The following is a 451,527-nucleotide window of genomic DNA, read 5'->3' on the forward strand; positions in this document are numbered from 1 at the left end:
CGGGCTGCGGGGCTTGGACGCCACCGAGCTCATCGGGGTAGCCGAGCACGAACTCCCCAGCCTTGAGCGGTGCTTCCAGCGGGTTGGATCCGGCGATGCCGCTGCCTTCGACGGCCGGATGACTGATGCCGTCGCGGTAGCCGAAGGGTTCGGTCTCGGTGGGCAGCGCCTGGCAGTCCTGCCGCCAGATCGCGCTCACCCCGGACAGGTGCTGAAAGGCGGGGCGGGCGCGGTCGATGGCCGCCTGAAGGCGGGCGCTGTCGGGCGCCAGAGCGGTCAGCACCACGTGGACGTCGGGTGTGCCGAGCGGTGCCTCCCAGTGCTCGGGACTGCTGTCGCCGACGTCGCCGAGCGCTACGGCCCGGGCGGCCATCCCCTGCCGGAACTCCCAGGCGAAGGTCTCCAGAGCTTGCGGCGGCACGCCCAGGGCCTTGAGGCCGCAGAAGGTGAGCGCGACGCTCACCCAGGTATCGCCCAGCGGGCTCGTGGTGTCGGCGGCCGAGGTCACCACGGCGCGTACGCGCCGCATCAGCTCCCGGCCGTGCGCGCGGTCGTCGATACGAAACAGGATGTAGGTGGCCGCGTACGGGGTCGGGCGGGGGCTGAGGACGCCGCGTTGGATGTCGTCGAGCTCGAGCGCGGCATGTGTTGGTGTACTCACCGATCTCCCTCTCCCGCCGCCTGGGGCGTCACTTCGCCGAGACGATGTTCATCCAGAAGGCGCGCAGGCTCTCATCGCCGCCGAACAGCGAGCTGAAGATCGTGGAGTCGGCCAGTAGCACGTCGCCGGCGCGTTCTCCCGCGGGGGGCATCCACAGGCACATGTTGAACTCGGTGTTGCCGGCCTCGGTGAAGGGGTGCGGCGGCCTGGAGAGGTCGATCGGCTGGCGGCCCAGCACGTGGATGACGTCCGGCTCGTCGGTCGTCACCGCGTAGTGCGGCAGGTGCATGTGGAAGTTGAAGGTGGTCACGCCATCCAGCCATCCCCTGGTATCCAGGTCCCGATTGACCGACAGCGGCGCGATCTTGTTGGCCTGCTGTACCGCGGGCCGCAGCCCGTAGCGGTTTTCCACCGGCACCCCGAGGCCGCGCATCAGGTCGCGGACGTAGCGGCCGAAGCGTTGCCGGCGGGGTACCAGGGCGTCTCCATGGTGGTGGTACTCGGCGTCGCGTACGGCCATATCGTCTGAGGCCCCCACGTCGTGGTGCGGTCCCAGCACCAGGCAGGTGCCCTCCCGGGCCAGGAAATGCCGCAGCGCCTCGATCTCTGCGGGCTCGGCCTCCTGCCCGGTGATCATGTGATCCAGGCCGAAGACGAACAGGGTGTCGGTGTCATCCAGCACCCGCTCGTCCAGCACGGTGCGGAAGCCTGCCTGGTCGATGCGCTGGTACACCGGCACGCTGTGGCCGGTGGCCTCCTCGACGAACTGCTGGAACGGCGCCCACCCCCAGAAGAACAGCTCCAGCGATCCGGCGATGCCCTGCTGGAAGCGCAGCGGATCGGACCAGCGCGGGTCCTCATAGGCCGGCCAGTTCACTCGCCGCACCTCGGTCAGCGTGGAGAACCGGTTGTCGAGCTCGGCCGGGTTCCTGCCCGCCTCGGCCGGATAGCTCCACGAGACGTAGATGCTCACCCGCCGGCGGCCTGGGGTGTAGGGGCGCGGCACGTGGTTCTGGTTGTAGACGCGGGCGGTCCTGGACTCGCTCATCTCGCCTCCGATCACCAGTAGGACGCACCGGGGGCCTGGTCTTACTGCATCTGGTCGAGCATCTCCGACAGGGCGCCTTTGATCCGCAGCGCTTTTTTGATCTCATCGGCGGTGACGTACGGATACTCTCCGTACTCGATGAAGCTCGGGCAGTGGTGCTCGCGGACGAATCTGACGAACGCCTCGGGATTGGTCTTCCAGTCCTCGGGGAAGCCCACGAGGTTCTCGAACGCCGTGTTCACCCCCGCCTTGGTGAACAACGCGATGGCGTCTTCGGTGTACTTGTCGAAGTCAGTGTCGAAGATCCCCTGGTACATGAACCGGGTGTCGTCATCGAACAACACCCAGCGTAGGTAGTGCAGCTTCAGCGGCGCCAGAAGAGACGGATCGGCCTCCAAGGCCTTGGCCAGCGCGTGACCGTAGTTACGGATGGCTTCGGCGCGGCCGGGCTTGACGTCGGCGTTGACGGTGAACCCGTAACACGCCGGGGTCTGCGGAAAGACCGGCCCGTACTTGCCCTGTTCGAGGTGGTCGGTCTCCTTGGGAATCGAGACAGCCTGCGGCGTGATGTCCATGCCGGCTCCTCCCTCGCCCGGTCAGAGGGGGAACAGGCCAACGGCCACCTGACAGGTCAAATCATCCCACAGGCCGGCCTGCGTTCGAAGGGCACGCAACTGCCCACCGAGCTGACGATCTGACAAATCAGGTATAGAGTGTCAGCATGTCCACCTCGATGGAGGCGAAGCGGGAGCAGGTCGTGTCCGCCGCGCTCGGTGTGTTCGGCAGGTACGGCTATCGCCGTACGTCGATGGACCTCGTCGCGCAAGCGGCGCGGATGTCGCGGCCGGCCGTGTACCAGCACTTCAAGAACAAGGAAGAGATCTTCCGCGCGGTCGGGCAGCTGATCGCCGAGCGGGTCACGGCGGCGGCGCGGGAGGCGGGACAGGCCGGGCGGCCGGTCGCGGAGCGGCTGTACGGGACGCTGGTCGTCAAGCTCGACCTGTTCGCGGGCACGATCGACGCCGAGTTCCGGGCGGAGCTGTTCAGCGAGGCGGCGGACATCGCCCAGGACGTCGTCCGGGCCTTCGAGGACGCCTATCGCGACGTGGTCGAGGCCGTTCTTCTCGACTGTGCCGACGAACTCGATCTGCTCGGCCACGCACTGTCCGCCCGCGACGCCGCCACGCTTCTGCTCGACGCCCTGGCCGGGATCACTCAGGCCCGAGAGGAGCCGGAGGTCCTGCACGCCCGGCTTCGGCAGCTCGTCGAGCTGACCGTTCGAGGCCTCACCGGCACCCCCGAGAAGAGATGATCACATGAGCCTGGTCCTGAGCTTCCTCGCCGGCGTCTTCGGCGCGAACGCCACCCCGCACTTCGTCAAAGGCATCACCAAGGAGCGCTTCCCCTGCGTGTTCGGCAGCGGTCCGCTGGTCAACCTGGTCGCGGGCTGGGCGATGTACGTCATCGCCGCGCTGACGGCCGTCGCCGCCGACATGACGGCCCATCCCGTGCCCGCCTTCTCGGCCGCCGCCGTCGGCGTTCTGGCCATGGGCGTGTTCCACGCCACCATCGGCGCCTTCGGCAGGGGGCGGCCGGCCTCGACCCCCAAGCCGTGACCCCGAACGTCCCGGTGCCTCAGTGTGCCGTTGGGCGGCCCAGCGCCCGTCGGGTGGCGGCGGCGAGGGCGGTGAGGGGGTCGGGGGCGGCGTGGGGAGTGCGCCAGGCGATCACGTGGTCGGGGCGGACCAGCAGGGCGCCGTGGTCGCTGATGCCGCAGGCGTCGGCGGGCCGTGTCGGTGCTGAGGCGATCTGGTGGGGCAGGAGCGTCGCGTCGAGGAAGGTGCCGTGCGGATCCAGCCGGTGTGCGGCTTGTACCCAGGGGTGTCCGCCGGGTCCGGCGAGGAGCAGGTAGCGGCCGTCGCGGACCAGGTCGAGCGTGGAGCCGGGCCCGTCCTGGCCGATGAGGGGCAGGTGCGGCAGCCGGGTGCCGGGCTCGCCGCGCCAGTGGTCCGGCTCGTCGGCCGCCGGCAGATCGGTCGGTTCGGCGCCGGGTACGGGGTAGCGGTAGCCGATGGCCACCGCCGCCTCACTGAGCAGCGGACGGTCCTCGATCGGGACCTGGGCGCGGTCGCGGGCGCGCAGGAGCGCCTGCTCGACCGTGATCCGGCCCACGGCGCGGCGCTCGGGCTCGTAGTCCTCCAGCAGCCGCGCGTCCGCGTGGCCGCGCAGGACCGAGACCAGTTTGGCGGTGAGGTTCCAGGCGTCCTGGATGCCGGCGTTGGCGCCGAAGCCGCCGGTCGGCGGGGTGACGTGCACCGCGTCGCCGAGCAGGAAGACCCGGCCGGCGCCGTACGAGTCGGCCACCCAGCCGCCCATCTGCCAGGGGCGGCTCCCGGTGAGCGTGAAACGCGATGCCGGCAGGCCGAGCGCGCGTGAGACGATCCCACGGCACCGCCGGCCATCGAACGTCGCCGGATCGGTGAGCGCGGGATCGTAGGTCACCGACACCGTCCCGCGATCCTGTGCGGTGTTCCAGGACAGGAACGCCTGCTCGGGCGGGCCGGTGAAGGCCAGGGCGAGTCGGCGGCCCTCGAGCAGCCGGCGCAGGTCGGCTTCGAAGCCGATCTCCATGACGTGCGCGATCACCTCGGTGCCGCTGCGGCTGATGCCCAGGCTCTCGCGGACGGTGCTGCCGTTTCCGTCCGCGGCCAGGAGATAGTCGGCCGCCACGGTGTACGTGCTGCCGTCGGTACGGCGTATCAGCGCCACGACGTGGTCGTCGTGCCGGCGTAGTTCGAGAAGGCGGTGGCCGAAGCGCAGGTCGGCGCCGGCGGCGCGGGCGTGCGCGCGGACGACGATCTCCAGGTCGGCCTGTTTGACGAAGGCGCTGGGGCAGGGCGAGACGCTGCTGAAGTCCGCTGCGGCCGGGAGCCGCCAGCGCCGCAGCTCCGGGCCGGCGAGCGAGGCGACCACCGCGGCGTGGTCGGCCGGTGGGAGGCGGTGCTGGACGGCGTAGATGTCCTGGTCGGCGCCGACACAGCGGTACGCCTCCATCGTGCGCGGATAGAACAGCTTGGCGCGAAGCCGGGTCGAGACCGCGGCGTGCTTCTCGACCAGGACGGGGGCGATGCCGCGGGCGCCGAGGAACAGCGCGGCCGAAGCCCCCACGATGCTCCCACCCACGATCAGAACGGGAACGCGTGCGGGCGGAGACTCGCCGCCTGCTCTGGCGGCCGCGGTGCTGGGATCGGGCATGGGAACCTCTCGCAAACGAATCAGAACAGGTCTGTTCCATTATTGCCATACGCCGGAAAGCAAACGCAACAGCTCTGTATCGTTACTGGAGTGAACGCGGAACTCCAAGGCCGTCGCGGCGGGCGGCAGCGCGACCCTGCCACCGACGCGGCCATCATCGACGCGGTCCTCGACATGGTCGCCGCCGGCGCCACCCTCACCGGCCTTTCACTGGTGGCCATCGCCAAGCAGGCCGGAGTCTCCCGCAACAGCGTCTACCGGCGGTGGAAGACCAAGGACGAGCTCTACCTCGACGTGCTGGAGACGATCAACGAGCGACGGCCCTCGGCGCCCGGTGCCGGTACCCGCGACGACCTGGCCGTCCTCCTGCGGGCCCTCGCCGAGCGCGTCGTCGACAAGCGGGCCAGCAGCATGCTGCGAGCCCTCAACGCCGAGGCCGCGGCCTTCCCCCGGCTGCACGGCCGCTACTTCGAGGAGATCGTCGCCCCCCGCCGGGAAGCCATGAACCACGTCCTGCGACGCGGCGTGGAACGAGGAGAGATCCGCCCGGACATCGACCCCGACCTGATCTCCGAACTCCTCGTCTCACCTCTCCTCGCCCGCATGGCATCGGGCAACATCGACCAACTCATCCCGGAACAGGCCAGCCGGCAGATCATCGACCTGGTCCTCGACGGCGCGGCGGCCACACCGGGCTGACGGCAAAGGACGCTCCTGCTCTCGCGGGCCGAGCGCCGCTCGAACTCCGGCGGCCGCAGGGTCAGGCCGTCCTCACCGGGCGGCGCTCGGGGCGCCTGCGTCGGCCGGCGTAGAACATCGTGGCGCCGGTCAGCACGAACAGCCCGGCCGCGATCTGCACGGTGACGCTGAGCGGTGGATGATCGGGCCCGTCCGGGAGCCGCGGGTCGAGCAGCCCCAGCGGGTCCTTGCGGAGCGTGACCCGCTGCAGCGAGGTGAAATGGTCGTCGCAGTTCTCCTGCTCGGAGACCACGTGCTGCTCACCGGTCGGCTCGACCACCGTGCAGTACAGGTCGGCCCCGCGCCGGTTGTGCCGGTCCTCGACCTTGGCGACGGTGGCGGGAGCCGGCGTTCCCAGGGCCTTCATGTACAGCTCGTACAGGCCGGGCCCGGCGAACAGCGTCAGGGCGAGGCCGCTGCAGGAGATGACCACGGCGGCTCCGGCGCGATGCCAGATCCCGCCGGCGAGGATGGCGGCGACGGCCCAGGCCGCGAGGGCGACGATCACGCCGACGACGATGAGGCCGTGCGGATACTGGGCGAGCCACGCCCCGAGGACGAACAGCACGGGGACGGCGCAGGCCCACGCCAGGGAGCTGAGCAGCCGGCGGGCGGGGGAGAGGGGCCGGTCCGCCGTCATGGGCGGAACGGTGCCGGGCGATCCCATCTAAAGACGCTCGACGACGTGGTCGACGCAGGCGGTGAGCGCCTCGATGTCGTCCGGGTCGATCGCCGGGTACATCGCGATGCGCAGCTGGTTGCGGCCCAGGCTCCGGTACGGCTCGGTGTCGACGATGCCGTTGGCGCGCAGGACCTTCGCCACCTGGGAGGCGTCGACGCCCTCGAAGTCGATCGTGCCCACGACGTTCGAGCGCTGGGCGGGGTCGGCGACGAACGGCGTGGTGTAGGAGGTCTTCTCCGCCCAGGTGTAGAGCCGCCGCGCGGACTCGGCGCTGCGCCCGGTCGACCAGGCCAGGCCGCCCCGCTCGAGGAACCATTCGATCTGCTCGGCCATGAGCAGCAGCGTCGCGACCGCCGGGGTGTTGTACGTCTGGTCCTTGCGGGAGTTGGTCACCGCGACGGTCAGGTCGTAGAAGTCGGGGATGTAGCGGCCGGAGGCGGCGATCTCCTCGATCCGGGCCAGCGCGGCCGGGGACATCAGCGCCAGCCACAGCCCGCCGTCGGAGGCGAACCCCTTCTGCGGCGCGAAGTAGTAGACGTCGGTCTCGGCGACGTCGACGGGCAGGCCTGCCGCGCCGCTGGTCGCGTCGACGAGGACGAGCCCGGAGCCCGACGGCCGCTCGATCGGCATGGCGACGCCGGTGGAGGTCTCGTTGTGGGTGAAGGCGTAGACGTCGACGGAGTCGTCGGCCACCGGGGAGGGATGGGAGCCCGGCTCGCTCTCGATCACCGACGGGTCGGCGAGCCACGGGGCCTTCTTCGTGACCTTCGCGAACTTCGAGGAGAACTCCCCGAAGGTCAGATGCTGCGACCGCTCCCGTACGAGCCCGAACGCGGCGGCGTCCCAGAACGCCGTCGTGCCGCCGTTGCTCAGCACGACCTCGTATCCCTCGGGCGGCGAGAACAGCTGTGCCAGCCCTTCGCGGACGCGCGCGACGAGCGACTTGACCGGCCGCTGCCGGTGCGAGGTGCCGAGGTAGGTGGCGCCGGACGCTGCCAGGGCGGCCACCTGCTCGGGACGGACCTTCGACGGCCCGGAGCCGAAGCGGCCGTCGGCGGGCTTGAGGCTGTCGGGGAGCACGATGTCGGTCACGTCCAGCAAGAATAGTTGAGGCGCAGCGCCGCGCAGCGGCCTTTCCACAGCTTGAGACGCCGCCCCCTGTCAAGACCGGCGGCGGAGCGCCCAGATCACCAGGCCGAGCAGCACGAGCGCACAGCCCACGGACACGGTCGCCGGGTAGAGCCACGGGCGGCCCGCGCGGTGGGCGTCCAGCGCCGCACCCCCGGAGTCGTACGACAGCAGCGCGAGGGCCCCGGCCATCACCCAGCCGACGATCTTCCAGGAGAGCGCGTCGCGGCTCTGGACGCGCTCGCGCCGCTCGCGTTCCTGCCGCAGCAGCTCGACGTCACGCTCGTCGGGTTCCTCGTCGCGGGGGCCGGTGTACATGGCCCCATCCTCCCTCCGGCAGAAAGGCGAACGGCCCGTGACGCCGGAGCATCACGGGCCCTACGGGAGGGAACGCCGTCAGCGCTTGTCCAGCACCTCGGACGCGCCGTCGACATCGGCGACCGGGCGGGACGCCGGGCCGACATAGTGGGCGCTCGGACGCACCAGGCGGCCGGTGCGCTTCTGCTCCAGGATGTGCGCGGCCCAGCCCGCCGTACGGGCGCAGGTGAACATGGCCGGCATCATGTGCGGCGGCACCTCGGCGAAGTCGAGGATCACCGCGGCCCAGAACTCCACGTTCGTCTCGATCGGACGGTCGGGACGGCGCTCGCGCAGCTCGGCCAGCGCGGCGTCCTCCAGAGCCTTGGCCGCCTCGAACCGAGAGGCGTTCAGCTCCTTGGCCGTACGGCGGAGCACGCGGGCGCGCGGGTCCTCGGCGCGGTAGACGCGGTGGCCGAAGCCCATGAGCCGCTCGTGGTTGTCCAGGATGTCGGTCACGACCTTGCGGGCGTCACCGAGCTGCTCGACCTTCTCGATCATCGGCAGCACACGAGCCGGGGCACCGCCGTGCAGCGGGCCGGACATCGCACCGATCGCACCCGAGATCGACGCCGCCACGTCCGCGCCGGTGGAGGCGATGACGCGGGCGGTGAAGGTCGAGGCGTTCATGCCGTGCTCGGCGGCCGAGACCCAGTACGCGTCGATGGCCTTGACGTGCTGCGGGTCCGGCTCACCACGCCAGCGGATCATGAACCGCTCGGTGATCGTCGTGCCTTCGCTGACACGGCTCTGGGGGACCATCGGCAGGCCCAGGCCGCGGGCGCTCTGCGCCACGAACGACAGGGCGGTCACCGACGTACGGGCCAGGTCCTCGCGCGCCTGCTCGTCGCTGATGTCCAGCAGCGGGCGCATGCCGTACGCCGGAGCGATGATCGGCAGCGCGCTCTGGACGTCGACGCGGACGTCGCCGGAGTGCACCGGCAGCACGTGCGGCTCGGCCGGAGCCAGCCCGGGGGTGAAGCTGTTGTCGACCAGCAGGCCCCACGCGTCACCGAAGGAGACGCGGCCAACGAGGTCTTCGATGTCGACTCCCCGGTACCGGAGAGCCCCGCCCTCCTTGTCCGGTTCCGCGATCTCAGTCTCGAAGGCGACTACGCCCTCGAGGCCGGGTTTGAAGTCGGACATGTTCTGTCCTGCCTTTCGTCCCCTTGATGTACAGACGCCAATTGGTAATTGAACCGCTTCATCGGGGCTGAGCCGTACCCGGGGGGGTGTGAGATGCGCAATTTTTTCCGTTTGGGCAACTCTCGCGGGAACCTTGTCGCGTCCTGCAGGGCCTCACGCGAGAGGATGTCCTGTCGTGGAGCACCATGATGTCGCAGCCTTCCGAGAGTCCTACATGGGCGGGGGCCTGCACGCCCGAGACCTCGCACCCGACCCGCTGACGCAGTTCGGCACCTGGTTCACCGACGCGGTCGGGGCGGGGCTGACCGAGCCCAACGCCATGGTCCTCAGCACCGTCGACGCTGACGGCCGGCCCAGTGTACGTACCGTGCTGCTCAAGGGGTACGGCCCGGACGGGTTCCGCTTCTTCACCAACCACCGCTCCCGCAAGGCGCAGGCGATCGCGGCCGATCCCCGGGTGGCGCTGCTCTTCCCGTGGCACCCGCTGCGCCGCCAGGTGATCGTCGAGGGGACCGCCGAGCACCTGCCGCGCGAGGAGTCGGCGGCGTACTTCGCGACCCGGCCGTACGGCTCGCAGCTGGGCGCCTGGACGAGCGAGAACCAGTCCGCGGTCATCACCGAGCGCGCCGAGCTGGAGCGCCGCTACGTCGAGCTGGAGGAGCTCTGGCCGCACGAGGTGCCGCTCCCGGACTTCTGGGGCGGCTACCGGGTGATGCCGATGAGGGTGGAGTTCTGGCAGGGACGCCCCGACCGGCTGCACGACCGGCTCCGCTACCGGCGCGCGGCCCCGGGCGAAGAGGGCGAATGGGCCATCGAGAGACTTAGTCCGTGAGCCCCGACCCCGATTCCTCCTCGCCTGACCTGCGTTCCACCTCCGACGATCAGCCGTCCACGGCCCGGCGCGCCGCCCGGTCGAGGCGCCTCGGCGCGCTGGCGCGGCGGGCCGCCATCGACACGCGCCCGCTGCGGCACCCGGCGTTCCGGCGGCTGTGGATCGGCCAAGGAGTCTCGTTCGGCGGCTTCGCGCTCACCTCGGTGGCGATCTCCGTCCAGGTGTACGACCTGACCAAGTCCTCGCTCTGGGTCGGGATGCTGGGCCCGGCCAACCTGATCCCGCTGATCGTCTTCGGCCTGTGGGGCGGCGCGGTCGCCGACGCCATGGACCGCCGGAGGCTGCTCATCATCGCGTCCCTGATCACGTGGACGTCCACCCTCGGCCTGTTGCTCCAGGCGCTGCTCCACGCCGGGAGCGTTCCACTGATCATCGGGCTGGTCGTGGTGCAGGCCATCGGAGTCGCCATCTCCTCGCCGACCCGCGGCGCGGTCATCCCGCGCCTGCTGCCGGTCGAACTGGTCCCCGCGGCCAACACGCTGAACTTCACCGCCTCGCAGGTGGCCACGTTCGCCGGCCCCATGCTGGCCGGCGTCGTGATCGGGCACGGCGGCTACGCGATGGCGTACGGCATCGACGCCGTGCTGTTCACGGTCGGGCTGTACGCCACCGTCCGCCTGCCCTCGATGGCGCCGCTGGGCGACGAGACGGGGCGGCCCGGGCTGCGCTCGGTCATCGAGGGACTGCGCTTCCTCGCCACCCGGCCCGTCCTGATGATGTCGTTCGTCGTCGACATCATCGCGATGGCCGTCGCCTTGCCCAGGGCGCTGTTCCCGGAGGTCGCCGAGATTCGCTTCGGCGGCGAGGAGGCCGTGGGCTGGCTCATCGCGGCGATCGGCGTCGGCGGCGTCATCGGCGGCCTGTTGTCCGGCTGGATCGGCCGGATCCGCCGCCAGGGCATCGCGCTGATCGTCGCCATCGTGGCGTGGGGCCTGGCCGTGGCGGCGTCGGGACTCGCGCACTCGCTGTGGCTCGCCGTCCTGTTCCTCGCGCTCGGCGGCGCGGCCGATCTCGTGTCGGGGGTGTTCCGGCAGACGATCCTGCAGACGTACGCCCCAGACGAGATGCGAGGACGCCTGCAGGGGGTCTTCACGGTCGTCGTCGCGGGCGGTCCCCGGCTGGGAGATCTCCGCGCCGGGGCGCTCGCCGCGGGGGTCGGCGCGACCGCGTCCTGGGTCGGCGGCGGAATCGCCTGCGCGGTCCTCGTCGTCCTCGTCGGCCTGGCCGTGCCGTCCTTCCGCCGCTACACCGCGGACCGCTAGCCCGAACGGCGTAGCAGAGCCGGAACTCGCCGGGGCAGGGCATTGCCCCGGAGCGACCGGCGCACTACCGTTCGCAACGCCCACATGATCATCCGTACCCGCCCGGAGATTTCATGCAGCGACGCCTGCGAGCGGCGATGACGCTCGCCCTGATCGGCCTGCCCGCGACCCTGAGTGCGGCCCCTGCCCACGCCGCCTCCCGCACACCGTGGGCTGTCGGCCGGACGCCGGGCGCCGCGACCCGCGTGGCGGAGGCCGCCGTTCGTGCGCCGGGGGCTGCGACCCGTACGGCGGAGGCCACTGCTCGTACGCCGTGGGCCGCAGCCCGTACGGCGGAGGCCGCCGCCCGCACGCCCGGGGTCGCCGACGTCGACGGTGACGGGTACGGCGATCTGGCGATCGGTGCGCCGGGCGCGGCCGGCGGCGGCAGGGTGGCCGTCGTGTACGGCTCGCGCGGCGGCGCGAACGTCAAGCGCCATCAGGTCCTCGCGCCGCTCAAGGCGGGAGGCGCGTTCGGCACGGCGGTCGCGACCGCGGACTTCGACGGCGACGGGCATGCCGACCTGGCGGTGGGCGCACCCGGACACGGCACGATCGAGATCTTCACTGGGAGCCGGTCGGGGCTGACCCGGCACGCGGTCCTGACCCCCGGCGACGGGGCGGGGCGGGCCCTCGCGGTCGGCGACGTCGATCACGACGGGCACCCCGATCTCCTCGCGGCGACGAAGTCCGCCCTCCTGGTGATCGGGTTCGCCACCGGCGACGCGAAGGTCGTGGCCACGATCAAGGGCAGGACCGCGGCGCACGTCGCCCTGGCCGCAGGTGACGTGAACGGCGACGGGTACGCCGACGCGGCGTGGAACGCCGACGGCCGCCTGCGTCTCCTCCACGGATCGAAGACCGGGCTGCGGGCGGTGTCCGGCACGGCGAGCGTCGGGTCCACCGGCGGCCTGGCGATCGCCGACGTCAACGGGGACCACCACGGGGACGTCGTCGCGGGCGACCCCGCGGGATCCCACGGCGGGCTCGTGAAGATCTACCCCGGCGGCGACCTCGGGCACCCGCGGACGTTCTCGCAGGACTCCAGCGGCGTGCCCGGCACCGGGGAGAAGGGCGACGAGTTCGGCGCCGCGGTCGCCGCGCGCGACGTCGACGGCGACGGGCGCTCCGAGGTGGTGGTCGGCGCTCCGGGTGAGGACATCGGCAAGCGCCGGAACGCCGGGGCCGTGACCGTCCTGCGCGGGAACGCGCACTGGAAGCTGGGCTCCGGCTCCTCGGCGTTCAGCCAGAACACCGAGGGCGTGCCGGGCGTCGCGGAGACCGGCGACCGGTACGGCGGTGCGCTCTCCCTCGCCGATCTCGACGGCGACACGAGGCTCGACCTGGCCGTCGGCACCCCCGGCGAGAACGGCGGCGACGGCGGCGTCTCGATCTACCCGGGCCAGGGCATCGCGGGCATGATCGTCTTCGGCGGCAAGTCCGCCGGCGTGTCCGCCGCCAAGGCCGCCTTCGGCGCGTCCGTCGCGGGCTGACCGCCGGGGGAGCACCGCCCGAGGCCGGTACGGGGAAGGGCAGGGCCCGGCCCAGAGCGGCTGTGGGGACCCCGGCCTTATGGCCCGGCTCAGAGCGGCTCCGGGATCCCGGCCGTACGGCCCCGGCTAGAGCGGTTGCGGGACCCCGGCCGTACGGCCCGGCGCTAGTGCAGGACCTCGGCGGCGACCTTCAGGTCCGAGACCAGGCCGGCGTACGCCGCGTCGCGGTCGTCGGCGCGCAGCACGGCCGACGGGTGGATGGTCGCGACGTAGAAGCCGTTCTGCGTGGCCGACTCGTCGTCCAGCGGCGGGCGCGTGATCAGCTGGCCGCGCTGCTTCGTCACGCGGAAGGACGGGCCGAGGAGTGCCTTGCCCGCCGTCGCGCCGAGCACCACGATCACCTCGGGATCGATGATCCGCAGCTCGGCGGTGAGCCAGGGCTTGCACGCCGAGATGTGCGTCACGTCCGGCGTCTGGTGGATGCGGCGTTTGCCCGGCCCGGACTGGCTGAACCGGAAGTGCTTGACGGAGTTGGTGACGTAGGCGTCGCCCCGCTCGATCCCCGCCTCGGAGAGGGCCTTGTCCAGTAGCCGGCCCGCCGGGCCCACGAACGGCGCGCCCTGGCGATCCTCCTGGTCACCGGGCTGCTCGCCGACCAGCACCACCCGCGCGGCCGGGCCGCCGGATCCGAGGACGGCCTGGGTGGCGTGCTCGTACAGGTCGCAGCCGTGGCAGTCCTGCACGGCACGGCGCAGCCCGTCGAGATCCGCCCCGGCCGGGACGTAGTGTTCGGCACCTTCGAAACGTGTCATCGCGCGCTCAATCTACCCAGGGCGGGCCGCCCGAAGCTGCCGGGAAGAGCAGGTCCGCCCGGGACGTTCAAAGAATGAGGACACAAGGATCGCCCCCTGCCCTTTTCGGTTCCCCAACCGTCGCTGATCCGCCGTAGCATGGGGCGAGACTGGAGGAAGCCTTGACCGCACACGGCTTGATCGACACCACGGAGATGTATCTCCGTACGATCTTCGAGCTCGAAGAAGAGGGCATCGTCCCCCTTCGTGCGCGCATTGCCGAGCGGTTGTCGCAGAGCGGTCCCACGGTCAGCCAGACGGTCGCGCGGATGGAGCGCGACGGCCTGGTTCGCGTCGAGGGCGACCGTCACCTGGAGCTCACCGACAACGGCCGGTCCCTGGCCGTGCGGGTCATGCGCAAGCACCGGCTCGCCGAATGCCTGCTCGTCAACGTCATCGGCCTGCCGTGGGAGGACGTCCACGTCGAGGCCTGCCGTTGGGAGCACGTGATGTCGGAGGAGGTCGAGCGGCGCATCGTCGCGCTGCTCGGCGGCCCGTCTGCGTGCCCGCACGGCAACCCGATCCCCGGACTGGCCGAGCTCGGCGCTACTGCCGAGGCGCCGGAGGCGGAGCCGCTGGCGCTCATGACCGATGTCGCGACCGAGAGCGGGGTCCCCGTGGTCGTGCAGCGGATCAGTGAGCAGGTCCAGGGCGATCGCGCGCTGATGGTCCAACTCAAGCAGATCGGGATTCAACCGGGACGAGAGGTGACGCTTGCGGCCGGCGACGACGGTATCCGAGTGACGCGTGACGACGAAGCCGACAGTCCGTCCGCCGAGATTCCACGCCGTGTGGCGTCTCACGTCTTCGTGTCGAAGCGCTGAGTTGCCGCCCGTTCGGCGTATCCCGGCGCGGCGTTCGTCGTTCAATAAGTACGGGGGGACGATGTCCGGGGGGCCGAGTGAGTGATCGCAAGGTGACAGGCCCATGACGCGCCGACGTGATTCACGCGTCGACGCGCTTCTGCCGCCGAAGACCGTGCTGGACGCCATGGAGATGGCGGTCATCGTCTGCGACCGGTACGGCAACCTCATCTATACCAACCCCTTCACCGAGACCCTCCTCGGATTCGGTGGCCCGGAGTACATCGGCCGGTCGTGGCTGTCCCTCGGCGTCGCCGAGGAGGACCACGAGCAGGCCAAGGAGCTGGCCCGGCGCGTCCTGCGCGGCGCGGTGTGGGAGGGGACCTTCTGCAACGTCCGGGCCGACGGCAGCACCGTCTACACCCGGGCGTACGCCGTTCCCCTGCGTCACCCCTCCGGCAGCGTCGAGGGGCTGGTCATCTTCGGCCGGGAGGCGCTGCGCAGCAACCAGCGCGACCAGGACCGCTACGGCCTGCTCGAGCGGATCGGCGAGCGGCTGGCCGGCTCGCTGGAGCTGCAGCAGACCTTGCGGCGGGTCGCCGACACGCTCGTTCCCCAGTTCGCCGATCACTGCTTCATCGACCTGTTCAGCGGCGACCAGCTCATCCGGCGGGTGGGTCGGCACGCCGGTGCCTGGACCCCGCCGCCGGGCACCTGGCGGGAGATCGGCGAGACGGTCGAGTACCCGCCCGGTCACTTCTGCGCGAAGGCGATGACGCGCCGCGACGCGGTCCTGGTCGACGACGTCGTCGCCGATCGGATGAAGGCGCCGACCCCGGCGAGCAGGCGGCTCGGCGAGGAGGTCGGCGTGACCTCGATCATCGCGGCGCCCTTGCTGGCGCGCGGGGAGCTGCTCGGCGTGATGAGCCTGGCCCTGTCCGGCCTCACCGTGCGGCCCGACCCGCACTTCGACGGATTCGACCGTGACCTCATCGGCGCCATCGCGAGCCGGGTGGCGCTGGCGATCGACAACGCCATGCTCTTCGAGGAGGAGCGCGAGACCGCCCTGGCGTTCCAGAAGCAGCTCCTGCCCGGCGACCGGCCGCCGCCCCTGGACGGGCTGGAGATCGCCTGGCGGTACGAACCGGCCCGCCCGCTGGAGTCGCATGGCCAGGGCATCCAGACGCAGGTCGGCGGCGACTGGTACGACGTGATCCCGCTGTCGGCGGGCCGGGTCGGCCTGGTCATCGGCGACGTCGAGGGCCGGGGAGCCCGCGCCGCCGCCGTCATGGGGCAACTGCGGGCGGCGCTGCGCGCGTTCGCGCAGGACGACAAGCCGCCGGCCGACATCCTTCTCAAGCTGGACGAGTGGGTGCGCACGATGAGCACCCCGGTCCGGTACGCCAACGGTGCCACACCCGGCGGCCAGGAGACGCCGCTCGTCTCCGTCACGTACTTCGTGTACGACGCCTGGTCCCGCCACCTCTCCTTCGCCAACGCGGGGCACCAGCCGCCGCTGCTCGTCCTCGACGGCGAGGTGGGCGAGCTGGAGGCCAGCGGCCGGGGCGCCATGCTCGGCGTCCGCCAGCCGGGCGTGGGCGGCGACATCCGGTACGAAGAGGAGACCCGCGAGCTGCCGCCCGGCAGCACGCTGGTCCTCTACACCGACGGGCTGATCGAGCGCCGGCCCAAGGAGGACGGCGATCACCACAGCCGGGAGCAGGCGCGCGAGCTGCTGTACCAGGCGGTTCGCAAGGCGGCCCGCGGCGACGTCGAGTCGATCGCCAACGCGGCGTTCGAGGCCGTCCCCGGCGACATCGACGACGATGTGGCCATCGTCGTGGTCCGCACCGCACCGACCCGGCTGCAGGTCCAGGAGCGCACCTTCCCCGCCGAGCCGATCATGGTGTCGGAGGCGCGCCGGCTGGCCGCCGAGACGTTCGCCGACTGGGGCATGCTGGACGAACAGTCCGACATGGCCTGCCTGCTGGTCTCCGAGGTGGTCACCAACGTCGTACTGCACGCGGCCAACGCCCCGGCCCCGCGCCGCGAGCTGGTGCTGGAGGGCGCGCTGGGCCTCGACGGCCCAGGCGGTTTCGACGACCCGTGGGAACTGCCCGACCTGACCCGCCGCGAGCCCGTCACCAAGGAGTTCACGCTCCGGCTGCGGCGAGGCGGGAAGGCCGTCTGGGTCGAGGTCCTGGACAAGGACATGCGCCTGCCCCGCATCCGGAGCGCCGGTGAGACCGACGAAGGCGGCCGTGGCCTCTACCTGGTCGACCAGCTAGCCGCCAGGTGGGGCTCCCGCCCGACGAGCGACGGCAAGGCCGTGTGGTTCGAGATCCCCTTGAAGTCCTGAGTGAGCACCTCCTTGCCGTCGGCGTTGACGCGCAAAGCCGGGCAATTCCGGCGGCGAGGCGTCCACATCGGCGGCAAGGTGTCGATGGCGGCGGCAAGGTCAGGTGGCGCCGCCGATCAGCTTTCGGCTGATGACCCCGTTTCGGTTCCGAAGCCGTTCAGGGACCGGCGTTCATCCTCCGTTAGCGTCTCCTGGAACACCGTGATGTGCAGGCCGGCCGGGGCGTCGAGGCGTGCGTTCAGCGACTGCCAGGGGGTCAGCGTGGGCGGGGCCACCTGTTCGGCGCCGGCGGCCACCAGCCGGCCGGTGGTGGACTGGGCGTCGTCGACCTCGAACGCGACACGGATCTTGGGCGCGACCTGACGACCCACCTCGACCTCGTCGATGTACCGCTTGTGCGCCGGGTTCGCGATCTCCAGGGTGGCCCGGCCGACGTCCAGGATCACGACGCGGGCGTCCCCTTCGTTGGAGAAGGCCGCCTGCTCGGGCAGGCCCAGCGCGTCGCGATAGAAGGCGAGCGCGGCCTCGTAGTCCTCGGCCTCGACGACCAGGCGAAGCTGGCGGACGGGTACGGACTCACGATCATCTGACATGCGAAGGCTCCGATTCGGGTGGACACGATTTTCTTGGTGAATGAGCTGATCATCAGGGTGCGTCGGCCGCGGCCCCATTCGCACCGGGATCTTCCTCGAGGAGTCCCCGATCATTTTCCATGTCCGCGGCCGCGTTCGCCCGGTCGATCTCCGGCATGTGCCGTTCCGCCCACTCGCGCACCACGGCCAGCGGGACCTCCAGGGACAGCCCGAGCTCGGTGAGTCGGTAGTGCACCTGGGGCGGCACGGTCGGTTCCACCCGGCGGGCGACCAGGCCGTCCCGAACCAGGCTGTGCAGGGTCGTGGACAGCATCTTCTGGGACACCCCGGGCATCCGCCGGCGCAGTTCGGCGAACCGGACCTCTGCCGGGTCGGCCTCGGCCAGCACCTTGACCAGCATGGACGTCCACTTGGTACCGATCCGGTCCAGCAGCTTACGGGTTGGGCAGGCCGGATCGAACACGTCGCCGCGCCTGGTCACCTGGACCTCACCACCTGTCGGGAAAGTGCCTTCTTGGCAGCTCAATCTTGGTCACTTATCGTTCTTTGGTAACAAATAGTAACCATAAACGGAGTCGGCCGTGAATCACTTCGTAATCACAGGCGCGCGCGTCTTCGATGGTGAGGACCTCCTTGGGGTCGTTGATGTCGAAGTCGCAGACGGCAAGATCGTGAGCGTCGCGGGTAGACGCCCCGAGGGAGTCGAACTGATCGATGGCACTGGTGCCACGTTGTTGCCCGGCCTGTTCGACGCTCACACGCATACCGATGCGGAGTCACTCCGCCAGTCCCTGACGTTCGGAATTACCACCGAGCTCGACATGCTCTCGATCCCGGAACGAATGATCCCGCTGCGCCGCCAGGTCGCCGAGTCGAGTGACCTCGCCGACGTGCGCTCCCCATCCATCGGGCTCACTCCTGCGGACGGGCACCCGCATCAGCTCCGGAAAGGGGAAGGCGACCCACCGTGGCCGACGGCCACGCGCGTGGACGAGATCCCAGCATTCGTTGAGGCCAGGATCGCCGAGGGCGCCGACTACCTCAAGGTGCTGGTGGAGGACGGCCACGTGTTCGGCTCGTCCCTGCCCAGCCTCGCTTCCGAGTTGGTCGCGGCGACCGTTCGTGAGGGCCACGCCCGCAACAAGATGGTCCTCGCACACGCGATGACCATCGAGACGGCCGATCAGGTTGTCGACGCCGGCGTCGACGGATTCACTCACCTCTTCTTCGATCGGCCTTATACCGACGAGCTGATCGAGAAGATCGCTGCTGCCGGCATCTTCGTGGTTCCTACGCTGACGGTGATCGCGTCGATCACCGGCGAGCCCGCCGGTGACGAGCTCGCCAAGGATCCGCGGGTTCCCCCAAAGCTGACGCCGGTATGGCTCGACAATCTGTCCGGCGCGATGGCGACAAGTCCACCCGAAAACTTCGGCTACGCGCTTGAGGCGCTCCCAGCGCTGCAGCGAGCCGGCGTCGACATTCTCGCGGGCACGGATGCCGCACACCTCGGCGCACCGGGAATGGCCCACGGCGCCAGCCTTCACGACGAACTGCGGCTCCTCGTGATGGCAGGCTTCACGCCGATGGAGGCACTGCGGGCAGCGACCTCCGTTCCGGCGCGTCGGTTCGGCCTTGATGACCGTGGTCGAATCAAACCCGGGCTCCGAGCCGACCTCACGCTGGTCGCCGGCGACCCGACTGTCACCATCGGCGACACCCTCTCTGTCCAGCGCGTATGGCGCGGAGGGATACCGGCATCCCTGGCGCCGACGTCCGCCACGATCTGAAGCGAAACGACGTCTTAGGGTGGAGGGGTGCTGGCGTGGGAGGTCCGGCAGCCCGGGCCGATCAAGACCGAGCCCCTGCGGGCGGTGGACCGACCCGTTCCCGAGCCGGGGCCTGGAGAGGTGCTCGTGCGCGTGCGCGCCTGCGGGGTGTGCCGCACCGACCTCCACGTCGCCGAGGGAGACCTGCCGCCGCACCTGCCCGGCGTGACGCCGGGCCACGAGATCGTCGGCGAGGTCGTGACCCCCGGCGAGCGGTTCGCGGCGGGTGACCGGGTCGGGGTGGCGTGGCTGCGCGGCACCTGCGGGATGTGCAAGTACTGCCGGCGCGGCGACGAGAACCTCTGCCCCCGCTCGGTCTACACCGGCTGGGACGCGCACGGCGGATACGCCGAGTTCGCGGTCGCCCCGGAGGCGTACATCTATCCGCTGCCCGGCGACCGGGCCGACGTCGAGCTCGCACCGCTGCTGTGCGCCGGGATCATCGGTTACCGCGCGCTGCGCAGCGCCGCCCTGCCGCCCGCCGGACGGCTCGGCATCTGGGGCTTCGGCGGGTCGGCGCACCTCGCGGCGCAGGTCGCCATCGCCGAGGGCGCCGAGGTCCACGTGTTCACCCGGGCGGCGGCGGCCCGCACCCTGGCGCTCGAGCTCGGGGCGGCATCCGCGCAGGACTCGTTCGATCCGAGCCCGGAGCCGCTCGACTCGGCGATCATCTTCGCCCCCGCCGGCGAGCTCGTCCCGGCTGCCCTCGAGCGCCTCGACCGCGGTGGCACGCTCGCCATCGCCGGCATCCACCTCACCGACATCCCGGCCCTGAACTACCAGGCCGATCTCTTCCAGGAGCGCCGGCTCCGCAGCGTGACCGCCAACACGCGCGCGGACGGCGAGGAGTTCCTCCGGCTGGCCGATCGGCTGCGGCTCAAGGTCACGGTCACGCCCTACTCCCTGACCGAGGCGGACCGCGCGCTGGCGGACCTGGCCGCCGACCGGGTCAACGGCGCGGCGGTGCTGCTTCCACCAGGCCCCCGCTGACCGGCTAGTGGGCTCGGTCGGCGCCGGCGGGGGCGGCGGCGACGTAGGCCCACGACTGGGTGAACCACAGCTCCCGGCCGATCAGGCGGGGGCGCGCTCCGGTCTTCGGGCCGCCGTCGAGCTCGGCGGTCAGCTCCTTCCGGATGCGGTCGCCGTTCCCGACGGCGGCGAGCCACGGTTCGACCGGGCGCTCGATGGTGAACACCTCGAGCCGGCGCGTCTCACCTCCGGCCTCGTGGACCAGGTCCATCAGGTCGCCGAACGTGCGCGTCGTCGTGCGGGCCGGGTCGCGGAGGCGTTCGATGCGGCCGCTGTCGCCGGCGCGGGTCCGTACGAGGTCGGTGATGATGAGCCGTCCGGAGCAGACGCCGAGGAGCCGCCGGACCAGGGTCACCGGGTCCGTGTCGGGCGTCGGCGTCAGGCGGGCGGTGATCAGCGTGAACGGCCCCTCGGGTGGCGCGGTGGCGTCCGCGCTGGTCAGGCGCTGAACCCGCGGGCCGAGGAGCGGCGCGACGTCGGAGGCGCCGCAGGTGACGTCGAGACAAGTGTCGTCCGGCCGAGGCTCGGCGAAATCCACAAGTCTGCGCACGTGACAGGCGGTTTCGGTCGCGGGCGCGCTGGCTTGTGGCATAGGGCCCTCCCGGGCAGGACGGTGCTTCGTAAGCGATAAGACGCCGCACCAGCACCGTCGGTTCGGTGACGGCGCTATTTTCCGGCGTGGTGCTGTCCCCACATCATGAGCGCCACGATCACGAAGACGACCATCAGCCCGATGACGCGATCACGGGACATGCCGAGCCCGATGCGTTTCGCGACACGGCTGACGATGAACGCCACGAGGATCGCCAGTAGTGCAAGCGTTACGACCCCACTCACGCTTCTCTCCTCCGGTCCGACCCGGAACCCAGACTAACCCGGCGGAGCCCCGCGTTGCATGACGCCGCTCATCCGCGGGTACGGCGAGGAACATTACAGATAGTAGTGTGGCAATTACCGACAGGGGGAGACATGCAGCGTCATCCGTACCTGCGCGCGCTTCCGGCGGCGGCTGCGATCGTCACGACGGCCGTCACCGTCACGGCGGCTCCGGCATCCGGCGCCGGCGCCGCGCGGCCGACGTCGGTGACGGTCGCGCCGACATCCCGGGCCCCGGTGTCCGCCCAGGACCGCGCCTGGCTGCGAGAGGCTCACCAGGCCAACCTCGCGGAGATCGACGTCGGCGGGCTGGCCCGGAAGAAGGGCACGACCCCGGAGGTGCGCTCGGTCGGCCGGATGCTCGTGACCGACCACACCGCCTTCGACGGCAAGGTGACCCGCTTGGCCGAGCGTCTGGGGGTGTCCCTGCCCAAGACGCCCACGCCGGACGACGCGGCCGTCGCCGACCGGCTGCAGAAGGCGTCGGGAAAGGCCTTCGACCAGGAGTTCCTCAGCGCCATGGCGGGCGGGCACGAGAAGGTCATCACCGACACCCGGACCCAGATCTCCCAGGGATCGTCCGCCCGGGTGATCGCCCTGGCCAAGAAGGCCCTCCCCGAGCTGCGCAAGCACCTGGCGATGGTGCGGAAGGCCCAGACCTCCGGCTGATCGTCCTCACGCGCTCACCTTCGCGAGGGCGGAGGCCGACCGACCGCCACGCGACTGGGTACTGAGGCCACGGCCTGCTACGAGGTCGGCTGCTCCATGGGACGGGGCGTACGTGGCAGGGCCAGGATGAGGGCGAGACCGACGAGGACGAGGACCAGGGCGAACGCACACCCGGCCGCGAACGCGTGGTCCCAGCCGCGGTTGACCGCCCGGAACACCACCACACCGACCAGCGCGACGCCCACCGAGCCGCCGATCTGCTGGGCCGTGGCCAGCACACCCGAGGCGGTGCCGACGTGCTCCTCCCGTACGCCCTTCAGGGCCACGTTGAGCAGCGGCGTCTGCACGAGGCCCATGCCCGCGCCGAGGACGACCGTCGCCGTCATGATCGAGACCGTGGTGTACGACTCCAGGAGCAGCACGGTGAGCCCGGCCGCCGCGACCACCGCACCCGCGACGAGCAGCCGTCGTCCGAGCAGCGGGGCCAGCCGGCCGGCGGCCAGCGACCCCGCCAGGAAGGCCAGCGCGAACGGCGCGAACGCCAGCCCGGCGCGCAGTGCGGTCAGCCGCAGACCCTCCTGCAACTCCATGGCCATCACGAAATTGAAGCCGTTCACCATCACGTACCAGGCCAGGACGATCACGGCGCCGAGGGTGAACCGGCGGTCCCGGAACAGCCGCAGGTCGACGAGCGGGTCGGCGACCCGGCGTTCCGCAGTGGCGAAGGCGGCCAGCGCGAGAGGCGCGGCGGCCAGGCAGAGCCACGTCCACACCGGCCAGCCCAGCTGACGGCCCTCGATCAGAGGCAGGACGAGGAGGGCCAGCGCACCGCTGAGCAGCGCCATGCCGGGCCGGTCGATCCGGCCGGCGGCGGCGGCACGCGACTCCGGGATCAGGACCCGGGCGGCCAGGAAGATCACCGCTCCGAGGGGCAGGTTCACGAAGAACACCGCCCGCCAGGGCAACGCCTGGAGCATGACCCCGCCGAGCACCTGCCCGACCACCGAGGCCATGCCGAGGACCGCGCCCATGACCGCGAACGGCCGGTCCCGGCGCTCCGGCGGGAAGAGCACCTGGACGAGGGAGAACGCCTGGGGCAGGGCGAGCGCGGAGCCGACCCCCTGCACGAGCCGGGCGGCGACCAGGAGGCCGGCGTCCGGCGCGAGACCGCTCGCCGCCGACGCCACGGTGAACAGTGCGACCCCCGTGCAGAACATCCGCCGTCGGCCGTACCGGTCGCCGAGCCGCCCACCGGTCACGAGCGTGACGGCGTAGGTGAGCTGGAATCCGGCGAGCACGAGCTGTCCGACGGCCGGCGACGCGTGCAGGGCGCGTTCGATGGCCGGGACGGCCACCAGCACCTTGAACAGGTCGCTGATCGTGAGGAAGACACCCGCGTACGCCGCGATCAGCGCGGGCCACGGCCGGATCCGCGTCCGCTCGGGGGCTTGCGTGAGAGCTGTCATGCCTCCCACGATGGGAGGAACAGTAAACGGGTACCAGATGTGCTTCATCCTGGTATAAGGAGTACCGCCCAATGTCCAGCCGTGACGAGCTCGCCGCCTTCCTCCGGTTCCGCCGCGAACGCCTCACCCCCGAAGATGTCGGCCTGCCCGGCGGCGGGCGGCGCCGTACGCCCGGGCTGCGCCGCGAGGAGGTCGCCACGCTCGCGGGCGTCAGCACGACCTGGTACACGTGGCTCGAGCAGGCCCGGGACGTGACGCCCAGCCGGCAGGTGCTCGACGCGCTCGCCCGCACACTGCAGCTGTCCCCGGCCGAGCACGACTACCTGTTCACCCTGGCCGGTCAGCCGGCCACCCCGGCGGCCGAGAAGGTCGACGTGCATCCGACGATGCGGGCGTTCGTCGACTCCCTCGACCCGCAACCCGCCTACATCGCCAACGAGACCTGGGACGTCCTCGCCTACAACCGGGCGCAGGCGGCACTGATCGCCGAGTACGACGAGCTGCCGCCGGAGCAGCGCAACGTGATCTGGCTGATGTTCAACAGTCCCGAGATCCGCGCGCGCATCGTCGACTGGGAGACCGACGCCCGCTCGATGGTGGCCAAGTTCCGGGCGGCGGCCGCCGAGCAGGCGGGCAACCCGCGCATGCGCGCGCTCACCGACGACCTGGTGAAGAGCAGCCCGGAGTTCCGCGACCTGTGGGCCGGCCACGACGTCCGTGGCCACGACCCGGCCCGCAAACGCATCGACCACCCGGCCGTCGGCCTGATCGAGCTCGACTACGTGAAGCTGGAGTGCGTCGGCCGCCCCGGGCAGATCCTCACCGCCCACCTCCCCGCCGACCCCGAATCCGCCGCCAAACTGAGGAAGCTGGTCGAGCAGGGGGCGGGGACGAGCTCGTCGCGGCCGTGAGTGAAATGCACATGCCGGGATATGTCGGCTAATATCTTTTGTACGGGAGTCGATATGGCCGATCGCTTCGTCGGCCGATAACCCGCCCGCCGTCGGCCCGCAATCCCCAGCTTTCGGGATAACGCATTTTCGCCGCCGTTCCTATCTTGGAACTCGTCGAGATTCTTCGACCTCCAAGAGAGGAAATCTCATGCGAAACATCGGAATCCCCATGCGGACCGGATTCAGGACCGCCGTGGCCGCGGCCGTCCTGGGCGGCGGTCTGCTCGCGTCCATCCCTCCGGCCAGCGCCGACTCGGCCCGCAGCGTCGAGGTGTTCCTGAACAACCTCACCCGCTGTGACCTGACCCTCGTCACCACCCGGCTCGACCACGGCAAGTTCGAGGTCCGGCCGCCCCAGCTCATCCTGCTGGGCGACCAGGGACGGTGGGAGTCGGTGTCCGACGGAATCGCCACCGGGACCGAGGGAGAAGCGGATTACTTCACCCAGTCCTGCCGGAATCCGGCCAACAACAACAAGCGCATCCATTTCCACTGGGACAATCCGTTCATCGGATCGAACTCCTATGACAGCGCCGGTACCGACGGCGCCTTCCGCTCGAACATCGTCGGCGGCTCCGGAAACCACGCGGGCGTGTCCGTGAGTTTCATGCCCGCCTGACGGATCCGGCGGGAGATGCCGCATGCGGCATCTCCCGCCACCAGGGCCGCGATCTTCGGTGGATCGGCCGTCGGCGGGTCCACGCACGCTTGCGACCCGCGTGAGTCGACTGATCAGTGATCAGCCGGGTGAGCAGAGTCCGCGCGGGTGTTACTTCGCTGTTCGTGGCGACGAGCTGTGAGCTAGATCATCGTTGAGGTTGACCTTGGGTCAGGGTGGAAGCTCCTCGCAGCGGGACGACGTCGACCGGACGTCACCGATGCGAAGGAGCGAACCGCGATGTCCATCACCCTTTCCGACCAGGACAAGAGCACCCTGCGGACCGCCGCGTACGGCGCCTTGTCGTTGATGGTCGCCGCCACCGGCTCGCCCCGCAAGGCCGCCGCGAATGCCTCCATCGCCCTGACGGCGGCGACCGGTCTGGTCGGGCACGTGCTCGCCGCGAAGGCCAAGGACATCGAACTGAAGGGCAAGACCGTCGCCGAACTCGCCGACCGGGTACTGCCGGCCCTGACCGCGGCCATGAAGCTGCTCGGCGAGCAGGCTCCGGCAGAAGCCGACAACTTCCGCTGCACCATCCTCCTCGCCATCGAAGCCGCCCACGTCCACCCGGACGAGCCCAGCACCATTACGGCCGAGATGGCTCGCAAGATCACCGCCGCCCTCGACGCCGGGGTGGCCACCGCCGACAATGGGGCTGTTGCCGGGCAGGATCGCCCGGAGTTGCGGAAGGCGATCGAGGAGATCGTCGATTCCGGTTTCGTCGGGGTGTCGCTGCGTGTGCACGACGAGCGGGGCGAGTGGGTCGGCGGCGCCGGGGCGGCCGAGCTGGGTGGGGCCGCGAAGCCGCCGCCGAACGGGCATGTCCGGATCGGCAGCAACACCAAGACCTTCACCGCCACCCTGGTACTGCAGCTGGTGGCCGAGGGCAAGATCGCGCTGGACGCGCCGGCGGCCGGCTACCTGCCCGAGTTTGGGCTGGACGAGCGGATCACGGTGCGGATGCTGGTGCAGCACACCAGCGGGGTGTTCAACTTCAGCGGCGAGATCTACGACGACGGGACGGTCGTGCCGGGGATCCCCAACCCCTACGGCATCACGGGCAAAGAGTGGGTGGACAACCGGTTCAAGGCCTACCGGCCGGAGGAGCTGGTACGGCTGGCGTTGTCCAAGCCGGCGCGGTTCGAGCCGGGGACGAGCTGGAGCTACTCCAACACCAACTACGTGCTGGCCCGGCTGCTGATCGAGAAGGTCACCGGCCGCTCGCTCGCCGAGGAGATGCAGCGGCTGATCCTGGGGCCGCTCGGCCTGGCGGGCACGGTGGTGCCGGACGCCTCGGCGGAGATCCCCGCGCCGCACGCCCACGCCTACTACCGGTACGAGGACGCCGGCCAGACCAAGACGATCGACATCACCCGCCACAACCCCTCATGGGTCTCCACCGGCGGCGACATGATCTCGACCACCGAGGATCTGGCCACATTCATCTCCGCGCTGATGAGTGGCAAGCTCCTGCCGGCCGAGCTACTGGCCGAGATGTGCACGCCGCATCCGACGGGCATCCCGAAGATGGGCTACGGCCTGGGGGTGTTCGTGCTGGACACGGACTGCGGTGGAACCGTCATCACCCACAACGGCGGCATGGCCGGCTACGCGACGCTGATGTACAGCACCCCCGACGGCAGTAAGACCCTGACCGCCGCGCTGAACTGTGTGGACGACGCCGACCTGTCCATCGCGACGGCTTTCCTGGGCGCCCAGCAACGGCTCGTCAACGAGGTGTTCTGCGGCGGACAGGCCGATCCGGCTCAGCCGGCGGACTGACACCTCGTACGCCTTGAGGGGCGATCCCCTCCGGTCGTGCGTCAGGTGGAGCGCGAACCGGGCCACGCCGAGCCGGGCGAGCTCGGCGTGGCCCGTCCACATGCTCTGCGTAGCCGCCGAGCTCGAACACAAGGCAGGCTGAGCGAATGAGGAACGGAGTGACGATCGGGCAGGCGGCGGCATTCGTCGGCGTCACGGTGAAGACGGTGCGGCACTACCACAAGCTCGGTGTGGTCGATGAGCCCGAACGCGACAGCTCCGGTTACCGGCGGTACGGATCGGCCGCGTTGTTGCGACTGGTGCAGGTCCGGACGCTGGCCGCCGCCGGAGTGCCGCTGGCCGAGATCGGGCCCCTGCTCGACGCCGACGCCGCGCGGTTCGCCGCCGCACTCGCCGACGTCGAGCGGCAGCTCACCGAACGGATCGAGGAGTTGATCGCGCGGCGTGACACGCTGCACCGGCTCGCCGATGGCGATCGGGCGCTGCTGCCCGACCGTGCTGTGGCGCTGCTGGAGCGGATGCCCGGCCTCGGCTTCCCCACGGACGAGGTGGCGGCCACCAGGGAGGGCTGGGTGCTGGCCAAGGCCCTGGTCCCCGAAGGCTTCGACGACTACCTCACCGATGTCGAGCACGCCCTCGACGACCCACGGTTCGTCGCCTTGTTCAAGCGCGGCGTCGAAGCCGCGGCCTGGGAACCGGACGACCCGCGCATCGACGAGCTCGCCACCGCCTTCGCCGACCACTGCCTCGCCAACCCCGCACAGCTGAAGATCGTGACCGGCCTGCAAGCCGGCACCGAGGCCGCGACCCGATACCAGCTGATCGCCCACCACGGCGAAGAGCAGGGATCGGCCACGGCCCGGCTGGTCGCGCTTCTCGAGACCAAGCTCCGCTCCGCCGGCATCCGTATCCCCGGGCCGGCCTCCCGCTGACCACGCCATCGCCACCGCGGCCGGCGTCGGCGACCAGAGCGTGCGGTCACTTCGGCGATGAGCAGCGGCTTCACGAGACCACCGCTCGCTGCAGATCGCCCGAGTCGGAGTCGGGACCGTGCGCGGAGGGCTCCGGCTCGCGCGCGCGACGGGACCCCAGGGCGATGGCGGGGAGGGCGGCGGCGAGAAGGCTGATGGCCGCGAGTGTCGCGAAGCCGTACCGGGTGTCCGAGTGGTCGGTGATCGTCGCCACGACGAGCATGACGACGACGGTGCCGGCGAGGGCGCAGGCGTTGGCGACGCCGAAGACCCGTCCGATCCGGTGCTCGGGCGCCGAGGCGAGCAGCAGTGCCCGTGACGCGATGCGCGCCTGCCCGAACCCGCACGCGCCGACGAGCACCAACGGCATCAGCCCGGCGACGCCGTACCGCGGCTGCAGGATCAGCATGCCGTTGCACAGCAGGAACCCGGTCAGGGCGATGCGCAGGTCGCCGAACCTGCGACCGACCAGGCGGTACGCCGCCGCCGCGAGCAGGAAACCGAGGCCGCCCAGGGCGTCGACCAGGCCGAGGACCGCGCTGCCGCGATGAAGCTCGCCGACGACGAGGACGGGCAGGAGCGCGTTGAAGACCGTCACGACGACACTGCCCTGGGCGTACAGGAGGATGAGCCAGCCGGTGGCCACGCGCCGACCGGCCCCGGCGGGGGCGTCGTGCGGGCCGGTCACCGGCTCGGCGGCCGGGTGCGCGGGCCGGCGGCCGACCGCGAACACGCACACCGCCGAGGCGACGAACGTCCCGGCGTTGAACGCGAAGAGCGGCACGGCCCCGAACCACTGGACCGCGAAGCCGCCGACCGACGCCGACAGCAGCATCCCGGCCTGCATCGCGATCTCGTAGTTCGCGTTGAACCGGCGCAGTTCGGTGGGCCGGACCCGCTCCTTGATCAGGCCCGCGCTGACCGGCACGAACATTGTGGCGACCACCGCCAGCGCCAGGTTGGCGGCGTAGACGACGACGTTCGTCGGCGCACCGGCCGCCAGCCCGACCGGCAGGGCCAGCGCGGCGAGCGCGCCGGCCAGGTCGCAGCAGACCCAGAGCGTACGACGGTCGAACCGGTCGGCGAGGCGGCCGAAGAAGGGGGACAGCACCGCCTGGGGAGCGGCGACCGCGATGAACAGCCAGCCGACCGCCAGCATCGTCCGCTCGGCCCGGACGAGCAGCAGTGCCGCGGCGATCAGCTGGATGTTGTTGCCCAGCGAGGTGATGAAGGTGGCGGGGATCAGCAGGCGCTCGGCCCGCCGGATCCGCGCGTCGTTGTGGGGGTGCACGGCGTCCTCGGCGAGTGTGGTCGATCGGCCGCGGTCGGCGGCCGTACCGATGATCGCCGGTCCCGGCTGACATCTCCTGTCAGGATTCCGCCGGGACGATCCGTGCCACGTACTTGCCGGTGCCGCGCCCGTCGGCGAGCAGCTGGTGGGCGGCGGGGACCTCGGACAGCGACTCGATCTCGGTGACCGGGACGTACAGCCGCCCCTCGGCGATGAGGTCGAGGACGCGGCGCAGCGCCACCGCCACGCGTTCGGGCGCCGTGACCGCCAGCGCGCTGATGCTGAACCCGCTGATGGCGATGTTCCCCGCGCGCAGCCGGTCGAGGCCGGGGAGCGCGGCGGCCTGTCCGCCGCCCGCGTTGCCGAACAGCACGACGCGTCCGCTTGGGCTGATCACCTCCACGTCGGCGTCCAGCAGGGCGGTGCCGAGCGGGTCCAGGATGACGTCGACGCCGCCGTCGGCGGCCGCGCGCACCGCCTCGGCCAGGTCGCCCTCGCGGGGGACGACGGCGTCGTAGCCGCTCTTCAGGGCCGCGGGGATCTTGTCGGCGCGGCCCACGGTGCCGACGAGCCGTCCGCCGCCCAACGCCGGGACGAGCTGCGCCACCGCGCCGCCGACGCCTCCGCTGGCCGAGTGCACCAGCACGGTCTCGCCCGGACTGAACCGGGCGGCGTCCGTGAGCAGCAGCAGCGCGGTCGCGAGCATCAGCGGGGCCGCCGCCGCGACGGCCGACGGCACCTCGTCGGGGACCGGGACGGTGAGCTCAGCCGGTGCGAGGGCGACCTCCGCCAGCCCGCCGGCTCCCGGCAGGAACGCGGCCACCCGCTGCCCGGCGGCCAGGCCGGTGACGCCCGCGCCGACCTCGCGTACGGTCCCGGCGACCTCCTTGCCCGGCGCGAAGGGCCAGGACGCGTAGCCGGCGTCGCCGCGGCGGGCCATGACGTCGATGAAGTTGATCCCCGCGTGGGTGACGTCGATGGTCACCTCCCCGGTGCCGGGGCGCGGCGCCTCCACGTGCCGGACCTCCGTACGGTCGGAGCGCTGGGACGGCGCGGTCATGACGAGAGCACGCATGACGTCTCCTCGTTCGAATTTCGATGTTCGTCGTACGACGAATGTCGTACCACAGTTGTACGATGGTTGTCGAAAGAGAGGTCGTCTCGATGCCCCGATCGCAACGCCGTACGCTGACCCACCCGGAGGCCGACGAACTGGACGTGCTGGACGTCCTGCACGCGCTGTCGGACCCCACACGGATGACGATCGTCCAGACGCTGCGTGCCGACCCGGAGCGAGCCTGCGGCACGTTCCCCGTGGACGTCGCGCCCTCGACGCTCACGCACCACTTCCGGGTGCTCCGCGAGGCGGGCGTCATCCGTCAGCGGGAGGACGGCAACCGCCGCTGGACGACACTGCGGCGAGACGACCTCGAGGCCCGCTTCCCGGGGCTGGTCGAGGCCGTCGTCACGGCGTACGAGCGGCAGGCGCCGCCACCCGGCTCAGGGGCGGGTCAGCCGCACTGATCGCCGTCGCAGGCGTCCGTGCCTGAGGAGGCCGCCGCCGGCTCCCCGGAACGCCCGGCAGGGGCCTTCTTGCCGAGCAGGCGCCGGGGGCCGGAGCCCTCCTCGCCGAGCTGGTCGTACGGGTTGGACAGGCGGCACCGGCTCAGCGACAGGCAGCCGCAGCCGATGCAGTCGGTCAGGTCGTCGCGCAGGCGCTGCAGCTGCTCGATGCGGGCGTCGAGCTCGGTGCGCCACGTGGCGGACAGCAGCTCCCAGTCCTTGCGGGTGGGGGTGCGTTCCTCCGGAAGTCGGCCGAGGGCCTCCCGGATCTGGCTCAGCGGGATGCCGACGCGTTGGGAGACCCGGATGAACGCCACGCGCCGCAGGACGTCCCGGGCGTAGCGGCGCTGGTTACCCGCCGTGCGGCGGCTGCGGATCAGGCCCTTGGCCTCGTAGAAGTGCAGTGCCGAGACGGCGACGCCGCTGCGGGCGGCCACCTGTCCCACGGTCAGCTCGCAGGCGTCCCATCGGGGGTGTTCCATGCTCCCAACCCTAGATTCCTGAGAGCTGCGTCATATGGACGAGTCGCCGGAGCGAGGTAACCTCGTACTGACCGAATTGTGTTCGGTTCTGATTGGGACGGAACCCCCAGAAGAGACTTGGAGGCGTCGTGGCCGAGGCGTACATCGTCGGAGCGGTCCGTACCCCCGTAGGCACCAAGAAGGGCGCGCTGGCCGCCGTGCACCCGGCCGACCTGGGCGCACACGTGCTCAAGGAACTGGTCGAGCGCACAGGCGTCGACCCTGAAGCGGTCGACGACGTCATCATGGGCTGCGTCATGCAGGTCGGCCCACAGTCGCTCGACATCGCCCGTACGGCGTGGCTGTCCGCCGGGCTGCCCGAGCGGGTGCCCGGCGTCACCATCGACCGCCAGTGCGGGTCGTCCCAGCAGGGGATCCACTTCGCCGCGCAGGGCGTCCTGTCCGGCACGCAGGACCTCGTCGTCGCCTCCGGCGTGGAGAACATGGGCATGGTCCCCATGGGCTCCAGCGTCGCCATGGCCCTCGAGAAGGGCATGCCGTTCCCGTACGGCGAGGGCTGGTCCGCGCGGTACGGCGACCAGGAGATCTCCCAGTTCCGCGGCGCGCAGCTGATGTGCGAGAAGTGGGGTTTCAAGCGTGGTGACCTCGAGGCGTTCGCCCTGGAGAGCCACCGGCGCGCGGTCCACGCCATCGAGAACGGTCACTTCGACCGGGAGACCGCGCCCATCGCCGGCGTGACCAAGGACGAGGGCGCCCGCCCGGACACCTCGCTGGAGAAGATGGCGGGTCTGCAGCCGCTGCGCGAGGGCTGGGAGCTGACCGCGGCCATCGCCTCGCAGATCTCCGTCGGCGCCGGCGCGCTGCTGATCGCCTCGGAGGAGGCCGTCCGCGAGCACGGCCTGACCCCGCGGGCGCGCATCCACACGCTCGTCGTCGAGGGCTCCGACCCGGTGTACATGCTGACCGGGCCGATCCCGGCCACCGAGAAGGCACTCCGGAAGGGCGGGCTGTCGATCGACGACATCGACGTGTTCGAGGTCAACGAGGCGTTCGCGCCGGTCCCGCTCGCCTGGGCCCGCGAGACGGGCGCCTCGCTGGAGAAGACCAACCCGAACGGCGGCGCGATCGCCCTCGGCCACCCGCTCGGCGCGACGGGCAGCATCCTGATGACCAAGCTCCTGCACGAGCTGGAGCGCACCGGCGGACGCTACGGCCTGCAGACGATGTGTGAGGGCGGCGGCCAGGCCAACGCCACCATCATCGAGCGCCTCTGACCTGATCGCGGGGGGCGGGGCCCGCTGGGCCCCGCCCTTCGTAAAGAAGCCCACAACCCACGCGTGTGGCGTCCGTGCGGGGCGTACGGCGTGCCCCACGATGGCACGCGTCATGGTCCTCACTGAAGAAGAACACCGGCCGCTGTACTCCGTCGGGCAGGCCGCCGCGATGCTGGAGACGCGCCGGAGGTTCCTGCATCGTCTCGATCGGTACGGCGTCGTGTGCCCTCGACGCACCCCCGGCGGCCATCGCCGTTATTCGGCGTACGAGATCGGCCGGATTCGGCGCGTCATCGAACTCGCCGACGAGGGCGTCACGCTGATCGGCATCCGGCACGTCATCGGCCTGGAGAAGCGCATCCGGGAGCTGGAGGCGCAGCTCGACGCGGCCTGGGACCGCGTCTTCCAGTTGGAGAAACGCCCAGTGGTCCCGCGGATGCGGCGCGAGCGGATCCCGCCGATCTGACGGCTCACTGGACCGGCCAGGGCCTGACCTCCACGTCGCCGAGCCGGGTCAGGTCCACCCGGTCCTCCTCGGCGAGGACGCCGATCAGCTCCTCCGCCTCGGACGGCGTCACGTGGCGGCCCCGCGAGCACCGCGCGGTGGAGTCCGGGCTCTCCAGCCACAGCCGGGGCCCGTCCTCCCACATCATCTGCACGATCGCGCCGGACCGGCCCTCGAACGTGGCGAAGTTGCCCTTGCGGGGCCTCAGATCGAGCAGGACGCCGCGGGACTCCGCGAGCGACATCGGGACCGCGTCGTCCTGCGCCCGCCCTCGTGCGTAGTCGCAGTAGGTCACCTTGAGGGGGCCGGTGGTCTCCGGCTCGGGACCTCCGGGCCAGGTCGCGAGCTCGCCGAACCGCCGACGTCGCCAGGTGAGCTGGACGTCGATCCGCTTGGCGTGATCGCCGTTCCACTGGGAGGCCAGGCCGTGCCGGCCCAGCGCCGCGACGACCTCCTCGCCGATCCGCGTCGCGGTGGCGACGTCTCCGTCGAAGCCGCCGTACGACAGGTAGAGCCCGTGTCCCTCGATGGCGCCCTCGATGTCCTGGTGGTGGCAGAAGGCGTAGCCGCGCATCTCGGCGCCCTCGGGCACCTCGTCGCCGATCTCGGAGACACCGCAGTTCTGACAGCAGGTGAAGTCCGCCCGTGCCACGATGCCGGCGGCCTCGAGGTCCTGGAACGCCCGGAGCAGCCGGTCGGAGTCGAGGACGTCCGGCCAGGTCTCCTGATCGGCGAGGTAGGCCGCGAACTCCTCCTTGGCGATCTCGGTGGCCGCCTCGGCGACCGCGTCGGAGTCGGGCGCGGTGTCGAGGTAGTCGACGGACTCCTCGACGATGGTGTCGAAATCGTCGTCGCCGGTGGCCAGGGCTCCACGGATGAAGCTCCGCAGCAGGTCACGGTCCTCGCTGTCGATCATCCTGCGATTATGGCGGTCGGCGGTGACACTCCGTCGCGGATCCGTGCGATCTCAGGCCCGGGTGCGATCGTAGTGCCGTCGTGCCTTGGTGCGGTTGCCGCACCGGCGCATCGAGCACCACTGCCGGTTGCGGGCCGGAGAGCGGTCGACGAAGCGGATCCCGCAGTCGTGCGCGGCGCATACCCGCAGCAGGTCGTCGCCGGTGAGCAGTTCGACGGCGTCGACGGCCAGCACGGCGAGTGCCGCTGCCGTCGACTCGTCGCGCGGCGCGGCGACGGGACGTCCCGCGGCGTCCAGCGCCAGGCGGGGGAGCGGCGGCGCCGCCGCGACCGCCGCGTTGATCACGTCCGTCGCCTCCCCGGCGGTGCGGGGAAGGCCGTCGCCGGCCTCCGCGACGGCGCCGCGGTCCGCGGGGCTCGCGGCGGGGAACGCCAGGAGGTCGATCGCCTCGCGCAGGCGCCGGGCGGCCCGCAGGTCGTCCTCGCCGGGAACGCCGGGCAGGTCCGCCGTACGCAGCCACGCCTCGAGGTCGGCCGGGGCGCGCAAGGTCTCACGGCCGCCGAGCTTGCGGTCGCGGACCGTGTTGATCAGGTCGACGCTCGGCCGTCCGCCGTACCAGAGCCAATCCCCCATAACCCCATCATATGGTTAGAATCGGCCTTAACCGCATAAGGGGGTTAGAGATGGCGATCGCAACGGTGAACGGCATCCGCCTGCACTACCGGCGGACGGGTGACGGGCCGCTTCTCGTCCTGCTGCACGGCTGGCCGCAGACCGGGCACTGCTGGCGGCACCTCGTCGGGCCGCTCAGCGAGGCGTACACGGTCGTGGTTCCCGACCTGCGCGGCTACGGGCGCAGCGACCTGCCGACGGACGGCCATGACAAGCGCACCCGCGCCGAGGACCTGCATCGGCTCATCCGCGACCTCGGGCACGAGTCGGCCACGGTCATCGGCCACGACCGGGGCGCCCGCGTGGCGCACCGCTGGGCGCTCGACCATCCCGGGGACATCGAGCGGCTCGTCGTGATGGACATCATCCCGACACGCGAGATGTGGCGGCGGATGGACGCCGACCTGGCCCGCCGTACCTGGCACTGGCTCTTCCACCTGCAGCCCGACCTGCCCGAACTGCTAGCCGGGGCGGACCCCGGGGCGTACGTGCGATACCTCATCGACAGCTGGTCGCACGTGCCGCTCCCGGAGGAGGACATCGCGGAGTACGTCCGGGCGTTCTCGCGGCCGGGCGCGCTGCGCGCCGGGTTCGACGACTACCGCGCCTCGGACGAGGACGCCGAGCACGACGAGGCCGACGCCGGCCGGCGGATCCCGATGCCGCTGCTGGCCCTGTGGGGCGAGCACAGTTTCCTGCAGACGATCGACGCCGTCGCGGTCTGGCGCGACTACGCCGAGAACGTCACCGGCCGGATGATCGAGGACTGCGGCCACTTCCTCGCCGAGGAACGCCCCGAGGCCGTCCTCGAAGAGCTGACGGGCTTCTTGCAGCTCTCGAAGGGCTGACGGGCTCCTGCGGCCCTCGAAGGGCTGACGGGCTCCTAGAGCCATCGAGGAGCGGACGGGGTTCATGACGGGCTGATCCCCGGCGGTCGCGAGGGTCGCGGTGGCGACCGCCGGGGGTCGAGGTTCGGTCAGCGGGGGGCAGTGTCCGCCCAGCCCATCTCCAGGAACAGCTCGTGCGTGAAGACCGTCCCCGGCTTCATCCCCTCGACCATGAGGCCCTGCCCGGACACCAGCACGGTCTCGGTACCGAGCACCTGATAGGTGCCGGGCCGCAGCAGCAGTTCGACGTCGAACGTTCCGCTCCCGTCCGAGCGCGTCACCGCCAGCGTGGTGGCGACCCGTCCGTAGACGTCCTTGGTCAGGCCCTTGTTGCGGATGCCCGGCGTGCCGGCGAGCGCCCGGAAGACGGCGGCGCGCAGTTTCGGCGAGCCGGGTTGCGCCAGGAAGTGCGCGGCGTTGGTGAGCGCGACACTCGGGCCCCCGCCGGGTTTGAGCAGGTACGCCCGCAGCGCCGGCAGGTCGTCCGCGAGCGCCTCGCGCTCGGCCTGGGGCAGATCCGGGTTCGGCGGGCATATCCGCGGCTTGGTGGCGCACTTCTTCCTTGCCTGGGCCAGCATCTTCTCGAAGCCCTTCCGCTCCGTCGGCGTCGTCCGTACGAGATCCCACTTGCCCGGGGCCGCGGTCTGCGTGATGGCGTCTCCGTTGGAGATCACGCGCCAGGTCGTCGGCGAGCCGGCGCGCTGCCAGGCGGCCCGGTCGGCGGGCGTCTGCGGGATCGCCCCGGCGAACCGGCTGCGGAAGACGTCGTCGTCCTTGTCCGTCCGGGCGATCCACTGGTCGATCTCGTGCCGGGCGCCGGTGATCACATAGTCGCCCTTCGCGACGCGGTACGCCTGACCGTCGATCTCGTGGGAGTGCCAGTAGCGCCCGACCGGTTCGGACGCGGCCTTCTGCGCGGCGGCGAGCAGCACCTGCTGCGCGGTGAGCTCCGTCGTCGGCGTGCTCCGGGGGACGGAGGAGCCGCCGCTCACCATGAGGGTGATGGCGGTCGCGATGGCCACCGCCGCCACGCCGAGCCCGCCCAGCCCCAGCCGGAAGGCCGTGTCCCGCGGCCGCGGCCGGAGCTTCGCCTGGGCGAGGACGCGCCGCCGCCCCTCGGCGATCACCTCTGCCGATGGTGGAGCCTCCGCCAGGAAGGTCCGGATCATGCGCTCGTCATCCATCGTTGTCCTCCCCGAGCACGGAGCGCACCTTCTTGCGGGCCCGGCTCAGCCGCGAGCCGACCGTTCCGTACGAGATTTCGAGCGCCTCGGAGATCTCCTCGTGGGAGAGCCCGGAGACGGCGCTGAGCAGCAGGACGTCGCGCTGGCCCCGCGGCAGCGCGGCGAGCGCCTTGGCGAGGCGCGGCTGTAGGCCCTCGGCGCGGACCCAGTTGATGACGCGGTTCTCGTGGCTGTCGGCGACCTCTTCCGGGCCGAGCTTGGCCAGGGCGCGGTACCGGCGCATCTCCTGCCGCCGATGCTGCGCGACGAGCCGCGTCGCGATGCCGAACAACCAGGGCCGTACGGCGCCCTTCGCCGGGTCGTACCCGCCGCGTTTGCGCAGGGCGATGAGGAATGTGTCGGCGGCGATGTCGTCGGCGACGTCCCGGCCCAGGCGGCTCGCGACGTAGTTGTGGATGGCGGGGAAATGCTCGTCGTAGAGCGCGGCGAAGGCGTCGGGCGTGTGTGCGGTCGGCTCGGCGATCCGCGCGCCCTTCACGTTCTGACGTCCATCGTGGGCACCTTCCGGTGAGCGGGAGCTGTCACCGGTACTCCGACGAAGGCCCTGAGGCCTTTCCCGACGCCCGACATGATCGATCCCCGGTGGCCGCCGCACTCTACGGCCCCCGGGGATCTCGTCGTTCGTCAGGCGACGGTGCGGTGGACGTTCTCGCGCTCGGTCGGGCCGGGCTCGGCCTCGGCGATCCACGGGCCGGGGATCGACGGGTCGAGCACGCCCTCCTCCAGCCAGGTGTGGCGGCCGTCCAGCACCTGCCTGGCGACCTTCCCGTCGAGGGCGTCGGTGTTGTGCCAGAGCCGGTCGAACAGCTCGCCGATCCGCACCCGCGCCTGTTCGCAGAACGCGTCCGCCAGCTCGTACGCCTCCGGCCGGTCGTCGGCCCTGGCTCGGACGCAGACGGCGCTGATCGCGAAGAGTTCGGCGCCGATGTCGACCATGCGGCCGAGGAAGCCCTGCTTGCGCTCGAGGGCGCCCTGCCAGCGCCCCGCGGCGTAGAACACCGAGCGGGCCAGCTTGCGCGCGGAGCGTTCGGCGTAGCGCAGGTGCCGGGCCAGCGGGCCGAACTCGCCGTACGACCCGGGGCGCTGCCCCGCCCCGGCGAGAAGCGTCGGGAACCAGGTGGAGTAGAAGCCGCCCGCGCGGCCGACCGCCTTGGCCTTCGCCTTCAAGTCGGCGTCGGGGTCGATGATGTCGCCGGCCACCGACAGGTGCGTGTCGACCGCCTCACGGGCGATGAGGAGCCGCATGATCTCCGAGGAGCCCTCGAAGATGCGGTTGATGCGCAGGTCGCGCAGGAGCTGCTCGGCGGGCACGCCCCGCTCGCCGCGCGCCGCCAGCGATTCGGCGGTCTCGTAGCCGCGCCCGCCGCGGATCTGCACGAGCTCGTCGGCGACGCGGCAGGCCATCTCCGAGGCCCACAGCTTGGCCAGCGCCGCCTCGATGCGGATGTCATTGCGCTCGTTGTCGGCGAGGACGCTGGACAGGTCGACCATCGCCTCCAGCGCGTACGCCGTCGCGGCGATGAACGAGATCTTGGTGGCGACGGCCTCGTGCTCGCCGATCGGGCGGCCCCACTGGACGCGCTCCTTCGACCACTCACGGGCGATCTTCGTGCACCACTTGGCCGAACCCGCGCACATGGCCGGCAGCGACAGGCGCCCGGTGTTGAGCGTGGTCAGCGCGATCTTCAGGCCCTGGCCCTCCTCGCCGACGCGGTTCGCGGCGGGAACCCGGACCTGGTGGAAGCGGGTGACGCCGTTCTCGATGCCGCGCAGGCCCATGAAGGCGTTGCGGTTCTCGACGGTGATCCCCTCGGCGTTCGCGTCGACGACGAACGCCGTGATGCCGCCCCGGTGGCCCTCGGACTTCGGCACCCGCGCCATGACGACGAGCAGGTCCGCGACGACGCCGTTGGTGGTCCACAGCTTGACGCCGTCGACGACGTAGTCGTCGCCGTCCGGGACGGCGGCGGTGCGCAGCCGGGCCGGGTCGGAGCCGACGTCGGGCTCGGTGAGCAGGAAGGCGCTGATCTCGTTGACGCAGCGTGGCAGGAACGTCCGCTTCTGCTGGTCGGTGCCGAAGAGCTTGACCGGCTGGGGAACGCCGATGGACTGGTGGGCCGACAGCATCGCGCCGATCGCGGAGTGCGCGGACCCGGCGAGCATGAGCGCCTTGTTGTAGTAGACCTGGCTCAGGCCCAGGCCGCCGTACTGCTCGGGGATCTTCATGCCGAAGGCGCCGAGGGCCTTCAGCCCCTTGATCACGTCATCGGGGATGCGGGCCTCGCGCTCGATGATCCGGGCGTCCACCTTCGTCTCGCAGAACTCCCGGAGCCGCGCCAGGAACTCCTCGCCCTTGCCTCGCTCCTCCTCGTCCACCCGGGGGTGGGGGTGGATGAGGTCGAGCCGGAAGTCGCCGAGAAAGAGCTGCTTGCCGAAGCTCGGCAGGCGCCACGCCGTTTCGCGTGCCTCTTCGGCGACGCGGCGGGCGGTGCGTTCGTCCACGTGCGCCATGAGGATTCACCTCCGTAGGAAGTTACTCCTTGGTTTTACCCGCCAGTAGCCCCGCTATTCGGGGCGACGCGTGGGAGTTCGACGCGGACGACCGTGCCCGCGCCCGGCATCGAACGCAGCGCGGCCTGCCCGCCGTGCGCCGCCGCGATCGCCGCGACGATCGCCAGCCCCAGGCCGCTGCCGCCGCTGCCCTGGGCGTGGTGGAACCGGTCGAAGGCCCGCGCGGCCTCCTCCGGGGTCATCCCCGGCCCTTCGTCGGCGACCTCGAGGACGACCGCGGAGTGCGTCCGCGCCAGCCGTACGGTCGCCGGGGTGCGGGGCGGGGTGTGCGCCCGCACGTTGGCCAGCAGGTTCGCCAGGATCTGCCGGATCCGCGCCTCGTCGGCCATGGTGACCAGCGAGTCCGGCACCTCCAGGCGTACCGGCCGGTCCGGCTCCACCGCCGTCGCGTCGGCCGCGGCCTCCCGTGCCAGCGACGCCAGGTCGACCGGCTCCGGGGACAGCGCCGAGCCCTTGTCCAGGCGTGCGAGCTCCAGCAGTTCGTCAACGAGACGGCCCATGCGCCCCGCCTCCCCGGAGATCCGCCGCATCGCCTCCTCGGCGCTCACCGCACCCTGCTCGTACAGGTCGGAGTAGCCCCGGATGGTCGTCAGCGGCGTGCGCAGCTCGTGCGAGGCCTCGGCGGCGAACTCCCGCACCTTCGCCTCCGAGCGCAGCCGCGCGAGGAACGCCTGCTCGATCCGGCCGAGCATGACGTTGATCGCGCCGGCCAGCCGGCCCACCTCCGACGGCGACTCCTCCATCCGGGCGCTCAGATTGCCGCCGCCCGCGATCCCGTGAGCCGTGGCCGCCATCCGGGACAACGGCGAGAGCCCCCGGCGGACCAGCCCGCGGCCGAGCAGCGCGACCAGACCGAGGACGACCAGCCCCGTGGCCGACTCGGCGACGACGAGGCCCGCCACGGTCGCGTGGACGTCGGTGAGCGGGTCCACGATGACGGTGGCGTTCCCGCGCGGCCCCGCGCGGGCGATCGCGCGCATCCCCCCGAACCGGAACGGCTTCCCCCGCCGCCCCTCGGCGAGCAGCCGGCTCTGGCCCAGCAGCCGGGCGCGCTCCAGCGCACGGTTCGGGTCGGGATAGCCGTTCCCCGCCGCCCAGACCCGGCCCGCCGGGGTCACGTGGAGCACGACGTAGCGGCCGGAGACGCCGTTGTCCACGGTCACGGCCAGCCTGGGGTTCCGCCGTACCGCCTCCAGCTGGTTGTTCACGCGGTGCAGCAGGTAGGTCCGCAGCGCGAGCGCGCTGGCCAGGCCCATGAGCGTCAGCCCCACCGCCGTGACGGCGAGCAGCCCGGCGACGAGCCGGGAGTTGAGCGATCTCATGCCGGGGGCCGCAGGGCGTAGCCGACGCCCCGCTGCGTATGGATCAGGTCGGGCCCGAGCTTGCGGCGCAGGTAGCTGATGTAGGTCTCCACGACCGGCGAGCCCGCCGAGTGGTCCCAGCCCCAGACGTTCTCCAGCAGCTGCGCCCGGGTCAGCACCCGGCCCGGATTTCGCATGAAGAACGTGAGCAGCCGGAACTCCGTCGGTGACAGCTCGATCTCGGCACCGGCCCGGCGTACCGTCCAGTGGGAGATGTCGACCTCGAGGTCGCCCACGCGGAGCACCTCGTCGGCGGAGCCGCGCGGCCGGGTGCGGCGCAGCACCGCGCGTACGCGGGCGACGAGCGCGTCCACCGCGAACGGCTTGGTCACGTAGTCGTCGCCGCCGAGCGTCAGCCCCGTCACCGTGTCCGAGGGCGTGTCGCGGGCCGTCAGGAAGATGATCGGCGTCTCGTCGCCGTCGCCGCGCAGGCGACGGCAGACCTCGAAGCCGTCCAGGTCGGGCAGCATGATGTCGAGCACGATGAGTCCCGGGCGGTCGTCGTGCACGCGACGCAGCGCCTCGGCTCCCGTGGCCGCCGTCACGACGGCGAACCCGTGGAAGCGCAGGGCGACCTCCACCAGATCCCGGATGTTCGGCTCGTCGTCGACGACGAGCACTCGTGGGTTGTCCATCGGCTCCATCATGACGCCGTTCCCCGGCCCCGGGGCGGCGGGGCTCCGGGGCCGGGGCGGGCCGGTCAGCTGTGGGAGGGAGCCGGCGACGCGGTCTCCTGGGCCGGCACCTTGTTCGGGACGACGACGCGTTTCGCCGTACGGGCGCCGCCGGCGTCCAGGCCCGCGACGAAGACGAAGTCTCCCGTGGCCAGCTGCGACACGGTGGACTTGGCCTTGTCCTTGCGGACCCGGGTCTTGTCGTCGGTCTTCCACTGCCAGGTCACGCCGTCGGCGCTGCGGACGCTGAGCGTCCCGCCGCTCGTCGCGGTCAGCCGCCCCCGCTGCCACTCGACCTGAGTGAACCCCTTCTTCGTACGGACGGTCGCCTGCCCGTGGATGCCACGGGCGCCGCGCACGCCGCGCAGCGGATGCCGCTTCGCGCCGGCGGCCGCCTTGGCGCCGGGGTGTCCGGACGCGCCCGCCGACGCGGGAACGGCCAGGTAGACGCCCGTACCCACGACCGCGATGGCGAACGCGGAGACACCGCCAATGATCTTCTTGTCCAACTTCGGCCTCCTCTCTGGTTGCCCTCATCCAGTGAAGGAGAAGGTCTTGAAGAACCCGGTGGAGGAATCTGGGAGAACCGTGGGAGATGGCCGGGAGCGGTCCAAGACGGGCAGATTGCACAAAGCGCTTGACCCTGCAACGCGCGGGGGGTTCGCTGTCCGTGATGAATGAGACACGGAGGCCAACCCTCATCGTCTCGGTGCAGCGCGCGCTGCATCTCCTGGAGGCGGTGGCGTCGCACCCCGGCGGCGCACCGGCGAAACAGCTCGCCCGTCAGGCCGGCCTGCCGCTGGCCACGACGTATCACCTGCTGCGCACACTCGTCCATGAGGGATACGTCGTACGGACGAGCGACGGGTCGTACCTCCTCGGCGACCGGGTCGACTCGCTCCAGGACGACCGGCGCACCCAGGACCGGCTCGTACGGATCCGGGACGCGTTGACCTCCCTCCGTGACGAGCTCGGTGTGGCGGCGTACCTCAGCCTCTACGAGGAGGGGGAGTTCCGCGTCATCGACATCGCGGACGGCCCGCGGACGCCCCGGGTCGACCTGTCGATCGGCCTGGCCCAGACGGCGCACGCCACCGCGATCGGCAAGTGCGTGCTGGCCCAGCTCGACACGCGGGCCCGGCGGGACCATCTCGCCCGGCATCCGCTGATCGACCTGACGCCCCACACGATCACCCATCGCGGCGAGCTCGAACGCCGGCTCGGCTCCCCGCTCGCCGTCGACCGAGAGGAGTACCTCCTCGGCACCGGGTGCGCCGCCGTCCCGGTGACCGACGCGTCCGGAAAGACGGTCGGGGCCCTCGCGGTCTCCTGCAGCCCGGCGAGACTGGCGAAGGTCGAGGCCCGCGCCCCGCGTCTCCAGGCCGCCGCCGCACAGATCGATCGAGCACTCACCATCTGAAAACAGCCATCTTGCGGTCGATCCGGATTATCGTGAACCTATGTGGCATGGGCGGCGGCCCCCCACAGATTCCCGCCCCGGGCCATGGTCCGACCTCGATGTGCTCATGGCCACGGCTGTCGTAGGGTTTGGCCTTCCGGCCACCACGGTCCCGGGGCGGGGCATTCCACCCACGCGCGTCGTTCACGGTGGCAGCATGAGCACCGGCTGTGGATAGACTTCTCACCCACCTGGGCCTGTCGTCGACTTTCAGCGAGTGATCGCATGCCAGCAGAGCAGAAGAATTCCATCGCACGCTCCCTCCTCGGCCTGCTCGGCAGCGGCAAGCCGGCGACCGAGACCTTCGAAGGTGATGATCAGCCCGCCGCCGGAGAGGGGCAGCTGGAGAACCACCTCGGCGGCGATGAGGCGAAGAACTACCGCCAGTACGAGTACGACACGGTGGCCCCGCACGTCGGCAAGTCACTGCTGGAGGTCGGCTCCGGCCTCGGCCACTTCTCCGAGCAGTTCGCGGGCCGCCTCGACTACCTCGTCGTGAGTGACAACGACCCCTACTGTGTCGAGCAGCTGAACAAGCGCTACCAGGGCAACGACGACGTCGAGGTGCTCGACCTCGCGCTGCCCGCCGAGATCAAGATCAAGCGCAAGGTCGACACCGTCGTCATGATGAACGTCCTGGAGCACATCAAGGACGACGTGCAGGCGCTGAAAGACCTGGCCGCGGTGGTCGAGCCCGGCGGCCGCATCGTCATCTGGGTGCCCGGCTACATGCAGCTGTACGGCGACTTCGACCGCAAGGTCGGCCACGTGACCCGCTACACGCCGAAGACCCTGGCCGCGACGGTCACGGGCGCCGGGCTCGGCATCGACATGCTCAAGCCGATCAACTTCCTCGGCGGCATCGCCTGGTGGGCCGCGGTCCGCCGGGGCGGCGCCGGCTACCCCGACCCGAAGCTCGTCAAGATCTACGACCGTACGGTCGTGCCGACCACCCGCCTCATCGAGCGGTTCGTCCGCCCGCCGTTCGGCCAGACCGTCTTCTGCGTCGCCCGCGTCCCGGAGTGACCCGACACCGTACGGCGGAGACCTGATCCCGTCCTGCGCCGTCCCCGCTCCTCAGGGCTCTGAGGAGCGGGGACGGCGCGCTAATCGAGGACTTTGAGCACTTCCTGTGCCAGCGGCCCGGCGGACGCGGGGTTCTGGCCGGTGTACAGGTTGCGGTCCACGACCGTGTACGGCTTCCAGATCTCGCCGCGGGTGAAGTCGACGCCCAGCTTGACCAATTCGTCCTCGAGCAGCCACCTGGCTTTGGAAGCCAGTCCGACGCCCTCCTCTTCGTCGTTGGTGAAGCCGGTGACCTGGTAGCCGGCGAAAGGTGAGACTCCCTTCCGCCGAGTGGCCAGCATCGCGACCGGGGCATGGCAGACGATGGCCAGGGGCTTGCCTGAGGCGAGGGCCGCGGTCAGCAGCCGACCCGAGTCGGCGTCTTCCCACAGGTCTTCCATGGGGCCGTGGCCCCCGGGGTAGTAGACCGCGTCGAAGTCTTCCAGGCGGACGTCCGCCAGCTCGATCGGCCGCCGCAGCTCTTCGGCTGATCGCAGGATCTCCTCTTCCTCCAGAGCGATCTGCTCACTGCCGGCCATCGAGGGCCGCAGGCTCATGACGTCCACGTGCGGCACCACACCACCGGGGGTGGCGACCACGATCTCGTGGCCTGCCTCGGTGAGCGCGCTGTACGGGGCGGTGAACTCCTCCGCCCAGTAACCGGTCGGATGCCGGGTGCCGTCCTTGAGCGTCCAGTAACTCGCTCCGGTCACCACGAACAGAATCTTGGCCATATGCGAACCCCCCGTCGCCGCATGAGCGGTATGGCCGCGAATGTGACGTCTGTCACCCTATACGCCATTCATGACCCCTAAGACTCCGGGGCCACGTACGGCGCATCGGCGATCACGGCAGTGGCAGCGGGCAGCACGGTTCGCCGGCGCAGGTGATCAGGTCGTCGCACCCGGCGGCGAGCGCCGTCCGTAGGGTGTCGGCGATGACGGTGAGGTCGGCGATCCTGGCCTCCACCTCGGCGAGCTTGACGCGTGCCCGTTCGGACAGCCCGGCGGCGTGGCGGCGGTGGCCACGGGCCTGGAGCAGTTCGGCGACCTCCTCCAGGGTGAATCCCAGTCGCTGCGCCGCCTTGATCACATGCAGCAGCGTGACCGCCTGCGGCGGGTACAGCCGGTGCCCGCCGGTCGTGCGCCGCGGCTCGGGCAGCAGCCCACGCCGCTCGTAGTACCGCAACGTCTGCGGGTTGACTCCGGCGGCCGCCGCGAGCTGCCCGCTGCGCATCCCCATCGCGTCGGTCATGCCTCGTCCCCGGCTCGTGCACGGGCGGCCAGCGCCCGCAGCACCCCGGCATGCTCGTCGCCGACGGTGATGTCCAGGGCGAGATCGCCGCCGGTGGCGGTCAGCGTGAAGGTGAAGAACGAGCAGCACGCGGTCTCCCGTACCGCGAGCTCGGCGGTGCGGGCGGCGACCGACTTCTCGGGGCGCAAGCGCATCCGGATCCGGGTCGGCTCGACCTCCTCCAGCCCGGTCACCGCCTCGGCGAACAGCTCATCGAACTCGGCCACCCGCAGCGGCCGCTCGGCCGTCGGCAGCGTGCAGGCCTGCGGCACCCAGTCCGCATCGGTCCGCGTCTCCTGGTTCGGCTTCATGCGACGACGGTAAGCCTGTACCCAGGTACCGGATGCAAGCTCGCCGTCGAGGACACTGGCGTCATGGATGAGCGAGCGGAGCTCGTGCGCAGACTGGACTCCGCGGTGCAGGTTCTGCGACATGGCCGTTTCGGGCTGTACGGCCCGGTGATCCGGGACCGGTTCCTGGGCGGCCTGCCCGATGACGTGTCGCCGACCGGGTACCGCGTGCTGCGGTTCATCGAGGTCAGTTCTCCGCCGCCGCCCAGTGTGTCCGATGTCGCCGCCATGCTCCTGGTCGACCGCGCACGCGCCGTGCGCGTCGTCGACCGGCTGGCGGCGGACGGCCTGGTGGCCCGGGTCCGCGACGACCTGGATCGGCGGATCCGCCGGGTCGCGCTGACCGAGGACGGACACCGCCATCTACGGTTGGCCGGCGCGCGGCGAGCGGAGCTCCTCGGTGAAGCCCTGTCGGACTGGTCGGGAGGGGACCTGGAGCACCTGGCGGCCTACCTCGAGCAGCTGAACGACTCCGTCGTACGCCATCTGCCCTGGCCCGAGGAGACGTGAGCCGACCGCCGAAAATGGTTGTCCGGGTTAACCGCCAGGTCGTCGCGTCAGTGGCGGTCAGTGGCGCAGTGTTCGCCGTCCGCCGGTACCGGGCGGACCGTGCCGATCTGAAGAGTTGTCCCCATGACGACGACATCGACGGGCGGCGGGCACGCCGCGGACAACGGCGAGCAGAGCACGGCTAGGGGTCTCCCGGGCGGGGTGAGCCGACGTGGCCTCCTGGGAGCGGCGGGTACCGGCGCGGCGGCGGGTCTCGTCGCCGTCACGGGCGTCCGGCCGGCGGCCGCCTCACCGATGCTGTGGAGCCGGCCTGCGGGGTCGGGCATGCCGCCTGTCAGCGGCCTGCACCTGCAGTTCGGCGAGGACGCCGCCAGAGAGGTCGTCGTGTCCTGGCAGACCTCGGTGCCCGTACGGCGGCCGAAGGTTCTGCTCGGCACACCGGCCGACGGCTTCGGCCGCGAGGTGGCGGCCGAGACGTCGTTCTACAAGGACGGCCAGTCCGGGCAGACCATCTACTCGCACCACGCGAGCCTGAGCCGGCTGCGTCCCGACACCGACTACGTGTACGCCGCGGTTCACGACGGGGCGACCCCGGAGCCCGGGTCGTTCCGGACCGGTCCGCGCGGCAGGGCGCCGTTCACCTTCACCAGCTTCGGCGACCAGGGCACCCCCACCGTCGGGAAACTGAACGGCCCGAAGCCACCGAAGATCACCGAGAAGCAGATCTATCTCAACGACAACCTCGGCTCGCCGTACGCGGGCGACGTGACCACCGCCGTCGAACGCGTCGCGCCGCTCTTCCACCTCATGAACGGTGACCTCTGCTACGCGAACCTGGCCGCGGACCGCCTCCGTACCTGGTCGGACTGGTTCGACATGACGACCCGGTCCGCGCGGTTCCGGCCCTGGATGCCCGCCGCCGGCAATCACGAGAACGAACTCGGCAACGGACCGATCGGCTTCGCCGCCTACCAGACCTACTTCGCGCTACCCGGCAACGGCGGCGACGCCGAGACCAGGGGCCTGTGGTACGCGTTCACCGTCGGGTCCGTCCGTGTGGTGAGCCTGGCCAACGACGACATCGTGTACCAGGACGCCGGCAACTCCTACGTCCGCGGCTACTCCGGTGGCGCCCAGCGGCGCTGGCTGGAGGCCGAACTCGCGCGCACCCGCGCGAACAAGAACATCGACTGGATCGTCGTCGTGATGCACCAGGTCGCCATCTCCACCGCCGACCATCCCGGCAACGGCGCCGACCTCGGCATCCGCCAGGAATGGCTACCGCTGTTCGACAAGTACGGCGTCGACGTCGTCGTCTGCGGTCACGAACATCACTACGAGCGGTCCCACCCGATCCGCGGCCACGATTCCAACGACACCATGACGCCCGACCCGGCGCAGACCCGCACCGACGTCGTCGACACCGGCAAGGGAACCGTCCACATGATCATCGGTGGCGGCGGCACCTCGATCCCGTCGACGGACGTGCTCTTCGACAAACCCCAGTGCAACGTGATCACCGGTGTCGGCCCGGCCGGCGCCAACGGCAAGAAGACCCCGATCTACGTGACGGAACCGGCACCGTGGTCGGCGGTCCGCGACCGCGTGAACCCGTACGGCTTCGTCGCCTTCTCCGTCGACCCGGGCACCCGGCCCGGCGGCCGCACGACGATGGCCGTGACCTACTACGCCGTCACTGGCCTGTACGGCCAGACCACCCCGGTCGACACCTTCACCCTCCAACGAACCCGCCAAGACGGCTGACGGGCCCCGAGAACTCTCGGTGGGCAGGGTGCTAGGTTGCGGCGGCGTGGCGACATCCTCCCGGCAGAAGCCGCCGTTCCTTTATGTGATCGATGATGATTTCGTGCCGCCCGATCGGGGTGACGAGCAGGAAGGGCCTGAGTCTGCGGTTCCCGCTGGTGATCCGGACGAGGCGGTGCGGCTCTTCCACCACTACCGGCGGCTGATGGCGCAGATCCTCGGGTACGAGGAGGAACTCCCCGAGCCCGCGAGCGAGGAGGACCTCTCCGCGGTGGAGGAGGAACTCGGCGTCGCACTGCCTCCGGATCTCCGCGCGCTGTATGGCATCGCCGACGGTGACGGTGGCCTCGTCAACCCGCTGTTCGACCGGCAGGAGTGGCTCCCCCTTGCCGAGATCGGCGACCTGGATGACGAGTGGCTCGAAATCGCGCAGGAATGGCAGCGCGAACCCTGGCGCCGGACGGTGTTCGATACCCAGCCCCCGAACACCGTCCGGAGGTCGCCGCTGCGTCCGGGCTGGATCCGGTTCGCGTTCGACACCGGCGGCAACTGGCTCGCCGTGGACATGGATCCCGGGCCGAACGGTCGTCCCGGGCAGGTCATCGCGGTCGGAGTCGACTACACGGAGGGTCCGACCTACGTCACCGATTCGGTGACCACGTTCCTGCGCCGTCTGGTGGAAGCGCTGGAACGCGGTGACCACCGCCGTCACGACAAGAGCCTGTGGATCGACGCGGACCTGCCGGATCTGCCCGGCGAACACACCGGGTACAGCGACGGCCGGCCCTCCCTCACGCGGGCCGGGCAGGCCGGTCCGCGTGTGCAGGAGGTCCGGGTGTCCGCCGTGGAGGATTGCGCGTTCCTCGCCGCGGTGCCCGACGTGTGTTCGCTGGTGCTGTCGAGCAAGGGTTCGCCCGACCTGACCCCGCTCGGTGACCGTCCGGTGGAGTATCTGGAACTCGATGTGGAGTCGGCTGACCTGACGGCGCCGGCCCGAAACCGGGAGTTGCGTTCGCTGTCGGTCACCTGCGCGCGGCCCGTCGAGTTGGCGCCGCTCCGTGCGGTGCCCAACCTGTGGGCGCTGGACATCGCGGCGGCATCCGTCGCCGACATCGCCACGGTGACCGAGCTGAACGGATTGCGGTACCTGGAGGTGACCCAGGAGCAATGGCGGGAACTGTCGGAACTGGGCGGCCTGCCGCCGCTGGCCGTCGTCGGCGTCCACCCCCACCGACCCGAACGCGACCGGCCGGTCCCAACGAGCTGGGTCACCACCGACGGCAAGCCACCATCGTCAACAGCCTGAACCAGTGCCTGGGCGAGGGGACTCGCACGCAGCGGCCGATCCACCGGTGCGGTCGACGAGCGCCGCCGCTCAAGGGTTGAGGCGGAGGCGGTGGGCGGTGGCGGCGGCCTCGGTGCGGCTTGAGACGTTCAGTTTTGTGAGGATGTTGGAGACGTGGACGCTGGCGGTCTTGGCGGAGATGAACAGCTTCGCGGCGATCTCCCGGTTGCTGAGGCCCTCGGCCAGCAGGCGCAGCACCTCCTGCTCGCGAGGCGTCAGCCCGAGCGGTGTCTGACCGCCGGGCCCGCGGTCCAGGCGGAGCCGGGCGCGCCGGGCGACCTGGTCGATGTCCGCGCGTAGCGGTCGTGCCTTGAGCCGGTCGGCGATGTCGGCGGCGTTGCAGAGCAGCCGGGTCGCGGCGTCGCGGTCTCCGTCGGCGATGGCGGCCTCGGCGGTCCGGAGCAGCGCGTGGGCCTGGGGGTACGGGGAGCCGAGTTCGCCCCACGCGGTTGCCGCCGCCTCCCACGCCGTACGGTCCGCGGTGCCGTCGGCCAGGGCGGACTCCGCGTCGAACGTCGTGCGCCAGGCCGCCATCACCGGGCCGTACGCCGGCTTCGCCGCGGCGATCGCCCGGAGCCGGTCGGCGAGCGCCCGGTCACCTTCCATGACGCAGGCCCGCATGCCCGCGACCAGGATCGGCCAGATGTACCGGGCCTCCCGGCCCATGTCGTGGTCTGTGACGGCGCGTACGGTCGCCGCGACGGCGCCGGGGCCGTCGCCCTCGGCGAGACGCAACTCGATGCTCAGCCGCGCGAGGGGGAGGAGCTGTTGCGGATAGGGGTCGTCCGCGGCGGAGAGCGCGGTGAGCCTCTCCACCATGGCCGCCGCGTCGCCGTCACCACGGGCGATGGCGATCGCGGCGCGGCAGAGGAGCAGCTGAGAGAGCCGCCCCAGGCTGGGGGACACCTTCTCGGCGACCTCGATGGTCTCCAGCGCCTCGTCCCAGCGGCCGAGCGCGACTTGCGCGTCGGATGTGTTGTGGGCCGCGATGATCCCCTTCGTACGGGCCTGGCCGAGCGATTCGGCCAGCGTCAGCGTCCGCCGTCCTGCGGCGATGGCCGCCTCGTACTCTCCCTTGATGAAGAGGACGTCGAGGGTGTTGACGTGCGAGCGGAGCCGGGCGTCGTCGTCGTGCGCGTGAGCCGCCCGCGCGGCGGCCTGCTCCAGCGCGGCCAGCGCCTCGGCGAAGCGGCCGTGGATCGCCTCCGCGATCGCGAGGTTGTTGAGCGCTTCGGCCGCGGCACAGTCGTCACCGACGCGGTCGGCGAGCGTGAGGGACTCCTCGATGACCGGCCGTGCCTCGTCCTCATCGCCCAACAGGACCAGGATGCGGCTCAGAGGTTCCAGCACCGCCGCCCGCTCCGGGGAGTCCTCCGGCAGCAGGCGCTGGGCTCGTCGCAGGTCGTCGAGGGCGCCCGCCTGCCCTCGGTCGAACTTCAGCCGTGCCCGTCGCCGGAGGATCAACGCGACCTGCTCGGGGTCGTGCTCCTCATCGACCTCGGCGAGGGCGGCGCGGACGAACGCGAGGCCGCGGTCGGGTTCGCCGGAGGCGCCGGCCGCCTGGGCGGCGCGCCGGAGCACGCCGACATGGTCCACGCCGATCCGGGTCGCCGCGTCCGGCACCCGCTCCCACAGCTCGAGTACCCGCTCGAGCATCTGCAGCTGCTCCGCGTACGCGAACGCGGCCTCCGACACGCGGGCGGCCTGCCAGGCGGCCTGCAGGGCGCGCTCGTGATCGTGTGCGCCGTGCCAGTGCATGGCCACCTCGACGGCGAAGCGCCCGCCGGCGCTCAGCGAGGGGTCGGCCTCCAGCGCCTCGGCGAACCGCTGGTGAAAGCGCGAGTGCTCGCCGGGAAGCAGCTCGTCGTGGATCGCCTCCCAGATGAGCGCGTGCCGGAAGGCGTACGCCTGGTCGTCGATGACCAGGATGTTCCCGTCCACGGCGGGTCGTAGCAGGGACGACATCGCCGCGTCGTCGAGCCCGGAGACGGCGGCGAGCAGCGCGTGCCCGAACCGTACGCCGGCGACGGCGGCCAGGTGCAGCAGGTCCTGTGTCTCCTCGGACAGCAGACGCACGCCCGCGAGGACGAGGTCGCGGAGCGACTCCGGCATCCCGCAGTCGGGACAGTCGGCGGTCGCCTCGACGAGCAGCGGGATGCCGGAGCTGCGCTCGTACACCGCGTCGACGACTCTCGAGTCGGGTTCGCCGCCGAGGATGCCGGCGAGCTGGCCGGCGGTCTCCGCGCGCGTCAACCGGGGGAGGTCGATCCGGACCACGCCCTCGACGCGCTCCAGCTCCGCGATCACGGGACGCATGGGATGGGACCGGTGCAGTTCGTCGGAGCGGAAGGTGATGATCAGTAGGACGGCGGCGTGCCGCAGGCTGCGCAGCAGGAAGATCAGCAGGTCGCGGGTGGACCGGTCGGCCCAGTGGGCGTCCTCGATGATCAGCGCCAGCGGGCGGCGTTCGGCGAGCCGTTCCAAGAGGACGAGCATCTGCTCGAACAGCCGTACCCGGGCGCTGTCCGGATCGGGGTCGGCCGCCGGTTCGCCGAACTCGGGAAGCAGCCGGGCCAGGTCGCGTGCGCCATCGTGTGGCATCAGCGCGGCGATCTCCGCCGCGCCTACCTCGCGGACGAGCTGGCGGAGCGCGGCGGTGAACGGGGCGTACGGGAAGCCGACGGTGCTGAGCTGCAGGCAGGCGCCGGTGAGGATCAGTGCCTCACCGGCGATCCGGTCGGCGAACTCCCCGACCAGCCGGGTCTTGCCGCCGCCCGCCTCGCCGCCGATCAGTACGGCGCCGGGCGTCCCGGCCGTCGCCCGTCGCAGGGCGTCGGCCAGGACGGAGAGCTCTGGCTGTCGGCCCACGAACGCGGGGCTCACCTCACGTGCGCGCACGCCGTCCAGAATGCCACGCATGTCGGGATCTCAGGCCGAAGTGCCGCGCGGCCGCGGTGTCCGAAGGGACAGGCGCCGCCCGCGGGGGAGGTGAAGGAGCCGACGTTCCCGCGCCGTCTCCCGCAACTCCCGCGTACGCTCGGTGATCAGCGCGTACGAGATGTCGGGGTGCATGGTGTCCTCCTGTGTGAGTGGCTGACACCATTAAGACTCGGTCTAAGACGGGATCCGGCACATCGGGTGAATGTCCTATCCGAGGCTTACCGGCCCGCCTACCAGGCGCTTCCCGAGACTAAGCCCTGTATGGGGACTTAGACGAGGCCGAGTCGGTGGGCGGCGGCCGCGGCCTCGCCACGGCTGCCGACCTGCAGCTTCGCCAGGATGTTGGACACGTGGACGCTGGCCGTCTTCGCGGAGATGAACAGCCGGCCGGCGATCTCCCGGTTGCTGCGCCCCTCCGCGACGAGCCGGAGCACCTCCAGCTCGCGCGGGGTCAGTCCGAGTGTGGACGTGCCGGTCCGCCCGCCGAGGGCGATCCTGGACCGCCGGGCGTGCGCCTCGATCCGCTCGAGGAGCGGCCGGGCGCCGAGGCCCTCGGCGATCTCGGCGGCCTGCCGCAGCCGCGCGGTCGTGTCCTCCCGGGCCCCGGCGTCGTGCGGGTCGTTCGCCTCGGCGGTCCGCAGCAGCGCGTACGCCAGGGGATAGGGCTGCTTGAGGGCTTCGAACGCGTCCGCGGCGGCCGCCCACGTCTCCCGGTCGAGCACGCCTTCGGCGCGGGCCGCCTCGGCCTCGAAGAGCAGCGCGTACGCCTGCTGGACCCGGCCGCCCCCGGAGGTCTTCTCGGCGGCCGCCCGGATCCGGGTCAGCAGTCCGGCGGCGCGCTCGCCGCCCGCCTCCACGCACGCCCGAGCGGCGGAGCACAGCAACGGCAGGCCGTAGCGTGCGTTGACCGACGGCTGCAGCTCCAGCACCTGCTCGACGGCGTCGAGCGCTCCGGACAGGTCGCCCTCGGCGACCCGCAGGTCGATCCGCAGTCCCTCGGAGGGGAACAGCTCCTGCGTGCGGGAGAAGGTCGGGGCGAGCACCGCGTCCAGGGTGCTCACGGCGCGGGCGGCGGCGTCGAGGTCGCCGCGCGCCACCGCGATCACGCCGATGATGTACTGCAGCGAAACTCGGGTCAGGGGCGGTGGGGACAACTCCAGTGCGTGCTCGGTGACTTCGAGGGCCTCGTCCCAGCGGCCCAGCGACACCAGCGGCTCGGCCAGGTTGATGCTCAGGAACGCCCCGGAGGTGCGCGCCACGCCGCTCTTGCCGGCGAGTGCGACGCCGCGCCGCGCGACCTCGATGGCCCGCTCGTGCTCACCGAGGCCCTCGAGCACGTGGGACTCGTTCGTGGCGATGCGCAGCATCGCCGAGTCGTCCGAACCGCCCCGCAGGTACACCGCCTCGGCCTTGGCCAGCTCGGCGAGATGGCGTTCGCCGTCGTCCTCGGAGAAGTCACAGCCGGCGATCGTCGTCAGCGCGTGCGCCTCGACCGTCGCGTCGCCGACCGCGCGGGCCGTGGTGAGGGCGTCGACGGCGAGCGCCCGCCCCTCCTCCAGTCCGGTCGGCAGCAGATACAGCTGCTGGGCGAGGGTCGACAGCACGCGAGCCCGCGCCACGCTGGGCGGGTCGGCGGGCACCAGCCGCGCCGCCTCCCGCAGGTCGTCGAGCGCCTTCGGATGGCCGAGGCGGATCCTGAGCCGGCCGCGGTACTCCAGGACGCCGGCGGCCCGGATCGGATCGTCGACCTCCTTCAGCGCCGCCTTGGCGAAGGCGACGCCGCGTTCGGTCTCGCCCGCCAGGTCGGAGGCGTCGATCGCCATCTCCAGGACCCCGATGTGATCGACCCCGAGCCGCTCCGCCGCGTCCGGCACCTTGTCCCACAGCTCGAGGACGCGGTCGAGCATGCGCAGGCACTCGGTGTACGCGGTCGCCTCCTTGGCGACCTGCGCGGCCTTCCAGGCGCTGACCAGCGCCCAGGTGGCGTCGTGCGCGGAGTACCAGTGGTGGGCGAGCTCGGCCGCCGCGCGGCCCATCGGGACCAGCGACGGATTCTTCTCCAGCGCCTCGGCGAACCGCGTGTGGGTGCGGGTGTGCTCGCCGGGCAGCAGGTCGCCGTGGACGGCCTCGCGCATCAGCGCGTGCCGGAAACCGTACGCCTCGCCGTCCACGACCAGGACGTTCGCGGCCACGGCGGGCCGCAGCACCCGGGACAGCGCGCCGTCGTCCAGGCCCGTCACCGAGGCGAGCAGCGCGTGCTCGACGCGGTCGCCGCCCGCGCTGGTGACGCGCAGGATGTCCTGGGTCTCCTCCGGCAGCTTCCGTACGCTGCCGAGGATGAGGTCGCGCAGCGACTCGGGCAGTTCGCCGTTGATCCGGTCGTTGCAGTCCAGCAGGGCCTCGACGAACAGCGGGTTGCCCTCGCTCCGCTCGTACACGGCGTCGAGGGTCCGCTGGTCGAGGTCGCGGCCGAGGATGTCGCGGGCCTGCTCGGCGACGGCACGGCGGGGCAGGCGGTCCAGGTCGAGCCGCCGGACCCAGTCGGCGCGGTTCAGCTCGGCGAGCAGCGGGCGGAGCGGATGATCGCGGTGCAGTTCGTCGGACCGGTAGGTAACGATCACCAGCAGCCCGGACGGGATGTTGCGGATCAGGTAGCTGAGCAGGTCGCGGGTGGATCGTTCCGCCCAGTGCACGTCCTCGATGACCAGGACGGCCGGCTCGTCCGCGGTCAGCCGTTCGAAGAGCAGCAGGATGTGGTCGAACAGGCGGATGCGCGCCTCCGCCGTACCGGTCTCGGTGTCCGGCTCGCCGAACTCCGGCAGCAGCCGGGCCAGCCCGGCCGGTGTCCCGCCGGGCAGCAGCGCGGCGATGCCCTCCACGCCGATCTCCCGGACCATCCGGCGCAGCACGGCGCTGAACGGAGCGAACGGCAGGCCCTCGGCGCTGATCTGGAGGCAGCCGCCGACGAACGTCCGTACGCCGGGGTGCGCGTCCAGGAACTCCCGGATGAGCCGGCTCTTGCCGACGCCCGCCTCGCCGCCGACGAGCAGGGCGGTCGGCACTTCACGCAGGGCTCTGTCGAGGAAGGCGAGCTCATCGGCCCGCCCGGCCAGAACGGCGCTGACCCCCTGCTGATTCTGCACGCACCAAGGATGCCATCCAGCCGGGACAAAACGGACTGTTTATTCGTCCGGCGAACGCTCGTACGGGCGGTCGGGCGCGTGCCGGCCCGGATCCGTACCCGACCAGCCGTCGGCGTCGTCGAGGTCCGGTGCCCGGCCGGGCGGCAGCGGCGGATCGTGCAGCGTCCGTACGGGACTGCCGTCGAGGACGCCGCGCTGCTGAAAGTGGTCGACGGTCCGCATCTCGGCGGGCGACAGGACGGGCGCGACCGGCGCGCCGGCGGCCGTCAGCCGGGTGACCGCGGTGTCCCGGGGCAGCGCGGCGATCCGCTCGGCGACGTCCCGGTCGAGCTCCTCCGCCCGGGCCAGTCGCTCGGGGAAGCTCAGGCCGGCGTGGTGGTCGAGCCCAAGGGCCTGGCAGGTGGCCGCCCACAGCCGGTCCTCCGACACGACTCCGAGGCCGATCCTCCCGCCGTCCCGTGCCGGGTAGGCGCCGTATCCCGGCACGGGCCTGCCGGACTTGGAGGTGCCGGGCACCGGGAGGGTGCCCATCCAGTTCGCCAGAACGTCGGCCATGCCGAGATCGATGCGCTCGCCCCGGCCCTTGTGACACGCGGCCAGGATCGCGAAGGCGGCCATCGTCGCCGCGGCCATGTCCGCGACGGGAAACTCGTGCCCGCCGTCGTTCGGCGGGGCGGTGCCCGCGTACGCGCGGTAGTTGACGTCATGCCCCGGCAGCGAGGCGAGCGGGCCGCTCGCGCCGTACCCGGAGATCGAGCAGTAGACGATGCGCGGGTTCACCGCGCGAACCGCCTCGTAGCCCACGCCGAGCCGGTCGGCGACGCCGGGCCGATAGCCCTCGACGAAGACGTCCGCCTCCGCGGCCAGCTCCAGGCACCGCGCGGCGTCGGCCTTGAGATCGATCATGACGCTGCGCTTGTGCCGGTTGAGCAGGTCGAAGTGGCCGCGGAACGCCCGCATCGGCTCGCCGCCCGGCGGTTCGACCTTCAGCACCTCCGCGCCGAGCTGGGCCAGCAGCTGCGTGGCGTACGGCCCGGGCCGCCACATCGTCAGATCCAGCACCCGAAGCCCGTCCAGCAGTCCCATGATCTAGTTATACCAAGCACTTGCTTGGCACTCTGTGCGCAAACCCGGTTAGTGACCTGCCGAAAATGGCGAAATCTCCTGTTCGCGTGGTTTGTGTGCTTGGTTATCTGGGCCACGCCGAATGCCGCGTGGCCCTATGGCTCATTCGCGGAGCCTGATCTGACTCTCCCCCCGCATCGGAAGGTGTAATGCGACGCTCTCTTGCCGTGGTCGGTACGACCACGGCACTCACGGCCGCCTTCGCCTCGTCGGCGACCGCCGCGACCGGCTGGCGGATCGCGGGCACCCACGCGAACGCCACACTCCGCGCCGTCGCGGCCATCAACGCCAAGGACGTCTGGGCCGTCGGCTCCGACGAATCCGGGAACAAGAACCGCGCGCTCGTCCGCCACTGGAACGGCAAGAAGTGGAAGACGCTGGCGGTCCCCTCCGCGGTCAAGGGGATCTACCTCGACCACGTGGCCGCCTCGTCGAGCACGAACGTCTGGGTCACCGGTACGGACGCCCACGAGAAGGCCTACGCACTGCACTGGGACGGTAAGAAGTGGCACACCGCCCCCGGCCATCGGACCTTCGAGCCGGGGGGTGACGCGATCGCGGCACTCGGCAAGAAGGACGTCTGGCTGCTGGGCATGGGCTCGTACGGCTTCGGGGCGGGCCATGCGCTGCACTTCGACGGCAAGCGCTGGAAGTCCGTCTCCGTGCCCGGATGGGTGACGGGCGTCAGCGCGGTTTCGAGCCGCGACGTCTGGGCGATCGGCTACGTTTCAGCGAAGACGCAGACCGAACCGGCCGTGATGCACTGGAACGGCAAGAAGTGGAAGACGGTGCTGACCCGCACCGATGACGCCGGCTTCAGCAGCCTCCGACCTCTCGGTGCCAAGGACGTCTGGGTGTCCGGATCGGTGTCGGAGCGTGGCGTGACCCTGCACTGGAACGGCAAGAAGTGGACGACCGCGACGCCCGTAGCCGGGGTCGGGCGCATCGGCGCTCTCGTCTCGGACGGCTCGAAGGGTCTGTGGGCGGTCGCGGACGACACCCGGCTCCTGCGCTACCACGCCGGCCGCTGGAGCCCGGTCGCGCTGCCGCAGCGCGCCGGGTACACGACGCGGCTCGGCGCGCTCGCTCAGGTGAAGGGGTCGACCTCCGTGTGGGGCGTCGGTACCCTTAGCGTCCCCGCCAGTGGCGATTACGCCGACAAGGCCGACGTGATCGTTAAGTACGGTCGCTGATCGGTGGGAGGCGTCTGCCGGTATGGCGGACGCCTCCCGACTTTCCGTGGCTGTCCACATTTGGGGAAACAAAGGCCGTCCGGTGTCCAGGCGGTGTGTAGATCGTCGTCAATTGTGGAATGCATCCCTCCGAAACTGATCAACACGGGGGGATGGATCAGTGCCCACGAAGACCACGACGCGGTCGACCGCCCGCCGTTCCACGGCGAGCTCGAGCCGCACAGCGAAGACCGGCGCGAAGAAGACCACCGCCGCCAAGAAGCCGTCCGCCAAGAGCGCGATGGCGAAGAAGACCACGTCCAAGAGTTCGATCACTCCGGCCGCCGCCGCGACGAAGGTGTCGTCCGCGGCCACCAAGGTCTCGTCGGCGGCGTCGAAGATGACGGCGGCGGCGGGCAAGGCCACCAGCTCGGCTCAGGCGATGAACACCGCCCTGAAGGCGATGAACACCGCCACCAAGGCCATGATGACCGCCGCCGAGTCGCTCACCACGGCCGCGAAGTCGATGTCGGCGATGAAGATGCCGGCCGCGGCGCAGCCTCGGACCACGGCCAGGAGGGCGACGACCGCCACCAAGACCACCGCGGCGAAGAAACCGGCGGCCAAGAGCACGGCGGCGAAGAAGGCCACCGCGAAGAAGACGACGACCGCGAAGGCCAGGACGGCGAAGGCGAAACCGAAGAGCACCGCGAAGGCCGCCGCCAAGGCACCGGCACCGCCACCGGAGACCGCTGCCGTCGGCGGACCGGCGTCCGAGCGGGCGGGCGGGTTCCTCAACGGGCTCGTCGGGAACCGCAATCCGCTGTGACGGCTGGGGCGTGCTCTGGGCACCGCGCAGCCGGACGTAGATCCACCGGACGCGCCCTAAGCCGGAGCCCTCGCCGAGGCGGTGATGGCTCCGGCGCGTGCCCGTCCGGACGCCGCCCCGCCCGACGTGAGGGACCCATGGACAATCGACGATCATCGCTGCCGGGCGGGACCGAGCCCGGCGTGCCCAGGCCGAATGCCGCTCGCGACGCGGAACTGACAAACTGTCGTCGAGAGGTGATCCAGGGATGCAGGACAACGAGATTCTCGGTCATATCAACGAGCTTGTGGACGAGGAGCACACGCTCCGCGAACGGCTGCAGAAGGGGGACCTGACCGCGACGGAGGAGCACCAGCGGCTGCGCTCACTCGAAGTGCAGCTCGACCAGTGCTGGGACCTCCTGCGCCAGCGTCGGGCGCGGCGCGACGCCGGGGAGGACCCCGAGGCCGCCGAGTCCAGGCCGGAGGGCGAGGTCGAGGGCTACCTTCAGTAGGCTCCCACAGGCCAGGTGTGCACCGGGGCGTTGGTGTGCATGCGGTCGATGTAGCGGCACGTCATGAGCCGCAGCGCCTCCTCGCGGTCGGCGTCGGCCGCGCGGACGGTCTCCGTCTGCCACGTCGCGCCGTTCCGGCCGGTCTTGCATCGCCGTTCGACGATGCCGAGAAGCCGGTCGCGGACGATCGTGTCGACGCCCCACCGGTCGAGGCCGGTGACGGCCTGCGGGAGCAGGTGCCGCAGGACGAGTTCGGTGACCGGCACCTCGCCGACCCCGGGCCAGAAGACTCGGGCGGCGAGGCCGTGCCGCGCGCCCCGGCGGGCGTTGTCGGCCGCTGCGGCGAACGGCATCCGCTCCCAGACCGGATGCTCCTCCTCCGCCAGGGCCCGTACGAGGCCGTAGTAGAAGGCCGCGTTGGCCATGGTGTCGGCGACGGTCGGGCCGGCGGGCAGGATGCGGTTCTCCACGCGCAGGTGCGGGCGGCCGTCGACGGCGGCGTACACCGGGCGGTTCCAGCGGTAGATCGTGCCGTTGTGCAGTGAGAGCTCGGCCAGCTCGGGGATCTCGCCGCGGGCCAGCGCCGCCTGCGGATCCTCGTCCTCGCATATCGGCAGCAGCGCGGAGAAGTAGCGCGCGTTCTCCTCGAACAGGTCGAAGGCCGAGTCGATCCAGCGTTCGCCGAACCAGACGCGGGGCCGTACGCCCTGGACCTTGAGCTCCTCGGACCGCGTGTCGGTCGCCTGCTCGAACAGCGGGAGGCGGGTCTCCCGCCACAGCTCCCGGCCGAACAGGAACGGTGAGTTCGCGCCGAGCGCCACCTGGACCCCGGCGATGGCCTGGGCGGCGTTCCAGGACGCCGCGAAGTCGTCCGGTCCGACCTGCAGGTGGAACTGGACGCTCGTGCAGGCCGCCTCGGGCACGATGCAGTCGGCGGACGCGCTGAGCTGCTCGACCCCGTCGATCTCCAGGTGGAGGCTTTCGCCGCGGGCCGCGAGGACCTGCTCGTTGAGGAGCCTGTACCGCGGGTTCGCCGACAGGGCTGCCTCGCCGACGTCGGACTCCCGCAGCGTCGGGAGGATGCCGATCATCGCCAGCCGGGCGCCCACCTCGCGCGCCCGCCCGTCGGCGTGGTTGAGATTGTCGCGGATGCTCTGCTCGAGCATCGCGAGCGACTTGCCGGCCAGCGAGGTGGGCGGCATGTTGATCTCGATGTTGAACTGCGCGAGCTCGGTCGCCCAGGCGCCGGGATCGGCGATGGACTCGAGCACGGCCGCGTTGCGCATCGCGGGCCGGCCGGTTTCGTCGACGAGATTGAGCTCGACCTCCATGCCGATGGAGGCCCGGTCGTCCTCGAACCGCGAGTCGCGCAGCATCGTCGACAGGGCTTCCAGACAGCGTCGGACCTTCTCCCGGTAACGCCGCCGGTCCTCCTTGGTGATGGCGATCGCCGCCACGTCCCTGCCCATGCAAAGCCTCCGGGGGTGTTCGTCCCACCTTCCTCGGAGGAAGGCATACCCCTAGTCCACGATGGTAAGAACCGCGTCCCGGTCTTTCGCGGCGGACGTGGCGAGAGTCTCATACCGGGAGCGATGTTCCCGGATCGCCTCGGTGATCTGTCCGGCCTCGCGGATGATCCGGGCCTTCTCCCGGACCGCGGCCTGGGCGGCCACCCGGCGGGCGTGCCGCTGCACCAGCCAGAGGACCGCCCCGCCGACGGTCACCACCCCGGGCAGGACCGGGAGGGCGCCGAGCCCGAGGGGGATCGTGACGGCCAGGAGAACGACGCCGGCACCGGCCAGGATCAGACCGGCCCGCTCGGCGAGGGGGTTGGTGGCGTACTGGGCGTCGACCCCGGCCTCCATCTCCGCCGTCGAGTCCGGCCCGTCGGGGCCGATCGACAGGTAATAGCCGCCGACCCGGACCCGAAGGCGCTCCGGGGCCTGACGGGACGCCTTCTCCGCCAGATCCTCGGCTGCCGCGGCGATCCAGCGGCGCCCGGCCCGCAGGGCGAGCAGGCGCCGGGCCGGCGTGCTCTTCTCGAACATGTCGCCGCGCAGCAGCTCGAGGGTCTCCCCTCCCGGGGCGTCCCACGCCTTCGGCGTTGTCGCCGCGCCGTTCTCGATGATCTGCCGCAGCTCGCGGGCCCGGGCGAGCAGGGGCGCCTCGTCGGGGCTGCCCTCGTCGACGAGCCCGGTCAGCAGCGCGCCGAGCTCCTCCGGGACGGCGTCCGCCGTCTCGGCGGGGGGCTCGGCCGCGGGAAGGGCCTCTTCGAGGCGGGTCCGCAGGCGGGCGAGGCGGGCGGCGTACGCGGGCGGCTCGGTCAGCGCCGCCTCGGACTGCAGGACCCGCGGCAGCCAGGAGGTCTCCGCCCGGCCGCTCCCCTCGGAGGCGATCTTCTCGCGCCAGCGCGCACCCTCCGCGTCGGCCGCCTTGGCCGGGAGACCGTCGACGAACTCGGCCAGCCGCTGCTCGATGTGGGACCGTCCCGTCTCGCCGAAGACGCCCTCGGCACAGGCCGTCCACAGCAGCCGCCGCACCCGGGTGACCGTCGTTTCGAGGGCCGGCAGGGCCCGTGCCAGCCAGGGCGTGACCAGCGAGTTTCGGCCCGCCACCGCGAGGGCCAGCGTCAGGAACAGCGCCGTCCGCTCCTCGTCGCGGCGGGTCGCCTCGGCGGCGTGCGACTCGGCGGCCACCTCGTCGCCGCGGAGCAGGGCGTGCAGTGCCTCGGCGGCCGGTCCGAGCCAGTAGCCGGGGCAGTCCGCCAGGTCCAGGCCGGACGGGTCGGTGATCTCCCGCAGCAGCCGCCGGGTGTCGGCGCGGATGGCGGACTCCCGGTCGAAAGTCGCGAGCTCCATACGAAGGTCCGACAGCTCGACGAAGGCGTCGAACGACCGGGCGAGCCGGTCGATCCGCCGCTCGAGCGTGCCCTGGACCTGCGACAGCTTCGACTGCAGCGTCCGCGACCTGTGGTCCGCGTACTGGTAGGCGGCGTTGACCTCTTCTTGCAGGCCGCGGATCTGACGGTCCTGCCGATAGTCGGCCCAGTCGCTCACGCCGCCTCCTTGATCAGACCCCCGGCACTGTATCCGCCGGATATGCGACGTACGGGGGCCTCTGCGCGTTCCGCAGAAAACGCGCGGGAGCGGGCGCGTTCGGCACCCGCTCCCGCGCTGAAAGCGTGATCGAACAGGGCTACATGCGCTCCGGCGTGGCCACGCCGAGCAGCTCCAGGCCCTTGACCAGCGTGCGCAGGGTCAGCGCGCACAGGGCCAGCCGGGACGCCTTCGTGGCCTCGTCGGGGGCCTTCAGCACCGGGCAGTTCTCGTAGAACGTGGTGTAGGCCGAGGCCAGCTCGAAGAGGTAGGCGCAGAGCCGGTGCGGCTCGGCGGTCTCGCCGGTCTGGTGGACGGCGGCGCCGAAGCCCAGCAGGTGCAGGGCGAGCGCCCGCTCGGCCTCATGGCCGAGCGCGATCGGCCCGGTCGCCTCCTCGGGGGCCACGCCGCCCTTGCGGAAGATCGACCGGATCCGCGCCGTGGCGTACTGGAGGTACGGGCCGGTGTTGCCCCGGAAGGAGATCATCCGATCGAAGTCGAAGACGTACTCGCTGCCGCGCGCCGTCGACAGGTCGGCGTACTTCACCGCGCCCATGCCGACCGCCTCGACGACCTGCCGCCGGGTCTCCTCGTCGAACGGCTCGTCGTGCGGGACCTCGTCGAACGCAACGCCCGCCCGCTCGACGGCCTCGTCCAGCAGCTCGGTCAGCTTGACCGACTTGCCGCTCCGAGTCCGGAAGATCTTCCCGTCCGGGCCCAGCACGCTGCCGATCTGGGCGTGCTCGGCGCTCACCTCGTCCGGCAGCCAGCCCGCCATCCGGGCCACCGCGAACACCATCTGGAAGTGCAGCGCCTGCTGGCTGCCGACCACGTAGATCATCCGGTCGACGTTGATCTTGTCGACGCGGTACCGGATCGTGGCCAGGTCGGAGGTGGAGTAGTTGTAGCCGCCGTCGCTCTTGCGAATGATCACCGGCAGCGGGTCGCCGTCCCGGCCGGTGAACCCGGGCGGGAACACGCACAGCGCACCGTCGCTGATCACTCCCAGGCCCTTGGCCTTCAGCTCCTCGGCGATGTCACCGAGCATGTCGTCGTAGAAGCTCTCGCCCCGGATGTCGTCGTCGGTCAGCGTGACGCCGAGCCGACCGTAGACCTTGTGGAGGTAGATCTTCGACAGCTCGACCAGCCGCTCCCAGTGCCGGATGGTGTCCGGATCGTGGGCCTGGAGCTTCACGACCCGCTCCCGCGACCGCTGGGCGAACTCCGGCTCGGAGCCGAACCGCTCCCGGGCCGCCTGGTAGAAGGCGTTCGGGTCCGTCTCGAGGAGCTTGGCCTCCGCTGAGCCCTCACCGACGTCGAGCAGGAGCTCGATCAGCATGCCGTACGGCGTGCCCCAGTCACCGACGTGGTTGTCCCGGATCACCTGGTGCCCGGCGAACTCCAGCACCCGCGCGATCGCGTCGCCGACGATCGTGGTCCGCAGGTGGCCGACGTGCATCTCCTTGGCGATGTTCGGAGAGGAGTACTCCACGATCGTCGTCTGCGGCGCGCCGGTCTTCTCGACGGCCAGCCGCTCGTCGCCGTACATCGCCTGGGCCTGCCCGGCGATCCAGCCGGCGCCGAGCGTGAGGTTGATGAACCCCGGCCCGCTGATCTCGACCTTCTCGCAGACGTCGGACACGTCGAGGTGCGCCACGATCTCGGTCGCGATGTCGCGCGGCTTTCGGCCCAGCTTCTTGGCGAGCGGGAGCGCGACGTTCGCCTGGAAGTCGGCGAACTGCGACGGGCGGATCACCGGGTCGGCGTCGGGCTCTCCGAACGCCGCTCCGAGAGCGGCCTGGACGCGGGCGGCGAGAACGTGCTGCGGGTCGGACATCAAGATCCTCGGTGAGTACGGCTTCGGCAGCTCAGGCTGCACGGTCCACTCAGCCTATCGGCGACCGGCCCCAGCCCCATCCGAATTACCTTCGCGTCACCCGGTCGAGCCGACCACCGTGAACTCCAGGCCGGCCTTCTGGAGCCGGGCGAGGAGCGCGTCGCCCATCGCCTGGGCCGTGGTGACCTGGCCCGCCGTCTCGGGCAGGTCGTCGAAGGCCAGGCACAGCGCCGACTCGGCGAGCATCTTCGCGGTCTCCTCATAGCCGGGATCCCCGCCGGACACCTTCGTGACGACCTTCCGGCCGCCGCCCTCGCCGGCGAAGTGCACGCTGAACCAGCTCTTGGCGCGCCTCTCGGGGGAGGGGCCGTCCCCGGGCGTGAACCGATCGAGCAGCCGGTCGCGTACGGGCCCGACCTGGGCGACCGTCGCGACGCCCGCCGCCCCGGCGGCCAGGCCGACGGCGGACGCCAGGTGCCGCACCGCACCGAAGTGGCCGTAGGCGAAGTCGGGACCGTAGCGGTCCAGGGCCGCCGCCGAGCGCCGTACGACATCGGGGTCGATGGTCGGCAACGGCAGCGCCCAGGCGCCGAGCCCGCCGTTGCGGTGCGGCCGGCCCTGAACGGCGCGGACCCGGCGATCCGCCAGGGGAGGCTCCGCCTGCCGCCGTTCCCGGTGGATCTTCGCCGCCGTACGGAAGTGCGCCGCCGCGGTGATCGCGGAGTGGATCGTGCCGCTGGAGGGCACGCCGCTCGCCTGGACGTATCCGCGCACCCGCAACGGGACGCCCTCGGGCAGCCGCTGGACGGTGAAGTAGACGCCGAGGTCGTGCGGCACCGAGTCGAACCCGCAGGCGTGCACGATCCGCGCCCCGGTCTCGGCGGCCCGCGCGTGGTACCGGAGGTACATCAGGTCGACGAACTCCGGCTCCCCGGTGAGGTCGACATAGTCCGTGCCGGCCTCGGCGCAGGCGGCCACGAGCGGCTCACCGTACGTGACGTACGGGCCGACCGTGCTGATCACCACCCGGGCGGACGAGGCGATCTCCCGCAGGGAGGAGGCGTCGGACACGTCGGCACGCAGCAGCGGCACGTCGAGCCCGAGCCGGTCGCTCAGCGCCCGGAGCTTCGCGGGGTTCCGCCCGGCGATGGCCCACGTCCCGGTCGCGTGCGCGGCGAGGTATTCGGCGGTGAGCGCCCCGGTGAACCCGGTGGCGCCGAACAGCACGATGTCAAAGGGGCGATCCATGGGTCCTGCTTACCCTCTAGAACCCCATTCTAGGAAGGGGGCCCACCCCCGGCCTCTCGCTCGCTCGTCGCCTCGTCGCTCCGGTCAGGGCTCCTCGGCGTCGGGCTCGCCGTGGCCGCGGCGGGGGAACCGGTGCGGGCGGGCGGCGGCCAGGCCCTCGCCGATCTGCTCGACGATCCGGCCGGCCGCCAGGTCGCGGGCGAGGACGCACGCGGCCGCGACGCCGGTGGCCCGCGAGGCGCCGTGCGCGATGACGACGGTGCCGTTCAGGCCGAGGAGCACGCCGCCGCCGTGCGTCTCGGGGTCCAGGCGGTCGCGCAGCCCGCGCAGTTGCCGGCGCTGCAGCAGCGCGGCCACGCGCGAGAGCCGGGCGGAGCCGATCGCCGTGCGCATCTCCGTGACCGCCAGCCGTACGGCGCCCTCGACGGTCTTGAGCGCGATGTTCCCGGTGAACCCGTCGGTGACCACGACGTCCACCGCGCCGGTCAGCAGGTCGGTGCCTTCGACGTTGCCGACGAACTGGACGCCCGGCACGTCCCCGGACAGCAGTTCGTGCGCGCGGCGGGTCAGCTTGTTGCCCTTGCCCGCCTCCTCGCCGATCGTCAGCAGTCCCACGCGTGGAGATTCGACGCCGAGCCTGATCCGCGCGTACGCGGTGCCGAGCGTGGCGAACTGGACGAGCATCTCCGGCTTGGCGTCGGCCGTGGCGCCGGCGTCCAGGAGCACCGTGGGGCGCGGGCGGGTGGGCAGCACCACCGCGAGCGCCGGGCGCATGACGCCGGGCTGTCCGCGCAGGCGCAGCCGGGAGGTCGCGACGACCCCGCCGGTGGACCCGGCCGACACGAGCGCGGCGGCGTGGCCCCGGCGGATCAGGTGGCAGGCGACCGCCACGGAGGAGCGGGGCCGCCGCCACCCGGCCAGCGCTCCCTCGTCCATGGCCAGGGCGTCCTCGGCGTGCGCGATCGGGACCTCACCGAGCGCGTCGTGCTCGCGCAGCAGATCCCGGACGCGGCGGGCCTGCCCGACGAGCACGAGCCGGACGCCGTGTTCGCGAACAGCGGCGACGGCACCGGCCACGATCTCCTCCGGTCCGTGGTCGCCGCCCATCGCGTCCACCGCGATCCGCGGCCCCTCGGCGCGGGCGTCCGCCCGTCCCTCGGCCACCTTCGTGGTCTTCCTCCCGGCCGCTCCGTCGGCCCGCCTCTCGACCACCTCCGTGATCTTCCTTCCGGTCGCTCCCTCGGCCGGTCTCCCGGTCGGCCCGTCCGTCTGCCTCCCCGGTTGTCCGTCGGACTTCCTCCCGGCCGACCCGTTGAGCCGGGTCGCGATCCGCCGCTCAGCGCGCCCGCCGTCGCGTCCCTCGGCCCGGCCCGTCATTCGGGGTCCAGACAGCCCTGGCCGAGGCACGGCCGGCGGACGACCTCACGGCCGCTCACGGTGATCACATAATCCTGGCGCGGGTGGGCGGAGCCGGCCTCGTAGGCGACGGCGTCCACCCGGACCGGCTCGCCGCGGACCGTACGGCCGACGCATCGCACCCGGACGACCGACAGCGTGTCCGCCGACAGGGTCCGGCAGTTCATGCGCGAGCGGACGGCGTACCCGATGCCGCGCAGTTCGTCGGCCGTGCCCTTGGCGGTGGCGTTGAGCAGCGAGCTCTCCGACACCTTGCGCACCGGATCGCCGCACGAGCCCGCGAACAGCGCGAGCAACGCGATCAGGACGAGCACGAGCGGTTTCACAGGTCGCGCACCGCCTGGGCGACGACGTCGGGCCGGTCGACCTGCACCAGGTGCCCGACGTCGGGGAGGACGACCTGCCGCCCTCGCGGGCTGAGCGCGGCCAGGACGGCATGCGTCCGCCGCCACTTCTCGCCGGTGCCGCGCACGTCGCCGAGCGCGGTGATCACGCACAGGGGGATGTCGGGGAACGCCCGGTGCCGCCGCAGGGTGAGCAGGTCGGCGGCCATTCGCCGATAGGTGGTGTCCTCGGCGAGGAGGGCCCCCAGGACGTGCCCACGGGTGCAGACGGCGCGGACGAACTCCGGTGGCGCGACGTTTCCACGCGCGCTCATCATCCGCATCGCCACACCGTGGACGGTGGGCCCGGCCAGCCGGGCGAAGCCGCTCACGTCAGCGACCGTACCGGCGAGGCGGGCGAGGGGTGCGAGGCGGGTCAGCGGGCCGGCGAACCTCGGTGTCCCGGGCTCCGCGCTCGGGTCGACCAGGACCATGCCGGCGACCAGGTCCGGGTGGAGCCGCGCGAACGCCTCGGCGTGGAACCCGGCGAACGAGTGCGCGACTACGGTCACGGGCGCGCCCGCCCACCGGGCCAGCGCCGCGAGCCGGTCGGCCTCCGCGCGGAGGGTGCCGGTGTGCCGTACGGGAGGGCTGCCACCGAGGCCCGGGCGGTCGAAGGCGATCGTGCGGCGCTCGTCGCGGAGCAGCCGGACGACAGGGATCCAGTCGAACCAGGCGCCGCCGAGCCCGGCGCTCAGCAGCAGGGGAGGGGATCCGGTTCCGTCCGAGACGACGTGCAGGCGGTCTCCGCCGACGGTGACGATCTCGCCGGGCAGGCGGTCGTTCACGGGTAGCTGGCCTTCTCCCGTACGGCCGGGTCCCCGGTCCGCCGGATCGGGCGGGTGACGATCCGCCCGGGGGCGCGGGCGCGGCGCCGCCCGGTGTAGAGCTCGACGGCGATGACGAACAGCCACACCGAGATCACGGTCACCTGGATTCGCTCCATGACGCCGAGCGCCAGGCCGAAGTACATCAGGGGCAGTGTGGCCAGCGCGGTCGTGGTCTCCACGACCATGACGGGCCAGCTCCAGCGGGCGAGCACCGGCCAGCGGCCGTACCGGCGGGCGGCGATGGTGAGGGCGATGAGGCTGACGATGCCGCTGGTGACGACCAGCGTGCTGGTCACCGAGTGGAACTCATGGGCGAAGGAGACCTTCTCGGCCCGCTCGCGCAGCGCGCAGGTCGCGTCGGAGTTGGGCGCGCAGTCCATCGCGAACAGGGAGTCGCCGATCGAGAAGATCCCGAACAGCAGGAGGGCGAGCCACCCGGCGAGCGCCCAGCCGCGCGGCCGGAGCCGGCGCAGCACGACGGCCGCGACCGTGATCGACAAGGCGCCCGCGAGGAAGTCACAGCCGGAGAAGAGCCCGTGGTAGGGCTGGTCGGTGGCGGACAGCTCGCTGACGTACCCGTTGACGGCGTCCAGGTGCGGGTTGAGGAGGAACTGCAGGATCCAGGAGCTGTAGACGACGCCCGCGACGGCAGCGAGGGGCGGCACGAACGCCGGCACCCTCCCCTGGTCACGTGCACGCTCGGACGAGCTCACTCTCACTTCCTTCGGGTCCCCCGCTCGATTCCCAGCATAGGTATGCGGCACCGGCTGTGGGGGAGTGCCCTGCGACGGACTTAAGCCGCGAAGTGCGTGTTCTTACGATCCCTGGAAGATTCTGGAGAACACGCCGGCATCCTCGTCCAGCCCGCTGCAGGTGTCGTTCTTGGCCGTGGTGTCCAGGGTGCAGGGGATGTCCCGGGTGATCGACCACATCGACAGGCGGCCCAGCCCGCGGGCGGCCGCCCAGGCGCGGACCTGCCGGGCGTCGGCGGACTGGAACCCGGCGCCGGTGTCCGCCACGCCGATGACGGGCGCGATGCCCATCCGCCGCCACGTCGTGGTGGCGTCCTGGCGGTAGAGCCGCTGCAACTGGCCGTGGGCGGCGGTCGCGGCGGAGATCAGGGCGGGTCCGGTGCCGCCGGCCGGGAGGAGGTCGACGATCGAGACGTCGGCCCCGGCCGCGGCGGCGCCGCGCAGCGCGGCCAGCGCGGTGTCCGTGAGGCCGGAGCGGTGCAGCGGGAGCGTGAAGGACACGCGGAGGCCCGGGTCGTCGTGCTGGAGCCGGGCGAGCGCCTGGGCGCGGCGACCGGCCGACGCGGCGTCGGCCAGGGCCGCGTCGGTCAGGAAGAAATCGATCTGTCGCGTGTCCGTGGCGGCCAGCACGGAGCGGTACCGCGCGGTCAGGTCGTCGACGTCGGGGCAGCCGTGGGCGAGATCGATGGCGTGCGGGCCGCCGAAGGAGACGATGGTCTCACCGGGGATCTTCGAGAGTCGCCGGTGGACGACCGGGTCGGCGATCGGCGTGGTGCCGCCCCAGGTCGCGGTGCATCCGTCGCCGGCCGCGACGAAGCCGACGGTGTAGTCCCGTACGCCGGTCCGCGCCGCGGTCCTGGCGAAGTCCAGCGGCGGCCAGCTGAGCACGTCGGCGTACGGGGCGAACGTGAGCCGGGCGGCGGGTGCGGGCGAGGCGGTCGCCTCCGGCGACGCGGTGGCCGACGGCGCGGCGGGCGCGGGCCGGGCGGCGGTGGCCTGGGTGCGCGGGCCGGGGAGCTCCGTCATCGCCGCGCCGGACCGGGAGTCGGGACGGGAGCGGGCCGAAGGAGCGGCGCGCTGGTCGAGGTGGCCGGTCGCGGCGAGCACCGCGCCGCCCGTGCCGGGGATGAGCAGACCGGCCGAGAGCAGCGCGATCCTGCGGCTCAGCCGGGGTGATGCGCGGCGCTTACGGTGTCTGCCCACGACCTCTCCTCGTGGGGCGGCAGGGACACCGCTGACCATGGTGACCGCTGTCGCAGGTGGGATCCGTCCCCGGCAGTATGGCGCAGCGCTCGGTCAAGATCACGAACTGGCCTCCGCGTGTCGCCTTGGCACTTCTGTTGCTGTTCAGACGTTGATCGTTCAGCGGAGGCCGCTGTTGAGTATCGAAAAGCCCAAGTGCGGGTACCGAATAGGTAAGAAACGGGGCTTAACGGTTCAATAGGGGTGGGGAGCGTGGCGAGCTGCGGCGTGATGGCGTCGCGGCCTGACCGTGAAGGAGGGCGAACCCCGACAGCGGACGCCTGCGGCGGGTCCCGATGAGACCCGATGCGACAGGCGTCGCGCGCGCGTTTCCCGTCGACTCGGAGGAGTAACGTCAACGTGACCTTGGTCAACGACGCGGCGCCGGCCGCGGTGAACACCACCGGCCGCAGGTTCCGCGCCTTTACGGCAAAGCACCTCGGCGAGCTCACCGCTCGTGCAGGGTTGACCGCCGAGCAACGCCTGGCGATCCAGGCGGTCGCGACGGTCCTGCCGTTCCGTACCAACAGCTACGTCGTCGACGAGCTGATCGACTGGTCCGCCGCTCCGGAGGACCCGATGTACCGGCTCGTCTTCCCGCAGGAGGACATGCTCCCCGCGGAGGACGTCGCCCGCATCTCCGACCTGCTGCGCAGGGGAGCACCTAAGGCCGAGGTGAACGCCGCCGCCCACGAGGTGCGCATGAAGCTCAACCCGCACCCGGCGGGTCAGCTGCAGCTCAACATCCCGACTCTCAAAGAGGAGCCGGTGCCCGGGGTACAGCACAAGTACCCCGAGACGGTGCTGTTCTTCCCTAAACAGGGGCAGACGTGCCACGCGTACTGCACCTACTGCTTCCGGTGGGCACAGTTCGTCGGCGAACCCGACCTGAAGATGGCGGGCGACGACGTCGAGCAGCTCAAGCGCTACCTGCTCGCCCACCCGGAGGTCACCAGCGTCCTGTTCACGGGCGGCGACCCGATGATCATGGGTGAGACCGTGCTCCGCCGCTACATCGAGCCGCTGCTGGACCTGGAGCAGCTCGAGTCGATCCGGATCGGCAGCAAGGCCATGGCGTACTGGCCGCAGCGTTGGGTCACCGACCCCGACGCGGACGACACGCTCCGCCTGTTCGAGAAGGTCGTCGACGCGGGCAAGAACCTCGCGTTCATGGCGCACTTCACCCACCCGCGCGAGCTCGAGTCCGACCTCGTGTCGGAGGCGAGCCGGCGCATCCTCAGCACCGGCGCCGTCATCCGTACGCAGGCGCCGCTCATCCGCACGATCAACGACATGCCCCTGACGTGGGAGGCCATGTGGCGGCGACAGCTGCAGATGGGCATGGTCCCCTACTACATGTTCGTGGAACGTGACACCGGACCACAGGACTACTTCGCCGTACCGCTCGCCCGGGCATACGAGATCTTCCGCGACGCCTACAAGAACGTCTCGGGGCTCTGCCGCACCGTGCGCGGCCCGTCGATGTCCGCGACGCCGGGCAAGGTGTGCGTCGACGGCGTCGTCGAGATCGGCGGGGAGAAGCTGTTCGTCCTGCACTTCATCCAGTGCCGTGACCCGGAGTTCGTCAACCGGCCGTTCTTCGCCAAGTACGACCCGGAGGCCGTCTGGCTGACCGACCTCCGGCCGGCCTTCGGCGACCGGTTCCCCTTCGAGGGCATCGTCACGGGCGGGGACGTCAGCGCACACGACGTCGTCGCCGCCGGCCCGTCCCTGTGACCGGCCGGATGCCCTAGCCCACGCCCGGCGAAACGGTTGTGGGGCCGTACCTGTGGTGCGGCCCCACGAACGCGTCCCGCCCGGGAGGTCAGTACGCCGAGACCTCGATGAGGTTGCCGTCGGGGTCGCGGAAGCACACGTCCAGAACGGTCCCGGCGGGCCGGCACCGCTCCGTACGAGCGGGGCCGGCCCACTGCGATCAGTGGCCGTATTCGGGGGCGACCTGGGCGCGGGCCAGGGTGTGGGCGGTGATGTTGAAGCCGACGACGGCGGGCGACGCGTCGTCCGGTACGCCCAGCTCATCGACGTCGAGCGCGTGCACGGTGAAGACGTACCGGTGCGGCGTGCCCGGCGGCGGGGCGGCCCCGCCGAACTCCTTGTTCCCGTAGTCGTTGCGGCCGTGCTTGGCGCCCTCGGGCAGTCCCTTGAAGTCACCGCCGCCCGCCCCGGTCGGCAGCTCGGTCACCGACGCGGGCAGGTCGTACAGGACCCAGTGCCAGAAGCCGCTGCCGGTCGGGGCGTCGGGGTCATAGCAGGTGACGGCGAAGCTCTTGGTCTCCGGGGGGAAACCATCCCAGCTCAGGTGCGGAGAGAGGTTCTCGCCGGTGAATCCCCAGTCGTTGAAGACGTGGGCGTTCGGCATCTGCTTGCCGTGCGCCACGTCATCGCTGGTGACGGTGAAGGACGGGACCTCGGGCAGGAACTCATGGGGCAGTGGTGGCCGACCCGCCATGGCAATCTCCTCGCTCGGTTCGACGGTTACGCCTCAGTCCTACCAGCCGTGCCCGCCGCGGCGGCGATGATCCTCCCCAGGACGAGGTCGACGGCGGCCGCCAAGGGGACCGCCACCAGGACGACACCGGTCTGCGTCACCGCCCACGGCTCGCCGGAACCGAGTCGGGCGGGAATCCCGGTGGCCACCGTCGGGTCCACCGGGGCCAGCGCCCGCGCGTAGACGAAGTCCCCGGCCGACAGCGTGAACGCCAGGACCGCGACCGCGGCGATCGCGGGTGCGAGCTGGGGAAGCACGACCCGCAGGAACGCGGCGACGCGGCCGTGCCCGTCCACGAGCGCCTGGTCCTCGATATCGGCGGGGACCGCCCGGAGGAAACCGCCGAACAGCAGCACCGCCACCGGGATGGTGAGCGTCGGCTGGACGAGCACGAGCGTCCCGAGGGAGGGCCCGAGGCCGAGTTCGCGCGCGGCCCAGGAGAACGGCAGGACGAGGGCCACGGCCGGCGCCACCACCAGGACGGCGATCGCCCGCCCGACCGCGCCGCCCCACCGCGGACGGGTCAGCGCGTACGCGGCCGGGAGCGCGACCAGCAGCGTGGCCACCGTGACGAGCACGCCGACGACCAGCGTGTTCCCCACGAACGCCGGGAAGGGGGTGGAGCGCAGCAGGAGGCGTACACGCGCCACGACACCCGCGTCATCCGGAGACGACCGCCGGACGCCGGTGACCGCGCTCCACAGGAACGGCACCGCGCACAGGAGCGCGGCGCCGGCCGCCGTCGCGTAGAGCGCCGACCGCGCCAGCACATGGCGCACGGTGTACCGCCGCCGCTGCCGCGCCAACTCCCGCGCCGCCGTCCGCGCGGCCAGTCCCTCGGTGACGCTCACCGATCCGCCTCCCAGCGTCGTACGACGCGGGCGGCCGATCCGCAGGTGGCGCTCATCGGCCCGTCCCCCGATCTCGTACGACCGGTCCACTGGTGGCGCTCATCGGTCAGCTCCCCGGCGTCGTACGACATGGGCCGCGATCCGCCGACGACGCCTCACCGGTCCGCGCTCCGGTGTCGTACGACGCGGAGCAGACCCGCCGCTCCGGCGAGCGGCAGCGGCAGGAGCAGGACGGCGATCGCCGCTCCCTGCCCGAGCGCGCCGCCTTCGACCCCGCGGGCGTAGGACAGGGTGGCGAGCGTCTGACTCGCGTGGCCCGGGCCGCCATGTGTCAGCACGTTCACGACGGTGACGTCGGCGCTGGCCAGCGTGGCGGTGAGGAGCGCGGCGACCGCGATGGACGGCAGGGTGAGGGGGATCGTCACGTCGAACGCCCGCCGCACGGCGCCCGCCCCGTCGACGCGCGCGGCGTCCCGGACGTCGCGGGGGATCGCCGCCAGCCCGGCCGCCATGACGACCGCGGCGAGCGGCGTCAGCCGCCAGGCCTGCACCGCGACGATCGCGCCCATCGTCACGACGGGCCGTCCGTGCCAGGAGGCGCCGGGCGGGATCCCGACCGCGCGCAGGAGCCACCCGGCCGGGGAACCGGCCGAGTCGAGCAGCCACCGCCAGGAGGTCGCCGACAGCGCCGCCGGCGTCGTCCACGGCAGCAGCACGAGCAGCCGGACGAGCCATCGGCCGCGGAACCGGGCCAGCAGGACGTGGGCCAGGACCTGACCGCCCAGCACGACCAGGACCGTCGAGGCGCCGGTGATCAGCAGCGTGTCGCCCAGCGCCCGCCAGAACACGCCCTCGGACAGCACGGTCGTGAACTGCCGCACGCCGGTGAAGCGGTACGCGGGGCGGCCGGCGGTCGCCGCGGAGAACGCCAGCACCACCGCGAGGACGAGCGGCACGACGACGAGCGCCGCCAGGTAGATGACCGACGGCAGCAGGAACACCCAGGTCATCAGGCCCGGCCGGTCCGCCAGGCCGCCCCGGCGAGCTCCCGGCGCGGCTTCGGCGGCCACGCCCCTCACCCGCCGATCCGTACGGGCGCCGTCCGGTTCCCGTACTCGGCGTCGAAGAAGCGCATTCGGTCACCCGGCACGGCGAACTCCCGGGTCTGCCCGTCGGTGAGGGGCGTGGTGACGGTGGCGGGCAGCCGCGCGATCACCCGGGTCTCCGGGCCGATTCGTGTCACCGTGCCGTACACGTGGCGGTCGCCCGACAGGTACTCGATCCGGTCGACGCGCAGCGGCATGGTGACCCGCCGGTCCGCGGGGACCTCCTCGGCGGGCAGCAGGTGCTCGGGCCGGAAGCCGATGAGCCGGTCGCCGCGCGGCACCAGGTTCATCGGCGGCGTGCCGATGAGCGTCGCGACGAATGTGTCGACCGGCTCGTCGTACAGGTCCTGGGGCGTGCCGACCTGGCGGAACCGCCCGGCGTCCAGCACGGCGACGCGGTCGCCGAGGCCCATCGCCTCGGCCTGGTCGTGCGTCACGCAGATCATCGTGGTGCCGAGACGCCGCTGCAGCGCCCGCAGTTCGTCGCGGGCGGCGGTGTGCGACCGCGCGTCGACCCCGGACAGCGGCTCGTCGAGCAACAGTACGGCCGGTTCCCGGGCCACGGCGCGGGCCAGGGCCACCCGGCGGCGTTCGTCCCCGGACAGCCGGCCGGGACGGCGGTCCAGCAGGTGCGCGATGCCGAGCAGGTCGGCGGCCCAGCGGGCCTTGCGCTCGCGGGTGCCGCGCGGCACGCGCTCGGCCTTGAGCGGGAACTCGATGTTGCCGCGCACGGTCTTGTGCGGGTACAGGGCGTGCGAGGCCGCCACCAGGCCGACCCGGCGGATCCGCGGCGGCAGGCCGTTCATGAGGTGACCGCCGAGGTGGACCTCGCCCGCGGTCGGGGCCTCGAGACCGGCGATGGCGCGCAACAGGGTCGTCTTACCGGAGCCGGGAGGGCCGAGCAGGACGACGCACTCGCCCCGTCCGGTCGTCAGGTCGACGCCGTCGAGCGCGCGCACGTGCCGCTTGCCGGGGCCTTCGTACACCTTCACCAGGCCCCGTACCTCGACGACCTTCACCGCCGGGCGAGCGGTTCGGCGGCGTCGCGCGCACCGGCGGGACGGGAGGAGAACGGAGTGACGGAACGAGAGGGATGGAGGAAGTCGTGTCGGGACAGAGGACGCCGATCCGGCATTGGACCTTCCCCGTGCAGAGGTTCCTCCCTCGAAAGTAGATCGATCTTGGCCGTGCGGCCAGCGGCAGTTGACGCACAGGACCGCATCCGTGGCTTTTCTTCGGTAACCCGTGTGTTCTGTGTGACCAAAGCGCTACAGTGCGTGATCGTAAATCGGACGAGATCTGGGCGTGTGCCGGAAGTCAGGTGGTCGGCCGCCCAGCGACGAAGAGAGAACCGAACATGCGTGGACTCCCCATCGCCACCATGGCCGCCGTCGGTGCGGCCGTTATCGGAAGCGTCTCCCCGCCGTACCGGGCCGTACCGGGGCGATCCGGTACGCACGGGGCCGCTCCGATGGCCGCGGTGTCCGGCGTTCCGGCGGGGACCGCTCCGATGGCCGCGATGCGGCCGTCCGCGGTGTTCAACGTCCCCTCCGGATCGGCGGCGGAGCAGAACGCCATCGCGCACCAGGTCAACCAGCTGACCGCCGGTGCTCCGCGCGGGGCGCTGATCCAGATCGCGGTGTTCATGTTCACGTCCAAAGCGTTCGCCCAGACCCTGATCGACGCCAAGAAGCGCGGGGCGCGCGTGCAGCTCGTCGTCGACGCGAGCACCCGCGACAACGACGCCTACCGGAGCGTCGAACGCGCCCTGGGCACCAGCCGCAAGAGCTCATCGTGGGTGGTGGCCTGCCGCAGCGGGTGCATCGGTGACGCGATCATGCACAACAAGTTCTTCCTGTTCTCCCGCACCGGCCGGGCGCGCGACGTCGTGGTGCAGTCCTCGGCCAACCTGACGACGCGCAACCGCGTGAACGCCTGGAACAACGCCTTCACGATCAGCGATGCACGGCTCTACCGGGCGTACGGGCGCTACTTCGCCGCGCTGGCGGTCCGGCGTCACGAGCGGGACCACTATCGGGTCGCCCACAGCGGGCGCGTCACGGCGTACACCTTCCCGCGTGCGGGCGACTCGCCGAAGACCGACACCCTGTACGAGCTCCTGGGGCACGTCGGCTGCGCCCGGGGCACCGCGGTGCGCGTCACGACCTTCAACCTCAGCCGTACGGCCGTCGCCGAGCGGCTGTGGTCGCTCTCCCACCAGGGCTGCGACGTCCGCGTCATCTACACGAACCTCAGCGCGCGGGCCCACGACATCCTCGCGCAGGACGGCGGACCGCAGCTGCTGAACAGCCACTACCTGTACTTCAACGAGGACGGCGACGAGGTCGACGCCTTCGCCCATTCCAAGTACGTGCTGATCGACGGCACTTACGCCGGGCACACCCGCAAGGTCGTGATCACCGGCAGCCCGAACTACACCGAGCCGGCCCTGCGGCACAACGACGAGACGATGATCACCATTGAGGGTGCGGACATCTACCGGGCCTACCAGGGCAACTTCGCGCGGCTCTGGCAGGCCGCCCAGACCCACTACCAGCTGAACGGCGACGTGCCGGACCCCGACGATCCGGCGGCGCCGATCGATGACTGACATGCCGACGGGGCCGGCCCATCGCTGGGCCGGCCCCGTCGGCGTACGTACGAGCCTGCTCTAGAAGCCGTTCCCCGGAACTTCCCGGCTTCTCGCGGCAGGACCTACTTGCTGGTGGCCTCGGTATAGGCGTCGACGACCGCGTCGGTTTCGCCGTCCATGACCAGCCGGCCCTCGTCGACCCAGAGCACCCGGTTGCACATCTCCTTGATCGAGTCGAGCTGGTGGGCGACGAGGAAGACCGCGCCGGCCTCCTCGCGCAGCTCGTCGATCTTGGCCGCGCTCTTGCGCCGGAACTTCGCGTCACCCGTGGCCAGCGCCTCGTCGATCAGCAGCACGTCGTGGGACTTGGACGCGGCGATCGCGAACCGCAGCCGCGAGCCCATGCCGGAGGAGTAGGCGTTCATCGGCAGCTGGATGAAGCCCTCCTTGAGACCGGCGAACTTCACGATCTCGTCGTACTTCTGCTTGACCTCGTCCGGCCGCATGCCCATCGCCAGGCAGCCGAGCACGATGTTGCGCTCGCCGGTCAGGTCGTTCATCAGGGCGGCGTTGACGCCGAGCAGCGACGGCTGGCCCTCGGTGTAGACGCCGCCGCGCTGCGGCGGCAGCAGCCCGGCGATGGCCTTCAGCAGCGTCGACTTGCCCGAACCGTTGGTGCCGATGACGCCGATCGCGTCGCCCTTGTAGGCGATGAAGGACATCCCGCGGATCGCGTGGACCTCCTTCATGGACGGGCGGTGCTCCCGGCGCATGATGCGTTTGAGCGCGTTGTTGGCGTTGCCCTTGCCGCCCGCGCCGTACACCCGGTAGATGATGTGCAGGTCGTCGACCACCACGATGGGCTCGCGGTTCGGGTCGATCACCACGGGCGGAGCCGACCCGTCGGGTGCTCCGGACACCTTGACCTTCTCCTTGACGGCGTCAGCCACGGCCGTACCTCTCCTCCGCGCGGTGGAAGAACCAGAAGCCCACCACGAACGCGACCACGGCCCAGCCTGCGGCGTAGTACCAGATCATGTGGTTCGTCGTGGCGAGCGAGGCGTGTTCCTTACAGGCACTGGCGGCCTTGGCGACCTGCTTCGGCGTGAACGCCTGAGCGTGGCACTGTTTCTCGAAGGTGCCCTGCATCTTGTGCAGGTCCTTGCGATAGGAGCCCATCAGCGCGCGGCGGGCCAGCTCGACGTAGACCGATCCGGGATTGGCCGCCATGAGCTTGAGGACCCAGCCGGGGACCTTCCCCGCCAGGGCGTACATCGAGAACATGATGCCGGAGAAGTACAGCCAGGTGCGCAGGATGAAGGGCAGCAGCTGGCTGAGGTCGGGAACGAAGGCGCCGATGCGGGCGACCACCAGGCTGACGCCGATGTTGAACATCAGCTGCAGCAGCAGCACCGGAATGATCAGAACCCACTCCCACGTGGGCCACTCCTGGAAGCCGAACATGATGGCGACCAGCACGGCCATCGCCGCGAACAGCTGCTGCAACTCGACGATCGTGTACGAGAACGGCAGCGTCGCCCGCGGGAAGTGCAGGGCGCGGATCAGCGACATGCTGGTCTGAACCGACTTGGCGCCCGAGGTCACCGACCGCTGAGTGAAGTGGAAGAAGAAGATCCCGATCACCAGGAACGGGATGTAATGCGTCACGTCACTCTTGCGGCCGAGCAGCAGACCGAAGATCAGGTAGTAGACCAGCGCGTTGAGCAGGGGGGTGAGCACCTGCCACAGCTGGCCGAGACGCGACTCGGTGTACATGGCCACGCTCTTGGCGGAGGCGAACGCCCAAATGAAGTGACGTCGCTGCCAGAGTTGGCGGATGTACGGACCGATGGGGGGACGAGCGGCGCTCTGCTTGAGCCCGTTACGCGTGGCGAACTCGGCCAGCGATTGGTTCCCATTCATGTGAGGGGGCTCCGCGATCGCGCTGACCTGCCCGCCACCCGAGGCTCCGAGCCGTTCCGGGTGACTCATGCGGAGCAGCCTATTGCAGTCCGGGGCGCGGGAACGACCAACCGGCAGATGCAGTGCCAAGAATGTGATCTTTGGCGTGATCCGGTGAGCAACGGGGATACACCGGTTCATGTCCCTGTTGAATCGAGCGAGAGAGCTGGATAAGCGCGCTTTCGGCGCGGTCGCGGCGGCCGAGCTGCCCGGGCTCGAGTACATCCTCCCCCGGCTCTCCAGAATCGCGAACCATTCGGTGCTGTGGGGCGGCGTCGCCGGAGGTCTCGCGCTCACCCGGCAGCCGCGGCTGCGCCGGGCGGCGCTACGCGGGGTCATCGCGATCGGCCTGGCCAGCCCGCTCGCGAATCTGGTGGGCAAGCAGGCGTTCCGCCGCCCCCGCCCGCTGATCGAGCTGTTCACCCCGTCGGCGCGCCCGGTCGTCACCCGGGTCGGGGTCACCCTCATCCCCTCGATCCGCTCGCCGTGGCGGCTGCCGACGTCCCCGTCGTTCCCGTCGGGCCATTCGGCGTCGGCGGCGGCGTTCGCCACGGGGATCTCGCTGGAGGCGCCGGCGGCCGTGGCCGTGCCGGTGGGGATCACGGCCGCGGCGGTGGCCTTCTCCCGTATCTACACCGGCGCGCACTACCCGGGCGACGTGCTGGCCGGGGTCGCGCTGGGCACCGCCGCCGGCCTCGGCACCCGGCTGCTGTGGCCCACCATGCCCCGATCGGCGAGCGCGCGGTGGGTGGTGCCGGCCGAGGCGGTCCCCGGCGTGGCCCTCGACCACGACCTGCCCCTCCTGGTCGTCCCCGGAGGGACCCTCAACCACTTCGCGCGGGCGCTGGGGATCCACACCGTCGCCGACGCGGTCGCGGCCTACCGCTCCGGGCGCGTCGCGCGCGTGGACGTCGGCCGGGCCGGCACCGTGACCGTCACCAAGCAGGCCGCCGCACTTGCCGTGTTCGTACCCTCCAGGACGGCCACCGGATGATGATCACGCTGGTACCGGCCAGGATTCGTGACTGCTCTGGTCGGGTAGGGCGGCTTGAGGGGGGTGGTCACGCAGAGCGACCGCCCGGCTTCAAGTCGATGATCTCGGGCGTTCCCCATCCGGGGGGTCGGACCGGAACGTCAGCGTGCCGGGGGAGCGCCTGAGAGGGGGCTATGGCGAAAGGTGAGGTCATCCATGCAGCGCGAGAGCGACAAGCAGGGTACGGCCCAAGACGAGCGCCTCCGGAAGGAGACGAAGAACCTGATCGGGGGAAGCGGATCGGCGCAGGCGGAGCACGGCGGCACGGACGCGGACGCCGCGGCACGTCCGCCGAGACCGTCGCCCGCCGAGGTCGCCCGCAGGGCGGAGCTCAGCCGGCACCTGCCGCCGAGCGAGTTCCCCGCCGACCGACGGCGGCTGCTCGCTCACCTGCGGAGCAAAGGCGCGCCCGGCTCGGTGGTCGAGACGATCTCCAGGCTGCCCGAGGGTAAGGAGTTCCGGACCATCGGCGAGATCGTCCGTGAGATCGGCCTGACCGCCCCGCACTGAGACGTGGACCGTTGAACCAGAGAATCTCGGACCGGAGGCGCCCGTCCGGGCGCCTCCCCGTGACGGCGGACCCGGCGGGTCCCGGACGTACGCTGGTGTCATGGCGTTGACCGCGGGCACCTACACGCTCGGGCCGCAGACCGGACGGCTCCTGCTCCGTACCTCGCGTAGCGGAGTCGGCCGCAAGGTGGGCCACGATCTGACGATCGAGGTCACCCGCTGGTCCGGTGAGGCCGTCGTCGACCCGGCGGACCCCGCGAGCCTGTCGGTGACCGTGTCGGCGGAGGTCGACTCGCTCAAGGTGCGCGAGGGCACCGGCGGCGTGAAACCGCTGACCGACTCCGACCGCGCCGAGATCGAGAAGACCGCGCGCGAGAAGATCCTCCGGGCCGCGCAGCACCCGGAGATCACCTTCCGGTCGACCGGCGCGGAGGGCGCCCCCGAGGCGTTCACGCTCACCGGCGAGCTGACGATCATGGGACGGACGCACCCGATCGCGGTCCGCGGAGCCGTGGCCGACGACCGGGTCCACGGTGGGGCGGCCGTCGTCCAGACGCAGTGGGGCATCAAGCCGTACTCCGCCCTGCTCGGCGCGCTCAAGCTCGCCGACGAGGTCGACGTGGAGTTCGACCTGACCCTCCCCGCCACCGGCTGACGCGCGCCGGTCAGCCGAGGTCGGCGCAGCCGGCCTCGGCGGGAAGCAGAGGGCGAAAGGACAGCTGGTACTTCCCATCGTCGCCGGCCCAGAGCGTGTTCGGGGAGGCGGACGCGGCCAGGTCCCGCACCTTGCGCAACTCCTCGCCGGTGACGATCATGCACCGACCGTGGTCGGCCGATGCCGAGCTCCTGCTGAGCGGGCTGAAAGGCCAGGCACGCTCGGGCGCGCCGAGATTTCCGCCGGTGACGACGGCAAGGCGGGTGTAGCGGTAGGTGTCCGGTGGCCGGACCTGGTCCTTGCGCGCGAGCGTACGAGGGTCGAAGGAACCGAGCCGGGCGATCGCACCTCTGCGGCCATGGTCGGAGCGGTCCGGGAGTACGACACGGGTCACCGCTCGCCGGGTGTTCGACACGAGGGTGACGATGAGGACACCTGCGTCAGGTGCCTGCCGGTCATAGTGCCGCGGGGTCGCCAGTCCGGCGTCGAGGGCGCGTTCGTACAGCCGATCCGCGGCCGAACGGGTGAGATGGAAGGCGCGGATCGTGGGTAGCGCGCCGACCGTCCCGCCGGGGAACAAGAGGGTGCCGTCCCCGTACAGCGCGAAGGCCGGCAGCGGTGTCCGGCCGGGCGGCGCGGGCGATCCCTCGATCCACAGTCCGCTGAGGACCAACGTGCCAGGGGAGTGGGGCCGGTCGGCCCGCGCTCTGCCGCCTCCGGTGCAGGCCGCTGCCGCGGCCGTCGTGGCCAGGATCGCCACGGCCGCGAGTGTGGTTCTGGTCAGGCCCACGACGATCGGACGAGGCCGACTCCCGGTTGGTTCCATCCGGGAGTCGGCCCCGTCCATGCCGTAATCGGCCATCTACTTCGGCCGCTCGATCACGGGCGCGTCGCAAGGGCCGGTGCATGGCGGCCCTTGCGACCCGCCAGCCGGTGCATGGCGGCCCGCCGCCGCCTTGCCGTTCACCGGGCGTTTCGCCGGTCGAGGAGGGCGCACGCGGCGACCGCGCAGACGAAGAACGCCGCGCCGCCCTGCAACACGCGCATCTCGGTGTGACCGCCGGGTAGGAGCAGGCCCGCGGCTCCGCCGCACACGCCGGCGGCGACGGCCACCGCCATCTGCCGGACCCACGCCCCGGCATCGCCGGGCGTCACGGCGAAGGTGTCGCGTACGCCGTACCAGGCGGCCGCCACGACGATGAGCGCCCCGGCGCCCGCCGACAGGTAGGCGGTGCCGAAGTTGAGGCCGTACCGCACCGGGAGGGCGGGCACGAAGAACAGCACGAGAAACCACCCGAAGGACCTGGCGATGGAGTCGACGCCACGGCCCGGCGGGCGCTTCGGCACGACGCGCGCCGCGGCGCGGGCCGCGGCCACCACCGTCCCGGCGGCCACGGCGATCGGCAGCCGCGCCACCAGGTGGCCGAGGTTGTAGAGCAGCGCGGTGTCGTACACGACGAGGATGAGCAGGCCCAGCCCCAGGGTGGAGGCGGCGAAGACGAGGAGCCCGGGCAGCCCCCGGGCGTCATCGGCGGCGTCACGGGACAGGCGGGCGGTCCACAGCGGCACGATCAGCCCGGCGGCGGCCCGGATGGCGAGATCGTCCCAGGTGTACGGGTTGCGCAGCGACCACTCGATCAGGCCGAACGTCACCGTGTACGACGCCGCCACCCAGGGCACGAGCCGGAGCGCGCGCCGGTACACGGACCCGGAGAACCACCGGCACACCGTCAGGTACGCGAGGACCACGAAGGGGAGCTCGAGGAACGCCTGCACCCTCAGCACGCTGGGCGCGAGCACCGTGGGGGCGGGGAACCACCGGGCCGCCGCCTCGACCCACGGCGCGTCGGCGAGCGCGAACCAGCCCGTCGGCAGGTAGCGCGCGATGAACGCGGGGCTGCCGTGATGGACCCGGACGACGTAGACGGTGAACAGGACCTGATTCAGGTAGATCAGCGCGGTGACGGCCGCCAGGGAGACGAGCGGCTGCCCCTTCCCCCCGCCACGCCTCGGCCGGCCCCGGGGCTCTGGGCGCGCCGTCGGCCCCTCCGGGTCCGCACCCGCGAGCCGATCCCCCGAACGCCGCTCTGTCGGATCTTCCGGGCCCGCACCTGCGAGCCGGTCTCCCGAGCGCCGCACCGTCGGATCCTTCGGGCCCGCACCGTGATCTTCCGAATGCCGTACGGGCGGCTGCGGCGAGGGCGCGTCATCGCCGCGCCGTGACAGCGCCAGGGCGACCACTACGGCGGCGATGATGATCGCCGCCAGTGTTACGGACACGGGCGCGTCTCCTCAGGCTCGGCAGGCGTTCTCGGCCAGGGCGCGCCCGGCTCAGCGGGGGCGCGCCACTCTGGCCTCGTCCCACACCGGCTCGGCCGACTCGTAGACCGTCCCGTCCGCGCCGAAGACCGCGAAGCGGTCGAACGATCGGGCGAACCACCGGTCGTGGGTGACGGCCAGCACGGTGCCCTCGTAGGCCTCCAGGCCCTCCTGCAGAGCCTCGGCACTGGCCAGGTCGAGGTTGTCGGTGGGCTCGTCGAGCAGCAGCAGCGTACAGCCGCTCAGCTCCAGCAGCAGGATCTGCAAGCGGGCCTGCTGGCCCCCGGACAGCGTCTCGAACGGCTGATCGCCGCAGTACTGGAGCTCGTACCGGGCCAGCGCGGCCATCGCCTCGTCGCGCAGCCGGGCGTGCTCCGTCATGAGGATCTCGGCCGGGGTACGGCCCTGCAGGTCCGGGCGGGTGTGGGTCTGTGCGAAGAGCCCCGGGACGACCCGCGCGCCGAGCCGGGCGGTGCCCGTGTGCGCGACGTCCTCCCCGGCCAGCAGCCGCAGGAAGTGGCTCTTGCCGGAGCCGTTGGAACCGAGGACCGCCACGCGCTCGCCGTACCAGACCTCGAGGTCGAACGGGTGCATCAGGCCGGTGAGCTCCAGCCCTTCGCAGCCGACGGCGCGCTTGCCGGTCCGGCCGCCGCGCAGGCGGACCTTGATGTTCTGGTCGCGCGGCGGGATCTCCGGCGGCCCGGCCTCCTCGAACCGCCGCAGCCGTGTCTTCGCCGCCTGGTAGCGCGACGCCATGTCGGAGTTGTTCGCCGCCTTCTCCTTGAACATGCGGACGAGCGCCTTCAGCTTGGCGTGCTCCTCGTCCCAGCGGCGGCGCAGCTCCTCCAGCCGCTCGTTGCGGGCACGGCGGGCCCGCGCGTAGGTCGTGAAGCCGCCGCCGTGCACCCAGACCGTCCCGGCCTCCACGGTGACGATCTGCCGGGCGGCATGGGCCAGCAGCTCGCGGTCGTGCGAGACGAGCAGCACGGTCTTCGCCGTCTCGCGCAGCCGCTCCTCCAGCCAGCGCTTGCCGGGCACGTCCAGGTAGTTGTCGGGCTCGTCGAGCAGCAGCACCTCGTCGGGGCCGCGGAAGAGCGTCTCCAGGACGAGGCGTTTCTGCTCCCCGCCGGACAGCGTCTTCACGTCGCGCCATCGGGCCCGGTCGTACGGCGTGCCGAGCGCGGCGACGCAGCAGGCGTCCCAGAGCACCTCGGCGTCGTAGCCGCCCGCGTCGCCCCACTCGGTGAGCGCCCGGGCGTAGCGCATCTGGGTGGGCTCGTCGTCGCGCTCCATCATGGCCAGCTCGGCCCGCTCCAAGGCCGTGGCGGCCTCGCGCACGCGCGGCGGAGCGGTGGACACGAGCAGGTCGTGGACGGTCGTCTCGTCGCGGATGCTGCCGATGAACTGCCGCATCACGCCCAGCCCGCCGCTGCGGGAGATCGTGCCGTCCTGGGGCTCGAGGTCGCCCGCGACGAGCCGGAGCAGCGTGGTCTTGCCCGCGCCGTTCGGCCCGACCAGGGCGGCCACCGCCCCGTCGGCCACCCGGAACGACGCGTCGGCCAGCAGCACCCGGCTGTCGGGGAGGACATGGCTCAGATGCGCGACTTCGACGTGGCCCACGGTCGCCCAGTCTCCGGCATCGCAGCGGACGAGCCAACGGATTTTCCGCCCGCATCCCGTACGCCCGCTCCCCGTACGCCCGCTCCCCGTACGGCCTCCGCCCGCCCGTACAGGCGCCCGCCCCCACGGCGGCCCGCCCGTGCGGCCTCACTCCCGTGCGGCCTCCGCCTGGGTACGGTCTCCGTCCGCGTACAGCGGCCACGCCTGGGCGGCCGCCGCGGCCGTACGGTCAGCCCCCCTTGCCCAGGGTGTTCCAGCGGGACGGCGGCCAGACGATCACGAAGGCCCGGCCGATCACGGCCTTCACCGGGACCGTGCCCTGGTAGCCGTCCTCCATGTGGAACCGCGAGTCGGCGGAGTCCGACCGGTGGTCTCCCATCACCCAGAGACGGCCGGCCGGGACCTTCACCGGGCCGAACGGCTTGTGGTCGTCCTCGAAGATGTACGGCTCGTTGAGCGGCTTTCCGTCGACGAGCACCCGGCCCTGTTTGTCGCAGCACTGGACGGTCTGGCCGCCCACCGCGATCACCCGCTTCACGAGGTCCTTCTCGTTGGCCTGCGGCAGGCCGAACAGCCCGCCGACCCAGCCGAACGCGCGCCGCAGCGGGTTGGTCGACTGGGCGATCCGCGTCTCCGGCTCCCACGACCCGGGAGCGCGGAACACCACGATGTCCCCGGGGTTCGGGTCGTGGAACCGGTAGCCGGCCTTGTAGACGAGGATCCGGTCCCCGGTGCAGCCGGCACAGCCGTGCAGGGTCCGCTCCATCGACTCCGACGGGATGAAGAACGCCTGGACCAGGAAGGTCTTGATGAGCAGAGACAGCACGAGGGCGATTCCGAGAAGAATCGGAAGTTCGCGCCAAAATGACCGCTTTTTGGCGGGCTTTTTCTGCTCTGCCTCGCCTGGGGACTCGTCTGACACGAGTTGTACGGTAGACCGAGTCAGGATGTGATCGGTGTAAAGGGTCCGTCATCACGGGGCTGTCCTCCCGGGTTGTCCACGTGACCGTCCCAGGGCCGGTACCCTCGGCTGCGTGAGTCGGGAAGGTGTCACTCCTCAGTCTGAAGACTTCTCCGCCTGGTACAACGAGGTCGTCGTCCAGGCCGAGCTGGTCGATCGCGGCCCGGTGCGGGGCACGATGGTCATCCGGCCGTACGGCTATCGCATGTGGGAGCTGCTGCAGGCCGACCTCGACGGCCGCATCAAGGAGGCCGGGCACGGCAACGCCTGCTTCCCGATGTTCATCCCGGAGTCGTACTTCAAGCGCGAGGCCGAGCACGTCGAGGGGTTCTCGCCCGAGCTGGCCGTCGTGACGGTCGCCGGCGGCAAGGAGCTGGAGGAGCCGCTGGTCGTGCGGCCCACCTCCGAGACCGTCATCGGCGAGTACATGGCCAAGTGGATCGACTCGCACCGCGACCTGCCGCTCCTGCTCAACCAGTGGGCCAACGTCGTGCGCTGGGAGCTGCGGCCCCGCATGTTCCTGCGCACCACCGAGTTCCTCTGGCAGGAGGGGCACACCGCGCACGCGGACGAGGACGACGCGATGCGCGAGACGATGTGGGCGCTGGACGCCTACGCGGGCGTCGCCCGCGAGCTGGCCGCGATGCCGGTGATCGAGGGTGAGAAGACGCCGAGCGAGCGGTTCGCCGGGGCGGTGCGCACCTACTCGATCGAGGGCATGATGCGTGACGGCCGGGCCCTGCAGGCCGGCACCTCGCACTACCTCGGCACCAACTTCGCCAAGGTCTTCGACATCCAGTACCAGGACGCCCAGGGCGATCTGGTGTACGCCCACACCACGTCCTGGGGCATGAGCACCCGCATGATCGGCGGCGTGATCATGACGCACGGCGACGACAAGGGCCTCGTGCTCCCGCCGCGCATCGCGACGTACCAGGTCGTGATCGTGCCGATCGGCCGTGACGAGGTCGCCGAGCGCACGGTCGCCGCGGCGCGCGAGCTGGCGGACCGGCTGAAGAAGGCCGGCGTCCGCGTGCACGTCGACGAGCGCACCCAGCTCCGCCCCGGGTTCAAGTACAACGACTGGGAGATGCGCGGCGTCCCGATCCGGCTGGAGATCGGCGCCCGCGACCTCGACGCCGGCGTCGTGACACTGGCCCGCCGCCTCGGCGACCAGGGCAAGGAGCAGATCCCGCTCGACCAGGTCCCGGAGGTGCTGCCCGGCGTCCTCGAGGACTTCCAGGCGTTCCTCTACACCCGAGCAGAGCAGTACCGCGACGAGCACACCGCCGACATCGACGACTGGGACTCCTTCCGCACCCAGGTCGCCGAGGGCTGGGCGCGCGTCCTGCACTGCGGCCGTACGGACTGCGAGGACGAGATCAAGGCCGACACGGCGGCCACGCCGCGCGTGGTCCCGCTCGAGGCACCCGAGGAGACCGGGTCCTGCTTCCGCTGCGGGCAGCCGTCCGCGTACGGCAAGCGGGTCATCTTCGGCCGCTCGTACTGACCTCGACCGGCCGCTCGTATCGGCCTCGACCAGTCGCGAAACCGCCCTCCTGCCGCACACGGGGGCGGTTTCGTCGTCGCGTCAGTCGATCATGGGGGCCGGGCAGGGTCGTCGCCCGGCGCGTCCTTCTCCTCGCAGTCGGCCTCCTCTTCGACCCGGGTGGGGACGCGGTGCCGGGTGAGCATCGGCTGCACGAACCACGCCCACGCGACGACCGCCACGATCGCCGCGGCCGTCACGGCCGCCAGCGTGGAGGAGAAGAACCCCCTTGCGGCGACGGCCACGGCACTGGACATCGACACGGTGAGGGCCAGCGTGCCCGCGATGCCGTATCGGTTCGACCGGGTGATCAGCAGGTCCTTCCGGCCGGAGCGGAACAGCATCCGGTGCTGGGCGGCGGGGGCCATCAGGCAGATGGACGCGCACGCCGCCGTGATCAGCGACAGGTAGAACACCCACTGCCCGGCGTGACCGACCCGCTTGAACCCGTTGGAGAACGGCAGCGTCAGCAGGAACGCGAACAGGAACTGCACCCCGGCCACGATGACGCGCAGCTCTTGGAGCATCTCGACGAGTTCGCGGTCGATGCGTTCCCGGGGCGTCTCGTCCCGTGCTGAAGATCCGGATGCCGGTGTGGAGCCCATCGAACCTCTGTCAGGTTTCCTCGTCTTCATCCCCGGCGCAGGGGATGACGCCCGCGAGGACGGGCTCCGGCACGGGCTGCAGGGACTCGTAGACCTTGACGGTCTCGTACGCGACCCGCTCCCAGGCGAACCGGGACCGGATCCGGTCGACGGCGCCGATGCTGAGGGCGGTCCGCTGCGTCTGGTCGGCGAGCAGGGCCCGAACCCGGCGGGCGATCTCCATGGGGCGGTCGGCCGGGACGTGGATGCCCGTGACGTTCTCGACCACCGAGTCGAGGTGGCCGCCGACGGGGGATGCGACGACGGGCGTCCCGCAGGCCATCGACTCCAGCGGCACCCGGCCGACCGTCTCGTACGCCGGAACGCTGATCGTCAGGTCGGCGGAGCGCAGGAGCTTCGGGGCGTCATTGGCCGACACCCGGCCGATGAAGGTCACCCGGTCGGCGACGCCGGCCTCCTTGGCCTTGATCCGCAGCTGGTGGACGGTCTCGTCGGTCTCGAGATCCTCTCGGGCCGGGCCGCCGGCCACGACGAGTTCGGCATCCGGGATCCGGGCCAGCGCCTGGATGACCGAGGTCACGCCCTGGTGCCGGCCGAGCCGCATGAGCGTGACCAGGCGCGCCGCCTCGCCGCGGGGCAGGGCCGGGCCGTTCGGCGAGAACTTGTCCACGTCGACGCCGGAGGGCACCAGCGTGACCTGGCGGCGCTGAACGCCCAGCCGTACGAGTTCGGTCTGCTCGCTCTCGGTCGTGGCGACGACCAGGCGCACGCTGCGGCCGATGGCCTTCTCCAGGCGGACCCGGGTCGGCGAGACCGGCTGCCCGGTCCGGGCCAGAGTCGTCCCCAGGGTGTGGAAGGACTGGACGACGGGGATGTCGAGGCCGTTCGCCCCGGCGATCGCGGCCAGGCCACTCACCCAGTGGTGGGCGTGGACCACCTCGGGGCGCCGGCCGTGCCAGCGTCGCGCGAGCCGCGCGCCGAAGTCGGCGAGGTACGGCAGCAGCTCGTCATCGGCGAGCGGGCGGACGGGGCCGACCGCCAGCTGCTCCACGGTGACCCCGGGAGCGAACCGCACCCGCTCCCGCGGGTCGCGGCCGTCCTGCCGGGTGTAGACGGTGACCCGGTGCCCTTGCCGACCGAGTTCGCGGGCGAGTTCGGCCAGGTGCGACCCGAGGCTGTCGCCGAGTTCATCGGCGGTTCCGAGGGGGCTGTCCTGGACCGAGACCATGGCGATGTTCATCATCGAGCAACCTCCGGGAAGTTCAGGCGGCCGGGCGCGTCGGTGTCCGCGACGATCTCGGCCCGTCCGGCTCCCGAAACGACGGAACGGGAACGGCGGGGGCGATCGGGGATGGGGAAGGCACGCGCGCGCTCACGGCCGGAGCAGGGGTCCGGCTGCGCGGGGGAAAGTGAGGGAACCGCGGACGTCAGGCCGTTGACCAGGCCCGAATCGAATTTACGCATGCACACCCTCCGGAGATCGAGGGCGAATATGCCGCCCTCCCGTGGTGTGCCTGCGTCTTAGGCACGAGTTCCTGGACCCAATTATTACCTGATGGCCCGGCCCTTAAACAGTCGCCCGCCGGTGTGGGCTCAGACGGCCGACCCGGACACCGCGACCCGGCCGGGAACGCCGCTGGTATCCCCGGTGACGCGCAGGGCCAGCATCGACACGTCGTCGCGCAGCTCGCCGCGGCAGAACTCGGTGAGCTCGTGCTCGACCGCCAGCGGCATGTCGGCGACCGGGCGGTCGGCGTGGGCGGCGAGGACCTCGACGAGGCGCTCGTGGCCGAAGCGGTTCCGCAGCGCGTCGGAGCTCTCCACAAGGCCGTCGGAGTAGAGGAACAGGGTGTCGCCGGTCTCGAGCTCGAGCGACTCGACGCCGACCTCGAAGTCGTCCGCGAACAGGCCCAGCGGGATGCCGCCGCCGCTCAGGGTGCGGATCAGCCCGTCGCGCCGGATCAGCACGGCGGGCGGGTGCCCGGCGCTGCCGATCATGACGGCCAGACCCTCGTCGCGCGGCTCGACGCAGGCCATCACGGCCGTGACGAAACGCTCCTGATCGAGCAGCGTCTCGTTGACCATCGACAGGACCTCGTCGGGCTTGGCGTTCCACCGGGCGAGGATCCGGATGCCGTGCCGGGCGCCGGCGTTCACGGCCGTCGCGTCGTCGCCCTTACCGCACACGTCGCCCAGGGCGAGACCCCAGCCCGACGCGGTGGGGAAGACGTCGTAGAAGTCGCCGCCGAATCCGCTGTCCCGCGTGGCCACGACGTACCGCGCGGAGATCTCGGCGCCCGGGATGGCCGGCAGCTCGCTGGGCAGCAGACCGGCGCGAAGCCGCTCGGTGACCTCCATACGGCGGCGGTACCGCCGCCCGGTGCGGATCACCAGCGCGAGGTTGCGGGCCAGTCGCTCGACCAGCCCGAGATCCATCAGGTCGAACGGTCCCTGCTCGCCCGAGACGGTCAGCGTCAGCGTGCCCAGCCGGTGCTCGCCGTCGTCCAGCGGCACACAGATCAGCGACGACGCCTCGATCAGCCCGCACACCGGCAGATCGCCCTCGGTGGTGCCGAGCGTCCTCAGGTCGTCGATGTGGGCCTGCAGCACCTCCTGGCCGCTGTCGCACACGGAGACGGGCAGCGAACCGGGGCCCGGATGGACGTTCTCCAGCATCCGGGCGATCTCCGTGGACCGCTCGTCCTCCGGTCCGATCACGACCTGCCGCCGGAGTGTGCCGTTCTGCTCGAGGTCGACGATGACCCAGTCGGCGAGCTCCGCGGCGAGCAGCCGGGCCGACCGGCGCACCGCGATCGACTCGGTCAGGGAGTCGTCCTCCAGCAGCATCCCGGTCGCGGTGGCGAGGACGTCCATCCGGTGCACGACCGTGGCCACGGCGTCGGGGGCCGTCGGCTCGTACGGCGCCTCCTCCGCCGCCGGCTCGCGCGTCGCCGGGGCGGTCGCCGCGACCACGAGCGGGTCGGGCTCCCCGCTCACCCAGATCCGGGCGAGGGTCACGTCGGCGTTCACCGGGCCGTGCTTGGACAGGAAGCGCACCCGCGTACGGCGTCGCTGCCCCGAGTGGAACACCCCGGCGATGTGCGAGCCGACCGCCGCCCGCGTCGCCATGTCGCAGAAGACCGGGAACGGCTTGCCGGTGAGGTAACCCGCCGACGAGCCCAGCAGAGCGCCGGCCTGGCGGTTCACCCGGCGGACCGTGCCATCGCGCTCCAGCAGGAACAGCGGCACCGGAGCGTCCTGGAACACCGTGCGCAGCATCCGGCGCTCGCTCTCCGCGGCCTCCGATCTGGCCTCCGCGGAGGCGCGGTCCTCGCCCGTGGCGCCGAGCGCCGCCACGGCCAGCTCCAACTCGACGAGGGCCGCCTCCAGGAGCGGGCCGGAGTCGGCCTCGGGCAGGGAGGCGGCACTGCGCAGCTCGCTCACGCGGGTCCGGAGCTTGGCCGTCTCCTGAAGGAGTGACTCCGTCTCCTGCTGGTCGGACATGGCGCCTCCCAGCCTGGTGTGATCGCGGTCTGCGACCAAATCGGACGGCTGTTCGTACTCTAACGGCCGTCCGCTGCCCCGGCGAGACCAGACCGCCCGGAGCCGCCGCCGCCCGGCCCGCTGCCCTCGACGATCCGCCGGGCCAGCGCCGTCAGCTTGACGTGGCGGTTCTGGGAGATGCGCTTGAGCTCGTCGAACGCGGTATCGGCGTCACAGCCCATCGCGTGCATGAGCACGCCCTTCGCCTGGTCGACGATGGCCCGCGCCTCCACGGCCTGCCGCAACTGCACCGCCGTACGGTGGGCGTCCTCATAGTGCCGGGTGTTCGACACGGCCGCGCCGCCCTGTGCGGCGAGCAGGGCCCCGAGCCCGAGCCCCTGCTGATCGAGCGCGCCGGGCACCACGCCGTACATCGTGAGCGTCACGATGATCGGTCCGGTGCGGTGCACCGTCGTCGCGAAGCACCGCACTCCGCGCTGCAGCGCGATGGCGGTGAACCCGGGCCACCGGGTCTCGACCAGCGTGTCGCCGCAGAACACCGGGGTCTCGCTGCGCGCCACCTCGAAGATCGGGCCGTCCCGGCGGGCGCACTGGATCTCGCTCAGGTACGACAGGTCCGGGTGGGTGTCGGCCTCGTCCAGCGGCTCGGGATCGTCCCCGGCGGTCCACCGGATCCCGGTCGCGCCCGCGCAGCCCCCCACCGTACGGACCGCCAGCTCGGTCACGCGCCGGAGCGCCGCGGTCTCCGACGCCTCGTGGATCAGACTCAACCGGGCGATCTCAACGGCCAGCTCGCTGCTGATGTGCGGTCCGTAACCCACGCCGTCCACGGTAACCCGTCCTCAGTCGCCGGTGCGCTCGCCGCCGATGACGACGGCGGACGCGTCGTCCTCGGGGACCACGTCCCGGAGCGAGACGATGCCCACCGCGCGGCCGTTCTCCACGACCGGTAGCCGCCGTACGCCTCGTTCGCGCATGAGCCGCACGGCGGCGTCGGTCTCGTCGTCGGGCCCGATCGTCACCACACCGGCGCTGCAGACCTGATCGAGCCGCGTGCCGCGCAGGTCGCGCCCTTCCGCCACGGCACGGACGACGATGTCGCGATCGGTGAGCACCCCGCACAGCCGGCCGGCCTGAGTGACGAGCACCCCGCCGACTCCTTGGTCACGCATCAATCGAGCCGCCTCGGTGAGCGGTGCGTCGAGAGGGAGGGCGACCGGCTCGGGCGTCATCACGTCGCGTATCTTCTGCGCCATTGCGAACACTCCCTTCGCCCGTCATGCGCCGACTACCCCCGAAGGCGGGTCTTATTCCGGCCGCGCGGGCGTACGGAGCTCGGCCGCGACCGGGACGTCCGCCGACGTTCGCTCTTCAGAAATCGAAGATCGAACCGGTCTGGGTGCGCATCATGCAGGTGTTCGGGAACTTCGCGGTGTACTTGACCGCCTCGCCGCGCAGCTGCCCTTCCGCGCTGGTCGTGACCGGTGAGTAGATCATGAAGCACGCGCGTGGATTCTTCTCGTCCGAGGCGAGCTTGAAGTCGCCGTGCGTCTTGGCGACGTCGGCGCAGGCCTGCTCGGCCTTCGGGTGGGTGCCGCCGGCCGGGTCGCACTGCAGCGTCACGGTCTTCGGCGCGGCCGAGCCTACGGTCGTCGTGAGCGTGAGCTGGGTCGGCCCGTGCACGGTCTGGCCGCCCGCGGCGATCGACTGCGCCGGTGAGGCGGCGACGCTCGCCTGCGGCGACGCGGCGGACGGCGTGGTGGCGACGTCGCCCGGAAGCGACGGCGCGCCCGGTGAGGCCCCCGGCGCCGTCCCGGCGCCCGGCGCCGACATGTTGTGGACGACGGTGCCCCGCGGCACCGGCCGGACATGCCGCAGGAGGCGCTGGGAGGCGGCCGTCCTGCCGTGGGCGCCCGTCGCCGGTGGCGCGGGTCTGCTCTGGGCTCCGGCCGGAGCCGCGGAGAACGTCGCTGGGATGGCTGCGGCGATGGAAAACGCCAGGAAACGTCGCATGTGATTTCCCCCCGGAAGGTCCCGCCTGATCAGCGGAACTCAATCGCTCACTGTAGCGCACCGCTCTCGCTCGGTAATCGGCTCCAGTGGTGGTACGGGACGCCGGGAACAGGCGCACGCAGATAGGATCAGGAGCGTTTCCGCCCCCAAACGCCCGGTGTGCGCCGAGAGGAGACCGGTGTCCGAGCAGGACTGGCAGGTCACCGTGCTCACCGAGCTCGGTATCCCGCTATCCGGGCTCGTCACCGCCGACCCGAGTCGTCGTCCCATGCCCTCGTCCGGAGGCCTGGAGGCGCAGAGTCACGAGCCGACCGGCGGCATTCCCGAGCCTCCGTCGCCGGCCGACGGGCCGGAGGAGCCACGCCCGGCCGAGGTCGGGTCCGTGATCGGGGGACCGGCCGCCGAGCCGGCCGAACGCACCACGGCCGACCCGTCCGCCGACCGGCCCGTCACCGGCGCTCCTGGCGACGACCGGGCCACCCCGTTCGGTGGCGTCGCCCCCGAGCCGGCCGGTGACGCGGCCCACGTGCCCCAGGACGCTCCGGCGGCGCAGGAGCCGTCCGCGTGGTCGGCTTCCGCCGTCGAGCCGTCGATCGCGCCGGACCCGGCTGCCGCGTGGACGGAGCAGCCGCCGGCGGCGGAGCGGACCACGGCCGAACCCGCCGACGCACCGTCGCGGCCCTCGCCGTCCTGGGACCAGAGCCCGCAGCAGAGCGAGCCGGCGCAGCCGGACCAGGAGGCACCGCCCCGTCCCCAGCAGCCCCCGGCCGCCGCGTGGGAACAGAACGTCCCGCCGCAGGCGGAGCAGGCCCCGCCCGCCGGGTGGGATCAGAACGTGCCGCCGCAGGCGGACCCGATGTCGCCGCAGGCGGAGCAGGCCCCGGCCGCCGCGTGGGCGCAGAACGCTCCGCCGCAGGCGGAGCAGGGCCCACCTGCCGCGTGGGATCAGAACGTGCCGCCGCAGGTGGGGCAGGGCCCGCCCGCCGCGTGGGAACAGAGCGCTCCGCCGCAGGCGGAGCAGGGGCAGCCGACGTCGTGGGATCCGAGCCCAGGGCAGTGGGATCAAGGGGCGCCGCCCCGCCCGGAGCAGGCGCCGCCTCCCGCATGGGAGCAGGGCGTCCCGCAGCAGGCGGAACAGGCACCGCCGCCGCAGGCGGAACAGGCACCGCCGCCGCAGGCGGAACACGCGTCGCCGTCGCCGATGGATGCGGGTCCGCCGGTGTCGTGGGACCAGGGGGCGCAGTCCCGTCCCGAGCAGCCCTCGCCTCCTCAGCGGGAGCAGGGGGTGCCGTCCCGTCCCGAGCAGGCGCCGCCTCCCGTGTGGGATCAGGGGGCGTCGCCCCGTGCTGAGGGGGCCCCGCCTCCCGCGTGGGAGCAGAACGTTCCGCCCCGTCCCGAGCAGGCCCCGCCTCCCGTGTGGGATCAGGGGGCGTCGCCCCGTGCTGAGGGGGCCCCGCCTCCCGCGTGGGAGCAGAACGTTCCGCCCCGCCCCGAGCAGGCCCCGCCTCCCCAGTGGGACCAGGGGGTGCCGTCCAGTCCTGAGCAGGCCCCGCCTCCCGCATGGGAGCAGAGCGCTTCGCCGCAGGCGGAGCAGGTGCCGCCTCCTCCCCAGTGGGAGCTGAGTGTCCCACCGCAGGGGGAGCAGGAGCCGCCCCCGGCGTCGTGGGATCCGGAGCCCCAGATGCAGTGGGACCAGGCCGCCCAGCCGGCGTGGGGTGCCGAGGCGGAGCAGCAGGGTGCCCCTGCCGCGCCCGGGCGCGAGGCCTGGGACCAGTCGGGCTCCCAGGCGTGGCAGCTGGAGCCCGAAGACCCGGCATCGCAGCCTCCGCGGAATCCGCGCGCGCCCGGCCCGCAGCAGGGAGGCCCCCAGCAGGGCGGCCCCCAGCACGGCGGGCCGCCGCAGACCGGGCCGCCGGTCACCGGCGGGCCGATGGCCGCCCACGACCTCGTGCGCCGGTCCGCGTACGGCGACCCTCTCATGCGCCGGATGTCCCGGGGGATGCTCCGCGCGGTGGGGGCGGCCGCCGCGAACAATGTGCGCAAGGCCGCCGACGTGGAGGCCGTGCTGAGCCGGCCGGTCCCGTCCTGTCGGCAGATCGCGGTCACCAGCATCCGGGGTGGCGCCGGCAAGACCACGGTCGCGGGGCTGACCGCGACGGTGATCGCCCAGTACCGGCAGGACCGCGTCCTGGCCGTGGACGCCGACTCGGGGCTCGGCTCGCTGCCGCTGCGGATGGGCGTGGGCAACCAGCGTTCGCTGCACGACCTGACGTCGGCGCACCCGCGGTCCTTCGAGGAGGCGTCCCAGTACCTCGCGCAGACGACCGACGGGCTGTGGGTGCTGTCCGGTACGGCCGGAGGGCGGATCACCGGCGAGCTGGACCTGGCCACGTTCCGTGCCGCCGCGGGCGCGATGAGCCGCTACTTCGCCGCGACGGTCGTCGACTGCGGGGCCGGGCTGCTGCCGGAGCTGCAGCGCGGCATCCTCGCCGACTCCCACGCCCAGGTCATGGTGACGCCGGGCACGGTCGACGGGGCGCTCAGCGCGCACGGGGCCTTGGAGTGGCAGGCACGGAACGGCTACGAATATCTCCTGCCCCGTACGGTGATCGCGTTCGTGACGCACACGCCGCACGTCGACGCGGATCTGGGGCGTGCGGCGCAGATGCTGAGCTCAGGCGGGCTGCCGGTGGTGCACATCCCGTACGACCGGCACCTGGCCGCGGGAACGGCGGTAGAGTCCGCGCGGATCGGCCATGAGACCCGGGCGGCGGTCATCCGCATCGCGGTCGAGGCGTTCGCCCGGGCGGTCGTCGCGTGAGACCGACGCCGACAGGCCGCGTGGGGACAACGCCGACAGGCCGCGTGAGAACGGCTCTCGACGGGTTCCGTGAGGACGACCCCGATAGGAGGTGAGGCTCTTGACCAGCGACATCGTCGCGTTGGTGCGGCACCAGCCCGATATCTCGACCGTCATAGAAGGCATGATCGCCTTCGGCGAGTCGCTGGAGCCGTACGACGCGGGGGACGGAGCCGTCCACCTCTGCGACAGTGGGGGACGGCTGGCCGTCTCCATCGAGACGCCGCAGCTCGTCCAGGTGCGCGGTGAGTTGGAGCGGCTGCTCGGCCCGGAACTGGCCGACCGCGTACGGGTGCCGATCTGGTGGGTCGAGGTGCGCGCTGCGGCGGGCGTGCCGGACGCCGCCCGGATCGCCCGCCGGTTCGCGGACGACATGGTGCACTGGCAGGGCGGCACGGTCTGGGCCGGACCCCCGGGCGTCGAGGAAGGCCCGTGAGCGGGCCGGCGGCGGACGCGCTGACGCCGAAGGCCATGGTGGTCCTGCAGGATCGGCCGGTCGTCGCGTTCACGAAGTGGCTCGCGGACGGGCTGCGCTTCTGCAGTGAGACGCGGCGCGGGCTCCAGATCGTCACGGGGCCGGACTCGCGGATCACGGTGCCGCTGCGGCTGGTCCTCACCGGCCCGAACACCCATTGGGTCGTCCGTGCGGACGGCGGTTACTACGACGGGCTGTCCGGCGTCCCGCTCGTGTGGGACGGCGGCACGTTCGTCACCGACCCGAATGCCCGGACGTACGCGCCCGCCTACACGGCGCCTCCGACCGAGCCGGTGGGGGCGCAGCTGACGGTGACGTTCCGGGTGCGCCACACGTCGGACACGGAGATCGGCGCGGCGGCCGAGCAGGTCTGCACGGCGCTGACGGGCGCGCCGCCCGGAGGCTGGGGGATCGCCGAACCCGCCACCGACGTGTGGCGGCGGGAGCAGTTGAGCGAGCTGTTCTGGTCGCGGGGGGCCGGTGCCACGTGGCTGACGATGGTGGGGGCCGGGAGTCGGCCCGCCGTCGGCACGCTGCTCGTGTCGAAGGCGGGCGAGGCGGTCGAGGAGGCGGTGACGCTCGTCGTCGGGTACGCCGACCCGCGGGAGGTGCCGGTCGGCACGCTGTCGGCGCAGCTCGGCGGGATCGCCGCCGGGCGGCATTTGATCTCGCTGTTCGCCCAGCTCAGCAACGGTCGCGCCGATCTTACGGCCGTCCCGCGCTGGCTGGGGCCGCCCGCTCCCATCGGCATGGCCGTGGGCGGTTCGGCCCCGGGACCACCGGGCATTCCCGCGCAGCAGATCGGGGACGCTCAGTCACCGGCGGTCTGGTACGTGCTCGGCGACGGCCGGCAGCAGGAGGGCTGGCAGCGCTACGAGCAACTGACCCGGCACCTACAAGGGGGAGTCTCCTGATCGGCCGAAGCCGACCTGGTGGTGTTGACAACGCGGCGAGGCGCCGCCTGGGCGCCGCGCGGTAGGACAGCGGGACTTCGAGACAGTCCCTATGCGGCGCGGACGACGGCGACGCGCGGCGCGTACTCCTTGAGCTGCTCGCGCAGCTGACGGCGGCCGCGGTGCAGCCGGGACATCACCGTGCCGATGGGCGTGCCCATCATCTCGGCGATCTCCTTGTAGGGGTAGCCCTCGACGTCGGCGAGGTATACCGCGGTGCGGAACTCCACGGGCAGGCCGCGCAGCGCCTTGATCACGTCGGAGTCGGGCATGCGGTCCAGCGCCTCGTGCTCGGCCGAGCGCAGGCCGGTGGAGGAGTGCGACTCGGCGCGGGCGAGCTGCCAGTCCTCGATCTCGTCGGTGGCGGCGCGCTGGGGCTCGCGCTGCTTCTTGCGGTAGGTGTTGATGAAGTTGTTGGTCAGGATGCGGTGCATCCAGGCCTTGAGGTTCGTGCCCTCTTCGAACTGGTGGAAGTTGACGTAGGCCTTGGCGAGGGTCTCCTGGAGGAGGTCCTCGGCGTCGGCGGAGTTACGCGTCATCCGCACCGCGCTGGCGTACAGCGGGTCGATGAGCGGCGTGACGTCGCGCTGATATCGCTCGACGTCCTGGCGGCGTGCATCGCTCGCCACAGTCGTCATTTTGCTGCTCCGTAGGGGTGTTGACCTGGACGAATCCGTCCGCGGTCGGGGGCGCTCCCCGCTGTGCGAGGCCGGGTCGAGACGCCGGACACGGAGGGTCTCCGTGCAGCTGTCGGCTATGGTGTGCCCGCCAGGGGCCATGAAATCGCATCGCCGATAGGCTGCCGACGACTGCGTCGACTGACCGGCGAGGAGGCTGGACGCCTCTCACGCGGGGCGCCTACCGGAAGCGTCATTCTAACGCAAGCTCGGCGGACCGGGAAATGAGCTTCGTCACACTCCGTGGTCCCATCGCCGTCTCCTCTGCTCTCTCCGGCGGGGCGGGGCGGGGCGAAGGGGTGGTTACCCGGTTTTGGTAAGAGACAACGTGAATGATGCGCGTTTGCCGTGGCTGGCAGCTGAGGCCAGTGGTCCACAGCTTCCGCTCCCGTCGGCGAGAACACGGAGAGCGTGGTCACGCGATCATCACGCCGCGTGACCACGCTCTCGGTGGCCGCCTCGCCGATCAGCCGATCAGCTGCTTCATCGCCGCGCCGATGATCTTGTTGCGCTCGGCGGTGGACGGCACCTGCTCCAGCCCGAACCCGAAGAGCAGGGTGTCGGGGGTGGCGACGGCCGCGACGCCGAATCCCTGGGCCCGGTGGAAGTCCTTCACGTCCGGCGGGCTGCCCGCCGGCGCTCCGGGGGTGGACCAGGGGCCGAGACCGCTCTCGAAGCCCTCGGCGTCGAGGGTGCCGGTCGTGGTCGTGACCTTGGTGTCGTCGACGAACGCGCCGGTCCCGCCGGTGGCCGGGTCCGTCACGTAGCTGATCGAGATCTCGACCTTCTTGCCGGCGTACGCCGACAGGTCGAACGACACCGGCTGCCAGCCGTCCGAGCTACCGGTGAAGGAGTTCCAGGCGCCGCTGGTGCCCGTCGCCGTGCACGGGCTGCCCGGCGTCAGGTAGTGCTTCAGCCAGGGGTGCAGGGCGAGCAGGAAGCCCTGGTCGCAGTCGGACGGCACCGTGGCCTTCGTGCGCCCGCCCAGGTCGGGCAGGGTCGTCCAGTCGTCCGCGCCCGCGGTGTGCGCCTCGACGATCACGTGGTCGTAGCCCTGCTCGGTGTCGTAGGAGAACTTCGCCGCCAGCCTGGGTTGCTCGCCGGCCGTGACGCCGGTCAGGTCGACGGTGCGGGTCAGGCGCATGTACGAGCTGTCCGCGTGCGGCCCGGCGGCGTACCAGGACCCCTCGACCGGGTCGAACGGCCCGCCCTTGCTGCTGTACTCCCCGGCCGCCCAGCTCTTGAACTGCGGGAACCTCTCAACCGGCAGGTTGTCGCTCGTCACGTCGAAGTTCCCCGCCTCGTTCAGCGGGTTGTCCGTGCTGGCGAGCGCGGCGGTGAGCCCGGTGAGCGGGGCACCGGTGCCGCGGAAGCCGGTCGGGTTCTGCCGGGTCACCCGGCTGTACCCGCCGAGGTAGTACTGCACGAAGTCGTCGGCCAGCAGCTCGCAGTCGTCGCGCAGGTCGGCGGTGACGACGCACGGCTTCTCCGGGTGTCCCTTGAGGCCGTAGTAGATGCCGCCACCGTTCGCCCCGGCGAGCGGGCCGAAGTAGCCGGCCGTCTCACCGGTGTAGAGCAGCTTGCCGCCCTCGTTGAGATAGTCCCGTACGAACAGAGTCGTGTGGACCTCGCGGTCGGCGATCTCCGAGTCGGGGAACTTCTGGCTCCCGACCGGGACGTACTCGTCGGCCGCGTCCTGCGTGAGGCGGTTGTCGCCGAGGTACCAGACGACGCCCTTGAAATGGCCGAGCACGCCGAGGTCGTGCGGGACGCCGTCCCGGTCGATGTCCCACACCACGGCCTTGATCTTGTTGGCCTTGAGCGCGTCGACGTACGCCTGGGCGTACTTCGGCTTGTTCGTGCCCGGCGGGTAGGTCGGGTTGACGCCCGTGTAGTCCTCGTCGGCGAGCACCAGCACCGAGGCGCCCTTCTGGTCCCGTACGGCGAAGGTGAACGACGTGCTGACCTTCCCGCCCGCGATGAACCAGGCCTGGACCTTGTCGCCGGGCCGCAGGCCGCGGATCGTGCCCCGGTATTCGGCGAAGTAGTTCCTGCTGTCCTGGCCGTACCGCTCGCCGCCCTGCCACTCGTGGACCGATGCCGTACGCGCGGGGCCGCCGTTGATCTTGTAGCGCAGCCGCTTGCCGGGCAGGGACCGGCGGATCACGGACGCCACCGTCTGTGTGGATCCGTACGACGTGCCGAACGAGTCGACCGCGAAGTCCGGCACCGTACGGCCGACGGGGGAGATCGGGTGGGCCGGGTCGTGGGCGGAGGCGGAGAGGTCGAGGGAGAGCGGGAGGTTCTTCTCGAACTCCTTTTGGATCAGCTTCTCGCTGTCGGGGAACTGGAAGACCTGGGCGGTGCTGCCGCCGCAGTCGGCGGGCGTCCAGTCGTCGTTCGGGTCGCTGTTCACCGCCGTGAGGCAGGTGCTCTGCTCGGGGGTGTACGTCAGCGTGCCGAGCACCGACTCGGTGTACCCGTCGGTCTCGCCGTTGGTGGTGTACAGCTGGGCGCCCAGCTCCGGCGTGTAGCCGGGGACGGCCGAGTGGTCGAGGTCGCCGAGGACCGCGTCGTGGATCACGTCGTCCGGGCTGCGGGTGAGCGACTGCCAGCCCACGCCGTGCAACAGCAGTTGCGCCGCTGAGTGCCAGTTCAGCAGGAACTTCGGGCGGATCCTCTTGTAGAGGGCGATCTGCGCCTTCGTCTCCGGCTCCGACGCAGGCCCGCTGCCGCGGTAGGTCTCGTCGGCCTGGGCCGCCGACGAACCCTCGTTGTCGTAGCCCCACTTGTAGGGGAAGTTGCGGTTCGGGTCGACGCCGTCGTTCGAGGTGATCTTGCCGTCGCCGTCGTTGTCCCGGAGGTTCTTGCGCCAGAACCGGTTGCCCGGTGTGAACGTGTAGTCGTACCCGTCGACGTTCACGACGGGGATGAACCACAGCTCGTCGGTGTTGACGGCCTTGGTCACCTGGGGGTTCTTGCCGTAGTTGTCGAGGACGTAGTGGAGCAGCCGGCGTACGGTCTCGGTCGCGATCCACTCCCGGGCGTGCTGGGTGCCCTGGTAGACGACCGCGGGGCGGCGGCCCGGCCGCAGCGAGCGGGCGTTCCGTGTCACCTTGATGGCGGTGATCGGCTTGCCCTGCACGGTGGTGCCGATGTCGACGGCCTGGGCGATGTCGGCGTGCGCCGCCGCCGCGTTCAGGATCTCCTCGCGGAGGTTGCCGGGCCCGGTGTACGGGCGGAAGACGTGGTCGCCCTTGGCGGCCAGGGCGGCGCGCTGGGCGGCGGTCTTACCGTTCACGACGCTGAGCTTCAGGTCGAGGCCCTGGGCGCGCAGGCGCTGGGCCTGCCGGCCGCCCATGAAGATCTCGACGTGCACCTTGCCACCGGTGACCTTTCCGGTGTGGATGTCCTCGTCGTCGAGCCCGGCGCCGTGCAGGGCCCGGGCCTGGGCGAGGGGGATGTCGCCCGTGTACAGGTCGACATGGTCGCTGACGGCACCGGGTTTCGGTGGCGACGCGTTCGTCGGCGTGGATTGCAGGCCGACGACCAAGGCCGAGGCGGCCAGGACGGAAAGGAACACGCGCTTCACGGCGACTCCACGTTGTCTGGAGGTCCCATGTGGGGTGGCGCAATGTTCCCTCAGGGTCGAGAGCGGTTGAAGACGCCTAGCCGAAGCCGGACGGCCTCATGTGGTCACCGTGGCGTGCGGATCAAACCGCCCGGTTACGTAATCGCATCGAAACGCAGCGAGTTGGCCTGCGCGGATGTAACGTCGGTCACATCGCGGGTCGGGGGGCCGTGCGTTGGATGCTCGCCTGAGAGGGGGATCCTCGGTGGTCACTCGACAACGCCCCGCCGCCCGGCTCACCGCGGCCGGCGCGTCGCCCCGGCTGCTCGATCAGCACCTGCTCGGGATCAGCCCGCTCGCCGTGATCCTCCTCGACGAGCTCGGCCGGGTCACCCACTGGAACCCTGTCGCCGAGGACCTGTTCGGCGCCCCGTACGACGCGGTGGCCGGTCGCCCGCTGCGCTCGCTGCTGCGACTGCCGCAGGAGCACCGGTCGGCGTTCGAGTCCGGCGGGCGCCACGTGCGGCACGTCTGGACCGGCGTGTTCCTGGTCCCGCGCCTCGACGACGGCCGGTTGCGGGAGATCGCCTGGTGGGTCTACCCGCTGCCCGGCCCGGACGGCGCCCGGGGGCTCGCCGTGGCCGCCGACGCCCAGCGGATCCGGGAGAACGGCCCCGGACTGGCGCTCGGCGACGTCCTCATGGCGCCCCCGCCGCGCACTCCGCTCAGCGCCAACGGCGGCGTCCGCTTCCTGCGCGTCGAGCCCACGCTCGTCCAGTCGTCCACCGACGCACCGCTGTTCCGGCGACGGCTCACCGAGATGCTGCCGCCCGACGCCGACCCGGAGGCGATCGCCGATCACGTCCTGGCCCGTGGCTACCCGGCCGTCAACATCAGCGTCACCGTACGCCTGCCGTTCGCGGACCACCGGGCCGTGTCACCGCGGATGACGCGCGTCCGGCCCACCGTCCCGCCCCCGCACGAACCGCCGGTCCTCGACTCGATGGAGCAGGCGGCCGCCCAGGAGCGCCTCGACTTCCTCAACCACGTCGGCGCCCGGCTCGCCGACACCCTCGACCCGGTGCAGACCGCCGGGGCCCTGTGCGACGCGCTCGTGCCCTCGTTCGCCGACTTCGCCGGCGTCCAGCTGCTCGAGTCGATCGTCTCGGACCAGGAGCTGCCGCCCGCGGAGGCGGACGCGTCCCCCAACATCGTCCGCGTGGCCATGCGGTACGACGAGGAGGACGGCCGCTGGGACGACCTGGTCCCGCTGGGCGAGGTGATCCGGCTGCCGTCGGGGCTGCCGCTCATCCGTGACCTCACGACGGGGCACAGCCTCAGCTACTCCCGGATCAGCGACCGCATCAGCCGGCGCATCTCCGCCTACCTCGGCGGCCGCGACCTGCGGGCCCTGCTGCGCGGCCGGGCGCTGCTCATCACGCCGCTCATCGCCCGCGGCAAGGTCTTAGGCACGATCGTCCTGATGCGCCGAGGTGACCGGCCGCCGTTCGGCGAGGCCGACGTGGCGCTGGTCGAGGAGATGGGCCGCCGCGCCGCGGTCTGCGTCGACAACGGACGCCTCTACCGCCGGGAGGCGCGCGTCGCGGCCCAGCTGCAGCACAGCATGCTGCCCGACGCCCCGCCCGTCGTCGCCGGCGCGCAGATCTGCTACCGCTACGTCCCGGCCGACGAGGCCGTCCGGGTCGGCGGCGACTGGTTCGACGCGATCCCCCTGCCCGGCAGCAGGCTCGCCCTCGTCGTCGGCGACGTCATGGGCCACGGACTCACCTCCGCCGCGATCATGGGCCAGCTCCGCACCGCCGTGCGCACGCTCGCCCCCCAGGACCTCCCGCCCGACCAGTTGCTCCGCCAGCTCGACGACCTCGCCCGGCGACTCGGCGACGACTGCCTCGCCACCTGCATCTACGCCGTGTACGACCCGGTGGCGCGGCGCTGCGAGATCGCCAACGCCGGGCACCTGCCGCCGGTCCTGGTCTCCCCGTCCGGCGAGTCCTGGCTACTGGAGGTCCCGCCCGGCGCGCCGATCGGCGTGGGCGGCGTCGCCTTCGAGACGGTCGGCTTCGACGTGGAGGACGGCAGCCAGTTCGTCCTGTGCACCGACGGCCTCGTCGAACGCCGCGGCCAGCCCCTCGACGCCGGGCTCACCGCGATGCGGGAGTTCCTCAGCGGCCCGCTCCGCCCGCTCGAGACCGTCTGCGAGACCCTCATCGAGGGCTTCTGCACGGCCGGCCGGCACGACGACGACATCGCCCTGCTGGCCGTACGCCTCGAGGGCATTCCCAAGGAGGACGTCTTCTCCTGGTCCCTCACGGCGACGCCGAGCGTCGTGCGCGAGACCCGCCGTCTCGCCCACCAGGCCCTGGAGACCTGGGGCCTGACGGCCCTGGCGCCCAACGTTGAGCTCCTGGTCAGCGAGCTGGTCACCAACGCCGTCGTGCACGGCGCCGGCGACGTCGGGCTTCGCCTCATCCGGGCGAACTCCCTGCTGTGCGAGGTCCGCGACGACGGGCACGACCTGCCGCACCTGTGCCGCGCCGAGGCCACCGACGAGAACGGCCGCGGCCTGCAGCTCGTCAGCGCGCTCGCCGAGCGCTGGGGCACCCAGCGGACCCCGACCGGCAAGGTCGTCTGGTTCGAACACTCCCTGTAGGGATCCGGAGGTCAGGGCTGGATCTGCTTGGACCGCTCGTTGTAGACGCCGGTGTACTCCTGGCGCGACAGCTTCTGGATCTCCTTCATGATCTCGTCCACCATCGCGCGCCGGGCCTTCGCCGGCGGCATGTCCGCGAACGCCGTGTAGTCGATCGGCTTGCCGAACTTCACGCCCGGCCGGTGCAGGCGGGGGATCGGGATCTTCGAGCCGACAGGCATGATCTTCTCGGTGCCCTTCACCGCGACCGGGACGACGCTGGCCTGGGCGTTCAGCGCCAGCCACCCCACGCCCGTGTGGCCGCGGTAGAGCCGGCCGTCCTCCGAGCGGGTGCCCTCCGGGTAGATCGCGAAGGCGTTGCCGTTGTTCAGGACACCCAGCGCGATGTCCAGCGCGGCGACCGCGGCGCGCTGCTCCGCGCGCGGGACCGGGACGTGGCCCATCGCGTCCAGGAACGCCCCGAGGATCCGCGCCGCGCCCTTGCCCTCGAAGTACTCCGCCTTGGCGATGAACGTCACCCGGCGCGGCACCACGAGCGGGATCAGGACGCTGTCCACGAACGACAGGTGGTTGCTGGCGAGGACGACCGCGCCATCCTCGGGGACGTTCTCCAGCCCCACGACGACCGGCCGGAACACGATCCGGAGCAGCGGCCGGACCACCCGGTACATGAACCAGTACAGCAACTGTGCCTCCTACGACTCTCCGTCACTGTAGACCCGGCGAGAGCGGGAGGCTCACACCCGAAGCTAGTGGATCATCGTTGGGTCGCACTGGTACTGCCTGGTCTGACGCAGCGGGCGGAACCCCAGCCGCTCGTTCACCGCGAGCATGTGGGTGTTGTCCTCGGCGTTGTCGGTCTCGATCTCCAGCACGGCGGGCCACTCGGCGCGCAGCCATTCCAGCATGGCCGCCTTGACCCACAGCCCGAGTCCCTTCCCACGATGCGCGGACACGACCGCCGTGTCGTACTGGATCGCCCGCGTGCCGTCCCCGACCGGGATCACCAGCTCCGTGAAGCCCGCGATCGTGTCGTCGTGCAGGGCGGCCACCGTCAGCAGCGTGTCCCCGCGCTTCTCGACGACCTCGGCCATGTCCCGTACGCGGTCGATGTCCCAGGTGGTCGTGCCGTAGTCCATCTTCCCCGTCGGCATGTCGCCCATGGCGCTCTTGGCCGCGGCGAACGCCTCTGCCAGGTCGCCCGGCACCACCCCGAGCCATCGGGTCAGGTGGTACCCCGGGTGCTCGGTCCGTACGAGGTCCTCGACGCCGCGCGCCTCGGGGACGTTCAGCAGCAGGAGGCTGAGGGAGAGCGCGCAGGTGAAGCCGTTCGCCTCGAGGAAGGCCGCGCCGGAGGCCTGGGCGGACGCCTCCACGACCAGGCTCCGGCGGTTCTCGTCCCGTGCCGCCCGCGCGACCGTCCGCAGCAGGCGGGTCCCGGCGCCCCGTCGGCGGTGCTCGGGATGGATGTGCAGGGTGAACTCCCCGAGGTGACGCCGGCCCTGCCCCTCGAACAGGCGGAGCCGCGCCACCCCCGTCACCGTGTCGTCCGTGGTGGCGACCCACATCAGGTGACGGCTGCCGACCCCGGGCGTGGTGAGCCGGCCGTGCACCTGGTCGAGGGTCGGCGCCGGCTCGCCGGGGAAATCGTGTGCGACCGACGCCGCGACGACCTCGTGCCACGCGGCGACGTCGGTGTCGGAAACATCGCGCAGTCGCTGAACCCTGTCCACGGACGCTCCTCGATCGTTGGTCCACGCTTTCCTATGGACCGTACGCGCCACAGCCCGACCACGTCTTTGATTCCGAAGAGCACCCGGGCCGGTATTCGCGCCGGATTTCTCCGCCTGCCCGGACGGCGTCTCAAGGCCGCCCGCGACGACGCTTATGCCCTACATGTCGCGTACGCTTCCGAGCACGTGCGGGCAGGTCGCGGAGGCGACCGCCGAGGCACGGAACAGACGTCATTGGATGCGAAGGGTGGACAGCGTGGGCGACGACCTCCAACGGGTTCTGGTGGTCATCCCGACGTACAACGAGCGGGAGAACCTGGAGATCATCGTCGACCGGGTCCGGGCCGCCGCCCCCGCGGCCGACATCCTGATCGCCGACGACGCCAGTCCGGACGGCACCGGGAGGATCGCCGACGAGATCGCCGCCCGCGACGAGCAGGTCCACGTCCTGCACCGCGCGGGCAAGGAGGGTCTCGGCGCGGCGTACGTCGCCGGGTTCGGCTGGGGCCTGGAGCGGGACTACGACGCGCTCGTGGAGATGGACGCGGACGGCTCCCACCGGCCCGAGGAACTCCCGAGGCTCCTGAAAGCCCTGGAAGACAACGACCTGGCCATCGGATCCCGGTGGGTGCGCGGCGGCAAGGTCGAGAACTGGCCGAAGAACCGCGAGGTCCTCTCCCGCGGCGCGAACACCTACGCGCGGCTGCTGCTGGGCATCCCCGTGCACGACTCGACCGGCGGGTTCCGCGCCTACCGCGCCAGCACGCTGCGCAAGATCGGCATCGACGACGTCGTCTCCCAGGGGTACTGCTTCCAGGTCGACCTGACCCTGCGCACGATCCGCCACGGCCTCCGGGTGGCCGAGGTTCCGATCACCTTCGTCGAGCGGGAGCGCGGCGATTCGAAGATGAGCCGCGACATCATCGTCGAGGCCTTCCGGCGCGTCACCGAGTGGGGCGTGCAGTACCGCGTGGCCCGCCTGACCCGCCGTACGTGACGCGGCGTGCCGGGACGCCTCCGTTCAGGCGTTGCGGCGGGGACTACGACGCGGATTTAGCGGCGCAGTGATCATTTCTGACCATTCCGGCTTTCGGTAAATGCATCCACATGTGTGGCGTAACATTAGCGTGCGCTTTTTTGGGCGCTTCCTCCCCCGCATGAGAAAACACACGTGCACCACGGCCTACCCCTGCCCGGATCCGACCAGGTAAGCGAGAGACCACCCCTCGAAGCCCCTCGGTCGTCCGGCGATCGAACCCTGGTCCGGGACCGGTGGTGGCGCGACCCGTACCTGGTCGTCGCGATCCCCGTCGGACTCTGGGCGATCCTCGTCACACTCCGGCACACCTGGACCAGCGACTTCCTGCTGCACCTGGCGACCGTCGACTCCCTGGCACGCGACCTCTGGGACCCGGTCGACCCGCTGGTCGGCCAGGCCTCCGGCAGCCCGTACTACTCCCCGTACGCTCTCCTGCTGGGCGCGACCAAGGCGGCGACGGGACTGTCCGCCCGGACGGTGCTCGAATTCGCCGGGATGGTCAACGTCGCACTGCTGCTCTTCGCCCTGCGCCGCTTCTGCCGCCACCTGGGCGGCGGACGCCTCGCGGCGGCACTGGCCCTGGTCTTCACCCTCCTCCTGTGGGGCATCGCCCCCGTCGCGTGGAGCGGCTTCCTCGGGCTGTACTCCCTCTCCTGGATCATGTGCTACCCCAGCGTCATCGGCACGGCGCTCATGCTCCTGGTCTGGGACGCGTTCCTGCGCCACCGTTCACGGCCCGAGGGCATGGGCGCGCTGGCCACCGTCGCGCTGCTCGGCGCCCTGGTCGTCCTGATCCACCCGTTCACCGCCGTGAGCATGACGATCGGCCTTGTCGCCTTCGTCCTGGCCGACCCGAAGGCCGCGCTCCGCGCGCGGCCGTTGGGTCTCGCCGCGGGCGCGGCGGCGGCCTTCCTCCTCGTCATGGCGTGGCCCTGGTCGGACGTCTCCACCCTGTTCGGGGCGGCGGGCAGCTTCAACACCATCCACAAGGTCCTCATCACGAACGTCGTCAAGGACGGCGGATTCGCCGCGTACGGCCTCGCCCTCGTCGGCCTGCCCGCACTCGCCACCGGCGGCCGCCGTCCACTCGGCCGCGAACTGCAGATCCTCTTCCTCCTCGCCGTCACGGTGATCTCCGTCGGCGCGGCCACCGGCTCGTACGGCCTGGCACGCGCGATACCGGTCGCCATGCTGCCGCTCCACCTGGCACTCGCGTCCTACCTCGCCGAGCGTGCCAAGGGCTGGCGGCCGTACGCGGCGGTCGCCCTCATCGCCTGCTGCGTCGGCCTGTACGGCGAGTCGGCCGGCCTGATCCGCGCCTACTGGCGCAACGTCTCCCCGGCCACCCTCCGCGCCTGGGGAGCCCCACCACCCGCCCCCTCGTACGACCACGTCCTCGAGGGCATCGAGCCCGGCGAGGTGGTCATCACGGACGACTGGGCCCTCGGCCGCCTCGTCAACGCCCGGGGCGCCTACACGGTCGTACCCGCCTGGCCGTACCCGTTCGTGGACGAGGCCGCCCGCACCCGCGACACGACGGCCTTCTTCGCACCGGACACCGCCCCCCGCGACCGCCTGGCCATCGCCGAGCGCTACGGCGTCACCTGCGCGCTGGTCACCCGCGACCGCGCCATCCTGAAACGGGACGCCCTCCCCGGCTTCACCGTCACCGCCCGAATGACCTTTCCCCGAGCCGTCCGCCTTTGCCGCTCCTGACCGGGTTGGAGGGGCCGGGTCGCCGTGATCGGCCGGTCAAGGGGGCGCTCAGGCGGTGACCGGTTCGGTGTCTCTCCGGAAGCGGTCGATGAGCCGGCCACCGTAGGTCGCGGCCGCGGGCGCGAGCAGCCACGCGAACGGAATGGCGGGTACGGCCCAGGGGAGCGCGGCGGTCACCGCGAAGAACCCCGCGACCGCCCAGGAACTGCTCGCCCCCCGCCGTACCTCCGCCATGTCGGCGTCCGGCGACAGGACGGACGGGCTGCGGTGAGCGACCTCCTTCAACGCCGCCTCAGAGAACAGCAGCGCCGCCTCCGACCCCGCGAACACGCACAGCGCGAGAGGGTTGTCGATGGCGTGCCCGAGCAACGCGGTCGGGAAGGGAAGGAGGGCCACGAAGAGCAGCAAGGGCGCATGCCACGCCGTGAACGCCCGGTTCAGCCGATCGACCTGGTCCATGAGCACGTGATGCCTGCGCCATACGGTCCAGAGCAGGGCGAAGGCCAGGAAGAAGGCGAAGAACGCCTCCCACTCGTGCGTCAGGAACCGCCACAGACTGGCGGAACTCTTCAGAGCATCGCCCTCGGGCCGCTTGATCTCGATCACGAGAAGCGTCATGGCGATCGCGAAGATGGCGTCGGTGAACATCGCCATCCGCTCGGGAGTGTCCCCCGGGGCGGCCTCCGCCCGCTCGGGAGTGTCCGTCAGGCCGGGCTTCGCCCGCTCACGGTCCACGTCGCCGACTGTCATGCACAATCTCCTCGCCATGCGATGGGACGATCACATGGCGGGCGGACCTACGGTGACCGCGAGGGCCACCACCGCCGGATGCCGCAGGTGATCACTGAACGAGAAAATACCGCCGTACAGGCACAGACCGCACCATATGCCCCTAGAGGGAGAGGTCCGGGCCTGAGTCCGCAGCTCGCCTTGCCGCCGTTCTTGCCCCGCCATCTCGGGCAAAGCGCCCGCTGCGCCGTCCATACCGGCGGCAACGAGTCAACGACGGTTACAAGGTGCGGCTCGCCATAACGCCAGCCTCACGGCCGACTGGGCTCGTGGCGACAGTCAAGACCGTTGACCGCGGTCCCACGGTGACGATGCGCGTGTCGACGTCGGCGAAGCCGGTGTCCGAGGCGAGCGACGCCGCGTCCCCGGCTGTCCGGGGCAGTGGCAGGTCCGCGGCGACGAGGTCGGCGAAACGCCCGGAGGGCCAGAACTGTGACGCCAACGGCAGCGTGAAGCCCACCCGTCCACCGGGCCGAAGCGCGCGCCGCCAGTCGGCCAACGCCCGCATACCGAGAAAGTGAAGGGACGAGGCGCACAGGATCAAGTCGAGCCCGCCGTCCGCCACGGGCAACGGCACCGCCGCCTCGACGTGCCAATCGATCGCCCGCTCCAGACCGAGCCGCTCGGCACGGGCCCGGCCCGCCCGGATCATTCCCGCCGAAAGGTCGACGGCGAGGATCGGCGTGCCCGTACGGGATCGTGCCCGTGCGACCGCCAGCGCCACCGCCCCGCTCCCACACGCCACGTCGGCGACCCTGTCTTCGTCGACAGGCCCCAAGAGGGCGAGCAGAGCCCGGGCGACCTCATCGTGATGATCGTTGTCATAGCCGTCGGCCAGCTCGTCGAACGCCCGCGCCATCTGCTCCGAACCCGTCACGGGCACACCGTAGGCGACATTCGGCGATGCCGGCAGTGCCGTGTAGGCGGCCGCGCCTTCGCTGGTTGACCCAGGTCGAGTAAGGCGGAAGGGGCTCCGCGCAAGGCGGAACCCCTTTGCGGAGTAGGAGCCCGGGTGAATCAGGGGAAGATCCGCTCGAAGCGGAACGACGTGCGACCGTTCGGGTCGGAGAGGATGTCGGCGGCGGAGGTCGCACCGGCGGCGTTGACGCGGGTCGCCTGCAACCTGATGGCCGTCGGCCCGCCGACCCTGATGCGCTCACTGATCGGCGCGGTCGTGTTCACCCCGTACGGGGCCGCGCCGGGGTTACCGTCGATGATCTGAGTGATGAGCCGTTCGCTGTTCGGCAGGACGGCGGCCGTGGTGACGTTGAAGAGCCGGGCGACGATGTACGCGTTGACCGGAGGCGTGCCGCTGAGCCGCCCGCGGACATCCAGGTCGAGCGTGTATATGCCGGCGGTGGGGAGCGTGACCTGCAGGCTGGAGTTCGCCCAGGTGCCGGACGGGGTCGGCTGGAGGTTGAGGCCGGCCGGCAGGTAGGCGATGCCGGACGGTCCGAGCTGAGCGTTGTACGCCTCGGCGGCCGTGCCGAAGGCCGGGGCGATGCCGTGCCGGCTCGTCGTGGCGGTGAAGGTGCCGGCGTGAGCGGAGACGGCGTGAGCGGAGCCGGCGAAGATCCCGAGGAATATGGTGGTTCCGAGGGCGGCGGTTAGTCGACGCATGACGTCCTTCCTGGTCAGGGGCCCTGACGTTCAGCCGACCTCTACCCGCGCCATACTCAGTCTATGCACAGAGAGTAATTGATAATTGACGGAACGTGTGGCCGAGACTGGTGGCATGAACATGAAGGTGATCGTGCGTTCGACGACGGCCCAAGACCCGGCGTTCGATGAGATCGGCGACCTGTTCAACGACTATCGGGCGCACTACGGCCATCCTGGTTCGAGCGAGGCCACGCGCCGATGGCTGCGTGACCAACTCACCGAGCGACGACTGCAACTCGCCGTTGCCGTGGTCGGCGGCCGTGGGGCGGGCTTCATCACCACGACCGTGATGCCGGCGTCCCAGACACTACGTACCTTCTGGCTGATCCGAGACCTCTACGTCAGCCCGGAACACCGACGAAGCGGCGTCGCCCGGGCTCTACTCCAGCACGTCATCGAGGCGGCTCGCGCCGGCGGCGCGCATCGCTTGTCGCTGCAGACCGAGACTGCGAATACTGCGGCGCTTCGCCTGTACGCGTCCGCTGGATTCGAATCCGTCACCGGGCTACAGCTGCTCAACCTCAAGCTCACCTAAGGTAATCCTGATGGTGATGTCTGGAGCTCAGGGCACTCTTGCGTGCCCTGAGCTGATGCTGTGGTGTGGAAACGCCGTCGACTGGCACTCAGGGCATCGGGTGGTCTCGAAGGATCTTCACCTTCTTGGGGTGCTCACGATCGGCCAGGCACGCATAGCCGGTCCGACCCGCACCGATGCCTCCGGCGGTCATGGCACCAATTCTCCGGTGTTGTACCAGTACCACCGGCCTCCACCATAAGTGCACTCCCAAATATATCCGTCGACTCCCGCAATCCGCTGCCCGTCGTTGAAACCGTTGCAGGGTTGGCTGGGGTAGTAGTCCGGTACGACGTGCGAGGGATTTGTGGCTGTGGCCACGCGAGCGCCAGCGCTATGTGTTGGCGATGCCGATGCGGACGCAGATCCGGTGGCGGTCACAGCGAGTGCGAATGCTGCGATGGCCACGATCCGCCGTCCTGCCAGTCTGGGCTTACTCCTCATTTATCTACCTCCATCTGATGAAGATCAGCAACGCCACGTCTCCGCACTGATCAACAGCTCCTGGGCCAACTCGGTCACTGGCCTCTCACTCGCCCGCCGCAGCACCAGGATCTCCCGGCGATGCGGCTCGGCGATCGCGTTGAAGACGTCCGACGTCGTCGCTGCTCGTGCCATAGGCTTGGGGCGCAAGGGTGAACGCCACCGCAGAGGAGAGCATCCCCCGGGGCCCCGCTTGGACTATCCGGCCGGCAATTCTCGATAAGCCCCGCTATCGACCCTGATCAGCGGTTCTTCAACACTCACTTAGGCCACGAACAGGTCGTACCAGGGCCCGTGGCTCGGGTCGCTGGTGTCTAGCGCGCAGTAGTAGTCACTCCACCGGCCCGAAGCGACGAGCGATTGGCCCGCCGCACTGCAGTCGGCGAAGGACAAGTAGTGGTTGAAGTACTTGTAGCTACAGCCGCTCGGTCCGCCGCAGCTCGGCTGGGCGACGCCGTTCGACCGGACGGTGTCGGCGGACGCAGTGGTGGCCGCGCCTGCGAAGGCGACGGTCGCCAGGGCGGTCGTCGCGAGGGCGCGTCTCATCATGGTCTTCATGCAAACCTCCTGGTAGATGCGGGCCTTGCTGGATGTAGCACTGCTCACGACTGGGAGGATTCAATGCCATGTCGGGCGATGCGGTGGATCCTTGCCTGGCCGCCAGTTGTTGTGTGCTTCTTCTTGCCTGACAGTGACTTTATTACTCGCAGTTTTTCTCGAGTGATATGTGTAGCCATTATGCGCAGCGGCCAAGGGAGGTGCGATCGTTTAAGCCCACGAGTTAAACGATCGCCTGCGGTCCAGGGCCTCGTCATCGGAATCATGTGAACCACACCGCCCACCCCAACAGCAGATCCCCACCAGCCCACAGCGCCTGCCGCCTCACCAAGCGGCGTGCGTCAGCGCATCGAAGCGATCATCTGGACGTTGACGAACCAACTGGGCCTGGAACGCCACAACGTCCGCACCGCCGAAGGGCTCTGGGCCCGCATCAGCCAGCGCATCCTGGCCCTCAACGCCGCCATCTGGCACAACTGGCAAACCGGAGCACCCACCAAACGATCACTTACCGCCTCTGCCCACTGACGAGCTTTCCCATCAATGATCAAGGCGGCGGCACAAGCGCCGCCGCAGGCCGCCCGCTCCGGCCCACCCTACGGGCGTGCGGCGTGGGCGCCGGTCCCTCCGGCCGTGCCGATCGGGCGGCCCAACACAGCCTTCGATCGCCACCGCGTCCTACGCGTGCTCGCTGATCGAGGCAGCGGATCTCGTCGCGATGCAGAACGGATGCCCAGCCGGATCGAGCAGCACCCGGAACCTCTCGCCCCCCGGTTGGAAGTCGGCCAACATAGCGCCAATGCCGAGGAGTTGCTTCTCGGCCTGATCGAGGTCGTCGACCGCGAAATCCAGATGGAGCCGTCGCGCGGCGTCGGGGTCAGGCCACCGGGCCGGCGCAGGGTTCGCGACCCGCTGGAAATCGAGGCGAACACTGCCGTCGATGACGAGCGCGGCGAAGTCCTCGTTGGACGAGAAGGACAGCTCGCCGCCCAAGAACGCCTGGTAGAACCGTACGAGTCCGGCCGGGTCCGGGCAGTCAATGGTGACGGCGAACAGGCGCGGCGTAGCGATCACGGGGCTCCTCGGCTGTGAAGGGCACGTCAAGTGCCACATTAGGCGGCAGACATCCGGTCCACGTGTCGGCTAAACCGTTCGACGAAGCCTCCGGCGGGGGACTCAGGCTCGGGGATGGAGTTGGCCCGCACGATGCGCACGGTGGTCAGTGGCTGGGGTGGAAGCCGGGTGAACTGCGGCGAGTGTCGCCGAGGCGTGCCCGTTGCGTGCCCGTTAGAGCCGACGATCACGGTCGCCTGCGGTCGCTTACGGGGAGAGCGCCGGGAAGGCACAGGTCAGCAGCTTCGCAGGTGATCAAATCACCGGCACCGACTTCCCAAGCCGGCAGCATCGCTAAGACAATTGAGCGGTGTTTATCAACATCAGACGTCCGCCGCGAGGCTGGCCATATCCGTGCCCATGCTGCGGGTATCACACGCTCGATGAGCGGGGCATGTACGAGATCTGCCCTGTCTGCTTCTGGGAAGACGACGGCCAGGACGAGCATGACGCCGATGAGGTTCGCGGCGGTCCCAACCGTGGGTTGAGTCTGACTCAGGCCAGGCGAAACTTCGCGACCTTTGGAGCCAGCGAGCGGCGTCGACTCCCGAATGTGCGTGACCCTCTTCCGGAAGAGCGTTCGCAGGCGGCGAGGGCCGACCGTCCTAGCCACTAGCGGGCCATTAGCTCCGGTGAGTGGGGGCCAACAGCGGTCACTCGCGGCCAAGCCAACGCCTAGCTCAGCCCCCGTGACGGCCCGGAATTAGAGGAGGGTGGTCGAGCTGTTGCTGTTCAGAAGGCTGATCACGCCGTCTGTGGGTCCTTCGATTCCGTCGATTAGGTAGTCGGGCAGGGGGATGTGGGCGAGCTCCCGGCCGGTGCCTGCGTCCAGGACGGTCAGTTGCTGGACGTCTCTTTCCTTTCCGGTGCCTGTGCAGGTCATCGGTGCGTATATGCGGCGGCCGTCGACGGCGATGCCCCTGTCCCCCACCAAGGGTGGGAGGTCGCCTGCATGTCTGGATACTTGCTCTCGGAGGTTGGACATGAGCAGTGGTCGATGGACGTTCACATACGAGGAGCCTTGGTGGATTGCACGACGGACTCCGGAAGCGGATGCCAATACGGTGCGAGCGGTCGAAACCTTTTTTGACCCCGTGGCTAACGACCCGGAGACGATAGAGGAACTCCTGAACGTTTGGCGGGACGGCTGCGAGTGCTTTGGGATCGGCTTCCGGACGGGGACGGAAGGCGGCGCAGTGGAGAGAATCAGTGATGAAGAGGTCGAATTGCAAGATAGGTACCGGCAGTTCGACAACGTTGTGATCAGCGTTGACGAGTTCGAGGACATGCTCCTGACGCTTAAACGGGCATCAAGCGAACATGGCCCGAAGAACCCTGTGGTCTCCCCGGACGAATCAACCTGATGCACCGCACAGTGCCCTGGGCAGGGCATCGAGAACGGCTGCCCCTGATCTAGGGGAGCGGGGCCGCCGGCAGACTCGCATTCGCTCGCCCTACGGGTGGCCTACGGCCATCAGACGGCAGCCCCGCTCACCACATCACGGGGACTGTAGAAGATGCCTCCGGCGGGGGCGCTTCCGGCTCCGGGATGGGAGCCACACCGGGCACCGGTTGGTCAGTGGTTGAGGTGGAAGCCTGCTCATCCCGCCTGCCGACGCCCCAGGACAAGCCGAGCAGACCACGCCCCAGGGGTCAAGGTCGTTCGTCCAGCGGGGCGCTCCACCTCGACCCCTGGGGCATGGCCCGCTCCCCGGAGGGTGGGACGACGGCAGACGGGATGACCAGGCCGGGGGAGCTGTGGCGTAGCGCCACGGATGTAGGGCAGGTCGAGCGGCGTCGTCACCGTCCCACGGGGTGCTAGCTTCCTCGTGCACGATCTTGTCGGTGGCGGGAACCTCGACCACCGCCGAATACACCAAGCGGACGTCGTACTCCGTCCAGCAATCGGAGATCTCAACACCGACCTCGGCTCCGCACCGGGCGCATAGCAAGTTGAGTCCGCTGAGTCCATCCAGCCTGCAGCAACCGGAAAGGCGCTCCGAACTCACGTGGTGCCGCATCAGCACACCATCCAGAGGGTTGATTACGCGCGTAGCGGTTGAATGATCCGGTCCGATGCGGAACGGCTTCGGGTCCGCCGAGAAGAGCCCCTTCGCCACAGTGGACGGTCCATAGCTGTAGTGCTCCCTTCCCTGCACTCGGGGCAGCCGGGTCCACTCTGTCTGCTGAACGGGATTCGACAACGGGGCACTGCACTGACGACACCTGAAGACGATCAGCACTCTCGTCCATCACCTCACACCAGGCGGACTGCGCTCCTAGAGCCCAACCGTACGGGTAACGCCTCCGGAGCCGGTAGCGCAAGGCATCTCGGGCCATTAAGCCGGGGGAGCTGACGGCAGTGACGGCAACGGTGACGGCAACAGAGGCAGCCGCCGCCGGATGATCACGGCTTCGTGCAGACGACGGACGTTGGGCCCGAGGCTTGATCGCCTGGACCATGATCGAGCTGATAGGGATGCGGTCAGGTGGTAAGCCCAGCTCCGTACTCTCCACCAGTTCCGGACCGAGGCCGCAGCGTCCGAGTACGGGCTAGGCTTGACCCGACGCTGGCAAGGTAGGCCGACACCAAGATCCGGAACATGCGCGGAACGGGCACCATCCGGACGCGCGCAGCGGTCAGGCTCCGCTAGGCTCTACCAGCGACAAGCCCTCGTAGCTCAGGGGATAGAGCAACGGTTTCCTAAACCGTGTGCCGCAGGTTCGAATCCTGCCGGGGGCACCCACCTGATCAAGGAAAACTCCGGTTGACCAGCATGAACATCGGTCGCCGGGGTTTCGCGTGTGTGCAGCAGTATGCCACCGGAAGCAGATCCCGGCCGTTGGTCGCGGGATATACGCGGGATGAGCGTCCGGGCGTCGGCCCAGGTCAGCGCCCGAAAAAGCGAAGGGCTCCGGGATGAACCGGAGCCCTGTCACCGAAGCGCGCGTCACGCCGCAAGTGCCTTCTCAATCATGCGGTTGATCCGTTCCTCGTCGCCGTCGAGACAACCTGCATAGACCTTCCACAGCACCTCGACACTGTGGCCCAGCCGCCGGGCGACCTCCTTGGGCGGGACACCGGCGTTGAGGAGCAGCGTCGCGCAGGCGTGCCGAAGGTCGTACGGCCGACCGGCGAGCGGTGTGACCTGCTGTTCGGGGGAGAGGCCGATGGTTCGGGCGTCCTGCCAGATACGCCATACGGCCGACGCGGAGACGGTTCCGCCGGTCGAGGTACGGAACAGCCGGCCATCCTCGGCCGCCCCGAACGCACCGTGGTGTTCGCGGAGAATCCGCACCAGCTCCGGTGGGATCGGGACCACTCGCTTCTCACCAACCGGCCGCCGTTTCAAGCCCTTGTCGTCATGCGTCTTGCCGCTGTCGGTGTAGAGCCGACCAGGGCCAGGCCGTGACCTGGCGAGCACCAGCCGGCCCCATCCAGCCTCGGGGAGGTTGCAGGAGCATTCCCCGTCACAGACACACAGCTCCGGAAGCTCACAGTCCTGACGCCGAAGGCCAGCCGCCTCGGACGGGCGGAGACCGCCGTAGTACATGCAGGCATACAGCGCCCGGAGACGACGACCACGGCCGTTGAACCGGCCCACGTAGGTCACCGCCGCAAGGAGTTGTCGCGCCTGGACGGGATTGGCGACAACGCTGCGGTCAACCTGCTCGACCTTGTCGGGTGCCTTCCAGTCGACCTGGTCGATCGGATTGGCGTCGAGCAGCTTCCGCTCTTTGACCGCGTACTTGAGCACGTTGTAGAGAACCGCGCGCTTCCGGGCGATGGTCGTGGCAGCCGCTGGGCGACCGTCCATGGTGACCGCGATGGCGTTCAGCGCGGAGCGAGTTACGTCAGCCTCGGCCAGGGCCGCCACGGGGAGCGATCGGCTTTGCAGCCACTTGAGAGCCGCAGCCTCCTCGTCCGGTACAGGCAGTTCCCAGCGCGGAGGATTCAGCGCATGGTGGAGCAGAGCCCGCCGGAGAAGCTTCGCGGCCGGTGCTCCCTTCTTGTCCGTGACGAGCGCGGGCGTCACCGTCGCCAGGGCGTCGAGAGTGCTCTTGCGGGTCTCACCGGCCGCAGGCGACCACTTGGCCTTGATGTACGACCTCACGAGCTCATACCAGGTGACGGCCGATTCCTTGGGGAGCATCGACTCGGGCAGGCCTGTCTCTACGTCGAACGCTTCGCCGGCCTTTGCCGCCTGCCGCAGGTCGGACAGGAAACTGTCGGCCAGGGCCTTGGTCCGGCGCGTCCGAGAGCGCTGCTTGCCAGCGACGACCCAGCGGATCTCATACGAGGCGGTCTTGCTGGACTTGTTTCGGCGGACGTCCCAGAACTTCACATCGGTCGACTTCACGCCGCCTCCCGCAGGGTCTCCAGCCAGGAGGCGAACTCACTGCGCCAAATGCGGATCTCGCCGTTCGGCAGCTTGAGACCGGCGGGAGCGTTGCCCAGTTCGCGCCACCGGTAGAACGTCCGGCGGGAGACCCCACCGAGTTCGGCGAGGACTTCGGGAACTGTCATCAGCTCATCTCGTCTGCTCACAGGACCTCCATGAGTTCCGGCAGGCTTCCGCCCGCTCCGGTGGAGTCGAATGGGGGCAAGGGCTTGCCGCTGAGCGCGGCGGTCAGGAACGCTTCGCCGGGTGTGTGGCCTTGTCCGACGTAGTCCCAGTGCGCGACGACGAGCACCTGGTCCTCGTCGAAGAGGGGCAGCCGGCCGGTCGTGATCTCGTGTTCGCGCTGGTTGAAGGCCATACGCGCTTGGCGGAGCGCGCCGAGAGTGGTCGAGTACCGGCGCGACTTGGTCGAGAAGTGGCCCCGGAAGCCGAGCATGTGCGCCCAGTCGGCAAGCCGAAGATGGGCCATCTCGACCAGCGCCCCGAGACGCCGACACTCAGCGATCAACCGGCGGGCATGGTCGCGGACGTTGAGCCGGTCGAGGTCATCGGTCGGACGGATACGCCGGTCCAGGGTGCCGACACACTCAGCCGCTTTCGTGGCGTACTTGGCGATGTAACCCGCCACGGCTTGGTCGCTCAGATCGCCGGTCGTGGTGATCGGCCGCACGTCGACCTGTGAACCCCACGCCAGCGCGCGGGCGGGAAGGTTCTCGGCCTCCGGTGTGGTCACCGTGACCGCGCGGGCAGCATGACGTACGGCGTCGTCGAGGAGGTCACCGGTTGCCCAAGCAGGCGGGGACATGGTCGGCCCGTCCGGTCCATCGAGGCGGATGACGGCGTGGAAGTGGACCACGCCCCGGCGTTGGTATTCGGCGACCTTGGCGAAGGAGACGGCCAGCACAGCCCGTAGTTCGGCCACGGTCAGGCCCGCCGACTTGGCCAGCCGTCGACGCAGGGCGAGCGTGAAGCGCCGCCACAGCTCAGGGGCGAGCGCGTTGAACAGGACTGAGCCGGTGTAGTCGTAGCAGTCTGGGCAGAGCGGTTCACCCAACCGCCGATCGTCGGCCCCATGCCGCTCGGTGCAGGACTGAGGCCGGCCGTGCGGGCAGTCACCCAAGTCTCGGCGAGGGCGGCACGGCCGGACGGTGCTGTTCTTCTCTCGCCGGGCGTGGACCGGCCCGAACGAGGGAGCGGTCAGGGTGACGAACGCGGCCGGATGCTCGGTGACGGTGTCGGGGACGCCTTTGCCGCCGACCAGGCCCGCCCGGACGAGTTGGTAGGTGTCGGCCCGGTAGACCTCCGCACACGAGGGACACCGCGAGGCACGGCGGGTTTTGCACGCCACGCGCAGCACCCCGTCCGGCTCGTGGAGCGTGGAGTAGCGGTGGAGAAGGGCGCCGGTGAGCGGGTCGCGGTAGTCGACACGCCCGCGTAGGTGGATGGGTTGGGCGCAGCCGCCGGTCTTGCGGATCTGGGCGGTCCAGCGGTGGTAGTCGGGGGAGGTGGCGCGGCGGGCGATGTCGCGGAGGGTCAGCGGCGATGGGGCGGTAGCAGGCAAGATGGAGGGGTCTCCTGTCGTTTGAACGCGGTTGGGGATGGCCCCCGACGTGGCGCGGAACTTGGCGGTTGTTGGGCCACGCCGGGGGCGCAGAGCCTCAGCAGAGTCCGAGGCCCTGGCAGTGCTGGCAGGTCTGGCCGTCGGAGGTCAGGCCGCCGGTGCAGTGGCAGCACTGCCAGTGCTCCACAGGCGGCACGAGCGCCGGACGGTCCTCGTCCAGGCCGTTCACGCGGCTTCCTCGGTCGTGGTGTTGAAGGCCGGGGCGTAGGTCATCAGCGCGTTGTGGGCGGCCATGCGGCGGGCGGGGATGTGCACGATCCGATAGGTGATGCGGCCGAAGGTCCTGGACGCGGTGTAGTGGCCGCCGGGGCTACGGACCGGGGTCACGTCGAGGAGAGCGGCGATCCGCTCGACCTCGGCCGTCTCCTGCTCGTCGGTGCCCTCGGTGTGGACGCTGACTTCCCAGCCGTACTCATAGACGGGGATGGCGGGATTGGCCTCCAAGAAGTCAGCGAGTGCCCGGAGGCCGGCGATGGTCTGGGTACGGGCGAACAGGTCACCGGGCACGATCGGCTGCGTGGTCATGGCGGTTTCCTCTCAGGCGGTGCGGATCTGGCGGAGCAGGTCAGAGGCGAGCTGGTTGGACACGCCCAGCCGGGCGCGCAGCACATCGCGGGTGATCGGCCGCCCGTGCCGTTCCTCGTGTTCAGTGGCCACGCGACGGGCGAAGGTGAGCAGTTCGGCCGCCGGACCGATCGCTGAAGGAGGTTCGTCCCGGCGCTCGTCCTGGCTCTGGGCGTCGTCTTGGTCGTCCCGGACGAGGACGAGGTCAGAGGACAGCGGTCCGAACGACGGCGGGACCGGGGACGACTCGGCGGGGACCGTCGCGGACGGGCACATGTCGGCCGGTCGCCGACCGGTGGAGCGCCGTTCGAGCATGGAGACGGCGACCAGGAATGCGCCTGCCGGGGTGGCGGCGGTCAGCCAGCCCCAGGGTGTGGGTTCGGCTTGGGCGAGGTTGGCGGCCAACGAGAGCACCACCCCGCCGGCCAGCACCAGCGACGGCCAGGAGACCGGTCCGGTACGGCGTCCGGTGCGCCGGTCCCGCTGACGTTCGCGGGCGGCCATGACACAGGTCAGGTCGATGCAGACGGCAATCGCCCAGGCCATCCAGCCGTGTTGTCCGTGCTGGCGGGCGGTGTCACGGATGTGGGTGAACGACCCCGCCGCAGCAATCGCCGCCAGGACGACGACCGGCCCGGAGTCGGCCACCAGGCCACCGAGGCGGGGCATCACGCCGCCCCCAGCTCGCACGCGCCCAGCAGCGCGGCCAGTTCAGGGTCACAGTGGTGGGTGTCGGCCCAGTCGAGGAGCCAGCCCAGCGCGTCCGGGTAGGCCGACTCCGTCTCGGCGCACCGGGCGCAGGCCGCGACGTGGACACCGCGCGTGTCGTCGAAGGCCAGCCGGACGGGGCCGAGGACGGGTCGGCGGGATGCGGACGGACGGCCGTCCCGGCGGCGGGGACGAGCGGACGAGGAGCGGACGGCGGGACGGCGCAGGGGAATCACGTTCGTCATGGGAAGCTCCGGGAGGTCGAGACAGGGTGGTTAGGCGGCCTGGTCGTCCGGCAGCGCACACGGGCCGGTTCGGACGAGTTGCGCCCAGGGGGTGGCGAGGTAGCGGTGTCCGTGGGCGGCGGCTTCCGCATCGGCCTCAGTGGTCAAAGCCGACCGCGCCCGATCCCAGGACCCGTCACTGCCAGCCACGATCGCCACGCCGGGCGTCTCGGCCGGGATGGCACGGGCCGCTTCGAGTGCGGCCGGGTCCATGTCGCCGAGCGTCATCGTGGCCGTCTCGGGGTCGTTGACCCGGTGGCAGACGCGGCCGGACAGTTGGGAGCGCAGGGCGGTGACGCCGGGGCCGAGGTCGGAGCCGATGCGCTGGCCGCAGACGATCAGGTAGACCCCGAACGCCCGCCCGAGTTGAGCGATGCGCAGCAACGCGACCGAGGTCTTGGCGACCTCGTCTTTCTCGGCCTTGTCCGCGATCAAGAACAGCTCAGCGACCTCGTCGACCACGACGACGATCGGCATGGGCCGCAGTTCCTCAGGCAGCCGCCACACGTTGCGGACGCCGTGTTCGCGGCAGTCGGCCATCCGATGCGTCAGCTCCGAGACCAGTCCATCAAGGAGGCGCACACACCCTGCCCGCGTCGTGGCCAGCGCGGACATGCGGGACGCGTAGGGGGTCAGCTCGACTCCGCCCTTGAGGTCGAAGCCGACGAGGGCGACCGGTTGCGGGGCGAGGCCGGCGATGATGGCGTTGAGCAGTGTGGACTTGCCCGATTGGGTGGCGCCGGCGAACAGCCAGTGCGGGACGGTCTTGAAGTCGATCACCCAGGTCCGACCGTTCTCCAGCACGCCAGGCCGGACCCTCAGCAGGTCCCCTGGCTCAGGGGGCAGTGGCGGGACCGTGATGAGGGGGTCTTTGCGGGTGGCGATCAGCACGACCTTGCCCGGCTTGGATTCCAGCACCCGCACCGCGTGCGCCCGCCAGGCGTGCGCCAGCCGTTCGGCGACCTTGGCGAAGTCGTCGGGGATCTGCCCGTCGTTCAGCGTGATCCGGAGTCGCCAGCCCAGCCGGGAGGGGCGGATCAGCCCGAGGCGGGGAGCCTTTTCGATCTCCACCCGCCGCAGGTGCCGACGCTCCACGATCGCCGTCGCCTCACGGGAAGCGGCCCCTAGGACGGGGACGGAGTCCAGGGTGATGCGCCAGCGCCGCCGCTTGTGAGTCAGTTTGCAGGCTGAGGCGACGTGCTGCCAGGTGGCGTACAGCCACACCGCGCGGGCCGGGAACCCGACGCACAGCCAGAACGACAGCGGATGAAACCGCCGCCACACCAGGCCCCCGGCGACCACGGCGACAAGACCCGCAACCACCTCGAACAGCGTTGCCTTGTCGAACATCACGGCCCCGCTCAGGCAGCCCGGACGACGGACACGGGCACGACGGCCGAGGCCCCGAAGGAGACGCCGTGCCGCTGCTGGCCGTTCATGACCTGCTCCCATGGACGGGCGATCAGGTCGGAGACAGTGACGATCTGACCTACCTGAACCTCAGGATCACCGGGGACGTTCACCGTGACCAGGTCGATCCGGCCGGCCTCGTTCGCGACCGACAGACCCACCTGGAAGACGGTGCGGCCCTGGTTGTCGACCTTGATCTCACCGGTCTCGCGGTTGACCAGCTTCGGCGCCGGCGGCGCGACGCACACGAAGGTCAGGGCGCGGGTGTCGACGGGGATACCGATGTTCTGCATACCACTCCTCGATGAAGTGCTTCCTGCTTTCCTAGGAAGCTTTGATCCATAGGTTACTTAGGAAAGCAGGAAGCGCAAGGAGTTCTGCCCAACTTTCTTGGGAAACCTAGAAACCTGGGCTACGTCAGCTACTCTGATCGCATGCCAAGCGCGCATCCCGACCGCCGCAAGTTGTACGTCCGTATCGCTGATGAGCTGCGAGAAGACCTTGCAGCCGGGCGGTTCCCGGTGGGGGAGCCGTTCCCTCCGATAGGGGAGTTGGCCGAGCGGTTCAGGTCTGCGAAGGCGACCATCGAGCGGGCCGTCGAGGTGCTGCGTGGCGAAGGGCTGCTTGAGAGCAGGCAGGGAAGTCGAACCGTGGTGATCGCGGTACCGGATTCATCGACCGGAACGCATGACGGCTCGGAGGAGCGGAGCGAAGAGTTTCAGATCATCTTCGGCCAGCTCCAGGAGATGCGCAGCGCCATCGGCCACCTGCGGGCCAAGATCGAGGAACTCGACGAGCGCACCAAAGGGCTGTGAACCGCTCGACCGGTCGGCCCGTGTTTCGCGACGCTATGCCTGTGATGGTCGGCGGTCAGCGCTGTTGGCCGACGCCGAGCGTCCAGCGTGCGCCCTGACGCGGGGAGGGCCAGGGCCACGCTTGTGATTTGAGGACCGCGTGAGTCAACTGCTCAGGATCAGCGGCCTCGACTAGCCGCCATCCCGCCGGCGGTGGGACCAGCGCCCACCAGGACCCCGTACATGCTCCGAACCAGAACACCAAGCCCGGAAACCGCCGACGCAGCAGCGCGGCGGCATCGGTGGTCATGACCGCTCGCCCGGCCCCGCATTGCGCTGCTTCAGGTACTCGGCGAGGCGGGCCGCAGCACCGGCCGGATCGTCGACCGCGTGGCGCTCGTGGTCATCGCGCCGCCACACGAACGACCCACGCGACGTGTCGACCTCCACCCAGATCTTCCGGTGGCTCAGATCGCTCCGCAGCGACACGGCCGGACGCGCGTCGCTCAGCCCAGCGTTGACGCCGAGCCGGACTAGGTGACGGCACAACTCGACCAGCGTTTCAAGCTCTTGCTCACGGGTGAACCCGTCCACGCTCTTGCTCCCCTCAGTGAAAGCGAGGCCGGCGACGGGAAACCCAGGTCATCCCTCACCCCAACCGCGCGGAGCAAGGCAGGCCACAAATGACCCTCGTTTCGACGTCACCGGCCCCGCGGCTCATCACGCCGCTACGGCCGGCGGGTGCTCAGGCGGTGCGTTCGGTCTGTGTTTGTGAAGGAGCCGTGATCCGGCGCGCGATGTCAGCGGCCCGAACCTGCAGCTCACTCAGTTCCGCAGAGATCTGCGCGATCTCTTCCAGCAGTAGCCGGCGTTCGGCGTCCGTCATGCGCGCCGTTCTCCTTTTCGCTGCCTGCTTGCGTGCCTGCTCGATAGAGGTGACCCGTCCGGAGTCCTTGTCGGTACTCATTCCTCACCGCCGAGAAGATGCAGACCCTGGACGTGTTCGGCGATCCGCCGGGCCGCCCCGGCGATGTCGTTGACCGGGTGCTGGTGATTGGCTCCGGCCCAGGAGAAGTAGCGGCTGCTGAAGCTGACGAAGACCCACAGAGGCACACCGGGGGTCTTGGTCGTGACGGCCAGCCCTGCGACGTCCTCAGAGATCTCCGATCTGACGTCGTGCTGCGTCAGCGCCGCTCGCAACTCGGCGAGAAGGTCCAGCTCCAGTTGCCTGCTCGTTTCCAACGTTCCCCCTCGGTGGGAGCGGGACCGGTGACATGGGGCCACGGCTGTCAACCTCGCCATGTCACCGGTCCCGCTTTCGATCACACCTAGGAGCCTCGCGGCGAGACGCGTTGCGCTGCGATACCGCGCCTACTGCATCCCGGACGTCTTGGTCTCTGTTCGCCTCGTCTATGTCTCACTTCGTGTTACGTTCGCGGTGATGGAAAGCCAGGCGATGACGACTCCCCCCATGCGGTTGAAAGTCCTACTCCGCGAACGCCATTGGCAGACCTATCGGACATTTAGGTCTGAATACGACAAAGCCGCCCGCAAGGTTGACCTGTCCCTTGTTGGTGCAGCACCGAGTCGCGCGCAGCTTCACCGGTGGACCTCTGGCGAGGTCAAGGGCCTTCCGTACTCCGACCACTGCCGGGTGCTGGAGAAGATGTTCCCCGGGTGGACGGCTGAGCAGTTGTTCGAGCGGGTCACCGAAGACCAGGCCGAGCGCCCGTCGCCCGCCGAAGAACCCGCCAGCACGGACAAGGCTGCGGAACTGCTGAAGGCCATCGACCAGAACCTTCACGCGCCTCAGGGCGACGTCGAGTGGGGACCTCCTGCGGAGCCGGCCCCGTCAGTCTCCCCGGCCCTGGTGCACACGGTGGAAGGAGCCAGCGACACCGCTCGCAGACTCGGACGTCAACTGCTTGAGCTGCAACGCGTCCTCCGCCTCAGCGACGACGAGGCCGCCCAGTTGGCCCAGTTGTCGGGGAACATCGTTGAGCTGTCGATGAGCATCGACATCGATATCGATCCCGACGGGTGGTCCCGGGTGACCTATCGCCATCAGATGCTCAACCTGAGCGACAAGCCCATGGCTCGCCTGTCGCGGGAGGTGTGGTTCGAGAACACACGGGACCGGCTCAGTATCGACCCGGTCAGCGACCCGGACCGTCGCGTCATGATCCAGCGCATTCACGACACCGCGAACCTGTCCACGTTCGCCTGCCAGATCTCCCCGCCGATCCAGCCGGGGGAGACGGCCACCGTTGGCTGTGTCTGCGAAGGCGGGCAGTTCCTTAACGATCACTACTGGCGGCAGTCGATCCCTCGGTACACGCGGCACTACACCCTCCGTGTCCGGCACCAGGGCGCCCGCCAGTTGTTGCGGTGCTGGGCGACCGAGGAGGAGCCCAACGGTTCGGAGAACTCTGCTGAGGATGCTTTGGTGTGGGACTACGACGGGGATGACGTCGTGATGACCCTGACCCGCGACCACCTGCGCCCGAACCAGGCCCTCACACTGCGATGGGATGTCCCGCATGAGTCTGCGTGATGCGATCGAGACGACTCTTCGCGCCTGGAACGCCTACGAGATCGAGCGGGGCGATTCGCCGACCATCGATTTCGACTGCTTCCCCGACGGCCCGGAAGTCGAACCGGCATCTGACCGCCTCACCGTCTATCGCCAACTCGCGCAGCTCCGCACGTCGGCCGAAGGTCCATTGGCCAGCCGGCTGGACGCCGATCTTGCCTATCTCGGTGCCCTTCTCGGCGAACGGCCACCGCTGAGCGACTACATCCGTGCCACCCAAGGCTGCGGGTCCGCCGGATGGCCCGACGACTACGTCGCCGAACGCGCTGAGCTGGCCCGCCGCGCGCTTGCTGATCTAGGCATTGGATGGGGGCCGAACACCAACGCCGACCTCCGCCAGGCCGAAGGCTTGCTGGACGTGAACGAGGCCCCCGACGCCATCCGTCAGGCCGCGCAAGACCTTGAGCCGGCCGTACGGGAGGCGACCGGCAGCACCGCCCCCTACACGCTGACGATCGAGACGACCGAGGTCGACGCGTACTGGGCGTACTGGCTCGATGGCGCCGGCGACCACGTCCGGCTGCGGCTCAACCTTCCGAACGTCGAGTTCACCCAGGCCGGTGCCCGGCAGTTCGCCCTCCACGAAGTCCTCGGCCACGGCCTGCAAAGCGCCAGCCTCGCGGCCAGAGCGGCCGTCGAAGACGTTCCGTGGGTCCGCTTGCTGTCGATCCACGCCCCGCAGCAGGTCATGCTCGAAGGACTCGCCCAGGCGTGGCCGCTGTTCATCCTGCCCGATGACAAGGTGCTCATCGCCCGCCTGCGGCTCAGCCACTACACCCAGCTCGTCCTCGCTCAGGTCCACCGAGCCATCAACGCAGGGACCCCGGTGATCGAGTGCGCCGACCACCTACGCGCATGCCTGCCCTGGGAGAGCGACAAGACGATCGCCGGTGATCTGGCCGACCGGGGAGCCGATCCCACCCACCGGTCCTACATGTGGGCATACCCGGCAGGGTTCGACTGGTTCACCGCCCTCGCCGAGGCCGACGTTAAGGTGTCCCGGGAGGTGCTCAATGCCGCATACCGGGACCCACTCACCCCAGCCGACCTCACCGAACTCTGGCCCGAAGGACCGCCTATCGGTGGACCCGGAGGCCCTGTTCGTCTACGGAAGCCTCCAATTCCCTGACGTCCTGTTCGCCCTCATCGACCGCGTCCCCGACCACGAACCCGTGGCCGCCGAAGGATGGCGCGTTGCCGCGCTCCCCGAACGGGTCTACCCCGGACTTGTCATCGGCGACGGCACCGCCCGCGGCTTCCTCCTGACCGGACTCACCGCCGAAGAATGGCGCGTACTCGACGCGTTCGAAGACCCCGTCTACGACCTCACACGCATCGCCCTCATCGACGGCCGCCACGGGTGGGGATACGTCTGCAACCCAGAAGCCGAAGTCGAGGCGCACGACTGGTCCGCCGAAGACTTCCAGGCGCAACACCTTCCGACCTACGTCGAACGCTGCGCGGCATGGCGTCAACGCTACGAACAGCGGGAACAAGCCGGCTGATAAGCATCAACCGGGACAGGACAACGCAGGCAGTCCGCCCGGATGAGGACTTTCTCCACGTCTTCAAGGGCGGCCCGCTGCGCGGGCCGCCGGGCGGCCGACCGGCCCTCGGGCCGGGCGTGCGGCCTCTGCGGGCCGACCCGTCCCGAGACCGGTCGGCCGCCCCCGCCCAATACGGAACACCACCGAAGCCGCAGAGGCGTCTACTGGCAGACTGCCCGTTCCCCCACGCTGCGTCAGTCTCGCAGCCGCGATCGATGCGTCAAGGCCAAGCCGCCACGCGGTCGAACAGGCCGAGCCTTGACCCACCGGCCACGTCTGGAGCGGATGGCAGCTACGAGGAGAACGTGGAAGGAGTGGGAGCGACGGCGAAGGCCGTGACGATCGCAGTGGGTGGTTGCGCACTCCACGGGGTTGGGCGATCGGCTGACGCGCCGCTTCCGGTCCTCGGGCCGTGGCCGGCCCTGCGGTCCGGGTCGGCTTGTCCTCGAATTTATTGGTTGCTGAGGTCTGAATTGGAAAAGATCAACTTGTTGAGGGTGATATCCGGTGCGATCGGCAACGCTGATCAGTACAAGAGTGCACATATCAGTGAGTTAGTAGCCTTTACGCCTCCACTCCGGCATGATGGCTGTGTGGACTATGATCTGACGCGGCTCGGCTCCCGAGAGTTCGAGCATTTGACGCAAGCTCTCGCTGTCAAGATTTTCGGCCACGATGTCAGTGTCTTTGGGGATGGGCCGGACGGCGGTCGCGAAGCTTCGTTTTATGGCGAGACAAAACTCCCTGGCCCTAACAGTCAAGTGCAATGGAATGGCTACGTTGTTCTTCAGGCCAAGTTTCGAGTTCGGCCACTAGGTGTCGCGCAGAACGCCGCTTGGTTCCTGTCGGAAGTTCGAAAAGAGCTATCCGCGTGGGGAGAATCGAGATCTTCTCGCGTCCGTAGCGAGAGGCTTCCGGAGTATCTAATAATTGCTACTAACGTAGTCCTTTCTCCTGTGGCTGATTCTGGAGGCATTGATCGCGCTAATGCGGCGATTGAGAATGCGAAGAATGAGTTTGGCCTCCCTCTCAAGGGGTGGGCGATATGGCATTATGACCAAATCTGTACTTTCTTGGATATTTACCCTGAGATACGCCAAACATACGGCGCGATGGTGACGCCTGGTGACGTTCTCGCGCAGATGCGCTCTACGCTTCTGCAATTGGAAGAGAATAATGGCGCTTCCATGCTGCCTCGCGTTAAGTTCTATCCTGGAAAGACTTCTGACGTTGTGGATGCACGGTTCGCTGACGAAATGAAAAAGCGTGTGGCCATGCATCATGCACTCACAGGAAGGGGCTTCGATGCGATTGACTTCTGGCGCTCTTTTGATGCGTGCCTAAGAAGGCAGGGGCATGACAATCTTGAGGTAGTTGCCATGCGCCCCTATCATTTGATTATCAATGGCGAGCGATGGCATCTTGGTACTCAATGGGCAGATGACCACCGAGGTGTTGAGGTTGGACTGTCGGAGCTTAGTTGGCCGGAGGAGGACAGTCCGTCGAGCTGGATTGAAGACGCGTACACTGCCGAACTCTGCGCCGCGGGTGTCAGTACCCATATGGCTGCCTATGCGGAGGCAAGCGATAGAATCTTCGTTTTTCGTTGGGAAAGAGATGGAAGCGAGTTCGTTCATCAATTGTATGAACTCCCGCGCAAGGCTCTAATCGGTGGCCTCCGCGAAGCAAGGGCGGAGATGTTTAGATCCAACAAGTACGGTTGTTTTGAGGCTTCTATATCGTATTCGACATCAGGTCTAATCTTCACAGTCGCGCTCGACCCGAATCTGTGGGCGACGGCTACCCTTCAGAAGAGGGACTGTGTAAATCATGGTTCTTGGGTAATCGTCGAATAGTGCGCCGTATAGCACGTGTCTGGGTCGGACGACATCGGATCGGAGTTCGCATCGGGGGTAACGCAACGGCAGCATAGTGCTAACGCTGCTGCTAACAGCGTCCTGGACGATCTTGGACAGGCCTGGGCCACTCTGCGGCCAGACGGCAGGCCACGGGCTAGCGCTGGATCCCTGTGGACAGGTCTAGCCTGATTCGTAATGATTAGCCCTGACGATCGTTGGCGCATCACCGGCGCTCGCGGCCTGGGAAGGATGGCGCGCCGCCACTGTGGTTCCTCTGCTCTTGGTCGGCTTCTCCGAGAGCCGCAGGGATGACGCTATTCGTCTTCACTCTTGTAGGCGGATGTTGTCAAAGCGCGCAGTTCCCTTTCGGTGATTCGAGTGTTGGGGTGGTCGGGGCCTAGCACTCGTTTCTCGGTCTGGAGGAGGTCGCGATATAGGCGGTCGGCTTCGGCGGGGTTGCCTTGTTCGGCGACCATTCGGGCGATCTCGTACCGGGTGGTCAGGGTGACTGGGTGGTCGGGGTCCAGAACTCGTTCTAGGGTCTGGATGAGGTCGCGGAATAGGCGTTCGGCTTCGGCAGGGTTGCCCCGCACAGCGACCATCCGGGCGATGTGACTCCGGGCGGTCAGGGTGACTGGGTGGTCGGGGTCCAGCACCCGTTCTAGAGCTGGGAGGAGGTCGCGGAATAGGCGTTCGGCTTCGGCAGGGTCGCCTTTTTCGGCGACCATCCGGGCGATCTGACCTCGGGTGTTCAAGGTGACAGGGTGGTCGGGGCCTAGCACTCGTTTCTCGGTCTGGAGGAGGTCGCGATATAGGCGTTCGGCTTCGGCAGGGTTGCCTCTTTCGACGACCATCCAGGCGATCTGACTTCGGGCGTTCAAGGTGTTGGGGTGGTCGGGGTCCAGAACTCGTTCTAGGGTCTGAAGGAGGTCGCGATATAGGCGTTCGGCTTCGGCGGGGTTGCCTTGTTCGGCGACCATTCGGGCGATCTCGTACCGGGTGGTCAGGGTGACTGGGTGGTCGGGGTCCAGAACTCGTTCTAGGGTCTGAAGGAGGTCGCGGAATAGGCGTTCGGCTTTGGCGGGGTCGCCGGAGAAGCTGTACGCTCCTGCCTGTTGTTTGCGCAGCTGGATCGTGGCCCGGTGGTCCGTGCCCAGCCGCTGGGTGTGTTGCAGGGCGGTCTCCGCCACCGTTCGTGACGCGGTGTAGGAGCCGGCCCATAGCAGTGTCATGGCGGCGTTCGCGGCGGCGCTGGCCAAGGTCGCCAGTGAGGGTTCCTCGAGCTGCGTGGATGTGGTGGTGAGGAGTTCCTCCAGATGTGGCAGCCACGTAGACCAGACCGGCCAGTCACGAGGATCCTGTGAGTTCAGCTCGTCGGTTGCGGCCGCCAGTAGTTCCACCGCCACGATCGTCGCCATACGGCCCGCGATTCCTGAACCTAGCTGATGCCGTACGGTCTCCGTGACCAAAGGATGCAGCGTCACCGTGTTAGCGCTAGACGCCTGCACCGGGACCGCGCCAGGGGAGGCGTTCATTTGGATCAGCCCAACCGACAACAACGCCTCCAACCCCACCGCCACCGTGGCAGAACCAGCGTTCTCGCAGACTCGGCCCAGTACCTGGTGATCCAACCCGCCCGTCGGGATCGGCACCGCCCCGGCGAATCGCGCCAGGACTCCTAACAACCCGCGGGCCTGTGGCACGCCCGCCCGCGCGAGCTGTTCGAGCGACACCTCCCAGGTACGCGTCACCACTTCCCGGTCACCATCTGGCTCATCGGCCGCTTCCGGCGGCTCCCATACGGCCGGGCCCTCGGCCTCCAACGCCGCGTGGTAGCCGGCGAACGTCCGTGTGGCTGAGAACGGGGAACCCAACTGCGAACCCGCGTGGTGCAATGCCAGCGCCAGCCCACCCAGCCGCTCCGACAACGCCTCAGCGTCCGCCCGATCGCCGGCCTGGGGAGCCAGGTCCAGTAGCACCCGACCGCCGTCCTCGTCCGACAGCCATCCGACCGGATGCAACTCAACCGCCCGGCCCCATCTGCGCATATCGCCGTTTCGGCTGGTCACGATGACCAATCCCGCCCGCGACCCCCGTACCCACCCGTTCCCATCCCGGACCCGCCGACCGGCAACCCCCAACACGCGAAGGTCATCGGCGTTATCGATCACCAACACCCAACCCGGACGCGCCTCCAACTGCTCCCACAACACATCACAGGCATCGGCCCGGCCGGCCCGCGCCGCCTCCACCGCAGCTGCATCGGCCCCCAGCGCCTGCGCCAATCCCAACAATGTGGAGGTCAACGACGCTGCATCAACACCCGGAACCCACCACACCGGCCGATCTTCCGCCAAGGCGGCCTCGGCCACCTGCAACGCGACCGTCGACTTGCCGGTTCCGCCCATCCCGGCCAGCGCATGCGCCCGCCCATCGGGGGCGGTCACCAACTCGCACAACCGGCCCACCAGCACGTCCCGGCCCCGCACATGCGCAGGCAGCCGACCTAGTGGAGGCCACAACAACCCCCGACCACCGGCCCGCCTATCCGCAGGCATCGGCGGATGCCCGTTGATGGTCATCGGGCCCACAGAGGCAAAGATGTCCCGGTGGGCGCTCATGTCCTGGCGAACCGCCGGCTCGTCCAGCCCGCCGACATTCGGTGAGATCGTCATTGGGCTACTCCGCCGAGTCGGGCCGCTGATTCACGGTCATATCCCGCCCCGCCGTGTAGGCGTCCCGGCCCGCTCGTACGTTCTGAACCACCGCGCCAGCCCCGCCGTACTCACGCGCCCAGCCAACCAACTCGCCCGCGAACTCCTCATCACGCCGCGCGTACCACGCCAACGCCGACGCCAACTCACCCACCCGCCCCTCATCGCCAGGGTCCTCTACCGCCCGCTCCAACGTATCCACCGAACGCGCATCGGATCCGAAAACCTCACGCACCCGATCCCGGATCCGCTTCACCACTCCCAGCGCCGCGCTTTCCCCTAGCCCCGAAACCGCACCCGTGGCCGCCATCAACGCCACCGCCTCCGACACCGACGCGACATCCACCACGAACCCTCCGCGTCCACCGAACCGAGCCCTTGACGGGCCAAGAAAGAACGATCACTACCGATCAAACGGCGTACACAATGCAACCATTCGACGCCCACACCCGCCAACCGGTTCACCACCGGCCGTTATAGGCGCAACACGGGCACTGGCCGACAGCCGAAATCGCTAGTTCGTTCGAACCATGCCGGGTTAGTGCGAATGCTTCGCCCAGATCGTCAGCATCAAGTGCGACCGGTCCGCGGTGACTGTGCGCTGGAGAGCCCGGATCGCCGCTGGAGCTATACGCGTTCCATGATCACATCGGACGGTAGGCAACCCAGCGGGCCGAGAGCCGGTAGCGCGGGACATACGCCGGATGACCTCAGCTTGGGTTGGCTGGCTGCCCGGTGCGAGCCTAGGTCAACGGGGGAGCGAAGTCGCGATCGCTGACCTTCTGTAAATCCGCCGGCGCTAGCTGGGGCTGTTGCTGTACAGCACGGAAGTACAGCAACACCGCCGTACAGCGCCTGTCGTGATCGCACGGCATCACACGTCCGAGCAGGGCGAGCCAGCACCGACCATGATCGCGCCGGTAGTTCGGGACGATGGGCAGCGGTATTTGAGTTGATTGCTGCTTTCGTCCAAATCGATCATGGAGGCGTGATCGACAGAGACGGTGCCGTGCGGTTGGTCGAAGACCTGCTTCGGGCCGAAGAACGCCAGTTCGCGGAGCGTGGCCAGCCGGTCACTCTCGCGATCAGTAAGGTCACCGAGCACCGCCTCGGCTGGATTATCAGCTCGCAGTCCGAGGCATACCTTCGCAGCGGCAACGTCAGCGACATGCTCGTCGGCGGTGGTCCCTATCTGGTCGACCGCCACGATAGAAGCATCCACCACATTCCGATCACCGACTACGTCGGCGGGCTCTGGGAAGAGGACTACGAGCAGCGCATCAAGCCAACGGAAGCCGCTGATGCCGACCCTCACCGCGGTATCCCGTTCGCGACCGAAGTCCGTGAAGCGCTGGCGCAAGAAGGCCGGGTCACGGCCATCCGGCTCCTCAGGCGATGTGCCCCTTCTTTGAACATGACGCAGGCCAGCGTCTACGTGACGGTGGTAGGGAATGGCGAGTGCCCACCAACTGAGTTGATCGAACTGGCTCGGCCACCTCAACCGTTCTCGCCCCGGCTGGGAATCCGGACGATCGCCGGCCCATGCGAGTCGTGACCCGGATCGCCCAAGAGTCACCGCCGTTCCGGGTTACCGCGTCTCAGCCGGGCTCCCACGGTGGCTTGCTAACGCTGCTGCTAACAACCGCCCTGGACGGCTGGGGACGGATGTGGACGATGTGGCCGTCTGATAGCAGGTCGGCAGACGGCCGTGGACAGCGACGGACGTCCAAAGTCTGACTCGTAATGAATAGGTCCCTGGTCGTGTCCGAGCATGGCGGGGGCGAGGTTAGATGTCGGTGCGGTTCCTAGCCGGCGTCGAGGTGCTGCAGGAGTTCCTTTGCGGCTGGGCGGTGGTGGCCGCCCGCGGAGGGGTCCTGTGCCGCTCTTCGCAGCATGTCTGCCGCCATCCGTACTCTTTCCGCGATGCCTTCGCACGGGTCTACAGGGCCGCGCTCGGAATCGTCGTAGGTTGCGCACCCTGGATCGGCCACGAAGCGACCCCACCGTCCAACAGTGTGTGGAGAGCTCCCCTGCGTGCCGGGCCTGGTTGGTCGGCGATCACTTCCAAAAACAGGGCCGTTGCCGGTACCGCAGCCGGATACAGCGTCCCCGCGTGATCGTGCTGACCGCGTTCCGCAGATCCCGTCATAGGAACGTCGTCCGATAGCGGCGAGGCCATGCGCCGAGCAACGGCCTTGGCGACAGCACAGGGGCGGAGAGATACCCCTATATATGTCAGTCCAGGATGAAGAGCCCTGAGACGTCCGGTTCGCAACGCGACCACGTCCCAATCCGTCGCTGAGGCTGAATCGGCTTCGCTAGGCCGGCATCGCGCTGAAAGCGATCACGCGGTTCGATCACATGTTCGCGGTATAGATCGTGGGAGAGAAGAGCATCGTCCAGGACGTTGGCTAGGCCGTTCCCACCGCTGAGACGGCCGGTCTGCCTTGCACAATGGGCGGCTTGGGCAGCCCAGTTCGTCATAACTCGTCGCGCGACAGATCTCAAGGCGACCAGATCTGATTCCCGGTCTTTGTCCCCGTGGGCATAGGCGGAACGAGCCGAGTACCCGTTGCCGACTACATCCCGCACCCTGAGGCGGTCGTCATCGTCCTCGCCGACCAGCACTGCAGCGCGCTGCTGTACCTTCCTGCTCAGGTCAGTTCTTCCACCATCTCCGCCGGCAAGTAGGCATTCCAGGGCGGCTGTAAGCCTGAACGCGGCCTCACTTGCATGCAATGTGGAGACTTGCGCCTCTCCTTTGAGACCGCCAAGAACGTGGCACTTTACGAAGAGGAAATGATCCGCCGCGCGAGCAAGTTGGCCGCGCCGACGTTCATCAAGCAGATCAACGATCCCCTGGAAAGTCCGGCAGAAAAGTGAGAGATTGGGCAGATCGGCTGATGAAATCGAAAAAGGCCCGTATGTCGATGATTCAAACGGCTTGATCGAATAACCCCATCGAGAGACCTCGGAAGGCGACGGCCACGGCGAGTTTTCTCGAATGACGCGTCGTCCTTGTTCCACCCGATAGTAGGCTCCGGCGATTACAGGAGAATCAAGAGCTAGATTGAGTGCCAGCAGCGGCCATACCAGAACTCTGGGCCCGTCATCATCGACCGGAACAGGTCGACTACTCAAAAGGCGACGGAGAGCGCCATGCCCGGCCCCGTGGCACGTGCGCGGCGAATAGGGATCACCTGCAACGCCGGGAGCTCCTTTTACTGGCAGTGTCGGATCATTGGCGTAATCGAAATTGGCGAGCTGCCATCCGCCGAGGTCAATTGGTTCGGAAGCCTCTGATGTCAGGTTGATGCAGACGTATTCCCAGTGCGCAACCTCTGGTCCGCACGCATAGCCGACTGCCCTCTCCACGGCATCAGAAAGACTCGTATTCTCGCAGCTCGATAGCACGCTAAGGGCGATTGACGCGATCCTGATCGCATAGCCTTTGCTTCCTCGCCTAGAATTGGCGAAGTGACGTCGGAGAGGGGTCTGCCTCTCATAGCCCGTCTCGACGATTGCTGCGGCTGCGGCTGCATCAGCGTCGGGCAGCTCGGATTCAATGAGATGCTCCAAGACGCGGCGACTTACACCCTCTAGAAGGCCGCTGGATCTCCCGCTTATTGGCCCCTCGATCGCCCGATATAGGCTCCGGATTTCATTTTTCGTCATTCGCCTGTACTGGCGGACGGCGCGGGTTAGCGCGTCCACCAGGTCATGCCGCGCCGTTGTAGTCATCGCGCGCAACGATATACGAGAGGCAAGAAACCTGCCTGCCGTTTTCTCGGGGGACTGTGGAGGTCCCCCAAGGCGCCGTCCATCCGGTCGGCCGCCTTGCGCGGCACGTCGAGACGGACATAGGTGCCGGTCAGGCCGCTTGTTCGTCGCTGTCTGACGATGGCGTACGGAGCGCTCGCCGGACGGCGCGCCAGGCCTGGATCACCTCGATGACCTTGAGCAAGATCTCCCGGAGCATAATTAGGAGCAACGTCACCATGCCGGTGGCGCTGAGGACAGCGAGTGTGGCCTCATTCCAGCTCACGGCCTGAACCCCTGAAGTGTCAGCCGTGCCCTTTCCAGGCGTACGTCAGTGCTCGCGGCTGCGCGAACCTGGGTGGCTCCCGCCAAGCCAATCGGTGGTTCGGAAAGTGCTGCTGCGACGTCTTTTTCGAACGGAAAACGATGCCACTCAAGCAGCCACTGGTTCCCAGATCCCCAGAGGTGTCGCTCTTCAAATCCCCGTCCTCGCTCTGTGCGGCTCCCAGGACGGTCCAGCGGATCGTAGAACCAGTTGCCCAAGGCCCAGTCGCGACGGGAGCGCGCCGCAATCCGGCAGACAAGGCCCGCCATGAGGCGCTCGGCTGCTTCGTTGATCTCCGGGAGTTCGTCGAGCAAATCTTGTTCCTGCGCGCTCAGTGGCTGGCTAAGCGGCTGGAAGTCGGTTGACGATCTGCGGTTAGTGACTCGCGGCCATCGTCCGTCACGCTCCCCGGTGACGATGAGTTCAGCACCCGTCGGGACGTGTCGTGTTATGTAGGTACCCGGCCCACGGCGGTCTTCCAGCCTTAGCCCAGGTAGGCAGGCATGACGTGCGTCCCGCGGAAGGAGGTAAGACACGACGTTGTGTGGAACGTCAGAAATAAGGACCAGGCGGTCGTAGCGCGGCGAGACAACGATGTTGTATGCGACGAGCGATGAAATTCCCCAGCGCGCGGGTGGGTAGGTCGTACTGGTGCCGTAAGTGTTGAAGATCCCTAGCGCGAGGAGAGCGCGAAGCCGTCGCTGTTCCGGGGTGCAATGATCGATCCCATGGGAGCCGTCTCGCGCCAGCCCGGCTCGGGCAGACTTTGGATGCTCGCCAAGGCTCTCGACTCTGACTTGGACACTGTTGCGTTTGACTTCAGGCATGCTCACACCTCAGCGCCTCCCGGCAAGCGCTCAGCTGATGACATACCAACGTCCAACATGGAACAGCCGCGGAGCTGAGTGCACCACACCCATTCAGCAGCACTTCGGGTACCGGGCCTGAAGCTCATTGCTGCCCACCGACTCTCCGCGAGCCAGCGTGCGGCAAATATACCCGACAGGCGCGAGCCTTGGGGCGATCGCTGCAATACGGCTTCCGGGGGTCGGGCCGTGGCCAGCCCTGCGCTCCCAGGTCCGTTTGCCCTCGGAATGTGAGGGTGCTGTCGCAGGTCATCGAGGCTGTCGTACAGCACCGGAGTACAGCGACAGCCCCTCACTACCGCTTATACGATCGTCCAGCTCCAGACGTCGCAACGTAGGCGAGGCGATGAAGGGCCAGGAGTGCCGGTAGTCCGGGACGAAGAGGCATTGCTGAACGGAACCGCAGTTGCTCTATGTCTTCAGTGTCCGCGTGGTCGCCATGTCCGCGAGACTTGCCCCAGACCACACACTGACGCTGGCGAGGTCGGAGCGGACCACCATGCCGCCGGCCTGGCCGCGGAGGTTGCTAACGCTTCTGCTAACAACGGCCCTGGAACGCCGTGGACCCATCTGGACGACTCGGCGGCTTAAAGCAAGGTCAGGGCACGAACTGGATGGCTATGGACACGCTCGATCTTGCTACGGATCTGTGAGTGTGTTTCCTGGCGGTTCTGGGTGGATTGCCGCCAGGATCGGTGTCGGCGATACCGGGTGACTCGCTACGGATCTGGCCGCCAGTGGGCGTGCCCTTCATCTGACCTGTCCCCGGGTCGTCGGCCCCGGCCTGGCTCACCGTGTTGTCCTGATCAGAAGCCTGTCCGCCTGATGGCGTGACCCCTCACAGATATGCCACCCGGTGACTCCTCCCAGGCCGGTGCCGATGTCGGCCCCTGACCCCTGGAAGGAGACGCGAGGCCGGATGAGCATGCTGGCAGAGCTGGTGGATGTCGTCATTGGGATCGACACCCACCGCGACAGTCATGAGGTGGAGATCGCCGATGCGGCCGGCAGGCCGATCGAGAGGATACGGATCGGCAACGACAGCGCCGGGTTCACGCAGTTGCTGGAAGCCATCGCAGACCTGGGAACCGGGTCGCGGGTGGTGGCCTCGGTGGAGGGCAGCCGAAGCTATGGGGTCGGGCTGGCGCGGACGCTGACCGCAGCCGGCGTGCGGGTGATCGAGTGTGAGCAGCCCAGCCGTGCCCAGCGCCGCGGGAAGGGCAAATCCGATGCCATCGACGCCCACCTGGCGGTGCTGGCCGCGCTGCGGCTGGACGCAGACCGGCTTGCGGCGCCACGTGCCGATGGAGACCGGGAGGCGCTGCGTATCCTGCTGGTCGCGCGCGAGGAGATCACCGTGATGCGCACCGCGCAGACCAACCGGCTACGCGCCTTGCTGCTCGCCGGAGACGACACCGACCGCCAGGCCGCCCGCGGCTCCTTGACCCAGACCGCGCTTGCCGCTCTGGCCGGACGCGAACCTTCCGCTCACGCTGGTCGCGATCAGATCGTGCGGCAGGCCGAAATCCGCCGACTCGCCCTCGCGCTGGCTCAGGCCTGGCGCGAGCTGAAGGAAAACCGCGCGCAGCTGCTGGCCATCGTCGATGACATCGCTCCTGGTCTGACCAGCCGGTACGGCATCGGGCCGGTCAGCGCCGCCCAGGCCATCGTGAGCTTCTCCCACCCCGGCAGATGCCGCAACGAGGCCGCGTTCGCCGCACTCAGTGGCACCAACCCGATCCCGGCCAGCAGCGGCAAGACCATCCGGCACCGGCTCAACCATGGTGGCGACCGCGCACTGAACCGAGCCATTCACGCCATCGCACTCACCCGGATACGCCACTGCCCCCGCACCCGCGCCTACATCAACCGGCGCACCGCTGAAGGCAAGACCCCGCGAGAGATCCGCCGCTGCCTCAAGCGATACATCGCCCGCGAGCTCTACCGGCAACTCAATCACGCGATGACCCAGCCCCAGGCCTCTTGACAAACATAGAAGCGTCAGATGGCGAGACTCGCGAACGTTTCCGACGGGCCTCTTGCCGGGGTGCCCTGCTGCGGTTATTGGCTGATCAGGGTCAGGCCTTCGTGTTCGGCGAAGTCTTCGTAGTCCTTGACGTTCAGGGTGGCCAACGGCAGGTCGTAGGTGAGGGCGCAGGCCGCAATCCACGAGTCGTTGGCGGGACGGGGACGACCACGGCGGATGGCGTACGCGGATATCTGGCCCCAGGTGCGGGCGACGTCATCGGTGTACGGCAGCACGATCACGCCGTCGAGCCAGTGGCCGAGGGCGTCGCGGTTGCGGCGGCCCCACTGCCGGAGTTCTGCCCACTGGATCAGCTCGCCGAGGGTGACGAACGTGATGCACGGCTGCTTGCCGATCAGCCGTGTCATGACAGGGGAGGGGAGCCGGCGCTTGAGGCTGAGGGACGAGACGTCCGTGTCGAGGACTACGCGATCCACGGCGGCTCAGGCGAGGTCGGCGTGACGGGAGGCGTGGACGTGCGCCAGGAAGGCGTCAAGCTCCTCGTCGGTGTCGAAGACGTCGTCCTGGGCGAGGTCGTCGGCAGACTCGATCGGCCGGACGTGCTTGTGCCGCGCCAACTCGTCGAGCGAGACTGAGCCGCGCTCGGGTGGCTCGGCCGTGTACTCCGCGCTGCTGGTGGTCACCGTCACCTCCTGTCGTCGACACTACGAGTGTCGCACGGCCGCCGGCCGCACGGAGAGCGAAGCGGACACCCCGAAGCACGAGCCACCGCACGCGGGATATACGCGGGATGGCGCCCGTCTACGCTTCACCCCGAAGGTAGCCCTCCGCAGGTCAGGCCCGCTACGGCCGTCGGATCGCCTGTGGATTCCTAAACCGTGTGCCGCAGGTTCGAATCCTGCCGGGGGCACCTTTGTGATGTCTCAGGACATCGGAAACCCTCCGAACCTACGGGGTCGGGGGGTTTTTGCTTTGTGGTTGGTAGTCGCGGCTGGGGTCGAGGATCAGGTCGCGGAGGAGTTCGCCGGTGGCGGCGTTAACGACGCGGATGTGCAGGTCCTCGATGAGCATGATCACGTGGGTTCGGGCGTGGGTTCGTCCGATGCCGATGTGGTGGAGCCGGCCGCCTGAGCGGAGGGTGACGACGCCGCTGTCATCGATGCGGTCGTGGCGGACTCTGGTGTGGGTGTCGGCGGTTCGGCTGCCGGCCGGTAGTGCTTTGGGCCGGGCGGTGTAGACCGTGGCGGGCGTGGCCCGGTGCGGCAGGGATCGGTGTGGGCGGGTGTGGTTGTAGGCGTGGGTGAAGCGGTCGATCAGGGTTTGCAACTGGGCGAGGGTGGTGGGCTGGTCGGGCTGGGCACGCAGCCATTTCTTCATGGTCTGCTGGAAGCGTTCCACTTTTCCGCAGGTGGTGGGGTGGTTCGGGGTGGAGTTCTTCTGGGTGATGTGCAGGCGGCGGAGTTCGTGTTCGAACGCGTTGCGTCCCCCTCGGCCGCCCGATAGGCGGGTGGTGAAGACCATCCCGTTGTCGGTCAGGGTCGAGGCGGGGACGCCGTGCAGGCGGACGGCCCGGCGGAAGGTGTCGCGCACGATGGGGTCGGTGACGCGGGTCCAGGCACTGACGTGCAGGGCGTAGCGGGAGTGGTCGTCCAGCCAGGTGAGGATCTCGGTGTCGGTGCCGTCGGCCAGGCGGTAGTGGGTGAAGTCGGCCTGCCAGGTCTCATTCGGCAGCTCGGCCTCAAAGCGCAGGTAGGACGAGCGCGGTCGCTTCTTCGGCGCCGGAGTGACCAGGCCGTGGCGGGTCAGGTAGCGGCTGATCGTGGCGCGGGAGACCCGGATCTGATGGTGGTGGGCCAGGTGCCAGGCGATCGTGTCCGCTCCGGCGTCCAGGCCCTGATCGGACAGTTCCTTACGCAGCCGGGTGATCAGCTCGACCGTGTCCGCCTCGATTGCGTTCGGTGAGATCTTCGGCCGCCGGGACCGTGGCTCGAACGCTGCCTCGCCTTCGGCCCGGTAGCGGGCGATGAGCTTGGACACCCACCCTTTGGACACTCCGTAGGCCCGGGCGACCTCGGCCTGTGAGCGGCCCTCGACGATGACCGCGGTGATCACGAGTCTGGCTTTGGACACCGCCAGACTCTGGCCGCCGAGGGTTTCCTATGTCTTGAGACATGCGTTTCCTATGTCCTGAGACTGAACACTGCCGGGGGCACCCCGTCTGACCACGAAAAAAAGCCCCGCTGACCAGCGCGAACGCCGGTCGCCGGGGTCTCGTATGTGTGCAGCCATCTGCCATCCGAAGCAGCCCCGGCCGTTGGTCGCGGGATATACGCGGGGTGAGAGTCCAGGCGTCGACCCAGGTCAGCCCCTGAAAAGCGAAGGGCTCCGGGATGAACCGGAGCCCTGTCCGTCGGCTGTGTCTGGGAAGGCGGGCAGTTTCTGAACGATCACTACTGGCGGCAGTCGATCCCCCGGTACACGCGGCACTACACCCTCCGGATCCGCCACGAGGGCGCCCGCCGGCTGCTGCGATGCTGGGCCACCAAGGAAGAGCCGAACGGCTCGGAGAACTCTGCTGAGGATGCTTTGGTGTGGGACTACGACGGGGACGACGTGAAGGTTCCCCATCACCCTGGCAACTCTAGGTAGCGCCCTTGACGCCCGTGCCGGCAGTGATCAGGTGGCCTTGCCGCGGGCGATGTAGACGTTCATGTTCGTGAAGTCGAGGGTGACGTTGTAGGGCTTCCAGAAGCAGTGGGCGAACCATCCCGTCGTGTCGAACCCTGTCCCATAGGGGAAGGGCACGTTGACACGCCCGTTTGGGTCTGCTTCGCAGTAGACCTCGTTGGCGACGGCGTCGCCGATGCGGATCTCTTTCGGGTAGCAGGGGTAGGCGGTGGTTGCGTGGCTGTGGGCGAACGTCTCGATCGGGCGGTCGGAGTCGGTGCGGACCCCCAACTGCTTGGCCACCTCCCCGGGCATGCCGGCGACCATTTCGCCTTCTCCGCCGAGGTTCACGCCCATCACCCGTGGGCCGGAGCCGGCGATGCTGCCGATGCTGTGCACATAGTGATCAAGGGCCAGCCACATCGGCAGGGGCTTTGCGCCCGCCCGGGTGGCGGCGGCGCGTATCTTCTGGGCCGCGCCGGGGGTCGGGCGGCGCAGGATCAGCGACCGGCCCGCGTAGTCGAAGGTGGTCAGCAGGTGGTAGAAGACCCACGTGCCGATCATGCCGTCGTGGTCAGTGCTGACATCCTCGCCCGACTCCGTCGCCGACCAGCCCACGGGGACGTTGCGCAGTTCTATGTCGCCCAGCTTGAAGGAGTCCAGAACCCCGTAGTACACCCATATGGTCTCGCCTTCGAAGTCGGTCTTTTCCTTGTACACGGCGGTCAGCCCGGCTTCCTTGGCTACCGACAAGGTTACGCTCAGATTCGAGGCGCCGGTGTAGAATGTGAAGCTCTTCGGGGGGCCGCCGTTTACCGAGGCCTGTACCGCCGGAGACGGGTCCAGCTGCTGAAATGGCACCCGCGCGATGTCGCCGTTGATCTGATACGGCTCGCCGCTGAATGCCGCGAACCATGTGGCGTAGTCTTCGTCGCCGCCCGCTCGCCAGCGTGGTACGGCGAGGGAGAATTTGTCCTGCCGGATATAGCAGTCGCCCAGGAGCTCGTTGGTCTCCTTGTCGTCGGGTGCCAACTTGAGGGCCATCGTGAGATACTTCTCGGCGTCGGGGAACTTGTTGCTCAGTAGCCCTACATAGCCGCGCTGGCGGGCCGCGTGCAGGTTCGTGGGGTCTTTTTTCAGGATCGCCTCATACGCGCGGCCGGCCTCCTCGAACTTTCCCGCCTTGAACAACGCATCCGCGTCATCGCCGCCGGCTTTCGCCGTGGCCGCCTTGCCGAGCAGTGGCGTGGTCGCGGCGGCACCGGCCACCACGGCGGCGCCCCGCAACAGCGAACGCCGGTCCCATTCTCCGCCATCAGCCACGGCCTTCTCCTCTTCCGTGATCACCTTCCGCCCGGGCGCCATGCCCCGGCACGAACCGCTGTGGTCCGTGCCCCCACTGAAGACGGAGGAGTGTTGCGGTGGCGTATGCGTTTTTCGATACGCCCGCGATACACCCAATCCCCGGCATCAAGGAACCGGCGCAAGCCGGCAGTGCGATGTAGGCGGCGGCGCTCCGCGGCGCCGCAGGCCGCCCGCTCTGGCACGCCCTACGGGCGTGCGGCGTGGGCGCCGGTCCCTCCGGCCGTGCCGATCGGGTGGCCCGCCGACATCCCGCTCCCGACTCTGACAACGCCGGCTATAGGGCTGCCCTCCGGACGATCCGGTGGCTCACCGGGATCGACCCCACAGCTTCTCGCGCAACTCGGTGGCCGCCTCGCCGAGAAGGACCGAGCGAATCAGCAGTTCGAGCATCACACCGTCGAACTCATCAGAGCGAGAACGATAGCGGTCCCTATCGGACTCAACGACACCCGCAGAGATGCGGACACCACCCTCGGCCCCGACGAATGACACCTCATAGATGCCATATCCGGTCCAGCTTCGGTGCATGAACAGCCTGTCGCCCTCGGCGAAGATGTCCCACTTCTCGTCCATGTCACGCGCTCGATAACCGATACAGATGCGCTCCCACTCCTCATCCATCCAGATCCGATCGGGCACAGCCGACAACGGCCGCGGAGCGACGATCGGAAAGACTCGCCCCAGAGTCGACCTGGTAACAGGCTCGGCGGAGAACATGGGCGAATCGTACTAATCGGGCAAATCTTCATGCCTCCGGCGGGGGCGTCAGGTTCCGGGATGGCCGTGCCGACGGGCGGAGGGCTCTGCCCGTCGGAACGGCCACTTCAGCCTCGCTTTGCGCCTTCGATGGCGCCACGACGAGATCAGCGATGCCCTGGCGAAGGTCGACCAGTTCGGGCTGCGCCGAGCGGATCGCGGACAGGCCTGATCGACGATTTCGCCGACAGCGGTGAGGCGGAGCTGATGCAGCAGTACGCTTATTCGATGCCGGTGCTGACCGTCACGGGAATCCTTGGCCTTTGCCTGGGGAAAGAGCGAGGCCGTCGCCCGGGGTCTGGTCACGGTGGTCGACAGCGTGAAGGCGTCCGCCGAGGTCTACGGGCCGGTCGTCGCCGCGATGCACCGCCTCGTACCGGAAAAGCGCACGGATCCAGGTGCGGACGTCGCCTCGCGCATGGTGACGCACGCGTTCGCCCTCACCGACGAGGCACTCGTCGCCGACATGGTCGTCCTGGGGCTCGCAGGCCAGGAGCCGACGGCCAACTGGATCGGCGACACCCCGCGGTCGATGCTCACCGACGACTGGCTCTCTCCGGAGGGAGCGTCGGCCAGGCGTTCAACGAGGTGCCGTGGGAGGACGAGCCGGTGCGGAACAACCTCGCGGGCCGGCCCACCCGGCTCGGGGGGCCGGCACATCAAGGTCGGCGACAGCCTGATCATGTGCCCGGCCGGGGCGAACGCCGATCCGTACGTGCGGCCCACCGGTTCCACCGGCAGCACCGCGAATTACGCGCACCTGTCGTTCGCCCATGGCAGCCATGGATGCCCGCACCCCGCCCATGAATCCTCCCCGGCGCCGAGCGCCGGGTGAGCCTGATCGCAGTCTCCTGGAAAGCAGGCCATGTCTCCACTGGACCCGACCGCTGACGCGACGATCCGGCCCCTGGGCCCTCCGTCCCCGCCTCACCCGGACGCCGTTCCCCTGTACGGATCGAATTACGAGAGGGAAGACCCCGCCCGGATGTACGGGGAGCTGAGGAAGGATCACGGGGCGGTCGTGCCCGTACTGCTCGTGGGTGACATCCCCGCCTGGCTGGTGATCGGGTACCGCGAGCTCCACCACGTCGTCGGCGACCCGACGCTGTTCGCCCGTGACTCCCGCCACTGGAACCAGTGGGATCGGGTCCCGCCCGACTGGCCGCTGATGGCGTTCGTCGGCTACCAGCCCTCCATCCTGTTCACCGCGGGGGCCGAGCATCGGCGGCGCAGCGGGGCGATCAGCGACGCCCTGGCGGAGGTCGACCAGTTCGCGTTGCGGGCCCAGTGCGAGCGGTTCGCCGACGGGCTGATCGACGATTTCGCCGGCAACGGCACGGCGGAACTGCTGACGCAGTACGCGTACGCGATGCCGGTGCTGGCCGTCGGGGGGGTGATGGGCATACCCCCGGACCAGGTCGAGGCCGTCGCCCGGGACGTCGTCACGGCGCTGGACGGCGGGGAGGACTCCCTCGAGGCCTTCGGGCGGGTCGCTGCCGTGATGTCCCAGCTCGTGCAGACCAAACGCGTCGAGCCCGGCTCCGACGTCGTCTCCCGCATGGTGACCCACCCGGCGGGCCTCACCGATGAGGAACTCGCTCAGGACCTGATCATCTTGATGACGGCGGGACAGGAGACCACGTCCAACTGGATCGGCAACACCCTCCGGCTGATGCTGATCGACGACCGGTTCTCTCTGACCCTGGCGGGCGGCCGCCAGAGTGTGGGTCAGGCGATGAACGAGGTGCTGTGGGATGAATCGCCCGCGCAGGGCACCGTGGGTCGCTGGGCCACCCGTGACACCCTCCTGGGCGGACGGCACATCAAGGCCGGTGACCTGCTCGTCGTCGGGCTGGCCGGAGGAAACGCCGATCCGCAGGTACGGTCCGGACTCGACGTCGGCGCAGGGGGCAACCACGCCCACCTGTCCTTCTCCCACGGCGACCACGGGTGCCCCTACCCGGCTCCGGAGATCGCCGAGATCATCGCCGAGACCGCCGTCGAGGTGTTGCTGGACCGCCTTCCGGACGTGAGGTTGGCGCTCCCGCCGAGCGAACTCCAATGGCGGTCGTCCTTCCAGATCCGTGGCCTCACCGCGCTGCCGGTGGAGTTCTCCCCGACGCCCCCGGTCGGCGCTTCCCGATAGATCACTCCCGTACAGCTCACTGCGGAGACCGATGCACCGGGGAATGCGGTCGACGAGTACGAAGCCGGGTGCTGTCGCAGCGATGAGTCTGCCGGCGCCCACAGGTCTACCTCCCGACCGAGAGAACTCGAGACGACCAACTCATCGGGAGTAAGGCATGGGTCTCATCCACATCGAGCTGTTCGCAACCCTCGACCTCGTCGGGCAGGCGCCTGGCAGCCCCGACGAGGACCCGATGGGGTTCCCGTTCGGCGGCTGGCAGGCGCCCCTGATGGACGAGGTCGCCGGGGCGCAGGTCGGTGCCGCGTACGAGGGCACGGACGCCCTCCTGCTCGGCCGGCGAACGTACGACATCTTCGCCGCCTACTGGCCGTACCAGGAGGGCGGCCAGGACAACGAGATCGCCACGCTCTTCAACAGCGTCCCGAAGTACGTGGCCTCCCGTGGCAGGCCCGACCTCTCGTGGGCCGGGTCCACGCAGCTCGGCCCGGATCTGGCCGCCGCGGTGCGCGAGATCCGTGACCGGCACGAGCACGTGAAGGTCGTCGGGAGCCTGAACCTGGTGCAGACCCTCCTGCGCGAGAGGCTCTTCGACCGTCTCGACCTCTGGGTGCACCCGATCATGCTCGGCGTCGGGAAGAAGGTGTTCGACGGTGGCGCGGTGCCCACGAACGTCACACTCCTCGAACCGCCGGTGGCCGGTCCGAGGGGCACCGTGTACCTGCGGTACGGGCTCGCCGATGGCGCGCCCGGGTCGGGGGACATGACCGCACCCGATCGCGGTGTCGAGCGCGACGACTGAAGCCCGTCCCACGGGGTCCGCGTCGTCGGCACTGAATCCGCCAGGTCGGCGTCCTCCACGCCGGGCGTGCCGCCTGTTCCGGCCGACCCGCCGCAGCCGTAGCGGTGGCGCTGGTGATCGGCGATCGATGGTGCCGCTACTCGCTCATCGGGACTACTCGGAGTCGATGCGCGTTGCGGCTTGGCGGGCGCGGTGGTTGGCGACGTTGATCCGGTTGCCGCACAGGCCGGGCATGCAGTAGCGGCGGCGACCGGGTCGGGTGGTGTCGATGAAGGCTCCCCGGCAGGTGGGTGCGCCGCATGGGCGGAATCGCTGCTCGCCGAGGGTGTGTACGACTCCGAGGATGCCGATGCCGCAGATCAATGAGAGGGCATCGGCGATGGTCGCCCCGTCGCGGAGTGGGGCGGCCCAGCGTGTGCGGTTCTCGTGTCCGGGATCGGGGATCAGGGTGGTGCCCTGGGCGGGCGAGGTGAGCGTGGTGGCGCCGGTGATGAGGTGGTCGCGGTCGGGGTGATCGATCAGGTCGCGCACGGTCGTGCGAAGTGCGTGAACCGCATGGAGGCCACGTGCGCGGCGGGCGAGTTCGGACAGTGCGCCGGCCCCGTCTCCGTGCAGGTCGGTGAACGCGACGAGGGCGGCCAGGTCGGGCAGGTGGTCGTCGCCGCGCCAGACCTCGGTGGTGGTGTTGACCAGTTCGGTCGCGACGCCCGCCGCCCAGACGTAATCGTCAAAAGCAACTTGCATCCCTTACGAACCTCCCGCTAACGTCGATTAAAGGCCACTTTATCCCTTACATGTGACGCGGAGTGGCGACCGCCGCCCACGCCCCCGTTCAGGAGATCTCGCCCATGTCAGAGCTGGAGATCGATGCCGTCGTGTTCGACGTGCTCGGCACGCTCGTCGACGAACCCGCCGGTATCCGCGCCGGCATCCGGGAACTCGACCCCTCGTTCGACGATCCCAGGATCGAGCGGCTCTTGTCGCTCTGGCAGCGGCACATCGACCGCGAACAGCGTCGCGTCCTCGACGGCGGCCGGCCCTACGTCACCAGCGACGCCCTCGACCGGGAGGCCGCCCGGCTCGTCGCCGACGCCGCCGGGGTCGACGACCCGGCCGCCGTGGCGGCGCTGGCCCTGTCGGCTCGCCGGCTCCCGCCGTGGCCCGACACCGTGGCAGGGCTCGCCCGGCTCGCCGACCGGTTCCCGCTGATCGGACTCTCCAACGCGAGCCGGACGGCGCTGCTGGGGCTCAACGCGCATGCCGGACTGCGCTGGCACCAGGCTTTGTCCGCCGAAGACGCCCGGACGTACAAGCCGGACCCGGCGGTCTACCGGCTGGCCGTCGCCGTCTCCGGACGACCGCCGGAGCGGCTGCTGATGGTCGCCGCCCACGCCTGGGACCTGCGCGGCGCGCAGGGCCTCGGCCTGCGCACCGCCTACGTCGCCCGCCCCGTCGGCGACCCGCCCACCTCCTCGGACCGGTTCGACTTGCACGTCGACGGCCTGGCCGGCCTGGCCGACCGACTCGGCAAGACCTGATCACGCTGCCTCCGGCGTGAACAGGCACCTGTTCGACCAGCCGCTCGTCGGCCGGTTTCCGATGCGCCGGCACGTACTGCGCATCGACGGCGCCGACGGCCAGTTGATCATCGCCTACCGGCCCGAACCTGGCGGGCCGGCCGCCGCCGCGCTGGCCGGGCTCGCCGAGCTCCAGGCGTCCTGACCAGCGGTGGCACGAGGTTTCAGATTTTTTGCCCGCGATGTCGATTCGGCGGTTCCGCCGTTCGACTCAGGGGTGAGAGGGTCCGAAAGGGGCCCGGGACTCTGCGGGAGAAGACCGTGAAGTACATGCTGATCATGCGCGCGACCGACGAGGCGTACGCCTCCTTCATGGACGTCGACTTCAACGAGATCGTCGAGGCGATGGGCCGGTTCAACAACGAGATGATCTCGGCGGGCGTGCTGGTCGCCGCCGAGGGTCTCGACGACGCGTCGCAGGGCGTCGTCGTCGACTACTCCTCCGACCCTCCGGTCGTCACCGACGGGCCGTACGGTGAGACCAAGGAGCTGTTCGGCGGCTTCTGGATCCTCGATGTCGCCTCGAAGGAAGAGGCCGTCGCGTGGGCCAAGCGGGCGCCGATGAGCGGTCCCGGGATGAAGGCCGAGATCCGTCGCGTCACCAGCATCGACGAGCTCCCGCAGGACAACGAGTGGATTCAGAAGGAGCGGGCGTGGCGGGTGGCGACCGGCCAGCTGTGACCCCGCCGGACGGCGGCCGGCAGGCCGTCGTGGCGGTGTGGCGGATCGAGTCCGCGCGCATCGTCAGCACGCTCGCGCGGTTCACCGGCGATTTCGCGCTGGCCGAGGACCTGGCCCAGGAGGCGCTGGCCGAGGCGCTCGTCGCCTGGCCGCGCGACGGCGTGCCGCGTAATCCCGCGGGGTGGTTGCTCACCGTGGCGCGGCGTCGTGCCATCGACTCCTTCCGCCGCCGCTCGGCTCTCGACGAGAGGTACGCCGCCCTCGCCCGGCATCTGGACGAGGGCGGTGTCGCCTCTGGCGACCCGGCGACGCCCGCACCGGACGGCGACCTGCTGTGGGATCCGGACCGCATCGACGACGACGTGTTGGCGCTGATGTTCATCGCCTGCCACCCGGTGCTGTCGCGGGAGGCGCAGATCGCGCTGACGCTCCGCGTCCTCGGCGGTCTCACGAGCGACGAGATCGCCCGGGCCTTCCTCGAACCGACCGCCACGGTGCAGGCTCGGATCACGCGGGCCAAGAAGACGCTCGCGGCCGCGCGGGTGGCGTTCGAGGTGCCGCCGCCCGATGAGTGTCGCAAGCGGCTCGGCTCGGTGCTGAGTGTGCTCTACCTGATCTTCACGGAGGGCTCGACCGCCACCTCCGGAAGCGAGTGGATCCGCCCCGACCTGGCTCGCGAGGCGATCCGGATGACCCGGATCCTGGCGCGGCTGGTTCCGGACGAGGCGGAGGTGCACGGCCTGCTCGCGCTCCTCGAGCTCACCGCCGCACGGTTCCCGGCGCGCCTGGACGCCGACGGCGAACCGGTCCTGCTGGAGGAGCAGGACCGTCGGCGCTGGGACCGGGCGGCGATCCGGCGCGGCCGGGCGGCCTTGGCCCAGGCCGGGCGGGTCGGCCGTGGGCTCGGCGCCTATGGCGTGCAGGCGGCGATCGCCGAGTGTCATGCGGTCGCGACCTCCGTCGAGCAGACGGATTGGGAACGGATCGTGCTGCTCTACGAGGCGCTCGGCCGGCTGGCGCCGTCACCCGTCGTCGAGCTCAACCGGGCGGTCGCGGTCTCGATGGCCCAGGGCCCGGCGGCCGCGCTGCCCATCGTCGACGACCTGGTCGCGGCGGGCGGCCTCTCCGGCTCTCACCTGCTGCCGAGCGTACGCGGTGAGCTGCTCAGACGCCTCGGGAAGCGCGACGACGCGCGCCATGAGATCGAGCTCGCCGTACGGCTCTGCGGGAACGAGCGTGAGCGCCGCCTGCTCCAGCGCAAACTCACCGACCTGGCCTGAGCGCGCGTCACCGGCGGGGGCGGCGTGCCGACTCCGTGTGCCGCCACCGCCGTCCGAGTTCCTCGTCGCTCGGTGGGGAGGCGGGCAGTGGCGTGGCCGACGTGTCGGCGCGCAGCGCGTCCAGGACGAGCGTCAGGTAGCGGCGGCGCAGGGCGGCGGTGCGAGCGGCGTCGCCGAGACGGATCGCGGTGATCTGATCGAAGATCATCGGGATGTCGCGGGCGTCCACGTCCGGCCGCAGCGCGCCGGCCGTCTTCGCGCGCTCGAGGATCCGCGCGGCGAGTGAGGACGCGTCCGCGGCCAGGCGGTGCATCTCCGGGGTCGGGGTGAACGTGCCGGCCAGGTGAACCGTCAGGGAGTGCACGTCCGAGTCGATGACCTCGCCCACGAAGGCCGCGAAGGCGTCCCAGGGATCGCTGTGCCGGGCCGGCGCCGACTCCGCGATCGCCATGAACCGGCGCAGGCCGTCCTCGCAGAGTGTGCGCAGCAGCTCTTCCTTGCCGGCGTAGCGCCGGTAGAGGGCGCCGACGCCCACGCCCGCCTCCTCCGCCACCGCCGAGATCGGCGCCGCAGGGTCGCGGATGAACACGGCTCGGGCGGCGTCGAGGATCACCCGGTCGTTGCGGGCGGCTTCGGCCTGGCGGCCTCGCAGGCCAGGGGTCTTGGTCTCCATGGTCCCGATTCTAGCTTGAACGGAAGGTTCTGTTCCGATAATCTTTGAACAGAACGATCCGTTCCGATTAACCCGGAGGTTCGCATGACCGCCACGTCCTGGTCGCTGCTCGAGCAGTCCCACAACGCGCTGCGCGCATCCGTCGCCGAGGTCGCCGACGCCGACTGGGCCGCGAAGACGCCGTGCGACCAGTGGAACGTCGCCCAGGTGCTGCGGCACGCCGCCGGCGACCAGTGTGCCTACGCCGCCACGATCACCGGTGCCGGCGGGCCGGAGGAGAACCCGTTCGACCCCGCGACGGACGCTCCCGGCGACCCGAAAGACCTCCTCGAGACCGCCCTGGACACCTCGGCGCGGGCCTTCGCCACCGTGACGCCGGACGCGCAGGCCGTCCCGACGCCGCTGCCGCAGGGGCCACTGCCGGCCGAGATCGCCGTCGGCGCCGCCGCGCTGGACGCCGCCGTGCACGCCTGGGACATCGCGGTCGCCACCGGTCGCCCGTCGCCGCTGAGCACCGACCTGTCCGAGCGCCTCCTGCCGGTGGCCGAGGCCCTCGCCGAGCCGCTCCGCGGCTTCGCCTACGCGCCCGCCCTCGACCCGCACCCGGCCGACGACGCCACCGCCGCGCTGCTGCGCTATCTCGGCCGCGACCCGGAATGGGCCCGCTGAGCCGTACGGCGGGGGGCCGCCACGGAATGACCTCCGCTGCTCGGCGGCAGAGTCGATCGGTGCCGTGCCGCAGCTGAGGGGGTATCCGCTGGGTCTTGCTCCGGATGCCGCGCGGCCGGACGGACACCCCTCCTAGGCGGCCGCCGGGTGGCCCTTGAACACCTGCCGGGTGTGCCAGGCGACGTGGTCGGCGGCGAGGGTGGGCCGACCCGGCTGCGGAGCGGTGAGACGGCGCCCGGAGAGTGCGTGGACGGCCTGGCCGGCATCGCTGCGCGCGACGTACAGCTCCGACACGCGGATGCGAAGCTCGCTCGTCAGCCCGAGGACTCCCAGGTCGAACAGGGCGTGATGCAGGGCGCACAGGGCGAGCGCGTTGTCGATCTCGTCCGGCCCCTCCTGGCTGTGCCATCGGACGTGCGCGGCCTGGAGACCGACGGGGTTGCGGCCGAGCGCTCCGTCGAAGCCGCACATCGCGCACGCGTAGGCGTACGCGCGCAGCACCTGCTCGGCGAATCCCGCCTTGCGGCCGCGTCCCCCGGACGTCGGGTCGAGAGCGGCGAGGTCCAGGCCGACCGCCGTGCAGATCAGCTCGGCCAGGGCGGGCGTGAAGTGACGGTCGAGGAGCACCCGTACGGCCGCCGCCATGGTGGACGGCGTGGCCAGCAGCCGTTCCACCGGAGGCCGGAGGCGTCCGGTCGCCGCGCGGTCGAGGAGCCATCCGCGACGTTCCGGCGCATCCGGGCCGATCTCTGCGCCGGTACCGTCCCGCAGTTCCCAGAGCTCCCGCTCGAGGTGGACGAACGGCATCGCGGCGCGCTGCCGAGCCGCCGACGGACTCGCGACGGGCGGGCCGAACTCATTGATGAGGAGGCTGACCGGCTCCTCGGCGTCTTCATAGGTGACGGCGCTGCTCCCCGTGGCCGTCAGCCGCCCGAACAGCCACAGCAGGAGCAACGGCTTGTGCGGGGCGCGGACACCGCCGACGTTCGCCCGGCGCAGGCCGGCCAGCCGCTCCAGCAGATCTTCCCTGAGCACCCACGCCACTGTGCCACGCCGCCCGGACGAATCAGTCCTATGTCGGGTGATAGCGGGGAGTTCTCGGCGAGCCGGGCTTTCCGCTCGGGATGCGCCGGTCATCGCCCCAGGACCACCTGAGTGGTCACCGGTACGCCGTTGCGCTGGTAGGTGAGGAAGACGCGATCGCCGGGCGCGTAGCGCTGGAGCAGCGCCACCAGGATCGTGGTGTTGTTGACGGGGGAGCCGCCGAAGACCGTGATGATGTCACCCGGCTGCAGGCCGACCAGGGCGGCCGGACCTCCCGGGAAGACGGCGGGCCTGCCGTTCGTTCCGGCGGTGGCGATGCGTGCGCCGGGGCCGGGATAGGTCGTGTCGAGCAACACGCCCAAGGTCGCTTTTCCGGCGCTCGGACCGGTCGTGGAGGCGGGCGAGGTGGCGTCCGGTCCTGTCGCCGTGGTCGAGGAGCCGGTCGTCGATCCGCCCGCGACGTTGGCGTGGCCGGAGTGAAGGCGGTCCGCCCACAGCGCCACGGTGCCCACCGTCACGACCGCCAGCAGGCAGAGCGCGCCGAGCAGCGCGACCGTGGCCGTGCTCGTACGGCGCCGGGGGCCCAGTGGGGCAGGTGGAACGGGTGGCTCATTCAGGCGCTTCGTGGCGCGGTTCTCGTAACGGGGTTCGGTGGCCTGGTGCCCGGAGATCACGGCGTCCAGGAACGTCGCCGCGTCGGCCGCGGTGGCCCGCGCGTTGGGATCCTTCGTCAGCAGTGCGCGCAGCAGCGGGGTCAGCGGTCCGGCACGCAGCGGAGCTGGTGGATCGGCGGTGAGCACCGCCGCCAGGACGGCCCAGCCGCCGGAGCCCTCGAACGGCCGCCTGCCCTCCACGCAGGTGTACAGGGTCGCGCCGAGCGACCACAGGTCGGACGCCGGTGTGGCCTCCATGCCGTTCGCCTGCTCCGGCGCCATGAACGCGGGAGTGCCGAGGCGCTCGCCGGCCGCGGTCAGCGACGAGTCGCCTGTCATGCTGGCGATCCCGAAGTCGGTGATGATCACGCGGCGGTCGGTGACCAGGACGTTGGCGGGCTTCAGATCGCGATGGACGATGCCCGCGGCGTGCGCCGTGCGCAGGGCGTCGAGCATCTGGGCGCCGATCGAGGCGACCTGGGAGGGCGGCAACGGCCCCTCGGCGGCGACGATCTGCTGGAGGGACCGTCCGCGGACGAACTCCATGACGATCACAGGTGTGCGTTCGTGCTCGATCATGTCGAAGACCGTGACGATGCCCGGATGGTCGAGCCCGGCGGCCGAGCGCGCCTCCCGTATCGCCCGCTGCATGCGGACCGCCCGCTCGTCTCCGGGAAGGTCAGCGGGGAGGATCAGTTCCTTCACCGCGACCTCGCGGTCGAGCACGGTGTCCCACGCCCGCCAGACGGTGCCCATCCCGCCTTTGCCGACCTGAGCGGAAAGCCGGTAACGCCCGCCGATCAACTTGTTAGCCCCGCCTTCCATAGAACGGACATTAACTCGTCCGGCGCGAGAGAAATGCGGAGATCGCCGCACTCACGGCGTCTGCCGGACACATCGCTCGCGAGCCGCAGGCGACCGCCACCCGAACCGGTCCGGCTCAACTGTTACTCGGGGACGGCCGGCCGGAAGGCGACGGAGAATTCGCCGCGGATGCCCCGACCAGCGCCAGGATCTGCGGGTTCAACAGGTCCGAGAGGCGGGCGTAGGGCACTTTGACCATCGTGAACAAGCCCATGCAGTTCTCGCCCGGATACCAGTTGAACTCGAGGTGGTCGGACGCCAGGCCGATCGACATTCCGGAGATCGATCCGCGGTACAGCGTCATGGGCATGTAGTCGCAGGCACCGTTCGCCTTCGGCTGCGGGACCCGGTCGGCCAGCGCCCTGAATCCCGCCTGGGTGAGCACGCCGGTACGGAAGATGTCCGCCTGCGTGAGAACCCGGCCGGTCGTCAGGTCGATGTTGACCGCCCGCGACGCGATCGAACTGCCGCCGGCGACGCACACCGGAACGTCGACGATGGAGAGGACCGAGAGGACTCGCGGGCCGCGCAGCACGATCCGCGCGGAGACGTGGATCGGCCGCGGCGTGCGAGGGGACGGCTGCTGGTTCCGCTTGCAGAAATCGCCCCACATGGCGCGGGCTTCGGCGACCCCGGTGTCGATCGGTTCGTGCAAGGCCTGGTCGACCTTCTGCTGGATCGCCGGATCCCGATACCCCGAGACCGTGATGTACTGCGCACGGTCCAGGTCGAACGGCATGCCCGGGAAATTCCGGCTCTCGGTCCGTACGTCGAAGGACACGGGCCGTACGAGGGGCGTCGGCGTCGCCGTGCGCGTCGGCCTGTGGTGCGGGCGGGAGACGTAGACGCCCGCCGCGCCGGCGGCGACGACCGCACCGACGCCGAGCCCGACCGCGACTTTGGCGCCCAGTTTCGTTCCGGCCACCCGCGTAAGGTGTGCGGTCCCGTGCGCCGTCGAACCGCCGCTCGTACCGGTGCCACTCGTTCCGGTTCCGCCCGCCGCTCCGGCACCGGTGGTCGTACCGCCCGATCCGGCGAGGAGGCCGGCGAGCGGGAACAACGCCGCGAGTGCCGTGCCGAGCATCGCGAGACGTCGTGCGCCGCGCGTCTCCCATTCGGGGCCGTACGCGTGGGTCGCGGCCTCCTCGAGTTCGTCGACGAACCGGGCCGCGCTCGCGAAACGAGCCGTCGCGTCCTTGGCCATGCCGTGTTCGATCAGCGGGCGCAGCGGCTCGGGAACGTCCTCCACCGGGATCGGCGCGCCGACGTGCTGCGCCCTCCAGGTGGCGACGCCGTCGGCCTCGTACGGTCTGCGGCCGGTCACGCATTCGAAGAACACGCAGGTCGCCGCGTAGACGTCGGTGGCGGGCGTCGCGGGCTCGTCCCGCCACTGCTCCGGCGCCATGTACGCGGGGGTGCCCGCTCGGGGTCCACGCCCGCCGGACAGCGCCGCGATGCCGAAGTCGATCAGTTTGCTGACGCCGTCGCCTCGTACGACGACGTTGTTCGGCTTGTAGTCGCGGTGCACGACGCTCACCGCGTGGGCGGCGGCGAGTCCCAGCAATGAGCCCTTGAGCACCACGAGGGAGGCGAGCGGGTCCAGGGACCCGTGCTCGGCGATGACCTCCCGCAGGGAGATCCCGTCGATGGCCTCCATGAGGATCGCCGAGCCCGAGGGGTCGTCGAAGTAGTCGTACCAGCGGGCGACGTACGGGCTGACGACCCCTTTCATCAGCGCCGACTCCCGGCGGAACCACTCCCGCGTCTCCGGGTCGGCCGCCGCGAACACGTACTTCAACACCATGAGCCGGCCCGAGCCGTCCTCCCGGACCAGCACCGCGCGTCCCTGGCCGCCCGCACCGAGCTCCCGTACCTCGGTGAATCCCGGTACCCGCCAGCCGCTCATGGGCCCTCCCGCCGACCGTGGCCCCGCTTCCCGGCGCGTCATCCGCGGGGTGCCGTCATCAGGACATCGTTCTTAAGACGGGAGATTTCGCTTCCGGGTGCCGCCCGGGTCGGCCACCTCCGGCCACCCCGCTCTCATCCGGAAGGCTCCTCGCCGAGGACGTACGGCGATGGCGTACGAGCGCGCGTGCCCGGTGTCCGTGGTCAGTGCGGTCGTGCGGTCGCCGGGCGGGACCGGTCCTCTCTCTTGCGGGCGCGGTAGGCGGCGGCGTTCACCATGTGGCGGCACTTGGTGGAACACCACTCTCGGCGTGACCCGCGTGAACGATCGATGTAGACCTGCGTGCACTCGGGCCGGCCGCACTCGCTGAGCAGCGACGCGTCCGACCCGGCGAGGATGTCGATCGCGGTCCGCGCGATGGACGACAGGGCCTGGTCCGGGGTGGCCTCGATCCGCCGCCCGGCGGGGCCGAGCTGCGGGATCGTACAGGGGGTGCGCGCCGTGGCGTTCACGAGCGAGACCGCGCTCTCGTCGAAGCCCTCCTTCGCCAGTTTCGCGGCGATGAGCGAGTAGACCGCCTCCCGGAGTGCCACCGCCTTCGAGACGTCGGACGGACGGGAGTCCGTGTCGCCGTCGACGATCCCCGACTCCCGGAACCACGCGTCCAGGCTTCCCGGCGACGTGAGCATCTCCCGTGGGGCGGCGTTGCGCCGGGCGCGCAGCGTTCCGACGAAGTCGAGCGCCGGGTTGCCGCAGGGGAAGACGTGTTCCATGTTATCAGTTTGACCGATGACGATCTGGCGTGCAAAGGGCCTGGCACCAGGCCGGTCAGGCCCGCGGACAGAGCGCGCGGTCGCACGGGTGTCGGAGCCGATTCCGGATCGTCTACGGGCACGTCGACGACGCGGAGGCCGAGCCGGACGTCCGCGCCGCGCTGCTCGAATCGCGGGCCCCGCCGACGCGAGATGTTCCGATCTGTTCTGCTGCGGTGACCGGGGCGAGGGCACAGGGTCGTGAGGGCGACCGGGCCGAGACCCGGTCATCCACGGTGACCTCTAACGCTTGTAGGGGTCGCCGTCGGGCAGCCAGGCGTCCGGCTCGTGCATGCCGAGGTCGCCGACGCCGTCGGTGAGAGCGTCCGCGGCGGCGAGCACGGCAGAGCGGACCTCGGCGTGGCGCCAGACGAGTGACCACGTCCAGTAGACCTTCGGGGCGATCACCGGCCGCTGGACGAGGTCGGGCGGCAGCGGGGTGGTCTGCCCTTTGGGGCAGTTGACGATCGGGCGCCGGCTGCGGCGGACGTGGTCGAAGAAGGCGGGGCCCGTGACTCCACCGTCGGAGATGCGCATCACCTGGGCGCCGGTGTCGCGGGCGAGCTGCTCGGCGAAGAGGTTCCAGGACTCCCAGGACGTGGTGTCGTCGTCGAGGAGGACGGTGGTGTCGCGGGCCTCGACATCGCCGGTGTCCTCGCCGGTGGAGACGGCGTAGAGCCGGTCGGCGCCGAGCAGCCGGGCCTGCAGGCCGTGTCGAGCGAGATCCGCCGCCCGTACCCAGCACACCGCGAGGTCGAGGCTGCCGTCGGCGACCCGGGCGGCCTGGGCGTGCGACGGAGCGATCCAGGCGTCGACGTGGAGCCGGGCGACCGCGGACGTTCGGGCGGTCAGGTCCGCGGGCACCCAGTTGACGTAACCGAGCCGTACCGGTTCGGAACCGGAGATCCGGGCCGCACGCCGCTGGAGGTCGTCGGCGCGTTCCAGCAGGGCACGGGTGTGCGGCAGGAGGGCCGCGCCGGCCGGCGTGAGGGTGACCGAGCGGCGGTCGCGATCGAACAGCCGCACCCCGAGGTCGCGTTCGAGCGCTTTGATCTGCTGCGACAGCGAAGGCCCGGCGATCATCAGCCGCTCAGCGGCCCGTCCGAAGTTCAGCTCCTCGGCGACCGTGAGGAAGTACCGCAACTGGCGCAGCTCCACTCCCGCATGTTAAGCGCCTGGGAGTCTGTGCCTACCAGCAGGGAGGAAACCGGTCGTGGCGTCGGCCCGAGCGGCACCGCACGCTTGGAATCAGGGGAGCGCCGGAGCGCATCCGGTGCCCCGGATGTCCGCCGACGAGCATCGAGGAATCGCGATGAAGGAGTTTCTGGTAGAGATCACCACGACCGTCCCCGAGGGCACCGACCCGGCCGAGGTCGAGCGCCGCCGCACCGCCGAAGCCGCACGAGCCAAGGAACTGGCAGCCACCGGCCACCTGGCCCGGCTGTGGCGCCCGGTCGGGGAGCTCCGCAGCATCGGCCTGTGGCGCGCGGACGACGAGGCCGACCTGCACGAGAAGGTCCTCGGAACCCTGCCGCTCCGCCCGTGGATGACGCTCGCGGTCACCCCCGTGGAGCCCCATCCCAACGACCCGGGCACGCGCGACACCGCCTGACCGGCACGCCCCTTCGCCCTACGCCCGCGCCGACGGGCATGCGGCGGAGCACGGGCAGCGGCGCCGCCGTCCGACCGACGGCACGCTCCTCGCGCGAAGCACCGCACGGCCAGGAGCCGCCTGGCATTCCGTATGGCGGGGAGCGGCTTGGCATCCCGTACGGCGGGGAGCCGTCCGGCATCTCGTATGGCGGGGAGCCGCCTGGCATCTCGTACGGCGGGGAGCCGTCCGGCATCTCGTATGGCGGGGAGCCGCCTGGCATCTCGTATGGCGGGGAGCGGCTCGAGATCCCGTACGGCGGGGAGCCGTCCGGCATCCCTCATGGCGGGGAGCCGCCTGGCATTCCGTACGGCCGGGAGCCATCCGACAACCTGTACAGCGGCGAGCCGCCCGGCACCCCGTTACGGACTCGCCCTCTCGAGGAACATTGTGATCCCATCGTCCCTGCAGGACCGCACCACGCACGGCGCCGTGCCCCGATCGGCTTGGATCCACGTCATCCAGGCCGCCGCCGCTCTGGCGGCCGGAATGGGCGTCGGCCGCTTCGTCTACACCCCGATCCTTCCTCTGATGCACGCCCAGGCCGGCCTGTCGGCCGGGAGCGGCGCGGATCTCGCCACCGCCAACTACGTCGGATATCTGGTCGGGGCCCTCGCCGGCATCTTCCTGCCGCGGCTGACGCGTTCTTCGGTCGTCCTGCGCGGCTCCCTGCTGGTACTGGCGGTGACCCTCGCCGCGATGCCGTTGACGCACACCGCGGCGCTGTGGCTGGCGCTTCGGCTGTGCGCGGGCGTGACCAGCGCGCTGATCTTCGTCATCGCCGTCGGCTCACTGCTGGGCCGGTTGCGCGACCACCCCGCTCATCTGCCCGGCTGGGCCTTCGGCGGCGTCGGTGCCGGCATCGCCCTGTCCGGGCTGCTGGTCCTGCTCCTGCGCTCGGTCGCCGACTGGCGCGCCGCCTGGTGGGCGTCCGCCGTGCTGGCCATGGTGTTCGCCGCGGCCTCGTGGAACCTCCGGATGGAACCGGCACCTCAGCCCGTGACCACGGCGTCCCCGGTACGAGAACGGGCGACGGAGCCGCGCACCCATCGCTGGTTCACCGCCCTGTTCGCGTCGTACACCCTCGAAGGCATCGGCTACATCATCGCCGGAACGTTCCTGGTCGCCGCGATCGAGCAGGGTTCCCCGGGGTGGATCGGCGGCGGTGCCTGGGTGCTGGTCGGAGCGGCGGCCGTCCCCTCCTCCGCGCTGTGGGCGTGGTCGGGCCGGCGCTGGTCTCGCCCAGGTCTCCTGCTGACCGCATTGGTCGTGCAGGCCATCGGCATCGCCCTGCCCGCCCTGATCGGCGGGGTGGCCGCGGCACTGATCTCGGCGCTCCTCTTCGGCGCCACGTTCCTCGGAGTCAGCACCATCGCGCTCGCCACCGGCGCCCACCTGCGGTTCCCCCGCTCGGTCGCGCTGCTGACCGCCGGGTACTCCGTCGGCCAGATCCTCGGACCGCTGGTCGTCAGCCCGTTGCTCCACCACGGCTATCGCCAGGCCTTGATCCTCGCGGCCGTCGTGGTCCTGGCCGCCGCGATCGCCGCCGCCGTCCTTCGGGTCGGCTTCCCGCACCGCATGCCCGCGCCGAGCGATCCGGCCGTGCAGCCCTGATCGTTGCCAAGGTCGTCGCCGCCGGCGCGTCGCGTCATCGGCTTGACAGATGACGCTCGCCAATGCGAATCTCGTCATCAGTTAAACCGATGACGCGCTCGAGGGTTCTCGGGCACGTTCCTTCGCGAAGGGCATCGCCATGGCTTCCAGCTACACCGCCGTAGTCACCGCGACCCGAGAGGGCCGTATCGGAGAGGCCGCGCGGCGGCCTCCTCGGACCACAGAGGCGCTTGGCGCGGATGCCCACCGGCGCTGCCCCTTCTCCAAGGCCACCCGCGACAACATCCCGGTGGCCATCGAGGCGACCGTCGTCGCCTGACCCCGACCCTCAAAGAGACGCCCGGCGGGCGGCTCGTCCGTGAAGGAGGAACACGATGCGGATTTCCAGAGCGCTCATGACGTTGTCGGTGGTCCTGACCATGGTGGCCGTCACTCTCGGCTGTTTCGCCGACGTCTTCTGAACGCGCGCCCCGGCGGTGCGGCCGCTGGGGAGGGGTGCTGAGCACGTGGTTCAGGAGGAGACGGCCACCACGGTGCGGTGGGTGCGGGGGTCGTCGATCAGGTCGAGGATGACCGCGGCCAGGTCGGCGCGGGAGGTCTGGGTGCCGACCCGGCCGGTGGCGCCGATGGAGGTGCGGGGGCGTCCGCCGGCGGGCCGGTCGGTCAGCCGGGTGGGGCGTACGGCGGTCCAGGTCAGGTCGCTGTCGGCAAGGAGTTCTTCCATTCGGGTCATGTCGGCGTAGGTGTGGCGCATGAGGCGGTGCAGGCCGCGGGCCAGCAGCCGGGTGGCGGCTCCGGCGTCGGCCGGCGTGCCGAGCCCGGCCGAGGAGATGACGATGAGGCGTCCGCTGGGCTTCATGGCCGCGACGATCTCGCCGGTGCCGGCCGAGTAGACGGTGGTCGGTCCGCGTCCGGTGGCGCCGAGCGCGGAGACGACCAGGTCGTGGTCGTCGAGCATTCCGTGCAGCGAACCGGGCGTCTGGACGTCGGTGCCGACCGGCGTGAGGCGAGGATGAACGCCGGAGAGGGCGCCGGGCCTCCGGGCGATCGCGGTGACCCGGTGTCCGAGGGCCAGGGCCTGGTCGACGATGATCCGCCCGGTGCGGCCGGTCGCGCCGATGACGGCGATGGAGGCCATGGGACTCGTGCTCCTCAGCCGGCGGCGGGCTTGGTGGCGGGCTGGAACCTGAAGGAGATGGCCTCCATCAGCCCCTTGCGCTGGGTCTTCTGGACGGCGGCGATCCGCCAGCGGCCGCTCTCCCGGACGAGCGTGTAGGTGGCGAGCTTGCCGAGCTTCTTCGGCTTGCCCTTGTGGACGTCGCCGCGGGTGACGACGACGGCCGTGTCGGCGCCGAAGAAGCGGATGTCGACGATCTCGATGGCGAGCCGGCTGCCCTTCAGGAAGCTGTCGAACAGGGCCTGGTGGGCGCGGCCGATCTCAGGTCCGCCGCGGTAGACGGTCCCGACGTAGGTGACGTCCGTCGCGTCGTCGGTGAACAGCTCGCCGTACGCGGTGCCGTCGCCGCGGTTCCAGGCGTCCTGGCTCTGCTCGAGCAGGGCGTGGACGGCGACGAGATCGGCTGGGGCGGCGGTGCCGGCGCTGATGGCGGTGGTGTGTTCTACGCCCCGGTCAGCTCGATGGGAGTGGACGGGTCGTCGTGATCCCGCTGGGTGGTCTCCACCTCGTCGCCTTCGGGCGGCGGCACGAGCTCTGCCTTCACCCAGCCCTGGCGGTCCAGGGCGGTGAGGAAGGCGTCGACGAGCACCGGGTCGAACTGCGTACCGGCACCGCGCCGGAGCTCGTCGATCGCGGTCTGGATCGGCAGGCCCGGACGGTACGAGCGGGACGAGGTCATCGCGTCGAAGGTGTCGGCGACCGCGATGATGCGCGCGAACTCGGGGATCTCCTCGCCGACCAGGCCCATGGGATATCCGGTGCCGTCGAGCCGCTCGTGGTGGTGCATGATGCCGCCCAGCGCCTCGTCGAGGAAGTCGATGCCCCGCACGATCTCCTCGCCGCGCATGGGGTGCAGCTGGACGGCGGCGAACTCCTCCTCGGTGAGTTGGCCGGGCTTCTGCAGCACCTTGGTCGGCACGCCCAGCTTGCCCACGTCGTGCAGCATCCCCGCGTAGCGGATCCGGTCGATCCGGTCCGTCCGCATGCCGATCTGCCGGGCGATCATCACCGACCCGTAGGCGACGCGCTCGCTGTGGCCGCGGGTGTAGTAGTCCTTGGTCTCGACCGCCTGGCAGAGCGCGGCGACGGTGGCCGCCTGCGCCCGCTGCTGGGCGGCGATCTGCGTGAACGCCCACCGGGCGGTGAACAGCGGCATCAGCACCAGGACGGCGGACAGGCCGCCGGCGGTCGGCCAGATGCCCGCGATCAGCAGCCCGATCATGCCGAACGCGAGGCACCAGGGGGCGACCAGGCGCCCGGTCGCCAGCACCTCCCGCCAGGTCGCCTGGCGGCTGATGAGCAGGACGGCGGCCATCAGCGCGAGGTTCACCGTGACGAACGTGATGAGGGCGCCGACGAACGGGCCGAGGACGTGCCGCGTCCAGTCGGCCTCGCCCCAGCGGTAGGTGTGGCCGCCGAGGCACAGGAAGACCGCGCCCGCGGCGTAACCGCTCAGGGCGTACTGGGCGGCGTTGAAGAGTCGTTTGATCAGGCCGAGGTCGCGCCGGCCGGTGAGCATCGCCGTGACGCCGATCAGCGTCGCGCCGACCGGGCCGGCCAGCACCACGGCGGCCAGGCCCGTCGAGAAGCTCATCGAAACGCGGGCGCGTTTGATCGTCAGCGTCGCCGCCGACGACTCGGTGACCAGGAACAGCGCGGCGAGGATGGCGAGCCTCGGCCAGCACAGGCCCGTTAACGAGGACGTGGCGATGACGCCGAACGCCAAGGCGATGACACCGCCGGCATAGGCCCGTGCGGCAAGAGGCAGTCCGCGCATCGCGACCTCCCAGGGGACGACTGTAGTCACAGTGTCACAGATCGTGATCGTCCGCGATAGGCCGCGCGGGCATGCTCCTGTAACGCGTCGCGCCCGGCCGGTCTCCCCGGCCGGGCGCGGCTCCTTCTCGGCGGCGGGTCAGCCGCCCGCGCAGTGGGGGATGCCCGGCGAGTAGCCGTCGGCGCCCACCACCGGCGTGTTCATGTACCAGTCGTAGACGTACGTTCCGTCGGTGAGCCGGTCCCAGGTGGTGAAGGGCCGGCCGTTCTTGACCCGGCCGTCGACCTGGTCGCCGTGGACGGTCTGGCAGGACACCGAGAGCGTGGCGCCCTCCGGCGCGTAGCGGACCACGTGGCCGACGTGGGGCCGGCTCTGCACCGCGAGCCCCTGGGCGTCGACGCCGGTCACCTGGTACGGCAGGCCGTCCGCCTTGCCGGGGGCGAACTTGCGCAGCCGGTCCATCGAACCACCGAAGAGATCCAGATCGACGTCGCCGGACACCCCGGGCGCCGGGCCCACGCCGGTCTGCCAGAAGGTGTAGTACGGCCAGCCGCCCGGCATGGCCGGTTGGCTCACTCCCCAGTGCGCCACCCAGAGCGGGTTGGTGTGGGCGAACGCCGTGCTCCCGCCGACGCAGTCCTGCCAGAAGGCGGGCGAAACGTAGATCACCGCGTCGGCCCCCGTACGGCGCTTGACCTCGGCGGTGAAGTCGCGGATGTACGCCTGCCAGGTGCCCGCGCTCACCCCGTCACAGCGAGGCTGGCTCGTGTTGTGCTCGACGTCCAGGGCCGGAGGCAGCGTCCGGCCGTCGGGCGTGTAGTGGATCTGGTCCAGGAACCAGTCCGCGTGGGTGGTCCCCGTCTCGAACACCGGCTCGGCGAAGAAGTACGCGCCGGCCAGCAGCCCGGCCGCCTTCGCCCCGTTCGTCTGCGCGGCGTACGACGCGTTCTTGGCCGTGCCGTCCGCCGCGCTGACGTAGGCGAACCGCCGCCCCGACGCGTACACCTGCGACCAGTTGATGTTCGGCTGCCCGCTCGAGACGTCGAGGCCGGGGACGGTCGCGCCGCCCGCCGCCCTGGCGACGGGCGCGCGCAGCGGACCGGGCGTCGGTGTCGCGGCGGACGCCGCGCCGCTCCCCAGGCCGAGCGCCGCCATCGCAGCGGCGCCCACGACGACCTTGCGCGCCACCGAGCCCCCGCTCAGCACCAGACGCTCCAGCCGTAACGGGATCCGTCGCCCCAGCCGATGGCGTGCGCCGTCGTGCCGTTGTTGTCCTGGAACTGGATGTCGTAGACCTGGGCGGCGTCGAAGACGTGGGTCCAGCCCTCATGGGCGTTCTCGTCGAGCTTGACGGAGAATTTGGTGCTCCAGGGGCGGATCCAGTACCCGATGTACACCGGGGCGGTCGCATGGCCGGCGGGCACGTAGAACCAGAACTGGCAACGCTTGGTCGTCCTGGCGGAGACGTCGTACGAGTAGTCGACCCGGACGCAGGACGTGTTGCCGCCCGAGTACGTCCAATGCATCGGCACGCCGTACCCGTCGGTCGCCGCGAAAGACTGGTCGCCCGGGCACTGATTTCCCGTGGTGACCCGTGGTCCGACGCAGTAATGGTTCGGGCTCGCCACGCACGGGTCGTGGTCGACCGCGGCGGACGCGGATGACATGCCGGGGATAAGGGCCGCCACGGCGAATGCCGCGGCGGCCAAGGCCGTCGGGAGGAGTCTTTTGGAGGGCATTCAGTGCCGCCTTTCTCGCGGGGCGCCGTTGACCGGACGCGCCGATTCTCACCGGCGCCCGCGGCACCGGTCATGCCAGGTGAATGCACGTCCCCGCCGTCCGGTAGAAGAATGACGCCGCCCTGTGGTGCGAACGCACCACACGCGAAGAGCCGGCAATGCCGTGGTTCGTGGCGAGAGAAAGGGTCAGACGCTCGGGCGGCCGCGCCGTCGGAGGGCCGCGCGGGTGAGTTCCGCCTTGTTCCCGACCTGCAGCTTGCGGCGGATCCGCTCGACGTACGTGTCGACCGTCGCCTTGGTCACGCCCATCCGCCGGGCGGTCTGCGCGTGGGTGAAGCCGCGGGCGATCCAGCCGAGCGCCTCTTCCTCGCGGGGTGACAGCTCCGGTTCGGTGGTCCGGCCCGCCAGGACCGCGCCGACCATGTCGGCGAGCTGCGAAGAGAGGAAGAAACCACCGCTCGCGACCGTGGTGATGGCCGCCGCGAACTGGTCGGCCGCGCTGTCCTTCGTGAGGTATCCCGAGGCACCGGCGCGGATGGCGGCGACGACGTCGTGCCGGTGCCGCGACGCGGACATGACCAGGACCGGTACGCGGGGCGCGAGCTCCTGGACCACGTCCAGGGAGGGCACGTCGGTGGCGAGGTAGAGGTCCACCAGGACGACGTCGAGTCCGTCGAGGTCGCGCCCGACCTCCGGGGACGCGAGGAGGGCGGCCGGGGTGTCCGCGGTGGTCACGACGTGGATCTCGGGGAACTCGGCGAGCAGGAGCTCGATCCCGCGCAGCGTCACCGGATGGTCGTCGATGGCCCCGACTCGGATGCCGTGCGTCGCCACCACGTCCTATCTCCCGCCCTTCGTTCCTGACCACCCTCGTGGGGGTGCGCGGGTGCCGTCAACCGCCGGGGGTGAGGTGTATTCGCACCACGGCGAGGTGCTCCCCAACGCCTGACATGACGCGCGCCGGTGCCCGCCCGAGACTCGTCGTCGACCCCACCCCGCCTTCAGATGGAGGAGAGTCATGGTGCGAAACCTGGCACGCCTGGCCGTGGCCGCGCTGTTGTCCGCGCCGGTGCTCGGCGTCGTCGGCGTCGTCGGCGCCGCGACGCCGGCGAGCGCGTGCGCGGCCGCCGACCCGTACAGCGGCACGTGCGTGACCCCGGTCAACTACAAGATCAGCGGGACCGACGGCACGCTCGCCGTCCAGGCGGACCCGAAGGTCGGCAACGTCAAGACCACCCTCAAGGAGGGCGCCACCGTCGGCGTGATCTGCCAGATCAACGACGGAGGCACCGACACGTACGACAACCTCCTGAGCCGTACGTGGGACTACACGACGGCGGGCGGCTGGGTCTACGACCACTTCGTGACCACGCCGGCCCAGGACAAGAACGGCTGGTCGCCCGGCGTCCGCCACTGCGACGCTCCGCCGAGCTCGCCGCTGAACCCGAACGCCTACCCGTGGCCCGCCCAGGACGCCTGGGTCGCCGACGGGCACGGCTACTACGAGGGCGAGTGCACGTCCTTCGCCGCCTGGGCGGTGCGCTCCGACGGGCTGCACCACACCAAGTCGCCCGACTGGCTCGGCAACGCCGACATGTGGCACGGGGCCTCGGTCGACGCGAGCCCGCACGTCGGTGACGTCGCGCAGTGGGACGACAACCACAACCAGGCGGGCGACAAAGGCCACGTCGCCTATGTCGCGGCCGTCTACAACAATGGCACCATCAAGGTCGAGGAATACAACTGGGGCAACTTCCACCGGCTGAACATCCGCACCATCTCCGCCTCCGCCCCGAGCCGTTACCTTCGTTTCTGACCCGGCCATCGCCGTCGTCGCGGCAGAAGCCGATGATCTGTGCTTGCCAAACGACGGTGTGAGCCATGGATCACCTTTCGATCAGGCGCATTCCCGCCGTACGGGCGGCCGAATACGGATGCGGCCGACGGGGCGATCACCGGGATATTCCGTGGTAACTTCTGGGCGCTGATCCCCGCCGGGGACGGCTGTGACCCGGACGGTGACCAATGGATGCCCGCCCGTCGGCCGGCGCCGTCGCTCAGAATGAGGCGACACTCGCCCGCGCGGCGGTGCTGTTCCGATGCGGCGGCCTCGCCGAGATCGCACTCGTCGTGGGATTCGACGCTCCCAATTACGGAAACCGAGTCTGGGCGGCCGTCGCTCTCGCGGTCGCCGTCTTCGTCGAAGGCACGGTGCTGTGCGCGGCGTGCCTGCGGGCCAGGCGGATCCGGCCCGAGTGGGCCCTGGCGGACGTGTGGTTCATCGTCGCCGTGCTCCTGATCGGCGCGGTGATCACCGCCCAGCCGCACGCGCGGCTGTACTTCGCCTACCCCTACTCGATCATCAGCTCCGTGGCGTTCGGCGTGGCCCTGCGCCGCCTGCGCACGGTCATCGGCGCCACCGCTCTGCTCGCCGTCGCCGACGCGTTCGCCTCGGCGTACTGGCACGGCGATCCGGCGATCAGCGTGACGCTCAACGCCCTCACCTACGCCCCGAACACGCTGGTGGCCTTCCTCGTCTCCCGGCGGATGCGGACGACCGCCCGGGAGCTCGACGAGAGCCGGATCCGGGAGGCCGAACTGGCACGGGACCGCGAGCGCGCCCGGCACGCCCGCATCCTGCACGACCGGATCCTGCAGACCATGGAGGCGCTCGCCCGCGGCCCCTGGATCGCCGACCGGGAGTTCCGGATGCGGGTCGCGGAGGAGACCGCGTGGCTCCGGGCGCTCGTCGAAGGCGGCCCCGACGCGGACGGCGACCTCGTCGGCCTGTTGCAGGGCGTCGTCGCGCGCAAGGCCCGGGACGGCCTGCGCGTCGAGTTCAACGGGACCATGCTCACGGAGTCGCCGGGATGGCGCTCCCTCGATGCCTCGGTCTGCGCGGCGCTGGCCGGGGCCGCCGAGGAGGCACTGACCAATGTGGCCAAGCACGCGGGCGTGTCGACCGCCGTGCTGCGCGTCGGCGCGGAGCCGGACGTCCTCACGCTCAGCGTGGTCGACCAGGGCTGCGGCTTCGACCCGTCGGCCGAGCACCGGGGGATCGGCCTGGACCAGTCGATCCGGGGCCGGATCGCCGAGATCGGCGGCACGGTGCTGATCGACTCGGCGCCGGGAGCCGGCACCTACATCGAGATCACGCTGCCGCTTCCCGCGGCCGACCCGGGCCGAGAGCACGTCGCCCCGGCTCGGGAAAGCGTCGACCCGCAGGTCCAACAGGGGTGCTGAGCGGGCCACGGTGAGAGCGCTCTCAGGCATCGTGACCAGCCGTTTCTCCGAGGCGAAGTACGCGCGGGCAGCGGTGGCCGCGACCCCGGCGCGGTGCGGCACGTTGCGTAAGGCGCCCCGGGATGGTGCGAAATTCTGCCGTTGATGCAAATGAGGCCATTTGGCTCCGCTATGGTCTGCCTGATACGGGGGGCTGCAGATACGGAGGAAATGTGCGCCGTTACCTTGTGGTCACCGGCTTGACGCTGCTCGCGATCACCGCTTCGGCCTGTGGCAGCGGTTCCAAGGGCGACAAGAAGGACGCTGCGGCGGTCGCGCCCCGCGACGCGGCGGTGAGTCCCACGGTCACCCCGCACAAGGTGGTCGTCTTCGTCGATCGCAAGAAGCAGGCCGAGACCATGACGACGGCGGGTACGGTCCGGGAGGTGCTCGCCCAGCTGAAAATCCAGCTCGGCAAGTACGACCTGGTCACGCCCGCCGCAGAGGAACCTCCCACGGCCACGATCAAGGTGCTGCGGCTCCTGTCCGCGCCGAAGACCAAGAAGGTCGCGATCCCGGCGTCGACGGTCGAGAAGAAGGACGGCAAGCTTCCGCCCTTCAGCCGCAAGGTGACCCGGGAGGGCCGCTCCGGCCTCAAGCTCGTGACGACCGCGTACGTACGGCGGCACGGCAAGAAGGTCGAGGCCGTCATCGACCAGAAGATCAAGCGCAAGCCCGTGTCGCAGATCGTCTCGCTCGGCCCCCAGGGGGTCGGCACCGGCTCGGCGGCCCGGCTCAACTGGGCGGCGCTGGCCAAGTGCGAGTCGGGCGGCAACCCCAGGGCGGTGAACCCGGCCGGTTACTACGGGCTCTACCAGTTCAACCGGCAGTCCTGGGCGACGGTCGGCGGCTCGGGACTGCCCAGCGGGGCGTCCGCGGCCGAGCAGACCTACCGGGCCCAGCTCCTCTACAACCGCGTGAACGGCCGCTGGCAGGGTCAGTGGCCGAACTGCGGTCACTTCCTGTTCAGCTGAGACGCGTCACGGGCGGGGTGCGGGGGGAGCACCCCGCCCGTAAGCAGGGGGAAGGGGCAAGCCTGCGGCGATCGCGGGGAAAGGCTCGCGGACGGGGTGCCGGGGACGCACCCCGCCCGAAAACCGGGGGGAAGGGGCGATCAGGGATTCGGCCGCCGGGGGGCGTCGAGGGCGGCCGACGATCTTCTGTTCTCGGAGGCTCCGGGATCCGGGGACCCGTTCTCCAGCAGGCGTTCCAGTGACGTTAAGAGACGTGTTCGGGCACGTCAACGGCCCGCTGTCGACAATGTCGAACAGCGGGCCGCGACATCCGAGCCGCACCGGTATTCAGGCGCGATTGGGTGCTTCCGGGTAAACCTCCGGTGGATGTGATGTCGGTCACATAAGGTGGTCGAGGTGGACGATCCGCAGTAGCCGGCGGAGCCGGTGGTCCGGATCGGCCAGCGTGAGCCGCCCGCCCGATCGGCCGGCCTCGTTGGCGCACCGCACCAGGGCGCCGAGTCCGCGCGCGTCACAGAACGACAGACCGGACGCATCGATGACGACATCGGGCCCGTGCCGGATGATCACCTCGAGCACGAGGTCTTCGAAGGCACCTGCGCAGGCGATGTCCAGTTCGCCGTGGACCGAGACCACGGGAGCCGCGCCCGGACGTACCCGCACGATCGTTCTGAGCGCCGGTGCGAGGCGCTGCCAGCCTTCCGGTATGGCCATGTCCCAACCTGCAGAAGGCGGATAGGCCAGCGGCTTTCCTGCCATGAATGTCCCCGGATCAGAAGGACGGAGCGCGCCACGCCCCCCCGGCGCGGCGCTGACCGGCCGTATCGGCTCGATCTCCGCCTGGTAAGAGAATGGTCGCTGGACGGCAACGGGCGGCACTAGGGCCGAAAGTCCCATAGACGGCAAACACCCGGATCATCCCCTACGCTGGCCGCCGTGCCGGAGATCATCGATTACGGACGGTTCAGCGAGCGACTGCGGCGGGTGATGCCGCGGTGGGACGACCGCAGGCGCATGACCCCCGACGAGTTCGCCGCGCACCTGGCGGACACCGGCCCGCGCTGGGAACTGCTGCGGGCGTTCCAGGAGGAATGGGGGTACGAGCCGCCCGGTGGCGAACCTCGCTGGCCGCGCTGGTCGGAGTCCGAACACGAGGCGTACGTCCGCCGCCTCAAGACCGAGTGGACGGGCGAGGAGGACGACGAGTTCGCCCGCGTCGACCTGGCACTGCCGATCCCCGCGGCGCTGGACGAGTGGTGGGACCTGCCGTTCAACTCCTTCACCTACCAGCCGCGCCTGTACTGGACGAACCCGGAGTGGCCGCCGACGGTACGTCCCGACCCCACCGGCTACGGCGTCTCGGACGGGCTGCCGCCGGGCAACCCCTTCGTCGGGCCGGGCGACGACCACCGGGTCTGCGTGTTCAAGGCGGAGTATGAGTACTGCAACGAATGGGGGTACCTCGCCGCCGACGCCGCCCTCGCCGATCCGAAGGTGCTGGTCAGTGACGAGGACGGCTGGGTCATGCAGTCCCGGTCGATCTCGGAGTTCTTCCTGCAGCTGGCCGTGATGCGGTTGCCCTACCACTTCGGCTGGAGCGTGCGCCTTGGCGAGGTGGAGCCCGAGCTTGAGGACCGGATCCGGCGGACCTTCCCGGAACTGGGCCTGCTGCCCTGGCGTGAACTCAGCACCCGGATCGTCGCCTACGGCGCACCCGACGCGATCATCTACCTCGACGGAGGGGGAGAGGCCGACTACCTCTTCATGGTGTTCGCCCGGACCCGTACGGCCCTCGAGGACCTCGCCCGTACGCTCGGCGTCGACTGGAGCGACGACATCAAGTCCCCTCCAGCCGACGCACCGGATCCCCAGGACAGCGCGGGACCACCGGCCCCCGAATCGCTGTCGCTCCGCCCGGGACAGTCCGACCCCGACGGGTGGTGGACCGTGGAGGCCGTCTCCGACCAGCCGCTGCCGTCCGCCGAGCCTGAGCTCCCGGCACCGCTGCGCGGCGCCGACCGACCGGCGGGCCTCACCACCTGGACCGCGGATCCGGACGCCGGCGTAGCGGCGGGGGACCAGGCAGGCGGCCTGCACGTCTGGCTGGCCACCCGTCCGGACGCCCCTGGCGCGGACGATCCGGCCCCCGGCGGCGCGGCTTCGGGCGAACGGAGTCCGGACGATGCGGCGTCGGGCGACGAGGCATTTCGCGATCCTGCTTCGGGTGCCTCTGGAACGGTCGACGCGGCTGTGGAGAACGCGGCACCGGGCGACTCTGCGCCGGACACCGGTGCGGAAGGCACGCCTTCGGAGGCGGTCCCGGTGCCTCCGCTTGTCCGTACGGCGCACAAGGCGGGGGTGACGGCGATCGCCTGCCGGCGGTTCGACGGCTTCGGGGTCACGGTGGTGAGCGGGGACGAGACCGGGCTCGTGAAGGTGTGGCTGCCCGAGGAGGGTGGCTGGGGGCCGAAAGGGCTGGACCGTCAGGGCGGGCCGGTGGTCGCGGTCAGCGCCGAGCACCTGCCGACCGGACCCGCCTTCGCGGTGGCATGGCGCACCGGGATGGTACGCCTGTGGGACATGCGCACCGCCCGCGTCGCGACCTTGGGCCTCGGGTTCGGCATCAAGACGCTGAGACTGGATCCGGGAGGGACCCTCACCGTCAGTGGTTCGACGGAGAGCGCCATCCTGCGCCTCGACGCCGATCTCCTGTGGCCGCAGCGGGAGCTGATTGAGCTGCTGGACCGGTTCGCCTGGGACCAGCTGGAGGGCGCGCGGGGGCCGGCCACCGAGTTCCCGGGCTGGATCCTCGCCGCGGCGTCCGCCGACGCCGAGGCCGCCGAGGCGGCACTGCCCGACCTGCGCGCCACTCTGTACGAGGAAGGGGCGGTCTTCCCGGTGACCGTCGCGGCCGGCTCGTACCTCGTGAAGCTCGCGGCGGATCCGAACAACCACGTCCGGCGTCCCCTGCTGGTCCTGCTGACCGAGATCGCGCGGGCCGCCGCCGTACCGGCCGATGAGGACTGGGCCGAGCACGTCCGCTCGACGATCGAGGAGTGCCTCCCTCTGGTGGCCGAACTGCTGGAGGACGCGGACCCGGGCGTTCGTGAGGCGGCGGAAGGGCTACTGGCGGAGTTCCCCGAAGAGGCGACGGGTCCATCTCGATAGAGCCGAAATCCCGGAAAGTGACGATCGCGTGAACCAGACGATCATGTCCGGCGTCTCCTTAGTGAAGGGATGTTTACGGTAAGCGCGAGCGCTCCGCCTCGGACCCACTTGGTGATCTCACGACATTCGCCCGAGATGGGTCGGCGGCGCGCTGGAGTGAGCGCCGGGCGTCCCTTACCGAATCTCACTGAGCGGTTCACCGAAAGGGTGAAGATGCGACGAATGCTCATGGGGGCCGGCGCGGCGGCGCTGGCCTTCGGAATCGGCGCCGGTACGGCGCATGCGGCCACTCCGGCCTGGCGGATCACCCAGGCCACGAAGCACGAGGGCATCAACGACCTGACCGTCGCGTCCACCGGCAGCAGTTGGGCGGTGGGCGAGCAGGACGTCAACGGGAAGAGCCGGCCGCTCATCCAGCACCTGTCCGGGACGACCTGGAAGGACGTGAAGCTGCCCGCGAGCTGGTCGATGTCGCTCAAGGTCATCGACGCGTCGTCGAGCAAGAACGTCTGGGCGTTCGGCGAAGATGGCTCGATCGTGCGCTGGAACGGCAAGAAGTGGACGCTGTCGAAGTTCACCGGCGGCTTCCACCCGACCGACGCCGAGGCGATCAGTGCCTCCGATGTGTGGGCGGTCAACGGCGGCACGACGGCCCGGCACTGGAACGGCAAGAAGTGGGCGAGTGTGAAACTGCCCGCCCAGGTCGGCTCCATTCACGCGGTGTCCGCCAAGAACATCTGGGCGGCCGGGGCCATCGGCGCCACCAAAGGCGCGGTGATCCACTGGACCGGTAAGTCGTGGAAGGTCGCCAAGACCGTCACCCTGCCCAAGCCGAGTGCCGACGCGACCACGACCTTCATGGACGTCACCGTGTCGGGTAAGAGCGTCTGGGCGGTCGGCTCGCAGTCGTGGGAGTGCGGCGTGGACGGCGACGACACCTGCTACAAGCCGCTGGCGCTCCGGCTGACCGGCACGAAGGCCAAGACCTTCGTCGCCACGAAGGGCGTCGGCTACACCAAGGTGGCCGCCGACGGATCGGGCGGCGCGTGGATCCTGCAGGGCGGGTGGGACCCGACGTTCGTCCACGTCACGGGCGACAAGCTCACCTCCGCGGCCGCGCCGCGCCCGACCAACTACGACGTCAACCTGACCACGCTGGAGAACCGTCCGGGCACGAAGACCGTCTGGTCGGGCGGCGGATCGTACCCGGAGGGCGACCCCGACGACCCGACCGGCTACGGCCTCTACCTCAGCGCCGGCTGAGCGCCCGCTGAACGGCCGCGCGGGACGGTCATCACCTCGCAGGCCGATCGTTCACTGACCGGTCGCCTCGGCTGATCGTTCGGCCAGGTTCGGTCGATCGTTCACCGGTCGATCGGGCCGGCCGGTCATCCGCCGGCCGATTCTTCGTACGGGCCTGGGACCCACGTCCCGGGCCCGTACGTCGTCCAGCCCCGTTCAGTGGTCCGCGAGCCGACCCAGGAGCGGGATCGCGCCGGCCAGGGCGCGCTGTTCTTCGGGGCTGAGCTCACTGCCGATCGCCTCGGCCAGCCAGCCGGCCCTCCTGGTCCGCTGGCTCTGCAGCGCGGCGCGTCCCGCGTCGGTGATGCCGAGCAGATTCTTGCGGCGGTCGTGCGGGTGCGGCCCGGAGGAGATCAGCTCGAGGGAGATGAGCTGCCCGACGGTACGCGCCATCGACTGGTGCCGTACGTGCTGCCGGTCGGCCAGTTCGCTGGTGCTCATGGGGCCTTCCCGGTCGAGGTTGCCGAGGACGGCCGCCTGCCCGGCGGGCAGGTCCGTCCGGTCGCGGGCCCGCCGCACCAACCGTCCGATGACCAGCCGTAGTTCGCGGGCGATTTCGTCGACGTCCACCTCGCTCACACGGGGACTCTACAGCCTTGCTGTATATTCGGCGGAGATATACAGCCAAACTGTACAAATTCGGAGTGAGGGGACGTCGGGCATGAAGCTGACGAAGCTGGGACACGCCTGCATCAGGCTGGAGAAGGACGGCACGACGCTGGTGGTGGACCCCGGCGGCCTGACCGGGCCGGGAGCGTTGGAGGGCGCCGACGCGGTGCTCGTCACCCACGAGCACTTCGATCACTTCGACGAGGGCGCGCTCCGCGCCGCGCTCGACGCGTCGCCGGGACTCCGCGTCTGGACCAACAGCGCCACCGCCGCCAAGCTCGAAGGACTGGGCGGCCGGGTCACGGCCGTCGGTCACGGTGACGCCTTCGACATCGACGGCATCGGCGTGGAGGTGTACGGGGAGTGGCACGCGGTCATCCATCCGGACATCCCGCGTATCGGCAACGTCGGGTTCCTCGTCGACGGGAAGATCTTCCACCCGGGTGACGCCTTCACCGTGCCGGAGCGGACGGTCGACACCCTCATGGTGCCGATCAGCGGCCCTTGGCAGAAGCCCGCCGAGGCCATCGACTACGTCCGCGCCGTCAAGCCGGCCCGCGCCTTCTCCGTGCACGACGAGATCCTCAGCGAGGTCGGCAAGACGCTCGTGAACGGCCTCCTCGGTGAGAACGGTCCGGGCACCGGCGCCGCGTACGACCGGCTCTCACCGGACGACGTCGTCGAACTCTGATGCGGGCGGCGGGGACGCCTCGGGGGCGTCCCCGCTGTCACCATGGGGCAACATTGCCGATGCCGAACGCGACTGTTGCGATCGGTTCACTCTTTGTTAAGCGCACCAAAATAGGATTTTGGGGGTAAACGCCGCCGCTCAGATTGCGGGATCAATGGGCAACTGGTCGTTTCTGGTCGTGGCCGTCGTGATCACGGCCCTGGCGTTCGACTTCACCAACGGCTTCCACGACACCGCGAACGCGATGGCGACGTCCATCGCGACCGGTGCACTACCTCCCCGAATCGCGGTGGCGATCTCGGGGGCGCTCAACCTGGTCGGCGCGTTCCTGTCCACGGAGGTCGCGAAGACCATCTCCGGCGGGATCGTCGACGACTCCCTCGTCAAACCATCGATGATCTTCGCGGGCCTGGTCGGCGCCATCGTGTGGAACCTCGTGACCTGGCTGCTCGGCCTGCCGTCGAGCTCGTCCCACGCGCTGTTCGGCGGCCTCATCGGCGCGACGTGGGTGGGCGCCGGGGTCAAGGGCGTGCACTTCAGCACGGTGATGGAGAAGATCGTCATCCCCGCGCTCGCCTCGCCGCTGATCGCGGGCGTGGTCGCGATGACGGCAACCTACCTGGCGTACGTGATCACCTCCCGTGGGGACCGGGACAAGGTCGGCCGAGGGTTCAAGGGCGGGCAGATCGCCTCGGCCTCACTCGTGTCACTGGCGCACGGGACCAACGACGCGCAGAAGACCATGGGCGTCATCACCCTCACGCTGATCTCCGCGGGCATCCTGGCGCACGGTTCCGGCCCGCCGTGGTGGGTCGTCTTGATGGCCGGCCTGGCGATCGCGTTCGGGACGTACATCGGCGGCTGGCGGATCATCCGGACGATGGGCAAGGGACTCACCGACATCGAGTCGCCGCAGGGCTTCGCGGCCGAGACCTCGGCCACCACCGTCATCCTGGCCTCGTCCCACCTCGGGTTCGCGCTGTCCACGACGCAGGTCTGCTCCGGCGCGATCCTCGGCGCGGGGGTCGGCCGCCGGCTCGCGGAGGTGCGCTGGAGCGTCGCGGGCCGGATGGTGCTGGCGTGGGTGTTCACGCTGCCCGCGGCGGCGGCGGTCGGAGGGGTCGCCGCGGCAGTGGCCGAGCAGGGCACCGTGGGGATCTCCGTGGTCTTCATAGCGGCGGTCGCCGTGGCGGTCGCGATCTACGCGATCTCCCGGCGGAACCCGGTGCACGCCGCCAACGTGAACGACCAACCGACGACGACGGTCCTGCCGCCTCCGCAGGCCTCCGCCGCGTGAGAGGGAGTACGTCGATGGACATCAAGTGGAACGCCCTCGGCGAGGTGGCCGCGGTCGCCTTCGCCGTCGGAGTGGCGATCGTAGTGATCTTCGCGGTCGGCATCCTCGCGTGGTCGTCACGCTCGCCCGAGGGTGCCCACCACGGCCGGGGGGAAAGCACGACGTTGGCGACAGTGGGGGCGGGCCTGTGCTTCCTCGCCTGCGCGGTGATCGTCGGCTACGGCATCTATCTGATCGTCCCGCAGTTCCACTGATCCGGCCTCGTCAGCGGCGCGGCGGCCCGGTCAGGTCCCGCGCCGCCCCGCAGGCCGGCGGTCCGGGGCGTCGGCGTCCTGGAGGAGGTGCTCGTCGGCGAGGTCGAGGACATCGCCGGGCGTACGTGTTCCTCATGACGAAGCCGTTCGCCACCGGAACCGTCCTCACCGTCGACGGCGGGAGCGTCCTCGTCTGAGCCGGACCACCGTGGCGACGGCGCCCGCCAGGCCGATCACGCCCACGACGACGGCCAGGTGGACGCCGTACGCCTGGGGGAGCCGCGAGGGATTACCGGCCTGGCGGCCGAGCCCGAGGACCATCGGCAGCGCCACGGCCGAGACCGAGCCCGCGAGGATCAACGAGACCCGGACCGGTCCGCGGTACGGCCCGGGGATCCGCCCCGTCAGCGCCGCCGCCGCGAGCAGCAGCGGGGCCAGCAGCAGGTCGTGGGCGAGGGCCGCGCCCACGAACCAGACGAACCAGCCCGCCGGGTGCGTATCGGCGGCGTCCGCGAGCAGCCCGACGCCGCCGACGCCGATCAGCGCCGCGCCGAGGCCGTAGACGACGAGCCGGCCCTTCACGACCGGCTCACCACCAGCCGGGCGATCCACTTGGTCTGCAGCACGCCGGGACGGTCGGGCGCGATCAGGCGGCACGGGTACCCGTGATCGAGCGACAGCGGCTCGCCGTTCAGATCCAGGGCGAGGAGCGTGAGCTCGTCGTGCCAGTGCGGAGGGTCCACCTCCGAGGTCCGGTATCGCCCGCGCGCCTCCAGCGACTCCACCCGTACGCGGGCGTCCGCGTCGACGCCCGCCGCGTGGAGGACGTCACGGAGCCGGACGCCCGCCCAGGTCGCCTCCGCGCTCCAGCCCTCGACACAGGCGATCGGCAGGCGTACGACATGGCGGGGCATGGCCCGCAGATCGGCGAGGGAGAGGGACAGTTCGCGCGTCACGTCACCGGTGACGGCGAGCCGCCAGGCCGGATCCCGGGTGACGCCGGCGGCCGCCGCGGTCTTGTTCACCGGCAGGCGTTGCGGTCCCACCCCCGGCCGGCGCGGGGCCAGCAGCGCCAGCCCGCCGAGCGGCGTGAACGTCTCCCCGACGGTCACCAGCCCGACCAGGCCACACGCCCCCGCGACGGTCGCGAGCACGCCCCGGCGGGACGGCCCCACCGGACGGGCGGCCGGCGCCTTGGTGCCCCACAGGCCGCGCACCTTGGCCCACTGGTTCGCGACGTGGATGAGGAGCGCACCGTAGACGATGTAGGCCGTCCAGTAGTGCGCCGCCGGGAAGAAGAACGGGAACGGATAGAAGTACGCGATATTGAACAGCCCGGTCACCAGCTGGAACAGCGCGCCGGCGACCAACGGGAAGACCAGCGCCCGTTCGACCGCGTGTCCCGCCGAGCGCACCGGCGGCCACTGCCACAGCTTCGGATAGACCGTCCACAGCTTGGCGAGCAGCAGCGGGATCGTGGCCAGGCCGCCGATCACGTGCAGGCCCTGTGTAAGGCGGTAGAGGCCGACCGGCCGGGACGGCCAGACCGCCCATCCCGGCGGGTGCTGCATGAAGTGACTGATCAGCCCGGTGACGAATGCCACGGTGAAACTCACACCTAGCCCGATACCGAGCCACGCGGCCGTACGCTCGTCGCCGGCCCTCCCACCGAGCCGCCGGAATGCGCCGAGTCGCTGGAATGCGCCGAGTCGCTGGAATGCGCGGAGCCGTGGGAACGCGCCCAACCGTCGGAGCCTGCCGAACCGGCGGAACGCGGCGATCAGCCGGTCGGGGCGAGGTCCGCGAACCATCGCTCGGCCTCCGTCCAGACCTCGGCGACGCGCAGCCCGGCCTGCTCCGCGTACCCGCCGATCGCGTCCCGCCCGACGTGCGCCCAGCGGAACCAGCCGCTCGCCCGCCGCCCGTCGCGCAGCCGTATCCATTCGGTGCGCGTCACCGAATGCAACTCGACAACGGCCCGGCCGCCCCGGTGCAGCAGCGCCTCGACACGGTGCAGCAGCACCACCGGGTCGCCGCCGATGCCGATGTTGCCGTCGGCCAGCAGCACCGTCTCCCAGCGTCCGGCACCCGGGACGTGGTCGAACACGTCGCGGACCAGGGCCAGCCCGCCCGCCGCACGCGTCATCTCCACGGCGTACGGAGTGACGTCGATGCCCAGTGCCGGCAGGCCACGCTCGGCGAGCGCGACGGTGAGCCGCCCGGGACCGGACCCCACGTCGAGGGTCGGCCCGGCGCAGCGGTCAAGCAGCGCGTCGTCGCCCGGCCGCCCGTCGCACCACTGGTCCACGGGCAGTCGCTCACGCCGCCCGTCGGCGTGCTCGATCTCCACCGCCCCGAGCCCGGCGAGCGAACCCTCGTACAAGCCGCCGATCACCGCGCGGCCTCCTCCGTCGGACGGGCTGCTGGGCCTACGGAAGCCAGGCTGTATTCGTTCGTGCGGGGACTCGGTACGGCCAGGGCGGTAAGCGTGGCCGCGAAGCGTGTTCCGGGGGCCTGTGCCGCCACTCGTACGGCGTCGGCGGCGGTGTCCACGTCGGTCAGCGTGTCGAGCGTGGTGACGCGCATGCCGCGCAGGCGGGCGCGCTGGTGCGCCCCCGTGTCCGGGCGGGACATCGGCACGCCGAGGAACAGCCGGGGATCGGGCTCGCGCAGGCCGATCAGCCAGAAGCCGCCGTCGGCGGCCGGTCCGAAGACCGCGTCCCCGTCCTCCAGACACCGTGCCGCCCGGGTGAGCGCGGCGGGAGTGACCTGGGGCGTGTCCATGCCGACCAGGACCGCGGCGCCGTCGGCGTCGGCGAAGGCGTTCGCGAGCCTCTCGTCGAGGCCCTCGCCCCGCTGCGGGATCACCTCGAACCCTTCCGGCAGCCACGGCCCCGGATGCCCGGCGAGGACCAGCACGCGCCGCGCCGCCGGGGTCGCGGCGACGGCGGCGAGAGTGTCGGCCAGCGCGGCCTCCGCCAGCGAGGCCGCCTGTTCCGGCGTGTACGGCGGTGTGAGCCGCGTCTTGACCCGGCCGGGCACCGGTTCCTTGGCGATGACCAGCAGCGTCGTCGACCCGCCTGCGGCCAGGTCGTCTTCCACTTCAAGGGCCGTCATACCGTCTCCAGCACGTGTCGCATGTCCTGGATCGCCCGCAGCGTTCCCCGTACGGTGCCGGTGACCTTGGAACGGCCGGTCCGCGGGTGGTAGGCGACGTCCGTCTCGGCGATGCGCCACCCTGCGGCGCGGGCTCGCAGCACCATCTCCAGCGGGTATCCGGACCGCCGGTCGGTCAGGCCCAGGTCGAGCAGGCGAGCCCGCCGCGCCGCCCGCATCGGTCCGAGGTCGCGCAGACCGGCGCGACGCGCGACGACGGCGTTGCCGAGCCGGGCATGCGGCGGCCAGGCGCGGAGCGACACCGGTCGCCGTCGGCCGAGCGCGAGATCGACCCCGGATGCGCCGTCGGGAGCCTTCGTGCTCAAGGTCGCCCTGTCCCACGGCCCGCTGTCGGGAGCGTTCGCGCCCATGGTGGCCCTGTCCCACGGCCGGCCGTCGGGAGCGTTCGCGCCTATAGCGGCCTCTTCCCATGACCCGCGGTCGGGACCGTTCGTGCCCATGGGGGCCCTATCCCACGACCTCCTATCGGGAGCGTCCGTGCGCACGGTGGTGCCGTCCGGCGGCTCGCCGTCGTCATCGGCGAGGAGGCCGACGACCTTGGGCAGGTCGGTGGGGTCGAGGGACGCGTCCGCGTCCATGAAGCAGACGATCTCGGCGCTCGCGGCCAGCAGCCCGGCGTGGCAGGCGGCGCCGAACCCACGACGTGGCTCGGGGACGACGAGTGCACCGTGCTCCGCGGCGATCTCAGCCGAGCCGTCGGTGGACCCGTTGTCGACCACGATCGGGCGATAACCCTCGGGCATCCTCGTCAGCACCCACGGCAGTGCGGCGGCCTCGTCGAGGCAGGGCAGTACGACGTCGATCATGTCGGCGACGCTACGCCCGGACCTCGGTGATCGACCCTTACGGAGTGATGACGGGGATCCGTGGCGGATCCGCTCGTGATCAACCTCGGCGTCCTGGTGTGCTCAGGTGGACGCCGAGCCGGAACATCCGTGGCCAACCCTTACGGAGTGATGACGTGTAGGGCGCATCCCCACTGGTCAGCCCTACTGTGAAGATGTGATCAGCTTCAGCGGGCCGGTGACCTCGCCCGGCAGCGAAGAGCATTCCTACGGTCCCTTGGGTGAGCCGGGCCGGGCGGCCGGACGGTTCACCGGCCGTACGGTCGCGCGCCGCCGCACGGCGCTCGCGGTGTGGGGCGCGATCATCGTGGTCGGGTTCGGAGCCGGCGCGATCCTCCGGTCCACCGGGCATCTCCCGGTGGACCGGTTCCCGCCGTTGCACGCGGAGCCCCGGCTGTTGATCGGGCCGCTGCTGCCCGCGATGGTCGTGGGGCTGGTCGGGATCACGGTCCTGCCGGTCGCGGCCCGACGGCTGCCGTGGGGGGCGGTGCTGCTGACCGCGTGGCTCGGATCGGCGCTGTGGGCCGTCGCCCTCCAGCTGCCGGACGGACTCGCCCGCCCGCTGACCGCCCCGACCGAGTACCTCGCGGGCCTGCCCGCGATCGGCGATCATCCGCTCCGCTGGCTCCGCGGGTTCGCGGCGGCGATGCAGGCGTACCCGACGCACGTGAAGGGCCATCCGCCCCTGCCGACCCTGATCCTGTGGGCGCTCCAGCGGGCGGGGCTGCGCGACGCGGGCTGGGCGGCGGCCTTGGTGATCACCGCCGGGAGCTCCGCCTCGGCCGCGATCGCGGTCACCGTGCGGAGGCTGGCCGGCGCCGACGCGGCCCGCCGGGCGGTGCCGTTCGTCGTCCTCGCGCCCACGGCCCTCTGGATCGCCACCAGCATGGACGCCTTCTTCCTCGGCGTCGCCGCCTGGGCGGTGGCCCTGGTCACGGTCGCCGCCACGCGGCCCGCTCCGGACGGGTTCGAAGGGGGAGTTCGACTGCTCCGGTCCACGTCGGGGGACCGCGGGCCGGGAGCGCGAGGATGGGCGGTGCTCGGGTGCGCGTTCGCGGGTGGGCTGCTGCTCGGCTCCCTGCCGTACCTGAGCTACGGGCTGCTGCCGATGTTCGCGCTGCCGCTCGCCGTCCTCGTCCTGACGCGACCGTCCCGAGGGGTTCTCGGCGCGCTGGCCGCAGGGTGCGTGGTCGTGCCCGCAGCCTTCACGCTCGCCGGGTTCTCCTGGTTCGCGGGCGTCGCCGGAACGCACACGGCCTGGGCGGCCGGCGGCGGAGCGCGCGCCCGGCCGTACGCGTACTTCCTCGTCGGCGACCTGTCCGTGCTGGCGCTGCTGATCGGCCCCGCGACCGCCGTGGCCCTCCCCACCGTGCTCGGACACGCGGCCGCCCTCGCCAGGGGCCGGTGGCGCAGCGCGGGTCGCGGGGCCGTTGCCGTCGAGAGGCCTGGCGTTCCCGCGTGGACCGGGCGGCTGGGGTGGGCGGTCGCCGCCGCGTTCGTCGGGATGATCGCCCTCGATCTGTCCGGGGTCACGCGTGGCGAGGTGGAGCGGATCTGGATCCCGTACGCCGCGTGGGCGACGATCGCGCCCGCCGTCGTCCGTCCGCCGGCCCGTACGCTGCTCCTCGCGCAGGTGGCCACCGCCCTCGTGATCCAGGCCCTGGTGAGGTCGCCGTGGTGAGATCCGAGACCGGCCGTGTCCTCGTGGTCGACGACGATCCGACCGTCGCCGACGTCGTCTCCCGCTACCTCGTCCGCGACGGGCACGAGGTCGTCTGTGTCGCCGACGGGCACGCCGCGCTGCGCGCCGCCGAGGAGCAGCCTCCGGACCTGGTCGTGCTCGACCTCATGCTGCCCGGCATCGACGGCCTGGAGGTGTGTCGCCGGCTCCGCGAGCGCTGGCCGGTGCCGATCGTCATGCTGACCGCGCTGGGCGAGGAGACCGACCGCCTCATCGGCCTGGAGACGGGTGCGGACGACTATGTGACCAAGCCGTTCAGCCCGCGTGAGCTGGCCCTGCGCGTGAGGTCCGTCCTGCGCAGGGCGCGCGGCGCGCTCGCCCCGACCGGTGAGACGATCACCGACGGCGACCTGACCGTGGACGCCGCCGCCCACGAGGTACGGCTCGGCGGGGAGGAGATCTCCCTCACCGCCCGTGAGTTCGACCTGCTGGCGTTCCTGATGCGCCATCCGCGGCAGGCGTTCACCCGCATGGACCTGCTCCAGAAGGTCTGGGGCTGGGAGTTCGGCGACTCGTCGACGGTCACCGTCCACGTTCGCCGGCTCCGAGAGAAGATCGAAGAAGACCCCACCGCGCCCCGGCGGATCCTCACCGTCTGGGGTGTCGGCTACCGATACGAGCCGCTCACATGATTCCTTTCACCGCGTTCGCCGAGGTGGTGGCGTACGCCGCCGGGGCCGCGCTGCTCGTCGGCGCCGCCGGCGTCTCGGCGCTGTACGCCCTGCGCGGGCGTTCCATCGCCGCCCTGCTGGCCGTCGTCTCGGCCGCCACCGTCCTGGCCACCGTCGCCGGCATCGTGGCGATCACACTGAAGATGCTGATCAGCGACCATGACCGGTCCGTCGCTCTGACGGTCACCGTGATCGGCGGGCTGGTCGGGCTCGGCGTGTCCCTGCTGCTCGGCCACCGGCTGATCGGCGGCACGCGCTCGCTGCTGGTGTCCGTACGGCGGGCGGGGGAGAGCGGACGGTTCCGCCCGCCGGAGCGGCGGCTGCCCGCCGAACTCGCCGAGCTCGGCACCGAACTGTCCACCGCCTACGACAACCTCGACGCCGCCCGTGCCCGCGAACGCGCGCTGGAGAGCAGCCGCCGCGAGCTCGTCGCCTGGGTGAGCCACGACCTGCGTACGCCGCTGGCCGGGCTGCGGGCCATGGCGGAGGCCCTCGAGGACGAGGTGGTGGCCGACCGGGCGACGGTGCGCCAGTACCACGCGCAGATCCGAGCGGAGACCGACCGGCTCACCGCGATGGTGGACGACCTGTTCGAGCTGTCCCGGATCCACGCCGGGGCGCTGCGTCTCTCGCGGCAGCGGGTCGGGCTCGGCGACCTGGTGTCGGAGACGGTCGCCGGGACGGAGCCGCTGGCCCGGGCCAAGGGCGTCCGGCTGCGCGGACAGGCGCAGGGAGCCCTGCCCGTGGAGGTGGACGCCGCCGAGCTCGGCCGCGCGCTGCGTAACCTGGTGGTGAACGCGATCCGGCACACGCCGGAGGACGGCGGCGTGGAGATCGTGGCGGGCGCGGAGGAGGGCATGGCGTACGTCGCGGTGTCCGACGCCTGCGGCGGGATCCCGGACGAGGACCTCCCGCGCCTGTTCGACGTTGCCTTCCGGGGCGAGGCCGCCCGCACGCCGGGCGGCGGGGCCGGCCTCGGCCTGGCCATCGCCCGCGGCATCGTCGAGGCCCACGCCGGCCAGATCGGCGTCTCGAACGCGGGCCCCGGCTGCCGCTTCATCGTCCGCCTCCCTCTAGGCGCCTGATTCGCGGGAGCCGCCCGCTCCGCAGTCGGCCTTCCTCTGGGTGCCTGGTTCCCAGGGGCGCCTCCCGCGTCGTTCGCCTCCACTGCGGCGCCTGATCCCCGGGGGGCTGCCGCTTCATTGTCCGCCTTCCTCAAGGCGCCTGATTCCCGGGGCGGGCTGGCGCTTGGTCGTCGGTCTTGCTCTGGGCGGCTGATTCCCGGGGCCGCCTCCGGCCCGGCGCTTGGCATCGAAAGGTGTCGCCGCGCCGGGCATGGCCCGTCGACGTCGACGCGTCCTGCGGGCAGACCGTTTCCGGTCGGCCCGCGCCGGTCGGTCGGAGGCCGCTTGCCCGCGTCGGCCCCGTCGACGTCGACGCGGCCTGCGGCGAGACCGTCTCAGGCGGGCCCGCGCCGGTCGGAGCCCGCTCGCCCGTGTCGGCCCGTCGGCGTCGACGGGAACTCAGGGCCGGGTGGCGAACTCGGCCATGCCCTCATCGAACGGAACGGCGGCCCGGTAGCCGAGCTCCGTACGGGCGCGGTCGGGCGAGGCGACGATGTGGCGGACGTCGCCCAGCCGGTAGTCGCCGGTCACCACGGGATCGGGCCCGCCGTACACCTTGGCGAGGGCGACCGCCATGTCGCCGACCGTGCGCGGCTCGCCGCTCGCGATGTTGTACGACCGCAGCGCGCCGGCCGGCGACCCCGGCGACTCCAGGGCCAGGACGTTGGCGCGGGCGACGTCCCGTACGTGGACGAAGTCGCGGCGCTGCCCGCCGTCCTCGAAGACGCGGGGCGGCTCGCCGCGTTCGAGGCTGGAGCGGAAGATCGCGGCGACGCCCGCGTACGGGGTGTCGCGCGGCATCCGCGGCCCGTACACGTTGTGGTAGCGCAGCGCCACGACGCTCCCGCCGATCGCGCGGGCCCAGGACGCGGCGAGGTGCTCCTGGGCGAGCTTGGAATCGGCGTACGCGTTGCGAGGGTCGACGGGTGCGTCCTCGCCGACGGTGCCCGGCATCAGCGCCGCGCCGCACAGCGGGCAGCGGGGCTCGAACCGGCCCGCAGCGAGGTCGGCCTCCTCCCGGGGGCCGGGCCGTACCCGCCCGTGCCCGGCGCAGTCGTACGCGCCCTCGCCGTAGACCACCATCGACGACGCCAGTACGAGCCGCCGTACGCCCGCCCCGGCCATGCCGGCGAGGAGGACGGCCGTGCCGAGTACGTTCGTCGAGGCGTAGGCGGGCAGGTCGGAGACGTCGACGCCCAGCCCGACCTTGGCCGCCTGATGGCAGACCGCGTCGGCGCCGATGAGGCACCGTGCGACGGTCGCGGCGTCCCGTACGTCCTCGCCCGACCGCAGGTCGAGCGGACGCACCTCATGGCCGTGCTCCTGGAGGGTCTCGACGATGTGGGATCCGATGAACCCGGCGGAGCCGGTCACGAGCACGCGCATGCTCGCACGGTAACCACGCCGAGACGGCCGGAACGGGGACGGCGGCGAGCCGTCCGCATTCCGTAAGAATCACCGCGTATGCGATCAGGCGGCGACTTCGGCGTCGAGGTTGCCGGCGATCCGCTCCAGGAGGCTCATCAGGGTGTCGTAGTCGTCGTTCGACAGGCCGTCGACCACGCGGGCGCGGGCGGCGTGCATGCGCTCTGCCACGCGGGCGTACGCGGCCCGGCCTGTGTCGGTGAGCGTGAGGTCGCTCTCGTCGGTCCGGGTGACCCAGCCGCGGTCGGCGAGTTCGTCGACGTACGGCCGCATCGTGGGCTCGTCGTCGGTGATGAACGGCGCCATGGCCTGGTCCAGTCGCTCCGGGCCGATCGGCCCGGAGGCGATCGTGTTGAGCACCTGCCAGAACCGCCGGTTCAGCCCTTCCTCGGCGAGTACGCGGCGGCCCATCTCCTCGATGCGCTGGTCGATGTGCTTCACCCAGTAGCCGAACGGGCGGGTCTGTCGTACGTCGGGGCGCTGCTGCATCGATGCCTCAACTTTCATGTAAAAGTGCATGCATTTGTAAGCTAGCATCCATGGATCCGATACGGCAACAAGAGGCCCTAACCGCGGTGGAGCGCGCCATGGTCGCCATCCGCCGCAGCCAGACGCGCCGCGCGATGAGCAGGCTCGGGCGGGATCTCGAGGGCGGCACCTTCGACCCGACCGTCTTCGGCGTCCTCGACGCGATCGAGGGGATGGGACGGCCTTGCACGGTCACCGAGGTGGCCGCGGCGCTCGACGTCGACCAGCCGAGGGCGAGCCGTCTGGTGGCGCGCGCCGTCGACGCCGGCCTGCTCGTCCGCCAGGCCGACCAGCGCGACGGCCGCCGTACGCCCGTCGCGCTCACCGACCGCGCCCGGGAGCAGCTCGATCGGATGCATCGGTTCCGGCAGGAGACGTTCGGGCGGGCGATGGCCGACTGGCCGGACGACGACCGGGCGACGTTCGCCCGGCTGCTGACCTCGTTCGTCGAGTCCTTCACCGCGCTGACCGCGGCACCCGGCGCCGGTGAAACTTTCAGCGGGGATCGGCCGCCTCCCGGCCGGTCGGCGGACCGGTGACCAGCAGGGGCGCGCACCGCGGCCGACACCGCCGGGCCGGCCCGTGCCCACGGCTTTGACGCGTGATCCGCCCCGGCGGAACCTGCTCCTGATCGGGAGACCCTTCAGGAGGTGCGATGTCCGGCGAACGACGAGTCGGTTCGGCCGTCGCGGTGTCACTGGCGTCGATGACGCTCGTCGCGCTCGGCGGCCCGGCGTCGGCGGCCACGGTCGTCACCGTGGCCCAGGACGGCAGCGGGAACTACACCACCGTCCAGGCCGCCGTGAACGCCGCGCCGTCCAACGGCTCCGGCTTTGAGATCGACATCAAGCCGGGGACGTACCGGGGCACCGTCTCGGTCCCGTCCGCCAAGACCCACGTCACCCTCAAGGGCCTCGGGTCGAGCAGGGACCAGGTCGTCATCGTCGAGAACCACGCGGCGAGCCAGTACGGGACGCAGGGCAGCGCGACGGTGTCCGTGTCCGCGAACGACTTCAAAGCCACGAACCTGACGTTCTCCAACGACTACGACGAGGCGAAGAACGGCAGCTCGCAGGCGGTGGCACTGGACCTGGGCGCCGACCGGGCCGTCCTGGACAACGTGCGCGTCCTCGCGAACCAGGACACGCTGCTGCTGTGGACGGCGAGCACGGGCACGGTCGGCCGCTCGTACATCCGCGCGTCCTACATCGAGGGTGACGTCGACTTCATCTTCGGCCGGGGGACCGCGGTGTTCGACCGGTCGGAGATCCACTCGCTGAGCCGCGGCTCGTCGAGCAACAACGGGTACGTCACCGCGGCTGCCACGAACAAGGCCAATCCCTACGGCTTCCTGTTCTACAAGTCGACGCTGACGAGCAACGCGCCGGCCAAGTCGGTCTACCTCGGCCGCCCCTGGCACCCGTCCAACGACGCCAACGCGGTGGGCCAGGTCCTGTTCCGCGAGTGCACGCTCGGCGCGCACATCCGCAACGACCCCTGGACGGACATGTCCGGGTTCTCGTGGAAGGACGCGCGCTTCTCCGAGTACGCGAACACGGGCGCCGGTGCGGCGGTCAACTCCAACCGGCCGCAGCTGAGCGCCTCCCAGGCGTCCTCCTACACGCCGGCCCGCTACCTGGCCGGCTCCGACGGCTGGAACCCGGTCTACTGACGGAGGCTGAGATGCCCAGACCTCGTCCGCGCAGGTGGCTGCCCGCCCTGAGCGCGCTGCTGCTCGCCTGCGCCTCCCCGGTGGCGGCCGGATCGCCTGCCGGCGCAGCCCGTCCGGCGGCGATGCCGTCCGCGTCCTCGCCGGTGACCGGCAACGCGACCTGGTTCACCGGGCTCGGCTCCCCGTACGGCGGGTGCGGGCTGCCGCAGGCGAACCTCGACAGCCAGGACTTCGTCGCGCTCAACGTCTTCAACACCCCGCACGACTACAACGGCTATCCCCGTCCGATCGCGGCGTCGGACGCGGCCCGCATGGGGATCTTCGCCAACGGCCAGAACTGCGGCCGGTACGTCCAGGTCACGATCGGCGACTACTGCACGGGCGTCAACGACGGAGCGCCGAACCAGGCGTTCTGCCGGAACGGCTCCTGGGTCGCCGACGCCTACAACGGCGCGACGCTGACGATGCTGGTGGGAGACAGCTGCGCCGACGGCAACGCCTGGTGCCGCGACGACCCGTACCACCTCGACCTCGCGCAGGCGTCGCTGAACCGGTTCGCCAAGAACGGCACACCGGTCGGCGACATGTACCCGAACCACTGGAACAACCGGCACATCAGCTGGCAGTTCGTGTCCGCGCCCGGGTACAGCGGCGACATCAAGATCGGGTTCCTGCAGGGCGCGCAGGTCTGGTGGCCGGTCATCGCCGTCTCCCACCTGCCGAACGGGATCCACGGTGTGCAGTACTACGACGGGAGCACCTGGAAGAACGCGACGATGGACAGCGACATGGGCCAGGCGTACGTCATCGGCGCGACCGCGACCGCCGGCCGCGACTTCCGGATCCGCGTGACCGACGCCAACGATACGCTGATCAACGGCGGCCGCATCTATTCGTTCTCCCTCCCGAGTTCGTGCGGAAACTCCTGCAGCCCGGCCTACACAGGGGTGACCTACACAACGAGCTGACCAGGGCCTCATTGCCGCCGTCGTTGACCGCAGAAGGTGGAGATAACGGCCATCTGCGGTCCACGGCGGCGGCGGTGAGACACCATCGGCGGCGAAGTGGCTTCGGTTTCTCGGCACGCAGTGGCGCTTACCCGTCTCCCGCGCGCTCCCGTACCGTCGCCGTGTGATCGTCTTCGCGCACCTCAGCGACACCCACCTCGACGGCTCGCCGCGCGCCGCCGCGCGTACGGAGGCCGTCATGGCCTACCTCGACCGGCTGCCGTACGACCTCGACGCCGTGCTGGTCACCGGGGACATCGCCGACCATGGCCTGGCCACCGAGTACGAGGAGGCGCGCACGGTCCTGGCGTCGCGGCACCCGGTGCTGACCTGCCCGGGCAACCATGACGTCCGCGGCCCGTACCGGCAGGTGCTACTCGACGCACCGGCCACCGACGGCCCCGTCAACCAGAAGCATCGCGTCGCGGGGGCGGTGTTCGCGATGTGCGACTCCTCGATCCCGGGGCGGGACGACGGCCGTCTCGACGACGAGACCCTGACCTGGCTGGAGGGGGTGCTCGCCGATACGCCGTCCGGAACGCCGGTGTTCATCGTCTTCCATCACCCGCCCGTCGTCCTGCATGCCCCGTACGTCGACGCGATCCGGCAGTTCGGCGAGGACCGGCTCGCCGGGCTCATCGCCCGTCACCCGAACGTCGTCGCCGTCCTCTGCGGCCACGCCCACACTCCGGCGGCGACGACGTTCGCGGGCCGGCCGCTGCTGGTCGCGCCCGGGGTCGTCTCCACCGTCCGCCTGCCGTGGGAGACCGGCACGTGGGGTACGGGCACGGACGGCCTCGTCGACCACGACCTCCCTCCCGCGCTCGCCTTCCACGTCCTGGACGACGAGGGGCGGCTGACCACCCACTATCGGGTGGTCGTCGTCTGAGGGTCATGGGCCGGTGACTTCGTACGGGGCGAGGGCGCCGAGCCTCCCGCGCTTGCCTTCCACGTCCTGGACGACGAGGGGCGGCTGACCACCCACTATCGGGTGGTCGTCACCTGACCGTCACGGGCCGGTGACCTGCCAGGTGACGTCGTACGGGGCGAGGAAGCCGAGGAAGTCCGCCGGGTCGAACGCCTGAGCCGGGGTCAGCGCCCCCGCCCGCCTCTCACCGGAGACCCGGCCCTCGTCGGCGGCGAGCCGCCGCGCCCCTTCCACAGCGATCACCGCGGTGAGCCCGTACGGGTCGGGGCCGGTGACCCAGCCACGTGCCCGGCCGCCCCGGCCGTCGTCGGCCTGGGCGACCATGAGCCACCGGGCGGCCCGGCGGGCGTCCTCGTCCGGCGTCTCGGGGATGCTCTCCACGACGTCCGGCGTCAGCGCCAGGAACATCGCGGCCACCTCGGCCGCCACGACACTCCGGACGCGGCGCGCCGACACGTGGCGCGGCACGGTGACGACCCCCGGCAGCGCGAACGGCGTGACCGGCACCTCTTCGTCCGCGCCGGGTACGACGAGCGACGCGGGCGCGTCATCACCGGCCGGGACCCAGGCGCCGTCGACGTAGTCGACCGCCCCTTCGGCGAACACTTCCGCCATCGTTCGCGCGGTCCCGCGCGAGGCCCCACCGGGACGCCGCATGTCCGCGATGAGCAGCTCCTCGACCGGCGAGACCCGCTCGGCCGTCAGGTGCGCGATCAGGTCGCCGGGGCCACCGTCGTCGGCGAGTGCCGGAACGACCGCGACTCCGGCGCGTTCCGCGTCGGCGTCGTACGCCGACAGGATCCGGTCGATGTACCGCTGCTCACCGGTGGTGTCGACATAGTGCCGGCCCGCCGCGATGGCGGCGCGCACCACGGGTTCGCCCCGTGACGTGAACGGCCCCGCGCAGTTGACCACCGCGTCGCAGTCGCCGAACGCGTCGGCCAGGGCCGCGGGGTCATCCAGGCCCGCGACACGGACGTCCCCACCTCCGGCCTCCACGGCGGCCTTGCGCAGGCGTTCCTCGCTCCGGCCGACCAGGACCGGGGTCATGCCCCGACGGCGTACCTCGGCGACCGCGAGCCGGCCCGTGAATCCACTGGCCCCGTAGACGGCGATCCTCATCTCGTTCTCCCTGAAGGTCTCGGGCGGATCGCGGCACGTCCGCGACCTCGCCCGGGAATCACCGTAGGAATCGCGAGCGGCCGATCCCATGCCCGTACGTCCGCGTTCCATGTCCGATCGTCTTGCTCGTGTGTTGTGGGCCGTACGGTTGGTGCATGGACGTGCTGAGCGACGCGATCGCGGTGATGCGCACGGGCCGGCCGCACTCGTCACGGACCCGGCTGTGCGCCCCGTGGGGGATCCGGTTCCAGCCGCAGGAGGGCGCCGGGTTCCACGTGATCCTGCAGGGTTCCTGCTGGCTGATCCCGGCCCGCGGCGAGCCCGTCGCGCTGAACGTCGGCGACGTCGTCTTCCTGCCGCGCGAACTCGGCCACGGGATCGCCGACACCCCGTCACGGCGCCTGGCCGACGTCCGCCTCACGTACGACGACCTGCCGCTCGGCGGCGAGGGCCTCTACCTTGGCGCGGACGCGGACGACGGTTCCGGCACGCGGACCGCAGGCGACGGGCCAGGCGTCCGGACCGCGGGTGACGGGTCGGGCGTCCGGACCGCAGGCGGCGGGTCGGGCGTCCGGACTGCGGGCGGCGGGTCGGGCGTCTGGGGCGGGCGTGACGGGTCGGGTGTCCGGACCGAGATGCTGTGCGGCGCGTACCGCCTCGACCACTCGCGGGCCCATCCGCTGCTGACGGAGTTGCCCGACGTCGTTCACCTGCCCGCCCGCGTCGGCCGGCATCCCGCGCTGCGGGCCGCGATCGACCTGCTCGGCCACGAGCTCGGCGCCCGTCCCCGCCCCGGCGGGGACGCCGCACTGTCCGGACTGCTGGACCTGCTCCTGCTGTACATCCTTCGCGCGTACTACGAGGACCAGCCCGATGAGGTGACGGCCGGCTGGGGCGCCGCGCTGCGCGACCCGGCCGTCGCGGGCGCGTTGCGCGCCGTCCACGAGGACCCCGCCCGGCCGTGGACGGTCGAGTCGCTCGCCGCCCAAGCCGGGCTGTCGCGAGCGGCCTTCGCCCGGCGCTTCACGGCCATGGTCGGCTCGCCACCGCTGGGCTACCTCACGTGGTGGCGGATGACGATCGCGGCGCGGCTCCTCCGCGACACCGACCTGCCACTGCGCTCAGTGGCCGAACGCACCGGCTACACCTCGGAGTTCGCCTTCGCCAGGGCGTTCAAGCGAGAGTTCACGACCGCCCCCGGCCGGTACCGCGCGGGTTCACCGGCCGCGCAGTCATCGCTTACAGGCTGACGAGGCGCTGCGGCGTTTCGGGTGCCTCGGGTTCACTGGGCGCCCCGTCATGGCTCACGGGCTGGTGACGCGCTGCGGCGTTTCGGGCGCCGCGGGTTCGTCGGGCGGGGGCTGACGACGTGTGGGGGCGCCTCGGGTGCCTCGGGTTCACCGGGCGCCCCATCATCGCTTACGGGCTGGTGACGCGCTGCGGCGCTTCGGCGCTGCGGGTTCGCCGGGCGGGGGCTGATGAGGCGTGGCGGCACTTCGGGTACCGCGCGTCCATCGGGCACCTCGTGAGCGCTACCGGGTCGATGACGCGTGGCGGCGCTTCGGGCATGCGGTCATCGCTCACGGGCAGCCAGCGCGCTGCGGCGCTTCCGGGTGACCTCCTGGCCGATCGCGAACAGCAGCCACGCGAACGCCGTGCCGTCGTCGATGATGCCGACGGGCAGGAACACGTCCGGGATCAGGTCGACGGGGGAGAGGATGTAGATGACGACGGCGATCATCGCGATGATCTTGCCTTTGCTCGTCCGGTACATCTGCTCCTGGACCCGCGCCTGCACGCCGCCCCGGATCACCCCGGAGGAAGACCGTGCTCCGGTCGGCCGGGGGGTACGGCGCAGCCGGACGATACCGACGACGAGCAGGACGCCGCCGACGGCCATCCCGACGATGCCGACCGTGCGAACGTCGAGGGTCCCGACGTCACCGCCGACGGCGAATGTCAGGATCGCGCCGACGAAGAGGACGAGAGCGCCCAGCCAGGCCATTGCTCCTCCGAAGGGTCGCGGACACCGCGAGTATCTCCCGCTTTCGCCCACATATTCGCAGCGCACGCCGACGACCACCGTACGGGCGTCGGCGCCGCACGCCGTCACTGAGACGCCGCACGGGGACTATCGGTGCCACGGGACGGTCAGCAGCCGCGGCACGGGGGAGTACCGGTGTCACGGGGTGGTCAGCAGCCGCCGTACGGGCGTCGGCGCCGTCCGCGAGACGCCGCACGGGGGGTATCGGTGCCACGCCGCTGTCGCCGGGCGCCGGGCGCCGTGCGGGTGTCGGTTGCGACCTGCTGCGCCTGCGGCGGCCGCTTTGACCGCGCCGAGGAACTCTGCGGCCGGCTCGCCGCCGGCCGACCGCGCCGCTACCGCCAGGCACTGTTCGGGCGTCGATACCCGCGCAGCCGCGCTGCCCCGCTGCCGCCGAGCGCTGTTCGGGCGCAGACGCCGCGCCGCCGCGCGGGCATCGGCGCTGCCCCGCCGGGTGCCGGGGCAGGTGTCGGTGCCACGCCGCTGTCGCCGGGCGGATGTCGGCGCTGCCCCGCTGCCGCTGGGCCTCAGTGCTGTGCCGCAGCCACCAGGCGTCGTACGGGCGCTGCCGGGCCGGGCCGGCCGTCAGCGGACGCCTCGCGGGCGGAACTGGATGCTGATGCGTGGCCCGCAGGGCCGGGCGGTCTTCGGGACGGCGTGCTCCCAGGTGCGCTGGCAGCTGCCGCCCATGACGATGAGGTCACCGTGACCGAGGTCGTACCGCAGGGTCGTGCCGCCCCCGCGCGGGCGGAGCGTGAGCGCGCGGGGCGCACCGACCGAGATGATCGCCACCATGGTGTCGTGTGTGCTGCCGCGCCCGATCGTGTCGCCGTGCCAGGCGACGCTGTCGCGGCCGTCGCGGTAGAAGCACAGCCCGGCGGTGCGGAACGGCTCGCCGAGTTCGGCGGCGTAGTGCGCGTCCAGCGTGCGCTTCGCCTCGTCGAGGGCCGGGTCGGGCAGCGGCTCGCCCTCTTCGTAGAACTTCAGCAGGCGGGGTACGTCGACGACCCGGTCGTACATGTGTCGCCGTTCGGCGTGCCATGGGACGGTGTCGCGGAGCCGCTCGAAGAGCGTGTCCGCCCCGGTCACCCAGCCCCGGCGTACGTCGATCCAGGCCCCGCGGTCGAGGACGGTGCGGTGCACCGACGAGCCGAGCGGGCCGAGGCCGATCTCGTCGTCGAAGTCGAGCAGCGACGCCTGGAAAGCCTCTGTCATACGACGAGTCTACGCACCTGTTCAAACGCGTGTTCGATCATCCGGCTCGAAGGTCCAGGCGCCAGTCGTTGCAGCGCATCGGGTGCCCCGGCGGGTACTCGAAGTCGCAGGGGCCGAGCAGGGTGAAGCCGAGCTTCCGGCAGATCGCGTTGGACGCGGGATGGTCGACGGACGGGTACGCGTGCAGGAACCGGTGCCGCCGCTCGGCGCGGGCACGCTCGACGACGAGACGGCCCGCGGCGGTCGCCAGCCCCCGGCCGCCGAACTCCGGCAGGATGCCCCAGCCCGTCTCGTAGACGGTCTCGCCCCGCCACTCGCGCTCCCAGTATCCGATGCTGCCGACGGCCGTGCCTTCCGGGAGGACGACGACGCGGAACATCCCGCCGGACCCTTCGTCTCCCGGCTCCAGGTAGCGCTGGTGTCGGCGGAGGACCTGCTCCTCGGTCTCCGGGCCACCGAGATGCTCCGTCATCTCCGGAGCGTTGATGCGCCGGAGCAGCTCGAGGTCGCCCTCGGCCCACGGCTCGATCCGGACGGCGGTGGTCTGTGGTGTCATGTCATCTTCCTTTCGCGATGTGTTCGAGGTCGACCGGCCTGCGCGGGAGGTCGCGCATCCGGGGCAGCGGGGACGGCAGTAGCGGCAGGACGCTCGCGACGCCGCCGATCACGGCGATCCAGAGGGTCGGACGCAGCCCGATCCGGTCGCCCAGCAGACCTCCGGCGAGCGCGCCGAGGGGCCTCGCCCCCGCGTTGAACGCCAGGTACGCGCCCTGGACGCGAGAGCGCAGGCGGCCCGGCGTCAGCGCCTGCTGGATCGCGTTGCCGCTGATGTCGCAGAGCATGAGGCCGAGCCCGCCCCCGAACTGGGCGAGCGTCATGAGCGCGACGGCGCCCCATCCGCCGTCCGGGGCGAGGGGGACCAGAGCCAGTGCCGCGGGGTACAGGAGCGAGCCGAGGACGTACGCGCGTCCCAGCCCGATGCGTCCGCTCGTCCTGCCGGTCACCGCGGAGCCGAGCAGGGCCCCGCAGGCGCCCACGCCGAGGGTGAGCCCGATCATCCCGGCCGACAGGCCGAGAGTGCGCGCGGCGAAGAGGATGACCAGGGCGAAGTACACGGAGTGGAAGAAGCTCAGGCTGGTCTCGGCGGCGAACTTCGCGCGGAGGGCCGGTGTCCGCCGTACGAAGGCGAGCCCTTCCCGGACGCCGTGGCCGGAGACGGCCCGATTCACCGGCTCGGGCGGCCGGATCGACCGGAGCAGCAGCGCCGATCCGAGGAAGGAGGCGACGTCGATGATCAGGGCTATGGGCGCGGACATCATCTGGACGAGCACACCGGCGGCGCTCGGTCCGGCGACCCAGGAGAAGGAGTAGCTGCCGCGGATCAGGGAGTTGCCCTGGACGTACGACTCGCGTGGCACGACGGCGGTGAACAGCCCGACGGCGCTCACGTTGAACAGGACGGCCAACGTGCCCGTCAGGAACGCGACGAGGTAGAGCTGGCCGAGGGTGAGCACGCCGAGCCAGTACGCCAGCGGCACCGACGCCAGGAGCACGGCCCGGCCCAGATCGGCGCTGACCATGGTCGCGCGGTGCTTGCCGTACCGGTCGGCGAACGCCCCCGCGTGCAGCGAGAACACCAGATTCGCCGCCGTGCCGGCGGCCGCGAGGAGTCCCGTCTCGGAGGCGGACGCGCCAAGAGTCAGGACCGCCGTCATCGGCAGGGCCACCACCGTCACCTGGTCGCCCAGATAGGAGATCGTCTGAGCGGCCCAGAGACGCCGGAACGCCCTCAGGCGCGACAGGTCGGGGAGCCGTTTGGCGATCCGGTCACGCCATGCCGGTTCGCGCCGGCCGCGAAGGCGCGGCGGCGGTGTCGTCTGCGAGAGCATGGGATCTCCGAACCGAGCGGTGAACCGTCCGAAAAGTATGCTCTAGCTAAACTAAGTTTGCCAATACCGAAGAGGGGTTCGATGGCCACCGACGCGTCCGAGCCGCGCGACGACCGTGACTCCGGGCCGGGCTCCGGCTCTCGGCCGCGGATCGGAGACCGGCTGCGGCGGGCGCGACGGCAGCGGGAGCTGACGATCGAACAGCTCGCCCAGGCCACCGGGCTGACCAAGGGATTCCTCTCCCAGGTCGAGCGGGACCGGGCCAACGTGTCGGTCGCCTCGCTCCTGCGGATCTGCGAGGTGCTCGGCGTCCGGGTGGGAGAGCTGTTCGACGACGGGGAGTCCGGGCTGGTGCCGGGCGACCGCCGGCCCGCGCTGCACTTCGGCGGCAGCGGGGTCCAGGACTTCCTGCTCACCCCCCGCGCGAACCGGACCATCCAGGTCATCCAGTCGACGGTGGCGCCGGGCGGGAACAGTGAAGGGGACGGGGATCCGCCCTATCGCACCCGCTCCGACGCCCAGTTCATCCACGTCACGAAGGGAGAGTTCGAGATCACCCTCGACGGCGAGGTGCTCCGACTCAAAGCAGGGGACTCCCTGACCTTCACCGGCCGAGAGAAGCGAAGCTGGCGCAACCCGTCGGCGGACGAGGACGCCGAGCTGCTGTGGATGCTCACGCCCTCCCTGTTCTGACCTGGCTTGATCACCGAGATGGATCTCGAGCGGGTAGAGGACCCCGGCGCCGGGGTCCTCTACCGCCGTGCCCAGGGCTGTTCTTATTTGATCTTTTGGGTGTAGACGACGCGGTCGACGAGGCGTTCGTGCTGGCCGGGTGGGGTGAAGTAGAGGTCGAAGGTGTGGTGGCCGTGTCGGCCGATGGTGATGACGGTGCGCATGGGGATGGTCTTGCCGAGGTATTCGGGGCCGAGTACGCCGGGGTCGGTGAACTCGCCGGGGATGGACAGTACGGAGGAGGTCGCGGTGACGGGGTTGCCGCGGTAGGTCATGGCGGTGGGGGTGACGCTGTCGAAGGTGGTCCATTCGTAGCGGTGGTCGATGTTGGAGAAGCCGAGGATGCCGAGGCGGTAGTAGTGGTTTCCGCCGAGGGTTCCTTGGGTCTGTTCTTCCAGGAAGCGGCCGCCGGTCTTGGTGATCCAGTGGGTGGTGACGGTGATGTCGTGGGAGACGATGGGTGTGCCGCCGCCGAGGATGTAGTTGGTCTTGACGGCCTTCCAGGTGCCGACCAGCGGGTCCAGTGCGCGTTGGTACGGGCCGGGGTTGAGGTTGTCGGCCGGGGTGGTGGAGGCAGAGGCGGGCCGGTGCTGAACGGACGCACCCGCCACACCGGTCAGACCGACGACGAGGAGGGACGCCGCGATCGTGAGCGAGAACTTCTTGATCATGGTTCAACTCCGTTGGTCGATAGGTGATCGGTTACGCGGACCGGGCGAGTGCGGGCAGCCGGTCCTTATGCCGTCCCGCTCGCAGCGAGCCTCACGTCCGCCCGCCCCGCGGCAGCGTCAGCGTCGCCCCCGCCGTCAGTACGAGCCCGGCCGCCGCGGCCAGCATGCTCCACCGCATGCCGGCCAGGAACGTGTCCGCGCCCGCCAGTAGCGCCCCGAAGACCGCCACCGCGATCGCTCCGCCGACCTGGCGGCCGGTGTTGAGCACGGCGCCCGCGGTGCCGGCCCGGTCTGCGGGCACCGCGTCGAGCAGCATCGCGGTCAGCGCCGGCACCGCGAGCGCGCCGCCCAGGCCGACCGGCACCATCAGCAGTGCCACCGTCCACACATCGGTGTGCGCGCCGACCGTGGTCAACGCCACCAGCCCGGCCGTCCCGAGTAGCTGTCCCGCGACCATCGGCACCCGCGGGCCGAACCGCCCGGCCAGCTTCGCCGAGGCCAGGTTCACCACCGCGACCAGTGCCGTCATCGGAATGAACATCAGGCCCGTGCGCAGCGCGGACTGCCCGCGCTCCTGCTGCAGGTACAGACTGAAGATGAACACCCCGCCGTAGTAGGCGGCATTGAGCATGAAACCGACCACCAGCGACACCGCCACCACCCGCGAGCGGAACAGCGGCAGCGGGAGCATCGGGTGCGCGCCCCTGGCCTGCGCCACGATGAAGGCGGCTGCCGCGGCCACGGCCACCAGCAGCGACACCACCACGGGTGGCCGGCCGAAACCCTCGGCGCCGCCCTCGATCACGCCGTACGTCAGCGCGCCCATCGCGACCACCGCCGTCACCTGCCCGACCGCGTCCAGCCGCGAGGGCAGCCGCGGGGAGGCCGGCACGCGGGCGAGCAGGGCGAGCGCCAGCAGGCCCGCCGGGAGATTGACGAAGAAGATCCACCGCCACCCTACGGAAGCGGTGAGTGCCCCGCCGAGCACCGGCCCGGCCGCCACCGCGACGGCGCCGCCCACGGTCCAGATGGCGATCGCCCGCGCCCGCTTCGCCTGATCGGGAAAGCCCTGCCGGACCAGGGCGAGGGACGCCGGCATCATCACCGCCGCCGCGGCCCCCTGCACCAGTCGCGCGATCACCAGCACGCCGAGCCCGGGCGCGAACCCGCACGCCGCGGAGGCCAGCGCGAAGAGCACCAGCCCGCCGCCGAACGCCCGCCGGGCCCCGATGCGATCGGAGAGGGCGCCCGCGGAGAGCATCAGGGCGGCGAACATCAGCGTGTATCCGTCCACCACCCATTGCAGGCCGGACATGCCACCGCCGAGGCTGCGGCCGATGTGGGGCAGTGCGACGGTGACGATCAACGCGTCCAGCGAGATGAGGAAGAAGCCCAGCATGGCGGCGCCGAGCACCACCGGAGATCCGCCCCGGACCGCCTCCGGCGCCGCGACCGCGGTGCGGGCGGCAGCGGAGGGCGTGGGCAGGGATTTCATCAGGACGCTCCTGAGACGTTCAGATAGGCGATGGTCGACGGTGCGGTTCAGGCGTCGTCGAAGTCGGTGCCGCGCGAGACCGGCTCCCACTCCCGCAGCTCCTCGCGGATCGCGTCCGCGTGCACGACGAGGGCGTCGACGGCGTCGTTGCCGAGCGGCAGGCGCAGCGGCGTCTTCTCCGCGTCGAGCGCGGTGAGGATGGCGGCGGCGGCCTTCGCCGGGTCGCCGGGCTGCTGACCGTGGGCGCCGCCTGCCATCGTCCGGGTGGGGCCGACCGTTTCGGCGTAGGCGTCCATGGCCGCCGACTGGTAGAGCGCGCCGCCGAACAGGCTCGTACGGAAGGCGCCCGGCTCGACGATCAGCACCCTGATCCCGTACGGGGCGACCTCCTGCGCGAGTGCCTCGGACATCCCCTCGAGGGCGAACTTGGTCGCCGAGTACGCCCCGAACCCGGCGAACGACAGTTGCCCGCCCATGCTGCTGATCTGCACGATGGCCCCGGATCGCCGGTCGCGCATGTGCGGCAGCACCGCCCGGGTGAGCGCGGCGGGGCCGAAGAAGTGCACGTCCATCAGGTCGCGGAACTCCCGGTCGGTCGTCTCCTCGACCGCGCCGATCTGGCTGTGGCCGGCGTTGTTGACGAGGACGTCGATCCGGCCGTACCAGAGCATGACCTCGGCGACGACGGCGGCGACACGGGCGGTGTCGGTGACGTCGAGCTGGACGGTGTTCACGCGGTCGGGGTGGGCGGCGACCAGGTCGTCAAGGGCCTCCGGCTTGCGGGCGGTGGCCACCACGGTGTCACCGGCGGCCAGTGCCGCCTCGGCGATCGACCGGCCGAAACCGGAGGACGCACCGGTGATCAACCAGACCCGGCCGCTCGCCTCACGCGTGTTCTCAATGCTCATGTCGCTGACTCCAATCGAAGATGTCTCCGTTATGTCAGCGGATGGAGCGGGGCGTCCAAGACAGAAGATCGTTTGAGCGATAAAGAGCGTTTATCATCGCAGCGTGGAGCTTCGTCAGTTGCGCTACCTGATCGCGATCGACGACGAGGGGAACGTCGGCCGTGCCGCCGAGCGGCTGTTCGTCAGTCAGCCCGCCCTCTCGTACGCCCTCAAGAACCTCGAGGCGGAGTTCGGCGTACGGCTGTTCGACCGGCACGCCGGCGGTGTGACCGCCACCCCGGCGGGGCGTGACGTGATCACCGAGGCCCGCCGTACGCTCCGCCAGGCCGAACGCGTCACCGCCGCCGCCGAACGCCACCGCAGGGGCGCGACCGGCGTGCTACGGGTGGGGTTCGAGGCGAGCGGCGCGGGGGAGTTGACGACACGCGCCCGCGCGGAGTTCGCCCGCCGCCATCCGGGCGTACGGGTCGAGCCCAAGCGGTTCGACTGGGGCGAGGAGGCGTCGGCGCTGCGGGACGGCCGCGTCGACGTCGCCTTCGTCTGGCTGCCCGCCGACCTGACCGGAATGCGCAGCGAGATCGTCCATACCGAGGCGAGAGTGGTCGGCCTGCCCGCCGGGCACCCGCTCGCCGGCCGTACGGAGATGTCGATCCTCGACGTCAAGGACGAGCCCCTCATGTGGACCGAACGCGCGCCGCGCGCGTGGGTCGACTGGTGGGCGGTCAACCCACGGCCGGACGGATCGGCCCCGCGCTGGGGGCCGACCAACGACAACGTCGAGGAGATGCTGGAGCAGGTCGCGGAGGGCGTCGCGATCTGCTTCGCGCCCATGAGCATGGCCCGCTACTACGCCCGGCCCGACCTCGCCTGGGTTCCGCTCACCGACGTCGAGCCGCTTCGCGTCGCACTCGCCTGGCCCGCCACCACGGACAACCCGCTGGTCCACGGCTTCGCCCACGTCGTGGGAGAACTCGCCGCCGACCGCAGGTAGAGCCGGTGCTCACCGGGCCGCGCGGTGGACCCGCTCGACGGTGCTCACCAGATCGGAGAGGTCGGGCAGGACAGCGTCCGTGATCGACGGATCGTCCTGCTCGCCCAGCCGATTGATCCACACCCGTGGAATGTTCAGCGCGTGGGCCGGCCGCATGTCGTGGAAGTAGCTCTGCGCGATGTGAACCCAGGTGTCCCGGGTGGCGCCGAAGGATTCCGCGAACCGGTGGAAGTGGTTGTGGTCGGGCTTGTAGCTGCCGACATCCTCTGCCGTCACGACCGCGTCGATCGGGACCACGAGCCGACGCTGGGTCTCTCCGATCACGTCACGGTCGCAGTTGGTCAGCAGCGCGATCCGCCAACCGGCGTCGCGCAGCCGCGCCAGGGCAAGCCGCGTATCGGGGAAGACCGGCCAGTAGGGAATCCCCGTGGCCAGCACCGACGCGTCGTCCGGGAGCAGATCGAGCCCCGCCTCCCCGGCCGCCCGGCGTAGCGACTCCGTGAGGACGTCTCGGTAGCGCATCGCCGGGAAGTCGCGCTGCACCTCGGGCTCGTGGCGGTTGTAGATCTCCAGCAACTCGGCGCCGCGACCGGGGAACAGCAGCTCAGCGCCGGTGGCGATCCCGTGCCGCCAGTCGACCAGGGTGCCGAAGCAGTCGAACGTCGCCCAGCGGATCTCACTCATCGTCGCCTCCTGGGTGAAAGAACCAGACACGGTCAGTCTGCTATACAGTTATACAGGCGTGGTGAACCTCGGCGCGAAGCGGATCGCCGGCTTCCGCAGCGAGTTCCTGTTGCTCGGCGGACAGGGCCAGGACGGAGTCGTGCACCTGCTCGCGCCCGATCAGGGGACGCCTGGGGACGTCATCTGCTGACGGATTGTCATGCTGTCTGACTGATAGTCTGAGAGCGTTCAGGACCGGGAGGGGTGCACCAGGTGGCCACGGCCTTGCAGACCACGAGCACACGCGACGCGCTCGTGGCCGAGGTTCGCCGCCGGATTCTCAGTGGTGACCTCAAGCCCGGCGAGCCGCTGACCGAGAACGGACTGGCGACGGAGTTCGGCGTGGCCAGGCCGACGGTGCGCTCGGCTCTGCAGGAGCTGGCCGCCAGGCACCTGGCACAGCGATCCGGCCGGTCGCTGCAGGTGCCCACGTTCACCCCGGACGACGTACGTGACCTGTTCTTCGTACGCACCCCGCTGGAGTTGGAGGCCGTGCGGCGGATCATCGCCGAGGGCCGATCACTGACGCCGGCCGAGGAGGCCCTCGCGGCGATGCAGGGTCTTCCGGAGACGGCGAGCTGGGGCGAGCGGGTCGAGGCGCACACGGCGTTCCACATCGCCCTCATCCACTGCGCGGGCAGCGAACGACTGGACCGGATCTATCCGGCCATGCAGGAAGAGATGCAGCTGTGCCTGGCCCAGCTCGGTGATTCCTACCCCGGGCCGCACGATCTGGCGGCCGAGCACTGGGCACTGCTGGAGGCCGTACGGTCCGGTGACCAGAAACGAGCCGTCACACAGATGCGAGAGCACCTGGAAGGGGCCATGCACGGCCTGATCGGGTAGCCGGTCCTCCGCGTCGAGTTCGTTGGTCCCCGGCTTCGCGCGCGTCGTAGGAGAACTCGCCGTCGGCACGCCGGCCGAGCGTCAGTAGACGATGGGGACGGCGTTGTAGAAGGCGAGGCCCTTTCCCGCCCAGCGGGCTTCGACCTCGAGCGTCCCGTGCCCACCGGCCGGTACCGCCCTCGTCGAGAGGACCGCGCGGGTGGCGGCCTCGCGATAATTCTCACCGAGCTTCGAATGCTCGGTGGCCTCCGTGGCGTACGTCGCGATCCAGACGCTCGTCGGGTACGCCCGCTTGTCGTACTTCCCGTCCTTCTTCACCTGGGCCCACGCGGTTCCGCAGACGGTGGACCGCATGACGATGACGGTGCCGCCCCGCCTGCCCTTCGCCGTGCCCATCTCACCCATGACGGGAACCGTCCGTACGACCGTGCCCTGGTACTTGCCGTGCGCGGCGGCGCACATCTTTATGTCACGGCCGGTGTTCGCCGGGGCCGCGGTCGATACGACGAGGGACACCTTCGGGTCGCCGGACGCGGACCTGCCGGGCGCGCCGGCGGTCACCTTGGCCGCCGCGGCGGCGGTGGCGCTGGACGCGGACGTGGACGGCGCGACGGAGTTCACCGTGACGGCGACGCCGGCGACGACGACCGCCGCGATCAGCACGGGCTTGCGCCGCCGGTTCTTGGTGTCCATCGGTATCTCCCCGAGCTCGCATGAGCGCGGTGCCGCACTCATGATCATGGGTCTCATAAAGGAAGATGTCCTTTAGGCCCCCAAAGTTGCTCGGGTTCGCCGGGAAATTTCGGCGTCCTGCGCACCGGAACGTTTAGCCGCAGGTCACGCCGTCGCCGCCATGCGAGGTCGTCGGCAGGTGCCCGGGTCGACCGCCGCTTCGTGCAAGATCTGGCCAAGATGTGCCGGCCCCTGAGAAGATGCCTATTAAGGAGACGTGGGTGTTCTTCTGACGGGGGTGATCAACTTGCTGGGACCGTTGCGGCCTGGCGATGCCTCCGAGATCGGTCCATACCGGCTGACCGGCCGCCTGGGTGCCGGCGGAATGGGGCAGGTCTTCCTGGGGCGATCGCACGCCGGTCGGCTCGTTGCGGTGAAACTGATGCGCAGCGAGTTGGGAGAAGATCCAGGGTTTCGTCGCCGCTTCGTCCAGGAAGTGGAAGCGGCGCGACGGGTCGGGGGCTTCTACACCGCACCTGTCGTGGCCGCGGATCCTGAGGCCGATCCGCCATGGTTGGCCACCGCCTTCGTGCCCGGCCCTTCGCTGCAGGAAGCGGTTGACACGAACGGGCCGCTGCCGCTCAACGCCGTTCGCGCGCTTGGCGCCGGGGTGGCTGAGGGCCTGATCGCGATTCACGACTGCGGCCTTGTCCACCGTGACCTCAAGCCGGGCAATGTGATCCTCGCTGCCGACGGTCCGAGGGTGATCGACTTTGGGATCGCCCGTGCCCTGGACGACGCCACCCACCACACATCCGCGGTGATCGGCACCCCTGGTTTCATGTCGCCGGAGCAGGCCCGAGGTGGTCCCGTCGGCCCGGCCGCCGACGTGTTCTCGCTCGGCGCGCTTATGGTGTTCGCAGCCACCGGTCGTAGTCCCTTCGGCGGCGGCGCAATCGAAGCGGTCATCTACCGCGTAGTCCACGAGTCCGCCGACCTCAGCGATGTTCCTGCGTCACTCACTGAGGCGGCCAGCGCGTGCTTGGCCAAGAACCCGGCTGACCGACCCACCCTCGCCGACCTCTTGGGCCGGCTCACGACACCCGCGGCTTCCCAGGCGGCCGCGACCCGGCAGCTCGCTGCCGCTGCCCATACGTTCACGGAACCGCTTCCACCGTCGCGACCCGCGGTCACGGGCGCCGGGACGAAGACGGGTTTCCCGGCTTCACCCGAGACCCCCGTGGCAGCACGCCGGCCACGCTCGAGATCCCGGTACCGGCGTGGGCCACTATGGGGGGCCGCCCTGCTCGCTACGGCCGCAGTCGTCGGCTCGACGGCATTGCTGTCGCATCAGGCGTCGTCCAAACGCCCGGCGTCATCTTCGCAGCACACACGATCCACCGAGCCGGTCACCACCCCGAGCAGTGCTGGGCGGCCACCTGTCAACCTGGCCCTGAACAAGCCGGTCATCGTCTCCAGCAAGGCCGACGTCCCGGGGTGGGCGCCAGATGATGCCACAGACGGCGACACCACGCCGTCGACCGATGGTGCGAACTCGGGCTGGGCCAGCCAGCCCAACACGAGCACCAACGCGACCGAGTGGATTCAGGTGGACCTGGGCTCCGTGGAGCCGATCGACGAAGTCGATCTATACCCGCGAAACGATCCGGACGTTCCCGGGGGCTGCTTTCCGAGGGACTTCGCGATCTTGGTGAGTAGCGACGGGAACGCGTGGACACGAATGGCGTCGGAGACGAACTACCCGGCTCCCGGAACGCGGCCGCAGCGCTTCACATTCTCCAGGACCATCGCGCGCTATGTGAAAGTGACCGGGACTCAGCTGACGCAGGACGAGTTCGGCCAATATTATTTCGAACTTAAAGAGGTCGAGGTTTTCAACCGCTGAGCGAACAACGCCTTGGGCAAGCGTCAACGCAGCCGACCGACCATCCGCCGGGCAGCGGCCCGGCGGGGCGGTCATCCGTGATGTCGCCGGTCAGCGCGTGACGGCGGCAGCCGACAGCACCGCGACCTCGACGCAGCGGACCAGGCCCTGCTGCCCGTCCCAGGGCCGCACGGAGCTCACCACTTCCACTTTCAGTTCCGCTGGGCGGACGTCGAGGAACCATCGAGGACCACGGCACCGGTCGAACGTGTCGGCGTTCAGGTCTTTCTGCCGGCGTGGATGTTGGTGTTCCGGGTTAGTTGTCGGAAGTTGCTCCGCCGTCGGCCGAGAGGGCGGAGAATGTCCCCCACGACGAGGCTGCGCGCCGTACCTGGGGGAGCTGGGGGAGCCTCTTGCGGCGGATGAGTTCGAGGTCCGGTCAGCGGAGGTAATGATGAAGATCGCGTTCTTCGGCGATGTCCACGGTTGTGTGCTGCACGCGTTGGGAGCAGCCGTCATGCTCGCCCGCCATCGGGCTGTCGAACTCGACGCCGTGATCCAGGTCGGAGATCTGGGCGCGTTCCCGGCGCCTGAGCGGTGGGACGAGTCCAGCCACCGTTTCGGAGCTGACAATCCAGCTCAGGGTGACTTCTTCCGCCTCCTGGACCCCCAACCACGCCTGGCCGGGGGCGTCCGCCTCGCCCTTCAGCAGATTCCCCCGTTTCTGTTCCTCAGCGGCAATCATGAGGATCATCAATGGCTGGCCGGCCTGCACAATGCCAGCGCCGCCGCCGTGACACCGGTGGATCCCCTCGGCGCCTATCACCATGTCACTTGCGGACATATCACTGACGTCGCGGGACAACGCATAGCGTTCCTCGGGAAGATCGAATGTCCGGACTCGATGGACTTCGACCATGACGCCTACACCCGCCTCCTGACCATTGAACCCGGCAGTGTGGACATCCTGGTCACGCACGACGGCCCCTACGGCATGTCGTCCTGGCGCGGCATCACCCAAGGGTCCAGGAAACTGAGCAAACTCATCGAACGCCTACAGCCGCGCCTGCACATCAGCGGCCACTACCACCATGAGAACGGCCCACGCCACTATGGCGCGACAACGTCCTATGCGCTCGGCCAGCTAGTCCGCCCCAAGGTCGACATTAGAGACTCCCAGCCGGTCAATCCTCGGCAGCAGATCACGCCGGGCAGCATCGGCCTACTCGACACCCGGACCTACGCCTTCGAATACATCCACGACCCGTGGCTCGCCGACATCCACGGCGACCAGATCGACCTGCCCGCACTGGTCACTGTCTCTTCTCCCTAGCCAGGCCGGCCACCGCTTTGCGCCCGCAGAATCCGCCAGGTTGTCGACCGCAGTTCAGCGAGCGCCGTTGCCGATAGGTCCATCCGAAACGGACAAGCTGTGTAGAGAGCGGACACCGTGGACATGGTGCCCGATAGCGGTCGCCTGAGTTGGATGCATGCGTGGAGTGATCTACGTCACATGCACGCCGTGGGGAGTCACATTCGGAATGGCTGAAATGTCTTAACTCTCGGACGAGTTCGATGAGCAGAAGGCAGGTCATGATGAACAAGCGGCTAGCTCTGTCGGCAATCATCGTTCCGGTGGCGTTGGGGGTGCCGGCGCTGTCCGCCACGGCGGCCCACGCGGGTCAGATCGGCGCGCTGGCGCACGGAACCAGCGGGACCGTCAACACCAGGGACTCCGGGCCGAAGGGTGGCACGGGCTTCTTCTGGTACGACGGCAACGGCGCGCAGCCCAGGAACAAGTCCGTCATCGCCGCCCGCGACAATCAGGGCGGCGACCACAAATGGGTGTACGTGGAACTCGACCTGATTCGCAAGGGTCCCGACCTGGTCCTCGCCACCATGGAGAATAAGAGCGGCAAGAGCCGCAACATCCAGTACAAGGTCGTCAACGTCAAGGACGGCAGCCCGGTGCGGCTCACGGTCTGCCTGAGTGACCGTAACGGCTTGATCGAGCCCTACTGCAACTCGAAGAACTTCATCGCCTGACAGCCGATCCGACCGTGCCCCGTGCGCGTTCGGCCGGGGCACGGCCCGATCGGGCCGTGCCCCGGCCGAACGCGAGCGGCTCGCCGCGACCTGGACGCAGTTCCCCACCGTTGTCGGCGCTGTAGGTGGACGTACGCCATTCGGGGGTGGGAGTCAGCTCCATCGTTCGCCGTCCTCGTGTGATGAGTTCGACGGGCCGGTCAGCCGACAGCGGCCGCGACCGGTAGTACCGCGACCTCGACGCAGTCGCCGCCGTTGTCGCTGCTGTGGCTGGCCTTGCGCCAGACCGCGATCTGGACGCAGTTCCCGCCGTGGTCGCCGCTGTGGGTGGATGTGCGCCATTCAGGGGTGGGGGTCAGTTCCATCGTTCTTTCGCCGTCCTCTTGATCAGATCGAGGGACTGATCGACCGGCAGCGCCCGTGACCGGATCGACTCGAACCGCTGGGTTAGTCGTCTTACGACGCTTGGCTCGCCTGTCGTGATTCCGCGCACCGCCGTCTCCTCGAACGCTACCTCTCTCTGATCGTCAAGTGTGGCAAGCGCGAACGATCCGTTGACGCCGCCGTGCAATCCGAACGGAAGCACCTGCACGCTTATCCGATCGGAGACGACCGCGACCAGGTGCTGGAGTTGTTCGCGCATCACCTCCGGGTTGCCGACCTCTCTCCAGAGCACGCTCTCATCGAGCACACAGACGAGGTAGGGCGGCTCTGGCTCGCTCCGTCGCAGGATCTCCTGACGTTCCATCCGTGCGCGCACTGCCTGGTCATCGCCGTGCAGCAGCGCCCGCGCGTACGCCTCGGTCTGCAGTAGGCCGTACACCAGCGCGAGCTCGAAACTGCGCAGCAGGTCGGCGGCGGACTCGTGGATGGGCCAGTCGAACCATGGTGGGTGGACGCTGCGTTTGAGGAGGCCGTCCCAGAGGCGGGGGAGGATGCCGTCGCCGCGGAGGACCTGGTCCATCTTCACGGCGAAGGCTCGCAGCGGCATGTCCTCCGCTCGCTCGACGGAGCCGATGTGCGAGCCGCTGTAGTTGGCCTTCGTCCCGGCCTGGTCCTGCGACAGACCGGCGCGCTCACGGAGGAAGCGCAGCTCGGAGCCGAAGAGGGCGAGGGGAGAGGACGACGGGTCGAGGGGGTTGGGTCGGCGCGGCATGGGCCACCTCCGTTGGCAGGCGTTGGCAACCGACGGGGGCCGATTGACCAGTTGTTAACGGAGTGTAGAGATAGCAGTTACTCCATGTGAGGCCGTCAGGGAGGCTGTGGAAAACAAATTCCGGCACACGAGCGGCGGGGTGAGTGTGGTGACGGTGATCGGGGGAGTCGATCCGCGGGTCGTACCGGCTGGCGGGTGCGCGGCCTGGATCCTGCCCGCGGGCCCGACGGGGGCGGGGTTCGCGCGGAGCGTGCTCAAGGCGGTGTTCGCGGAGCTGCGGATGCCCGCCGTCACCACGTACGACGCGGCCGTCGCGCTCTCCGAGTTGGCGACCAACGTTCACCTGCACGCGTACGGCGGCGAGGCACCGACCCGGCCGCCGCTGGCAGGCCTGCCGGAGCTGTGGGCGTACGTGCGGTGGCGTGCGCGGCCGGAGGTCGTGTTCGCCGTGTACGACTCGGCGCCCTGGCAGGGGCCTCTGCCGGACGGGCGGCTGCGGCCGTCGCCGTACGCCGAGGGCGGGCGCGGGTTCGAGGTGGTGGACGCGCTGACCGCAGAGTACGGCGGCGAGTGGGGCGTGCACCGGACCCGGTCGCGGCTCGGCGCCGGGCCCGTTCCGGGGAAGGCCGTGTACTTCACCGTGCCCGTGCCGCCCGGGCTCGTCGCCCCGAGGCCGAGCCCGGCGCGCCGGACGGCGGAGGAGATCCACGCCCTGCTCGCCGCCCGGGGCCTCGGACCCCTGCAACTCGCCATCGGCTACGGCATGGCCGTCATCTGCGTCCGCGCCGGGGTGCACGTCTGGGTGCGAGAGGCGTCGATCAGCTACCGAGCGCCGGGCCGAGGCACGGTACGCCACCCGCCGTACGACCGGTTGGAAGTGGTAGAGCGCATTGTGGGCCACTGCACGGATCTCGATGCCGCCAACGCGCCTGACCGTCGTCGTCGTTGACTCCTTGCCGCCGCCGTGGCCGGTCGAATGCCCGAATCGCGGGGGTTTCGCACGTCAACGACGGCGGCAATGTCCCGCGCGCCGTACGGCGCGTTGCGCACGGCCGCCGCAACCACGCCGCAACCTGCTCGACGCCGTCCGCATCCGGGGAGGCCCTCCTGGCCCCCACCGTGACCCGGCGACTCATCGCCGAGTTCATCCGCCGGCCGCCCGCCACGCCGTGAACGCCGGGAGCGCGGCCACTGTCGGCCGGATCCCGGATACGGAGAAACCGATTGATCATCGCCATCGTCCAAGGGGCCGTCCGCGATGCCTGGAGGAGAGTGCGATGGGTCGATTCCCCCGAAGAGCGCCGCGAGGCGTGGTCCGGCTGATGACGGTGCCCATGTTCGCCGCGGCGCTGCTCTTCGGCGGTCCCGCGTCGGCCGCGACGCCGGAACCGTCGGTGAGTCCCTCGGAGACGTCCTCCGCCACGGTGAAGATCACCGACGACTCTCATGTGCTGTCCAAGGCCGATCGTTCGTCGCTGCGGGATGCGCCTTCCATCTTCGGCTCGTCCGACCCGAACCCGGACCCGGTCTGGATCTACACCACGACCGACCTGGCGCGCGACAAGGCCGCCTTCGACCAGCGGTACGAGACCATGCGCGGATCGGCGCCGGCCAACGTCGTCATCATGGCCGTGAACACCAAGTCCCGGCACATCGTCATCACCAGCGGGACCAGTTCCGGGCTGTCGGACGCCATGGCCGACACGGCACGCGAGGACTTCACGAGCAGCTTCCAGATGGAGCCGAATTACGGCAAGGCGCTGAACTCCGCACTGACCTACATCGAGACCGCGTTGCATCTGCAGGCGACGTTCTCGCCGTCCGCATCCGTCGGCGCCGGATCGAAACATCACGGTGGTTCCGGAGGGCTCCTCGCCGCGGTGCTGGTCATCGCGTTCATCATCTTGGTCGGCGTCGTCGCCAAAAGTGCGGGAGCGCGGAGCACCAGCGGCGGATCGGGCGGCCGGCGGTACCGGAGCTACGAGGATCAGTCTTCGTACGTGGACTCCGGCGCCGCCTTCAGCGCCTTCGACTCGGGATCGTCCAGTGACTTCTCCAGCGGGAGCGGCGATTCCGGCGGGTACACGTCGGGTGGCGATTCGGGCGGCGGCACCTCGAGCGGCGACTTCTGAACGACCGCCACCGCCGCCTTCCGGCATCGCCGGGCAGGGAGGCCCGCTCCTATGAACGGCCCAGACCGCGGAGTGCGGCCCGGAGGGACTCCTCCGTGGTGCCGTGCCAGGCCACGAAGCCGTCCGGTCGTACGAGCGCGGCGTCGTCCATCGTGCCGAACTCGTGGACGCGCACGTCCATCCCCGGTGAAGCGGCTCGCCACCGCCGGACGTCGGCGCCGGCGAACAGTGTCCACCGCGAGCCGGCCAGGTCCAGGGTGGAGACGCGGCCGGTCCCGGCGGAGTCCACCCAGCGATGCGGGAACCGGTGGCCGGGGCGGACGGCGTCGTCCAGAGGGTCGGATTCGGCGGTGTCGTACGGCGGGTAGGCGTAGCACATCATGCCGCGCAGGTAGTCGACGGCGACCTTCTCGTACAGCTGGTTCGGGTCGCCATCCAGCGACAGGTAGCCCTGATGCATCCGGCGCGAGACGGCCAGGGACGCCTGGGCGGCGGCCCGGCGTTCGGGCTCGTAGGTGTCGAGCAGCACCGGGGTGAACTCCCCGCGCAGGACGGCGGCGATCTTCCAGGCGAGGTTGTGGCCGTCCTGGATCCCGGTGTTCATGCCGAGCCCGCCCGCCGAACTCTGCACGTGGGCGGCGTCCCCGGCCAGGAAGACCCGGCCCGCCCGGAAGGAGGAGGCCATGCCGATGGCGGCCTCCCAGGCGTTGACGGCGTGCAGTTCGATCGGGATCGTCTCGTCGCCGATCACGGCTCGCAGCAGCGCGATGGTCTCGGCTTCGGTCAGGTCGGCGAGGCCTTCGGGCTTGCCGGGATGGTCCATGATGTGCGAGGACCACTGGTCCCGCCCGTTCTTCGACATCAACGTGGCGTACACCGCGTCGTTGCGGACGATGCACATGTGCGTGCCCCACTCCTCGAGGAAGGGCCCGAGATCGGCGCGGAAGAAGGCGGTGTTGGGACGCGAGATGACCTCGCGGTCCGGCACCGTGATGCCCAGCCGCGCGCGTACGCCGCTGTTCGCGCCGTCCGCGCCGATCAGATACTCGGCCCTGACCTCCCAGTGCTCGCCCGTGGCGGCGTCCGCGATCCGCGCGCGTACGTGGTCGGCCTCGGGGGCGAGGTCGACCAGCCGTGCGCCGAACCGGACCTCGCCGCCGCGCCGGCGTAGTTCGTCCAGCGCGAGGCGCTGCACCTGGTCGTGTGTCAGGACGAGGCGGGGATTCACCGGGCTGCAGGTCTCGAGCATCCTGGAGTACCGCTCCGGCAGCCCGCCCTCGTGCAGGGTGACGCCGAGCCCGCGGTCCTTGAAGATCGTCCGCATCGGAGCGCCGCCCTCCCAGCCGACGTCCGTCAGCGCCGGTTCCAGCCCGATCGAGCGGAACACCTCCAGCGTGCGCAGGCTCGTGCTCGCGCGCGGCACCGCCGATATCGAATCCCGCTTCTCGACGACGAGGGGCCGGACGCCCCAGTGGGCGAGGAACAGGCCCGTCGACAGGCCGACCGGCCCGCCGCCCACCACCAGCACCGGCACATCCTGAGTACGCATCGAACGCTCCCTCTCGCGGTTGCCCAGGTGATTCACCCTGCACGCTCAAGCCGACTTGAGCGCAAGATGGCGGCATGGGAGACGAGCGCTACTCGATCAGTCAGGTCGCCCGCTGCTTCGGCATGCCGGTATCGACGCTGCGTTACTACGACGACCTGGGCCTCCTGCCGGCCGCCGAACGCCGGGGGAACGTCCGCCACTACGGCCAGGCGGAGCTGCGCCGGCTCGCCCTCATCCGGCGTCTGCACCAGCACGGCCTGGTCAGCCTGGCCGACACCGCCACCCTGATCGGCGACGACCCGGATCGGCCCTCGGGGCGCGACGTGCTGACCGGTTCGATCACGGCGATCGAGCAGCAGATCGATCACCTGCGGAGCGCTCAGAAGCTCCTCGAGCACCTGCTGACCTGCCCGAAGGCCGACCCGGTCCGCGAATGCAGCCAGCTGCGCGCCGAACTCGGCCAAGCCGTCGACGAAGCACTCGCCTCATTGATCATCTAGCCATTGATCATCAGCCATCCCAGGATGCGGGATTCAGGGTGCGGGGGCCGGAGCGTCGAGGCGGTCGAGCACCGTGTTGCGGACCTGCTGGAAGATCACCGAGGTGCGGAAGCCGGCGACCTCCCGGCGCGTGCTGAGCCGGTCGACCAGGACGGCGTGCAGGTGCTCGAGGTCCTGCACCGCGACGTGCAGGAGGAAGTCGTCGTCGCCGGAGATGACGAACACGCTCAGCACCTCCGGAAGCCGGGACGCGAAGTCCTTGAACGCGTCGATGATCGGTCGGCTGGGCACCCGCAGCTTCACCGAGACGAAGGCCTGCACGCCCCGGTTCAGGGCGGGGAGGCTGATGTCGGCGTGGTAGCCGCGGATCACGCCGCGGCGGGTGAGCGTGCGCACGCGTTCCAGGCAGGTCGACGGCGCGATGCCGAGCCGGCGGGCCAGCTCGCGGTTGGACTGCCGTGCATCCGATTGGAGAAGGCGCACGATTTCAACGTCGAGTTCGTCCATGGCCGGATTATGCACTCCAATTCCGGCCGAACGTTCGGTGGAAGGCCGGATCCGGCGATCGTATGGCTACCGTCGAGGCGAATCACCCATCAGCGAGGAGGACGACGTGACGCTGCCGACGCGGAGCCGGACGGCGAGGCCGGTCGCCGACGTCCCCGAGCACCGCCTGGGCCTGGCGCAGGGCACCGCGCTGTTCGTCGGGGCCGTCCTGGGCCCTGGAGTGCTGGCCCTGCCGCAGCTGGCCGCCGTCGCGGCCGGGCCCGCCTCGATCCTCGCGTGGGCGGCGCTCCTGGCGCTGAGCGCGCCGGTCGCATTGACCTTCGCGGCGCTGGGGGCGCGGTTCCCCGACGGGGGCGGGGTCGCGTCCTTCACCGCGCGGGCGTTCGGGCCCCGGACGGCGGCGGTCGTCGGATGGTGGTTCTACGGCATCGTCCCGGTGGGCACGCTGGCCGGTGCGCTGATCGGCGGCGACTACGTCGTCGCGGCCGTCGGCCTGGACCGCTCGTGGGCCGTGGTGGTGGCGATCGCCCTGCTGGCGGCCGCGTTCGTCACGAACCACGGCGGCCTGCGCATGTCCGGCCGGGTGCAGCTCGTGCTGGTGTGCGGGCTGGCCGCGCTGCTGGCCACCGCGATCGTCGCGGCGGGCCCGCGGTCGTCGTGGGGGAACTTCACGCCGTTCGCGCCGCACGGCGTGCTCGGCGTGGTGCACGCGGCCGGGGTGCTGTTCTTCGCCTTCGCGGGGTGGGAGGCGGCGAGCCACCTGTCAGGGGAGTTCGCCGACCCGCGACGCTCGATGCCCCGCGCCACCGCGCTGACCCTCCTCATCGTCGGCGTCCTCTATCTCGGGCTGGTCGTCACGGTGATCGGCGTGCTCGGCGGCCGGGCCGCCACCTCACCGGTGCCGCTCGCACTGCTCCTGCAGGAGGGACTCGGGGACGGGGCCCGCGTCGCCACCGGAGTCGTGGCGGTGATCCTCAGCTTCATCGCGATCAACACGTACGTCGCCGGCGGGGCCAGGCTCGGGGCAGCGCTGGCCCGCGACGGCGCCCTGCCCGCGCCGCTGGCCCGCGGATCGGCGGCCGGGCAGGTGCCGCACCGCAGCCTCGGACTGCTGGCGGCTCTCACGGCCCTGGTCACCGCCGTCGCCGTTCCGTACGGGCTCGGCCTGGACACCCTCATGCGGGCCACGGCGGCCTGCCTGGCCGCCGTCACGGTGGTCGGGACGGCCGCCGCCGTCCGGCTCCTCACCGGCCGCGGCCGTACGGTGGCCGCGGCGGCGACCGTCTTCACCGGCCTGGTGCTGCTGTCCTGCGCGGCCTACCTCCTCGTGCCCGCCGCCCTGGCCGTGGGCGGCGCCCTGGCCGGTCACCGGTCCGGTCGTGCCGAGGAACGCGCCGGCGGATGACCTCCGGTCATGGCGTGCCGGTGAGGTTTTGCAGCACCTCGTAGACCTGCTGCGTGGTGGGGGGACCGACGGGGAGCGGCCGGGTGGCGGCCTCGGTGCGCAGGCCGTCGAGGAGGAAGGCGACACTGCGCCGCCAGGCGTCCGGGGCCGCGTCGGCGGTGGCGCGGGCCAGCAGGGCGTTGGCGCCGAAGGTGAACGCGAGGTCCGCCCCGGTGAAGTCGGGGCGTAGGGAACCTGCGCGGTGGGCCCGCTCGATGATCCGCTCGGCGGTGTCCTTCGCCCGGCCGCAGACGGTCATGAGGCCCTCGGCGCCCGGGTAGCGGCCACTGACCACATCGGCGACCGCGGGATCGACGGCCTGCAGTTCGCAGAGCTTCTCGATGTAGTACGCGAACCCCTCCCAGGCGTCCTCGAAGGACAGGGCCTTCTGGGCGACCTCGTCGAGGCGGTCCGCCGCCAGGTCGGTCACCACCTCGTCGATGAGCGCCTCGCGGCTGCCGAAGAGGTTGTAGAGAGTGCCGTGGCTCACGCCGGCCCGCCGGGCGATCTCCTTCAGGGGCACGTGGAGGCCGCGTTCTTGGAAGAGCTCGGCAGCGGCTGCTCGCAGCTTCTCCGCGTTTCGTTGCGCGTCGGCCCGCATCCGGTGGTTCCTCCTGGTCCTGGCGTGGCGTTCCCCATGATCGCACCTCCCCGCCGAGCGAAATTTGACCCGGGGGTCAACTTCCATGCTAGCGTTGGGACTCAAGTTGACCGCTGGGTCAAGATAACTGAGGCAAGGAGCAGCCCCATGTCCAAAGTGATCGCCATCTTCGGCGCCGGCACCGGTCTCGGTGTGTCCGTGGCCCGCCGCTTCGGGCGCGAAGGCTTCCGGGTCGCCCTGGTGGCACGCCGCAAGGACCGGCTGGACGCGCTCGTCGAGCAGCTCGCCGGCGAAGGCATTGAGGCGGCCGCCTTCTCCGCCGACCTGTCCAAGCCCGACGAGGTGCCCGTTCTGGCCGCGGCCATTCGCGACCGCTTCGGCCGGATCGACGTCGTCGAGTACGGGCCGATCGGCGGCGAGCAGGGCTTCACCCCGGCCGCCGAGCTGGACGCGGCCACCCTGGAGGGGCTGATCCCGCTGTTGCTGCTCACCCCGGTGGAGGTGGTCCGCGCCGTGCTGCCAGAGTGGACCGAGCGCGGCGACGGCGCCTTCCTGCTGACCCAGGGCTACTCGGCGGTGCAGCCGATGCCCCACCTCAGCGGTGTCGGCCCGGTCATGTCCGCCGCCCGCAACTACCTGTACTCCCTCAACGCCGAGCTGGCCGACACCGGCGTCTACGCCGGCACTCTCTCCATCGGGGCCATGATCGCCCGCAGCGAGATAGCCGAGGTGGCCGTGGCCGCCTCCGAGGAGCTCGCGGCGTTCCCGGTCGTCGACCCGGACGACCTCGCCGCGTACTACTGGGACATGTACACCAAGCGCGACCGCGTCGAGCAGCTCCACCCCGAGCAGCCCACCGCCGGATAACCCGGCAAACGCCCCCCGGGGCTCATCGGGCATCAGGCCCGGGCCTCCGGGCCGAACCAGCGGGCCAAGGCCTCGCGGAGGCCGGTCTCGTCGTCGCCCGCCCAGGCGACGTAGCCGTCCGGCCGCACGAGGAGCGCCGTCGCGGGCGGCGTGCCGGTCGGGGCGGCCGTGACGACGTCGACGCGGCCGGTCCAGCCCCGGGCCGCCTCCCGTACGGCCGTGCCGTCGGTGAGGTCGAGCAGGACGGGTCGGCCGGCGTGGAACAGGTCCCCGGCCGGCCGCTCGCCGTCCGCGGTCTTGACGGTCAGGTCGGGAAGGAATCCGCCGGTGAGGGGATGGGGCCCGGCCAGGTCGTAGCGGACCTCCAGCGCGCTGACCATGTTGCCCAGGTGGCGGTTGACGGGCTCGAGCTCCATCAGCTCGGTGAACATCTCCCGCAGCGGCGTCAGCCGCGGGTCCGGGTTCATGAGCGCGACCTGGGCGCGGGTGTTGTGCAGGACGCGTGCGGCGACGGGACGTCGTTCGGACTCGTAGGTGTCCAGCAGACCCTCGGGCGCCCGGCCGGTGACGGTCGCCGCCAGCTTCCAGCCGAGGTTCACCGCGTCCTGGACGCCGAGGTTGAGGCCCTGGCCGCCGAACGGCGAGTGCACGTGGGCGGCGTCGCCCGCGAGCAGGACCCGGCCGCGGCGGTAACGGTCGGCCAGGCGGGTGTTGTCGGTGAACCGGGACAGCCACTGAGGCGTTGCGGGGAGCTCGACCTCGCGGCCGACGACGCGCCGGATCGAGTCGGTCATCTCCCGCTCGGTCATCGGGGCCGCGCGGTCGGCGGGCGGTCCGTCGAACTCCACGGTCAGCACCCGGAACGGCGTGATCTGGACGACCCCGCCGGCGGTGCGGTGCCATCCCATCCCCGGGTCCTCCAGCAGCGCGGGCACGTGGACGTCGGCCAGCCGGCCGGTGATCGTCGGGTCGGTGCCAGGGAAGGCGAACCCCGCGAGCCTGCGGACGGCACTGCGCCCGCCGTCGCAGCCGACCAGGTACGCCGCGCGAAACACCCGCTGCCCGTCCGGGCCGTCGGTCTCGACCGTGACCCCGTCCTCGTCCTGGGTCACCCCGGCGACCGCCGCCCCGCGACGGATCTTGGCGCCCAGCTCGACGGCGCGCTCGGCGAGCACCGCCTCGATCGCGGCCTGTCCTGACGCGAGGAGCCTCGGGTACCGGGTCCGCAGGCGATCGAGCCGGATCGTGCGGATTCCCGCGAAGTGCGCGAGCGCGATCGGCGATCGGCCGGCCGTGCCGCCGGTCCTGCCGGAGCCGGGAAAGCCGCCTCGCTCCTCGAAGCGCTCCACGAGGCCGCGCAGCTGCACCGTCTCGATGCTGCGGGGGTGCAGTCCGAACGCCTTCGAGTACGGGACCGGCTCGAGAAGCGGGTCGACGACGAGCACGTCGATGCCGCGCAGCCGCAGCTCGGCGGCCAGCATCAGCCCGACGGGCCCGGCGCCGGCGATGAGGACCTGAGTGTCCACGGGGGGCTCCTTAACTTGTTAAGTGACGGGCATCAGATTCCCCTTAACGCGTTAAGCTGTCAACTCGGACAAGGAGGGAACTCATGGCGATCGACCGGGACCACGCCGTCCGTACGGCCCTGCGCCTCCTCGACGCCGAGGGCCTCGACAAGCTGTCCCTGCGCCGGATCGCCGCCGAGCTGGACGTCCGCGCGCCGGCGCTGTACTGGCATTTCGCGAACAAGCGCGCCCTGCTCGACCACATGGCCGACGTGATCCTCGCACCCGCCGTGCCCGCGCTCGCCGGGCCCGCCCACCCGGACGAATGGCCGCAGTGGCTGCTGCGGACCGCCGAGCTCCTGCGCTCGACGCTGCTCGCGCACACCGACGGCGCCCGGGTCGCCCTCGGGGCGAACCTCATCCGAGCGGTCGCCCTCGGGATGTTCGTCGAACGCACCGCCGAGGTCCTGCACGGCGCCGGCTTCACCCTCCGCGACGCCTCCCGCGCGGCGGGCTCCTTCTCCTGGTTCGTCGTCGGCCGCACCGTCGAGGAGCAGTCGCTTCCGGAGCTCGACGCCGCCGAGACCGAACAGGCTCGGACGCTCTTCCCGACCATCGCCCGTGCCTCGGCCGAATGTGCCACCAGCGACACCCGGGACGAGGCCTTCCGGTACAGCGTCCAGATCATGATCGCCGGGTTGCGCACCCTCCGGAGAGAGGCGGCGGACAACGCGGCCGAACCCGGCCGGGAGGCGCCCAGGAGCCGCACCCCGTGATCACGTGACGTTTCGCGCCGGTGCTCGCCGACCGAAACGGATGACTCAGTCGGCGACGCGCGCGCCCAGGCGCTCCGGCGCGTTCTCCTCGACGAAGCGTTCGAGATCGGGAAGAGGCAGGCCCGGCGGCGGTGTCACCACGAGCCGGTCCACGCCGAGCTCGGCGTACGCGCGAACGGTCTCCGGGTCGAGGCGGCGTGCGGGGGTGACCGACACGTGGAGCCGCCGGCCGGTCTCCTGTTCCGCCGCCCGCAGGGAGTCGAGCTGAGCGGCGGTGGCACGCAGGCCCAGCATCCAGCCGTACCAGCCGTCGGCGAGGCGGGCCGCGCGCCGGTGCGCCGCCGCGCTGTTCCCGCCCACGACCACCGGCACCGGGCGCTGCAGCGGGCGAGGATGCGCGTCGACCTTCGCGAAGTCGACGAACCGCCCGTGGAAGGCCGGTTCCGGGGACTCCCACAGGGCTCGCATCGCCGCGAGATACTCCTCCGCGCGCTGTCCGCGCCCGGTCGGCGGCACGCCCAGGGCGCGCAGCTCCGGTTCGAGGTAGCCGATCCCCAACCCGAAGATCAGCCGCCCGCCGCTGAGCACGTCCACGCTCGCGAGCTGCTTGGCCAGGATCAGTGGATCGCGCTGGGGGAGGATGACCACCCCGGTGGCCAGCCGGATGCGGGTGGTGTGCGCCGCCGCGAAGGCGAGCGCGACCAGCGGATCGAGCAGGGGCGCATCGGGATCGAGCGGTGACGACTCGGTTCGCGGAGACGGAAGCACCACATGGTCGGCGGCCCAGAGCGAGTCGTAGCCGAGGCGCTCCGCGAGGGCGGCGACGCGCGCGGCGCCGTCCCGGCCCGCGGCGGAGTGGCCGTTCGGGGCGTGCAGCCCGATCGTCGGATCCATGGCGACTCACGCTAGGACGGGAGCGCGGCGGACGACCAGCGACGATCTCGCATGCCCGCCATCCCGTCGGCGCATGGGCGGCCTCGGCGCCGGAGGCGTCCGCGGAGAAGACCGACGGCCCTACCGGGAATCCCGGCAGGGCCGTCGACGTATGTGTACCGATGTGTGGGTCGCCTCTCGGCGAAAGGCACAACGCGGCTCCAGCCGAACGGTATTCCGCGAAGGCAGAAGGTGAGGCCCGGGGACACCAGGCACATCGGCCACGTGAAATGTAACGGGGCGAGTAGCGGCATTGTTCCCGAACGGCCAGATTTCTCCGCGATGAGTCCACGACCCGCCGGTCCGGGCGGCTCATCGCCGCCGAACGCGGGGGAGGACTCCGGCGGGAAGCGCCGACCTACCACCGGCGGCCCGCCCGCGAGGCCCTGGACGGGCATCCGCACCGCGGCGACCACCGGTCCGCCCCGCAGGGCCGACCCCCGGGGCCGCTCACTCCCGCTGGATGTTGGCGTCGTCGCCGGAGACGACGAGCATGCCGTCGATCTCCGCCAAGGTCGTGGCCAGCTCGTTGACCGACCCGGTGCCCTGCACGGACAGCCAGACCGAGACGATCCGGGGATCGTGCCCCTCGTCGCGTTGGTCGATCGACAGCTCGCTGACCGTGAAACCCCGGTTGGTGCAGTGGGCCATGGCCTCCCGCAGCGTGCCACGTCCGCCGAGGTAGGCGAGCCGCAGCCGGGAGGGCGCGTACTTCGACCGGGGCAGCCGCGCGGCCAGCGGCGTCAGGCCGAATATCACCAGGAAGTGCCCGGCGGTCACCAGCACCGCGAGCAGCCAGAGACCGGCGCCCGCGGCCATCCCCACGGCGCTGGTCAGCCACACGATGGCCGCGGTGGTGAGTCCGCGCACCACGTCGCGGCGGACGAAGATCAGCCCGCCGCCGATGAACCCGATGCCGGAGACGATCTGGGCGGCGACCCGGGACGGATCCAGGGCGACGTGCGCGCCCAGGACATCGGTGAATCCGTACTTCGACACCAGCATGATCAAGGCCGAGGCGAAGCCGACGAGGGTGTGCGTGCGCAGGCCGGCGCTCTTCTGCCGGATCTCGCGTTCGAGCCCGATCGCGGCCGACAGCACGAGCGCCAGCACGAGCTCGCCGACCTGCACCCATCCTTGCCCGGTCGGCTGCCCGAAAAGCGCCGGCGTCATCACCTCAGGCTATTCCGGTGCCTCAGAGCGGTGGTCGGTCACCCTTGAGGCTCCGGGTGCCGTCACCTCATGGGCTGCGGCTGCTCGGCCGTCGGGATGATCACGGCGGTGCACTCGGGGCAGCGTCGCGCCGCCAGGGGGATCTTCATCGTGCACTCGGGGCAGTCGCGCTCGGTCTCCGCCTGCTTCCGATCGAACAGCTGCAGCAGGCGCGCGACCGGCAGCACGATCATGAAGTAGACGACCGCCGCGGAGATGAGGAAGGACAGGGCCTGGGTGAGGAATGCGCCGTAGGTGAACTGGGTCTTGCCGGCGTGGAGCACGAGGTCGTTGAAGTTGGGCGTCCCGCCCACGAGGGACAGCAGCGGGTTGATGAAGGAGTCGACGACGCTCTTGACGAGGTTGCTGAACTGGGTACCGATGACCACCGCCACGGCGAGGTCGATCAGGTTGCCGCGCAGAATGAATTTACGAAAGCCGCTCATCACGGCACGCACGTTACCGATACTTGACGATCCCGCCGAATGTGATCGTTCCACTGTGGAACGTACCGCCCGTACGGACCTGCGGCGGGCCCGTACGGGACGGCGGGAGGGTCAGCGGTCGGCGGCGACGGTCTCGGCGGCGGTGGGTTCGGCCGCGCCGGCCCGGCCGTGGCGGACGAATGCGGCGATGAGCACGACGGCGGCGACCACGACCGACCACAGGACCTGTGGCCGCCCGCTGTCGTCGAACAGCATCGTGATGAGGATCGCGGCGATCCCGGCGACCGTGGCGATGGTCAGGTACGGGAACAGCCACATGCGGACGAGCAGCCGGTCGGGCGCCTCTCGTTCCAGGCGGCGGCGCATCCGCAGCTGCGACACGGCGATCACCGCCCACACGAAGAGGGCTACGGCGCCGGAGCCGTTCAGCAGGAAGAGGAAGACCGTGTCCGGGCTGGTGTAGTTGAAGATCACCGCGAGGAACCCGAACGCCACCGACACCCAGATCGCGACGTGCGGGACGCCGCGTGCGGTGGTGGCCTTGAAGACCTTCGGCGCGTCGCCGCGCTCGGCCAGCGAGAAGGCCATGCGTGACGCCGTGTAGAGGCCGGAGTTCAGGCAGGACAGGACGGCGGTGAGGACGATGACGTCCATGATGGTGCCCGCCCCGGAGATGCCGATGTTGTCGAGCACCGCGACGTACGGGCTCTGCTTGACGCTGCTCGCGTTCCAGGGCAGCAGGGTGATGACGACGGCGATGGACCCGAGGTAGAAGACCAGGATCCGCCAGATCACGCTGTTGACGGCGCGGGTGACCGCGCGGCCCGGGTCCTTCGACTCGCCCGCCGCGATCGTGACGATCTCACTGCCCATGAACGCGAAGACCACGGTCAGCAGGCCGGTGATGACCGCGCCGTACCCGTGCGGGAAGAAGCCGCCGTGCCCGGTGAGGTTGGTCATGCCGACGGTGTGGGTGCCGGGCAGCAGCCCGAAGATGGCGAGCACGCCGAGCACGATGAACACGCCGATCGCGATGACCTTGATCAAGCTGAACCAGAACTCGAATTCCCCGTACGAGCCGACGGAGAACAGGTTCGTCGCGGTCAGCAGGGTCATCAGGAGCAGCGCCAGGAGCCACTGCGGCAGCTCGGGGATCCAGCCGTGCACGATCTTCGCGCCGGCGGTCGCCTCGACGGCGAGGACCACGGCCCAGAACCACCAGTACAGCCAGCCGATCGTGAAGCCCGCCCAGCGGCCGATCGCGCGGTCGGCGTACGCCGAGAAGGAGCCGGTGTCCGGCGACGCGGCGGACATCTCGCCGAGCATTCGCATCACGAGGACGACGAGCAGGCCGGCGATGCCGTACGAGACGAGGATCGCCGGACCGGTCGTGTGGATCCCGGCGCCGGAGCCGACGAACAGTCCCGCCCCGATGACGCCGCCGATGGCGATCATGCCGACGTGGCGGTTCTTCAACCCCTTCTGGAGGCTTTGATCGGCCATGTACCCCTCCTGTCGCTATGCGTGTTTGAAGCGTTACACCGCGAGCTCAGAGGAGCTTAAGTGGTGACTGGGGGACAATGTCCGGCTCAGGCACGATTAAAACCCGCCAGGCGCGATCTTCGAGCCTGGCGGGAGCGATCCTGGAGGTCGTCAGGTCTCGGGCTGCTCCGTCAGCGGCAGGAGCACCTGGAAGCGGGTGTCGCCCGGCTCCGACGTGACCCGCAGGTCGCCGTGGTGGCGGTTCACCACGATCCGCCAGGAGATGTCCAGCCCGAGGCCGGTGCCCTCGCCGACCGGTTTCGTCGTGAAGAACGGCTCGAAGATCCGCTCCCGCTGGTCTTCCGGAATGCCCGGACCGGTGTCGCAGATCTCGACGAGCGCCTGGTCGTTCTTCCGGCTCGTGCGGATCGTGAGCGTCCCCTCGCCCTTCATCGCGCCGAGCGCGTTGTCCACGAGGTTGGTCCAGACCTGGTTGAGCTCGCCGGCGTACGCCGGGATGTGCGGCAGCGACCGGTCGAACTCCTTCACGACCCGGACGTTCTTCCCGATCTTCCCCGACATCATGATCAGGGTGGACACCAGGCCGTCGTGCACGTCCACCCACTGGAACGGGGCCCGGTCCATCTGGGAGTACTGCTTGGCCGCGCCGACGAGCGTGGAGATCCGGGTGGTGGCGTCCTCGATCTCGCCCATCAGCGTCTCGGTCTCGACCGCGTAGCCGAGCCAGCGCAGGGCCGTGCCCAGATGCTCGGTGCCGACCGCCTCGCGCACCTCGTTCAGGCGATCGACCGTGATGCCGGCCGGCGCGAAGACGGCGGCGAGGTCCCAGCCGTCGGTGACGCCGTGCTCGTCGAACCAGTCGGTGAGCTCGTCCTCCCGGTCGGCGGTCTGCATCGCGGTCAGCTCCGGCGCGTCGGCGATCTGCTTGACCATGACCTCCTGGACGTCGATGAGGCGTTCGAGCAGGTCGGGGTCGATGGCGTTGCGGGCGAGCAGCGCCAACTTGTGCCGCATCCCCGCCACGCGCTCCCGCAGTGAGGAGGTGGCCCGGACGGCCGCGGCGGCCGGGTTGTTCAGCTCATGGGTCAGCCCGGCCGACAGCGCGCCGAGCGCGAGCAGCCGCTCCCGCCGGCCGACGGTGGCGTCGATGTTGCGCCGCCCGAGGAACATCCCCTCCAGCAGGTGCGCCGCCATCGGGAACCACGCGATGAAGCGTTCGCCGAACTCCGCGGTCGGCAGCGTGAGGGCCGTCATGTCGGTGACGGCGTACACCGAGGCGCCATAGCCCTGCTCGCGCCGATCGGTCATGTAGAACTGGGTCGCGCCGAAGTACGATCCCCGCTGCTCGCTCCGGACGACCTCCACCTCGTCGCCGTGGACCATCCGGCACATGCGCAGCGTGCCGGACAACAGTACGTAGAAGCAGGTCGCGGGCTCGCCCTCGGCGATGACCTGAGCTCCCGCCTGGTAGTGCTCGATGGCCGCGTGCTCCGCGATCCACGCCACCTGCTCATCGGTGAGCGCCTCGAACAGGAAGAGGGTCCGCAGCTCGGCAGGGGAGAGGGATGCAGTGGTCAACGTTCCTCCAGGTACCGATGCACGAGCGCGACCGCCATCGCGCCCTCGCCGACGGCCGAGGCGACACGCTTCACCGATTGCGAGCGTACGTCACCGGCGACGAAGACCCCGGGTACGGACGACTCCAGGTAGAGCGGATCGCGGTCGAGGGTCCAGCCCTGGGGGCGGTGGCCCTCGCGCAGCAGGTCCGGCCCGGTGCACACGAAGCCGTGGGAGTCCCGGAAGATCGAGTCGCCGAGCCATTCCGTACGGGGCGCCGCGCCGATGAACACGAACAGGTGGTTCGTCGGCAGGGTCTCGGTGGCGCCGGTGCTCGCGTCGCGCAGCGTCACCCGCTCCAGATGCTCCTCACCCTCCACGGCCTCGACCGTGGTGCACACCCGGACCCGGACGTTGTCGATGGCCCGGAGCTGCTCGATCAGGTAGTACGACATCGAGCGTTCCAGGGCCGGGCCCCGTACGAGGAGGTTGACCGTCCGGGCGTAGCGGGAGAAGAACACCGCGGCCTGGCCGGCGGAGTTCGCCCCGCCGACGATGTAGACGTCCTCGCCGCTGCAGGACTGGGCCTCGGTCGACGCGGAGCCGTAGTACACGCCCCGGCCGGTGAGGCGCTCGATGCCCTCCGCCTGCAGGGCCCGGTAGGACACGCCCGTCGCCAGTACCACGGCGTGCGTGGCGATCTCCGAGCCGTCGCCGAACGTGATCACCCGGGCCGAGCCGCGGACGGTCAGCCCGACGACGTCGCGGGCGGTGAGCACCTCGGCGCCGAACTTCAGCGCCTGCCGCCGCGCGCGGCCGGTGAGCTGCGCGCCGGAGACGCCGTCGGGGAAGCCGAGGTAGTTCTCGATCCGGGAGCTCTGCCCGGCCTGGCCGCCGGTGGCCTTCTTCTCGACCAGGACGGTCCGCAGGCCCTCGGACGCGCCGTACAGGGCGGCCCCCAGCCCGGCGGGACCGCCGCCGATCACGACGAGGTCGTAGAACTCCGCGGCCGGTTCGGTCGACAGCCCGACGGCGGCGGCGATCTCCGAGCCGGTCGGGGCGCGCAGCGCCTTGCCGTCCGGCGTGATGACCACCGGGATCTCTTCCTGGGTGGCGCCGGCCGCGTCCAGCAGCCGGCAGGCCTCGGGCTCGTCGACGGAGTACCACCGGTAGGGGACCGAGTTGCGGGCCAGGAACTGGCGCACCTCATACGACGGCCGCGACCAGCGGTGCCCGATGAGCTTGGTCTCCTCGACCGGGCGGTCGCCGACGGCGTGCCAGGTCTCCACCAGCGCGTCCACCACCGGGTACAGCTTCTCCTCCGGGGGGTCCCAGGGCTTGAGCAGGTAGTGGTCGACGTCCACGACGTTGATCGCCTGGATCGCGGCGTCGGTGTCGGCGTAAGCGGTGAGCAGGGCGCGCCGGGCGTGCGGGAACAGGTCCATCGCCTGCTCCAGGAAGGCGATGCCGTTCATGTTCGGCATTCGGTAGTCGGCGAGGATCGCGGCGACCGCGTCGCCGCGCAGCTTGATCTCGCGCAGGGCGTCCAGGGCGTCGGCACCTGAGTCTGCCCGGACGACGCGGTAGTCGGTTCCGTAACGTCGCCGCAGGTCACGGGCGACGGCACGGGAGACCGAGGGATCATCGTCGACCGTCATCAGGATGGGCATGCTCATAGCCCGAATCATTCCAGCTCATCGCTTTCCGGACGAGGCTTCCGCTGGCCGGGCCGGGCCGGTCCCACCTCGGTCCGCGGCCGGACATGCGATACGTGATGGGCCCGCCGCGCTGGGCGACGGGTTACGGACACGCCGCCCGAGGTGAGGTCTTTATCACCGTACGGTGATGGTGCCGATATCCAGCGTCATCTCTCCACGTCGACTCATGTCGGCATCTGTTGCCAACTGATTATCCAGAGTCACCCACGTACCCATCGTTACCTGTGGTAGTTATTTGGCTTCCCTCCGAGATAACGGTCTCGCGAGATCCCCCGCTCGCCTCCCCCCTGAATCACGATCTCCTGGAGTATTCGTGACCGATCGTTCCAACCGCGCCCGTCGCGGCCGTGCGGCAGTGCCGTACGCGGCGATGGACGCGCGCAGTCTGACGACGGCCGCCGTGGTCATCGCGGCCGTCGCGATGGCGGCGACGGGCTGTGGCAAGAGCCACTCGTCGCCGCAGGCCGGCGACAAGGCGGCACCATCCATCGGGAAGCTTCCGCAGACGACGACCTACACGACCGTGAAAGGCCTCGGCCAGGACACCGCCGCCGCCGCGACCGACGGCGCGGTGGTGCACCCGAAGGCGGCCGTGCCGGTCTCGGCCACGGCCGGGGGGCCGCCGGTCGCCGCGCTGCCCAGCACCCAGCTCGGCAGCCCCACCTGGGTCCCGGTCGTCGCGACGAAGCCGGGCTGGGACCAGGTGCTGCTGCCCAGCCGGCCGAACCGCTCCACCGGCTGGATCCCCACCGGGAAGGTCGGCCTGGACACCGCCCGCAGCCCGTACCTCATCAAGGTCGACACCTCGGCGCGCACGCTCACGCTCACCAAGTCCGGCCACAAGCTCGGCAACTGGACCGTCGCGGTGGGCGCCGCCAAGACGCCGACTCCCGTCGGGCGGACGTTCCTGCTGGCCTCACTCGCGCCCGCCAAGAAGACCTTCAGCCCGCTGATCCTGCCGGTCGGGGCGCACTCCGAGACGCTCGACACCTTCGGCGGCGGCCCCGGCACGGTGGCCTTCCACGGCTGGCCGAGCGCGTCGGTGTTCGGCAAGGCGGTCACGCACGGCTGCGTCCGCGTACCCGCGGACGCCCTGACGAAGCTGTCCGAGGTACCCCTCGGCACGCCGGTCGTCGTCACGGCCTGATCTCACCGCCGGAGCGGATCAGTCTCTCCGCCCGGCCGGAGCGGTCGGCGGCGGTCCGATATCCGGCCCGCCGGCCATCTAATCCCGGGCATCGCGCCCGGTCCTCGCCACGGCCCGTCCGGGCACTGTGGCATGCCTTTTCCGCATCGAAGGAGTTTCACTCGTGCGTTCGACACGTCTGGCCGCCACTACCGCGGTCATCGCCGGTGCGCTGGCCGCGCCTCTGGCCCTGACCGGCACCGCCTCGGCCACCGCCGGGACGGGCTCGGCCTATGGCCTGGCCGCCACCGGTCTGGTCAACATCCCGCAGACCCCCGCGGTCACCGCCACCGCCGACAAGAGCCTGGTGAGCCTGCCGGCCAACCCCCTCATCGACGTCAAGGTCCTGCACGTCACCGCCAAGCCCGCCTCCGCCCGCGCCAGCGTGGTCGACCTGAGCATCGCCAAGGCCGCCCTGACCGCCCACCTCGTCACCGCCACCTGCAAGGGCGGCACCGGCACCTCCACCCTGGCCGACGCACGCATCGGCAACCACCGGCTCGCCGCCTACGCCGCGCCCAACAGCGCCCTGAACGTCCCCGTCCAAGGACTGGGCACCGTCGGAGTCACGCTCAACAAGCAGGTCCGCAACCCCGACGGCAGCCTCACCGTCACCGCCATCGAGGTCCGCCTCACCGACGCCCAGACCATCAGCATCTCCTCCGCCACCTGCGCGCGTACCGGCGGCACGCCCACGACCCCGCCCGGCGGCCCGACCGAGACCCCGGTCCCCACCCCGACCGCTCCCGGTAGCCCCACCACCCCGCCGAGCCAGGCGCCCAAGCCCACCCCCGTCCCCAGCAACCTTCCCGTCACCGGCTGACGCCGGCCTGACCGCCGACGGTCTCCGCAGGGACTCGGGGTCCCCGCGGAGACCGTTCGCGCGTGCCGGAGCCGCAAAGCAGGGTAATGCCAGTAAAAGTGACAAAACGTCCCGCCAGAACTACAGAACCACTACTATTTCCCTCCCATGCGCGACCTGGCTCCTGCCCGAACCAGGACGAACATCGCGGCTGAGGCGAGGGGATCGAGATAGAGACGTACGAATGCGTGAGTCGGCAAAAGCGAATCGGTTTCACTTCTTGCCGCTCTAGTCGCCTCTTCGTGCGCCGCTCCGCCGAGGACGTCGCCGCCTTCCGCGCCGAACGGCGCGCTCACGCCGATTTACCGACTATTTGGTGAGTGCGGTCGGACGTCCCCGTTCGTTGCGGGTGGACCGGCCCATGGCTCCCGGATGACCCCGTTCCGATCCAACCGCCGACGAGGACCTGATTCATGTCAGCAAACGTTCCAACCCACGAGCGGGCCGAGCGCCCGCCGATGGACCGGGCCCTGCTCGTCCTGCTGGCCGCGGTGATCGTCACCGGGGGCGGCTGCCTGGTGGCGACGGCCTCGGTCCCCGCCGCCGACCGCGCGGTCGTGGCCGCCTACACCGGGGTCGCCGCGCTCGTCATCTGCGTCGCGCTCACGCTCGCCGCCTACGGACTCCAGACCGCCCGCCTGCTCCGCGACCGGATGGGCGTGATGGAGTCGGACCTCGGCCGGCTCTCCGACCAGACGCTGCCCGCCGTGGTGAAGCGGCTGCGCGACGGCGCGTCCACCGACACGGCCATGTCCGCGGTCGAACAGCCCGGCGACGCCACCCACCGGCGCATCCTCCGCACCCTCGTCGACGAGGTCGGGCGGGGAGAGCGCATGCGCGCGGCCGCGATGACGGCCTGTGCGAACGCCGCCGGCCGCGTCCAGGCGCTGGCCACGAGCATGCTCGCCGACCTGCGCGAGATGGAGAACCGTCACGATGAGGAGGTCCTCGGCGACCTGCTCAAGGTCGACCACGCGACCGCGCAGGCCAGCCGCCTCGCCGACAGCATCGCCGTGCTGACCGGCGCCCGCTCGGGCCGCCGCTGGACCAAGCCGATCGTGATGGAGAGCATCCTGCGCGGCGCCGTTGGCCGAATCAGCGCCTACCAGCGGGTGCGGACGCACTCCACCAGCAGCGTCGCCGTCGCCGGATACGCCGCCGAAGGCGTCATGCACGCACTGGCCGAGCTGATGGACAACGCGACGAGCTTCTCGCCGCCCTCCGAAGAGGTCCACGTGTACGTCGAAGAGGTGTACGCGGGCATCGTGGTCACGATCGAGGACGGTGGCCTCGGCATGAGCGCCGCGGCGCTGGAGCGCGCGGAGCGGGCCGTCTCCTCCGAGTCCCTCGACCTGACGACGCTGTCCGGTACACGTCTCGGCCTCGCGGTGGTGGGCTGCCTCGCCCGCAAGCACGGCCTGACCGTCTCCTTCCGCCCGTCCTCCCGTGGCGGCACCGGCGTGGTCGTCATGATCCCGCGGCAGCTGATCACGCAGGCGCTGGTGACCGTCGAGGGCGCGCCGCGCACCGTCGGCACGGGTATCCGTCAGGGCGTCGCCGAGCGGACCGGTCTGGACGCCGTCCCGGGCGATCTGGCCATTCCCGAGCCGGTCGGCGCCGTCGCCACGCGGGTGGACGTTCCCGTCGAGGCCGCGGCGCCCGTCGGCGCGGACGAGGACATCGCGGTGACGACCGGGCCGCTCAACATCGTCGAGGCCGAAAGCGAGAGCACCACGACCAGTGACGAGATGATCGCCGGACTGCCGAAGCGCCGCAGGGGACAGACGCTCGCGGCGGCGTCCTCCGAGCCGGCCGAGGAACCGAAGCCTCGATCCGCGAAGCCCGCGTCCGACCCCGCAGCCAGGTTCAGCGCCTTCCGCGAGGCCGGACGCCGCCAGCGTACGAGCGATGACGCGCCCGCCTCCGACACGGATGAGGCCTGAACGCCGGGCTCGCCCTGCCAGGCCGGAATGACACGACAAGAGATTGGAGGCAGGGGACGAGTCTCCGGCGCCCGCGCCAGGACCACCGCCCCGAACAACCTATGAAGACCACAGACCGCGATCTCGACTGGCTGTTGGAGAACCTCCTTGAGAGGACGCCCGAGAGCCGGCACGCCATCGTGCTGTCCAAGGACGGGCTGAAGCTCTGCCACACGTACGGCCTTTCCGTCGACCAGGCCGACCAGCTGGCCGCCATCGCCTCGGGCATCCAGGCCCTGTCGTACGGTGCCTCCGCCGAGTTCGGCGACGGCAGCGGCGGGCTCCGCCAGTCGATGACCGAGTTCCACGGCGGGCTGCTGTTCATCGTCGAGGCGGGCGAAGGGGCCCACCTCGCCGTCATCGCGAGCGATGAGGCCGACGTCGGCGTGATCGGGCACAACATGCACGAGCTGGTCGAGCAGCTCGGCGAGTACCTGGTCGCCGCTCCCCGGCAGCCGCAGCAGGGCAGCGCCGCGCGATGACGTCACGGCCAGTCGACAGAGAGGACCCGGACCGGCTCTACATCGTCACGGGCGGGCGTAGCCAGGTCGATGAGAGCTCCATCGACCTGGTCTCTCTGATCGTCAGCGAGTGCGATCCCGCTCCGGGCATGCAGTCCGAGCACGTGAGGATCCTCCGAATGTGCACCAACCCGATGGCGGTCGTGGAGATCGCCGCGGATCTCGGACTGCCGGTCAGCGTGGTGAAGATCCTCCTGTGCGACCTGCTCGACACCGGCCGGATCACCGCTCGCCACCCGACCGCGGCCCCCGCCAAGACCAAACTCCCCGACCCCGCCATCCTGAAGCAGGTGCTCCTTGGACTTGAAAAGCTCTGATCGGGTCACTAGTACGCCGCTGCGGAGCACCGCCAGCAACGGACTGAAGATCGTGATCGTCGGTGGCTTCGGCGTGGGCAAGACGACGATGGTCCGATCGGTCAGTGAGATCCGGCCCCTGAGCACCGAAGAGGTCATGACCCGCGCCGGCGTCGGCATCGACGACGCCGGCGGCGTGCAGGACAAGACCACGACCACGGTCGCGTTCGACTTCGGCCGGATCAGCCTGAACGACCAGATGGTGCTCTACCTGTTCGGGGCTCCGGGGCAGCAGCGGTTCTGGTTCCTGTGGGACCGGTTGTTCTCCGGCACCCTCGGAGCGGTCGTGCTCGTCGACACCCGGCGGGTCCAGGACTCCTGGTACGCCATCGACCGGCTCGAGCACCACGGGATGCCGTTCATCGTCGCGCGCAACGACTTCGGCGGACCGGCGCACAACCTGGAGGACATCCGGCAGGCGCTCGACCTGTCCCCGGACGTCCCGCTGATCGACTGCGACGCCCGCGAGCGCGAGTCGAGCAAGAAGGTCCTGATCACTCTCGTGAACCACCTGTACGCCCTCTCCACCGCGGCAGAAGGCGCCCCATGACCCAGCCGCCGCCGGAGCCTGGGCAGGTGCTCGCCGAGCATCCGGACGCGGTCCCGCTGTACGGGCCGCGCTACCAGGAGGACCCGGCCGAGCTGTTCCGTGAGCTGCGGCGGACGCACGGGCCCGTCGTTCCGGTGCTGCTCGAAGGCGACGTCTTCGCGTGGCTGGTGATCGGATACCGGGAGCTGCACCAGCTCCTGAGCGATCCGCAACTGTTCGCCCGCGACTCGCGCATCTGGAACCAATGGCCGAACGTCCCGCCGGACTGGCCGCTCATGGCGTTCATCGCCTACCAGCCGTCGGTGCTGTTCGGTGAGGGGCCGGACCACCAGCGCCGGGTCGACGCCATCGGCGACGCCGCCGGCGGCGTGGACCAGTTCGAGCTGCGGGCCCGGTGTGAGGAGATCGCCGACGCGCTGATCGACGGCTTCGCCGGCAGCGGCCAGGCCGAGCTCATGACCCAGTACGCCCGCTCCATGCCGGTGATCGCCGTCGCCAGAATGGTCGGCATCCCGACCGGCGAGATCGAGGTCGTCGCCCGGGACGCCATCGCCGTGCTCGACGGCGGCGACGGCGCCGTGGAGGCCTACGGCCGGCTCGTCGCCGCGATGCAGCGCCTCCTGGAGGCCAAGCGTGCGGAGCCGGGCCCGGACGTCGCCTCCCGGATGCTGGCCCACCCGGCGGCCCTCACCGACGAGGAACTCGCCTCCGACCTGATGATCGTCGCGACCGCGGGCCTGGAAGCGACGGCGAACTGGATCGGCAACACCCTCCAGCTGATGCTGACCGACGACCGGTTCTCCCTCACCCTCTCCGGCGGCCGCCAGAGCGTCGGCCAGGCCCTCAACGAGGTGCTGTGGGAGGACGCGCCGGTGCAGAACAGCCTCGGGCGGTGGGCGACCCGCGACACGCAGCTGGGCGGGCGGCACATCCAGGCCGGTGACGGGCTCATCCTCGGCCTCGCCGGCGCCAACGCCGACCCGTACGTGCGGGCCGCCTCGCCGGGAGCCACGCCGGCCAACAACGCGCACCTGTCCTTCTCGCACGGCAGCCACGGGTGCCCGCACCCGGCGCCGGAACTCGCGGAGGTCATCGCCCGTACGGCGGTCGAGGTGCTCCTCGACCGCATCCCGGACGTGATCCTCGCGGTGCCCGCCGAAGAACTGACCTGGCGGCCGTCCTTCCAGTTGCGCGGATTGCTCTCTCTGCCGGTGAAGTTCTCTCCGGTGCCCGCCACGAGGTCGTGATCCGTGGCATCTTCTCTCCCCGGCGCCGGGTCTTGATCCACTAAGCCACGCCCAGCCGCCCGCACTGGACGACCTTCACCACCCCGGAAGGCACCCCATGACCGAGCTCGACCCGACGTACCACCTCCCGGGCCCGCCGTCCCCGATCCCGCCGGACGCCGTCCCGCTGTACGGCCCGCGATACCAGGAGAGCCCGGCCGAGCTGTTCAGCGAGTTGCGGCGGACGCACGGGCCGGTCGTGCCAGTGCTGCTCGAAGGCGACGTGTTCGCGTGGCTGGTGATCGGATACCGGGAGCTGCACCAGCTCATGGGCGATCCGCAGTTGTTCGCCCGGGACTCGCGCATCTGGAACCAATGGCCGAACATCCCGCCCGACTGGCCGCTCATGACGTTCGTCGCCTACCAGCCGTCGATCCTGTTCGGTGAGGGGCCCGACCATCAGCGCCGGGTCGACGCGATGAGCGGTGCCCTCTCTGAAGTGGACCAGTTCGAGTTGCGCGCCCGGTGTGAGGAGGTCGCCGACGCGCTGATCGACGGCTTCGCCGGCAGCGGCGCGGCCGAGCTCATGACGCAGTACGTCTACTCGATTCCGGTGATGACCGTCGCCTGGATGATGGGCATCTCGACGACCGAGATCGATGGCGTCGCCCGGGACGCCGTCGCCGCGCTCGATGGCGGAGAGGATGCCGCGGCGGCCTACGGGCGGCTCGTCGCCGCGATGCAGACTCTGCTGGAGGCCAAGCGTGCCGAGCCGGGCCCGGACGTCGCCTCCCGGATGCTGGCCCACCCGGCGGCCCTCACCGACGAGGAACTCGCCGCGGACCTGCTCCTCGTGGCGATGGGCGGACAGGAACCGACGGCGCTCTGGATCGGCAACACGCTGCACCTGATGCTGACCGACGACCGGTTCTCCCTGACCCTCTCCGGCGGTCGCAGCAGTGTCGGGCAGGCGCTCAACGAGGTGCTGTGGGAGAACGCGCCGGTGCAGGCCGGCCTCGGGCGGTGGGCGACCCGGGACACGCAGCTGGGCGGGCGGCAGATCCAGGCCGGTGACGCGCTTCTCCTCGGCCTCGCCGGCGCGAACGCCGACCCGTACATCCGGGCCGCCTCGCAGGGAGCCGCGCCGGTCAACAACGCGCACCTGTCCTTCGCGCACGGCAGCCACGGGTGCCCGCACCCGGCGCCGGAGATCGCGGAGGTCATCGCCCGTACCGCCGTCGAGGTGCTCCTCGACCGCATTCCGGACGTGATCCTCGCGGTGCCCGCCGAAGACCTGACCTGGCGGCCGTCCTTCCAGATGCGCGGATTGCTCTCTCTGCCAGTGAAGTTCTCCCCGGTGCCCGCCACGAGGTCGTGATCCGTGGCATCCTCTCTCCCCGGCGCCGGGTCTTGATCCACTAAGCCACGCCCAGCCGCCCGCACTGGACGACCCTCAGCCCCGGAAGGCAAGCCCCATGATCGAGCTCGATCCGAACGACCCGACGAACCGTCCCCTGGGCCCGCCGTCCCCGGTCCCGCCCGACGCCGTCCCGCTGTACGGGCCGCGTTACCAGGAGGACCCGGCCGCGCTGTTCCGGGAGCTCAGGCGGGAGTACGGGCCCGTCGTGCCGGCGCTGCTCCAGGGCGACATCTTCGCGTGGCTGGTGATGGGATACCGGGAGCTGCACCAGCTGTTCAGCGACCCCCAGCTGTTCGCGCGCGACCCGCGCATCTGGAACCAGTGGCCGAACGTCCCGCCGGACTGGCCGCTCATCCAGTACACCGCCTACCAGTCGTCGGTGCTGTTCGGCGAGGGGCCGGCCCACCAGCGCCGGGTCGACGCCATCAGCGACGCCCTCTCCGGAGTGGACCAGTTCGAGCTGCGCGCCCGGTGTGAGGAGATCGCCGACGCGCTGATCGACGAGTTCGCCGGCAGCGGCAAGGCCGAGCTCATGACGCAGTACGCCTACTCGATGCCGGTCATGGCCATCGCCGGGCTCATCGGCCTCTCCGTCGGCGAGGTCGGGGACGTCGCACGGGACCTCGTCACCTCGCTCGACGGCGGCGAGGCGGCCATCCCGGCTTACGAGAGGGTCGCCGGCACGATGCAGCGCCTCGTCGGGGCGAAGCGCGCGGAGCCGGGCCCGGACGTCACCTCCCGGATGCTGGCCCACCCGGCGGGCCTCACCGACGAGGAGCTCTTCTTCGACGTGCTCCTCCTCACGCTCGCGGCCCAGGAACCGACGGCGAACTGGATCGGCAACACCCTCCAGCTGATGCTGACCGACGACCGGTTCTCCCTCACCCTCTCCGGTGGCCGTCAGAGCGTCGGCCAGGCGCTCAACGAGGTGATGTGGGAGAACACCCCGGTGCAGAACAGCCTCGGGCGCTGGGCCACCCGTGACACGCAGCTGGGCGGGCGGCACATCCGGGCCGGTGACGGGCTCATCCTCGGCATCGCCGGCGCCAACGCCGACCCGTACGTCCGGCCCGCCTCGGTGGCCGGCGTGCCCGCCAACAACGCGCACCTGACCTTCGCGCACGGCAGCCACGGGTGCCCGCACCCGGCGCCGGAACTCGCCGAGGTCATCGCCCGTACCGCCGTCGAGGTGCTCCTCGACCGGATCCCGGACGTGACCCTGGCGGTGCCCGCCGAGCAGCTGACCTGGCGGCCGTCGTTCCAGATCCGCGGCATGCTCTCGCTGCCCGTCACGTTCGCCCCGGCCTCGGTCGCCACCGGGCCCTGACCCACCACCCGTGAAAGTCCCCGGCGCCGGTCACCGCCGGGCTCTAATCATGCTGTATTTCTCCCGACCAACCGACCCCGACCGACCTCGTATCTCTCCCGACCAACCAACCCCGACCGACCTCCCGGGCTGGAAAGGCCATCAATGACCGAGGCCGAGCCGACCGCCGACGCGACGATCCGGCCCCTGGGGCCGCCGTCCCCGGTTCCGCCGGGCGCCGTGCGGCTGTACGGGTCGCAGTACGACATGGAGAACCCCGCTCGGCTCTACGGCGAGCTGCGGGAGGAGCACGGACCGGTCGTGCCGGTTCTGCTCGAGGGGGACGTGCCGGCGTGGCTCGTGGTCGGCTACCGGGAGGTCCACCAGGCGCTGAACGATTCGGTGATGTTCGCCCGCGACTCGCGCCGCTGGAACCAGTGGCCGAACGTCCCGTCGGACTGGCCCCTCATGGTCCTCGTCGGCTACCAGCCGGGATCGATCCTGTTCAGCGAAGGGGCCGCCCACCAGCGGCGGGCCGAGGTGATGACCGACGCCATGGCGGAGGTCGACCAGTTCGAGCTGCGGTCCCGGTGCGAGCGGATCGCCGACGGGCTCATCGATGAGTTCTGCCTCGCCGACGAGGCCGAGCTCCTGGCCCGGTTCGCGAACCGGATGCCGATCCTGGCGCTCGCCGGGATGTTCGGCCTGCCCGAGTCCGAGGTGCCCAGTGCCGCCGAGGACGTGATCGCCATCATCGACGGCGGGGAGGGCTCGCTCGAGGCGTACCAGCGGTTCGCGGCGACTCTGGGCGGGCTCGTCCAGCTGAAGCGCGCCGAGCCCGGGCCGGACGTCGCCTCCCGGATGGTCCACCACCCGGCCGGCCTGTCCGATGACGAACTCGCCCAGGACCTCCTCATCATGACGATCGCCGGCCAGGACCCCACGGCCAACTGGATCGGCAACACGCTGCGGCTCATGCTGGTCGACGACCGGTTCTCCCTGACCCTCGCGGGCGGGCGCCGCAGCGTGGGTCAGGCGATGAACGAGGTCATGTGGGAGGAGTCGCCCGCCCAGAACACCTTCCGCTGGGTGACCCGCGACACCATGCTGGGCGGCCGGCAGCTCCGCGCCGGCGACGCCCTCGTCGTCTGCTTCGCCGGCGGGAACTCCGACCCCCTGGTACACCCGGACCTCGGCACCGGCGCGGAGAGCAACCACGCCCACTTCTCCTTCGGCCACGGCGACCACAGCTGCCCCTACCCGGCGCCGGAACTCGGTCAGGTCATCGCCCAGACCTCCGTGGAGGTCCTCCTGGACCGCCTTCCGGACGTACGCCTGGCGGTGCCGCCGAGCGAGCTCGAATGGCGGCCGTCCTTCCGGGTCCGCGGCCTGACCTCGCTGCCGGTGAGGTTCTCCCCGACGATTCCCGTCGGCGCCTGACGGGGAGCCTGAGGCCGGTCAGTCCAGCGGGATCCGCAGGGCGACGCTGCCGCGCAGGTCGAGCCAGGCCGCCGTCGGCGTGCGGACCATGCGCAGGACCACCTCCTCGCAGCCGGGGCAGCGGGCGACGAGCCCCGGCGCGTGGGTGTAAACCCGCAGGTCCGCGACCGGGCCCGTACGGCCGCAGCTCGCGCACCGGGTGTCCGCCGTGGTGACGTCGAAGGTGAAGATCTCGCTCAGCGGGCCGGCGAGCGCGTTGCCGTCCTCGTAGTCGTCGATCACGTCAGCCTCCAGTCGGGCCGAATCGCTCGGTCTTGATCTTGTGTGCGTCGTGGCCGAGGGACAGGAGGATGTCGGCGGCGGTCTCGACGAACCCGGTGGGCCCGCAGACGAAGCAGTCCGGCGCGAAGTCGGCGGGCCATCCGCCGGAGTTCAGGTCGGCGACGGTGAGCCGCCCGGGTGGTCGGGACCAGCCCTCCGGCACCTCCCGGGTGTAGACGTACGTGACGTCGAGGCCGGGGTCGGGGCGGCGCAGCTCGGCCGCGTAGTACCGGTCGGCGGGCGTCCGTACCGAGTAGACGAGCCGGAAGGGCGTACGGCTGCCCGCCTGGCGGCGCGCCCGGAGCATCGCCATCAGCGGCACGATGCCCGAGCCGCCCGCCACGAGCAGCACCGGCGCGACGTCGGCGGGCCGCCAGACGAACCACCCGCCGACGGGCCCGCGGATCTCCACCGGGTCGCCGACGGACAGGCCCTCGGTGAGGTAGGCGGAGACCTCACCGTCGGGGACGTCCTGGACGGTCAGCTCGACGCGGTCGCCGTCGGCGGGCGCGGCGAGGGAGTAGCTGCGCTGGGCCGTGTAGCCGTCGTCGGCGGTGAGCCGCACGTCGACGTGCTGACCGGCCAGGTGACCCGGCCATCCGGGCGTGTCGAAGACCAGCGTGCGGGCCGTCGCCGTCTCCGCCCGCGCCTCGGCGAGCCGGGCGACCCGCCAGCTCAGTCGCCCTGGTACCGCTGCTCGCGCCATGGGTCCCCATAGTCGTGGTAGCCGGCGGTCTCCCAGAAGCCCGGCTCGTCCTCGTCCATCAGCGTGATGCCGCGCACCCACTTGGCGGACTTCCAGAAGTACAGGTGCGGCACCACCAGCCGGGCCGGGCCGCCGTGCTCGGGCGCCAGGTCCTCGCCGTCGTAGCGGTACGCGATCCACGCCTGGCCGTCGAGGAGGTCCTCCAGCGGCAGGTTCGTGGTGTAGCCGCCGTACGAGTGGACGAGGGCGTAGTCGGCGGCGGTGTCGACGTCCTCCAGCACGGTGTCGAGGGACACGCCCTCCCAGGTGGTGCGGAGCTTCGACCACTTGGTGACGCAGTGGATGTCCACCGTGGGTGTCTCGCTGGGCAGCGCCATGAGCTCCTGCCAGGTCCAGCGGTGCTCCTGGCCCGTCTCGGTGGTGACCGTGAACTCCCAGTCCTCGGTCCGGATCCGCGGGGTGGGACCGGCCGACAGAACGGGGAAGTCCTCGGTGAGGTACTGGCCGGGGGGCAGCTTCACGCCCACTCCCCGCCGCCGGCCGTGGAACCCGGGCGACACGATCCCCATCACCCGCCTCCCTTCGTTCGTTCGCTTTCAAGGTGCCGTACCCGTTTTGTTCGGCGGTTTGTACGGTGACCGCCGCCTCGCTCGCCCAAAACCGATCATCCTCGCCCTAGTGACCGTATGAGTGATTAAACACCGCTAATCTGCTCGCGTGAGTGGGCGACATCGGGACAAAAGGGGCGAAATGCGCACAGTCGTCGTCCGGCGACTGAGCGCGCTGACGGCGGGTGCCCCGCGCCGGCGAATGGTGCTCGTCGGCGGGATCATCGCCGCGTTCGTCCTGGTCATCGGTGGAATGATCACCCTCTTTGCCGGAAGCGGCGGGTCGAACAGAGAGGCGGCCAGGGTGACGCCGCCCGCGACGTCCGCGACCAGCGTCTCGCCGCGGGTGGGGTCGTCTTTGCGCGAGCGGACTCCGGCCCCTGCCGTCCGGACCGTGTCGACGCGGCCCTCGGCGAGTGGGCAGCCGTCCCCGGCGCGCACGACACCGACCACCGCCCCTGCGTCGCCCGACTGCCCGCCCGGGCTGCGCAAATCGCCGCGGAAGTGCAAGACGCGCACGCATCAAGACGGGCAGGACTGAGCGCGGACGACGGGGAGACGGCTCGAGTCGGCCACGGACGGGGACGTCGAGACAGGACCTAAGCGGTCAGCGCGACGGCAGCCTCGCCGGTGTGGGCGAGGAAGGTGAAGGTCTCCTGGAAGTACAGCTGCACGGTGTCCGCGTCGTGGCTCAGGTAACCGATCGAGAGGTCCTGGCCGAGACACAGCTCGAAGTCGCCGCCGCGCGTGGACAGCAGGAACGCGCCGTCGATCGCCGGCGCCCAGACGATCTCGCCGTCCAGCACCCGGGCGATGTGCTCGTGGATCGGGTAGCCGTGGTCGGTGGTCTCGTTGACGGCGGTGTACGCGTCGGCGCTCAGCACCAGCGCATTCCGGCCGCCGACACCCGCGAGCCGCAGCGCGCTCACGGCCCGGCTGACCGCCTCGGGGTACTCGCGCACGTCGGACGGCAGGGACAACACAGGGTTCGAGGCGCTCGCGCGGATGCCCGCGATGCCGCCCTCGGCGTACCCCTCGAAGATCGCGCGGTCCTCGGCGAACGCGATTCGCCGGGCCGCGTCCTTCACCGGCTGCCAGTCGGCGTCCTTGGCCCCACGCTCGACGTCGTCGACCTGGCGCCGGTCGATGGTGAACGGCACACGGAGCTCGACGATCGGCTGGGCCCGGCGCGTGTGCGCGACGATGCCGTCACCCGGGGCGGCGACCGGGTCCAGGTGCCCGGTCGCGACCGCGGACAGCTCGACGCCGCCCGGTTCCGGGACGTCGACGACGCGGCGGCCGGCCACGTGGCGCTCGAACGTCCGCCGGGCCTCGGCCTCCAGATCGGCCCAGGCGACGGCGGAGATGGGTGCGAGTTCACGATGCAGATTGTTCAACGGGTCGCGCTCCTGTTCAGGCCGCCGATCCCCAGGGAACCGTCGGGCGTGATCTTCGGCTTGCCGGGGGTCGTGTCGGACGCCGCCCCCGTCGCGCCGGTGTCCGTCCCGAGGACGTCCGTCGTGGCGGCGGCTTCGGCGGGAGGCGGGTCATCGAGGAGGTCGGCGCTCGGCACGAAGAACAGCGTTCCGGTCACCGGCGTCGAGAAGTCGAGGATCCGGTCGTGGTTGCCCGGAGGGTCGCCGATGAACATGTTCTCGAGCATCTTCTCGGTCACGGCCGGCGTGCGGGCGTAGCCGATGAAGTAGGTGCCGAACTCCCCGCGGCCGACGTTGCCGAAGGGCATGTTGTCGCGCAGGATCTGGCGCTCGGTGCCGTCCGGGTCGGTGATCGTGGTCAGCGCGACGTGGGAGTTCGACGGCTTGACCGCGTCGTCCAGTTCGACGTTCTCCAGCTTCGTGCGGCCGATGATCCGTTCCTGGACGTCCACCGGCAGGGCGTTCCACGCGTCCATGTCGTGCAGGTACTTCTGCACGATCACGTAGCTTCCGCCGGCGAACTCCGGATCCTCGTCTCCGATCAGGACCGCCTCGCTCGCCGCCGGGCCCACCGGGTTCTCGGTGCCGTCGACGAAGCCGAGCAGGTCGCGCACGTCGAAGAACATGAACCCCTGCACCTCGTCCTCCACCGTCACGGCCCCGCGCAGGCGGTTCATGACCAGGGAGGCCAGCTCGAAGCACAGGTCGGGCCGGGCGGCGCGGATGTGGAAGAGCAGGTCGCCGGGTGTGGCCACGGCGTGGTGCACGGCTCCGGGCATCTCGCGGAAGGGATGCAGCTCGGCCGGGCGCGGCCCGCCGAAGAGCCGGTCCCAGGCGTCCGACCCGATGCCGGCGACGCAGCTCAACCTGCCGTCCGGCACCCGGAAGCCGACCGACCGCGTCAGCCCGGAAAGGTCGGCCAGCAGCTCGCGGGCGATGGGCTCGCCGCCGGGGTCGATCGTGACCACGAGAAAGGCCGCCGCGGTGGTCAGCGGGCTCAGCACCGGCTGCGGGGTCTGTCCCTGCGTCGTCTCGGCCATCGCACGACCCTTCTTCGCGGGAATCCGAGGAAAGCCTGTCATGCCGGAACGCCTCCCGGTGCGCGCGGGGTGCGTGTTCGCCGATTCGATCTTCGCAGGCAACCCAAGATCGCTACTCTGCTCGCGTGAGTGGGAGACACCGGGATGAAGCACGCAAAGAGCGCACGGACGGCGCGCGGGGAGCGCCGGCATCGGCGTTGCGCTGGATCGCCTTCGGCGGCGGGTCCATCGCCGCTCTGGGCCTGGTCATCGTAGGTGCGACCGTTCTCTTCCACCATGGTCGCGAAGCGAAGGGCGATACGGCGGACACGATGCCGTCCGCCATGGCGTCCATGCTGACCGCGCCGTCCAACCCGTTCGAGCCGTCCGTGTCGGCCGCGCCGTTGGCGTCGGAATCGCCACGGGCCACACCGGCCGCGAAGCGCACGCACCGGGCACCGGTCGTCCGGAGGACGTCGACACGGCCCGAGGTCCCGCCGACACGGCCGCCTGAGACGCGCCCCCCTGGCAAGCCCGTCGCCACGCCGACGCCGACGCACTGCGTCCTGCCATCAGGGGTGACGTGCACCTTCCCCTAGACTCCGCGGGCGTGCCAGTTCATCGGCACGTCGCCGGTCTCCGGGTCGGCCGGCGAGTTGGGACCGAACTCCAGGGCGGCGTCGGCGGCGATCCGAATGATGATCGGCCGCAGCTCGACGCCGGACTGCCAGTGGCCGGGCAGCGCGGCCGTGCCGTACCGCGCGCCCAGTAGATTGCCGCAGATCGACCCGGTCGAGTCGCTGTCGCCGGAGTGGTTCACCGCGCACCGCAAAGCCCGGCGTACGACGTCGACGGGCTCGCCGTCGCGTACGGCCAGCGCGGCGCACACCCCGATGGCCAGAGCCTCCTCGCCGGTCCACCCGCCGCCGAGCGTCTCCAGCCGCTCCGGCGTGAGCGCGTCACCCTCCCGGGCCAGCGCGATCGCCGCGTCCAGCGACGCCGAGGTCTCCTCGTGTCCCTGGTAGGTCTCCAGCTCCGTACGGGCGGCGTCGAGCGCGTCCGCGAGGTCGGCGCCGCGCAGCAGGCCCCACACGGCCGCGGCCAGCACGCCGGCCGGCAGGTACCCGCTGGGATGGCCGTGGGTCAGGGCCGCCGACCTGACGCCCATCGCGAACGCGGCCCGGCGGCATTCGGCGGCGCCCGCCGGTACGCGCGGAGAGAAGGGGAAGCCCGCCGGCGCCGCCCGCATGACCCCGCCGCAGCCCTTCGAGTCGTTGATCGGCTCCTCGACGCTCCCCACGGGGACGTAGGGGCGCTGCCGGGCGGCGACCGTGTGCAGGGCGGCCTGGCAGGTCCGGCCCGGTCCGCGCCGCTGGTGCATCTCCGGCTGGGCGAACAGCCAGCTTCCGGCGTACACGTCCTGCTCGGGGATCTCCTCGCCCTGGGTGCGGAACCAGCGCAGGTACGCCGCCTGCAGCAGACCGGGCGCGGCGCCGCCGATGCCCTTGGCACGCTCCCGGATCGACGCCTGGATGAGCGCTTCGGCGGTGAACAGCGTCATCTGCGTGTCGTCCGTGATGGCGCCCGCCCGAACCCGGGCGTCGCTGTACTCGGCCAGCCCCGCATCGCCGTACGTCGCCCGGATCTCCGCGATCGGCCGGCCCTCGATCGGCGCGCCGAGCGCGTCGCCGATGGCACCTCCCAGCAGGCATCCCAGCATGCGGTCCGGATCCGGAAATGTCATGCGATCGCCCACTTCGGTAAGTCTGCCAGGAAGTGACCCTGAATCGGGCGGTGCGAGTCTTCGGATACGACTACTCGGCGGGCTCTTTCTCGCTACCCTGACTCCCCGTGGATGGCGTATACGAGGACGCAACGGACACTCCGCGAACGACCATCATCAGCCGTCTGTGGGGACGGTTCGAGTTGCTGCCGTTTCGCCGCGGCGTGACGCTGATCGCCGTCCTCATCGCCGTGCCGGCCCTTCTCATCGGCGGCCTCGTGGTCCTCCACGGAGGTGGGAAGGGCGACCGGCCCCCGTCTCGTACGGCCGCCGCGGCGCCGTCGGCGCGGCAGAGCGACCCGAGCGCGATCGACCGGGCGCAGCGCACGTGGGGCGAGTTCGTGGCCTCCCGCAGCGAACGGCCCGCGTCCAAGTCCGCCTCGGGGGCCCCACGCGCGCCGCAGAGCCCGCATTCGCGGCCGGCCCCCACCGCGGGCCAGCCCTCCTCCGGCACCCGATGCCCGCCGGAGCTGAAGAAATGGCCCTGGATGTGGGAGCTGTGCAAACATCGGCGCGGCGGCGGCCACGGACGCCCCTGAGGTCTCCGGCAAAGCATGGAGCACCCCGTCACCTGTAGTACCGTCGTCCCGCCGCACTAGTTCCCCAGTCCCCCGGAGGATCTCCGCGTGCCAAGCACTCGGTCAGCGGCGCTGATGGCGGCGATCACGGCGGTCGTGCTCTTGCTGATAACGGGCGCTGCGGATCAGTCGTCGGCGGCCCAATCGCCATCGGCCGACAGCGTCAAAACCCTGCGCCAGCAGGCCGAACAGGCCAAGAACGAGCTGTCCAAGGCCACCAAGGCCTGGCAGGAGCGTAAGAACGCGCTGAACGCCTCGGAGGCGAAGCTCAAGACGACGCTCGCCGACCTCGGCACCGCAGGCGCCGAGCTGAACAAGATCCGTGAGCCGCTGGCCCAGCTGGCCGCCAGCGCGTACAAGCAGCCGGGCGTCATCGGGGTGCCGGGGCTGATCGGGGGCAGCGACCCTGACGGCGCGCTGGCCGCGGCGACCGACCTGACGATGCTCACCAACGACCAGAAGTCCCTCATCGACAAGGCGGGCCGCCTGCAGAAGCAACGCGAGCAACTGGCCGCGTCGGCGCAGGAACTGCAGTCGAACAACGCGGTCGAGGAGGCGAAGCTCGCGCAGGAGATGAACGGGCTCAAGGACCGCTCCTCCCGCATCACCGCGCAGCTGACCGCCGCGCTCAAGAAGCTCGATCCCAACACCCGGCTGCAGCTCACCTGCCAGAAGAGCCTCGTCCCCGAGGCGAAGAAGTTCCCCAACGGCCTGATCCCCTCGCGCTACCTCTGCACGCTGCCGCAGCCCGGCCGGTCGCTCCGCGCGGACGCCGCGTTGGCCTTCTACAAGCTGAACTCCGCCTACAAGGCGCATTTCGGCACGCAGATGTGCCTCACCGACTCCTACCGGCCGCTGGCCGAGCAGCAGCGGATCTACGCCAACCGGCCCGGCATGGCGGCCGTGCCGGGGCACAGCAACCACGGTTGGGGCACCGCCGTCGACCTGTGCGGCGGCGTGCAGAGCCAGGGCTCCGCGCAGTTCAACTGGCTCCAGGCCAATTCGAAGACGTACGACTTCTTCCACCCGGCGTGGGCCTACAGCAGCCCCTTCGAGCCGTGGCACTGGGAGTACACCAAGGAGGACACTCCCGACTCCAGCGACTGAGGCGGCATGACCGTCGTACTAGCCGACGATCGAGACCGACAGGCGGGAGTCGACGGCGGCGCGGGCGATGGCGGCCGCCTGGGCGCGACCGGTGCGCAGCACGATGAGGGCTCCCTCGTCGGGGTCCGGGCCGGGCCGGGGCACGGCGACCACCGGGACTCCGGCCGCGACCGTGCGCGCCGGCAGCGGGCCTTCGGCGCGGGCGGCCAGGAGGTCGACGCGGTCGCCGGCGTGCAGCAGCCGTACGACGGCGGCGTCGGCGAGCCGTACCGGAATGGCGACCGTGCCGGGGTCGGCGCCGTCCAGGAGAGTGCCGCCGCGTAGCCGTACGTCGGTCAGCGGCTCACCCCGGCGGATCGGCCCGGTGAGGGTGCGCCCGGCCGCCTGGCGGACCGCGCCGTCGGGCACCGCGCGGGCGGGCAGGGCGCGCACGCCGACGTCGGCGGCACCCAGCGTCGCGCCGGCCGGCAGGTCGCGGGCGGCCACGAGGACCGGGACGCCGCGCGGGTGCGGGCGGGCGGCGGCCAGGCCGAACGCCGCCGCACCGGCCGCGAGCCCCGCGGCGATGAGGCGCCGATGCCGGCTCAGCAGCGTTCTCATCGCCGGCCGCCGCCCGCACGCCGCCGCGCCTGTTGGAGCGCGGCGTGCCGTCCCCGCGTGCCCGCCTCGGCTGAGGGAGTGAAGATCTCGGCCGCGCGATGCCCGCCGGCTCGGGTGCCACCGTCGGCTCGGCCGCACCCCCTGGTCATGGCAGGTCGAGGGGGAGCTTGAGACCGTCGAGAGCGTTCGGGCAGGGGCAGTCGCGCTCGGCGGACAGCGCGCCGACGATGTCGATGACGAGGTCGCGCAGGCGGTCGACGTTCTGCGCGAAGACGCGGAGCACCTCCTCGTGGGTCACGCCCGCGCCCTCTTCGACGCCGGCGTCGAGGTCGGTGACCAGGCAGGCCGGGATGTAGCAGAGGGCCAGCTCGCGGGCGAGGACGGCCTCGGGATGGCCGGTCATGCCGACGAGGGTCCAGCCCTGCGCGGCGAACCACCGGGACTCGGCCCGCGTCGAGAAGCGCGGCCCCTCGATGATGACGAGCGTGCCGTCGTCGACCGGCTGCCAGCCCGCACCCTGGGCGGCCTCCACCACCGTGCGGCGTCCGCGCGGGCAGTAGGGGTCGGCGAACGCGACGTGCACGGCGCCGTCGTCGTAGTAGGTCTGCGCGCGGCCGCTGGTGCGGTCGACGAGCTGGTCGGGGACGGCGAGCGTGCCGGGGCCGTACTCCGGGACGAGGGAGCCCACCGCGCTCGGGGCCACGACCTGGCGGACGCCGAGGGAGCGCAGGGCCCAGAGGTTGGCCCGGTAGGGGATCTTGTGCGGCGGGAAGCGGTGGTCGCGGCCATGCCGCGGCAGGAACGCCACCCGGCGGCCGGCCACCGTGGCCAGGGCGATGGAGTCGCTGGGCGGGCCGTACGGGGTGTCGACCTGGATCTCCTCGACGTCGTCGAGGAAGGAGTAGAAGCCGGACCCGCCGATCACGCCGATCTCTGCATGCATGAGCGGGACCCTAGCCGCCCGCCGCACCGCCCCGCGAGAGCGCCCCCACAGCCTGTGGACAACTCCCGGCGACCGGGTCCTGCCGCCACTCATATCGAACTCGCGATATGTCTTGTCTGATCGACAGACGCGTAATATCTTCTCTCAAACAGAGACGACATGTCGCGTTTCAGGGAAGGTGAACCATGCCCAGTCGACTGGCCGGACTCCCCGCCGGCCGCCGTACCAAGTGGGTCGTCCTCGCCGTCTGGCTCGTCCTCCTGATGGTCGGCGGCGCCCTCGGAGGCAGGCTGCAGGGTGCTACGAAGAACAGCGCCGACGCCTACCTGCCCGGGGGCGCCGAGGCCACCCAGGTCATCAAGCTGCAGAAGAAGCTGCACCACGAGGACGGGATGCTCACCATCGTGGCGTACGAGCGGCGCGGCGGCGTCACCGCGCAGGACGTGGCGTCCGCGCGGTCGGCGGCCGAGCGGTTGAAGGGCGTGCCGCACATCGGGCCGGTGACCGGCCCGATCACGGCACGGGACGGCGAGGCGATGCAACTGCTCGTCCCGATCCAGGGGGACGGGGACGCCGTCCTCACCGCCATCGACGAGGTCCGGAAGGTCGTCGAGCGCGGCCCGCCCGCGGGTCTCGACGTCCGGGTGACCGGCCCGGGCGGCACGATGTCGGACCTGATCGGGGTCTTCAAGGAGATCGACGGCACGCTGCTGTTCGTCACGCTGGGCGTGGTGATCGTCATGCTGCTGCTGACGTACCGCAGCCCGTTCCTGTGGATCGTCCCGCTGTTCGCGGTCGGCTCGGCGTACATGCTGTCGCAGGGGCTCGTGTACCTGCTGGCCGAGGCGGGGCTCACCGTCAACAGCCAGAGCACCGGGATCCTGGCGGTGCTGGTCTTCGGCGTGGGCACGGACTACGCGCTCCTGCTCATCGCCCGCTACCGGGAGGAACTGCACCGGCACGAGGACCGGCACGAGGCGATGCGGCTCGCGTTGCGCCGCGCGGGGCCCGCCGTCCTCGCCAGCGCCGCCACGGTCACGCTCGCCACGCTGTGCCTGCTGGTCGCCGAGCTCAACTCCACCAGCGGCCTCGGCCCGGTCGCGGCGGTCGGCGTCGTCTGCGCGCTCGTCGCCATGACCACACTGCTGCCCGCCCTGCTCACGGCCCTGCCGCGCCGCGTGTTCTGGCCGGCGGTACCCCGGTACGACGTCCGGTACGTCGCCGAGCCCGACGCGCTGGAGAAGGAGCACGGCGTCTGGGCCCGCGTCGCGGGCTTCGTCAGCGCCCGGCCGCGCGTGATCACGGTCGGCGGCGTGCTGGTGCTCGCGGCGCTGGCGTTCGGCATGCTGTCGCTGAAGACCGGCCCGGTGTCCAACGCCGGCCAGTTCGTCGGGACGCCCGACTCGGTGGTGGGCGAGCGGGTGATGGCGCGGCACTTCCCGGCCGGTGCCGGCAGCCCGGCGGTCGTGATCGGCCCGCGCGATCCCGGCCTCAGGGCCGCGATCACCCGCACGCCCGGGGTGTCCGACGTGAGCGCGCCGGCCGCCCTCGGAGGCTACGAGCAGTACGAGGCGACGCTGTCCAGCGCGGCGGACACCCAGGCGGCGCGGGACACGGTCGACCGGCTACGCGCCGCCGTACGGCCCCTGGGCGCCAAGGTCGGCGGCAACACCGCCGTCAACCTCGACACCCAGCGTGCCGCCGCGCACGACAACAAGGTGATCATCCCGATCATCCTCGCCGTCGTGTTCGTGATCCTCGCCCTGCTGCTGCGGGCCGTCGTCGCGCCGGTGCTGCTGATGGCGACCGTGGTGCTGTCGTTCGCCGCGTCGCTCGGGGTCTGCGGGCTGGTGTTCACGCACGTGTTCGGCTTCGAGGGCGCCGACTCGGGGTTCCCGCTGCAGATCTTCCTCTTCCTGGTCGCCCTCGGCGTCGACTACAACATCTTCCTCATGACGCGGGTGCGTGAGGAGTCCCAGCGGCTGGGCACGCGGCGCGGCGTGCTGCGCGGGCTCACCGTGACCGGCGGTGTGATCACGTCGGCCGGGGTGGTGCTGGCCGCGACGTTCGCGGCACTGGCGACCCTGCCGGTGACCGGAACGGTGGAGATGGCCTTCGCGGTGGCCTTCGGGGTGCTGCTCGACAGCCTGCTGATCCGGTCCCTGGTGGTGCCGGCGCTGGCGTACCAGATGGGCCGGCGCGTCTGGTGGCCGGGCCGCGCGGCGGGGGACCGGCCGCTCGCAGCGGGCGAACGGCCGCTGCCGCAGGCCGTTCGCTGATCACGCCGGACGGGCCCTCCGCGGGTTGGCGAAAGTGGCCGAAGGTCACCGAGCGGCACGACCCGCGGGGCCCGTCGTCGGGGCGTCGTCCGGTGCCGGGGTCAGGCGACCTTCTCGCCGGACGACGAGCCCGACGAACCAGATGAACTCGAAGAGCTTGAAGAACTCGAGGAGCTCGAAGACTCAGAGGAGGACGTCGACTCCTTCTTCGCCTCGGCCTTGGCGGGCTCGTTCTTCTTCGCCGAACCGCTGGACGAGGTGGTCGCACCGCTGCGGCTGTCGGTGCGGTAGAAGCCCGAACCCTTGAACACGATCGCGGCCGCGGAGAACACCTTGCGCAGACGCCCGCCGCATGCGGGGCACTCGGTCAGCGCGTCGTCGCTGAACTTCTGCACGACCTCCAGAGGCTCACCGCATTCGGTGCACGCGTACTGATACGTCGGCACGAGTTCCTCCTAGCTGTACACAGCCCTCAGGACTGGCACTCTCACTCAATGACTGCTAATGCTACCGGGCGTCGAATCATTCCCGGCGCCCATGCTCACTCTTCGCCCCGCTCGCCGTACCAGCCAGCCAGCTTCCCGCGCCTGCTGACGGCCCGCAACCGGCGTTCGGCCGCCGGGCGGGCGGCGCTCGTGGCCACGACCAGCAACTCGTCGCCCGCCTGCAGGGCCGTGTCGGGGCCCGGCACGAAGCTCTGGCCCTCCCGTACGACGAGGGTGATCACCGCTCCCTCGGGCAGGCGCAGCTCGAAGATCTCCACGCCGTTGAGGTGAGAGTCCGGCGGGATCCGGATCTCCAGCAGGTCGGCGTGCAGCTCCTCCAGGGGAGCGGCCTCGATGTCGATCTCCCGGGCGCGGTCGGGGATGGTCACCTTCAGGACCCGCGCCAGCGACGCGAGCGTCGGCCCCTGCAGCAGGGTGAAGACCACCACGATGATGAACACCTGCGCGAACAGCGCATGCGCCCCGGGCAGCCCGGCCGACGCCGGGATGGTGGCCAGCACGATCGGCACCGCGCCGCGCAGCCCCGCCCACGACAGGAACGCCTTCTCCCGCCAGCCGATCCCGAAGAACGGCGTGGAGACCAGCACCGACAGCGGCCGGGCCACCAGCACCAGCGCGAAGCCGCAGATCAGGGCCGCGCCGATCTGCGCGGGCAGCTCCTGCGGCGAGTCGAGAATGCCGAGCATGATGAAGAGCCCGATCTGGGCCAGCCACGCGAGCCCCTCGGCGAACCCCCGGGTGGCCGGGCGGTGCGGCAGCGGGCTGTTGCCGAGCACCAGGGCCGAGATGTACGTCGCGAGGAACCCGCTGGCGTGCGCCATCGACGCCGCGCCGTACGCACCGACGGTCAGCGACAGCACCGCGATCGGGTACAGGCCCGACGCGGGCAGCGCCGCCCGGCGCAGGGCGAACGCGCCGAACCGGCCGACCACCAGGCCGATCACCGCGCCGACGGCCAGCTCGTAGACCAGTTCGGCCACCATGAGCAGCGGCGTCGGCGCGTGGTGGGAGCTCAGGGCGACGACGAGGATGACGACCGGCGCGTCGTTGAAGCCCGACTCGGCCTCGAGCACCCCGGTCAGGCGTTCGGGCAGCGGCAGCCGCCGCAGCACGGAGAAGACCGCCGCGGCGTCGGTCGGGGCGAGCACCGCCCCCAGCAGCATCGCCAGCCGCCACTCGATGCCCACGAGCCAGTGCGCCGCCGCCGCGACGACCACGATGCTGACCGCCGTGCCGGCGATCGACAGCGAGAGCGCGGCCGGCACTCCCGGCCGTACGGCCGACCAGCGGGTGGTGAGCCCGCCTTCGGCCAGGATCAGGACCAGGGCCGCCAGGCCCAGGTTCTCGGCGACGATCATGTTGTCGAAGCGGATGCCGAACCCCGCCTCGCCGAGCAGCAGGCCGAGCGCCAGGTACAGGAGCAGACTCGGCAGCCCGCTCCGGTGCGCCAGGCGCACCGCCACGATCGCTGCGATGACCACGACCGAGCCGAGCAGCAGCCACAGGTCGAGTTCCACCGACACCCCCTTGATCAGGACTTTCTCACAACCGGTCACAGGTGGTGGACAGGGCGTCTCCCGGTGCGGAGACCGGGGGACGTTCCGGGAACGCGGTCGCGCTGCACTGCGCGACCACGGATGTGTGTTCGCGTGTTCGCCGTCGGCTCGAGGCCAGGGCCCTACGGGCCCGGGACGCGAGTCCTAACGGTGGTGGATGAGTGAGTCGAGGCCGTTGACGATGTTCGCCACCGGGCGGCCCTCTACCGCCGCCCGGATGTTGTCGATCACGGCCGTGATGATGTTCAGCTGCGACTGTCTGGTCGAACCCGCGGCGTGCGGGGACAGCAGGACGTTCTCGTGCCGCCGGAGCGGGTGATCGGCGGGCAGGGGTTCGTCGTCGAAGACGTCGAGTGCCGCCCCGGCCAGCCGGCCGCTCTCGAGCGCGGCGAGCACGTCCGCGTCCGGCGCGATGCCGCCCCGCGCGACGTTGACCAGGAAGGCGCCCGCCGGCAGCAGCGCGAGCCGACGGGAGTCGAGCAACCCGACGGTCTCCGGAGTGCGCGGCAGGCAGACGACGAGGATGTCGGAGCCGGCCAGCAGGTCGTCGATCTCCTGGTAGACGCCGGTGTCCCGGCGCCGCCGCGACCAGTACGCGACCTGGCAGCCGAGCGCCTCGAACAGCCGCGCCGCCTCCGCGCCGATCGCGCCCATGCCGAGCACGCCGACCCGGCGGTTCGCCAACTCGTCCGAGCCGCGCGCGGCGGCCTCCAACTGCGGCCAGCCGCCCTCGCGCATGCGCCGGTCCGCCCACGAGAGCTGCCGGGACAGGTCCAGCGCGGCGCTCAGGGCCCATTCGGCCACCGACCGGGCGTTCGCCCCGGCGGTGTTGGCCACGGGCACCCCGGCGGCGGTCAGCGCGTCGACGTCGAGCGAGTCCACCCCGACGGACGGCATCTGCACGAACGCCAGGTGCGGTGCGGCCGCCACGGCGGCGGCGTCGATCGCGAGCTCGCCGGTGAAGTCGCCGACGACCAGCTCCGCGTCGGCCAGCGATGAGTGCAGGGCCTCGCGGCTCCGCTCGACGGGCACGGTGACGTCGGCGCCGAGCGGGTCGAAGACATGGTGGATCAGGTCGGCGCCGAGAGGCGGGAGCGCGAGCAGCTTCCAGCTCATGGTCGGACCCCCGTCCCGGCGAACCGGACGAGGCCGCCCGACGGCGTGACCGCCGCCCGTACCGGCCGATCGTGCGGCTCGGCGGGAAGGGTGTCGACCAGCTCGGTGTCGTACACCGGCGCGATCGTGAGGATGCTCTCGGCGACGCGGGCCAGCGCCCGGTCGTACGAGCCGCCGCCGCGCCCGAGGCGCACACCTGTCGACGACACCGCCAGCGCGGGGACGATCACCAGGTCGGCGCTGCGGATCGCCTCCGGTCCCCGTGCGGGCTCGGTGGGCTCCAGCAGGCCGAACCGCCCCGGCTCCAGGGACTCGGGGCCCTCGTAGGAGGCCCAGTCGAGGTCACCGTCGGGCAGCAGCCGGGGGACGAGGACGTACGTCCCGCGCTTCCACAGCGCGAACAGCAGGCTCTGCGTGGCCGGCTCGGTGCCGACCGAGATGTACGCGGCGACGGTGCCGGCCATCTCCGCCTCCGGCAGCGTCAGCACGGTGTCGCGCAACAGCCGCCCGGCGGCGGTGCGTTCGTCGGGTGTGAGGCGGGCGCGGGCCGCCAGCAGATCCGAACGCAGGGCCGTCTTGTCCTCGGTCATGTCGCGCACGTCTCCATTGTCCCGTGAAATCAGAGTGAGATCTCCGTGAAGATGAGCGCCGCACGGGGGGACCGTCCGCTGAACCGGCCCGATCGACGGTTAGGGTCTTGTCATGGCCGACCACGTATCCGTCACCAAGGCGGTCGTTCCCGCTGCCGGCCTTGGCACGCGGTTCCTGCCCGCCACCAAGGCGACGCCCAAGGAGATGCTCCCGATCGTCGACAAGCCGGCGATCCAGTACGTCGTCGAGGAGGCCGTCGCCGCCGGGCTCGACGACATCCTGTTGGTCACCGGCCGTGGGAAGCGGCCGATCGAGGACCACTTCGACCGCGCGTACGAGCTGGAGGAGGCGCTGCGCGCCAAGGACGACCCCGAGCGGCTCGCCTCCGTGCGGGAGTCCAGCGAGCTCGGCGACGTGCACTACGTGCGCCAGGGCGAGCCCAAGGGTCTCGGGCACGCCGTCCACTGCGCCCAGCGGCACGTCGGGAACGAACCCTTCGCCGTGCTGCTCGGCGACGACCTCATCGACGAGCGCGACCAGCTCCTGCAGCGCATGCTGGAGGTGCGGGAGAGGCACGGCGGCAGCGTGGTGGCGCTGATGGAGGTCGAGCCCGAGCAGGTGTCGCTGTACGGCTGCGCCGCGATCCAGCCGACCGACGAGGACGACGTCGTCCGCGTGACCGACCTCGTCGAGAAGCCGGTGCCGGGGGAGGCCCCCAGCCGGTGGATCATCATCGGCCGCTACGTCTGCGACCCCGCGATCTTCGACGTGCTGGAGAAGACCCCGCCCGGCCGGGGCGGCGAGATCCAGCTCACCGACGCGCTGCTGACGCTCGCCCGGCGGGACCGCTCCGAGGGCGGCCCGGTGCACGGCGTGCTGTTCCGCGGCCGCCGCTACGACACCGGCAACAAACTCGACTACCTGCGCACCGTGGTGCAGTTCGCGGCCGACCGGCCCGAGCTGGCCGACGAGTTCCTGCCGTGGCTGCGCGAGTTCGTGGCGAAGCACGATGAAACAGGTAGATGAACATCTGGCGGACATCCTGGGGGCGATACGGGAGCTTCCGCCCCTGGAGTTGGCCCTGCCGGAGTCATACGGAGGCGTCCTCGCCGAGCCCGTCACCGCACCCGTCGACCTGCCGCCGTTCGACAACTCCGCCATGGACGGCTACGCGGTGCTGGCCTCGGACGTCGCGTCCGCGGCCGAGACATCACCCGTGACCCTGTCGGTCGTCGGCGACATCGCCGCCGGCGACCAGGGCGCGTACGGCATCGGCCCGGGCCTGTGCGCCCGGATCATGACCGGCGCGCCCCTTCCCGGGGGCGCGGACGCCATCGTCCCGGTCGAGTGGACCGACGGCGGCACCGCCAAGGTGACGATCCGGCGGTCCGCCACGCCCGGCCACTACATCCGGCGCGCCGGCGAGGACGTCACCGCCGGGCAGACCGTCCTCCCGGAGGGCACCCGGCTCGGACCCGCGCAGATCGGCATGCTCGCCGCCGTCGGCCGGGCCCGCGTCCTCGTACGCCCCCGGCCCCGCGTCGCCGTGCTGTCCACCGGCAGCGAGCTGATCGAGCCCGGCCGCCCGGTCGGGCCCGGCCAGATCTGGGACTCCAACAGCTTCGCGCTCACCGCCGCCGTCACCGCGGCGGGCGGCGTCGGCTTCCGGCAGGGCACGGTCGGCGACGACCCGCGCGAGGTGCTCGCCACGATCGAGGAGCAGCTCGCCTACGCCGACCTGATCATCACCTCGGGCGGGGTCAGCATGGGCGCCCGCGACGTCGTCAAGGAGGTGCTGTCCGGGCTGGGGACCATGCGGTTCGAGAAGGTCGCGATGCGGCCCGGCAAGCCGCAGGGCTTCGGCCTGCTCGACGACCGCGTCCCCGTCTTCACCCTGCCCGGCAACCCGGTCAGCGCGTACGTCTCCTTCCAGGTGTTCGTCCGACCGGCGCTGCGCGCGCTACAGGGCCTCCCGCCCACGCCGCCGCGGACCGTACGGGCCTACCTCGCCGTGCCGATCACCTACTCGCCAGAGGGACTGCGGCAGTACCTGCGCGCGGAGCTCTCCGTCGACGAGGACGGGAATCACCGGGTGGTCCCGGCGGAGGGGCAGGGCTCCCACCAGGTGTTCTCGCTGGCGTCCTCGAACGCGCTGATCGTCGTGCCTGAGGACGTCACCGACCTCCAGGCGGGGGACAACGTCGACGTGCTGGAGCTGCCGTGACCGGATTCTCCCATCTCGACGACTCTGGGGCCGCCCGCATGGTCGACGTCTCCGGCAAGGAGGTCTCGGCGCGTACGGCCACGGCCACCGGATTCGTCCGGCTGTCCGCGGAGTGCGTCGCCGCCCTGCGCGCCGGGAACGTCCCCAAGGGCGACGCCCTCGCGGTCGCCCGCATCGCGGGCATCCAGGCGGCCAAGCGCACCCCCGACCTCGTCCCGCTCTGCCACCCGATCGCCATCCACGGCGTCACCGTCGACCTGACCGTCCAAGACGACGGCGTGGCGATCTCCGCGCAGGTGCGCACCGCCGACCGTACGGGCGTGGAGATGGAGGCGCTGACCTGCGTGTCCGTCGCCGGCCTCGCCCTCATCGACATGGTCAAGGCGGTCGACCCCGCAGCGGTGATCACCGACGTACGCGTCGAGGAGAAGACCGGCGGCAAGACCGGCCTCTGGCGGCGGCCATGACGGTGATCAGGGCGCTCGCGGTGACCGTGTCGAACCGCGCGTCCGCCGGCGTCTACGAGGACCGCTCCGGGCCCGTCCTCGCCGGGCTCCTGCGGGACCTGGGCTGCGAGGTCGACGGACCCGTCGTCGTCCCCGACGGCGAGCCGGTGGAGAAGGTCCTGCGCGACGCCGTCGCCCAGGGCTACGACGCCGTCGTCACCAGCGGCGGCACCGGCCTCACCCCGACCGACCGTACGCCTGAGATGACCCGGCGCGTCATCGAGCGCGAGATCCCCGGCATCGCGGAGGCCATCCGGCTCACAGGCCGCGAGAAGGTCCCGTCCGCGATCCTCTCCCGTGGCCTCGCCGGCGTCGCCGGACGTACCCTGATCGTCAACCTGCCCGGTTCGACGGGCGGGGTGCGCGACGGCATGGCCGTGCTCGGCGAGGTGCTGAGACACGCCGTCGACCAGATCGGCGGCGGCGACCATCCACGCACACCCTGAACGAGGATGGCGTCAGGCCCTTCCTCGGGGAATCATGGGAGTGTGGAACGCATGCGGGGTTGGCCGGCCAACCTGAACGAGGGGCCGGTCGGGCTACGGCCCTTGCGGCTACGCGACGCGTCGACCTGGCGAGAGGTGCGGATCCGCAACGCCGAATGGCTGCGGCCCTGGGAGCCCACCAACCCCGAGACCCCGCTGTTCCGCAGCGGCCTCGGCCCCTACCTCAGCATGGTGCAGACCATGCGGCGCGAGGCGCGGCACGGCCTCGCCCTGCCCTGGGTCGTCACCTACGAAGGGGCGTTCGCCGGGCAGCTCACCATCGGCGCCATCGTCTGGGGGTCCGCCCGCTCGGCACAGATCGGCTACTGGGTCGACAAGGCCGTCGCCGGCCGCGGCGTCATGCCGACCGCCGTCGCCCTCGCCGTCGATCACGCCTTCTTCAACGTCGGCCTGCACCGCGTCGAGGCCAACATCCGTCCCGAGAACACCGCCAGCCGTCGCGTCGTCGAAAAACTCGGCTTCCGCGAAGAGGGCGTGCGCCGGCGTCACCTGCACATCGACGGGGCCTGGCGCGACCACATCTGCTACGCGCTGACTTCCGAGGACATCCCCGGCGGCCTCATGGCCCGCTGGCGCGCCAGCACCCGCCAGGCCTTTCCGCGCTGACACCGTGATCGCGCGGCGCCGCTGCGGATATCGGAATGTGATGTTCACGGAGCCGTACTCCGGAGACCATTGAGGCGGGCACCGCACCGCGTGATCATGTCGCCCGGAAACTTTCGGTCAGGAAAGCTTCAGGAACGATCCGATCTCGCGACACACCGCCCCTAATGCTCGTCAACCACTGACGGTGGGTCTTAGCGTGCGGGACGTGAGCGTGCGCGTCTGCGAGGTCAGCCTGCGGCCTGGACGCGTCTATGAGGAGGGCTGATGAGCAGCGCACTCCTCTATCTCGCGATCGTAGCCGTCTGGGGCATCGTTCTGGTCCCCATGTGGCTCCGTCGTGACGGTTCCCGGACCCGGCAGCGCCGCTTCGACGAGGACATCGACACCCTGACGGAGTCGCCCGCCGAGGTCGCCGACAACGTCGACGAGGCCCCGCCCGAGGACCACCCCGTCCCGGCCCCGCAGGCCCGCCAGGCCGCCCGCAGGCGCGCGAGCCGCGCCGCCGTTATCGCCCGCCGCCGACGCCGCACCGTCGGTCTCCTCCTGCTGGTGCTCACCGCCGTCGCCACCGTCGTCGCCGGCGTAACGCCATGGTGGTTCATCGCGCCCCCGTCAGTCCTCCTCGTCGGCCACCTGACGCTGCTGCGCATCGCCTTCAAGGTGGACGCCGAACGCCGCCGCGCCCGCCACCACGCCCGCCTCCGCGCGATGGAGGCCGAACGCCGCCGCGCGGAGGAGCAGGCCCGCCTCGCCCGCGAGGCCCAGCGCACCGCCGAGGTCATCACCATGCCCGAGCGGCCACAGGAAGAGGTCTACGACCAGTACACCGACCAGCGCGCCGTCGGCGACTGAGCCCGCTCCCCGGCGACCTGCCGCCTGAGCCCGCCACGCGGTCGAGCTCTCCACGGGGGAAGCGGAGACTTACTCACGGTCGCCGATCCGGTGTGATCGGCAACACCAGGTAACCGATGCGCGAGCAGTGCCCAATGTTTGCTAGCCTTACCTCGTCCTTGGGGCTGTAGCGCAGTCCGGTAGCGCACCTCGTTCGCATCGAGGGGGTCAGGGGTTCAAATCCCCTCAGCTCCACTTCGGACCTGGGACCAGTGTGGTCGCGGCGTGCCGCTTCCCCATTGGTCCTTCGTCATTTCTGTCCAGGGGGCGACCCCCTGGAACCCCCGATGTGGGGGCTCCGCCCCCACGCCCCCCCTGCGCGGGCTGGTGTCGCCTTGATGTGTCGGCTTCGCCACGCCCCCTGCGCGGGCTGGTGTCGCCTTGATGTGTCGGCTTCGCGACGGCCCCTGCGCGGGCTGGGGTTTCCTTGGTGTGCGGGCTGGGGTTTCTCCGCCCCTATGCCCCGTGTGGGGGCTGGCGTCGCCTTGATGTGCGGGCTTCGCCACGGGCCCCTGCGTCGTAGTTCGTCGGCTGCTCCGTAGCGAGGCGGGACGTTTCTGGATGCGTCTGGGCTCGTGGATGTCGATTCGGTGGTCGTCCGTTCGTGTAGACGGTGACGGGCCACCAATGCGGCCCGCAGGAGGGAAGGACAGAGGACCCATGATCGAGTACCTGCCCCCACCCCGGACGCTGCTGACAGGCCTGGCCATGGTCGAGTCCGCCCGGTGGCACGACGGCCGGCTGTGGTTCGCCCACTGGGGGGCGGGCGAGGTCGTCGCCGTCGACATGGACGGCACAGCCGAGGTGATGGCCGAGGGGCCGCCCCAGATGGGCTGGGCGATCGACTGGCTGCCCGACGGGCGCCTCGTGACGACCGGCCCGGCCGTCACCCGCCAGGAGCCGGACGGAGCCCTGGTGACGCACTGCGAGCGGGGTGGCAACGAGATCGTGATCGATCCGCGCGGCCACATGTACGTCAACGGTTTCGACTTCGACTTCATCGGTGGTGGCACGCCGAAGCCGGGCTGGATCAACCTCGTCGCGTCCGACGGGACCTACCGTCAAGTGGCCGGCGACATCGAGTTCCCCAACGGCATGGTGGTGACGCCGGACGGCTCCACTCTGGTCGTTGCCGAGTCGTTCGCCGGCCGGCTCAGTGCGTTCGACATCCAGGATGACGGCGCACTCACCGACCGCAGAGTGTGGGCCGAGGGGCAGGGCCCGGACGGCATCTGCGTGGACGCCGAATCGGCGATCTGGACGCAGACCGCCGACACGGCCGCACACACAGGTGATCCGAACGCTCCGGCAGGCGCGTGTGTCCGGGTGCTCGACGGCGGCGAGATCACCCACCGTGTCGAGACCGAACTGCCATGCTTCGCCGCCACTCTCGGCGGTCCCGATGGCCGCCACCTGTTCCTGCTCTGCAACGAGTTCGAGGGAGTCGACCGAATGCAGGCGGTGCAGGCCCGCCGATCCGCCACGATCTTCGTGACCGAAGCCCCGGTCCCTAGAGCGAGTCACCGGCCAACGTGAGCAGAACCCGGCGCGAGCGCACCGTGGGGTCCCCGGGGTCGGCCCACCAAAGCACGTTTTTCACGTGCCGTCGGTGAGGGCGTAGGTGAGGGCTTGGTCGATGGGGAGTCCGACGCCTTCGTCGAAGAGCTTGGCGTACGTGTCCTCGCCCAGCGCCGCCCGGGTGCGTTGCTCACAGAGCCGGTGGTCGGCGGCCAGGTGTCGCTGGGTCAGGGGCGCCGCGGTGAAGCGCCAGATCGCGTGGGCGCAACCGAGCAGCCGGGCCGAGCCTTCGAAGGCGCGGTGAGCGGCGGCGTCCCAGGCGAGGACCTCCAGGCAGTGGGCGATGCCCCAGCCGTCGATGTGGGGGGAGACCCGGAGCCTTTCCCGGGCCAGCGAGGTCGCCCGCTCGCGGTCACCGATCAACCAGTTGGCGACACCGCACAACCCCAGGGACCGGGCGTACGTCATCGGGGCGCCGGCCCGATCCGCTATCTCCAGGCACTGCTCGCCGAAGACCCGGGAGCGGTCGGCCTCGCCGAGGAGCGCGGTGCCGTACGTCAGGAAACGCAGGGTCATCCACACGCCCACGTGGTCATCGAGCGTCTGCAGGCGGGTGAGGGCGTCCTCCAGGAAGGCCACGGCGCGGTGCAGATCGCCGCAGAAGAACGCGTGCATGCCGCGGAGCATCGTGGCATGGGCCCAGGCCGACTCGTCGCCCAGGCGTTCGGCCAGGGCGAGGCACTGGTCGATCAGCGACTGTGCCGTCTCCCATTCGGCCACCAGGAGAGCCAGCCATCCGTTCACCCAGAGGGCCTTGGCCCGTGTCGGGCTCGGCTCGGGGGTGAGGGACAGGGCCCGGTCGAGCCAGTACCGTCCCTCCTGATGGCGGACCGCCGTGGTCCAGTAAGGCCACAGGGAGCAGGCGATCCGCAGCCCGTCGCCTGCCTGACCGGGCTCGCTGACGCAGAACTCCAATGCGGATCGTACGTTGGAGTAGTCGACCCCCAACCGGTCGAATCCCTCCACTTCCTCGGCGCTGAGGAACCGGCGTTCCGACTGCCGGGCGACCTCCGCGAAGTGATCCCGGTGGTGCGTCCGTACCGTCCTGGCCTGACCGGAACGAGTCAGGCGCTGGGTGCCGTACTCACGGATAGGCTCCAGCATCCGGTACCGGGCGACCTGCCCGGCCGGTGAGGAGACCAGCACGGACTTGTCGACCAGGCCGGCCAGGAGCGTGAGCACGTCCACGTCTTCGATCCCGTCACCGGAACAGACCTGCTCGGCGGCGCCGATGTCGAAGCCGCCGCTGAACACCGATGCCCGCATCCACAACTGTTGCTCCGCCTTCGAACAGAGGTGGAAGCTCCAGTCGATCGCCGCCTGCATGGTCTGGAGCCGTGGCGTCGCCATCTGCGCCCCCGCGCCCAGGGCCTGCAACGAGTGTTCGCCGAGCCGAGCCAGGATCGCCTCGACGGGCATGGCCCGCACGCGTACGGCGGCCAGTTCGATCGCCAGGGGGATGCCGTCCAGCCGCCGGCAGATCTCGGCGACGTCCGCACGGCTCGCCGCGGTGACGGCGAAGCCCGGGAGCGCGGCGGCCGCACGCTCGGCGAACAGCCGCACCGCGTCGCTGCGCCCTGGCGCGCCCTGCTCGTCCGGCGGGACCGGCAACGGCGGCAACTCCACGAGCCACTCCCCGGCCGCGTGCAGCGCCTGCCGACTGGTCGCCAGGATCCGCAATCCGGGGGCGGCCTGCAGCAACTCGGTCACCAGGACCGCACAGGAGTCCACCAGGTGCTCGCAGTTGTCCAGCACCAGCAGAAGATCCTTCTCCGCAAGGAACCGCGCCAGGACCTCCCGAACGGCGCAACCCGACTCACCGGGCACGCCGACCGCGTCCCCGACCGTCTGGGCCAAGAATCGCGCGTCCTTCAGCGCGGCCAGCTCCACGAGCCGTACACCGTCGGCGAACGAGCTCGCCGACTGCCGCGCCACCCGCTGCGCCAGCCGGGTCTTGCCGACCCCTGGTCCACCGGTCACGGTCACCAGCCGATGCCGCCGGATGAGCCGCTTCACCGAGCTGATCTCGCGCCCGCGGCCCACGAAACTGGTCAGGTCAACGGGAAGGTTCCCTGCCGGGTACGCCGAATGGGAACCTGCCATGGCAGCCCCCTCCCCCCAGCAGTCAATCTAATCCCCATCTCCGGGAGTACGACAGGTCGCCCATCGTCACCCCTCTTTGACCAGCCGGTACACCGGCTGCTCCACGGTGTCCTGGACCTGTTGGAACCGGCTCTGGGGGTCCACGCGGGCGAGGTGGCGATCAGTGCGCGGATCCGGAGGTCATCCGCATGGGAAGCGCGGTGCCGCCGATGTTCACCCTGCGAGACCCCGATGGGAACACCCTCGTCGTCATCGGCTCGGCCTGAACCGCCACCCGGTCGGTCATCGGCAAAGAGGCCGGAGACGTCGTGACGATCCGCCTCGAGGAGCGGATCAAGAGCTGAGACCGGACCCGCGCCTCCGTACGGGGCGCTTCGCGCGAAGGCGGGTCCGGCCGTAACGTGACCGCTGCCGATACCGAAGGCGTACGGCTCACAGGAGGTGCTCAGGGTGGCGGACGACGAGGTCGCACAGACCTTCAAGGAGATCGATTACGACGGCGACGGCTACATCACCGCGATGGAGTTCAAGCTCGCCATGACCAGGCGCCACGAGGCGGTCAGTGGTGACGAGATCAACTCGATCTTCGCCCACGCCGACGGCGACGGGGACGGACGCATCAACCTCGCGGAGTTCACCAAGGCATGGAATGCCTGATACCGCGTACTGACCGTTGGCGATCGCAGCACCTCTCTGGAGCCGGCGATCGCCAACGGTCAGTGGGGTCATCGGCGCTGGGGTTTAACGCCCGGTAAGACCGCCCGTCCTTCGCCGTCAAGATCGTTACCATGCCGCGTATCAAGGACGATCTTGAAGGAGGTCGGATGAACGTACGCGTCAAGGCCGCTCTGGTCGCGGCGACCGCAGCCACCGTCGTCGGCGGGCTCGCCCTTCCCGCGAACGCGGGCACGTACCAGGCGGAGGCGGTTCACGGGAGCTTCTCGTGCGGCGGGGGTTCAAAGCAGACGCTCAACTACTCCTACGCGCGCGGTAACGTCACGGTGACCGTGTACTACAACAACCACTGCTCGCACGCGATGCACATCGCCGGTGACAAGCAGACCAGTCGCGGGACGATCGAGCAGTTCGGCTGCTTCACGGCGCCGGCGTACAAGAAGAGCAATCACGTCTTCCGGGTGAACGGCCCCGACTTCTCCGACGTCAACCTGGTCAAGTCCTGCTGAGCGGCATGACCTGACGGTGATCCTGCGCACCGGACGGCGCAGGATCGACCCGCCCCGCTCGAGCGTCGGGGCGCCGACGGCCTGATTCCCGCATTGCGGGGTCGGCCGGTCATCGTCATGGACCGCGACGCCGCGTCGTTCCGCCAGGCGTCCCCGCCCTCGACCTCCCGGCTCGGCCGTACGTTCCTTTTCCGGATTTTCGCCGACACGCCCGGGGCCGAACTCTTGGCGCGACACTGACCCCGCCGCCATCCCACGACGCTCGCCGGGGGCCTTGGGCCTGGGATCCTTGGGCTTTCGTCGCAACAACCCGCAACCCCCCGACGAGGTCCTTAGTGGCTTTATTCGGGATATTTCGGGCATTAAGGGATTCTTTAGCGGTGCTGTTCGTTGCCGAAACGGCGACCGCGCCACACCGCGATCGTGCGGCCGTTCGTGTTCCTCCGGCCGTACGGCAAACCGAGCGGGTGCCCAGCGGGTCTCCCTTGGTAAAGGATCTAGGCTGTCAAGCTGGGACACAGGAGTGCATATGGGACAACGTGCGGTCGATGCCGTCTCCGACGGCGGGGAGGACACCGCCACCGGTGACACCGAGGACGACGCCACGGCCGAGGACGCCGAGGGCGACGCCACGGGCCGGGACGAGGAGGACGGCTCCACCGCAGGTGGCTCCGGTGGCGGAGCCGCTACCGGAGGAGGCGAGGCCGACGCCACGGCAGGGGCCGCCCCCGTAAAGACGAGGGCGACGGCGAAACGCGAGCCGGTCGCCGCCGACGGCCGACGCGGAGCGCTCGCCGGCGGCGGCATCTCCGTCGTGATGGCCGCGGCGGCGCCGAAGCGCCCCGCGAACGCCGGTAACGGCGCGCGGGTCGCGACCCCGGCCGATGAGAGCCTCGACACGGTCGCCGACGACGGCGCGGGCGCCTCCGATGCGACCGAGGAGAAGGCCGCCCCGGCCCCCGGCGGCGGTGAGCCGGCCGGGAGCGCGACCGACAGCGGCGACGCGGCCGGTGAAGGCGCGGTCGATGACGACGCGGTCGCGAACCGCGGTGGTGCTCCTGTGGCCGACGACGCGGTCGTGACGGGCGGTGGTGCTCCTGCGGCGGATGACGACGTGGTCGTGAACGGCAGTGGCGCTCCTGCGGCCGACGACGCGGTTGCGGACGGTGGTGACGTTCCTGCGCCGGATGACAACGTGGTCACGGGCGGCGGCGCTTCTGTGGCCGATGACGACGCCGTGACGGACGGCGGGGACGCCCTGGCGGCCGATGGCGGTCCGGACGCCGCCGTCCTCGACGGTGGTGACGCTCTCGCGGGCGATGAAGACGCGTCCTCGGCCGAGGACGGTCCGGATGCCGCCGTGGCAGGGCCGGGTTCGGAGGCCGCCGCCGACGGTGGTGGCGCTCCTGCGGCCGGTGAGGACGCGGCTTCGGCGGAGGACGGTCCGGATGCCGCCGTGGCGGAGCCGGGTTCGGAGGCCGTCGCTGATGACGGCGCCGAGGCGGCGTTCCAGGACGCCGGCCCGGCGGACGGGGACGCGGCCGTCGGCGGGAGGTCCCGCCGGGGGCTCGGGTCCGCGCTGGGGCTGACGGTCGCCTCGGCCGTGGTCTGGGGCGTGGCGCACGTCTGGGCCGGGCGCCGTGTCGCCGGATTCCTCCTCATGGGGCTGTTCGCGATCATCGTCGGCGGGGGAGTCGCCGCCGGCCTGCTCTACCAGCGGGATCTCAAGCAGATCGCGGTCCAGCGGGACTGGCTGGCCGGCATCACCGGCGGCATCCTGGCGCTCGCGCTCGTCTGGGCCGTCATCGTCGTCCGCTCGTACCAGGTCGTACGGCCGCGAGGCATGGCCCGTACGGCGCGGGTCCTCGCCGGCGCGCTGGTCGTCGTGCTCGCCGTCGGCGTGTGCACGCCGCTCGTCTGGGCCGCGCGCAGCACGTACACCCTGCGGGACACGATCGGCACGATCTTCCACGGCGACGAGGCGCGGCCGCAGCCGCCCGTCAACATGGACGACCCGTGGAAGGACAAGCCGCGGGTCAACATCCTGCTCCTCGGCGGCGACGGGGCCGGCGACCGCGTCGGCGTCCGGACGGACAGCATGACGGTCGCGAGCGTCGACACCAAGACCGGGAACACGGTGCTGTTCAGCCTGCCCCGGAACCTCCAGCACTTCCCGATGATCCCGCGGCTGCGCTCCCGCTGGCCCGACGGGTTCACCGGGGTCGGCGCGCCGGGTGACGAAGGGCTGCTGAACGAGCTGTTCCAGGACGCCGAGGACGACCCCTCGCTCGTACCCGGCTTCGACAAGGGACGCCGGGGACCGGAGCTGGTCCGGGAGGAGATCTCCTACCTCATCGGCCAGCCGATCGACTACTACATCCTCGTGAACCTGTTCGGCTTCGCCGACATCGTCGACGCGATCGGCGGGGTCAAGGTGCACATCGCGCAGGACATCCCGTTCGGCGGCCCGGAGGACGGCAGCGCGCCGACCGGGGTCCTCAAGGCCGGCGACCGCGAGCTGAGCGGCAAGGAGGCGCTCTGGTACGGGCGCTCGCGCACCGCCAGCAGCGACTTCGTCCGCATGGGCCGGCAGAAGTGCCTGATGAAGGCGATCGCCGAGCAGGCCGATCCGCAGCGGGTGCTGACGCGGTTCCAGCAGCTCGCCGCCGCCGCGAAGAAGACGATCTCGGCGAACATCCCGGCCGAGCTGCTGCCCGCCCTCATCAAGCTGTCGAGCACGGTGAAGCACGGCGCGCAGATCAGGAGCCTGATGTTCGTGCCGCCGGAGTTCCATGTCGTCCGGCCGGACGTCGGTGTCATGCGGCGCGCGGTCACGAACGCGATCGCGGCCAGCGAGGAGGGGTCGGCCACGGCCTCGCCGAATCCCGAGGCGTCCGCCTCGGCCCAGCCTTCCGGCGTCTCCGCGGCGCCCGGTGCGTCCAGTGGTCCGTCGTCGGCGCCGACCGCGGAGGCGTCTCCGGCAGGCTCGGGTAGTGCGGCGTCGCCCGCGGGGTCTCCGGGCGACTCGGCGACTCCGAGCGCTGGTGACCAGCCGTCCGCGGGCGCGTCGCCCAGTGCCCATGCCAAGGACAAAGCGGTCTCGCTGACGGCCGCCTGCGGAGGTTAGAGGCCACGCATATAGCGGCCATTCAACCGGTCTTCGTGAACTTTTACCGATTGCCCCGATAAGCAGGGCCGTGTGCCTTACCTTGCTATCGGGGCAGGTGGGGGTCATGCGTCGGGTAGGATCCACCAGTCAACGCCAATGGTCACTTACCGCGTATATTCAATCACTTTGCAAACCGATCGGTGGGGCCGCACGTCCCGGATGGAGACGTGGCCGCAGTGAGCTGCGCTCGCGAGCAGAGGATCAGGAGACTTCATGGCACGACGTCAGGGTTGGGGGCGTGAGCCGGATCCGGTCGCCGGTCTGTGGCGAGCATTGGGGCTGACGCTCGCCTCTGCGGTCGTGTGGGGTGTGGCCCACGTCTCGGCGGGCCGCCGGGCCGCGGGCTTCACCTTGATGGGTGTGCTGGCGCTCCTGGTGGGCGGGGGTGCGACGGCGGCGCTGGCGTTCCAGGAGAAGCTCAAGCAGATCGCCGTGCAGGGCGTCTGGCTGAACGTCATCACCGTGGGGATCCTGGCGCTGGCGCTGGCATGGGCGTCCGTCATCATCCGGTCGTACCAGGTGGTGCGCCCGCCGGGGCTGCCGACGGCGATGCGCATCGCGTCGACGACGCTGGTCGTGGTGATGTCGGTGTTGATCTGCACGCCTTTCGTGTACGCGGCGAACACCACCTATGTGCTGCGGGACACCCTTTCGAAGATCTTCCCTGGTGACGACAACTCGGGTCAGAAGGTCGACGCGGCCAACCCGTGGAAGAACATGCCGCGGGTCAACGTCCTGCTGCTGGGCGGTGACGGCGGCAAGGACCGCAAGGGCATCCGCACCGACAGCATGACGGTCGCCAGCATCGACACCAAGACCGGGAACACGGTCCTGCTGAGCCTGCCCCGCAGCCTGCAGAAGTTCCAGCTGCCGCCCCGGCTGCGGTCCAAGTGGCCGTACGGCTACACCGGGGACGCGCCGAACCCGCAGCACCCGGGCAGCGAGGGTCTGCTCAACGAGCTGTACATCCAAGGCGAGCAGAACTCCCAGCTCGAGCCCGGATACAAGAAGGGGCAGCGCGGTCCGCACCTGACCGAAGAGGTGATCAGTTACCTCACCGGGCTGAAGATTCACTACTACGTGCTGGTCAACCTGGGCGGATTCAAGGACATCGTGGACGCCATCGGTGGTGTAACGGTCCACATCGAAAAGCCGCTTCCGATCGGCGGTGAGATCGTCAATGGCCGCCAGACCAAGCCGCCGACGGGCTACCTCCCCAAGGGCACCCACCACCTGAACGGCGAGAAGGCCCTGTGGTACGGCCGGTCCCGTGACGCCGACGACGACTTCCACCGGATGGACCGGCAGAAGTGCCTGCTGAAGGACATCGGCCAGCAGGCTGACGCCCAGAAGGTCGTCACGCACTTCCAGCAGCTGGCCAAGGCCGCGACCAACACGATCTCCACCAACATCCCGTCCGCGCTGCTGCCGGCGCTTGTGAAGCTGTCCGGAAAGGTCAAGAACGGCGCCGACATCCACAGCCTCCCGTACAACCCGGACAAGATTCCCGGCTTCCACGTCTACGAGCCGAACGTCCAGATCATGCGGGCCGCGGCGGCCAAGGCGATCGCCGAAAGCGACAACCCGCAGAAGACGACGGCCACTCCGGCGGTCAGCCCGACAGTTAAGAAGAAGAACAAAAAGAAGTCGGCGAGCGTCTCACCCAGTGGGTCGGCGACCGCCTCTCCGGGCTCGGGTGGCGCGGTCTCGCTGAAGAACGTCTGCGGCTGAGCCGCTCCTCACCGCGGACGTCCGGCCGACCGGCATCGCATGCCGGTCCGCCGGGCGGAACACGCGGAGCGGGCGCCGCGATCAGCGGCGTCCGCGACCTGAGGATCAGGAGTGTGCATGGCAGGTGGTCAGGCGGCGGGGCGTAGGCCCATACCGATCGCCGGTCTGTGGCGGGCACTGGGGCTGACGCTCGCGTCCGCGGTCGTGTGGGGTGTCGCTCACGTGGCGGCGGGTCGCAGGGCCGTCGGGTTCACTCTGATGGGCCTGCTCGCGATACTCGTGGCCGGTTCGGCGACGCTGGTGCTGGCGTTCCAGGACACGATGAAACAACTCGTGGTCCAGGATCTGTGGCTGAACGTCATCACCGCGGCGATCATCGCGCTGGCGCTGGTGTGGGCTTTGATCGTGATCCGGTCGTACCAGGTGGTGCGGCCGCCGGGGTTGCCGACGGCGATGCGCATCGCGTCGACGACGTTGGTCGTGGTGCTGTCGGTGTTGATCTGCACCCCGTTCGTGTACGCCGCCAACGCGACGTACGTGCTGCGGGACACCCTGTCGAAGATCTTTCCGGGTGACGACCATTCCGGTCAGGCGGTGGACGCTGACAATCCGTGGAAGAACATGCCGCGGGTCAACGTGGCGCTGCTGGGCGGCGACGGCGGCAACGACCGCAAAGGCATCCGCACCGACAGCATGACGGTCGCCAGCATCGACACCAAGACCGGCAACACCGTCATGTTGAGCCTTCCGCGAGGGCTGTACAAGTTCGACATGCCGCCCCGGTTGCGGTCGCGGTTCCCGAACGGCTTCACGGGTGAGCCCGGGGACCAGGGTCTGCTCAACGAGCTCTACCTCTATGGTGAGCACCACGCCGAGCTGGAGCCGGGTTACAAGAAGGGCCAGCGTGGCCCCCACCTCCTCGAAGACGTGATCGGGTACCTCCTTGGCTTGAAGATCAACTACTACGTGCTGGTCAACCTGGACGGGTTCAAGGACATCGTCAACGCCATGGGCGGCGTCGACGTGCACGTCGAGAAACCGCCGGCGAACAGTGGAATGCCCGGTCTGCCGATCGGCGGCGATCCGGACAAGCACCTCCCGCCGACCGGCTATCTCTATCCCGGCAAGCAGCACCTCAACGGTGAGAAGGCGCTGTGGTACGGCCGTAACCGCCACGCCGACGACGACTTCCACCGGATGGACCGGCAGAAGTGCCTGCTCAAGGACATCGCGGAACAGGCCAACCCGCAGAAGGTCGTCACTCACTTCGAGAAGCTGGCCAAGGCCGCGACCAACACGATCTCCACGAACATCCCGTCGGCGCTGCTGCCAGCCCTGGTGAAGCTGTCCGGCACCGTCAAGCACGGCGCCGACATCACCAGCCTGACGTACAGCCCCTACAAGATCCCCGGCTTCCACACCGACCGGCGGGCGGACGCGACCATCATCCAGGTGATGCGCCGGGTGGCGGCCAAGGCCATCGCCGACAGCGCCAACCCGCAAAAGCCCGGCCCGAGCCCGACCACGACCGTCAAGAAACACAAGAAGAAGAAGGTGAACACCGGCGCGACGGCGAGCCCCAGCGCGTCCAGCGGATCCAGTGGATCGGTCTCGCTGAAGAACGCCTGCGGCTGAGCCGCTCCTCGCAGCGGAGCCCCGGCCGCCCCGCGGCGGCTCGGGGCCCGGGGGCCACTACGGTGGTCCGGGGGCATCACGACGGTCCGGGGCATGGCGGTCTGGGAGGCACAATGTGCTGATGACCCGTATCCCTCCGCTGCGCTCGCGCGTGCTCGTGGCGATCGTCGGCGTGGCCGCCCTCGCGGTCGTGCTCTTCGCGATCCCGCTGGCCATCGCGCTGCAGCGGTTGTACCGGGACGAGGCGATCGTGTCGCTCGAACGCGACGCGACCCGGATATCCGCGGCGGTGCCCGACACCATCGCGAAGCATCCGAAGCCGGTGCCGCTGCCCACTGGCATGTCGTCGCGGCACCTGAGCGTGGGCATCTACGACCTCAACGGCAACCGGATCGCGCTCCACGGGCCGCGGAACTCGCCGGTCGCGGGCGCCGCGGGAGACGGGCGCGTGCACGAGGCCGTGGAGAACGGCCTGCTGGCCGTCTCCGCCCCCGTCCCCTCCGACGAGACCATCGTGGCGGTGGTCCGGGTCGCGACACCGTACAAGCACGTCACCGGGCGCGCCGAGAAGGCGTGGCTGCTGATGGTCGCGCTCGCGACCCTCGTCGTCGGGCTGGCCGCCGTCGTGGCACGGAGGCAGGCGGGCCGGCTCGCCGCGCCGCTCGAACGGCTGACGTGGGACGCGCAGGCGCTCGGCAGCGGTGACTTCAGCATCCGCGCGCGGTCCGTCGGCGTCCGCGAGGCGGACGCCGCGAGCCTCGCCCTGGAGGCGACCGCCCGGCGCCTCGGCGAGCTGCTCGAGCGCGAGCGCGCGTTCAGCGCGCACGTGTCCCACCAGCTGCGCACCCCGCTGACGGGGCTCCTCCTGGGCCTGGAGTCCGGCCTGAACGGGGGCGACCCGCGCGCGGTCATCCGCACCGCCCTGGAGCGCGGCGAGCACCTGCAGGAGATCATCGACGACCTCGTCCGCCTGTCGCGAGGCAGTTCGACCGACCGGGGAGTGCTCGACGTCCAGGCGCTGCTCGAAGAGGTCCGCGTCCGGACGGCGGTCACGGTGCGGATCGAGGACGGCCTCCCCGAAGTTCGGGCGTCGCTGTCGGCCGTGCGTCAGATCTTGAACGTCCTCGTCGAGAACGCCGTCAACCACGGCAAGCCGCCCATCACCGTGGCCGCCGTCGACGTCGGCCAGGGCCTCGCGATCGAGGTCAGCGACGAGGGCCCGGGGGTCCCCGACGGCTACGACGTCTTCCGCGGTCCGTCGGACGGGCACGGCATCGGGCTCGCCCTGGCGCGTTCGCTCGCCGAGGCCGAGGGCGGGCGCCTGGTCCTGCGGCGCCCGTCACCTCCGACCTTTAGCCTGCTCTTGCCCACGAGCGACTATCGTGGCGCCGGTTGATCCTCATGCCTCGCCACTCACACTCCCGCCACCGCGTCGCGCTCGTACCGGTACCCGCGCCCGCGCAGCGTCGTGATCTGCCCGAACGGGCCCAGCTTGCGGCGCAGCGTCGACACGTGCACGTCCAAGGTCTTGGTCGGGCCGAACCAGTTCTCGTCCCAGACCTCGTCCATGAGCTGCTCGCGGCTCACGACCTCACCGGCCCGGGTCACGAGCGCGGCCAGCAGGTCGAACTCCTTCGGGCGCAGCGGCACCTCGGTGTCGTCGATCTGCACCCGGCGCGCCGGCAGGTCCAGGCGCAGCCGGCCCACCGTGATCACCCGGTCGCCCGGTTCGGCGGCCCGGCGGCGCAGGTGGGCGCGGATCCGCGCCACGAGCTCGGTCAGGCGGAACGGCTTCGTCAGGTAGTCGTCGGCCCCGGCGTCCAAGGCGACGACCACCTCGAACTCCTCGGTCCGCGCCGTCAGCACGACGATGACGGCGAGAGGAAGCTCCGCCCGGAGCCGTCGGCACAGCTCCACGCCCTCGATGTCCGGCAGGCCGAGATCGAGCAAGATAAGATCCGGCGGATGCGCGCGCACGTCCGCCAACGCCACCGCGCCCGACGTGGCAAGACCCGCCTCATACCCACTGGCGGACAAGGCCTTCAACAATTCAGATCCGATGATGGCGTCGTCCTCCACCACCAGGATTCGTTCCCGCGTCACACCACTGATCCTAAGGAACCCTCCAAGATGATCGAGGGTTGACGCAAAGAACTGTTCGTTTCACCCGAAAGCAGCCAAGGGGTTCTGCAGCATGACAGACGTCAGCGTGATCGTGATCGTCTACAACGACGCCGATCGCCTGCCTACCGCTGTGCGGTCCGTGCTCGACCAATCGCATCGCGACGTCGAGTGTGTGATCGTCAACGACGCCAGCACCGATGCGACCGCGCAGGTCGCCGATTCGCTGGTGGCGGAGAACCCGCACCGGATCCGGGTCGTGCATCGGAAGGACAACTCCGGAGGCTGCGGGCAGCCGCGCAACGACGGCATCGAGGTGGCGCGCGGCACGTACCTGATGTTCCTCGACAGCGACGACACCCTCGACCCGCACGCCTGCCGCAACATGGTCGCCACGGCGGAGCAGACCGGCGCGGAGCTGGTGTCGGGATGCTGCTGGCGGGTGTTCCCCGACAAGGGCGAGGAGCGCGCCTGGTACCGCGGTGTGTACCGCGACCGGGCTGTCTACGCCTCGGTGCGGGAGCGGCCGGAGCTGCTGTACGACACGCTGTCCACGAACAAGCTGTACCGGCGGGACTTCCTCGACCGCGAGGGGCTGCGCTTCGTCGAGCGGCTGCACTACGAGGACCTGCTGTTCAGCACGCAGGCGTACCTCGCCGCGCGGATGATCGCGATCATCCCGCACCGGGTCTACAACTGGATGACCTACGAGAACGCCGTCACGCTCTCGATCACCAACCAGCGCGCGGAGGTCCGCAACTTCGCCGACCGGCTGGAGATCTTCCGGCGCATCGACGCGGTGTACGCGCGGTACGGCGCCGACGACCTGAAGCTCCGCAAGGACATCAAGTTCCTCAACCACGACCTGCTGCTGTACATCCGCGGCCTGCGCAGTCGCAGCGCGGAGTACCGCGAGGCGTTCGTCGACCTGGCCCGCGACTACATGAGCACCCTCGACCCCCGTGCGTTCGAGGAGGCCCACGAGCTGCAGGCCATCATCGGCTTCATGATCATAAACGGGGACATCGAGGGCGCCGTCTCGGCGGCCGACTACGTGCCCCGCAAGGGCGCCAAGCCCCGGCTGACCGCCCCGCTCGTCGAGCACGACGGCCGCATCTACTGGTCGGCGGACCACCTCGACACCGAGGACGGCCGTCAGGTCCTCGACGTCACCGACCTCGGCATCCACTCCCTGCCGCTCAAGAGCCTCAACCCCGGCGGCTCCCTCACCGGCATCGAGCGCACCGGCGCGACGTACCGGCTGACCGGCGACATCGTGAACCCGCTCGGCCGGATCGCCGCCGACGCGAAGCTCAAGGCGCGCCTGGAGATCCGCGACCGCAGCCGCAAGGGCCGGTTCTTCTCCGTGCCCGCGACGGTCACCCACACCGGCGGCCGCATCCACTGGGACGCCGACGTCTGGCCCCAGCGCGACATCCGGCCGCTCGGCTTCGTCGACCAGAGCTGGGGCCTGCGGCTGCGGCTGACGGTCGGCGACGAGGAGCTCATCATCCGGCTCTTCGCCGACCACGCCATGGACGACATCGCCCTTCCCGTACGGCCGCGCCTGACGCGGCTGGCCGGCGACCACCTGGAGGCGTACGTCCCGGAGTCCGGTGAGCTGTCGTTCCGGCTCGTCGCCCACGGACGCATCGCCCGCGCGTTCCTCACCGCCCTGCGCGGGTTCACCTCCAGCGGGCGCGGGCGGCGCTGGTGGGTCGGCCTGCTGCGGAGCGAGAAGTCGCTGCGCGACGTCTTCACCCGCCGCAGCACCAAGATGTCGGTCTACAACAGGTTCCTCATCCGCCTGCCGATCCGCCGGGACACCATCGTCTTCGAGAGCCACCTCGGCAAGCAGTACTCCGACAGCCCGAAGTACATCTACGAGGAGCTGCGCAAGTCCGGCGCGAAGTACACCGCGATCTGGTCGTACGCCGGTAGCCCGAGCGGCTACCCGAAGGACGCCAAGCTCGTGCGCCGGGGCTCCTGGTCGTACTACCTCGCCCTGGCCCGGGCCCGCTACTGGGTCGATAACCAAGGCTTCCCGCGCGAGGCCGTCAAACGCCCGCAGACCACCTACATCCAGACCTGGCACGGCTCGGCGTACAAGCTCATGGGCGTCGACGCGCCGGAGACCAAGCGCGGCACCCGCGCGCAGCGGGCCCGCCTGCAGGAGATGGTCGACCGCTTCGACCACTTCCTGATCCGCACCGAGCAGGACGCCCAGACCCTCGTCAAGGGCCTCGGGGTCCGCGCCGAGCTCATCCGCAGCGGCTACCCCCGCAACGACGCCCTCATCAATGGCGAGGACCCCACCGCGCTGCGCAAGAAGCTCAAGCTCACCGACGGGCGCAAGGTCGTGCTGTACGCCCCGACCTTCCGCACCGACGAGAAGGGCCGGCCCGAGAAGCGCCTGGAGATGCCGTTCGACCTCGAGCGCTTCGCCCACGAGCTCGGCGAGACCCACATCCTCCTCGTCCGGCCGCACTACCTCAACACCGTCGTCGTGCCGCCCAGCCTGAGCGGTACCGTCCGCAACGTCATGGACGTCGACGACGTCAGCTCGCTGCTGCTGCTCACGGACACACTGATCACGGACTACTCGTCGATCATGTTCGACTACGCGCTGCTCGACCGGCCGATGGTGTTCTTCGCGCCGGACCTCGACGACTACACCCACTCCCGCGGCTCGTACTTCGACCTCAAGGAGCACGCGCCCGGCCCCGTGGTCGCCGAGCCCGACGAGCTCTTCGCGGCGCTGCGCGACCTCGACCGCGACACGTACGCCAAGCAGCGCCACGCCTTCGTCGAGAAGTTCGGCGAATACGACCAGGGAACGGCCGCCAAGCAGGTCGTCGCACGCTTCTTCACGGGAAACGGCAATGGCTGAATCGCGCGACATCTTCATCGTCTGCAACAACCACGAGGAGCTCGGCGGCCTCCAGCGCTGGGCCCACCACGTCGGCCGGCTGTTCACCGAACGCGGCCACCGGGTGCACATCATCGGCGTCACGCACGCCGAGGAGGTCCACGACTACGGTCGCGACCTGCCGTACGAGCTGCACACCCTGCACGAGACCCCGCCACCGCCCCGCAAGGGCGGCCGCATCCGCGAGCTGCGGCGCGTCGCCGCCCAGCGCCAGGGCGCCGCGAAGCTCACCGCCCTGTTCCGCGCCGCCCGGCCCGGCGGGATCGTCATCGCCGCACAGGTCTGGGCCATGGAGTGGGTCGCCCTCGCCGACACCGCCGGGATGCCGGTCATCGGCATGAGCCACGAGTCGTACGCCGCGACGAAGGGCTCCTCCCGCTTCCCCCGGGTGCAGCGCTACTTCGCCGACGTCGACCGGCTCTGCGTGCTCACCACCGAGGACGCCGACTCCTGGGCCCGCGCCGGGATGTCCAACGCCGACGTGATGCCCAACCCGCTGCACGTCACGCCCACGGCCTTCCCGGACCTCACCGTGCCCGTCATCGTGGGCCTCGGCCGGCTGTCCTTCGAGAAGGGCCAGGACATGCTCCTGGAGTCCTGGGCCAAGATCACCGAACGCGCGCGGACCAGTCCCTCGCCGAACCGCCCGCCGACGTGGCGGCTGCGGCTGTACGGCTCCGGACCGGAGGAGGAGGCGCTGCGCGCCAAGGCCGGCGAACTCGGCGTCACCATCGAGATGCCCGGCACGACCTCCGACATCCAGGGCGCCCTGACCAACGCCTCGATCTACGCGCTGCCGTCGCGGAGCGAGGGCTTCCCGATGGGCATCCTGGAGGCCATGGCGTACGGCCTGCCCGTCGTCGCCTTCGACAGCGCACCCGGCGTCCGCGAGCTCATCACGCACGAGGTCGACGGCATCCTCGTCACACCGGGCAACGTCGCGGAGTTCGCCGAGGCGCTCGAACGCCTCATGGACGACCCGGACCTGCGCGCCAAGATGGGCGAGGCGGGCCGGCAGTCGGTGCAGCGGTTCTCGGCCGACGTGGTCGTCGACCGCTGGGAGCGCCTGTTCTCCCTCGTCTACCGCTGACGGAGCGGACGCAGCCGACGCAGCGGCCGGGGCAGGGAGCGTTCCCGTGTACCGGCCGCTAAGGTCCGCTCGGCGCTTTTCGGCCGCTCCCAGGTGCAGGGGCGGGCAGGGGACGCCCGCTCCTCCACGGCCTGGATCGCCAGGCTGATCAGGGTGATCAGCAGCGAGCCCGCGGTGTCGGTGTCGAGGCGCACGGTCACCCAGTCGTCGCCCGGCCGGAGAACGATCTGACCGGACTCGGCGAGCACCTGGTCGAGCCGGTCGATGAACGGCCGGGTGAGCCGCAGATCGGCCTCGTCACCGGTGTGCAGATGAAGAACCTGGGTGCCGTGGAACGCGAATCCTCGGCCGACGCCGCACGATGGACGACCGGTGTCCAACCCGGGCCACGCCGTCAGTTGTGCGGCCACTCGTTCGGCTGTACTCCGGCTTTTCGGAGGGCCTGTCACGGTCCCAGGATCCCGTGCCACCCCTGTTCCCATAAGGGCTCGCGCCTCAATCGTTATCAAGCGGTTTACCGTTCTCTTCACCTTCCCGCCGCCGTCGTGACGCTCGGCGGCCCTCTTCCGGGGTAATGGAGGATCGCCTGCCTCGATCTTCCAGGGGGGTCGTACGGTGGACGGGTGATCTCTCGCAGCGACGTCGAAGCGGCCAGGGCCCGGATCGGCTCCCGGGTACGCACGACACCGGTCTTCGCGGACGGCGACCGATGGCTGAAGCTGGAGCAGCTCCAGCACACCGGCTCGTTCAAGGCGCGCGGGGCGTTCAACCGCATCGTCGCCGCCGCCGAGCAGGGCGGCCTGCCGGGCGTGGGCGTGGTCGCGGCCTCCGGCGGCAACGCCGGGCTGGCCGTCGCGTACGCCGCCCGTGAGCTCGGCGTCCCCGCCGAGGTCTACGTCCCCGAGACCGCACCCGCCGTCAAGGTGGCCGGGCTCAGGGCGCTCGGCGCCGCCGTCGTCCAGGTGGGCCGCGAGTACGCGGAGGCGTACGACGCCGCCACCAAGCGGGTCGCCGATACCGGCGCGCTGTTCTGCCACGCGTACGACCAGCCGGAGATCTGCGCCGGCCAGGGCACCCTCGCGCTAGAACTGGAGGAGCAGACCGGCGGTGTCGACACGGTCCTCGTCGCGGTCGGAGGCGGCGGGCTCATGGCCGGGATCGCCGCCGCGCTGGAGGGTCGATCCCGCGTCATCGCCGTCGAGCCGCACGGCTGCGCCTCCCTGAACGCCGCACTGGCGGCCGGCGAGCCGGTCGACGTCGAGGTCTCGGGCGTGGCGGCCGACTCCCTGGGCGCCCGCCGCATCGGCGAGATCGCCTTCGCCGTCGCCCGCCGCACCGACGTGACGTCCCTCCTGGTCGGCGACGAGGACGTGATCGCGGCCCGCCGTGACCTGTGGCGCCGCTACCACCTCGTCCTGGAACACGGCACCGCCGCGGCCTACGCCGCCCTCTTGACCGGCGCCTACCGTCCGAGCCCGGGAGAGCGCCTCGCCGTCATCTGCTGCGGTGCCAACACCGACCCGTCCGACCTGACGGAACGTGGAACTCTGACCGCCACAGAGTGAATCCTGGTCGCGAGACCGAAGCTCGATTATTTCTCTATATTAGAGAGTATTGACAGGCGGTCGGTCCTGGATCTTTACTGGGGTCGAATGATGAACGGGGGTACCCGGCCCCGTGGATGACCTAGGAGAGCCCCCCGTGACCAGCAGCATCTCGTACAAGACCGACCACGTGATCTCCGCCGACGGCACGCGGATCGGGTTCCGTACCCTCGGCAACGGGCCTGGCCTGGTGCTGCTGCACGGCTCCATGCAGTGGTCGGGCAGCCACCTGGGGCTGGCCGCGTTGCTGGCCGACCGGTTCACCCTGTATCTCCCCGATCGGCGCGGACGCGGGCAGAGCGGTCCCTATCCCGCGGCTGACGATTTCGGCATCCGTACCGAACTGGACGACGTGGCCGCGGTCCTGGAGGTGACCGGCGCCCGTGACCTGTTCGGCGTCAGCGCCAGCGGCCTGATCGCGCTCGAGGCCGCTCGTACCCTGCCCGGCATCCGCAGGGTGGCCGTGTACGAGCCCGCGCTGGTCGTGGGCGGCGAGGACCTGTCGTCCTGGCTGGCGCGGTACGACCAGGAGATCGCCGCCGGCAAGGTCGCCGCGGCCCTGGTCACGGCGATGATGGGTCTGCGGCTGGGCCCTCCGGCGTTCTTCCCACACGGCCTGATGACCCTGCTGACCAAGGCCGTCCTGAAGAGCCAGGACAAGAAGGCCGCGGCCGGCGAGCCGACCATGCGCAGCCTCGCTTCCACGCTCGGGTACGAGGGCCGCCTGGTCCGGGAGATGGCCGGCACCCTGGACCACTACGCCGACCTCACCACCGAGGTCCTGCTGCTGGGCGGCAGCAAGGGGCTGTCGTGGATCAAGCCCGCTCTCGACGCGCTCGACGCGACGATCCCCAACAGCACCCGCGTCGAGTTGCCCGGCCTCGACCACGGCGGCACCGCCGACGCCGGACCCGACGGCCCGGCCGGGAAGCCGGCCGCCGTCGCCCCCGAACTCCGCCGCTTCTTCGCGGCCTGACCTCGCTCAGATCCAGTCGCGTTTGCGGAAGACGATGTAGAGGGCGATTCCGGTGACGACGAGGATCACGATGCTCGATGCGAAGCCCCACTGCTTCCCGAAGCCCGGGTACGGGACGTTCTCGCCGTAGAAGCCGGTGATGGCGGTGGGGACGGCGATGACGGCCGCCCAGCCGGTGAGCTTCTTCATCACGAGGTTCAGGTAGTTGCCCTGCATGGCGATGCGGGTCTCCTGCAGGCTCGTCACGACGTCGCGCAGGCTGTCGGTCCAGTCGGTGGCGCGCAGGACGTGGTCGTAGACGTCCTGGTAGTACGGCGTCATCGGCGCGGGGACGATCTCCAGGTCGCGCCGGAGCAGGCTGTTGACGACCTCCCGCATCGGCAGGACGACCCGGCGCATCAGGGCGAGGCTCTTGCGCAGCTGGTAGCTCCGCTGCTGTGTGCCGGTGTCGGGCATGTGCCCGGCGAAGAGGTCCTCCTCGAGGCCGTCGATCTGGTCGTCGAGCGCCTGCACCGCCTCGAAGTGCCCGTCGACGATCAGGTCGAGCAGCCCGTGCAGGAGGTAGGCCACGCCGTACTGGGCGAGGTCCGGCGAGCCGTCCCAGCGCTGAAGGAGCCCGTCGAGGTCGAAGCTCTCGTCGCCGCGTACGGTCACCAGCGCCCGCTTCGTGATGAACGCGGAGATCTCCTGCTTGTCCAGCTTCGTGCCGTCGGCGGAGAGGTGGACGGAGTAGGCGTTCAGGAACAGGTGGCCGTCGTACCGGTCGAGCTTGGGCCGCTCGTGGTGGCTGACCGCGTCCTCGACGGCGAGCGGGGACAGGCCGAGCTCCTCGGTGATGAGGCCGAGGCCCTCGGTGTCCGGCGCGCACAGGTCCAGCCAGACGACGGTGTCCGGCTCTTCGAGGTAGTCGCTGATCAGGTCGGCCGGAAAGTCCTCCGCCTCCAGCCGTCCCTTACGCCAGACCCTGGTCCGCGGTTTCAGATCCATGAGGAGAACCACATGCGGGCGTGCCAGGAGTCATAGCTCACGATCTGGCCCGCCAGCACGGGATAGAGGTAGTAGAAGTTGGCCAGCACCGTGAGGACGTACGCGCCGGTGATCGCGGAGCCGAACACCCGGCGTGCCGGGAGTGCGGTGGCCGGGCCGATGATCAGTCCGATCACCAGCACGATGGACAGCACCATGAACGGCAGCATCGGCGTGGCGTAGAACAGGAACATCGTGCGGTGGTTCAGGCCGTAGTAGAACCACGGCACCCAGCCGGCCAGGAATCCGAGGAGCGTGACGCCGGCCCGCCAGTCGCGGTGCACCAGCCACCAGGCGGCCAGTACGAGCATCGTGATGATGGACACCCACCAGATGGCCGGGGTGCCGATGTCGAGCACTTCGCGCGAGCAGGTGGGGGCGCCGCAGCCGGACGGCTGGGTGTAGTAGAAGGCCACCGGTCGTTTGAGGACCAGCCAGTTCCACGGCCAGGACTGGTAGTCGTGCTTGACCGTGAGCGTGGTGTGGAAGTGCCACATCTGCTTGTGGTAGTCCCACAGCCGGGGCATCGCCTGGAAGAACGCGGTCACCGGGTTGGACGCGACGTTGCCGCGGCCCCAGCCGCCGGCGTTGAAGATCCAGCCGCTCCACCAGGCGACATAGGTGATGACGCTCAGTACGACCATGGACAGGAACGCGGGAATGGCCTCCAGGGCGAGCGCTCCGGCGTACGGGCGCTGCACCCCCGCGGCCCGGCGGGCGCCGATCGACCAGACGAACGTCAGGGCGCCGAACGCCGCGATGTAGTACAGGCCGGTCCATTTCGTCGCGGTGGCCGTGCCGAGGCAGAGCCCCGCCGGGATCAGCCACCAGTGCATGACGAACGGGCCGAAGCCGTCGTCGTCACCGCGTTCGGCGATCTTTCGGGCGAGCCGGGCCCGGGAGACGTCCCGGTCGATGACGATGCACGCGAACCCGGCCAGGATCCAGAACATCACGAAGACGTCGAGGATCGCCGTGCGGCTCGTGACCAGGTGCATGCCGTCCAGCGCGAGCAGCAGCCCGGCGGCCATGCCGAGCAGCGTCGACCGCGTCATCCGCCGGGCGACCCGCGCGAGGATCAGCACCGACAGGGTGCCGATCAGCGCGGCCGAGAAGCGCCAGCCGAACGGCGTCATGCCGAACAGCCACTCACCGATGGCGATGATCCACTTGCCGGCGGGCGGGTGCGCGATGAAGCTGCCGCCCGGGGAGAAGATGTGGAGGTTCTGTGGGTCCTGGAGCAGGAACTTGTCGGCGTCCTTGACCGTGTTGTGCTCGTACCCGAACTTCAACAGCGCGTACGCGTCCTTCGCGTAGTACGTCTCGTCGAAGATCACGGCTCTGGGTTTGCCGAGATTCCAGAATCGCAGCACGCCCGCGAATATGGTCACGGCCAGCGGGCCCAGCCACCCCATCAGCTTGTTGCCGGGCATGCCGGGCGTGAGCCACTGGCGCAGTGAGGGTGGTCTCCTGCGCTGCTCGGGCCGGGCTTCGGGTTCGATTCCTGTCATCGCCACCACCCCGACATCGTACGGGCGACAGCCGTAGTATTCGCGCACTTCACGGTCATGGAGCGTTCTGGAGCCGACCGAGGACCGCCTCACGGCCGCCTGTGCTCGAAGATGGAGACGTGGAGAACTCAGGGACGCTGACGCTGGCCGCCGCACCGATCGGACGAGCGGAGGACGCGTCGGCGCGGTTGCGCACGGCCCTCGCGGACGCCGACATCATCGCCGCGGAGGACACCCGGCGGCTCCGCCGGCTGGCCGCCGATCTGGACGTCTCCCCGACCGGCCGCGTCGTGTCGTACTACGACGTCAACGAGCGGGCCCGCGCCGTCGAGCTCCTCGACGAGCTGCGGGCCGGGCACGACGTGCTCGTCGTCACCGACGCGGGGCTGCCGGGGGTCTCCGACCCCGGCTACCGCCTCGTCACGGCGGCGGTGGAGGCGGAGGTGCCGGTCACCGTCCTTCCCGGACCGTCCGCGGTCACGACGGCGCTGGTCATCTCGGGGCTGCCCAGTGACCGGTTCTGCTTCGAGGGGTTCCTGCCCCGCAAGGCGGGGGAGCGGGCCGCGCGGCTGCGGGCCCTCGCCGGCGAGGCGCGCACGATGGTGTTCTTCGAGGCGCCGCACCGGCTCGCCGCGACGCTGGCGGCGATGGCCACCGCCCTCGGGTCCGACCGGCGCGGCGCGGTGTGCCGGGAGCTGACGAAGACGTACGAGGAGGTGCGCCGGGGACCGCTGGGCGAGCTGGCGGAATGGGCGGCCGACGGCGTGCGTGGGGAGATCACGCTGGTCGTCGCGGGAGCGCCCGAGCGGGTGGGTGAGGTCGACCTCGCCGAGCTCGCGGCGGAGGTGGAGCGCCGGGTGGGCGACGGGGTGCAGCGTAAGCAGGCGATCGGTGATGTGGCGCGGGAGCACGGGGTCCCGAAGCGGGAGCTCTATGACGCCGTCGTCGCCCGTAAAGCGGATCATTGACCGTTATTTGACGTTCTTTTTGGGTGTGCGGCCGTACGCAAAGCGTCACTTGGTGGGGAAAGATAACTTGGGTGCGCATTTCACGCGCGTACGCCGATTCCCCCGGGGGTGACGCACATGCACGAATCCATGATCTCACCCGAGACGTGGACCTATGAGTGCCTGGCGTGTTTGCACGAATGGCACGAGGAATTCGAGGTCGGGCACTGCGCCGACGGGCATGGCGGCGAGGTCGTCTACTACCGACGCAACGGTCACCGCTGCACGTCCCCGTGGGCGGAGCTGTTCTGCCCGTCCTGCGGGACGTACGACGTCAAGATCCTCCCTCCGGGCCGGCCGCGGAGCCAGGCCGTCCCGCCGCAGCGCCACGGTGAGCTGGAGATGATCTTCAAGCTCCGCCGGCTCCACGCCTACTGATCGACCGGGGCGTGTCCCCGTCCGACGCGCGGCGGCCCTGCGCCGCCGCGCGTCGCACCGCCGCCGGGTACGCGGCAGGGGCACGGGACACACGCCCCAGGGCCTGCCTCAAAGCCCCCGTCCGCAGCGCGGACGGGGGCTTTGAGATGAGCCCTACGCCGGCACCGCCTCGCCGGATGAGGAGGAATCCGTGTCCGCCGCGTCGGACCCGTCCGACGAGCCGCCGCGGCGGCGGGCCACCCGGGCCAGCTTCCGGCGAGGCTCGGCGGAGAAGGTGATCGCCGCCGCGATGCAGGCCAGCGGCACGGTCGGCAGGACGTACCGGTAGTCGAACTCGGCGGTGGCCGGCGGCACGAGCAGCAGGCCGGTCGCCGTGATCCAGGGCAGGAGCGCGGCGCCGCCCCACCGCCGCCACAGCGGGATCAGCCCGGCCAGGCCGACGATGAGGATGCCGCCCACGAGCGTGCCGGGCAGGTGGACGTGCCGCTGGTAGGTCCGGATGATCCTGGCGTACGGGTCGACGATGTCGGTGCGGGCGTCGCCCTGCTCGTAGGTGCGCGCCTCCGAGGCGGCCGTGCGGTCCCTGCTCATCCGCCACGTCGGCAGGGCGGCAGACTTCGTACCGAACTGATACATCTCGTAGGTCGCGCGGTCCGGGAAGACGGTCCGTTTCCAGTGGAACGTGAAAAGAAAGTCCTTTCCGACGACCTTCAGATAGTCCAAGGGTTGCGCCATGATCGCGCGCTTGGCGAAGTCGCTGGCGAGCTGGTTCTGATAATCGGTGAACCGCGCCGCCGGAATGCGGTGGAACGGCGAGTTGCGGTCCCAGATGGCGTCTTGGGAGAAGACCAGCGGCGTGTGCGAGGTCTTGTTGTTCTTGCACAGGGCGTACTCGGTCACCGGCGGTTTGATCTTGTTGCAGTCCGCGAACGCCGAGACCCGCGCGTAGAGGAACACGCCGCTGCTCATGGTCATGCCCGGCTTGCCGTAGTACGACCAGAACCATCCGGCGTAGGCGGCCAGCGGCAGCGCGCAGACCACGACGGTGGCCGCGATCACCCGCCACTTGACCCGCCGGACCACGAAGTAGACCACCACGGCGGCCAGCACGGGCGTGCCGACCGTACGCGTCAGCGTGGCGAGCCCCAGCAGCAGCCCCGCGAGAGCGCCGACCTTCCACGTCAGCTCCCGGCCGTGCCACAGCAGCAGTGTGACGATCGACACGAGCAGGAAGCCGAACAGCGTGTCGGAAAGGATCAGGTGCTCGAGCTGGATCTGGTACCCGTCGAACAGCAACGGCACCGTCGCCAGGCTCGCCCCCCACCCCGGCAGCCCGAACCTCTTGCGCAGCACGGCGTAGATCATGACCGCGGAGGCCAGACCCATGAGGTGCTGGATCGTCGCGACGAGCATGAAGCTGTGGAACGGCTTCAAGATCCACAGCATGCCCGAGTAGCCGTCCGGCCGGATCGCATGTGGATACGGGCTGATCGCAACATGAAGATAATCGAAAGAATCGTTGAACCAGGACGCCGGCCGGTATCCCAGCGTGGCGATCATCCGGAGCAGCGCGCCCGCCGCGAGCACCACTGTAAAAATCTTGTGCCGGCGCATGAGCGCCCACAGCCCCGATCCGCGAACGACCGGCGCCTCTTCTGCCACCTGCTCATCAACCGTTGTGACCTGCGATTCCTCATCGGATCGCCCACCGGTCACCACGGAAGCCCCGCCCCGCTCTCCGGCGTTCGTCAAGTCCGGACCGACCTTCCTGGACCCCACAGCCCCTATCCTGATATCCCCAGCCTGCCGTCGCACCAGCTCTCCATGTGGAGTTAAAGGTTGCGACTTTGCAACACGAGGTCGCTCGTCTGCAGGCATCATGGATAACACGCGCCACTTGTCGGAACACGACGAGGTTAGTCGAAAAACCCCCAAGCCAGTGCTGCGGGGTGATGGAGGACACGACGTGGAACTCTCCGTAGTGATGCCGTGCTTGAACGAGGCGGAGACCGTCGAGACCTGTGTTCGTAAGGCCCTCGGCTTCTTCGAAGAGCATGGTGTCGACGGCGAGGTCATCATCGCCGACAACGGCAGTACTGATGGCAGCCGGCAACTGGCCCGTGACGCGGGTGCCCGTGTCGTGCCCGTTTCCAGCAAGGGGTACGGCAACGCCCTGATGGGCGGCATCCGGGCCGCGCGCGGCACCTATGTCGTGATGGGTGACGCCGACGACTCCTACGACTTCACCAGCTTGATGCCGTTCCTGGAGCAGCTGCGGGACGGCGCGGACCTCGTCATGGGCAACCGGTTCAAGGGCGGCATCGCCCCCGGCGCCATGCCCCCGCTGCACAAGTACCTGGGCAACCCGGTGCTGAGCTTCATCGGCCGGCTGTTCTTCCGCAGCAAGATCGGTGACTTCCACTGCGGGCTGCGCGGGTTCCGCCGCGACTCGATCCTGCGGCTGGAGCTGCAGACCGGCGGCATGGAGTTCGCCAGCGAGATGGTGGTCCGCTCCACTCTCGCCAAGTACGACATCCGCGAGGTCCCGACCACGCTGTCGCCCGACGGCCGGTCGCGGCCGCCGCACCTCAGCACCTGGCGTGACGGCTGGCGCCACCTGCGCTTCCTGGCGCTCTACAGCCCGCGCTGGCTGTTCCTGATCCCCGGCCTGATCATGATGGTGCTCGGTCTCGTGGCGGGGGTCGCCCTGTCCGCCGGGCCGATCCGGTTCGGCGAGGTCGCCTTCGACGTCGACACCCTCGTCGGCGCCTCGGCGGCGCTGGTGATCGGCTTCCAAGCGGTGATCTTCGCGCTGCTGACCAAGGTCTATGCCATGGAGGAAGGCTTCCTTCCCCATGACAAACGGGTGCAGCGCATCATCGACTCCTGGAGCCTGGAACGCGGTCTCGTCGTCGGTGGGCTGCTCGCGCTCGCCGGTCTCGTCGGGCTGGTCGCCTCGCTGTTCCACTGGCAGGTGCACAGCTTCGGGCAGCTCGATCCCCGGCACTCGCTGCGCATCGTCGTGCCCGCCGCCACCGCGCTCATCATGAGCTTCCAGATGATCTTCGCGTCGCTGTTCGTCAGCATCCTCGACATCCGCCGCCGGTCGCACCCGCCGGTGACCGACCCGGCGGACGAGGCCGCCGACGTCGTCGACGCCGCGGCGCACAAGGTCCGGAGCGAGAGCAAGGACGCCGAGCCCGCGACGGAGCAGGGCGACGCGAGCACCGCCGCCCCGGAAGCAGCCGGCGACGCCGAGCCCGTGACCGCCGACGTCTCCGCGACCACCGAGGCCGACGCGAGCGACGAGGACAAGGCTGACAAGTCCGCCTGACCAGCGTCTTAAAAGGGAGCCCCGGCGATCCGCCGGGGCTTTCTTCGTGGTGAAAATGAAGGCTCGCGCGGCATCCGGCGTTCACCCGACTTTTGGGGAATGTTCAGCGTCTAAGTTGCCCGATATCCCCGGGGGCCTGCCACCGCGTGCGCTCGCCGGCGTGTGATCCGCCGATCGGCTCACCCGGCGTGTAATCCGCCGTCCGCCGTACGGGACTACTTCGCGACCGACCGGAACCGACGCGAAGGACGGCAGGAGTGAACGACCCCGCCGAGAGATTCACCGCCCTGTACGACCGGTACTACCGGAACGTGCTGGGCTACGCGCTGCTGCGCGCCGAACAGAGCGCTGCCGAGGACGTCGTCAGCGAGGTGTTCCTGATCGCGTGGAGGCGGCTCGACGACCTACCCGAGTCACCGCTGCCCTGGCTGCTCGGAGTGGCGCGCAACCTGCTCTTCAAACAGTACGACGCCGTACGCCGGCGGCAGGTGCTCACCGACCGGCTCGCGGACGCGGCCGGCGACCAGGACCTGACCGGCCTGGACGTGGCCGAGCAGGTCGTGGAGCGCGACGCCGCGAAGGCGCTGCTGGCCGAGCTGGGGGAGAAGGACGTCGAGGCCCTCGTGCTGGCGACCTGGTACGGCCTCACTCCCCGGCAGGCCGCCCGGGTCCTCGGCTGCACGGCGGCGACGTTCACGGTGCGGCTGCATCGCGCCCGCAAGCGGCTGGCCAAGGTGACCTCCGCCGCGTCCTCCCGCAGCCGCCCGGCCGCCCACGGCCGGATGGCGCTGATCAACGAGGAGGCCCGATGAGCCGTTCGCACGAGACCGCAGGAGCCGAAATGAACCGCACCGTCGACCCGATGAACACGCTCCGCACCCGGCTCGAGGGACTGGCCGAGGACGGCTACCGGCGGCGCCGCGACACGGACCTGCCCCGGGTGCTCGAGACCGCACGGCGCCCGGCCCGGACCGACCGCCGGGCACTCCCCGCACGGAACCGGCGGCCGGTGCTCCTCCTCGCCGGTGCGACGGCCGCGGTCGTGGCGCTCGGCGCCGCGGTCGTACCGGGCGCGGTGTCCGGGTCGAAGCCCGGCACGGCGCCGCCCCAGAGGCTCGACGTGAAGACCGTGCTGCTGACCGCCGCCGAGACCGTCGCCAAGGAACCGGCGGCGACCCACGGCCGCTTCTGGTACACCCGGACCCAGGTGATCGACCAGGCCAGGCAGCCCGGCAACGGGCTGAGGCCGAAGGGCGTCAGCGCGAACGGAGGCCCGAGGACGGGCCCCTACTACCCGTACACGGCCTACGTGAGCATCACGTGGGAGAACTGGGACCCGTACCGGCAGGGGGACACCAGCCGCACGGTGGACAGGGACATCACGACGAGCTTCGCCTCACCGGCCGACAAGACGGCGTGGAAGCGGGCCGGCTCGCCCTCCCTCACGGACTTCAAGCCCTTCTCGGCGGACTCACGCGAGGGGCAGGACCCGTTCCTGGAGATCGGGCTGCCGAAGGGCACGCTGGCGAAGGACCTGCCGAAACTGCCGACCACGCCGGACGGGCTCAAGACACTGATCCGGCAGGACTGGAACAAGGCGCCGGCGACCCAGCGGAACGCGCTGACCGCCTACATCTGTGAGATGGCGGAGAACGTCATCAGCGCCCCGGTCACGCCCGCCACCCGCGCGGCCGCGTACCGGCTGCTCGCCGCCCAGCCGGGCATCCGCATGGTCGGCAAGGTCCGCGACCGGCTCGGTCGCCCCGGGGTCGCCCTGGCCATGCGGCGCGTGAACCTCGGCTCGGATCGCAAGCCCCACCAGGTGGAGGTCCACACGATCTTCGACCCGAAGACGGCGAAGATCCTGGGGTCGGAGACGTACGACATCAGCGGAGGAAAGGTCGCGGGCCGGCCGTCGAGCATCAGCCTTCTGGTCGGCTCCGGCTGGACCGACCGGCTCGGCGCGCCGGCCCGCGGCTGACGCGCGGAGGAGGGGCGTGCGGCGCCGATCGAGGGCCGGCGTCGCACGCTCTCGGCCCGCAGGTGAGAAAGTCGGTATCGGAATGAGTCATCGGCGAGTGCCCCGTAGGCTTAGCACATGTCCAGCCGTCACATCCTGACCGCGCCCGCTTGGCCGTACGCCAACGGGCCCCGCCACATCGGGCACGTCTCCGGTTTCGCGCTGCCCGCCGACATGTTCAGCCGCTACCAGCGGATGGCGGGCAACAAGGTCCTGATGGTCAGCGGCACCGACGAGCACGGCACGCCGATTCAGGTGCAGGCCGACAAGGAGGGCGTGTCAGCCCGTGAGCTGGCCGACCGCTACAACCGGGTGATCGCCCAGGATCTCCACGGCCTCGGCATGTCGTACGACCTGTTCACCCGGACGACGACGCGCAACCACTACGCCGTCGCCCAGGAGATCTTCAAGGGCCTCTACGACAACGGCTACGTCTTCAAGAAGACGACGATGGGCGCGATCTCCCCGTCCACGGGCCGCACCCTGCCCGACCGCTACATCGAGGGCACCTGCCCGATCTGCGGGTACGACGGGGCGCGCGGCGACCAGTGCGACAACTGCGGCAACCAGCTCGACCCGATCGACCTGATCAACCCGCGGAGCCGCATCAACGGCGAGACGCCGAAGTTCGTCGAGACCGAGCACTTCTTCCTCGACCTGCCCGCGTTCTCCGAGACCCTCGGATCGTGGCTGCAGGGCAAGGAGGGGCTCTGGCGGCCGAACGTCTACAAGTTCACCCGCAACCTCCTCGACGACATGCAGCCCCGGCCGATCAGCCGGGACCTCGACTGGGGCGTGCCCGTGCCGCTGCCGGGCTGGGTCGACCGGCCGGACAAGCGGCTGTACGTCTGGTTCGACGCGGTCATCGGCTACCTGTCGGCGTCCGTGGAGTGGGCCCGGCGCAGCGGCGACCCGGACGCCTGGCGCGCCTGGTGGCAGAGCCCGGACGCCGAGGCGTACTACTTCATGGGCAAGGACAACATCGTCTTCCACTCCGAGATCTGGCCGGCCATGCTGCTCGGCTACAACGGAGAGGGCGACAAGGGCGGCACAGCCGGCTCCCTCGGCAAGCTCAACCTGCCCACCGAGGTGGTGTCCTCGGAGTTCCTGACCATGGAGGGCAAGAAGTTCTCCTCCTCGCGCCAGGTCGTGATCTACGTCCGTGACTTCCTGGAGCGGTACGACGTCGACGCGCTGCGCTACTACATCGCGGTCGCCGGCCCGGAGAACCAGGACACCGACTTCACCTGGTCGGAGTTCGTCCGCCGCAACAACGACGAGCTGGTCGCCACCTGGGGCAACCTGGTGAACCGCTCGCTCTCGTTCGCGGCCAAGAACATCGGCGAGATTCCCGCCGCCGGCGAGCTCACCGACCTCGACCGGGACCTCATGGAGCGGTCACGCAAGGCGTTCGACGCCGTCGGCGCGGAGCTGGCGCGCTCGCGGTTCAAGAACGCCGCGAACGAGGCGATGCGCACCGTCGCGGAGGCGAACAAGTACCTGTCCGAGCAGGCGCCGTGGAAGCTGAAGAACGACGACCCGGAGCGGATGAAGACGATCCTGCACGTCGCGCTGCAGCTCGTCGACGACGCCAAGTCGCTGCTCACGCCGTTCCTGCCGGCGTCCTCGGAGAAGGTCCACCGGATGCTCGGCGGGCAGGGCGAGTGGAGCGGCGCCCCGGAGATCCGCGAGGTCTCCGAGGACGGCGGCCCGGACTACCCGGTCCTGACCGGGTCGTACGACACCGAGGCCCGCTGGGAGTCGCGCCCGATCACGGCCGGCACGCCGCTGGCGCCGCCGAAGCCGCTGTTCGCCAAGCTCGACCCCTCGGTCGTGGACGAGGAGCTCGCGCGGCTCGAGCAGGCCTGACACACCGCTCATACGACGTCGCGTCACAGGGCAGGGTGCTCACTATGGGGGCGGAGATGGAGACGTCCAACGGGTTCCGGGGAGCGGCATTCCCGCCGCTGCCCGAGCCGTTGCCGGTCGAGGTGTTCGACAGCCACTGTCACCTCGACATCCTCGAGGTGCCGATCACGGAGGTGCTCGCCGCCGCCCACTCGGTCGGCATCCGGCGGGCAGTGACCGTGGGCTACGACCTGGCCTCGTCACAGCACGCCGCCGACGCGGCCGCGACGTACGACGACGTGTACGCGGCGGTGGCGATCCACCCGAACGACGCGGGTGACGCCACCGCCGACGTCCTCGCCGACATCGCCAAGCTCGCCGCCCTGCCGTACGTCCGCGCCGTCGGCGAGACCGGGCTCGACTACTACCGCGACTGGGCCGCGGTCGAGGACCAGCAGCGGTCCTTCCGCGCCCACATCGACATCGCCAAGCGCAGCGGCAAGGCCCTCGTCATCCACGACCGCGACGCGCACGACGACGTCCTGCGCATCCTGGCGGAGGAGGGCCCGCCGGAGAAGGTCGTCTTCCACTGCTACTCCGGCGACCGGGAGATGGCCAAGGTCTGCGCCGACCACGGCTACTACATGAGCTTCGCCGGCAACATCACGTTCAAGAACGCCGCCGACCTGCGCGAGGCCGCGGCCGTGGCACCACTGGACCTGCTCCTCGTGGAGACCGACGCGCCGTACCTCACACCGGTGCCGCACCGGGGCAAGCCGAACGCCCCGTACCTCGTCCCGCTCACCGTCCGCTGCCTCGCCGAGACCAAGAACGTCGACCTCGCCGACCTGTGCACCGCCATCGCCACCAACGGCGAACGCGTCTTCGGCCCCTGGTGAGTGCGGTAAGTAGCTGAACGATCACGATCGACGTCATACATTCGATTGCGTGGGAAGTATGACAGTGAGCGAACGGGAGATGTCGGACGCCGAGGCGGCCGATTTCTACAACGAGCACCGAGACGACCCGGAGATGTGGGGCGAGCAGGTGGACGTCAAGATCTCCCGGAAGCTGGACAACGTCGTCTCGGTCCGCTTCAACGCGGTCGAGATCGAGCGGATCCAGCAGGCTGCTGACGCGGCGGGCCTGAGTCTGTCGTCGTTCATCCGCCGCGCCGCCCTGACGGCACCTGGTGCTGAAGTGCTCGACATCGACCGAGCACGCAAGGACATGGCCCAGTAACTCCCGGCAGACCTCAGCGGCGTGGTGGTTCGGACGGGGAGCGCATCGCCAACCCCCGCCACCTGGAGCGCAAGGCCCGCAACCTGGCCCGGTATCAGCGGCGCATGGCCCGCTGCCAGCGCGGGAGCATGAACCGCCGGCCGAGCTGAGTCTTTCCACCCGGCACTGGACGTGTCCGGGCTGCCGCACCCGGCACGACCGGGACATCAACGCGGCCAAGAACATCCTTGCGGCTGGTCGAGCCGTAACCGGGCAAACCCCCGGTGATGCCTGTGGAGCTGGTGTCAGACGGCAAGGGTCCTCCCTTCCGCAGCCGGCGCTGAAACAGGAAACCCGCGCCGCGAGGCGCCCGGCATAGACCGGGTTCGGCCGCAAGGCCGATGGGAACCCCCTCCCTCGGGAGGGGAGCAGTCAAAAGCCCTCCTCGCCCCCGCCCGTCCCTGAGGGGAACGGCCGGCGCATCCAGACTGTCGCGCGTACGGAAGACTGTGCGTGTGGGTGAACGACTTCTCGGGGCGGCCGACGTACGCGAACTGGCCGGCGGGCTGGGGCTGCGTCCGACCAAGACCCTCGGCCAGAACTTCGTGATCGACGCGAACACCGTGCGCCGCATCGTCCGCGATGCCGAGGTCGCACCGGAGGACGTGGTCCTGGAGGTCGGGCCGGGCCTCGGCTCCCTGACCCTGGCCCTGCTGCCGGCCGCGAGCCGCGTCGTGGCCGTCGAGGTCGACCCGGCGCTGGCCCAGCGACTACCCGCGACCGTCGCCGAACGCGCCCCGGACCTCGCCGACCGCCTCGAGGTCGTCCCCGCCGACGCCCTGCGCATCGCCGAACTGCCCGGCCCACCGCCCACCGCGCTCGTCGCCAACCTCCCGTACAACGTCGCGGTGCCCGTCGTCCTGCACCTGCTCGGGACGTTCCCGTCGATCCGGCACGGGCTCGTCATGGTGCAGGCCGAGGTCGCCGACCGGCTCACCGCGGGGCCGGGCGGCAAGGTGTACGGCGTGCCGTCGGTGAAGATGGCCTGGTACGCGCACGCCCGCCGCGCCGGGAACGTCGGCCGCGCGGTCTTCTGGCCGGCACCGAACGTCGACTCCGGACTCGTCGCCTTCACCCGTCGCGAGCCGCCGTCCACCTCGGCCTCACGCAAGGAGGTCTTCGCCGCGATCGACGCCGCGTTCGCGCAGCGCCGCAAGACCCTCCGCGCGGCCCTGGCCGGCTGGGCGGGTTCGGCCGCGGCGGCGGAGGAGGCCCTGCGCGCCGCCGATGTCGACCCGGCCACCCGCGGCGAGGCCCTCGACGTCGAAGCCTTCACCCGCATCGCCGAACACCGGCCCTCGTCACCTACGATCGGTTGACCGTGACCACTGTGACCGTGCGCGTGCCCGCCAAGGTGAACCTCCAGCTGAGCGTCGGCCCCGTCCGCGACGACGGCTACCACGACCTCGTCAACGTCTTCCACGCCGTCTCACTGTTCGACGAGGTGACCGCCTCCCCGGCCGACGCGCTCAGCGTTGCGGTCGAGGGTCCGGCGGGCGTGCCCACCGGCCCCGACAACCTGGCCGCCCGCGCCGCGACCCTGCTGGCCGAGCACCTCGGCCGGCGGCCGGACGTCGCCCTGCACATCCGCAAGGACATCCCGGTCGCCGGAGGCATGGCCGGCGGCAGCGCCGACGCGGCGGCGGCCCTCCTGGCCTGCGACGTGCTGTGGAAGGCGAGACTGGACCGCGAGACGCTCCTCGAACTCGCCGCCCGTCTCGGCAGTGACGTCCCGTTCGCGCTGCTCGGCGGCACCGCCGTCGGTCTCGGCAGGGGAGAGCGGCTCACGCCTGTCGAGGTGGTGGGAGAGTTCCATTGGGTGTTCGGATACGCGGATGGCGGCCTGTCCACGCCCGCGGTGTACGCCGAGTGCGACCGGCTGCGCGCGGCGGGGGAGCAGGACAGCGTGTGGCCACAGGTGTCGGATGATCTGATGGCGGCCCTGAAGACCGGCGACGCCGAGGCGCTCGGTCGGGCGCTGCACAACGACCTGCAACCAGCGGCGTTGAGCCTGCGCCCGTCGTTGGGTGAGGCGCTCGCGGCGGGCCGTGACGCGGGAGCCCTTGGCTCCCTCGCGTCGGGCTCCGGCCCCACGTGTGCCTTCCTGGCCGCCTCTTTGGACCACTCGGCCGAACTGGCCGCTGCCCTGAACGAGTCGGGCCGGTTCGCCGCCGTACGCCCGGCCGTCGGCCCGGTACCGGGTGTCACTTTGGCGTGACTCAGCGTATCGGTGGGGGCGCAAGCCGCGAAACGGTCAGTCCCCCACCGGAAGGGTCACGGCTTGGCAACGCACACGGTAAGTAGCCTGGACGTCACCTGTCAGACTCCGTAAAGTCTAGGACGTTTTTGGGATCTGACGGGGTGTGCAGGGGCCGGTGAGATGACGCATCATTGCGAGCGTCGGCGTTCCTGCTGAGACAGTGCGGTGCACGGGGGTGCTCGCACGAGGAGGCGATGGCTGTTGCCACCGGTGAACGCGAATTCCGTACCGCTCCCGATGTACAACAATTGGCCGGGCATCGACGACCCGGGCAAGCTGAGGGTGAACACCGGTCAGATCAGGGTGGCGGCCAAGCGACTTGAGGGTCACCTTGAAGATCTCCTCGCGGCGACGGAGAACCTGAACCGCCCCGAACCGGTGGCGTTCGGCCAGTGGGACGCCGCACTGTCGTTCCAGCCAAGTGTCGAGGCCGGCCACCAGTCCCTCGCCGACCAGCACAGCCGTGTCCTGCACGCCCTGATGAGCACGATCAAGAAGCTGCATCGTGCGGCGAAGGTGTACGACGCGAACGAGGTGGACCTCGAGCGGCGGATCGCCGCGGTGGACAAGCGCCTGAACGTCCAGACCACGTCCGACCTGGGCGGCCACGCCGCCTCCTCGGCGCCGTCCAAGCAGGCGCCGACAGTGCCTAATTCGTTGAACCCGGACGGGAGAAACTGACATGGCCGACTCTTACTCGTCGCCCATGCGCGCCAGCGCTCCTTCCGGAACGCCGGGCGAATACAACGATCCAGCAGACATCGACAAACTCCTGAGGCAGACGGCTCCCGGCCACGTCAAGAAGGCTGGAAAGGATTACCAGACGTTCGCTTCGGCGCACGGGAAGTTCGCTGGTGACATGGTCACTGTCCGCGACATCCTTCATGAAGCTTGGGGAGGAAAAGACGCCGCCGCCGCGCAGTCGGCGCTGCGGGAGATCTGGGCTTCCTCAGCGGCTCTCGACCAGGCCGCCAATGAATTCGGAACGGCGCTCATGGACCACGGTCAGAACCTCACCTGGTACCAGAAGAGGTCGTTTACGTCGCCATCCAAGAACCTGGCCGAAGCCCGAAGCTGGATGGCTGGCGCGAATGAGCGCATCTCTCAGGCGTGGTTGGCGATGCCCTCGGAAGTCAGCACCACGCTTCCGCCGAGTCCGAACGAGGGAGGCCTTGGCCCGACGCAAGGCCACGGTCCTTCCTCAGGACCGATCTCAGGCGGTGGTATAGCGGGGAGAAACAGCGGGCATTCACCGTATGCTGGTGGGCTCGGGCCGAACTTGTCAGGTCGGCCTCCCGGAGGGAAACATCTCCCTCCTGCAGCAGGTGGGAAAAACACGGACCTTGCGGGGTGGCCCCCATCCACACCGTCCGGCAGCGGTCCGGGTGGCGGAACGGGCCTGCCCATCAACGGGCCTGGAGGAATGCCCGGGGGCTCTACATTCCCTGGCTCGGGCGGCGGACCGCCAACGGGATCGGTCGTTCCCGGGCTGACTGGCCCACCTCGCGTAGGCGGCGTGGGGACGAACGGCCTCGAGACCGGACGAGGCGCATTGCGCGCTGGCCTATCGAGTGCAGCAGCGGAAGAAGCCCAGGCCGCCGAGGCAGGTGCCGCGAGAGCCGGAATGGTGAGCCCTCTGGCTGGTCCTGGAGCGAATCGCGACGAGCGGGAACGTACGCGACAGACGTGGCTCGCAGAGGAGCATGATGTTTGGACGGGCGAGATTGAGTCCGCTCCGCCGCTTATCGGGGCGATGCCCGAGAGGACAGAAGATCCCGAGCAGGTTGTACAGATCGATCTTTCAGCTGATTCCGACGATCTAGCCGCACTCCTAGAAGAACTGGATATCGATCAAGCTGACGCTGATCCAGCGGATGAAGTCGCCGAGCTGCGTGCGAAACTCGAGCGGCTGGAGCGAGAGGCGAGTGCGGAGCAGGGACTGGCGAGCGGAGGCGCAACTGAGCCTGACGTCGCGAATTGGATCACTGAGGAAAACACGTGACGATTGTTCGCCGTATCCTCCTAGGGCTGGCCGGGTCGAGCGTCCTTGCCTTGGCGGCGGTTCCCGCGAATGCGATGCCGCGACCGCAGGCCGATGAATGGTGGTTCGCGGCATGGGGGGTCCGAAGCGATGTTTGGCCTGTAACGAAGGGGCAGGGCGTCACCGTTGCCGTCTTGGACACAGGAGTCAACGCATCGTTGCCGGAACTCTCAGGGGCGGTACTTAAAGGAGACGACACAACAGGAAATCGCGGCGACGGGCGGCACGACTCTGATGAGAAGGATGGCGGCCATGGCACTGCTATGGCTGCTCTAATAGCGGGACAGGGCGGCGGCAGCACCGACTTTCAGGGAATTGCCCCAAAAGCGAAGATCTTGCCAGTCCATGTGACGTCTAAACTGGGTGATCCTGCTGGTTTGTTGCAAGCTTACTCCGCTGGAATCCGCCTAGCAGTTGATCGCGGTGCGAAAGTGGTGAATCTTTCGCAAGGTGTAAACTCGGAGACGATGCCGAATCACTGCGATCCGCGAGTTCAGCAAGCGATCGCATACGCTATTCAACACGACGTTGTCGTGGTAGCCAGCGCGGGCAACGAAGGTACTGGAGCAAACTGGCCGAATCTGCCCGCCTCCTGTGCTGGTGTACTGGCTGTCGGAGCCATTGATAAGAGCCTAGGCCCGTGGGCGGCAACCCAGCAGCAATCCTATGTCGCGGTATCTGCTCCTGGAGTGGGGCCAATGATCGACAAGGATGGCCGATACCACCCGAACGGTTGGGGAACGAGCATGTCGGCAGCACTTACCTCGGGTGCCGTCGCCCTTATTCGCTCTCATAATCCCGAGATGCCGGCGCGGACCGTCGTGCAGCGACTAATTACGACCGCCCACCCGCTGGGGCCTTCCAAGTGGAATAACCGGACGGGCTACGGTGCCATCCAGATAACCGCCGCCATGAACCCGGAGCGTTATCCCGTTCCGGCCAACGCGCCGAACCCTGTCTACGAAGCGCTCGAGAAATGGAAGGCATCCCAGCCGGTCGCTAAAGAGCCTTCCACGGCAAGGCAGGGCCATTCGTCGAACTTGCCTGGTGAGCGAGCGCACAAAGGCGGTCGAGTCAGCGTAACTTCGATTGCAGTCGCTGGAGCCCTTGTCGTCATACTACTAGTAGGCGCGATAGTTGCTATTCGGAAGCGTCCACGTGGCGCCCTAAGCGTATCAGGCACTATGCCATGGGGCCCGGGTAATGATCGTCGTGAGTGATAATCGGTGAAGGATGCGAATGAGCTTCCAGGACATGATTCTCCTGTAGCCGCTTCCGGAGCTCCGACTGATCCATCGATGAGCGACCCCTCGGTGCGCACAGCCTACGAAGCGCGGAAGAAGGTAACCGAGCGAGTCGCTTTAGTGTACGTGCCCACTGCACCGAGTGCACGTGCTCAAGGGGATGGGCCTCGGCAGGGAGTTTGAGTTGCGCCAACTTGCCGACGGTACCGGTGCCCTACCGGTTTTCACCGATCCGGACTTGGTCGTTGCGCAGCTCGGAGAGCTCCAACTGTTTGAAAAAACGCCGGTGCTCGCACCACCAGTGTCGTTCGGCCCCGTGCGGTCGTTGTAAGCCTGCGCGGTATGTCGGGTCTTTGGGCTCGAAACATATCCGTTCCGTATACATTTATCGTCACATCCTCTTGACTTTGTGTATCGAGCTTGTTAAATTCGCAGACGTTCGGGAAAAGTTACGGACACATTCGGCCGGAGGCTCACGTCCCGGTCGTTCCGTCGTTCACATGCGACGTTCTCTTAATAAGCATGGGGGCTCACGTGGGTGAGATGCTGGATATCATGCGCCGGACAAGGATTCGCGCATCATCGCCGGACAAATCACTCGCCATCATCGTGTCCGGAATGCCCGCCAATATCACGGTGGAAATCGCTTCCGGCGCACATGCCCGGCACACCGAACGTTCCTTCGAGCAGCAGGTGAACGCCGCCATCAGGGTAGCCATGGTCGGCTACCAGCAGGTGGCGATGAAGGCCTGGCGCAAGGCGGCCAAGGTTCCCGAACCGGAGTCGGCGGCCGGATCATCGGTGGAGCGTCGGCGTCGGGGCGGCGACGCGGGTGAACGCCGACGCCTGTTTATCGAGGAATAGGCTTCGGGATATGGTGATTCCCGCTCTCCGGCTCGTTGCCGGTTTCGCGCTGCTGGGGGCCGGGTTGGCAGGCTGCGGCGGATCCGGCTCGCCGGACCTACCAAAGCCCTCTCCAAAGACAAGCCAGCGGGCCGCATTGCCGACGTGCGTTGACGTCGTTCGGCATATTCCGCACACTGCCTTCGTCGTACAGGACATCAAGCGGTACCCGACAGAGCAGCCATCTGGTGCGTCCGACCGTCAACCGCGTTTCGACCTTAACTGTCCCACCGCGTTCGGCCATCTTTCGGACGGCGGCAACGGAACCGCGGAAGTCCTGCTCACTCGCATGAGCGTGCCCTCACTCGACGGCACGCCGCGGGCGAAATACCTCGGAAATCTCATTAAGAGCAAGTTGTACAACAATATATGCCTCGGCGATCGGGTGGACGTCCGAGGCGATCCTCCGGTCGCCGCAAGCTGCTACGACCCGACCATGCCGCTCGCCGGCCGGGCGGTCGTACAGGGCGACCTGGCGATCGCCGTGGGAGTCAGCGCGGAGCGGTCGGCGAATAGGGATGCCGGGCAGGAGCGCCGACTGCTCGAAAGCGCCGCGCAGGCGGTGGTGGACGCGGTCGCCCGCATGTCCTGATCGACAGGGGGATGAAATATGGATTCAATGCGTGACAGGTATGAGCAGGCCCTTGACGAACTTTCGCTCACTGTCAGGTCGCCAGGGCGATGGGTGACGCTGCGCAGGAGTCGTACCGGCGCGGTCACTGTGGAATTGAAACGCGATACGCTTCGCCAGCTCGACGAGCAGCAACTCGCAGCGGAACTCCAGGCCGTTTTGAACGGGGCATACCGCGCCTATCGAGACCAGGGACGGAAACTCCGTCAGCAGATCTTCGGTCCTGACTATGACGACATTCAGAATGCCAGCAGCGTGTAGGCGCGGAGGGACTCAAACGTGGTAACGCTTTCGGCCGAGGTGCAGGCTCTCGTCGGCCACGCGTCGTATCGTTATGACGACAGCCTGATCTGCGACGGCCTCCGGCACTTCGCCAGGTTTGCCGCGGACGTTCCGGATTCCGCTTGGGGGCAGATGCAGTGGTCTCGGCGGTGGGCGCAGGACTGGGAAAGCGCCACGTCCGCACGTGTACGGGAAGCTCAGACGGCGCGCGACCTTCAGAGTGAAACGGGATCGAAACTGTCCAAGGTGGCGGCAAACTATTCTCATACGGAAATCAGCACCAAGCTTTCCGCCGAGAGGCTGCTGTCCAAGGAGAACAGCTTCCTTCTCCCGTGGATCCAGGCGTCCGAGAAAGGCCAAGGACCCATATCGACGGCACCCGGACACACCCCACATGGGCCGAATTACGCGAACACCCCTGATCTGCCCTATGCGATACCCTCAGGCGACCCGGGTCAGAATGTGGACCCCAACGATCCAAAAAACCGGATCATGTTCGCCAGTGCGGACCACGACTTCGATCATCCATTCGCCAAGAAACAGGGACACATTGTGCTGGCGGACCGGGCATTGATGGTGCTCGGTAACACGGCCGGACGGGCAGCCCTTGACACATTCCTGAATGCCAACGAGCACTACATCCAGGACGCCCAGAATATTGTCAGGTCCAACGGCGCCGCGACGAGTAAGATGCCGCTGGACGACTTCATCCAAGATGTACGCTTTGCTCTCCCAGGTGCCATCCAAAATCGCGCGGAGCTGTTCAACGCGCTCAGCAACGAGTACGGCGAACTCAGTGCGGAGATGACAACTCAAACGAACGGGTTGAAGAGCTACTGGCAGGGGCCGGGCGCCGAGGCATACGGCCTCCACGCTGACCGATGCATCAAGTACTTCGACACGCTGAAGGAGCAGGCGGCGTGGGTGGGTAGCGAGGGTACCAAGGCGGCCAACGCGGTCAACAGCCTACAGAACGCCTACGCCCAGGCCGGTAACGCGAAGGTCGGCAACCTCATCACGGCGCTCAAGGCCTACAAGGACGCCGCCGCCGGTTTCACCAAGGGCTCGACCCAAGAGCCGCTCGCGGCCCTCGTTGACGCACTAAGCGCGATGGCGAGCGCCTTCTTTGCGAAATGGCAGCAGGCGAACGCGGACGCCGGCGAGATCCTGAAGATCGACCAGAAGGCGAGCGACACGGCCCCCAACCTCGGCGACGGCACGCATCGGCCGCAGTCGTTCCCGAGCGAGGCTGGCGCGGCACCGTACGACGACTCGAGCCGTTGGAAACAATCCTGACGAGAAATCGGCCACTTCCGGAAATCGTCCCGGCCCGTACACGGCAGTGCCGATCAGCAGCGTGTGCGACGCCATAACTCGCCCACGGCATCTGATCTGAGCCTACCGGCGCATTGACGTCGACAGTGGGTCGCAGAGGCTGTCGCCGTACGCTGCCACTTAATTAAGTGCAGCCACTAACCGCACCGCTCGTGGCAAGCGGCTGGCTGGTCGCCTTTTCGCAGGGGGGCACCCTGGTAGCCGTGTCGAGCGGTCCGCAAGTACTGCTGTATCGGCTGCGCCGAAGGCGCTGAGGTGAGCGGGTGCGAACGTCCTAGAAGAACACAAGTCTGCCCGGCAGCCTAGTGTGACGGCGGTGGAGGCACAGGGTCTGGGACATGTTCACTACCTTGCGGCTGACTGCGGCTGAACTCATTCCATCCCACGTTCAGCTCCACACAATTTCCGTTGGCGTCGCTGTGGGAGCTCTTCCGCCAGGCGGGGAAGTCGGCTTGCGGGCTCATCCAGCGCCTCCTACAGGAGATCTCAGCTACAGGTCCTTTGCCGCCGAGGCGATCAGAGCCGCCGATTCAGTTGGAGACAGCGCCATCGCCTGCAACGTCCCGTATGTCCGACTGTACCGGCGGACCTCGCGTTCGCTTTGGAGCACGAGGCCAGTTGTTGCTGTCTCCAGATACACCATGCCGAGGTCGTCGCTTGCCCGGAACACGAGCAGGACGAAGTCGCCGGTGAGGGCGGGGTGGGCGCCTGCCGCGTACGGCAGCACCTGGATCTTGACGTTCGGCAGCCTGCTCAGTTCACCGAGATGTTCAAGTTGGTTGCGCATCGTCTCTGGTCCGCCGACATGGTGGCGGAGCACCGCCTCGTCGAGGATGACCTGAAGCGCGAGAGGATCCTCCTGCCGGATGATGAGCTCTTGCCTGGTCCGTCGGATCTCGATCCTTTCGTCGGCGTCCACGATCCCCTCGACGTCCGTCGCGTCGATCACGGCCCGTGCGTAGGCGTCCGTTTGGAGGATTCCCGGAACGATCTGGCAATGCCAGCCATTGACCACGCGAGCCCCGGACTCGGCCGCGATCAGTAGGTCGAACTTAGGCTTCAATCCTTTGTCGGCGAGCTTCCGCCACCAGTCCGGTTTGCCCGAGAAGCCGGCGCGGGCGAGGGACAGAGGTTCCTCCTGCTGGCCGTCTTCGATCGCCGTGTGCCGGCTTTAGAGGTCGAGGAGGCTGCGGACGTCTTTGGCCTTCATGCCCCGCTCGCCGTGCTCGACCCTCGACATCCATGACTGGTCGTAGTCCAGCTCCTGCTCGATGTCCTTGAGACTGAGCCCGGTTCGCGGTCATCACCGCCCGCACCCTGGTCGCCACCGTCCTGACCGGCTGGGACACCGACCTCATCGAAGACACCATCCTGGTCACCAGCGAACTGGTCACCAACGCCCTCACCCACGGGACCGCACCGGTCACCCTCACCATCACCGTACGGACCGAACCCGAACCCACCGTCATCCTCGACATCGCCGACACCTCACCCGACCTACCCGTCCAAGACCTCCCCGGCGAGGTCGGCCACTTCGGCCTGTGGATCGCCGAAGAACTCGCCCGCCTCACCGTCCACCCCACCCCGACCGGCAAGACCGTACGCGCCGAATTCGTCCTCTTCGACCAACCGGCCATCGGCTGATCGGGCTAGGACCCGCACGCACACAAACTCTCGCCTCTGGCTCGCGTTTCCGCAGGTGAACGAAGATCGTGCAGCCAATTTGTGTGCGAACGGGGCCGGTATCGGTGGCAGCGCGCGTCATACCCGGCGTCGGCCAGGACACTGCAAGGGCAGACTGCGGGCAGGAATCGGGACGCGGAGGTGGGGCCGATGGGTGACGGGGCTTCGATCGGGACGGTGACGATCACTGTCTGCCGGGAGCGGGATGTCGAGCTACTCGAGCGGTACATGCCCTCGCCGGGGCGGAACCGGTTCCACGCGCGGCGGTTCGCGCGGCAGGAGCAAGGCCTGAGCACCTACCTGGTGGCCTGGCTGGACGAACGGCCGGTGGGTTCGGGGGCGATCTTGTGGGGCGGGTGTGGGGCGGTTGAGGTCCGGCGGCGCTATGCGGACTGTCCGGAGCTCGGTGGGCTCGGTGTGTGGCCGCCGGAGCTGCGGTCGCGGGGGATCGGGACGGCTTTGATACGCGCGGCCGAGGCCCGCGTTCGCGAGCGCGGTCACGGCATGATCGGGCTCGGCGTGAACGACGATAACCATGCCGCGGCCGCGTTGTACCTGCGGCTGGGCTATCAGGAGACTGGCTGCCACTACCTCGATCGGTACGACTACGTCGAGACGGACGGCGTCATCCGTCAGGCTGCCGATCCCACCCGCTTCCTGGTGAAGCCGCTGGATGAGACATCGTGATGAGCCGGCACCCTCGCCGCTGATCGTGATGACGCGTCGATCACACTCATCCCGTACGCGAGCGGCGGGTGCGCGCTTCGTACGCGGGGCGGTCGGTGGGCGGATGCCACTACCCTTGGTGGCGTCGTGAATCTGATCAATGTTGAAGGCCTGAGCAAGGCGTACGGGCCGGTCCCCCTGCTCGACGATGTCTCCCTCGGCGTGTTCGCCGGCGACCGGATCGGTGTCGTCGGGCGTAACGGCGACGGGAAGAGCACGCTCGTCTCTCTGTTGGCCGGCCGCATCGAGCCCGACAGCGGGCGGGTCACGCATGCACGGGGCGTGCGGCTGGGGTTCCTGACCCAGCGCGATGAGTTCCCCGACGGTGCGACCGTTCGCTCGGTGGTGTTCGGCGATCAGGCCGAGCACGAGTGGGCGAGTGACGCCCGTGCGCGGGACATCCTCGCCGGGTTGCTGCCGGGGGTCTCGCTGGACGCCCCGATGGCCGGTATGTCCGGTGGGGAACGTCGGCGGGTGGCGCTGGCCCGGCTGCTCGTGCCCGAGACCGATCTGCTGGTCCTGGACGAGCCCACCAACCATCTTGACATCGAGGCGATCGCCTGGCTCGCCGGGCACCTGAAGGATCGCACGCTGATCGTCGTCACGCACGACCGGTGGTTCCTGGACGCGGTGACCGACCGTACGTGGGAGGTGGCCGACGGGCAGGTGCACCGGTACGAGGGCGGCTATTCCGCGTACGTCCTGGCCAAGGCCGAGCGGGCCCGCATCGCCGCGTCGACCGAGGAGAAGCGGCAGAACCTCCTCCGCAAGGAGCTGGCGTGGCTTCGCCGGGGGCCGCAGGCCCGTACGTCGAAGCCGAAGTTCCGCGTCGATGCGGCTAACGCGCTGATCGCGAACGAGCCGCCGGCCCGCGACACCGTGGAGCTCGTCCGGTTCGCGACGGCGCGGCTCGGCAAGACCGTGTACGACGTCGAGGACGTGACCGTGCGCGTCGGCGATCGTGCGATCTTCGAGCACCTGACGTGGCAGCTCGGACCAGGAGACCGGGTCGGGATCGTCGGCGTCAACGGCAGCGGGAAGACCACGCTGCTGCGGCTGCTGGAGGGTACGGTCGCGCCGGCCGCCGGGCGGGTCATCCGCGGGAAGACCGTGCAGCTCGCGCACCTGTCGCAGGAGCTGGGCGAGCTCGACCCGGGCCGTCGCGTCCTGGAGTCGGTCGAGGAGATCAAGCGCCGGATCACGCTGGGGAAGAAGGAGTTCTCCGCCGGTCAGATGCTCGAGCGTTTCGGGTTCCGCGGCGACGCGCAGTGGACCCCGGTGGGCGACCTGTCCGGTGGGGAGCGGCGGCGCCTGCAACTGCTGCGGCTGCTCATGGCCGAGCCGAACGTCCTCCTGCTGGACGAGCCGACCAACGACCTGGACATCGAGACGCTGACCGAGCTGGAGGACCTGCTCGACGGATGGCCGGGGTCGTTGATGCTGGTCAGCCACGACCGGTACTTCCTCGAGCGGGTCAGCGACCACGTCCTCGCGCTGCTGGGCGACGGCCGGCTGTCGCTGCTGCCCGGCGGGGTCGACGAGTACCTCGACCGGCGCCACCGTTCGACTCCGGAGCCCCCGCCCGTACGGGCCGCCGAGCCGAAGCCGGCCAAGAACTCCTGGCAGGCGAAGAAGGAGCTCGACCGGCTCGAACGCCGGATCGAGAAGCTCGGTGCCCGCGAGGCGGAGCTGCACGAGCTGATGGCCACCCACGCCACCGACCACGAGAAACTGCTCGAACTCGACGCGGAGCTGAAGAGCGTACGCGCCGAGCGCGAGGAGATCGAGGAGCAGTGGCTCGTCCTCGCCGACGAGGCGTAGGGGACCGTACGAGGGTTGTTCATCACCGGCCGATGCCGCGATGATCCTTTTTCATGTCGACATGGATCACGCGCTTCGACGGTACGGGTGACGGGTTGCGGCTGGCGGTCAAGGACGCCATCGATATCGAGGGATCGCCGACGACCGCGGGCAGCCGCGCCGTCGCCGACCGCGCCGAGCCGGCGGTGGCCGACGCCAGGGTCGTGGCGACGGCGCGCGCCCAGGGTGCGCGGATCGTCGGCAAGGCGAACCTCACCGAGTTCTGCCTCGGCGCGGACGGCGTGAACCCGTGGTTCGGAACTCCGGTCAACCCTCTCGACCCGGCGCGTGTCCCCGGCGGATCGTCCAGTGGCTCGGCCGTGGCCGTCGCCACCGGAGAGGCGGACGTCGCGTTCGGCACGGACACCGCCGGGTCGGTGCGGATCCCGGCCGCCTGCTGTGGCATCGCGTCGCTGAAGACGACGCACGGCCGCGTGCCCCTCGACGGCGTCTATCCGCTCTCACCCTCCCTCGACACGGTCGGCCCGATGGCCAGGGACGTCGCAGGGGTGAGCCTGGGCATGGGGCTGATCGAGCCCGGCTTCGCCCCGGCCCCGTACGACCCGGGCAGGACCGTCGGCCGGCTGCGAATCCCCGGGGTGGCCGAACCGGCGATCGACGCGGCGGTGGACGCGGCGCTGCGCCAGGTGTTCACGGTGGTGGACGAGACCTGTGCGCACTTCGCGGACGCCGTCCTGGCCAACGGCGTGTTCGTCGGTGAGGAGGCCTATCGCCAGAACGGTCACCTTCTGGACGACGCGAGCCGGCTCAGCGAACGGATGTACCGGCGGCTGAGCGGTCTGCGTACCGACGCGGAGGGCAAGCGGGGATGGGCCGAGGCGACCCGGACGGCGATTCGGGCGGAGCTCGACGTCCTGTTCGAGCGACACGCGGTCCTCGCGTTGCCGGTCCTGCCGACCGTGGCGCCGCCGCCTCCGGACGGAGACGACGATCTCCTGTTGTGCGTGCTGACCGCACCGTTCAACGTCGCTGGGCTGCCGGTCTTCGCGCTTCCGGTGCCGCTGCCCGGGTCCCATCTACCGGCCGCCGTGCAGCTCGTCGGACCGGCGGGAGGCGAGGAACTGCTGTGCGGCGCGGCCGCCGCTCTGGAAGCCGCACTCGGCTGACCGTTCGCCTGGCTGCTCGGCTGGCCGTTCGCTCGGCTGCCCGGCTGCTCGGCGCAGGATCCGCTCGGCCGAGGACGCGCTGGAGTCGAGGGGACCGGTCGCTCGATTGAGAGGGCCGTGGCGCGGGAGGACTGTCGGTTCGGTGGCGAGAAGGGCAAGATGATTCCGTGACCTTGGTAATGGCGAGCATACGAGGCCGACGATGACGACATGGCTGCTCCGGATGGAGGCACCCGGAGACGGCCCCCGGCTCGCCGTCAAGGACGCGATCGACGTCGCGGGGGTGCCGACAACCGCGGCCTGCCCCGTCATCGGGGACCGTGCCGCGCCGGCCGGGGCGGACGCTCCCTGCGTCGCCGCCGCGCGGGCGCAGGGCGCCCGGATCGTCGGCAAGACGAACCTCACCGAGCTGTGCCGGGCCATCGACGGCATCAACCCCTGGACGGGCACTCCGGTGAACCCGCTCGATCCGCGACGGGTACCGGGCGGTTCGTCCAGTGGCTCGGCGGTGGCCGTCGCGATCGGCGAGGCCGATGTCGCGCTCGGCACCGACACGGCCGGATCCATACGGGTCCCGGCGGCGTGCTGTGGAGTCACCGGCTTGAAGACGACGCACGGCCGGGTCTCTCTGGAGGGAGTGTTCTCGCTCGCGCCGTCACTCGACACGGTCGGGCCACTCGGCGGTGACGTCGCGGCGGTCGCGCTGGGCATGGGGCTGATCGAGCCGGACTTCACACCGAAGCCGTACGAGGCCGGAGTCGTCGTCGGTCGGCTGCGCCCGGACGGCGTCGCGGTCGATCCGGCGATCGATGCCGCCGTCGACGCGGCGCTGCGCGCGGCGGGCCTGGCGTTCGCCGACGAGTCCATGGACACCTGGGCCGACGCCCTGTCGGCCGGCAACACGATGATCCTCGGCGAAGGTCATCGTGCGCACCGGGGCCTGCTGGCCTACCCGGACCGGATGAGCGTCCGCATCCGGCGGCGCATCGAACGCGGCGAACGGGTCACGGACGGCATGCTCGACGAGGCGTACACCACCCGGGCGGCGACCCGAGACCTCTTCGACAAGCTCCTCGAACGTTACGCGGTGCTCGCCCTGCCGACGATCTCGCAGCGACCGCCCCTGATCGGCGCCGAGCGCGAGGTGGACCTGACCGAGCTCACGCTGCCGTTCAGCCTGTCCGGTCACCCCGCGCTGGCGCTTCCCGTGCCGGTGGCCGGGGACGGTGAGCTGCCCGCCTCGCTGCAGCTCGTCGGGCCGATGGGCGGCGAGGAGCGGCTGCTGGCCGTCGGCGCGGCCATCGAGGCGGCCCTGCGCCGATGACGGTGCTCACGTTCGGGCACGGCACCGCGTCGCGGGACCGGATCGCCGAGCTCCTGACGGACGCGGGCGTCGTGTTGCTCGTCGACGTGCGTACGGCGCCGGGGAGTCGGCGCAATCCGCACGTGGCGCGGCACGAGCTGGAACGATGGCTGCCGGAGCACGGGATCGACTACCGGTGGGACAAGCGTCTCGGCGGCTTCCGGCGGCCGCCCACGGACTCTCCCGACGTCTTCTGGCGGGAGGAGATGTTCCGTGGGTACGCCGCCCACATGCGCGACGCGGAGTTCGGCGCGGCGATCGACGAGTTGCTGCGGGAGGACCGGCGGCAGGCCGTGATGTGCAGCGAGAGCGTCTGGTGGCGCTGTCATCGGCGGTTGATCGCCGACTACCTCGTGCTGGTCAGCGGCGTGCCGGTCGATCACCTCATGCACGACGGGCGGCTCGTCCCGCACACTCCGGCACCGGGCGCCCGGATTCTCGACGACGGGCTCCTCGTCTACGACGGCGGCCAGGAGCCGCTCATCTGAGTCGAACGCCGATGGCACCGAACGCCGATGGCACCGAACGCCGATGGCACCGGGATGCAGAAGGCACCGAACACCGAGGGCGCCGAAGGCCGAGGGCACCCGAACAAAGAAGGCACCCGAACGCAGAGGGCCGGTCGCCGAAACGGCGACCGGCCCCGTTGACCGATCATTCCCGGTCAGGGTCGGGAGTCGGTCGCGCGCGGCGACCGGCTCCGGCTATCCCTTGAAGTCCGGGTAGATCTTCTTGCTGTTCGCGGCGGTGTAGTGCTTCGACGCGGCGTGGTGGACCCGGTAGTACCAGTCCCGGTCCGGGGGGAACTTCAGCTTGAAGGTCACGTTGCCGTTCTTCCCGACCTTCTGGCACTTGAGGGTCTTCCAACGTTGCTGGGAGGGCTTGCCCTTCTTGGTGGCCTTGTGCTGCAGGCACAGGCTCTCGCCCTTGACGGCCTTCAGCTTGTCCTTGACGGTGGTGTAGGCGCCGGCCTTGACGACCAGGTAGGTCCCCGACGCGCCGTCACCGTCGGCGAAGTTCCACTTGGGTGACGCGCTGGAGGCGTTCGGGCCGACGATCTTCATGTGGTGACGGGTGGCCGCCTCCGCGCTGCCGGCGACGGCGGTGAGGGGAACGGCCACGGCCGCGGTGGTGACGACCGCGGCGATGAAGCGTCGCATCATCTTCTCCTTGTTGATCTTGATGGACGTCCGGGTGTGATGGCTCAAGATCAACTGGAGTTCGTTTGCTCGGAGTCCGTGGCCGGATCGGGTCAATCCACGTCTCGGGCGAACAAAAGCGGTGCGGAGATCGACAGCCGATCGGAGCGGCCGTCCGACGCTTCAGGCGGCCGGGTCGGTGTCGAAGGGGACCAGGAGCGAGCGCAGCAGGCTCGCGAGCGTGCGACGGTCACCGGGGCTGAGGGAGCCTAGGAGCTCGCGCTCGCGGTCCACGAGGTCGGCGAACGCGGCGTCGACCCTCGTGCGGCCGGCGTCCGTCAGCCGGACGAGGACACCGCGCTTGTCCTGCGGGTCGGGGCTCCGGCGGACGAGGCCCGCGGACTCCAGCCGGTCGATCCGGTTGGTCATCGTGCCGGAGGTGACCAGGGTGGCGCGGAGCAGGCGGCCGGGACTCAGTTCGTACGGCGGACCGGCGCGGCGTAGTGCGGTCAGCACGTCGAACTCCCACGACTCCATGCCGTGCGCGGCGAAGACCGCCCGGCGGGCGCGGTCGAGGTGCCGGGCGAGCCGGGAGACCCGGCTGAGGACGTGCAGCGGCTCGACATCGAGGTCCGGGCGCTCCGTGTGCCAGGCCTCGACCAGCCGGTCTACCTCGTCCTCCACAACCGATCACCTTACCTGTCTTGACGTCGAGATATCCACGTCAGATCATCCGTCTTGACATCAAGAGACCAGCATCACCGGTGACTCCCCGGACATGCCCCAGGGGCCACGGGTGGGAGGGAAATGACGTTGAGCCTCCTGATCGGAGTTCATCACGTGCAGCTCGCCGCACCTTCGGGCACGGAAGGGCGGATGCGGGAGTTCTACGCCGGCACGCTCGGGCTGACCGAGGTGCCCAAACCGGTGGAACTGGCCGCGCGGGGCGGAGCGTGGTTCCGTGCGCCGGGCATCGAGATCCACATCGGGGCCGAGGCCGGCTTCCGGCCCGCGCGAAAGGCTCATCCGGGGATCCTCGTCCGCGACCTGGAGGCCCTGGCCGCCCGACTCCGAGCCGCAGGCTATTGCGTCGTCCGCGACGGCCTGCTGCCCGGATACCGGCGCTTCTACGTCGAGGACCCTGTCGGCAACCGCTTGGAATTCCTCGAGCCCGAAGAGGCGGTCTGACCCAGGGCGCGTCCGGTGGATCTTTGTCCGGCTGCGCCATGAACAAGATCCACCGGACGCGCCCTGGGCACGTGAACCGGGCCGGCCCGGTCCTCCGGGCACCGCGTAGGTGTCACGGGCCGCGGGCCTCGCGGTCGGCGAGCATCTCCCAGTCGGCGAGGACGTCGAGCAGGATGCCGAGGATCCGCCGCAGCTCCTCCACATGGTCCGTCTTGCGCACCGCGTCTTCGAAGCCGGCCGGCTGGGTGTCGAGCGCCAACACGGCGTCCTCCAGGCGCTCGGTGAGCCGCATCGCACAGATGTCGCCCTGTGCGTCGGCCACGCCGCGCGCTCGCCGGACCCCTGCCGCGCGCTCGGTCTCCCCGCCGGCGCGCCCTCGCCCGGCACGGCCTCGATCGGAACCACCGGATCGGTATCGCACTGCCCACCTCCTGGATCCGCCGACGGCGGATCACCGCCCGGTGAGGGCACGGATCCGCGGACGGGCGCGAGCCCGTCATCGTCGCTTGGTCGGGTACGACCATAGGGACGGGGTGTGACAGAACAGCTACATGAAGTGAGGGGGTCGAGGAGGCGCCCGATCAGAGTGTTCCGGGCTCCACGCCGTTCCGGCGGGCGGCCCGGGCGTGCTCCTTCGCCTCCTTGGCCGCCTCCTTGGCCTCCTTGGCCGCTTCCTTGGCCCGGGCCTTCAGGTCCTTCTGGCGGGCCTTGTGGTCCGTCGTCAGGTACGGCTTCGGCTCGAGGCCGGAGAGCCCGTTCCACGCGAGGTTCACCAGGTGGGCGGCGACCTCTTCGCGCTTGGGCTTGCGCACGTCCAGCCAGTAGGTGCCGGTCATGGCGACCATCCCGATGAGCGCCTGGGCGTACAGCGGGGCCGCCTTCGGGTCGAAGCCCTTCTCCTTGAACTCGTCCCCGAGAATGTGCTCGACCTGGTTGGCGATGTCGCTGAGCAGGCTGGCGAACGTCCCCGTGGCCGAGGCGGCGTGCGAGTCGCGGACGAGGATGCGGAAGCCCTCACTGCTGTTCTCGATGTACTCGAGGAGTGCGAGGGCCGCGCGTTCGATCTTCTGCCGGGGGTGCCCGCCGACCAGGGCCTTGGTGACCAGGTCGAGTAGTCGCTCCATCTCGCGGTCGACGACGACCGCGTAGAGCCCTTCCTTTCCGCCGAAGTGCTCGTAGACCACCGGCTTGGACACTCCCGCGACGCTGGCGATCTCCTCTATGGAGGTGCCGTCGAATCCGCGTTCGGCGAAGAGTGTCCTGCCGATGTCGAGCAGTTGCTCCCGTCGTTCTTTTCCGGTCATACGCTTCCGGCGTGACCGTGGGGGTTCGCTCACGTCCTCAATTGTTGCGGTAGCGGCCGAATCGTTGGCTACGCTCACTGCCTGCTCTTCCCTGGCGGCCCTGGACTCCCGACCGCAGGCGGCGCCGTGTGAGACTGATTAGTTTCGCTTACGATATCCGCTTTGCGGCGAGCCGTTCGGCGTTCGGCCAACGAACGTCGGATACCCAGCCGAGCTTTTCGAAGATCCAGATGGTCCGGGCGCTGATGTCGACCTGGCCTTTCAGTACGCCGTGCCGGGCGCAGGTCGGGTCCGCGTGGTGCAGGTTGTGCCAGGACTCGCCGAAGGACGGGATCGCCAGCCACCAGACGTTACGGGCCTTGTCCCGTGAGTCGAACGCCTCGTCACCCATCACGTGGCAGATCGAGTTGATGGACCAGGTGACGTGGTGCAGCAGGGCGACGCGGACCAGCGAGCCCCAGAAGAAGGCGGTCAGCGCGCCCCACCAGGACATCGTGAGGAGCCCGCCGAGCACCGCCGGGATCAGCATGGACGCGGCGACGATGCCGGGGAACACCCTGCTGATGCGGCGGATGTCCTTGTCGGCCACCAGGTCGGGGCAGAACTTCGCGGGCGAGGTGCGGCCGGCGTCGAACAGCCAGCCCATGTGCGCCCAGATCAGACCCTTGCTGAGCGCCTTCCAGTCGCCGCCGAAGCGCCACGGCGAGTGCGGGTCGCCCTCCTTGTCGGAGTACTTGTGGTGGCGGCGGTGCGTGGCCACCCAGTCGATCACGCTCATCTCGATCGAGAGGCTGCCGGCGAGGGCCAGCACGATGCGCAGGGGGCGCTTGGCCTTGAACGACTTATGGGTGAAGAGGCGGTGGTAACCGACCGTGACCCCCATGCCGGTGATCGTGTACATGACGGCGGTGATCGCCACATCGCTCCAGCCGAGACCCCAGCCCCAGGCGAACGGCACGGCCGCGACGACGGCGAGGAGCGGAACGACGATGAAGACGGCCAGCAGGACGCGTTCGAAAATGCCCTTGGGCTTCGCTTCGAGGTCGGGTCGGACCTGCGATCGGGGTGGCGCGGACGGGGCTACGGTCATGCGGCTTCCTCCTGCCCATCGGGAAACTTACGGCTACGCAACCGTAACCTACGGCGGCGTAAGTTAGGTAGATACCCGACAGTATTCCCGCAAACATGTCGCACGAGTCACACGGCGCTCGCCGGTCGGCAAGCCGCCGTTGAGTCCCTCATGACGACGTCCATGACATGGGGGATCCGCCGGGATGGTCCAGGTGTGGGCGCGGCGACTCTTCGTGATCGAAACCGATGCGCCGTCCGACGGGGCAGCCGCTATCGTTAGGGATGCCCGGCGGCAGGAATGCCGCCACGGCGATCCGGCGTGGTGAAATCGGCATCACGGAGGGTTTTGGTCCCTTTATTTCTGGTTCGAGCCCAGACGCCGGAGCTCACTCCCCAGCCCGTACCATCGCGCTGACCTGGGGTTCGCCTGCCCGCCGCCCGGACCGGGGCGCGCGGGCCGCCGACGCGGGCGGTATCCTTCGGGTGTCGGGCGGGTAACGGCCCTGCGACCCCGCCTTCTCGCAGGCCGGCACCTCACCGGAGGTCTCCCCAGACATCCGTGGCCCGGCTCGAACCTGTCAGCGACGCCGAGGAGCCTCCTCCAGTGAGCGGAGCGAGCCACCGGGCGATGCCATGTCTCGCGTGCACCACCGAACCGTCCGGTGAGGTGGTCGCGTGACCATGAGCCGCCCAGCAGCCGTCATCGTCCTCGCCGCGGGCGAGGGCACCCGGATGAAGTCCCGCACCACCCCGAAGGTCCTGCACGAACTGGGCGGACGCAGCCTGGTCGGGCACGTCCTCGCCGCGGCCCGCGACCTACGGCCCGAACGCGTCGTGGTCGTCGTCGGGCACGGCCGGGACAAGGTCGTCGAGCACCTCGCGGAGATCGCTCCCGACGCGGTCGCGGTGACCCAGGAACAGCAGAACGGCACCGGCCACGCGGTGCGGGTCGTCCTCGAGGCGGTCGGCGCGCTGACCGGCACGGTCGTCGTCACCAACGGCGACCACCCGCTGTTGCGCGGTGAGACCCTGACCGAGCTCGTACGGGCCCACGAGACCGAGGGCAACGCCGTCACGGTGCTGAGCACCGACATCCCCGACCCGACGGGGTACGGCCGGATCGTCCGGGGGCCCGGCGGCGAGGTCGCCGCGATCGTGGAGCACAAGGACGCGGGCCCCGACCAGCGGGCCATCAACGAGATCAACGTCGGCATGTACGCCTTCGACGGAAAGCTCCTGGCGGACGCGCTGGGCCGGGTCACCACCGACAACGCCAGCGGCGAGGAGTACCTCACCGACGTCGTCGGGATCCTCCGCGGGGACGGCCACCGGGCCGGCGCGTACAAGGCGGCCGACTGGATCGAGACCCAGGGCGTCAACGACCGGGTCCAGCTCGCCCAGGCGCGACGCCAGCTGAACGACCGGATCCTCGAGGCGCACATGCGCGCCGGCGTGACGATCGTCGATCCGATGTCCACGTGGATCGACGTCCAGGCGACGCTCGAGCCCGATGTGATCATCGAGCCGGGCACCCAGCTGCGCGGCGCCACCCACGTGTCGGCGGGCGCGCGGATCGGCCCGAACGCCACGATCACCGACACCTCGATCGGGGAGGACGCCGTGGTGGTCAACGCCGTGTGCGTCTCCGCCGAGATCGGGTCGGAGGTGAGCGTCGGTCCCTTCGCCTACCTGCGGCCGGGCACCAGGCTGGCCCGCAAGGCCAAGATCGGCACGTACGTCGAGACCAAGAACGCCGTGGTCGGCGAGGGCAGCAAGGTTCCGCACCTGACCTACGTCGGCGACGCGGAGATCGGCGAGGGCTCCAACATCGGCGCCGCCTGCGTCTTCGTGAACTACGACGGCGTCACCAAGAGCCGCAGCGTCGTCGGCGACCACGTCAAGGTCGGCAGCGACAACATGATCGTCGCTCCGGTCACGATCGGCGACGGCGCGTACACCGCGGCCGGTTCGGTGATCACGAATGACGTGCCGCCGGGCGCGATGGCGGTCGCCCGGGCGCGCCAGCGCAACGTCGAGGGGTGGGTCGAGCGCAAGCGCGCCGGCACCCCTTCGGCCGAGGCGGCGCGCCGCGCCGGCGAGCAGGACGGCCAGGACAGCGAGTAAGGGGACGGTACGGGTGACAGGGATGAAGGCGACGGGCGAGAAGAAGCTGATGCTCTTCTCCGGCCGGGCATACCCCGAACTGGCCGAAGAGGTGGCAGAGGCCCTCAACGTGGAGCCGACGCCCACGTCGGCGTACGACTTCGCCAACGGTGAGACGTTCGTGCGGTTCAACGAGTCGGTGCGTGGCTCCGACGCGTTCGTGCTGCAGAGCCACACCGCCCCGATCAATCAGTGGATCATGGAGCAGCTGATCATGGTCGACGCCCTCAAACGGGCGTCGGCCAAACGGATCACGGTCGTCGCGCCGTTCTTCGGCTACGCGCGGCAGGACAAGAAGCACCGCGGCCGCGAGCCGATCTCCGCGCGCCTGATGGCGGATCTGTTCAAGACCGCCGGCGCGGACCGGCTCATGGCCGTCGACCTGCACACCGCGCAGATCCAGGGCTTCTTCGACGGCCCGGTGGACCACCTGTTCGCCCTGCCGCTCCTCACGAGCTACATCAAGTCCAAGCTCGACACCGCGCAGGTGACGGTGGTCGCCCCGGACGCCGGGCGGGTGCGCGTCGCGGAGCGCTGGAGCGACGAGCTCGGCGGCTGCCCGATGGCGATCATTCACAAGCGGCGCGACCCGGAGGTCGCGAACGAGGTGAAGGTCTTCGACGTCGTCGGTGAGGTCGCCGGCCGCACGTGCGTCGTCGTCGACGACATGATCGACACCGGCGGCACGATCGTGAAGGCGGCCGAAGCGCTGTTCGAGGAGGGCGCCGAGCGCGTCGTGGTGGCCGCCACGCACGGCGTGCTGTCCGGGCCCGCCGTCGATCGGCTGAAGAACTCCCGGATCTCCGAGGTCGTACTCACCAACACCCTGCCGATCCCGGACAACAAGCGGTTCGACAAGCTGACCGTGCTGTCGATCGCGCCGCTGCTGGCGCGGGCGATCAGTGAGGTGTTCAGTGACGGCTCGGTGACCAGCCTCTTCGGCGGTCACAGCTGAGAATCCGACCCTCGGCACGAACCGGAACGCCGATCGGCTAAACTTGGGAGACCGTGTGCGTCCGACGCTGCGTTGAAGGGCTCGCCCACCTTGAGCCCGGCCGCGAGGAGCACCGACGATCTTCGACGCCACGCGCGCCGACTTTGTACCGACAAGCTTCATTTCAGCGAGGAGTTTTCGCCGTGTCCGAGGTACGCATTGCCGCCGAGCCCCGCACCGAATTCGGTAAGGGCCCCGCACGGCGCGCTCGCAGGGCCGGCAAGGTGCCCGCAGTTCTGTACGGCCACGGCACCGACCCGAAGCACATCACGCTGCCCGGCCACGAGCTGATGCTCGCCCTCAAGACCCCCAACGTGCTGCTGCGCGTCGAGGGCCTCGGGGACGGCGCCGAGCTCGCGCTTCCGAAGGACGTCCAGCGCGACCCGCTCAAGGGCTTCCTCGAGCACGTCGACCTGCTCGTCGTGAAGCGCGGCGAGAAGGTCACCGTTGAGGTTCCCATCCAGGTGACCGGCGACATCGCGCCGGGCGGCATGCTCGACCAGCAGCTCGTGCAGATCGCCCTCGAGGCCGAGGCGACCCACCTGCCCGGGGCGGTCGAGGTCGACGTCGCGGGCCTGGAGGTCGGCACTCAGATTCTCGCCAAGGACCTCAAGCTGCCGGAGGGCTCGACGCTCGGCGCCGACGAGGAGGCCCTGGTGCTGCACGTCGTGGCGGCGCCGACGGCCGAGCAGATCGAGGCGGCGACCGCCGGCGAGGCCGAGGCGCCCGCGGCCGAGGCCGCCCCCGCCGAGCCTGCCGAGGGCGGCGAGGAGTAAGAGCGCCGCCCAGGCACCCGACCTGCTCGGGTGCCGGACGTCCGTCCAGGCGCCGGGCGCGCCGAGGCGGCGGACGTCCGCGCCCTGTGCGCCCCTGCCTGGGACGACGGGACGGCTTCGCGGCCGCGCCCGCGTCGCGCGGTCATTCACTAGTGTGTGAGCGCCCCTACCACGGGGCGCCCAGAGCCCGTGTGGAATGGGTGTCGGGCCGACCCGGCGGCCCGTTGCGCGCGGGCTTTGACGTATGTCGGTGATGGCGGACCGGAGCAGCGAGCCGCCGAGCGAGCGGAGTGGGCGGCGAGGGACGAGTCGCCCGCGAAGCGAGTGAGAAGGCGAGTGCGACCATGAGCGGGTGGCGAGCCGCCGAGCGAGCGGAGTGGGCGGCGAGGGACGAGTCGCCCGCGAAGCGAGTGAGAAGGGGAGCGCGACCATGAGCGGTGCGAACGAGCCCTGGCTCGTCGTCGGGCTCGGCAATCCCGGACCGCAGTACGCCGGTAACCGGCACAATGTCGGCTTCATGGTCCTCGACGTGCTGGCGGCGCGGATGGGCGGGCGGTTCAAGGCGCACAAGTCGCGCGCCGAGGTCGTCGAGGGCCGTCTCGTGGGCGTCCGGGTGGTGCTCGCGAAGCCCCGGTCGTACATGAACGAGTCCGGGGGCCCGGTCAAGGCGCTGCGCGACTTCTACAAGGTTCCGCTCGAGCACGTTGTCGTCGTCCACGACGAACTCGACATCCCGTACGGCACGCTGCGGTTGAAGCGCGGTGGCGGCGACAACGGCCACAACGGACTGCGCTCGATCACCAAGGCGCTCGGCGGCCCTGACTATCTCCGGGTGAGGTTCGGCATCGGCCGCCCGCCGGGGCGCATGGACGCCGCGGCTTTCGTGTTGCGTGACTTCTCCGCGACCGAGCGCAAGGAACTCGACCTCAACGCCGAACGCGCCGCCGACGCCACGGAAGCGTTGTTCACCGACGGTCTGGAACGCGCGCAGAACGTCTATCACACCGCATAGAAGGTCTTTCGCACCGCTGCGTAGTCGAGTGCCGCGCAAAGCGTGGTTTCCATCACTCTGTGCACTCTGGGTCTCTATCGTGCCGGGTGTAGGCATCCGGAATACAGCGCCGTTCAGTCTCCCGATGGCCGAAAGGCCGCAATTCGGTACTGACTGTCACTGATAGGACGCGGAGGGCGGTAAACGGCGAAACGTGTGAACCTCTGGTGTCCACGACGCGTCCTGATCCGGCAGAGTCCTGGGGTATTTCGGCGAGGGGTGAGATGGCGGTCGTCGGAAAGACGTGGCCGGAGGCCCAGTCCGTCCACAACGGTCGTTCGCAGGCCGAGGCCTGGGCATCCGGGTACGCACGGCAGGCGTTCTGCGTCGACTTCTTCGCGGCCCTGCTCGCCGGCCTGATCGCGTTCGTCGCCCGATTCCGCTATCCCACGTTCGGCGACCCCTGGAGCACGCCGTATATCGGGCTGAGCCTCGTCCTGCCCTTCCTGTGGACGGGTGTGCTCAACATGGGACGCGCGTACGAGCAGCGGCTGTTCGGCGTCGGCTCCGAGGAGTTCCGCCGGGTCATCCAGGCCGGATTCTCGCTGACCGCGACGGTCGCGATCGCCGCGTACGCCACCAAGATCGACGTCGCCCGTGGGTACGTCATCGTGGCGCTGCCGCTCTCGACGATGCTCGGGCTGGCCGGTCGCTACCAGCTGCGCAAGCGGCTGCACCACCGGCGGAAGGCGGGCGCGTGCATGCGCCGCGTCGTGGCCGCCGGTCACCGGGCGGCAGTGGCCGACCTGGTCAAGCAGCTGCGCCGCGAGACCCACCACGGCATGGAGATCGTCGCCGCCTGTCTCCCCCCGATGCTCGCCTCCGGCGACGACGCCGTCCACGAGATCGAGGGCGTCCGGGTCGCCGGAGACTTCGCCGGGATCGCCGGCGTCGTCGAGACCGCGCAGGCGGACACCGTCGCCGTCCTGGCCTGTCCGGAACTGGACGGCGTGGTCCTGCGTCGCCTCGCCTGGCAGCTGGAGAAGGACGACGTCGACCTCGTCGTCGCGCCCGCGCTCATGGAGGTCGCCGGCCCGCGTACCTCCATTCGCCCGGTCGCCGGGCTGCCGCTCCTGCACGTCGAACACCCCGAGCTGACCGGCGTCCGCCGGCTCGCCAAGAGCGCGTTCGACCGGACCGTCGCCTGCGCGGCACTGATCGTCCTGTGGCCACTGTTGGCCGCCATCGTGATCGCCATCCGGCTGGAGAGCCACGGTCCCGCGCTGTTCCGCCAGACCAGGGTGGGCCGGGACGGCCGTGAGTTCACCGTGCTGAAGTTCCGCACGATGGTCGTGGACGCCGAGCTGCGCAAGGCCGAGCTGCTGAAGCTCAACGACCACGACGGAGTCCTGTTCAAGATCAAGAACGATCCGCGGATCACCCGGATCGGGGCCTGGCTGCGCCGCTACTCCCTCGACGAGCTGCCGCAGCTGTTCAACGTGATCTGGGGCGACATGTCGCTGGTCGGCCCCCGTCCGCCGCTCCCCGAAGAGGTCGCCCAGTACGGCGACGACGTGCGGCGCCGCCTCGTCGTACGACCGGGCATGACCGGTCTGTGGCAGGTGAGCGGCCGGGCGGATCTGACATGGGAGGAATCCGTGCGGCTGGATCTGCGTTATGTCGAGAACTGGTCTTTGACACTCGACCTGCAGATCCTGTGGAAGACCTGGGCCGCCGTGTTGCACGGTTCCGGGGCCTACTGACGTGTAGTAGAGAGAAGTACGTGACACAAGACGACCACGCCCTCGCCCGGGACCTGGCCACCGAAGCGGGAGCGCTTCTGCTGCGCCTGCGCGCCGCGTCCGGCTTCGCCGACATCAAGACCCTCCGCGACACCGGTGATCGGGAGTCGCACGTCTACCTGACGGAGGCGCTCGCCCGGCAGCGCCCCGGTGACGCGATCCTCAGCGAGGAGGGCAAGGACGACCTCGACCGCCTCGACGCCGACCGTCTGTGGATCATCGATCCGCTCGACGGCACCCGTGAGTACGGCGAGGAGGGACGGGCCGACTGGGCCGTCCACGTCGCCCTCTGGGAGCGGGGTGCGGACGGGACCGGGCGGCTCACCGCCGGCGCCGTCGCACTGCCCGCCCAGGGCCGGACCCTCTCCACCGCGGAGCCGACGCCACCGCGCCCGCTGAGCGATCCGTCACACATCAGGCTCACCGTCAGCCGCAGCCGCCCGCCGGCGTTCCTCGACCGGCTGCTCGAGGCACTCGACGCGGACGTGGAATTGGTCACCATCGGATCGGCCGGTGCGAAGGTCGCCGCGATGATCCTCGGAGACGTCGATGCCTATGTACACGCGGGCGGACAGTACGAATGGGACTCCGCCGCGCCGGTCGCCGTCGCCCGGGCCGTGGGCGCCCATACCTCCCGTATCGACGGATCACCCTTGATCTATAACAATGAGGACACCCTCCTCCCGGATATCCTGGTCTGCCACCCGGACCTGGCGCCGACGCTGCTCGCCGGTATCCGGGCGGTCTCGTAAGCGAACCCCGGGAGCGGCTCCACATGCAGCGCACAACCGCTGACACCCGCGACTACCGGACGTCCCAGCTGGGCGTCCTGGAGTCCGAATCGATCCACATCATCCGGGAGGTCGCGGCCGAGTTCGAACGGCCCGTCCTGCTCTTCTCCGGCGGCAAGGACAGCATTGTCATGCTGCGCCTCGCCGAGAAGGCGTTCTGGCCGGCGCCGGTCCCCTTCCCCGTCATGCACGTCGACACGGGGCACAACTTCCCGGAGGTCATCGAGTTCCGCGACCGTCGCGTCGCCGAGCTCGGCGTCCGCCTGGTGATCGCCTCCGTCCAGGAGTCCATCGACAAGGGGCGCGTCGTCGAGGAGACCGGCCGGCGGGCCAGCCGGAACCGCCTGCAGACCACCACACTGCTCGACGCCATCGAAGAGCACCGCTTCGACGCGGCCTTCGGCGGCGCCCGCCGCGACGAGGAGAAGGCCCGCGCCAAGGAGCGCGTCGTCTCCTTCCGCGACGACTTCGGCCAGTGGGATCCGAAGAATCAGCGGCCTGAGCTGTGGAACCTGTACAACACGCGGATCCGTCAGGGCGAGCACGTCCGGGTGTTCCCGCTGTCGAACTGGACCGAGCTGGACATCTGGGACTACATCCAGACGGAGGGTCTGGAGATCCCGTCCATCTACTTCGCGCACACCCGCACCGTCTTCGAACGCGACGGCATGCTGCTCGCCGACAGCCCGTACTCCAACCGGGGCGACGACGAGCCGGCCTTCGAGGCGATGGTCCGCTACCGCACGGTCGGTGACATGAGCTGCACGGGCGCCGTCGAGTCGACGGCGGTCACCCTGGGCGACGTCATGACCGAGATCGCGGCCACGCGGATCACCGAGCGCGGCCAGACCCGCGCCGACGACCGCACCAGCGAGGCCGCCATGGAGGACCGCAAGCGGGAGGGCTACTTCTAATGAGCCGGGAGCGAACCCGACGCAGTGAGCGGAGTGTCCGGCGCCGCGAAGCAAGCCGGACGCGGAGGGAACGAGGAGCGGAGAGCGACCAGTGAGCATGGACATTCTGCGGCTGGCCACCGCCGGCTCGGTCGACGACGGTAAGTCCACCCTCATCGGACGCCTGCTCTTCGACTCCAAGTCGATCTTCGAGGACCAGCTCGAGGCCGTCGAGCGCACCAGCCGGGACCGGGGCGAGGACTACACCAACCTCGCCCTGCTGACCGACGGCCTGCGCGCCGAGCGCGAGCAGGGCATCACGATCGACGTCGCCTACCGCTACTTCGCCACGCCCCGGCGGAAGTTCATCATCGCCGACACCCCCGGGCACATTCAGTACACCCGGAACATGGTGACCGGCGCCTCGACCGCCGACCTGGCGATCGTCCTGATCGACGCGCGCAAGGGCATCCTCGAACAGTCGCGCCGGCACGCGTTCCTGACAACGCTGCTGCGGGTGCCGCACCTCGTGCTGGCGGTCAACAAGATGGACCTCGTCGACTACGACCAGGCGACGTTCGAGCGGATCAAGGACGAGTTCACGTCGTTCGCGGCCAAGCTGTCCGTCGGCGACCTGACGTTCATCCCGATCTCGGCTCTGCACGGCGACAACGTCGTCGAGCGGTCGGCGAACATGCAGTGGTACGACGGTCCGTCGCTGCTGCACCACCTGGAGAACGTCCACATCGCCTCCGACCGCAACCTCATCGACGTGCGGTTCCCCGTGCAGTACGTCATCCGCCCGCACAAGTCCACCGACCCGGAGCTGCACGACTACCGCGGCTACGCGGGTCAGGTCTCGGGCGGCGTGCTCAAGCCGGGCGACGAGGTCATGCACCTGCCGTCCGGGCTGACCACGCGGATCAAGCGCATCGACACCGCCGACGGGCCGGTGGACGAGGCGTTCCCGCCGATGTCGGTGACGCTCCTGCTGGAGGACGACATCGACATCTCCCGGGGCGACATGATCTGCCGGCCGCACAACCGGCCGCAGGTCACTCAGGACGTCGACGCGATGGTCTGCTGGATGTCCGACGAGCGGCCCCTCGTGCCGCGCGGCAAGCTGATCATCAAGCACACCACCCGTATGGCCAAGGCGATGGTCAAGGATCTGCACTACCGGCTCGACGTCAACACGCTGCACCGCCACGAGGACGCCGAGCGGCTGCAGCTGAACGAGATCGGCCGGATCAGCCTGCGCGTCACCCAGCCGCTGTTCGCCGACGACTATGCCCGCAACCGCGCCACCGGCGGGTTCATCCTCATCGACGAGGCCACCAACGCCACGGTCGCCGCCGGCATGATCATGGAGAACCGCTAGATCGTACGGGGCCCGGCTCCTCGGCGAGCCGGGCCCGTACGCTCATTTCTGGTGACCGGGTGGGAATCCGCCGGTCGCGATCGGTCCCCACTCCTCGATGTGGATGCGGATGAGCGACTTGTCCTGCCGCCGCATCGCCTCCCGGTACTCCTCCCAGTCGGGGTGCTCACCGGCGATGCAGCGGTAGTACTCGACGAGCCCCTCCAGGGCCTCGGGCATGTCCAGCACCTCGGCACGCCCGTCGACCTGGACGTACGGGCCGTCCCAGTCGTCGGACAGCACACAGATCGACACCCGCTCGTCCCGGCGCAGGTTCCGCGCCTTGACCCGCTCGGGATAGGTGGAGATCACGATGCGTCCCTCGCCGTCGACGCCACAGGCGACGGGGGACATCTGGGGACGGCCACTCGACCGTACGGTCGCCAGCAGCCCGTGATGCCGCGGGCGCAGGAACTCCAGCAGGGCGTCCCGGTCGACACGCTCGGCGGTCGCGATTCTCGGAGCCACAGAAATCGCCTTTCCGGATGGAACGGTTACTGCGCGACAGACTAGATCTGTACCCTTTCCGGGTGCTGCCCTCCGTCGGAGTGGTGATCCCCACTCACAACCGTCCCGAGTTGCTGCGCCGCGCGGTGGAGTCGGTGCTCGCCCAGGAGTACGACGGACCGGTTCGCGTCGTCGTCGTGTACGACCGGGCGACACCCGACCAGAACCTGGCGGGGGACCGGGTCGAGGTGCTCGCCAACACCCGTACGCCAGGGCTCCCCGGCAGCCGCAACACCGGCATCCTCGCGCTCGACACCGACTTCGTGGCCTCCTGCGACGACGACGACGTGTGGCTGCCCGGCAAGCTCGCGGCCCAGGTCGCCGCCCTTCAGGACGAGCCCGAGGCGGTGCTCTGCAGCTGCGGCATCGTGGTCGACTTCGACGGCCGGGAGATGCCCCGGCTCGCCGGCGCCGATCACGTCCGCTTCGACGACCTCGTCGGCGACCGGGTGATGAGCGTGCACTCCTCGACGTACGTGGCGCGGCGCGAGGCGCTGATCGACATCGGCATGGTCGACGAGACGATCCCCGGCGGTCAGGGCGAGGACTGGGACCTCGCGCTACGGGCGGCCCGGCGGCATCCGATCGTCAACGTCGACCGTCCGTACGTCCGCGTGCTGTTCGGCCAGACCTCGTACTACGCGCAGGCATGGGAGACGAAGGTGGAGGCCCTGCGGTGGTTCCTCGACCGGTATCCCGAGATCGGCCGCTCCCCGGCCGCCGCCGGGCGCGTGTACGGGCAGATCGCGTTCGGCTGCGCCACGATCGGCCGGCGCCGGGAGGCCGTCCGCTGGGCCGGTCGTGCGGTGCGCGCCAACTGGAAGGAGCGCCGGGTGCCGTTCGCGCTCGCCGTCGCCTCCGGCGTGGTCTCGGGCAAGCGCGTCCTGCTGACCCTGCACGCCCGCGGCCGAGGCATCTGACCGACCCCCGGCCGGGACGATCGATCAGGTCCAGGTGACCTTGGGGTGCGCCGCGGTCTCGTCGGCGCTGTTGTCGGTCGGCGCCTGGCGCGTCGAGTCGGCGGGCCGGGCGGCCTCGGCGCGGTGGCCGCCGTCGGTGCGCCGGGCGGTCTCCGCCGGCCGGGGCGCCTCGGCGGACCGCGACCGGCCGCCGGAGCGTCCCGCGGACCGGCCCGACGCGGCGGACACGTCCTGGCCGGTCGGAAGCGCGGTCTCGTTGGTCCGGACGGAGTCCTCGGTGGACGCGGGCGGGAGCGGCTCGGGGCGGTGGCGCCGGCCCCTCCGCGGCGGGCTGTCCTCGTCGGAGACGGCGACCATGTCCATGACCGTCGGCGGCTCCTCGATGGCCTGGTACTTGCTCGGCGCCGCCGGCGGAGCAGACGGCCGCTCGCGCAACGGCGGCGGGGTCCGCGCCGGAAGCGAAGGCCGCGGCGGCGCGGTCGGCATCTTGTCGTCCTGGGTGGGGAGGACGACCGCGCCCATCACCGCGGCGCCCATCCGGTCGATGCGGCGCACGCCGTCGCGGACCTGGGCGTAGCGCGCGAGGGGGATCTCGACCACCATGAGCGCGGCGTCGGCCAGGTCCGCGAGCGCCTGGGCGTCGGCGCCCAGCTCGGTGGACGGGGCCTCGATGACCGTGAACCGGTACTTCTCGCGCAGCGACCCGATCAGCTTGGTCATCTGCTCCCGCTGCAGCAGCTCGGCGGCCAGTTCGCCGTTCGCGCCGACCGTGATGGCGCTGAGGGTCGGCGCGCCGTGGTTCTTGCGGATCACCTCGCGGGCCTCGGCCCAGCCGAGCAGCACCTCCGACAGCCCCGGGCCCTCCGGGAGGCCGAGGAGCTCGCCGGCCACCGAGGAGTTCAGGTCCGCGCAGATCAGCAGCACGTCGGAGCCGGTGCGCGCGAGCGCGGCGGCGAGGTTGGCGGCGACGATGCTGCCGCCGCGGCCCGGGGCCGCCCCGGTGACCAGGAGCACGTGGTTGCCGTGGCCGAGCGTGGCGGTGAGGACGTGGGACAGCTCGTGGAAGCTCTGGCCGGTCCGGCTGCGCGCCGGGAGCAGCCCCAGCCCCTCCCGGCCGCGCTTGGCCGGGACGTCCACGAGGACCGGCAGGTCGAGGATCCGCTCGATGTCCTGCGCCGTACGCACCCGCTTGTCCGTGCGGTCCAGCAGGATGGCCAGGACTACGCCCAGCAGCAGGCCGCCCACGAGGCCGCTGGGCAGGTACTTCGTCAGCGTGGGGTCCGAGGGGGCCGACGGTAGCCGGGCGTCGGTGATGATCTGGCCCGGGCTGACGTTGGCGGCTTGCACCCGCAGGTCGGACGCCTTGTTGTTCAGGACCTGCATCTGGGAGACGACCAGGTTCTTCTGGACCTTGTCGGCCATCGTCCGAAGCTGCTTGGAAAGGGAGTTGATCTGCCGTTCCAGCGCGGACATCTGGCTCATCAGGATGTTGGTGGCGCTGTCGCGCCGGTCGTCCAGGTAGGCCTGCGCGAACGCGTGCGCGCGGCTGCGGGCGCCGTCCGCGGTCGCCGCCTCGACCGTGATGTACAGGACCGTGGAGTTGTTCGGGACGTTCACCGACACCGACGCGCTCAGCTCGCCCGGGGTGGCCTTCGAGCCGAGACTCCTGGCCACCCGCTCGGCCACGGAGTACGACCGTACGCGCTGCGCTTCGGTCTGCAGGTTGATGTCCTGCTGGCGACCGGACTGGCTGCCGCTGTCCAGCGTGGTGGGGGTGACGTTGACGACCGTGAAGGCGGAGTAGGTCTTGGGCATGACGACGACGAGCATCGCCGCCAGCGCGACGCCGAGCGCGGCGGCCGCGGCAACGACCCACCAGCGGCGTTTGAGCATTGCGAGATACTCAGCGAGCTCGCGTGAGCCCCCCGTGGCCGTGGCGTCCATCTGGCTGCGTGACCCCTTCGCCGAAGGTCTATGAGACCGCCATAAGATACCTTGCCGAACATCACGGAAACCTCTGCTCGTAAGGGCTCGTTCCGTGTTCGGAATGATTGTTCAGGTAATCGACGTCGGCGATCGTCGATCTGGGGCAATTCGCGGCGCGGTCTCGCTGATCGAAATCTGTTTTGTATAGGTACGTGGTGTAATCGTGCCGTTCCGAGGCGTGTCAGTTCCCGCGGTACTAAGAACGCCGGCGGACGTGGAAGACGATGAGTCCGAATCCGATGAGCGCCGCCACCCCGCCGATGACCAACGCGATCATCGTGACGTTCTGCCCGCCGCCGGCGTTGTCGGCGCTCTGCCCGGCCGGGGCGGCGGTGCGCGCGGCATCGGCCGAGTTGGGCAGCGGAACCCGCCAGATCGGCTGCCCCGCCCCCTCGGAGTTGACCAGCAACGCGTGGCCGTCGGGCGTGAAGGTCACGCCCTCACCCTGCTTCTGCCGCGGCAGCAGGATCTCCACCGGGTCCTGGGTCAGGGACTTGGCGATGTCGCCGCCGTTGATCCACCAGACGTACGCGGTGTCGTCGTTGCGGATGACCACGCGGTCGCCGGTGGGGGAGAAGGCGCCGCCGGACGCCCCGGTGATCGGGACGTTCGGGACGACGGCGCGCAGGAGGTTGACGCCCTGCGGGTTCAGGCTCGCCGGCGCGGCCCACAGCGCGGCGCGCTGCTGGGCGTTCTCGGTCTTGTTCACCACGAACACGTGGCCGGTGCCCGGCTGGACCAGCAGCGTCTCGGCGTTGCGGCCGGTGACGCCGTCGGCGTACCGCAGGCGGTAGGTCTCCAGGCCGGTCGCCGTGACCTGGCCGGTCGAGTCCGGCGACGGCTCGGCGAACCGGTACACCTGGTAGTCGCGCCGGCCGGACTTGTGGTCCTTCTGCCGGGTGAGCAGCGCGTCCCCGATGTCGCCCATGAAGATGAACCGCTTGCCGTTGCGGAGCCGGACGGCGTTCATGTCCTCCCAGTCCTGGTTGGAACCGGCGGGCAGGCGGATCGTGAACTGCACCTTGCCCTTGGCCCCGAGCCCGAAGACGTCCGTGGTGCGGCCCGAGTCCTCGTGGGAGTACAGGACGCGGCCGTTCTCGCTCGTCGCCAGCCCGCTCGCCTGGGTGATGCGCGGGTCGGTGACGGTCTCGACGACCTGGGCGTCGATGGGCCCCGGCGCCGCCGCGATCCGGGCGGTGGCGGCGGTCGGCCAGAAGGCGCAGAGCGCGGCCAGGACCGCCGAAGGCACGCGATAAAGGCGCATGGGCATGCTGATCCCCGGATCTCCCCACTAAGTCTCTGAGAAGGTAAGGCTCGGGGCTGCCCCCGGTAAACTCCTGCCGCCTGCGAGTCTAGGGAGCCATCGGTGTCGAACGGGTACGAAGCGGCGGTTCCGGCGATCACGCACGTCGCCGGCGTGTCTCCCGGCCGGCGGGCCTGATCCTCTCGTGGTCGCCTTCAGCGCCGTGAGGCCGTCGTCCCGGCACGGCTCCGACACGCCCTCCTCGCCGGAGGAGCCCTCGTGGGGGCAGGAACTGCCCATCTGGCCGCTCCTGGTCTTCTTCGCCGGCTACCCGGTGCTGTGGGTCCTGGGTCTCGGCGGCTTCGCCGCCAGCCTGGCCGCCCTGCCGATGCTCGGCATCCTCCTGCTGCGGCGCGGCATCCGCGTGCCCCCGAGCTTCGGGCTGTGGCTGCTCTTCCTGCTCTGGATGACGTTCTCGGCCACCCAGCTCGACACCGCCGGACGCATGATCGGATTCGTCTTCCGGTACATGAATTACGCGGCGGCCACAATCTTCTTCCTCTACGTCTACAACTCCGCGCGCCGCACGCTTCCGCTCACCCGGCTCGTCGGTCTCATGGTCCTGTTCTGGGTCTGGGTCGTGGCCGGCGGCTACCTGGGCGTCGTGCTGCCGAACGGCTCGATCAGCACGCCCATGCAGAGCCTGCTGCCCGGGTCGATCGTGGGCAACGACTACGTGAGCCAGCTGGTCCACCCGAAGTTCGCCGAGGTCCAGCGGCCATGGGGAGCGCCGAAGGCGTACAACCGGCCGAGCGCCCCCTTCGCGTACACCAACACCTGGGGCAGTCACTTCGCGCTGCTGGTGCCGTTCGCGATCCTCTACATGCGGACGGCGGCGGTCCAGTGGCGCCGCAACGCCGTCACGGTCCTGCTGATCGCCTCGCTGGTGCCCGCCTTCAGCACCCTGAACCGCGGCATGTTCCTCGCGGTCGGCGTCGGCGTCGTGTACGCGGCCGTCCGGTTCGGCTTCCGCGGCCAGGTGAAGTGGCTGGCGGCGGTGCTGGTCCTGCTGGGGATCGGCCTGGCGACGGCCTCGGCCCTCGGGGTGGGGCAGAGCGTCGGCAGCCGCACCCAGTACAGCTCCACGAACGCCGGACGGACGACGATCTACCGGGAGGCGTTCGAGCGCACCCTCGAGTCGCCGTTCATCGGGTACGGTGCGCCGCGCCCCTCCAAGACCCTCAACATCTCGGTCGGCACGCAGGGCCAGGTCTGGAACATCATGTTCTCGTTCGGCTTCGTGGCGCTGGTCCTGTTCTGTGCCTGGCTGTGGTCGCTGCCACTGCGCACGCGGGCCGCGCCGGGCGCGCTGATCTGGCTGCACGTCGTCACCGTGATGGCCGCCTTCATGATCTTTTATTACGGGCTGGACGGCTCCCAGCTCGTGGTCATCTTCGTCGCCGCGGCGCTCGTGCTCCGGGAGAGGGCGGCCGGCCCGGATCCCGCGCCCGCCCGGCCGCCCGCGACCGGCCTCGCCCGGCTCGCGTCCGCGCCGGGCCGGCCGGAGTCCCGTGGCCTGTCCGGCTGGGTCCGGTACACGCCGGGGCCGACCTGGAGCCAGGGCGAGGAGGAGGACGAGTGACCACGCAGGCCGAGGCGGTCGAGGGACGGAGCCAGGCCGGGGAGCGACGAGTGACCAGGCAGGCCGAGGCGGTCGAGGGACGGAGCCAGGCCGGGGAGCGACGAGTGACCAGGCAGGCCGAGGCGGTCGAGGGACGGAGCCAGGCCGGGGAGCGACGAGTGACCAGGCAGGCCGAGGCGGCCGAGGGGCGGAACCAGGCCGGGGAGGGCGACGAGTGACCACGCGGTCCGAGGCGGCCGAGGGGCGGGGAATGACCACGCAGGTCGAGCACGCCGACCGTGCCCGGCGCTCGCACTTTCGCGAGTTCGCGCGCGGCGGGCTCATCGGGCTGGTCGGCTCGGGTGTCGCGGCCCTCGGCGGCTTCCTCCTGACCGTCGTCGTCGCCCGGGCGCTCGGCCCCGCGCAGACCGGCGTGTTCTTCACGGTGGTCGCCCTCTTCATGATCCTCACCGAGGTCACCGAACTGGGTGCCGACACCGGCCTGGTGCGCAGCACCGCGCGGCTGCGCGCCCTCGGTCGGCCCGGCGACCTGCGCCGGGTCGTCGTCGCCGCGCTCGTGCCAGTCCTGGCCGTGGGTGCCGTCACCGGGCTGGCGGTGTTCGCGCTCGCGCCCTGGCTGGCCGGGCTTCTCGTCGACGCCGCGCACCACGACGACGCCGTCTTCCTGCTGCGGGTCTGCGGACCCGTCCTGTCCGTGTCGGCCGCCCGCAACGTCGCGCTGTCGGGCACCCGCGGCCTGGGCAACCTCACCGCGTTCACGATCCAGGCGAACGTCATCACGCCGCTCAGCCGGCCGGTGCTGGTCATCGCCGTCGCCGCCCTCGGCTACGGCGCGGGCGCGGTCATGGTCGCCTGGTCTCTGCCGATCGGGCTGACCTTCGTCGCGGCGGTGGTGATCCTGTGGCGGCTGGTCCGGCGGGCCGAGGCGGAGCCCCCGGCCGCCCCGGCGGAGCACGCTTCGCCCGGCCCCGAGGACCCCTCGGCCGTACGGGAGTTCTGGGCCTTCTCGGGCCTGCGCGGCGTCGCGGCCATGCTCGAGATCGTCGTCGTCTGGCTCGGCGTGCCGCTGGTCAGCGCGATGGTGTCCAGCCACGACGCCGGCATCTACGCCACCGCCGGCCGGTTCATCACGACGGGGACCCTCGTGCTGGCGGCCACGCGGCTCGCCGTGGCGCCGCAGATCGCGGGTCTGCTCGCCCAGGGGGAGACCCGGCAGGCCGAGGACCTCAACGCGGTCGCCACCGGCTGGGTCGTCGCCGCTTCCTGGCCGCTCTACCTCGCCCTGGCGGTCTTCGGGCCGTTCGTGCTCACGCTCTTCGGCCAGGACTTCCGCGGCGGCGCCGCGGCGATGGCGATCCTCGCCTGCGCGATGGCGCTGGTGCTGGCGACGGGCAACGTGCAGACCGTCCTGCTCATGGGCGGCAAGAGCTCGTGGAACCTCCTCGACAAGGCCATCGTCGTGGTCGTGATGGTGGTGCTCCACCTGCTGCTGGTGCCGCCGTTCGGCATCGTCGGCGCCGCCGTCGCGTGGGGCCTGTCGATGCTCGTGGACAACGGGCTGGCCGTCGTGCAGGTGCGCTACCTCATGGGCCTGCGGCTCCGTACGAGGACGCTCGCCCCCGTCGGGGCCTGGGCGCTGGTCTGGTTCGGCGGCCTCGGCGTCGCGCTGCGGGCGCTCTTCGGGACCGGTCTGCCCGTGTTCGCGGCGTACGTCGTCCTGGCCGGCTGCGGGTACGGGGCCGTGCTGTGGCGGCTGCGGCACGTGCTGCACGCCGATGTGATGGTCGGGGCCCTCCGGTCGCGCGGACGCGGCGGACGGGCCGACGAGAACGAGGAGGGCTGACGTGCCGACGGGGTTCGTCACGCGGGCCAAGGACCGCTCGCCACGCTGGATGAAGGACACCGCCAACGCGATGACGCGGGCGTACGCCGTGCGGACCGCCGACCAGCGCCACCTGCCGGACTTCCTCATCATCGGCACCAAGCGCGGCGGCACCACGTCACTGTGGAACTACCTCATCCAGCACCCGCTGGTCATGCCGATGTATCCGGCCTCACGTGGGGTGAAGAGCCCCGGCTACTACTACGTCAACTACGGCAAGGGCGACGCCTGGTACCGCTCGCACTTCGCCACCGAGCGGGAGCTCGACCGGATCGAGGAACGGCTGGGCACCCGCCCCGTCACCGGGGAGGCTTGCCCGTACTACATGTACTTCCCGCCGGTCCCCGAGCGGGTGCGCGCCCGCACTCCGGACGTGAAGATCATCGTGACGCTGCGCGACCCGGTGAAGCGCGCCTACTCGCACTACTGGGAGCGGGTCGGCGACGGCGTGGAGGACCTGAGCTTCGAGGATGCCCTGGCCGCCGAGCCGGAGCGGCTGCGCGGCGAGCGCGAGAAGATGGCCGCCGACCCGATGTACTACAGCCGGGCGCACGACTTCTACACCTACCGCGACCGCGGGATCTACCGGCCGCAGCTGGAGAACTGGTTCTCGGTCTTTCCCCGCGAGCAGTTCCTCATCATGCCGGCGGAGGACCTCTACGGGAACGAGCAGGCGGCCGTGGACCGGGTGACCGAATTCCTCGGACTTCCTGCACATCCGCTGAAGATCGCCAAACGGCACAACCACCTGCCGGCGCCCCCCATGAACCCGGACATCAAGGAAGAACTCACGGAGTTCTACCGCCCGCACAACCGTGCGCTCTATGCTCTCCTCGGCGAGGAGTATTCCTGGCCCGCGTGACGCGCGCCGAGACGACGTCCGTCCGCCGCTTCCGGTTTACCGGCCCGACAAAATTTCTTCGGCTAATTACCGGTAATAGCGGAATGGTTACACTCGTTGACAGCGCGTGCGTCTTGCACTAATTTTGCGACGTTCCTGCGCCAGCTCCCTCTGTGCTGCAGAATTACTTATCCCCCCGAGCCCCCTGCTCGCCGCACATACACCGCGGGAGAGTTCATGGCATTTCGTCTGCCACCGCGCAAGGCGTCCCTCGCCGTCGGCGCGGCCGCGCTGGTAGCGGCCGCCGGCGTCGTATTCGTCCCCGAGTTCGCCAGCGCGGGCGCGCCGGACGGCAAGTCCTCCAGCGCCGCCGGGCTGTCCTGCTGGGCGATCAAGCAGGACTACCCGAAGAGCGCCACCGGCCTGTACTGGCTGAAGACACCTCGGATGACCAGCGCCCAGCAGTTCTACTGCGACATGACCACCGACGGCGGAGGCTGGGTCCTCGTCGGCCGTGGTCGGGAGAGCTGGAACTTCCACTACGCCGGGCAGAGCAGCGCGTCGAACGTGCGCAACACGCCCACCGGCACCGCCGCCTTCGCGCCCGCCGCCGTCCCCGGCGACACCATCAACGGGCTGTTCAACGGCGGCCCGATCGACGAGGTCCGGCTGCACCGTGCGAAGAACACCACCGGCACCTCCTGGCAGGACCTCCTGCTGAAGTACAAGAACCTGGCGGACTGGTCCTGGACCTTCGACGGCGGGCTGCCGCTGGAGTCGGCCTCCTTCGACGGCACGGACTACAGCGGCGGATACACCGACAAGACCGGTAGTACCAGCTCGCTGCGCCCGTACAACTACCTGTCCACCGTCAAGGACACGAACAACGCGTGGAAGAAGGGCTTCGCGTACGGCGGCCTCGACGGCGGGTCGACCAGCGCGAGCAGCTACCTGTACCGGGCCTCGTCCAAGGGCCAGGCCCTTCCCTTCACACAGGTCTTCATCCGGCCGAAGATCACCGCCGCGACCGGCGGACCGGCCCCGGCCACGCCGAAGCTGGTCAGCGGCAAGACCTCGTCCAGCCCCTGGGGCGTCACGGGCGTCGTCGGCGGCGGCACCGGTGAAGAGAACATCGAGGTGCACGCCCTCGGCGTCGTCGGCAGCACGCTCTACGTCGGCGGCAAGTTCCAGTACGTCCAGAAGGGCGCCAGCCCGGCCGCCGGCCAGAAGGTCGAGCAGTCCTACCTCGCGGCCTTCGACACCAGCACCGGCGAGTGGAAGTCCGACTTCCGGCCCAAGCTCAACGGCATGGTCTGGGCGATCAAGGGAACGAGCGACAAGCTGTTCGTCTCCGGCGACTTCACCAGCGTGAACGGCGTCGCCAACACCGGCGGCGTCGCCGCCCTCGACCTCAAGACCGGCGCCCCCGTGTCCACGTGGAAGGCCGGCCTGATTCGCGGCAGCGGCACCGCGCGTGGCCGCGCCATGGACATCCAGGACGGCTGGCTCTACATCGGCGGCACGTTCGACCACATCAAGGGCGGCACGACCATCGCCAAGTCGCCGTTCTGGGTCGGCGGCGCTGCACGCGTCAAGGTGACGGACGGCACCCCGGACACCACGTGGAACCCGTTCTTCGACGCGGGCGTGTACTCCCTCGACGCCAGCTCGAAGGGCGACCGCGTCTACTTCGGCGGCCGCATGAAGCACATGGGCAAGCAGAAGGACGTCGCGATCAACGACTTCGCGATCGTCAGCACGGCGGCGCCCGGCGGCCACATCTCCGGGCTCGGCGACACGAAGTGGATCCCCAGCATCTCCGACCCGGACAAGCCCTACCGCAACACGATCCTCGAGGTCGGGGACCGCGTCTGGATGGGCGGGTCAGAGCACGACATCCAGGTCTACGACCGGGACTTCAACAACAAGATCGGCGGGAACCTCGCCCGCTCGGGCGGTGACTTCCAGTCGTCCGTCGAGATCAACGGGGTCCTGTACGCCGGGTCGCACGGCTTCGACTTCGACTACACCGACGGCTGGACGTACCCGGACCCGAAGGTCGGCGGCTACTCCAACGTGCACCGCCTCAACATGGTCGGTGCCTGGAACGCCCAGACCGGCAAGTACCTGCCCAACTGGAACCCCATCTTCGCGTCGCGGGCCGGAAACGGCGTCTGGGCGCTCGTGAAGGACAACAATGGGTGCATGTGGGCCGGTGGCGACCTGAAGAGCGGTTCCTGGACCGGCTCCGCCTACCAGTGGCTCGGCGGATTCGGCCGATTCTGCCCCTGACCCGACCATTCGGGCCGGGCTCGGTCGCTTCCGCGTCGTGATCAGGGAATCACCCGCCGGGTGATTCCCTGATCACGCTTAGGGGGACGGCCGGAACGGGAGGTCTTGGACGTATGAGTATCGCCAGAGGACGCAGGCGAGGCGTCGCGCTGTCGGCGGTGGCGCTGATCGGGGCGGGCGCCGTCCTGTCCGCCTGCGGCTCCGCGAGCGGCAACGACAAGGGCGGATCGAAGTCACACGGGGGAGCCCTCACCCTCGCGGAGGGCAGGGCCGGGGTCAAAGGCGGATCCTGTGGAGCCGACGCCAAGCTGATGCCGAAGTGCGGGGCGTACTGGGGCATCTACTCGGTCCAGGGCGCGTCGCTCACCTCGGCCGTCACCGACATCGAGGGGAAGGCCGGCCGGCGTTTCGACATCGTCCTGCGCTTCCACGACTTCTCGAACAAGCCGGGACCGGGCGTTTTCCCCGACGACTCCGAACGTGAGCTCGGCCGCTCCCGGCTGCTGTTCTTCGCCTGGGAGAGCAAGCTCTACGGAAAGCAGCAGAGCTACAAGTGGCGCGACATCGCCGCGGGCACCTACGACCGGTCCGTCATCCAGCCCGTCGCCAATCGCGTGAAGGCGTACGGGCGGAAGGTCTTCATGTCCTTCGACCCGGAGATGGACCGGCACATGACCAAGGGCGAGCTCAAGGGCAACGAGGCGGAGTACGTCGCCGCGGCCCGGCACGTCCACGACGTCTTCGCCAAGGCCGGTGTCACGAACGTCGTCTGGGTCTGGGTCGTGACCGGGGCGCTCAGCGGGGACAACCCCCAGCGGATCCTCCACTCCTACCCGGGCGACGCGTACGCCGACTGGGTGGGCTGGGACCCGTACAACTTCTACAAGTGCCACGGCGGGCAGTGGCGGACGTTCGACGAGAAGATCGGGCAGACGTACCGGTTCTTCGAGAAGAACGGGCTCGGCAAGAAGCCGTTCATCCTGCCCGAGTACGGCACCCAGTTCGACCCGGCCGATCCGAAACGTTCGCTTCAGTGGTACCGCGAGATCCCTGGCGTGCTGAAGCAGAAGTACCCCAACATCGCCGGCCTGGTCCGCTTCGACGCGGGGCCCGGCTGCAACCTGAAGGTCGACAACGGCCCGGGCATGCTGAACTCCTACGCCGAGACCGGCCGCGACCCGTACCTCAACACGTCCGCTCAGTAGCGGCGCTCGGGTCTTACCGGGACCCGTGCCCCAGTACGGCTAGTGGGACTCGGCGGGCCGGTCGCGCCGGCGGCGCCGGCCCCGGGGTACGGCGACGAGTTCGTCCACCAGACGGCCGAACCGCGCGACGGCGGGCGCGGTCTCGTCGGCCGCGTCGGACACGGTGTACGTCCCGGGCTCGGCGAGAGCGCGGTCCAGGTGGGCGTGCAGGTCCTCGGCGGTCTCGGCGAGGGCGACCTTGCCGAACGCCGCGACGTGCCGGGAGAACCGCACCTGGTGGTCGTCGACGACCTCGTCCAGCCGCGCGATCCGCGGCACCACGATCGGCAGGCTGCCCGCCTGCCGGCTCTCCGTGATCGAGCCGGGGCCGCCCTGGCAGACGACGACGGCCGCCTCCCGGAACAGCGCCTGCATGTCGGCGTGCGGCAGGAACTCGTGGCACTCCGCGCCCACCGGGGGATCGGCCGGGCCGTGCTGCACGACGCAGCGGGCGTGGCCGTTCGCGGCAAGCCACTGCTCCATCCAGCCCATCAACCGGTCGAACCGGTGATGGTCGGTGCCCACCGTCACGAACACCAGCGGCTTATCCGTCCCGTTCACAGCAACTGCCCCACGACGGTTCCCTTCGGATAGCGCGCCCGCTGCTCCTCCCACTGCAGGAGGAACAGGTCGGCGATCGGATAGCAGAGGCGGCCGGTGAGCGTGCCCGAGTCGATACGGTCGTAAACCTCGAGATAGACGGTGCGCCTGCGCATGAGGCGGCCCAGGACGAAGAACGGCACGGCGACGCCCGCCCCGGAGCTCACGATCACGTCGGGCTTGTAGCGCGGGAGCAGCCGGATCGCGAGCCACAGGTTCCGCAGCAGGTTCGGGATGTTCCGGGTCGTCGGATGGTAGGCCCAGGTCACCTGCTCGTCCGCGAGGAGGGAACAGGCGTCGGCCTTCTCGAACGTCACCCACATCCGCTCGTGCTCGGACCACCAGGGCTGCAGGCGGTACAGCTGGGTCAGATGCCCGCCGGTCGAGCACACCAGGAGGACTCTCACCGCTCCTCCAGGACCTCGAGCATGGCGGGGTGGAGAGCGGGGTTCCAGCCGCCGCCCAGCCGCTTGAGGTGGTACGTCCGCATGAACATCTCCAGCAGGTAGAGCCGTGCGAGCAGCCCGCGATGGTCGGGAGGGACCGTGGGGAGCTCGTCGGCGGCGGCCGTCCGTACGGCGGCGACCGCCTCGGCCAGCGGCCGGCCGCGCAGCACCAGCGCCACCTGGAACCTCCAGTGCAGGAGGTCGAAGCCGACCGGGGCCTCCTCGGCGCTGTGCTCCCAGTCGAAGACGTAGAGGTCTCCGGCGTGGCGGCCCATGTTCCACGGCACCCAGTCGCCGTGCCAGCGGCCGACGAGCAGGGGAGCGCCGCCGTGCTCGCGTTCGAGCTCGTCGCAGTGGGCGCCGATCAGCGCCGCGAGCCGCGGCTCCTCGGCGTCGGCGGCCAGCACGTCCGCCTCCGACCGCAGCGCCCGCCAGAATCCCGCGTCGGCCAGCTTCGTCGTACGGGCGGCGAAGGGACCCGGGAGGTCGGCCGGGGTCGGTCGGTCAGGGGAGACCGAGAGGTCGGTCGGGGTCAGTTGGCCGGGAGAGACCGGGAGGTCGGTCGGGGTCGGTTGGTCGGGGGAGACCGGGAGGTCGGTCGGGGTCGGTTGGTCGGGAGAGACAGCGTCGTACGACACGGCCGGCGGCCCGTCCTCCGCCCGGTAGCGGCGGATCCGGAGCGGCAGCGGCGCCGTGACGGTGAGGTCGTAGTCGCGCCAGGGGCCGTGGTGCAGCAACCGCGGCACCTGGACGCCGCCGGCCGCGGCCTCCTCGGTGACGGCGGCGATGGCGGCCGCCTCGCGCCGGGTCATCTCCCGGGTGGCGTCGTTCCAGCCCACCTTGGCGTATCCGACGGGGGTGCCGTCGGCGCCGAAGAGCTGAAGGGTCGGCTTCAGGTTGGGGTCGGGCGGCCGGACGCCGACGCCGAGCGCGAGCCGCGGCACGCCGAGCACCCGCTGGAGGTGCGCGCTCAGGAGGTAGTCGCCGAGCTCGGCGGGGGGAAGCTCCTCCGGCACGCACACGAGCAGCCGGTGCCGCAGCAGGAGCGGGCCCAGCCCCGTACGGAAGCCGGCGCCCAGGACGGTCCGCGGAACGCGGAGGCGGGCCCAGCGCAGCCCGTTGTAGTGGGTGAGGCTCCCGGCCGCGACCGCGCGGCCATCGAGCGGCACGAGGAACCGCGGCCGCTCCGGGGAGGGGATCACGGCGTACCGCTCGACCACGCGGTGGCCCGCCGGGACGTCACCCGACGTGACACGGACCGGCCACCCGGAGGACTCCGGCTCGGGCAGCCAAAGCCGTTCGACAAGTGCGCGGAGCACAGCTTCCCCTGATGCGCTTGATCAACCCGGAAGTGCCCAGTGGCCTACTTCAACTTTCCCGGCACTTTACCGTAATCGTAGTTTCATCAGCGGCCTCATCACCCCAATTCCGGAACGGCAGTACCCTCGGTCACGGAACGGAAGCGGAATTCACAGTGAAGGGCGCGGGATGGGCATGGGCGGCGGGCCGCTGGTCGTGATCGTGCTGTCCCACCGGCACCCGGCGCAGGTCGCCCGCCTGGTCGACCGGATCCGCACCGGCACCGACACGGTCGCGGTCGTCCACCACGACCCGAGCGGCGAGCCGCTGACCCTCCGTCCCGCCTCCGACGTCGCCCTCATCCCCGACGCCCGGCCCTGCCGATGGGGGCGGCTCTCCCTCGTCGAGGCGCAGTGGCGCTCGCTGCGCTGGGTGGCGGACAACATCCCGGAGTTCTCCTGGGCCCTGCTCGTCTCCGGTCAGGACCATCCGATCCGGCCCATGACCGCGATCGAGAAGGAGCTCACCGCCTCACCGTACGACGCGTACCTGCGGCACTTCGCCGTGACGTCCGATCCGGCGGAGGACACCGACCCCTGGCAGGCGGTGACCCGCAGACGCTACCTGCGCAAGCGACGCCTGCCCCGCACCCACCGGTCGGTGCCGCTGCCGCTCGCGCGGCGTCATCCCTACCGGGACGGCGTCGGACTGTACGTCGGCGACATGTGGTTCAACCTGTCCGCGACCGCCGTGCACGGCATGCTCGCCGACCCCCTGGCCGACCGCCTGCTGCGCTACCTGCGGTACGCGCCGATCCCCGACGAGGCGTTCATCTGCTCCATGGCCCGCAACACGCGGCCCGCGCTGTCCGTCGCCAATGACAGCAAGCGGTTCATTCGCTGGGGTCCGGACGCCAGCCATCCCGACCTGATCACCGCGGACCACCTCGACGAGATCCGGGCCAGCGACGCCTTCTTCGCCCGCAAGGTGGACGTCTCCGCGCATCCCGAGATCCCGGACCTGCTCGACCAGGTCGCCGCCGAGCGCACGGCGTCCTGACCCGTTCGTCTCAGCGCACGATGTTGATGGCCCGCTGGTGGATCCGGCAGTACCGCCGCTTCTTGCAGAAGGCGTGATTCGTGTTGGTCAGCGCGCGCACGTTGCCGTCCGAGACGTGTTGGATCCCCTTGAGAAAAGCGGGACTTCGGATGGTGATCGAGTTGGTGTTGTGGCTCCCGTTGCCGTTGTGGTTGTTGTCACCGGTCAGGGCCGTGATCGGCGCCTGCCGGGGCAGCACGGCGGCCCGCGCCTCGAGGCCGGGCGACGCGCAGAGGGCGGTGCTCAACGCGAGGCCGGAGACGGCGACGAGGCGGCGGCCGACGGTTCCTCTCATGTGGGCTTCCTTTCACGGGAGAGCCATCGCGGTGCCCGGTTGCGGCAGCCGGGGGAGATGCTCCACACCCCCCGGGCTCCGCTGCGTCTCTACCCGATGGCCGTCGGTGGACCATGGTGCACGCCGTTCCCGGTCCGGATGATTAACCCCGGTTTGCCGGATCGTCCGCTCGGACGATCCGGTGCTGGACGAGTCCCGGGAAGAAGTTGGCCGGACATTCGAACGACCCCGCCGGTCCTCGCTCCTCCCCGGCGGCGGCCGGGCCGGCCGAGCCCTCGTCCATCAGCATGAGGCCGTACGGGCCCATGTAGAGCAGGCGGCCGGGCGGAGTGCGCGTCTCCGGCACCGTCCGTGTCTCTGGCACCGTGCGTGTCTCCGGCGCCGTGAACGGATCGCTTCCCGTCGGCGCCGCGGTCTTCTCCGGAGCGACCACCGTCACGTTCTGTCTCACGGTGCAGACCCGGACATTGCGGCAGAACGCGTTCTGCGTATCAGCCACCCCACCGGCGTTCCGGTTGTTCGTGTGCTGGTAGCCGTGATTGTGGATGGGACTTCTCACCGACAGGGCGTTGTTGTTGTGGTGGCCGTTTCCGTCGTGCGTGTGGTCGGCGAGGAGGCGGGCCGGCGCTGCCGCCGGTGTCTCCGCGGCCCGCGCGGCGGACGGGAGCCAGGCGAGGGCGAAGACGCCCGCCGTCAAGGCGTAGGCGCCGGCCTTCCGGCGGATCGCGGCCTTATCGGCGATCGATTCTCCGCGGGTGCCCTGTCGGATCATTCTCCCACCTTCGTGAGTCGGTGATTCCAGACGCGAACGGTCCGTTCGCCGGGCCTACCCGGGATCGATATCGCGATCACCTTCGGTGTGATCGGTGGTTGAATTATTACTCGTTCATTGTCGCCGGCTCACCGGCGAATCAGGTGAAAACCGTCGCGGGGCGGGAATGGGCGCGGCGACGCGGAGTGGCTGGGGATGCCCCATCGCCATCCGGATTCCGAGATACGCGAAGGGAATGAGCAGGGTCAGGTCCGCGACATGGGCTATCGCGATCTCGCGGGGGATCCGGCTGAGCGGAAAGGCCACCGCGCCGACGGAGGTCAGAACTCCGATCGTCACGGGAACGGCCCGGATCCGCGTGAGCACGACGCCGAGGACGAGAACGCTGGCGGGGAATGCCAGGCCGGCGAACCAGAATGCGACGGCGGCCGCAGCCGGGTGCTCCTGGAGCAGGTGCACGGCCTGGGTGTGCGAGACGCCGAACAGCTCTTCCTGCATGCCCTGCAGGCCGAACGACGCCCCGCCGACGCATCCGTACACGGCCACCGGAAGGGCGACCGCGGCATAGCGCGGGACCCGCGGCTCGATGAGGCGATAGACCGCCACCAGGCCGACGATCCAACCTATCGTCGCCGCGACGATGAGTGTTCCGGCCGTAATTCCTTGGTGCCGGTCGCTCCAGTAAAATGTGGAAATACCCTGGATCGTCGGGGCCAAGATGAGACACGCGCCGGCGATCGTACGGGAAACAGGGTGCATCATTCATTCCTCCGTGGCGTGTTCGTGTCCATTGCCATGGAGAGAACAGTAGAAAGGAACGCCGGGAAATCCATCCGCTCGGCGTCGCGACCCGATACCGCGGTCGCGGTAGAAGGGCTAGTTCTGGGGTGGTACGCCCGGGAGCCCGCCCGCCATTCCCGACCGGTAGGCGAACACCACGAGTTGGGCGCGATCCCGTGCCCCCAGCTTCGTCATCGCCCGGTTGACGTGGGTCTTGGCGGTCGCCGGGCTCATCGCCAGCCGCACCCCGATCTCCTGGTTGGTCAGTCCCTCGGCCACGAGCGACACGACCTGGCGTTCCCGGTCGGTGAGGGCGGTCCACCGGTCCGGGTCGAACGCCGGCCCTCCCGTCCGTCCCACGAACGCCGCGATCAATCGTCGGGTGACCTGGGGCGCGAGGAGTGCGTCACCGGCGAACACGATGCGCACCGCCTGCCGCAGAGTGTCCGGTTCGATGTCCTTGAGGAGGAACCCGCTGGCGCCCGCGTGCAGCGCGCTGTAGACGTACCGGTCCAGGTCGAAGGTCGTCAGGACGATCACCTTCACGTCCGGCGCGCGCTCGTCGGCCAGGATCCTCCGGGTCGCCGCCAGCCCGTCGGTGCCGGGCATCCGCACGTCCATGAGGACCACGTCGGGGCGGTGGGCATGGGTCAGCGCGACCGCCTCCTCACCGTCGGCGGCCTCCGCGACCACCTCGATGTCGTCCGTTCGCTCCAGGAGGATGCGAAAGCCCGCCCGGACCAGCGTCTGGTCATCGGCCAGCAGCACCCGGATCGTCACGTCGTCTCCTCGTCCGGCGGCCAGGCGGATGCCCGGGCGGTCATGCCGTCTCCTCGCCCGACGGCGCGCATTCGATCAGGGCGCTCACGTCGTCTCCTCGTCCGGCAGCGCGGGGCGGATCGGGGCGGTCACGGTCTCCTCGTCCGGTAGCCAGGCACGCACCCGGAAGCCGCCCCTTCCGTCGGGCCGCCGGAACGGACCGGCGGTGAACCGGCCGCCCAGACCGGCCGCCCGCTCGGCCATGCCGCGCAGGCCGTGGCCCGGCCCGGCGTGCCCGACCGCGCCGTCGTCGTGCTCTCGCCCGGCGCGCCCGGTCGCGCGGTCGTCGCCGTCGGGCTCGGTCGCGCGGTCTTCGCGGCCTGGCCGGGCGTGCCCGGCTGTGCGGTCGTCGTGGCCTGGCCGGGCGCGCTGGGTCGTGCGGTCGTCGTGGCCGCCGCCGTCGTCGACCACTTCGAGTGCGAGGCCCCCGTCGTCGTACCGGACCAGGATCTCCACCAGGTCGGCGTCGGCATGGCGCAACGCGTTCGTGAGCGCCTCCTGCGCGATCCGGTAGGCCGTGAACTCCACCAGACGCGACAGCGGGCGGCGCTCGCCCTCGATCCGCACCTCGACGCGCGGGCCACCGCCGCCGACCGCCCGCGCCAGGTCCTCGAGCCGGTCGATGCCGGGGGCGGGGGGCTCCACGTCGCCCTCACCGGGGTCCCGCAGGACCCCGACGGTCGCCCGCAGCTCGGCCAGCGCCTCACCGCCGGCGCGCCGTACCGCCTCGATCGCCTCTCTCGCCTGGGCGGGCGCCTCGGTCAGCAGCTCCGCGGCCACGCTCGCCTGCACGTTGATGACGGCGATGGTGTGGGCGGACACGTCGTGGAGTTCGCGGGCGATGCGGATCCGCTCCTCGGCGAGGCGCTGGGCGGCGACCTGGTCCCGGTGCGCGGCGAGGAGCGCCAGCCGCGCCTCGAACTCCGCTCGCCGGGCACGGCGGCTGCGTACGGCGTCGCCCAGCAGGAGGGCGGCGACGAACACCACCGTCGACCCGTCCAGCGCGGCGTCGAACAGACGGACGCCGCTGTGCTTCGTCCGGGCCAGCGCGTCGGACACGATCATCCAGCCCGCGAGGGAGAGGGCCGCCCAGCGGCGAGGGGCGGCGGCGGCCGAATAGAGGGCGACCCACACCGGGACGGCCGGCGCTCCGCCCGGATAGTCCGCCACGTGGTAGATCAACCAGAGCAGGGAGACGACGCCGATCGTCAGGGCCGGCCGGCGGCCGCGCAGGAGCAGGGCCAGCGCCATCGCCAGCCCGAGGCCGTACGCCGCCGCGTCCGGGGTCCGGTCTCCGGTGTCCGGCGTCGCCGTGCCGATGCGATAGAGGGTCGCCGCCCCGACGACCGCGCACAGGGCCGGCTCCCTCGCCCACGGCGGAACCGCCGTGATCCGATGGCGCGCCCGCGTCAGGTCCACGCCCCCACCGTACGGACGATCACCCCGAGCGCGGAGCGCCGGAACGCGCGTGAGGGGTGGCGGGGCGGCCCCGCAGCGGACCGCCCACGGCGCCGCCGTCGTCGCTGAGATGCGTCAGGGCGGCGCGGAACCGTCCGCGCCGCCCTGGTTCGAGTGTCGCCTCGCGAGGCCTCCCTGACCGGATCCGGTCAGCCAGACCTCAACCGGCCGGCGGACAGGTCAGCGGCCGAGGACGGATGTGCCGGTTCGCGGTCGGTCCGGACCGCTCGGGCGGACGGGTCAGTGGCTGAGGAGGGACGTGCCGGTTCGCGGTCGGTCGGAACCGCCGGGGCGGCCGCCGCGCCCTCGCGCGGGAACGGCAGCGGCCGCAGGCCGTTCCAGGCGCGCAGCAGCGACCAGACCGCGATACCGCCGACGACCGCGGCGACCAGTGCCCACGCCATCTGGGTGGTGCCGACGTTGAACATCTTCAGCGCCGACGCCAGCAGGACGAACGCCAGCACCCACCGGATGATGCCGCCCGGCGCCCGGGACGACGCCAGGGACCCGAGGAAGACGCCGGGGATCGAGCCGACCAGCAGCGCGAGGGTGATCGCCAGCTTGAAGTCGCCGAACAGGATGTGGCCGAGGGCCGCCGCCCAGACCAGGGGCACGGCCTGGAGGAGGTCGGTGCCGACGAGACGGTTCGCGTTGAGCTTGGGATAGAGCGCGAGCAACGCCACGATGATCAGCGAGCCGGAGCCGACCGAGGTCATGCCGACCACGAGGCCACCCACTGCTCCGACCATCATGGTCGGGATCGGGCGTACGGAAATCGACGAGGGGGCCGCCTCGGTGGTCTCCTCGGACGACGGGCGGCGCGCCGCGCGCCGGGGGCCACGGTCGGCCATCGTCAGGTAGCTGCGGATGGTCAGGCCGGCGGCGGCGATGAGCAGGGCCACCCCGAGCGCGATCTCGATGACGTTCTGCACGTTGCTGCCGCGCCCGAGGGCCCGGGCGAGGAGCACCCCGCAGAACGCGGTCGGCACGGAGCCCGCGCACAGCCAGGCGACGAGACGCAGGTTGACCGTGCCCCTGCGGAGGTGGACGAGGCTGCCTACCGGCTTCATCACGGCGGCGGCGACGAGGTCGCTGGAGACCGCGGTCAGGGGCGGAACGCCGAAGAAGACCGTGAGCATCGGCGTCATGAGGGCGCCGCCGCCCATGCCGGTCAGCCCGACGACGATCGCCACCAGGAACGATCCGAGCGCCATCTGGTAATCGAAGTGCATCCGTATGCCCTACCCGTTTAATCGGGAAAGTCGGACATTCAGAGTATGCGGTGACGGCAAGGGCACGCCAGGCAAGGTCCCGGTGTGCACTCGGTGACTAGTTCCTTACTCTGAGCGCACCCAGCCGCCGGCGACCAGCAGGTCGAGTACCCGCTCCACCGCCGCCTCCGCGGTCAGCTCCGTGGTGTCCAGCGTGAGCTCGGCGTCATCCGGCACTTCGTACGGATCGGAGATCCCGGTGAACTCCGGGATGAGACCGGCCCGCGCCTTGGCGTACAGGCCCTTGCGGTCGCGGCGCTCGCACTCTTCCAGGGGCGTCGCCACGTGCACGAGGACGAAGTCGCCCGTGGCGTTCACCATGCGGCGCACCTCCGCCCGGGTCGCGGCGTACGGGGCGATCGGCGCGCAGATCGCGACCCCGCCGTGCCGGGTGATCTCGGCGGCGACGTACCCGATGCGGCGGATGTTGAGGTCGCGGTCGTCCTTGGAGAACGTCAGGCCGGCCGACAGCAGCCGGCGTACGACGTCGCCGTCGAGGAGGGTGACCGTGCGGCCGCCCCGCTCGACGAGGGCGTCCGCCAGCCCGCGGGCGATCGTCGACTTGCCCGAGCCGGACAGCCCGGTGAAGAACACGGTGATGCCCCGCCCGTGCCGCGGCGGGTGCGCACGGCGCAGCTCCTCCGCCACCGCCGGCGGCGTGAACCACTCGGGGATCTTCTCGCCGCGGTCCAGCAGCGCGGCCAGCTCCGCCTCGGTCGGCTCGGGCCGGGCGTGGTCGGCCTCGATCTTGGAGAGCGGCCGCCACACCTCGACGCTCTCGTCGTACGCCCACGGCTCCGGCGTGACGAGCTCGATCGGCAGGTCCCCGATCGCCACCACGAGCGCGGCGCCACCGGCGTGGGCGGTCTCCTCGGAGTCGGCCGTGAAGAAGTGCGTGGCACCGTACGCGGCGGCGACGTGAGCGGCGAGGGCCAGATCGCGGCCCGGCCGCTCGATCAACGGCACCGGAACGACGAGCGAGTCGGCCGGCAGCTCGCGGCGTACGGCCAGCACGGCGCGGACCAGGGCGTCGTCGTGCCCCTCGCCGATCAACGGGAGCAGCAGCAGCCGCGCGTCGAGCTTCTCGGCGAGCTGCCGCAACTGGCCCAGGTGCCGCCGGTGCAGCGGAGTGCGGGTCGCGATCGCCAGCGTCGTCGCTCCCGCCAACTCGGCACGCACCTCGCGCGGCGACCGGCGCAACCGGCGGAACGGTCCGTGCTCCGAAGCGCCCAGCGCCTCGACCGGGCCGGCGGCCCGCCACGACGTCGTCGCCGACGTCCGGAGCGGATCGCCCTCCGGGAACCCGGGCGGAGAGGCGGCGTCCTTCCACGTCTCCGTCACGTGGAGGACCGCCACCGGTGCCCCCTCCGGGTCGGCCAGGAGCAGCCGCTCCTCCTTGGTGAGGTCCTCCGGGATCGCGAGCGTGACCGGCACCGGCCAGGGCGTGCCGTCGGACAGCCGCCCGGCGGCGGCCACGGTCGCCGCGTCCACCGCCCCGAGGAACCCGGTCAGCGGATGGAACGCGCCGTTCAGCAGCAGTTCGAGGTCGGCCAGCTCGGCCGGGCCGGGCGTGAGGCTCGGCATGTCGCGTAGGTCGCCGGCTTCCGTCGTCAACGCAGGCTCCGATCGTCTCTCGACCGATGACCATAGAACTCTACGCTCTGCCCGCGTCACCTCAGATGATGCGCGCGTAGCGATTCTCCGGTTTGCGGATCACCATCGTCGCCTCGCTGTACGCCGAGGTCACCCGATTCCGGGACAAGGCGGCCAGGGCCCGGCACAGCATGCTCACGGCCAGCCCCGACCTGGTCACCGTCGCGGCGGACGTGTGCTCTTCCGTGATGACCAGCCCGCGCATGAGGCAGTACGCCCGCATCCCGGACAGCGACGCCGCCCGCTCGTACACCGCCTGAGGCGGGGTCTCGCGCTGCCAGAGCACGGACCGCAGCCACCGCGGCGCGACCCGGTCCAGACGTCCGAACGCGGTGTCGCGGTCATGGAACCGTACGAGCAGCAGCCCGCCCGGCTTCAGCGCCGCGACGATCCGGTCGAGGACCAGCTCGGCGTGCGGGATCCGCTCGATCAGGTACGAGGCGTGCACGATGTCGTACACGCGCGGCGGCATGGGCACCGTCCGCAGATCGCCCAGATGCCAGGCATCGAGGTCACGGCGGACCCGGACGCGCGCGCGGACCCCCGGCAGGTCGACGTCGACCCCGGTGACGTGGCACCCGACGGCGCCCAGCTCGAGCGGAGCCGCCTTCCGGCCGCACCCGGCGTCGAGGACGTGCAGAGGCTCGAAGGGCCTCTCCTCGGCGTACTCGCGAACGCGTTCGTGGAAGAGGTCACCGTCGAAGGTCGGCGGCGTGCGCAGCTCGGTCACGCCCCGGAGCGTAGCTCTCCGCTCGCTCTCCGTGCGCACATTCGGCATTGTGCGTGTCGTGTTCAACGGCGCTCGCTCCGCGAGCGCGGTTCGCGGCGCTCAACGCGCTGCCTTCCCTCGTCGCTCTTCAATCCAGACGACGCGCGCCCGCTCACACCCGCTCGGCCGGGGCGCGGGCGGTGTGTGGTACGCGTGGCGCGTAGGCTGGGGACCCCGGGGTGAGATCACTCTCCGGGCCTTCACGCTGCCTCACCCTTGATGAGCCCATGACGCTTTCCGGACTGCTCGACGTCGCCGCCGTCGATCCCGCACTCGCCCGCGCCCTCAAGAGCGCCGACGCCCACCTGGACCTCGTCGCGCCACCCGCGCTGCGCCCCGTCCTCGGCGCCGCGCTCGCCCGTGAACGTGGGCGCACCGTCCTGATGGTCACCGCGACCGGCCGGGAGGCCGAGGACCTCACCGCGGCCCTGACGAGCCTGCTCGACCCCGCCGCCGTCGCGCAGTTCCCGGCCTGGGAGACGCTGCCGCACGAGCGCCTGTCGCCCCGTTCGGACACGGTCGGCCAGCGGCTCGCCGTGCTGCGGCGGCTCGCCCACGGCGACCCCGAGGACCCGGCGGCCGGTCCGCTGCAGGTCGTCGTCGCGCCCGTCCGGGCGGTGCTGCAGCCTCTCGTGTCCGGGCTCGGCGACCTGGAGCCGGTGCGCCTGCGGGTCGGTGACGACGTCGAGCTGGACGACGCGGTGCGCCGCCTCGTCGACGGCGGGTACCACCGCGTGGACCTGGTCGAGAAGCGCGGCGAGATCGCCGTCCGCGGCGGCATCCTCGACGTGTTCCCGCCCACCGAGGAGCATCCGCTGCGGGTGGAGTTCTGGGGCGACCAGATCGAGGAGATCCGCTACTTCAAGGCGGCCGACCAGCGTTCGCTGGAGGTCGCGCAGGACGGGCTGTGGGCGCCGCCGTGCCGGGAGCTGCCGCTCACCGCGTCCGTCCGCGAGCGCGCCCGTGACCTCGGCCGCCAGCATCCGGCGCTCGCCGAGATCCTCGAGCAGATCGCCGACGGAGCGGCCGTCGAGGGCATGGAGGCGTTCGCGCCGGTCCTCGCCGACCACATGGAGCTGCTCCTCGACGTGGTCCCGGCCGGTTCCTCCGTCATCGTCTGCGACCCCGAGCGAATCCGCACCCGCGCCGCGGAGCTGGTCAGCACGAGCCAGGAGTTCCTGGAGGCCTCCTGGGTCAACGCGGCGGCGGGCGGAGAGGCGCCGATCGACCTGGGCGCGGCCGCGTACAAGACCCTCGACGAGGTCCGCGACCACACGGCCGAGCTCGGTCTCGCCTGGTGGACGATCACCCCGTTCGCGAGCGCGGAGTCCGCGGGCACCGGCCCGACCCGGCGCGAGTACTCCGCGGCCACGGGCGAGTTCACCGAGATCGCCGCCGACGACACCTCAGGCGAGGACGACGGCGGCGCGCTGCGGATCGGGGCCCGCGCGGCGGAGTCCTACCGGGGCGACACCCAGCGGGTGATGGCCGACGTCAAGGGCTGGATCCACGAAGAGTGGCGGGTCGTCCTGGTCACCGAGGGCCACGGGCCGGCCGAGCGGCTGGCCGAGGTCGTCCGCGAGGAGGGCCTCGGCGCGAAGGTCGTCGACCTGGACGGGTCGCCGGAGCCCGCGATCGTCAACGTCTCCTGCGGGCTCCTCGAGCACGGCTTCGTCTGGGACGACGTGAAGCTCGCCGTGCTCACCGAGACCGACCTGTCCGGGCAGAAGTCCTCGACCAAGGACATGCGGCGGATGCCGTCGCGGCGGCGGGGCGGCGTCGACCCGCTACAGCTCACCCCCGGCGACTACATCGTGCACGAGCAGCACGGCGTCGGCCGGTACGTCGAGATGGCCAGCCGGACCGTGCAGGGCGCCACCCGCGAGTACCTCATCATCGAGTACGCCAAGGGCGACCGCCTGTTCGTGCCCACCGACCAGCTCGACGAGGTCACCCGCTACGTCGGCGGTGAGGCGCCCAGTCTGCACCGGCTCGGCGGCGCCGAATGGCAGAAGCAGAAGGGCCGGGCGCGCAAGGCCGTCCGCCAGATCGCGGGCGAGCTGATCCGGCTCTACTCCGCGCGGCAGGCCTCACCGGGGCATCCGTTCCAGACGGACACCCCGTGGCAGCGCGAGCTGGAGGACGCATTCCCGTACATCGAGACGCCCGACCAGCTCGCCGCCATCGACGAGGTCAAGGGCGACATGGAGAAGGCGGTCCCGATGGACCGCCTCATCTGCGGCGACGTCGGCTACGGCAAGACCGAGATCGCCGTGCGCGCGGCGTTCAAGGCGGCGCAGGACGGCAAGCAGGTCGCCGTGCTGGTGCCGACGACGCTGCTGGTCCAGCAGCACCTGTCGACGTTCAGCGAGCGGTTCGCCGCCTTCCCGGTCGTGATCAAGCCGATCAGCCGGTTCCAGACCGACAAGGAGGTCGCCGAGACGCTGCGCGGCGTCGCCGACGGCACCGTCGACCTCGTCATCGGCACCCACCGGCTGCTGTCGCCGGAGACCCGCTTCAAGGACCTCGGTCTGATCATCATCGACGAGGAGCAGCGGTTCGGCGTCGAGCACAAGGAACGCATGAAGGAGATGCGCACCCAGGTCGACGTGCTGGCCATGTCGGCCACGCCGATCCCGCGCACCCTGGAGATGGGGCTCACCGGCATCCGGGAGATGTCGACGATCCTCACCCCGCCGGAGGAGCGGCACCCCGTCCTGACGTTCGTCGGACCGTACGACGACAAGCAGATCGCCGCGGCCATCCGGCGGGAGCTGCTCCGCGAGGGCCAGGTCTTCTTCGTGCACAACCGCGTGCGCTCGATCGACAAGGTCGCCAAGCACCTCACCGAACTCGTCCCGGAGGCCCGGGTCGGCGTCGCGCACGGCCAGATGAACGAGCACCAGCTCGAGAAGATCATGGTCGACTTCTGGGAGAAGGAGTACGACGTCCTCGTCGCCACCACGATCGTGGAGAGCGGCCTCGACATCCCGAACGCCAACACCCTGATCGTGGACCGTGCCGACATGTACGGCCTGTCGCAGCTGCACCAGCTGCGCGGGCGCGTCGGCCGGGGCCGCGAACGCGCGTACGCCTACTTCCTCTACCCGCCCGAGGTGCCGCTGACCGAGACCGCCCACGAGCGGCTCGCGACGATCGCCCAGCACACCGAGATGGGCGCGGGCATGTTCGTGGCCATGAAGGACCTGGAGATCCGCGGGGCCGGCAACGTCCTCGGCGCCGAGCAGTCCGGGCACATCGCCGGGGTCGGTTTCGACCTGTACGTCCGCATGGTCGGGGAGGCCGTGCGCGAGCTGCGCGAGGAGGGCGTCCCCGAGACGCCCGAGGTCAAGGTGGAGCTGCCGGTCGACGCGCACATCCCGCACGAGTACGTCCCCGGCGAGCGGCTGCGGCTCGACGCGTACCGCCGGATCGCGGCGATCCAGAACGACGACGAGATCGCCGCCGTCCGCGACGAGCTGGTGGACCGCTTCGGGCCCCTGCCCGTGCCGGTGCTGAACCTGCTGGAGGTCGCGCGGTTCCGCGCCCTCGCCCGCCGGGGCGGCCTGACGGACGTCACGCTCCAGGGCAACCACATCCGGTTCTCGCCGGTCAGCCTGCCCGAGTCGCGGACGGTACGGCTGCAGCGCCTGTACCCGAAGAGCATCCTGAAGGCGGCGACCAATACCCTGCTGGTGCCGGTGCCCAAGACCGCTCCGCTGGGTGGGCGCCCGCTGCGCGACCAAGAGCTGCTGAAATGGTGTACCGATCTGGTGGAGGCGCTGTTCCTCGCGGATCCCGTGGCCAGATGACGAGCCGGGGCGAAGAGATCCCCGGTGCCGGACGTACCCGCGACCGACGGGCCGCGGACGACGAAAATGAGAAGGACGCTCTGTGTTCCGAAAGCCGTTCACCATCACTCTGAGCGCGGTGCTCGCCGGTGCCGCGCTGACCGCCTGCGGCCCCCTCAAGACCGGCGCGGCGGCCATCGTCGGCAACGACCGCATCACGGTCGCGAAGCTCAACAAGACGGTCGACGAGTGGTCCAAGGAACTGCCGAAGTACCCCGCCGCGCAGCAGATCGCCCAGCAGGCCCAGGCGCAGGGGCAGCAGGTACCCTTCGACCCGTCGTCGCCGCAGCGCAGCGCCCTCTACCAGCTCGTCGACATGAGGGTCTGGGAGGAGGTCGCCCGTAACGACGGTGTGAGGGTCAACGGCGGCCAGGTCGACGCGCTCATCGCGCGCAACGGCGGCATGGCGACGCTCGACGCCAACGTCGTCGCCCAGGGCCTGCCGATCAGGTTCAGCCGCGACTACGCCAAGTCGGTCCTGCTCCGCACGGCGGTCATGCAGCGGTACGGCGTGACGACCGCGACCGACCAGCAGTCGCAGCAGCAGGCGCTGCAGCAGGTCGCCGGCAGCTACCAGCGGGCGGGGCGCCGCCTCAAGCTCGACGTGAACCCGCGCTACGGCTCCTTCGACTTCCAGCGCATGTCGCTCGGCCCGGTCTGCCCCACCCTGTCCAAGCCGGACTCCGGCACGCCCAGCGCGAGCGGCGGGAACTCGTGCCAGGTCTGACCTTCCTCGCGTCCTCGCCGCGGGTCGCGCCGGGGCAGCTGACCTGGCCGGCCTGGGAGGCCCTGCGCTCGGCCGACCGGGTGCTCACCGGCACCGCCGAGCACCCGCAGCTGCCGTACATCCGGCAGGCCGGCGTGGCGGTCGAGGTCACCGAGCCGGACGCCGCCGCCCTCGTCCGCGAGGCGTCGTCCGGGACGGTCGTGTGGCTGGCCGACATCGAGGGCGACGAGACGCTGATGCGCTCGGTCGGCTCGATCCTCGTCGGGCTGGACGAGCCGCCGCAGGTCGAGGTCGTCCAGGGCGCGTACGACCTGCCCGGCGCGCGGTTCCTCGACCTCGTCGCCGTCATGGAGACGCTGCGCCGCGAGTGTCCCTGGGACCGCAAGCAGACGCACGCCTCCCTCGCGCCGTACCTGCTGGAGGAGGCGTACGAGGTCGTCGACACGATCGACGGCGGTGACCTCGAGGCGCTGCGCGAGGAGCTCGGCGACGTCCTGATGCAGGTGGCGTTCCACGCTGAGGTGTCACCGGACTTCACCGTGGACGACGTGGCCGAGGGCATCGTGGAGAAGCTCGTCCGCCGGCATCCCCACGTGTTCGGTGACGTCACGGTCGCGGACGCCGACGAGGTCAACGCCAACTGGGACAAGATCAAGTCGGCCGAGCGCGGCGAGGACGCGTCGATCTTCCAGGGTGTTCCGATGGCGCAGCCCGCGCTCTCGCTCGCCGCCCAGCTGCAGCGGCGTGCCGCCAAGGCCGGGATGCCGGAGGAGCTGTTCACCGACGACGAGGTCGGCGCGGACCTGTTCGCGCTCGTCCGTCGCCTCCGCGAGGAGGGCCGCGACCCCGAAGCCGAGCTCCGCGCCGCCGCCCGGCGCTTCCACGACCGCGTCCAGCGGCGAGAAGACACCGAATAGCCTCCATACGGGCGGTCCGTAGCCGCCGCGATTCGCCCTACAGGTTTCCGGTCACCATGTGTATGGGGATGACCGCGAATTGTGGGGGAGGATTCACGGGGGCGATCGGCGCGGATCTCGGATCTGCTGATCGCCGGGGTCGCTACGGGCGTGCTGTCGGCGGTTCTCGTGCTGCAGTTCGCGCTGCCTGCCGGGCTGGGTGTGAAGAAGGCCCGGCACACCTTCGAGACGCTGCCGCACGCGCTGATCTCGCCGGTGCTCCCGCAGCGGTCGGTCATCCTGGCCGCCGACGGGTCGAAGCTCGCGACGTTCTACTACGAGAACCGCGTCGAGGTGCCGCTCGCCAAGGTGGCCCCGATCATGCGCCAGGCGATCATCGCCATCGAGGACAGCCGCTTCTACCACCACGGGGCGCTCGACGCGAAGGGCATCGTGCGGGCGCTGGTCGCCAACCTCAGCGCGGGCACCGTCATCCAGGGCGGTTCCACGCTCAGCCAGCAGTACGTCAAGAACGCCCTCGCCGAGACGGCGACCACCGCCACGGCGCGCCGGGAGGCGCTCGAACCCACCGCGGTCCGCAAACTGCGCGAACTGCGGCTCGCCGTCGCCCTGGAGAAGCACCTCACCAAGGACCAGATCCTCGAGCGGTATCTCAACATCGCCTACTTCGGCGACGGCGCGTACGGCGTGGAGGAGGCGGCGCGGCACTACTTCCGGGTGCACGCCGCCGACCTGACCCTCGTCCAGGCGGCGACGCTCGCGGGGATCGTACGGGCGCCGCAGACGTACAACCCGCACCTGCACCCGATGCGCGGCCGGGAACGCCGCGACACCGTCCTCGACCGCATGGCGCAGCTGAAGGTGATCACGCCGCAGCAGGACACGGAGACGAAGGCCCTGCCGCTCACGCTGCGGATCACCGGCACGCCGAACGGCTGCGTGGAGAGCTCGGCGCCGTTCTTCTGCGACTACGTCCAGCGGGAGATCCTGGCCAACCGGGCGTTCGGCAAGACGGCGCAGGAACGCCGGTTCCTGCTGCAGCGGGGCGGTCTGCAGATCCACACCACGCTTGAACCCCCCATGCAGAAAGCCGCCCAACGTGCTCTGAACCACTACGTACCGCCCAACAACAAGTCGGGTAAGGCGGCTGCCGAGGTTCTCGTCCGGCCGGGGACGGGGGAGATCACCGCGATGGCCGTCGACCGGAAGATGGGCGACAGCACCAAGCGGGGCACCCTGTGGGTGAACCTCGCCGCCGACTCCGACCACGGCTCCAGCCTGGGCATGCAGGCGGGGTCGACGTTCAAGGTGTTCACCCTGGCGGCGGCGCTGGACAAGGGCATGGCGTTCGGGGACCAGCTCGACGCGCCGAAGTCGTTCGTCCCCACCGGCTTCCGGAACTGCGCCGGAGACCGGGTCGGCGACCCCAACGTCTCCCTCGGCAACGCGGCCGACGGGGAGGGCGGGAAGAAGTTCACGCTCGTGACCGGCACCTGGCATTCGGTGAACACCTTCTTCCTCACGCTGGAGCGCAAGGTCGGGCTGTGCGCGACGTACAAGATGGCCAATCGCCTGGGCATGCGCCGGGCCACCGGGGAGAAGCTGGAGCAGTACCCGTCGTTCACGCTCGGGTTCAACACCGTCTCGCCGCTGCGGCTCGCGGCCGCGTACGCGGCGTTCGCGGCGCGCGGCCGCTACTGCCGCCCGATCGCGATCACGCGGATCGACGGGCCGACCGGATCGCTGCCGGTGCCCCGCGCCAAGTGTCACCAGGCGATCGACAAGGGCGTCGCCGACGCGGTCAGTCACGTGCTCCAGGGGGTGCTGACCAAGGGCACCGCCAAGGGCAATGACATCGGGCGGCCGGCGGCCGGCAAGACGGGGACGGTCGACAACTTCTCGGCCGCCTGGTTCGCCGGTTACACCCCTGACATGGCCAGCGCCGTGTGGGTCGGCGACCCACGGGGCGGATACAAGCATCCGCTGCGCGACGTCTGCCTGGGGGAGGCCTGCTACGGGGAGGTGTTCGGCGCGGACGTGCCCGCGCCGATCTGGCGGGAGACGATGGAGGCCGCGCTGCGAGGGGTCCCGGAGCACGGCTTCCACGGCCCGCCCGGGGACTACTTCCGGAAGGGGAACGGCGAGGAGGAGGACAAGGACAAAGACAAGGACAAGAAGGACAAGAACGACAAGGACGCGGCCGGGGACCAGGACGGGACGGAGCCGCCGCGCGAGCCGGACGGCCGGACACCGCGCCCCATCATCAAGGGCTTGCCGTTCTTCTGGCCGTGGCTCCCGGAGTGAGCGTGATGTGTGTTGCATTCGACGCGTATGGGGGATCCGGTGGCGTTTTGTTAGGGCAGTGAGATCCGTCCGGGACCGGTTCGTCGTACGCTGACCCCGTGCCATCTGGGGGTAGCCCGCAGCGAGACGCCATGGGGATCATCGGGCGTCTCGCGGGCTCCGGTGTCATCGCCGGAGTGCTCGTGGCGCTGATCGCCTTCTCCACCGTCGGGGTGGCCGGCATCGGCGCGCGTAACGGCGCGAACTGGTTCGAGGACATCCCCGGCGATCTGCGCACCCCACCGGTCGCGCAGCGCTCGGTGATCCTGGCCGCCGACGGGTCGAAACTCGCGACGTTCTACTACGAGAACCGCCTGGACGTGCCCCTGAACAAGGTGGCGCCCATCATGCGCAAGGCGATCCTCGCCATCGAGGACAACCGCTTCTACGAACACGGCGGGCTCGACTTCAAGGCCACGGTGCGCGCCCTCGCCAGCAACCTCGCCGCCGGGCAGGTGACGCAGGGCGGGTCGGGCATCACCCAGCAGTACATCAAGAACCTTCTCGTCGAGACCGCCGACACCGACGCGGAACGCCAGGAGGCCCGGGCGGAGACGCCCGCGCGGAAACTCCGCGAGCTCCGCTACGCCGTGGCGATCGAGAAGCAGCTCACCAAGGACCAGATCCTCGAGCGGTACCTCAACATCGCCTACTTCGGCAGCGGCGCGTACGGCATCGAGGCCGCCTCCCGGCACTACTTCGGCAAGCCCGCCACCCAGCTCTCCCTCGCCGACGCGGCGCTCCTCGCCGGCGTCGTCCGCTATCCGTACGCCTACGACCCGACGGTCAACCCGGGCCTGGCCATCCAGCGGCGCAACACCGTGCTGGCTCGCATGCGCGAGCTCGGCTGGATCCCCGCCGCCACCGCGTCGGCCGCCCAGCGGGCGCCCCTGAACCTGCACGTCAAGTCGACCCCGAACGGCTGCGTGGAGAGCTCCGCGCCGTTCTTCTGCGACTACGTCGAACGCGAGATCCTCGACGACCCGGCCTTCGGCGCCACCGCCAAACAGCGGCAGCGACTGCTCCAGCAGGGCGGGCTGACCATCCGGACGACCCTGGACCCCCGGATGCAGCAGGCCGCACAGCGCGCGGTCGATCACTATGTGCCGCAGAAGAACTCCAGCCGCAAGGCGGCCGCCGAGGCCCTCGTCGAGCCGGGCACCGGCCAAATCAAGGCCATGGCCGTCGACCGAAAATTGGGGCCCAGTGAGCAGCGAGGCAAGACCTGGGTCAACTTCGCCGCCGACTCCGACCACGGCACCAGCATCGGCATGCAGGCCGGGTCCACCTTCAAGATCTTCACGTTGGCGGCCGCCCTGGATCAGGGCATGCCCTTCGGCCACCGCCTCATGGCTCCCGACCACTACACCCCGACCGGGTTCCGCGACTGCGACGGACGGTCGGTGAACTCCAACGAGTCGCTGGGCAACGCCGGCGACGGCGAGGGTGGCCGGACGTTCAGCCTCGTCACCGGCACGTGGCACTCGGTCAACACGTTCTTCCTCCGGCTGGAGAAACAGGTCGGCCTCTGCGACACGGTCAAGATGGCCGAGAAGCTCGGCATGCGGCGCGCCGACGGTTCCGCGCTGCAGCAGTACCCCTCGTTCACGCTGGGCTTCAACACGGTCTCGCCAGTGCGCCTGGCGGCCGCGTACGCGGCGTTCGCGGCGCGCGGCGAGTACTGCAAGCCGATCGTCCTGACGAAGATCACGGACACGGCCGGCCACGAGCTGAAGGTTCCGAGCGCCGGCTGCCATCAGGCGATCGACAAGGGCGTCGCCGACGCGGTCAACCACGTGCTGCAGGGCGTGCTCACCAAGGGCACGGCGGCCGGCATGGGCATCGGCCGCCCCGCCGCGGGCAAGACCGGCACCGTCGACGGGTTCTCGTCGGCCTGGTTCGCCGGGTACACGCCCGACCTGGCGAGCGCGGTCTGGGTCGGCGACCCGCGCGGCGGCTACCGGCACCCCCTGCGGGACGTCTGCCTGGGCGGCAGCTGCTACGGCGAGGTGTTCGGCGCGGACATCCCCGCGCCCATCTGGCGGCAGACGATGCTCGGCGCGCTGGAGGACGTGCCCGAGCACGACTTCCACAGCCCGCCGAGCGACTACTACAGCGAGGGCTCCGGTGAGGACCGCGTCCAGGTCCCCGACGTGCTCGGCCTCAGCCCGTCGGAGGCCGCCTCCCGGCTGACCGCGGCGGGCTTCGACGTGAGCTTCGGGCCGCGCGTCGACTCCGACACGTACGCCAAGAACACCGTCGCGCGTACCTCGCCCGGTGCCGGCGCGTCGGTCGAGCCCGGCGAGACGGTCACCATCTACGTCAGCAAGGGCGCGAAGAAGCAGCCCAAGCCTCCGATCACGCCGCCGCCCGGCGGGCCCAGCTTCCCGCCCGTGCCGACGCCTCCCGGCGGGCCTCCGGTGGGCCGGACTCCCAACGGCCTCTGATTCGCACGGCCCCTGACGCGATCCGCGTCGGAAGGGCGGCGGCCGGTCCACGCGTCCGTACATTTCGGGCGTATGACGTAATTCACCGCATTGTGTGAACGCGGCGACTTTTAGTGCTTAACGGGTGGGAAGCGATGAACCGCTCCCAGAACCTCAGATCTGTCCGCAATCCCTTCACTGCGTCGTGACGGCTTTCTACGGTGATCGAATCCTGACGGTACGCAATCACAAAGGAGACGACGTGGGCGCTCCCCCGCAACAGCCCACCGTGCGAAGCCTCGTACCCGCGCGGATCGATCGGCTGCCTTGGTCACGCTTTCACACCCGGATGATCGCCGCCCTCGGCGTGGCCTGGGTGCTCGACGGGCTGGAAATCCAGATCGCCAGCATCGTCGGACCAGTTCTGCAACACGCCGGAACCCTGCACCTGACCTCGCAAGAGGTGGGGTTCTCGGCGACCATCTACCTGATCGGTGAGGTGGTCGGCGCGCTGGTGTTCGGCCGGCTGTCCGACAAGCTCGGACGGCGCAAGCTGTTCATCGCCACCCTCGGGCTCTACCTCGTCGCCAACGGTCTGACCGCGTTCTCGTTCAACTACGCGAGCTTCCTCGCCCTCCGCTTCATCGCCGGAATGGGCATCGGTGGCGAGTACGCGGCGATCCACTCCGCGATCGACGAACTGATCCCGGCCAAATATCGCGGCCGGGTCGACTTGGCGGTCAGCGGCACCTACTGGTTCGGCGCGATCATCGCGTCGCTGAGCGAGTACATCCTTCTCAACAAGGACATCCTTCCCGACAACTGGGGTTGGCGGGTCGGCTTCTTCATCGGCCCGATCCTCGGCCTGGCGATCTGGGGGCTGCGCCGCACGCTTCCGGAGAGCCCCCGCTGGCAGCTCGCCCACGGGCAGGCGGAAGAGGCGGAGAAGACCGTCGCGCTGATCGAACGCGAGGTCGAGGCCTCCGGCAAGACCCTCGAGCCGGTCGACCCCGACAAGTACATCGAGGTGCGCCCGCAGGAGTCGGTGTCGTTCCTCCAGGTCGCGCGGATCCTGTTCCGGCAGTACCCCTCGCGGTCGGTCCTCGGCGCCACGCTGATGATCAGCCAGTCGTTCCTCTACAACGCGATCTTCTTCACGTACGGCCTCGTGCTCAAGCACTTCTACGGAGTCTCCGACCACGACGTGGCGAAGTACTTCTTCGCCTTCGCGGCCGGGAACCTCCTGGGCCCGCTGCTGATCGGGCGGCTGTTCGACACGATCGGCCGCAAGCAGATGATCGCCGGGACGTACCTCGTATCCGGCGCGCTCCTCGCGGTCAGCGGCTACCTGTTCAAGATCGGCAGTCTGACGGCGTTCACGCAGACGGCGCTCTGGACGGTGATCTTCTTCATCGCCTCGGCGGCGGCCAGCTCCGGCTACCTCACCGTGAGCGAGATCTTCCCGATGGAGCTGCGTTCCCAGGCGATCGCGCTGTTCTTCGCGATCGCCCAGGTCTTCGGGGCGCTCGGCCCGACGATCTTCGGGTCTCTGATCGGTGACCAGGACCACCCGGACCGGGGCAAACTGTTCATCGCCTACCTCATCGCGGCGGGCGTCATGGGCATCGCCGGAGTCGTCGCCGCGATCTTCGGCGTGAAGTGCGAGGGGGCGTCCCTGGAGGACATCGCCACTCCGCTCAGCGCGATCAAGAAGGTGCCTGAGCGGCTCGCCGAGTCCCTCGACGACATCGAGGCGGGACCCGGCCCAGCGCCGGCGGTCTGACGCCGTACTGGCGGGCTGAGAATGTACGGTCCCGCGCCGGAGTCCTCCGGCGCGGGACCGTCGTCGTTCGGCAGGGAGCGGTCAGCGGGGGAGGCCGACCGATTTCTCCGGGGGCATGATGACGCCGCCGGAGGCGTTCAGCCGGGCCTTCGCCGCCGGGCCGCGCCAGGCGCGGACGTCGGTGCCGGCCGGGGCGTGGCGGGCGATGTAGTCGGCGTAGACCGTGAACCAATCCTGCGCGGTGTACGGCGACCAGCCGTGCTGCTTGGCGCGGCCGTACACGAACGTCGCGTCCGCGGTGGGCGACGTGCGCACGTCGAGGGTCTGCTGCAGCAACTGCACGGCGTCGTTGAGGAAGTAGGTGTCGGTGTCGCCGACGTAGACGTAGAGCTTGCCCTGGAGCTTCGGGCCGAGGGTCGGCCATTCGGCGGCGAGCTTGGCGCTCAGGTCCATCGGCTTCCACCGCGCGGCGACGGCGGGGTCGATCGCACCCGTCCGCTTGTCCCAGGCGAGCGCCGGATAGCCGTCCGCGCCCTGCGGGCCGTACACCGCCTCCCAGATCGCCCAGGCGCCCCCGGACCGGTCACGGTCGCCGCGCGCCAGCTCCCAGAGGTTCTCCTGCGCCATCACGTAGTTGGTGTCGCCGGCGACGTTCCGGCTGTCCGGACGGGGCGTGCGGTCCCAGTCGCGGATCGTGTCGTAGGCGTTCGCGTCGCCGTACACGTTGACGATCTGGTGACGGTGGAAGTCGACCGGATCCGGATAGCCCGCGAACGTCCCGCCGTACACGTCCGGATAGAACACCTGGCTGGCGAGGGCCTCCCAGCCGCCGGTCGAGCCGCCCGCCGTGATCCGCGCCCAGGGCGCCGCGATCGTGCGGAACCGGGCGTCGAGCGCGGGGATCAGCTCCTTGGTCGTGGCGTCGCCGTACGGGCCGAGGTTCGCGGAGTTCACCACGTACGAGGAGTCGTAGAAGGGGTTCTCCTCACGGACCTCCACGCTGATGAACCGAGGTGCGCTCCCCGACATCCACCACTTGGAGAAGGCATTGCCCTGGTCCTCGCGGAACCCGTGCGGCGCGTTCGTCGTGAAGTGCGCGAAGTGGTACTCGACCGGGTACCGCGTGTTCCCGGAGGCGTCGTAGTCGGCGGGCAGGAGCACGTTCGCGCCGACGTACATCGGCTGTCCCCAGAATTTCGTCAGGGACGGGCTGAGGATCTTGATGTGCTTGACGTGCGGCGTGTCCGCCGGGTTGCCCTGCTGGCAGGTGCCGCCGGCCGGCACCGGCTCGGCGGGCGTGATCAGATGGTCCAGGTTCAGCCGGATCGTCCCGGAGCTCCTCGGAGCGACGTCGATCGTCTGCGGCGTGCCGTACATGTTGCCGGGCGAGTTGAACAGATCCTGTCCGTCGCCGCACGGCATGTGGAGCTTCACGGTCGAGCCGTCGGCGCGGTGGAACGTCGTGTACACGTTGAAGAACGCCTGCACCGTGTAGCGCCCCGACGGCAGGTCGCGCAGCCGCTCCAGGGGATAGCCGTACGCCTGGCCGTCCACGTACGCGGTGCGGCCAGGCTTCAGGCCGTCGACGTCCCGGCCCCAGAAGGGCACGCCGCCGGTGATGTCGATCTGCTCACGCGGCTCCGCCGTGTTCTTACGGGAGACCACGACGTACACACGGCCGTCGGCGGCGGCCTGTCGGAGGGACGAGGGGAACGATACGGCGAATCGCAGCGACGGATGAGCGTCATCGGCGGCGGCCGTTCCGGCCCCCACCAGCAGCATCAGGCCGGCCACGCCAAGGGCACGAGCACGCACGGGCGTGCCTCCTCTTGATCAAACTTGAGGTTACGGCGTGGACGATGTCATGGATTCGGCCACTACGGAATGGGTCTTCGGTGAATACTCCGTTCGTGGCCGGTTCAGGACGGGTCGAGGCCGCGGCGGGCGCGCAAGGCACGGTCGGCGGCGGAGAACAGCCGGTCGATCACGATGCCGATCACCAGGATCACGATCATGATCGCGATCATGTCGGGTGCGTCGATGTTCTCCCGGGCGTACTCCAGGCGGACGCCGAGCGACGTGTGATGCCCGATGATCACCAGTAGCTCGCCCGCCATCAGGCTGCGCCACGCGAACGCCCAGCCCTGCTTGAGCCCGGTCACGAACGCCGGAAGCGACGCGGGCAGGATCAGATGCCGGTACAGCGCGAAGCCGCGCAGCCCCAGGATCTTCCCCGCCCGCAGCAGGATCGGCGGCGTGTAGTCGACGCCCGCGATCAGGCCGTTGGCGATCGACGGCGCCGCGCCGAGCACGATCACGAACATGATCGCGCTCTCGCTGAGCTGGAACAGCAGGATGGCGAGCGGGAACCAGGCGATCGAGGGCATCGTCTGCAGCCCGGTGATCAGCGATCCGAACGCCACCCGCAGGAACCGCACGCGCGACACCACGGCACCGATCACCGCGCCGACGAGGATCGCGAGCGCGAACCCGATCACGGCCCGGCGCATGGTCAGGCCCAGCCCCGACCAGAACGCCGACTCGCTCAGATCCTTGCCCAGCTGAGGGAAGACCTGCGCCGGTCCGGGGAGGACGTACGTCGGCTTCCAGCCGCTGAGGACGACGAGTTCCCAGGCGCCGATCGCGATGGCGACCGCGGCGAGCACCGGCCACACCGACGACCAGGCCCGGTGCAGCAGACCGGGGCGGGAGCGCGCCGCCATCTCCAGCGCGTCCAGCCCCGCGATCTGACGGTCGAGTACGTCGGTTCCGGCCGGTGAACCGCTCTTCGGGATGTCATGATCCATGACGGCCGACCTCCTCGCGCAGCCGATCGGTGATCCGTCCCGCGAGGGTCGCGACCTCGCCGGAGTCGATGCGCCGGGGACGATCCAGCGGCACGGGGAACTCCTCGACCACGCGGCCGGGACGGCTGGACAGCAGGACGACACGGTCGCCGAGGCGTACGGCCTCGCGCACGTTGTGCGTGACGAACAGCACGGTCAGGGAGCGCTCGGACCAGATGCGTTCCAGCTCGTCGTGGAGCAGGTCGCGGGTCATCGCGTCGAGCGCGCCGAACGGTTCGTCCATCAGCAGCACGTCGCTGTCCTGAGCGAGGGCCCGGGCGATGGCCACGCGCTGGCGCATCCCGCCGGACAGCTCGTGCGGCCGCTTCTTGCCGAAGTCCTCGAGATGCACGACCTCCAGCAGTTCGGCCGCCTGCCGCCGGCGTTCGGCCTTCGGAACGCCGCGGGTGCGCAGGGCCAGCTCGACGTTGCCGGCGACGGTCAGCCACGGGAACAGCGCGGGCTCCTGGAACATCAGGCCCACTCGTGCTCCGCCGACGTCGATCGTGCCGAGCGTCGGCCGGTCCAGCCCGGCGACCAGCGACAGCAATGTGCTCTTGCCGCATCCGGACGCTCCCAGGATGCAGACGAACTCCTCGGGCGCGACCGACAGCGACACCTGGTCCAGAGCCAGGAGCGCGCCGCCGCCGGTGCCGTACGCCTTGGAGACACCCTCGATCCGGACCGAAGGCGCGGTCGTGCGCCGCGGATCCTCTGTCGTCACAGCCATGTCTTCTCCCTCGGGTGAGCGTCCTGTCAGGACTCGCTCACCGCCGGCTTGCCCTTGGACTTCAGGACCTCGTTGAGCGGGCCGAGGTCGTAGATGCCCTTGAGGTCGACGTGGTCCAGCAGGCCGACCGCCTCGGCGTGCTGGGCGCTCGCGTTCAGCGACGACGCGATGGGGTCGTTGGTGAAGGTGACGTTCTTGAACGTGGCGTCCAGGGCGGCCTGCTTGAGCGGCTTGCCGGTCAGGGAGGCCAGTTCGGTGTTCGCGGACTGCTCCGCGCCGGCCTTGTCGGAGTTGATGTAGTCGGTCGCCTCGACCTGCGCCTCGAGCAGCTTCTTCACCAGGTCGGGGTGCTTCTTCAGGAACTCGGTGCGCACGATCAGGTTGGTGATCACGAACTTGCCGCCCGGCCACAGCGAGGCCTCGTCGACCAGCTTCTTGCCCTTGTCCTCCAGGACCAGCCGGGAGGCGTACGGCTCCGGCACCCACGCCCCGTCGATCTGACCCTGCGCGAACGCCTGCAGGGTCTGGGAGTTGTCCTGGGGGACGACGTGGACGTCGCCGCCGCCGGCCTTGTCCGTCTTGAGGCCCTGCTGCTTGAGCCAGTAGCGCAGGGCGACGTCCTGGGTGTTGCCGAGCTGCGGAGTGGCGATCTTCTTACCGCGCAGATCGGCGGCGGACTTGATGGACGGCTTGACGATCAGGGCGGCGCCGCCACTGGCCGCACCAGAAATGATCTTTATGGCCTGGCCGTGCGATTTCACGAAGGCGTTGATGGCGGGGTTCGGGCCGACGTATGTCGCGTCCACCGCGCCGGAGAAGATCGCCTCGGTGGCGGCCGGACCGGCGTTGAACGTCAACGTTTTCGGCGCCTTGCCGAGGTACTTGGTGAAGATCCCCTTCTGCACGCCGACGAGCGCCGTGGCGTGGGTGATGTTCGGGAAGAAGCCGAGCTTGACGGTGGTGTCGTCGCCGGAGGAGGAGCCGGATGCCTTGTCGCCGCCGCCGCACGCGGTGAGCAGCCCGGTGCCGGCGAGGAGGGCGAGGGCGAAGGCCGCGGACCGCGGTTTCATTGCGACTCCCATTTTGTCGATCGAACAGGTCTGTTTGGTCGCTTAAGTAGACAAGGCGCACGAAGTAAGCGTCAAGTAGCCGCGATACGGGTGTAACCGGCCAACTACGGGGCGAAGGGGTGCCAGCTGGGCGCTCGTCGATGAAGGCGGGGCATCCCGTGGCGCGATCCGGCCACCGGAGGCCGCCGCAGGACGAGAAAGGCGCAACGGGGGTGGCGTTGCACGACCGCCCTACCCGGGTTGGCTAGGCTCAGGGCGGAAACGTTTGGCAGTGATCACAAGGAGCTCAAGTGTCGTCGATCGATGCCGTACACGCTCGGGAGATCCTCGACTCGCGTGGTAACCCCACAGTCGAGGTGGAAGTGCTGCTCGACGACGGCAGCGAAGCACGCGCCGCGGTGCCCAGTGGCGCCTCGACCGGCCAGTTCGAGGCGGTCGAGCTCCGCGACGGCGGCGAGCGCTACAACGGCAAGGGCGTCGAGAAGGCCGTGCTCGGCGTGCTCGACGAGATCGCCCCCGAGATCCTGGGCTACGACGCGGACGACCAGCGCCTGATCGACCAGGCGCTCATCGACCTCGACGGCACCCCGGACAAGTCCCGCCTCGGCGCCAACGCCATCCTCGGCGTCAGCCTGGCGGTGGCCAAGGCGGCGGCGAAGGCGGCGAACCTCCCGCTGTTCCGTTACGTCGGCGGGCCCAACGCCCACCTGCTGCCGGTGCCGATGATGAACATCCTCAACGGCGGCGCCCACGCCGACACCAACGTCGACATCCAGGAGTTCATGGTCGCGCCGATCGGCGCGTCGACGTACAGCGAGGCGCTCCGCTGGGGCGCGGAGACCTACCACGCCCTGAAGGCCGTGCTCAAGGGCCGCGGGCTCGCGACCGGACTCGGCGACGAGGGCGGCTTCGCCCCCGAGCTGCCGAGCAACCGCGACGCCCTCGACCTGATCCTCGAGGCCGTCCAGCGGGCCGGCTTCCGGCCGGGCACCGACATCGCGCTCGCCCTCGACGTCGCCGCGACGGAGTTCCACTCCGACGGCGCGTACGCCTTCGAGGGTGGCAAGCGGTCCGCCGAGGAGATGGCCACCTACTACGGTAAGCTGCTCGACGCGTACCCGCTCGTCTCCATCGAGGACCCCCTGTCCGAGGAGGACTGGGCCGGCTGGAAGGCCCTCACCGACGCCGTGGGGTCCCGCGTTCAGATCGTCGGCGACGACCTGTTCGTGACCAACCCCGAGCGTCTGCAGCGCGGCATCGACGCCGGCTCGGCCAACGCGCTCCTCGTCAAGGTCAACCAGATCGGCACGCTGACCGAGACCCTCGACGCGGTGAACCTCGCCCACATGAACGGCTTCCGCACGATGATGAGCCACCGTTCGGGCGAGACCGAGGACACCACGATCGCCGACCTGGCGGTGGCCGCCGGCTGCGGCCAGATCAAGACGGGCGCCCCGGCGCGGAGCGACCGGGTCGCCAAGTACAACCAGCTGCTGCGCATCGAGGAGCTCCTCGACGACGCGGCGCGATACGCCGGTGCGGCGGCCTTCCCCCGGTTCAGCTGGGAGTAAGAGCCCGCTCCGATGGCCGAGGCGAAGCGGCGACCGCCTGAGCGGAACGCCAGGGATGCGCGGCGGACTCATCTGACGAGTCGCGCCGCGATCCTGGCGGTCGTCGCATGCGCCATCGCCCTGAGCCTCGCCTATCCCGTCCGGGAGTACATCGCCCAGCGCCGGGAGATCGCCCAGCTTCGCGTGCAGCAGCGTGTGGCGCAGGCTCAGGTCCAGCAGCTCTCCCAGCAGAAGCAGCGGCTCGGCGACGAGTCGTACATCAAACGGGAGGCCCGCCGCCGGTTGCACATGTGCGACCCGGGGGCGAAGTGCTACGTGGTGCTGGGCGGGGGCCAGAGCGGCGGCCAGGACGCCGGTCACAAGCGTCGGCCGCCCACCCCGCCCTGGTACGTCACCTTGTGGCGGTCGGTGGACGCGGCCGATCGCCATCGCTGACCGCGTACCCTTTCAGGCGGCATTCGGACTCGGCCGGCATCCTGACGCGGTCTGTATGTGAATTCGGCCGGTATTCGGATTCGGCGCAGCGCCTGCGGCGACGCTCGGCGATGCGAGGTCGAGTGGGTGCCGGCTCGGTTCCAGAGTCGTGGGTTCGGGCGGTGGCCGAGTTCGTCGGCTCCGCGGGTTCTGGCCGGGCCTGGTCGGAGAGGGCGCACGTTCGACAGGGCAGGATTCGGTGGATGCAGGTTCCGGCGGTGCGGCGTATGCCGGCAGGCGGGACCTGTCGGGTGACTCCGGAGGACGTACCGGTGATCGATGAACGCGACGTCGCGGCGGTGACCGCACAGCTGGGCCGCGAACCGCGGGGGGTGCGGGCGGTCGCGCATCGCTGCCCTTGCGGACTGCCGGACGTCGTCGAGACCGCGCCGCGACTGCCCGATGGCACGCCTTTTCCGACGTTGTTCTACCTGACCTGCCCCAAGGCGGCCTCGGCGATCGGCACGCTCGAGGCCAGTGGGCTGATGCGCGAGATGACGGCCCGGCTGGCCACCGACCCAGAACTGGCCGCGGCGTACGAGGCCGCACATCGCGACTACCTCGATCGTCGTGATGCCGCCGCCGAGGAAGAGGGCGTCGAGCCGCTCCCCGCCGGAATGCAGAGCGCGGGTGGCATGCCGGCCCGGATCAAGTGCCTGCACGCCCTCGTCGCCCACGAACTCGCCGTACCCGGGGCGAATCCCTTCGGGCGGGAGGCGCTGGAGGCGCTGCCCGAGTGGTGGCGTACCGGTCCATGTGCGGCTTCCGGCCCGAGTCCGGCTTTGAGCGGTCCCGAAGGTGAACGGTCTTCGCAAACTGGTGACACAGAGAGTCAAGGACTGTCATGATCTGTGTTGCGCTGGGGGTGGCGGCCGGAACGGACGCCGTGGGGGCGCCGAGCCCGGGTGGCTCGGCCGGAGGTGACGGAGCGCGGCGCCGCCGCGCCGACGAGGTGCGCCTGGAGGCGAACGAATCGTGAGCACAGCGACACGCGTCGCGGCGGTCGACTGCGGTACGAACTCGGTTCGTCTGCTCATCGCCGACATCGCGGACGGTCGGCTGACCGACCTCGAACGGCGAATGGAGATCGTCCGTCTCGGGCAAGGCGTCGACGAGACCGGCCGGCTGGCTCCCGAAGCGCTCGACCGCACATTCGCCGCCATGCGCGGTTACGCGAAGCTGATCGCCGCACACGACGTCGCCGGCACCCCGATCAAGACGAGGGTCGTCGCCACGAGCGCCACCCGTGATGCGACCAACCGCGACGACTTCGTCCGCGGCGTCGTCGACATCTTCGGAGTCGAACCCGAAGTGATCTCCGGCGAGGAAGAGGCGCGCCTCTCGTTCATCGGCGCGACCAAGGACCTGTCGTCGCTACGGCCCATGCGTCCGTACCTCGTCGTCGACATCGGCGGCGGCTCCACCGAGTTCGTCTTCGGAACCACCGAGGTGGAGGCCGCACGCTCGGTCGACATCGGCTGTGTGCGGCTCACGGAGCGGCACCTCCGCTCCGATCCGCCCTCACCGGAACAGGTCGCCGCGGCGGTCGCGGACATCGACGCCGCCCTCGCCAGCGTGCGTTACGGCGAGGCGGAGCCGGAGGCGGTGAGTCCGAACGGGCTCTCCGTCCGCGGTCCGGCCGGCCCGGCCGCCGCCGATCCGGCGGTGAGCGCTCGCGTCGGCACCGACGCCGCACCCCCGCGCGAACCCGTCGCCGACCAAGCCCCCGGTGGCCTCCCCGCCGTTCCCGTCACCGAGGCGCGCACCCTCGTCGGTCTGGCCGGGTCGGTGACCACGGTGGCGGGCATCGCACTCGGCCTGCCCGAGTACGACTCGGAGCGCATTCACCTGTCTCGTATCCGGGCGCGGCAGGTGCACGACGTGACGCGGACGCTGCTGCGCTCGACGCACGACGAGCGCAGCCGGATCGGCGTGATGCACCCTGGGCGGGTGGACGTCATCGGCGCCGGAGCGCTCATCCTCGACCGCATCATGCGCGAGTACGCCTTCGCCGACCTTGTCGTGAGCGAGCGGGACATCCTCGACGGCATCGCCTGGTCGCTGGTCTGAGGGAATGCCGGGCGTTATGTCGGAGGGTGCGGCTGGTGGGATGTCGGAGGGTACGACTGGTGGGATGAACGCCCCCTTTGTTCCCCCGGGGTCCGGGCATCCCGAGGATCCGGCCACCCCCGAGACACCCGTCGCGCGGACCTCCGAGGACGTCCGCGTCCTCGCGGCCGCCGCGCCCACGCTCACCGAACTCGTGGCCCGGCAGTCGGTGTGCCGCGCCTGCCCCCGTCTCGTCGAGTGGCGCGAACAGGTCGCGGTCGAACGCCGCCGGGCGTACGCGGACGAGGAGTACTGGGGACGGCCGGTGCCCGGCTGGGGCGACCCCGAGCCACGCGTCCTCATCGTCGGTCTCGCACCCGCCGCCCATGGCGGCAACCGCACGGGACGGATCTTCACCGGCGACCGTAGCGGTGACTGGCTCTTCGCGTCGCTGTATCGGACCGGGCTGGCGGCGATCCCCACCAGTACCCATGCCGGCGACGGCCAGCGGCTGCTCGGTGCCCGTGTCGTCGCATCGGTACGCTGCGCGCCGCCCGCCAACAAGCCGACGACGGCCGAACGCGCCGCCTGCTTCCCCTGGCTGGCGCGGGAACTGCGGTTCGTGGCCGACACGGTCCGGGCGATCGTCGTCTTGGGCGGGTACGGCTGGCAGGCGCTGTGGCCGGCGTTGAACGAGGCCGGGTACGCGCTGCCCAGACCTCGGCCCGCGTTCGGTCACGGAGTCGAGGTTCCGCTGACCGCGCCAGGTGGCGGATCGACCCTCCTCCTGGGCTGCTATCACCCGAGCCAGCAGAACACCTTCACCGGGCGGGTCACCGAGGAGATGCTCGACGCCGTGTTCCTCAGGGCCCGGGAGTACGCGGAGCCGACAGGGGACCGGTCCGGCTGAGTCTTCCCGGCAGGGGCTGCGAGAGCGCGCTACGCCCTGCGGTGCGCGTGTACGGGCCCAGGACGGCGCTCGCGTGTTGAGTCGGGGTGAGGAGTCGGCTCGATGGTGAGAGAGCCCGGCCGGGCGAGTGACGGGCGGAGCGATGCCCAGTGGAGCCCCCGCTTCCACTGGACAGCCCCCGTGGCCCCGCCGGTCACTCGGCTCGGCTTCTTTCTCCCTGTTTGACGCGGCATCAGGCCAAGTGGTTCGTGCGTGATGCGATTCACAAGGCCGCCTCTCCCATCGTGGATCGTCCAGGAGTACGGTGAAAGCGTAGGTTGTGAAAACTTTCACAAAGTGCGGCGCAGTTTCGGGAGGATCCCATGGGTACCGGAACCGGTATGGCCAAGCACGTGCTCATCGTCGGTGGCGGCTACGTCGGCATGTACACCGCTCTCCGCCTGCACAAGAAGATGCGGCGAGAGTTCAAACGCGGTGAGCTCGAGATCACGGTCGTCGATCCGCAGTCGTACATGACCTACCAGCCGTTCCTGCCGGAGGCGGCGGCGGGCAACCTCGAGCCACGGCACGTCGTGGTCCCGCTGCGACGTGTGCTGCCGCGAGCGACGATCCTCAACGGCCGTGTCACCCGCATCGAGCACACGAACCGTCAGGCGTGGGTCGAGATCGTGGGCAGTGCCTCCGCGGAGGGGATCGGCGGCGGCCAGGCGGACCGGTCGCCCGAGACGCGCGTGCTGTCCTACGACACCCTCGTCTTCTGCCCGGGATCGATCTCCCGAACGCTGCCGATTCCCGGCCTCGCCGAATGTGGCATCGGTTTCAAGACGGTGGGTGAGGCGATCTACCTGCGCAACCACGTCCTCGCCCAGCTCGACATCGCGGCATCCACCGCGAACCCGCAGACACGGAAGCGCGCCTTGACCTTCGTTTTCGTGGGCGGCGGCTTCGCGGGCGTCGAGGCGCTGGCCGAGCTCGAGGACATGGCCCGCGACGCCTGCGAGTATTACCCGAACATCGAGCCGTCCGACATGCGGTGGATCCTCGTCGAGGCGAGCGACCACATTCTGCCGGAGGTCGGTGCGGACATGGGGCGGTGGACCGTCGAGGCGCTGCGTCAGCGCAGTATCGCGGTCAAGCTCGAGACGCTCCTCAAGTCCGCCGAAGACCATCACATCGTCCTCAGCGATGGAGAGGAATTCGACGCCGGCACCCTAGTTTGGACGGCCGGCGTGAAGCCCAATCCCGTTGCCAAGCGGACTGATCTTCCGATCGATGAGAAGGGTCGAATCAAGGCGACCGCCGAATTGACGGTGGAAGGCGTGCCTGACGCGTTCACCGCAGGCGACACCGCGGCCGTCCCCGACCTGACGAAACCCGGTGAGTTCACCGCGCCGAACGCTCAACACGCGGTTCGGCAGGCCAAGACTCTGGGAGACAACGTTGTCGCGTCGCTGCGGGGCGGGCAACTGCAGCCTTACAAACACGCATATGCCGGATCAGTCGCGAGCCTCGGTCTGCACAAGGGCGTCGCTCAGATCTACGGGATCAAGATGCGTGGTCTCCTCGCATGGTTCATGCACCGTACGTACCACCTGTCCCGGGTGCCGACCTTCAACCGCAAGACGCGGGTGACGGCCGACTGGACTCTCGCCGTCTTCTTCAAGCGTGAGGTCGTGTCACTCGGCGCCATCCAGCGGCCACGCGAAGAGTTCGAGCTCGCGGCGCGGAAAGACTGAGCGGTATTCGGCCTGTATTTAGGGCGCGGCACTAATAGGCGTTATTTGTCGCATTTACTGGGTGGTCCCTTATTGGCGCATGCCCGGTATGATTACGCCGCCCCCGTAGCCCAACAGGCAGAGGCAGACTCCCTAAAAGAGTCGGTTGTGTCGGTTCGACTCCGACCGGGGGCACTGTTGCCTTGACAGTTGTCGACGTCGGAGTCGACATGTTTGGTCCAACATGCCCGCGGTGGCCTATCTGCCTGCCGGTGCCGCCGGTATCGGTCTGCCGATTCGCGACCGATACCGGCCGCGCCGATCCCAGCGATCCATGATATAAACCGGCCGCCTGCGGCTCCTATGACGTGAGCGTTGCCGCGGGTGTCTGCTCGCCGGAGAAGGCCGCCGGTCGGCGCGTCGGCCAACGGGCCGGCTGGCGTTGCGCGGATGCTCTGTGAGGGTCATCGCCGCTGTCAGGGGAATGTTCGTCGGAGTACGTCGGACCACCTGCGGTTCCACCTGCAGAGTGGTGGTGACCCACCGTGGTGGCGGGAACAGGGCGACCACGACCGGTCGTTAACGTGATCGACAACGAGTCGGGAGGGTATTGCATGGAGAGTAGAAATCCGGTCTTCTCCCGGCGTGGCGCCTTCGGGCAGCAGGCATCGGGATCAGTGCCGAGCGCTTACCGGCTCGAGGCGATGTACAACGCGCCCGCGTACGCGCCGCCCCGGACCATGACCATCGACGACGTCGTCGTGCGTTCGTTCTTGACGCTCGGCACACTCGTCGCGGCCGGCGCACTCGCATGGGTCTTCGTGCCGGAGCGCATCGCGAACGCCGTCGCGATCGCCGCCGTGGTCGTCGGCCTGATCTTCTGGGCGATCCTGACGTTCGGCCGCAAGATCAATCCGGTTCTCGTGCTGGGCTTCGCGGCCTCGTACGGCGTGGCGGTGGGCGTGATCAGCCACGCCTACAACTCCGTCTACAACGGGATCGTCCTCCAGGCCGTGGTCGGGACCGCGCTGGCCTTCGGCGCGATGCTCACCGTGTACGCCCTCCGGATCGTCCGCGTCACACCGAAGTTCGTGCGTTTCGTGATCGCGGCCGGCCTCGCTCTCGTGGGCCTGATGGTGCTCAACCTGCTGGTATCGATCTTCCACGTCGGTGGCATCGGGATCAGGGAGAACGGTCCACTCGGGATCATCTTCAGCGTCGCGGCGATCCTCGTCGGCTGTCTCTATCTGTTGCTGGACTTCAGCTCCATCGAGGACGGCGTCCGCTCTGGGGCCCCGGAGAAGGCTTCGTGGCTCGCTGCGTTCGGACTCACCCTGAGCCTGGTCTGGATCTATCTGGAGCTGCTCCGGTTCCTGTCGTACTTCTACAATCGCGACTGACGTACGGCGGCGGAGCGGTGCACTCGGGGGTCGAGCGCATCGATGTGGTCGATCGGGGCCGACGGTGCATCGGGGCGGTCCACCGAGCCGATCCGGATCCGCCGCTGCCCGGGTCCGGGCCGAGTCGTCCGCGGGATGGAGCAATACGCTGACGCCCCCGCGTTCCCGCGGGGGCGTCAGCGTCATGTCAACCGTGAATGTCGGGGCCGGCGCGGGTGATCGTCGCCCGGATGACGACCCGGCGATCTCGCTCCATCGCGGCGCGATAGTCGTCCCAGTCGGGATGCTCGCCGGAGATCTTCCGGTAATAGTCGATCAGGGGCTCCATGGCCTCGGGCAGACGGACGATCTCGGCTTCGCCGTCGACCTGCGTCCACTCGCCGAAGAAGGCGTCGGTGAAGACACAGAAGGTCACGCGAGGCTCGCGCATCACGTTGCGCGTCTTCACCGCGGTCTCTCGGGTACTGACGACGACCCGACCCGCGTCATCGACCGCGCAGAGAACCGGTGAGGTCTGCGGGCGCCCATCGGCGTGAGACGTCACCATCACCGCTCGATGGTGCTTCGCGATGAAGTCGAGCGCCCTGTGCCGGTCCACCCCGCTCAGAACCGGACGGCGCGGCGATGCAGCTCGTGTTCGTGCACGAGGGCGGCCGCGTACCCGTGCGATAGCCCGTGTTCGTCGGCCAGCCAGTTGACCCGCTCGTCGCATCGTAGGAAGGCGGGGCCGTTGTCGATGGCTTCGAACCACTCGGGGAGGTCACGTCCTGTGACTTTCGGGATGCGTGCGATGAGATTCTTGTGCGTCTCCGGTGAGTGGTTCAAAGACATAGGCACCTCCTGGCTGGGCGTGCTGCTTGTGATGACTCTGCAACAGCGATCCCAATCACACAACCCCCCGAGGGAGACCTTTCTGTCACGGGACGTAGATCCTTGATTGCATACCGTCCCTGATAAGTTACGAACTGCTAACGAAACCTCCCGGCGATGATGTCCCGCTGGGGGGTTTCTCGTGAACTGGCCGCCCCGCGGGGTGAGCCGGCGCGCCGCGCGCCGCAGGCGGGGCATCAGACGTCAGGCCACATCCGCGGGAGCGTCGGCGTCCGGTACGGCTTGGTCGGCAGGGCTTGGCCTGGTTCAGCCCGGCTTGGGCGGCACGGTTTGGTCGGCAGGGCTTGGGCGGCACGGCTTGGCTCGGCTCTGCCCGGGTTGGTCTGGTCGGACATCCGGCGTGGCACGTCCGGGTCGGCACGACAGGTGGTCTCCTTGACCTCCGGCGTGGCGGCACGCCGGAGGTCATCAGCAGTGCGCTCATCGCATGCCCGGTCCTGCGCCGTGGCCTCTGTGCTCAGCTGAGCCGTTCGAAGACCATCGCCATTCCCTGGCCACCGCCGACGCACATCGTCTCCAGGCCGAAGGCCTTGTCGCGCCACTGGAGACCGTTGAGGAGCGTGCCGGTGATCCGCGCCCCGGTCATGCCGAACGGGTGACCGACCGCGATCGCGCCGCCGTTGACGTTCAGCTTGTCGATGTCGATACCCAGGTCCTGGTATGACGGGATCACCTGTGCGGCGAACGCCTCGTTGATCTCGACGAGATCGATGTCGTCGATGGTCAGGCCGCCGTTCTTCAGAGCGCGCCGAGACGCCTCCACCGGCCCGAGGCCCATGATCTCCGGCGACAGCGCCGACACGCCAGAGGAGACGATGCGGGCGAGCGGAGTGATGCCGAGTTCGGCGGCCTTGGTGTCGCTCATCACGATGACCGCGGCCGCACCGTCATTGAGCGGGCAGCAGTTGCCTGCGGTGATCGTGCCGTCCGGGCGGAAGACCGGCTGGAGCTGCGACACCTTTTCCAGTGTCGTACCGGCGCGCGGGCCGTCATCCTCGGCGACGACGGTTCCGTCCGGGAGCTCGACCGGCGTGATCTCGCGTTCGAAGAAGCCGTTCTTGATCGCCTCTTCGGCGAGGTTCTGGGAACGCACGCCGAACTCATCCTGCTCGGCACGGCTGACGCCACGCAGCCGGGCGACGTTCTCCGCCGTCTGGCCCATCGCGATATAGACGTCCGGAAGCGTGCTGTCCTCCCGCGGGTCGTGCCACGTTTCGGCGTTGCCTTCGGCCCGTTTGGCGGTACGGGCCTGGGCCTCGGAGAACAGCGGGTTCTGGGTGTCGGGAAGACCGTCGCTACTGCCCTTGGCGAACCGGCTGACCATCTCCACCCCAGCCGACACGATTACATCGGCCTCGCCGGACTTGATGGCGTGGAAGGCCATCCGCGTGGTCTGCAGGGAAGATGAGCAGTAGCGGGTGATCGTGGCGCCCGGCACGCTGTCGTATCCGAGGAGGATGGCGACCACGCGAGCCATGTTGTAGCCCTGCTCGCCGCCGGGCAGGCCGCAGCCCAGCAGAAGATCATCAATGTCATTCGGATCCAGCTGCGGAACCTTGTCCAACGCCGCCCGCACGACGCGGGCGGTGAGGTCGTCGGGACGCAGGTCCTTCAGGGACCCCTTGAACGCTCGCCCGATCGGGGAGCGGGTGGTCGCGACGATGACAGCCTCAGGCATGATGGAGCTCCTCTTCCTTGGCCGACCCGGGCACCGATGGCCCCTGTGCCCCGTTCGCAGGCTACTGCTTATCGGCGCTCGAACCTACTGATGGGTAGCCAATCGGAGGGTCATCAACTCGGCAACACCTCGGGGCCAGGTGAATCCCGCGGACCGGTGTCGTACGAACCGCTGTTCACTCATCCGGCCCCCTGCGGACACCCTTGAGCAAGGGCTCTGAGGGTGGAGCGGCCGGCGGATGCGAGTCGCCCGGCGGCGCGCCGCCACAACGCGCCGTCGCCTGCGCTGCGGCTGACGCGTCGGTGCTGCACCCGCGGCTAACCGAGCATTCCCGGGACGGTGCCCTCGGCGTCATGTCGTCCGTGCAGGCCGCCGTGTTCGTCTCGCCACACTCGCCAACCATCGACGGCGCCGGTGTACCAGCCAGGGGGCGGTTCGGTGGACGCGAGTCTTCGGCCGGTCAACATGTCGTACGGACATACGGCGGGGACCGGAAAGAACCGCGTGCTTCCGTTGATCTTCAGTGGTGCCGGTGTCGTCGTGCAGAACGACCACGCCCGGACGTGCCCGGCGATCAGCCCTCCGGTCCGGAGGTCGTACGTCTGACCGGGATGGCCTGGTTGGAGCAGGCCCAGCGCTGACAGGTCGGCGGGGAACGCGGGCCACCGGTCGGGGCCGGAGTTCGGCGGCGCGGGGATCGCCGCCACGGCCCGGCCTGTGTGTGGGTTGACCTGGGTGAAACCGCCATAGCGGTCATTAGGGTCGACGTCACGGGTCACCAGCGCCACTGCGGGATCGGCGCTCGGGTACAGACGGAGCGACCGGTGGTGGGCCCACTGCAGCGCGCCGTCCTCCGTGCGGAGAGAAAAGAAACCGAACGCCGACAGCGGTGCCCCCTGGCGTGCCCGGAAGGGAGCGAGATAGCCGATCAGGTCGTTGTCGAGGGCGCCGAAGGACCAGCCGCCGGACAGATCGACCGTTCCGCCGAGAGCCCGCTCGACAGGGAACGACCACAGCGACCGGCCGCTCGCCAGGTCGTGAGCCTCTATTACCGGATGTGCGGCGATCCGGAACACCACCACGCGTCGGCGATCGGCCCATTCAGCCTCGGCGACGCCCGGCATGGTCCATGACGCCTTGCCGGTGGTGGGATCGAGCACCGCGAATCGTGCGCTCTTCTCGGCGGTGAACTCCGACAGGCAGAGCGAGTCACCGCACCGCGTGGGCCCGAACGTCGTCCCGACGGGGCGCGCCCACCGTTGACTCCCGGTACGGACATCCCGGCCGACCACCTCGGCCCCGGAAGATCGTGGCTCGACGCTTCCCACGACGGCACGGCCCGGCGGCCCGGCCACGGCCGGCGGCGCGACGCCCAGGTCGGCCGGGCGACCCGACGTCGTGGATGGCCGAGACCACAGGCGCCGGCCGGTGGCGAGGTCGAAGACGATCGTCCACAGTCGTCCTTCGTCGTCGAGCGAGGTGACCGCAGTGACGCCTCCGCCGATGGCCGGCCGACTCACGACACCGGCGGATGCGTCCTGCCACCCAGCGGCGGCGGAGGTCGGATCAGCCCCGCCGGATGCCGAGCACCCGAGAGCGGTCGACAGCATGGCGAACTGGAGGGAGATGACCGCGATGCCGTGCCGTGAGCGTCCAGCGTGGCGCCGATGGGCATGAGAGGGCGGTCCGGAACACCCGTCACGCCGTCGCCCGCTTGGCGCCATGCTCGTCTCCCGGAGGGGTTGTCCACGCGTGGACAGACGGTAACAACAAATCGCGACGACTGCAGCACGGACCGTGATGATGGTAGGTGAGGTACCTTCTGAGCAGAACTATTGCCGACGACAGGGACGTCGCTGGTGCACGTGCACAACTCGCTGACGGGGCTCATCGGGGACACCCCCTTGGTACGCCTCCGCAACGTCACGACCGAAGCCACGGCGCAGGTCCTGGCCAAGGTCGAATATTTCAATCCGGGCGGGTCGGTAAAGGACCGCATCGCCGTTCGCATGGTCGAGGCCGCCGAAGAATCCGGCGCCCTCAAACCGGGCGGCACGATCGTCGAACCCACCTCCGGCAACACGGGCGTCGGACTCGCCATCGTGGCCCAGGAGAAGGGGTACCGGTGTGTGTTCATCTGCCCCGACAAGGTGGCGAACGACAAGATCGCCGTGCTTCGCGCGTACGGCGCGGAAGTCGTGGTGTGCCCGACGGCGGTGTCTCCTGACCACCCGGACTCCTACTACTCGGTCTCCGACCGCCTCGCCGCGGAGATCCCGGGGGCCTGGAAGCCTGACCAGTACGCCAACCCGAACAACCCGCGCTCGCATTACGAGACGACGGGCCCGGAGATCTGGGCGCAGACCGAAGGGCGTGTCACGCACTTCATCGCGGGGATCGGCACGGGCGGCACCATTACCGGAACCGGCCGATACCTCAAGGAGGTCTCGGACGGGCGCGTCCAGGTCATCGGCGCGGATCCGGAAGGGTCGGTCTACTCCGGCGGCACCGGTCGGCCGTACCTCGTCGAGGGCGTTGGCGAGGACATCTGGCCGGAGGCGTACGACCGCGACATATGTGACCGGGTCATCGCCGTGAGCGACAAGGATTCGTTCACCATGACCCGGCGGCTGGCGCGGGAAGAGGGGCTACTGGTCGGCGGTTCCTGCGGGTTGGCGGTCGTGGCCGCGCTCCGAGTCGCGGCCGAGGCCGGTCCGGACGACGTGGTCGTCGTCCTGCTGCCCGATGGCGGACGAGGCTACCTGTCAAAGATCTTCAATGACGACTGGATGGCCGACTACGGCTTCCTCACCTCCGAGACCGAGGAGCCGCGAATCGCCGATGTGCTCGCGCGGAAGGGCTCCGGGCTGCCGGAGTTCGTGCATGTTCACCCGCACGAGTCCGTGGGCACCGCAGTGTCGATTCTTCGCGAATACGACGTCTCCCAGCTGCCGGTGATGAAGGAGGAGCCGCCCGTGATGGCCGCCGAGGTCGTCGGCTCTGTGGGGGAGCGTGACCTTCTCGCGGCGCTGGTGAGCGGCAAGGCGGCTCTGGAGGACCCGTTGGGAGACCACATGGCACCACCGCTGCCGATGGTGGGGTCAGGAGAAGCCGTGAGCAAAGCCGTGAGCGTCCTGGAGAACGCCGGTGCCGCCGTCGTGCTCGTCGACGGCAAACCGGCCGGTCTCATTACCCGGCAGGACCTTCTCGGTTTCCTCGCAAGCGGCTGAGCGCCGCTGCGTGGCTGTCCCCCGCGTTAGCGGCTGTACCAGGTGCTACCTGGCTGGTCCCGCAGCACGTGGTGATTTCTCACGCTGAGTAGTCGTTCCCCGTGAGGAGGTCTATCGCCTCACGGGGAACAACTGCACATGGCGAGACGCGGACTCTGAACGAGCGGTGCCTGTGCAGCCCTCGGCGCCGACCTTGAGAAGCTCTAGTCGTCCGAGTCCGGTGATTCGCCCTCCGGTAACTCGGCGTCCGGTGGTTCACCGTCCGGTGGGTCCGGCGGCTTCTGGTGGATGTGACCCGCGCGGTCCTCGTGATTCTGCTTATGGAGGTTGTGCCAGCGGCAGAGCGGCTGGCCATTGTCGAGGTCGGTGCGGCCGCCTTGCGCCCAGGGCTGTTTGTGGTCGATGTCAGCCCAGGCCGGTGGCCGATCGCAGCCCTCCGCGGCACAGGTGTCGTGCAGGGCCAGGTAGATGTCGCGTTGGTCGCTGGAGAAGAGCCGACGGGTCCGGCCCCAGTTAAGTGGCTGTCCACCGGCGGTGAATCGGTCGGCGACCGAGCCGTCAGGCCCGATGAAGATCTGATGGATCCCAGCGTGGTGGCGCTGGATCATCTCCCGGATCTGCGCGGCGGTCAGGACGGTGCCGAATTCGGTGCGGCCCGCTGGAGCCTGAGCAACGGGCACGTCGGGATCAACGGTGGCCGTGCTGGCGATCAAGTGGACCCGCACGGGGGCGCCACCGCGCTCGCGATACCCGTGTCGCCCGGCTGCTTTCAACGCGACCTGACAGGCGGTGACCAGCCCGCGCAGGCGCCGATGGCCGGGGAGGTTCTGCCAGCGCGGTAGCTCGGCGTTCGGTGTCGGCGCGAACGCGTCGATCGCCTTCTCCACGATGGCGAGGTCCTCGGCACCCATTTCCGCGCTGAGGAGTCCGATGCCGTCGATGCCCTGCCCGACGTTGAGGAACGACTGCCGGTCGATCTGACGGCGGCGTTGCTCGGCGGTCTCGCCGTCGAGCGTCACCGCGATCCGGGTGGCGGCCTTGCGAAGCTGCCCCGGCGTCCCCGCGGAGGCGAACCCAAGAAGCGCCGGCTGGGCGGCCTGCGCCACGCGTTCGGGAGTCCAGGAGCCGGTCATCGTGTCAGCGGCTCGATCGATCCCTTCTGCGATCGTCGCAACGTCCCCGAATCCGATTTCGCCGTCCGCGAAGGCGGCGAGTGTGTCGGCCAGCAGAGAACGGCGAGCCGCGAGGGTGGCGAGCTGTTTGGCCTCCCACGGGCGCAGTCGGCATCGCCGTCCCAGCCACCCGGTGAGGGACGGGCAGCCATCGGCCGCCGGACCGCCCAACGCGTCGAACCTGCCGAGTCTGCGTGCCGCCTCGAGCTGCAGACATCCGATCGCGCGGACGATCAGCGCGCTCTCCTCACCTATGTCCGCCGCCGCGGAGGCGTCGATGTCACAGGCGGCCAGCATCGCCAGCCCCGCCTGGATCGATTCCAGAGCCTGAGCCGCCGATGCCGCCCCACCTGAGCCCGCCTCGCCGGTATCCACCCCACCTTCCTACCGCCCGTAACGGCACCGATGACAGCGCGTCGCACCGCCCTGTGGATAACCGGCGCCGGCGCCGAAGCGGCGCGACCGACGAACTCGGTCTGACCGTCGTGGCTTGAGTCTCAAGTGACTTGAGCCTTCATAGTCGGTCGAAGAGCCCGTTGAGGAAAAGGGTCCGTTGAGGAACAGGGCCCGCTGAGGAACAGAGTCCGCCGGAGGGACCTCGCACCGAGGATCCCCGACACGGCGCCGCTTACAGATGCCGACGCAGACCTAGAACGCTGATCCGGATTTGCGGATTGGTCAGTACAGAGAACCGGGAGGCGTGATGCCCGAAGCAGTCGCACCATCTTCAGAACACACAGTGATGTCAGGGAACGTCGAGCTCGCCATTCGAGATCACGGCGGATCCGGCGATGCGGTCGTGCTGTTGCACGGGGGCGGCCGCAGCATGGAGGACTGGCGGTTGGTCGCGCCTCCGCTGGTAGCGGCCGGACTGCGGGTGGTGACGGCAGACCTGCGGGGGCACGGACGTTCCGGACCGGGACTGTGGTCCTGGGAAGCCGGGCTGAAGGACCTGGCCGCGGTCGTCGAGGACCGCGGGCTGGAACGGCCGGCCGTGGTGGGACATTCGTTGGGCGGGCTGGTCGCGGCTCTTTGGGCGACGCGCCATCCGGAGTGCCCTCTCACGGTGAATCTCGACGGCCACACCAATCCGATCGGCCCGTTCGACGGGCTCGATGCCGAGGCAGCGCGAGCCGCGGAGGCGACCATGCGCGACTTCCTCGAGAGCTCCGTGCGGCAGGCCGGTGACCCCGCACTGGCACGACTGGTGGCCGAGTTGGGCAACCTTGATCTTTTCGCCACTTACCGCGCGGCGCGCTGCCCGCTGGTGGTGGTCGCATCGGCCGGCCGAGGCATGGTCGAGCTGCTGCCATCCGACGCCGCCGCGGTGTTCCCGGCGTATCAGCGGGGCTTCGCCAAGGAACTGTCCGCAGCGGAGGCCGTAACGCCCCTGCTGTCCGTGGTGGACGTCGACACCGGCCATGATGTGCACTTGGAGGACGCCGATCAGGTCGTCCGCCTGATTCTGGACCGCTTGGTTCCGGAAACACGCCCGTAAGCCGACACCCGGAGGCCACAGATCCGCGGGGAATGCGTGAGGCTGGACGGTGTGAACGAGGACGGCTGCTACACCATCGGTCAGGTGGCCCGGCTCAGTGGTCTGTCGGTGCCGACGGTTCGGTACTACTCCGATGCGGGGCTGGTTCCGCCCAGCGGCCGAACGGCCGGCGGTTACCGAATCTATGACCGGGAGGCGCTGACACGGTTGGAACTCGTCCGGACTCTCCGCGACCTCGGTGTCGATCTGGCCACGGTCGCTCGTGTGCTCGCCGGTGCGGAGACTCTGGCCGAGGTCGCCGATCGGCAGATCGCCGCCTTGGAAGTGCAGGTACAGGCGCTGCGCGTGCGCCAGGCCGTGCTGCGTCACGTCGTCACGAACGGTGCGGACGCCGCCGACATGGCGCGCGCGAACCGGCTGGCCAGGTTGTCCGTCGACCGACGTCGCCGGATGGTGGCGGACCTCATCGAGGAGGCGACCCGAGGGCTCGACATGGAACCGGGCTTCGCGGCTCATCTGCGATCGATGCTGCCCGATCTGCCGGAGGCCGCCGCGCCGGCACAGATCGAGGCCTGGGTCGAGCTGGCGGGGTTGGTCGGTGACGAAGGATTCCGCGCGGACGTTCGGCGAGCCTTCGAAAGACACGCCGCCGATCGTGCCTCCGGAGCCGACGGGGGCGATCCGGCGAGCTGGCAGCGGGCCGAGAAGGCCACCATCGAGCTCGCGGGCAAGGCGCTCGCGACCGGCGTCTCGCCGACGGCTACGGAGGCCAGGCCCATCGTCGAAGAGCTGGCCGCTGCCTTCGCCGACGCTCATCGACGCCGCGACGACGCGGACTTTCGGTCATGGCTCGCCGAGCGTCTCCGTATCGGCGCGAATGCCCAGGTATCGCGTTACTGGACATTGCTAGCAGTGATTAACGGCCGGCCCGCCAAGACCGACCCGGTACAAGCCGCTCAGTGGTTCCTGACCGCGCTCAAAGCGGCCGACACTCCGCCCGCTGCCGACGTCCTACCTCCGGTCGACGTCCCATCTCCGGCCCAGGTCCCACTCCCAGCCCAGGTCCCACTTCCACCCGAGGTCCTATCTCCACCCGAGGTCCTATCTCCACCCGAGGTCCTATCTCCACCCGAGGTCCTATCTCCACCCGAGGTCCTATCTCCACCCGAGGTCCTATCTCCGGCCCACGACCCGTCTCCAGCCGGCGTCCCGCCCACAAGCGGCACCTGACTGACCCCCGCCTAGACACCTCACCGCCGATCCACGACGCCTGGCGCGGCCCCTGACCAACGGAATCGCCGGAACGATGAAGCCCCGGCGACGCGACCGCGTCACCGGGGCTTCACCATTCCTACTGCGATGAATCGCTACGACCAGCTGTCAATGGTCGCGTACGGGCACCAACCCACTGGGTCAGCCCCGACGATCGGCCATGTCGTACCGCTCCATGGCGGGCGGTTCCTCCGGCCGCCGGCGAACGGCGTCACCGTGCCCGGGCCACCAGGCCTTGTGACCCATCAGCGCCGTGATGGACGGCACGAAGAACGCCGACATGACGAAGGCGGACAGGAGGATGCCGATGGCGACACCGAACCCGATCTCCGCCGACATCGAGTCGGGTGACAGGGTCAGCACCCCGAACGTACCGGCCAGGATCACACCGGCCGCCGCGACCGTCGGTCCGGCGTGCTGGATGCCGAGCGCGGCGGCGCGCCGTGGGTCGTGCCCCTCGCGTGCCTCCTCGCGCAGTCGCGCGATCATCAGGATGTTGTAGTCCGTGCCGATCGCGAGGACGAAGAGGTACAGGATGATCGGGAGCTGGAACATCAGCCCGCCCTTGCCCTCGATCCCCTGGAACAGCCCGACGGTCGCGCCGAGCGTGGCCGCGAAGCCGAGCAGCACCGCGATCACCAGGTAGACCGGAGCGACCAGCGCGCGCAGCAGCAGCGCGAGGATCAGGCCGATCAGCAGCACCGCCACCGGGAGGATGACCGACAGGTCACGGTTGTTGATCTCGTTGATGTCCGCGAACGCGGCCGTGGTCCCACCCACGAGCACCTTGGTTCCCGGCGGTGCGTTCTGGTGGGCGAGGTCCCGGAACGGCCCCTTGACCAGGCTGATCGCCTCGTTCGAGTTGGGGTTCAGCTTGAGGATGACGGTGATCTTGGCGACGGACTGGTCCGCGTTGTACTGCGGAGGTGACACCTGGCCGATGCCCTTGGCACCCTGCAGCGTCTGGTCGAACTTCTGGACCGCGCTCTTGTCGAGCGGCCCGTTGCCCTGGACGTACACCTCGGTGGGAGCGGTCAGACCGGACGGCAGGCTGGCCCGGAAGTCCTTGAGCGCCTTGGCCGACTCGGTGTTCTGCGGGGCCGCGGCCTGGAAGTCGTAGTCCGCCTTGAAAGCGAGGGCGCCCGCGGCGAGGGCCGCGAGGACGAGTCCGGAGGCGACCGCGGCGACGAGCGGGCGGCGTCCGACGCCGTTGCCGACACGCACCCACAGTCCGGGCTTCGGCTCCTTCTTCCACGACTTCGACGGCCAGAACACGACGCGGCCCATCAGCGACACGATCGCGGGCACGAGCGTCAGCGACGTGATGAACATGACGCCGACGGCGATCGCGAGCTGGGGACCGAGTGCGCCGAACGCCTTGAACGAGGCGAGCACCAGGACGATGAACGCGGCGATGACGGCACCGGCGGCGGAGGCGATGGCCTCGCCCACCCGCTCGACGCTCGTGATCATCGCGGTCTTCTTGTCCTCACCGGCCCGCAGGCGTTCCCGGTACCGGAAGAGCAGGAACAGGATGTAGTCGGTGCCGATGCCGTACAGGACGACGAGGATGATCGTGTTGAAGCCCTCGTCGAAGCTCAGGTCGAACGCCTTCCCGATGAAGGCGGTGACCGCGTTCGCCACCAGCGACACCAGGACGATCACGATGATCGGTAGCAGCGCCGCGATCGGGCTGCGGAAGATGATCAAGATCAGCGTGATGATGAGAACGACCGTCGCGAGTCCGATCAGCGCCATCGTCTGCTGCTGGGACTTCTGGTTGTCCAGGCTGGACGCGAAGTTGCCCGTCACGCCGTACGACAGCCCGCTGCCCTTCAGTTGGTCGGCGGTAACGCTGCGGATCTGCTTGACGGCGTCCTGGTTCTTCGTCTGCGTCTTGCTGTCGAACCCGTTTGGCAGTCCCGCGACGATGAGCTGAACCTTGTGGTTCTGCGACAGCATCTGCGGGCTGGTCACGACCTGCTGGACGTTCGGGATCGCCTTGGCCTGGATGGCCTTGACGACCTCGCCGATCTTCTGCTGGTCGGCGGTCGTCAGCGGGCCCCCGTCGCTCCGCTTGACGACGACCATCTCGCGGCTGAACTTCTGGTCACCGGTCGGGAAGGCCTTCTCCGCCAGCTTCGACGCCGCGACCGACTCGTACTTGCTCGGCAGGAACGCCTGCTGGTCCGACTTGGTGGTCATTTTGGGGGCGAACACCACCAGAGCGGCCGCCGCGACGAGCCACGCGACGATCGTCCACCATGGGTGTCGTACGACACCACGCCCCAGCCATCCGAACACGGGTGGCTCCCCTTCGTAGATTGTTCTTGAGTACCGTCCGACTGTAGGCAGGCAAAGCAGCCCTTACCTCCCCTTGGCAGTTGATTTCCGGTCTAGTCCCTATGGCGGAGAGGGTTCATCCCTGGGTAGGGACGATGCGGTGCACTTGTGCCCCTCCCGAGGCACTAACCTCGCGTGCATGGACGGTTTCAACCACGAGGCCGGCTTCGAGACGCTCGCCATTCACGCAGGTCAAGAGGCCGATCCCGCGACAGGGGCGGTCGTACCGCCGATATATCAGGTGTCCACCTACAAGCAGGACGGCGTCGGCGGCCTGCGCGGCGGATACGAGTACAGCCGGTCGGCCAACCCGACCCGTACGGCGCTGGAGGAGTGCCTCGCCGCACTCGAGGGCGGCGTACGGGGCCTGGCGTTCGCCTCGGGGATGGCCGCCGAGGACACCCTGCTCCGCACCATCTGCAAGCCGGGCGACCACGTGCTGATCCCCGATGACGCCTACGGCGGCACCTTCCGGCTGATCTCGAAGGTTCTCGCCCGGTGGGGGGTGACGTACGATCCGGTGCCGCTGACGGACGTCCAGGCCGTACGCGCCGCCGTCCGCCCGGAGACGAAGCTCATCTGGGTGGAGACGCCCACGAACCCGCTGCTGGGCGTGGCCGACATCGCCGCCCTGGCACACGTGGCGCGGGAGACGGGCGCCCGCCTCATCGTGGACAACACCTTCGCCTCGCCCTACCTCCAGCGGCCGCTCGCCCTGGGCGCCGACGTCGTCGTCCACTCCACGACCAAGTACATCGGCGGCCACTCCGACGTGGTCGGCGGCGCGCTGGTCGCGGCCGACGTCGAGCTGGCTCAGGAGCTGGTCTTCCACCAGAACGCCATGGGGGCGGTCGCCGGACCGTTCGACGCGTGGCTCACCCTGCGCGGCGTGAAGACGCTGGGCGTCCGCATGGACCGGCACTGCGCCAACGCCTCCCGGATCGCCGAGTTCCTCAGCCGGCACCCCCGGGTCAGCGCCGTGCACTACCCGGGCCTGCCCGAGGACCCGGGCCACGAGGTGGCGGCCAAGCAGATGCGAGCGTTCGGCGGCATGGTGTCGTTCCGGCACGCCGACGGCGAGGAGGCGGCCGTACGGGTCTGCGAGCGCGCCAAGATCTTCACCCTCGGCGAGTCCCTCGGCGGCGTCGAGTCGCTGATCGAGCACCCGGGCCGGATGACCCACGCCTCGGCCGCCGGGTCACCGCTGGAGGTGCCGGGCGACCTCGTACGCCTGTCGGTCGGCATCGAGGACGTGGACGACCTGCTCGCCGATCTGGAACAGGCCCTCGAGGTCTAGGACACGCCTAGGCGTTCCAGACCATCAGGACGAGGACCACGATCCAGATCAGGGCGACCACGCCGGAGAGGGTGGCGATCCGGCCGGTCTCCACTTTGGCGATCTCGCCGAGCGGAGGACGTGCGGCCCCGGGCTCCGGCTTTTCGGCGTCCGGGCCCGTCTCGGCTTCCGCCGCCGGACCGTCACCGGGCGCGGTGACGGTCTCGGCGGCCTCGGCCGGAGCGGCCTCCGCCGGCGTCGCCGGAGCGGCCTCGGCGGGCGTCGGGGCCGGCCGCCGCTCGGCGTCGGCGACTTCGAGTTTGTGAACGGCCTTGCGCTGATCGCGTTCGACGATCACCAGCAGCACCAGCGCGACGATGAACAGCGTCATCGACGCGGACAGCCACACCTTGCTGAACTGCCCATGCGCCAGGAGCCCGCCGAACAGGAAGATGCCCAGCGTGAGCAGGCCGTAGATGCGGGTGACACGGTGGAGGTAGCGCACGATGCCCGGCTCGCCCCGGCGGATGTAGCGGGGCGTTGCCATGGTCGCCGCGGTCAGCGGCCCCAGAGTGAAGATCGCGAAGCCGATGTGCAGCGTCAGTAGCAAGCGATCAGCGCTCGACATGGTGCCGACCCTAGCCCGAACAAGCCGATACTCCCAGTAAGACTCACTCTATCTCCGCCGGGATCCCAGCAGCGGAGACCGGCCCGGACACCCGGACAACGCCACCACATCTCACCGGACGGGCCGGTCGCGCCAGGCCGGGACGAGCGCGACGGCCATCAGGGCGCCGGTGAGGACGAACGCCCAGGCGTACCCGGTCCGCCCGGCGAGCACCCCGAACCCCGCGGCGCCGACGCCCATACCCGCGTCGTACGCGAAGTTCCACAGCGCGCCGACGACACCGTGGCCGGAAGACGTCACGCGCGCGTACATCATCGTCAGGGTGGCGTTCTGCGTGATCCCGAAGCCGATGCCGAAGAGCGCCACGCCCGAGACAACCGTGACAGGGCTTCGAGTCTCCGCCGTGACGAGCATTCCGGCGGCCGACGCCAGCAGGCCGGGGATGACCAGTCGCGCGGCTCCGTGCCGGTCGCCGTACCGTCCCGCGAACCAGCGCGCCACCGTGGACGCCGCAGGCTGGACGAACAACGCGACGGCGACCAGGCCCGTGAGCCGCGACGGGACGGCGAGCGGCAGGAACGTCACGATGATCCCCGCGCCGAGCGCGGTGGCCGCGAAGACGAGCGTGGGCCGTACGAGGGCGGCCGAACGGAGGCCGGCGACGACCCCGATGGAGCGTTCGGACCGGGCTTCGCGCTTGGGCAGGCCCGGAACGACGAGGAGCGGGGCCAGCGCCACGACGGCGGCGGCGCCGCAGACCGGGGCGTACCCGACGTGCCGGGCGAGCCACACCCCCAGGGGCAGGGCGACGAGCGACGGGACGCCGGACACGATGCCGGCGAGGGCGAGACCCTCACCCCTCCGCTCCGCGGGGATCAGCGACACCGTCAGCGCGGCCCCCGCGACGATCGTGAGCGCGAATCCCAGGCCGCGTACGAGGCAGATCACGACGATCCACGCCAGGCTCCCCGAGGCGGTCAGGACGAGCGCGGGCGCGCCGAGAAAGACCAGCCCGCCCGCCAGCACGCCACGGTGACCGTATCGGGCGACGAGTCGTGGGGCCGCCAGCTCGCCGATGACGGTGGCCAGCATGAGCGCGCTCGTCGCCGCCCCGGCGGCGCCGCCGCCCGCACCGGAGGACGCGGTCGCGTAGAGCGGAACGACCGACAGCAGCAGGAAGAAGTTCGCCGAGGCGCCGATCACGGTGACGAAGCGCAGGGCCAGCGCCCTGCTCAGGAGGGGCGGCCTCGCCGCGGCGGGCGCGGCCGGGGGGATCATCGACGTGGTCATGAGCCTGACGGTAGGAGGCAGGCGGATCGCCGGTAAGTTCCACTTTCATGCCGCTCGACTGGTCCAGTTCGTCGCCCGATCTGCTGCTCGCCATCGACCGGGACGGCCGAGAGCCCATGCGCTGCCAGCTGGAACGCCAGATCCGCGACGCGATCCGATCCGGACGGCTGCGGGTCGGCGAACGGCTGCCGTCGTCGCGACTCCTCGCCCGCGACCTTGGACTCTCCCGGGGACTCGTGCAGGAGTGCTACATCCAGCTCCAGGCCGAGGGCTATCTGGTGGCGCGCGCCGGTTCCGCCACCCGCGTCGCGGCGGGCGCGTGCGTCGCACCGGCGCCGGCCCCGCCACCGGATCGGCGTCCGCGCCTGCTCGCGGACTTCCGGTGGGGCGTGCCGGACCTGGGCGGCTTTCCGCGTGCCGACTGGTCATGGGCGATGCGGGAGGCCGTACGGACGCTGCCGAGGTCCGCGCTCGACTACGGCGACCCCCGCGGCAGTGCGGTACTCCGTGACGTCCTGGCGGGTTACGTTCGGCGGGTGCGGGCCGCGTCGGCGGATCCGGAGAGCATCGTGATCTGTTCGGGCTACGCGCAGGGGCTCAACGTCGCCCTGCGGGCCTTGGCCCGTACGGGCGTCCGCACCGTGGCGTACGAGGACCCGGGCTCGCCGGGGACCGTGACCTCGGCCGCGACCCGGGCGGGCCTGTCGGCGATACCCGTGCCGGTCGACGAGCACGGGATCGACGTCGCCGCGCTCGCCGCGACGGACGCCCGCGCCGTCGTCGTCACGCCCGCGCACCAGTGGCCGACCGGGGTCGTCCTGGCACCCGAGAGACGGTTGGCCTTGATCGAGTGGGCGGCGCGCCGCGACGCGGTCGTCATCGAGGATGACTACGACGCGGAGTTCCGCTACGACCGAGAGCCGGTCGGCGCACTGCAGGGACTCGCCGCCGACCGCGTGATCGCCATCGGTACCGTCAGCAAATCGCTGGCGCCGGCGCTGCGGATCGGCTGGATCCTCTGCCCACCCGCCCTCGCCCGGCAGATGGCCGAGGACAAGAATCTGGACGACCGGGGTTCTCCGGCGCTCGACCAGCACGCTCTCGCGAGGATGATCGAGTCGGGCCGATTCGACCGGCATCTGCGCCGGATGCGCGGCGTCTACGCGGCGCGCCGGACGGCACTGGTGGAGGCGCTCGCCGAGCACGCTCCGAGCGTCCGGGTGACCGGGCTCGCCGCCGGTTTCCACGCGGTGGCGCACCTTGACGGATCGCTCGACGAACAGGCCGTGATCGCCGCCGCCCGGGAACGCTCGGTCGGTCTCTACGGCATGAGCCCGTGCCGTTCCGGGCACGAGGGCACGCCGGTCCAGCTGATCCTCGGCTTCGGCGACGTCGGCGAGCGCGCGATCAGCGCGGGCGTCACAGCGGTCGCCGACCTGCTGAGCTGACCTGACACCCTGACCGCGTCAAGAGCACGCCTCGGCCACAGGCTCGGCGTCACTCCTCCTCAAGAGGACGGCCCGGTCCCTTCCGCCGGCCGCGCACACATGTCACTCCCGAGCACGCGGCCGTGTCCCTCCGGATGGGGACGGCGCCTCGCCGGCCGCAGCGCTGTCACTCCGGACGGCGCCTCGCCCGCGCGGCCGGACCGGTGCGACCCCCGTATCCGCCATGTGGGGGCTCAGCCACTCCGGCCGCGGCGGACGCGGAGGTAGTCGCGGACGACGTACTCGCCGAGCCGGTCGGGCGTCGGAGCGAAGACCCGGCCGCCGTTACGCCGCGCCACCTCCTGGACGAAGGACACGAGGCGTTCGTCGTCGGCGAGCATGAAGATGTTCAGTGTCGCGCGGCGCCGGGTCATCTTGTCCACCTCGGCGAGCGTGAGCTCCAGCGTCTCCCGCGACGGCGGCCAGTCGAACGACGAGCGGCCGTCCCGCAGCAGGTGCGCGGTCGGCTCGCCGTCCGTGATGATCAGCACGATCGGCTCGTGCTCCGGGTGTTTCTCCAGGTGGCGTCCTGCGATGAGCAGGGCGTGATGCAGGTTGGTGCCCTGCACCATGTCCCAGTCCAGGCCGGCCAGCTCGGTGGGCGGGAGCACCCGCGCGTAGTTGGAGAACCCGATGACCTGGATCGCGTCCTGCGGGTACTTGCTGGACACCAGCGTGTGCAGGGCGAGCGCGGTCTGCTTCGCCGATCCCCAGGTGCCGCGCAGCGCCATGGAGTACGACAGGTCCACCAGGAGGCACACCGCCGCCGCCGTACGGCGTTCGGTCTCGAGGACCTCGAAGTCGTCCACGGTCAGGCGCACACCCACACCGCCGGGCCGGCGCTCGCCGCGCCGCAGCGCGTTCGACACGGTGCGTACGACGTCGATCGGCTGCTCGTCGCCGTGCTGCCAGGGGCGGCTCCCTCCGGTCAGCTCGCCCGCCTGGCCCGCGTCGGACTGGTCGTGGTCGCCGCGCCGGGCGGTGTCCAACTGGGCGAACACCCGCCGCAGCGCGGTCTCCCCGAGGCGGCGGACCGCCTTCGGCGTCAGATCGAGGGCCCCGCCCCGGCGCTTGAGGTAGCCCTGGCGCTCGAGCTCGGCCTCGATGCGGCGCAGCTCGGCGAGGTCGTCGACCGCCTGCCGTCCCAGGGCGCGGCGCACCGCCTCCTCGTCGATGTCGTCCATCCGCGCGCCGGGGTAGTCCTGCCGCAGCGCGCCTTCCAGCTCGGCCAGGTCCGCGAGCTCCTGCAGCGCGGTCGTCGCGTCGCCCATGGACATCGGGTCGTCGCCGGTCATGCGCTCGGACCCGGACCAGTCGAGGTCGGGCCGGCGCTGCCGCAGCGACGAGGACAGCCGTTCCATCTCCATGGCCAGCCCGGCGTCCTCGAGCGTCTGCGCCATGAGCGCGGCGAGCTCCGCGCGCTGCTCGGGGGTGAGCGAGGCGAGCAGCCGTTCGGTGGCCGCGGCGCGCCGCGCCAGCGAGTCGACGAGCTGTTCGAGATTCTGCGGATCATCCGGGAAGAAGTCGCCGTACTCCCGCATGAAGGCCTCGAAGTCCTCCTGGGTGTGCTCACCCCGGGCGTCCTTCTCGAGCATGTCGTTGAGCGCGGCCATCATGTCCTTGACCCGCTGCATCGCCGCAGGGTCCGGGTCGCTCAGGGCCTGCTTCATCCCGCGGAACTGCGCGTCCAGCACGTCGCGGCGCAGCAGGTCTTTCAGCTCCTCGAACGTCTGCCGGGCGTCCGGCGACCGCCAGTCGTACGACGCGAGGCGGCGGACAGCCTGCGCGGTGTCGGCCGGGAGGGCGTCCAGTTCGGCCTCCCGCAGTCGCGCCTCGTCGCTCGGGTCGGGGAACAACTCCGCGCGTTCCTGGCCGATCGCCCGGTCGAGCAGGGACCGCGCCTCCTCGAGGGTGCCGTCCAGCCGGCCGCGTCCGCGCAGCTCCTGCCGACGGGCCCGGACCTGCCGCAGCAGGTCGTCCAGGCCGCGCCGCCGCTGTTCGCCGGGCAGTCCCCGGCGCAGCAGGTCGCGCAGCGCGTCAGTGGGGCTCGTGCCCTCCAGCATCGAGTCGCCCATGGCGTCGAGCGCGGCGCGCACGTCGTACGGGGGCGCGAGCGGGTCCGGCCCCTCGTGGTACGAGCCATAGCGATATCCGGCCACGGCGACCTCCTAGGGTCATATCCGGTATGTAGAGGCTCCGTCGGAGGTGTCCTTGGACAGCCGGCGCATCAGGTAGAGCCCTTCCAGCGCGAACTCCAGCGCCGCCGCCGCGTGTCCGGGCGACTCGCCCTCCATGCCGAGGCTGTGCATGATCCGCGCCAGGCCGGACACCGGGCCGATCCGGTGCAGCAGCTCGGCGGCGGGCACCAGCTCGCCGGAGTCGACCGTCGCTCCCCGGTCGAACCGGTCCAGCAGGCCGGTGAGGTCGACCGGGCCGAGCGCGCGCCGCCAGGTCTCCGCCGTCGCCCGGCGCAGCAGGTGCGCGAGTACCTCGTCCTCGCGGCCCTCCTCGCTGACCTCGAACTCCACCTTGCCGAGGAGGGTCGGCACGATCGACGGCAGGTCGCACACGCGGGCCACCGGCTGCTCTTCGCCCGCGATGGCCGACCGGCGCATCGCGGACGCCGCCACCGTCTCGGTCGCGGCGATCGCGAACCGCGCGGACACGCCGGACCGGGTGTCGACCGCCGGGGACTCCCGGACCAGCCGGGTGAACCGCGCGATGACCTCCATCAGGTGGACGGGCACCGCCGCGGAGACCTGGGCCTCCTGGCCGATCAGCACGAGTTCGTCGTCCACGTCCAAGGGGTAGTGCGTACGGATCTCCGCCCCGAAGCGGTCCTTCAGCGGGGTGATGATCCGGCCCCGGTTGGTGTAGTCCTCCGGGTTGGCGCTGGCCACCAGCAGGACGTCCAGCGGCAGCCGCAGGTTGTAGCCGCGGATCTGCACGTCCCGCTCCTCCAGGACGTTCAGCAGCGAGACCTGGATGCGCTCGGCGAGATCGGGCAGCTCGTTGACGCAGAAGATCCCGCGGTTCGTCCGAGGCACCAGCCCGTAGTGCACGGTCTCCGGGTCCCCGAGGGTGCGGCCCTCCGCCACCTTGATCGGGTCGATGTCGCCGATCAGGTCGCCGACGCTCGTGTCCGGGGTGGCGAGCTTCTCTCCGTACCGTTCGTCCCGGTGCTTCCAGGCGACCGGCAGATCATCGCCCAGCTCGGCGAGCAACCGGCGGCAGCGCACGCACACCGGTGCGTACGGATGGTCGTTGATCTCGCAACCGTCGACCACCGGCGTCCACTCGTCCAGCAGGCCGCCGAGCGTACGGATCAGCCGCGACTTGCCCTGCCCGCGCTCGCCGAGGAGGACCAGGTCGTGTCCCGCGAGCAGAGCGCGCTCAAGGTGCGGCAGGACCGTGTCGTCGAACCCGACGATGCCCGGGAACCGCGGCTCGCCCGAACGCAGGCGGGCGACGAGGTTCTGCTGGATCTCGGCCTTGACGGACCGGTGGACGTGGCCACCGGCCCGAAGCTCGCGGAGTGTCGTTGGTCGCGTATTCACTTTCGGCACCGCTCCTCACTCGCTGGACGGCCGGCGCGCCGCGTGCCGCGGCACGCGGTCGAACCTTCCCGGCCGGCCACTCCGCTCGCCACGTCCGGCTCGCTGTGTTCGATGGTCGCTCGACCCTCCTGGCCCGCTTCGTGGGCGGCGTCGTTCCTCGGCCGCCCGCTCCGCCGGCCGCGTCGGGCTCGTGCGTGGTTCAAGGATCGCTCACCGTTCCGACTCGCTTCGCGGGCGGCACCGTCGTGCCGGAGGCGCTGCCCGGCCGCCCGCTCCACTCGCCGTCTCCGGCTCGCTCGTGTTCAACGGTCGCTCGACCCTCCTCGCTCGCTTCGCGGACCGCGTCCGTCGTGCCGGAGGCGCGCCAAGAGACGCTGCCCGGCCGCCCGCTCCACTCGCCGTCTCCGGCTCGCTCGTGTTCAACGGTCGCTCGACCCTCCTCGCTCGCTTCGCGGACCGCGTCCGTCGTGCCGGAGGCGCGCCAAGAGACGCTGCCCGGCCGCCCGCTCCACTCGCCGTCTCCGGCTCGCTCGTGTTCAACGGTCGCTCGACCCTCCTCGCTCGCTTCGCGGACCGCGTCCGTCGTGCCGGAGGCGCGCCAAGAGACGCTGCCCGGCCGCCCGCTCCACTCGCTGCGTCGGGATCGGTGTGTTCAATGGTCGCTCGACCCTCCTCGTTCGCTTCGCAGGTGGCCTCGTTACTTAGCCGCCCACTCCGCTCACTGCGTCGGGCTCGCTCCGTTCAAGAGTCGCTTGGGTTCGACCCTATGCCGGGATCTTCGCCGCCGCATCCGACCATGGGGCGCGTCGTCCGCCGGAGATGGACGGTGCCGGGTGACCGAACGGTGCCGGCGCCTGCCATCATTACCGGCCGATCGTGGTCGCGTGGCGTCGTCTGATGCCTGTGGTAGACCGTAATCATCCGCAGTCGCGGTGGAGGGGAGGGGGCCGATGGCACGCTTCGGTGACGGGCTGGCGGTCGGGCCGGATCTGGTCGAGGCCGCGGAGTCCGCGGTGGCTCAGGCGGTCGCGCCGCTGGACGGTCTTCCGGACCTGGTCTTCGTCTTCGTGTCCGCGCCGGATCCGGACGCCGTCGAGCCCGCGGCGCGGCGGGCGATGGAGATCGCGGGCACCCCCAACGTCATCGGCTGCGGCGCCCCCGGAGTGATCGGCGGAAGCCAGGGGGTCGAGGGGGCGAGCGCGGTCAGCGCCTGGGCGGCCCGGCTTCCGGAGGCCCGTGTCGAGCCGTTCCGGCTGGAGACGCTGAAGTTCCCCGCCGCGGAGACGGACTCGATGCCGCGCCTGGCGGTCGTCGGCATGCCGCAGACCCGGGACGACGACGTGGTGGCCGTGCTGCTGGCCGACCCGTACAGCTTTCCCGTGGACGCGTTCGTCGAGCGATCCGGCGAGGTGCTGCCCGGGCTGCCGCTCGTCGGCGGTCTGGCGACCGGGCAGGGGGGCCGGGGGACCACGCGGCTCTTCGCGGACGGGGAGATCGTCGACTCCGGGGCCGTCGGAGTGCTGCTCGGCGGGTCCGTGATGACCTCGACCGTGGTGAGCCAGGGCGCCCGGCCCGTCGGCCCGACCATGGTGGTCACCAAGGCCGAGGAGAACATCCTGTACGAGCTGGCCGGCATGTCCGCGCTGGCCAAGCTGGAGGAGATCGTCGCCGACCTGCCGGAAGGCGACCGGGAGCTGATCGAGGCCGGGCTGCTGATCGGTGTGGCCATGGACGAGTACGCCGACGAGCACGAACGCGGCGACTTCCTCGTCCGCGGGGTGATCGGCGCGGATCCGGAGGTCGGCGCGCTCGCCACCGGCGACGTCATCGACGTCGGCCGTACGGTCCGCTTCCACGTGCGCGACGCCGGCGCGGCGGACGAGGACCTCACCCATCTCCTGGGCGACCTCGACCTGGCCCCCATCGAGGGGGCGCTGCTGTTCGCCTGCACCGGGCGGGGCCGTGGGATGTTCCCGACCTCGGATCACGACGTACGAGCGCTGCGTGATGTGCTGGGTGGACCGGGTGTCGGCGGGTTCTTCGCCGCCGGCGAGATCGGCCCGGTCGCGGGGCGCAACCATGTGCACAGCTTCACCGCGTCGATCCTGGCCTTCGGGCCCGGCAGCAAGGAGGACTCCGCGTGACCGGCTCCGTTCTCGCCATCGATGTCGGCGGCACGAAGATGGCCGCCGCCCTGGTCGAGCCGGGCGGGCGGATCGCCGCCTATGAGCGGATCGCGACCCCGCAGCCGCCGCACGCCGACGCCGATGGTCTCTGGCGGACGGTGCTGACCCTGATCGACAAGCTCGCGTCCGAGCGGCTCGCCGGGGTCGGGGTGGGGTGTGGCGGGCCGATGAGCTGGCCGAGCGGGAAGGTGTCCCCGCTCAACATCCCCGCGTGGCGGGGGTTCCCGCTGCGTGAGCGGCTTCAGGAGCGGTTCCCGGGCCTGCCGGTGCGCCTCCACAACGACGCGGTCGCGGTGGCGGTGGGGGAGCACTGGCGCGGCGCCGGCCGTGGCCGCGACGGCATGCTCGGCATGGTCGTCTCGACCGGTGTGGGCGGCGGGCTGATCCTCGGCGGCCGCCTGGTCGACGGCGTCAGCGGCAACGCCGGGCACATCGGTCACGTGATCGTCGATCACGAGGGGCCGGCCTGCGAGTGCGGCGGGCGCGGCTGCCTGGAGGCCATCGCCCGAGGTCCGGGCCTGGCGGCCTGGGCGCGGGAGCAGGGCTGGCCGGGCGAGACCGGCAAGGAGCTCGCCGACGATGCCGCCCGAGGGCACCCCATCGCCGTCCGGGCGATGAACCGCGCCGGGTGGGCGCTCGGCGTGGCGATCGCCTCCGCGACGCACCTGTGCGACCTGGAGGTCGTGGCGATCGGCGGGGGCCTGTCCCAGGCCGGTCCGCTGCTGTTCCGGCCGCTCGAGGAGACGCTGCGGGCGCACGCCCGGATGGAGTTCGCCCGGCAGGTGCGGGTCGTGCCCGCGGCGCTGGGGCAGACGGCGGGCCTCGTCGGCGCCGCGGCGTTCATTCTCGCCGCCGACCGCTACTGGACCGCGGACTGATCGCGCACGTGCGGGCCGGGGCCCGCCATGACCGTGGGAGACTTTTGGCATGAGCGGTCCCGTCAGCGCGGATGATGTTCGCGCGGCTCGCGAGCTGCTGCGCGAGGTCACCGTGACCACGCCGATCCTGGAGTCCCGGTCGCTGTCGGCGAAGGTCGGCGGCCCCGTCCTGCTCAAATGCGAGAATCTCCAGCGCGCGGGATCGTTCAAGTCCCGCGGGGCGTACGTCCGCATCTCCCGCCTCACCGACGAGGAGCGGGCACGCGGCGTGGTCGCGGCGAGCGCGGGCAATCACGCGCAGGGCGTGGCGCTGGCCGCCACCCTGCTCGGAGCCCGCAGCGTCGTCTTCATGCCCGAGGGCGCGCCGCTGCCCAAGGTCGCCGCGACCCGGGCGTACGGCGCGGAGGTGATCTTCGGCGGGCCGGGCGTGGACGCCTGCCTGGCCGCCGCGAAGGCCTACGCGCGCGACAACGGCGCCGTGTTCATCCACCCGTTCGATCACGCCGACGTGGTGGCGGGGCAGGGCACGGTCGGCCTGGAGATCCTCGAGCAGTGCCCGGAGGTCCGCACCATCGTCGTGCCGGTGGGAGGCGGCGGCCTGATCGCGGGGATCGCGGCGGCCGTCAAGGAGCTCCGGCCCGACGTCCGGGTGATCGGCGTGCAGGCGGAGCAGGCGGCGGCGTTCCCGCCCTCGCTGGCCGCGGGCCGTCCCGTGGCGGTGGAGCCGGCCGGGACCATGGCCGACGGCATCGCGGTCGGCCGGCCGGGCGACCTGACGTTCGAGCTGGTCTCCAAGCTCGTCGACTCCGTCGTCACCATCTCCGAGGAGACGCTCTCCCAGGCCCTGCTGAACTGCCTAGAACGCTCCAAGCAGGTCGTCGAGCCCGCCGGTGCGGTCGGCGTCGCCGCGCTCCTGGACCGGCCGCAGATGTTCGAGCCGCCCGTGGTGACCGTCCTGTCCGGCGGGAACATCGACCCGCTGCTGCTGTCGAAGGTGCTCCGGCACGGCCTGGCCGTGGCCGGCCGCTACCTGATGTTCCGCGTACGGCTCCGCGACCGGCCGGGCGCGCTCGTGACGCTGCTCGGTGAGCTGGCCGAGCTGGAGGTCAACGTCCTCGACGTCGTCCACCAGCGGACCGCCGCCCGGTTGAACGTCGACGAGGCCGAGGTGCTGCTGCACCTGGAGACCCGCGGCCCGGACCACTGCGACGAGGTGCTCGGCCGCCTGCGCGCCGAGGGGTACACGCTCAGCTTCACCTGACCCGCCCCCGGCCCTGCTCGAGCCATATCCGGCTTCGGGTTTCACCGGGCGGTTAATCGGTTGTGCCCGATTCGAACGCCGCGTACGGTCGGGGCGCTCGCCAGCGCCGGAGTGTCGTAACCATCTGATATCACCGGCGGAGATCCCACTTCCGTTCTCTGCGGGGGACCACGTGTCCGACATCATCGTTGCCGAAGGTCTGGCCAAGCACTACGGAAAGGTCACCGCGCTGGACGGCGTGGACCTGCGGGTGCCGGCCGGCACCGTTCTCGGTCTGCTCGGCCCCAACGGCGCGGGCAAGACCACAGCCGTACGAATCCTCACCACGCTGCTGCGACCGGACGCGGGGCGTGCCTCGATCGCCGGTCACGACGTCGCCCGGGAGCCAGGCGCCGTCCGTAAGATCATCGGCCTGTCCGGGCAGTACGCCGCGGTCGACGAGCACCTCACCGGCCGGGAGAACCTCGAGATGGTCGGCCGGCTCTACCACCTGGGCGGCAAGGCGGCCCGGGATCGCGCCGGGGAGCTGCTCGACCGGTTCTCCCTGAGCGACGCGGCCGATCGGGTCACCAAGACCTACTCCGGCGGGATGCGCCGGCGTCTCGACCTCGCCGCGAGCCTCGTCGCGCGCCCGCAGGTCATCTTCCTCGACGAGCCCACCACCGGCCTGGACCCGCGCAGCCGCCTCGGCATGTGGGACGTCATCCGGGAGCTGGTCCGCGAGGGCTCGACGCTGCTGCTGACCACCCAGTACCTCGAAGAGGCCGACGCGCTGGCCGACGACATCGCGATCATCGATCAGGGCAAGGTGATCGCCACGGGCACCGCGGACGAGCTCAAGGCGCAGGTCGGGGGCGAGCGCGTCGAGCTGACCGTCGCCGACCGGTCCGAGCTGGCCAAGGCCGCCACCGCGCTGCGCCGGGTCGCCACCGACGAGCCGGTCGTCGACGAGGACAGCCACCTGGTCACCGTTCAGGTCACGGGCGGCACCCGCGCGCTCGCCGAGGTCGTCCGCGAACTGGACACCGCGGGGGTCGAGGCGCAGGACCTGGCGCTGCGCCGTCCCACCCTCGACGAGGTCTTCCTGTCCCTGACCGGTCACGTCGCCGACGAGGAGAAGTGATCCCATGAGCGTCCCGTACGCCGTCGCCGACGCGGCGGTCATCACCCGGCGTCACCTGAAGCACACGACGCGGATCCCCGAGCTGCTGTTCTTCTCGATCATGCAGCCGATCATCTTCATCCTGCTGTTCACGGTGGTCTTCGCCAACGCGATCAAGATCCCGGGCATGGACTACAAGAACTACATGATGCCCGCGATCTTCGTGCAGACCATGGCGTTCGCCACCGCAGGCACCTCCGTGGGCCTCGCCGACGACCTGCACAAGGGGCTGATCGACCGGTTCCGGTCCCTGCCGATGGCCCGGTCGGCCGTGCTGGTCGGCCGGCTGGTCGCGGAGTCGGCGCGTAACACTCTCACGCTGCTCATCATGGTCGCGGCCGGATACGCCGTCGGGTTCCGGTTCCAGAACGGCGTGGCGCCGGCGCTCGGCGGCATCCTGCTGCTGATCGCCTTCGCGTTCGCGTTCTCCTCGATCGGGACGGTGATCGGCCTGGGCGTGAAGTCGGTCGAGGCGGCCAACATGGCCGGCATGATCTGGATCTTCCCGCTGACCTTCCTGAGCAACGGGTTCGTCGGCATGGACAGTCTGCCCGGCTGGCTTCAGGACGCCGTCCGGTACAGCCCCGTGACCACGATGAACGACGCGCTGCGGGCCATGTTCTACGGCCACGGGCGGGCCATCGCCACGCCGGCCCTGCAGTCGGTCGCCTGGATCGTCGGCATCACGCTGGTCTTCCTGTTCCTCGGCGTCCGCCAGTACAAGAAGGCCGCCAGCCGCTGACCGCCACGGCCGAAGTGAACGACCCGGCGGCCTCGGGTGAGGCCGCCGGGTCGCGGTCGTTCTGGTGCGGTGGTCCCGCTCAGAGGGCGGGCTTGCCCGCGGAGTAGACCCACGCCTTGAACAGTTTGTCCAGGTCCTTGTGGGTGAAGTGCTCGGTGAAGGCGATGAATTGGGCCGTCGTGTCGTTGCCGTAGCGGTGCGCCGCCGGCCACGCCTTGATCAGCTTGAAGAACGTCTCGTCGCCGACGGCCTTGCGGATCTGGTGGATCGTCATCGCGGCGCGCGTGTACACGAGGTCGTCGAAGATGTGGTCGCGGCCCGGGTCGGCGACCTTGCCGCTCCAGTCGGTCTTCGCGGAGGCGTACGCCTCGTCGAACAGCTGCTGCGCGGTCTTTCCGCCGTGCTGCTCGCTGTACAGCCACTCGGTGTACGTCGCGAACCCCTCGTTCAGCCAGATGTGCTTCCACTGCGCCGGCGTGACGGAGTCGCCGAACCACTGGTGCCCCAGCTCGTGCGCGAGCAGGTCCGCGCTCGGCAGCGCACCGGCGGTGCGCCGCGCGTAGACCGGACGGCCCTGGGTCTCCAGGGAGTAGCCGACGTTCGGGGCGAGCACGTCGATCCCGCCGACGGAGCCGAACGGGTAGCGGCCGAAGAGCTTCTGCTCCCACTCGATGACGTTCGCGGTCGCCGTGTTGAAGTCACCGGAAGGGGAGGCCACGGCGACCGCGGGAAGGCGGCGCCGGTCGGTACTCCCCGACGCGGTGGCGCCGGCCGCCGCCTTCACCGCGGCCGGGTCGACGGCGGTGATGTTGCGCAGGCCGCTCGGCGTGCGGGTGTCCTTGACGTCGAAGTGGCCGATCGCCACCATGACGAGCTCGCTTGCGGTCGGCTGCCGGTCGATCCAGCGATAGGTGGTGGTCGACCCGTGCGTGTCGGCGCCGGCGGGCTCGCCGTTCGCGAGCGCCTTCAGGCCCTTCGGCACCGTGATGGTGAAGTCGTAGGTCGCCTTGTCACCGGTGCTGTCGTTGACGGGGTACCAGGTCGCCGAGCCGAACGGCTGTGACAGGGCCACCGCGCCGTCGTGGGTGGCGATCCAGCCCGAGACGCCGAGCGCCTTGTCGTTGATCATCTGCGGCACGCCGGAGTAGGCGACGTCGACGGTGAACGCCCGTCCCTCGCGCAGACCGCGCGGGGGCGTGATCACGAGCTCCTGCGCGCCGGTGCGCTTGTACGCGGCAGCCTGCCCGTCTACCGTCAGCTTGCCGATCTTGAGCGGGCCGAGGAAGTCCAGGTCGAACCGGGACAGGTTCTGCGTGGCGGTCGCGAAGATCTTCGCGTGCGCGTTGATCGCCTTGGTGCCGGCGTCGTACGTGAGCGACAGGCTGTAGTGCCGGGCGTTGTAGCCGCCGTTCCCCATGTCGGGGAAGTACGGGTCCCCGGCTCCGGGTGCGCCGGGCGTGAAGCCGCTCTGAGCCTCGGCGGCGGAAAGGGGGGTGAGCAGGCCGGTCGCCGCCACGACGGCGGCGATCGACAGAGCTCGTGGGGTTAGCCTCGCCATGCAACTCTCCAGTTGTCTTCTGAGCACAACGCCCGAGGGGCAACGCGGGACACAGCATGCTCTCTGTCACCACGCACCACAAGGCCGCTTCGTTGATCACCACGTGGTCGGCCGGGTCGTCCCGTACAGCCATACCTGGAAGAACCGGCCGAGATCCTTACCGGACATCCGTTCGGCGAGGGCGATGAACTGCGGCGTCGTGGCGTTCCCGTGCCGGTGCTGACTCGTCCAGGCCCGCAGGATCGCGAAGAACGTCGCGTCCCCGACCTTCTGCCGCAGGGCGTGCAGGGTCATCGCGCCGCGCTCGTACACCGAACGGCCGAACAGCCGCGCCCGGCCGGGCCCGGCGGGGGGCACGGACCACAGATCCGGGCTGTCGGTCTGCCGGTACCGCTGGTCGAACTGCGTCTGCACCGACGGGCCGGTGCCGCTCCGCTCGCCCCAGATCCACTCGGCGTACGTGGCGAAGCCCTCGTTGAGCCAGATGTCGCTCCAGTGGGTGAGGGTGACGCTGTCGCCGAACCACTGGTGCGACAGCTCGTGGGCGATGGTGTTGGGATCGCCGCCCATCGGCCCGCCGTACTCCGGCTTGGTCTGGGTCTCCAGGGCGAAGCCGACCTGGACGTCGTCGACGACGCCTCCGGTGGAGCCGAACGGGTACGGGCCGAACAGCTTCGCCCACGCGTCGGTGACGCGCGCGGTCGTGTCGTACAGCTTGTCCACGGTCGTCGTCGTGATCGCGGGATCGACGGCCGCGTACACCGGGATGCCGCCGGGCGTACGGCCGGTACGGACCTTGAACCGTCCCACGTCGACCATGGCCAGGTAGGTCGCCATGGGGGAGTCCTCGCGCCAGGAGTAGGTCGTCGAGTCGCCCGCGGTGCGGGTGCCGGTCAGCCAGCCGTTGGCGATCGCGGTGAGCCCGCGCGGAACCGTCACGCGGAAACCGAACGTCGCCTTGTCCGTGGGGTGGTCGTTGGAGGGGAACCACGTGTGCGCCCCGCTCGGCTCGTCGCCGGTGAACACCCCGTCGGAGGTGGGGAGCCAGCCGTACCTGCCGAGCACCGGATCGTTGATCGCGTGCGGGTTCCCGGAGTACTCCACCTGGACGGTGAAGTTCCCACCCCGGGCGATCGGCGTACGAGGGGTGACGACGAGCTCGCTGCCGTTACGGGTGTACGAGGCGGCCGCGCCGCCGACCGTCACCTTCGAGACGGTGAGCCCGCTGAGATCCAGGTCGAAGCGCGTCAGCCGGTTCGTCGCGACCGCGCTGAGGGTCGCGGTCCCGGCCAGCTCGGGCGTGGTGCGTGGCTTGATGCGCAGGTCCAGGTCGTAGTTCCGTACGTCGTAGCCGCCGTTGCCGTCACCGGGGGTGTAGGGGTCTCCCGCGCTCGCGGCCCCGACGCCCGGGGCCGCAGAAGCCACCCGCGACGCCGGTGACCGCGCGGGGTCGCCGTTGTCCGAGCAGGCGGTGAGGACGCTGAGGGCCAGCGCGCTCGCAATGATCTGGGACGCATGGCTCACCGACCCAGCCTGACGGCAAAACGGCGATATGGGCAACTCGGCGCTTTACCCGATCCGGCCCGCGAAGGGGGTTAACCGGATCGGGCGGCACCTGCTTGGGTGACTTTTTACCGGCCGATTGCGATCGATCTCCGCTTTGCTACGCCGGTTCGCCGACTAGAGATTTCCGCGGAGTTCCTGCTCGCGCTCGATCGCCTCGAAAAGCGCCTTGAAGTTGCCCTTACCGAATCCGAGTGAACCGTGCCGTTCGATCAGTTCGAAGAAGACCGTCGGCCGGTCCTGCACCGGCTTGGTGAAGATCTGCAGCAGGTAGCCGTCCTCGTCCCGGTCCACCAGGATCCCGCGCTTCTGCAGCTCCTCGATCGGCGCGCGGACCTCGCCGATGCGTTCGCGCAGCTCCGGGTCCTCGTAGTAGGAGTCGGGCGTGTTCAGGAACTCCACGCCCGCCGCGCGCATCGAGTCGACCGCGTGCAGGATGTCGCCCGTCGCCAGCGCGATGTGCTGCATGCCGGGACCGCCGTAGAACTCCAGATACTCGTCGATCTGCGACTTCTTCTTGGCGATCGCCGGCTCGTTCAGCGGGAACTTCACCTTTCTGGTGCCGTCGGCCACGACCTTCGACATCAGCGCGGAGTACTCGGTGGCGATGTCATCGCCGACGAACTCCTTCATGTTGGTGAAGCCCATCACGCGCTGGTAGAACTCCACCCACTCGTCCATCTTGCCGAGCTCGACATTGCCGACGCAGTGGTCGATCGCCTGGAAGTACCTCTTGGCGGGCGGCGCGACGATCGGGTCGACGGCGACGTATCCCGGCAGATACGGGCCGGAGTAGTCGGTTCGCTGGACGAGTGAGTGCCGTGTCTCGCCGTAGGTGGCGATGGCCGCGATCACGACCTTGCCGTGGTCGTCCTCGGCGACGTGCGGGGCCTCGACGCTCCGCGCCCCCCGGGCGATCGCGTGCCGGTAGGCCGTCTCGGCGTCCGGCACCTCGATGGCCAGGTCGATCGCGCCGTCGCCATGCTCCGCGACGTGCCGGCCGAGGTCGGTGCCGGCGCGGACGGCGCCCTTGAGGACGAAGCGCGCGCCGCCAGACTCCAGCACGAACGCGGCCTCGTCCCGGCTGCCGGTCTCCGGCCCCTTGTACGCGACGCACCGCATCCCGAACGCGGTCGAGTAGTAGTGCGCCGCCTGCCTGGCGTTGCCCACGGCGAACACGACGGCGTCCATGCCCTTGACGGGGAACGGGTCCTCGCGGCGCGCCTGCGGCGCCCGGCGGTCGTCGGCGTGCTGCTCCGGCGTCAGGTTCTTCTGCCCGGCTACGTCGGTCATGGTTACTCCCTGCGCGGTGGTGAGCGACGTTCCCCCACAATGTCGATCGTCGGCTACATAGTGCGCAAGGGGCATCGATTTGACTGCGCAACCTGTACAGTGGTGATCGGGAGATGGGGGTATATCTGTACACCCTGCCCAGGTGGCCGAGAGGGCGACATGATCGATGAGCTGGACGCCCGGCTGATCGGGCTGCTCACGGAGGAACCGCGCATCGGTGTGCTGGAGTGCTCACGCCGGCTCGGCGTGGCGCGCGGCACCGTGCAGGCGCGGCTTGACCGGCTCCAGGAGCGCGGAGTCATCCGCGGGTTCGGGCCGGACGTGAACCCCGCCGCGCTGGGCTACCAGGTCGCCGCGTTCGTCACCCTGGAGATCCGGCAGGCCGGCGGCCACGACCCCGTCGCCGACCGGCTGGCGGCGATCCCCGAGGTGATCGAGGTGCACACGATCACCGGCGGGGGCGACATGCTGTGCCGCATCGTCGGGCGGAGCAACCAGGATCTCCAGCGCGTCATCGACCAGATCGTCGACGTCGAGGGCGTCCAGCGGACGTCGACCGTCATCGCGCTGGCCACCCCCGTTCCGCAGCGGACACTGCCCCTGGTACGAGCGGCCGCCCGATCCTGAGTCCGGTGCCTGGCCCGCGGCGACGGTCCGGCCTGCGGCAAGGCGGCATGAGCCGGGCGTCCAACCTGGGGCTGACGTCCGGCATGTGACGGGCGTCCAGCCTGAGACCGGGGTCCGGGCCGAGGTGAAGGTCCGGCGTGTGACGGACGTCCTACCTCAGTTCGGCGTCCGGCCTCCGGCGACGGTCCGGCCTGCGGCAAGGCGGCATGAGCCGGACATCCAACCTGGGACTGGCGTCTCCGGTCTGAGACCGGGGTCCGGGCCGAGGTGAAGGTCCGGCGTATGACGGACGTCCTACCTGAGCCTGGCGTCCGGGCTGAAGCGAGGGTCCGGCGTGTGACAGACGTCCGACGTGAGATCGGCATTCGATCCGAGGCGAAGGTCCGCATAAGACCGGCGTCCGGCCCTGGCGTGCGTCATCGCCCGCACGCTGCGAACGTGCGGACGATGACGAGTACGACCATCCGGGCGTCCTCAGCGTGGACCTTTTTCGCCCATGCTGGACGCGCCGGCCCAGGGCCAGGATCCGGTCGGCGCCGGACGACCAGCATCCGGTCGGCGCCGGACGACCAGCATCCGGTCAGCACCGGAAAACCAGCATCCGGTCAGCACCGGAAAACCCGAGCCGGTGATCAGAGGTGGGTCAGCCGCCGACGTACGGCGTGGCGTCGAGGATCTCGACCTGCATGCCGCGGCCGTTCGGCAGCGTGTACTTGGCCTTCTCGCCGACCTTCTTGCCGTTGATCGCGGCGCCGAGCGGGGACTTGGGGGAGTAGACGTCGATCGGGGCGCCGCTCTCCTCACGAGAGGCCAGCAGGAACGTGACCTCCTCGTCATCGCCGACGAACTGCACGGTCACGGTCATGCCGGGTCCGACCACGCCTTCGGTGCGGGGGGCCTCGCCCACGCGGGCGTTCTGCAGGATCTGCTGGAGCTGGAGGACGCGGCCCTCCTGCTTGCCCTGCTCCTCCTTGGCCGCGTGGTATCCGCCGTTCTCCCGCAGATCCCCTTCTTCACGAGCGGCCTCGATCTTCTGCGCGATCGCGATCCGGCCCTCGCCCGTGAGGTAGTCCAGCTCAGCCTTGAGCCGGTCGTACGCCTCCTGGGTGAGCCAGGTGACGTTCTCATTGCGGGTCTCGGTCACGGGTACTCCTCATCCACATGAAGTGCGGCCGTTGAACTCTCTAGGCTACCGGCATTTGAACGTGAAGTAGCCGGGGGACGAGAGCTTTATGCCGTTATGACGTTCATGTTTGTTCCCCGGCGGGGAACCCTTTTTAACCTGTTCGGCAGTCCGTGACGGTCACGGATGTGGCGCGCGCGGACGTCGGCAGCTCCTGGTGCCGCTCGACGCTGCCGGTCCCCGGCGGGATGGTGATCTCGGCCCGGCCGAGCTCGCCGTGATCGGTGCCGTACGCGACGATCGCGCACCGCACGTTCTCGCCCTTCGGCTTGCTGACCTGGTAGTGCACGCGCACCGATCGATCGGCCAGCTGGAAGGAGATTACCTCCGGGGTCACCCCGGGCTTGCCCTCGGAGTATCCCACGATGATCGCCCAGCCCACGGCGCAGATCGCCACGAACACGCCGATGACCCCGTAGGCCACCATGTTGCCCTTGCGGGCGGTACTGCTCGTGCTCATCGGCGTCGCGGCGTGGCCGCCTCGGTGGTGGGGTCGAGGGCGAACACCGCATCCCTCCCTCGAATGTCGGTGGCGGTCGTTACCGTGTCCGCGCGCGGGAATCTCCGTGCGGGGGTCCGGTGTTCTCCGGAAGAATCGTTCTCGGCGAGAGCGGCCTCCGGCGACCCGGTGGCCGCGCGCGCGACGATTACGACCTTACGCTGACGGGGAGCCTACGTTGTCCGAGGTATCGACCGGTTCGGAGCCATTGCGTCTGATGGCCGTCCATGCTCATCCGGACGACGAGTCCAGCAAGGGCGCCGCCACCATGGCGCGTTACACCGCCGAGGGGGTCCAGGTGCTGGTGGTCACCTGCACCGGGGGCGAGCGCGGCGACATCCTCAACCCGGCGATGGAGAAGCCGGAGATCAAGGCCGACCTCGCGGCGGTGCGCATGGAGGAGATGGCCAAGGCCCGCGAGATCCTGGGCGTCGAGCAGCGGTGGCTGGGCTTCGTCGACTCGGGGCTGCCCGAGGGCGACCCGCTGCCGCCGCTGCCGGAGGGCTGCTTCGCCCTGCAGCCGCTCGATGTGGCGAGTGAGCCGCTGGTCCGGGCCATGCGGGAGTTCCGGCCGCACGTCGTGCTGACCTATGACGACAATGGCGGCTATCCCCACCCTGACCACATCATGTGCCACAAGATCTCGGTGGAGGCCTTCGAGGCGGCCGGCGACCCCGACCGCTACCCCGGCACCGGTGAGCCGTGGCAGCCGCTGAAGCTCTACTACCACATGACCTTCCACCAGAAGCGGTTCGAGGCCGAGCACGAGGCGATGATCAAGGCGGGCCTCGAGTCGCCGTACGCCGAGATGCTCAAGCGCTGGCAGGACCGCCCGCTCCAGTGGGAGATCACCACGCGGGTGCCGTGCGCCGACTACTTCGAGGTGCGCGATCAGGCGCTGCTGGCGCACGCCACCCAGATCGACCCGAACGGCCCCTTCTTCGCATGCCCGACGGACATCAAGCGCGAGGCATGGCCGACCGAGGACTACCATTTGGCGCGTTCCCTGGTCGATACGGAGCTGCCGGAGGACGACCTGTTCGCCGGCGTCCGGGAAAAGGTGTGTCTGCCATGATGGTTCTCGCCGTCAACGAAGACCAGGTCACCCCTGGCGTGGTGGCCTTCTTCATCGTCGCGGCACTGGGCCTGACGCTCTTCTTCCTGATCCGTTCGATGAACAAGCAGATCCGGAAGATCGAGGCGCCGAGCGAGGAAGAGCTCCGGCAGGCCGACTGGGAGCGCCGGCAGAAGGAGAGCGCCCGGTCCAAGGAGAGCGCCGAGTCCACGGAGGACGAGCGCGACGCTTGATCTCCCGCCGTTCACGGCAGACCTTCCCCGCCGCCGCGAGGCGACCGGCGCCGCAAACCGGCACCACGACAGGGTCGGTACGGCGGGACGTCGCCGGGTGACGACCGGCGCGGTGGGGTGACTGGCTTCGTGCGGCGACTGGTAAGGCGAGACGTTGCCGCGCGACGACCGGTGCGGCGAGCCGACACCACGACCGGATCGGCACCGCGGGACGTCGCCGGGCGACGATCAGCGCGGCGGGTGGCTGGCTTCGCGCGGTGACCGGTAAGGCGAGACGTTGCCGCGCGACGACCGGTGCGGCGAGCCGACACCACGACCGGATCGGCACCGCGGGACGTCGCCGGGCGACGATCAGCGCGGCGGGTGGCTGGCTTCGCGCGGTGACCGGTAAGGCGAGACGTTGCCGCGCGACGACCGGTGCGGCGAGCCGACACCACGACCGGATCGGCACCGCGGGACGTCGCCGGGCGACGATCAGCGCGGCGGGTGGCTGGCTTCGCGCGGTGACCGGTAAGGCGAGACGTTGCCGCGCGACGACCGGTGCGGCGAACCAGCACTACGAAGGGACCGGCGCTGCGATGCGACCGGCGAGTCGACCGACTCCGCGCGGCGATCGGGTCGGCAGGGCGACCGGCACCGCGACGGGACTGACGCTGCGAGGCAACCGGTGCGGCGGAGCGACCGTCTCCGCGCGACGAACTGGCACCGTTGGGCGACCCGCGCGGCGAGGGGCGGCCTGACCGGTGCGTACGCCGCGAGTCGCGTGCCCCCGAGCGGTCGCGTCAGGTGAGGGACCGGGCGGCCGGGTCCGGGCGAGGCGGGTACTCCGGGACCGCGGCCGACGGCGTGCGGTCGCGAAGCCGATCCAGCCGGTCGGCGATCCCGGCTCCGATGACGATCACGACCAGCCCGGCGACGGCGTCGGCGAGGTAGTGGTTGCCCGTCCCGATCACGACGGCGACCATGAAGACCGGGTAGGCGACCGCGATGACCTGGAGCCACCGGCGGACGGTGTTGCGGGCGATCTGCCAGCCGCACCAGGCCGCCCAGCCCACGTGGAGCGAGGGCATCGCGGCGAACTCGTTCGTCAGCCCGCCCAGGCCCTTCGGCGCGCTGGCGTCCCCGGACCACCAGCCCCAGTCCTGGTACTTCGCGAGCGTGTCGACGAAGCCGGGCAGCATCCGCGGCGGGGCCGTCGGGAACAGCGAGAAACCCACGAGCCCGAGCAGCGTGGCCACGACGAGCGTCGTACGGGCCCGCGCGTACTGCCAGGGGCGCTTCTTCCAGAGCCAGACGAGCACGAGCGGCGTGACGAGATAGTGCAGGGTCGCGTAGGCGTACGACATCGTGACGCCGAGGATCGGCCAGGCGGAGACGGCGTGGTTGACGGTGCGCTCGTGGGCGACGCGCAGCGCCTGCTCGATGCCCAGCACGTGATGCGCGTCGGCGAGCGCCTGCCCGTGGCCGGCGGCCACCAGCACGCGCACGCCGTCGTACATCAGGTACACGGCCAAGAGCACGAGCACCTCGCGCCACCAGCGGCTACGGGTCCGGAAGGAGGCGGCCGGAAGCGGGGGCGGTGCCGAATACATCCGGGGAACTTTCGTCACCAATGCGGGACCCCCTCCGCCGTCGTACCTCTGGTCGAGGTCTCTCGGTACCCTCATGAAACGGTGTTATGTGTAACGTACATCTACCTACTTCATTCCCCGCAGGGGCCCAGGGGTCGCGGGGCGTCTCACGAGGAGGCTCTCAGGACGCCTTCAGGTAGTCCTCAACTCCGCAGGTCACTATGGAGGGGTGAGTGAAGCGCGTCTCCTGGTGGTCGAAGACGAACCCAACATCCTCGAGCTGCTGTCCGGCAGTCTGCGGTACGCGGGATTCGAGGTGGCGACGGCGACCGGCGGCACCGAGGCCGTCCAGGTCGCCCTGCAGCGCCGGCCGGATCTGATCGTGCTGGACGTCATGCTGCCCGACATGGACGGCTTCGACGTCATCCGGCGGCTACGCGGCGGCGGGGCCCACATTCCCGTGCTGTTCCTGACCGCGAGGGACGCCACTCAGGACAAGATCCGCGGCCTGACGCTGGGCGGCGACGACTACGTCACCAAGCCGTTCAGCCTCGAGGAGGTCATCGCGCGCATCCGCGCCGTGCTGCGCCGCGCCCAGGGCGGCCCGGCCGAGCCCCCGCCCCGGCTGAGCTTCGCCGACCTCGAACTCGACGAGGAGAGTCACGAGGTCTGGCGGGCGGGCAAGCCCATCCAGCTGTCGCCCACCGAGTTCAAGCTGCTGCGCTACTTCATGACCAACGCCAATCGCGTGCTGTCCAAGGCGCAGATCCTCGACCACGTCTGGGACTACGACTTCCGCGGCGACACGGGCATCGTCGAGTCCTACGTCTCGGTGCTGCGCCGCAAGCTCGACAAGCTCGGCCCGCGCCTCATCCATACGCTGCGCGGCGTCGGTTACGTGCTGCGCCTGCCGCCGGAACGCTGATGGCCGCCTGGGTGCGGAGCCTGTCCGCCCGGACCCCCCTGCGGACCAAGCTCATCGCCGCCGTCCTGACGCTGGTCACCCTGGCCCTGATCGTGGTCGGCGTCGCCAGCGTCTCGGTGATGCGCTCCTACCTGCTGAGCCGTACCGACGCTCAGCTGGGCGACGCGACCAAGCGGACGCTCAACGCGGTCAGAAGCGGTAAGCCCTTGCCCCGCCAGAGCGGGCAGTACGCCGTTCAGATACGCGATGCCCAGGGCAAGGTCCTCGAAGAAATCCCCGCAGCGTCGTCCTGGGGGATCGTCAAGTCGGATCCCGACGTCCCGGAGGACCCGGTCTGGCTGACGGAGCATGCTCACGGGTCGGTCACCGTCGGAGCGGTGGGCGGGGACGCACGCTGGCGCGTGCACATCGAGCCGGTGGGCAGCGGCTACGTCGTGGTGGGCAGCGATTTCACCGATGCCGGACACACGGTGGGGAAGCTCGTCGGCGTCGAGCTGATCGTCGGCAGCGTCGCCTTGGTCCTCGTCGCCGGGCTGGGGATCGCCATCGTCGGTGCCAGCCTGCGCTCCCTCCAGCAGATCGAGCACACGGCCGCCGCCATCGCGACCGGAGATCTGTCACGTCGCGTGCCCGACGCCGACCCGCGTACCGAGGTCGGCCGTCTTGGGGACGCCCTCAACGGCATGCTCGCTCAGATCGAGTCGGCCTTCCACGCACAGGCGCGGTCCGAGGCCACCGCCCGCGAGTCCGAGGAGCGGATGCGCCGCTTCGTCGCCGACGCCAGCCACGAACTGCGCACGCCGCTCAGCGTGATCAGGGGATTCGCGGAGTACTACCGCCAGCGCGGCGACGTCGACCGCGCCGAACTGGACAAGCTCATCGGCCGGGTCGAGGACGAGGCGGTCCGGATGGGTGCGCTCGTCGACGACCTGCTGCTCCTGGCTCGCCTCGACCAGCAGCGCCCCCTCGACACGCTTCCCGTCGACCTGCTCGCCCTGGCCGCCGACGCCGTCCACGACGCGCGCGTGCTGGACCGCGATCGCGAGATCACGCTCTCGGTGCGCAGCGGTTCGGCGTTCATCGTCACCGGCGATGAGCTACGTCTGCGGCAGGTTATCCGCAACCTCCTGAGCAACGCGCTGCAGCACACCCCGGCCGGCACGCCGATCGAGGTGACCGTCCGCTCCGGTCGGCTCGGCGACGCTCCCGCGGCCGCACTCGAGGTCGCCGACCAGGGGCCGGGCATGCCGCCCGAGGAGGCGGAGCGGGTGTTCGAGCGGTTCTACCGTGCGGATCCCGCGCGAGGCCGAGGCGGCACCGGGCTGGGGCTGGCGATCGTCGCCGGACTGGTCCACGCCCACGGCGGCGTAGTGGAGGTGGAGACGGCCCCTGACAGCGGCGCCACCTTCCTGGTCACCCTTCCACTGGACCCGGACGCGATCGACGCTGATCCGGCCGAGGCGGCCCGCACATAACAGGCGGCCTCCGCGCTCCAGCCGAGGCCACCGCCGCGAGCCCCTCCGGGCCGGATACGAGAGCGGCGGGCCCCGGGAGCCGGATAGGCCGCCGGATACGAGAGCGGCAGGCCCGAGAGCCGGATCGGCCGCCGGATGACGCCACCGGCATTTGTGGCCGCCGACCACGCGAGGCCACCGACCTTGCTGTACGACGCTGTGCTCGATGGTCGGCGCGCACGCCGCCACCGGCATTTGCGGGCCGCTGACCCCGGCTCGTGGGTCCCGCGCGACGACCGCCGTCCTGTCGCCGGTGCCCTCATGAGGCGGGTGGCGGCGCCGGTCGCGGCATAGCTGCGCGGCCGGCTTGCTCGACGCGGGTCCGCCGCCGTCAATTGCGCTGCACCGGGCCGCGCAGCAATCTTGTGGCGGCTTAGGCCGCGCTCAGCGCCGGTGCGGAGCACGGCGCGGCCGTGGCCGCCGACCCGCGGCCCGATGCCGTGCTCGATGAGCAGCGCATACGCCGCCACCCCGATCGAGCCGCCGCTCGAGCTCTTCCAGCCGACGGGCAAGCTGTACGCGGACGGCTGTCCGACGGGCACGGCCGACGCGACCGCGTACGTACGCGAGGCATCGGCCATGCGGGCGCCGACCATGCGAGGCCGTCCCCGCCTGCGACGACGATGCGGCGGGGTGCCGCGCCCGGCCGTCTTCGGCTCTTATCAGGGCCTTATTGGGAGAACTTTCAGGGTCGCCTCAGGAGCGCTCCAGGCCGGGCGGTCATCCTCAAAGAGTCAGACAAAGTACGGACTTTGGGGGACGAAGCAATGGAAACCCACGACCGGCCCGCGGGCGAGCGTCCCGAGGAATCGCAGGCCGGGACGACACCATCCGTGGAGTCACGGACGGGTTCCTCGTCCACATCCGAAGCACAGCCCGACGACGTCCGCTCTTGGCCACCGGCCGAGCAGTCTCCGTACGGGGAGCGACCCGGACCGGGGACCCCGGCATCGCCGGCGCACGAGACGCAGGGCGGGCCGCAGGCGTACGGCCCGCAGGGACCGCAGCCTGGACCGCAAGCACAAGACGGCCGCGACGATCAGCCGTACGGCGCGCCGCAGGAGGCGGCGTACGGACCCCAGGGAACGCAGCCGGGACCGGAGGCACAAGACGGCCGCGACGATCAGCCGTACGGCGCTCCACAGGAGGCGGCGGCGTACGGGGCGACGGGAGAGCGACCGTCCCCGGGCGCGTACGGTTCCGGGGCTGAGGTGCCGCCCTACGGGGGCTCGTACGCGTACCACCAGCAAGGGGAGGCGAAGCCGTCCGGCTGGTGGACGGCGCGGCGGAGGGCGGCGGCCGGTGGCGTCGCGCTCGCCCTGGTACTCACCGGGGGAATCGCCGGCGGTGCCGTCGCGGCGCTGATCGACAACGGCCGCACCGTGTTCGCGAGCCCGACCGCCGTCCAGCCGGCCTCCAACAAGAGCGTCACCGGCATCGCGGCCATCGCCCAGGCGGTGCAGCCGAGCGTCGTGTCCATCACGGTGACCACCGAGACCGGCCAGGGCGAGGGGTCCGGGGTCATCCTGCGCTCCGACGGCGTGATCCTCACCAACAACCATGTCGTGGCCGACGCCGCCCAGGGCGGCCAGATCTCAGTGAACTTCAGTGACGGCAAGAAGGCGTCGGCCACCGTGCTCGGCACGGACCCGTCGACGGACCTCGCGGTGATCAAGGCGGCCGGCGTGTCCGGGCTCAAGCCCGCGACGCTCGGCAACAGCGACCAACTGCAGGTCGGCGATTCGGTGGTGGCGATCGGCAGCCCGCTCGGCCTGGAGGGGTCGGTGACCTCCGGCATCGTCAGCGCGCTGCACCGCACCCTCAACGAGGGCGACAACGAGCAGCAGCAGCCTCCCGGGTTCGGGGGCCGGCAGGGCCAGTCGAACAGCTCGTCGGCGACCATCGGTGACGCGATCCAGACCGACGCGGCGATCAACCCGGGCAACTCCGGCGGTCCGCTGGTGAACGCCTCGGGCCAGGTCATCGGCATCAACACGGCGATCGCCACCTCGGGCGGCAGCAACGGAAACATCGGCGTCGGGTTCGCGATCCCGATCGACACCGCCCGGCAGGTCTCCGACCAGCTCATCAAGTCGGGTAAGGCCACCCACGCCTACCTCGGTGTTTCGCTGTCCGACGCGGCCGGCGACCAGCAGGGCGCCCTGATCGCGGGCGTGCAGAAGGGAACACCGGCGGCATCGGCCGGCCTTCAGCAGGGCGACGTCGTCACCCAGGCCGACGGCAAGGCCGTCACCGACGCGCAGACCCTGTCCGCGGCGATCCGCGGACACCAGCCCGGCGACAAGATCTCGCTGACCTACGTCCGCAACGGCAGCAAGCACACGGCCAGCGTGACCCTCGCGTCCAACTCGGGCAGCTGACCCGAGCGACGCGCCGGGCGGGGAACCGCCCGGACGGCCCGGCGGAGAGCGTCCCACACACGGACCCCCTTCGCCGGGCCGCCCGCGTCCGCGCACAACCGCATGCAGCGCACGCAGCCGCATGTGGTTCCATGCCGACGGGATCGCGCCCGGCCTGTCCGGCCCCGACCAGGCCGGTGCCCGCCACGACAAGGCCCCTCCGCAGACCGGCTCGACGACCAACCGCCATCGACGCCGGCCAGTGACCGCCGAAGATCAGGCGGTCGTCCCCGGAGCCCGCTTCGATGGTCGCCGGCCCCGAAAGCCGTCCGCCGGAGCGGCGGACGCCGTGAACAGTGCGCACGCCGGGGCGTCGATCACCACGGACGAGGCAGACGTCCGGGCAGGACCATCGCGGTGAACTCTCGATCTGCCACGCTCTCCGCGCACCTCACCGTACGGGCCCCGGTGGGGTCGTCTCGACTCCGTGTACGGCTCGGGTGAGGTCGTCTCGACACGTACGGCCTGGTGGGGTCGTCTCGACACCGCGTACCGCCCTGGCCAGGTCGTCTCGACACCGTACGGTGCCGGGACGCCTCGACCATCCGAGGCATCGTCGGCCGGGTGACAGGGCGCGTCTGGTGGATCCTTGTCCGGTCGCGCGACATCCGGGGCGCGCCTCGCGGCGTTGCCGCCCCACCCCACGAAAACGCGCGGAGGGTGCTTCGCCGACCACCTTGCCCTCGGCGGCCCGGGAGATACCAGCAGCCAAAACCTGGTCGCCTACCTCCTCTGCCTTTGCGAGACACACTCTGGATCGCCGCTCGCCACGAACAAGGTTCATCCGACGCGCCCCAGGCCCCCGACCAGGACGCCGGCGCTCACTGATGTACCAGCACCGGCGACAGGACCGGACCGATCTGTCTCAGCGCGGGCGGGGACGGCGCGTGGCCGACCCGGCGGCCTGACGCGGTCGCCCCTCGGGGGCTGACGCAGTCGACCCGGCGGTCTGACGCGGTCGCCCCTCGGGGGCTGACGCAGTCGACCCGGCGGTCTGACGCGGTCGCCCCTCGGGGGCTGACGCAGTCGACCCGGCGGTCTGACGCGGTCGGCCCCGGGGGCTGGTGTGGTCGCGGCGGCCTGACGCGGCTGACCCCCGGAAGGCTGGCGCGGTCGACCTGGCGGCCTGGCGCAGTCGGCCCCCCGGGGCTGGCGCGGCCGGCCCGGGGGCTGGCGCGGGTGCCCCGGCGGTCTGGCGCTCTGTCCATCGGTCACGGGCGATCGGTCTCGTCGGCACTTAGCCGGCGAGCCGGAGCTCCGTCTGGCTTCGAGGTGGGCGGGCGGGCGTCAGGCGCCGGGGAAGGCGCCGTCCGGAAAACCGTCCGGGCCGGTTCCGGTCGGCATCACCACGTGGTCGCCGGGGGACAGGCCGCCGGTGACCGCGACGTACCGGTCGCTTCGCACCCCGAGGCGTACGGTCCGGGTGATGGTGCGTCCGTCGTGCCGTACGAGCACGGTGGCCGTGCCGTCGGGCTCGGTTCGGACCACGTCGGAGGGAACGTACAGCACGCTCTGGGCCTGCGCGGTCACGACATCGACGGTCGCGCTCATGCCCACCAGTACGCCGGCCGGCGGGTCGTCGAGGGAGATGTTCACGCCGACCCGCGCGAGGTTGCCGCTGGTGGTGGCCGCCGGGTCGATGCCGGTGACGGCGCCGGAGTACTGCCCGTTCGTCGACATTCCGAGCCCGACCGTCGCCCGCTGGCCGATCTTGAGCCTTTCGACGTCGCCGAGCGAGAACAGGGCCCGCACCTGGAGGTCGGTCAAGTCGCCCAGCGTGATGAAGCCGCCCGCGCTCGTGCCGACCTGGGAACCTGCCGTTCCGGCGATCGACAGCACGGTGCCCGCGATGGGGGCTTTGAGCGTGGTCGCGGACAGCGTGCGCTCGGCCTGTCGTACGTCGACCTCGGCCTGGGTGACCTTCGCGGAGGCCTGTTCGGCGGCGCCCGCCTGGCAGCCGCCTCCCTTGCCCGCACCGCCGCCGCTGGGACGACCACCGCCCGAGCCGGGCTTGCCGCCGTGTGCCCCGTGGCCGCCGGGCTTCGGGTGACCGCTCGGCTTGGGGTGACCGCTCGGCCGGGGATGGCCGGTGGGCTTGGGACTCCCGGTCGGCCGCGGCGTGTGGGTGGGCGTCGGGGTCGGGGTCGGAGTGGGTGTCGGCGAGGTCGGAGTCGGAGTTGGGGTCGGCGTAGGGGTGGGTGAGGTGCTGGTGGGCTGCGGGGTGGGCGTCCGTGTCGGGCGAGGACGCCGGTAGCCGGCCGTCTGTACCGTCGCCCCGCCCCCGCCCCCGCCCCCGCCCCCGCCCCCGCCCCCGGTTCCGCCGGCCGCGGCGGTGTTCCCGGATCCGCTCCCCGCGCCGGACCCGCTCCCCGCGCCGGACCCGCCGGCGCCGCCGGAACCCGTGCACACGCCGTTCAGCGCGTTGGCGTAGGTGCTCTGCGCCGCCGCGAGCGCGGCGTCGGCGACCTCCACCTGCTCCTGGGCAGCGGTGTCGTCGAGACGGGCGAGGACCTGGCCGGCCCGTACCCGGGCACCCGGCGCGACGTCGATCTCCTTCACCGTTCCCGAGGTGCCGAAGACGAGATCGCGGGTGTCCGCGCTCCGTACGCTCCCCGCGGCGCCCGCCGTCGCCGTCACGTCCCCGCGCCGTACCACGGCGTACGCCGTGCCGCTCGCATTGGTGTCGCCGACGGCCACCACCCCGGTGGTCAGCATGACCACCGCTCCGGCGGTGAGCCACGGTGGTCTCCGAAGGTCGCGCATGGTCGGCCGATTCACGCGTCGGATCCTGGCGGATGAAGGTCACAGGGACCCGAACCCATCCTCAGAGTTAGCTGAAGGCGGGCTCTCCGAGCATGGCGGGCCACTGGTCGCGGCCTCGACACCTGCGCGACGGCCGTACGGCTCACAGAAAGCTTTCAGGGTCGGATCAGGTTCGTCCAAGCAGTCTCCTGGACGCTGTGGCGAGTGAAATCCCTCCTCCGTCGCCGTGGCGTGCTGATCAACGGCGCGCTGGCCGTGGTACTCATCGGCGGTGCCGGGTTCGCGTACCTTTCGCTGGACGATCACGCGGGCGCTTCGTCGCCGGGCCGGATCGTCCGGGTGAGCCGTGGCACCATCGTCGCCTCGGTGTCGGCCTCCGGCACGGTCGCGAGCGCCAAGTCCCGCGACCTCTCGTTCACCACGAGCGGCACCGTCGACAAGATCAACGTTCAGGTGGGCGACAAGGTCGACAAGGGCCAGGTGCTCGCCACCGTCGACGACGCGAACGCCCGCGACAACCTCCAGGCCGCGCAGGCCGCCCTCGACGCAGCCGAGGCCGGTGACACGTCGACGGCCTCGGGCTACTCGTCCTACATGCAGGCGAAGACGTCCTACAACAGTGCCAAGCGCGCCCTGGACGGTACCGAGCTCACCGCGCCGTTCGGCGGCACCATCGTCGCGGTCAACGGAACGGTCGGCGGCTCCTCCAGCGGATCGACCAGCGGGTCGGCCGGAACGTCGGGATCGTCGGGTTCCGGCGGCTCTGCGGGCTCCGGCGGGGGCTCCGGCGGGGGCTCCGGCGGGTCGGGCGGCGGCTCGGCCGGCTCGGGCGGTTCGGCCGGCTCCTCGAGCGGGTCGGGCGGCGGGTTCATGACGATCGCCGACACCTCCAAGCTCGTGGTCACCGGAAACTTCACGGAGGCCGACGTCGCCAAGGTCAAGAAGGGCCAGCAGGCGAGCGTGACCTTCGACGCCGTCCAGAACGCCCAGGCGGCGGGCAAGGTCACCCAGATCGACCAGACCGCGACCACCTCGAACAACGTCGTGCAGTACGGCGTGACCGTCTCGCTCACCCACCCGCCCACCGGCCTCCGCATCGGCGCCACCGCCACCGTCCGGGTGACCACCGCGCGGGCGGAGAACGTGCTGTACGTCCCGACCGCCGCCGTCCGGACCGCCGGGGGCCGCAGCACGGTGACCGTGCTGCAGGGAGATAAGCAGGCGATCCGGCTCGTGCAGACCGGCGTCCAGGGTGACCAGGGCACCCAGATCACGTCGGGACTGGGCGACGGCGACCAGGTCGTGATCACGTCCACCGCGACGACGGGCACCGGTGGATTCCCGTCGGGCCGCTTCCCCGGCGTGGGCGGCGGAGGCGGCGGACTCGGCGGCGCCCGCGGCGGTGCCGGCGCCGGAGGCCGAGGGTGACCGTCCTCGACGTCCAGGACGTGACCAAGGTGTACGGGGCGGGTGACACGGCGGTGCACGCGCTGCGCGGCGTCCGCCTCGCCGTCGACGAGGGCGACTATGTCGCGATCATGGGGGCGTCCGGCTCGGGCAAGTCGACGCTCATGAACATCCTGGGCTGCCTCGACGTGCCCACCGGAGGCCGGTACCTCCTCGACGGGCTGGACGTCGGCGCGCTCGACGACCGGCGGCTGGCGATCCTGCGCAATCGGCGCATCGGGTTCGTGTTCCAGTCCTTCAACCTGATCCCGCGGATGAGCGCCCTGGCCAACGTCGAACTGCCGCTCGCGTATGGCGGCGTGAAGGCAGCGGAGCGGAGGCGGCGGGCCCTCGCCGCCCTGGAACAGGTCGGCCTCGCCGACCGGGTCGGCCACGAACCGAACGAGCTGTCCGGCGGCCAGCAGCAGCGCGTCGCCGTCGCCCGCGCCCTCGTCACCGCGCCGGCGCTCCTGCTCGCCGACGAACCCACCGGCAACCTCGACACCCACTCGACCGCCGACGTGCTGGGCGTACTCGACCGCCTCAACGCCGACGGCCGCACCATCGTGCTGATCACTCACGAGGACGACGTCGCGCGCCGTGCCAAGCGGGTGATCCGGCTGGTCGACGGGCGCATCGTCGAGGACCGCCGTACGGCTCCCGTGGCCCGTCCGCCGCACGGACCGGCGGGGATGGGGGCGGACCTCCGATGACGCTGGAAGTACTCCGGTTCGCCCTGCGCGGGCTCGCCGCGAACAAGCTGCGCAGCGGCCTGACCACCCTCGGCATCCTCATCGGCGTCGGCGCTGTGATCATGCTGGTGGCGGTCGGGAACGGCTCGTCCCAGCAGGTGCAGAAGAACATCGAACGGCTCGGCACGAACACCCTGACCGTCATGCCGTCCACCGCGGGCGGACGCGGCGGCGGTGGGGGGTTCGCCCGCCTCTTCGGCGGGGGAGGCGGCAGCGGGCGGGCGCAGCAGCAGACCGGGCCGCGCGCGCAGGCCAAGACCCTGACCGTCGAGGACGCCCGCGCCCTGGCCGACTCGGCGAACGCCCCCTCGGTCAAGACCGTCTCGCCGGTGGTCACCTCATCGTCCGTGAACTCGACGTACGAAGGGACCGCCCACGCGATCCAGCAGTTCGTCGGCACCTACCCGGCGTACTTCGACGCCTCCAACGACCCGGTGGCCCGGGGGACGTACTTCACCGATGACGACGTACTGAACGGCCGCAAGGTCGTGGTCATCGGGAACACGGTGGCCGAGGACCTGTTCGGCACGGTCGACCCGGTGGGCAAACAGATCACCGTCAGCGGGGTGAACTTCACCGTCGTCGGGGTCCTGAAGACCAAGGGCTCGTCCGGCTTCCAGGACGCCGACGACGTCGCGATCGCGCCGCTGCCGGCCGTTCAGCAGAGCCTGACCGGCTACGGGGCGCTGAACCAGATCGTCGTCCAGGCCAAGACGCCGAAGGCGGTGGACACCGCGCAGTCCGAGGTCACCGACATCCTGAACCAGCGGCACGACATCACCGGTTCCAACACCGCCGACTTCCAGATCCTGAACCAGGCGAGCCTGCAGTCGGCGATCAGCAGCAGCAGCCGGACGTTCACCGTGCTGCTCGGCGCGGTCGCGGCCATCAGCCTGCTCGTCGGCGGCATCGGTATCACCAACATCATGCTGGTGACCGTCACCGAGCGGACCCGCGAGATCGGCATCCGCAAGGCCATCGGAGCGCCGCGCGGCGCCATCCTCGGCCAGTTCCTCGTCGAGGCGACCGTGCTCAGTCTCCTGGGCGGGCTGCTCGGGGTCGCCGCGGGCGTGATCGGCAGCCAGTTCAAGGTCGTCGGCGTGCAGCCGGTGATCGTGCCATCGTCGATCGCACTGGCGCTCGGCGTATCGGTCGCGATCGGTCTGTTCTTCGGCAGCTACCCGGCCAACCGGGCGGCCAAGCTCCGGCCCATCGAAGCACTCCGCCACGAATAGCGAATAAGGAAGAACCATGCCTGGTACACGGCGCAAGGGCAGTGACGCACCGCTCGATGACGTGCCGCCGGAAGAGTTGCTGCGCACCTCGCCGTTCGAGGGGGATCTGACCGAGGAACTCGCGGCCGCCGAGCCGCGACCGGCCCGCCGGATCCCCTCGGCCACCGCGCTCCTCGCGGCCGGAGTGCTGGTCGTCGCGGGTTTCGTCGGGGGAGTGCAGGCGGACAAGCACTGGGGCACGAAGCAGTCGCCCACGGGGTTCGCCCAGTTCGCGCGTGGATCCGGCCAGGGCGGGGGCGGCTACCTCGGCTTCGGCGGGGGAACGGGCCAGCGCGGCGCGTTCGGCCAGGGCGGCTTCGGCCAGGGAGGGACGGGCCAGGGCGGCGCGGCGCCCGGCACCGCCCCGGGCGCGGGCGGCGGTGCCGCGCCCGGCGGCGCGGGCACGACCGGCACGGTCAAACTCATCGACGGCGACGTCATCTACGTCCAGACGGCCAACGGGATCGTGCGCGTGAAGACGACCGGCTCCACCAAGGTCTCCGTCACCAAGAGCGCGAAACTCACCGACCTCAAGACCGGCGCGTCCATCGTCGTCCAGGGCACGCCCGGCCAGGACGGCAGCGTGACCGCCACCACGGTGACCCAGAACCACTGAGACGGCGCCGCCTGCCCTGTGAGTGAGCCCCCGGCGCGCGGCTGCGCTGGGGGCCGCGGTGGGCAACGTGCCAGGGTCCTACAGACGGCACTACTTCGACCACGACCGGCGGGCCGGCCGTCCAGGGGCGCAGGCCCCCGGTCCGTTCCGCCTTGGGGTGTAGGCCCGGCCCGTGTTGCCCTGGGGCAGCGGCCCCCGCCCGCATCGGCTCGGGGCACCAGCCCTGCCTGTGCCGTCTTGGCGCACTGGGCCCCGTCCGCGTTGGCTTGGGGCGTAGGTCCGGCCTGTGCCGCCTTGGGGCAGCGGCCCCCGCCTGCATCGGCTTGGGCCACCGGCCCCGCCTGCATCGGCTTGTGGTGCAGACCCAACCGGTGCCATCTTGAGGCACTGGCCCCCGCCCTCATCGGCTTGGGGCGTAGACCCCGCCCGTGCCGCTTTGGGGCACTGGCCCCCGCCTGCATCGGCTGGGGTGCAGGCCCCACCTGTGCCGTCTTGAGGCACTGGCCCTCGCCCGCATCGGCTTAGGGCACAGACCCCGCCGGTGCCGACTTGGGGCACCGGTCTCCGCCTGTGGGGGCTCAGTTCGGCGACGGCCGCGGGGAGAAGGTCGGCAGCAGCGGACGACAGATCTTCAACGCCTTGGCGACCTTCGGGTCGGACGTCTGGAGCCCGCCGAGGAAGCCCATGCCCCGCCGCGCCCCCGGTGTACGGGCCGCGCCCGGCGAGCGTACGGCCCCGGGCGTCGGGGTCGGCAGCGTCACGCCGTGATCGCCCAGGCAACTGCGGAACGCCTGGATCTGCTGCATCCCCTGGCGCTGCCCCTGCGGGGCGACCGACCGGCACGCGTCCCGCGCCGCCTGGGGCACCTCGCCGAAGCCGCCGAACCCACCGCCGCGCTGCCCGGCCTGACCGGACGGCCGGGCGCTGGGACGGGCCGTCGGGATGTTCACCCCGTGACTGCGCAGGCAGGCGGCGTACGCCGCGAAGCCGTTCCGGCCGGACCCGGCCGACCCGGAGGGTGAGGCCGCAGCCGCCGTCTTGCCGCCGGAGGATCCGCAGGCGGCGCAGAGCAACAGTGTGGCCGCCGACGCCAGCAGCGCTCCGCCGTGGAGAGTTCGCATGGGGCGCGATGATGGCCGAGCTTCCTGGAACCCGCCTTCGGCGTAGCTGAGAGATTGCCCAATGCCGCCCGCCCGGGCCACGCCCGCGAGACCATCACCCCGCTGCCCGCTGCCCGCTGCCCGCTGCCCGCTGCCCGCTGCCCGCTGCCCGCTGCCCGCTGCCCGCTGCCCGCTGCCCGCTGCCCGCTGCCCGCTGCCCGCTGCCCGCTGCCCGCTGCCCGCTGCCCGCTGCCCGCTGCCCGCTGCCCGCTGCCCGCTGCCCGCTGCCCGCTGCCCGCTGCCCGCTGCCCGCTGCCCGCTGCCCGGCCAATGTGTGCTGCGAGTCCTCCGCCCGCGACGCCGCCACCCTCCACTGCCCGTGCCGTGTCGTCGAACCCACCTGGCCGTCGGTCGTACTCCGCCCTTCTCGTTATCGTGCGTGGGTGACGCTTCCGTCTCGCCCAGGAGCCCGCTGATGCCCCATCCGCCGAAGGTATTCGCCGGCGTCGAAGTGACCCCGCTGTGCGACGCGGTCGGCCCCATGGGCCCCACCCTGCGCAGACCGCTCGACGAGACCTTCCCCGGAGCGACGGCCGAGCACTGGGCCGCGGTGGACGCCGCGGACTGGGTGCTGCACTTCCACTGTTACCTGCTGCGCGACCCCGCGAACCGGACGATCCTGGTCGACACCGGGATCGGCGGGACCGACGGTCCGGCGTCCACGTGGGCGCCCGTGCCCGGCAGGCTGATGGCGGAGGTCGCGGCGGCCGGGCTCCGCCCGGAGGACGTCGACGTCGTCGTGCTGACCCACCTGCACAGCGACCATGCCGGAGGAGCCGTCGTGGACGGCGTTCCCGCCTTCCCCGACGCGCGCTACCTCCTCCAGCGCGACGAACTCGACTGGGTCCGCGGGCCGGTGCTGGACCAGGTCGTACGCCCGTTGGGTGACTCGCTCCAGGTCGTCGACGGCCTGGTGGAGATGGCCTCGGGGATCACTCTCGTCCCCACGCCCGGCCACACGCCGGGACACCAGTCGGTCGAGGTCGGCCCGCTCGTGCTCGGCGGCGACGTCGTCCTGCACCCGGTCCAACTGGTCGACCCGTCCATCCGCTACGCGCACGACGAGGACGCCGACCTCGCCGCGGCGACCCGTGCCGCGCTGCTGACGCGGATCCGCGAACGCTCCGGCACCCTGGGCACGGCGCACTTCGCCGAGCCGTTCACCGAACTCCGGGATCCCGCGCCCGGCTCGGCGCGCCCGTAAAACGGGCCCAACTCCGGGATCCCGCGCCCGCCTCCGCCCGCCCGTAAAAACGGACCGAACTCCGGGATCACGCGCTCGGCTCCGCGCGCCCGTAAAACGGACCGAACTCCGGGATCCCGCGCCCGCCTCCGCCCGCCCGTAAAAACGGACCGAACTCCCGGACCCGCCCCCGGCTCGGTGCGTCCATGGAACCGACCGAGCTCCGGGATCCCGCCCCCGGCTCCGCGCGCCCGTAATACCGACCGAACTCCCGGACCCCCCGGGCTCCGCGCGCCCGGAAAACCGGATGACGCCGGCGGCCTCCCGGCGCAGAATTCACACGTGGACAGGCCATGGACGCTCGACGAAACGGCGCACGCCGGCCCGGAACACCTCGACGCCGGCTTCGTGGCCGGGTTCGACCGGAAACAGGGATATCCCGATCCCGCCGGCGATCTCGGGGTATTCGCCGCTCACGGACTCGGCGGGACCTCGACCATCGCCGATCTCGGCGCCGGGACGGGGCGGTTCGCGCTCGCCGCCGCGCGTCGCTTCGGCCACGTCACCGCCGTCGACGTCTCACCGGCGATGGTGGAGTTCCTGACGGACCGTGCCGCCGAGGCCGGGGTGCGCAACCTGGACTGCGTTCAGGCGGGGTTCCTGAGCTACGAGCACCGAGGGCCGCTCCTCGACGGGGTGTACACCCGTCATGCCCTGCATCAGCTGCCCGACTTCTGGAAGGCGGTCGCGCTCGACCGTGTCGCCCGGATGCTTCGGCCGGGCGGGGTGCTCCTGCTGCGCGATCTGATCTACGACTTCGCCCCGGGGGAGGCGGACGAGGTCTTCGACCGGTGGCTCGACGGCGCGGCCGACGATCCGGCGCTGGGTTACACCCGGGAGGACTACGCGGAGCACATCCGGACCGAGCACAGCACGTTCCGCTGGCTGCTCGAGCCGATGCTCACCCGGGCCGGCTTCGAGATCGTCGACACGGAGTTCAGCAGGTCGGTGTACGGGGCCTACACCTGCGTCAGGCGCTGATCACGCGACCGGAAGGCAAGGTGCTCTTCGCGGCGACCCGGCCGGTCGCGACGCTCTAACCGGTTGCGACGCTCTAGAACCGGCCGGCCGCGACGCTCTAGAAGGTGATGTCGCCGCGGATGTCGCGAGCCTGGACGACATTGCCGTGGACGTCGCCGGTGACGGTGTTGCTGATGCTCCCGGCGTCGACCAGCGCGCGCTCGGCCCGGGCCACCCAGTGGCGGACCTGGACCGCGCCCTGCGGGTCGCGGGCCGAGTCGGCGACCAGGGCCTCGGCCAGGGACCTGATCGAGTCGGCGTCGCCGGGGCGCTCTCCAAGGCGTTTGGCGGCCTCGACAGACGTGCTGCGGCGGCCGAACGCGCGCCGTACGACCGAGGTCAGGTTGTCCCAGAGCTGCTCACCGACCTTGCCGGTCGTCCCGTCGAAGATCTTCGACAGGAGAGTGACGAGCGCCGACACCGATATCGGATCCACTGTGCGCCCTCCGACGTTCGGGACTATGCCGACAGACTAAGTCTTCTGACGACCCGCTGCCCGTGAACCCGCCACGCCGTACCAATACGGTGGGTTCACGGCCCGCACTCCGGGCAGGGGACGCATCGAGGCGCGAGACGCGCGGAAAGAGCGGACGGACGATGCACTGAACGCGCGACGGGCGACGCGCCGTGGAGAGCGCGCCCACACCCGGACGCACCGATCGACGGCGGGACCATTGATGAATCGACTGAAGGACGCCACGAGCCCGTACCTGCTGCAGCACGCGGACAATCCCGTCCACTGGTTCCCGTGGGGGGACGAGGCGTTCGAGGAGGCCCGGCGCAGGGACGTGCCCATCCTGCTGAGCGTCGGCTACTCCGCCTGCCACTGGTGTCACGTGATGGCGCATGAGTCCTTCGAGGACGAGCAGACGGCGCGGCTGATGAACGAGCTGTTCGTCAGCGTCAAGGTGGACCGCGAGGAGCGCCCCGACGTCGACGCGGTCTACATGGAGGCCACCCAGGCGATGACGGGTCAGGGCGGCTGGCCGATGACCGTCTTCATGACGCCCGGCGGCGAGCCGTTCTACTGCGGCACCTACTTCCCCCGGCCGCACTTCCAGCAGCTCCTGCGCGCGGTCGACCAGGCCTGGCGGGACAAGCGCGACGACGTGATCGCCCAGGGGCGGAAGGTCGTCGGCGCGCTCGCCGGCCAGGCCGCCATCGGGGGAGAGGGCGCCCCTGAGCCGGAGGTGCTCGACACGGCCGTACGCGACCTGGAGCGGTCGTACGACGGGGCGAATGGCGGGTTCGGCGGGGCGCCGAAGTTCCCGCCGTCGATGGTGCTGGAGTTCATGCTCCGCCATGCCGCCCGGGGCGGCGACGGCCTGGCGATGGCCGAGGGCACGCTCGAGGCGATGGCGCGGGGCGGCATGTACGACCAGCTCGGCGGAGGGTTCGCCCGCTACTCGGTGGACGCCCACTGGGCCGTGCCGCACTTCGAGAAGATGCTGTACGACAACGCCCTGCTGGCGCGCGTGTACGCGCACTGGTGGCGGCTGTCCGGTGGCCCGCTCGCCCGCCGCGTCGCCCTGGAGACGTGCGACTGGATGCTCCGGGACCTGCGTACGCCGGAGGGCGGGTTCGCCAGCGCCCTCGACGCGGACAGCGAGAACGCCGAGGGCCGCCACGAGGAGGGCGCGTACTACGTCTGGACGCCCGGCGAACTGTCCGAGGTCCTCGGCGAGGACGACGGGGCGTACGCGGCGGCGCTGTTCCAGGTGACCGGCGCCGGCACGTTCGAGCACGGCACGTCCGTCCTGCAGCTGCGCGCGGACCCCGAGGACGAGGAGCGGTACGCGCGGATCCGGGCCGCGCTGCTGGACGTGCGGTCCCGGCGGGTCCCGCCGGGCCGCGACGACAAGGTGGTCGCCGCCTGGAACGGCCTGGCGATCGCCGCGCTGGCGGAGTGCGGCGCGTACTTCGACCGGCCGGATCTCGTCGCCGCGGCGGAGGACGCGGTCCGGCTGCTGCGGGAGACGCACTGGCGGGATAGGCGACTGCTGCGCACCTCGCGCGCGGGGGAGGCCGGGACCAACGCGGGCGTCCTCGAGGACTACGCCGACCTGGCCGAGGGGCTGATCGCGCTGTACGGCGTGACCGGCGAGGCGGCCCACGCGCGGTTCGCCGGAGAGCTCCTGGACGTCGTCCTGGAGCGGTTCGCCGACGGGCACGGCGGCTTCTACGACACCGCCGATGACGCCGAGCGCCTGTGGAAGCGCCCGCAGGATCCCACCGACAACGCCACCCCTTCCGGCCGGTTCGCGGCGGCGGGTGCGCTGCTGTCGTACGCCGCGCTCACCGGCTCGGCCCGGCACCGGGAGGCCGCCCTCGCGGCCCTCGGTCCCGTGACGCCGCTCGCCCGGCAGCACTCCCGCTTCGCCGGGTGGGGGCTCGCCGTGGCGGAGGCGGTCGTCGCCGGACCGCTGGAGATCGCCATCGTCGGCCCGGCGGACGATCCGCGCACGCGCGAGCTGCACCGGGCGGCGCTGCTCGGCTCGCTGCCCGCGGTCGTTGCCGCCGGCACCGGAGTGCCGCTGCTGGAGGGCCGGACGCCCGTCGACGGGAGGCCCGCCGCGTACGTCTGCCGCGACTTCACGTGCCGGCTTCCGGTCACGGAGGTCGGCGCCCTGCAGGAGCAGATCCGGGCCGCCGCGAAGCGCTGATCACGGCCGGGGGTGGATCCGGCCGGTCCATAACGTCGTGTTCCGTCTATTTCGCGGCCGGACTCATTGGAATCTCTGTCAATATTGCTCCGATGCGGGCTTGATCTTTGGGTTACGGCAGTGTTACCTCAGAACGAGCGCCCGCACGGCGTGCCGAACGGGCGGACAACAGTGGCCGACGAGGCGCGTGGGCATCTGGACGACCATCGCGGTCGTAGGTCATAGTCGTACAACGCACTGGGGACGAGGGAGGGCGCCGTGCGCTGGGCGAGCCGCCGCATGCTGCCGACGGTCGTGGGTGTTTCACTGGCCACCACCATCGCCGCCGATTTCGCGATCGTGCTGGCCGGGCCGTTGAAACCCGTGGCGCAGCTCGCCGCGGGGCGCTATGTCGCCGCGGCGGACAGCACGAGTTACCGGGTGGCCGGGCTCCAGAAGACCATCACCCCGCACCTCCTGATCGCCTCCCCGCAGTCCCTTCCCGCGGACGCCATCGAGAAGGTCCGCCAGGCGAATGGCGTCAAGGCCGTGGAGGTCGTCGACGCGGCGCGTGCGCTCGTGGGCGGCAAGCGCGTGGGCGTTCTGGGCGTCGAGCCGTCGACGTTCCGTGCCTACACGCCCGAGGCGAGCGCCAAGTCCGACGCCCTGTGGAACAACATCGCGGGCGGCGACGTCGCGATCTCCTTCACGATGGGCCAGGACGGCGGCATCCCGCTGGCCTCCCAGACGCAGATCGGCGGCCAGAGCCACCAGACGTCCGTGCGCGTCGGCGCCTACGCCACGATGGGCATCGACCAGGTCGACGCGGTGGTGTCGCACTACACCGCGCAGACGATCGGCATGCCGTCCGGCAACGCGCTGCTCGTCAGCGCTCCTCGCGCGGACCTCGTCAAGCTCCGCAAGCAGCTGGCCAAGCTCCTGCCCAAGGGCACCAAGATGGCCACGCTCGAGTCGCGGTTCGACGGCCCGACCGTGCCCGGCGGCGGCGTCGGCGGCGCTCCCGGCCGCGTGCTGACCGCCACGCAGGTCAGCACCGTCATCCGGGCCGCCGAGTCCAAGATCGGCATGCCGTACGTCTGGGGTGGCGAATCGGACCGCGAAGGCGGCTACGACTGCTCCGGCCTCGTGCAGTACGCCTTCGCCCAGGCCGGCATCAAGATGCCGCGCACGGCCGACATCCAGGCGTTCACCGGCTGGCGGCTGCCGTACAACCAGGCCCAGCCGGGCGACCTGCTGACGTGGAAGAACGACCCGACCTTCAACGGCGTCTCGCATATCGCGATCTACCTCGGCAACAACAAGATGGTCGTCGCGCGGCACACCGGCACCCTGATCCAGATTCAGGACGTCTACCTGAACAACTTCTGGGGCGCCATCCGCGTCAACCCCCAGCTCGCCGCCACCAAGTGACACCCCGCCGCACGCCGCGTGAGCGGCGCACGGCGTGTCACAGGGGGCAGCCCGCGATGAGGAAGTCGACGCCGCGGTCGAGCAGCTCGACGATGTCGGTCTTGCCGTCGGCCTCCACCCAGCCGAGTATGGCCGTCTCCCAGACGGCGATGACGGCCGCGACGAACGCCTGAAGCTCGAAGTCGCTTGTCGGCCGGCCGAGCCGCTCGGCGAGCACCTCGAGGATCGCGTGCTGGCTGACCTTCGTCTGGTCCCACTGCCGGGACCGCAGAGCCGGGACGGACAGCATCAGCCGCGTGCGGCCGAGCATCCGCTGCCGGTCGGTCGCCACCATCTCGTCGACCATCGCGCGCATGACGTTGCGCAGCGCCTCCACGGGGGGCAGCTCCGGCGGCAGCGCGCGGATGGCGTCGACGATCAACTCGTCGTACTCGTCCGTGAGCACCGTGTCCTCCTTCGTGGGGAAGTACCGGAAGAACGTGCTCGGTGAGACCTCCGCCGCCTCGGCGATCTGCTCGACGGTCGTCGCGTCGTACCCCTGTTCCTGAAAGAGCCGGAGCGCGTGCTCCTGGATGGAACGCCGGGTCTTCAGCTTCTTCCGTTCGCGCAGGCCGAGGCGTTGTTCGAGCGACCGTTCAAGCGGAGACGTACTCATGTGTCGATTGTCCGTTACTCAGGGGGGCGGTGGCACCTCGGCGCGGCAGGAGGATGACGGCGAGGACCGCCGCGGCCACCATGATCCCCGTTCCCGCCAGAAGGGTGAGGTCCATGCCGTGCGTGAACGCCGCCCGCGCGGAGTGGAGCAGGTGCGGGTCGTGCAGGCGCCCGGCCACCGCGAGCCCGCCGCCGACCCCGGCCCGCGCCGCATCGGCGGCCGCGGGCGGCAGCCCGGCCACGTCCACGTGCCCGCGGTAGCCGCCGGACAGCAGGCTGCCCAGGACGGCGGCTCCGAACGCCCCTCCGACGAGCCGGACGGTCATGAGCACGGCGGATCCGACGCCCGCCTGTTCGGCCGACAGCGCGCTCATCGCCGCCGTCATCGAGGCGGGCAGCATCAGGCCCATGCCGAGGCCCGCGACGGTCAGCCAGGCGGCGGCCAGGCCGTACCCCGATCCGGCGGTGGTGGTGGCGCCGGCGACCATCGCGGCGGCTATCAACAGCCCGCCGGCGGCGATGGTGACGCGGGGGCCGAGCCGCTTGACGAGCAGCGCGCTCAGCCGGGAGGTCGCCAGCAGACCGCCGATGAGGGGCAGGAGCCGGACCCCGGATCCCAGTGGGTCCGTCCCGAGGACGGACTGGAAGTACTGCGGGGCGACGAAGAGCACGCCGAACATGGCGAAGGTCATCAGCGTGGCCGGAACGACGCCCCCGGTGAAGCTCCGGTCGGCGAAGAGGCTCAGGTCGATCAGCGGGTGGCGGACGCGCCGGGTCCACACCACGAAGACCACGAGGGCGACGGCGCCGGCGGTCATCACGCCCCACACGCCAGGGCTCGACCAGCCGTAGTCCTCCTCCTGGATCGTGCCGTACACGAGGGCGACCAGGCCGCCGGTCGACAGCAGGAGGCCGGCGAAGTCCGGCCGGGGCGCCGTGGCGGACCGGGACTCGGGGATCAGGACGAGACCGAGCACCAGGGCCACCGCCGAGACGGGGATGTTGATGAAGAAGATCGATCCCCACCAGAAGTGGTCGAGCAGGTAGCCGCCGATGATCGGGCCGAGCGGCAGGCCCAGGAACGACGCGCCGGCCCACGCGGCGAGCGCCTTCGGCCGCTCATCGGGCGGGAAGACGACGAGCAGCACCGACATGGCCAGCGGCGTGATGGCCGCCGAACCGACGCCCATGAGCGTACGGGCGGTGATCAGGCCGGCGGGGCTGGAGACGAGCGTGGCGAGCACCGAGCCGGCCAGGAACAGCGCCAGACCGGCGAGCAGCGTCTTCTTGCGGCCGTACCGGTCGCCGATCAGGCCGGCCGGGATGAGGAGGGTCGCGGAGACGAGGGTGTACGACGCGACGATCCACTGGAGCGCGCTGGTGCCGGCGTGCAGCTGGACGGAGAGGGTCGGGAGGGCGATGTTGAGCGCGGTCAGGTCGAGGCTGACGGCGAGGAGGATGACGACGAGCGCGCCGAGCACCCACCACCGCCGGGATCCGAGAGAGGTCATGACAGCTTCTCCTCAATGATTCTTCCTATGAAAAGAGAGTAACTGTCAAAAGCGAGTTGTTGTCAACCCGTCGTGCCCCTTGGCGCGGCCTCGATACCGTGTAATCATGATTACATGACTACGACAGAAGCTGCGGAAGAGAAGCTCCGCGGGTGGTTCTCCGGCCGGCTGCCCGAGGATTGGTTCGACGGCCCGCCCCGCGTCGTCCTCGACCGGGAGGAGATCAGCGTCATCGGCCGGCTCACCGAGCCGGAGCTCGCCGAGGGTGCGTCCGACGCCGAGCGGGCGGAGGCCGTCGCCGGGCAGATCCAGCGCTTCCGCGAGGAGACTCGTGATCAGCGGATCGACATCGCGCGCGAGGCCGAGCACCGCTTCGCCCGCAAGGTCTCCTGGGGTGTGGAGTGCGGCGACGAGAAGGTCATGTTCACCACGCTGTCCGTGCCGGTGATGACCCGCCTCCGCCAGTCCGAGCGCCGCGTCCTCGACACGCTGGTCGACGCCGGGGTGGCGCGCAGCCGTAGCGACGCGCTCGCCTGGTGCGTCCGTCTCGTCGGGAAGAACGCCGACGAGTGGCTGGCCGAGTTGCGTGACGCGCTGTTGCATGTAGAGCGGGCGAGGGCCGCCGGCCCTCAGGTCTGACGGGGCGCCGGTCCCAGGCCTGACGCCGGGCGGGCGCGGGGCGCCGGCGGCGCGTGCGCGCCTCTGCCTGAGACTGTCGAGGCGCGCCCAACGGCCTCCGCATTCGAGAAAGTCCGAAACACGCGTGAAACAACGAGGAATTGTCGAGAAGGCCGATCAAGAGATGCTGTTCGGTCCAGACCAAAGGTCTAATCCAGTGGTCTAATCCAAAGGTCTATACCAATTCGCCATAAACGACCTTCCCTCCGCTGACAAGTGCTTGACGGGGGGATGTTCAAAATGCCGTACGTGGGTACACTCACGAAATCCCGACCAACAACCCATCGGGTGTCCCCGTGCGAAGGAGCGATCGTGGCGTACGAGGTCAAGGCCAGGTCCGTCGAGTGGAATCCGACCGCGGCCCGACTGCGTGAACTCACCGAGAAGATGCCCAACTCCCGGCTGACCGAGTTCGGCAACGTGGTGGTGAAGGCGCGGGTGGACAGCCGGAGCGCCAAGTCCACCTACATCGTCGAGGACTCCACCAACACCACCAAGCAGACGATCACTCGCGACGAGTACGACCGCGTCGCGGCCGCCCAGGACGCCCACCTCGCAGGGCAGGACGTGGTCGTGGTGGACGGGTACATCGGCAGCGACCTCGCCTTCCGCACGAAGGCGCGGCTGGTCATCGACGCCGCGAACGCCAACATCGCCGGGATGCAGAAGCAGCTCTACTACCCGGCCGGGGAGGACTACGACCCGGCGACCTGGGACCCCGACACGACCGTCGTGTACACCCCGAACCTCCCGATGGAGGGCTATCCCAACGACCGGCTCATCGCGGTCGACCTCAATGCGAACATCACGCGGGTCTTCAATTCGGACTACTTCGGGGAGTCCAAGAAGGGCGGCCTGCGGATGTGGAACAACATCGTTTATGAGCGCGGCGGTCTTTCTCTGCACGCGGGCTGCAAAGTGATCCCGGTGGGCGGTGACAACAAGACGGTCCTCATCGTCGGCCTGTCCGGCACGGGCAAGACGACGACGACTTTCACCACCCAGCTCGGCAGTAAGCCGGTCCAGGACGACTTCCTCGCCTTGATGCCGGAAGGTCGTGTCTACACCACCGAGAACGGCTGTTTCGCCAAGACATTCGGCCTGGACCCGAAATTCGAGCCGACGATCTACAACGCCACGGTGAAGCCCGACGCCTATCTTGAGAACGTCTCGGTCGACGCCGGCGGCAAGGTCGACTTCTTCGACACCTCCTACACCAAGAACGGGCGGACCACCTGGCCGTTCAAGTACGTCGACCCGTGGCCGGCCGACCAGGTGGAGCCCGCCGAGTTCCTGCTGATCCTCAACCGCAACGAGAACATCGTCCCGGGCGTGGCCCGGCTCGACCGCGCGCAGGCGGCCGCGTACTTCATGCTCGGCGAGACGACCGGCACGAGCGCCGGCGGCAAGGACGAGGAGGGCAGGTTCCTGCGGGTGCCCGGCACCAACCCGTTCTTCCCCCGCGACATGGCCGACATGGGCAACCGGATGCTCGAGCTGCTCGACAGCCACGAGCTGAAGGTGTTCGTGCTCAACACCGGCCGCGTCGGCGGCGGTGAGGGCGACGACCGCGCCAAGAAGGTGACGATCCCGCACTCGTCGGCGATCGTGCAGGCCATCGTGCAGGACACGATCGAGTGGGAGGACGACCCCGACTTCGGGTACGAGATCGCGTCGTCCCTGCCGGGCGTCGACGACCTCGAGATCCTCCAGCCCCGGCGGCTGTACGAGCGGCAGGGCCGGATGGAGGAGTACGACGCCATGGTCGAGCGTTTGAAAGCGGAGCGGCGGGAATACCTTTCGTCCTTCGCCGGCCTGGACGAGGCGATCGTCAAATCGATCGGCTGACCAATCCCGGGGATGGGTGGCCCCGGTGGCGGAGCGCCGCCGCCGGGGCGTTTCACGGTCGGCCGCAGTGCACCCGCCTCCGACGTTTCACAACCGCCGATGGCGCGAAGTCAGATTGAACGTCCGGTCAAGTATCCCGCGAGCTCTCGATTTGCTCCAAAACAGCAATCTACGCTTACCCATGTGGCAGAACTACGCTGCGTCGACGGATCACAGCTCGAGGTGATCATGGTCCCGGCCCGGGACCGGGGCGGCACCCCGTACGAGGTGACGCTCGAACTCCGGCGCGACGGGCGGTCGTTCGGCGCGGTGGGCGAGCGCTGCGGGTACTTCCTGGCCACGCTCGCCCGCCGGGTGACCGCCGCGCGCGTCGACGGCTCGCCGGAGGCCCGCTCCTGGCCCGACGAGGACGACCGCTTCCCCGATCCGGTCCCCGCGGACTCGGGCACGCCGGGACGGGACCGGCTCGTCTCCCGCGAACCCGAGCTCTTCGCGTTCCGGCGCCGGGAACGCACGGACACGGCCGGCGCGGGCGAGCTCCGCTGCACGCTCCGCACGTCCTGCACCTGGCTGTCCGGCCCGGGGGACCGCGGCGGAGAGTGGCGGCGGTCCCGCAGGGCCGTCGTGGAGGCCTGGGGTTCGGACGGCCACGGCGTGCGCGCCGTCCTGACCTCCGAGGAACTCGCCGACTTCCTGGCGGTCCTGGTGTACGAGGCGCGCCGGGTGGGCGCCGATTACCGAGACGTCTTCGCGAGTTCACCGGTACGCGCCCGGCATGCGCCCTCCGGGGCGATAATTGACTGCTGATCCCCCCTGGCGTCGATGAAGAAGGTGCGGCATATGGGCTTGCGAGACCTGGTCTACAAGCTTTACGAGCGACGGCTCGAGACGAGGCTCAGCCCCGACACCACACCGCGGCACATCGGCGTGATCCTCGACGGCAACCGCCGGTGGGCGCGGTCGATGGGCCTCAACGACGTCGCCAGAGGCCACCAGCGGGGCGCCGACAAGATCTCCGAACTGGTCCAGTGGTCGCAGGAGACGGGCGTCCAGGTGGTCACCCTGTGGCTGCTGTCGACGGACAACCTCTCCCGCCCGGCGGAGGAGCTGGATCCGCTGTTGGGGATCATCGAGAACACCGTGGAGGGACTGGCCGGCCAGGGCTGGCGCGTCCAGCCTGTTGGCGCGCTCGACCTCCTGCCCGACAAAACCGCACGTGTGCTGAAGCAGGCCGCCGAAAGCACATCTGACGCTCCTGGTCTGATTGTGAACGTCGCGGTTGGGTATGGAGGTAGACGTGAGATCGCTGATGCGGTGCGCTCACTCCTGCACGAGCACGCCAGCAGGGGCACCAGCATCGAGGAACTGGCCGAGATCCTCGATGTCGAGCACATCGCGGAGCATCTGTACACCCGCGGCCAACCCGACCCGGACCTCGTCATCCGTACGTCGGGAGAGCAACGCCTGTCCGGCTTCATGCTCTGGCAGAGCGCCCACTCGGAGTTCTACTTCTGCGAGGCCTTCTGGCCTGACTTCCGCAAGGTCGACTTCCTGCGGGCGATTCGTGCCTACGCCGCGCGGCATCGGCGCTACGGCTCCTGAACCGTCTGTTACGCGTCCCCGACAGGCCGGTTACGGCCCTGTTAGGAATCGGTGCGCATCTGTTCTCGGGCGGTTCCATCGGCCTAGCGTCGTACCAGGTCCCCCCGAGGAAAGGGCGCTCTCCCGGGCGACTCGCCTGGGTTGGTGCCCGAAGGAGAACGAGTGGCCACACCTTCCGCCACCCGGCGCACGTACGTCCTCGACACCAGCGTTCTGCTCGCGGACCCGGGTGCGCTGACCCGGTTCGCCGAGCACGAGGTCGTACTCCCGATCGTCGTGATCACCGAACTCGAGGCCAAGCGCCACCACCCGGAGCTCGGCTACTTCGCGCGGAACGCCCTGCGCACCCTGGACGACCTGCGGGTCGCCCACGGCCGCTTGGACGAGCCGCTCCCCGTCGGTGATCAGGGTGGAACGGTCCGAGTCGAGCTCAACCACTCGGACCCGTCCGTCCTGCCGGCCGGATTCCGGCTCGGGGACAACGACACGCGGATCCTCTCGGTGGCGCTGTCGCTGTCCCACGAGGGCCACGACGTCGTGCTCGTGTCCAAGGACCTGCCGCTGCGGGTCAAGGCGGCGTCGGTCGGCCTCGCGGCGGAGGAGTACCGCGCCGAGTCGGTGGTCGAGACCGGCCACACGGGCATGGCGGAGCTCGAGATCGGCTCCGAGCAGCTGGAGGATCTGTACGACAACGGCCGGCTCGACCTGGAGGAGGCGCGGGAGCTGCTGTGCCACACGGGTCTCCGGCTGATCTCGGCGGGCGGCTCCGCGCTCGGGCGGGTGATGCCCGACAAGTCGGTGCACCTCGTCCGGGGCGACCGGGAGGTCTTCGGCCTGCGCGGACGGTCGGCGGAGCAGCGGGTGGCACTGGACCTGCTGACGGACGAGGAGATCGGCATCATCTCGCTCGGCGGGCGGGCCGGCACCGGCAAGTCCGCGCTGGCGCTGTGCGCGGGCCTGGAGGCCGTCCTCGAGCGCCGCAGCCACCGCAAGGTCGTGGTGTTCCGGCCGCTGTACGCCGTCGGCGGGCAGGAGCTCGGCTACCTCCCCGGCACGGAGAACGAGAAGATGTCGCCGTGGGGGCAGGCGGTGTACGACACCCTGTCCGCGATGACGACGCCGGAGGTCGTCGAGGAGGTCCTCGACCGGGGCATGCTCGAGGTGCTTCCGCTGACCCACATCCGCGGCCGCTCGCTGCACGACTCCTTCGTGATCGTCGACGAGGCGCAGTCCCTCGAACGCGGCGTGCTGCTCACCGTGCTCTCGCGCATCGGCACGGGCTCGCGCGTGGTGCTCACCCATGACATCGCCCAGCGGGACAACCTGCGGGTCGGCCGGCACGACGGCGTCGTCGCGGTGGTCGAGAAGCTCAAGGGCCACCCGCTGTTCGCGCACGTGACCCTCACCCGGTCCGAGCGCTCGCCGATCGCCGCTCTCGTCACCGAGACGCTCGGCGACGTCGGCGTCTGATCCGCGTACGGCGTACGGGGCTCCCTCGATCCGATCGGGGGAGCCCTTTTTCGTCACGTGCCGGAGTCACTTGAATGACCACTGTCATGGTGTGACCAACATCACATAACGATAGTGGCACTTCGGAAAACCCTGCTAGGAGTGCACATTCGGGGGTCTGTGCCCAGTGTGACGCGATTAGTCGTGAGATCGGTCACGCTGTTCCGGTTGCGGAGTACCCCCCGTCTTAATGCAGTGTTGTCCGCCGTAAGCACTCCTGCGGGACACCCCCCGGTCCCCGGCGTGACCCCCCGTACGCCATGTTCCGGGAGAGGCTGTCCCGCCCAGGGTGCCGTGAGCACGACGACGGCACCGGGGTGAAGGCATTCGTACGCGTGCCCATGCGCGTGCGACCGTCGGAAGGACCGCCTTGTACGGAGACCGTTTCGGGTCCCCTGGGCGAGACGATCGACAAGACGGCACGGAGCCTCACGGGCCGTGGGACGACGCTCGTTTCCCCCAGAACCAGCCCTCGTCCGAGGACGTGAAGGTGGCGGGTACTCCCATCGCGCCGGAGCCTGAGCGGCCTGATCTTTCGGGTGCCACTTCCGCCATGCCCGTCCCCGGGATGGCCGAAACCGCCCGTGAGGACGAATTCGAGGCCACCCGCCACGACTTCGGCGCTCCCCCTCCCGGCGGTCCGCCGCCGACCCCCTCTGGCTCCGGAGACGACGAGTTCGAGTCGATGCGCCGCAACTCCCGCTCCTCGAACAAGCTCCTCAAGATCGGCGCGATCGCCGCGGCCGCGGCCGTCGTCGTCGGCGGTGGCACCGCCGCGTTCGCCCTCACCGGCGGCGGTGGTTCCAAGCCCACCGCTAAGGCCGCCGACCCGTCCACTTCGGTGCAGACCCAGGCGCAGCAGCCGGCTCCGCTCACGGACGCGCAGCGCAAGAACATCGAGAGCCAGCGCCAAAAGGTGCTGAAGCAGCGCGCCCTTCGCGCCGCCCGCGACGAGAACGACCGGCCGAAGCTGCTGGCGAAGGGCGAGCCGATCCCGACCAAGACGCCGACCACCGACCCGGGCTCGGGCGGCGGAGGCGGAGGCGGAGGCGCCGGCGACCCGGTTCCGGCCGGCGAGGCCCAGAAGATCGCCCGGTCGATGCTGTCGAGCTTCGGCTGGAGCCCGAGCTCGCAGTTCGGCTGCCTGGTCAACCTGTGGAACCGCGAGAGCGGCTGGAACACCCACGCGGCGAACCCCTCGGGCGCGTACGGCATCCCGCAGGCGCTTCCCGGCTCGAAGATGGCCAGCGCCGGGTCCGACTGGCAGAACAACGCCACCACCCAGATCAAGTGGGGCCTCGGCTACATCAAGAGCCGTTACAGCACGCCCTGCGGCGCCTGGGGCCACTCCCAGTCCACCGGCTGGTACTGACAGACCCTCTCCGGCCCGGCGGCCACCGGCCGCCGGGCCTTCCCGTGGGTCGTGAGACACCCTGCGGGAGCCGAACGCGGCGGATCACCGCCGCACCGCCCCGGATGCCCGGCCGTTCCCCACGGCCGGACACGGCGTCCCACCGGGACGCCGCCCGGTCGCCCGGTCGCCTTCACCCTCGCTCCACGAAGGCAGCTCCGGCCGAGGCGGACACCGCTCGTCGCGCGACCGGCGCGCCGGCCGATGAAAGGTCCTTATTGTTCCCCAAGCGCCCACGTGGGCTCTCCGCGGTCAAGGCCGGAGCACTCGCACTCGGCATGTGCCTCACCATCGGCCTCGCCGCCGAGGCACCGGTCCAGGCCGCGTCGCCGACCACGGCGGCCGAACGCGTCGTCGCCGTCAGCGCGCAGAAGAAGCTGAGCCGCAAGCAGCGGAATCAGCGCATCGCCAAGCCGCTCCTGAAGAAGCGCTGGCCTCGCCGCTCCTCCCTCTGGTACGCCGCGCAGTTCAAATGCCTCGCCAAGCTGTGGGACCGCGAGAGCAACTGGAACCACCGGGCGCACAACCCCTGGTCGGGTGCCTACGGCATCCCGCAGGCACTGCCCGGAAAGAAGATGCGCACCGTCGGCAAGGACTGGCAGACGAACCCGGCGACCCAGATCAAATGGGGTCTGAAGTACATCAAGGGCCGCTACAAGACGACGTGCGGCGCCTGGTCGTATTCGCGCCACCACGGCTACTACTGAGGCCAAAGGCCGCCGATTCACCCCGACACTCTTGATCGGCGGCAAGAAGTCGGTAAAACAACGGCACAAACGCGGCCGGGAGCGGTGTCGAACCGCGCGCGGCACGGAACGTGTCATGGCGTGGTGACAGACCGTTCATCGCCGATGACGGACCGTCACCGTCACTCCGAAGCGCGAGACCTCGCGTACGGCGGCCCCTGAGGGGGCCGCCGTCCGACGGCCCGGTCGCCCTCAGGCAGCCGAACGGCGGAGTGAAGGCCTGCGCGGAGCGCGACCGGCGCTCCGGCTGACGGAAGAGCCGACTTGGATCTCAAACTGACGGGACTCTCCCGGAGTAGCGTGGCCGCGCTCGGCAGCGCCGCCGCCCTCATCACCGGCCTGGCGGGGGAGTCACCCGCCCGCAGCGCCGTGACCGCCCACGCGTGGCCCGCGATGGTGCCGCCCCGGCCGCCGGAGCTGACCATCACCGAGCGCAACAGGATCCTCGCCCTGCCGTTCCTCGTCGAACACGGCTGGTCGTACCGGCAGTACCAGTGCCTGGACCGGCTGTGGATGCACGAGAGCAGCTGGAACCACCGCGCCCGCAACCCGTGGTCGGGCGCGTACGGCATCCCGCAGGCCCTCCCGGCGGCGAAGATGCGCACCGCCGGGGCGGACTGGAAGACCAGCGCGGCCACCCAGATCAAGTGGGGCCTCGGCTACATCCAGAGCCGGTACGGAAATCCCTGCGCGGCATTGGGCCACTCGGGCTCCGCCGGCTGGTACTGATCCAGGCGTCCCTTCCCGGCCGGCCCTGGGACGGGCCGGCCGGAAAGCGGTCAAGAACCGGCGGGACGGGTCATCGCCAGAACGTCGAGAGCGGCGTCGAGCTGCTCGACCGTCAACCGGCCCGCGTCGACGTGCCCGCGCTCGAGGACGACCTCGCGGATGGTCTTGCGCTCGCGCAGCGCCTGCTTGGCGACGGCCGCCGCCTCCTCGTAGCCGATGTAGCGGTTGAGCGGTGTGACGATCGACGGCGACGACTCGGCGTACTCGCGGCAGCGGTCCACGTCGGCCTCGATGCCGTCGACGCACCGGTCGGCGAAGAGCCGGGAGACGTTCGCCAGCAGCCGGATCGACTCCAGGAGGTTGCGGGCGAACATCGGCAGCATCACATTGAGCTCGAAGTTGCCCGCCGCGCCGCCGAACGCGATGGCGGCGTCATTGCCGATCACCTGCGCGGCGACCTGGCACACCGCCTCGGGGATCACCGGATTCACCTTGCCCGGCATGATCGACGAGCCGGGCTGAAGGTCGGGCAGCCGGATCTCGCCCAGCCCCGCACGCGGCCCCGAACCCATCCAGCGCAGGTCATTGGCGATCTTCGTCAGGCCGACCGCGATCGTCTTGACCGCGCCACTGGTCTCCACGAGGGCGTCGCGCGCCCCCTGCGCCTCGAAATGGTTCCGGGCCTCGGTGAGCGGCAGGCCCGTGGCCCGCGCCAGCTCGGCGATGACGCGCTCCGCGAAGCCCGCTGGGGTGTTGATGCCGGTGCCCACGGCCGTGCCCCCGAGCGGCAGCTCGGCGAGCCGCGGCAGCACGGCCTCCAGCCGCTCGACGCCGTACCGCACCTGAGCGGTGTAGCCGCCGAACTCCTGGCCCAGCGTGACCGGGGTGGCGTCCATCAGGTGCGTCCGCCCCGCCTTCACCACGGACGCGAACTCCCCGGCCTTGCGGTCCAGCGCACCCTCGAGGTGACACAGGGCGGGGATGAGCTCCTGTACGACCAGGCCGGTCGCCGCGACGTGGATGGACGAGGGGAACACGTCGTTGGACGACTGCGAGGCGTTGACGTGGTCGTTGGGATGCACGGGCCGGCCCAGCCGCTCCTGGGCGAGCGTGGCGATGACCTCGTTGGTGTTCATGTTCGACGAGGTGCCGGACCCGGTCTGGAACACGTCGACCGGGAAGTGCGCGTCGTGCTCGCCGCCCGCGACCTCTAGGGCGGCCTCCGCGATCGCGTCGGCCATCCCCTTGTCGACCACCTCGAGCTCGGCGTTGACCTTGGCGGCGGCGGCCTTGATGTGGCCGAGCGCGGCGATGTGCGCGCGGTCCAGCCGCTGCCCCGAGATGGGGAAGTTCTCCACCGCCCGCTGGGTCTGGGCCCGCCACTTCGCCCACGCGGGCACGCGTACCTCCCCCATGGAGTCGTGCTCGATCCGGAACTCCTGCTCTTCGCTCATCGCCCTCTCCCGAGCCGGTCGCTTCGTCCCCGTCGCTACCGACTTTAGAGACGACGGCATTCCATGGATCGGCGGGGCACCCTGGGCACCGGCGAGCGAGGGATCCTCGTACGCTCCGGCGAGACCCGGCGCTCCATGGCGCGGTGCCGGGAAGGCTCCAGCGAGCGAGGGATTCGTACGTCCCGATGAGTCCCGGCGCTTCGTGCCGGCGAGGCCTCAGTGCGCCGGAGACTCGTACGCCCGACAGGTCCCGGCGCTCGGCGGTGGCGGCGCAGCGGGGCGGCCTCAGCGGGCGAGGGGTTCGTACGCTCCGGCGAGTCTCGGTGCTTCGTGGTGGCGGCGTGGGGAGCCGCTAGCGTGCCGGAGAGTCGTACGCCCGACGGGTCCTGGCGCTCGGCGGTGGCGGTGCGCGGGGGGCTCAGCGCGCCAGGGACTCGTACGCTCCGACGAGCCACTCGATCGGGCCGGTGGTGGCCTCCGGACCGCGGCCCAGGCGCACTCGGATCCGGGCGCGGGAGGTGCCGGCGGGAAGGCTCAGCGCGGCCGGCATCGTGATCCGGTGCCCGCTCGCGGTGCAGTCGCCGCTCACCGTCCGGCCAGGGGCGCCCAGCGCGTAGGCCGTGAAGGACAGCCGGCGGGCACCGGACCGGCAGACGACGAGGACACCGATGCGGCGACCGTGGTCGGGAACGCTGAGCGTGATGGCCGAAGTGCCCGGCCAGGCGCCGCTCTTCTTCGCGACCCGGCGCGACACCGGCCGGTCCGACGCGTCCAGCAGAGTGGCGGGCAGGACGCCCTGCGACCGCGCGGAGACAGGAGGCGGCGCGGAGGACCCGGCGGAGGGGGTGCTCGGCGCCGACGTGCCGACGGCGGGCGCACGGCCGTCCGGCGCTTCACGGCGGCCGGCACCCCAGCCGTTGAGCCCGGCGAACACGCCGGCCCCGACCGCGAGCGCCAGCACGGCGGCGGTCAAGGCGGGGAGCATGCCCGGCCGGTCCAGCAGCCGTCGGCGCCGTGCCGATCCCGAACCCGGCGCCTCGGAGACCTCCGGCCGCGGAGTCGGCAGCCATCCGGCCGTCTGCCGCGCCGGCGGTCGTTCCGCCGGTCCGCCCTGCGTCCCTTCGCCCGCCGCACGGTCCTGTCGCGTGCGGTTCTGGCCGGACCGCCCGAAGCCGGGCGGGGTGCCCTGGGCGGACCCGGACCGGTCGAGGCCAGGGGAAGTCCGCCCCGACCGCCGCGACGGGCCGAGGCCGGGCGGAGTCGGCTCGGATCGCCGTGATGGGTCGTGGCCGGGAGGAGCCGGCTGGGACGGCTGCGATGGGTCGTGGCCGGGAGGGGGCGGCTGGGACGGCCGTGATGGGTCGTGGCCGGGAGGGGGCGGCTGGGACGGCCGTGATGGGTCGTGGCCGGGAGGGGGCGGCTGGGACAGCTGCGACGGGTCGCGGCTGGGAGGGGGCTCGGGTCGCCGTGACGGGTCGTGGCCGGGACGGGGCTCGGATCGCTGCGACGGATCGACGCCGGGAGGGGGCGGCTCGGATCGTCGCGAGCGGTCGAGGTCGGGCGGTACGGACCGGGATCGTCCGGAGCGGCCGAGACCGGGAGGCGCGGGCTGGGCCCGTCCGGGCCGACGGGGGCCGGACAGCTCCCGGCTCGACCACTCGTGACTGGCCCGCCGGCTCGACCGCGCCCGCGAGGACTCGGCGGGCCGGGGCGGCAGCGGTGGGGCCGCGGAGGCGGCCAGCAGGGTGGCGGCGCGTTCGGAGGTGAGCCGCCGTGCCGCGTCCTTCTGCAGGAGTCCCTCGAGCAGCGGGCGCAGCGGCCCGGCGCGCACCGGAGGGTCGGGCTCCGCGGTGACGAGCGCGCTGAGGGTGGCCATGGCCGTCTCGAAGTCGTACGGGGGCCGTCCTTCGACGGCGGCGTAGAGGGTGGCACCGAGCGACCACAGGTCGGACGCCGGCGACGCCCGCTCGCCCCGGGCCACCTCCGGCGCGACGTACGCGGGCGAGCCCATGAACGTGCCCGACTGGGTGAGCGTCGTGGCGCCGTCGTACGTCGCGATGCCGAAGTCGGTCAGCACCACCCGCCCGGAGGTCTCCAGCAGGACGTTGCTGGGCTTGACGTCACGGTGGACGATGCCGGCCTCGTGCGCCGCCCGCAGCGCGTCGAGCAGCTGCCGGCCGATCTCCGCGACGCGTACGGGGGAGATCGGGCCGTCGTCGACGAAGACGTCCTCCAGCGACCGGGCCGCGACGTACTCCATGACCAGCCATGGGCGGTCGTCCTCGACCACCACGTCGTACATGGCGATGAGGTTCGGGTGGTCCAGCCGGCCCGCGGACATCGCCTCGCGGTTCGTCCGCTTGATGAGGTTGATCCGTTCCCGGGGCCGCAGGCTGGGCGGGAGGTGGACCTCCTTGACAGCGACTTCACGCTCTTCGGTCTCGTCGTACGCCCACCAGACCGTGCCCATGCCGCCTCGGCCGATCTCCTCGATCAGCCGGTAACGACCGGAGAGCAAGCGATCCCGGGACTCGGCCACGAAGCGCAAGATACCCGCGTGTGCCGGTCGCGGCACGCGGATCCTTACCGTGATCTTGCACTCAGGTCGGCACCGCTGCAAGATCGGAGCTGACAGGCAGGTCTTGTGTCGACGCCATCGGAAGAGGCGTGGGGATGGAAACCTTTTCGGCTTCGGGGCTCGGCGGACCCACGGTCGTCGCTTCCGGTGTGCTGCCGCTCGAGATCGACGACCCCGTGTCCATCGGGGGACACAGCCTCGTCGCGAGGCTGGGCTCGGGCGGGATGGGCGTCGTCTACCTGGGACGCGACGAGAAGGGCAGGCTCGTCGCGGTCAAGACAGCGCGCCCCGAGGACGCCGACGACCCCGACGTGCGTCTCCGCTTCCAGAGCGAGGCGAACTGCGCGCGGCGGGTCCCGGCCGGCTGGACGGCACGGGTGCTCGCCGACGGGACCGCCGAGAGGCCGCCCTACCTGATCACCGAGTACGTCGATGGTCCCTCACTGGCGCACATCGTCGACACCGACGGCCCGCTGCGATCCGAGCAGCTGCGCGCGCTCGCCACCGGCGTCGCGCGGGCGCTGGCCGCGATCCACGGGGCCGGCCTGGTGCACCGGGACCTCAAGCCGGCCAATGTGCTGCTGACCCCGACGGGGCCGCGCATCATCGACTTCGGCATCGCGCAGCGCCTCCCCGCGTCGGGCGGGCCCACGAAGGACGGGGTGGTGATGGGCAGCCCCGGCTGGATCCCGCCGGAGCGGCTGACCGGGCGGCCCGCGACCAGCGCGTCCGACGTCTTCGGCTGGGGCTGCCTCGTGGCCTACGCCGGGACGGGCCGCAACCCGTTCGGCGAGGGTGACGGCGACGAGGTGGCGGGGCGGACGATCCACGATCCACCCGACCTCGACGGGCTGCACGAGCCGCTCCGCCCTCTGGTCGCGGAGGCGCTGGCGAAGGACCCGGCGGAACGGCCGCGGACCGCGGAGCTGCTGGCGAGGCTCGGGGGCGATGTCACGACGCCCACCGAGATCCGCCACACGCGGCGGCCGGTGGTGCCGACCCTGGCCGCCGTCGCGTTCGCCGCGGCCGCGGTGGCGGTGGCGGTCACGGCAACGGTCGGCTCCGGATCCGACGAGAAGGAGAAGCAGCCGGCTCCCGGCAACGGCACCGTCACCTCGCCGCACCGCGGCACCCCCAGCCTCCACCCCGGCGGCCGGCTGCCGCCAGGGCCCGAGGCCGCCCGTACCCCGCCGCCCAGTCACCCCGCCGCGTCGCACACGCCGGCGAGGACGAGCCCGGCCGTGACCGCCCCGACGACCAAGGCCGCCAAGACCGGCAATGGCCCGGCCGGCAACAAGGGCAACGGCAAGGGCAGGGGCAGGGGAAAAGGCGGCGGCAAGAAGGTCACGGTCAAGTAGCCGCCGCCCTCCCCGGAGCGCGTCAGCGCCCCCGCCGGTCGCAGCGGCCCCCTTCTCAGCCGCCTGCCGCCGCGGCCCGAGGCCGCCTGTACCCCGCCGCGTCGCACACGCCGGCGAGGACGAGCCCGGCCGTTAAGTCGAGGAAGCACGCGGCGGCGGCGGATGATCCTCTCGACGCGCCGGCGACGCACTCCGGCGCGCCCCGGAGAGCGCGCCGGACGACGGCCGCGGGCGCGTCAGCGCCGCCCGATGGTCAGCAGCGGCCCGGTCGTGTCGGCGAAGAAGTCGTCTCCCTTGTCGTTCACGACGATGAAGGCCGGGAAGTCCTCGACCTCGATCTTCCAGACCGCCTCCATGCCCAGCTCGGGGTACTCCAGCACCTCGACCTTCTTGATGCAGTCCTGGGCCAGGCGGGCGGCCGGGCCGCCGATCGACCCGAGGTAGAAGCCGCCGTGCTTCTTGCACGCCTCGGTCACCTGCTTGCTGCGGTTGCCCTTGGCGAGCATGACGAAGGAGCCCCCGGCGGCCTGGAACTGCTCGACGTAGGAGTCCATCCGGCCGGCCGTCGTCGGGCCGAACGACCCGCTCGCGTACCCCTCCGGGGTCTTGGCCGGACCGGCGTAGTAGACGGCGTGGTCGCGGAGGTACTGCGGCATCGGCTCGCCGGCGTCCAGCCGCTCCTTGATCTTGGCGTGGGCGATGTCCCGGGCGACGACGAGCGGCCCGGTCAGGGAGAGCCGCGTCTTGACGGGGTACCGGCCGAGTTCGGCGCGGATCTCGTCCATCGGGCGGTTCAGGTCGACGCGGACGACGTCGCCCTCGAGGTCGTCGTGGGTGGTCTCGGGGAGGTACCGCGCCGGGTCGGGTTCGAGCTGCTCGAGGAAGACGCCATCCCGGGTGATCTTCGCGAGGGCCTGCCGGTCGGCGCTGCAGGACACGGCGATCGCCACCGGGCAGGACGCGCCGTGGCGCGGCAGCCGCACCACGCGGACGTCGTGGCAGAAGTACTTACCGCCGAACTGTGCGCCGATCCCGAGCTTCTGCGTGAGCTCGAAGACCTGCTGCTCCAGCTCCAGGTCGCGGAACCCGTGGCCGGTGGGGCTCCCCTCGGCCGGCAGCGTGTCGAGGTAGTGCGCGGAGGCGTACTTGGCGGTCTTGAGGGCGTACTCGGCGCTCGTGCCGCCCACGACGATCGCGAGGTGGTACGGCGGGCAGGCGGCGGTGCCCAGCGACCGGATCTTCTCCTCCAGGAAGGTCAGCATCCGGTTCGGGTTCAGGACGGCCTTGGTCTCCTGGTACAGGAAGGACTTGTTCGCGCTGCCGCCGCCCTTGGCCATGAACAGGAACTTGTACGCCTCGCCGGGCGCGGCGTACAGCTCGATCTGGGCGGGCAGGTTGCTGCCGGTGTTCTTCTCCTCCCACATGGTCAGCGGCGCCATCTGGGAGTAGCGGAGGTTCAGCCGCGTGTACGCGTCGTACACGCCGCGCGCGATGTGGCGTTCGTCGTCGCCGTCGGTCAGGACGTGCTGGCCGCGCTTGCCCATGACGATCGCGGTGCCGGTGTCCTGGCACATGGGCAGGACGCCGGCCGCCGCGATGTTGGCGTTCTTGAGCAGGTCGAGGGCCACGAACCGGTCGTTCGGCGACGACTCCGGGTCGTCGAGGATCTTCCGGAGCTGGGTCAGGTGGGCGGGCCGGAGCAGGTGCGAGATGTCGTGGATCGCGGTCTCGGTGAGCAGCCGGAGCACCTCGGGCTCGACCTGGAGGAAGCTGCGGCCACCTGCCTCGAACTCGCTGATCCCGTCGCTCGTCAGCAGGCGGTACTCGGTCTCGTCCGGGCCCTGGGGGAGAAGCTCGGTGAAGGCGAATTCGGGCATCGACGTCCTCGCTGATGACGCGGTCATGGGTGTGGTCACCAAGACTAGAGCGGCGTGCCGGCGGTGCCGAACGCGCCTCGGTGCGGAGCGCCCCTTGCCCTGGCGCGCTGGCGGAGGTATGACGGCAAAAGGGGGAAGACATGCTGCTCAACGTCTATGCCGGGCCAGCGGGAACGTTCCACCACCCGAGCATCTTCTACATCGTGCTCGCCATCGTCGGTGTGGCGTTCGTCGCCGGCATCGTCGTGAGCCTGCTCCTGCTGGTGCTGCGGAACATCAACCGCGAGTGGCCGATCCGCTGATCCGCTGCGACGACCACGGCGCCGCCCTCGACGAGGCGGCGCCGGAGTCCCGGCCGTGCCCGACGCGCCCGCTCGGGGGCGTACGGTCCGGCCCTTGATCAGGCTCAGGCGGCGGGGCGTACGGTCCGGCCGCTGATCACGCTCAGGCCGCGGGGCGTGCGCTGCGGGGGCGGCGCGCCCCCAGGTCTGCCACGCCGAGGACCACCCCCAGACCCACGAGAACGGATCCGACGAACTCCGCCGGCCGGATCGTGCGGACGCCCAGGAACACCGTGGTGGCCAGGGCGCTCACGGGGGTCAGCCCGGAGAACAGGCCGGCCAGGTCCGCGCCGATCAGGTTGATCGCGTCGTACCAGAGGATGAAGGCGGTGATGGCGACGAACGTCGCCAGATAGCCGATGCTCAGGGCCTCACTCACGCTCGGACGCCGTACGACGGCGGTGCCGTCCAAGGCCAGGCCGATGGCGAAGAGGATCATCGCGGCCGCCGCCGAGGAGTACGCCGACACGAGGATCGGCCCGAACTTCGGCAGCAGCGGGATGGCCAGCAGGGAGAAGAGCACCTGGCAGAGGAGAGCGCCCACGGCCAGCACCAGGCCGAGCGGCCGGTCTCCGCACAGCCCGCTGGTCAGCCCCGCGCCGACCGTGACGATGACGGCGGCGGTGACAAGCCGCGCGGTCGGGCGTCTACGTTCCATCAAGGGCCCGATGAGCGCGAAGACGATCGGGGCGGATCCGATCACCGTGCCGATCGTCGCGGGGCTGGTGTAGTGCGTCGCGTCGACGACGCAGAGATTGAATCCCGCAAGTCCGGTGGCGGCCAGGACGGCGAACAGCAGTCCTTCGCGGACGGTCGGCCGGACGAGGAGGGCATCGGGCTCGACGGACGGGAACCGCGTCGCCCGGCGGCGCCTGCGCCACTGGCCGACACCGAGGAGGAAGACGGTGGCCACGGCATAGCGGATGGCCTGGCCGCCGTAGACGGGATAGTGGACGATCACCGCCGCGACGGCGGCGATGGTTCCGGTGGCGACCATGGCGAGGGCTGCCTGCGCCATGCCACGGGCACGGGCTGCGGACTGTTCCATGACCGTCACGCTAAGTAGCAAATGGTCCTCTCGCGAGGGTCGGCCGAAGATCTTTACAGCGGGCCATGTGTTCGAAGGCCGCGCCGCGCCGGTGCCCCCTGATTCAAGGGTTTAGCCTGGTCAGGCCGTTCGGCGGCGTCGGTGGACCGCCCGGCGCGGCCCCACGCCGCTCGGTTTCCGCGATCTGCCGCTCGCACTCCGCCGCCCACGCGCGATCGCGCCCGCGGAGGGCCCGTCGCCCCTACTCCCGCGTCACGAACACGGCGCGTCGCCGACACGCACTTGTCCCTGATCCGCCGACGGCGTGACGGCCCCCGCCGAAGGGTCCTCGGCCGCACTCGCCCTCTCACTCACTCCGCGGCCGGTTCCCGCTTCCCCGGCCACCTGCCGGTCTCCGGTTCCCCGCCGGGGACCCGGCCTCTCGCCCGCTCAGCGGCTCGCCGCTCTGTCCGTGGTCGCGCTCGCCGTCTCACTCGCTTCGCGCTCGGCTGGTGCCTCACCGGCCACCTGTTGATCTCCAGCCTCCTGTCGGGGGCCCACCCCTGGCCTCTCGCTCGCTCGGCGGCTCGTTGCTCCTCCTCCGAGACCGGCCGCGACACCGCATCCGACGAGGAGCGATCCGAGGAGTTCCGCGCGGCTCGGCGTGCCGAGCCCGAGCGCCATCGTGGTGACCGCCGCGCTGACCGGGATGAGGCCGGCGAACAGCCCGGCCCGGTCCGCGCCGATCCGGCCCAGCGCGTCGTACCACAGGACGAACGCCCCCACCGTGACGACGATCGCGAGGTAGGCGAATCCCGCCACCTCGCCCGGAGTCGGCGTCCGCACGACGGCGGTGCCGTCCACGAGCAGGCCGACGGCGAGCAGCATCGGGACGGCGGCCGCCGCCGAGTACGCCGACACCCGGACCGGCCCGAGCCGGGGCAGGAGCGGCACGGCCAGCAGCGAGAAGCCCATCTCGCCGGCGAGCGCGCCGACGGCCAGCAGCAGCCCGGTGAGGCTGCCGCCTCCGAGCCCGTTGGCCGCCGCCGCGCCCAGCGCCACGACGACCGCAGCGGCCACGAGACGCGGTGCCGGACGGCGACGCTCCGCCAGGGGCGCGACGACCGCCAGCAGTACCGGGACGGCGCCCACCACCGTGCCGATCATCGCGGGAGTGGTGTGCCGAGTCCCCTCGACGATGCAGATGTTGAACCCGGCCAGGCCGGTCGCGGCGAGCGCGATGATGAGCGCCCACTCCCGCAGCGTGGGGCGGGAACGGGTCCGCCCGGGCCCGGCTGCTCCGGGCCGGGCACCCGGCCCGTGCGTCGCCGACCGGCGCTCACACAGTCGCGCGACGGCCAGGAGGATGAGCGCGGCGACGGCGTAACGCACGGCCTGGCCGCCGTACACCGGATACCGGGCGATCGCCGCGGACACGGCGGTCAGCGTGCCGACGAGAGTCATCGCGACGGCGGCCTGCACGACGCCGCGTGGACTGGTGGTCTGCTCCATGGGCTGAGACGCTAAGCACTGATTGGTCCGCGAACGAGGACCAATCGGACACTGCCGATGAGGACCATTGCGAAGGAGGACCGCGGGGTGGACCTGCATCTGACGCTCGATCGCTCCGCCGGACGGCTGGCCGGGCAGCTCGCCGACCGGCTGCGCGATCTCGTACGGCGCGGAGCGCTCGTCCCCGGTCACCGCCTGCCGTCCACCCGCGATCTCGCCGGTGACCTGCACGTCTCCCGGGGCGTCGTGGTCACGGCGTACGAGCAGCTCGTCGCCGAGGGGTTCCTCGTCTCGCGTCAGGGCGACGGCACGCGGGTGGCCCGCGCCCCCGTCGCCGAACCTCCGCCGGCGTCCGGCAGCGCGGCGCACCGGCGCGTGCTCCGGCTCGCCGCCGGCATGGACGCCGGACCGGCCGACCCGCCGGGCATCGCGTACGACCTGCGCCCCGGCAAGCCCGACCTGGCGTCGTTCCCACGGGAACGGTGGGCGACGGTCACACGGGACGTGCTCCGCGAGCTCCCGCACGCCGAGCTGAACTACCCGGACCCGGCCGGCACCTGGGCGCTGCGGACGGAGCTCGCGGGCTACCTGGCCCGCGTCCGCGCCGCCGTGGCCGAACCGGGGACGGTCGTGGTCACCGCCGGGGTCGCCCACGCGCTGTCGATGGTCCCGCGGATCCTCCTGGAGGAGGGGCACCGGCTGCTCGCGGTCGAGGACCCGCTCGCCCACCAGCAGCTCCCGCTGATCCGCGCGACCGGCGTGCGCATGGTCGGCGTGCCCGTCGACGAGGAGGGCATCGACGTCGCCGCGCTGGCCCGGACCCGGGCACGGGCGCTGCTCATCACCCCGGCGCACCAGTTCCCCACCGGGGTGGTGCTGTCGCCCGGGCGGCGTGCGGCCCTCGTCGAGTGGGCGCGAGCCACCGACGCGCTGATCATCGAGGACGACTACGACGGGGAGTTCCGGTACGACCGCGAGCCGGTCGGCTGCCTGCAGGGCCTCGCTCCGGAGCGCGTGGTCCTGGCCGGGTCGGTGAGCAAGGCGCTGTCCCCGGCGCTGCGGCTCGGCTGGGCGGTCGCGCCGCCATGGCTGGCGACCCGGCTGCGCGCCGCGCGGGCGCTGTACGACCTCGGCCCTTCGGTGCCGGACCAGCACGTGCTCGCCCGGATGATCGCGACCGGCGCGTACGACCGGCACCTGCGCCTCATGCGGCGGCGCTACCGGGACCGCCGCGACGCGTTCATCTCCGCCCTGACCCGCCGCCTGCCGGAGGTCCGGGTGCACGGCGTGTCCGCCGGGCTGCACGCCTACCTCGAGCTTCCCGCCGGCACCGACGAGGCCGAGGTCGTCGCCCGGGCGGCGGCGCTCGGCGTCGCCGTCGAAGGCGTCGCCCCGATGCGCCTGGGGCACCCGGGACCGCCCGCGATCGTCGTCGGCTACGCCCGCGTGCCGGAACGCCGCCTCACCGAGGCGGTGAACCTCCTCGCCCGCGCCGTATCCGGCGTCGGCGGCCCCGCATCCGCGACCTCGGAGGCGCGGACAGACTGAGCCGCTCGCCGTACCGGGTGCCGCAGCGCCCCCTCCGGTCCCTCACGGCACCGGCGAATCGGCTGTGTCGATCGCTCATCCGCGGGTACGACGTGCTGCGATGAGGAGGACGACAATGAGTCTTGACGAAGCCGCCCGCCAGCTCGAACTCGCCGCCCACGATACCCAGGTCGCCTTCGACTGCATCGGTCTCGGTGACATCGAACGCGCCCACACCCATGCGATCACCGCCCGCGCGGCGGCCGACGCGGCCGAGGCCGCACTGCGGATCGCCCTCACGCAGCTGAAGACCCCCGAGGAGGCCGAACGCGCCGGTGAGGAGGCCATCCAGCGCCTCCAGCGTGAGATGAGCCCGCACGCCTCCCAGCCCTGAAGTCCGCCGCCGACCGCGTCACCGCCACCAGCGGGACGCGGTCGTCCCTTGCCCGGTCCTCGGGCGGCCAGGTGCGCCCGGCCGCAATCGGCGGACAGCGGGGCCGCGCAGGCTCGGCAGGGTCGAGGCCGAGCTCAAAGGCCCAGCGCACACCGGAGGGGATCAGGCCGCCGAGCTCCCGGTGGCGCTGCTCAGGTGAAGGCGGTGACGCCCTCGTATTCGCCTTGGCGTGCTTGGCCGGTCACCTCGTATTCGAGGAGCAACAGGCCGTTCGGTGTGGCTTCGTGATGGAGCAGGCGGAGGCCGGACGGGGTGCCTGCGCCGGTCAGTAGACGCCGGCCGGTCCGGAGGACGGCGGGGGCGACCACGAGGCGGAGGGTGTCGATCAGGCCCGCCGACAGCAGTGAGTCGCCGAGGCGACCGCTGCCGTGGATCTGGAGTTCCCGGCCTGGCCGTGCCTTGAGTTCGGTGACCGCGTGGACCGGATCGCCCTTGAGGACGATCGTGGGGTTCCAGGTCCCTTCGGTGAGGGTGTTCGTCACGACGTACTTCGGCAGGGTGTTCATCCGTTCGGCGAACGGGTCGGCCGGGTCGGTGATCTTCGGCCAGTCGCGCGCGAATGCCTCGTAGGTCCGCCGGCCGAGCAGCAGACCGTCGGCGAGGTCGAGCCAGTCGGAGGCGCGCTGGACGAACGTCCCGTCCATGTGGGGGACAAGCCAGCCGCCGCGGGTGAATCCGTCGCTGGTGTCCTCGTCCGGTGAGCCAGGTCCCTGGCTGACCCCGTCCAGTGTGACGAACTCGGTGAGGGTGATCTTCATCGCGGAACCATGCTCTCGGCGAGCGCGGCCAACTGGCCGGCGACCGTCCCCCAGCCCTCGGCGAAGCCGAGCTTCTCGTGATGAGCGCGGGCCTCCGGGTCGCCGTGCCGGACGACGATCCGGTAGTCCGTGCCGTCCGGGTGATCGTTTAGCGTGATCGTGGCGGTCATCGGGACCGGAGCGGGGCTCGCGGGCCGCCATGTGCTGTCGATCGCATTGGTGAACACGATCCGCTCGAGTTCGTCCACGGCGAGGAAGCACGCGTCCAGGTGCGGGACGAACTCGGCCCCGTCGTCACTCAGCCGCGTCACGAACGCCCCGCCGGGCCACAGGTCCAGGCGCTCCACGCGGCAGCGGGACGGAGCCGGGACCCACCACTGCTCAAGCCGGGACGGGTCGGTCCAGGCCCTCCACACGATCGCGCGCGGAGCGCGAATGATCCGCTCCAGGCCAAGGTCGAGATCGGGATTCACTGCCTGCTCTCCTCCGGGTCGGTGACGAACTGTTCGAGGCGGTCGGTGCGCTCTTCCCAGATCCGGCGCTGCTCCGCGAGCCAATCGTCGACCAAGGCGAGCCGCTCGTGGTTGAGCACGCAGGTGCGCACCCGGCCGGACTTGACCGTGTGGATCAGCCCGTTCGATTCGAGCGTCCGCACATGCTTCATGAAGGAGGGAAGGGTCATCGGGAACTCGCGAGCGAGGTCGCCGACGCTCATGGGCCCGCGGCCGAGACGCCGGACGACGGCGCGCCGGGTCGGGTCGGCGAGGGCGACGAACACCCCGTCGAGCTGCGCCAAATACTGTGCCACGTGGCTAAGTATCGTAACTCCCAACAGTTAGCGCAATGGCTAAGTGTCGAGCCGTGCAGGCGATCACAGATCGTCACCGGCCGTTACAGAGAAAGGCTCAATGAGATGACAACGGCGGCTTCACCGAGCATTACGCACGCCTCTGGAGGCCGCCTACGATCGCCTTGTGCGTGTGGGACCACAGCCCAGGGAAAGCTCCGGCGGACGGCGCGCCTCAGTCGACGGCCGTCCAGCCCCGGCTCTGCGTGGCCGCGTCCTCGCCTACACGGGCTACCGGGAGACGGCCCCGACACCGGTCCGCCGGCGGGAGACACCCGCCGGCGAGCTGATCCTCATCCTCGGGTTTGGAAAAGCGCACCACGCGCAGCCGGCACCGGACGCCCACGACCTGCGCCCGTTCACCTCGTTCGTCGCCGGGTTCCACGACCGGCCGACTCTGACCGGCCACGACGGCGGCCAGTTCGGCCTCCAGGTCCGACTCGATCCTCTCGGCGCCTTCACCCTGTTCGGCGTGCCCGCCCATGAGCTGAGCAACCGGATCGTGGCCCTGTCGGACCTGTTCGGCGCGGCCGCTGAGCACTGGACGGAGCGCCTGGCGGATCTGCGATCCTGGCCGGCACGCTTCGCGCTCCTCGACGCGCTTCTCGCCGAGCGGATCGCGGCGGGCCCGGTGCCGTCGCCGGAGGTCGCGTCGGCGTGGCAGGCGATGCGCCGCGTCCACGGCGCGGTAAGGATCGCAGAGCTGGCCACCCGGACCGGGCGCAGCGACCGGTTCCTCGCCGCCCGCTTCCGGCAGCAGATCGGCACGACGCCCAAGAACGCCGCGCGCGTACTGCGCTACGAACATGCGGCGCGACTGCTGGCACGCGGCGATCTGCCTCCGGCCCAGGTCGCGGTGGCGTGCGGGTACGCAGACCAGGCCCACCTGACGCGGGAGTTCACCAGGTTCGCGGCCACGACCCCGGCCGTCGTCCGCCGATGGGCCGCGTAAGCGGTCGATTTCCTTCAAGACCCGGTCACCGGCCTCCTCCTACGGTCGTCGCGTCGGCCCGGAAGAAAGGAATCGATCATGTACGACCCGCGACGCGGCTATCCGATCATCGTTCCCTGTGTCCTGTACGACGATCCGCCGGCGGCGGCTCGATGGCTCTCGGCCGTCATCGGGATCCGCGAGGTGGTCCGGGCGTCGCTGCCGGATGGCTGGGTCGGCCACGTGGAGGTGGAACGCGACGGCCTGATCATCCTCCTCGGGCGTCGTGGAGGGCAGTTCGTCGACACGTCCAGCCTCACCCAGGTCTTCGTCGACGACCTCGACAGGGCGTGCGAGCAGGCGGTCGCCGGAGGAGGCGTGATCCTGGAACCACCGGAGGACCGGCCCTGGGGCGTTCGTCAGGCGGTGGTCGCCGACCCGGAGGGGCAGCGTTGGGCCCTGACCCGGCATGTCCGCGACACCGACCCGGCGACCTGGTACGGCAGGATCCTCGGACCGGTGCCCGGCTGAGCGATCGGTACCGCCCGCCCCGGCTTCAGACGACGGGGCATTCTGCGACGGCGGAGCCGGGCATCGCCCGGTCCGCCGGCACAGGTACGAAACCGCGTGCCGTGAGGGCGTCGTGAAGCGCGATCGCCGTCGAGGCGACCTCGATATCGTGGCGTCCTCGGACGGCGATCCAGGTGGATCTCCACGGGTCGAACAGGATGCCCCAGCGAGGGAAATCGGCACGCAGGCGTGCGAGCCAGGACCCGGTCGCCGCTCCGTACGGCTGCGCGGCCGGTAAGAACACCGAATCGACGCGAGTGACAGGTTCCGCCAGGGCCGCGGGACCTTGGCGGTGCGGCCACGGGCTGCTCACGGGCGGCCTTCGACGTCGACGTGCAGGACCTTTCTGATGAGGGTGGTGGCGTGGTCGATCTGCTCAGCCGGGCACATGTACTCCGCCTCCAGTGGTGCGTCGCGGGCGGGGCCGGTCCAGCACCAGTACCAGTTCAGCGACCCACCGTCGGGAGCGATGGCCACGTACTGGGAGAGACCAGGATTCATCGCCTCCCCGCGCGGATCATCGGTCATCGATGCCTTGGGGGCCCAGGCCATCAGGGCGCTGGTCCCTATCCGCACCTCCAGCCCGTGGCATCGCAGGGCCGTGGCGAGTTCGTCCAGCCGGGCACGGATCACCCGCTCCAGCCGGATGACGCCATTCCCTGATGTAGATATTTCTGCCCTGGTCGCTGGTTCATCGGCGCCATCGGCCCCCGAAATATCGGACAATTCCTCGATCCTTTCCCTCGATCCGCGATGCCTTGATATGCATTCCAAGAATGCATTCACCCGGCATGGATGTCGCCGTTCCACGGCACATCGGGATAGCGCTGGAAATGAGGAGGGATCGCCATGCAGGCCAAGCCGTCGCCGGATCCGAAGTCGTCCATGTGGGCGTGGATGGCCCACGACCTGCGCTTTCACCGTGCCCAGCGCAATCTGGCCGGGGACGCCGTGGCGAAGATCCTCAACTGCGGGCGGTCCAGCATTTCCAGACTGGAGAACGCCGAGGCGAAGCTGGACGACGGGCAGGCGGCGACCCTCGATCGGGCCTGGCGCACGGGCGGCCACTTCTCCATCCAGTTGTGGTACGCCCAACGGGGCCACGACCCGAACTGGCATCAGCAGCACCTGGACATCGAGGCCCGGTCCTCGGTGATCAAGGTCTTCGAGGCGCTGGTCGTGCCCGGTCTTCTGCAGACTCCGGAATACGCTCACGCGGTCATCGCAACGAGCGGTGTGCCGAACGTCGATCGCCTGGTGGAGGAGCGGATGTCCCGGCAAACGATATTGACGCGGGACGACCCGCCCGTATTGTTGATATTGCTTACGGAAAGCGTGCTCGACTGGCCGATAGGAGGCCGTGCGGTGATGCGGAATCAGCTCGCCCGCCTCCTGGAGGTGTCCGAGTTGCCGGATGTCGGGATTCGCGTCGTTCCCCGGTCCGCGGGCGCCCACTTCGGGGTCGACGGTAGCTTCAAGATCATGTCGGGTCCGTCGGGCGACGTCGCCTACACCGAGTCCCCGGGCGGCGGGCGGCTGGTGCCGTCGGCGGACGAGGTCCGCTCGTACCTCCTCCGGTACGACCGCATCGGCCAGAAGGCCCTACCCGAGGACCAGTCCCGGGAATTGATCAAGCGAGTCATGGAGGCGATGGAATGAACATTCCGGTCTGGCGGAAGAGCAGCCGCAGCGGGGCGCAGCAGGGTGACTGCGTCGAGGTCGCGGTCGTCGAGACGGACGTGCGGCCGTTCATGGAGACGATGGAATGAACGGTCCGGTCTGGCGGAAGAGCAGCCGCAGCGGGGTACAGCAGGGTGACTGCGTCGAGGTCGCGGTCGTCGAGACGGACGCGCGGCCGTCCTGACGACCGGAACTCAACCCGCTCTCAGCGGCAGGTGCGCCGGCATGTGCCGCCCGCTCAGACGACCGGGCGCTCGGCGACCGCCGGATTGGGTCCCGCGCCCGCGACCGGTGTCGGCTCGAACCCCCGGGCCGTCACGAGGACGACGAGACAGAGCGCGGCGCCGATGGCGTACGCGATCCACAGGTTGGAGGCGGCCGCGCCCGCGACCACCGCCCCGAGCACGAAGCCCGCGTAGTTGAAGACGTTGACCCGGGACACGGCGATGCCCAGCCCTGTCGGATCGAGCCGGCCGGCCGCCGAGAACGACGTGGGCACCACGACGGACAGGCCGAGCCCGGCGACGGCGAACCCGGCGATGGCGACGGCGGGGTTCGGAGCGGCGGCCGCGGTGAGCAGCCCGACACCGCCGATGAGGCCACCCGCCGCGACGACCTTCGCCGCGCCGCGGGCGCGGACGAGCAGGTCCGCGCCGGTCCGGCTCAGCATCATGAAGACCTGGTACGCGACGTACCCCAGCGGGGCGACGAAGCCGGAGGCGTGCAGGTCGTCCTTGAGGTACTTCGCGCTGTAGCTCGACGTCGCCGAGTCCGCGATGTACATGCAGGTCACGGCCGCGCCGATGATGATGATCGGCTTCCAGGGCACCCTCTTGGCCGCGGCCTTCAGCTGTTCGTCGCTGGGCCCGGTGGCCTCCATCGCCTTCGGGTACAGGCGGCGGCCGGTCCACACGGACACCACGAGGCCGATCGCCGCCGGGATGGCGAAGCCGGTCCCCAGCCCCATGTCGATCTTGTTGGCGAGCGCGCTCCACAGGCCCGCGATGATGCCCGCCGCGCTCCACACGGCGTGGAACCCGGTGAGCAGGCTCTTGCCGTACCGTGTCTCGGCGGTCACCGCCTGGGCGTTCATCGACGCGTCCACCGCGCCGACGAACAGGCCGAACAG

The 451,527-nt window shown here is 70.4% G+C and carries 426 protein-coding genes, 3 tRNA genes and 3 pseudogenes (2 of these 432 cut by a window edge); 220 read left to right on the top strand and 212 right to left on the bottom strand.

From position 1 onward, the window contains the following. The 3 genes in view from ACQP2O_RS05375 to ACQP2O_RS05385 are tightly spaced (at most 41 nt apart) and all read right to left on the bottom strand, a layout consistent with a single transcriptional unit that may run on beyond the window. On the bottom strand, positions 1-661 hold the 5' portion of the coding sequence (locus ACQP2O_RS05375) for a Dyp-type peroxidase (protein ID WP_433180432.1). Its footprint begins 674 nt before the window's first position; 661 of the gene's 1,335 nt are visible here — the first part of the coding sequence; the start codon lies at positions 659-661; its stop codon lies beyond the left edge, outside the window. Positions 662-689: 28 nt separating this feature from the next. Further along, entirely contained in the window at positions 690-1,709 is a 1,020-nt protein-coding gene (locus tag ACQP2O_RS05380) for a hypothetical protein (RefSeq protein WP_433180434.1), read from the bottom strand. A 41-nt stretch (positions 1,710-1,750) separates the two neighbouring features. Next, positions 1,751-2,284 (bottom strand): hypothetical protein, encoded by a 534-nt coding sequence (locus ACQP2O_RS05385; RefSeq protein ID WP_433180436.1) that lies wholly within the window; start codon positions 2,282-2,284, stop codon positions 1,751-1,753. Between the two features lie 146 nt (positions 2,285-2,430). Between ACQP2O_RS05385 and ACQP2O_RS05390 the strand changes: the two genes are divergently transcribed. Beyond that, on the top strand, positions 2,431-3,021 hold the full coding sequence (locus ACQP2O_RS05390) for a TetR/AcrR family transcriptional regulator (RefSeq protein WP_433180438.1): 591 nt from the start codon (positions 2,431-2,433) through the stop codon (positions 3,019-3,021). Between the two features lie 4 nt (positions 3,022-3,025). Further along, positions 3,026-3,325, top strand: a complete 300-nt coding sequence (locus ACQP2O_RS05395; RefSeq protein WP_433180439.1) for a hypothetical protein — start codon at positions 3,026-3,028, stop codon at positions 3,323-3,325. A 19-nt stretch (positions 3,326-3,344) separates the two neighbouring features. Here the strand turns inward: ACQP2O_RS05395 and ACQP2O_RS05400 are convergent, their stop codons facing one another. After that, positions 3,345-4,964 (bottom strand): FAD-dependent monooxygenase, encoded by a 1,620-nt coding sequence (locus tag ACQP2O_RS05400; RefSeq protein ID WP_433180441.1) that lies wholly within the window; start codon positions 4,962-4,964, stop codon positions 3,345-3,347. A gap of 90 nt (positions 4,965-5,054) precedes the next feature. Here ACQP2O_RS05400 and ACQP2O_RS05405 point away from each other — a divergent pair, with 90 nt between their 5' ends. Continuing rightward, positions 5,055-5,663: a TetR/AcrR family transcriptional regulator C-terminal ligand-binding domain-containing protein gene (locus tag ACQP2O_RS05405; RefSeq protein WP_433180443.1), complete on the top strand. Its 609-nt coding sequence runs from the start codon at positions 5,055-5,057 to the stop codon at positions 5,661-5,663. Between the two features lie 61 nt (positions 5,664-5,724). Here the strand turns inward: ACQP2O_RS05405 and ACQP2O_RS05410 are convergent, their stop codons facing one another. From ACQP2O_RS05410 to ACQP2O_RS05425, 4 genes are all read right to left on the bottom strand, one after another. Further along, on the bottom strand, positions 5,725-6,342 hold the full coding sequence (locus ACQP2O_RS05410; RefSeq protein ID WP_433180445.1) for a hypothetical protein: 618 nt from the start codon (positions 6,340-6,342) through the stop codon (positions 5,725-5,727). Positions 6,343-6,369: 27 nt separating this feature from the next. Further along, a complete protein-coding gene (serC, locus tag ACQP2O_RS05415) occupies positions 6,370-7,476 on the bottom strand; it encodes a phosphoserine transaminase (protein ID WP_433180447.1) in 1,107 nt (368 codons plus the stop codon). Between the two features lie 69 nt (positions 7,477-7,545). Further along, on the bottom strand, positions 7,546-7,830 hold the full coding sequence (locus tag ACQP2O_RS05420; RefSeq protein ID WP_433180449.1) for a hypothetical protein: 285 nt from the start codon (positions 7,828-7,830) through the stop codon (positions 7,546-7,548). 78 nt (positions 7,831-7,908) lie between these two features. Further along, a complete protein-coding gene (locus ACQP2O_RS05425; protein ID WP_433180451.1) occupies positions 7,909-9,015 on the bottom strand; it encodes a citrate synthase 2 in 1,107 nt (368 codons plus the stop codon). 175 nt (positions 9,016-9,190) lie between these two features. Between ACQP2O_RS05425 and pdxH the strand changes: the two genes are divergently transcribed. The 3 genes from pdxH to ACQP2O_RS05440 all read left to right on the top strand — a co-directional run bounded on the left by pdxH (position 9,191) and on the right by ACQP2O_RS05440 (position 12,701). Further along, the gene (gene pdxH, locus ACQP2O_RS05430; protein WP_433180453.1) at positions 9,191-9,847 is read left to right on the top strand and encodes a pyridoxamine 5'-phosphate oxidase; all 657 of its coding nucleotides are present in this window, start codon (positions 9,191-9,193) and stop codon (positions 9,845-9,847) included. Beyond that, positions 9,844-11,169 carry an MFS transporter gene (locus ACQP2O_RS05435; protein WP_433180455.1) on the top strand — a complete coding sequence of 442 codons (1,326 nt, stop codon included), beginning with the start codon at positions 9,844-9,846 and terminating at the stop codon, positions 11,167-11,169. The genes pdxH and ACQP2O_RS05435 overlap by 4 nt, the downstream gene beginning before the upstream one ends. A gap of 113 nt (positions 11,170-11,282) precedes the next feature. Next, entirely contained in the window at positions 11,283-12,701 is a 1,419-nt protein-coding gene (locus ACQP2O_RS05440; protein WP_433180457.1) for an FG-GAP and VCBS repeat-containing protein, read from the top strand. A gap of 164 nt (positions 12,702-12,865) precedes the next feature. Here the strand turns inward: ACQP2O_RS05440 and ACQP2O_RS05445 are convergent, their stop codons facing one another. Further along, entirely contained in the window at positions 12,866-13,513 is a 648-nt protein-coding gene (locus ACQP2O_RS05445) for a UdgX family uracil-DNA binding protein (protein WP_433180459.1), read from the bottom strand. Between the two features lie 161 nt (positions 13,514-13,674). Here ACQP2O_RS05445 and ACQP2O_RS05450 point away from each other — a divergent pair, with 161 nt between their 5' ends. Together ACQP2O_RS05450 and ACQP2O_RS05455 are read left to right on the top strand one after the other, a co-directional pair. After that, complete coding sequence (locus ACQP2O_RS05450) at positions 13,675-14,376, top strand: metal-dependent transcriptional regulator (RefSeq protein ID WP_433180461.1); 702 nt, start codon at positions 13,675-13,677, stop codon at positions 14,374-14,376. Positions 14,377-14,479: 103 nt separating this feature from the next. Then, complete coding sequence (locus ACQP2O_RS05455) at positions 14,480-16,714, top strand: SpoIIE family protein phosphatase (protein ID WP_433180463.1); 2,235 nt, start codon at positions 14,480-14,482, stop codon at positions 16,712-16,714. A gap of 116 nt (positions 16,715-16,830) precedes the next feature. Here ACQP2O_RS05455 and ACQP2O_RS05460 read toward each other — a convergent pair whose 3' ends face one another. Continuing rightward, positions 16,831-17,307 (bottom strand): VOC family protein, encoded by a 477-nt coding sequence (locus ACQP2O_RS05460; protein ID WP_433180465.1) that lies wholly within the window; start codon positions 17,305-17,307, stop codon positions 16,831-16,833. A gap of 52 nt (positions 17,308-17,359) precedes the next feature. After that, on the bottom strand, positions 17,360-17,788 hold the full coding sequence (locus ACQP2O_RS05465) for a winged helix-turn-helix transcriptional regulator (RefSeq protein WP_433180467.1): 429 nt from the start codon (positions 17,786-17,788) through the stop codon (positions 17,360-17,362). 100 nt (positions 17,789-17,888) lie between these two features. Between ACQP2O_RS05465 and ACQP2O_RS05470 the strand changes: the two genes are divergently transcribed. Then, complete coding sequence (locus ACQP2O_RS05470; protein WP_433180469.1) at positions 17,889-19,097, top strand: amidohydrolase family protein; 1,209 nt, start codon at positions 17,889-17,891, stop codon at positions 19,095-19,097. Positions 19,098-19,124: 27 nt separating this feature from the next. Then, positions 19,125-20,126 (top strand): zinc-dependent alcohol dehydrogenase family protein, encoded by a 1,002-nt coding sequence (locus ACQP2O_RS05475; protein WP_433180471.1) that lies wholly within the window; start codon positions 19,125-19,127, stop codon positions 20,124-20,126. A 4-nt stretch (positions 20,127-20,130) separates the two neighbouring features. On the opposite strand, the gene ACQP2O_RS05480 is transcribed toward ACQP2O_RS05475, so the two are convergent. Both ACQP2O_RS05480 and ACQP2O_RS05485 read right to left on the bottom strand, forming a co-directional pair. Continuing rightward, positions 20,131-20,715 carry a class I SAM-dependent methyltransferase gene (locus tag ACQP2O_RS05480; RefSeq protein ID WP_433180473.1) on the bottom strand — a complete coding sequence of 195 codons (585 nt, stop codon included), beginning with the start codon at positions 20,713-20,715 and terminating at the stop codon, positions 20,131-20,133. A gap of 116 nt (positions 20,716-20,831) precedes the next feature. Next, a complete protein-coding gene (locus tag ACQP2O_RS05485) occupies positions 20,832-21,002 on the bottom strand; it encodes a hypothetical protein (protein ID WP_360890283.1) in 171 nt (56 codons plus the stop codon). Between the two features lie 132 nt (positions 21,003-21,134). On the opposite strand from ACQP2O_RS05485, the gene ACQP2O_RS05490 reads away from it, so the two are divergent. Then, a complete protein-coding gene (locus ACQP2O_RS05490; RefSeq protein WP_433180475.1) occupies positions 21,135-21,710 on the top strand; it encodes a DUF4142 domain-containing protein in 576 nt (191 codons plus the stop codon). A 77-nt stretch (positions 21,711-21,787) separates the two neighbouring features. Here the strand turns inward: ACQP2O_RS05490 and ACQP2O_RS05495 are convergent, their stop codons facing one another. Continuing rightward, positions 21,788-23,176 (bottom strand): MFS transporter, encoded by a 1,389-nt coding sequence (locus ACQP2O_RS05495; protein ID WP_433180477.1) that lies wholly within the window; start codon positions 23,174-23,176, stop codon positions 21,788-21,790. A gap of 71 nt (positions 23,177-23,247) precedes the next feature. Between ACQP2O_RS05495 and ACQP2O_RS05500 the strand changes: the two genes are divergently transcribed. The 4 genes from ACQP2O_RS05500 to ACQP2O_RS05515 all read left to right on the top strand — a co-directional run bounded on the left by ACQP2O_RS05500 (position 23,248) and on the right by ACQP2O_RS05515 (position 27,504). Further along, positions 23,248-24,087: a helix-turn-helix transcriptional regulator gene (locus ACQP2O_RS05500; RefSeq protein ID WP_433180479.1), complete on the top strand. Its 840-nt coding sequence runs from the start codon at positions 23,248-23,250 to the stop codon at positions 24,085-24,087. A gap of 190 nt (positions 24,088-24,277) precedes the next feature. Further along, on the top strand, positions 24,278-24,748 hold the full coding sequence (locus tag ACQP2O_RS05505; RefSeq protein WP_433180480.1) for an aegerolysin family protein: 471 nt from the start codon (positions 24,278-24,280) through the stop codon (positions 24,746-24,748). Positions 24,749-25,027: 279 nt separating this feature from the next. Then, positions 25,028-26,572, top strand: a complete 1,545-nt coding sequence (locus tag ACQP2O_RS05510; RefSeq protein ID WP_433180482.1) for a serine hydrolase domain-containing protein — start codon at positions 25,028-25,030, stop codon at positions 26,570-26,572. A 146-nt stretch (positions 26,573-26,718) separates the two neighbouring features. After that, a complete protein-coding gene (locus ACQP2O_RS05515) occupies positions 26,719-27,504 on the top strand; it encodes a MerR family transcriptional regulator (protein WP_433180484.1) in 786 nt (261 codons plus the stop codon). A 70-nt stretch (positions 27,505-27,574) separates the two neighbouring features. Here the strand turns inward: ACQP2O_RS05515 and ACQP2O_RS05520 are convergent, their stop codons facing one another. Next, positions 27,575-28,834 (bottom strand): MFS transporter, encoded by a 1,260-nt coding sequence (locus ACQP2O_RS05520; protein WP_433180485.1) that lies wholly within the window; start codon positions 28,832-28,834, stop codon positions 27,575-27,577. 79 nt (positions 28,835-28,913) lie between these two features. Beyond that, entirely contained in the window at positions 28,914-29,909 is a 996-nt protein-coding gene (locus ACQP2O_RS05525) for a quinone oxidoreductase family protein (RefSeq protein ID WP_433180487.1), read from the bottom strand. 62 nt (positions 29,910-29,971) lie between these two features. On the opposite strand from ACQP2O_RS05525, the gene ACQP2O_RS05530 reads away from it, so the two are divergent. After that, positions 29,972-30,358 (top strand): ArsR/SmtB family transcription factor, encoded by a 387-nt coding sequence (locus ACQP2O_RS05530; protein WP_433180489.1) that lies wholly within the window; start codon positions 29,972-29,974, stop codon positions 30,356-30,358. Here the strand turns inward: ACQP2O_RS05530 and soxR are convergent. Continuing rightward, on the bottom strand, positions 30,346-30,879 hold the full coding sequence (soxR, locus tag ACQP2O_RS05535) for a redox-sensitive transcriptional activator SoxR (RefSeq protein ID WP_433180490.1): 534 nt from the start codon (positions 30,877-30,879) through the stop codon (positions 30,346-30,348). The genes ACQP2O_RS05530 and soxR overlap by 13 nt on opposite strands. Positions 30,880-31,007: 128 nt before the next feature. Here soxR and ACQP2O_RS05540 point away from each other — a divergent pair, with 128 nt between their 5' ends. Further along, on the top strand, positions 31,008-32,153 hold the full coding sequence (locus tag ACQP2O_RS05540; RefSeq protein ID WP_433180492.1) for an acetyl-CoA C-acetyltransferase: 1,146 nt from the start codon (positions 31,008-31,010) through the stop codon (positions 32,151-32,153). A 112-nt stretch (positions 32,154-32,265) separates the two neighbouring features. Then, a complete protein-coding gene (locus ACQP2O_RS05545) occupies positions 32,266-32,619 on the top strand; it encodes a MerR family transcriptional regulator (RefSeq protein ID WP_360890234.1) in 354 nt (117 codons plus the stop codon). 4 nt (positions 32,620-32,623) lie between these two features. On the opposite strand, the gene ACQP2O_RS05550 is transcribed toward ACQP2O_RS05545, so the two are convergent. Both ACQP2O_RS05550 and ACQP2O_RS05555 read right to left on the bottom strand, forming a co-directional pair. After that, complete coding sequence (locus ACQP2O_RS05550; protein WP_433180494.1) at positions 32,624-33,574, bottom strand: DUF6891 domain-containing protein; 951 nt, start codon at positions 33,572-33,574, stop codon at positions 32,624-32,626. Positions 33,575-33,625: 51 nt separating this feature from the next. After that, positions 33,626-34,207: a CGNR zinc finger domain-containing protein gene (locus tag ACQP2O_RS05555; RefSeq protein WP_433180496.1), complete on the bottom strand. Its 582-nt coding sequence runs from the start codon at positions 34,205-34,207 to the stop codon at positions 33,626-33,628. A gap of 50 nt (positions 34,208-34,257) precedes the next feature. On the opposite strand from ACQP2O_RS05555, the gene ACQP2O_RS05560 reads away from it, so the two are divergent. Beyond that, the gene (locus ACQP2O_RS05560; RefSeq protein WP_433180498.1) at positions 34,258-35,094 is read left to right on the top strand and encodes an alpha/beta fold hydrolase; all 837 of its coding nucleotides are present in this window, start codon (positions 34,258-34,260) and stop codon (positions 35,092-35,094) included. A 128-nt stretch (positions 35,095-35,222) separates the two neighbouring features. Here ACQP2O_RS05560 and ACQP2O_RS05565 read toward each other — a convergent pair whose 3' ends face one another. The 6 genes from ACQP2O_RS05565 to ACQP2O_RS05590 form a co-directional block, all read right to left on the bottom strand. Continuing rightward, positions 35,223-36,317, bottom strand: coding sequence for a hypothetical protein (locus ACQP2O_RS05565; protein WP_433180500.1), 1,095 nt, complete (start codon positions 36,315-36,317; stop codon positions 35,223-35,225). Then, positions 36,310-36,855, bottom strand: a complete 546-nt coding sequence (locus tag ACQP2O_RS05570) for an RNA polymerase sigma factor (protein ID WP_433180502.1) — start codon at positions 36,853-36,855, stop codon at positions 36,310-36,312. Before ACQP2O_RS05570 ends, ACQP2O_RS05565 begins: the two co-directional genes overlap by 8 nt. Before the next feature lie 146 nt (positions 36,856-37,001). After that, on the bottom strand, positions 37,002-38,888 hold the full coding sequence (locus tag ACQP2O_RS05575; RefSeq protein ID WP_433180504.1) for an acyl-CoA dehydrogenase family protein: 1,887 nt from the start codon (positions 38,886-38,888) through the stop codon (positions 37,002-37,004). A 35-nt stretch (positions 38,889-38,923) separates the two neighbouring features. Beyond that, on the bottom strand, positions 38,924-40,270 hold the full coding sequence (locus ACQP2O_RS05580) for a sensor histidine kinase (RefSeq protein ID WP_433180505.1): 1,347 nt from the start codon (positions 40,268-40,270) through the stop codon (positions 38,924-38,926). Further along, entirely contained in the window at positions 40,267-40,944 is a 678-nt protein-coding gene (locus ACQP2O_RS05585) for a response regulator transcription factor (RefSeq protein WP_433180507.1), read from the bottom strand. Before ACQP2O_RS05585 ends, ACQP2O_RS05580 begins: the two co-directional genes overlap by 4 nt. 65 nt (positions 40,945-41,009) lie before the next feature. Further along, positions 41,010-41,492 (bottom strand): hypothetical protein, encoded by a 483-nt coding sequence (locus ACQP2O_RS05590; protein ID WP_433180508.1) that lies wholly within the window; start codon positions 41,490-41,492, stop codon positions 41,010-41,012. 164 nt (positions 41,493-41,656) lie between these two features. On the opposite strand from ACQP2O_RS05590, the gene ACQP2O_RS05595 reads away from it, so the two are divergent. Both ACQP2O_RS05595 and ACQP2O_RS05600 read left to right on the top strand, forming a co-directional pair. Further along, entirely contained in the window at positions 41,657-42,403 is a 747-nt protein-coding gene (locus ACQP2O_RS05595; RefSeq protein ID WP_433180510.1) for an IclR family transcriptional regulator, read from the top strand. Positions 42,404-42,667: 264 nt separating this feature from the next. Continuing rightward, a complete protein-coding gene (locus tag ACQP2O_RS05600) occupies positions 42,668-43,468 on the top strand; it encodes a class I SAM-dependent methyltransferase (RefSeq protein ID WP_360890202.1) in 801 nt (266 codons plus the stop codon). A gap of 80 nt (positions 43,469-43,548) precedes the next feature. On the opposite strand, the gene ACQP2O_RS05605 is transcribed toward ACQP2O_RS05600, so the two are convergent. The 3 genes from ACQP2O_RS05605 to ACQP2O_RS05615 all read right to left on the bottom strand — a co-directional run bounded on the left by ACQP2O_RS05605 (position 43,549) and on the right by ACQP2O_RS05615 (position 45,111). Beyond that, entirely contained in the window at positions 43,549-44,241 is a 693-nt protein-coding gene (locus ACQP2O_RS05605; RefSeq protein WP_433180513.1) for a type 1 glutamine amidotransferase domain-containing protein, read from the bottom strand. A 112-nt stretch (positions 44,242-44,353) separates the two neighbouring features. Next, complete coding sequence (locus ACQP2O_RS05610; RefSeq protein ID WP_433180515.1) at positions 44,354-44,761, bottom strand: MerR family transcriptional regulator; 408 nt, start codon at positions 44,759-44,761, stop codon at positions 44,354-44,356. Continuing rightward, positions 44,758-45,111 carry a hypothetical protein gene (locus ACQP2O_RS05615; protein WP_433180517.1) on the bottom strand — a complete coding sequence of 118 codons (354 nt, stop codon included), beginning with the start codon at positions 45,109-45,111 and terminating at the stop codon, positions 44,758-44,760. Before ACQP2O_RS05615 ends, ACQP2O_RS05610 begins: the two co-directional genes overlap by 4 nt. A gap of 63 nt (positions 45,112-45,174) precedes the next feature. Here ACQP2O_RS05615 and ACQP2O_RS05620 point away from each other — a divergent pair, with 63 nt between their 5' ends. The 3 genes from ACQP2O_RS05620 to ACQP2O_RS05630 all read left to right on the top strand — a co-directional run bounded on the left by ACQP2O_RS05620 (position 45,175) and on the right by ACQP2O_RS05630 (position 48,730). Further along, on the top strand, positions 45,175-45,660 hold the full coding sequence (locus ACQP2O_RS05620) for a MarR family transcriptional regulator (protein WP_433180518.1): 486 nt from the start codon (positions 45,175-45,177) through the stop codon (positions 45,658-45,660). A 123-nt stretch (positions 45,661-45,783) separates the two neighbouring features. After that, the gene (locus tag ACQP2O_RS05625; protein ID WP_433180520.1) at positions 45,784-47,424 is read left to right on the top strand and encodes a purple acid phosphatase family protein; all 1,641 of its coding nucleotides are present in this window, start codon (positions 45,784-45,786) and stop codon (positions 47,422-47,424) included. A 103-nt stretch (positions 47,425-47,527) separates the two neighbouring features. Continuing rightward, a complete protein-coding gene (locus tag ACQP2O_RS05630) occupies positions 47,528-48,730 on the top strand; it encodes an SMI1/KNR4 family protein (protein ID WP_433180521.1) in 1,203 nt (400 codons plus the stop codon). Between the two features lie 69 nt (positions 48,731-48,799). On the opposite strand, the gene ACQP2O_RS05635 is transcribed toward ACQP2O_RS05630, so the two are convergent. The 4 genes from ACQP2O_RS05635 to ACQP2O_RS05650 all read right to left on the bottom strand — a co-directional run bounded on the left by ACQP2O_RS05635 (position 48,800) and on the right by ACQP2O_RS05650 (position 55,938). Next, the gene (locus ACQP2O_RS05635; protein ID WP_433180523.1) at positions 48,800-51,688 is read right to left on the bottom strand and encodes a helix-turn-helix transcriptional regulator; all 2,889 of its coding nucleotides are present in this window, start codon (positions 51,686-51,688) and stop codon (positions 48,800-48,802) included. A 9-nt stretch (positions 51,689-51,697) separates the two neighbouring features. After that, a complete protein-coding gene (locus tag ACQP2O_RS05640) occupies positions 51,698-51,841 on the bottom strand; it encodes a hypothetical protein (RefSeq protein WP_433180525.1) in 144 nt (47 codons plus the stop codon). A 137-nt stretch (positions 51,842-51,978) separates the two neighbouring features. Further along, positions 51,979-54,852 (bottom strand): ATP-binding protein, encoded by a 2,874-nt coding sequence (locus tag ACQP2O_RS05645; protein WP_433180527.1) that lies wholly within the window; start codon positions 54,850-54,852, stop codon positions 51,979-51,981. 39 nt (positions 54,853-54,891) lie between these two features. Next, entirely contained in the window at positions 54,892-55,938 is a 1,047-nt protein-coding gene (locus ACQP2O_RS05650) for a CaiB/BaiF CoA transferase family protein (protein WP_433180529.1), read from the bottom strand. Between the two features lie 188 nt (positions 55,939-56,126). Between ACQP2O_RS05650 and ACQP2O_RS05655 the strand changes: the two genes are divergently transcribed. Beyond that, positions 56,127-57,170, top strand: a complete 1,044-nt coding sequence (locus ACQP2O_RS05655) for a hypothetical protein (protein ID WP_433180531.1) — start codon at positions 56,127-56,129, stop codon at positions 57,168-57,170. Positions 57,171-57,278: 108 nt separating this feature from the next. On the opposite strand, the gene ACQP2O_RS05660 is transcribed toward ACQP2O_RS05655, so the two are convergent. Together ACQP2O_RS05660 and ACQP2O_RS05665 are read right to left on the bottom strand one after the other, a co-directional pair. Next, complete coding sequence (locus ACQP2O_RS05660; RefSeq protein WP_433180533.1) at positions 57,279-57,575, bottom strand: hypothetical protein; 297 nt, start codon at positions 57,573-57,575, stop codon at positions 57,279-57,281. Between the two features lie 9 nt (positions 57,576-57,584). Continuing rightward, on the bottom strand, positions 57,585-57,947 hold the full coding sequence (locus tag ACQP2O_RS05665) for a hypothetical protein (RefSeq protein WP_433180535.1): 363 nt from the start codon (positions 57,945-57,947) through the stop codon (positions 57,585-57,587). Between the two features lie 278 nt (positions 57,948-58,225). Here ACQP2O_RS05665 and ACQP2O_RS05670 point away from each other — a divergent pair, with 278 nt between their 5' ends. Next, positions 58,226-58,471, top strand: a complete 246-nt coding sequence (locus ACQP2O_RS05670) for a DUF2630 family protein (protein ID WP_360890158.1) — start codon at positions 58,226-58,228, stop codon at positions 58,469-58,471. On the opposite strand, the gene ACQP2O_RS05675 is transcribed toward ACQP2O_RS05670, so the two are convergent. The 9 genes from ACQP2O_RS05675 to ACQP2O_RS05715 form a co-directional block, all read right to left on the bottom strand. Then, positions 58,465-59,940, bottom strand: coding sequence for a glutamate--cysteine ligase (locus tag ACQP2O_RS05675; protein ID WP_433180537.1), 1,476 nt, complete (start codon positions 59,938-59,940; stop codon positions 58,465-58,467). The two genes, ACQP2O_RS05670 and ACQP2O_RS05675, sit on opposite strands and share 7 nt — an antisense overlap. Before the next feature lie 51 nt (positions 59,941-59,991). After that, positions 59,992-61,527, bottom strand: a complete 1,536-nt coding sequence (locus ACQP2O_RS05680) for a hypothetical protein (RefSeq protein WP_433180539.1) — start codon at positions 61,525-61,527, stop codon at positions 59,992-59,994. A 139-nt stretch (positions 61,528-61,666) separates the two neighbouring features. Continuing rightward, positions 61,667-63,403, bottom strand: a complete 1,737-nt coding sequence (gene argS / locus ACQP2O_RS05685) for an arginine--tRNA ligase (protein WP_433180541.1) — start codon at positions 63,401-63,403, stop codon at positions 61,667-61,669. A 96-nt stretch (positions 63,404-63,499) separates the two neighbouring features. Further along, positions 63,500-64,651 carry a saccharopine dehydrogenase family protein gene (locus ACQP2O_RS05690; RefSeq protein WP_433180542.1) on the bottom strand — a complete coding sequence of 384 codons (1,152 nt, stop codon included), beginning with the start codon at positions 64,649-64,651 and terminating at the stop codon, positions 63,500-63,502. Between the two features lie 84 nt (positions 64,652-64,735). Then, on the bottom strand, positions 64,736-65,758 hold the full coding sequence (plsX, locus tag ACQP2O_RS05695) for a phosphate acyltransferase PlsX (protein WP_433190939.1): 1,023 nt from the start codon (positions 65,756-65,758) through the stop codon (positions 64,736-64,738). 266 nt (positions 65,759-66,024) lie between these two features. Next, a complete protein-coding gene (locus ACQP2O_RS05700; RefSeq protein ID WP_433180544.1) occupies positions 66,025-66,393 on the bottom strand; it encodes a hypothetical protein in 369 nt (122 codons plus the stop codon). Next, entirely contained in the window at positions 66,390-67,238 is an 849-nt protein-coding gene (locus ACQP2O_RS05705; RefSeq protein ID WP_433180545.1) for an alpha/beta fold hydrolase, read from the bottom strand. Before ACQP2O_RS05705 ends, ACQP2O_RS05700 begins: the two co-directional genes overlap by 4 nt. Beyond that, complete coding sequence (locus tag ACQP2O_RS05710; protein ID WP_433180547.1) at positions 67,235-67,993, bottom strand: DUF998 domain-containing protein; 759 nt, start codon at positions 67,991-67,993, stop codon at positions 67,235-67,237. Before ACQP2O_RS05710 ends, ACQP2O_RS05705 begins: the two co-directional genes overlap by 4 nt. A gap of 102 nt (positions 67,994-68,095) precedes the next feature. Beyond that, positions 68,096-69,235, bottom strand: a complete 1,140-nt coding sequence (locus ACQP2O_RS05715; RefSeq protein WP_433180549.1) for a hypothetical protein — start codon at positions 69,233-69,235, stop codon at positions 68,096-68,098. A gap of 399 nt (positions 69,236-69,634) precedes the next feature. On the opposite strand from ACQP2O_RS05715, the gene ACQP2O_RS05720 reads away from it, so the two are divergent. After that, positions 69,635-71,011 carry a KamA family radical SAM protein gene (locus tag ACQP2O_RS05720; protein ID WP_433180551.1) on the top strand — a complete coding sequence of 459 codons (1,377 nt, stop codon included), beginning with the start codon at positions 69,635-69,637 and terminating at the stop codon, positions 71,009-71,011. A 199-nt stretch (positions 71,012-71,210) separates the two neighbouring features. Here ACQP2O_RS05720 and ACQP2O_RS05725 read toward each other — a convergent pair whose 3' ends face one another. The 4 genes from ACQP2O_RS05725 to ACQP2O_RS05740 form a co-directional block, all read right to left on the bottom strand. Further along, positions 71,211-71,744 carry a YbhB/YbcL family Raf kinase inhibitor-like protein gene (locus ACQP2O_RS05725; RefSeq protein ID WP_433180553.1) on the bottom strand — a complete coding sequence of 178 codons (534 nt, stop codon included), beginning with the start codon at positions 71,742-71,744 and terminating at the stop codon, positions 71,211-71,213. A 26-nt stretch (positions 71,745-71,770) separates the two neighbouring features. Then, entirely contained in the window at positions 71,771-72,724 is a 954-nt protein-coding gene (locus ACQP2O_RS05730) for an ABC transporter permease subunit (RefSeq protein ID WP_433180555.1), read from the bottom strand. 65 nt (positions 72,725-72,789) lie between these two features. Further along, entirely contained in the window at positions 72,790-73,704 is a 915-nt protein-coding gene (locus ACQP2O_RS05735; RefSeq protein ID WP_433180556.1) for a carbohydrate ABC transporter permease, read from the bottom strand. 5 nt (positions 73,705-73,709) lie between these two features. Continuing rightward, positions 73,710-74,759: an ABC transporter ATP-binding protein gene (locus tag ACQP2O_RS05740; RefSeq protein ID WP_433180558.1), complete on the bottom strand. Its 1,050-nt coding sequence runs from the start codon at positions 74,757-74,759 to the stop codon at positions 73,710-73,712. A 338-nt stretch (positions 74,760-75,097) separates the two neighbouring features. Between ACQP2O_RS05740 and ACQP2O_RS05745 the strand changes: the two genes are divergently transcribed. Then, on the top strand, positions 75,098-76,351 hold the full coding sequence (locus ACQP2O_RS05745) for a phospholipase D-like domain-containing protein (RefSeq protein WP_433180560.1): 1,254 nt from the start codon (positions 75,098-75,100) through the stop codon (positions 76,349-76,351). 104 nt (positions 76,352-76,455) lie between these two features. Here ACQP2O_RS05745 and ACQP2O_RS05750 read toward each other — a convergent pair whose 3' ends face one another. Together ACQP2O_RS05750 and ACQP2O_RS05755 are read right to left on the bottom strand one after the other, a co-directional pair. Next, the gene (locus ACQP2O_RS05750; protein ID WP_433180562.1) at positions 76,456-77,283 is read right to left on the bottom strand and encodes an ABC transporter ATP-binding protein; all 828 of its coding nucleotides are present in this window, start codon (positions 77,281-77,283) and stop codon (positions 76,456-76,458) included. Next, complete coding sequence (locus ACQP2O_RS05755; RefSeq protein WP_433180564.1) at positions 77,276-78,256, bottom strand: ABC transporter permease; 981 nt, start codon at positions 78,254-78,256, stop codon at positions 77,276-77,278. Before ACQP2O_RS05755 ends, ACQP2O_RS05750 begins: the two co-directional genes overlap by 8 nt. Positions 78,257-78,434: 178 nt before the next feature. Here ACQP2O_RS05755 and ACQP2O_RS05760 point away from each other — a divergent pair, with 178 nt between their 5' ends. From ACQP2O_RS05760 to ACQP2O_RS05770, 3 genes are all read left to right on the top strand, one after another. Then, positions 78,435-79,289, top strand: a complete 855-nt coding sequence (locus ACQP2O_RS05760; RefSeq protein WP_433180566.1) for a phosphatase PAP2 family protein — start codon at positions 78,435-78,437, stop codon at positions 79,287-79,289. Positions 79,290-79,484: 195 nt separating this feature from the next. Then, a complete protein-coding gene (locus tag ACQP2O_RS05765) occupies positions 79,485-79,838 on the top strand; it encodes a DUF2795 domain-containing protein (RefSeq protein WP_433180568.1) in 354 nt (117 codons plus the stop codon). A gap of 100 nt (positions 79,839-79,938) precedes the next feature. Beyond that, complete coding sequence (locus ACQP2O_RS05770; RefSeq protein WP_433180570.1) at positions 79,939-80,493, top strand: YceI family protein; 555 nt, start codon at positions 79,939-79,941, stop codon at positions 80,491-80,493. Positions 80,494-80,503: 10 nt separating this feature from the next. On the opposite strand, the gene ACQP2O_RS05775 is transcribed toward ACQP2O_RS05770, so the two are convergent. The 4 genes from ACQP2O_RS05775 to lepB form a co-directional block, all read right to left on the bottom strand. Beyond that, positions 80,504-81,253, bottom strand: coding sequence for a hypothetical protein (locus ACQP2O_RS05775; RefSeq protein ID WP_433180571.1), 750 nt, complete (start codon positions 81,251-81,253; stop codon positions 80,504-80,506). A gap of 203 nt (positions 81,254-81,456) precedes the next feature. Continuing rightward, positions 81,457-82,773, bottom strand: a complete 1,317-nt coding sequence (locus tag ACQP2O_RS05780; protein ID WP_433180572.1) for a hypothetical protein — start codon at positions 82,771-82,773, stop codon at positions 81,457-81,459. Positions 82,774-82,824: 51 nt separating this feature from the next. After that, positions 82,825-84,432, bottom strand: coding sequence for an ABC-F family ATP-binding cassette domain-containing protein (locus ACQP2O_RS05785; RefSeq protein ID WP_433180574.1), 1,608 nt, complete (start codon positions 84,430-84,432; stop codon positions 82,825-82,827). 229 nt (positions 84,433-84,661) lie between these two features. Then, positions 84,662-85,354 (bottom strand): signal peptidase I, encoded by a 693-nt coding sequence (lepB, locus tag ACQP2O_RS05790; protein ID WP_433180576.1) that lies wholly within the window; start codon positions 85,352-85,354, stop codon positions 84,662-84,664. 112 nt (positions 85,355-85,466) lie between these two features. Here lepB and proS point away from each other — a divergent pair, with 112 nt between their 5' ends. After that, complete coding sequence (gene proS / locus ACQP2O_RS05795; RefSeq protein WP_433180577.1) at positions 85,467-86,903, top strand: proline--tRNA ligase; 1,437 nt, start codon at positions 85,467-85,469, stop codon at positions 86,901-86,903. An 89-nt stretch (positions 86,904-86,992) separates the two neighbouring features. On the opposite strand, the gene ACQP2O_RS05800 is transcribed toward proS, so the two are convergent. The 6 genes from ACQP2O_RS05800 to ACQP2O_RS05825 form a co-directional block, all read right to left on the bottom strand. Further along, complete coding sequence (locus tag ACQP2O_RS05800; protein ID WP_433180579.1) at positions 86,993-87,547, bottom strand: DUF6328 family protein; 555 nt, start codon at positions 87,545-87,547, stop codon at positions 86,993-86,995. 10 nt (positions 87,548-87,557) lie between these two features. Then, complete coding sequence (locus tag ACQP2O_RS05805; RefSeq protein ID WP_433180581.1) at positions 87,558-88,790, bottom strand: glycosyltransferase; 1,233 nt, start codon at positions 88,788-88,790, stop codon at positions 87,558-87,560. Between the two features lie 350 nt (positions 88,791-89,140). Beyond that, positions 89,141-91,051: a SpoIIE family protein phosphatase gene (locus tag ACQP2O_RS05810; RefSeq protein WP_433180583.1), complete on the bottom strand. Its 1,911-nt coding sequence runs from the start codon at positions 91,049-91,051 to the stop codon at positions 89,141-89,143. Between the two features lie 59 nt (positions 91,052-91,110). Beyond that, positions 91,111-91,872 carry a GAF and ANTAR domain-containing protein gene (locus ACQP2O_RS05815; RefSeq protein ID WP_433180585.1) on the bottom strand — a complete coding sequence of 254 codons (762 nt, stop codon included), beginning with the start codon at positions 91,870-91,872 and terminating at the stop codon, positions 91,111-91,113. A 21-nt stretch (positions 91,873-91,893) separates the two neighbouring features. Next, positions 91,894-92,307 (bottom strand): CBS domain-containing protein, encoded by a 414-nt coding sequence (locus ACQP2O_RS05820; RefSeq protein WP_433180587.1) that lies wholly within the window; start codon positions 92,305-92,307, stop codon positions 91,894-91,896. Positions 92,308-92,422: 115 nt separating this feature from the next. Continuing rightward, positions 92,423-93,064, bottom strand: coding sequence for an SSI family serine proteinase inhibitor (locus ACQP2O_RS05825; protein WP_433180589.1), 642 nt, complete (start codon positions 93,062-93,064; stop codon positions 92,423-92,425). 178 nt (positions 93,065-93,242) lie between these two features. On the opposite strand from ACQP2O_RS05825, the gene ACQP2O_RS05830 reads away from it, so the two are divergent. The 3 genes from ACQP2O_RS05830 (at position 93,243) to ACQP2O_RS05840 (ending at position 97,313) form a co-directional block, all read left to right on the top strand. Beyond that, complete coding sequence (locus ACQP2O_RS05830) at positions 93,243-95,885, top strand: hypothetical protein (protein WP_433180591.1); 2,643 nt, start codon at positions 93,243-93,245, stop codon at positions 95,883-95,885. 100 nt (positions 95,886-95,985) lie between these two features. Next, complete coding sequence (locus ACQP2O_RS05835; protein WP_433180593.1) at positions 95,986-96,360, top strand: hypothetical protein; 375 nt, start codon at positions 95,986-95,988, stop codon at positions 96,358-96,360. Next, the gene (locus tag ACQP2O_RS05840; RefSeq protein WP_433180594.1) at positions 96,357-97,313 is read left to right on the top strand and encodes a DUF6177 family protein; all 957 of its coding nucleotides are present in this window, start codon (positions 96,357-96,359) and stop codon (positions 97,311-97,313) included. The genes ACQP2O_RS05835 and ACQP2O_RS05840 overlap by 4 nt, the downstream gene beginning before the upstream one ends. Before the next feature lie 89 nt (positions 97,314-97,402). Here ACQP2O_RS05840 and ACQP2O_RS05845 read toward each other — a convergent pair whose 3' ends face one another. Continuing rightward, the gene (locus ACQP2O_RS05845) at positions 97,403-97,990 is read right to left on the bottom strand and encodes a sigma-70 family RNA polymerase sigma factor (RefSeq protein ID WP_360890064.1); all 588 of its coding nucleotides are present in this window, start codon (positions 97,988-97,990) and stop codon (positions 97,403-97,405) included. Positions 97,991-98,495: 505 nt separating this feature from the next. Beyond that, entirely contained in the window at positions 98,496-101,621 is a 3,126-nt protein-coding gene (locus ACQP2O_RS05850; protein WP_433180596.1) for a M14 family zinc carboxypeptidase, read from the bottom strand. A gap of 244 nt (positions 101,622-101,865) precedes the next feature. Between ACQP2O_RS05850 and ACQP2O_RS05855 the strand changes: the two genes are divergently transcribed. After that, a complete protein-coding gene (locus ACQP2O_RS05855; protein WP_433180598.1) occupies positions 101,866-104,271 on the top strand; it encodes a SpoIIE family protein phosphatase in 2,406 nt (801 codons plus the stop codon). A gap of 11 nt (positions 104,272-104,282) precedes the next feature. On the opposite strand, the gene ACQP2O_RS05860 is transcribed toward ACQP2O_RS05855, so the two are convergent. Together ACQP2O_RS05860 and ACQP2O_RS05865 are read right to left on the bottom strand one after the other, a co-directional pair. Further along, positions 104,283-104,957 carry a lysophospholipid acyltransferase family protein gene (locus ACQP2O_RS05860; RefSeq protein ID WP_433180600.1) on the bottom strand — a complete coding sequence of 225 codons (675 nt, stop codon included), beginning with the start codon at positions 104,955-104,957 and terminating at the stop codon, positions 104,283-104,285. Between the two features lie 63 nt (positions 104,958-105,020). After that, positions 105,021-106,004, bottom strand: a complete 984-nt coding sequence (locus ACQP2O_RS05865) for a GNAT family N-acetyltransferase (RefSeq protein ID WP_433180602.1) — start codon at positions 106,002-106,004, stop codon at positions 105,021-105,023. A gap of 256 nt (positions 106,005-106,260) precedes the next feature. Between ACQP2O_RS05865 and ACQP2O_RS05870 the strand changes: the two genes are divergently transcribed. Together ACQP2O_RS05870 and ACQP2O_RS05875 are read left to right on the top strand one after the other, a co-directional pair. Then, on the top strand, positions 106,261-107,001 hold the full coding sequence (locus tag ACQP2O_RS05870) for a polyprenol monophosphomannose synthase (RefSeq protein ID WP_433180604.1): 741 nt from the start codon (positions 106,261-106,263) through the stop codon (positions 106,999-107,001). A 174-nt stretch (positions 107,002-107,175) separates the two neighbouring features. Then, positions 107,176-108,759, top strand: a complete 1,584-nt coding sequence (locus ACQP2O_RS05875) for a hypothetical protein (protein WP_433180606.1) — start codon at positions 107,176-107,178, stop codon at positions 108,757-108,759. Positions 108,760-108,807: 48 nt separating this feature from the next. Here ACQP2O_RS05875 and ACQP2O_RS05880 read toward each other — a convergent pair whose 3' ends face one another. The 3 genes from ACQP2O_RS05880 to ACQP2O_RS05890 all read right to left on the bottom strand — a co-directional run bounded on the left by ACQP2O_RS05880 (position 108,808) and on the right by ACQP2O_RS05890 (position 111,168). Then, a complete protein-coding gene (locus tag ACQP2O_RS05880; protein ID WP_433180608.1) occupies positions 108,808-109,509 on the bottom strand; it encodes a TMEM175 family protein in 702 nt (233 codons plus the stop codon). 259 nt (positions 109,510-109,768) lie between these two features. Next, positions 109,769-110,407: a class I SAM-dependent methyltransferase gene (locus tag ACQP2O_RS05885; RefSeq protein WP_433180610.1), complete on the bottom strand. Its 639-nt coding sequence runs from the start codon at positions 110,405-110,407 to the stop codon at positions 109,769-109,771. Between the two features lie 158 nt (positions 110,408-110,565). Next, a complete protein-coding gene (locus ACQP2O_RS05890) occupies positions 110,566-111,168 on the bottom strand; it encodes a hypothetical protein (protein ID WP_433180612.1) in 603 nt (200 codons plus the stop codon). 115 nt (positions 111,169-111,283) lie between these two features. Here ACQP2O_RS05890 and ACQP2O_RS05895 point away from each other — a divergent pair, with 115 nt between their 5' ends. Next, a complete protein-coding gene (locus ACQP2O_RS05895) occupies positions 111,284-111,745 on the top strand; it encodes an N-acetyltransferase family protein (RefSeq protein WP_433180614.1) in 462 nt (153 codons plus the stop codon). Positions 111,746-112,252: 507 nt separating this feature from the next. Here ACQP2O_RS05895 and ACQP2O_RS05900 read toward each other — a convergent pair. Continuing rightward, the gene (locus ACQP2O_RS05900; protein WP_433180616.1) at positions 112,253-112,402 is read right to left on the bottom strand and encodes a hypothetical protein; all 150 of its coding nucleotides are present in this window, start codon (positions 112,400-112,402) and stop codon (positions 112,253-112,255) included. 129 nt (positions 112,403-112,531) lie between these two features. Beyond that, on the bottom strand, positions 112,532-112,825 hold the full coding sequence (locus tag ACQP2O_RS05905) for a hypothetical protein (protein ID WP_433180618.1): 294 nt from the start codon (positions 112,823-112,825) through the stop codon (positions 112,532-112,534). A 327-nt stretch (positions 112,826-113,152) separates the two neighbouring features. Here ACQP2O_RS05905 and ACQP2O_RS05910 point away from each other — a divergent pair. After that, positions 113,153-113,353: pseudogene (locus ACQP2O_RS05910) on the top strand (IS982 family transposase); the annotation flags it as partial. A 150-nt stretch (positions 113,354-113,503) separates the two neighbouring features. Here ACQP2O_RS05910 and ACQP2O_RS05915 read toward each other — a convergent pair. Further along, the gene (locus ACQP2O_RS05915; RefSeq protein ID WP_433180620.1) at positions 113,504-113,899 is read right to left on the bottom strand and encodes a VOC family protein; all 396 of its coding nucleotides are present in this window, start codon (positions 113,897-113,899) and stop codon (positions 113,504-113,506) included. A gap of 349 nt (positions 113,900-114,248) precedes the next feature. On the opposite strand from ACQP2O_RS05915, the gene ACQP2O_RS05920 reads away from it, so the two are divergent. After that, entirely contained in the window at positions 114,249-114,554 is a 306-nt protein-coding gene (locus ACQP2O_RS05920) for a CPCC family cysteine-rich protein (protein ID WP_433180621.1), read from the top strand. 87 nt (positions 114,555-114,641) lie between these two features. Here the strand turns inward: ACQP2O_RS05920 and ACQP2O_RS05925 are convergent, their stop codons facing one another. After that, positions 114,642-114,821 carry a hypothetical protein gene (locus ACQP2O_RS05925; protein ID WP_433180623.1) on the bottom strand — a complete coding sequence of 60 codons (180 nt, stop codon included), beginning with the start codon at positions 114,819-114,821 and terminating at the stop codon, positions 114,642-114,644. Between the two features lie 100 nt (positions 114,822-114,921). On the opposite strand from ACQP2O_RS05925, the gene ACQP2O_RS05930 reads away from it, so the two are divergent. Together ACQP2O_RS05930 and ACQP2O_RS05935 are read left to right on the top strand one after the other, a co-directional pair. After that, positions 114,922-115,302 carry a hypothetical protein gene (locus ACQP2O_RS05930; protein ID WP_433180625.1) on the top strand — a complete coding sequence of 127 codons (381 nt, stop codon included), beginning with the start codon at positions 114,922-114,924 and terminating at the stop codon, positions 115,300-115,302. A gap of 1,306 nt (positions 115,303-116,608) precedes the next feature. Next, positions 116,609-116,681, top strand: a tRNA-Arg gene (locus ACQP2O_RS05935). A 208-nt stretch (positions 116,682-116,889) separates the two neighbouring features. Here the strand turns inward: ACQP2O_RS05935 and ACQP2O_RS05940 are convergent. The 9 genes from ACQP2O_RS05940 to ACQP2O_RS05980 all read right to left on the bottom strand — a co-directional run bounded on the left by ACQP2O_RS05940 (position 116,890) and on the right by ACQP2O_RS05980 (position 123,221). Further along, positions 116,890-118,284: a tyrosine-type recombinase/integrase gene (locus ACQP2O_RS05940; RefSeq protein ID WP_433180626.1), complete on the bottom strand. Its 1,395-nt coding sequence runs from the start codon at positions 118,282-118,284 to the stop codon at positions 116,890-116,892. Positions 118,285-118,295: 11 nt separating this feature from the next. Next, positions 118,296-118,466 carry a helix-turn-helix domain-containing protein gene (locus ACQP2O_RS05945; RefSeq protein WP_256511094.1) on the bottom strand — a complete coding sequence of 57 codons (171 nt, stop codon included), beginning with the start codon at positions 118,464-118,466 and terminating at the stop codon, positions 118,296-118,298. Between the two features lie 17 nt (positions 118,467-118,483). Beyond that, positions 118,484-119,902 (bottom strand): replication initiator, encoded by a 1,419-nt coding sequence (locus ACQP2O_RS05950; protein WP_433180628.1) that lies wholly within the window; start codon positions 119,900-119,902, stop codon positions 118,484-118,486. A 97-nt stretch (positions 119,903-119,999) separates the two neighbouring features. After that, positions 120,000-120,131, bottom strand: coding sequence for a hypothetical protein (locus ACQP2O_RS05955; RefSeq protein WP_433180630.1), 132 nt, complete (start codon positions 120,129-120,131; stop codon positions 120,000-120,002). Beyond that, a complete protein-coding gene (locus tag ACQP2O_RS05960) occupies positions 120,128-120,487 on the bottom strand; it encodes a hypothetical protein (protein WP_433180631.1) in 360 nt (119 codons plus the stop codon). The genes ACQP2O_RS05955 and ACQP2O_RS05960 overlap by 4 nt, the downstream gene beginning before the upstream one ends. Before the next feature lie 12 nt (positions 120,488-120,499). Then, on the bottom strand, positions 120,500-121,195 hold the full coding sequence (locus ACQP2O_RS05965; protein ID WP_433180633.1) for a DUF2637 domain-containing protein: 696 nt from the start codon (positions 121,193-121,195) through the stop codon (positions 120,500-120,502). After that, entirely contained in the window at positions 121,195-121,479 is a 285-nt protein-coding gene (locus ACQP2O_RS05970) for a hypothetical protein (RefSeq protein ID WP_433180635.1), read from the bottom strand. The genes ACQP2O_RS05965 and ACQP2O_RS05970 overlap by 1 nt, the downstream gene beginning before the upstream one ends. Before the next feature lie 30 nt (positions 121,480-121,509). Then, positions 121,510-122,868 (bottom strand): FtsK/SpoIIIE domain-containing protein, encoded by a 1,359-nt coding sequence (locus ACQP2O_RS05975; protein ID WP_433180636.1) that lies wholly within the window; start codon positions 122,866-122,868, stop codon positions 121,510-121,512. 11 nt (positions 122,869-122,879) lie between these two features. Next, positions 122,880-123,221, bottom strand: a complete 342-nt coding sequence (locus tag ACQP2O_RS05980; protein ID WP_433180638.1) for a hypothetical protein — start codon at positions 123,219-123,221, stop codon at positions 122,880-122,882. Between the two features lie 141 nt (positions 123,222-123,362). Between ACQP2O_RS05980 and ACQP2O_RS05985 the strand changes: the two genes are divergently transcribed. Next, the gene (locus ACQP2O_RS05985) at positions 123,363-123,743 is read left to right on the top strand and encodes a winged helix-turn-helix domain-containing protein (protein WP_433180640.1); all 381 of its coding nucleotides are present in this window, start codon (positions 123,363-123,365) and stop codon (positions 123,741-123,743) included. A gap of 285 nt (positions 123,744-124,028) precedes the next feature. On the opposite strand, the gene ACQP2O_RS05990 is transcribed toward ACQP2O_RS05985, so the two are convergent. From ACQP2O_RS05990 to ACQP2O_RS06000, 3 genes are all read right to left on the bottom strand, one after another. After that, on the bottom strand, positions 124,029-124,316 hold the full coding sequence (locus ACQP2O_RS05990; protein ID WP_433180641.1) for a hypothetical protein: 288 nt from the start codon (positions 124,314-124,316) through the stop codon (positions 124,029-124,031). Positions 124,317-124,467: 151 nt separating this feature from the next. Beyond that, entirely contained in the window at positions 124,468-124,689 is a 222-nt protein-coding gene (locus ACQP2O_RS05995) for a hypothetical protein (RefSeq protein ID WP_433180643.1), read from the bottom strand. Beyond that, entirely contained in the window at positions 124,686-124,964 is a 279-nt protein-coding gene (locus ACQP2O_RS06000) for a hypothetical protein (protein WP_433180645.1), read from the bottom strand. Before ACQP2O_RS06000 ends, ACQP2O_RS05995 begins: the two co-directional genes overlap by 4 nt. 199 nt (positions 124,965-125,163) lie before the next feature. On the opposite strand from ACQP2O_RS06000, the gene ACQP2O_RS06005 reads away from it, so the two are divergent. From ACQP2O_RS06005 to ACQP2O_RS06020, 4 genes are all read left to right on the top strand, one after another. Further along, positions 125,164-126,276, top strand: a complete 1,113-nt coding sequence (locus ACQP2O_RS06005) for a hypothetical protein (RefSeq protein WP_433180647.1) — start codon at positions 125,164-125,166, stop codon at positions 126,274-126,276. Further along, the gene (locus tag ACQP2O_RS06010) at positions 126,263-127,444 is read left to right on the top strand and encodes a hypothetical protein (RefSeq protein WP_433180649.1); all 1,182 of its coding nucleotides are present in this window, start codon (positions 126,263-126,265) and stop codon (positions 127,442-127,444) included. Before ACQP2O_RS06005 ends, ACQP2O_RS06010 begins: the two co-directional genes overlap by 14 nt. Further along, entirely contained in the window at positions 127,398-127,820 is a 423-nt protein-coding gene (locus ACQP2O_RS06015) for a gamma-glutamylcyclotransferase family protein (protein WP_433180651.1), read from the top strand. The genes ACQP2O_RS06010 and ACQP2O_RS06015 overlap by 47 nt, the downstream gene beginning before the upstream one ends. A gap of 515 nt (positions 127,821-128,335) precedes the next feature. Next, a complete protein-coding gene (locus tag ACQP2O_RS06020; RefSeq protein ID WP_433180653.1) occupies positions 128,336-129,718 on the top strand; it encodes a hypothetical protein in 1,383 nt (460 codons plus the stop codon). A 317-nt stretch (positions 129,719-130,035) separates the two neighbouring features. On the opposite strand, the gene ACQP2O_RS06025 is transcribed toward ACQP2O_RS06020, so the two are convergent. Then, on the bottom strand, positions 130,036-132,396 hold the full coding sequence (locus tag ACQP2O_RS06025) for a tetratricopeptide repeat protein (protein WP_433180655.1): 2,361 nt from the start codon (positions 132,394-132,396) through the stop codon (positions 130,036-130,038). A 4-nt stretch (positions 132,397-132,400) separates the two neighbouring features. Beyond that, positions 132,401-132,784: a hypothetical protein gene (locus tag ACQP2O_RS06030; protein WP_433180657.1), complete on the bottom strand. Its 384-nt coding sequence runs from the start codon at positions 132,782-132,784 to the stop codon at positions 132,401-132,403. Positions 132,785-133,423: 639 nt separating this feature from the next. On the opposite strand from ACQP2O_RS06030, the gene ACQP2O_RS06035 reads away from it, so the two are divergent. Then, the gene (locus ACQP2O_RS06035) at positions 133,424-133,990 is read left to right on the top strand and encodes a YrhB domain-containing protein (protein WP_433180659.1); all 567 of its coding nucleotides are present in this window, start codon (positions 133,424-133,426) and stop codon (positions 133,988-133,990) included. Positions 133,991-134,670: 680 nt separating this feature from the next. Here ACQP2O_RS06035 and ACQP2O_RS06040 read toward each other — a convergent pair. Together ACQP2O_RS06040 and ACQP2O_RS06045 are read right to left on the bottom strand one after the other, a co-directional pair. Next, positions 134,671-136,014 (bottom strand): hypothetical protein, encoded by a 1,344-nt coding sequence (locus tag ACQP2O_RS06040; RefSeq protein WP_433180661.1) that lies wholly within the window; start codon positions 136,012-136,014, stop codon positions 134,671-134,673. 462 nt (positions 136,015-136,476) lie between these two features. Beyond that, complete coding sequence (locus ACQP2O_RS06045; RefSeq protein WP_433180662.1) at positions 136,477-136,833, bottom strand: hypothetical protein; 357 nt, start codon at positions 136,831-136,833, stop codon at positions 136,477-136,479. A 1,471-nt stretch (positions 136,834-138,304) separates the two neighbouring features. Here ACQP2O_RS06045 and ACQP2O_RS06050 point away from each other — a divergent pair. Then, a complete protein-coding gene (locus ACQP2O_RS06050; protein ID WP_433180664.1) occupies positions 138,305-139,372 on the top strand; it encodes an IS110 family transposase in 1,068 nt (355 codons plus the stop codon). Between the two features lie 74 nt (positions 139,373-139,446). On the opposite strand, the gene ACQP2O_RS06055 is transcribed toward ACQP2O_RS06050, so the two are convergent. The 5 genes from ACQP2O_RS06055 to ACQP2O_RS06075 form a co-directional block, all read right to left on the bottom strand. Further along, positions 139,447-139,848: a type II toxin-antitoxin system VapC family toxin gene (locus ACQP2O_RS06055; protein WP_433180666.1), complete on the bottom strand. Its 402-nt coding sequence runs from the start codon at positions 139,846-139,848 to the stop codon at positions 139,447-139,449. Positions 139,849-139,854: 6 nt separating this feature from the next. Beyond that, positions 139,855-140,055, bottom strand: a complete 201-nt coding sequence (locus ACQP2O_RS06060; protein ID WP_433180668.1) for a hypothetical protein — start codon at positions 140,053-140,055, stop codon at positions 139,855-139,857. A gap of 265 nt (positions 140,056-140,320) precedes the next feature. Next, positions 140,321-141,502 carry an IS481 family transposase gene (locus ACQP2O_RS06065; RefSeq protein ID WP_433180670.1) on the bottom strand — a complete coding sequence of 394 codons (1,182 nt, stop codon included), beginning with the start codon at positions 141,500-141,502 and terminating at the stop codon, positions 140,321-140,323. 546 nt (positions 141,503-142,048) lie between these two features. Continuing rightward, positions 142,049-143,386 carry a tetratricopeptide repeat protein gene (locus ACQP2O_RS06070; RefSeq protein ID WP_433180671.1) on the bottom strand — a complete coding sequence of 446 codons (1,338 nt, stop codon included), beginning with the start codon at positions 143,384-143,386 and terminating at the stop codon, positions 142,049-142,051. 324 nt (positions 143,387-143,710) lie between these two features. Continuing rightward, positions 143,711-144,121: a hypothetical protein gene (locus ACQP2O_RS06075; protein WP_433180673.1), complete on the bottom strand. Its 411-nt coding sequence runs from the start codon at positions 144,119-144,121 to the stop codon at positions 143,711-143,713. Between the two features lie 295 nt (positions 144,122-144,416). On the opposite strand from ACQP2O_RS06075, the gene ACQP2O_RS06080 reads away from it, so the two are divergent. The 3 genes from ACQP2O_RS06080 to ACQP2O_RS06090 all read left to right on the top strand — a co-directional run bounded on the left by ACQP2O_RS06080 (position 144,417) and on the right by ACQP2O_RS06090 (position 147,108). Continuing rightward, complete coding sequence (locus tag ACQP2O_RS06080; RefSeq protein ID WP_433180674.1) at positions 144,417-144,995, top strand: hypothetical protein; 579 nt, start codon at positions 144,417-144,419, stop codon at positions 144,993-144,995. Positions 144,996-145,025: 30 nt separating this feature from the next. Beyond that, on the top strand, positions 145,026-146,306 hold the full coding sequence (locus tag ACQP2O_RS06085; RefSeq protein WP_433180676.1) for a cytochrome P450: 1,281 nt from the start codon (positions 145,026-145,028) through the stop codon (positions 146,304-146,306). Between the two features lie 157 nt (positions 146,307-146,463). Then, entirely contained in the window at positions 146,464-147,108 is a 645-nt protein-coding gene (locus ACQP2O_RS06090) for a dihydrofolate reductase family protein (RefSeq protein WP_433180678.1), read from the top strand. Between the two features lie 153 nt (positions 147,109-147,261). Here the strand turns inward: ACQP2O_RS06090 and ACQP2O_RS06095 are convergent, their stop codons facing one another. Continuing rightward, the gene (locus tag ACQP2O_RS06095; protein ID WP_433180679.1) at positions 147,262-147,852 is read right to left on the bottom strand and encodes a CGNR zinc finger domain-containing protein; all 591 of its coding nucleotides are present in this window, start codon (positions 147,850-147,852) and stop codon (positions 147,262-147,264) included. Positions 147,853-147,956: 104 nt separating this feature from the next. Between ACQP2O_RS06095 and ACQP2O_RS06100 the strand changes: the two genes are divergently transcribed. The 4 genes from ACQP2O_RS06100 (at position 147,957) to ACQP2O_RS06115 (ending at position 150,646) form a co-directional block, all read left to right on the top strand. Continuing rightward, entirely contained in the window at positions 147,957-148,646 is a 690-nt protein-coding gene (locus ACQP2O_RS06100) for a haloacid dehalogenase type II (RefSeq protein WP_433180681.1), read from the top strand. A gap of 16 nt (positions 148,647-148,662) precedes the next feature. Continuing rightward, positions 148,663-148,830, top strand: a complete 168-nt coding sequence (locus ACQP2O_RS06105) for a hypothetical protein (RefSeq protein ID WP_433180683.1) — start codon at positions 148,663-148,665, stop codon at positions 148,828-148,830. Positions 148,831-148,946: 116 nt separating this feature from the next. Further along, the gene (locus tag ACQP2O_RS06110; protein WP_433180685.1) at positions 148,947-149,366 is read left to right on the top strand and encodes a YciI family protein; all 420 of its coding nucleotides are present in this window, start codon (positions 148,947-148,949) and stop codon (positions 149,364-149,366) included. After that, on the top strand, positions 149,339-150,646 hold the full coding sequence (locus ACQP2O_RS06115) for an RNA polymerase sigma factor (RefSeq protein WP_433180687.1): 1,308 nt from the start codon (positions 149,339-149,341) through the stop codon (positions 150,644-150,646). Before ACQP2O_RS06110 ends, ACQP2O_RS06115 begins: the two co-directional genes overlap by 28 nt. Before the next feature lie 7 nt (positions 150,647-150,653). Here ACQP2O_RS06115 and ACQP2O_RS06120 read toward each other — a convergent pair whose 3' ends face one another. After that, entirely contained in the window at positions 150,654-151,319 is a 666-nt protein-coding gene (locus tag ACQP2O_RS06120; protein WP_433180689.1) for a TetR/AcrR family transcriptional regulator, read from the bottom strand. 84 nt (positions 151,320-151,403) lie between these two features. On the opposite strand from ACQP2O_RS06120, the gene ACQP2O_RS06125 reads away from it, so the two are divergent. Next, a complete protein-coding gene (locus ACQP2O_RS06125; RefSeq protein WP_433180690.1) occupies positions 151,404-151,988 on the top strand; it encodes a TIGR03086 family metal-binding protein in 585 nt (194 codons plus the stop codon). A gap of 132 nt (positions 151,989-152,120) precedes the next feature. On the opposite strand, the gene ACQP2O_RS06130 is transcribed toward ACQP2O_RS06125, so the two are convergent. From ACQP2O_RS06130 to ACQP2O_RS06150, 5 genes are all read right to left on the bottom strand, one after another. Further along, positions 152,121-153,023: a phosphorothioated DNA-binding restriction endonuclease gene (locus ACQP2O_RS06130; RefSeq protein WP_433180692.1), complete on the bottom strand. Its 903-nt coding sequence runs from the start codon at positions 153,021-153,023 to the stop codon at positions 152,121-152,123. A 98-nt stretch (positions 153,024-153,121) separates the two neighbouring features. After that, positions 153,122-154,510, bottom strand: coding sequence for a protein kinase domain-containing protein (locus ACQP2O_RS06135; RefSeq protein WP_433180693.1), 1,389 nt, complete (start codon positions 154,508-154,510; stop codon positions 153,122-153,124). 115 nt (positions 154,511-154,625) lie between these two features. Then, positions 154,626-156,455, bottom strand: coding sequence for a serine/threonine-protein kinase (locus ACQP2O_RS06140; protein ID WP_433180695.1), 1,830 nt, complete (start codon positions 156,453-156,455; stop codon positions 154,626-154,628). 203 nt (positions 156,456-156,658) lie between these two features. Further along, a complete protein-coding gene (locus ACQP2O_RS06145; RefSeq protein ID WP_433180697.1) occupies positions 156,659-157,228 on the bottom strand; it encodes a CGNR zinc finger domain-containing protein in 570 nt (189 codons plus the stop codon). Between the two features lie 282 nt (positions 157,229-157,510). Then, positions 157,511-158,425 (bottom strand): LysR family transcriptional regulator, encoded by a 915-nt coding sequence (locus ACQP2O_RS06150; protein WP_433180699.1) that lies wholly within the window; start codon positions 158,423-158,425, stop codon positions 157,511-157,513. A gap of 154 nt (positions 158,426-158,579) precedes the next feature. Between ACQP2O_RS06150 and ACQP2O_RS06155 the strand changes: the two genes are divergently transcribed. The 3 genes from ACQP2O_RS06155 to ACQP2O_RS06165 all read left to right on the top strand — a co-directional run bounded on the left by ACQP2O_RS06155 (position 158,580) and on the right by ACQP2O_RS06165 (position 160,851). Further along, positions 158,580-158,879 carry a muconolactone Delta-isomerase family protein gene (locus ACQP2O_RS06155; protein WP_433180701.1) on the top strand — a complete coding sequence of 100 codons (300 nt, stop codon included), beginning with the start codon at positions 158,580-158,582 and terminating at the stop codon, positions 158,877-158,879. A gap of 429 nt (positions 158,880-159,308) precedes the next feature. After that, positions 159,309-160,532: a YbfB/YjiJ family MFS transporter gene (locus ACQP2O_RS06160; RefSeq protein WP_433180702.1), complete on the top strand. Its 1,224-nt coding sequence runs from the start codon at positions 159,309-159,311 to the stop codon at positions 160,530-160,532. Positions 160,533-160,671: 139 nt separating this feature from the next. Further along, positions 160,672-160,851, top strand: coding sequence for a hypothetical protein (locus ACQP2O_RS06165; RefSeq protein ID WP_433180703.1), 180 nt, complete (start codon positions 160,672-160,674; stop codon positions 160,849-160,851). 192 nt (positions 160,852-161,043) lie between these two features. Here the strand turns inward: ACQP2O_RS06165 and ACQP2O_RS06170 are convergent, their stop codons facing one another. The 6 genes from ACQP2O_RS06170 to ACQP2O_RS06195 form a co-directional block, all read right to left on the bottom strand. Beyond that, positions 161,044-161,670 (bottom strand): NAD(P)-dependent oxidoreductase, encoded by a 627-nt coding sequence (locus ACQP2O_RS06170; RefSeq protein WP_433180705.1) that lies wholly within the window; start codon positions 161,668-161,670, stop codon positions 161,044-161,046. A 14-nt stretch (positions 161,671-161,684) separates the two neighbouring features. Continuing rightward, entirely contained in the window at positions 161,685-162,257 is a 573-nt protein-coding gene (locus ACQP2O_RS06175; RefSeq protein ID WP_433190941.1) for an SgcJ/EcaC family oxidoreductase, read from the bottom strand. Then, complete coding sequence (locus ACQP2O_RS06180; protein WP_433180706.1) at positions 162,152-163,516, bottom strand: HD-GYP domain-containing protein; 1,365 nt, start codon at positions 163,514-163,516, stop codon at positions 162,152-162,154. The genes ACQP2O_RS06175 and ACQP2O_RS06180 overlap by 106 nt, the downstream gene beginning before the upstream one ends. Before the next feature lie 108 nt (positions 163,517-163,624). Next, entirely contained in the window at positions 163,625-164,692 is a 1,068-nt protein-coding gene (locus tag ACQP2O_RS06185; protein WP_433180708.1) for a GH25 family lysozyme, read from the bottom strand. Next, positions 164,686-165,225 carry a hypothetical protein gene (locus ACQP2O_RS06190; protein WP_433180709.1) on the bottom strand — a complete coding sequence of 180 codons (540 nt, stop codon included), beginning with the start codon at positions 165,223-165,225 and terminating at the stop codon, positions 164,686-164,688. Before ACQP2O_RS06190 ends, ACQP2O_RS06185 begins: the two co-directional genes overlap by 7 nt. A 186-nt stretch (positions 165,226-165,411) precedes the next feature. Further along, positions 165,412-166,062, bottom strand: coding sequence for a LuxR C-terminal-related transcriptional regulator (locus ACQP2O_RS06195; RefSeq protein WP_433180711.1), 651 nt, complete (start codon positions 166,060-166,062; stop codon positions 165,412-165,414). A 181-nt stretch (positions 166,063-166,243) separates the two neighbouring features. On the opposite strand from ACQP2O_RS06195, the gene ACQP2O_RS06200 reads away from it, so the two are divergent. The 3 genes from ACQP2O_RS06200 (at position 166,244) to ACQP2O_RS06210 (ending at position 169,481) form a co-directional block, all read left to right on the top strand. Beyond that, on the top strand, positions 166,244-167,041 hold the full coding sequence (locus ACQP2O_RS06200; RefSeq protein WP_433180713.1) for a CHAP domain-containing protein: 798 nt from the start codon (positions 166,244-166,246) through the stop codon (positions 167,039-167,041). Positions 167,042-167,250: 209 nt separating this feature from the next. Next, positions 167,251-168,468: a sensor histidine kinase gene (locus tag ACQP2O_RS06205; protein ID WP_433180715.1), complete on the top strand. Its 1,218-nt coding sequence runs from the start codon at positions 167,251-167,253 to the stop codon at positions 168,466-168,468. A gap of 212 nt (positions 168,469-168,680) precedes the next feature. Continuing rightward, the gene (locus tag ACQP2O_RS06210) at positions 168,681-169,481 is read left to right on the top strand and encodes a transglycosylase family protein (RefSeq protein WP_433180717.1); all 801 of its coding nucleotides are present in this window, start codon (positions 168,681-168,683) and stop codon (positions 169,479-169,481) included. A gap of 378 nt (positions 169,482-169,859) precedes the next feature. Here ACQP2O_RS06210 and ACQP2O_RS06215 read toward each other — a convergent pair whose 3' ends face one another. Continuing rightward, the gene (locus tag ACQP2O_RS06215) at positions 169,860-170,195 is read right to left on the bottom strand and encodes an STAS domain-containing protein (protein ID WP_433180719.1); all 336 of its coding nucleotides are present in this window, start codon (positions 170,193-170,195) and stop codon (positions 169,860-169,862) included. A gap of 222 nt (positions 170,196-170,417) precedes the next feature. Between ACQP2O_RS06215 and ACQP2O_RS06220 the strand changes: the two genes are divergently transcribed. Both ACQP2O_RS06220 and ACQP2O_RS06225 read left to right on the top strand, forming a co-directional pair. Further along, the gene (locus ACQP2O_RS06220; protein WP_433180721.1) at positions 170,418-172,649 is read left to right on the top strand and encodes a hypothetical protein; all 2,232 of its coding nucleotides are present in this window, start codon (positions 170,418-170,420) and stop codon (positions 172,647-172,649) included. A 213-nt stretch (positions 172,650-172,862) separates the two neighbouring features. Next, complete coding sequence (locus ACQP2O_RS06225; protein WP_433180722.1) at positions 172,863-173,912, top strand: hypothetical protein; 1,050 nt, start codon at positions 172,863-172,865, stop codon at positions 173,910-173,912. 195 nt (positions 173,913-174,107) lie between these two features. Here ACQP2O_RS06225 and ACQP2O_RS06230 read toward each other — a convergent pair whose 3' ends face one another. Beyond that, complete coding sequence (locus tag ACQP2O_RS06230; RefSeq protein WP_433180724.1) at positions 174,108-174,530, bottom strand: MarR family winged helix-turn-helix transcriptional regulator; 423 nt, start codon at positions 174,528-174,530, stop codon at positions 174,108-174,110. An 82-nt stretch (positions 174,531-174,612) separates the two neighbouring features. Here ACQP2O_RS06230 and ACQP2O_RS06235 point away from each other — a divergent pair, with 82 nt between their 5' ends. From ACQP2O_RS06235 to ACQP2O_RS06245, 3 genes are all read left to right on the top strand, one after another. Further along, the gene (locus ACQP2O_RS06235) at positions 174,613-175,251 is read left to right on the top strand and encodes an MBL fold metallo-hydrolase (RefSeq protein WP_433180725.1); all 639 of its coding nucleotides are present in this window, start codon (positions 174,613-174,615) and stop codon (positions 175,249-175,251) included. A 154-nt stretch (positions 175,252-175,405) separates the two neighbouring features. Beyond that, positions 175,406-176,548: an anion permease gene (locus tag ACQP2O_RS06240; protein WP_433180727.1), complete on the top strand. Its 1,143-nt coding sequence runs from the start codon at positions 175,406-175,408 to the stop codon at positions 176,546-176,548. A gap of 14 nt (positions 176,549-176,562) precedes the next feature. Then, positions 176,563-176,802: a hypothetical protein gene (locus ACQP2O_RS06245; protein WP_433180729.1), complete on the top strand. Its 240-nt coding sequence runs from the start codon at positions 176,563-176,565 to the stop codon at positions 176,800-176,802. 165 nt (positions 176,803-176,967) lie between these two features. On the opposite strand, the gene ACQP2O_RS06250 is transcribed toward ACQP2O_RS06245, so the two are convergent. The 5 genes from ACQP2O_RS06250 to ACQP2O_RS06270 form a co-directional block, all read right to left on the bottom strand. After that, complete coding sequence (locus tag ACQP2O_RS06250; protein ID WP_433180730.1) at positions 176,968-177,384, bottom strand: hypothetical protein; 417 nt, start codon at positions 177,382-177,384, stop codon at positions 176,968-176,970. Beyond that, a complete protein-coding gene (locus tag ACQP2O_RS06255; RefSeq protein ID WP_433180732.1) occupies positions 177,381-178,418 on the bottom strand; it encodes a molybdopterin-dependent oxidoreductase in 1,038 nt (345 codons plus the stop codon). Before ACQP2O_RS06255 ends, ACQP2O_RS06250 begins: the two co-directional genes overlap by 4 nt. 164 nt (positions 178,419-178,582) lie before the next feature. Further along, positions 178,583-179,197, bottom strand: coding sequence for a class I SAM-dependent methyltransferase (locus tag ACQP2O_RS06260; RefSeq protein WP_360901272.1), 615 nt, complete (start codon positions 179,195-179,197; stop codon positions 178,583-178,585). Further along, entirely contained in the window at positions 179,194-179,919 is a 726-nt protein-coding gene (locus ACQP2O_RS06265) for a TIGR04282 family arsenosugar biosynthesis glycosyltransferase (protein ID WP_433180734.1), read from the bottom strand. The genes ACQP2O_RS06260 and ACQP2O_RS06265 overlap by 4 nt, the downstream gene beginning before the upstream one ends. Continuing rightward, a complete protein-coding gene (locus ACQP2O_RS06270; RefSeq protein ID WP_433180736.1) occupies positions 179,916-180,785 on the bottom strand; it encodes a glycosyltransferase family 2 protein in 870 nt (289 codons plus the stop codon). Before ACQP2O_RS06270 ends, ACQP2O_RS06265 begins: the two co-directional genes overlap by 4 nt. Before the next feature lie 196 nt (positions 180,786-180,981). Here ACQP2O_RS06270 and ACQP2O_RS06275 point away from each other — a divergent pair, with 196 nt between their 5' ends. From ACQP2O_RS06275 to ACQP2O_RS06285, 3 genes are read left to right on the top strand one after another with little or no spacing between them, the layout of a single operon-like run. Beyond that, positions 180,982-182,505 carry a hypothetical protein gene (locus ACQP2O_RS06275; protein WP_433180737.1) on the top strand — a complete coding sequence of 508 codons (1,524 nt, stop codon included), beginning with the start codon at positions 180,982-180,984 and terminating at the stop codon, positions 182,503-182,505. Further along, the gene (locus tag ACQP2O_RS06280) at positions 182,502-183,197 is read left to right on the top strand and encodes a response regulator (protein ID WP_433180739.1); all 696 of its coding nucleotides are present in this window, start codon (positions 182,502-182,504) and stop codon (positions 183,195-183,197) included. Before ACQP2O_RS06275 ends, ACQP2O_RS06280 begins: the two co-directional genes overlap by 4 nt. After that, positions 183,194-184,321 carry a sensor histidine kinase gene (locus tag ACQP2O_RS06285; protein ID WP_433180741.1) on the top strand — a complete coding sequence of 376 codons (1,128 nt, stop codon included), beginning with the start codon at positions 183,194-183,196 and terminating at the stop codon, positions 184,319-184,321. Before ACQP2O_RS06280 ends, ACQP2O_RS06285 begins: the two co-directional genes overlap by 4 nt. Positions 184,322-184,759: 438 nt before the next feature. Here the strand turns inward: ACQP2O_RS06285 and ACQP2O_RS06290 are convergent, their stop codons facing one another. Continuing rightward, positions 184,760-185,746 carry an NAD-dependent epimerase/dehydratase family protein gene (locus tag ACQP2O_RS06290; RefSeq protein WP_433180743.1) on the bottom strand — a complete coding sequence of 329 codons (987 nt, stop codon included), beginning with the start codon at positions 185,744-185,746 and terminating at the stop codon, positions 184,760-184,762. Positions 185,747-185,830: 84 nt separating this feature from the next. Further along, entirely contained in the window at positions 185,831-186,292 is a 462-nt protein-coding gene (locus ACQP2O_RS06295) for a MarR family winged helix-turn-helix transcriptional regulator (RefSeq protein WP_433180745.1), read from the bottom strand. Between the two features lie 32 nt (positions 186,293-186,324). Between ACQP2O_RS06295 and ACQP2O_RS06300 the strand changes: the two genes are divergently transcribed. From ACQP2O_RS06300 to ACQP2O_RS06315, 4 genes are all read left to right on the top strand, one after another. Beyond that, positions 186,325-186,852 (top strand): MarR family winged helix-turn-helix transcriptional regulator, encoded by a 528-nt coding sequence (locus ACQP2O_RS06300; protein WP_433180747.1) that lies wholly within the window; start codon positions 186,325-186,327, stop codon positions 186,850-186,852. A 116-nt stretch (positions 186,853-186,968) separates the two neighbouring features. Further along, complete coding sequence (locus ACQP2O_RS06305; protein WP_433180749.1) at positions 186,969-187,985, top strand: pectinesterase family protein; 1,017 nt, start codon at positions 186,969-186,971, stop codon at positions 187,983-187,985. An 11-nt stretch (positions 187,986-187,996) separates the two neighbouring features. Further along, a complete protein-coding gene (locus ACQP2O_RS06310; protein ID WP_433180751.1) occupies positions 187,997-188,953 on the top strand; it encodes a hypothetical protein in 957 nt (318 codons plus the stop codon). 163 nt (positions 188,954-189,116) lie between these two features. Then, positions 189,117-189,881, top strand: a complete 765-nt coding sequence (locus tag ACQP2O_RS06315) for a metallophosphoesterase (protein ID WP_433180753.1) — start codon at positions 189,117-189,119, stop codon at positions 189,879-189,881. Positions 189,882-190,001: 120 nt separating this feature from the next. On the opposite strand, the gene ACQP2O_RS06320 is transcribed toward ACQP2O_RS06315, so the two are convergent. Next, complete coding sequence (locus ACQP2O_RS06320) at positions 190,002-191,042, bottom strand: saccharopine dehydrogenase family protein (protein WP_433180754.1); 1,041 nt, start codon at positions 191,040-191,042, stop codon at positions 190,002-190,004. Between the two features lie 155 nt (positions 191,043-191,197). Between ACQP2O_RS06320 and ACQP2O_RS06325 the strand changes: the two genes are divergently transcribed. Continuing rightward, the gene (locus ACQP2O_RS06325) at positions 191,198-192,292 is read left to right on the top strand and encodes an AraC family transcriptional regulator (RefSeq protein ID WP_433180756.1); all 1,095 of its coding nucleotides are present in this window, start codon (positions 191,198-191,200) and stop codon (positions 192,290-192,292) included. 323 nt (positions 192,293-192,615) lie between these two features. Here the strand turns inward: ACQP2O_RS06325 and ACQP2O_RS06330 are convergent, their stop codons facing one another. The 4 genes from ACQP2O_RS06330 to ACQP2O_RS06345 form a co-directional block, all read right to left on the bottom strand. Then, positions 192,616-193,047, bottom strand: coding sequence for a YkvA family protein (locus ACQP2O_RS06330; protein WP_433180758.1), 432 nt, complete (start codon positions 193,045-193,047; stop codon positions 192,616-192,618). Between the two features lie 624 nt (positions 193,048-193,671). After that, a complete protein-coding gene (locus ACQP2O_RS06335) occupies positions 193,672-194,301 on the bottom strand; it encodes an alpha-ketoglutarate-dependent dioxygenase AlkB (RefSeq protein ID WP_433180760.1) in 630 nt (209 codons plus the stop codon). 37 nt (positions 194,302-194,338) lie between these two features. Continuing rightward, complete coding sequence (locus tag ACQP2O_RS06340) at positions 194,339-194,857, bottom strand: GNAT family N-acetyltransferase (protein WP_433180762.1); 519 nt, start codon at positions 194,855-194,857, stop codon at positions 194,339-194,341. A 1-nt stretch (position 194,858) separates the two neighbouring features. After that, positions 194,859-196,190 (bottom strand): MFS transporter, encoded by a 1,332-nt coding sequence (locus ACQP2O_RS06345; protein WP_433180764.1) that lies wholly within the window; start codon positions 196,188-196,190, stop codon positions 194,859-194,861. 81 nt (positions 196,191-196,271) lie between these two features. On the opposite strand from ACQP2O_RS06345, the gene ACQP2O_RS06350 reads away from it, so the two are divergent. Then, on the top strand, positions 196,272-196,883 hold the full coding sequence (locus ACQP2O_RS06350; protein WP_433180766.1) for a helix-turn-helix domain-containing protein: 612 nt from the start codon (positions 196,272-196,274) through the stop codon (positions 196,881-196,883). 83 nt (positions 196,884-196,966) lie between these two features. On the opposite strand, the gene ACQP2O_RS06355 is transcribed toward ACQP2O_RS06350, so the two are convergent. The 3 genes from ACQP2O_RS06355 to ACQP2O_RS06365 all read right to left on the bottom strand — a co-directional run bounded on the left by ACQP2O_RS06355 (position 196,967) and on the right by ACQP2O_RS06365 (position 199,996). Next, entirely contained in the window at positions 196,967-197,593 is a 627-nt protein-coding gene (locus tag ACQP2O_RS06355) for a DUF1579 family protein (RefSeq protein ID WP_433180768.1), read from the bottom strand. A 91-nt stretch (positions 197,594-197,684) separates the two neighbouring features. Beyond that, positions 197,685-199,088 carry an MFS transporter gene (locus tag ACQP2O_RS06360; RefSeq protein WP_433180770.1) on the bottom strand — a complete coding sequence of 468 codons (1,404 nt, stop codon included), beginning with the start codon at positions 199,086-199,088 and terminating at the stop codon, positions 197,685-197,687. Between the two features lie 47 nt (positions 199,089-199,135). Beyond that, on the bottom strand, positions 199,136-199,996 hold the full coding sequence (locus tag ACQP2O_RS06365) for an oxidoreductase (RefSeq protein ID WP_433180772.1): 861 nt from the start codon (positions 199,994-199,996) through the stop codon (positions 199,136-199,138). Positions 199,997-200,099: 103 nt separating this feature from the next. Between ACQP2O_RS06365 and ACQP2O_RS06370 the strand changes: the two genes are divergently transcribed. Beyond that, positions 200,100-200,987: a LysR family transcriptional regulator gene (locus ACQP2O_RS06370; protein ID WP_433180774.1), complete on the top strand. Its 888-nt coding sequence runs from the start codon at positions 200,100-200,102 to the stop codon at positions 200,985-200,987. Positions 200,988-200,996: 9 nt separating this feature from the next. On the opposite strand, the gene ACQP2O_RS06375 is transcribed toward ACQP2O_RS06370, so the two are convergent. Next, the gene (locus tag ACQP2O_RS06375; RefSeq protein WP_433180776.1) at positions 200,997-201,671 is read right to left on the bottom strand and encodes an HAD family hydrolase; all 675 of its coding nucleotides are present in this window, start codon (positions 201,669-201,671) and stop codon (positions 200,997-200,999) included. 58 nt (positions 201,672-201,729) lie between these two features. Here ACQP2O_RS06375 and ACQP2O_RS06380 point away from each other — a divergent pair, with 58 nt between their 5' ends. Together ACQP2O_RS06380 and ACQP2O_RS06385 are read left to right on the top strand one after the other, a co-directional pair. Further along, on the top strand, positions 201,730-201,861 hold the full coding sequence (locus ACQP2O_RS06380) for a hypothetical protein (protein WP_433180778.1): 132 nt from the start codon (positions 201,730-201,732) through the stop codon (positions 201,859-201,861). A 62-nt stretch (positions 201,862-201,923) separates the two neighbouring features. After that, on the top strand, positions 201,924-202,556 hold the full coding sequence (locus tag ACQP2O_RS06385) for a GntR family transcriptional regulator (protein ID WP_433180779.1): 633 nt from the start codon (positions 201,924-201,926) through the stop codon (positions 202,554-202,556). Between the two features lie 81 nt (positions 202,557-202,637). Here ACQP2O_RS06385 and ACQP2O_RS06390 read toward each other — a convergent pair whose 3' ends face one another. Beyond that, the gene (locus ACQP2O_RS06390) at positions 202,638-203,249 is read right to left on the bottom strand and encodes a hypothetical protein (protein WP_433180781.1); all 612 of its coding nucleotides are present in this window, start codon (positions 203,247-203,249) and stop codon (positions 202,638-202,640) included. A gap of 256 nt (positions 203,250-203,505) precedes the next feature. Between ACQP2O_RS06390 and ACQP2O_RS06395 the strand changes: the two genes are divergently transcribed. The 3 genes from ACQP2O_RS06395 (at position 203,506) to ACQP2O_RS06405 (ending at position 207,159) form a co-directional block, all read left to right on the top strand. Then, the gene (locus ACQP2O_RS06395) at positions 203,506-205,134 is read left to right on the top strand and encodes a protein kinase domain-containing protein (RefSeq protein ID WP_433180784.1); all 1,629 of its coding nucleotides are present in this window, start codon (positions 203,506-203,508) and stop codon (positions 205,132-205,134) included. A gap of 433 nt (positions 205,135-205,567) precedes the next feature. Continuing rightward, entirely contained in the window at positions 205,568-206,446 is an 879-nt protein-coding gene (locus ACQP2O_RS06400) for a metallophosphoesterase family protein (RefSeq protein ID WP_433180786.1), read from the top strand. A 260-nt stretch (positions 206,447-206,706) separates the two neighbouring features. Then, complete coding sequence (locus tag ACQP2O_RS06405) at positions 206,707-207,159, top strand: hypothetical protein (protein ID WP_433180788.1); 453 nt, start codon at positions 206,707-206,709, stop codon at positions 207,157-207,159. Between the two features lie 200 nt (positions 207,160-207,359). Here the strand turns inward: ACQP2O_RS06405 and ACQP2O_RS06410 are convergent, their stop codons facing one another. Together ACQP2O_RS06410 and ACQP2O_RS06415 are read right to left on the bottom strand one after the other, a co-directional pair. Then, positions 207,360-207,524, bottom strand: coding sequence for a DUF397 domain-containing protein (locus tag ACQP2O_RS06410; RefSeq protein ID WP_433180790.1), 165 nt, complete (start codon positions 207,522-207,524; stop codon positions 207,360-207,362). Next, complete coding sequence (locus ACQP2O_RS06415) at positions 207,515-208,315, bottom strand: helix-turn-helix domain-containing protein (RefSeq protein ID WP_433180792.1); 801 nt, start codon at positions 208,313-208,315, stop codon at positions 207,515-207,517. Before ACQP2O_RS06415 ends, ACQP2O_RS06410 begins: the two co-directional genes overlap by 10 nt. Before the next feature lie 106 nt (positions 208,316-208,421). Between ACQP2O_RS06415 and ACQP2O_RS06420 the strand changes: the two genes are divergently transcribed. Both ACQP2O_RS06420 and ACQP2O_RS06425 read left to right on the top strand, forming a co-directional pair. Further along, a complete protein-coding gene (locus ACQP2O_RS06420; protein WP_433180794.1) occupies positions 208,422-209,264 on the top strand; it encodes an ATP-binding protein in 843 nt (280 codons plus the stop codon). Positions 209,265-209,592: 328 nt separating this feature from the next. Then, complete coding sequence (locus ACQP2O_RS06425) at positions 209,593-210,447, top strand: TPM domain-containing protein (RefSeq protein ID WP_433180796.1); 855 nt, start codon at positions 209,593-209,595, stop codon at positions 210,445-210,447. 49 nt (positions 210,448-210,496) lie between these two features. Here the strand turns inward: ACQP2O_RS06425 and ACQP2O_RS06430 are convergent, their stop codons facing one another. Then, positions 210,497-211,996: an FAD-dependent monooxygenase gene (locus ACQP2O_RS06430; RefSeq protein ID WP_433180798.1), complete on the bottom strand. Its 1,500-nt coding sequence runs from the start codon at positions 211,994-211,996 to the stop codon at positions 210,497-210,499. Positions 211,997-212,070: 74 nt separating this feature from the next. On the opposite strand from ACQP2O_RS06430, the gene ACQP2O_RS06435 reads away from it, so the two are divergent. Beyond that, positions 212,071-212,496, top strand: a complete 426-nt coding sequence (locus tag ACQP2O_RS06435) for a MerR family transcriptional regulator (protein WP_433180799.1) — start codon at positions 212,071-212,073, stop codon at positions 212,494-212,496. A gap of 33 nt (positions 212,497-212,529) precedes the next feature. On the opposite strand, the gene ACQP2O_RS06440 is transcribed toward ACQP2O_RS06435, so the two are convergent. Next, the gene (locus ACQP2O_RS06440; RefSeq protein WP_433180801.1) at positions 212,530-213,003 is read right to left on the bottom strand and encodes an Lrp/AsnC family transcriptional regulator; all 474 of its coding nucleotides are present in this window, start codon (positions 213,001-213,003) and stop codon (positions 212,530-212,532) included. Positions 213,004-213,109: 106 nt separating this feature from the next. Between ACQP2O_RS06440 and ACQP2O_RS06445 the strand changes: the two genes are divergently transcribed. Then, a complete protein-coding gene (locus tag ACQP2O_RS06445; protein WP_433180803.1) occupies positions 213,110-214,408 on the top strand; it encodes an APC family permease in 1,299 nt (432 codons plus the stop codon). Between the two features lie 7 nt (positions 214,409-214,415). On the opposite strand, the gene ACQP2O_RS06450 is transcribed toward ACQP2O_RS06445, so the two are convergent. Next, a complete protein-coding gene (locus ACQP2O_RS06450; RefSeq protein ID WP_433180805.1) occupies positions 214,416-215,048 on the bottom strand; it encodes a TetR/AcrR family transcriptional regulator in 633 nt (210 codons plus the stop codon). Positions 215,049-215,195: 147 nt separating this feature from the next. Here ACQP2O_RS06450 and ACQP2O_RS06455 point away from each other — a divergent pair, with 147 nt between their 5' ends. Then, positions 215,196-215,915 carry an SDR family NAD(P)-dependent oxidoreductase gene (locus ACQP2O_RS06455; RefSeq protein WP_433180807.1) on the top strand — a complete coding sequence of 240 codons (720 nt, stop codon included), beginning with the start codon at positions 215,196-215,198 and terminating at the stop codon, positions 215,913-215,915. Positions 215,916-215,947: 32 nt separating this feature from the next. Here the strand turns inward: ACQP2O_RS06455 and ACQP2O_RS06460 are convergent, their stop codons facing one another. Further along, the gene (locus ACQP2O_RS06460; RefSeq protein ID WP_433180809.1) at positions 215,948-217,441 is read right to left on the bottom strand and encodes an FAD-dependent monooxygenase; all 1,494 of its coding nucleotides are present in this window, start codon (positions 217,439-217,441) and stop codon (positions 215,948-215,950) included. 83 nt (positions 217,442-217,524) lie between these two features. On the opposite strand from ACQP2O_RS06460, the gene ACQP2O_RS06465 reads away from it, so the two are divergent. Continuing rightward, the gene (locus ACQP2O_RS06465; RefSeq protein ID WP_433180811.1) at positions 217,525-218,196 is read left to right on the top strand and encodes a TetR/AcrR family transcriptional regulator C-terminal domain-containing protein; all 672 of its coding nucleotides are present in this window, start codon (positions 217,525-217,527) and stop codon (positions 218,194-218,196) included. Between the two features lie 45 nt (positions 218,197-218,241). On the opposite strand, the gene ACQP2O_RS06470 is transcribed toward ACQP2O_RS06465, so the two are convergent. The 6 genes from ACQP2O_RS06470 to ACQP2O_RS06495 form a co-directional block, all read right to left on the bottom strand. Further along, on the bottom strand, positions 218,242-219,090 hold the full coding sequence (locus ACQP2O_RS06470) for an LLM class F420-dependent oxidoreductase (protein ID WP_433180813.1): 849 nt from the start codon (positions 219,088-219,090) through the stop codon (positions 218,242-218,244). Between the two features lie 489 nt (positions 219,091-219,579). Continuing rightward, positions 219,580-220,302, bottom strand: coding sequence for an MgtC/SapB family protein (locus ACQP2O_RS06475; RefSeq protein WP_433180815.1), 723 nt, complete (start codon positions 220,300-220,302; stop codon positions 219,580-219,582). A gap of 62 nt (positions 220,303-220,364) precedes the next feature. Further along, positions 220,365-220,787, bottom strand: a complete 423-nt coding sequence (mscL, locus tag ACQP2O_RS06480; RefSeq protein WP_433180816.1) for a large conductance mechanosensitive channel protein MscL — start codon at positions 220,785-220,787, stop codon at positions 220,365-220,367. A 111-nt stretch (positions 220,788-220,898) separates the two neighbouring features. Next, complete coding sequence (locus tag ACQP2O_RS06485; RefSeq protein ID WP_433180818.1) at positions 220,899-222,290, bottom strand: amino acid permease; 1,392 nt, start codon at positions 222,288-222,290, stop codon at positions 220,899-220,901. Between the two features lie 150 nt (positions 222,291-222,440). Then, positions 222,441-223,868 carry an ATP-binding protein gene (locus tag ACQP2O_RS06490; RefSeq protein WP_433180820.1) on the bottom strand — a complete coding sequence of 476 codons (1,428 nt, stop codon included), beginning with the start codon at positions 223,866-223,868 and terminating at the stop codon, positions 222,441-222,443. Continuing rightward, positions 223,865-225,523, bottom strand: a complete 1,659-nt coding sequence (locus ACQP2O_RS06495; protein ID WP_433180822.1) for an FAD-dependent oxidoreductase — start codon at positions 225,521-225,523, stop codon at positions 223,865-223,867. The genes ACQP2O_RS06490 and ACQP2O_RS06495 overlap by 4 nt, the downstream gene beginning before the upstream one ends. Positions 225,524-225,878: 355 nt before the next feature. Between ACQP2O_RS06495 and ACQP2O_RS06500 the strand changes: the two genes are divergently transcribed. The 10 genes from ACQP2O_RS06500 (at position 225,879) to ACQP2O_RS06545 (ending at position 236,414) form a co-directional block, all read left to right on the top strand. Beyond that, complete coding sequence (locus ACQP2O_RS06500) at positions 225,879-226,712, top strand: L,D-transpeptidase (protein WP_433180824.1); 834 nt, start codon at positions 225,879-225,881, stop codon at positions 226,710-226,712. Between the two features lie 163 nt (positions 226,713-226,875). Further along, positions 226,876-227,574 carry a choice-of-anchor P family protein gene (locus ACQP2O_RS06505; protein ID WP_433180826.1) on the top strand — a complete coding sequence of 233 codons (699 nt, stop codon included), beginning with the start codon at positions 226,876-226,878 and terminating at the stop codon, positions 227,572-227,574. A gap of 452 nt (positions 227,575-228,026) precedes the next feature. Then, the gene (locus tag ACQP2O_RS06510; protein ID WP_433180828.1) at positions 228,027-229,556 is read left to right on the top strand and encodes an ATP-binding protein; all 1,530 of its coding nucleotides are present in this window, start codon (positions 228,027-228,029) and stop codon (positions 229,554-229,556) included. A 101-nt stretch (positions 229,557-229,657) separates the two neighbouring features. Beyond that, on the top strand, positions 229,658-230,077 hold the full coding sequence (locus tag ACQP2O_RS06515) for a roadblock/LC7 domain-containing protein (protein ID WP_433180830.1): 420 nt from the start codon (positions 229,658-229,660) through the stop codon (positions 230,075-230,077). After that, positions 230,074-230,433, top strand: coding sequence for a DUF742 domain-containing protein (locus tag ACQP2O_RS06520; RefSeq protein ID WP_433180832.1), 360 nt, complete (start codon positions 230,074-230,076; stop codon positions 230,431-230,433). The genes ACQP2O_RS06515 and ACQP2O_RS06520 overlap by 4 nt, the downstream gene beginning before the upstream one ends. After that, positions 230,414-231,022 carry a GTP-binding protein gene (locus ACQP2O_RS06525; RefSeq protein ID WP_433180834.1) on the top strand — a complete coding sequence of 203 codons (609 nt, stop codon included), beginning with the start codon at positions 230,414-230,416 and terminating at the stop codon, positions 231,020-231,022. The genes ACQP2O_RS06520 and ACQP2O_RS06525 overlap by 20 nt, the downstream gene beginning before the upstream one ends. Beyond that, entirely contained in the window at positions 231,019-232,269 is a 1,251-nt protein-coding gene (locus tag ACQP2O_RS06530) for a cytochrome P450 (protein WP_433180836.1), read from the top strand. The genes ACQP2O_RS06525 and ACQP2O_RS06530 overlap by 4 nt, the downstream gene beginning before the upstream one ends. A 97-nt stretch (positions 232,270-232,366) precedes the next feature. Next, positions 232,367-233,626, top strand: coding sequence for a cytochrome P450 (locus tag ACQP2O_RS06535; protein ID WP_433180838.1), 1,260 nt, complete (start codon positions 232,367-232,369; stop codon positions 233,624-233,626). A 97-nt stretch (positions 233,627-233,723) separates the two neighbouring features. Next, entirely contained in the window at positions 233,724-234,995 is a 1,272-nt protein-coding gene (locus ACQP2O_RS06540) for a cytochrome P450 (RefSeq protein ID WP_433180840.1), read from the top strand. A gap of 144 nt (positions 234,996-235,139) precedes the next feature. Further along, the gene (locus ACQP2O_RS06545; RefSeq protein WP_433180841.1) at positions 235,140-236,414 is read left to right on the top strand and encodes a cytochrome P450; all 1,275 of its coding nucleotides are present in this window, start codon (positions 235,140-235,142) and stop codon (positions 236,412-236,414) included. Between the two features lie 18 nt (positions 236,415-236,432). Here ACQP2O_RS06545 and ACQP2O_RS06550 read toward each other — a convergent pair whose 3' ends face one another. Genes ACQP2O_RS06550 through ACQP2O_RS06560 form a run of 3 tightly spaced genes read right to left on the bottom strand, consistent with a single transcriptional unit; the run spans position 236,433 to position 238,010 of the window. Then, positions 236,433-236,696, bottom strand: coding sequence for a DUF6510 family protein (locus ACQP2O_RS06550; RefSeq protein ID WP_433180843.1), 264 nt, complete (start codon positions 236,694-236,696; stop codon positions 236,433-236,435). Position 236,697: 1 nt separating this feature from the next. After that, positions 236,698-237,441 carry a ferredoxin reductase gene (locus ACQP2O_RS06555; protein ID WP_433180845.1) on the bottom strand — a complete coding sequence of 248 codons (744 nt, stop codon included), beginning with the start codon at positions 237,439-237,441 and terminating at the stop codon, positions 236,698-236,700. Beyond that, the gene (locus ACQP2O_RS06560) at positions 237,411-238,010 is read right to left on the bottom strand and encodes a sulfite oxidase-like oxidoreductase (RefSeq protein WP_433180847.1); all 600 of its coding nucleotides are present in this window, start codon (positions 238,008-238,010) and stop codon (positions 237,411-237,413) included. Before ACQP2O_RS06560 ends, ACQP2O_RS06555 begins: the two co-directional genes overlap by 31 nt. Positions 238,011-238,191: 181 nt before the next feature. Between ACQP2O_RS06560 and ACQP2O_RS06565 the strand changes: the two genes are divergently transcribed. Then, complete coding sequence (locus ACQP2O_RS06565; RefSeq protein ID WP_433180849.1) at positions 238,192-238,590, top strand: hypothetical protein; 399 nt, start codon at positions 238,192-238,194, stop codon at positions 238,588-238,590. 58 nt (positions 238,591-238,648) lie between these two features. Here the strand turns inward: ACQP2O_RS06565 and ACQP2O_RS06570 are convergent, their stop codons facing one another. The 3 genes from ACQP2O_RS06570 to ACQP2O_RS06580 form a co-directional block, all read right to left on the bottom strand. Continuing rightward, positions 238,649-239,446: a family 1 encapsulin nanocompartment shell protein gene (locus tag ACQP2O_RS06570; protein ID WP_433180851.1), complete on the bottom strand. Its 798-nt coding sequence runs from the start codon at positions 239,444-239,446 to the stop codon at positions 238,649-238,651. Beyond that, entirely contained in the window at positions 239,443-240,525 is a 1,083-nt protein-coding gene (locus ACQP2O_RS06575; RefSeq protein ID WP_433180853.1) for a Dyp-type peroxidase, read from the bottom strand. The genes ACQP2O_RS06570 and ACQP2O_RS06575 overlap by 4 nt, the downstream gene beginning before the upstream one ends. A 574-nt stretch (positions 240,526-241,099) precedes the next feature. Continuing rightward, positions 241,100-242,248, bottom strand: a complete 1,149-nt coding sequence (locus tag ACQP2O_RS06580) for an ADP-ribosylglycohydrolase family protein (RefSeq protein ID WP_433180855.1) — start codon at positions 242,246-242,248, stop codon at positions 241,100-241,102. 107 nt (positions 242,249-242,355) lie between these two features. Here ACQP2O_RS06580 and ACQP2O_RS06585 point away from each other — a divergent pair, with 107 nt between their 5' ends. Both ACQP2O_RS06585 and ACQP2O_RS06590 read left to right on the top strand, forming a co-directional pair. Beyond that, positions 242,356-242,826 carry a hypothetical protein gene (locus tag ACQP2O_RS06585; RefSeq protein ID WP_433180857.1) on the top strand — a complete coding sequence of 157 codons (471 nt, stop codon included), beginning with the start codon at positions 242,356-242,358 and terminating at the stop codon, positions 242,824-242,826. Between the two features lie 87 nt (positions 242,827-242,913). Beyond that, positions 242,914-243,972, top strand: coding sequence for a D-alanyl-D-alanine carboxypeptidase family protein (locus ACQP2O_RS06590; RefSeq protein ID WP_433180859.1), 1,059 nt, complete (start codon positions 242,914-242,916; stop codon positions 243,970-243,972). Between the two features lie 18 nt (positions 243,973-243,990). On the opposite strand, the gene ACQP2O_RS06595 is transcribed toward ACQP2O_RS06590, so the two are convergent. Together ACQP2O_RS06595 and ACQP2O_RS06600 are read right to left on the bottom strand one after the other, a co-directional pair. Then, positions 243,991-244,572 carry an SAF domain-containing protein gene (locus tag ACQP2O_RS06595; protein ID WP_433180861.1) on the bottom strand — a complete coding sequence of 194 codons (582 nt, stop codon included), beginning with the start codon at positions 244,570-244,572 and terminating at the stop codon, positions 243,991-243,993. A gap of 145 nt (positions 244,573-244,717) precedes the next feature. After that, entirely contained in the window at positions 244,718-245,515 is a 798-nt protein-coding gene (locus tag ACQP2O_RS06600) for an S-methyl-5'-thioadenosine phosphorylase (RefSeq protein ID WP_433180863.1), read from the bottom strand. A 185-nt stretch (positions 245,516-245,700) separates the two neighbouring features. On the opposite strand from ACQP2O_RS06600, the gene ACQP2O_RS06605 reads away from it, so the two are divergent. Next, positions 245,701-247,794 carry an MMPL family transporter gene (locus tag ACQP2O_RS06605; protein WP_433180864.1) on the top strand — a complete coding sequence of 698 codons (2,094 nt, stop codon included), beginning with the start codon at positions 245,701-245,703 and terminating at the stop codon, positions 247,792-247,794. A gap of 101 nt (positions 247,795-247,895) precedes the next feature. Here the strand turns inward: ACQP2O_RS06605 and ACQP2O_RS06610 are convergent, their stop codons facing one another. The 4 genes from ACQP2O_RS06610 to ACQP2O_RS06625 form a co-directional block, all read right to left on the bottom strand. After that, positions 247,896-248,240: an FmdB family zinc ribbon protein gene (locus tag ACQP2O_RS06610; RefSeq protein ID WP_433180866.1), complete on the bottom strand. Its 345-nt coding sequence runs from the start codon at positions 248,238-248,240 to the stop codon at positions 247,896-247,898. A gap of 95 nt (positions 248,241-248,335) precedes the next feature. Further along, the gene (locus tag ACQP2O_RS06615) at positions 248,336-249,817 is read right to left on the bottom strand and encodes a potassium/proton antiporter (protein ID WP_433180868.1); all 1,482 of its coding nucleotides are present in this window, start codon (positions 249,815-249,817) and stop codon (positions 248,336-248,338) included. 183 nt (positions 249,818-250,000) lie between these two features. Beyond that, on the bottom strand, positions 250,001-250,972 hold the full coding sequence (locus tag ACQP2O_RS06620; RefSeq protein ID WP_433180869.1) for an NAD(P)-dependent oxidoreductase: 972 nt from the start codon (positions 250,970-250,972) through the stop codon (positions 250,001-250,003). Then, the gene (locus ACQP2O_RS06625) at positions 250,969-251,562 is read right to left on the bottom strand and encodes a 5-formyltetrahydrofolate cyclo-ligase (protein WP_433190943.1); all 594 of its coding nucleotides are present in this window, start codon (positions 251,560-251,562) and stop codon (positions 250,969-250,971) included. The genes ACQP2O_RS06620 and ACQP2O_RS06625 overlap by 4 nt, the downstream gene beginning before the upstream one ends. A gap of 112 nt (positions 251,563-251,674) precedes the next feature. On the opposite strand from ACQP2O_RS06625, the gene galU reads away from it, so the two are divergent. From galU to ACQP2O_RS06665, 8 genes are all read left to right on the top strand, one after another. Continuing rightward, a complete protein-coding gene (gene galU / locus ACQP2O_RS06630) occupies positions 251,675-252,589 on the top strand; it encodes a UTP--glucose-1-phosphate uridylyltransferase GalU (protein WP_433180871.1) in 915 nt (304 codons plus the stop codon). Next, positions 252,573-253,787, top strand: a complete 1,215-nt coding sequence (glp, locus tag ACQP2O_RS06635; protein ID WP_433180872.1) for a molybdotransferase-like divisome protein Glp — start codon at positions 252,573-252,575, stop codon at positions 253,785-253,787. The genes galU and glp overlap by 17 nt, the downstream gene beginning before the upstream one ends. Next, positions 253,784-254,254: a cyclic pyranopterin monophosphate synthase MoaC gene (gene moaC / locus ACQP2O_RS06640; protein WP_433180874.1), complete on the top strand. Its 471-nt coding sequence runs from the start codon at positions 253,784-253,786 to the stop codon at positions 254,252-254,254. The genes glp and moaC overlap by 4 nt, the downstream gene beginning before the upstream one ends. Next, the gene (locus ACQP2O_RS06645) at positions 254,251-254,739 is read left to right on the top strand and encodes a MogA/MoaB family molybdenum cofactor biosynthesis protein (protein WP_433180876.1); all 489 of its coding nucleotides are present in this window, start codon (positions 254,251-254,253) and stop codon (positions 254,737-254,739) included. Before moaC ends, ACQP2O_RS06645 begins: the two co-directional genes overlap by 4 nt. Before the next feature lie 51 nt (positions 254,740-254,790). Beyond that, positions 254,791-255,405, top strand: coding sequence for a GNAT family N-acetyltransferase (locus ACQP2O_RS06650; protein WP_360897478.1), 615 nt, complete (start codon positions 254,791-254,793; stop codon positions 255,403-255,405). 264 nt (positions 255,406-255,669) lie between these two features. Continuing rightward, entirely contained in the window at positions 255,670-256,257 is a 588-nt protein-coding gene (gene sepX / locus ACQP2O_RS06655) for a divisome protein SepX/GlpR (RefSeq protein ID WP_433180878.1), read from the top strand. A gap of 160 nt (positions 256,258-256,417) precedes the next feature. After that, positions 256,418-256,491 (top strand) — tRNA-Ala (locus ACQP2O_RS06660). A 465-nt stretch (positions 256,492-256,956) separates the two neighbouring features. Then, a complete protein-coding gene (locus ACQP2O_RS06665) occupies positions 256,957-257,832 on the top strand; it encodes an SMP-30/gluconolactonase/LRE family protein (RefSeq protein ID WP_433180880.1) in 876 nt (291 codons plus the stop codon). A gap of 60 nt (positions 257,833-257,892) precedes the next feature. On the opposite strand, the gene ACQP2O_RS06670 is transcribed toward ACQP2O_RS06665, so the two are convergent. After that, a complete protein-coding gene (locus ACQP2O_RS06670) occupies positions 257,893-259,977 on the bottom strand; it encodes an ATP-binding protein (protein WP_433180881.1) in 2,085 nt (694 codons plus the stop codon). Positions 259,978-260,427: 450 nt separating this feature from the next. Between ACQP2O_RS06670 and ACQP2O_RS06675 the strand changes: the two genes are divergently transcribed. The 6 genes from ACQP2O_RS06675 (at position 260,428) to ACQP2O_RS06700 (ending at position 269,092) form a co-directional block, all read left to right on the top strand. Further along, the gene (locus tag ACQP2O_RS06675) at positions 260,428-260,634 is read left to right on the top strand and encodes an EF-hand domain-containing protein (protein ID WP_433180882.1); all 207 of its coding nucleotides are present in this window, start codon (positions 260,428-260,430) and stop codon (positions 260,632-260,634) included. A 167-nt stretch (positions 260,635-260,801) separates the two neighbouring features. Continuing rightward, positions 260,802-261,161, top strand: a complete 360-nt coding sequence (locus ACQP2O_RS06680) for a hypothetical protein (RefSeq protein ID WP_433180884.1) — start codon at positions 260,802-260,804, stop codon at positions 261,159-261,161. Between the two features lie 529 nt (positions 261,162-261,690). Further along, complete coding sequence (locus ACQP2O_RS06685; protein ID WP_433180886.1) at positions 261,691-264,288, top strand: LCP family protein; 2,598 nt, start codon at positions 261,691-261,693, stop codon at positions 264,286-264,288. Between the two features lie 255 nt (positions 264,289-264,543). Continuing rightward, positions 264,544-266,061: an LCP family protein gene (locus tag ACQP2O_RS06690; RefSeq protein WP_433180888.1), complete on the top strand. Its 1,518-nt coding sequence runs from the start codon at positions 264,544-264,546 to the stop codon at positions 266,059-266,061. A gap of 117 nt (positions 266,062-266,178) precedes the next feature. Beyond that, positions 266,179-267,696 (top strand): LCP family protein, encoded by a 1,518-nt coding sequence (locus ACQP2O_RS06695; protein WP_433180889.1) that lies wholly within the window; start codon positions 266,179-266,181, stop codon positions 267,694-267,696. A 121-nt stretch (positions 267,697-267,817) separates the two neighbouring features. Continuing rightward, positions 267,818-269,092, top strand: coding sequence for a sensor histidine kinase (locus ACQP2O_RS06700; protein ID WP_433180891.1), 1,275 nt, complete (start codon positions 267,818-267,820; stop codon positions 269,090-269,092). Positions 269,093-269,109: 17 nt separating this feature from the next. On the opposite strand, the gene ACQP2O_RS06705 is transcribed toward ACQP2O_RS06700, so the two are convergent. Then, a complete protein-coding gene (locus ACQP2O_RS06705; RefSeq protein ID WP_433180893.1) occupies positions 269,110-269,799 on the bottom strand; it encodes a response regulator transcription factor in 690 nt (229 codons plus the stop codon). A 91-nt stretch (positions 269,800-269,890) separates the two neighbouring features. Here ACQP2O_RS06705 and ACQP2O_RS06710 point away from each other — a divergent pair, with 91 nt between their 5' ends. Both ACQP2O_RS06710 and ACQP2O_RS06715 read left to right on the top strand, forming a co-directional pair. Further along, a complete protein-coding gene (locus ACQP2O_RS06710; RefSeq protein ID WP_433180895.1) occupies positions 269,891-272,707 on the top strand; it encodes a bifunctional glycosyltransferase/CDP-glycerol:glycerophosphate glycerophosphotransferase in 2,817 nt (938 codons plus the stop codon). Beyond that, positions 272,700-273,836, top strand: coding sequence for a glycosyltransferase (locus ACQP2O_RS06715; protein WP_433180897.1), 1,137 nt, complete (start codon positions 272,700-272,702; stop codon positions 273,834-273,836). The genes ACQP2O_RS06710 and ACQP2O_RS06715 overlap by 8 nt, the downstream gene beginning before the upstream one ends. Here ACQP2O_RS06715 and ACQP2O_RS06720 read toward each other — a convergent pair. Beyond that, a complete protein-coding gene (locus ACQP2O_RS06720) occupies positions 273,827-274,246 on the bottom strand; it encodes a luciferase family protein (protein ID WP_433180899.1) in 420 nt (139 codons plus the stop codon). The genes ACQP2O_RS06715 and ACQP2O_RS06720 overlap by 10 nt on opposite strands. Before the next feature lie 213 nt (positions 274,247-274,459). On the opposite strand from ACQP2O_RS06720, the gene ACQP2O_RS06725 reads away from it, so the two are divergent. Together ACQP2O_RS06725 and ACQP2O_RS06730 are read left to right on the top strand one after the other, a co-directional pair. Further along, entirely contained in the window at positions 274,460-275,401 is a 942-nt protein-coding gene (locus ACQP2O_RS06725; protein ID WP_433180901.1) for a threonine/serine dehydratase, read from the top strand. Between the two features lie 136 nt (positions 275,402-275,537). Further along, positions 275,538-276,416, top strand: a complete 879-nt coding sequence (locus ACQP2O_RS06730; protein WP_433180903.1) for an alpha/beta fold hydrolase — start codon at positions 275,538-275,540, stop codon at positions 276,414-276,416. 6 nt (positions 276,417-276,422) lie between these two features. On the opposite strand, the gene ACQP2O_RS06735 is transcribed toward ACQP2O_RS06730, so the two are convergent. Together ACQP2O_RS06735 and ACQP2O_RS06740 are read right to left on the bottom strand one after the other, a co-directional pair. Beyond that, positions 276,423-277,403 carry a magnesium transporter CorA family protein gene (locus ACQP2O_RS06735; RefSeq protein ID WP_433180904.1) on the bottom strand — a complete coding sequence of 327 codons (981 nt, stop codon included), beginning with the start codon at positions 277,401-277,403 and terminating at the stop codon, positions 276,423-276,425. Then, the gene (locus ACQP2O_RS06740) at positions 277,394-278,953 is read right to left on the bottom strand and encodes a dolichyl-phosphate-mannose--protein mannosyltransferase (RefSeq protein WP_433180906.1); all 1,560 of its coding nucleotides are present in this window, start codon (positions 278,951-278,953) and stop codon (positions 277,394-277,396) included. Before ACQP2O_RS06740 ends, ACQP2O_RS06735 begins: the two co-directional genes overlap by 10 nt. 119 nt (positions 278,954-279,072) lie before the next feature. On the opposite strand from ACQP2O_RS06740, the gene rsmI reads away from it, so the two are divergent. Next, positions 279,073-279,921 (top strand): 16S rRNA (cytidine(1402)-2'-O)-methyltransferase, encoded by an 849-nt coding sequence (gene rsmI, locus ACQP2O_RS06745; RefSeq protein WP_433180908.1) that lies wholly within the window; start codon positions 279,073-279,075, stop codon positions 279,919-279,921. A gap of 117 nt (positions 279,922-280,038) precedes the next feature. Further along, positions 280,039-280,338 carry a hypothetical protein gene (locus ACQP2O_RS06750; protein ID WP_433180910.1) on the top strand — a complete coding sequence of 100 codons (300 nt, stop codon included), beginning with the start codon at positions 280,039-280,041 and terminating at the stop codon, positions 280,336-280,338. Between the two features lie 153 nt (positions 280,339-280,491). On the opposite strand, the gene ACQP2O_RS06755 is transcribed toward ACQP2O_RS06750, so the two are convergent. Then, entirely contained in the window at positions 280,492-282,090 is a 1,599-nt protein-coding gene (locus tag ACQP2O_RS06755) for a cytochrome b/b6 domain-containing protein (RefSeq protein ID WP_433180912.1), read from the bottom strand. A gap of 214 nt (positions 282,091-282,304) precedes the next feature. Here ACQP2O_RS06755 and ACQP2O_RS06760 point away from each other — a divergent pair, with 214 nt between their 5' ends. From ACQP2O_RS06760 to ACQP2O_RS06840, 17 genes are all read left to right on the top strand, one after another. Beyond that, the gene (locus ACQP2O_RS06760; protein ID WP_433180914.1) at positions 282,305-283,672 is read left to right on the top strand and encodes a glycosyltransferase family 2 protein; all 1,368 of its coding nucleotides are present in this window, start codon (positions 282,305-282,307) and stop codon (positions 283,670-283,672) included. A 257-nt stretch (positions 283,673-283,929) separates the two neighbouring features. Then, positions 283,930-284,484 (top strand): RNA polymerase sigma factor, encoded by a 555-nt coding sequence (locus ACQP2O_RS06765; protein ID WP_433180916.1) that lies wholly within the window; start codon positions 283,930-283,932, stop codon positions 284,482-284,484. Beyond that, on the top strand, positions 284,481-285,653 hold the full coding sequence (locus ACQP2O_RS06770; RefSeq protein ID WP_433180918.1) for a CU044_5270 family protein: 1,173 nt from the start codon (positions 284,481-284,483) through the stop codon (positions 285,651-285,653). The genes ACQP2O_RS06765 and ACQP2O_RS06770 overlap by 4 nt, the downstream gene beginning before the upstream one ends. Before the next feature lie 117 nt (positions 285,654-285,770). Continuing rightward, on the top strand, positions 285,771-287,561 hold the full coding sequence (gene metG / locus ACQP2O_RS06775; protein ID WP_433180920.1) for a methionine--tRNA ligase: 1,791 nt from the start codon (positions 285,771-285,773) through the stop codon (positions 287,559-287,561). A gap of 56 nt (positions 287,562-287,617) precedes the next feature. Further along, positions 287,618-288,439, top strand: coding sequence for a TatD family hydrolase (locus tag ACQP2O_RS06780; RefSeq protein WP_433180922.1), 822 nt, complete (start codon positions 287,618-287,620; stop codon positions 288,437-288,439). A gap of 58 nt (positions 288,440-288,497) precedes the next feature. Then, positions 288,498-288,782, top strand: coding sequence for a plasmid mobilization protein (locus ACQP2O_RS06785; protein ID WP_433190945.1), 285 nt, complete (start codon positions 288,498-288,500; stop codon positions 288,780-288,782). Then, positions 288,733-289,140: a zinc ribbon domain-containing protein gene (locus ACQP2O_RS06790; RefSeq protein WP_433180924.1), complete on the top strand. Its 408-nt coding sequence runs from the start codon at positions 288,733-288,735 to the stop codon at positions 289,138-289,140. Before ACQP2O_RS06785 ends, ACQP2O_RS06790 begins: the two co-directional genes overlap by 50 nt. A 136-nt stretch (positions 289,141-289,276) precedes the next feature. After that, positions 289,277-290,140, top strand: coding sequence for a 16S rRNA (adenine(1518)-N(6)/adenine(1519)-N(6))-dimethyltransferase RsmA (gene rsmA / locus ACQP2O_RS06795; protein WP_433180925.1), 864 nt, complete (start codon positions 289,277-289,279; stop codon positions 290,138-290,140). A gap of 11 nt (positions 290,141-290,151) precedes the next feature. Next, positions 290,152-291,039, top strand: coding sequence for a 4-(cytidine 5'-diphospho)-2-C-methyl-D-erythritol kinase (locus ACQP2O_RS06800; protein WP_433190947.1), 888 nt, complete (start codon positions 290,152-290,154; stop codon positions 291,037-291,039). Between the two features lie 279 nt (positions 291,040-291,318). Further along, the gene (locus tag ACQP2O_RS06805) at positions 291,319-291,762 is read left to right on the top strand and encodes a hypothetical protein (protein WP_433180927.1); all 444 of its coding nucleotides are present in this window, start codon (positions 291,319-291,321) and stop codon (positions 291,760-291,762) included. Positions 291,763-292,834: 1,072 nt separating this feature from the next. Then, entirely contained in the window at positions 292,835-293,083 is a 249-nt protein-coding gene (locus ACQP2O_RS06810) for a hypothetical protein (protein WP_433180929.1), read from the top strand. Further along, on the top strand, positions 293,080-294,342 hold the full coding sequence (locus tag ACQP2O_RS06815; RefSeq protein WP_433180931.1) for a S8 family serine peptidase: 1,263 nt from the start codon (positions 293,080-293,082) through the stop codon (positions 294,340-294,342). Before ACQP2O_RS06810 ends, ACQP2O_RS06815 begins: the two co-directional genes overlap by 4 nt. 166 nt (positions 294,343-294,508) lie before the next feature. Continuing rightward, positions 294,509-294,697, top strand: a complete 189-nt coding sequence (locus ACQP2O_RS06820; RefSeq protein ID WP_433180933.1) for a hypothetical protein — start codon at positions 294,509-294,511, stop codon at positions 294,695-294,697. Positions 294,698-294,900: 203 nt separating this feature from the next. Further along, complete coding sequence (locus ACQP2O_RS06825; protein ID WP_433180935.1) at positions 294,901-295,230, top strand: hypothetical protein; 330 nt, start codon at positions 294,901-294,903, stop codon at positions 295,228-295,230. Between the two features lie 10 nt (positions 295,231-295,240). Then, entirely contained in the window at positions 295,241-295,861 is a 621-nt protein-coding gene (locus ACQP2O_RS06830) for a hypothetical protein (protein WP_433180936.1), read from the top strand. Between the two features lie 93 nt (positions 295,862-295,954). After that, positions 295,955-296,161, top strand: a complete 207-nt coding sequence (locus ACQP2O_RS06835; protein ID WP_433180937.1) for a hypothetical protein — start codon at positions 295,955-295,957, stop codon at positions 296,159-296,161. Positions 296,162-296,179: 18 nt separating this feature from the next. Continuing rightward, the gene (locus tag ACQP2O_RS06840; RefSeq protein ID WP_433180938.1) at positions 296,180-297,478 is read left to right on the top strand and encodes a hypothetical protein; all 1,299 of its coding nucleotides are present in this window, start codon (positions 296,180-296,182) and stop codon (positions 297,476-297,478) included. A 341-nt stretch (positions 297,479-297,819) separates the two neighbouring features. Here ACQP2O_RS06840 and ACQP2O_RS06845 read toward each other — a convergent pair whose 3' ends face one another. From ACQP2O_RS06845 to ACQP2O_RS06855, 3 genes and pseudogenes are all read right to left on the bottom strand, one after another. Then, positions 297,820-297,981, bottom strand: a complete 162-nt coding sequence (locus tag ACQP2O_RS06845; protein ID WP_433180940.1) for a DUF397 domain-containing protein — start codon at positions 297,979-297,981, stop codon at positions 297,820-297,822. Between the two features lie 26 nt (positions 297,982-298,007). Then, positions 298,008-298,580: a DUF5753 domain-containing protein gene (locus ACQP2O_RS06850; protein WP_433180942.1), complete on the bottom strand. Its 573-nt coding sequence runs from the start codon at positions 298,578-298,580 to the stop codon at positions 298,008-298,010. A gap of 108 nt (positions 298,581-298,688) precedes the next feature. After that, positions 298,689-298,802, bottom strand: a pseudogene (locus ACQP2O_RS06855) (hypothetical protein); the annotation flags it as partial. 101 nt (positions 298,803-298,903) lie between these two features. Between ACQP2O_RS06855 and ACQP2O_RS06860 the strand changes: the two are divergent. From ACQP2O_RS06860 to ACQP2O_RS06885, 6 genes are all read left to right on the top strand, one after another. Next, positions 298,904-299,161: an ATP-binding protein gene (locus tag ACQP2O_RS06860; RefSeq protein ID WP_433190949.1), complete on the top strand. Its 258-nt coding sequence runs from the start codon at positions 298,904-298,906 to the stop codon at positions 299,159-299,161. A 189-nt stretch (positions 299,162-299,350) separates the two neighbouring features. Beyond that, positions 299,351-299,887, top strand: coding sequence for a GNAT family N-acetyltransferase (locus tag ACQP2O_RS06865; RefSeq protein WP_433180944.1), 537 nt, complete (start codon positions 299,351-299,353; stop codon positions 299,885-299,887). A 126-nt stretch (positions 299,888-300,013) separates the two neighbouring features. After that, positions 300,014-301,747, top strand: a complete 1,734-nt coding sequence (locus ACQP2O_RS06870) for an ABC-F family ATP-binding cassette domain-containing protein (protein ID WP_433180946.1) — start codon at positions 300,014-300,016, stop codon at positions 301,745-301,747. 53 nt (positions 301,748-301,800) lie between these two features. Further along, positions 301,801-302,913: an amidase gene (locus ACQP2O_RS06875; protein ID WP_433180948.1), complete on the top strand. Its 1,113-nt coding sequence runs from the start codon at positions 301,801-301,803 to the stop codon at positions 302,911-302,913. 202 nt (positions 302,914-303,115) lie between these two features. Next, positions 303,116-304,237, top strand: coding sequence for an amidase (locus tag ACQP2O_RS06880; protein ID WP_433180949.1), 1,122 nt, complete (start codon positions 303,116-303,118; stop codon positions 304,235-304,237). After that, positions 304,234-304,764 (top strand): DUF488 domain-containing protein, encoded by a 531-nt coding sequence (locus tag ACQP2O_RS06885; protein WP_433180951.1) that lies wholly within the window; start codon positions 304,234-304,236, stop codon positions 304,762-304,764. The genes ACQP2O_RS06880 and ACQP2O_RS06885 overlap by 4 nt, the downstream gene beginning before the upstream one ends. A 216-nt stretch (positions 304,765-304,980) precedes the next feature. On the opposite strand, the gene ACQP2O_RS06890 is transcribed toward ACQP2O_RS06885, so the two are convergent. Both ACQP2O_RS06890 and ACQP2O_RS06895 read right to left on the bottom strand, forming a co-directional pair. After that, entirely contained in the window at positions 304,981-305,436 is a 456-nt protein-coding gene (locus tag ACQP2O_RS06890; RefSeq protein WP_433180953.1) for a hypothetical protein, read from the bottom strand. Positions 305,437-305,598: 162 nt separating this feature from the next. Then, positions 305,599-306,099 (bottom strand): MarR family winged helix-turn-helix transcriptional regulator, encoded by a 501-nt coding sequence (locus tag ACQP2O_RS06895; protein ID WP_433180954.1) that lies wholly within the window; start codon positions 306,097-306,099, stop codon positions 305,599-305,601. Positions 306,100-306,222: 123 nt separating this feature from the next. Between ACQP2O_RS06895 and ACQP2O_RS06900 the strand changes: the two genes are divergently transcribed. Further along, complete coding sequence (locus tag ACQP2O_RS06900) at positions 306,223-306,603, top strand: VOC family protein (protein ID WP_433180956.1); 381 nt, start codon at positions 306,223-306,225, stop codon at positions 306,601-306,603. A 112-nt stretch (positions 306,604-306,715) separates the two neighbouring features. On the opposite strand, the gene ACQP2O_RS06905 is transcribed toward ACQP2O_RS06900, so the two are convergent. From ACQP2O_RS06905 to ACQP2O_RS06915, 3 genes are all read right to left on the bottom strand, one after another. Next, positions 306,716-306,925, bottom strand: a complete 210-nt coding sequence (locus ACQP2O_RS06905) for a hypothetical protein (RefSeq protein ID WP_433180958.1) — start codon at positions 306,923-306,925, stop codon at positions 306,716-306,718. 259 nt (positions 306,926-307,184) lie between these two features. After that, positions 307,185-307,907: a TetR/AcrR family transcriptional regulator gene (locus ACQP2O_RS06910; RefSeq protein ID WP_433180960.1), complete on the bottom strand. Its 723-nt coding sequence runs from the start codon at positions 307,905-307,907 to the stop codon at positions 307,185-307,187. Positions 307,908-308,055: 148 nt separating this feature from the next. Then, on the bottom strand, positions 308,056-308,997 hold the full coding sequence (locus ACQP2O_RS06915) for an acyl-CoA desaturase (RefSeq protein ID WP_433180961.1): 942 nt from the start codon (positions 308,995-308,997) through the stop codon (positions 308,056-308,058). A gap of 656 nt (positions 308,998-309,653) precedes the next feature. On the opposite strand from ACQP2O_RS06915, the gene glmU reads away from it, so the two are divergent. From glmU to cysN, 8 genes are all read left to right on the top strand, one after another. After that, positions 309,654-311,102 (top strand): bifunctional UDP-N-acetylglucosamine diphosphorylase/glucosamine-1-phosphate N-acetyltransferase GlmU, encoded by a 1,449-nt coding sequence (gene glmU, locus ACQP2O_RS06920; RefSeq protein ID WP_433180963.1) that lies wholly within the window; start codon positions 309,654-309,656, stop codon positions 311,100-311,102. A 13-nt stretch (positions 311,103-311,115) separates the two neighbouring features. Further along, a complete protein-coding gene (locus ACQP2O_RS06925) occupies positions 311,116-312,096 on the top strand; it encodes a ribose-phosphate diphosphokinase (RefSeq protein ID WP_433180965.1) in 981 nt (326 codons plus the stop codon). 182 nt (positions 312,097-312,278) lie between these two features. Next, on the top strand, positions 312,279-312,911 hold the full coding sequence (locus tag ACQP2O_RS06930; RefSeq protein ID WP_433180967.1) for a 50S ribosomal protein L25/general stress protein Ctc: 633 nt from the start codon (positions 312,279-312,281) through the stop codon (positions 312,909-312,911). Between the two features lie 430 nt (positions 312,912-313,341). Then, positions 313,342-313,923, top strand: a complete 582-nt coding sequence (gene pth, locus ACQP2O_RS06935; protein WP_433180969.1) for an aminoacyl-tRNA hydrolase — start codon at positions 313,342-313,344, stop codon at positions 313,921-313,923. 263 nt (positions 313,924-314,186) lie between these two features. Then, positions 314,187-315,665, top strand: a complete 1,479-nt coding sequence (locus ACQP2O_RS06940) for a sugar transferase (protein WP_433180971.1) — start codon at positions 314,187-314,189, stop codon at positions 315,663-315,665. A 20-nt stretch (positions 315,666-315,685) separates the two neighbouring features. Next, positions 315,686-316,456: a 3'(2'),5'-bisphosphate nucleotidase CysQ gene (locus ACQP2O_RS06945; RefSeq protein WP_433180973.1), complete on the top strand. Its 771-nt coding sequence runs from the start codon at positions 315,686-315,688 to the stop codon at positions 316,454-316,456. Between the two features lie 23 nt (positions 316,457-316,479). Beyond that, positions 316,480-317,409 (top strand): sulfate adenylyltransferase subunit CysD, encoded by a 930-nt coding sequence (gene cysD, locus ACQP2O_RS06950; RefSeq protein ID WP_433180974.1) that lies wholly within the window; start codon positions 316,480-316,482, stop codon positions 317,407-317,409. Positions 317,410-317,500: 91 nt separating this feature from the next. Continuing rightward, on the top strand, positions 317,501-318,769 hold the full coding sequence (cysN, locus tag ACQP2O_RS06955; protein ID WP_433180976.1) for a sulfate adenylyltransferase subunit CysN: 1,269 nt from the start codon (positions 317,501-317,503) through the stop codon (positions 318,767-318,769). Between the two features lie 42 nt (positions 318,770-318,811). Here cysN and ACQP2O_RS06960 read toward each other — a convergent pair whose 3' ends face one another. Then, positions 318,812-319,276: a PPOX class F420-dependent oxidoreductase gene (locus ACQP2O_RS06960; RefSeq protein WP_433180978.1), complete on the bottom strand. Its 465-nt coding sequence runs from the start codon at positions 319,274-319,276 to the stop codon at positions 318,812-318,814. A 62-nt stretch (positions 319,277-319,338) separates the two neighbouring features. Here ACQP2O_RS06960 and ACQP2O_RS06965 point away from each other — a divergent pair, with 62 nt between their 5' ends. After that, the gene (locus ACQP2O_RS06965; protein WP_433180980.1) at positions 319,339-320,235 is read left to right on the top strand and encodes a glycosyltransferase family 2 protein; all 897 of its coding nucleotides are present in this window, start codon (positions 319,339-319,341) and stop codon (positions 320,233-320,235) included. Between the two features lie 24 nt (positions 320,236-320,259). Here ACQP2O_RS06965 and ACQP2O_RS06970 read toward each other — a convergent pair whose 3' ends face one another. Next, positions 320,260-322,179 (bottom strand): Wzz/FepE/Etk N-terminal domain-containing protein, encoded by a 1,920-nt coding sequence (locus ACQP2O_RS06970; protein WP_433180982.1) that lies wholly within the window; start codon positions 322,177-322,179, stop codon positions 320,260-320,262. A 238-nt stretch (positions 322,180-322,417) separates the two neighbouring features. Continuing rightward, positions 322,418-323,491: a hypothetical protein gene (locus tag ACQP2O_RS06975; protein ID WP_433180984.1), complete on the bottom strand. Its 1,074-nt coding sequence runs from the start codon at positions 323,489-323,491 to the stop codon at positions 322,418-322,420. Between the two features lie 178 nt (positions 323,492-323,669). On the opposite strand from ACQP2O_RS06975, the gene ACQP2O_RS06980 reads away from it, so the two are divergent. The 6 genes from ACQP2O_RS06980 to ACQP2O_RS07005 all read left to right on the top strand — a co-directional run bounded on the left by ACQP2O_RS06980 (position 323,670) and on the right by ACQP2O_RS07005 (position 331,326). Next, complete coding sequence (locus ACQP2O_RS06980) at positions 323,670-325,106, top strand: O-antigen ligase family protein (protein ID WP_433180986.1); 1,437 nt, start codon at positions 323,670-323,672, stop codon at positions 325,104-325,106. Continuing rightward, positions 325,103-325,324, top strand: coding sequence for a hypothetical protein (locus ACQP2O_RS06985; protein WP_433180987.1), 222 nt, complete (start codon positions 325,103-325,105; stop codon positions 325,322-325,324). Before ACQP2O_RS06980 ends, ACQP2O_RS06985 begins: the two co-directional genes overlap by 4 nt. Then, positions 325,321-326,949, top strand: a complete 1,629-nt coding sequence (locus ACQP2O_RS06990) for a lipopolysaccharide biosynthesis protein (RefSeq protein ID WP_433180989.1) — start codon at positions 325,321-325,323, stop codon at positions 326,947-326,949. The genes ACQP2O_RS06985 and ACQP2O_RS06990 overlap by 4 nt, the downstream gene beginning before the upstream one ends. A 1-nt stretch (position 326,950) precedes the next feature. After that, the gene (locus ACQP2O_RS06995) at positions 326,951-327,850 is read left to right on the top strand and encodes a sulfotransferase domain-containing protein (protein ID WP_433180991.1); all 900 of its coding nucleotides are present in this window, start codon (positions 326,951-326,953) and stop codon (positions 327,848-327,850) included. Positions 327,851-328,066: 216 nt separating this feature from the next. After that, entirely contained in the window at positions 328,067-330,121 is a 2,055-nt protein-coding gene (locus tag ACQP2O_RS07000) for a fibrinogen-like YCDxxxxGGGW domain-containing protein (protein WP_433180993.1), read from the top strand. 113 nt (positions 330,122-330,234) lie between these two features. Continuing rightward, positions 330,235-331,326 carry a hypothetical protein gene (locus ACQP2O_RS07005; RefSeq protein WP_433180995.1) on the top strand — a complete coding sequence of 364 codons (1,092 nt, stop codon included), beginning with the start codon at positions 330,235-330,237 and terminating at the stop codon, positions 331,324-331,326. 39 nt (positions 331,327-331,365) lie between these two features. Here ACQP2O_RS07005 and ACQP2O_RS07010 read toward each other — a convergent pair whose 3' ends face one another. Genes ACQP2O_RS07010 through ACQP2O_RS07020 form a run of 3 tightly spaced genes read right to left on the bottom strand, consistent with a single transcriptional unit; the run spans position 331,366 to position 333,730 of the window. Next, positions 331,366-331,926, bottom strand: a complete 561-nt coding sequence (locus ACQP2O_RS07010; protein ID WP_433180997.1) for a glycosyltransferase — start codon at positions 331,924-331,926, stop codon at positions 331,366-331,368. Then, a complete protein-coding gene (pssD, locus tag ACQP2O_RS07015) occupies positions 331,923-332,372 on the bottom strand; it encodes a PssD/Cps14F family polysaccharide biosynthesis glycosyltransferase (protein ID WP_433180999.1) in 450 nt (149 codons plus the stop codon). The genes ACQP2O_RS07010 and pssD overlap by 4 nt, the downstream gene beginning before the upstream one ends. After that, positions 332,369-333,730, bottom strand: a complete 1,362-nt coding sequence (locus ACQP2O_RS07020) for a hypothetical protein (RefSeq protein WP_433181001.1) — start codon at positions 333,728-333,730, stop codon at positions 332,369-332,371. The genes pssD and ACQP2O_RS07020 overlap by 4 nt, the downstream gene beginning before the upstream one ends. 169 nt (positions 333,731-333,899) lie before the next feature. Here ACQP2O_RS07020 and ACQP2O_RS07025 point away from each other — a divergent pair, with 169 nt between their 5' ends. Continuing rightward, on the top strand, positions 333,900-334,769 hold the full coding sequence (locus tag ACQP2O_RS07025; protein WP_433181003.1) for a beta-1,6-N-acetylglucosaminyltransferase: 870 nt from the start codon (positions 333,900-333,902) through the stop codon (positions 334,767-334,769). A 10-nt stretch (positions 334,770-334,779) separates the two neighbouring features. On the opposite strand, the gene ACQP2O_RS07030 is transcribed toward ACQP2O_RS07025, so the two are convergent. The 8 genes from ACQP2O_RS07030 to ACQP2O_RS07065 all read right to left on the bottom strand — a co-directional run bounded on the left by ACQP2O_RS07030 (position 334,780) and on the right by ACQP2O_RS07065 (position 342,586). Then, positions 334,780-335,103, bottom strand: coding sequence for a hypothetical protein (locus tag ACQP2O_RS07030; RefSeq protein WP_433181005.1), 324 nt, complete (start codon positions 335,101-335,103; stop codon positions 334,780-334,782). A gap of 142 nt (positions 335,104-335,245) precedes the next feature. Next, complete coding sequence (locus ACQP2O_RS07035) at positions 335,246-335,875, bottom strand: hypothetical protein (protein ID WP_433181007.1); 630 nt, start codon at positions 335,873-335,875, stop codon at positions 335,246-335,248. A 114-nt stretch (positions 335,876-335,989) separates the two neighbouring features. Then, positions 335,990-336,637 carry a hypothetical protein gene (locus ACQP2O_RS07040; RefSeq protein ID WP_433181009.1) on the bottom strand — a complete coding sequence of 216 codons (648 nt, stop codon included), beginning with the start codon at positions 336,635-336,637 and terminating at the stop codon, positions 335,990-335,992. Positions 336,638-336,751: 114 nt separating this feature from the next. Then, on the bottom strand, positions 336,752-337,435 hold the full coding sequence (locus ACQP2O_RS07045; RefSeq protein ID WP_433181011.1) for a response regulator transcription factor: 684 nt from the start codon (positions 337,433-337,435) through the stop codon (positions 336,752-336,754). An 84-nt stretch (positions 337,436-337,519) separates the two neighbouring features. After that, complete coding sequence (locus ACQP2O_RS07050) at positions 337,520-338,893, bottom strand: sensor histidine kinase (RefSeq protein ID WP_433181013.1); 1,374 nt, start codon at positions 338,891-338,893, stop codon at positions 337,520-337,522. 188 nt (positions 338,894-339,081) lie between these two features. Beyond that, on the bottom strand, positions 339,082-340,164 hold the full coding sequence (locus ACQP2O_RS07055; protein ID WP_433181015.1) for a sulfite exporter TauE/SafE family protein: 1,083 nt from the start codon (positions 340,162-340,164) through the stop codon (positions 339,082-339,084). Positions 340,165-340,269: 105 nt separating this feature from the next. Further along, on the bottom strand, positions 340,270-341,787 hold the full coding sequence (gene cysC, locus ACQP2O_RS07060) for an adenylyl-sulfate kinase (RefSeq protein ID WP_433190951.1): 1,518 nt from the start codon (positions 341,785-341,787) through the stop codon (positions 340,270-340,272). A 91-nt stretch (positions 341,788-341,878) separates the two neighbouring features. Continuing rightward, complete coding sequence (locus tag ACQP2O_RS07065) at positions 341,879-342,586, bottom strand: class I SAM-dependent methyltransferase (RefSeq protein ID WP_433181017.1); 708 nt, start codon at positions 342,584-342,586, stop codon at positions 341,879-341,881. Positions 342,587-342,852: 266 nt separating this feature from the next. Here ACQP2O_RS07065 and mfd point away from each other — a divergent pair, with 266 nt between their 5' ends. The 6 genes from mfd (at position 342,853) to ACQP2O_RS07095 (ending at position 354,672) form a co-directional block, all read left to right on the top strand. Further along, positions 342,853-346,437, top strand: a complete 3,585-nt coding sequence (gene mfd / locus ACQP2O_RS07070) for a transcription-repair coupling factor (RefSeq protein WP_433181019.1) — start codon at positions 342,853-342,855, stop codon at positions 346,435-346,437. 82 nt (positions 346,438-346,519) lie between these two features. Continuing rightward, a complete protein-coding gene (locus tag ACQP2O_RS07075) occupies positions 346,520-347,203 on the top strand; it encodes a hypothetical protein (protein ID WP_433181021.1) in 684 nt (227 codons plus the stop codon). Further along, entirely contained in the window at positions 347,191-348,120 is a 930-nt protein-coding gene (locus ACQP2O_RS07080) for a MazG family protein (protein WP_433181023.1), read from the top strand. The genes ACQP2O_RS07075 and ACQP2O_RS07080 overlap by 13 nt, the downstream gene beginning before the upstream one ends. An 81-nt stretch (positions 348,121-348,201) precedes the next feature. Continuing rightward, a complete protein-coding gene (locus ACQP2O_RS07085; RefSeq protein WP_433181025.1) occupies positions 348,202-350,424 on the top strand; it encodes a transglycosylase domain-containing protein in 2,223 nt (740 codons plus the stop codon). Positions 350,425-350,522: 98 nt separating this feature from the next. After that, positions 350,523-352,910, top strand: coding sequence for a penicillin-binding protein (locus ACQP2O_RS07090; protein ID WP_433181027.1), 2,388 nt, complete (start codon positions 350,523-350,525; stop codon positions 352,908-352,910). 241 nt (positions 352,911-353,151) lie between these two features. Continuing rightward, the gene (locus tag ACQP2O_RS07095) at positions 353,152-354,672 is read left to right on the top strand and encodes an MFS transporter (protein WP_433181029.1); all 1,521 of its coding nucleotides are present in this window, start codon (positions 353,152-353,154) and stop codon (positions 354,670-354,672) included. A gap of 81 nt (positions 354,673-354,753) precedes the next feature. Here the strand turns inward: ACQP2O_RS07095 and ACQP2O_RS07100 are convergent, their stop codons facing one another. From ACQP2O_RS07100 to ACQP2O_RS07115, 4 genes are all read right to left on the bottom strand, one after another. Beyond that, on the bottom strand, positions 354,754-356,487 hold the full coding sequence (locus ACQP2O_RS07100; protein WP_433181030.1) for an alpha/beta hydrolase-fold protein: 1,734 nt from the start codon (positions 356,485-356,487) through the stop codon (positions 354,754-354,756). A 104-nt stretch (positions 356,488-356,591) separates the two neighbouring features. After that, positions 356,592-357,479 carry an ABC transporter permease gene (locus ACQP2O_RS07105; RefSeq protein ID WP_433181031.1) on the bottom strand — a complete coding sequence of 296 codons (888 nt, stop codon included), beginning with the start codon at positions 357,477-357,479 and terminating at the stop codon, positions 356,592-356,594. Further along, a complete protein-coding gene (locus ACQP2O_RS07110; protein ID WP_433181032.1) occupies positions 357,469-358,248 on the bottom strand; it encodes an ABC transporter ATP-binding protein in 780 nt (259 codons plus the stop codon). The genes ACQP2O_RS07105 and ACQP2O_RS07110 overlap by 11 nt, the downstream gene beginning before the upstream one ends. Positions 358,249-358,274: 26 nt before the next feature. After that, positions 358,275-359,318 (bottom strand): ABC transporter substrate-binding protein, encoded by a 1,044-nt coding sequence (locus ACQP2O_RS07115; RefSeq protein ID WP_433181034.1) that lies wholly within the window; start codon positions 359,316-359,318, stop codon positions 358,275-358,277. Positions 359,319-359,608: 290 nt separating this feature from the next. Here ACQP2O_RS07115 and eno point away from each other — a divergent pair, with 290 nt between their 5' ends. The 9 genes from eno to ACQP2O_RS07160 all read left to right on the top strand — a co-directional run bounded on the left by eno (position 359,609) and on the right by ACQP2O_RS07160 (position 367,437). Next, a complete protein-coding gene (gene eno, locus ACQP2O_RS07120) occupies positions 359,609-360,889 on the top strand; it encodes a phosphopyruvate hydratase (RefSeq protein WP_433181036.1) in 1,281 nt (426 codons plus the stop codon). A 12-nt stretch (positions 360,890-360,901) separates the two neighbouring features. Beyond that, complete coding sequence (locus ACQP2O_RS07125; protein ID WP_433181037.1) at positions 360,902-361,324, top strand: septum formation initiator family protein; 423 nt, start codon at positions 360,902-360,904, stop codon at positions 361,322-361,324. A 266-nt stretch (positions 361,325-361,590) separates the two neighbouring features. Continuing rightward, complete coding sequence (locus ACQP2O_RS07130) at positions 361,591-362,211, top strand: DUF501 domain-containing protein (RefSeq protein ID WP_433190953.1); 621 nt, start codon at positions 361,591-361,593, stop codon at positions 362,209-362,211. Next, entirely contained in the window at positions 362,208-362,342 is a 135-nt protein-coding gene (locus ACQP2O_RS07135; protein ID WP_433181039.1) for a hypothetical protein, read from the top strand. Before ACQP2O_RS07130 ends, ACQP2O_RS07135 begins: the two co-directional genes overlap by 4 nt. Further along, the gene (locus ACQP2O_RS07140) at positions 362,339-363,433 is read left to right on the top strand and encodes an exopolyphosphatase (RefSeq protein ID WP_433181041.1); all 1,095 of its coding nucleotides are present in this window, start codon (positions 362,339-362,341) and stop codon (positions 363,431-363,433) included. Before ACQP2O_RS07135 ends, ACQP2O_RS07140 begins: the two co-directional genes overlap by 4 nt. Positions 363,434-363,497: 64 nt before the next feature. Next, positions 363,498-364,322, top strand: coding sequence for a uracil-DNA glycosylase (locus tag ACQP2O_RS07145; RefSeq protein WP_433181042.1), 825 nt, complete (start codon positions 363,498-363,500; stop codon positions 364,320-364,322). Between the two features lie 362 nt (positions 364,323-364,684). Continuing rightward, on the top strand, positions 364,685-366,058 hold the full coding sequence (locus tag ACQP2O_RS07150; RefSeq protein ID WP_433181044.1) for an NAD(P)/FAD-dependent oxidoreductase: 1,374 nt from the start codon (positions 364,685-364,687) through the stop codon (positions 366,056-366,058). Positions 366,059-366,157: 99 nt separating this feature from the next. Then, positions 366,158-366,232 (top strand) — tRNA-Leu (locus ACQP2O_RS07155). Positions 366,233-366,621: 389 nt separating this feature from the next. Further along, positions 366,622-367,437 (top strand): Bax inhibitor-1/YccA family protein, encoded by an 816-nt coding sequence (locus ACQP2O_RS07160; RefSeq protein ID WP_433181046.1) that lies wholly within the window; start codon positions 366,622-366,624, stop codon positions 367,435-367,437. A 187-nt stretch (positions 367,438-367,624) separates the two neighbouring features. Here the strand turns inward: ACQP2O_RS07160 and ACQP2O_RS07165 are convergent, their stop codons facing one another. From ACQP2O_RS07165 to ACQP2O_RS07180, 4 genes are all read right to left on the bottom strand, one after another. Next, positions 367,625-368,035, bottom strand: a complete 411-nt coding sequence (locus tag ACQP2O_RS07165) for a PPOX class F420-dependent oxidoreductase (RefSeq protein WP_433181048.1) — start codon at positions 368,033-368,035, stop codon at positions 367,625-367,627. A gap of 5 nt (positions 368,036-368,040) precedes the next feature. After that, positions 368,041-368,268 (bottom strand): DUF4287 domain-containing protein, encoded by a 228-nt coding sequence (locus tag ACQP2O_RS07170; protein WP_360880228.1) that lies wholly within the window; start codon positions 368,266-368,268, stop codon positions 368,041-368,043. A gap of 517 nt (positions 368,269-368,785) precedes the next feature. Further along, on the bottom strand, positions 368,786-370,006 hold the full coding sequence (locus ACQP2O_RS07175; RefSeq protein ID WP_433181050.1) for an acetyl-CoA C-acetyltransferase: 1,221 nt from the start codon (positions 370,004-370,006) through the stop codon (positions 368,786-368,788). 317 nt (positions 370,007-370,323) lie between these two features. Continuing rightward, on the bottom strand, positions 370,324-371,730 hold the full coding sequence (locus ACQP2O_RS07180; protein ID WP_433181051.1) for a PQQ-binding-like beta-propeller repeat protein: 1,407 nt from the start codon (positions 371,728-371,730) through the stop codon (positions 370,324-370,326). A gap of 135 nt (positions 371,731-371,865) precedes the next feature. Here ACQP2O_RS07180 and ACQP2O_RS07185 point away from each other — a divergent pair, with 135 nt between their 5' ends. Further along, on the top strand, positions 371,866-373,236 hold the full coding sequence (locus ACQP2O_RS07185; RefSeq protein ID WP_433181052.1) for a cystathionine beta-synthase: 1,371 nt from the start codon (positions 371,866-371,868) through the stop codon (positions 373,234-373,236). 203 nt (positions 373,237-373,439) lie between these two features. On the opposite strand, the gene ACQP2O_RS07190 is transcribed toward ACQP2O_RS07185, so the two are convergent. Continuing rightward, complete coding sequence (locus ACQP2O_RS07190; RefSeq protein ID WP_433181054.1) at positions 373,440-374,783, bottom strand: DUF222 domain-containing protein; 1,344 nt, start codon at positions 374,781-374,783, stop codon at positions 373,440-373,442. A 328-nt stretch (positions 374,784-375,111) separates the two neighbouring features. Between ACQP2O_RS07190 and ACQP2O_RS07195 the strand changes: the two genes are divergently transcribed. Together ACQP2O_RS07195 and ACQP2O_RS07200 are read left to right on the top strand one after the other, a co-directional pair. Beyond that, positions 375,112-375,906 carry an alpha/beta fold hydrolase gene (locus ACQP2O_RS07195; RefSeq protein ID WP_433181055.1) on the top strand — a complete coding sequence of 265 codons (795 nt, stop codon included), beginning with the start codon at positions 375,112-375,114 and terminating at the stop codon, positions 375,904-375,906. Positions 375,907-375,957: 51 nt separating this feature from the next. Further along, positions 375,958-376,167 (top strand): annotated as a pseudogene (locus ACQP2O_RS07200) (MerR family transcriptional regulator); the annotation flags it as partial. Between the two features lie 715 nt (positions 376,168-376,882). On the opposite strand, the gene ACQP2O_RS07205 reads toward ACQP2O_RS07200, so the two are convergent. Together ACQP2O_RS07205 and ACQP2O_RS07210 are read right to left on the bottom strand one after the other, a co-directional pair. Beyond that, positions 376,883-377,155, bottom strand: coding sequence for a hypothetical protein (locus tag ACQP2O_RS07205; RefSeq protein ID WP_433190954.1), 273 nt, complete (start codon positions 377,153-377,155; stop codon positions 376,883-376,885). A gap of 164 nt (positions 377,156-377,319) precedes the next feature. Then, complete coding sequence (locus tag ACQP2O_RS07210) at positions 377,320-379,482, bottom strand: MMPL family transporter (RefSeq protein WP_433181057.1); 2,163 nt, start codon at positions 379,480-379,482, stop codon at positions 377,320-377,322. Positions 379,483-379,660: 178 nt separating this feature from the next. On the opposite strand from ACQP2O_RS07210, the gene ACQP2O_RS07215 reads away from it, so the two are divergent. Beyond that, the gene (locus ACQP2O_RS07215; RefSeq protein WP_433181059.1) at positions 379,661-380,818 is read left to right on the top strand and encodes a cystathionine gamma-synthase; all 1,158 of its coding nucleotides are present in this window, start codon (positions 379,661-379,663) and stop codon (positions 380,816-380,818) included. Between the two features lie 7 nt (positions 380,819-380,825). Here ACQP2O_RS07215 and ACQP2O_RS07220 read toward each other — a convergent pair whose 3' ends face one another. Next, the gene (locus ACQP2O_RS07220) at positions 380,826-381,425 is read right to left on the bottom strand and encodes a hypothetical protein (RefSeq protein ID WP_433181061.1); all 600 of its coding nucleotides are present in this window, start codon (positions 381,423-381,425) and stop codon (positions 380,826-380,828) included. Positions 381,426-381,536: 111 nt separating this feature from the next. After that, complete coding sequence (locus tag ACQP2O_RS07225) at positions 381,537-382,715, bottom strand: MFS transporter (RefSeq protein WP_433181063.1); 1,179 nt, start codon at positions 382,713-382,715, stop codon at positions 381,537-381,539. Positions 382,716-382,762: 47 nt separating this feature from the next. On the opposite strand from ACQP2O_RS07225, the gene ACQP2O_RS07230 reads away from it, so the two are divergent. Then, complete coding sequence (locus tag ACQP2O_RS07230; RefSeq protein ID WP_433181064.1) at positions 382,763-384,163, top strand: PLP-dependent aminotransferase family protein; 1,401 nt, start codon at positions 382,763-382,765, stop codon at positions 384,161-384,163. A gap of 233 nt (positions 384,164-384,396) precedes the next feature. On the opposite strand, the gene ACQP2O_RS07235 is transcribed toward ACQP2O_RS07230, so the two are convergent. Both ACQP2O_RS07235 and ACQP2O_RS07240 read right to left on the bottom strand, forming a co-directional pair. Continuing rightward, positions 384,397-386,361: a VWA domain-containing protein gene (locus ACQP2O_RS07235; RefSeq protein WP_433181066.1), complete on the bottom strand. Its 1,965-nt coding sequence runs from the start codon at positions 386,359-386,361 to the stop codon at positions 384,397-384,399. A gap of 15 nt (positions 386,362-386,376) precedes the next feature. After that, positions 386,377-387,768, bottom strand: coding sequence for a sigma 54-interacting transcriptional regulator (locus ACQP2O_RS07240; protein ID WP_433181067.1), 1,392 nt, complete (start codon positions 387,766-387,768; stop codon positions 386,377-386,379). A gap of 941 nt (positions 387,769-388,709) precedes the next feature. Here ACQP2O_RS07240 and ACQP2O_RS07245 point away from each other — a divergent pair. The 5 genes from ACQP2O_RS07245 to ACQP2O_RS07265 all read left to right on the top strand — a co-directional run bounded on the left by ACQP2O_RS07245 (position 388,710) and on the right by ACQP2O_RS07265 (position 393,988). Beyond that, positions 388,710-389,903, top strand: a complete 1,194-nt coding sequence (locus ACQP2O_RS07245) for an FIST signal transduction protein (RefSeq protein WP_433181069.1) — start codon at positions 388,710-388,712, stop codon at positions 389,901-389,903. Further along, positions 389,900-390,823 (top strand): ROK family protein, encoded by a 924-nt coding sequence (locus ACQP2O_RS07250; protein ID WP_433181070.1) that lies wholly within the window; start codon positions 389,900-389,902, stop codon positions 390,821-390,823. The genes ACQP2O_RS07245 and ACQP2O_RS07250 overlap by 4 nt, the downstream gene beginning before the upstream one ends. A gap of 49 nt (positions 390,824-390,872) precedes the next feature. Then, positions 390,873-392,084, top strand: a complete 1,212-nt coding sequence (ilvA, locus tag ACQP2O_RS07255) for a threonine ammonia-lyase (protein WP_433181072.1) — start codon at positions 390,873-390,875, stop codon at positions 392,082-392,084. 172 nt (positions 392,085-392,256) lie between these two features. Further along, positions 392,257-393,207 carry an ATP-binding cassette domain-containing protein gene (locus tag ACQP2O_RS07260; RefSeq protein WP_433181074.1) on the top strand — a complete coding sequence of 317 codons (951 nt, stop codon included), beginning with the start codon at positions 392,257-392,259 and terminating at the stop codon, positions 393,205-393,207. A 4-nt stretch (positions 393,208-393,211) separates the two neighbouring features. After that, complete coding sequence (locus ACQP2O_RS07265; RefSeq protein WP_433181076.1) at positions 393,212-393,988, top strand: ABC transporter permease; 777 nt, start codon at positions 393,212-393,214, stop codon at positions 393,986-393,988. Between the two features lie 79 nt (positions 393,989-394,067). Here the strand turns inward: ACQP2O_RS07265 and ACQP2O_RS07270 are convergent, their stop codons facing one another. The 3 genes from ACQP2O_RS07270 to hppD all read right to left on the bottom strand — a co-directional run bounded on the left by ACQP2O_RS07270 (position 394,068) and on the right by hppD (position 398,402). Next, positions 394,068-395,546: a M1 family metallopeptidase gene (locus ACQP2O_RS07270; RefSeq protein WP_433181078.1), complete on the bottom strand. Its 1,479-nt coding sequence runs from the start codon at positions 395,544-395,546 to the stop codon at positions 394,068-394,070. A gap of 96 nt (positions 395,547-395,642) precedes the next feature. Next, the gene (locus ACQP2O_RS07275) at positions 395,643-397,070 is read right to left on the bottom strand and encodes a M1 family metallopeptidase (RefSeq protein ID WP_433181080.1); all 1,428 of its coding nucleotides are present in this window, start codon (positions 397,068-397,070) and stop codon (positions 395,643-395,645) included. 156 nt (positions 397,071-397,226) lie between these two features. Continuing rightward, positions 397,227-398,402, bottom strand: coding sequence for a 4-hydroxyphenylpyruvate dioxygenase (hppD, locus tag ACQP2O_RS07280; RefSeq protein WP_433181082.1), 1,176 nt, complete (start codon positions 398,400-398,402; stop codon positions 397,227-397,229). A gap of 159 nt (positions 398,403-398,561) precedes the next feature. On the opposite strand from hppD, the gene ACQP2O_RS07285 reads away from it, so the two are divergent. Further along, positions 398,562-399,029 carry an Lrp/AsnC family transcriptional regulator gene (locus ACQP2O_RS07285; protein ID WP_433181084.1) on the top strand — a complete coding sequence of 156 codons (468 nt, stop codon included), beginning with the start codon at positions 398,562-398,564 and terminating at the stop codon, positions 399,027-399,029. Positions 399,030-399,672: 643 nt separating this feature from the next. On the opposite strand, the gene greA is transcribed toward ACQP2O_RS07285, so the two are convergent. Both greA and ACQP2O_RS07295 read right to left on the bottom strand, forming a co-directional pair. Beyond that, positions 399,673-400,173, bottom strand: coding sequence for a transcription elongation factor GreA (gene greA / locus ACQP2O_RS07290; protein ID WP_433181086.1), 501 nt, complete (start codon positions 400,171-400,173; stop codon positions 399,673-399,675). Between the two features lie 133 nt (positions 400,174-400,306). Beyond that, positions 400,307-400,672, bottom strand: coding sequence for a DUF4307 domain-containing protein (locus tag ACQP2O_RS07295; protein WP_433181088.1), 366 nt, complete (start codon positions 400,670-400,672; stop codon positions 400,307-400,309). 256 nt (positions 400,673-400,928) lie between these two features. Here ACQP2O_RS07295 and mca point away from each other — a divergent pair, with 256 nt between their 5' ends. Together mca and ACQP2O_RS07305 are read left to right on the top strand one after the other, a co-directional pair. Further along, entirely contained in the window at positions 400,929-401,786 is an 858-nt protein-coding gene (gene mca, locus ACQP2O_RS07300; protein WP_433190956.1) for a mycothiol conjugate amidase Mca, read from the top strand. After that, positions 401,783-402,019, top strand: coding sequence for a hypothetical protein (locus ACQP2O_RS07305; protein WP_433181089.1), 237 nt, complete (start codon positions 401,783-401,785; stop codon positions 402,017-402,019). The genes mca and ACQP2O_RS07305 overlap by 4 nt, the downstream gene beginning before the upstream one ends. 782 nt (positions 402,020-402,801) lie before the next feature. Here ACQP2O_RS07305 and ACQP2O_RS07310 read toward each other — a convergent pair. After that, positions 402,802-403,611, bottom strand: a complete 810-nt coding sequence (locus ACQP2O_RS07310; RefSeq protein WP_433181091.1) for a phosphatase PAP2 family protein — start codon at positions 403,609-403,611, stop codon at positions 402,802-402,804. A 208-nt stretch (positions 403,612-403,819) separates the two neighbouring features. On the opposite strand from ACQP2O_RS07310, the gene ACQP2O_RS07315 reads away from it, so the two are divergent. The 3 genes from ACQP2O_RS07315 (at position 403,820) to ACQP2O_RS07325 (ending at position 408,410) form a co-directional block, all read left to right on the top strand. Further along, complete coding sequence (locus tag ACQP2O_RS07315) at positions 403,820-404,515, top strand: response regulator transcription factor (RefSeq protein WP_345434396.1); 696 nt, start codon at positions 403,820-403,822, stop codon at positions 404,513-404,515. Next, positions 404,515-405,990, top strand: coding sequence for a sensor histidine kinase (locus ACQP2O_RS07320; RefSeq protein ID WP_433181093.1), 1,476 nt, complete (start codon positions 404,515-404,517; stop codon positions 405,988-405,990). Before ACQP2O_RS07315 ends, ACQP2O_RS07320 begins: the two co-directional genes overlap by 1 nt. An 806-nt stretch (positions 405,991-406,796) precedes the next feature. Next, a complete protein-coding gene (locus tag ACQP2O_RS07325) occupies positions 406,797-408,410 on the top strand; it encodes a trypsin-like peptidase domain-containing protein (protein ID WP_433181095.1) in 1,614 nt (537 codons plus the stop codon). 1,326 nt (positions 408,411-409,736) lie between these two features. Here the strand turns inward: ACQP2O_RS07325 and ACQP2O_RS07330 are convergent. After that, positions 409,737-411,227, bottom strand: a complete 1,491-nt coding sequence (locus ACQP2O_RS07330) for an efflux RND transporter periplasmic adaptor subunit (RefSeq protein WP_433181097.1) — start codon at positions 411,225-411,227, stop codon at positions 409,737-409,739. Positions 411,228-411,416: 189 nt separating this feature from the next. On the opposite strand from ACQP2O_RS07330, the gene ACQP2O_RS07335 reads away from it, so the two are divergent. Genes ACQP2O_RS07335 through ACQP2O_RS07350 form a run of 4 tightly spaced genes read left to right on the top strand, consistent with a single transcriptional unit; the run spans position 411,417 to position 415,300 of the window. After that, positions 411,417-412,640, top strand: coding sequence for an efflux RND transporter periplasmic adaptor subunit (locus ACQP2O_RS07335; RefSeq protein WP_433181099.1), 1,224 nt, complete (start codon positions 411,417-411,419; stop codon positions 412,638-412,640). After that, positions 412,637-413,371 (top strand): ABC transporter ATP-binding protein, encoded by a 735-nt coding sequence (locus tag ACQP2O_RS07340; RefSeq protein ID WP_433181100.1) that lies wholly within the window; start codon positions 412,637-412,639, stop codon positions 413,369-413,371. Before ACQP2O_RS07335 ends, ACQP2O_RS07340 begins: the two co-directional genes overlap by 4 nt. After that, entirely contained in the window at positions 413,368-414,645 is a 1,278-nt protein-coding gene (locus ACQP2O_RS07345) for an ABC transporter permease (protein WP_433181101.1), read from the top strand. Before ACQP2O_RS07340 ends, ACQP2O_RS07345 begins: the two co-directional genes overlap by 4 nt. A gap of 16 nt (positions 414,646-414,661) precedes the next feature. After that, entirely contained in the window at positions 414,662-415,300 is a 639-nt protein-coding gene (locus ACQP2O_RS07350; protein ID WP_433181103.1) for a hypothetical protein, read from the top strand. 578 nt (positions 415,301-415,878) lie between these two features. Here the strand turns inward: ACQP2O_RS07350 and ACQP2O_RS07355 are convergent. Both ACQP2O_RS07355 and ACQP2O_RS07360 read right to left on the bottom strand, forming a co-directional pair. Continuing rightward, complete coding sequence (locus ACQP2O_RS07355) at positions 415,879-416,421, bottom strand: hypothetical protein (protein ID WP_433181104.1); 543 nt, start codon at positions 416,419-416,421, stop codon at positions 415,879-415,881. Between the two features lie 94 nt (positions 416,422-416,515). Next, on the bottom strand, positions 416,516-416,800 hold the full coding sequence (locus tag ACQP2O_RS07360) for a hypothetical protein (protein ID WP_433181106.1): 285 nt from the start codon (positions 416,798-416,800) through the stop codon (positions 416,516-416,518). Between the two features lie 75 nt (positions 416,801-416,875). Here ACQP2O_RS07360 and ACQP2O_RS07365 point away from each other — a divergent pair, with 75 nt between their 5' ends. Both ACQP2O_RS07365 and ACQP2O_RS07370 read left to right on the top strand, forming a co-directional pair. After that, positions 416,876-417,664, top strand: coding sequence for an MBL fold metallo-hydrolase (locus ACQP2O_RS07365; RefSeq protein WP_433181108.1), 789 nt, complete (start codon positions 416,876-416,878; stop codon positions 417,662-417,664). Positions 417,665-417,985: 321 nt separating this feature from the next. Further along, entirely contained in the window at positions 417,986-418,684 is a 699-nt protein-coding gene (locus ACQP2O_RS07370; RefSeq protein WP_433181109.1) for a class I SAM-dependent methyltransferase, read from the top strand. 97 nt (positions 418,685-418,781) lie between these two features. On the opposite strand, the gene ACQP2O_RS07375 is transcribed toward ACQP2O_RS07370, so the two are convergent. After that, positions 418,782-419,159 (bottom strand): hypothetical protein, encoded by a 378-nt coding sequence (locus ACQP2O_RS07375; protein ID WP_433181110.1) that lies wholly within the window; start codon positions 419,157-419,159, stop codon positions 418,782-418,784. Positions 419,160-419,400: 241 nt separating this feature from the next. Between ACQP2O_RS07375 and ACQP2O_RS07380 the strand changes: the two genes are divergently transcribed. Together ACQP2O_RS07380 and ACQP2O_RS07385 are read left to right on the top strand one after the other, a co-directional pair. Next, on the top strand, positions 419,401-421,386 hold the full coding sequence (locus tag ACQP2O_RS07380; RefSeq protein WP_433181112.1) for a thioredoxin domain-containing protein: 1,986 nt from the start codon (positions 419,401-419,403) through the stop codon (positions 421,384-421,386). A gap of 258 nt (positions 421,387-421,644) precedes the next feature. Continuing rightward, the gene (locus ACQP2O_RS07385; protein WP_433181114.1) at positions 421,645-422,796 is read left to right on the top strand and encodes a C40 family peptidase; all 1,152 of its coding nucleotides are present in this window, start codon (positions 421,645-421,647) and stop codon (positions 422,794-422,796) included. Positions 422,797-422,833: 37 nt separating this feature from the next. Here ACQP2O_RS07385 and ACQP2O_RS07390 read toward each other — a convergent pair whose 3' ends face one another. Together ACQP2O_RS07390 and ACQP2O_RS07395 are read right to left on the bottom strand one after the other, a co-directional pair. After that, the gene (locus ACQP2O_RS07390) at positions 422,834-423,451 is read right to left on the bottom strand and encodes a TetR family transcriptional regulator (RefSeq protein ID WP_433181116.1); all 618 of its coding nucleotides are present in this window, start codon (positions 423,449-423,451) and stop codon (positions 422,834-422,836) included. After that, entirely contained in the window at positions 423,432-424,961 is a 1,530-nt protein-coding gene (locus ACQP2O_RS07395; RefSeq protein ID WP_433181118.1) for a DHA2 family efflux MFS transporter permease subunit, read from the bottom strand. Before ACQP2O_RS07395 ends, ACQP2O_RS07390 begins: the two co-directional genes overlap by 20 nt. A gap of 114 nt (positions 424,962-425,075) precedes the next feature. Here ACQP2O_RS07395 and ACQP2O_RS07400 point away from each other — a divergent pair, with 114 nt between their 5' ends. The 8 genes from ACQP2O_RS07400 to ACQP2O_RS07435 all read left to right on the top strand — a co-directional run bounded on the left by ACQP2O_RS07400 (position 425,076) and on the right by ACQP2O_RS07435 (position 433,484). Further along, positions 425,076-425,600 (top strand): hypothetical protein, encoded by a 525-nt coding sequence (locus tag ACQP2O_RS07400; protein WP_433181119.1) that lies wholly within the window; start codon positions 425,076-425,078, stop codon positions 425,598-425,600. 351 nt (positions 425,601-425,951) lie between these two features. Beyond that, the gene (locus tag ACQP2O_RS07405) at positions 425,952-427,487 is read left to right on the top strand and encodes a phosphoenolpyruvate carboxykinase (RefSeq protein WP_433181121.1); all 1,536 of its coding nucleotides are present in this window, start codon (positions 425,952-425,954) and stop codon (positions 427,485-427,487) included. 183 nt (positions 427,488-427,670) lie between these two features. After that, a complete protein-coding gene (locus ACQP2O_RS07410; protein WP_433181123.1) occupies positions 427,671-428,294 on the top strand; it encodes a hypothetical protein in 624 nt (207 codons plus the stop codon). Between the two features lie 33 nt (positions 428,295-428,327). Further along, positions 428,328-429,089 carry an isoprenyl transferase gene (locus ACQP2O_RS07415; RefSeq protein ID WP_433181124.1) on the top strand — a complete coding sequence of 254 codons (762 nt, stop codon included), beginning with the start codon at positions 428,328-428,330 and terminating at the stop codon, positions 429,087-429,089. Positions 429,090-429,251: 162 nt separating this feature from the next. Next, positions 429,252-430,559, top strand: a complete 1,308-nt coding sequence (locus tag ACQP2O_RS07420; protein ID WP_433181126.1) for a PhoH family protein — start codon at positions 429,252-429,254, stop codon at positions 430,557-430,559. 607 nt (positions 430,560-431,166) lie between these two features. Next, the gene (locus ACQP2O_RS07425; protein ID WP_433181128.1) at positions 431,167-431,970 is read left to right on the top strand and encodes a lytic transglycosylase domain-containing protein; all 804 of its coding nucleotides are present in this window, start codon (positions 431,167-431,169) and stop codon (positions 431,968-431,970) included. Between the two features lie 257 nt (positions 431,971-432,227). Further along, a complete protein-coding gene (locus tag ACQP2O_RS07430; RefSeq protein WP_433181130.1) occupies positions 432,228-432,716 on the top strand; it encodes a transglycosylase SLT domain-containing protein in 489 nt (162 codons plus the stop codon). A gap of 303 nt (positions 432,717-433,019) precedes the next feature. After that, positions 433,020-433,484, top strand: a complete 465-nt coding sequence (locus tag ACQP2O_RS07435) for a lytic transglycosylase domain-containing protein (RefSeq protein ID WP_433181132.1) — start codon at positions 433,020-433,022, stop codon at positions 433,482-433,484. Positions 433,485-433,534: 50 nt separating this feature from the next. On the opposite strand, the gene ACQP2O_RS07440 is transcribed toward ACQP2O_RS07435, so the two are convergent. Both ACQP2O_RS07440 and ACQP2O_RS07445 read right to left on the bottom strand, forming a co-directional pair. Next, positions 433,535-434,938, bottom strand: a complete 1,404-nt coding sequence (locus ACQP2O_RS07440) for a class II fumarate hydratase (RefSeq protein ID WP_433181133.1) — start codon at positions 434,936-434,938, stop codon at positions 433,535-433,537. A gap of 418 nt (positions 434,939-435,356) precedes the next feature. Then, positions 435,357-437,477: a serine/threonine-protein kinase gene (locus ACQP2O_RS07445; RefSeq protein ID WP_433181135.1), complete on the bottom strand. Its 2,121-nt coding sequence runs from the start codon at positions 437,475-437,477 to the stop codon at positions 435,357-435,359. Between the two features lie 134 nt (positions 437,478-437,611). Between ACQP2O_RS07445 and ACQP2O_RS07450 the strand changes: the two genes are divergently transcribed. Next, the gene (locus ACQP2O_RS07450) at positions 437,612-438,874 is read left to right on the top strand and encodes a serine/threonine-protein kinase (protein WP_433181136.1); all 1,263 of its coding nucleotides are present in this window, start codon (positions 437,612-437,614) and stop codon (positions 438,872-438,874) included. Positions 438,875-439,110: 236 nt separating this feature from the next. Here ACQP2O_RS07450 and ACQP2O_RS07455 read toward each other — a convergent pair whose 3' ends face one another. Next, entirely contained in the window at positions 439,111-440,751 is a 1,641-nt protein-coding gene (locus tag ACQP2O_RS07455) for a fumarate hydratase (protein ID WP_433181138.1), read from the bottom strand. Between the two features lie 140 nt (positions 440,752-440,891). Between ACQP2O_RS07455 and ACQP2O_RS07460 the strand changes: the two genes are divergently transcribed. Further along, complete coding sequence (locus ACQP2O_RS07460; protein ID WP_360880406.1) at positions 440,892-441,053, top strand: hypothetical protein; 162 nt, start codon at positions 440,892-440,894, stop codon at positions 441,051-441,053. A gap of 142 nt (positions 441,054-441,195) precedes the next feature. Here the strand turns inward: ACQP2O_RS07460 and ACQP2O_RS07465 are convergent, their stop codons facing one another. Next, a complete protein-coding gene (locus ACQP2O_RS07465) occupies positions 441,196-442,140 on the bottom strand; it encodes a DMT family transporter (RefSeq protein WP_433181140.1) in 945 nt (314 codons plus the stop codon). Positions 442,141-442,569: 429 nt separating this feature from the next. Further along, positions 442,570-443,631: a DMT family transporter gene (locus ACQP2O_RS07470; protein WP_433181141.1), complete on the bottom strand. Its 1,062-nt coding sequence runs from the start codon at positions 443,629-443,631 to the stop codon at positions 442,570-442,572. An 87-nt stretch (positions 443,632-443,718) separates the two neighbouring features. On the opposite strand from ACQP2O_RS07470, the gene ACQP2O_RS07475 reads away from it, so the two are divergent. Together ACQP2O_RS07475 and ACQP2O_RS07480 are read left to right on the top strand one after the other, a co-directional pair. Beyond that, positions 443,719-445,179, top strand: coding sequence for a PLP-dependent aminotransferase family protein (locus tag ACQP2O_RS07475; protein ID WP_433181143.1), 1,461 nt, complete (start codon positions 443,719-443,721; stop codon positions 445,177-445,179). Positions 445,180-445,294: 115 nt separating this feature from the next. Beyond that, positions 445,295-445,552 carry a hypothetical protein gene (locus ACQP2O_RS07480; RefSeq protein ID WP_433181145.1) on the top strand — a complete coding sequence of 86 codons (258 nt, stop codon included), beginning with the start codon at positions 445,295-445,297 and terminating at the stop codon, positions 445,550-445,552. A 191-nt stretch (positions 445,553-445,743) separates the two neighbouring features. Here ACQP2O_RS07480 and ACQP2O_RS07485 read toward each other — a convergent pair whose 3' ends face one another. From ACQP2O_RS07485 to ACQP2O_RS07495, 3 genes are read right to left on the bottom strand one after another with little or no spacing between them, the layout of a single operon-like run. Next, complete coding sequence (locus tag ACQP2O_RS07485; RefSeq protein ID WP_433181147.1) at positions 445,744-446,370, bottom strand: dihydrofolate reductase family protein; 627 nt, start codon at positions 446,368-446,370, stop codon at positions 445,744-445,746. Beyond that, on the bottom strand, positions 446,367-446,843 hold the full coding sequence (locus ACQP2O_RS07490) for an SRPBCC domain-containing protein (protein ID WP_433181148.1): 477 nt from the start codon (positions 446,841-446,843) through the stop codon (positions 446,367-446,369). The genes ACQP2O_RS07485 and ACQP2O_RS07490 overlap by 4 nt, the downstream gene beginning before the upstream one ends. Next, positions 446,840-447,178 (bottom strand): ArsR/SmtB family transcription factor, encoded by a 339-nt coding sequence (locus ACQP2O_RS07495; protein WP_433181150.1) that lies wholly within the window; start codon positions 447,176-447,178, stop codon positions 446,840-446,842. Before ACQP2O_RS07495 ends, ACQP2O_RS07490 begins: the two co-directional genes overlap by 4 nt. Positions 447,179-447,344: 166 nt before the next feature. On the opposite strand from ACQP2O_RS07495, the gene ACQP2O_RS07500 reads away from it, so the two are divergent. Both ACQP2O_RS07500 and ACQP2O_RS07505 read left to right on the top strand, forming a co-directional pair. Beyond that, positions 447,345-448,169, top strand: coding sequence for a helix-turn-helix domain-containing protein (locus tag ACQP2O_RS07500; protein ID WP_433181152.1), 825 nt, complete (start codon positions 447,345-447,347; stop codon positions 448,167-448,169). Positions 448,170-448,247: 78 nt separating this feature from the next. Further along, complete coding sequence (locus tag ACQP2O_RS07505) at positions 448,248-448,679, top strand: VOC family protein (protein WP_433181154.1); 432 nt, start codon at positions 448,248-448,250, stop codon at positions 448,677-448,679. A gap of 348 nt (positions 448,680-449,027) precedes the next feature. On the opposite strand, the gene ACQP2O_RS07510 is transcribed toward ACQP2O_RS07505, so the two are convergent. Continuing rightward, a complete protein-coding gene (locus ACQP2O_RS07510; protein WP_433181156.1) occupies positions 449,028-449,351 on the bottom strand; it encodes a hypothetical protein in 324 nt (107 codons plus the stop codon). A 264-nt stretch (positions 449,352-449,615) separates the two neighbouring features. Between ACQP2O_RS07510 and ACQP2O_RS07515 the strand changes: the two genes are divergently transcribed. The 3 genes from ACQP2O_RS07515 to ACQP2O_RS07525 are packed head-to-tail and all read left to right on the top strand — an operon-like array spanning position 449,616 to position 450,582. Next, on the top strand, positions 449,616-450,377 hold the full coding sequence (locus ACQP2O_RS07515) for a helix-turn-helix domain-containing protein (protein ID WP_433181157.1): 762 nt from the start codon (positions 449,616-449,618) through the stop codon (positions 450,375-450,377). After that, positions 450,374-450,487, top strand: a complete 114-nt coding sequence (locus ACQP2O_RS07520) for a DUF397 domain-containing protein (protein WP_433181159.1) — start codon at positions 450,374-450,376, stop codon at positions 450,485-450,487. Before ACQP2O_RS07515 ends, ACQP2O_RS07520 begins: the two co-directional genes overlap by 4 nt. Further along, positions 450,484-450,582, top strand: a complete 99-nt coding sequence (locus ACQP2O_RS07525; RefSeq protein WP_433181161.1) for a DUF397 domain-containing protein — start codon at positions 450,484-450,486, stop codon at positions 450,580-450,582. The genes ACQP2O_RS07520 and ACQP2O_RS07525 overlap by 4 nt, the downstream gene beginning before the upstream one ends. A 54-nt stretch (positions 450,583-450,636) precedes the next feature. On the opposite strand, the gene ACQP2O_RS07530 is transcribed toward ACQP2O_RS07525, so the two are convergent. Further along, positions 450,637-451,527: the 3' portion of an MFS transporter gene (locus ACQP2O_RS07530; protein WP_433181163.1), read on the bottom strand. The gene runs 321 nt beyond the window's last position; 891 of the gene's 1,212 nt are visible here — the last part of the coding sequence; the start codon falls outside the window, past its right edge; it ends in the stop codon at positions 450,637-450,639.

Origin of the sequence: Actinoallomurus sp. CA-150999 (genome assembly GCF_050942425.1) — a bacterium.
In the GTDB taxonomy this organism is placed as follows: domain Bacteria; phylum Actinomycetota; class Actinomycetes; order Streptosporangiales; family Streptosporangiaceae; genus Actinoallomurus.

Excerpts from the sequence above, each read along its gene's own strand:
- ACQP2O_RS05410 (WP_433180445.1), bottom strand. The coding sequence starts at position 6,342 with ATGACGGCGGACCGGCCCCTCTCCCCCGCCCGCCGGCTGCTCAGCTCC.
- ACQP2O_RS06205 (WP_433180715.1), top strand. The coding sequence starts at position 167,251 with ATGGATGCCCGCCCGTCGGCCGGCGCCGTCGCTCAGAATGAGGCGACA.
- ACQP2O_RS05930 (WP_433180625.1), top strand. The coding sequence starts at position 114,922 with ATGAGCAGTGGTCGATGGACGTTCACATACGAGGAGCCTTGGTGGATT.
- ACQP2O_RS07425 (WP_433181128.1), top strand. The coding sequence starts at position 431,167 with ATGGCCGAAACCGCCCGTGAGGACGAATTCGAGGCCACCCGCCACGAC.
- pth (WP_433180969.1), top strand. The coding sequence starts at position 313,342 with ATGAGCGGTGCGAACGAGCCCTGGCTCGTCGTCGGGCTCGGCAATCCC.
- ACQP2O_RS06805 (WP_433180927.1), top strand. The coding sequence starts at position 291,319 with ATGTACAACAATTGGCCGGGCATCGACGACCCGGGCAAGCTGAGGGTG.
- ACQP2O_RS06145 (WP_433180697.1), bottom strand. The coding sequence starts at position 157,228 with ATGGAACACGTCTTCCCCTGCGGCAACCCGGCGCTCGACTTCGTCGGA.
- ACQP2O_RS07230 (WP_433181064.1), top strand. The coding sequence starts at position 382,763 with ATGCCGCTCGACTGGTCCAGTTCGTCGCCCGATCTGCTGCTCGCCATC.
- ACQP2O_RS06780 (WP_433180922.1), top strand. The coding sequence starts at position 287,618 with ATGGAGACGTCCAACGGGTTCCGGGGAGCGGCATTCCCGCCGCTGCCC.
- ACQP2O_RS05530 (WP_433180489.1), top strand. The coding sequence starts at position 29,972 with ATGGTTGTCGAAAGAGAGGTCGTCTCGATGCCCCGATCGCAACGCCGT.
- ACQP2O_RS05995 (WP_433180643.1), bottom strand. The coding sequence starts at position 124,689 with ATGAGTACCGACAAGGACTCCGGACGGGTCACCTCTATCGAGCAGGCA.
- ACQP2O_RS06345 (WP_433180764.1), bottom strand. The coding sequence starts at position 196,190 with ATGCTCTCGCAGACGACACCGCCGCCGCGCCTTCGCGGCCGGCGCGAA.
- ACQP2O_RS06365 (WP_433180772.1), bottom strand. The coding sequence starts at position 199,996 with ATGAGCATTGAGAACACGCGTGAGGCGAGCGGCCGGGTCTGGTTGATC.
- ACQP2O_RS07220 (WP_433181061.1), bottom strand. The coding sequence starts at position 381,425 with ATGTCGAGCGCTGATCGCTTGCTACTGACGCTGCACATCGGCTTCGCG.
- ACQP2O_RS05970 (WP_433180635.1), bottom strand. The coding sequence starts at position 121,479 with ATGACGAACGTGATTCCCCTGCGCCGTCCCGCCGTCCGCTCCTCGTCC.
- ACQP2O_RS05600 (WP_360890202.1), top strand. The coding sequence starts at position 42,668 with ATGCCAGCAGAGCAGAAGAATTCCATCGCACGCTCCCTCCTCGGCCTG.
- mca (WP_433190956.1), top strand. The coding sequence starts at position 400,929 with ATGGCCGTCCATGCTCATCCGGACGACGAGTCCAGCAAGGGCGCCGCC.
- hppD (WP_433181082.1), bottom strand. The coding sequence starts at position 398,402 with ATGACCGACGTAGCCGGGCAGAAGAACCTGACGCCGGAGCAGCACGCC.
- ACQP2O_RS07455 (WP_433181138.1), bottom strand. The coding sequence starts at position 440,751 with ATGCCCGAATTCGCCTTCACCGAGCTTCTCCCCCAGGGCCCGGACGAG.
- ACQP2O_RS05380 (WP_433180434.1), bottom strand. The coding sequence starts at position 1,709 with ATGAGCGAGTCCAGGACCGCCCGCGTCTACAACCAGAACCACGTGCCG.
- ACQP2O_RS06265 (WP_433180734.1), bottom strand. The coding sequence starts at position 179,919 with ATGACGGCCCTTGAAGTGGAAGACGACCTGGCCGCAGGCGGGTCGACG.
- ACQP2O_RS05770 (WP_433180570.1), top strand. The coding sequence starts at position 79,939 with ATGGCGTTGACCGCGGGCACCTACACGCTCGGGCCGCAGACCGGACGG.
- ACQP2O_RS05945 (WP_256511094.1), bottom strand. The coding sequence starts at position 118,466 with ATGACAGTTCCCGAAGTCCTCGCCGAACTCGGTGGGGTCTCCCGCCGG.
- ACQP2O_RS07035 (WP_433181007.1), bottom strand. The coding sequence starts at position 335,875 with ATGATCCGACAGGGCACCCGCGGAGAATCGATCGCCGATAAGGCCGCG.
- ACQP2O_RS06600 (WP_433180863.1), bottom strand. The coding sequence starts at position 245,515 with ATGCATGCAGAGATCGGCGTGATCGGCGGGTCCGGCTTCTACTCCTTC.
- ACQP2O_RS06560 (WP_433180847.1), bottom strand. The coding sequence starts at position 238,010 with ATGGGGATCGTGTCGCCCGGGTTCCACGGCCGGCGGCGGGGAGTGGGC.
- ACQP2O_RS07350 (WP_433181103.1), top strand. The coding sequence starts at position 414,662 with ATGCCTGGTACACGGCGCAAGGGCAGTGACGCACCGCTCGATGACGTG.
- ACQP2O_RS06100 (WP_433180681.1), top strand. The coding sequence starts at position 147,957 with ATGTCAGAGCTGGAGATCGATGCCGTCGTGTTCGACGTGCTCGGCACG.
- ACQP2O_RS06025 (WP_433180655.1), bottom strand. The coding sequence starts at position 132,396 with ATGACGATCTCACCGAATGTCGGCGGGCTGGACGAGCCGGCGGTTCGC.
- ACQP2O_RS05675 (WP_433180537.1), bottom strand. The coding sequence starts at position 59,940 with ATGGGCAGGGACGTGGCGGCGATCGCCATCACCAAGGAGGACCGGCGG.
- ACQP2O_RS06495 (WP_433180822.1), bottom strand. The coding sequence starts at position 225,523 with ATGAGCATGCCCATCCTGATGACGGTCGACGATGATCCCTCGGTCTCC.
- ACQP2O_RS05565 (WP_433180500.1), bottom strand. The coding sequence starts at position 36,317 with ATGGATGACGAGCGCATGATCCGGACCTTCCTGGCGGAGGCTCCACCA.
- ACQP2O_RS07295 (WP_433181088.1), bottom strand. The coding sequence starts at position 400,672 with ATGAGCACGAGCAGTACCGCCCGCAAGGGCAACATGGTGGCCTACGGG.
- ACQP2O_RS06355 (WP_433180768.1), bottom strand. The coding sequence starts at position 197,593 with ATGATCAAGAAGTTCTCGCTCACGATCGCGGCGTCCCTCCTCGTCGTC.
- ACQP2O_RS05440 (WP_433180457.1), top strand. The coding sequence starts at position 11,283 with ATGCAGCGACGCCTGCGAGCGGCGATGACGCTCGCCCTGATCGGCCTG.
- ACQP2O_RS05580 (WP_433180505.1), bottom strand. The coding sequence starts at position 40,270 with ATGAGATCGCTCAACTCCCGGCTCGTCGCCGGGCTGCTCGCCGTCACG.
- ACQP2O_RS06295 (WP_433180745.1), bottom strand. The coding sequence starts at position 186,292 with ATGAAAGTTGAGGCATCGATGCAGCAGCGCCCCGACGTACGACAGACC.
- ACQP2O_RS06750 (WP_433180910.1), top strand. The coding sequence starts at position 280,039 with ATGCACGAATCCATGATCTCACCCGAGACGTGGACCTATGAGTGCCTG.
- ACQP2O_RS05575 (WP_433180504.1), bottom strand. The coding sequence starts at position 38,888 with ATGGCGCACGTGGACGAACGCACCGCCCGCCGCGTCGCCGAAGAGGCA.
- ACQP2O_RS07415 (WP_433181124.1), top strand. The coding sequence starts at position 428,328 with ATGGGCTTGCGAGACCTGGTCTACAAGCTTTACGAGCGACGGCTCGAG.
- ACQP2O_RS06510 (WP_433180828.1), top strand. The coding sequence starts at position 228,027 with ATGTCAGCAAACGTTCCAACCCACGAGCGGGCCGAGCGCCCGCCGATG.
- ACQP2O_RS06700 (WP_433180891.1), top strand. The coding sequence starts at position 267,818 with ATGACCCGTATCCCTCCGCTGCGCTCGCGCGTGCTCGTGGCGATCGTC.
- ACQP2O_RS07380 (WP_433181112.1), top strand. The coding sequence starts at position 419,401 with ATGAATCGACTGAAGGACGCCACGAGCCCGTACCTGCTGCAGCACGCG.
- ACQP2O_RS05885 (WP_433180610.1), bottom strand. The coding sequence starts at position 110,407 with ATGGCGCGGGCGTTCGACGAGCTGGCCGACGGCTATGACAACGATCAT.
- ACQP2O_RS06875 (WP_433180948.1), top strand. The coding sequence starts at position 301,801 with ATGTCGACATGGATCACGCGCTTCGACGGTACGGGTGACGGGTTGCGG.
- ACQP2O_RS06885 (WP_433180951.1), top strand. The coding sequence starts at position 304,234 with ATGACGGTGCTCACGTTCGGGCACGGCACCGCGTCGCGGGACCGGATC.
- ACQP2O_RS06665 (WP_433180880.1), top strand. The coding sequence starts at position 256,957 with ATGATCGAGTACCTGCCCCCACCCCGGACGCTGCTGACAGGCCTGGCC.
- ACQP2O_RS05745 (WP_433180560.1), top strand. The coding sequence starts at position 75,098 with ATGCGTGGACTCCCCATCGCCACCATGGCCGCCGTCGGTGCGGCCGTT.
- ACQP2O_RS07460 (WP_360880406.1), top strand. The coding sequence starts at position 440,892 with ATGCTGCTCAACGTCTATGCCGGGCCAGCGGGAACGTTCCACCACCCG.
- ACQP2O_RS05880 (WP_433180608.1), bottom strand. The coding sequence starts at position 109,509 with ATGACAGTCGGCGACGTGGACCGTGAGCGGGCGAAGCCCGGCCTGACG.
- galU (WP_433180871.1), top strand. The coding sequence starts at position 251,675 with ATGGCCGACCACGTATCCGTCACCAAGGCGGTCGTTCCCGCTGCCGGC.
- ACQP2O_RS05595 (WP_433180510.1), top strand. The coding sequence starts at position 41,657 with ATGAATGAGACACGGAGGCCAACCCTCATCGTCTCGGTGCAGCGCGCG.
- ACQP2O_RS05425 (WP_433180451.1), bottom strand. The coding sequence starts at position 9,015 with ATGTCCGACTTCAAACCCGGCCTCGAGGGCGTAGTCGCCTTCGAGACT.
- ACQP2O_RS07480 (WP_433181145.1), top strand. The coding sequence starts at position 445,295 with ATGAGTCTTGACGAAGCCGCCCGCCAGCTCGAACTCGCCGCCCACGAT.
- ACQP2O_RS06415 (WP_433180792.1), bottom strand. The coding sequence starts at position 208,315 with ATGCCGCGCCGACCCAACCCCCTCGACCCGTCGTCCTCTCCCCTCGCC.
- glp (WP_433180872.1), top strand. The coding sequence starts at position 252,573 with ATGAAACAGGTAGATGAACATCTGGCGGACATCCTGGGGGCGATACGG.
- ACQP2O_RS05655 (WP_433180531.1), top strand. The coding sequence starts at position 56,127 with ATGCGACGCTCTCTTGCCGTGGTCGGTACGACCACGGCACTCACGGCC.
- ACQP2O_RS06515 (WP_433180830.1), top strand. The coding sequence starts at position 229,658 with ATGAAGACCACAGACCGCGATCTCGACTGGCTGTTGGAGAACCTCCTT.
- ACQP2O_RS06535 (WP_433180838.1), top strand. The coding sequence starts at position 232,367 with ATGACCGAGCTCGACCCGACGTACCACCTCCCGGGCCCGCCGTCCCCG.
- ACQP2O_RS06740 (WP_433180906.1), bottom strand. The coding sequence starts at position 278,953 with ATGACAGGAATCGAACCCGAAGCCCGGCCCGAGCAGCGCAGGAGACCA.
- ACQP2O_RS06880 (WP_433180949.1), top strand. The coding sequence starts at position 303,116 with ATGACGACATGGCTGCTCCGGATGGAGGCACCCGGAGACGGCCCCCGG.
- ACQP2O_RS06620 (WP_433180869.1), bottom strand. The coding sequence starts at position 250,972 with ATGAGCTGGAAGCTGCTCGCGCTCCCGCCTCTCGGCGCCGACCTGATC.
- ACQP2O_RS07215 (WP_433181059.1), top strand. The coding sequence starts at position 379,661 with ATGGACGGTTTCAACCACGAGGCCGGCTTCGAGACGCTCGCCATTCAC.
- ACQP2O_RS06270 (WP_433180736.1), bottom strand. The coding sequence starts at position 180,785 with ATGATCGACGTCGTACTGCCCTGCCTCGACGAGGCCGCCGCACTGCCG.
- ACQP2O_RS06605 (WP_433180864.1), top strand. The coding sequence starts at position 245,701 with ATGCCCAGTCGACTGGCCGGACTCCCCGCCGGCCGCCGTACCAAGTGG.
- ACQP2O_RS07320 (WP_433181093.1), top strand. The coding sequence starts at position 404,515 with ATGGCCGCCTGGGTGCGGAGCCTGTCCGCCCGGACCCCCCTGCGGACC.
- plsX (WP_433190939.1), bottom strand. The coding sequence starts at position 65,758 with ATGGGCGGCGACCACGGACCGGAGGAGATCGTGGCCGGTGCCGTCGCC.
- ACQP2O_RS06575 (WP_433180853.1), bottom strand. The coding sequence starts at position 240,525 with ATGGCCGAGACGACGCAGGGACAGACCCCGCAGCCGGTGCTGAGCCCG.
- ACQP2O_RS07355 (WP_433181104.1), bottom strand. The coding sequence starts at position 416,421 with ATGCGAACTCTCCACGGCGGAGCGCTGCTGGCGTCGGCGGCCACACTG.
- ACQP2O_RS05640 (WP_433180525.1), bottom strand. The coding sequence starts at position 51,841 with ATGCACCCCGACATCTCGTACGCGCTGATCACCGAGCGTACGCGGGAG.
- ACQP2O_RS05690 (WP_433180542.1), bottom strand. The coding sequence starts at position 64,651 with ATGGATCGCCCCTTTGACATCGTGCTGTTCGGCGCCACCGGGTTCACC.
- ACQP2O_RS06540 (WP_433180840.1), top strand. The coding sequence starts at position 233,724 with ATGATCGAGCTCGATCCGAACGACCCGACGAACCGTCCCCTGGGCCCG.
- ACQP2O_RS07520 (WP_433181159.1), top strand. The coding sequence starts at position 450,374 with ATGAACATTCCGGTCTGGCGGAAGAGCAGCCGCAGCGGGGCGCAGCAG.
- ACQP2O_RS06170 (WP_433180705.1), bottom strand. The coding sequence starts at position 161,670 with ATGGCCTCCATCGCCGTCATCGGCGCGACCGGCCGCACCGGGCGGATC.
- ACQP2O_RS07000 (WP_433180993.1), top strand. The coding sequence starts at position 328,067 with ATGGCATTTCGTCTGCCACCGCGCAAGGCGTCCCTCGCCGTCGGCGCG.
- ACQP2O_RS07025 (WP_433181003.1), top strand. The coding sequence starts at position 333,900 with ATGGGCATGGGCGGCGGGCCGCTGGTCGTGATCGTGCTGTCCCACCGG.
- ACQP2O_RS06565 (WP_433180849.1), top strand. The coding sequence starts at position 238,192 with ATGCGCACAGTCGTCGTCCGGCGACTGAGCGCGCTGACGGCGGGTGCC.
- ACQP2O_RS07055 (WP_433181015.1), bottom strand. The coding sequence starts at position 340,164 with ATGCACTTCGATTACCAGATGGCGCTCGGATCGTTCCTGGTGGCGATC.
- ACQP2O_RS05765 (WP_433180568.1), top strand. The coding sequence starts at position 79,485 with ATGCAGCGCGAGAGCGACAAGCAGGGTACGGCCCAAGACGAGCGCCTC.
- ACQP2O_RS06465 (WP_433180811.1), top strand. The coding sequence starts at position 217,525 with ATGGCGATCGACCGGGACCACGCCGTCCGTACGGCCCTGCGCCTCCTC.
- ACQP2O_RS06785 (WP_433190945.1), top strand. The coding sequence starts at position 288,498 with ATGACAGTGAGCGAACGGGAGATGTCGGACGCCGAGGCGGCCGATTTC.
- ACQP2O_RS06650 (WP_360897478.1), top strand. The coding sequence starts at position 254,791 with ATGCGGGGTTGGCCGGCCAACCTGAACGAGGGGCCGGTCGGGCTACGG.
- ACQP2O_RS06670 (WP_433180881.1), bottom strand. The coding sequence starts at position 259,977 with ATGGCAGGTTCCCATTCGGCGTACCCGGCAGGGAACCTTCCCGTTGAC.
- ACQP2O_RS06285 (WP_433180741.1), top strand. The coding sequence starts at position 183,194 with ATGATTCCTTTCACCGCGTTCGCCGAGGTGGTGGCGTACGCCGCCGGG.
- ACQP2O_RS06120 (WP_433180689.1), bottom strand. The coding sequence starts at position 151,319 with ATGGAGACCAAGACCCCTGGCCTGCGAGGCCGCCAGGCCGAAGCCGCC.
- ACQP2O_RS07110 (WP_433181032.1), bottom strand. The coding sequence starts at position 358,248 with ATGGCTGTGACGACAGAGGATCCGCGGCGCACGACCGCGCCTTCGGTC.
- ACQP2O_RS07105 (WP_433181031.1), bottom strand. The coding sequence starts at position 357,479 with ATGGATCATGACATCCCGAAGAGCGGTTCACCGGCCGGAACCGACGTA.
- ACQP2O_RS05400 (WP_433180441.1), bottom strand. The coding sequence starts at position 4,964 with ATGCCCGATCCCAGCACCGCGGCCGCCAGAGCAGGCGGCGAGTCTCCG.
- ACQP2O_RS07285 (WP_433181084.1), top strand. The coding sequence starts at position 398,562 with ATGATCGATGAGCTGGACGCCCGGCTGATCGGGCTGCTCACGGAGGAA.
- ACQP2O_RS05985 (WP_433180640.1), top strand. The coding sequence starts at position 123,363 with ATGCCAAGCGCGCATCCCGACCGCCGCAAGTTGTACGTCCGTATCGCT.
- ACQP2O_RS07130 (WP_433190953.1), top strand. The coding sequence starts at position 361,591 with ATGCCGGCAGGCGGGACCTGTCGGGTGACTCCGGAGGACGTACCGGTG.
- ACQP2O_RS06245 (WP_433180729.1), top strand. The coding sequence starts at position 176,563 with ATGGACATCAAGTGGAACGCCCTCGGCGAGGTGGCCGCGGTCGCCTTC.
- ACQP2O_RS06300 (WP_433180747.1), top strand. The coding sequence starts at position 186,325 with ATGGATCCGATACGGCAACAAGAGGCCCTAACCGCGGTGGAGCGCGCC.
- ACQP2O_RS05890 (WP_433180612.1), bottom strand. The coding sequence starts at position 111,168 with ATGCGTCGACTAACCGCCGCCCTCGGAACCACCATATTCCTCGGGATC.
- ACQP2O_RS06155 (WP_433180701.1), top strand. The coding sequence starts at position 158,580 with ATGAAGGAGTTTCTGGTAGAGATCACCACGACCGTCCCCGAGGGCACC.
- ACQP2O_RS05980 (WP_433180638.1), bottom strand. The coding sequence starts at position 123,221 with ATGCAGAACATCGGTATCCCCGTCGACACCCGCGCCCTGACCTTCGTG.
- cysD (WP_433180974.1), top strand. The coding sequence starts at position 316,480 with ATGCAGCGCACAACCGCTGACACCCGCGACTACCGGACGTCCCAGCTG.
- ACQP2O_RS07525 (WP_433181161.1), top strand. The coding sequence starts at position 450,484 with ATGAACGGTCCGGTCTGGCGGAAGAGCAGCCGCAGCGGGGTACAGCAG.
- ACQP2O_RS06215 (WP_433180719.1), bottom strand. The coding sequence starts at position 170,195 with ATGGCCATACCGGAAGGCTGGCAGCGCCTCGCACCGGCGCTCAGAACG.
- ACQP2O_RS05455 (WP_433180463.1), top strand. The coding sequence starts at position 14,480 with ATGACGCGCCGACGTGATTCACGCGTCGACGCGCTTCTGCCGCCGAAG.
- ACQP2O_RS06715 (WP_433180897.1), top strand. The coding sequence starts at position 272,700 with ATGGCTGAATCGCGCGACATCTTCATCGTCTGCAACAACCACGAGGAG.
- mfd (WP_433181019.1), top strand. The coding sequence starts at position 342,853 with ATGACGCTTTCCGGACTGCTCGACGTCGCCGCCGTCGATCCCGCACTC.
- ACQP2O_RS06595 (WP_433180861.1), bottom strand. The coding sequence starts at position 244,572 with ATGAGAACGCTGCTGAGCCGGCATCGGCGCCTCATCGCCGCGGGGCTC.
- ACQP2O_RS06440 (WP_433180801.1), bottom strand. The coding sequence starts at position 213,003 with ATGGACGAACTCGACGTTGAAATCGTGCGCCTTCTCCAATCGGATGCA.
- ACQP2O_RS06075 (WP_433180673.1), bottom strand. The coding sequence starts at position 144,121 with ATGTTCTCCGCCGAGCCTGTTACCAGGTCGACTCTGGGGCGAGTCTTT.
- ACQP2O_RS06940 (WP_433180971.1), top strand. The coding sequence starts at position 314,187 with ATGGCGGTCGTCGGAAAGACGTGGCCGGAGGCCCAGTCCGTCCACAAC.
- ACQP2O_RS05395 (WP_433180439.1), top strand. The coding sequence starts at position 3,026 with ATGAGCCTGGTCCTGAGCTTCCTCGCCGGCGTCTTCGGCGCGAACGCC.
- ACQP2O_RS06710 (WP_433180895.1), top strand. The coding sequence starts at position 269,891 with ATGACAGACGTCAGCGTGATCGTGATCGTCTACAACGACGCCGATCGC.
- ACQP2O_RS06225 (WP_433180722.1), top strand. The coding sequence starts at position 172,863 with ATGCGACGAATGCTCATGGGGGCCGGCGCGGCGGCGCTGGCCTTCGGA.
- ACQP2O_RS06520 (WP_433180832.1), top strand. The coding sequence starts at position 230,074 with ATGACGTCACGGCCAGTCGACAGAGAGGACCCGGACCGGCTCTACATC.
- ACQP2O_RS05800 (WP_433180579.1), bottom strand. The coding sequence starts at position 87,547 with ATGGGCTCCACACCGGCATCCGGATCTTCAGCACGGGACGAGACGCCC.
- ACQP2O_RS05805 (WP_433180581.1), bottom strand. The coding sequence starts at position 88,790 with ATGATGAACATCGCCATGGTCTCGGTCCAGGACAGCCCCCTCGGAACC.
- ACQP2O_RS06900 (WP_433180956.1), top strand. The coding sequence starts at position 306,223 with ATGACGTTGAGCCTCCTGATCGGAGTTCATCACGTGCAGCTCGCCGCA.
- ACQP2O_RS06830 (WP_433180936.1), top strand. The coding sequence starts at position 295,241 with ATGGTGATTCCCGCTCTCCGGCTCGTTGCCGGTTTCGCGCTGCTGGGG.
- ACQP2O_RS05620 (WP_433180518.1), top strand. The coding sequence starts at position 45,175 with ATGGATGAGCGAGCGGAGCTCGTGCGCAGACTGGACTCCGCGGTGCAG.
- ACQP2O_RS06580 (WP_433180855.1), bottom strand. The coding sequence starts at position 242,248 with ATGACATTTCCGGATCCGGACCGCATGCTGGGATGCCTGCTGGGAGGT.
- ACQP2O_RS05905 (WP_433180618.1), bottom strand. The coding sequence starts at position 112,825 with ATGAAGACCATGATGAGACGCGCCCTCGCGACGACCGCCCTGGCGACC.
- metG (WP_433180920.1), top strand. The coding sequence starts at position 285,771 with ATGTCCAGCCGTCACATCCTGACCGCGCCCGCTTGGCCGTACGCCAAC.
- ACQP2O_RS05490 (WP_433180475.1), top strand. The coding sequence starts at position 21,135 with ATGCAGCGTCATCCGTACCTGCGCGCGCTTCCGGCGGCGGCTGCGATC.
- ACQP2O_RS06695 (WP_433180889.1), top strand. The coding sequence starts at position 266,179 with ATGGCAGGTGGTCAGGCGGCGGGGCGTAGGCCCATACCGATCGCCGGT.
- ACQP2O_RS05615 (WP_433180517.1), bottom strand. The coding sequence starts at position 45,111 with ATGAAGCCGAACCAGGAGACGCGGACCGATGCGGACTGGGTGCCGCAG.
- ACQP2O_RS07325 (WP_433181095.1), top strand. The coding sequence starts at position 406,797 with ATGGAAACCCACGACCGGCCCGCGGGCGAGCGTCCCGAGGAATCGCAG.
- ACQP2O_RS05495 (WP_433180477.1), bottom strand. The coding sequence starts at position 23,176 with ATGACAGCTCTCACGCAAGCCCCCGAGCGGACGCGGATCCGGCCGTGG.
- ACQP2O_RS07310 (WP_433181091.1), bottom strand. The coding sequence starts at position 403,611 with ATGTATTCGGCACCGCCCCCGCTTCCGGCCGCCTCCTTCCGGACCCGT.
- ACQP2O_RS05960 (WP_433180631.1), bottom strand. The coding sequence starts at position 120,487 with ATGACCACGCAGCCGATCGTGCCCGGTGACCTGTTCGCCCGTACCCAG.
- ACQP2O_RS07505 (WP_433181154.1), top strand. The coding sequence starts at position 448,248 with ATGTACGACCCGCGACGCGGCTATCCGATCATCGTTCCCTGTGTCCTG.
- ACQP2O_RS06400 (WP_433180786.1), top strand. The coding sequence starts at position 205,568 with ATGAAGATCGCGTTCTTCGGCGATGTCCACGGTTGTGTGCTGCACGCG.
- ACQP2O_RS05555 (WP_433180496.1), bottom strand. The coding sequence starts at position 34,207 with ATGGGGGATTGGCTCTGGTACGGCGGACGGCCGAGCGTCGACCTGATC.
- ACQP2O_RS05725 (WP_433180553.1), bottom strand. The coding sequence starts at position 71,744 with ATGGCGGGTCGGCCACCACTGCCCCATGAGTTCCTGCCCGAGGTCCCG.
- ACQP2O_RS06085 (WP_433180676.1), top strand. The coding sequence starts at position 145,026 with ATGTCTCCACTGGACCCGACCGCTGACGCGACGATCCGGCCCCTGGGC.
- ACQP2O_RS06455 (WP_433180807.1), top strand. The coding sequence starts at position 215,196 with ATGTCCAAAGTGATCGCCATCTTCGGCGCCGGCACCGGTCTCGGTGTG.
- ACQP2O_RS06405 (WP_433180788.1), top strand. The coding sequence starts at position 206,707 with ATGATGAACAAGCGGCTAGCTCTGTCGGCAATCATCGTTCCGGTGGCG.
- ACQP2O_RS05545 (WP_360890234.1), top strand. The coding sequence starts at position 32,266 with ATGGTCCTCACTGAAGAAGAACACCGGCCGCTGTACTCCGTCGGGCAG.
- ACQP2O_RS07135 (WP_433181039.1), top strand. The coding sequence starts at position 362,208 with ATGATCTGTGTTGCGCTGGGGGTGGCGGCCGGAACGGACGCCGTGGGG.
- ACQP2O_RS07195 (WP_433181055.1), top strand. The coding sequence starts at position 375,112 with ATGCCCGAAGCAGTCGCACCATCTTCAGAACACACAGTGATGTCAGGG.
- ACQP2O_RS06435 (WP_433180799.1), top strand. The coding sequence starts at position 212,071 with ATGGGAGACGAGCGCTACTCGATCAGTCAGGTCGCCCGCTGCTTCGGC.
- ACQP2O_RS05550 (WP_433180494.1), bottom strand. The coding sequence starts at position 33,574 with ATGATCGACAGCGAGGACCGTGACCTGCTGCGGAGCTTCATCCGTGGA.
- ACQP2O_RS06240 (WP_433180727.1), top strand. The coding sequence starts at position 175,406 with ATGGGCAACTGGTCGTTTCTGGTCGTGGCCGTCGTGATCACGGCCCTG.
- ACQP2O_RS06340 (WP_433180762.1), bottom strand. The coding sequence starts at position 194,857 with ATGACACCACAGACCACCGCCGTCCGGATCGAGCCGTGGGCCGAGGGC.
- ACQP2O_RS05385 (WP_433180436.1), bottom strand. The coding sequence starts at position 2,284 with ATGGACATCACGCCGCAGGCTGTCTCGATTCCCAAGGAGACCGACCAC.
- ACQP2O_RS06410 (WP_433180790.1), bottom strand. The coding sequence starts at position 207,524 with ATGGAACTGACCCCCACCCCTGAATGGCGCACATCCACCCACAGCGGC.
- ACQP2O_RS07030 (WP_433181005.1), bottom strand. The coding sequence starts at position 335,103 with ATGAGAGGAACCGTCGGCCGCCGCCTCGTCGCCGTCTCCGGCCTCGCG.
- ACQP2O_RS05825 (WP_433180589.1), bottom strand. The coding sequence starts at position 93,064 with ATGCGACGTTTCCTGGCGTTTTCCATCGCCGCAGCCATCCCAGCGACG.
- ACQP2O_RS07175 (WP_433181050.1), bottom strand. The coding sequence starts at position 370,006 with ATGCCTGAGGCTGTCATCGTCGCGACCACCCGCTCCCCGATCGGGCGA.
- ilvA (WP_433181072.1), top strand. The coding sequence starts at position 390,873 with ATGAGCGGTCCCGTCAGCGCGGATGATGTTCGCGCGGCTCGCGAGCTG.
- ACQP2O_RS06625 (WP_433190943.1), bottom strand. The coding sequence starts at position 251,562 with ATGACCGAGGACAAGACGGCCCTGCGTTCGGATCTGCTGGCGGCCCGC.
- ACQP2O_RS05755 (WP_433180564.1), bottom strand. The coding sequence starts at position 78,256 with ATGAATGGGAACCAATCGCTGGCCGAGTTCGCCACGCGTAACGGGCTC.
- ACQP2O_RS07365 (WP_433181108.1), top strand. The coding sequence starts at position 416,876 with ATGCCCCATCCGCCGAAGGTATTCGCCGGCGTCGAAGTGACCCCGCTG.
- ACQP2O_RS06095 (WP_433180679.1), bottom strand. The coding sequence starts at position 147,852 with ATGCAAGTTGCTTTTGACGATTACGTCTGGGCGGCGGGCGTCGCGACC.
- ACQP2O_RS05900 (WP_433180616.1), bottom strand. The coding sequence starts at position 112,402 with ATGGCACGAGCAGCGACGACGTCGGACGTCTTCAACGCGATCGCCGAG.
- ACQP2O_RS05560 (WP_433180498.1), top strand. The coding sequence starts at position 34,258 with ATGGCGATCGCAACGGTGAACGGCATCCGCCTGCACTACCGGCGGACG.
- ACQP2O_RS06865 (WP_433180944.1), top strand. The coding sequence starts at position 299,351 with ATGGGTGACGGGGCTTCGATCGGGACGGTGACGATCACTGTCTGCCGG.
- ACQP2O_RS05760 (WP_433180566.1), top strand. The coding sequence starts at position 78,435 with ATGTCCCTGTTGAATCGAGCGAGAGAGCTGGATAAGCGCGCTTTCGGC.
- ACQP2O_RS06320 (WP_433180754.1), bottom strand. The coding sequence starts at position 191,042 with ATGAGGATCGCCGTCTACGGGGCCAGTGGATTCACGGGCCGGCTCGCG.
- ACQP2O_RS06235 (WP_433180725.1), top strand. The coding sequence starts at position 174,613 with ATGAAGCTGACGAAGCTGGGACACGCCTGCATCAGGCTGGAGAAGGAC.
- ACQP2O_RS05925 (WP_433180623.1), bottom strand. The coding sequence starts at position 114,821 with ATGACCTGCACAGGCACCGGAAAGGAAAGAGACGTCCAGCAACTGACC.
- ACQP2O_RS06140 (WP_433180695.1), bottom strand. The coding sequence starts at position 156,455 with ATGAGCGGCTGGCGGGTACCGGGATTCACCGAGGTACGGGAGCTCGGT.
- ACQP2O_RS07440 (WP_433181133.1), bottom strand. The coding sequence starts at position 434,938 with ATGAGCGAAGAGCAGGAGTTCCGGATCGAGCACGACTCCATGGGGGAG.
- ACQP2O_RS06450 (WP_433180805.1), bottom strand. The coding sequence starts at position 215,048 with ATGCGGGCCGACGCGCAACGAAACGCGGAGAAGCTGCGAGCAGCCGCT.
- ACQP2O_RS07305 (WP_433181089.1), top strand. The coding sequence starts at position 401,783 with ATGATGGTTCTCGCCGTCAACGAAGACCAGGTCACCCCTGGCGTGGTG.
- ACQP2O_RS07450 (WP_433181136.1), top strand. The coding sequence starts at position 437,612 with ATGGAAACCTTTTCGGCTTCGGGGCTCGGCGGACCCACGGTCGTCGCT.
- ACQP2O_RS05635 (WP_433180523.1), bottom strand. The coding sequence starts at position 51,688 with ATGCGTGGCATTCTGGACGGCGTGCGCGCACGTGAGGTGAGCCCCGCG.
- ACQP2O_RS06470 (WP_433180813.1), bottom strand. The coding sequence starts at position 219,090 with ATGGATCCGACGATCGGGCTGCACGCCCCGAACGGCCACTCCGCCGCG.
- ACQP2O_RS05605 (WP_433180513.1), bottom strand. The coding sequence starts at position 44,241 with ATGGCCAAGATTCTGTTCGTGGTGACCGGAGCGAGTTACTGGACGCTC.
- ACQP2O_RS06125 (WP_433180690.1), top strand. The coding sequence starts at position 151,404 with ATGACCGCCACGTCCTGGTCGCTGCTCGAGCAGTCCCACAACGCGCTG.
- ACQP2O_RS06475 (WP_433180815.1), bottom strand. The coding sequence starts at position 220,302 with ATGACGCCGGCGCTTTTCGGGCAGCCGACCGGGCAAGGATGGGTGCAG.
- ACQP2O_RS06970 (WP_433180982.1), bottom strand. The coding sequence starts at position 322,179 with ATGGACGCCACGGCCACGGGGGGCTCACGCGAGCTCGCTGAGTATCTC.
- ACQP2O_RS07245 (WP_433181069.1), top strand. The coding sequence starts at position 388,710 with ATGGCACGCTTCGGTGACGGGCTGGCGGTCGGGCCGGATCTGGTCGAG.
- ACQP2O_RS07170 (WP_360880228.1), bottom strand. The coding sequence starts at position 368,268 with ATGTCTTTGAACCACTCACCGGAGACGCACAAGAATCTCATCGCACGC.
- ACQP2O_RS07390 (WP_433181116.1), bottom strand. The coding sequence starts at position 423,451 with ATGAGTACGTCTCCGCTTGAACGGTCGCTCGAACAACGCCTCGGCCTG.
- ACQP2O_RS07345 (WP_433181101.1), top strand. The coding sequence starts at position 413,368 with ATGACGCTGGAAGTACTCCGGTTCGCCCTGCGCGGGCTCGCCGCGAAC.
- ACQP2O_RS05625 (WP_433180520.1), top strand. The coding sequence starts at position 45,784 with ATGACGACGACATCGACGGGCGGCGGGCACGCCGCGGACAACGGCGAG.
- ACQP2O_RS05670 (WP_360890158.1), top strand. The coding sequence starts at position 58,226 with ATGCAGGACAACGAGATTCTCGGTCATATCAACGAGCTTGTGGACGAG.
- soxR (WP_433180490.1), bottom strand. The coding sequence starts at position 30,879 with ATGGAACACCCCCGATGGGACGCCTGCGAGCTGACCGTGGGACAGGTG.
- ACQP2O_RS06350 (WP_433180766.1), top strand. The coding sequence starts at position 196,272 with ATGGCCACCGACGCGTCCGAGCCGCGCGACGACCGTGACTCCGGGCCG.
- ACQP2O_RS07270 (WP_433181078.1), bottom strand. The coding sequence starts at position 395,546 with ATGGCGAGGCTAACCCCACGAGCTCTGTCGATCGCCGCCGTCGTGGCG.
- ACQP2O_RS05460 (WP_433180465.1), bottom strand. The coding sequence starts at position 17,307 with ATGTCAGATGATCGTGAGTCCGTACCCGTCCGCCAGCTTCGCCTGGTC.
- ACQP2O_RS06010 (WP_433180649.1), top strand. The coding sequence starts at position 126,263 with ATGAGTCTGCGTGATGCGATCGAGACGACTCTTCGCGCCTGGAACGCC.
- ACQP2O_RS06915 (WP_433180961.1), bottom strand. The coding sequence starts at position 308,997 with ATGACCGTAGCCCCGTCCGCGCCACCCCGATCGCAGGTCCGACCCGAC.
- ACQP2O_RS05895 (WP_433180614.1), top strand. The coding sequence starts at position 111,284 with ATGAACATGAAGGTGATCGTGCGTTCGACGACGGCCCAAGACCCGGCG.
- ACQP2O_RS06090 (WP_433180678.1), top strand. The coding sequence starts at position 146,464 with ATGGGTCTCATCCACATCGAGCTGTTCGCAACCCTCGACCTCGTCGGG.
- ACQP2O_RS06680 (WP_433180884.1), top strand. The coding sequence starts at position 260,802 with ATGAACGTACGCGTCAAGGCCGCTCTGGTCGCGGCGACCGCAGCCACC.
- ACQP2O_RS06135 (WP_433180693.1), bottom strand. The coding sequence starts at position 154,510 with ATGGAAGGCGGGGCTAACAAGTTGATCGGCGGGCGTTACCGGCTTTCC.
- ACQP2O_RS05505 (WP_433180480.1), top strand. The coding sequence starts at position 24,278 with ATGCGAAACATCGGAATCCCCATGCGGACCGGATTCAGGACCGCCGTG.
- ACQP2O_RS06165 (WP_433180703.1), top strand. The coding sequence starts at position 160,672 with ATGGCTTCCAGCTACACCGCCGTAGTCACCGCGACCCGAGAGGGCCGT.
- ACQP2O_RS07145 (WP_433181042.1), top strand. The coding sequence starts at position 363,498 with ATGAACGCCCCCTTTGTTCCCCCGGGGTCCGGGCATCCCGAGGATCCG.
- ACQP2O_RS07115 (WP_433181034.1), bottom strand. The coding sequence starts at position 359,318 with ATGAAACCGCGGTCCGCGGCCTTCGCCCTCGCCCTCCTCGCCGGCACC.
- ACQP2O_RS06290 (WP_433180743.1), bottom strand. The coding sequence starts at position 185,746 with ATGCGCGTGCTCGTGACCGGCTCCGCCGGGTTCATCGGATCCCACATC.
- ACQP2O_RS05445 (WP_433180459.1), bottom strand. The coding sequence starts at position 13,513 with ATGACACGTTTCGAAGGTGCCGAACACTACGTCCCGGCCGGGGCGGAT.
- argS (WP_433180541.1), bottom strand. The coding sequence starts at position 63,403 with ATGTCCGACCCGCAGCACGTTCTCGCCGCCCGCGTCCAGGCCGCTCTC.
- ACQP2O_RS07265 (WP_433181076.1), top strand. The coding sequence starts at position 393,212 with ATGAGCGTCCCGTACGCCGTCGCCGACGCGGCGGTCATCACCCGGCGT.
- ACQP2O_RS06425 (WP_433180796.1), top strand. The coding sequence starts at position 209,593 with ATGGGTCGATTCCCCCGAAGAGCGCCGCGAGGCGTGGTCCGGCTGATG.
- ACQP2O_RS06845 (WP_433180940.1), bottom strand. The coding sequence starts at position 297,981 with ATGAGCCCGCAAGCCGACTTCCCCGCCTGGCGGAAGAGCTCCCACAGC.
- ACQP2O_RS06050 (WP_433180664.1), top strand. The coding sequence starts at position 138,305 with ATGAGCATGCTGGCAGAGCTGGTGGATGTCGTCATTGGGATCGACACC.
- ACQP2O_RS07470 (WP_433181141.1), bottom strand. The coding sequence starts at position 443,631 with ATGGAGCAGACCACCAGTCCACGCGGCGTCGTGCAGGCCGCCGTCGCG.
- ACQP2O_RS06770 (WP_433180918.1), top strand. The coding sequence starts at position 284,481 with ATGAGCCGTTCGCACGAGACCGCAGGAGCCGAAATGAACCGCACCGTC.
- ACQP2O_RS07400 (WP_433181119.1), top strand. The coding sequence starts at position 425,076 with ATGACTACGACAGAAGCTGCGGAAGAGAAGCTCCGCGGGTGGTTCTCC.
- ACQP2O_RS06685 (WP_433180886.1), top strand. The coding sequence starts at position 261,691 with ATGGGACAACGTGCGGTCGATGCCGTCTCCGACGGCGGGGAGGACACC.
- ACQP2O_RS06810 (WP_433180929.1), top strand. The coding sequence starts at position 292,835 with ATGCCCGAGAGGACAGAAGATCCCGAGCAGGTTGTACAGATCGATCTT.
- ACQP2O_RS05650 (WP_433180529.1), bottom strand. The coding sequence starts at position 55,938 with ATGGGACTGCTGGACGGGCTTCGGGTGCTGGATCTGACGATGTGGCGG.
- ACQP2O_RS06555 (WP_433180845.1), bottom strand. The coding sequence starts at position 237,441 with ATGGCGCGAGCAGCGGTACCAGGGCGACTGAGCTGGCGGGTCGCCCGG.
- ACQP2O_RS07395 (WP_433181118.1), bottom strand. The coding sequence starts at position 424,961 with ATGACCTCTCTCGGATCCCGGCGGTGGTGGGTGCTCGGCGCGCTCGTC.
- ACQP2O_RS05390 (WP_433180438.1), top strand. The coding sequence starts at position 2,431 with ATGTCCACCTCGATGGAGGCGAAGCGGGAGCAGGTCGTGTCCGCCGCG.
- ACQP2O_RS06190 (WP_433180709.1), bottom strand. The coding sequence starts at position 165,225 with ATGCCCTCCAAAAGACTCCTCCCGACGGCCTTGGCCGCCGCGGCATTC.
- ACQP2O_RS06375 (WP_433180776.1), bottom strand. The coding sequence starts at position 201,671 with ATGAGTGAGATCCGCTGGGCGACGTTCGACTGCTTCGGCACCCTGGTC.
- ACQP2O_RS07125 (WP_433181037.1), top strand. The coding sequence starts at position 360,902 with ATGGCCGAGGCGAAGCGGCGACCGCCTGAGCGGAACGCCAGGGATGCG.
- ACQP2O_RS06335 (WP_433180760.1), bottom strand. The coding sequence starts at position 194,301 with ATGACAGAGGCTTTCCAGGCGTCGCTGCTCGACTTCGACGACGAGATC.
- ACQP2O_RS07465 (WP_433181140.1), bottom strand. The coding sequence starts at position 442,140 with ATGGAACAGTCCGCAGCCCGTGCCCGTGGCATGGCGCAGGCAGCCCTC.
- ACQP2O_RS05845 (WP_360890064.1), bottom strand. The coding sequence starts at position 97,990 with ATGACGACTGTGGCGAGCGATGCACGCCGCCAGGACGTCGAGCGATAT.
- ACQP2O_RS07485 (WP_433181147.1), bottom strand. The coding sequence starts at position 446,370 with ATGAAGATCACCCTCACCGAGTTCGTCACACTGGACGGGGTCAGCCAG.
- ACQP2O_RS07150 (WP_433181044.1), top strand. The coding sequence starts at position 364,685 with ATGGGTACCGGAACCGGTATGGCCAAGCACGTGCTCATCGTCGGTGGC.
- ACQP2O_RS06310 (WP_433180751.1), top strand. The coding sequence starts at position 187,997 with ATGCCCAGACCTCGTCCGCGCAGGTGGCTGCCCGCCCTGAGCGCGCTG.
- ACQP2O_RS06545 (WP_433180841.1), top strand. The coding sequence starts at position 235,140 with ATGACCGAGGCCGAGCCGACCGCCGACGCGACGATCCGGCCCCTGGGG.
- ACQP2O_RS05585 (WP_433180507.1), bottom strand. The coding sequence starts at position 40,944 with ATGGACAACCCACGAGTGCTCGTCGTCGACGACGAGCCGAACATCCGG.
- ACQP2O_RS07040 (WP_433181009.1), bottom strand. The coding sequence starts at position 336,637 with ATGATGCACCCTGTTTCCCGTACGATCGCCGGCGCGTGTCTCATCTTG.
- ACQP2O_RS05515 (WP_433180484.1), top strand. The coding sequence starts at position 26,719 with ATGAGGAACGGAGTGACGATCGGGCAGGCGGCGGCATTCGTCGGCGTC.
- ACQP2O_RS05500 (WP_433180479.1), top strand. The coding sequence starts at position 23,248 with ATGTCCAGCCGTGACGAGCTCGCCGCCTTCCTCCGGTTCCGCCGCGAA.
- ACQP2O_RS05965 (WP_433180633.1), bottom strand. The coding sequence starts at position 121,195 with ATGCCCCGCCTCGGTGGCCTGGTGGCCGACTCCGGGCCGGTCGTCGTC.
- ACQP2O_RS06200 (WP_433180713.1), top strand. The coding sequence starts at position 166,244 with ATGGTGCGAAACCTGGCACGCCTGGCCGTGGCCGCGCTGTTGTCCGCG.
- ACQP2O_RS06530 (WP_433180836.1), top strand. The coding sequence starts at position 231,019 with ATGACCCAGCCGCCGCCGGAGCCTGGGCAGGTGCTCGCCGAGCATCCG.
- ACQP2O_RS05510 (WP_433180482.1), top strand. The coding sequence starts at position 25,028 with ATGTCCATCACCCTTTCCGACCAGGACAAGAGCACCCTGCGGACCGCC.
- ACQP2O_RS06330 (WP_433180758.1), bottom strand. The coding sequence starts at position 193,047 with ATGGCCTGGCTGGGCGCTCTCGTCCTCTTCGTCGGCGCGATCCTGACA.
- mscL (WP_433180816.1), bottom strand. The coding sequence starts at position 220,787 with ATGAGCGGCTTTCGTAAATTCATTCTGCGCGGCAACCTGATCGACCTC.
- ACQP2O_RS05820 (WP_433180587.1), bottom strand. The coding sequence starts at position 92,307 with ATGGCGCAGAAGATACGCGACGTGATGACGCCCGAGCCGGTCGCCCTC.
- ACQP2O_RS06430 (WP_433180798.1), bottom strand. The coding sequence starts at position 211,996 with ATGCGTACTCAGGATGTGCCGGTGCTGGTGGTGGGCGGCGGGCCGGTC.
- ACQP2O_RS07515 (WP_433181157.1), top strand. The coding sequence starts at position 449,616 with ATGGCCCACGACCTGCGCTTTCACCGTGCCCAGCGCAATCTGGCCGGG.
- ACQP2O_RS07225 (WP_433181063.1), bottom strand. The coding sequence starts at position 382,715 with ATGACCACGTCGATGATCCCCCCGGCCGCGCCCGCCGCGGCGAGGCCG.
- ACQP2O_RS06005 (WP_433180647.1), top strand. The coding sequence starts at position 125,164 with ATGGAAAGCCAGGCGATGACGACTCCCCCCATGCGGTTGAAAGTCCTA.
- ACQP2O_RS05525 (WP_433180487.1), bottom strand. The coding sequence starts at position 29,909 with ATGCGTGCTCTCGTCATGACCGCGCCGTCCCAGCGCTCCGACCGTACG.
- cysC (WP_433190951.1), bottom strand. The coding sequence starts at position 341,787 with ATGCCGAGCCTCACGCCCGGCCCGGCCGAGCTGGCCGACCTCGAACTG.
- ACQP2O_RS06690 (WP_433180888.1), top strand. The coding sequence starts at position 264,544 with ATGGCACGACGTCAGGGTTGGGGGCGTGAGCCGGATCCGGTCGCCGGT.
- ACQP2O_RS06325 (WP_433180756.1), top strand. The coding sequence starts at position 191,198 with ATGGACGTGCTGAGCGACGCGATCGCGGTGATGCGCACGGGCCGGCCG.
- ACQP2O_RS06975 (WP_433180984.1), bottom strand. The coding sequence starts at position 323,491 with ATGCCCATGCGCCTTTATCGCGTGCCTTCGGCGGTCCTGGCCGCGCTC.
- sepX (WP_433180878.1), top strand. The coding sequence starts at position 255,670 with ATGAGCAGCGCACTCCTCTATCTCGCGATCGTAGCCGTCTGGGGCATC.
- ACQP2O_RS06910 (WP_433180960.1), bottom strand. The coding sequence starts at position 307,907 with ATGACCGGAAAAGAACGACGGGAGCAACTGCTCGACATCGGCAGGACA.
- ACQP2O_RS06735 (WP_433180904.1), bottom strand. The coding sequence starts at position 277,403 with ATGGATCTGAAACCGCGGACCAGGGTCTGGCGTAAGGGACGGCTGGAG.
- ACQP2O_RS05810 (WP_433180583.1), bottom strand. The coding sequence starts at position 91,051 with ATGTCCGACCAGCAGGAGACGGAGTCACTCCTTCAGGAGACGGCCAAG.
- ACQP2O_RS07005 (WP_433180995.1), top strand. The coding sequence starts at position 330,235 with ATGAGTATCGCCAGAGGACGCAGGCGAGGCGTCGCGCTGTCGGCGGTG.
- ACQP2O_RS06390 (WP_433180781.1), bottom strand. The coding sequence starts at position 203,249 with ATGGACACCAAGAACCGGCGGCGCAAGCCCGTGCTGATCGCGGCGGTC.
- ACQP2O_RS06305 (WP_433180749.1), top strand. The coding sequence starts at position 186,969 with ATGTCCGGCGAACGACGAGTCGGTTCGGCCGTCGCGGTGTCACTGGCG.
- ACQP2O_RS07180 (WP_433181051.1), bottom strand. The coding sequence starts at position 371,730 with ATGGCGCCAAGCGGGCGACGGCGTGACGGGTGTTCCGGACCGCCCTCT.
- ACQP2O_RS06360 (WP_433180770.1), bottom strand. The coding sequence starts at position 199,088 with ATGAAATCCCTGCCCACGCCCTCCGCTGCCGCCCGCACCGCGGTCGCG.
- ACQP2O_RS05610 (WP_433180515.1), bottom strand. The coding sequence starts at position 44,761 with ATGACCGACGCGATGGGGATGCGCAGCGGGCAGCTCGCGGCGGCCGCC.
- ACQP2O_RS06645 (WP_433180876.1), top strand. The coding sequence starts at position 254,251 with ATGACGGTGATCAGGGCGCTCGCGGTGACCGTGTCGAACCGCGCGTCC.
- ACQP2O_RS05975 (WP_433180636.1), bottom strand. The coding sequence starts at position 122,868 with ATGTTCGACAAGGCAACGCTGTTCGAGGTGGTTGCGGGTCTTGTCGCC.
- ACQP2O_RS06890 (WP_433180953.1), bottom strand. The coding sequence starts at position 305,436 with ATGCGACGCTTCATCGCCGCGGTCGTCACCACCGCGGCCGTGGCCGTT.
- ACQP2O_RS05420 (WP_433180449.1), bottom strand. The coding sequence starts at position 7,830 with ATGTACACCGGCCCCCGCGACGAGGAACCCGACGAGCGTGACGTCGAG.
- ACQP2O_RS06485 (WP_433180818.1), bottom strand. The coding sequence starts at position 222,290 with ATGGCCGATCAAAGCCTCCAGAAGGGGTTGAAGAACCGCCACGTCGGC.